General features: G+C 71.2%; 426 protein-coding genes, 13 tRNA genes, 1 other RNA gene, 2 pseudogenes and 2 riboswitches (2 of these 444 running past the window's edge). Of the genes and pseudogenes, 246 read left to right on the top strand and 196 right to left on the bottom strand.

What is annotated here, in order from left to right:
• The 5 genes in view from H1W00_RS03010 to glgX are tightly spaced (at most 54 nt apart) and all read left to right on the top strand, a layout consistent with a single transcriptional unit that may run on beyond the window.
• Positions 1-34, top strand: the 3' end of a protein-coding gene (locus H1W00_RS03010; RefSeq protein WP_181753481.1) for a glycogen/starch/alpha-glucan phosphorylase. Its footprint begins 2,405 nt before the window's first position; 34 of the gene's 2,439 nt are visible here — the last part of the coding sequence; its start codon lies off the left edge, out of view; the stop codon is at positions 32-34.
• Between the two features lie 54 nt (positions 35-88).
• A complete protein-coding gene (gene glgB, locus H1W00_RS03005) occupies positions 89-2,314 on the top strand; it encodes a 1,4-alpha-glucan branching protein GlgB (protein ID WP_241732809.1) in 2,226 nt (741 codons plus the stop codon).
• The gene (gene glgC, locus H1W00_RS03000) at positions 2,311-3,606 is read left to right on the top strand and encodes a glucose-1-phosphate adenylyltransferase (protein ID WP_181753479.1); all 1,296 of its coding nucleotides are present in this window, start codon (positions 2,311-2,313) and stop codon (positions 3,604-3,606) included. Before glgB ends, glgC begins: the two co-directional genes overlap by 4 nt.
• 3 nt (positions 3,607-3,609) lie before the next feature.
• Positions 3,610-5,058, top strand: coding sequence for a glycogen synthase GlgA (gene glgA, locus H1W00_RS02995; RefSeq protein WP_181753478.1), 1,449 nt, complete (start codon positions 3,610-3,612; stop codon positions 5,056-5,058).
• Complete coding sequence (glgX, locus tag H1W00_RS02990) at positions 5,055-7,115, top strand: glycogen debranching protein GlgX (protein ID WP_181753476.1); 2,061 nt, start codon at positions 5,055-5,057, stop codon at positions 7,113-7,115. The genes glgA and glgX overlap by 4 nt, the downstream gene beginning before the upstream one ends.
• Before the next feature lie 105 nt (positions 7,116-7,220).
• On the opposite strand, the gene H1W00_RS02985 is transcribed toward glgX, so the two are convergent.
• On the bottom strand, positions 7,221-7,523 hold the full coding sequence (locus tag H1W00_RS02985; RefSeq protein WP_181753474.1) for a DUF4235 domain-containing protein: 303 nt from the start codon (positions 7,521-7,523) through the stop codon (positions 7,221-7,223).
• Positions 7,523-7,813 carry a WhiB family transcriptional regulator gene (locus H1W00_RS02980; RefSeq protein ID WP_181753472.1) on the bottom strand — a complete coding sequence of 97 codons (291 nt, stop codon included), beginning with the start codon at positions 7,811-7,813 and terminating at the stop codon, positions 7,523-7,525. The genes H1W00_RS02985 and H1W00_RS02980 overlap by 1 nt, the downstream gene beginning before the upstream one ends.
• Before the next feature lie 127 nt (positions 7,814-7,940).
• On the opposite strand from H1W00_RS02980, the gene H1W00_RS02975 reads away from it, so the two are divergent.
• From H1W00_RS02975 to H1W00_RS02960, 4 genes are read left to right on the top strand one after another with little or no spacing between them, the layout of a single operon-like run.
• Positions 7,941-8,822: a MerR family transcriptional regulator gene (locus H1W00_RS02975; protein ID WP_181753470.1), complete on the top strand. Its 882-nt coding sequence runs from the start codon at positions 7,941-7,943 to the stop codon at positions 8,820-8,822.
• A 4-nt stretch (positions 8,823-8,826) separates the two neighbouring features.
• Positions 8,827-9,633, top strand: a complete 807-nt coding sequence (locus tag H1W00_RS02970; RefSeq protein ID WP_181753468.1) for a crotonase/enoyl-CoA hydratase family protein — start codon at positions 8,827-8,829, stop codon at positions 9,631-9,633.
• Between the two features lie 51 nt (positions 9,634-9,684).
• The gene (locus H1W00_RS02965; RefSeq protein ID WP_181753467.1) at positions 9,685-10,449 is read left to right on the top strand and encodes a methyltransferase domain-containing protein; all 765 of its coding nucleotides are present in this window, start codon (positions 9,685-9,687) and stop codon (positions 10,447-10,449) included.
• A gap of 2 nt (positions 10,450-10,451) precedes the next feature.
• A complete protein-coding gene (locus H1W00_RS02960; protein ID WP_338072809.1) occupies positions 10,452-11,054 on the top strand; it encodes an IMPACT family protein in 603 nt (200 codons plus the stop codon).
• Between the two features lie 28 nt (positions 11,055-11,082).
• Here the strand turns inward: H1W00_RS02960 and H1W00_RS02955 are convergent, their stop codons facing one another.
• Entirely contained in the window at positions 11,083-11,988 is a 906-nt protein-coding gene (locus H1W00_RS02955) for an endonuclease/exonuclease/phosphatase family protein (RefSeq protein WP_181753465.1), read from the bottom strand.
• 96 nt (positions 11,989-12,084) lie between these two features.
• Positions 12,085-12,606: a TetR/AcrR family transcriptional regulator gene (locus H1W00_RS02950; protein ID WP_181753464.1), complete on the bottom strand. Its 522-nt coding sequence runs from the start codon at positions 12,604-12,606 to the stop codon at positions 12,085-12,087.
• Positions 12,607-12,733: 127 nt separating this feature from the next.
• Between H1W00_RS02950 and H1W00_RS02945 the strand changes: the two genes are divergently transcribed.
• The 4 genes from H1W00_RS02945 to H1W00_RS02930 all read left to right on the top strand — a co-directional run bounded on the left by H1W00_RS02945 (position 12,734) and on the right by H1W00_RS02930 (position 16,582).
• On the top strand, positions 12,734-14,359 hold the full coding sequence (locus H1W00_RS02945) for an MFS transporter (RefSeq protein WP_206679955.1): 1,626 nt from the start codon (positions 12,734-12,736) through the stop codon (positions 14,357-14,359).
• Entirely contained in the window at positions 14,257-15,063 is an 807-nt protein-coding gene (locus H1W00_RS02940; protein WP_181753462.1) for a hypothetical protein, read from the top strand. The genes H1W00_RS02945 and H1W00_RS02940 overlap by 103 nt, the downstream gene beginning before the upstream one ends.
• 39 nt (positions 15,064-15,102) lie before the next feature.
• Positions 15,103-15,588 carry an NUDIX domain-containing protein gene (locus tag H1W00_RS02935; RefSeq protein WP_181753460.1) on the top strand — a complete coding sequence of 162 codons (486 nt, stop codon included), beginning with the start codon at positions 15,103-15,105 and terminating at the stop codon, positions 15,586-15,588.
• 82 nt (positions 15,589-15,670) lie between these two features.
• Positions 15,671-16,582 carry an EamA family transporter gene (locus H1W00_RS02930; RefSeq protein WP_181753458.1) on the top strand — a complete coding sequence of 304 codons (912 nt, stop codon included), beginning with the start codon at positions 15,671-15,673 and terminating at the stop codon, positions 16,580-16,582.
• Here H1W00_RS02930 and H1W00_RS02925 read toward each other — a convergent pair.
• The gene (locus tag H1W00_RS02925) at positions 16,518-17,066 is read right to left on the bottom strand and encodes a TetR/AcrR family transcriptional regulator (RefSeq protein WP_338072808.1); all 549 of its coding nucleotides are present in this window, start codon (positions 17,064-17,066) and stop codon (positions 16,518-16,520) included. The genes H1W00_RS02930 and H1W00_RS02925 overlap by 65 nt on opposite strands.
• Before the next feature lie 52 nt (positions 17,067-17,118).
• Between H1W00_RS02925 and H1W00_RS02920 the strand changes: the two genes are divergently transcribed.
• Genes H1W00_RS02920 through H1W00_RS02910 form a run of 3 tightly spaced genes read left to right on the top strand, consistent with a single transcriptional unit; the run spans position 17,119 to position 21,373 of the window.
• Positions 17,119-18,651 (top strand): carboxyl transferase domain-containing protein, encoded by a 1,533-nt coding sequence (locus tag H1W00_RS02920; RefSeq protein WP_181753454.1) that lies wholly within the window; start codon positions 17,119-17,121, stop codon positions 18,649-18,651.
• A gap of 5 nt (positions 18,652-18,656) precedes the next feature.
• Positions 18,657-20,447 (top strand): ATP-binding protein, encoded by a 1,791-nt coding sequence (locus tag H1W00_RS02915; protein WP_181753452.1) that lies wholly within the window; start codon positions 18,657-18,659, stop codon positions 20,445-20,447.
• Complete coding sequence (locus tag H1W00_RS02910) at positions 20,447-21,373, top strand: hydroxymethylglutaryl-CoA lyase (RefSeq protein ID WP_181753450.1); 927 nt, start codon at positions 20,447-20,449, stop codon at positions 21,371-21,373. The genes H1W00_RS02915 and H1W00_RS02910 overlap by 1 nt, the downstream gene beginning before the upstream one ends.
• A gap of 180 nt (positions 21,374-21,553) precedes the next feature.
• On the opposite strand, the gene H1W00_RS02905 is transcribed toward H1W00_RS02910, so the two are convergent.
• On the bottom strand, positions 21,554-22,228 hold the full coding sequence (locus tag H1W00_RS02905; protein ID WP_181753448.1) for an EcsC family protein: 675 nt from the start codon (positions 22,226-22,228) through the stop codon (positions 21,554-21,556).
• Positions 22,229-22,299: 71 nt separating this feature from the next.
• Between H1W00_RS02905 and H1W00_RS02900 the strand changes: the two genes are divergently transcribed.
• The 4 genes from H1W00_RS02900 (at position 22,300) to H1W00_RS16965 (ending at position 25,473) form a co-directional block, all read left to right on the top strand.
• Complete coding sequence (locus H1W00_RS02900; RefSeq protein ID WP_181753446.1) at positions 22,300-23,265, top strand: phosphotransferase; 966 nt, start codon at positions 22,300-22,302, stop codon at positions 23,263-23,265.
• A complete protein-coding gene (gene aat / locus H1W00_RS02895) occupies positions 23,262-23,918 on the top strand; it encodes a leucyl/phenylalanyl-tRNA--protein transferase (RefSeq protein WP_181753444.1) in 657 nt (218 codons plus the stop codon). The genes H1W00_RS02900 and aat overlap by 4 nt, the downstream gene beginning before the upstream one ends.
• Positions 23,919-24,016: 98 nt before the next feature.
• The gene (locus H1W00_RS02890) at positions 24,017-24,295 is read left to right on the top strand and encodes an HU family DNA-binding protein (RefSeq protein ID WP_078699556.1); all 279 of its coding nucleotides are present in this window, start codon (positions 24,017-24,019) and stop codon (positions 24,293-24,295) included.
• Between the two features lie 95 nt (positions 24,296-24,390).
• Positions 24,391-25,473, top strand: coding sequence for a CPBP family glutamic-type intramembrane protease (locus H1W00_RS16965; protein WP_181753442.1), 1,083 nt, complete (start codon positions 24,391-24,393; stop codon positions 25,471-25,473).
• Between the two features lie 63 nt (positions 25,474-25,536).
• Here the strand turns inward: H1W00_RS16965 and H1W00_RS02880 are convergent, their stop codons facing one another.
• The 3 genes from H1W00_RS02880 to H1W00_RS02870 are packed head-to-tail and all read right to left on the bottom strand — an operon-like array spanning position 25,537 to position 28,852.
• The gene (locus tag H1W00_RS02880) at positions 25,537-27,858 is read right to left on the bottom strand and encodes an MMPL family transporter (RefSeq protein ID WP_181753440.1); all 2,322 of its coding nucleotides are present in this window, start codon (positions 27,856-27,858) and stop codon (positions 25,537-25,539) included.
• A gap of 31 nt (positions 27,859-27,889) precedes the next feature.
• Positions 27,890-28,483 (bottom strand): TetR/AcrR family transcriptional regulator, encoded by a 594-nt coding sequence (locus H1W00_RS02875; RefSeq protein ID WP_181753438.1) that lies wholly within the window; start codon positions 28,481-28,483, stop codon positions 27,890-27,892.
• A gap of 51 nt (positions 28,484-28,534) precedes the next feature.
• Positions 28,535-28,852 (bottom strand): rhodanese-like domain-containing protein, encoded by a 318-nt coding sequence (locus tag H1W00_RS02870; protein WP_181753436.1) that lies wholly within the window; start codon positions 28,850-28,852, stop codon positions 28,535-28,537.
• A gap of 140 nt (positions 28,853-28,992) precedes the next feature.
• Here H1W00_RS02870 and H1W00_RS02865 point away from each other — a divergent pair, with 140 nt between their 5' ends.
• From H1W00_RS02865 to H1W00_RS02850, 4 genes are all read left to right on the top strand, one after another.
• Positions 28,993-29,391 carry an ATP-binding protein gene (locus H1W00_RS02865; protein WP_181753434.1) on the top strand — a complete coding sequence of 133 codons (399 nt, stop codon included), beginning with the start codon at positions 28,993-28,995 and terminating at the stop codon, positions 29,389-29,391.
• A gap of 38 nt (positions 29,392-29,429) precedes the next feature.
• On the top strand, positions 29,430-30,269 hold the full coding sequence (locus H1W00_RS02860; protein WP_181753432.1) for a DUF5926 family protein: 840 nt from the start codon (positions 29,430-29,432) through the stop codon (positions 30,267-30,269).
• A gap of 73 nt (positions 30,270-30,342) precedes the next feature.
• Positions 30,343-31,053 carry a beta-phosphoglucomutase family hydrolase gene (locus tag H1W00_RS02855; protein ID WP_181753430.1) on the top strand — a complete coding sequence of 237 codons (711 nt, stop codon included), beginning with the start codon at positions 30,343-30,345 and terminating at the stop codon, positions 31,051-31,053.
• A 135-nt stretch (positions 31,054-31,188) separates the two neighbouring features.
• Positions 31,189-33,693 (top strand): glycoside hydrolase family 65 protein, encoded by a 2,505-nt coding sequence (locus tag H1W00_RS02850; RefSeq protein ID WP_181753428.1) that lies wholly within the window; start codon positions 31,189-31,191, stop codon positions 33,691-33,693.
• Positions 33,694-33,696: 3 nt separating this feature from the next.
• Here the strand turns inward: H1W00_RS02850 and H1W00_RS02845 are convergent, their stop codons facing one another.
• A complete protein-coding gene (locus H1W00_RS02845) occupies positions 33,697-35,307 on the bottom strand; it encodes a YegS/Rv2252/BmrU family lipid kinase (protein ID WP_181753426.1) in 1,611 nt (536 codons plus the stop codon).
• 85 nt (positions 35,308-35,392) lie between these two features.
• Between H1W00_RS02845 and serS the strand changes: the two genes are divergently transcribed.
• The 4 genes from serS to H1W00_RS02825 all read left to right on the top strand — a co-directional run bounded on the left by serS (position 35,393) and on the right by H1W00_RS02825 (position 40,076).
• Positions 35,393-36,676: a serine--tRNA ligase gene (gene serS, locus H1W00_RS02840; RefSeq protein WP_181753425.1), complete on the top strand. Its 1,284-nt coding sequence runs from the start codon at positions 35,393-35,395 to the stop codon at positions 36,674-36,676.
• A complete protein-coding gene (locus H1W00_RS02835; protein WP_181753424.1) occupies positions 36,673-37,458 on the top strand; it encodes an HAD-IIB family hydrolase in 786 nt (261 codons plus the stop codon). The genes serS and H1W00_RS02835 overlap by 4 nt, the downstream gene beginning before the upstream one ends.
• Before the next feature lie 148 nt (positions 37,459-37,606).
• Positions 37,607-39,583: an acetate--CoA ligase gene (acs, locus tag H1W00_RS02830; protein WP_181753423.1), complete on the top strand. Its 1,977-nt coding sequence runs from the start codon at positions 37,607-37,609 to the stop codon at positions 39,581-39,583.
• Between the two features lie 64 nt (positions 39,584-39,647).
• A complete protein-coding gene (locus H1W00_RS02825; protein WP_181753422.1) occupies positions 39,648-40,076 on the top strand; it encodes a phage holin family protein in 429 nt (142 codons plus the stop codon).
• Here the strand turns inward: H1W00_RS02825 and H1W00_RS02820 are convergent.
• From H1W00_RS02820 to nth, 4 genes are read right to left on the bottom strand one after another with little or no spacing between them, the layout of a single operon-like run.
• Complete coding sequence (locus H1W00_RS02820; RefSeq protein WP_181753421.1) at positions 40,054-40,860, bottom strand: hypothetical protein; 807 nt, start codon at positions 40,858-40,860, stop codon at positions 40,054-40,056. The two genes, H1W00_RS02825 and H1W00_RS02820, sit on opposite strands and share 23 nt — an antisense overlap.
• A complete protein-coding gene (locus H1W00_RS02815) occupies positions 40,860-42,026 on the bottom strand; it encodes a MarP family serine protease (protein WP_181753420.1) in 1,167 nt (388 codons plus the stop codon). Before H1W00_RS02815 ends, H1W00_RS02820 begins: the two co-directional genes overlap by 1 nt.
• Before the next feature lies 1 nt (position 42,027).
• Positions 42,028-42,690 carry an NUDIX hydrolase gene (locus tag H1W00_RS02810; protein WP_181753419.1) on the bottom strand — a complete coding sequence of 221 codons (663 nt, stop codon included), beginning with the start codon at positions 42,688-42,690 and terminating at the stop codon, positions 42,028-42,030.
• Positions 42,687-43,418 carry an endonuclease III gene (gene nth, locus H1W00_RS02805; protein ID WP_338072807.1) on the bottom strand — a complete coding sequence of 244 codons (732 nt, stop codon included), beginning with the start codon at positions 43,416-43,418 and terminating at the stop codon, positions 42,687-42,689. Before nth ends, H1W00_RS02810 begins: the two co-directional genes overlap by 4 nt.
• An 81-nt stretch (positions 43,419-43,499) precedes the next feature.
• Between nth and H1W00_RS02800 the strand changes: the two genes are divergently transcribed.
• Positions 43,500-44,177 carry a Crp/Fnr family transcriptional regulator gene (locus H1W00_RS02800; RefSeq protein ID WP_286930812.1) on the top strand — a complete coding sequence of 226 codons (678 nt, stop codon included), beginning with the start codon at positions 43,500-43,502 and terminating at the stop codon, positions 44,175-44,177.
• 138 nt (positions 44,178-44,315) lie between these two features.
• Here H1W00_RS02800 and H1W00_RS02795 read toward each other — a convergent pair whose 3' ends face one another.
• The 4 genes from H1W00_RS02795 to H1W00_RS02780 are packed head-to-tail and all read right to left on the bottom strand — an operon-like array spanning position 44,316 to position 46,512.
• On the bottom strand, positions 44,316-45,086 hold the full coding sequence (locus H1W00_RS02795; RefSeq protein ID WP_338072806.1) for an MBL fold metallo-hydrolase: 771 nt from the start codon (positions 45,084-45,086) through the stop codon (positions 44,316-44,318).
• Complete coding sequence (locus H1W00_RS02790) at positions 45,083-45,895, bottom strand: NUDIX hydrolase (RefSeq protein WP_181753416.1); 813 nt, start codon at positions 45,893-45,895, stop codon at positions 45,083-45,085. The genes H1W00_RS02795 and H1W00_RS02790 overlap by 4 nt, the downstream gene beginning before the upstream one ends.
• Position 45,896: 1 nt before the next feature.
• Positions 45,897-46,355, bottom strand: a complete 459-nt coding sequence (locus tag H1W00_RS02785) for a RidA family protein (protein WP_181753415.1) — start codon at positions 46,353-46,355, stop codon at positions 45,897-45,899.
• A gap of 1 nt (position 46,356) precedes the next feature.
• Positions 46,357-46,512, bottom strand: a complete 156-nt coding sequence (locus H1W00_RS02780; RefSeq protein ID WP_153302903.1) for a Sp36 family protein — start codon at positions 46,510-46,512, stop codon at positions 46,357-46,359.
• Positions 46,513-46,589: 77 nt separating this feature from the next.
• Here H1W00_RS02780 and bagA point away from each other — a divergent pair, with 77 nt between their 5' ends.
• Positions 46,590-47,570, top strand: a complete 981-nt coding sequence (gene bagA / locus H1W00_RS02775; protein WP_181753414.1) for an ATPase BagA — start codon at positions 46,590-46,592, stop codon at positions 47,568-47,570.
• Positions 47,567-48,757, top strand: a complete 1,191-nt coding sequence (bagB, locus tag H1W00_RS02770; RefSeq protein ID WP_181753413.1) for an ArsA family ATPase — start codon at positions 47,567-47,569, stop codon at positions 48,755-48,757. The genes bagA and bagB overlap by 4 nt, the downstream gene beginning before the upstream one ends.
• Before the next feature lie 15 nt (positions 48,758-48,772).
• Here bagB and H1W00_RS02765 read toward each other — a convergent pair whose 3' ends face one another.
• The gene (locus tag H1W00_RS02765) at positions 48,773-49,030 is read right to left on the bottom strand and encodes a WhiB family transcriptional regulator (RefSeq protein ID WP_181753412.1); all 258 of its coding nucleotides are present in this window, start codon (positions 49,028-49,030) and stop codon (positions 48,773-48,775) included.
• A 206-nt stretch (positions 49,031-49,236) separates the two neighbouring features.
• Here H1W00_RS02765 and H1W00_RS02760 point away from each other — a divergent pair, with 206 nt between their 5' ends.
• Positions 49,237-51,420 carry a transglycosylase domain-containing protein gene (locus H1W00_RS02760; RefSeq protein ID WP_181753411.1) on the top strand — a complete coding sequence of 728 codons (2,184 nt, stop codon included), beginning with the start codon at positions 49,237-49,239 and terminating at the stop codon, positions 51,418-51,420.
• A gap of 6 nt (positions 51,421-51,426) precedes the next feature.
• Here H1W00_RS02760 and H1W00_RS02755 read toward each other — a convergent pair whose 3' ends face one another.
• Genes H1W00_RS02755 through H1W00_RS02745 form a run of 3 tightly spaced genes read right to left on the bottom strand, consistent with a single transcriptional unit; the run spans position 51,427 to position 53,618 of the window.
• On the bottom strand, positions 51,427-51,888 hold the full coding sequence (locus H1W00_RS02755; protein WP_181753409.1) for a GatB/YqeY domain-containing protein: 462 nt from the start codon (positions 51,886-51,888) through the stop codon (positions 51,427-51,429).
• Between the two features lie 33 nt (positions 51,889-51,921).
• Positions 51,922-52,683 (bottom strand): ABC transporter permease, encoded by a 762-nt coding sequence (locus tag H1W00_RS02750; protein ID WP_181753407.1) that lies wholly within the window; start codon positions 52,681-52,683, stop codon positions 51,922-51,924.
• Complete coding sequence (locus H1W00_RS02745) at positions 52,680-53,618, bottom strand: ABC transporter ATP-binding protein (protein ID WP_181753405.1); 939 nt, start codon at positions 53,616-53,618, stop codon at positions 52,680-52,682. Before H1W00_RS02745 ends, H1W00_RS02750 begins: the two co-directional genes overlap by 4 nt.
• 97 nt (positions 53,619-53,715) lie before the next feature.
• Here H1W00_RS02745 and H1W00_RS16960 point away from each other — a divergent pair, with 97 nt between their 5' ends.
• The 5 genes from H1W00_RS16960 to H1W00_RS02720 all read left to right on the top strand — a co-directional run bounded on the left by H1W00_RS16960 (position 53,716) and on the right by H1W00_RS02720 (position 58,604).
• Entirely contained in the window at positions 53,716-54,843 is a 1,128-nt protein-coding gene (locus H1W00_RS16960; RefSeq protein WP_181753404.1) for a histidine kinase, read from the top strand.
• Positions 54,840-55,436 carry a response regulator gene (locus tag H1W00_RS16955; RefSeq protein ID WP_181753402.1) on the top strand — a complete coding sequence of 199 codons (597 nt, stop codon included), beginning with the start codon at positions 54,840-54,842 and terminating at the stop codon, positions 55,434-55,436. The genes H1W00_RS16960 and H1W00_RS16955 overlap by 4 nt, the downstream gene beginning before the upstream one ends.
• 33 nt (positions 55,437-55,469) lie before the next feature.
• Complete coding sequence (locus H1W00_RS02730; protein ID WP_181753400.1) at positions 55,470-56,372, top strand: metallophosphoesterase; 903 nt, start codon at positions 55,470-55,472, stop codon at positions 56,370-56,372.
• An 18-nt stretch (positions 56,373-56,390) separates the two neighbouring features.
• Positions 56,391-56,464: transfer RNA gene (locus H1W00_RS02725), tRNA-Pro, on the top strand.
• A gap of 172 nt (positions 56,465-56,636) precedes the next feature.
• Entirely contained in the window at positions 56,637-58,604 is a 1,968-nt protein-coding gene (locus H1W00_RS02720) for an acetoacetate--CoA ligase (RefSeq protein WP_181753398.1), read from the top strand.
• 22 nt (positions 58,605-58,626) lie between these two features.
• Here the strand turns inward: H1W00_RS02720 and H1W00_RS02715 are convergent, their stop codons facing one another.
• Positions 58,627-59,754 (bottom strand): zinc-binding dehydrogenase, encoded by a 1,128-nt coding sequence (locus H1W00_RS02715; protein ID WP_181753396.1) that lies wholly within the window; start codon positions 59,752-59,754, stop codon positions 58,627-58,629.
• Between the two features lie 168 nt (positions 59,755-59,922).
• Here H1W00_RS02715 and H1W00_RS02710 point away from each other — a divergent pair, with 168 nt between their 5' ends.
• On the top strand, positions 59,923-61,881 hold the full coding sequence (locus tag H1W00_RS02710) for an acetoacetate--CoA ligase (RefSeq protein ID WP_181753394.1): 1,959 nt from the start codon (positions 59,923-59,925) through the stop codon (positions 61,879-61,881).
• A 170-nt stretch (positions 61,882-62,051) separates the two neighbouring features.
• On the opposite strand, the gene H1W00_RS02705 is transcribed toward H1W00_RS02710, so the two are convergent.
• The 8 genes from H1W00_RS02705 to H1W00_RS02670 form a co-directional block, all read right to left on the bottom strand.
• Positions 62,052-63,086 carry an aspartate-semialdehyde dehydrogenase gene (locus tag H1W00_RS02705; protein WP_181753392.1) on the bottom strand — a complete coding sequence of 345 codons (1,035 nt, stop codon included), beginning with the start codon at positions 63,084-63,086 and terminating at the stop codon, positions 62,052-62,054.
• Positions 63,083-64,372, bottom strand: coding sequence for an aspartate kinase (locus H1W00_RS02700; RefSeq protein WP_181753391.1), 1,290 nt, complete (start codon positions 64,370-64,372; stop codon positions 63,083-63,085). Before H1W00_RS02700 ends, H1W00_RS02705 begins: the two co-directional genes overlap by 4 nt.
• A 130-nt stretch (positions 64,373-64,502) precedes the next feature.
• Positions 64,503-65,099 (bottom strand): recombination mediator RecR, encoded by a 597-nt coding sequence (gene recR / locus H1W00_RS02695; protein WP_181753389.1) that lies wholly within the window; start codon positions 65,097-65,099, stop codon positions 64,503-64,505.
• Positions 65,100-65,161: 62 nt separating this feature from the next.
• The gene (locus H1W00_RS02690; protein ID WP_181753387.1) at positions 65,162-65,476 is read right to left on the bottom strand and encodes a DMT family transporter; all 315 of its coding nucleotides are present in this window, start codon (positions 65,474-65,476) and stop codon (positions 65,162-65,164) included.
• Between the two features lie 8 nt (positions 65,477-65,484).
• Positions 65,485-65,550: riboswitch (guanidine-III (ykkC-III) riboswitch) on the bottom strand.
• 8 nt (positions 65,551-65,558) lie between these two features.
• On the bottom strand, positions 65,559-68,150 hold the full coding sequence (locus H1W00_RS17205) for a chorismate-binding protein (RefSeq protein ID WP_181753385.1): 2,592 nt from the start codon (positions 68,148-68,150) through the stop codon (positions 65,559-65,561).
• 55 nt (positions 68,151-68,205) lie between these two features.
• Positions 68,206-70,167: a DNA polymerase III subunit gamma and tau gene (locus H1W00_RS02680; protein ID WP_194956324.1), complete on the bottom strand. Its 1,962-nt coding sequence runs from the start codon at positions 70,165-70,167 to the stop codon at positions 68,206-68,208.
• A gap of 30 nt (positions 70,168-70,197) precedes the next feature.
• Positions 70,198-70,800 (bottom strand): HAD family hydrolase, encoded by a 603-nt coding sequence (locus H1W00_RS02675; RefSeq protein ID WP_338072805.1) that lies wholly within the window; start codon positions 70,798-70,800, stop codon positions 70,198-70,200.
• Complete coding sequence (locus H1W00_RS02670; RefSeq protein WP_181753381.1) at positions 70,797-71,774, bottom strand: alpha/beta hydrolase; 978 nt, start codon at positions 71,772-71,774, stop codon at positions 70,797-70,799. The genes H1W00_RS02675 and H1W00_RS02670 overlap by 4 nt, the downstream gene beginning before the upstream one ends.
• 189 nt (positions 71,775-71,963) lie before the next feature.
• Between H1W00_RS02670 and H1W00_RS02665 the strand changes: the two genes are divergently transcribed.
• The 3 genes from H1W00_RS02665 (at position 71,964) to H1W00_RS02655 (ending at position 75,556) form a co-directional block, all read left to right on the top strand.
• On the top strand, positions 71,964-73,271 hold the full coding sequence (locus H1W00_RS02665; protein ID WP_181753379.1) for a threonine/serine exporter family protein: 1,308 nt from the start codon (positions 71,964-71,966) through the stop codon (positions 73,269-73,271).
• 70 nt (positions 73,272-73,341) lie between these two features.
• Positions 73,342-74,457 carry an acyl-CoA dehydrogenase family protein gene (locus tag H1W00_RS02660; RefSeq protein WP_181753377.1) on the top strand — a complete coding sequence of 372 codons (1,116 nt, stop codon included), beginning with the start codon at positions 73,342-73,344 and terminating at the stop codon, positions 74,455-74,457.
• 1 nt (position 74,458) lies between these two features.
• A complete protein-coding gene (locus tag H1W00_RS02655; protein ID WP_181753375.1) occupies positions 74,459-75,556 on the top strand; it encodes an acyl-CoA dehydrogenase family protein in 1,098 nt (365 codons plus the stop codon).
• 125 nt (positions 75,557-75,681) lie between these two features.
• On the opposite strand, the gene H1W00_RS02650 is transcribed toward H1W00_RS02655, so the two are convergent.
• Both H1W00_RS02650 and H1W00_RS02645 read right to left on the bottom strand, forming a co-directional pair.
• A complete protein-coding gene (locus H1W00_RS02650; RefSeq protein ID WP_181753373.1) occupies positions 75,682-76,731 on the bottom strand; it encodes a lipoate-protein ligase LplAB in 1,050 nt (349 codons plus the stop codon).
• 67 nt (positions 76,732-76,798) lie between these two features.
• The gene (locus H1W00_RS02645) at positions 76,799-77,011 is read right to left on the bottom strand and encodes a DUF6458 family protein (protein ID WP_181753371.1); all 213 of its coding nucleotides are present in this window, start codon (positions 77,009-77,011) and stop codon (positions 76,799-76,801) included.
• A 203-nt stretch (positions 77,012-77,214) separates the two neighbouring features.
• Here H1W00_RS02645 and H1W00_RS02640 point away from each other — a divergent pair, with 203 nt between their 5' ends.
• Entirely contained in the window at positions 77,215-77,643 is a 429-nt protein-coding gene (locus H1W00_RS02640; protein WP_181753369.1) for a VOC family protein, read from the top strand.
• A gap of 8 nt (positions 77,644-77,651) precedes the next feature.
• Positions 77,652-78,266 carry a helix-turn-helix domain-containing protein gene (locus H1W00_RS02635; protein ID WP_181753367.1) on the top strand — a complete coding sequence of 205 codons (615 nt, stop codon included), beginning with the start codon at positions 77,652-77,654 and terminating at the stop codon, positions 78,264-78,266.
• Between the two features lie 415 nt (positions 78,267-78,681).
• On the opposite strand, the gene H1W00_RS02630 is transcribed toward H1W00_RS02635, so the two are convergent.
• On the bottom strand, positions 78,682-79,746 hold the full coding sequence (locus tag H1W00_RS02630; RefSeq protein ID WP_181753365.1) for a serine/threonine-protein kinase: 1,065 nt from the start codon (positions 79,744-79,746) through the stop codon (positions 78,682-78,684).
• A 22-nt stretch (positions 79,747-79,768) separates the two neighbouring features.
• Here H1W00_RS02630 and H1W00_RS02625 point away from each other — a divergent pair, with 22 nt between their 5' ends.
• Positions 79,769-80,221 carry a hypothetical protein gene (locus tag H1W00_RS02625; protein WP_146826485.1) on the top strand — a complete coding sequence of 151 codons (453 nt, stop codon included), beginning with the start codon at positions 79,769-79,771 and terminating at the stop codon, positions 80,219-80,221.
• A gap of 26 nt (positions 80,222-80,247) precedes the next feature.
• Here H1W00_RS02625 and H1W00_RS02620 read toward each other — a convergent pair whose 3' ends face one another.
• A complete protein-coding gene (locus H1W00_RS02620) occupies positions 80,248-80,709 on the bottom strand; it encodes a hypothetical protein (RefSeq protein WP_181753363.1) in 462 nt (153 codons plus the stop codon).
• 1,183 nt (positions 80,710-81,892) lie between these two features.
• On the opposite strand from H1W00_RS02620, the gene H1W00_RS02610 reads away from it, so the two are divergent.
• On the top strand, positions 81,893-82,795 hold the full coding sequence (locus H1W00_RS02610) for a chymotrypsin family serine protease (RefSeq protein ID WP_181753361.1): 903 nt from the start codon (positions 81,893-81,895) through the stop codon (positions 82,793-82,795).
• 1,489 nt (positions 82,796-84,284) lie between these two features.
• Positions 84,285-87,707 (top strand): MobF family relaxase, encoded by a 3,423-nt coding sequence (mobF, locus tag H1W00_RS02605; RefSeq protein WP_146826475.1) that lies wholly within the window; start codon positions 84,285-84,287, stop codon positions 87,705-87,707.
• Between the two features lie 18 nt (positions 87,708-87,725).
• Here mobF and H1W00_RS02600 read toward each other — a convergent pair whose 3' ends face one another.
• Together H1W00_RS02600 and H1W00_RS02595 are read right to left on the bottom strand one after the other, a co-directional pair.
• Positions 87,726-88,943 carry a Fic family protein gene (locus H1W00_RS02600; RefSeq protein WP_246119608.1) on the bottom strand — a complete coding sequence of 406 codons (1,218 nt, stop codon included), beginning with the start codon at positions 88,941-88,943 and terminating at the stop codon, positions 87,726-87,728.
• Positions 88,944-89,134: 191 nt separating this feature from the next.
• Entirely contained in the window at positions 89,135-89,344 is a 210-nt protein-coding gene (locus H1W00_RS02595) for a helix-turn-helix domain-containing protein (protein WP_146826472.1), read from the bottom strand.
• Between the two features lie 142 nt (positions 89,345-89,486).
• Between H1W00_RS02595 and H1W00_RS02590 the strand changes: the two genes are divergently transcribed.
• From H1W00_RS02590 to H1W00_RS02580, 3 genes are all read left to right on the top strand, one after another.
• On the top strand, positions 89,487-90,053 hold the full coding sequence (locus tag H1W00_RS02590) for a helix-turn-helix domain-containing protein (protein ID WP_181753359.1): 567 nt from the start codon (positions 89,487-89,489) through the stop codon (positions 90,051-90,053).
• A complete protein-coding gene (locus H1W00_RS02585) occupies positions 90,050-91,315 on the top strand; it encodes a tyrosine-type recombinase/integrase (protein ID WP_146826468.1) in 1,266 nt (421 codons plus the stop codon). The genes H1W00_RS02590 and H1W00_RS02585 overlap by 4 nt, the downstream gene beginning before the upstream one ends.
• Positions 91,316-91,455: 140 nt before the next feature.
• Positions 91,456-92,595, top strand: coding sequence for a hypothetical protein (locus H1W00_RS02580; protein ID WP_146826467.1), 1,140 nt, complete (start codon positions 91,456-91,458; stop codon positions 92,593-92,595).
• A gap of 107 nt (positions 92,596-92,702) precedes the next feature.
• Here H1W00_RS02580 and H1W00_RS02575 read toward each other — a convergent pair.
• From H1W00_RS02575 to H1W00_RS02565, 4 genes and pseudogenes are all read right to left on the bottom strand, one after another.
• Positions 92,703-92,790: transfer RNA gene (locus H1W00_RS02575), tRNA-Ser, on the bottom strand.
• A 50-nt stretch (positions 92,791-92,840) separates the two neighbouring features.
• Positions 92,841-94,361 carry a DUF4153 domain-containing protein gene (locus H1W00_RS16950; protein WP_338072804.1) on the bottom strand — a complete coding sequence of 507 codons (1,521 nt, stop codon included), beginning with the start codon at positions 94,359-94,361 and terminating at the stop codon, positions 92,841-92,843.
• Positions 94,362-94,461: 100 nt separating this feature from the next.
• Positions 94,462-95,169: pseudogene (locus H1W00_RS16395) on the bottom strand (HAMP domain-containing sensor histidine kinase); the annotation flags it as partial.
• Between the two features lie 266 nt (positions 95,170-95,435).
• On the bottom strand, positions 95,436-96,131 hold the full coding sequence (locus H1W00_RS02565) for a response regulator transcription factor (RefSeq protein WP_181753357.1): 696 nt from the start codon (positions 96,129-96,131) through the stop codon (positions 95,436-95,438).
• Between the two features lie 123 nt (positions 96,132-96,254).
• Here H1W00_RS02565 and ffs point away from each other — a divergent pair.
• Positions 96,255-96,351, top strand: an RNA gene (gene ffs, locus H1W00_RS02560) — signal recognition particle sRNA small type.
• Positions 96,352-96,354: 3 nt separating this feature from the next.
• On the opposite strand, the gene H1W00_RS02555 is transcribed toward ffs, so the two are convergent.
• Together H1W00_RS02555 and H1W00_RS02550 are read right to left on the bottom strand one after the other, a co-directional pair.
• Positions 96,355-97,119: a M14 family zinc carboxypeptidase gene (locus H1W00_RS02555; RefSeq protein ID WP_181753355.1), complete on the bottom strand. Its 765-nt coding sequence runs from the start codon at positions 97,117-97,119 to the stop codon at positions 96,355-96,357.
• 4 nt (positions 97,120-97,123) lie between these two features.
• On the bottom strand, positions 97,124-98,872 hold the full coding sequence (locus H1W00_RS02550; RefSeq protein ID WP_181753353.1) for a helicase HerA-like domain-containing protein: 1,749 nt from the start codon (positions 98,870-98,872) through the stop codon (positions 97,124-97,126).
• Positions 98,873-98,986: 114 nt separating this feature from the next.
• Here H1W00_RS02550 and H1W00_RS02545 point away from each other — a divergent pair, with 114 nt between their 5' ends.
• Entirely contained in the window at positions 98,987-99,289 is a 303-nt protein-coding gene (locus H1W00_RS02545) for a type II toxin-antitoxin system VapB family antitoxin (RefSeq protein ID WP_181753351.1), read from the top strand.
• Positions 99,286-99,798 (top strand): LytR C-terminal domain-containing protein, encoded by a 513-nt coding sequence (locus tag H1W00_RS02540; RefSeq protein WP_181753349.1) that lies wholly within the window; start codon positions 99,286-99,288, stop codon positions 99,796-99,798. Before H1W00_RS02545 ends, H1W00_RS02540 begins: the two co-directional genes overlap by 4 nt.
• Before the next feature lie 3 nt (positions 99,799-99,801).
• Here H1W00_RS02540 and H1W00_RS02535 read toward each other — a convergent pair whose 3' ends face one another.
• On the bottom strand, positions 99,802-101,307 hold the full coding sequence (locus H1W00_RS02535) for a potassium/proton antiporter (RefSeq protein ID WP_181753347.1): 1,506 nt from the start codon (positions 101,305-101,307) through the stop codon (positions 99,802-99,804).
• Positions 101,308-101,340: 33 nt separating this feature from the next.
• The gene (gene aroQ, locus H1W00_RS02530) at positions 101,341-101,787 is read right to left on the bottom strand and encodes a type II 3-dehydroquinate dehydratase (RefSeq protein ID WP_181753345.1); all 447 of its coding nucleotides are present in this window, start codon (positions 101,785-101,787) and stop codon (positions 101,341-101,343) included.
• 69 nt (positions 101,788-101,856) lie between these two features.
• Here aroQ and H1W00_RS02525 point away from each other — a divergent pair, with 69 nt between their 5' ends.
• The 4 genes from H1W00_RS02525 to H1W00_RS02510 are packed head-to-tail and all read left to right on the top strand — an operon-like array spanning position 101,857 to position 105,709.
• Positions 101,857-102,384: a flavodoxin domain-containing protein gene (locus H1W00_RS02525; RefSeq protein ID WP_181753343.1), complete on the top strand. Its 528-nt coding sequence runs from the start codon at positions 101,857-101,859 to the stop codon at positions 102,382-102,384.
• 3 nt (positions 102,385-102,387) lie between these two features.
• The gene (locus tag H1W00_RS02520; protein ID WP_181753341.1) at positions 102,388-103,263 is read left to right on the top strand and encodes an LLM class F420-dependent oxidoreductase; all 876 of its coding nucleotides are present in this window, start codon (positions 102,388-102,390) and stop codon (positions 103,261-103,263) included.
• A 59-nt stretch (positions 103,264-103,322) separates the two neighbouring features.
• On the top strand, positions 103,323-104,711 hold the full coding sequence (locus H1W00_RS02515) for a cytochrome ubiquinol oxidase subunit I (protein WP_206679954.1): 1,389 nt from the start codon (positions 103,323-103,325) through the stop codon (positions 104,709-104,711).
• Positions 104,708-105,709, top strand: a complete 1,002-nt coding sequence (locus H1W00_RS02510) for a cytochrome d ubiquinol oxidase subunit II (protein ID WP_181753339.1) — start codon at positions 104,708-104,710, stop codon at positions 105,707-105,709. The genes H1W00_RS02515 and H1W00_RS02510 overlap by 4 nt, the downstream gene beginning before the upstream one ends.
• 59 nt (positions 105,710-105,768) lie before the next feature.
• Here H1W00_RS02510 and H1W00_RS02505 read toward each other — a convergent pair whose 3' ends face one another.
• Positions 105,769-110,103: a LamG-like jellyroll fold domain-containing protein gene (locus H1W00_RS02505; protein ID WP_181753337.1), complete on the bottom strand. Its 4,335-nt coding sequence runs from the start codon at positions 110,101-110,103 to the stop codon at positions 105,769-105,771.
• Positions 110,104-110,307: 204 nt separating this feature from the next.
• A tRNA-Ser gene (locus tag H1W00_RS02500) sits at positions 110,308-110,397 on the bottom strand.
• A 170-nt stretch (positions 110,398-110,567) separates the two neighbouring features.
• Between H1W00_RS02500 and H1W00_RS02495 the strand changes: the two genes are divergently transcribed.
• Both H1W00_RS02495 and H1W00_RS16740 read left to right on the top strand, forming a co-directional pair.
• Complete coding sequence (locus H1W00_RS02495) at positions 110,568-111,197, top strand: hypothetical protein (RefSeq protein WP_181753335.1); 630 nt, start codon at positions 110,568-110,570, stop codon at positions 111,195-111,197.
• 56 nt (positions 111,198-111,253) lie between these two features.
• Positions 111,254-112,309, top strand: a complete 1,056-nt coding sequence (locus tag H1W00_RS16740) for an ElyC/SanA/YdcF family protein (RefSeq protein ID WP_181753333.1) — start codon at positions 111,254-111,256, stop codon at positions 112,307-112,309.
• Positions 112,310-112,364: 55 nt separating this feature from the next.
• Here H1W00_RS16740 and H1W00_RS02485 read toward each other — a convergent pair whose 3' ends face one another.
• The 4 genes from H1W00_RS02485 to H1W00_RS02470 form a co-directional block, all read right to left on the bottom strand.
• The gene (locus H1W00_RS02485) at positions 112,365-112,964 is read right to left on the bottom strand and encodes a CE1759 family FMN reductase (protein ID WP_181753331.1); all 600 of its coding nucleotides are present in this window, start codon (positions 112,962-112,964) and stop codon (positions 112,365-112,367) included.
• Positions 112,965-113,040: 76 nt separating this feature from the next.
• The gene (locus H1W00_RS02480) at positions 113,041-114,138 is read right to left on the bottom strand and encodes an LLM class flavin-dependent oxidoreductase (protein WP_181756139.1); all 1,098 of its coding nucleotides are present in this window, start codon (positions 114,136-114,138) and stop codon (positions 113,041-113,043) included.
• 85 nt (positions 114,139-114,223) lie between these two features.
• Positions 114,224-114,646 carry a tRNA adenosine(34) deaminase TadA gene (gene tadA / locus H1W00_RS02475; RefSeq protein ID WP_181756138.1) on the bottom strand — a complete coding sequence of 141 codons (423 nt, stop codon included), beginning with the start codon at positions 114,644-114,646 and terminating at the stop codon, positions 114,224-114,226.
• A gap of 14 nt (positions 114,647-114,660) precedes the next feature.
• A complete protein-coding gene (locus tag H1W00_RS02470) occupies positions 114,661-115,122 on the bottom strand; it encodes a tRNA adenosine deaminase-associated protein (protein ID WP_181753329.1) in 462 nt (153 codons plus the stop codon).
• Between the two features lie 46 nt (positions 115,123-115,168).
• Here H1W00_RS02470 and upp point away from each other — a divergent pair, with 46 nt between their 5' ends.
• The 3 genes from upp to H1W00_RS02455 are packed head-to-tail and all read left to right on the top strand — an operon-like array spanning position 115,169 to position 118,316.
• Positions 115,169-115,810 (top strand): uracil phosphoribosyltransferase, encoded by a 642-nt coding sequence (gene upp / locus H1W00_RS02465; protein ID WP_078699499.1) that lies wholly within the window; start codon positions 115,169-115,171, stop codon positions 115,808-115,810.
• The gene (locus tag H1W00_RS02460; RefSeq protein ID WP_181753327.1) at positions 115,810-116,811 is read left to right on the top strand and encodes an adenosine deaminase; all 1,002 of its coding nucleotides are present in this window, start codon (positions 115,810-115,812) and stop codon (positions 116,809-116,811) included. The genes upp and H1W00_RS02460 overlap by 1 nt, the downstream gene beginning before the upstream one ends.
• 56 nt (positions 116,812-116,867) lie before the next feature.
• Positions 116,868-118,316: an MFS transporter gene (locus H1W00_RS02455; protein WP_338072803.1), complete on the top strand. Its 1,449-nt coding sequence runs from the start codon at positions 116,868-116,870 to the stop codon at positions 118,314-118,316.
• Between the two features lie 71 nt (positions 118,317-118,387).
• On the opposite strand, the gene pntB is transcribed toward H1W00_RS02455, so the two are convergent.
• Complete coding sequence (pntB, locus tag H1W00_RS02450) at positions 118,388-119,827, bottom strand: Re/Si-specific NAD(P)(+) transhydrogenase subunit beta (protein ID WP_181753325.1); 1,440 nt, start codon at positions 119,825-119,827, stop codon at positions 118,388-118,390.
• 10 nt (positions 119,828-119,837) lie between these two features.
• Positions 119,838-121,376 carry a Re/Si-specific NAD(P)(+) transhydrogenase subunit alpha gene (locus H1W00_RS02445; protein WP_206680033.1) on the bottom strand — a complete coding sequence of 513 codons (1,539 nt, stop codon included), beginning with the start codon at positions 121,374-121,376 and terminating at the stop codon, positions 119,838-119,840.
• A 173-nt stretch (positions 121,377-121,549) separates the two neighbouring features.
• On the opposite strand from H1W00_RS02445, the gene H1W00_RS02440 reads away from it, so the two are divergent.
• Entirely contained in the window at positions 121,550-122,443 is an 894-nt protein-coding gene (locus H1W00_RS02440) for an SDR family oxidoreductase (RefSeq protein WP_181753321.1), read from the top strand.
• A gap of 1 nt (position 122,444) precedes the next feature.
• Here the strand turns inward: H1W00_RS02440 and H1W00_RS02435 are convergent, their stop codons facing one another.
• Positions 122,445-123,095: an ACT domain-containing protein gene (locus H1W00_RS02435; protein WP_181753319.1), complete on the bottom strand. Its 651-nt coding sequence runs from the start codon at positions 123,093-123,095 to the stop codon at positions 122,445-122,447.
• Between the two features lie 87 nt (positions 123,096-123,182).
• Here H1W00_RS02435 and H1W00_RS16735 point away from each other — a divergent pair, with 87 nt between their 5' ends.
• Both H1W00_RS16735 and ku read left to right on the top strand, forming a co-directional pair.
• Positions 123,183-123,905: a DapH/DapD/GlmU-related protein gene (locus tag H1W00_RS16735; RefSeq protein ID WP_338072802.1), complete on the top strand. Its 723-nt coding sequence runs from the start codon at positions 123,183-123,185 to the stop codon at positions 123,903-123,905.
• 17 nt (positions 123,906-123,922) lie between these two features.
• On the top strand, positions 123,923-124,759 hold the full coding sequence (gene ku / locus H1W00_RS02425; protein WP_181753317.1) for a non-homologous end joining protein Ku: 837 nt from the start codon (positions 123,923-123,925) through the stop codon (positions 124,757-124,759).
• A gap of 7 nt (positions 124,760-124,766) precedes the next feature.
• Here ku and H1W00_RS02420 read toward each other — a convergent pair whose 3' ends face one another.
• Entirely contained in the window at positions 124,767-125,513 is a 747-nt protein-coding gene (locus H1W00_RS02420; RefSeq protein WP_181753315.1) for a GAF domain-containing protein, read from the bottom strand.
• A 53-nt stretch (positions 125,514-125,566) separates the two neighbouring features.
• Here H1W00_RS02420 and H1W00_RS02415 point away from each other — a divergent pair, with 53 nt between their 5' ends.
• Together H1W00_RS02415 and H1W00_RS02410 are read left to right on the top strand one after the other, a co-directional pair.
• Positions 125,567-127,975 carry an ATP-dependent DNA ligase gene (locus H1W00_RS02415; RefSeq protein WP_181753313.1) on the top strand — a complete coding sequence of 803 codons (2,409 nt, stop codon included), beginning with the start codon at positions 125,567-125,569 and terminating at the stop codon, positions 127,973-127,975.
• Positions 127,976-128,017: 42 nt separating this feature from the next.
• Positions 128,018-128,521 carry a hypothetical protein gene (locus tag H1W00_RS02410; protein ID WP_181753311.1) on the top strand — a complete coding sequence of 168 codons (504 nt, stop codon included), beginning with the start codon at positions 128,018-128,020 and terminating at the stop codon, positions 128,519-128,521.
• Between the two features lie 76 nt (positions 128,522-128,597).
• Here H1W00_RS02410 and H1W00_RS02405 read toward each other — a convergent pair whose 3' ends face one another.
• Entirely contained in the window at positions 128,598-128,771 is a 174-nt protein-coding gene (locus H1W00_RS02405; protein WP_181753309.1) for a CsbD family protein, read from the bottom strand.
• Positions 128,772-128,940: 169 nt separating this feature from the next.
• Here H1W00_RS02405 and H1W00_RS02400 point away from each other — a divergent pair, with 169 nt between their 5' ends.
• Positions 128,941-131,694, top strand: coding sequence for a M1 family aminopeptidase (locus tag H1W00_RS02400; RefSeq protein WP_181753307.1), 2,754 nt, complete (start codon positions 128,941-128,943; stop codon positions 131,692-131,694).
• A 195-nt stretch (positions 131,695-131,889) separates the two neighbouring features.
• Here H1W00_RS02400 and H1W00_RS16945 read toward each other — a convergent pair whose 3' ends face one another.
• From H1W00_RS16945 to H1W00_RS02385, 3 genes are all read right to left on the bottom strand, one after another.
• Positions 131,890-135,591, bottom strand: coding sequence for an Ig-like domain repeat protein (locus tag H1W00_RS16945; RefSeq protein WP_181753305.1), 3,702 nt, complete (start codon positions 135,589-135,591; stop codon positions 131,890-131,892).
• A gap of 211 nt (positions 135,592-135,802) precedes the next feature.
• Entirely contained in the window at positions 135,803-136,177 is a 375-nt protein-coding gene (locus H1W00_RS02390) for a PH domain-containing protein (RefSeq protein ID WP_181753303.1), read from the bottom strand.
• 116 nt (positions 136,178-136,293) lie between these two features.
• Positions 136,294-136,369, bottom strand: a tRNA-Arg gene (locus H1W00_RS02385).
• A gap of 98 nt (positions 136,370-136,467) precedes the next feature.
• Here H1W00_RS02385 and H1W00_RS02380 point away from each other — a divergent pair.
• Both H1W00_RS02380 and H1W00_RS02375 read left to right on the top strand, forming a co-directional pair.
• A complete protein-coding gene (locus H1W00_RS02380) occupies positions 136,468-137,115 on the top strand; it encodes a TetR/AcrR family transcriptional regulator (protein ID WP_181753302.1) in 648 nt (215 codons plus the stop codon).
• Between the two features lie 44 nt (positions 137,116-137,159).
• Positions 137,160-137,249 (top strand) — tRNA-Ser (locus H1W00_RS02375).
• 51 nt (positions 137,250-137,300) lie between these two features.
• Here H1W00_RS02375 and H1W00_RS02370 read toward each other — a convergent pair.
• The 4 genes from H1W00_RS02370 to H1W00_RS02355 all read right to left on the bottom strand — a co-directional run bounded on the left by H1W00_RS02370 (position 137,301) and on the right by H1W00_RS02355 (position 139,828).
• Positions 137,301-137,741, bottom strand: a complete 441-nt coding sequence (locus H1W00_RS02370; RefSeq protein ID WP_181753300.1) for a hypothetical protein — start codon at positions 137,739-137,741, stop codon at positions 137,301-137,303.
• A 1-nt stretch (position 137,742) separates the two neighbouring features.
• A tRNA-Ser gene (locus H1W00_RS02365) sits at positions 137,743-137,831 on the bottom strand.
• Between the two features lie 174 nt (positions 137,832-138,005).
• On the bottom strand, positions 138,006-139,058 hold the full coding sequence (locus tag H1W00_RS02360; RefSeq protein ID WP_181753298.1) for a hypothetical protein: 1,053 nt from the start codon (positions 139,056-139,058) through the stop codon (positions 138,006-138,008).
• Entirely contained in the window at positions 139,055-139,828 is a 774-nt protein-coding gene (locus H1W00_RS02355; RefSeq protein WP_181753296.1) for a carbon-nitrogen hydrolase family protein, read from the bottom strand. Before H1W00_RS02355 ends, H1W00_RS02360 begins: the two co-directional genes overlap by 4 nt.
• Positions 139,829-139,862: 34 nt before the next feature.
• On the opposite strand from H1W00_RS02355, the gene H1W00_RS02350 reads away from it, so the two are divergent.
• Genes H1W00_RS02350 through H1W00_RS02340 form a run of 3 tightly spaced genes read left to right on the top strand, consistent with a single transcriptional unit; the run spans position 139,863 to position 141,947 of the window.
• On the top strand, positions 139,863-140,837 hold the full coding sequence (locus H1W00_RS02350) for an NAD(P)H-quinone oxidoreductase (RefSeq protein WP_181753294.1): 975 nt from the start codon (positions 139,863-139,865) through the stop codon (positions 140,835-140,837).
• A gap of 43 nt (positions 140,838-140,880) precedes the next feature.
• A complete protein-coding gene (locus H1W00_RS02345; protein WP_181753293.1) occupies positions 140,881-141,381 on the top strand; it encodes a bacterial proteasome activator family protein in 501 nt (166 codons plus the stop codon).
• A 59-nt stretch (positions 141,382-141,440) separates the two neighbouring features.
• Positions 141,441-141,947, top strand: a complete 507-nt coding sequence (locus H1W00_RS02340; RefSeq protein WP_181753291.1) for a WhiB family transcriptional regulator — start codon at positions 141,441-141,443, stop codon at positions 141,945-141,947.
• Between the two features lies 1 nt (position 141,948).
• Here the strand turns inward: H1W00_RS02340 and H1W00_RS02335 are convergent, their stop codons facing one another.
• From H1W00_RS02335 to H1W00_RS02310, 6 genes are all read right to left on the bottom strand, one after another.
• Positions 141,949-143,454, bottom strand: a complete 1,506-nt coding sequence (locus H1W00_RS02335) for a sodium/solute symporter (protein ID WP_181753289.1) — start codon at positions 143,452-143,454, stop codon at positions 141,949-141,951.
• Positions 143,451-143,843: a DUF485 domain-containing protein gene (locus H1W00_RS02330; protein WP_181753287.1), complete on the bottom strand. Its 393-nt coding sequence runs from the start codon at positions 143,841-143,843 to the stop codon at positions 143,451-143,453. Before H1W00_RS02330 ends, H1W00_RS02335 begins: the two co-directional genes overlap by 4 nt.
• Positions 143,840-144,577 carry a LytR/AlgR family response regulator transcription factor gene (locus H1W00_RS02325; protein WP_181753285.1) on the bottom strand — a complete coding sequence of 246 codons (738 nt, stop codon included), beginning with the start codon at positions 144,575-144,577 and terminating at the stop codon, positions 143,840-143,842. Before H1W00_RS02325 ends, H1W00_RS02330 begins: the two co-directional genes overlap by 4 nt.
• Positions 144,578-144,643: 66 nt before the next feature.
• On the bottom strand, positions 144,644-145,249 hold the full coding sequence (locus H1W00_RS02320) for an energy-coupling factor transporter transmembrane component T family protein (RefSeq protein WP_338072801.1): 606 nt from the start codon (positions 145,247-145,249) through the stop codon (positions 144,644-144,646).
• A complete protein-coding gene (locus tag H1W00_RS02315; RefSeq protein WP_181753284.1) occupies positions 145,246-145,908 on the bottom strand; it encodes an ATP-binding cassette domain-containing protein in 663 nt (220 codons plus the stop codon). Before H1W00_RS02315 ends, H1W00_RS02320 begins: the two co-directional genes overlap by 4 nt.
• A complete protein-coding gene (locus tag H1W00_RS02310) occupies positions 145,905-146,498 on the bottom strand; it encodes a biotin transporter BioY (RefSeq protein WP_181753282.1) in 594 nt (197 codons plus the stop codon). The genes H1W00_RS02315 and H1W00_RS02310 overlap by 4 nt, the downstream gene beginning before the upstream one ends.
• A 59-nt stretch (positions 146,499-146,557) precedes the next feature.
• On the opposite strand from H1W00_RS02310, the gene H1W00_RS02305 reads away from it, so the two are divergent.
• Positions 146,558-147,040 (top strand): TetR/AcrR family transcriptional regulator, encoded by a 483-nt coding sequence (locus tag H1W00_RS02305; RefSeq protein ID WP_181753280.1) that lies wholly within the window; start codon positions 146,558-146,560, stop codon positions 147,038-147,040.
• A gap of 84 nt (positions 147,041-147,124) precedes the next feature.
• A complete protein-coding gene (locus H1W00_RS02300) occupies positions 147,125-148,336 on the top strand; it encodes a hypothetical protein (protein WP_181753278.1) in 1,212 nt (403 codons plus the stop codon).
• A 22-nt stretch (positions 148,337-148,358) separates the two neighbouring features.
• On the opposite strand, the gene H1W00_RS02295 is transcribed toward H1W00_RS02300, so the two are convergent.
• From H1W00_RS02295 to H1W00_RS02285, 3 genes are read right to left on the bottom strand one after another with little or no spacing between them, the layout of a single operon-like run.
• Positions 148,359-149,831, bottom strand: coding sequence for a GuaB1 family IMP dehydrogenase-related protein (locus H1W00_RS02295; RefSeq protein ID WP_181753276.1), 1,473 nt, complete (start codon positions 149,829-149,831; stop codon positions 148,359-148,361).
• Between the two features lie 19 nt (positions 149,832-149,850).
• A complete protein-coding gene (locus H1W00_RS02290; protein ID WP_313601263.1) occupies positions 149,851-150,990 on the bottom strand; it encodes a sensor histidine kinase in 1,140 nt (379 codons plus the stop codon).
• A gap of 1 nt (position 150,991) precedes the next feature.
• Positions 150,992-151,672 carry a methyltransferase domain-containing protein gene (locus H1W00_RS02285; protein ID WP_181753274.1) on the bottom strand — a complete coding sequence of 227 codons (681 nt, stop codon included), beginning with the start codon at positions 151,670-151,672 and terminating at the stop codon, positions 150,992-150,994.
• 60 nt (positions 151,673-151,732) lie between these two features.
• Between H1W00_RS02285 and H1W00_RS02280 the strand changes: the two genes are divergently transcribed.
• Entirely contained in the window at positions 151,733-152,449 is a 717-nt protein-coding gene (locus H1W00_RS02280; protein WP_181753273.1) for a Fic family protein, read from the top strand.
• 266 nt (positions 152,450-152,715) lie between these two features.
• Here H1W00_RS02280 and H1W00_RS02275 read toward each other — a convergent pair whose 3' ends face one another.
• Complete coding sequence (locus tag H1W00_RS02275) at positions 152,716-153,531, bottom strand: HAD family hydrolase (protein ID WP_181753270.1); 816 nt, start codon at positions 153,529-153,531, stop codon at positions 152,716-152,718.
• Between the two features lie 131 nt (positions 153,532-153,662).
• Between H1W00_RS02275 and ssd the strand changes: the two genes are divergently transcribed.
• The 8 genes from ssd (at position 153,663) to H1W00_RS02240 (ending at position 158,546) form a co-directional block, all read left to right on the top strand.
• Positions 153,663-154,700, top strand: coding sequence for a septum site-determining protein Ssd (gene ssd, locus H1W00_RS16235; protein ID WP_206679953.1), 1,038 nt, complete (start codon positions 153,663-153,665; stop codon positions 154,698-154,700).
• Positions 154,697-155,815 carry a TadA family conjugal transfer-associated ATPase gene (locus H1W00_RS02270; protein ID WP_338072800.1) on the top strand — a complete coding sequence of 373 codons (1,119 nt, stop codon included), beginning with the start codon at positions 154,697-154,699 and terminating at the stop codon, positions 155,813-155,815. The genes ssd and H1W00_RS02270 overlap by 4 nt, the downstream gene beginning before the upstream one ends.
• Positions 155,812-156,600, top strand: coding sequence for a type II secretion system F family protein (locus tag H1W00_RS02265; protein ID WP_181753266.1), 789 nt, complete (start codon positions 155,812-155,814; stop codon positions 156,598-156,600). The genes H1W00_RS02270 and H1W00_RS02265 overlap by 4 nt, the downstream gene beginning before the upstream one ends.
• Before the next feature lie 8 nt (positions 156,601-156,608).
• Entirely contained in the window at positions 156,609-157,286 is a 678-nt protein-coding gene (locus H1W00_RS02260; protein WP_181753264.1) for a type II secretion system F family protein, read from the top strand.
• A gap of 117 nt (positions 157,287-157,403) precedes the next feature.
• Complete coding sequence (locus H1W00_RS02255) at positions 157,404-157,598, top strand: DUF4244 domain-containing protein (RefSeq protein ID WP_181753262.1); 195 nt, start codon at positions 157,404-157,406, stop codon at positions 157,596-157,598.
• 59 nt (positions 157,599-157,657) lie between these two features.
• A complete protein-coding gene (locus tag H1W00_RS02250) occupies positions 157,658-157,867 on the top strand; it encodes a DUF4244 domain-containing protein (RefSeq protein ID WP_181753260.1) in 210 nt (69 codons plus the stop codon).
• On the top strand, positions 157,864-158,199 hold the full coding sequence (locus H1W00_RS02245) for a TadE family type IV pilus minor pilin (protein WP_181753258.1): 336 nt from the start codon (positions 157,864-157,866) through the stop codon (positions 158,197-158,199). The genes H1W00_RS02250 and H1W00_RS02245 overlap by 4 nt, the downstream gene beginning before the upstream one ends.
• Positions 158,196-158,546, top strand: a complete 351-nt coding sequence (locus H1W00_RS02240) for an Rv3654c family TadE-like protein (RefSeq protein WP_181753256.1) — start codon at positions 158,196-158,198, stop codon at positions 158,544-158,546. Before H1W00_RS02245 ends, H1W00_RS02240 begins: the two co-directional genes overlap by 4 nt.
• Before the next feature lie 24 nt (positions 158,547-158,570).
• Here H1W00_RS02240 and H1W00_RS02235 read toward each other — a convergent pair whose 3' ends face one another.
• Both H1W00_RS02235 and H1W00_RS02230 read right to left on the bottom strand, forming a co-directional pair.
• A complete protein-coding gene (locus tag H1W00_RS02235) occupies positions 158,571-160,310 on the bottom strand; it encodes a BCCT family transporter (RefSeq protein WP_181753255.1) in 1,740 nt (579 codons plus the stop codon).
• A gap of 90 nt (positions 160,311-160,400) precedes the next feature.
• Positions 160,401-162,692: a DEAD/DEAH box helicase gene (locus H1W00_RS02230; RefSeq protein ID WP_181753253.1), complete on the bottom strand. Its 2,292-nt coding sequence runs from the start codon at positions 162,690-162,692 to the stop codon at positions 160,401-160,403.
• An 85-nt stretch (positions 162,693-162,777) separates the two neighbouring features.
• On the opposite strand from H1W00_RS02230, the gene H1W00_RS02225 reads away from it, so the two are divergent.
• Positions 162,778-163,110, top strand: a complete 333-nt coding sequence (locus tag H1W00_RS02225) for an STAS domain-containing protein (RefSeq protein ID WP_181756133.1) — start codon at positions 162,778-162,780, stop codon at positions 163,108-163,110.
• A 2-nt stretch (positions 163,111-163,112) separates the two neighbouring features.
• The gene (locus tag H1W00_RS02220; RefSeq protein WP_338072799.1) at positions 163,113-164,567 is read left to right on the top strand and encodes a DUF7059 domain-containing protein; all 1,455 of its coding nucleotides are present in this window, start codon (positions 163,113-163,115) and stop codon (positions 164,565-164,567) included.
• Positions 164,568-164,570: 3 nt separating this feature from the next.
• Here the strand turns inward: H1W00_RS02220 and H1W00_RS02215 are convergent, their stop codons facing one another.
• Positions 164,571-165,746, bottom strand: coding sequence for an MFS transporter (locus H1W00_RS02215; protein WP_181753251.1), 1,176 nt, complete (start codon positions 165,744-165,746; stop codon positions 164,571-164,573).
• A 112-nt stretch (positions 165,747-165,858) separates the two neighbouring features.
• Between H1W00_RS02215 and topA the strand changes: the two genes are divergently transcribed.
• From topA to H1W00_RS02190, 5 genes are all read left to right on the top strand, one after another.
• Positions 165,859-168,555, top strand: coding sequence for a type I DNA topoisomerase (topA, locus tag H1W00_RS02210; protein WP_338072798.1), 2,697 nt, complete (start codon positions 165,859-165,861; stop codon positions 168,553-168,555).
• Positions 168,556-168,635: 80 nt separating this feature from the next.
• A complete protein-coding gene (aqpZ, locus tag H1W00_RS02205; protein WP_181753247.1) occupies positions 168,636-169,388 on the top strand; it encodes an aquaporin Z in 753 nt (250 codons plus the stop codon).
• 56 nt (positions 169,389-169,444) lie between these two features.
• Complete coding sequence (gene tmk, locus H1W00_RS02200) at positions 169,445-170,107, top strand: dTMP kinase (protein ID WP_181753245.1); 663 nt, start codon at positions 169,445-169,447, stop codon at positions 170,105-170,107.
• Entirely contained in the window at positions 170,104-171,234 is a 1,131-nt protein-coding gene (locus H1W00_RS02195; protein WP_181753243.1) for a DNA polymerase III subunit delta', read from the top strand. Before tmk ends, H1W00_RS02195 begins: the two co-directional genes overlap by 4 nt.
• Positions 171,231-172,748 carry an alpha/beta hydrolase gene (locus H1W00_RS02190; protein ID WP_181753241.1) on the top strand — a complete coding sequence of 506 codons (1,518 nt, stop codon included), beginning with the start codon at positions 171,231-171,233 and terminating at the stop codon, positions 172,746-172,748. The genes H1W00_RS02195 and H1W00_RS02190 overlap by 4 nt, the downstream gene beginning before the upstream one ends.
• A gap of 120 nt (positions 172,749-172,868) precedes the next feature.
• Here H1W00_RS02190 and H1W00_RS02185 read toward each other — a convergent pair whose 3' ends face one another.
• The gene (locus H1W00_RS02185) at positions 172,869-173,168 is read right to left on the bottom strand and encodes a chorismate mutase (RefSeq protein ID WP_078699451.1); all 300 of its coding nucleotides are present in this window, start codon (positions 173,166-173,168) and stop codon (positions 172,869-172,871) included.
• 84 nt (positions 173,169-173,252) lie between these two features.
• Between H1W00_RS02185 and H1W00_RS02180 the strand changes: the two genes are divergently transcribed.
• A tRNA-Thr gene (locus H1W00_RS02180) sits at positions 173,253-173,328 on the top strand.
• 256 nt (positions 173,329-173,584) lie between these two features.
• Here the strand turns inward: H1W00_RS02180 and H1W00_RS16940 are convergent.
• Positions 173,585-175,633 carry a discoidin domain-containing protein gene (locus tag H1W00_RS16940; protein ID WP_206679952.1) on the bottom strand — a complete coding sequence of 683 codons (2,049 nt, stop codon included), beginning with the start codon at positions 175,631-175,633 and terminating at the stop codon, positions 173,585-173,587.
• A gap of 80 nt (positions 175,634-175,713) precedes the next feature.
• Positions 175,714-176,883 carry a pyridoxal phosphate-dependent aminotransferase gene (locus H1W00_RS02170; protein WP_338072797.1) on the bottom strand — a complete coding sequence of 390 codons (1,170 nt, stop codon included), beginning with the start codon at positions 176,881-176,883 and terminating at the stop codon, positions 175,714-175,716.
• Between the two features lie 242 nt (positions 176,884-177,125).
• Here H1W00_RS02170 and H1W00_RS02165 point away from each other — a divergent pair, with 242 nt between their 5' ends.
• From H1W00_RS02165 to H1W00_RS02140, 6 genes are all read left to right on the top strand, one after another.
• The gene (locus tag H1W00_RS02165) at positions 177,126-177,773 is read left to right on the top strand and encodes a sortase domain-containing protein (protein ID WP_181753237.1); all 648 of its coding nucleotides are present in this window, start codon (positions 177,126-177,128) and stop codon (positions 177,771-177,773) included.
• Positions 177,774-177,791: 18 nt separating this feature from the next.
• Positions 177,792-178,436 (top strand): orotate phosphoribosyltransferase, encoded by a 645-nt coding sequence (pyrE, locus tag H1W00_RS02160; RefSeq protein WP_181753235.1) that lies wholly within the window; start codon positions 177,792-177,794, stop codon positions 178,434-178,436.
• Complete coding sequence (locus tag H1W00_RS02155; protein ID WP_181753234.1) at positions 178,433-179,041, top strand: TrmH family RNA methyltransferase; 609 nt, start codon at positions 178,433-178,435, stop codon at positions 179,039-179,041. The genes pyrE and H1W00_RS02155 overlap by 4 nt, the downstream gene beginning before the upstream one ends.
• Positions 179,042-179,071: 30 nt before the next feature.
• A complete protein-coding gene (gene fbaA / locus H1W00_RS02150; RefSeq protein WP_181753232.1) occupies positions 179,072-180,088 on the top strand; it encodes a class II fructose-bisphosphate aldolase in 1,017 nt (338 codons plus the stop codon).
• Positions 180,089-180,254: 166 nt separating this feature from the next.
• Entirely contained in the window at positions 180,255-180,692 is a 438-nt protein-coding gene (locus H1W00_RS02145) for a universal stress protein (RefSeq protein ID WP_181753230.1), read from the top strand.
• 28 nt (positions 180,693-180,720) lie between these two features.
• The gene (locus H1W00_RS02140) at positions 180,721-181,125 is read left to right on the top strand and encodes a DUF3151 domain-containing protein (RefSeq protein ID WP_181753228.1); all 405 of its coding nucleotides are present in this window, start codon (positions 180,721-180,723) and stop codon (positions 181,123-181,125) included.
• Position 181,126: 1 nt separating this feature from the next.
• Here the strand turns inward: H1W00_RS02140 and H1W00_RS02135 are convergent, their stop codons facing one another.
• From H1W00_RS02135 to H1W00_RS02125, 3 genes are read right to left on the bottom strand one after another with little or no spacing between them, the layout of a single operon-like run.
• Positions 181,127-182,002: a YegS/Rv2252/BmrU family lipid kinase gene (locus H1W00_RS02135; RefSeq protein ID WP_181753226.1), complete on the bottom strand. Its 876-nt coding sequence runs from the start codon at positions 182,000-182,002 to the stop codon at positions 181,127-181,129.
• A gap of 10 nt (positions 182,003-182,012) precedes the next feature.
• The gene (locus H1W00_RS02130) at positions 182,013-183,413 is read right to left on the bottom strand and encodes a condensation domain-containing protein (protein ID WP_181753223.1); all 1,401 of its coding nucleotides are present in this window, start codon (positions 183,411-183,413) and stop codon (positions 182,013-182,015) included.
• Positions 183,410-184,801 carry a condensation domain-containing protein gene (locus H1W00_RS02125; protein ID WP_181753221.1) on the bottom strand — a complete coding sequence of 464 codons (1,392 nt, stop codon included), beginning with the start codon at positions 184,799-184,801 and terminating at the stop codon, positions 183,410-183,412. Before H1W00_RS02125 ends, H1W00_RS02130 begins: the two co-directional genes overlap by 4 nt.
• A gap of 258 nt (positions 184,802-185,059) precedes the next feature.
• Here H1W00_RS02125 and H1W00_RS02120 point away from each other — a divergent pair, with 258 nt between their 5' ends.
• From H1W00_RS02120 to purB, 8 genes are all read left to right on the top strand, one after another.
• A complete protein-coding gene (locus H1W00_RS02120) occupies positions 185,060-186,343 on the top strand; it encodes an adenylosuccinate synthase (RefSeq protein ID WP_181753219.1) in 1,284 nt (427 codons plus the stop codon).
• A 30-nt stretch (positions 186,344-186,373) separates the two neighbouring features.
• Entirely contained in the window at positions 186,374-186,904 is a 531-nt protein-coding gene (locus H1W00_RS02115) for a hypothetical protein (protein WP_181753217.1), read from the top strand.
• Positions 186,901-187,857 carry a hypothetical protein gene (locus H1W00_RS02110; protein ID WP_181753215.1) on the top strand — a complete coding sequence of 319 codons (957 nt, stop codon included), beginning with the start codon at positions 186,901-186,903 and terminating at the stop codon, positions 187,855-187,857. Before H1W00_RS02115 ends, H1W00_RS02110 begins: the two co-directional genes overlap by 4 nt.
• Before the next feature lie 7 nt (positions 187,858-187,864).
• Positions 187,865-188,611: a hypothetical protein gene (locus H1W00_RS02105; RefSeq protein ID WP_181753213.1), complete on the top strand. Its 747-nt coding sequence runs from the start codon at positions 187,865-187,867 to the stop codon at positions 188,609-188,611.
• Complete coding sequence (locus H1W00_RS02100) at positions 188,604-189,149, top strand: hypothetical protein (RefSeq protein WP_181753212.1); 546 nt, start codon at positions 188,604-188,606, stop codon at positions 189,147-189,149. The genes H1W00_RS02105 and H1W00_RS02100 overlap by 8 nt, the downstream gene beginning before the upstream one ends.
• Positions 189,150-189,184: 35 nt before the next feature.
• Entirely contained in the window at positions 189,185-190,429 is a 1,245-nt protein-coding gene (gene purD, locus H1W00_RS02095; RefSeq protein WP_181753208.1) for a phosphoribosylamine--glycine ligase, read from the top strand.
• 101 nt (positions 190,430-190,530) lie between these two features.
• Positions 190,531-191,538, top strand: a complete 1,008-nt coding sequence (locus H1W00_RS02090) for an Lrp/AsnC family transcriptional regulator (RefSeq protein WP_181753206.1) — start codon at positions 190,531-190,533, stop codon at positions 191,536-191,538.
• A 17-nt stretch (positions 191,539-191,555) separates the two neighbouring features.
• Positions 191,556-192,977 (top strand): adenylosuccinate lyase, encoded by a 1,422-nt coding sequence (gene purB / locus H1W00_RS02085; protein ID WP_181753204.1) that lies wholly within the window; start codon positions 191,556-191,558, stop codon positions 192,975-192,977.
• A 169-nt stretch (positions 192,978-193,146) separates the two neighbouring features.
• Here the strand turns inward: purB and H1W00_RS02080 are convergent, their stop codons facing one another.
• Entirely contained in the window at positions 193,147-193,695 is a 549-nt protein-coding gene (locus H1W00_RS02080) for a maltokinase N-terminal cap-like domain-containing protein (protein ID WP_181753203.1), read from the bottom strand.
• A gap of 4 nt (positions 193,696-193,699) precedes the next feature.
• Positions 193,700-194,869: an MFS transporter gene (locus tag H1W00_RS02075; protein ID WP_181753201.1), complete on the bottom strand. Its 1,170-nt coding sequence runs from the start codon at positions 194,867-194,869 to the stop codon at positions 193,700-193,702.
• A gap of 71 nt (positions 194,870-194,940) precedes the next feature.
• Here H1W00_RS02075 and H1W00_RS02070 point away from each other — a divergent pair, with 71 nt between their 5' ends.
• The 3 genes from H1W00_RS02070 (at position 194,941) to H1W00_RS16935 (ending at position 199,039) form a co-directional block, all read left to right on the top strand.
• On the top strand, positions 194,941-195,801 hold the full coding sequence (locus tag H1W00_RS02070; protein WP_181753199.1) for a phosphoribosylaminoimidazolesuccinocarboxamide synthase: 861 nt from the start codon (positions 194,941-194,943) through the stop codon (positions 195,799-195,801).
• A gap of 85 nt (positions 195,802-195,886) precedes the next feature.
• A complete protein-coding gene (locus tag H1W00_RS02065) occupies positions 195,887-197,449 on the top strand; it encodes an AMP-binding protein (protein ID WP_181753197.1) in 1,563 nt (520 codons plus the stop codon).
• A gap of 42 nt (positions 197,450-197,491) precedes the next feature.
• Positions 197,492-199,039 (top strand): glycosyltransferase, encoded by a 1,548-nt coding sequence (locus tag H1W00_RS16935; protein WP_181753195.1) that lies wholly within the window; start codon positions 197,492-197,494, stop codon positions 199,037-199,039.
• Positions 199,040-199,045: 6 nt separating this feature from the next.
• Here the strand turns inward: H1W00_RS16935 and H1W00_RS02055 are convergent, their stop codons facing one another.
• The 4 genes from H1W00_RS02055 to H1W00_RS16365 are packed head-to-tail and all read right to left on the bottom strand — an operon-like array spanning position 199,046 to position 205,565.
• Positions 199,046-200,026, bottom strand: a complete 981-nt coding sequence (locus H1W00_RS02055) for a class I SAM-dependent methyltransferase (RefSeq protein ID WP_181753193.1) — start codon at positions 200,024-200,026, stop codon at positions 199,046-199,048.
• A 33-nt stretch (positions 200,027-200,059) separates the two neighbouring features.
• Entirely contained in the window at positions 200,060-202,615 is a 2,556-nt protein-coding gene (locus H1W00_RS02050) for a CDP-glycerol glycerophosphotransferase family protein (RefSeq protein ID WP_181753191.1), read from the bottom strand.
• Positions 202,612-205,077, bottom strand: coding sequence for a CDP-glycerol glycerophosphotransferase family protein (locus H1W00_RS02045; RefSeq protein WP_181753190.1), 2,466 nt, complete (start codon positions 205,075-205,077; stop codon positions 202,612-202,614). The genes H1W00_RS02050 and H1W00_RS02045 overlap by 4 nt, the downstream gene beginning before the upstream one ends.
• Positions 205,074-205,565 carry a hypothetical protein gene (locus H1W00_RS16365; protein ID WP_241732806.1) on the bottom strand — a complete coding sequence of 164 codons (492 nt, stop codon included), beginning with the start codon at positions 205,563-205,565 and terminating at the stop codon, positions 205,074-205,076. Before H1W00_RS16365 ends, H1W00_RS02045 begins: the two co-directional genes overlap by 4 nt.
• Before the next feature lie 114 nt (positions 205,566-205,679).
• On the opposite strand from H1W00_RS16365, the gene H1W00_RS02035 reads away from it, so the two are divergent.
• Positions 205,680-208,466, top strand: a complete 2,787-nt coding sequence (locus tag H1W00_RS02035) for a YfhO family protein (RefSeq protein ID WP_181753188.1) — start codon at positions 205,680-205,682, stop codon at positions 208,464-208,466.
• On the opposite strand, the gene H1W00_RS02030 is transcribed toward H1W00_RS02035, so the two are convergent.
• Positions 208,419-209,360 carry a lysylphosphatidylglycerol synthase domain-containing protein gene (locus H1W00_RS02030; protein WP_181753186.1) on the bottom strand — a complete coding sequence of 314 codons (942 nt, stop codon included), beginning with the start codon at positions 209,358-209,360 and terminating at the stop codon, positions 208,419-208,421. The two genes, H1W00_RS02035 and H1W00_RS02030, sit on opposite strands and share 48 nt — an antisense overlap.
• 60 nt (positions 209,361-209,420) lie before the next feature.
• Between H1W00_RS02030 and H1W00_RS16930 the strand changes: the two genes are divergently transcribed.
• From H1W00_RS16930 to H1W00_RS02015, 3 genes are read left to right on the top strand one after another with little or no spacing between them, the layout of a single operon-like run.
• Positions 209,421-210,551, top strand: coding sequence for a glycosyltransferase family protein (locus H1W00_RS16930; RefSeq protein ID WP_181753184.1), 1,131 nt, complete (start codon positions 209,421-209,423; stop codon positions 210,549-210,551).
• 2 nt (positions 210,552-210,553) lie between these two features.
• The gene (locus H1W00_RS02020; RefSeq protein WP_181753183.1) at positions 210,554-211,300 is read left to right on the top strand and encodes a methyltransferase domain-containing protein; all 747 of its coding nucleotides are present in this window, start codon (positions 210,554-210,556) and stop codon (positions 211,298-211,300) included.
• Positions 211,301-211,352: 52 nt separating this feature from the next.
• Positions 211,353-212,366, top strand: coding sequence for a glycosyltransferase (locus H1W00_RS02015; protein WP_181753181.1), 1,014 nt, complete (start codon positions 211,353-211,355; stop codon positions 212,364-212,366).
• Between the two features lie 9 nt (positions 212,367-212,375).
• Here H1W00_RS02015 and H1W00_RS02010 read toward each other — a convergent pair whose 3' ends face one another.
• Positions 212,376-213,689: a UDP-glucose dehydrogenase family protein gene (locus H1W00_RS02010; protein WP_181753179.1), complete on the bottom strand. Its 1,314-nt coding sequence runs from the start codon at positions 213,687-213,689 to the stop codon at positions 212,376-212,378.
• A 125-nt stretch (positions 213,690-213,814) separates the two neighbouring features.
• Here H1W00_RS02010 and H1W00_RS02005 point away from each other — a divergent pair, with 125 nt between their 5' ends.
• The 3 genes from H1W00_RS02005 to H1W00_RS01995 are packed head-to-tail and all read left to right on the top strand — an operon-like array spanning position 213,815 to position 216,183.
• Entirely contained in the window at positions 213,815-214,093 is a 279-nt protein-coding gene (locus H1W00_RS02005) for a GNAT family N-acetyltransferase (protein WP_241732805.1), read from the top strand.
• Complete coding sequence (locus H1W00_RS02000; protein WP_181753175.1) at positions 214,093-215,307, top strand: Nramp family divalent metal transporter; 1,215 nt, start codon at positions 214,093-214,095, stop codon at positions 215,305-215,307. The genes H1W00_RS02005 and H1W00_RS02000 overlap by 1 nt, the downstream gene beginning before the upstream one ends.
• 18 nt (positions 215,308-215,325) lie before the next feature.
• On the top strand, positions 215,326-216,183 hold the full coding sequence (locus H1W00_RS01995) for an Fpg/Nei family DNA glycosylase (protein WP_181753173.1): 858 nt from the start codon (positions 215,326-215,328) through the stop codon (positions 216,181-216,183).
• Positions 216,184-216,249: 66 nt separating this feature from the next.
• On the opposite strand, the gene H1W00_RS16925 is transcribed toward H1W00_RS01995, so the two are convergent.
• Complete coding sequence (locus tag H1W00_RS16925; protein WP_181753171.1) at positions 216,250-217,146, bottom strand: DUF6801 domain-containing protein; 897 nt, start codon at positions 217,144-217,146, stop codon at positions 216,250-216,252.
• A 188-nt stretch (positions 217,147-217,334) separates the two neighbouring features.
• On the opposite strand from H1W00_RS16925, the gene H1W00_RS01985 reads away from it, so the two are divergent.
• The 5 genes from H1W00_RS01985 (at position 217,335) to H1W00_RS01965 (ending at position 223,948) form a co-directional block, all read left to right on the top strand.
• Complete coding sequence (locus tag H1W00_RS01985; protein WP_181753169.1) at positions 217,335-217,958, top strand: hypothetical protein; 624 nt, start codon at positions 217,335-217,337, stop codon at positions 217,956-217,958.
• Between the two features lie 141 nt (positions 217,959-218,099).
• Entirely contained in the window at positions 218,100-221,954 is a 3,855-nt protein-coding gene (purL, locus tag H1W00_RS01980) for a phosphoribosylformylglycinamidine synthase (protein ID WP_206679951.1), read from the top strand.
• A gap of 94 nt (positions 221,955-222,048) precedes the next feature.
• Positions 222,049-222,228 (top strand): hypothetical protein, encoded by a 180-nt coding sequence (locus H1W00_RS01975; RefSeq protein WP_181756300.1) that lies wholly within the window; start codon positions 222,049-222,051, stop codon positions 222,226-222,228.
• Between the two features lie 79 nt (positions 222,229-222,307).
• The gene (locus H1W00_RS01970) at positions 222,308-222,925 is read left to right on the top strand and encodes a DUF47 domain-containing protein (protein WP_181753167.1); all 618 of its coding nucleotides are present in this window, start codon (positions 222,308-222,310) and stop codon (positions 222,923-222,925) included.
• A gap of 6 nt (positions 222,926-222,931) precedes the next feature.
• Complete coding sequence (locus H1W00_RS01965; protein WP_276568744.1) at positions 222,932-223,948, top strand: inorganic phosphate transporter; 1,017 nt, start codon at positions 222,932-222,934, stop codon at positions 223,946-223,948.
• A 180-nt stretch (positions 223,949-224,128) separates the two neighbouring features.
• Here H1W00_RS01965 and pstB read toward each other — a convergent pair whose 3' ends face one another.
• The 7 genes from pstB to H1W00_RS01930 form a co-directional block, all read right to left on the bottom strand.
• On the bottom strand, positions 224,129-224,908 hold the full coding sequence (gene pstB / locus H1W00_RS01960; RefSeq protein ID WP_078699403.1) for a phosphate ABC transporter ATP-binding protein PstB: 780 nt from the start codon (positions 224,906-224,908) through the stop codon (positions 224,129-224,131).
• Between the two features lie 20 nt (positions 224,909-224,928).
• Entirely contained in the window at positions 224,929-225,996 is a 1,068-nt protein-coding gene (pstA, locus tag H1W00_RS01955) for a phosphate ABC transporter permease PstA (RefSeq protein ID WP_181753165.1), read from the bottom strand.
• A gap of 1 nt (position 225,997) precedes the next feature.
• Positions 225,998-226,930, bottom strand: coding sequence for a phosphate ABC transporter permease subunit PstC (gene pstC, locus H1W00_RS01950; protein WP_181753163.1), 933 nt, complete (start codon positions 226,928-226,930; stop codon positions 225,998-226,000).
• Between the two features lie 75 nt (positions 226,931-227,005).
• Positions 227,006-228,097 carry a phosphate ABC transporter substrate-binding protein PstS gene (pstS, locus tag H1W00_RS01945; protein WP_286930989.1) on the bottom strand — a complete coding sequence of 364 codons (1,092 nt, stop codon included), beginning with the start codon at positions 228,095-228,097 and terminating at the stop codon, positions 227,006-227,008.
• A 147-nt stretch (positions 228,098-228,244) separates the two neighbouring features.
• Positions 228,245-229,117 carry an NUDIX hydrolase gene (locus H1W00_RS01940; protein ID WP_181753161.1) on the bottom strand — a complete coding sequence of 291 codons (873 nt, stop codon included), beginning with the start codon at positions 229,115-229,117 and terminating at the stop codon, positions 228,245-228,247.
• 17 nt (positions 229,118-229,134) lie between these two features.
• Positions 229,135-231,267, bottom strand: coding sequence for an RNA degradosome polyphosphate kinase (locus H1W00_RS01935; protein ID WP_181753159.1), 2,133 nt, complete (start codon positions 231,265-231,267; stop codon positions 229,135-229,137).
• Between the two features lie 39 nt (positions 231,268-231,306).
• Entirely contained in the window at positions 231,307-231,495 is a 189-nt protein-coding gene (locus H1W00_RS01930) for a hypothetical protein (protein WP_181753158.1), read from the bottom strand.
• A 131-nt stretch (positions 231,496-231,626) separates the two neighbouring features.
• On the opposite strand from H1W00_RS01930, the gene H1W00_RS01925 reads away from it, so the two are divergent.
• On the top strand, positions 231,627-232,658 hold the full coding sequence (locus H1W00_RS01925; RefSeq protein ID WP_181753156.1) for an alpha/beta hydrolase: 1,032 nt from the start codon (positions 231,627-231,629) through the stop codon (positions 232,656-232,658).
• Between the two features lies 1 nt (position 232,659).
• Here the strand turns inward: H1W00_RS01925 and mshD are convergent, their stop codons facing one another.
• Positions 232,660-233,454: a mycothiol synthase gene (gene mshD, locus H1W00_RS01920; RefSeq protein ID WP_181753154.1), complete on the bottom strand. Its 795-nt coding sequence runs from the start codon at positions 233,452-233,454 to the stop codon at positions 232,660-232,662.
• Positions 233,451-234,878, bottom strand: a complete 1,428-nt coding sequence (locus H1W00_RS01915) for a carboxyl transferase domain-containing protein (protein ID WP_286930999.1) — start codon at positions 234,876-234,878, stop codon at positions 233,451-233,453. Before H1W00_RS01915 ends, mshD begins: the two co-directional genes overlap by 4 nt.
• Before the next feature lie 73 nt (positions 234,879-234,951).
• Between H1W00_RS01915 and H1W00_RS01910 the strand changes: the two genes are divergently transcribed.
• A complete protein-coding gene (locus H1W00_RS01910) occupies positions 234,952-236,004 on the top strand; it encodes a mannose-1-phosphate guanylyltransferase (protein ID WP_338072796.1) in 1,053 nt (350 codons plus the stop codon).
• 3 nt (positions 236,005-236,007) lie between these two features.
• On the opposite strand, the gene manA is transcribed toward H1W00_RS01910, so the two are convergent.
• Positions 236,008-237,219 carry a mannose-6-phosphate isomerase, class I gene (manA, locus tag H1W00_RS01905; protein ID WP_241732804.1) on the bottom strand — a complete coding sequence of 404 codons (1,212 nt, stop codon included), beginning with the start codon at positions 237,217-237,219 and terminating at the stop codon, positions 236,008-236,010.
• Between the two features lie 24 nt (positions 237,220-237,243).
• On the opposite strand from manA, the gene H1W00_RS01900 reads away from it, so the two are divergent.
• Positions 237,244-238,002, top strand: coding sequence for an HAD-IIB family hydrolase (locus tag H1W00_RS01900; RefSeq protein ID WP_338072795.1), 759 nt, complete (start codon positions 237,244-237,246; stop codon positions 238,000-238,002).
• Positions 238,003-238,028: 26 nt separating this feature from the next.
• Here the strand turns inward: H1W00_RS01900 and H1W00_RS01895 are convergent, their stop codons facing one another.
• Positions 238,029-238,784, bottom strand: a complete 756-nt coding sequence (locus tag H1W00_RS01895; RefSeq protein WP_181753144.1) for a winged helix-turn-helix transcriptional regulator — start codon at positions 238,782-238,784, stop codon at positions 238,029-238,031.
• A gap of 236 nt (positions 238,785-239,020) precedes the next feature.
• Here H1W00_RS01895 and H1W00_RS16920 point away from each other — a divergent pair, with 236 nt between their 5' ends.
• From H1W00_RS16920 to H1W00_RS01845, 10 genes are all read left to right on the top strand, one after another.
• Positions 239,021-239,374, top strand: coding sequence for a thioredoxin domain-containing protein (locus H1W00_RS16920; RefSeq protein ID WP_181753142.1), 354 nt, complete (start codon positions 239,021-239,023; stop codon positions 239,372-239,374).
• A 209-nt stretch (positions 239,375-239,583) separates the two neighbouring features.
• A complete protein-coding gene (locus H1W00_RS01885) occupies positions 239,584-240,024 on the top strand; it encodes a DUF4395 domain-containing protein (protein WP_181753140.1) in 441 nt (146 codons plus the stop codon).
• Positions 240,025-240,076: 52 nt separating this feature from the next.
• Positions 240,077-240,925 carry a sulfurtransferase gene (locus tag H1W00_RS01880; protein ID WP_181753138.1) on the top strand — a complete coding sequence of 283 codons (849 nt, stop codon included), beginning with the start codon at positions 240,077-240,079 and terminating at the stop codon, positions 240,923-240,925.
• A gap of 2 nt (positions 240,926-240,927) precedes the next feature.
• Positions 240,928-241,224, top strand: a complete 297-nt coding sequence (locus H1W00_RS01875) for a DUF1416 domain-containing protein (RefSeq protein WP_154595992.1) — start codon at positions 240,928-240,930, stop codon at positions 241,222-241,224.
• A gap of 212 nt (positions 241,225-241,436) precedes the next feature.
• Positions 241,437-241,973 carry a TasA family protein gene (locus H1W00_RS01870; RefSeq protein WP_181753136.1) on the top strand — a complete coding sequence of 179 codons (537 nt, stop codon included), beginning with the start codon at positions 241,437-241,439 and terminating at the stop codon, positions 241,971-241,973.
• Between the two features lie 107 nt (positions 241,974-242,080).
• Positions 242,081-242,719, top strand: a complete 639-nt coding sequence (locus H1W00_RS01865) for a signal peptidase I (protein WP_181753134.1) — start codon at positions 242,081-242,083, stop codon at positions 242,717-242,719.
• An 88-nt stretch (positions 242,720-242,807) separates the two neighbouring features.
• Entirely contained in the window at positions 242,808-244,664 is a 1,857-nt protein-coding gene (locus H1W00_RS01860; protein ID WP_181753132.1) for an Ig-like domain-containing protein, read from the top strand.
• A complete protein-coding gene (locus H1W00_RS16350) occupies positions 244,664-245,056 on the top strand; it encodes a hypothetical protein (RefSeq protein WP_181753131.1) in 393 nt (130 codons plus the stop codon). The genes H1W00_RS01860 and H1W00_RS16350 overlap by 1 nt, the downstream gene beginning before the upstream one ends.
• Positions 245,057-245,058: 2 nt before the next feature.
• A complete protein-coding gene (locus H1W00_RS16915) occupies positions 245,059-245,760 on the top strand; it encodes a response regulator (protein WP_181753129.1) in 702 nt (233 codons plus the stop codon).
• The gene (locus tag H1W00_RS01845; protein ID WP_181753127.1) at positions 245,753-247,024 is read left to right on the top strand and encodes a sensor histidine kinase; all 1,272 of its coding nucleotides are present in this window, start codon (positions 245,753-245,755) and stop codon (positions 247,022-247,024) included. Before H1W00_RS16915 ends, H1W00_RS01845 begins: the two co-directional genes overlap by 8 nt.
• On the opposite strand, the gene H1W00_RS01840 is transcribed toward H1W00_RS01845, so the two are convergent.
• Positions 246,989-247,456 (bottom strand): adenylyltransferase/cytidyltransferase family protein, encoded by a 468-nt coding sequence (locus H1W00_RS01840; RefSeq protein ID WP_181753125.1) that lies wholly within the window; start codon positions 247,454-247,456, stop codon positions 246,989-246,991. The genes H1W00_RS01845 and H1W00_RS01840 overlap by 36 nt on opposite strands.
• A 72-nt stretch (positions 247,457-247,528) precedes the next feature.
• Here H1W00_RS01840 and H1W00_RS01835 point away from each other — a divergent pair, with 72 nt between their 5' ends.
• The gene (locus tag H1W00_RS01835) at positions 247,529-247,942 is read left to right on the top strand and encodes a CoA-binding protein (RefSeq protein WP_181753123.1); all 414 of its coding nucleotides are present in this window, start codon (positions 247,529-247,531) and stop codon (positions 247,940-247,942) included.
• Position 247,943: 1 nt separating this feature from the next.
• On the opposite strand, the gene H1W00_RS01830 is transcribed toward H1W00_RS01835, so the two are convergent.
• Both H1W00_RS01830 and dtd read right to left on the bottom strand, forming a co-directional pair.
• On the bottom strand, positions 247,944-249,047 hold the full coding sequence (locus tag H1W00_RS01830) for an LCP family glycopolymer transferase (protein ID WP_181753121.1): 1,104 nt from the start codon (positions 249,045-249,047) through the stop codon (positions 247,944-247,946).
• Positions 249,048-249,108: 61 nt separating this feature from the next.
• Complete coding sequence (gene dtd / locus H1W00_RS01825; RefSeq protein WP_181753119.1) at positions 249,109-249,534, bottom strand: D-aminoacyl-tRNA deacylase; 426 nt, start codon at positions 249,532-249,534, stop codon at positions 249,109-249,111.
• Between the two features lie 48 nt (positions 249,535-249,582).
• Between dtd and H1W00_RS01820 the strand changes: the two genes are divergently transcribed.
• Genes H1W00_RS01820 through H1W00_RS01810 form a run of 3 tightly spaced genes read left to right on the top strand, consistent with a single transcriptional unit; the run spans position 249,583 to position 252,720 of the window.
• Positions 249,583-250,077, top strand: a complete 495-nt coding sequence (locus tag H1W00_RS01820; RefSeq protein ID WP_181753117.1) for a heme-binding beta-barrel domain-containing protein — start codon at positions 249,583-249,585, stop codon at positions 250,075-250,077.
• Positions 250,070-250,996, top strand: coding sequence for a CAF17-like 4Fe-4S cluster assembly/insertion protein YgfZ (ygfZ, locus tag H1W00_RS01815; protein ID WP_181753114.1), 927 nt, complete (start codon positions 250,070-250,072; stop codon positions 250,994-250,996). The genes H1W00_RS01820 and ygfZ overlap by 8 nt, the downstream gene beginning before the upstream one ends.
• Entirely contained in the window at positions 250,996-252,720 is a 1,725-nt protein-coding gene (locus H1W00_RS01810; RefSeq protein ID WP_181753113.1) for a DEAD/DEAH box helicase, read from the top strand. Before ygfZ ends, H1W00_RS01810 begins: the two co-directional genes overlap by 1 nt.
• 16 nt (positions 252,721-252,736) lie before the next feature.
• On the opposite strand, the gene H1W00_RS01805 is transcribed toward H1W00_RS01810, so the two are convergent.
• The 3 genes from H1W00_RS01805 to H1W00_RS01795 form a co-directional block, all read right to left on the bottom strand.
• Positions 252,737-254,014, bottom strand: a complete 1,278-nt coding sequence (locus H1W00_RS01805) for an endonuclease/exonuclease/phosphatase family protein (protein WP_181753111.1) — start codon at positions 254,012-254,014, stop codon at positions 252,737-252,739.
• 68 nt (positions 254,015-254,082) lie between these two features.
• Complete coding sequence (locus H1W00_RS16720) at positions 254,083-255,591, bottom strand: endonuclease/exonuclease/phosphatase family protein (protein ID WP_181753109.1); 1,509 nt, start codon at positions 255,589-255,591, stop codon at positions 254,083-254,085.
• 9 nt (positions 255,592-255,600) lie between these two features.
• Positions 255,601-257,118, bottom strand: a complete 1,518-nt coding sequence (locus tag H1W00_RS01795) for an exonuclease/endonuclease/phosphatase family protein (RefSeq protein WP_181753107.1) — start codon at positions 257,116-257,118, stop codon at positions 255,601-255,603.
• Positions 257,119-257,222: 104 nt separating this feature from the next.
• Between H1W00_RS01795 and H1W00_RS01790 the strand changes: the two genes are divergently transcribed.
• The 3 genes from H1W00_RS01790 (at position 257,223) to H1W00_RS01780 (ending at position 258,820) form a co-directional block, all read left to right on the top strand.
• Positions 257,223-257,606: a helix-turn-helix domain-containing protein gene (locus H1W00_RS01790; protein ID WP_181753106.1), complete on the top strand. Its 384-nt coding sequence runs from the start codon at positions 257,223-257,225 to the stop codon at positions 257,604-257,606.
• Positions 257,603-258,502, top strand: a complete 900-nt coding sequence (locus tag H1W00_RS16230; protein ID WP_206679950.1) for a hypothetical protein — start codon at positions 257,603-257,605, stop codon at positions 258,500-258,502. Before H1W00_RS01790 ends, H1W00_RS16230 begins: the two co-directional genes overlap by 4 nt.
• Positions 258,503-258,568: 66 nt before the next feature.
• Complete coding sequence (locus tag H1W00_RS01780) at positions 258,569-258,820, top strand: DUF2516 family protein (RefSeq protein ID WP_181753104.1); 252 nt, start codon at positions 258,569-258,571, stop codon at positions 258,818-258,820.
• An 18-nt stretch (positions 258,821-258,838) separates the two neighbouring features.
• On the opposite strand, the gene H1W00_RS01775 is transcribed toward H1W00_RS01780, so the two are convergent.
• The 3 genes from H1W00_RS01775 to typA all read right to left on the bottom strand — a co-directional run bounded on the left by H1W00_RS01775 (position 258,839) and on the right by typA (position 262,097).
• Positions 258,839-259,765: an HAAS signaling domain-containing protein gene (locus H1W00_RS01775; RefSeq protein ID WP_181753102.1), complete on the bottom strand. Its 927-nt coding sequence runs from the start codon at positions 259,763-259,765 to the stop codon at positions 258,839-258,841.
• A complete protein-coding gene (locus H1W00_RS01770; RefSeq protein ID WP_181753101.1) occupies positions 259,765-260,097 on the bottom strand; it encodes a PadR family transcriptional regulator in 333 nt (110 codons plus the stop codon). Before H1W00_RS01770 ends, H1W00_RS01775 begins: the two co-directional genes overlap by 1 nt.
• A 122-nt stretch (positions 260,098-260,219) precedes the next feature.
• Entirely contained in the window at positions 260,220-262,097 is a 1,878-nt protein-coding gene (gene typA / locus H1W00_RS01765; protein ID WP_181753098.1) for a translational GTPase TypA, read from the bottom strand.
• Positions 262,098-262,198: 101 nt separating this feature from the next.
• On the opposite strand from typA, the gene H1W00_RS01760 reads away from it, so the two are divergent.
• From H1W00_RS01760 to H1W00_RS01750, 3 genes are all read left to right on the top strand, one after another.
• Complete coding sequence (locus tag H1W00_RS01760; protein WP_181753097.1) at positions 262,199-262,657, top strand: MarR family winged helix-turn-helix transcriptional regulator; 459 nt, start codon at positions 262,199-262,201, stop codon at positions 262,655-262,657.
• Positions 262,638-264,254, top strand: coding sequence for a DHA2 family efflux MFS transporter permease subunit (locus H1W00_RS01755; protein WP_181753095.1), 1,617 nt, complete (start codon positions 262,638-262,640; stop codon positions 264,252-264,254). Before H1W00_RS01760 ends, H1W00_RS01755 begins: the two co-directional genes overlap by 20 nt.
• Before the next feature lie 88 nt (positions 264,255-264,342).
• Positions 264,343-264,978, top strand: a complete 636-nt coding sequence (locus H1W00_RS01750; RefSeq protein WP_181753093.1) for a LysE family translocator — start codon at positions 264,343-264,345, stop codon at positions 264,976-264,978.
• A 4-nt stretch (positions 264,979-264,982) separates the two neighbouring features.
• On the opposite strand, the gene H1W00_RS01745 is transcribed toward H1W00_RS01750, so the two are convergent.
• Together H1W00_RS01745 and H1W00_RS01740 are read right to left on the bottom strand one after the other, a co-directional pair.
• On the bottom strand, positions 264,983-266,287 hold the full coding sequence (locus H1W00_RS01745) for a glycoside hydrolase domain-containing protein (protein ID WP_181753091.1): 1,305 nt from the start codon (positions 266,285-266,287) through the stop codon (positions 264,983-264,985).
• A gap of 87 nt (positions 266,288-266,374) precedes the next feature.
• Positions 266,375-266,451, bottom strand: a tRNA-Phe gene (locus tag H1W00_RS01740).
• Between the two features lie 219 nt (positions 266,452-266,670).
• Between H1W00_RS01740 and H1W00_RS01735 the strand changes: the two genes are divergently transcribed.
• Complete coding sequence (locus H1W00_RS01735) at positions 266,671-267,321, top strand: hemerythrin domain-containing protein (RefSeq protein WP_181753089.1); 651 nt, start codon at positions 266,671-266,673, stop codon at positions 267,319-267,321.
• Positions 267,322-267,375: 54 nt separating this feature from the next.
• Here the strand turns inward: H1W00_RS01735 and H1W00_RS01730 are convergent.
• The 3 genes from H1W00_RS01730 to H1W00_RS01720 all read right to left on the bottom strand — a co-directional run bounded on the left by H1W00_RS01730 (position 267,376) and on the right by H1W00_RS01720 (position 269,604).
• Positions 267,376-267,452 (bottom strand) — tRNA-Asp (locus tag H1W00_RS01730).
• A gap of 70 nt (positions 267,453-267,522) precedes the next feature.
• On the bottom strand, positions 267,523-268,389 hold the full coding sequence (gluQRS, locus tag H1W00_RS01725; RefSeq protein WP_181753087.1) for a tRNA glutamyl-Q(34) synthetase GluQRS: 867 nt from the start codon (positions 268,387-268,389) through the stop codon (positions 267,523-267,525).
• A 9-nt stretch (positions 268,390-268,398) separates the two neighbouring features.
• Positions 268,399-269,604, bottom strand: a complete 1,206-nt coding sequence (locus tag H1W00_RS01720) for a cation:proton antiporter (protein ID WP_181753085.1) — start codon at positions 269,602-269,604, stop codon at positions 268,399-268,401.
• A 170-nt stretch (positions 269,605-269,774) separates the two neighbouring features.
• Between H1W00_RS01720 and H1W00_RS01715 the strand changes: the two genes are divergently transcribed.
• Positions 269,775-270,764: an MDR family oxidoreductase gene (locus tag H1W00_RS01715; protein WP_181753083.1), complete on the top strand. Its 990-nt coding sequence runs from the start codon at positions 269,775-269,777 to the stop codon at positions 270,762-270,764.
• A 16-nt stretch (positions 270,765-270,780) separates the two neighbouring features.
• On the opposite strand, the gene H1W00_RS01710 is transcribed toward H1W00_RS01715, so the two are convergent.
• From H1W00_RS01710 to H1W00_RS01700, 3 genes are all read right to left on the bottom strand, one after another.
• Positions 270,781-271,176, bottom strand: a complete 396-nt coding sequence (locus tag H1W00_RS01710; protein ID WP_276568740.1) for a nitroreductase/quinone reductase family protein — start codon at positions 271,174-271,176, stop codon at positions 270,781-270,783.
• Between the two features lie 112 nt (positions 271,177-271,288).
• The gene (locus H1W00_RS01705; protein ID WP_181753079.1) at positions 271,289-271,831 is read right to left on the bottom strand and encodes a DUF2238 domain-containing protein; all 543 of its coding nucleotides are present in this window, start codon (positions 271,829-271,831) and stop codon (positions 271,289-271,291) included.
• 104 nt (positions 271,832-271,935) lie between these two features.
• Positions 271,936-272,008, bottom strand: a tRNA-Glu gene (locus H1W00_RS01700).
• 137 nt (positions 272,009-272,145) lie between these two features.
• Here H1W00_RS01700 and H1W00_RS01695 point away from each other — a divergent pair.
• The 5 genes from H1W00_RS01695 to H1W00_RS01675 are packed head-to-tail and all read left to right on the top strand — an operon-like array spanning position 272,146 to position 276,593.
• Complete coding sequence (locus H1W00_RS01695; RefSeq protein ID WP_078699288.1) at positions 272,146-272,496, top strand: metallopeptidase family protein; 351 nt, start codon at positions 272,146-272,148, stop codon at positions 272,494-272,496.
• The gene (locus H1W00_RS01690; RefSeq protein ID WP_181753077.1) at positions 272,489-273,154 is read left to right on the top strand and encodes a pirin family protein; all 666 of its coding nucleotides are present in this window, start codon (positions 272,489-272,491) and stop codon (positions 273,152-273,154) included. The genes H1W00_RS01695 and H1W00_RS01690 overlap by 8 nt, the downstream gene beginning before the upstream one ends.
• Positions 273,155-273,163: 9 nt before the next feature.
• Positions 273,164-274,522: an FAD-binding oxidoreductase gene (locus tag H1W00_RS01685; protein WP_181753075.1), complete on the top strand. Its 1,359-nt coding sequence runs from the start codon at positions 273,164-273,166 to the stop codon at positions 274,520-274,522.
• Positions 274,519-275,805 carry a class I SAM-dependent methyltransferase gene (locus H1W00_RS01680; protein ID WP_181753074.1) on the top strand — a complete coding sequence of 429 codons (1,287 nt, stop codon included), beginning with the start codon at positions 274,519-274,521 and terminating at the stop codon, positions 275,803-275,805. Before H1W00_RS01685 ends, H1W00_RS01680 begins: the two co-directional genes overlap by 4 nt.
• Complete coding sequence (locus H1W00_RS01675; RefSeq protein ID WP_181753072.1) at positions 275,805-276,593, top strand: exodeoxyribonuclease III; 789 nt, start codon at positions 275,805-275,807, stop codon at positions 276,591-276,593. The genes H1W00_RS01680 and H1W00_RS01675 overlap by 1 nt, the downstream gene beginning before the upstream one ends.
• A 3-nt stretch (positions 276,594-276,596) precedes the next feature.
• On the opposite strand, the gene H1W00_RS01670 is transcribed toward H1W00_RS01675, so the two are convergent.
• The 7 genes from H1W00_RS01670 to H1W00_RS01640 are packed head-to-tail and all read right to left on the bottom strand — an operon-like array spanning position 276,597 to position 283,102.
• Complete coding sequence (locus H1W00_RS01670; RefSeq protein ID WP_181753070.1) at positions 276,597-276,992, bottom strand: phage holin family protein; 396 nt, start codon at positions 276,990-276,992, stop codon at positions 276,597-276,599.
• A gap of 38 nt (positions 276,993-277,030) precedes the next feature.
• Positions 277,031-277,360: a monovalent cation/H(+) antiporter subunit G gene (mnhG, locus tag H1W00_RS01665; protein WP_181753068.1), complete on the bottom strand. Its 330-nt coding sequence runs from the start codon at positions 277,358-277,360 to the stop codon at positions 277,031-277,033.
• Entirely contained in the window at positions 277,360-277,629 is a 270-nt protein-coding gene (locus H1W00_RS01660; protein WP_181753066.1) for an MrpF/PhaF family protein, read from the bottom strand. The genes mnhG and H1W00_RS01660 overlap by 1 nt, the downstream gene beginning before the upstream one ends.
• Positions 277,626-278,183 carry a Na+/H+ antiporter subunit E gene (locus H1W00_RS01655; protein ID WP_181753065.1) on the bottom strand — a complete coding sequence of 186 codons (558 nt, stop codon included), beginning with the start codon at positions 278,181-278,183 and terminating at the stop codon, positions 277,626-277,628. The genes H1W00_RS01660 and H1W00_RS01655 overlap by 4 nt, the downstream gene beginning before the upstream one ends.
• Entirely contained in the window at positions 278,176-279,792 is a 1,617-nt protein-coding gene (locus tag H1W00_RS01650) for a Na+/H+ antiporter subunit D (protein ID WP_241732802.1), read from the bottom strand. The genes H1W00_RS01655 and H1W00_RS01650 overlap by 8 nt, the downstream gene beginning before the upstream one ends.
• Positions 279,789-280,247, bottom strand: coding sequence for a Na(+)/H(+) antiporter subunit C (locus H1W00_RS01645; RefSeq protein WP_338072794.1), 459 nt, complete (start codon positions 280,245-280,247; stop codon positions 279,789-279,791). Before H1W00_RS01645 ends, H1W00_RS01650 begins: the two co-directional genes overlap by 4 nt.
• Positions 280,244-283,102: a Na+/H+ antiporter subunit A gene (locus H1W00_RS01640; protein ID WP_181753063.1), complete on the bottom strand. Its 2,859-nt coding sequence runs from the start codon at positions 283,100-283,102 to the stop codon at positions 280,244-280,246. The genes H1W00_RS01645 and H1W00_RS01640 overlap by 4 nt, the downstream gene beginning before the upstream one ends.
• Positions 283,103-283,169: 67 nt before the next feature.
• Here H1W00_RS01640 and H1W00_RS01635 point away from each other — a divergent pair, with 67 nt between their 5' ends.
• Together H1W00_RS01635 and H1W00_RS01630 are read left to right on the top strand one after the other, a co-directional pair.
• A complete protein-coding gene (locus H1W00_RS01635) occupies positions 283,170-283,796 on the top strand; it encodes a hypothetical protein (RefSeq protein ID WP_181753061.1) in 627 nt (208 codons plus the stop codon).
• Positions 283,789-284,553 (top strand): exonuclease domain-containing protein, encoded by a 765-nt coding sequence (locus H1W00_RS01630; RefSeq protein WP_181753059.1) that lies wholly within the window; start codon positions 283,789-283,791, stop codon positions 284,551-284,553. The genes H1W00_RS01635 and H1W00_RS01630 overlap by 8 nt, the downstream gene beginning before the upstream one ends.
• Position 284,554: 1 nt before the next feature.
• On the opposite strand, the gene pgm is transcribed toward H1W00_RS01630, so the two are convergent.
• Genes pgm through H1W00_RS01615 form a run of 3 tightly spaced genes read right to left on the bottom strand, consistent with a single transcriptional unit; the run spans position 284,555 to position 287,735 of the window.
• A complete protein-coding gene (pgm, locus tag H1W00_RS01625; RefSeq protein ID WP_181753057.1) occupies positions 284,555-286,192 on the bottom strand; it encodes a phosphoglucomutase (alpha-D-glucose-1,6-bisphosphate-dependent) in 1,638 nt (545 codons plus the stop codon).
• On the bottom strand, positions 286,189-287,034 hold the full coding sequence (locus tag H1W00_RS01620; RefSeq protein ID WP_181753055.1) for an alpha/beta fold hydrolase: 846 nt from the start codon (positions 287,032-287,034) through the stop codon (positions 286,189-286,191). The genes pgm and H1W00_RS01620 overlap by 4 nt, the downstream gene beginning before the upstream one ends.
• Positions 287,031-287,735 (bottom strand): lysoplasmalogenase family protein, encoded by a 705-nt coding sequence (locus H1W00_RS01615; protein ID WP_181753053.1) that lies wholly within the window; start codon positions 287,733-287,735, stop codon positions 287,031-287,033. The genes H1W00_RS01620 and H1W00_RS01615 overlap by 4 nt, the downstream gene beginning before the upstream one ends.
• Positions 287,736-287,775: 40 nt before the next feature.
• Between H1W00_RS01615 and H1W00_RS01610 the strand changes: the two genes are divergently transcribed.
• Positions 287,776-288,183, top strand: a complete 408-nt coding sequence (locus H1W00_RS01610) for a pyridoxamine 5'-phosphate oxidase family protein (protein ID WP_181753051.1) — start codon at positions 287,776-287,778, stop codon at positions 288,181-288,183.
• 16 nt (positions 288,184-288,199) lie between these two features.
• On the opposite strand, the gene H1W00_RS01605 is transcribed toward H1W00_RS01610, so the two are convergent.
• The 6 genes from H1W00_RS01605 to H1W00_RS01580 all read right to left on the bottom strand — a co-directional run bounded on the left by H1W00_RS01605 (position 288,200) and on the right by H1W00_RS01580 (position 295,116).
• The gene (locus H1W00_RS01605) at positions 288,200-289,456 is read right to left on the bottom strand and encodes a DUF1501 domain-containing protein (RefSeq protein ID WP_181753049.1); all 1,257 of its coding nucleotides are present in this window, start codon (positions 289,454-289,456) and stop codon (positions 288,200-288,202) included.
• Positions 289,453-290,973 (bottom strand): DUF1800 family protein, encoded by a 1,521-nt coding sequence (locus tag H1W00_RS01600; RefSeq protein WP_181753048.1) that lies wholly within the window; start codon positions 290,971-290,973, stop codon positions 289,453-289,455. Before H1W00_RS01600 ends, H1W00_RS01605 begins: the two co-directional genes overlap by 4 nt.
• Positions 290,913-291,860: a hypothetical protein gene (locus H1W00_RS01595; protein ID WP_181753046.1), complete on the bottom strand. Its 948-nt coding sequence runs from the start codon at positions 291,858-291,860 to the stop codon at positions 290,913-290,915. The genes H1W00_RS01600 and H1W00_RS01595 overlap by 61 nt, the downstream gene beginning before the upstream one ends.
• A 95-nt stretch (positions 291,861-291,955) precedes the next feature.
• The gene (locus H1W00_RS01590; RefSeq protein WP_181753044.1) at positions 291,956-292,774 is read right to left on the bottom strand and encodes a DivIVA domain-containing protein; all 819 of its coding nucleotides are present in this window, start codon (positions 292,772-292,774) and stop codon (positions 291,956-291,958) included.
• A gap of 69 nt (positions 292,775-292,843) precedes the next feature.
• Complete coding sequence (locus tag H1W00_RS01585) at positions 292,844-293,698, bottom strand: coiled-coil domain-containing protein (RefSeq protein ID WP_181753042.1); 855 nt, start codon at positions 293,696-293,698, stop codon at positions 292,844-292,846.
• The gene (locus tag H1W00_RS01580; RefSeq protein WP_181753040.1) at positions 293,695-295,116 is read right to left on the bottom strand and encodes a hypothetical protein; all 1,422 of its coding nucleotides are present in this window, start codon (positions 295,114-295,116) and stop codon (positions 293,695-293,697) included. The genes H1W00_RS01585 and H1W00_RS01580 overlap by 4 nt, the downstream gene beginning before the upstream one ends.
• Positions 295,117-295,285: 169 nt before the next feature.
• Between H1W00_RS01580 and H1W00_RS16715 the strand changes: the two genes are divergently transcribed.
• From H1W00_RS16715 to H1W00_RS01550, 6 genes are all read left to right on the top strand, one after another.
• Positions 295,286-296,458, top strand: coding sequence for an efflux RND transporter periplasmic adaptor subunit (locus H1W00_RS16715; protein WP_181753038.1), 1,173 nt, complete (start codon positions 295,286-295,288; stop codon positions 296,456-296,458).
• Positions 296,459-296,463: 5 nt separating this feature from the next.
• A complete protein-coding gene (locus tag H1W00_RS01570; protein ID WP_194956297.1) occupies positions 296,464-297,147 on the top strand; it encodes an ABC transporter ATP-binding protein in 684 nt (227 codons plus the stop codon).
• Positions 297,144-298,370, top strand: a complete 1,227-nt coding sequence (locus H1W00_RS01565) for an ABC transporter permease (protein ID WP_181753033.1) — start codon at positions 297,144-297,146, stop codon at positions 298,368-298,370. The genes H1W00_RS01570 and H1W00_RS01565 overlap by 4 nt, the downstream gene beginning before the upstream one ends.
• Positions 298,371-298,378: 8 nt before the next feature.
• Positions 298,379-299,230 carry a hypothetical protein gene (locus H1W00_RS01560; RefSeq protein ID WP_181753031.1) on the top strand — a complete coding sequence of 284 codons (852 nt, stop codon included), beginning with the start codon at positions 298,379-298,381 and terminating at the stop codon, positions 299,228-299,230.
• Positions 299,227-300,942: a permuted SH3 domain-containing protein gene (locus H1W00_RS01555; protein WP_181753029.1), complete on the top strand. Its 1,716-nt coding sequence runs from the start codon at positions 299,227-299,229 to the stop codon at positions 300,940-300,942. Before H1W00_RS01560 ends, H1W00_RS01555 begins: the two co-directional genes overlap by 4 nt.
• Before the next feature lie 106 nt (positions 300,943-301,048).
• Positions 301,049-302,068 carry an NADP-dependent oxidoreductase gene (locus H1W00_RS01550; protein ID WP_181753027.1) on the top strand — a complete coding sequence of 340 codons (1,020 nt, stop codon included), beginning with the start codon at positions 301,049-301,051 and terminating at the stop codon, positions 302,066-302,068.
• Positions 302,069-302,125: 57 nt separating this feature from the next.
• Here H1W00_RS01550 and H1W00_RS01545 read toward each other — a convergent pair.
• A tRNA-Lys gene (locus tag H1W00_RS01545) sits at positions 302,126-302,201 on the bottom strand.
• 46 nt (positions 302,202-302,247) lie between these two features.
• The gene (locus H1W00_RS01540) at positions 302,248-303,720 is read right to left on the bottom strand and encodes a polysaccharide pyruvyl transferase family protein (protein WP_181753025.1); all 1,473 of its coding nucleotides are present in this window, start codon (positions 303,718-303,720) and stop codon (positions 302,248-302,250) included.
• Positions 303,721-303,862: 142 nt separating this feature from the next.
• On the opposite strand from H1W00_RS01540, the gene H1W00_RS01535 reads away from it, so the two are divergent.
• The 4 genes from H1W00_RS01535 to H1W00_RS01520 all read left to right on the top strand — a co-directional run bounded on the left by H1W00_RS01535 (position 303,863) and on the right by H1W00_RS01520 (position 306,839).
• Positions 303,863-304,720 (top strand): Rossmann-like and DUF2520 domain-containing protein, encoded by an 858-nt coding sequence (locus tag H1W00_RS01535; protein ID WP_181753023.1) that lies wholly within the window; start codon positions 303,863-303,865, stop codon positions 304,718-304,720.
• Positions 304,720-305,565, top strand: coding sequence for a pantoate--beta-alanine ligase (gene panC, locus H1W00_RS01530; RefSeq protein WP_181753021.1), 846 nt, complete (start codon positions 304,720-304,722; stop codon positions 305,563-305,565). Before H1W00_RS01535 ends, panC begins: the two co-directional genes overlap by 1 nt.
• Before the next feature lie 4 nt (positions 305,566-305,569).
• Entirely contained in the window at positions 305,570-305,986 is a 417-nt protein-coding gene (gene panD, locus H1W00_RS01525; RefSeq protein ID WP_181753019.1) for an aspartate 1-decarboxylase, read from the top strand.
• 76 nt (positions 305,987-306,062) lie between these two features.
• Positions 306,063-306,839 (top strand): type III pantothenate kinase, encoded by a 777-nt coding sequence (locus H1W00_RS01520; RefSeq protein WP_181753017.1) that lies wholly within the window; start codon positions 306,063-306,065, stop codon positions 306,837-306,839.
• A gap of 1 nt (position 306,840) precedes the next feature.
• Here the strand turns inward: H1W00_RS01520 and H1W00_RS01515 are convergent, their stop codons facing one another.
• Positions 306,841-307,566 carry a glycerophosphodiester phosphodiesterase gene (locus H1W00_RS01515; RefSeq protein ID WP_181753015.1) on the bottom strand — a complete coding sequence of 242 codons (726 nt, stop codon included), beginning with the start codon at positions 307,564-307,566 and terminating at the stop codon, positions 306,841-306,843.
• Positions 307,567-307,695: 129 nt separating this feature from the next.
• Between H1W00_RS01515 and H1W00_RS01510 the strand changes: the two genes are divergently transcribed.
• From H1W00_RS01510 to H1W00_RS01455, 12 genes are all read left to right on the top strand, one after another.
• Complete coding sequence (locus H1W00_RS01510) at positions 307,696-308,277, top strand: 1-acyl-sn-glycerol-3-phosphate acyltransferase (RefSeq protein ID WP_181753009.1); 582 nt, start codon at positions 307,696-307,698, stop codon at positions 308,275-308,277.
• 192 nt (positions 308,278-308,469) lie between these two features.
• Positions 308,470-309,927 (top strand): lysine--tRNA ligase, encoded by a 1,458-nt coding sequence (gene lysS, locus H1W00_RS01505; protein ID WP_181756123.1) that lies wholly within the window; start codon positions 308,470-308,472, stop codon positions 309,925-309,927.
• 102 nt (positions 309,928-310,029) lie between these two features.
• Complete coding sequence (locus H1W00_RS01500; protein ID WP_181753007.1) at positions 310,030-311,055, top strand: heme-binding protein; 1,026 nt, start codon at positions 310,030-310,032, stop codon at positions 311,053-311,055.
• Between the two features lie 34 nt (positions 311,056-311,089).
• Positions 311,090-311,689 (top strand): hypothetical protein, encoded by a 600-nt coding sequence (locus tag H1W00_RS01495; protein WP_181753005.1) that lies wholly within the window; start codon positions 311,090-311,092, stop codon positions 311,687-311,689.
• A complete protein-coding gene (locus tag H1W00_RS01490; RefSeq protein WP_181753004.1) occupies positions 311,686-312,438 on the top strand; it encodes a zinc metalloprotease in 753 nt (250 codons plus the stop codon). Before H1W00_RS01495 ends, H1W00_RS01490 begins: the two co-directional genes overlap by 4 nt.
• Before the next feature lie 24 nt (positions 312,439-312,462).
• The gene (locus H1W00_RS01485) at positions 312,463-313,455 is read left to right on the top strand and encodes a HEAT repeat domain-containing protein (RefSeq protein WP_181753002.1); all 993 of its coding nucleotides are present in this window, start codon (positions 312,463-312,465) and stop codon (positions 313,453-313,455) included.
• A gap of 132 nt (positions 313,456-313,587) precedes the next feature.
• The gene (locus H1W00_RS01480) at positions 313,588-316,092 is read left to right on the top strand and encodes an ATP-dependent Clp protease ATP-binding subunit (protein WP_181753000.1); all 2,505 of its coding nucleotides are present in this window, start codon (positions 313,588-313,590) and stop codon (positions 316,090-316,092) included.
• Positions 316,093-316,410: 318 nt separating this feature from the next.
• Positions 316,411-317,271 carry an ABC transporter ATP-binding protein gene (locus H1W00_RS01475; protein ID WP_181752998.1) on the top strand — a complete coding sequence of 287 codons (861 nt, stop codon included), beginning with the start codon at positions 316,411-316,413 and terminating at the stop codon, positions 317,269-317,271.
• Entirely contained in the window at positions 317,268-318,815 is a 1,548-nt protein-coding gene (locus H1W00_RS01470) for an ABC transporter substrate-binding protein (protein WP_181752996.1), read from the top strand. Before H1W00_RS01475 ends, H1W00_RS01470 begins: the two co-directional genes overlap by 4 nt.
• Before the next feature lie 9 nt (positions 318,816-318,824).
• The gene (locus H1W00_RS01465) at positions 318,825-319,733 is read left to right on the top strand and encodes an ABC transporter ATP-binding protein (RefSeq protein WP_181752994.1); all 909 of its coding nucleotides are present in this window, start codon (positions 318,825-318,827) and stop codon (positions 319,731-319,733) included.
• Positions 319,730-320,680: an ABC transporter permease gene (locus H1W00_RS01460; RefSeq protein WP_181752992.1), complete on the top strand. Its 951-nt coding sequence runs from the start codon at positions 319,730-319,732 to the stop codon at positions 320,678-320,680. Before H1W00_RS01465 ends, H1W00_RS01460 begins: the two co-directional genes overlap by 4 nt.
• The gene (locus H1W00_RS01455; protein ID WP_181752991.1) at positions 320,677-321,543 is read left to right on the top strand and encodes an ABC transporter permease; all 867 of its coding nucleotides are present in this window, start codon (positions 320,677-320,679) and stop codon (positions 321,541-321,543) included. The genes H1W00_RS01460 and H1W00_RS01455 overlap by 4 nt, the downstream gene beginning before the upstream one ends.
• Positions 321,544-321,618: 75 nt before the next feature.
• On the opposite strand, the gene H1W00_RS01450 is transcribed toward H1W00_RS01455, so the two are convergent.
• The 5 genes from H1W00_RS01450 to H1W00_RS01430 all read right to left on the bottom strand — a co-directional run bounded on the left by H1W00_RS01450 (position 321,619) and on the right by H1W00_RS01430 (position 328,121).
• Complete coding sequence (locus tag H1W00_RS01450; protein ID WP_206679949.1) at positions 321,619-322,416, bottom strand: enoyl-CoA hydratase-related protein; 798 nt, start codon at positions 322,414-322,416, stop codon at positions 321,619-321,621.
• Between the two features lie 65 nt (positions 322,417-322,481).
• Positions 322,482-324,149: a class I adenylate-forming enzyme family protein gene (locus tag H1W00_RS01445; protein WP_181752987.1), complete on the bottom strand. Its 1,668-nt coding sequence runs from the start codon at positions 324,147-324,149 to the stop codon at positions 322,482-322,484.
• Positions 324,150-324,168: 19 nt separating this feature from the next.
• Positions 324,169-325,698, bottom strand: a complete 1,530-nt coding sequence (locus tag H1W00_RS01440; protein WP_181752984.1) for a class I adenylate-forming enzyme family protein — start codon at positions 325,696-325,698, stop codon at positions 324,169-324,171.
• A 47-nt stretch (positions 325,699-325,745) separates the two neighbouring features.
• Positions 325,746-326,981: an acyl-CoA dehydrogenase family protein gene (locus tag H1W00_RS01435; RefSeq protein WP_181752982.1), complete on the bottom strand. Its 1,236-nt coding sequence runs from the start codon at positions 326,979-326,981 to the stop codon at positions 325,746-325,748.
• A gap of 33 nt (positions 326,982-327,014) precedes the next feature.
• A complete protein-coding gene (locus tag H1W00_RS01430) occupies positions 327,015-328,121 on the bottom strand; it encodes an acyl-CoA dehydrogenase family protein (RefSeq protein ID WP_241732801.1) in 1,107 nt (368 codons plus the stop codon).
• 196 nt (positions 328,122-328,317) lie between these two features.
• On the opposite strand from H1W00_RS01430, the gene H1W00_RS01425 reads away from it, so the two are divergent.
• From H1W00_RS01425 to H1W00_RS01410, 4 genes are all read left to right on the top strand, one after another.
• A complete protein-coding gene (locus H1W00_RS01425; protein WP_181752978.1) occupies positions 328,318-329,127 on the top strand; it encodes an enoyl-CoA hydratase-related protein in 810 nt (269 codons plus the stop codon).
• 41 nt (positions 329,128-329,168) lie between these two features.
• Entirely contained in the window at positions 329,169-329,984 is an 816-nt protein-coding gene (locus H1W00_RS01420) for a VOC family protein (RefSeq protein WP_181752976.1), read from the top strand.
• The gene (locus H1W00_RS01415) at positions 329,981-330,310 is read left to right on the top strand and encodes a putative quinol monooxygenase (RefSeq protein ID WP_181752974.1); all 330 of its coding nucleotides are present in this window, start codon (positions 329,981-329,983) and stop codon (positions 330,308-330,310) included. The genes H1W00_RS01420 and H1W00_RS01415 overlap by 4 nt, the downstream gene beginning before the upstream one ends.
• 117 nt (positions 330,311-330,427) lie before the next feature.
• Positions 330,428-331,141, top strand: coding sequence for a TetR/AcrR family transcriptional regulator (locus H1W00_RS01410; RefSeq protein WP_181752972.1), 714 nt, complete (start codon positions 330,428-330,430; stop codon positions 331,139-331,141).
• Between the two features lie 38 nt (positions 331,142-331,179).
• On the opposite strand, the gene H1W00_RS01405 is transcribed toward H1W00_RS01410, so the two are convergent.
• Positions 331,180-332,067: an A/G-specific adenine glycosylase gene (locus H1W00_RS01405; RefSeq protein ID WP_181752970.1), complete on the bottom strand. Its 888-nt coding sequence runs from the start codon at positions 332,065-332,067 to the stop codon at positions 331,180-331,182.
• A gap of 46 nt (positions 332,068-332,113) precedes the next feature.
• On the opposite strand from H1W00_RS01405, the gene H1W00_RS01400 reads away from it, so the two are divergent.
• Positions 332,114-332,836: a hypothetical protein gene (locus H1W00_RS01400; protein ID WP_181752968.1), complete on the top strand. Its 723-nt coding sequence runs from the start codon at positions 332,114-332,116 to the stop codon at positions 332,834-332,836.
• Between the two features lie 25 nt (positions 332,837-332,861).
• On the opposite strand, the gene ispF is transcribed toward H1W00_RS01400, so the two are convergent.
• Both ispF and H1W00_RS16910 read right to left on the bottom strand, forming a co-directional pair.
• On the bottom strand, positions 332,862-333,332 hold the full coding sequence (gene ispF, locus H1W00_RS01395; RefSeq protein ID WP_338072793.1) for a 2-C-methyl-D-erythritol 2,4-cyclodiphosphate synthase: 471 nt from the start codon (positions 333,330-333,332) through the stop codon (positions 332,862-332,864).
• A gap of 19 nt (positions 333,333-333,351) precedes the next feature.
• Entirely contained in the window at positions 333,352-334,500 is a 1,149-nt protein-coding gene (locus H1W00_RS16910) for a C39 family peptidase (RefSeq protein ID WP_181752966.1), read from the bottom strand.
• A gap of 103 nt (positions 334,501-334,603) precedes the next feature.
• Between H1W00_RS16910 and cysS the strand changes: the two genes are divergently transcribed.
• Positions 334,604-336,010, top strand: coding sequence for a cysteine--tRNA ligase (cysS, locus tag H1W00_RS01385; RefSeq protein WP_181752964.1), 1,407 nt, complete (start codon positions 334,604-334,606; stop codon positions 336,008-336,010).
• A complete protein-coding gene (gene rlmB / locus H1W00_RS01380) occupies positions 336,010-336,954 on the top strand; it encodes a 23S rRNA (guanosine(2251)-2'-O)-methyltransferase RlmB (protein WP_181752962.1) in 945 nt (314 codons plus the stop codon). The genes cysS and rlmB overlap by 1 nt, the downstream gene beginning before the upstream one ends.
• Before the next feature lie 79 nt (positions 336,955-337,033).
• Here the strand turns inward: rlmB and H1W00_RS01375 are convergent, their stop codons facing one another.
• Positions 337,034-338,317, bottom strand: coding sequence for a D-arabinono-1,4-lactone oxidase (locus tag H1W00_RS01375; protein ID WP_181752960.1), 1,284 nt, complete (start codon positions 338,315-338,317; stop codon positions 337,034-337,036).
• A complete protein-coding gene (locus H1W00_RS01370) occupies positions 338,314-339,489 on the bottom strand; it encodes an amino acid deaminase/aldolase (protein ID WP_338072792.1) in 1,176 nt (391 codons plus the stop codon). Before H1W00_RS01370 ends, H1W00_RS01375 begins: the two co-directional genes overlap by 4 nt.
• 24 nt (positions 339,490-339,513) lie before the next feature.
• On the opposite strand from H1W00_RS01370, the gene H1W00_RS01365 reads away from it, so the two are divergent.
• Together H1W00_RS01365 and H1W00_RS01360 are read left to right on the top strand one after the other, a co-directional pair.
• Positions 339,514-340,290, top strand: a complete 777-nt coding sequence (locus tag H1W00_RS01365) for a hypothetical protein (RefSeq protein WP_181752956.1) — start codon at positions 339,514-339,516, stop codon at positions 340,288-340,290.
• 36 nt (positions 340,291-340,326) lie between these two features.
• A tRNA-Thr gene (locus H1W00_RS01360) sits at positions 340,327-340,402 on the top strand.
• 7 nt (positions 340,403-340,409) lie between these two features.
• On the opposite strand, the gene H1W00_RS01355 is transcribed toward H1W00_RS01360, so the two are convergent.
• A complete protein-coding gene (locus tag H1W00_RS01355) occupies positions 340,410-341,342 on the bottom strand; it encodes an MBL fold metallo-hydrolase (protein WP_181752954.1) in 933 nt (310 codons plus the stop codon).
• A 60-nt stretch (positions 341,343-341,402) separates the two neighbouring features.
• On the opposite strand from H1W00_RS01355, the gene H1W00_RS01350 reads away from it, so the two are divergent.
• From H1W00_RS01350 to purU, 3 genes are read left to right on the top strand one after another with little or no spacing between them, the layout of a single operon-like run.
• Complete coding sequence (locus H1W00_RS01350; protein ID WP_181752952.1) at positions 341,403-341,741, top strand: cupin domain-containing protein; 339 nt, start codon at positions 341,403-341,405, stop codon at positions 341,739-341,741.
• Positions 341,738-342,082: a DUF488 domain-containing protein gene (locus H1W00_RS01345; protein WP_181752950.1), complete on the top strand. Its 345-nt coding sequence runs from the start codon at positions 341,738-341,740 to the stop codon at positions 342,080-342,082. Before H1W00_RS01350 ends, H1W00_RS01345 begins: the two co-directional genes overlap by 4 nt.
• Before the next feature lie 52 nt (positions 342,083-342,134).
• The gene (gene purU / locus H1W00_RS01340; RefSeq protein WP_181752948.1) at positions 342,135-343,001 is read left to right on the top strand and encodes a formyltetrahydrofolate deformylase; all 867 of its coding nucleotides are present in this window, start codon (positions 342,135-342,137) and stop codon (positions 342,999-343,001) included.
• 24 nt (positions 343,002-343,025) lie between these two features.
• Here purU and H1W00_RS01335 read toward each other — a convergent pair whose 3' ends face one another.
• From H1W00_RS01335 to H1W00_RS01325, 3 genes are read right to left on the bottom strand one after another with little or no spacing between them, the layout of a single operon-like run.
• Complete coding sequence (locus H1W00_RS01335; RefSeq protein ID WP_338072791.1) at positions 343,026-344,192, bottom strand: AI-2E family transporter; 1,167 nt, start codon at positions 344,190-344,192, stop codon at positions 343,026-343,028.
• Between the two features lie 9 nt (positions 344,193-344,201).
• Complete coding sequence (locus H1W00_RS01330) at positions 344,202-344,873, bottom strand: uracil-DNA glycosylase (RefSeq protein WP_286931110.1); 672 nt, start codon at positions 344,871-344,873, stop codon at positions 344,202-344,204.
• Positions 344,870-346,015 carry an MFS transporter gene (locus tag H1W00_RS01325; RefSeq protein WP_286931111.1) on the bottom strand — a complete coding sequence of 382 codons (1,146 nt, stop codon included), beginning with the start codon at positions 346,013-346,015 and terminating at the stop codon, positions 344,870-344,872. The genes H1W00_RS01330 and H1W00_RS01325 overlap by 4 nt, the downstream gene beginning before the upstream one ends.
• A gap of 52 nt (positions 346,016-346,067) precedes the next feature.
• Here H1W00_RS01325 and H1W00_RS01320 point away from each other — a divergent pair, with 52 nt between their 5' ends.
• Positions 346,068-347,318: an MFS transporter gene (locus H1W00_RS01320; RefSeq protein WP_181752944.1), complete on the top strand. Its 1,251-nt coding sequence runs from the start codon at positions 346,068-346,070 to the stop codon at positions 347,316-347,318.
• Between the two features lies 1 nt (position 347,319).
• Here the strand turns inward: H1W00_RS01320 and H1W00_RS01315 are convergent, their stop codons facing one another.
• Genes H1W00_RS01315 through H1W00_RS01300 form a run of 4 tightly spaced genes read right to left on the bottom strand, consistent with a single transcriptional unit; the run spans position 347,320 to position 352,033 of the window.
• Positions 347,320-347,907, bottom strand: coding sequence for a GNAT family N-acetyltransferase (locus tag H1W00_RS01315; protein WP_181752942.1), 588 nt, complete (start codon positions 347,905-347,907; stop codon positions 347,320-347,322).
• The gene (locus H1W00_RS01310; protein ID WP_181752940.1) at positions 347,907-349,316 is read right to left on the bottom strand and encodes a pyridoxal phosphate-dependent decarboxylase family protein; all 1,410 of its coding nucleotides are present in this window, start codon (positions 349,314-349,316) and stop codon (positions 347,907-347,909) included. Before H1W00_RS01310 ends, H1W00_RS01315 begins: the two co-directional genes overlap by 1 nt.
• Positions 349,306-350,619 carry an MFS transporter gene (locus tag H1W00_RS01305; protein WP_181752938.1) on the bottom strand — a complete coding sequence of 438 codons (1,314 nt, stop codon included), beginning with the start codon at positions 350,617-350,619 and terminating at the stop codon, positions 349,306-349,308. The genes H1W00_RS01310 and H1W00_RS01305 overlap by 11 nt, the downstream gene beginning before the upstream one ends.
• On the bottom strand, positions 350,609-352,033 hold the full coding sequence (locus H1W00_RS01300; protein WP_181752936.1) for an alpha,alpha-trehalose-phosphate synthase (UDP-forming): 1,425 nt from the start codon (positions 352,031-352,033) through the stop codon (positions 350,609-350,611). Before H1W00_RS01300 ends, H1W00_RS01305 begins: the two co-directional genes overlap by 11 nt.
• 111 nt (positions 352,034-352,144) lie before the next feature.
• Between H1W00_RS01300 and H1W00_RS01295 the strand changes: the two genes are divergently transcribed.
• From H1W00_RS01295 to H1W00_RS01255, 9 genes are all read left to right on the top strand, one after another.
• On the top strand, positions 352,145-352,435 hold the full coding sequence (locus H1W00_RS01295; protein ID WP_078699991.1) for a DUF3263 domain-containing protein: 291 nt from the start codon (positions 352,145-352,147) through the stop codon (positions 352,433-352,435).
• Position 352,436: 1 nt separating this feature from the next.
• A complete protein-coding gene (locus H1W00_RS01290) occupies positions 352,437-353,003 on the top strand; it encodes a LytR C-terminal domain-containing protein (RefSeq protein ID WP_181752934.1) in 567 nt (188 codons plus the stop codon).
• Between the two features lie 30 nt (positions 353,004-353,033).
• Complete coding sequence (gene otsB, locus H1W00_RS01285) at positions 353,034-353,807, top strand: trehalose-phosphatase (protein WP_181752932.1); 774 nt, start codon at positions 353,034-353,036, stop codon at positions 353,805-353,807.
• 68 nt (positions 353,808-353,875) lie between these two features.
• A riboswitch (SAM riboswitch) is annotated at positions 353,876-353,988 on the top strand.
• Positions 353,982-355,262, top strand: a complete 1,281-nt coding sequence (gene thrC, locus H1W00_RS01280) for a threonine synthase (protein WP_181752930.1) — start codon at positions 353,982-353,984, stop codon at positions 355,260-355,262. Its footprint overlaps the riboswitch before it by 7 nt.
• Positions 355,263-355,294: 32 nt before the next feature.
• Positions 355,295-355,573 (top strand): ubiquitin-like small modifier protein 1, encoded by a 279-nt coding sequence (locus H1W00_RS01275; protein ID WP_181752928.1) that lies wholly within the window; start codon positions 355,295-355,297, stop codon positions 355,571-355,573.
• A 99-nt stretch (positions 355,574-355,672) separates the two neighbouring features.
• A complete protein-coding gene (locus H1W00_RS01270; RefSeq protein WP_181752926.1) occupies positions 355,673-355,876 on the top strand; it encodes a cold-shock protein in 204 nt (67 codons plus the stop codon).
• Between the two features lie 104 nt (positions 355,877-355,980).
• Positions 355,981-357,618 (top strand): chaperonin GroEL, encoded by a 1,638-nt coding sequence (groL, locus tag H1W00_RS01265; RefSeq protein ID WP_181752924.1) that lies wholly within the window; start codon positions 355,981-355,983, stop codon positions 357,616-357,618.
• Between the two features lie 68 nt (positions 357,619-357,686).
• Positions 357,687-358,436, top strand: a complete 750-nt coding sequence (locus H1W00_RS01260) for an acyltransferase (protein ID WP_181752922.1) — start codon at positions 357,687-357,689, stop codon at positions 358,434-358,436.
• 402 nt (positions 358,437-358,838) lie between these two features.
• Positions 358,839-360,287, top strand: coding sequence for a sugar transferase (locus tag H1W00_RS01255; protein WP_181752920.1), 1,449 nt, complete (start codon positions 358,839-358,841; stop codon positions 360,285-360,287).
• A 76-nt stretch (positions 360,288-360,363) separates the two neighbouring features.
• Here H1W00_RS01255 and cysN read toward each other — a convergent pair whose 3' ends face one another.
• Entirely contained in the window at positions 360,364-361,608 is a 1,245-nt protein-coding gene (gene cysN, locus H1W00_RS01250; RefSeq protein WP_181752918.1) for a sulfate adenylyltransferase subunit CysN, read from the bottom strand.
• Positions 361,608-362,528, bottom strand: coding sequence for a sulfate adenylyltransferase subunit CysD (gene cysD, locus H1W00_RS01245; RefSeq protein ID WP_181752916.1), 921 nt, complete (start codon positions 362,526-362,528; stop codon positions 361,608-361,610). Before cysD ends, cysN begins: the two co-directional genes overlap by 1 nt.
• 157 nt (positions 362,529-362,685) lie before the next feature.
• Here cysD and cysC point away from each other — a divergent pair, with 157 nt between their 5' ends.
• The 10 genes from cysC to H1W00_RS01195 all read left to right on the top strand — a co-directional run bounded on the left by cysC (position 362,686) and on the right by H1W00_RS01195 (position 372,694).
• Positions 362,686-363,876 (top strand): adenylyl-sulfate kinase, encoded by a 1,191-nt coding sequence (cysC, locus tag H1W00_RS16905; protein WP_206679948.1) that lies wholly within the window; start codon positions 362,686-362,688, stop codon positions 363,874-363,876.
• Positions 363,877-363,933: 57 nt separating this feature from the next.
• Positions 363,934-365,232 carry a GAF domain-containing protein gene (locus tag H1W00_RS01235; RefSeq protein WP_181752914.1) on the top strand — a complete coding sequence of 433 codons (1,299 nt, stop codon included), beginning with the start codon at positions 363,934-363,936 and terminating at the stop codon, positions 365,230-365,232.
• Between the two features lie 94 nt (positions 365,233-365,326).
• Positions 365,327-366,850: an acetaldehyde dehydrogenase ExaC gene (exaC, locus tag H1W00_RS01230; protein ID WP_181752912.1), complete on the top strand. Its 1,524-nt coding sequence runs from the start codon at positions 365,327-365,329 to the stop codon at positions 366,848-366,850.
• 5 nt (positions 366,851-366,855) lie between these two features.
• Entirely contained in the window at positions 366,856-367,296 is a 441-nt protein-coding gene (locus H1W00_RS01225; protein WP_181752911.1) for a DUF779 domain-containing protein, read from the top strand.
• A gap of 149 nt (positions 367,297-367,445) precedes the next feature.
• Positions 367,446-369,050, top strand: a complete 1,605-nt coding sequence (locus H1W00_RS01220; RefSeq protein ID WP_181752909.1) for an AMP-binding protein — start codon at positions 367,446-367,448, stop codon at positions 369,048-369,050.
• Between the two features lie 3 nt (positions 369,051-369,053).
• Entirely contained in the window at positions 369,054-369,542 is a 489-nt protein-coding gene (locus H1W00_RS01215; protein WP_181752907.1) for a type II toxin-antitoxin system PemK/MazF family toxin, read from the top strand.
• Positions 369,539-370,513: a YihY/virulence factor BrkB family protein gene (locus H1W00_RS01210; RefSeq protein WP_181752905.1), complete on the top strand. Its 975-nt coding sequence runs from the start codon at positions 369,539-369,541 to the stop codon at positions 370,511-370,513. Before H1W00_RS01215 ends, H1W00_RS01210 begins: the two co-directional genes overlap by 4 nt.
• A gap of 74 nt (positions 370,514-370,587) precedes the next feature.
• Positions 370,588-370,983, top strand: a complete 396-nt coding sequence (locus tag H1W00_RS01205) for a cold-shock protein (RefSeq protein WP_181752903.1) — start codon at positions 370,588-370,590, stop codon at positions 370,981-370,983.
• Between the two features lie 3 nt (positions 370,984-370,986).
• Entirely contained in the window at positions 370,987-371,904 is a 918-nt protein-coding gene (locus tag H1W00_RS01200; protein WP_181752901.1) for an AEC family transporter, read from the top strand.
• 67 nt (positions 371,905-371,971) lie between these two features.
• Positions 371,972-372,694 carry a DUF3027 domain-containing protein gene (locus H1W00_RS01195; RefSeq protein ID WP_181752900.1) on the top strand — a complete coding sequence of 241 codons (723 nt, stop codon included), beginning with the start codon at positions 371,972-371,974 and terminating at the stop codon, positions 372,692-372,694.
• Positions 372,695-372,731: 37 nt separating this feature from the next.
• Here H1W00_RS01195 and H1W00_RS16220 read toward each other — a convergent pair whose 3' ends face one another.
• A complete protein-coding gene (locus tag H1W00_RS16220) occupies positions 372,732-373,184 on the bottom strand; it encodes a hypothetical protein (protein ID WP_206679947.1) in 453 nt (150 codons plus the stop codon).
• Between the two features lie 41 nt (positions 373,185-373,225).
• Between H1W00_RS16220 and H1W00_RS01185 the strand changes: the two genes are divergently transcribed.
• Both H1W00_RS01185 and H1W00_RS01180 read left to right on the top strand, forming a co-directional pair.
• On the top strand, positions 373,226-374,275 hold the full coding sequence (locus H1W00_RS01185) for a hypothetical protein (RefSeq protein WP_181752898.1): 1,050 nt from the start codon (positions 373,226-373,228) through the stop codon (positions 374,273-374,275).
• 4 nt (positions 374,276-374,279) lie between these two features.
• A complete protein-coding gene (locus tag H1W00_RS01180) occupies positions 374,280-374,798 on the top strand; it encodes a gamma carbonic anhydrase family protein (protein WP_181752897.1) in 519 nt (172 codons plus the stop codon).
• A 9-nt stretch (positions 374,799-374,807) separates the two neighbouring features.
• Here the strand turns inward: H1W00_RS01180 and serC are convergent, their stop codons facing one another.
• Positions 374,808-375,923, bottom strand: a complete 1,116-nt coding sequence (serC, locus tag H1W00_RS01175; RefSeq protein WP_181752895.1) for a phosphoserine transaminase — start codon at positions 375,921-375,923, stop codon at positions 374,808-374,810.
• Between the two features lie 74 nt (positions 375,924-375,997).
• Between serC and H1W00_RS01170 the strand changes: the two genes are divergently transcribed.
• From H1W00_RS01170 to H1W00_RS01150, 5 genes and pseudogenes are all read left to right on the top strand, one after another.
• A complete protein-coding gene (locus H1W00_RS01170) occupies positions 375,998-377,782 on the top strand; it encodes a methylmalonyl-CoA mutase family protein (RefSeq protein WP_181752893.1) in 1,785 nt (594 codons plus the stop codon).
• Between the two features lie 23 nt (positions 377,783-377,805).
• Positions 377,806-379,887, top strand: a pseudogene (gene scpA / locus H1W00_RS01165) (methylmalonyl-CoA mutase); the annotation flags it as partial.
• Positions 379,888-379,955: 68 nt separating this feature from the next.
• Positions 379,956-381,344 (top strand): hypothetical protein, encoded by a 1,389-nt coding sequence (locus tag H1W00_RS01160; protein ID WP_181752890.1) that lies wholly within the window; start codon positions 379,956-379,958, stop codon positions 381,342-381,344.
• Between the two features lie 66 nt (positions 381,345-381,410).
• Positions 381,411-382,394 carry a methylmalonyl Co-A mutase-associated GTPase MeaB gene (gene meaB, locus H1W00_RS01155; protein WP_181752888.1) on the top strand — a complete coding sequence of 328 codons (984 nt, stop codon included), beginning with the start codon at positions 381,411-381,413 and terminating at the stop codon, positions 382,392-382,394.
• Between the two features lie 45 nt (positions 382,395-382,439).
• Positions 382,440-383,234: a transglutaminase domain-containing protein gene (locus H1W00_RS01150; protein WP_181752886.1), complete on the top strand. Its 795-nt coding sequence runs from the start codon at positions 382,440-382,442 to the stop codon at positions 383,232-383,234.
• Between the two features lie 155 nt (positions 383,235-383,389).
• Here the strand turns inward: H1W00_RS01150 and H1W00_RS16900 are convergent, their stop codons facing one another.
• On the bottom strand, positions 383,390-385,459 hold the full coding sequence (locus H1W00_RS16900; RefSeq protein ID WP_181752885.1) for an acyltransferase family protein: 2,070 nt from the start codon (positions 385,457-385,459) through the stop codon (positions 383,390-383,392).
• Positions 385,460-385,599: 140 nt separating this feature from the next.
• Here H1W00_RS16900 and H1W00_RS01140 point away from each other — a divergent pair, with 140 nt between their 5' ends.
• A complete protein-coding gene (locus tag H1W00_RS01140) occupies positions 385,600-388,929 on the top strand; it encodes a CDP-glycerol glycerophosphotransferase family protein (RefSeq protein ID WP_181752883.1) in 3,330 nt (1,109 codons plus the stop codon).
• A 256-nt stretch (positions 388,930-389,185) separates the two neighbouring features.
• Here the strand turns inward: H1W00_RS01140 and H1W00_RS01135 are convergent, their stop codons facing one another.
• Positions 389,186-390,301 carry a citrate synthase 2 gene (locus tag H1W00_RS01135; protein ID WP_181752881.1) on the bottom strand — a complete coding sequence of 372 codons (1,116 nt, stop codon included), beginning with the start codon at positions 390,299-390,301 and terminating at the stop codon, positions 389,186-389,188.
• 97 nt (positions 390,302-390,398) lie between these two features.
• Here H1W00_RS01135 and pdxH point away from each other — a divergent pair, with 97 nt between their 5' ends.
• Together pdxH and H1W00_RS01125 are read left to right on the top strand one after the other, a co-directional pair.
• Positions 390,399-391,034 (top strand): pyridoxamine 5'-phosphate oxidase, encoded by a 636-nt coding sequence (pdxH, locus tag H1W00_RS01130; RefSeq protein ID WP_181752879.1) that lies wholly within the window; start codon positions 390,399-390,401, stop codon positions 391,032-391,034.
• Positions 391,035-391,081: 47 nt separating this feature from the next.
• Positions 391,082-392,347 carry an MFS transporter gene (locus H1W00_RS01125; RefSeq protein ID WP_181752877.1) on the top strand — a complete coding sequence of 422 codons (1,266 nt, stop codon included), beginning with the start codon at positions 391,082-391,084 and terminating at the stop codon, positions 392,345-392,347.
• Positions 392,348-392,350: 3 nt separating this feature from the next.
• On the opposite strand, the gene H1W00_RS01120 is transcribed toward H1W00_RS01125, so the two are convergent.
• Both H1W00_RS01120 and H1W00_RS01115 read right to left on the bottom strand, forming a co-directional pair.
• Positions 392,351-393,070, bottom strand: coding sequence for a hypothetical protein (locus H1W00_RS01120; protein WP_181752875.1), 720 nt, complete (start codon positions 393,068-393,070; stop codon positions 392,351-392,353).
• A gap of 9 nt (positions 393,071-393,079) precedes the next feature.
• On the bottom strand, positions 393,080-394,426 hold the full coding sequence (locus H1W00_RS01115; RefSeq protein WP_338072790.1) for a cryptochrome/photolyase family protein: 1,347 nt from the start codon (positions 394,424-394,426) through the stop codon (positions 393,080-393,082).
• Positions 394,427-394,543: 117 nt separating this feature from the next.
• Here H1W00_RS01115 and H1W00_RS01110 point away from each other — a divergent pair, with 117 nt between their 5' ends.
• The 4 genes from H1W00_RS01110 to H1W00_RS01095 all read left to right on the top strand — a co-directional run bounded on the left by H1W00_RS01110 (position 394,544) and on the right by H1W00_RS01095 (position 398,485).
• Positions 394,544-395,230, top strand: a complete 687-nt coding sequence (locus H1W00_RS01110; protein ID WP_078700024.1) for an iron-dependent transcriptional repressor DtxR — start codon at positions 394,544-394,546, stop codon at positions 395,228-395,230.
• A gap of 63 nt (positions 395,231-395,293) precedes the next feature.
• On the top strand, positions 395,294-395,737 hold the full coding sequence (locus tag H1W00_RS01105) for a PGPGW domain-containing protein (protein WP_181752873.1): 444 nt from the start codon (positions 395,294-395,296) through the stop codon (positions 395,735-395,737).
• A 28-nt stretch (positions 395,738-395,765) separates the two neighbouring features.
• A complete protein-coding gene (locus H1W00_RS01100) occupies positions 395,766-396,812 on the top strand; it encodes an LLM class flavin-dependent oxidoreductase (protein ID WP_181752871.1) in 1,047 nt (348 codons plus the stop codon).
• 23 nt (positions 396,813-396,835) lie between these two features.
• A complete protein-coding gene (locus H1W00_RS01095; RefSeq protein WP_181752870.1) occupies positions 396,836-398,485 on the top strand; it encodes a cation:proton antiporter in 1,650 nt (549 codons plus the stop codon).
• Positions 398,486-398,488: 3 nt separating this feature from the next.
• On the opposite strand, the gene H1W00_RS01090 is transcribed toward H1W00_RS01095, so the two are convergent.
• The 4 genes from H1W00_RS01090 to H1W00_RS01075 form a co-directional block, all read right to left on the bottom strand.
• Entirely contained in the window at positions 398,489-398,866 is a 378-nt protein-coding gene (locus H1W00_RS01090; RefSeq protein WP_181752868.1) for an SHOCT domain-containing protein, read from the bottom strand.
• Between the two features lie 347 nt (positions 398,867-399,213).
• Positions 399,214-399,873 carry a response regulator transcription factor gene (locus tag H1W00_RS01085; protein ID WP_181752866.1) on the bottom strand — a complete coding sequence of 220 codons (660 nt, stop codon included), beginning with the start codon at positions 399,871-399,873 and terminating at the stop codon, positions 399,214-399,216.
• The gene (locus H1W00_RS01080; protein ID WP_181752865.1) at positions 399,870-401,915 is read right to left on the bottom strand and encodes a sensor histidine kinase; all 2,046 of its coding nucleotides are present in this window, start codon (positions 401,913-401,915) and stop codon (positions 399,870-399,872) included. The genes H1W00_RS01085 and H1W00_RS01080 overlap by 4 nt, the downstream gene beginning before the upstream one ends.
• A 68-nt stretch (positions 401,916-401,983) precedes the next feature.
• Entirely contained in the window at positions 401,984-402,685 is a 702-nt protein-coding gene (locus H1W00_RS01075) for a hypothetical protein (RefSeq protein ID WP_181752862.1), read from the bottom strand.
• Positions 402,686-402,914: 229 nt separating this feature from the next.
• Between H1W00_RS01075 and H1W00_RS01070 the strand changes: the two genes are divergently transcribed.
• On the top strand, positions 402,915-403,580 hold the full coding sequence (locus H1W00_RS01070; protein WP_181752860.1) for a GAP family protein: 666 nt from the start codon (positions 402,915-402,917) through the stop codon (positions 403,578-403,580).
• Between the two features lie 88 nt (positions 403,581-403,668).
• Positions 403,669-405,246: an MFS transporter gene (locus tag H1W00_RS01065; RefSeq protein WP_206679946.1), complete on the top strand. Its 1,578-nt coding sequence runs from the start codon at positions 403,669-403,671 to the stop codon at positions 405,244-405,246.
• A gap of 6 nt (positions 405,247-405,252) precedes the next feature.
• Here H1W00_RS01065 and H1W00_RS01060 read toward each other — a convergent pair.
• Positions 405,253-405,328: transfer RNA gene (locus H1W00_RS01060), tRNA-Arg, on the bottom strand.
• Between the two features lie 124 nt (positions 405,329-405,452).
• Between H1W00_RS01060 and H1W00_RS01055 the strand changes: the two genes are divergently transcribed.
• A complete protein-coding gene (locus H1W00_RS01055) occupies positions 405,453-406,343 on the top strand; it encodes an NAD-dependent epimerase/dehydratase family protein (RefSeq protein ID WP_181752859.1) in 891 nt (296 codons plus the stop codon).
• A complete protein-coding gene (locus H1W00_RS01050) occupies positions 406,336-406,524 on the top strand; it encodes a hypothetical protein (protein WP_181752857.1) in 189 nt (62 codons plus the stop codon). The genes H1W00_RS01055 and H1W00_RS01050 overlap by 8 nt, the downstream gene beginning before the upstream one ends.
• 3 nt (positions 406,525-406,527) lie before the next feature.
• Here H1W00_RS01050 and mscL read toward each other — a convergent pair whose 3' ends face one another.
• The 3 genes from mscL to H1W00_RS01035 all read right to left on the bottom strand — a co-directional run bounded on the left by mscL (position 406,528) and on the right by H1W00_RS01035 (position 407,935).
• A complete protein-coding gene (gene mscL / locus H1W00_RS01045) occupies positions 406,528-406,953 on the bottom strand; it encodes a large conductance mechanosensitive channel protein MscL (protein ID WP_181752855.1) in 426 nt (141 codons plus the stop codon).
• A 47-nt stretch (positions 406,954-407,000) separates the two neighbouring features.
• A complete protein-coding gene (locus H1W00_RS01040; protein WP_181752853.1) occupies positions 407,001-407,588 on the bottom strand; it encodes an SAF domain-containing protein in 588 nt (195 codons plus the stop codon).
• A gap of 65 nt (positions 407,589-407,653) precedes the next feature.
• Positions 407,654-407,935, bottom strand: a complete 282-nt coding sequence (locus tag H1W00_RS01035; RefSeq protein ID WP_181752851.1) for an FmdB family zinc ribbon protein — start codon at positions 407,933-407,935, stop codon at positions 407,654-407,656.
• A 74-nt stretch (positions 407,936-408,009) separates the two neighbouring features.
• On the opposite strand from H1W00_RS01035, the gene H1W00_RS01030 reads away from it, so the two are divergent.
• The 8 genes from H1W00_RS01030 to H1W00_RS00995 all read left to right on the top strand — a co-directional run bounded on the left by H1W00_RS01030 (position 408,010) and on the right by H1W00_RS00995 (position 416,056).
• Entirely contained in the window at positions 408,010-409,371 is a 1,362-nt protein-coding gene (locus tag H1W00_RS01030) for a CNNM domain-containing protein (protein ID WP_181752849.1), read from the top strand.
• A complete protein-coding gene (locus tag H1W00_RS01025; protein ID WP_181752847.1) occupies positions 409,368-410,399 on the top strand; it encodes a hemolysin family protein in 1,032 nt (343 codons plus the stop codon). The genes H1W00_RS01030 and H1W00_RS01025 overlap by 4 nt, the downstream gene beginning before the upstream one ends.
• Before the next feature lie 125 nt (positions 410,400-410,524).
• A complete protein-coding gene (guaA, locus tag H1W00_RS01020; protein ID WP_181752845.1) occupies positions 410,525-412,111 on the top strand; it encodes a glutamine-hydrolyzing GMP synthase in 1,587 nt (528 codons plus the stop codon).
• Between the two features lie 125 nt (positions 412,112-412,236).
• Positions 412,237-412,656, top strand: coding sequence for a DoxX family protein (locus tag H1W00_RS01015; protein WP_181752843.1), 420 nt, complete (start codon positions 412,237-412,239; stop codon positions 412,654-412,656).
• A 56-nt stretch (positions 412,657-412,712) separates the two neighbouring features.
• On the top strand, positions 412,713-413,081 hold the full coding sequence (locus H1W00_RS01010; RefSeq protein ID WP_181752841.1) for a YciI family protein: 369 nt from the start codon (positions 412,713-412,715) through the stop codon (positions 413,079-413,081).
• Between the two features lie 4 nt (positions 413,082-413,085).
• Positions 413,086-414,336: an RNA polymerase sigma factor gene (locus H1W00_RS01005; protein WP_181752839.1), complete on the top strand. Its 1,251-nt coding sequence runs from the start codon at positions 413,086-413,088 to the stop codon at positions 414,334-414,336.
• A 9-nt stretch (positions 414,337-414,345) separates the two neighbouring features.
• Entirely contained in the window at positions 414,346-414,993 is a 648-nt protein-coding gene (locus H1W00_RS01000; protein WP_181752837.1) for a hypothetical protein, read from the top strand.
• Between the two features lie 73 nt (positions 414,994-415,066).
• A complete protein-coding gene (locus H1W00_RS00995) occupies positions 415,067-416,056 on the top strand; it encodes a malate dehydrogenase (protein WP_181752835.1) in 990 nt (329 codons plus the stop codon).
• 65 nt (positions 416,057-416,121) lie between these two features.
• Here the strand turns inward: H1W00_RS00995 and H1W00_RS00990 are convergent, their stop codons facing one another.
• Both H1W00_RS00990 and H1W00_RS00985 read right to left on the bottom strand, forming a co-directional pair.
• Positions 416,122-416,388 (bottom strand): DUF3017 domain-containing protein, encoded by a 267-nt coding sequence (locus H1W00_RS00990; protein WP_181752833.1) that lies wholly within the window; start codon positions 416,386-416,388, stop codon positions 416,122-416,124.
• Positions 416,385-417,248: a bifunctional methylenetetrahydrofolate dehydrogenase/methenyltetrahydrofolate cyclohydrolase gene (locus H1W00_RS00985; protein WP_181752831.1), complete on the bottom strand. Its 864-nt coding sequence runs from the start codon at positions 417,246-417,248 to the stop codon at positions 416,385-416,387. Before H1W00_RS00985 ends, H1W00_RS00990 begins: the two co-directional genes overlap by 4 nt.
• Before the next feature lie 100 nt (positions 417,249-417,348).
• On the opposite strand from H1W00_RS00985, the gene H1W00_RS00980 reads away from it, so the two are divergent.
• Positions 417,349-417,960 carry a hypothetical protein gene (locus H1W00_RS00980; RefSeq protein WP_181752829.1) on the top strand — a complete coding sequence of 204 codons (612 nt, stop codon included), beginning with the start codon at positions 417,349-417,351 and terminating at the stop codon, positions 417,958-417,960.
• Between the two features lie 49 nt (positions 417,961-418,009).
• Positions 418,010-418,690 (top strand): TetR/AcrR family transcriptional regulator, encoded by a 681-nt coding sequence (locus H1W00_RS16215; RefSeq protein ID WP_206679945.1) that lies wholly within the window; start codon positions 418,010-418,012, stop codon positions 418,688-418,690.
• Here the strand turns inward: H1W00_RS16215 and purH are convergent.
• The 3 genes from purH to H1W00_RS00960 are packed head-to-tail and all read right to left on the bottom strand — an operon-like array spanning position 418,662 to position 421,958.
• The gene (gene purH / locus H1W00_RS00970; protein WP_181752827.1) at positions 418,662-420,218 is read right to left on the bottom strand and encodes a bifunctional phosphoribosylaminoimidazolecarboxamide formyltransferase/IMP cyclohydrolase; all 1,557 of its coding nucleotides are present in this window, start codon (positions 420,216-420,218) and stop codon (positions 418,662-418,664) included. The genes H1W00_RS16215 and purH overlap by 29 nt on opposite strands.
• Positions 420,215-420,853 carry a phosphoribosylglycinamide formyltransferase gene (gene purN / locus H1W00_RS00965; protein WP_181752825.1) on the bottom strand — a complete coding sequence of 213 codons (639 nt, stop codon included), beginning with the start codon at positions 420,851-420,853 and terminating at the stop codon, positions 420,215-420,217. Before purN ends, purH begins: the two co-directional genes overlap by 4 nt.
• Entirely contained in the window at positions 420,834-421,958 is a 1,125-nt protein-coding gene (locus H1W00_RS00960; protein WP_181752823.1) for a cell division protein PerM, read from the bottom strand. Before H1W00_RS00960 ends, purN begins: the two co-directional genes overlap by 20 nt.
• 72 nt (positions 421,959-422,030) lie before the next feature.
• Between H1W00_RS00960 and H1W00_RS00955 the strand changes: the two genes are divergently transcribed.
• On the top strand, positions 422,031-423,845 hold the full coding sequence (locus H1W00_RS00955) for a SigE family RNA polymerase sigma factor (RefSeq protein ID WP_181752821.1): 1,815 nt from the start codon (positions 422,031-422,033) through the stop codon (positions 423,843-423,845).
• Between the two features lie 86 nt (positions 423,846-423,931).
• Here the strand turns inward: H1W00_RS00955 and sucD are convergent, their stop codons facing one another.
• Entirely contained in the window at positions 423,932-424,828 is an 897-nt protein-coding gene (gene sucD, locus H1W00_RS00950) for a succinate--CoA ligase subunit alpha (RefSeq protein ID WP_181752819.1), read from the bottom strand.
• A 9-nt stretch (positions 424,829-424,837) separates the two neighbouring features.
• Positions 424,838-426,001 carry an ADP-forming succinate--CoA ligase subunit beta gene (gene sucC, locus H1W00_RS00945; protein WP_181752817.1) on the bottom strand — a complete coding sequence of 388 codons (1,164 nt, stop codon included), beginning with the start codon at positions 425,999-426,001 and terminating at the stop codon, positions 424,838-424,840.
• Positions 426,002-426,280: 279 nt separating this feature from the next.
• Here sucC and H1W00_RS00940 point away from each other — a divergent pair, with 279 nt between their 5' ends.
• Positions 426,281-427,333: a M23 family metallopeptidase gene (locus H1W00_RS00940; RefSeq protein WP_206679944.1), complete on the top strand. Its 1,053-nt coding sequence runs from the start codon at positions 426,281-426,283 to the stop codon at positions 427,331-427,333.
• A gap of 12 nt (positions 427,334-427,345) precedes the next feature.
• Here the strand turns inward: H1W00_RS00940 and pcrA are convergent, their stop codons facing one another.
• A complete protein-coding gene (pcrA, locus tag H1W00_RS00935) occupies positions 427,346-429,679 on the bottom strand; it encodes a DNA helicase PcrA (protein ID WP_181752815.1) in 2,334 nt (777 codons plus the stop codon).
• 91 nt (positions 429,680-429,770) lie between these two features.
• Here pcrA and H1W00_RS00930 point away from each other — a divergent pair, with 91 nt between their 5' ends.
• Positions 429,771-431,906, top strand: a complete 2,136-nt coding sequence (locus tag H1W00_RS00930) for a DUF4185 domain-containing protein (RefSeq protein WP_181752813.1) — start codon at positions 429,771-429,773, stop codon at positions 431,904-431,906.
• 88 nt (positions 431,907-431,994) lie between these two features.
• Positions 431,995-433,188 carry a N(5)-(carboxyethyl)ornithine synthase gene (locus H1W00_RS00925; RefSeq protein ID WP_181752811.1) on the top strand — a complete coding sequence of 398 codons (1,194 nt, stop codon included), beginning with the start codon at positions 431,995-431,997 and terminating at the stop codon, positions 433,186-433,188.
• 11 nt (positions 433,189-433,199) lie between these two features.
• Here H1W00_RS00925 and H1W00_RS16695 read toward each other — a convergent pair whose 3' ends face one another.
• The 3 genes from H1W00_RS16695 to H1W00_RS00910 form a co-directional block, all read right to left on the bottom strand.
• Positions 433,200-433,451, bottom strand: a complete 252-nt coding sequence (locus H1W00_RS16695) for an excalibur calcium-binding domain-containing protein (RefSeq protein ID WP_206679943.1) — start codon at positions 433,449-433,451, stop codon at positions 433,200-433,202.
• 135 nt (positions 433,452-433,586) lie between these two features.
• Positions 433,587-434,231, bottom strand: a complete 645-nt coding sequence (locus tag H1W00_RS00915) for a LuxR C-terminal-related transcriptional regulator (RefSeq protein WP_181752809.1) — start codon at positions 434,229-434,231, stop codon at positions 433,587-433,589.
• Positions 434,228-435,508 carry an ATP-binding protein gene (locus tag H1W00_RS00910; RefSeq protein WP_181752808.1) on the bottom strand — a complete coding sequence of 427 codons (1,281 nt, stop codon included), beginning with the start codon at positions 435,506-435,508 and terminating at the stop codon, positions 434,228-434,230. The genes H1W00_RS00915 and H1W00_RS00910 overlap by 4 nt, the downstream gene beginning before the upstream one ends.
• A gap of 131 nt (positions 435,509-435,639) precedes the next feature.
• Here H1W00_RS00910 and H1W00_RS00905 point away from each other — a divergent pair, with 131 nt between their 5' ends.
• Genes H1W00_RS00905 through H1W00_RS00895 form a run of 3 tightly spaced genes read left to right on the top strand, consistent with a single transcriptional unit; the run spans position 435,640 to position 437,362 of the window.
• On the top strand, positions 435,640-436,917 hold the full coding sequence (locus H1W00_RS00905; RefSeq protein WP_181752806.1) for a PspC domain-containing protein: 1,278 nt from the start codon (positions 435,640-435,642) through the stop codon (positions 436,915-436,917).
• Entirely contained in the window at positions 436,914-437,099 is a 186-nt protein-coding gene (locus H1W00_RS00900; RefSeq protein ID WP_181752804.1) for a hypothetical protein, read from the top strand. The genes H1W00_RS00905 and H1W00_RS00900 overlap by 4 nt, the downstream gene beginning before the upstream one ends.
• Entirely contained in the window at positions 437,096-437,362 is a 267-nt protein-coding gene (locus H1W00_RS00895) for a PspC domain-containing protein (protein WP_181752802.1), read from the top strand. Before H1W00_RS00900 ends, H1W00_RS00895 begins: the two co-directional genes overlap by 4 nt.
• Here H1W00_RS00895 and H1W00_RS00890 read toward each other — a convergent pair.
• From H1W00_RS00890 to H1W00_RS00880, 3 genes are read right to left on the bottom strand one after another with little or no spacing between them, the layout of a single operon-like run.
• The gene (locus tag H1W00_RS00890) at positions 437,298-438,347 is read right to left on the bottom strand and encodes a glycerophosphodiester phosphodiesterase (protein WP_181752800.1); all 1,050 of its coding nucleotides are present in this window, start codon (positions 438,345-438,347) and stop codon (positions 437,298-437,300) included. The two genes, H1W00_RS00895 and H1W00_RS00890, sit on opposite strands and share 65 nt — an antisense overlap.
• Positions 438,348-438,351: 4 nt before the next feature.
• Positions 438,352-439,827: a gamma-glutamyltransferase gene (locus tag H1W00_RS00885; RefSeq protein WP_181752798.1), complete on the bottom strand. Its 1,476-nt coding sequence runs from the start codon at positions 439,825-439,827 to the stop codon at positions 438,352-438,354.
• A 31-nt stretch (positions 439,828-439,858) separates the two neighbouring features.
• Entirely contained in the window at positions 439,859-440,437 is a 579-nt protein-coding gene (locus H1W00_RS00880; protein WP_181752797.1) for a dihydrofolate reductase family protein, read from the bottom strand.
• A gap of 98 nt (positions 440,438-440,535) precedes the next feature.
• Between H1W00_RS00880 and H1W00_RS00875 the strand changes: the two genes are divergently transcribed.
• Positions 440,536-441,735 (top strand): MFS transporter, encoded by a 1,200-nt coding sequence (locus tag H1W00_RS00875; RefSeq protein ID WP_338072789.1) that lies wholly within the window; start codon positions 440,536-440,538, stop codon positions 441,733-441,735.
• Between the two features lie 132 nt (positions 441,736-441,867).
• Here H1W00_RS00875 and H1W00_RS00870 read toward each other — a convergent pair whose 3' ends face one another.
• From H1W00_RS00870 to H1W00_RS00855, 4 genes are read right to left on the bottom strand one after another with little or no spacing between them, the layout of a single operon-like run.
• Positions 441,868-442,884 carry a sulfate/molybdate ABC transporter ATP-binding protein gene (locus H1W00_RS00870; protein WP_181752795.1) on the bottom strand — a complete coding sequence of 339 codons (1,017 nt, stop codon included), beginning with the start codon at positions 442,882-442,884 and terminating at the stop codon, positions 441,868-441,870.
• A gap of 14 nt (positions 442,885-442,898) precedes the next feature.
• Positions 442,899-443,729 carry a sulfate ABC transporter permease subunit gene (locus tag H1W00_RS00865; RefSeq protein ID WP_181752793.1) on the bottom strand — a complete coding sequence of 277 codons (831 nt, stop codon included), beginning with the start codon at positions 443,727-443,729 and terminating at the stop codon, positions 442,899-442,901.
• Positions 443,722-444,567 carry a sulfate ABC transporter permease subunit CysT gene (cysT, locus tag H1W00_RS00860; RefSeq protein ID WP_181752791.1) on the bottom strand — a complete coding sequence of 282 codons (846 nt, stop codon included), beginning with the start codon at positions 444,565-444,567 and terminating at the stop codon, positions 443,722-443,724. Before cysT ends, H1W00_RS00865 begins: the two co-directional genes overlap by 8 nt.
• Positions 444,564-445,643: a sulfate ABC transporter substrate-binding protein gene (locus H1W00_RS00855; protein ID WP_181752789.1), complete on the bottom strand. Its 1,080-nt coding sequence runs from the start codon at positions 445,641-445,643 to the stop codon at positions 444,564-444,566. The genes cysT and H1W00_RS00855 overlap by 4 nt, the downstream gene beginning before the upstream one ends.
• Positions 445,644-445,831: 188 nt before the next feature.
• On the opposite strand from H1W00_RS00855, the gene H1W00_RS00850 reads away from it, so the two are divergent.
• Positions 445,832-448,048 (top strand): NADP-dependent isocitrate dehydrogenase, encoded by a 2,217-nt coding sequence (locus H1W00_RS00850; RefSeq protein ID WP_181752787.1) that lies wholly within the window; start codon positions 445,832-445,834, stop codon positions 448,046-448,048.
• Positions 448,049-448,109: 61 nt separating this feature from the next.
• Here the strand turns inward: H1W00_RS00850 and H1W00_RS00845 are convergent, their stop codons facing one another.
• From H1W00_RS00845 to galK, 5 genes are all read right to left on the bottom strand, one after another.
• Positions 448,110-449,531 carry a DHA2 family efflux MFS transporter permease subunit gene (locus H1W00_RS00845; protein ID WP_181756113.1) on the bottom strand — a complete coding sequence of 474 codons (1,422 nt, stop codon included), beginning with the start codon at positions 449,529-449,531 and terminating at the stop codon, positions 448,110-448,112.
• 80 nt (positions 449,532-449,611) lie between these two features.
• The gene (locus H1W00_RS00840) at positions 449,612-450,715 is read right to left on the bottom strand and encodes a GNAT family N-acetyltransferase (protein WP_181752785.1); all 1,104 of its coding nucleotides are present in this window, start codon (positions 450,713-450,715) and stop codon (positions 449,612-449,614) included.
• Positions 450,712-451,551, bottom strand: a complete 840-nt coding sequence (locus tag H1W00_RS00835) for a prephenate dehydratase (RefSeq protein ID WP_420826874.1) — start codon at positions 451,549-451,551, stop codon at positions 450,712-450,714. Before H1W00_RS00835 ends, H1W00_RS00840 begins: the two co-directional genes overlap by 4 nt.
• A gap of 112 nt (positions 451,552-451,663) precedes the next feature.
• A complete protein-coding gene (locus tag H1W00_RS00830; protein ID WP_181752781.1) occupies positions 451,664-452,521 on the bottom strand; it encodes a PDDEXK family nuclease in 858 nt (285 codons plus the stop codon).
• A 166-nt stretch (positions 452,522-452,687) separates the two neighbouring features.
• Entirely contained in the window at positions 452,688-453,782 is a 1,095-nt protein-coding gene (galK, locus tag H1W00_RS00825) for a galactokinase (protein ID WP_181752779.1), read from the bottom strand.
• Positions 453,783-453,824: 42 nt separating this feature from the next.
• On the opposite strand from galK, the gene trpS reads away from it, so the two are divergent.
• Both trpS and H1W00_RS00815 read left to right on the top strand, forming a co-directional pair.
• The gene (gene trpS / locus H1W00_RS00820; protein ID WP_181752777.1) at positions 453,825-454,844 is read left to right on the top strand and encodes a tryptophan--tRNA ligase; all 1,020 of its coding nucleotides are present in this window, start codon (positions 453,825-453,827) and stop codon (positions 454,842-454,844) included.
• The gene (locus H1W00_RS00815; RefSeq protein ID WP_338072787.1) at positions 454,841-455,353 is read left to right on the top strand and encodes a 2'-5' RNA ligase family protein; all 513 of its coding nucleotides are present in this window, start codon (positions 454,841-454,843) and stop codon (positions 455,351-455,353) included. The genes trpS and H1W00_RS00815 overlap by 4 nt, the downstream gene beginning before the upstream one ends.
• A gap of 15 nt (positions 455,354-455,368) precedes the next feature.
• Here the strand turns inward: H1W00_RS00815 and H1W00_RS00810 are convergent, their stop codons facing one another.
• A protein-coding gene (locus tag H1W00_RS00810; protein WP_181752775.1) for a LysR substrate-binding domain-containing protein crosses the window boundary here: on the bottom strand, positions 455,369-455,399 show its 3' end. Its footprint extends 848 nt past the window's final position; only the last 31 of its 879 coding nucleotides appear in the window; the start codon falls outside the window, past its right edge — the gene reads right to left on this strand; the stop codon is at positions 455,369-455,371.

Raw genomic sequence — 455,399 nt, 5'->3', positions numbered from 1 at the left:
GAGCCGCATCTGGAACATCACCCCGGCGCTCTGAGTCCGGCGAGCCCGACGCGTCTCAAGGGTGCCAACCGGCGCCGCCGGTGGTTGTATGAAACAGATGGCAGCCGAGGAGGGACGCATGGCCGGTGAGGACACGACCCCGCTCGTGCTGGACGCGGCCGAGGCCTGGCAGCTCGCGCAGGGCCTGCACCGCGACCCCTTCGCGGCGCTCGGTCCCACCGACGACGGTCACCACGTCGTGGTGCACCGCCCCGGCGCCGAGCGCGTCTGGGTCGTCAACGACACCGACGAGGTCGAGCTGTCCCGGCACCCGGCCGCCCGCGACGTCTTCGTCGGGCCGTCGCTGCCGTTCTACCGGGTGCGCGTCCTGTGGCCCGAGGCCGGCACCGAGGAGTACGAGGACCCCTACCGCTTCGGTCCCGTCCTCGGCGAGATCGACGAGTACCTGATCGGCGAGGGCACCCACCGGCGGCTGTGGCAGGTGCTCGGCGCCCGCGTCATCACGCACGAGGAGACCAGCGGCGTGCACTTCGCCGTGTGGGCACCGAACGCCGAACGGGTGTCGGTCGTCGGTGACTTCAACGGCTGGAACGGCGCGGTGCACCCGATGCGCCCGCGCGGCGCGACCGGCGTGTGGGAGGTCTTCCTGCCCGGTCTGGGCGAGGGGTGCGTCTACAAGTACGACATCCTCGGGCCCGGGGGCCGCCAGCTGCCGCTCAAGGCCGACCCGGTCGGCTTCGGCAGCGAGCACCCGCCGCGCACCGGCTCGGTCGTCCGAGAACTCGGTCGCCACGCGTGGCAGGACGCCGACTGGCTCGAGAACCGGGCTGACATCCACGCGGTCGACGCGCCGATGAGCATCTACGAGGTCCACCTCGGCTCGTGGCGTCGCGTCGCGGAGGAGGGGAACCGCCCCCTGTCGTACCTCGAGGCGGCCACGCGACTCGTCGACTACGTGGCCGATCTGGGCTTCACCCACCTGGAGGTGCTGCCCGTGAGCGAGCACCCCTTCGACGGGTCGTGGGGCTACCAGCCGATCGGCCTCTACGCGCCGACGATCCGCTACGGGACGCCCGCGGAGTTCGCCGCGTTCGTCGACGCGGCCCACGCGAAGGGCCTCGGGGTGCTGGCCGACTGGGTGCCCGGGCACTTCCCCACCGACCAGCACGGGCTCGGCCGGTTCGACGGCACGCCGCTGTACGAGCACGCCGACCCGCGCGAGGGCTTCCACCCCGACTGGAACACGCTGATCTTCAACTACGGCCGCCCGGAGGTGCTGAACTACCTCGTCTCGAACGCGCTGTACTGGCTGGACGAGTACCACCTCGACGGCCTGCGCGTGGACGCCGTCGCCTCGATGCTCTACCGCGACTACTCGCGCCAGCCCGGCGAGTGGATCCCCAACAAGGACGGCGGCCGCGAGAACTACGAGGCCGTCACGTTCGTGCAGGAGGCCAACGTCGCGGCCTACGGCGAGCACGACGGCGTGGTGATGATCGCCGAGGAGTCGACCACCTTCCCGGGCGTCACCCGCCGCGTCGACGAGCAGGGCCTGGGGTTCGGCTACAAGTGGAACCTCGGCTGGATGAACGACTCGCTGACCTACTTCGGCAAGGACCCGGTCCACCGCAAGCACCACCAGGACGAGCTCACGTTCGGCCTCACGTACGCGTTCACCGAGAACTTCGTCCTGCCGATCAGCCACGACGAGGTCGTCCACGGCAAGGGCTCGATGTACGGGCGCATGCCCGGCAACCACGCCGACAAGCTGGGCAACCTCAAGTCGTTCTACGGCTACATGTGGGGCTACCCGGGCAAGAAGCTGCTGTTCATGGGGCAGGAGTTCGGCCAGCCCGCCGAGTGGAACCACGACGGCGAGCTGGACTGGGGCGTGCTGCACGACCCGGGCCACACCGGGGTCCAGAGCCTCGTCCGCGACCTGAACCGGCTGTACCGCGAGCTGCCCGCGCTGCACCGGCACGACACCCACGGCCGCGGGTTCCAGTGGCTGCTCGTCGACGCGGTCGACGAGCAGGTCTTCGCCTGGCTGCGCCGCGGCGACGAGGGCGACCAGCACGTGGTCGTCGTGCTCAACCTGACCCCCGTCGAGCGCACCGGCTTCCGCATCGGGTTCCCCGTCGCGGGTCGCTGGACCGAGGCGCTCAACACCGACTCGCGCTTCTACGGAGGCGCCGACCGTGGCAACGGCGGCGCCATCGAGACCGAGCCCGTCCCCGCCCAGAACGAGGCACAGTCGGCGATGCTGACGCTGCCGCCCCTGTCCGCTGTCTACTTCGTGGAGGAACGGTCATGACCATCCCGATCTTGACGGGTCGCGACGCCGGCGCGCCGCCCCGACTGTCCAGTCAAGCGATGGCGTTCGTGCTGGCGGGCGGACGCGGCAGTCGCCTCGAGGAGCTCACCGACCGGCGCGCGAAACCGGCCGTGCAGTTCGGCGGCGAGTGGCGCATCATCGACTTCCCGCTGTCGAACGCGCTCAACTCCGGCATCCGGAAGATGGCCGTCGCCACGCAGTACAAGGCCCACTCCCTGATCCGGCACATGCAGCGCGGCTGGAACTTCTTCCAGGCCGAGCGCAACGAGTACCTGGACATCCTGCCCGCGAGCCAGCGCGTCGAGGAGACCAAGTGGTACCTCGGCACCGCCGACGCCGTGACGCAGAACATCGACATCGTCGACGACTACAAGGTCAAGTACGTGATCGTCCTGGCGGGCGACCACGTCTACAAGATGGACTACGAGGTCATGCTGCGCCAGCACGTCGAGACGGGCGCCGACGTGACCGTGGGCTGCCTGACCGTGCCGCGCGAGGAGGCCACGGCGTTCGGCGTCATGCACGTCGAGGCGAGCGGCCGCATCGTCGACTTCCTCGAGAAGCCGGCTGACCCGCCCGGCACCCCGGAGGACCCGGACGTCGCCCTCGCGTCGATGGGCATCTACGTCTTCGACTGGGACTTCCTGCGCGAGCTGCTGCGCCAGGACGCGGAGGACACCAGCTCGCGGCACGACTTCGGGTTCGACCTGATCCCGGCGATCGTCCGCGGGGGCAGCGCCTACGCCCACCGGTTCAGCGAGTCGTGTGTCATGACCGGCCTGGAGACCGAGCCCTACTGGCGCGACGTCGGCACGATCGACACGTTCTGGCAGGCCAACATCGACCTGACCGAGTTCATCCCGGCGCTCGACCTCTACGACAACTCGTGGCCGATCTGGACGTACGCGGAGTTCACGCCGCCGGCGAAGTTCGCCCACGACGAGGAGGGCCGGCGCGGTCAGGCGATCCAGTCGCTCATCGCGGGCGACTGCATCGTGAGCGGCTCGGAGGTGCACAACTCCCTGCTGTTCACGGGCACCCGCACCCACTCGTACTCGATGCTCGACCGCGTCGTCGCACTGCCGCACGTCGATGTCGGCCGCGGCGCCCGGCTGACGAACGCCGTGGTCGACAGTCGCGTACACATCCCCGAGGGGCTCGTGGTCGGTGAGGACCCCGACGAGGACAACCGCTGGTTCCGCCGGACCGAGAACGGGATCGTGCTGGTGACCCAGCCGATGCTCGACCGCCGCGCGGCCTCCCTGGAGTAGTCGATGCCCCCTCGCCCGCGCCGCCTGCTCTCGGTGGCGTCGGAGTGCGCCCCGCTGCTCAAGACCGGGGGGCTCGCCGACGTCGTCGGTGCCCTGCCGTCCGCCCTCGCGGAGCAGGGCTGGCGGTCGCGCGTCCTGATGCCCGCGTACCCGGGAATCCTCGATCGGGTCGGCTCGACGAAGACCGTGTGGGAGGACCCCGACCTGTTCGGTGGCCCGGCGGTCGTGCGCGCCGGGCGCCACGCGGGCGTGGACCTTCTGCTGCTCGACGCGCCACACCTCTTCGACCGCCCGGGCGGCCCGTACAACGTCGACGGGCACGACCACCCCGACAACCACGTGCGGTTCGCGGCGCTGTCGTGGGTCGGTGCGCGGATCGCGACCGGCGGCACCACCGATCGCTGGCGCCCCGACGTGGTGCACGCCCACGACTGGCAGGCGGGCCTCGTGCCGTCGTACCTGCGCTACGCGGAGGCTGACGTGCCGACCGTGATGACCATCCACAACATCGCCTTCCAGGGCATCTTCGGGCCCGACCAGCTGGACCGGCTGCGCCTGCCGACGTGGGACTTCCACCACGAGGCGCTGGAGTACCACGGTCTCGTCAGCACGCTGAAGGCCGGCATGGTGCACGCCACGAAGGTGACGAGCGTCAGTCCCACCTACGCCGAGGAGCTGACGACGCCGGAGTTCGGGTTCGGCCTGGAGGGCGTGGCCGCCGCGCGCCGGGACGGCGGCGACCTGCTCGGCATCGTCAACGGGATCGACACCACCGTGTGGGATCCCGCGTCGGACCGCGCGGTCGTCCGCTACTCCGTCGACGACCCGGCAGCGAAGGACCGCAACCGGCGCGAGCTGCTCGCCGAGTTCGGGCTCGCGGAGCCCGCCGGTCCCCTCGCGGTCGTGGTCACCCGGCTGACGCACCAGAAGGGTGTCGACCTGCTGCTCGAGGCCCTCCCGGGATTCGTGGAGGCCGGCGGGGCCGTGATCGTCCTGGGCTCGGGCGACCCCGGCTACGAGTACGCCCTGAACGACCTCGCCGCCCGGTACTCGCAGTCGATCGGCGTGCGGATCGGCTACGACGAGCCCCTCAGCCACCGGATGTACGGCGGGGGCGACCTGGTCCTCGTGCCGTCGCGCTTCGAGCCCTGCGGGCTGACCCAGCTCTACGGGATGCGCTACGGCGCGATCCCGGTCGTCGCGTCCACCGGAGGTCTGCGCGACACCGTCGTGGATGCCTCGCCGGAGAACCTCGCCGCCGACGTGGCCACCGGCTTCGCCTTCGCCGACATCGACGCGGGCGGGCTCGCCTGGGCGCTCTCCCGGGCGCGCGAGCTGTACGCCGACCCGCCCGCCTGGCAGCGGCTGCGCCACCGGGCGATGTCCACGCCGGTGGACTGGGGGCCTTCCGCCGAGCGCTACGCGACGCTGTTCGCGGAGATCGTGCGATGACCCGAGCCGTGACCACCGGCCGGCCGTACCCCCTGGGCGTCACCGTCGACGGCGACGGCGTCAACGTGGCGGTCTGGTCGGCGAACGCCGAGCGGGTCGAGCTCTGCCTGTTCGACGAGTCGGGTGCCGAGGAGCGGATCGACCTCGTCTTCCGCGACGGTGACGTCCGACACGCCCACGTGACCGGAGTCGGACCCGGCACGCGGTACGGCCTGCGCGCCCACGGCCCCCACCGGCCCGAGGAGGGCCTGCGGTTCAACCCCGCCAAGCTGCTCATCGACCCGTACGCCCACGCACTCGACCGGCCGCTGCGCTGGGACGAGGCGATGTCCGGGCACGCCGGCGACGACGACCTCACGCTCGACGACCGCGACAGCGCCCCCGTCGTCCCTCGCGGCATCGTGCAGGGCGCCCCGGCAGGCCCCGACCCGACGACCAACCGGCCCGGCCATGCCCTCAGCGACCTGGTGATCTACGAGGCGCACGTGAAGGGCCTCACCGCCGCGCACCCCGGCGTCCCCGAGGAGGTGCGCGGCACCTACGAGGGCCTCGCGTCGCCTGCCGTCATCGACCACCTGACCTCGCTGGGGGTCAACGCCGTCGAGCTGTTGCCGGTGCAGGCGTTCCTCGACGACCGCTTCCTCGTCGCGAAGGACCTGCGGAACTACTGGGGCTACCAGCCCATCGCGTGGTGCGCCCCCGAGCCCCGGTACGCCCGGGACGACGCGGTCGCCGAGCTCCGCCAGGCAGTCCACGCCCTGCACGAGGCGGGCATCGAGGTCATCGTCGACGTCGTCTACAACCACACCGGCGAGGGTGACGAGCTCGGCCCCACGCTGTCGTTGCGCGGTCTGGACAACACCGCGTACTACCGGCTCGTCGACGCGGGACGTCACTACGTCGACGACACGGGCACGGGCAACACCCTCGCCGTCGACCGGCCGCCGGTGCTGCGGCTCGTGATGGACAGCCTGAGGTACTGGGTCGAGGTGCTCGGGGTCGACGGGTTCCGGTTCGACCTCGCCACCACGCTCGGCCGCACCCAGAAGGGCTTCCGCCCCCACGGGCCGTTCTTCAGCGCCATCCGCCAGGACCCGGTGCTGTCGACGGTGAAGCTGATCGCCGAGCCGTGGGACCTCGGCCCCGGCGGCCATCGGCTGGGCCGGTTCCCGCACCCGTTCTCGGAGTGGAACGACCGCTTCCGCGACGGGATCCGCCGGGCGTGGCAGGTCCGGTCGCTCGGCAGTGCCGACGTCGGCGCCCGGCTGCTGGGTTCGGCCGACCAGTTCGACCACGGCTCACGCGGGGCCACCGCCTCGGTCAACTTCGTCACGGCCCACGACGGGTTCACCGTGGCCGACCTCGCCTCCTACTCGCACAAGCACAACGAGGCCAACGGCGAGGACAACCGGGACGGCCACGACGAGAACCTCTCGGACAACCTCGGGGTCGAGGGCCCCACCGACGATCCCGACGTCCTGGCCGCACGGGCGCGCCGGGTGCGCGGGCTGCTGGCGACGCTGCTGGTGTCGCAGGGAGTGCCGATGCTGCTGGCCGGCGACGAGATCGGCAACAGCCAGGGCGGCAACAACAACGCCTACGCGCAGGACAACGAGCTCGGCTGGATCGACTGGTCGGCGCCCGACACCGAGCTGCTCGAGCTGGTGCGCCGGCTCGTCCGGTTGCGCCGCGAGCAGCCGGTGCTGCGCCAGCGCACCTTCATGCACGGCCGCGAGCGCGCTGACGGCCACAGAGACGTGACGTGGCACCGGGCCGACGGGGCGACCCCGACGGCCGAGGACTGGCACGACCCCGAGTGGCGGTCGGTGGGCCTGCTCCTGCGGGGCGCTGCGGGCGACCCGATGGGCGAGGCGCTGGACGACGCCGTCTTCGTCGTCCTCAACGTGGGCGGCGACGTCGAGATGGCGCTCCCCGACCCGGGGCAGCACCGTGCCTGGCGGCTCGAGGTCGACACCGCCCGTCCCGACGACGAGGTGTCGTTCGGCTCGACCTATCCCGCGCTCGGGCAGTCGGTCGTCGTCCTGGCGGCGCACTGAGCGTGCCCGGGACGCGCAATGGCCGCGGGGGGAGAACCCGCGGCCATTGCCAGAGTGCTGAGGTCGGCAGGAGGAGGGAACCGACGTCAGCTGAGAAGGAGACGATCAGTCGCCGGGCCACTCACCCGTCGCCTTGGCGAACGCCTTGGCGCCCTGCCGCTGGACGATCGCACGGACGCCGGAGAAGATCGCGCCCTGGATCACCGCAGCGAGCAGGATCTCCTTGAGCGGGAACTCCGACTGGGTCGGGTTGGGCGGATCGCCCTCGCTGTTCGGGCTGGCGCGCTTCCACACCTGCTTGAACACCGCCGAGGCGATGAGACCCGCCAGGATCGACGTGATCAGCCCGACGGGCTGGTAGAGAATCTTGGCGGAGGTGCTGGCCTTCGCCTTCTTCGGCGCCGCCATCAGCCGACAGCGGCCTGACGCCCGGCCAGGATCTCGGTGCGCTCGGACTCGGTGAGGCCGCCCCAGACGCCGTACGGCTCCTGGACGGCGAGGGCGTGCTCCCGGCACCGGTCGATGACCGGGCACGTGGCGCAGACGGCCTTGGCGGACTCTTCGCGGCGGTGGCGCTTCATGCCGCGTTCAGCTTCGGGCGAGAAAAAAACGGAGGAGTCGACGCCCATGCAGGCGCCCTCCCACTGCCATTCGTAGGACTCAATGATGGGCGACGGAAGTCGCTTGATGTTGACCATGTTTCCTGCCCCTTCCCCAAGGGTGAGGACTGACTCGGGCTGTGTGCGCAACCCGGCAAGTAGTTCGACGGTACTACCTAATCTATTCATTGTGCAAGCACCCTGAATAAGTTTTATGATCGACCGCATGCACCGCCGCTGGACCGTGGGTACCCTCTCCGAGATGCTGGGAATCGCGGCTCCCACCCTCCGGACCTGGGAACGCCGCTACGGCGTCGGTCCGACCTTCCGTACGGCGGGCGGCCACCGTCGCTACACGATCGTCGACGCCGACCGTGTCGCGACGATGGCCCGGTTCATCGAGTCGGGCGTCCCCGCCCACGACGCCGCCGAGCGGGTGAAGCGGCTCTCGCCGCACGAGCTGGCCGCGATCGTGGGGGCCGGACCCGCCGGCCTCAGGGCCTCCGCCCACGAGCAGACCGTCTTCGACATGCTCGAGGGCGCGAAGGAGCTCGACGCCGCGAAGGTGCAGGAGGCCGCCGAGAGCGCGATCGAGCGCTTCGGCGTCGAGGAGGCCTGGGACTCGGCCATCGCCCCGGCGATGATCCAGGTGGGCCTGTACTGGGAGGACGGCCGGATCGACGTGGCCGCCGAGCACCTCGTCACCGCGTGCGTCCTGACGGCCCTGCGCGCGGCGGCGCACCGCTACCCCTCGCGTGGGCCGGCGCGGGTCGTGCTGGCCAGTGTGGAGGACGAGCAGCACAAGCTGCCGATAGTCGCGCTCGGCGCGGCCCTGGCCCGTCACGGCCACGGGTGGACCGAGCTCGGGGCCCGGCTGCCCATGGAGTCGCTCGAGTCCTTCGTGCGCAGCAGCCGGCCCGACGCCGTGTTCCTCTGGTCCTCGGTGATGAAGCCGGGGCCCGAGACCCTGGAACGGCTGGCCGAGCTGGGGCGTCACACCGCGCTGTTCCTCGGTGGTGCGGGGTGGCCGCGGGACGTCGTCACGTCGCACTCCCTGACCGAGACCGTGCGGCAGTTGCGGCAGGCGCTCGGCGACGATCTACCCTGAGCGCATGACCGAACAGCATGTCGTCACCGAGATCGAGGGGCCCATCGCCCACGTCTGGCTCAACCGCCCCGACAAGCTGAACGGCATCACGTTCGGCGTGCTCGACGGTCTCCTGGAGGCCGCCGACCGGATCGAGGCCGATCCGAACGTCCGCGCGGTGCTGCTCGAGGGCCGCGGCCCGTCCTTCTGCGCCGGCCTGGACTTCGGCCAGGTGATGACCGACAAGAAGCGTGTCGCCCGCTACTTCATGCCGAACCCGCTCAAGGGCACGAACAAGTTCCAGCAGCCGCTGTGGGCCTGGCGCGAGCTCTCCGTCCCGGTCATCGCCGTCACGCGCGGCCACGTGTTCGGCGGCGGCATCCAGCTGGCGCTGGGCGCGGACTTCCGGTTCACCACCCCCGACTGCCAGTGGTCGATCATGGAGGCCAAGTGGGGCCTGGTCCCCGACATGAGCGGCACCGTGGCGCTGGCCGAGCTGGTCGGCGCCGACCTGGCCAAGCGCCTCGTGATGACCGGCGAGGTGTTCTCGGGCGAGCAGGCCGTCGAGTACGGCATCGCCTCGGGCGTCGCCGAGGACCCGACCAAGCCGGCCCTCGAGCTCATCGACCAGCTCCTCGCTCGCTCGCCCGACTCCGTCGCCGCGTCCAAGCGCCTGCTGAACGAGACCCGTCTCGCCAAGCCCCGCCGGGCCTTCGCGCTCGAGCGCAAGTACCAGCGGGCCATGCTCAAGTCGCCGAACACCGACGTCGCGCGCAAGGCCGGCATGGCGAAGACCGAGCCCGAGTTCGGTCCGCGCCGCTTCGGCCGCTGACCGGCGTCCGGCGATGACCGCCGTTCAGCCCCTGATTGTTAGGGTTGCCCGGTGAACGAGGACAAGCCCAGCAAGAAGGTCGCCGACCAGTACGACCGGGGATACGACTACACCCAGTACTGGAACAACCGCGACTACGAGAACGCCGCCGAGCAGGTGGCGATCCGCCGGCTGCTCAAGGGCCGCCGGTTCGCCAAGGCCGCCGACGTGGGCGGTGGCTTCGGCCGCCTCGCGCTGCTGCTGCGCGAGTACGCCGACCAGGTCACGCTCGCCGAGCCCAGCCAGACCCAGCTCGACGCCGCCGAGAAGTTCCTCGAGGGCACCGACGTCATCAAGGCGCGCCAGCAGGCCGACGCCCTGCAGTTCGGCGACGGCGAGCTCGACCTCATCACGATGGTCCGGGTCATGCACCACATCCCCGAGCCCACCGAGGAGTTCGCCGAGATCGCCCGCGTGCTCGCGCCCGGCGGCACGGCGATCATCGAGGTCGCGAACTACGGCCACTTCAAGAACCGTCGCGCGTTCAAGAAGGCCGGCAAGGCGCTGCCGAAGGAGCCCGTCAGCATCCGCACCGTCGCCGCGGACGAGCCTGACGCGATCGCCTTCGTGAACCACAACATCGACACGGTCGTCGGCCAGCTGGCCGCGGCCGGCCTGGTGCTGCAGCGCAAGCTGTCGGTGTCGAACCTGCGCAGCCAGAAGCTCAAGCGCTACGTGCCGGGCAAGGTGCTCGTCGCGGTCGAGCGCGTGCTGCAGAAGCCGCTCGCGTCCAGCGACTTCGGTCCCTCGATCTTCCTGGAACTGCGCAAGCGCTGAGGGTGGCGACCTACCGCACGATCGATCTCGGCCTCGGCGACACCGCCGAGGCCGAGATCGTGGTGCTGAGGTCGCGCTTCCTGGCGCGTGCGGGGCGCGTGGAGGACGAGGCGAGCGCCCGGGCGCTCATCGCCCACGTCCGCGCGACGCACCACGACGCCCGGCACCACTGCACCGCCTTCGTCATCGGCCCCGAGGCCGCGCTGCGTCGCAGCAACGACGACGGCGAGCCCTCGGGGACCGCCGGACGACCCATGCTCGAGGTCATCACCGGACGTGAGGTCAGCGACGTCGTCGTCGTCGTGACGCGGTGGTTCGGCGGCACGCTGCTGGGCACCGGGGGCCTCGCCCGTGCCTACTCCGACGCCACCGGGGCAGCGCTCGACGAGGCAGGGGTCCGCGAGAGGCGCCTGTGGCAGCGGGCCCGGGTGACCGTCCCGGTCATCGAGGTCGGCGCGATGGAGAGCCGCCTGCGCCGCGACACCGACGTGATCGACGTGGCATACGGCCCCGACCGCGTCAGCTACGAGGTGGCGGCCGCCGACCTGGCCGTCCTGGACCGGTTGCCGTTCGAGCGGCTCGAGCCGGTCTGGCGCGACGCCTGAGTGGTGACCCCGGCGCCGCGCCGCGGCGTCAGCCCTGGACGGTGGCCTTCGCGACGACCAGCTGGTGGTCGGACGGGCTGTCGAGGGCGTTGAAGGCTGCGCCCGACTGCGTCCACGGGGTCTTGTTGTTCGAGAAGAACACGTGGTCGATCTTGCGCTTGCCGCTCTGGTCGGTGGCGTTGCCCCCGCGGTTGGAGGTCTGCCCCTCGAGCTGCGCCGCCTCGAAGAACTTGCCGTTCGGGGAGTTGCCGTCCTCGTCGACGCCGCGGGCGTACATGCGGTTCAGCACCGGGTCCTTCGGGACGGCGTTGAAGTCGCCGCCCACGACGACCAGCTGGCCGTTGCCGATGAACGTCGCGGTGATGTCCTTGATCTCCTTGATCTGGGTCTTGCGCGCGTTGAGGGAGGGGTTGCCGACGACGTACGCCTTGCCCAGCGCGACGTGCACGGAGCACACGGTGCGCACGGAGGTGTCCGTCCACCGCACGCACACCAGCTCCTGCTGCCGCGTGTGCAGGCTGCCGTCGTCGTTCACGGACTCGTCCTGGGAGAGCGACCGGACGACGTTGTCCGCGCCGGCCGCGGTCCGCACGGCGACGGTCATCACGTCGCCCCGGGCGCCACAGCCTGCGGTACGGCTCTGCTGCGCATGCACCGACCAGGTCTGGCCGACGCTGGCGGCGTAGCTCTGGATCAGCGGCACGTCGCTCGCACAGACCTCCTGGAGGGTCACCGCCTGGGCGCCGAGGCTGTGAGCCTTCGCCAGTGCGTGGGTGATCGCCGCGCCGTTCTTCTCCACGTTGTGCTGGACGACGATGAACTTCGTCGCGGCCTGCGCACTCGTCGGTGAGACGAACGAGATCGCCGTCAGGGCGAGTGCGCCGGCGAGTGCGGTGACGGCGCTGCGCGCGCGTCGTGGGGTGCGTTGCGTCATGCGGATGGCCTCATTCGTCGAAGGACTCGGAGTTCCCCACGATGCGTCACGTCCGGGTCGGTGTCCACCTGAGCGCCGGCCGGCCCGACACGCGGCTCACTGGCCGAGGCGGCCCAGGACCTCGCGCACGTGGCCGAGCGCGTCGGGGCTGCCCAGGCCGGTGGTGTCGTCGAAGTAGAGGCCGTCGCCGATGAGCTGGATCGTGCGGGCGAGGGCCTCGTCGCCGAGGTGCTCGTTGAGGACGCCGAACCACGCGTCGCGGATGTCGGCCAGCGCCGCGCGCGCGCCGTGGTCGTGCTCCTGGGCGATGCGCGACGCCGCGATCAGGGCGCGGTCGAAGTCGCTGCCGGTGTCCACGGAGGTCTCGAGGTAGAACGCCACGGGGCCCTGCTCGGCCGAGCGCATCTGCTCGACGTCGCGAGCCGCCTGCTCGCGCAGCCGCTCGACCATGCCGTCGACGAGGGCCTCGCGACTGTGGAAGTGGTACAGCAGCCCGCCCTTGGAGACGCCGGCCTCCGCGGCGACGGCGTCCAGCGTGGCGGCGCGGCTGCCTGCGCCCACCAGCAGGCGCTCGAAGGCGTCGAGGACGCGATCGCGGGTACTGCGCTCCTCGGCCATGGGCTCAGCCTAGTGATCCGGCCACCCCCACGGCCCGGAACCTGCGACGCGCGTGACCCCGATCACCGGAAAGCCCTGTGACGCGAGTCATTTTGGAACTGTACCGTCTGGACGGTACAGTAAGGTGATGTCCACGTTCACACCTCATGCCGCCCGTGCCGGCCGACGCGAATGGTCCGCGTTGGCCGTGCTGATGCTGCCCGTCCTGCTCGTCTCGGTCGACAACACGGTGCTGTCCTTCGCGCTGCCCGAGATCAGTCGCGAGCTGCGCCCGAGTGGCAACCAGCTCATGTGGATCGTCGACATCTACGCGCTCATGCTGGCGGGCCTGCTCATCGCCATGGGCAGCCTCGGCGACCGCATCGGTCGCCGCCGCCTGCTCGTGGCCGGCTCCGCCGGGTTCGGCGCCGCCTCCGTGCTCGCGGCCTTCAGCACGAGCCCGGAGATGCTGATCGCGGGCCGTGCGCTGCTCGGCTTCTTCGGCGCGACCCTCATGCCCTCGACGCTGTCGCTGATCCGCAACATCTTCGAGGACGCGCGCGACCGCCGCACCGCGATCGCCGCGTGGGCGGCCATGTTCTCCGGCGGTGCCGTCCTCGGCCCGGTGGTGGGCGGCTACCTGCTCGAGCACTTCTGGTGGGGCTCGGTGTTCCTGCTGAACGTCCCGTTGATCATCGCCTTCGTTCCCGCGGCGCTCGCGCTCATCCCCGAGTCGCGCGACCCCCAGCCCGGGCCGTTCGACCCGACCTCGGTTGTGCTGTCGCTGGTCGCGATGGTGCCGCTCGTCTTCGCGATCAAGCACGGTGCCACGGCCGGCCTCGACGACACCACGCTCGCCGCGCTGGCCCTCGGCCTCGGCGCCGGCTGGTGGTTCATCCGTCGCCAGCAGCGCAGTGCCACGCCGATGCTCGACCTGAGCCTGTTCCGCAACCCGGTCTTCAGCGGCGCCCTGGCGGCGAACGCCCTCAGCCTCATGGCGCTGGCGGGCTTCCTCTACTTCGGCGCCCAGCTGCTCCAGCTCGTGCTGGGGCTGTCCCCGCTGGAGTCGGCGCTGGTCCTGGTGCCCGGTTCGATCGCCACGATGGCGGCCGGCTTCGCGGCCGTGCGCCTCGTCGAGCGAGTCCCGGCGCGCACCCTCGTGCCGCTGAGCTTCATGCTGTCGTCGAGCGGCTACGCGCTGGCGGCCTTCACGGGTCACCCGACGGTGCTCTCGGTGGGTGTGGCGTTCCTGATCCTGGGCATCGGCATCGGCCTGGCCGAGACGATCACCAACGACCTCATCCTGTCGAGCGTGCCGCCGCAGAAGGCGGGCGCCGCGTCGGCGATCTCCGAGACCGCCTACGAGATCGGTGCCGTCCTGGGCACCGCGGTGCTCGGCAGCGTGCTCACCGCGACGTTCCGCTCGAACCTGACGGTCCCGGCGGTCGCGAAGTTCGGCGAGCAGGAGAACGCGTTCGAGACCCGGCAGCACCCTGCAGTTCGCCGAGCAGTTCGCGGCGCCGGTGCAGGGGTGGATCCACGCCTCGGCCGCCTCGGCGTTCGACCTCGGTGTGCAGTTCACCGCGGGTGCGGCGATCTTCGTCGCCCTGGCCGCTGCGCTCATCTCGCGACGCACCCTGCGCCACGCCTGAGCGGTCCTACACTCGGCCCATGCGGGGTCGTGTCGCGCTGGTCTCAGCCCTCCTGGTGGTGGCGGGGTGCTCGGCCGCGCCCGACCTCGAGGACCCGCCGGAGGGGTTCACGGCTGAGGTGATGCAGTACCGCGGCAAGCGCCTGACCCGTGACATCGCGATCGCGATCCGCAACGACACCGACCGCGAGATCACGCTCTCGGCGATGCGCCTGGAGTCGAACCGGTGGTCCGAGGCGTTCGACTGGTCGGGCACGGAGTCGGTCGGTCCGGGCTTCGGCACGGGGATCGACGTCGACCCGCCCGCCGGCAGGTGCCCCGACGGTGAGGACCTCGCGACGGTCGCGGAGTTCACCTACCGCACCGGCGACGACGATCGCCGTTCGCGAGTGGACGTCGAGGACCCGTACGGCGTGCTGCAGGACCTGGTCGATGGCGACTGCGGCGAGCAGGCCTTCGACGCCGCCACCACGGTCACGGTCGGCTCGCCGGCGGTCCGCGGTGACACGTGGTCGGCCACCGTCGACCTCGCTCCGCGTGAGCCGAACGACGTGGTGCTGCTCGGCTTCGCGCCCACGCTGCGCTTCGCGTTCGGCCCGGCCACGCCGGTGGACGTGGAGCTGCCGCTCGACCAGCCGCAGCGCGTGCGTCTCGACGTCGTCATGGGCCGCTGCGATCCGCACGTGGTCGCCGAGGACAAGGTCGGGTCGCGCTTCGGCGTCCGCGTGCGCACCACCGACATCGATCACGCGTACTTCACGCTGCCGCTCGACGATGCGGTCCGCGAGTCGCTGGAGGAGTTCTACGCCGAGCGCTGCCGGCCCTGAGCCACGGCTGTCTCCGGTTCGGTCTGGAACACTGGCGACGTGACCGAGCACTACCCGTTGGACGACCACGCCGACTCCCGCTCGCTGCTCGTCGCCGCCGCCTACGTGATCCTGCGCCGTGGTGACGAGGTCTTCGTGCAGCGTCGTGCCGGGACCGGGTACCGCGACGGCTACTGGGCGGTCGTGGCCGGCCACGTCGACCCCGGCGAGTCCGTGCACGAGGCCGCGGTGCGCGAGGCGCTCGAGGAGGCCGGCGTGACGATCGCGCCCGACGACCTGCGTCCCGTGACCGCGATCCACCGCTTCGAACGCGGCGGCCCGCAGGTCGAGCAGCGGATCGACGTCTTCTTCGAGGTGACGCGGTGGAGCGGCGACGCGGCCCACCTGGAGGCGGACAAGGCCGCCGAGGCCGGGTGGTACCCGTTGTCGGCCCTGCCTGAGCCGTTCGTGCCCCACGAGCGCGACGTGCTCGACCTCCTCGCCGCCGGCACCCCCGTGCCGCCGGTGATCTCGCTGCCGATGTGAGACCGCCGGTGGCGTGATCTCGACGAGGACTGGCAGCGGGCGCCGCTGGCCCCGGGTGACGCCCACCTGACAGCATGGCCCGGTGACCCGCCGCGACAGCCTGCTCGCCGTCCTCGTGGCGGTGCTCTGGGGCTGCAACTTCGTCGCGATCCACGTCGGTCTCGCCGACGTGCCGCCCTTCCTGTTCCTGGCGATCCGGTTCGTCCTCGTGGCGTTTCCCCTCGTGTTCTTCGTGGCCCGGCCGAAGGCCTCGTGGCAGGTCGTCGTCGCCGTCGGATTCTTCATGAGCTTCGGTCAGTTCGGGCTGCTGTACCTGGCGATGGACATCGGCATGCCCGCCGGGCTGGCCGCACTGGTCCTGCAGGCACAGGTCATCTTCACGATCCTCATCGCCGCCGGCGTCCTCGGCGAGCGGGCGTCCTGCCGTCAGGGCATCGGCGCCGCGATCGGCACCGCCGGCCTGGCGATCGTCGCCTGGGGCTTCCACCAGGACGCGCCGCTGGTCCCGCTGCTCGTCACGATCGGCGCCGCGCTCTCGTGGGCGATCGGCAACGTCGTGGCGCGGGCGGCGAAGGTGTCGTCGGGGCTGTCGCTCGTGGTGTGGTCGGCGCTCGTCGTGCCGCTGCCCGCGCTCGCCGTCTCGCTCACGGTGGAGGGACCGGCCGAGATCTCGGCCGCCCTGGGCCGGTTCGGGATGGAGGCCTGGGTCAGCACGCTCTACACCGTGGTGCTGTCCTCGCTCGTGGGCTACACGATCTTCAACGGCCTGATGGCGAAGTACCCCGCGGCCAGCGTCGTGCCGTTCATCCTGCTCGTCCCGCCGGTCGGGGTCCTGTCGGCGTGGGTCGCGCTGGACGAGGTGCCCAGCGCGCTGGAGTGGGTGGGCGGCATCGTGATGATGGTCGGCGTGGCGGTCGCCACGGTGTCGTTCAGGTCGCGAGCAGCGCGGCGCGCGACATCGACGCCAGCAGCCGCGCCATCGAGTCCGCGCTGATCCGCGCCGAGTGCGGCGTGGAGTTGATCAGCCCGAACACCGCCTGGACGGCGGCACGGGCCGTCGCGCGGTCGAGGTCGGCGCGCAGCTCGCGCAGTGTCTCGACCCACGCGTCGATGTAGGCCAGCTGCAGCTCGCGTACGGCGGCCTGGGCGGCCGGCGGGAGGTTCGACCACTCGCGGTCCTGGATCACGATGAGCGCCGGGTGGGTCAGCGCGAACTCGACGTGCCACGCGATGAGGGCGTCGAGGGCCGCGGCCGGATCGCCGGCCTCCGCGCGACGCTGCCGACCCTCCGAGAGGAGTCGCTCGCTGATGGAGGTGAGCGAGTGGGCCAGCAGGTCCTCCTTGCCGGCGAAGTGCTTGTAGAGGGCCGGGCCGGAGATCCCGCACGCCTCGCCGATGTCGTTGACCGAGACCCCGTGGAAGCCGCGCTCGGCGAACAGTCCGGCGGCGGTGTCGAGGATCTGCTCGCGGCGGCTCACGGCAGGAGCATAGCAGCGCAGGTTAATGAGTGTTAACCTTCGAGCCGTGAACATGAGAGAGCTCGTCGCCGAGCTGAGGGAGCGCACCGCCACCGCGCGGCTGGGCGGGTCGGAGAAGGCCCGCGAGCGTCACGTCTCGCGCGGCAAGCTGCTGCCGCGCGAGCGGGTGGACCGGCTGCTCGACCCGGGCTCGCCCTTCCTCGAGATCGGCGCGCTCGCCGCCTACGGCCTCTACGGGGACGACCCGTTCGCCGTCCCGAGCGCCGGCATCATCACGGGCATCGGCACCGTCTCCGGGCGCGAGTGCGTGATCGTGGCGAACGACGCGACGGTCAAGGGCGGCACGTACTACCCGCTCACCGTCAAGAAGCACCTGCGGGCCCAGACCATCGCGGCGGACAACCACCTGCCGTGCCTCTACCTCGTGGACTCCGGGGGCGCCTTCCTGCCGATGCAGGACGAGGTCTTCCCCGACCGCGACCACTTCGGCCGGATCTTCTTCCACCAGGCGCAGATGTCCTCGCGCGGCATCCCGCAGGTGGCCGCGGTGATGGGCTCGTGCACCGCGGGCGGCGCCTACGTGCCGGCGATGAGCGACGAGTCGGTGATCGTGCGCGACCAGGGCACGATCTTCCTCGGCGGGCCGCCCCTCGTGAAGGCGGCGACCGGCGAGGTCGTGACGGCGGAGGAGCTCGGCGGCGGCGAGGTCCACGCCAAGGTCTCCGGCGTCGTCGACCACCTGGCCGACGACGACGACCACGCGCTCCAGCTCGTGCGCTCGATCGTCGACACCTTCGCGCGTCCCCAGGAGCCCACGATCGCGCGCCGCGAACCGATGCCGCCGCGCGAGGATCCCGACGGCCTCTACGACGTCGTCCCGGTGGACTCGCGCACGCCCTACGACGTGCGCGAGGTGATCAGCCGCATCGTCGACGACTCCCGCCTGCACGAGTTCAAGCCGCTGTACGGCGACACCCTCGTGTGCGGGTTCGCGCACATCGACGGCTGGCCCGTGGCGATCCTGGCCAACAACGGCATCCTGTTCAGCGAGTCGGCGCTCAAGGGCGCCCACTTCATCGAGCTGGCGAACCAGCGAGGCATCCCGCTGGTGTTCCTGCAGAACATCACCGGCTTCATGGTCGGCCGGGAGTACGAGAACGGCGGCATCGCCAAGGACGGCGCGAAGCTCGTCACGGCCGTCGCCTCGAGCGTCGTGCCGAAGTTCACCGTGGTCATCGGCGGCTCGTTCGGCGCCGGCAACTACGGCATGTGCGGCCGCGCCTACGACCCGCGGTTCCTGTGGATGTGGCCCAACGCCCGGATCTCGGTGATGGGTGGCGAGCAGGCGGCGTCGGTCCTGGCGACCGTGCGCGGCGACTTCGACTCGCCCGACGCCGAGGAGGCGTTCAAGGCGCCGATCCGCGACCAGTACGAGACGCAGGGCTCGCCGTACTACTCCACCGCGCGGCTGTGGGACGACGGGATCATCGACCCGGTCGACACCCGACGGGTCCTGGCCCTCGGCCTGGCCGCGGCCGCCCACGCCCCCGTTCCCGCGCCGAGCTTCGGCATCTTCCGGATGTGAGTGACATGACCCTCGACTCCGTGCTGGTCGCCAACCGCGGCGAGATCGCCGCCCGTGTCCTGCGGGCGTGCCGCGAGCTCGGCATCCGCGGCATCGCCGTGCACGTCGCCGGCGACACCCCTCACGTCCCGTGGGCCGACGCCGCGGTCGAGGTGCCGTCGTACCTCGACGGCGCCGCGATCGTCGAGGCCGCGCGCGAGGCCGGCGCCGCAGCCGTCCATCCCGGGTACGGCTTCCTCTCCGAGAACGCCCCGTTCGCGCGGGCCGTCACCGAGGCGGGGCTGGTCTTCGTGGGGCCGGACGCCGACGTCATCGAGCTGATGGGCCGCAAGGACCGGGCGCGAGAGGTCGCCGAGCGGGCCGGAGTTCCGGTCATGCCGCGCTACGATCCCGGCGCCGTGCCGGCCGACGCCTACCCCGTGCTCGTGAAGGCCGCCGCCGGCGGCGGCGGCAAGGGCATGCACGTCGTGCGCGACCCGAAGGACCTCGGCCACGCCCTGACCACCGCCGCTCGTGAGGCCCGCGCCGCGTTCGACGACGACACACTGCTCGTCGAGCGCTACGTCGAGGGCGGCCGTCACGTCGAGGTGCAGGTCTTCGGCGACCGCCAGGGCCACGTGGTGCACCTGCTCGACCGCGACTGCTCGGTGCAGCGTCGTCACCAGAAGGTCGTGGAGGAGGCTCCGGCACCGGGCCTGGACCCCGAGGTGCGCGACCGGATCCGGTCGGCCGCCGTCGCCCTGTGCCGTGAGGTGGGCTACGTCAACGCGGGCACGGTGGAGTACCTGGTCCACGGCGACGAGGCCTACTTCCTCGAGATGAACACGCGGCTCCAGGTGGAGCATCCGGTCACCGAGGAGGTCACCGGCACCGACCTCGTCCACTGGCAGCTGGCCGTCGCCGCCGGCGAGCCGCTGCTGCTGGGCCAGGACGAGATCACCGAGCACGGTCACGCCATCGAGGTGCGCGTCTACGCCGAGGACCCCTACGCGGGCTTCCTGCCGCAGGCCGGCCGCATCCGCGAGGTGTGGTGGCCCGGGGCGCGCGTGGAGTCGGTCATCGAGGACTTCGACGCGGCCGACGTGAGCGCCGCGTTCGACCCGATGATCGCGAAGATCGTCACGACGGGCGACGACCGCGACGAGGCCGTCGACGCGATGGTCGAGGCGCTCGACATGACGGCGGTCTTCGGCATCCGCTCGAACGTCGGGTTCCTGCGCCGGGTCGTGGACTCGGCGCGGTTCCGTGCGGCCGAGATGGACACCGGCTGGCTCGACACCGCGCCCGAGGAGCTGCTGTCGCTGCCGGTCGTGCCCGAGGACGCGGCGGCCTGCGCCGCACGCCTCCTGTGGCCGCGACCCGCCGACGGCTGGCGGCTGGCCGGCCCCGCGGCGCCGCTGCTGCTGCCCGTGGTCGACGAGGAGGGTGAGCGGCACGAGATCACATCCTGGTCCGACCACGTCCTGCCCGCCACGACCGACGGGGCCCGCGCGTGGGTCGCCGTCCGGGGCGAGACCCACGTCTTCGAGCGGCCCGACGGCACCCGCCGCCCGCGCGCCGTCCACGCCGGCGACGCCGAGGTCACGGCGCCCATGCCCGGCACCGTCATCGCCGTCGAGGTCGAGCAGGGCGACCGGGTCGAGGCCGGGCAGCGGCTCGGCGCCGTCGAGGCGATGAAGATGGAGCTGGCCCTCACCGCCGCGCACGCCGGCGTCGTCACCGAGGTGGCCGCCACGGTGGGCCGTCAGGTGAGGATGGGCGACCTGCTGTTCCACGTCGAGGCCCGGGAGGACTGATGGACGCACTGCCGATGGTCGAGCGCGATCCCGCCCTGCCCGAGCGCGTCACGATCTACGAGGTCGGTCCGCGCGACGGTCTGCAGAACGAGTCCGGCATCGTCCCCGTGGACGCCAAGGTCGCGTTCATCCACGACCTCATGGCGGCGGGGCTGCCGGTGGTCGAGGCCACGAGCTTCGTCCACCCCAAGTGGGTTCCGCAGCTCGCCGACGCCGGTGAGGTCGTGGCACGGCTGCCGATGGACGGTGCGGTCCCGCTGCCCGTCCTCGTGCCGAACGAGCGAGGGCTCGATCGCGCGCTGGAGGCCGGCGTGCGGCACATCGCGATCTTCGCCAGTGCCACCGAGACCTTCGCGCGCAAGAACCTCAACAGCTCGGTCGAGGACCAGTTCGCGATGTTCGCGCCGGTCGTCGCCCGCGCCCTCGACGCGGGCGTGGACGTCCGGGCCTACGTCTCCATGTGCTTCGGCGATCCCTGGGAGGGCCCGGTCGATCCCGCTCAGGTCGTGCGCGTCGGCTCGCGCCTGCTCGACCTCGGGGCCACCCAGCTGTCGATCGGCGACACGATCGGCGTGGGCACGGCCGCGCACGTGGCACGGCTCGTGGCGGAGTTCGCCGCGGCCGGCGTGGCGCCCGACCTGCTCGCGATGCACTTCCACGACACCTACGGCCAGGCGCTGGCGAACGCGCTCGCGGCGCTGCGCTGCGGCATCACGACCTTCGACGCGTCGGCCGGCGGCCTGGGTGGCTGCCCCTACGCCGAGAGCGCCACGGGCAACCTCGCCACCGAGGACCTCGTGTGGATGCTGAACGGCCTGGGGATCGAGCACGGCGTCGACCTGCCCGCGCTCGTCCGCGCAAGCGTCACGATGGCGCAGGTGCTGGGCCGCGAGAGCCCCTCCGCGGTCGTCCGCGCCCTCGCCTGATCTCGATACGCGGCTCGTTCCTCGCCCTGCTACTCGATCACCGGTGGCCGAGCGGCGCGCACCGGTGGTCGGGTGGCGCGCACCGGTGGTCGAGCGGCGCGCACCGGTGGTCGAGTAGCGCGCACCGGTGGTCGAGTAGCTCGCGAGCGCAGCGAGCGGCGTATCGAGACCACGTCCGGCTCAGCGTCGGAGGCGGCGGTCCTTGAGCTCGTCCTGGGCGTAGCGACCGACCTGCCACGTGCCGAAGCCGTCGGCGGTCGCGCCGACGGCGCCACCGAGCAGCGGGATCTTCTTGCCGGCGAGCATGAGCGCGCGGCGACCGATCGTGCGGCCGACGAGCTCGCCCGTGACCTCCTTGGCGATCCGGTCGTCGAGGACCGGATCGTGCATCGGCGAGGTCGCTAGCGCCATCGGCGAGGACGGCAGGGTGCGCTTCTTGATCATGTCGGCGACGGTGTCCTCGCCGAGCATCACCGCGAGCACGGCGTTGCGGACGCGCGGGTCCTCGATGTCGTAGCCGCGGAGGTGGGCGATGCTGGCCACGAGGTGGCACTGCACGATCGTCACGCCCACGACGTTCGCCGGGACGCTGACCGGCGCGAGTGCGATGCCGCCCAGGTTCGTGACGAAGCCCTGGAGCCCCGCGAGGCTGGTGTGGGAGCGGACCAGCGCGGCGACCGCCTTCTCGACGTCACCGCCGTGCGCCGCGAGCTTCGCCCCGGCCGTCTCGGCGACCGACCGCAGCGGCCCGACGCCGTCGATGGCGCTGTCGAGCACCGTGCGGACGTACCCGGAGGCCACGTTGGGCACGACACGGGTGCCGGCCTCCTTGGCGATGCGGTCCTTCAATCCCATGCGGCAAGCATAGGAAGCCTGGGCGAATCCGCTCACTCGCCGCGAGCGCGCCCCGCCCCTAGGGTGGCGCCATGGCCCAGGAGCCGTTCTCGACGCACGTGGCGACGCCCCAGTGGCGCGCCCTCGCGGTGGAGTGGCTCACGGGGGCCCTCGCCGAGCACGCGATCGCGGTGACCGGCGAGATCGAGCAGCCCCGGATCCGGCCCTGGTCGACCCAGCTCACCGTCCCCACCGACGCCGGGCGGGTCTGGTTCAAGGCCACGTGCCCGGCGATGGCGTTCGAGGCGCCCCTGCAGCAGGCGATGGCCCGCCTCGTGCCGGACGCCGTGCAGGAGCCGCTGGCCGTGGACGGCGAGCGGGGCTGGCTGCTCACGCTCGACCACGGCCCCACGGTCGGCGACCAGCGCACGCCCACGGCGCAGGACTGGTGCCGGGCCGTGGCACAGGCGGCCCGCGTGCAGCGTGCGCTGGCCGGCCACCGCGAGGAGCTGCTCGCCACCGGCCTGCCGGACGCGGGCCCGGAGACGGTCGTCGCGCGGTTCGACCGGCTGCTGGAGATCCATGAGCAGTCCCCGGCCGACCACGACGGTCGCGTCCCGCCCGGGCGGATCGAGGAGCTGCGCGCGCGCCGATCCGAGCTCGTCGACGCCTGCGCCGAGCTCGCCGCGTCGACCGTCCCGTCCACGTGGCAGCACGGTGACCTGCACCCGTGGAACCTGCACGGCTCGGGCGACGACGTCGCCTTCTTCGACCTCGGCGACGGCATGTGGGCCCACGCCGTCGAGCTGCTCTCGGTGCCCTACGGCGTCGTGACCTCGCAGGACGCGGTGGCGTGGGAGGACGTCGCGCCCGCCTGGTGCGAGGTGTGGGAGGTCGAGCCGCCCGAGTTCGAGCTGCTGTGGCGGGCCTCGGGCTTCACCCACGCCGTGAACCGCGCAGTGACGTGGCATCGGGCGCTGCTGACCGCCACCCGCGAGGAAATGGCCGAATGGGGCGGTGCCGTCGAGCACCACCTAACCTCCATGCTTGACGCATGAGACCGGTGCCCCTGCCGCCCTCGCCCTGGGCGTTCGAGCCGGCGGAGTGGCCCGAGGAGGACTGCATCGCGTCCGGCGCCGACCTCGAGCCGTCCACTCTCATCGCGGCCTACAAGCACGGGGCCTTCCCGATGCCCGACCGCAGGCGCCTGCTCTGGTGGTCGCCGATGGACCGTGGCGTCCTCGGGCCGGGTGACCTGCGCGTCTCGCGCTCGCTGCGGCGCTCGATGCGCTCGTTCACGATCACCGTGGACCAGGACTTCGAGGCCGTGATCGCCGCCTGCGCCGACCCGCGCCGTCCGGGCGCGTGGATCAACCCCGCGATCCGCAAGGCCTACATCCGGCTGTTCGAGCTGGGCCACGCGCACAGCGTCGAGACCCGCGACGAGCACGGGCGGCTCGTCGGAGGACTGTACGGACTGGGGATCGGAGCCCTGTTCGCAGGCGAATCGATGTTCCACCACCGCACCGACGCCTCGAAGGCGGCCCTGGTCGGCCTGGTCGAGCGGATGTCGGTGCTCCCGGACTGGCTCATCGACACCCAGTGGCAGACCGACCACCTGGCGACGCTGGGGGTGCGCGAGGTTCCGCGGGCGGACTACCTGGCCGCGATCGAGGCCCTCACGGAGCTCCCCGCACCCGATTGGGACTGAAATCTCGCGACACGCCCGGGGGCCCCCGGCAGGCGGACCCTCCCGTGTCATCCCTAGACTGACGCAGTACCCATTTCATCCATTTCAGGAGCAGAATCGTGGCACTTTCCCGCAACGATCTCGTGGCCGAGCTGGCCGCCAAGACCGGCAGCACCAAGAAGGACGTCGACGAGTTCGTCACCGCCTTCGCCGAGCTCGTCATCGACTCGGTCGCCAAGGGCGAGAAGATCTCGATCCCGGGTGTCCTCTCGGTCGAGCGCGTGCAGCGCGCCGCTCGCACGGGCCGCAACCCCGCCACGGGCGAGACCATCGACATCCCCGCCGGCTACGGCGTGAAGGTCAGCGCCGGCTCGCGCCTCAAGGCCGCCGCGAAGTGATCTGACGCCTCGCGTCGCGACGCCCCCGCCCCTGTGGTTCCCGAAGCTGTGGACACAGGGCCGGGGGCGTCGTTCGTCTGTGTGAGGATGCGGCCGTGAGCACCTCGACGACGTCCTATCCCCGACTGGCGCGTGAGTCCCCCGACTTCGCGCACTGGAAGCTGCCGGTCGCTGCGGTCGTGGGGAGCTTCCTCTACGTCGTCCTGGTCGTCGTCCTGGTCATCGTGGCCGTCGTCGGCGTCGCGGCGTCCGGCACGTCGTTCGACACGTGGCTCGACGGGACCGACAGCGACATCGCCCTGGACGATCCGGGCCTGCTGCTCTTCCAGCTCGCCACGATCGCGGTGCTGCTGCCCTGCGTCGTGCTGGCGGTCGCGCTCGTGTGGCGGCGCCACGTGGGCTACCTCCACTCGGTCGAGGGACACCTGCGCTGGTCGTGGCTCGGCCGTTGCCTCGCGCTGGCGTTCCTCGTCGTCGTGGCGGCGCTCGGCCTCTCGGTCCTGGTGGCCGCGGTGGCCGGCGACGAGCCCGTCAGCGTCGAGGCACCCGGTGGGCGCGCCCTGGCCGCCCTCGCGGTCGTCCTGCTGGTCGTGCCGTTCCAGGCCGCGGCCGAGGAGTACGTGTTCCGCGGCGGGCTGATGCAGCTGATCGGCTCGTGGACCCGCTGGACGGCGGTCCCCGTCGTCGCCACGAGCCTGCTGTTCGCCGCCGGCCACCTCTACTCGTTCTGGGGGCTCGTCTCGGTCTTCGCCTTCGGCGTCATCGCGGCCGTGCTCACCATCCGCACCGGTGGCCTCGAGGCCGCCGTGGCCCTGCACGTGGCCAACAACATCGTCCTCATGGTGCTCGACATCGTGGGCGTCATCGACTCCAGCGGCGAGGGAGCGGGCCTGTGGAACGAGGTCGTCCCGTCCACGGTGATGTGCCTCGTCTTCTGGGCCCTCGTCGAGTGGTCCGCCCGGCGTCGAGACCTCCAGCGGCGCCGTCCGCCGCTGCCCGCGCTGGCGCCCGCCCCGGCCCCTGCCTACGTCGTGGTGCCGCCGCCGCCGTACGTTCCCGTCGCCGAGGGCCCGGGTCCCGCGCTCCCGACGCCGCCTGCCGTGCCGGCCGCCCCGCAGCCCGTCGTGCCGCCCAACGCGCCGTCCTATCCGGGCGATCCCGGCGTGTGGGGTCGCTGAGCCACCACGAACGACGACGGGCTGCCCACGGAGGAACCGTGGACAGCCCGTGCAGGCCGAGGATCAGGCGTTCACCTTGGCGTAGTGGTCCTCGAGGTGGGGCCGGTGCAGGTTCTCGCCCTCGATGTCCACGTTGGGCAGGATCCGGTCCAGCCAGCGCGGCAGGTACCAGGCCTTCTCGCCCATGAGGTACATCAGCGCGGGAATCAGCACCATCCGCACCACGAACGCGTCGAAGATCACCGCGGCCGCCAGCGCGAAGCCCATCGACTGCACGATCGGCTCGTCCATGAAGATGAAGCCGGCGAACACCGAGGTCATGATGAGCGCCGCCGCCGTGACCACGCGGGCGCTGTTGCGGAAGCCGTCGACGACCGCCTCGCGGTACGAGGCACCGTGCACGTGGGCCTCACGGATCCGGGTCACCAGGAACACCTGGTAGTCCATCGCCAGGCCGAAGACCACGCCGATCAGGAAGATCGGGATGAAGCTCACGATCGGCTGGCCCGGGAAGATCCCGAACAGGCCCTCCTGGAAGATCGCGACGGTCGCGCCGAGCGTGGCCATCACCGACAGCAGGAAGCCGAGCGTCGCGGTGAGCGGCACCAGCAGCGAGCGGAAGACCATGACCAGCAGCACGAACGCCAGGCCGATGACGATCGCCAGGTAGACGGGCAGCGCGTCGGAGAGCTTCTCCGAGACGTCGGTCTGGATGGCCGTCATCCCGGTCACGCCGATGGACGTTCCCGTCTCGTCCTCGATGGCCTCCTCACCGTCGCGCAGCGACTGGAGCAGCTCCTCGGTGGCGGTGTCCTCGGCCCCGGACGACGGGGTGAGCAGGATCATCGCGCCCTGCTCGTTGCCGGCCGCCATCATGGCGCTCGCGACGTCGTCCTGGTCGGCGGCCCACTGCGTGACGGCCTGGTAGGCGGCCTGCTGCTCTTGGGGGTCCTCCACGCCGCGCGCGTCGACGACCACGAGCATCGGCGAGAGCCGGCCGGGGCCGAACGCCTCGGTCACGAGGTCTGACGCCTTGCGCTGGGTGGTGTCCTCCGCGGCGGTGTTGTCGGTCGGCAGCGCCAGGTGCATGTCCTTGACCGGAATCGCCAGGGCGCCGAGGCCCACGACGACCAGCAGCACCCACACCAGCGGCGCCCTGCCGACGAACCGCGCCCAGCGGACGCCGTGGTTCAGGACGTGACCGTTGGCCTCGCGGGCCGGCGTGTAGCGGCGGAACCGCAGGGAGAAGGCCTTGGTCTTCAGCATGCCCAGGATGGCGGGCAGCAGCGTCAGCGCGACCAGCACCGCGACGGCCACGGTCGCGGCCGCGCCCAGGCCCATGGCCGTGAGGAACGAGATCCCGACGACGCTGAGGGCGACGAGGGCGATGATCACCGTCAGACCGGCGAACACCACGGCCGAACCGGCGGTGCCGACGGCGATGCCCATCGCCTCCTGGCGGTCGTCGGTGTGCTCGAGCTCGCTGCGGTAGCGGGCCAGGATGAACAGGGCGTAGTCGATGCCGACCGCCAGGCCGAGCATGCTGGCCAGCGCCGTGGTGCTCGACGGGACCTCGGTGATCGCCGTCATCGCGGTGATCGCGGTGAGGCCGACGCCGACGCCGATGCCCGCCGTGACGATGGGCATGCCGGCGGCGACGAGGGAGCCGAACGTGAGGGCGAGGATCACGAGGGCCAGGCCGATGCCGATCAGCTCCGACGAGGCGCCGGCGGGCTCCATGGACTGCATGGCGGAGCCGGAGACCTCGACGGTCAGGCCGGCGTCGCGCGCCGTGTCCATGACCTCGGTGACCTCGTCCTGCATCTCGGGCGTCACCTCGAGCACCGTGGGGGTGTCGAACGTGAACGCGATCGTGCCGACGCGGCCGTCCTCCGACAGCGGGGTGGCCGCGTCGATCTGCGCGGTCGCCCGGGCCAGGGCGGCGTCGCGGTCGAACGGCTGGCCGGCGGCCGTGGCCTGCTCCTGCGCCTGGTCGACGCCGCCGACGGCCTGGGCCCCGAGCCCGGCAGCCGCCTCCACCGGTCCGACGACGCCGTCCTCGACGTCGTCGAGCGCGTTCAGCTCGGAAACGAGCGTCGCCACGGTGCCCGCGTGGGGCTCGGCCGACAGCTGCTCACCCTCGGGGGCAGCCACCACGATCGTCGCGCTGGGCGCGTCGACCGGTGCGGCGTCGGGGAAGAGCTCCTGCTGCAGCTCGGCCGCCTCGACGGACTCGATGCCGGGAATCGAGAAGGTGTTGGACATCGGCTTGGACAGGTAGCCGGCGACGGCACCGAGGCCGATGAGCGCGATGAGCCAGGCGGCGATGAAGATCGGCCAGCGCCGGTAGGCGGTCTTGCCGAGTCGGTAGAGCAGGGTTGCCATGAAGGTCTTTCTCGGGTGGGTGGTCGGAGGATCAGGCGCGACGGGTGCCGAACAGGGCACTCGTCGCGGCGAAGGCGCGGTCGAAGTGATGGGCGACCGTCTGCGACGGGTCGGCGAGCGACTCGTCGAGGGCGGCGTCGCACAGGGTGAGGATCAGGTTGCCGATGAGTCGCAGGTCCAGCGGGTCGACGGCCTTGCCCTCGCGGTGCTCGATCGCCTCGGAGAGCTTCCGGGCGCGTTCGACGAAGCGCTCGTGCACCGCCGACATCAGTCGATGGTCGCGGCGCAGGATGCGGCGGACCGCTGCGAGCTCGGCCGGGTCGGGCACCTCGGCCTCGAGCGAGGTGCGCACGAGCTCCTTCACGTCGACCAGGAGGTCACCGGTCGGGCCGCCGGACAGGAACGTGGCGACGATCGCCTCGTCGGGGTCCTGGTCCGGGCCGAGCACGGCGTCGAGCTTGCCCGGCACGTAGTTGAACAGGGTCCGGCGCGAGACGCCCGCGGCCTCGGCCAGCTCCTCCATCGTGAAGCCGTCCAGACCGCGTTCGTCGGTCAGCAGGCGGGCATGGCGCACGATCGCCGCGAGGGTGCGCTCACGCCGCGTCGAACTTGCACTCTTTGCCATGAAGTGCATTCTTGCACTTCGCGAGCCACAGTGCAAAGTTCGTGATCATGCTCACGTCACGACGGGCCGACCGGCCGCCTCCCAAGCGTCCATCCCGCCGTCGAGGTTCACCGCGTGGTGGCCGATCGACGTCAGCCAGGCGGTGGCTCGCGCCGACCGCTGGCCGAGGTGGCACACCACCAGCAGGGGACGCTGCGGATCGAGCTCGCCGACGTGCAGCGGCAGCTGTCCCAAGGGGATGTGCAGCGCCGACTCGACGTGCCCGGCGGCCCACTCGTGGGGCTCGCGGACGTCCAGTACGAGCCAGTCCGCCGGCAGCGGATCGGGCACTTCGGCCACGGTGACGTGGGGCACGTGGGAGTCGCTCATGGGACGGGGCACCTTCCCCGGGGTCTTGAATCCCGGCCGGTTGAATGGTTAATTGTTACTAGTCATGCGGTCGTGGCGCACGGTGCGTCCTGCCCTCGTGACGGTTCGCGTGTCGACGAGACGTGCTGGGAGGAGGACCCATGGTGGAGAGTCGCGACGTGGTGCGACTGCCCTTCGAGTCTTCCACCCCGGGCATCGCCCGCACGAAGCTGGCGGCGTTCCTGACCCGCAACCGCACCGATCTGGCCGCCATCGACAACGCCCTCATCGTGCTGAGCGAGATGATCGCGAACGCCGTCGCCCACGGCACCCCCGACGACGACGGGGCTATGGAGATCTCCTGGGCGATCGAGAACGGTCACCTCCTGCTGAGCGTTCGCGACTTCGGCCGCGGCTCCGGCGCCGACCTCGTGCCGCGCCCCTTCGACGAGGACTCCCTCGGTGGCCGCGGCCTCTCGATCATCAGCCGGGTCGCCGACAACTGGTCGGTCGACCTGAGTGAGGGCACCTGCGTGCGCGCCGAGCTCACGCTGGCCTGAGCACCGAACCCACGCCGCCGACGGATACCGTGTCGGCCATGGGCAAGAAGTCGCGAGGAACCAAGCCGGCCAAGCAGCGCATGCCGTTCGTGGCACGCACCTTCGAGGGACTCCCGTCCGAGGGTGACTGGGTCGCGATGCGCGAGTTCGTCCCGTCGGCCACGGCCCGCGTGGGCCTGCGCGACGGAGGAACCGTCCGGATCTGCTCGCTGCTGCCGGGTGCCGGCGCCGGGCTCGTGCGTCCCGACGGCGAGATCTGGGTCGGCCTGCAGGTCATGCACAACCACGGTGACATCAGCCGCGACCTGGCCCACGTCATCGAGGTGGCGCGCGAGACCGAGCCGGGCACGCCCATCCGCATGACGCCCCCGGGCGTGGGCGCCCGCCTGCAGGACCTCATCGATCCCGACGGCTCCTTCGAGATCGAGCTGCACGACGGCTTCGACTGGTGGCTCGTCGAGGAGGACCGCGGCTCGTCCGCGGCCGCGTCGGCGCTCGAGGAGGCCAACGCCACCGTCGCGCCCACCACGCGCCTCACCGCCACCGACTCCGCCTACGTCACCGAGATGGGCGACCACGCGTACCTGCGCTGGATCATGCTCGACGAGGAGGGCCCGCTGCTCGACGCGTTCGCCCGCCTGCGCGCCACCGGCACCGACTCGCTCGGCGAGGGCACCAAGCTGATCGGCATCTTCCGCGCCCACGGCCTGCTGGTGCCCGTCTGGGAGCTCGACGGCGTCGGGGCCACCGAGCTCGATGCCGCCGTCCCGGACTTCGTCGCCGTGCTCGATGGGGCCAAGGCGCAGGCCGCCGAGCTGTCCGCAGCCGAGCGCACGGCCCGCCGCGACCTGGTCAGCCGACAGGTCACCATTCGCTGAATCGACGGGCCGATCGACGTGCCGTCGGTCACGGGGTTCGGTGTCACTGCCGCCCAGCCCCTAGGCTGATTGCGTGGACTGGAACGACTACGACGCCGCGTTGTTCGACCTCGACGGAGTGATCACGCCCACCGCCGAGGTCCACGAGACGGCCTGGGGCCGGATGTTCAACGACTTCCTCGCGGGGCACCCGGACGCCGAGCCCTACACCGACGCCGACTACTTCGCGTACGTCGACGGCAAGCCGCGCTACGAGGGCGTGCGCTCGTTCCTCGAGTCGCGCGGCATCGAGCTGCCGTACGGCGACCCGTCGGACGATCCCGCAGCCGAGACCGTCTGCGCGCTCGGCAACCGCAAGAACGACTACTTCCGCGAGGTGCTGCGGACCGAGGGGGTCGAGGCGTACCCCGGCTCGATCCGGCTGCTCGACGCCCTCGAGGAGCGCGGCGTCAAGGCCGCCCTCGTGTCCAGCTCGCGCAACGCCCGGCCCGTGCTCGAGGCCGCCGGCATCACCGAGCGCTTCGAGGTGATCATCGACGGCGAGGTAGCGGCCGCCGAGCACATCGCCGGCAAGCCCCGTCCCGACACGTACGCCGCCGCAGCCGAGCGCCTCGGCGTTCCCACGCAGCGGTCGGTCGTCCTCGAGGACGCCGTGTCCGGCGTCCAGGCGGGCGCCGCCGGCGACTTCGGCCTCGTCGTGGGCGTCGACCGCGGCGCCGGCGCCGAGACGCTGCGCGAGAACGGTGCCGACGTGGTCGTCTCGGACCTGGCGGAGCTCCTGTGAGCGAGCGCGCGATCCCGGTGCCCCCGTGCCGTCGCTCCCACTCGGCGGTGATCGCATGAGCGAGCGTCAGCGAGTGAGCCATGCAGATCTCATGCCGGCGGCCCCGTACCGTCGCTTCTCCACGGGGGTGACGGCATGAGCTCGCACGAGGCCCCCCTGGCGGACGACTTCCTCGACCGGGTGCGCTGGCCGGCCGATCCGTGGCGGCTCGTCGAGACCGAGCCCGACCAGACCGACCTCGGCGTCACCGAGACGCTCTTCGCGGTCGGCAACGGCTACCTCGGCATGCGCGGCAACGTCACGGAGGGCCGCGACTCCCACACCCACGGCACGTTCGTGAACGGCTTCCACGAGACGTGGAAGATCCACCACGCCGAGGAGGCATACGGGTTCGCGCGCGTCGGCCAGACGATCGTCAACGCACCCGACGCCAAGGTGATCCGGCTCTACGTCGACGACGAGCCGCTGCTGCTGAGCGTCGCCGACCTGCTCGAGTACGAGCGCGCCATCGACTTCCGCGAGGGGGTGCTGCGGCGCGAGATCCTGTGGCGCACCCCGTCGAACAAGCGCGTGCGCGTCGTGGCCACCCGGATGGTGTCGTTCGCCCAGCGCCACCTCGCGGTGCTGGAGTTCGAGGTCACGATGCTCGACGACAGCGCCCCCATCGCGATCTCGTCGCAGATCCTCAACCGCCAGGACGGCGAGGACGAGTACCACGTCCGTTCGAAGTCCATGGGCGAGGGACACGACCCCCGCAAGTCCGAGGGCTTCGACCGGCGAGTGCTCGAGCCCCGGCACAGCTGGGGCGACGCCGACCAGGGCCGGGTGTCCCTGGGCTTCCGGTGCTCCGACAGCGGCATGACCCTGGCCGTCGCGGCCGACCACCAGCTCGAGACCTCCCTGGACTACACGACCCGGGTCCAGGTCGAGGACGACCTGGCGAAGGTGACGTACCGGATCGCGGCCCAGCCGGGCGAGACGATCCGGCTCACGAAGCTGGTCGCCTACCACACGTCCCGCGGCGTTCCGGTGCGCGAGCTCGTCGACCGCTGCCGCCGCACGCTCGAGCGCGCGGCGCAGGACGGCGTCGCGCGGCTGCACGAGGCGCAGGCCGCGTGGCTGTCCGACTTCTGGGCCCGGTCCGACGTCGAGGTCCCCGGGCACACCGCCATCCAGCAGGCGATCCGCTGGAACCTCTTCCAGGTGGCGCAGGCCAGCGCCCGCGCCGAGGGGGCGGGCATCCCCGCGAAGGGCGTCACCGGCTCGGGCTACAGCGGTCACTACTTCTGGGACACCGAGGTCTACGTCCTGCCGTTCCTGACCTACACGAACCCCGACCACGCCCGCAACGCCCTGCGATTCCGGCACAGCCTGCTCGACGCGGGCCGGCGCCGCGCGCGCGAGATGTCGCAGTCGGGTGCCCTCTTCCCGTGGCGCACGATCAACGGCGAGGAGGCCTCGGCCTTCTTCGCGGCGGGCACCGCGCAGTACCACATCGATGCCGACATCGCGTATGCCGTGACGCAGTACTACCTCGCCACCGGCGACGAGGACTTCATGATCCGCCAGGGCATCGACATCCTCGTCGAGACCGCGCGGATGTGGGTCGACCTGGGGTTCTGGCGCGACGAGGAGGTGGGCACGTTCCACATCCACGGCGTCACCGGTCCGGACGAGTACACCACCGTCGTGAACGACAACATGTTCACGAACGTCATGGCGCGGTTCAACCTCGGCGCGGCGGCGTTCGCCGTGAAGCGGCTCGCCGAGCGCGACGAGATCGCTTACCAGCGCATGATCACCCGGCTCGCGCTCCAGGACCACGAGATCACCGACTGGGAGCGCGCCGCCCGCAACATGGCGATCCCCTACGACGAGGCGCTCGGCGTCCACCCGCAGGACCAGCACTTCCTCGAGCGTGAGGTCTGGGACCTCGACCACACGCCGCTGGACAAGCGTCCGCTGCTGCTGAACTACCACCCGCTGGTGATCTACCGGTTCCAGGTGATCAAGCAGGCCGACGTCGTGCTGGCCCTCTACCTGCAGGGCCACCACTTCACGTCGGAGCAGAAGCGCGCCAACTTCGAGTACTACGACCCGATCACCACGGGCGACTCCACGCTGTCCGCCGTGGTGCAGTCGATCATCGCCGCCGAGGTCGGGTACCGCGACCTGGCCTACCGCTACTTCCTCGGCGCGCTCTTCGTCGACCTGGCCGACCGCCACAAGAACGCCACCGACGGTGTGCACGTGGCCTCGACCGGAGGCGTCTGGGGCGTCCTGGCCGGAGGGTTCGGAGGGTTCCGCGACCACAGTGGCGACTTCTCGATCGACCCGCGCCTGCCCGAGGCCTGGGACGAGTTGACCTACCGCGTGACGCTGCACGGCACCCGGGTCCGGGTCACCGTGCGTCGCGAGGAGCTCGAGCTGTTCGTCGAGGACCAGCAGCCCGACGCGCAGGGCCGGCTCGTCGACCCCACGTTCTTCGTGCGCAAGCGCTCGATCACCGTGAAGCCCGGCGAGCCCGTGGTGGTGCCGCTGGAGGGTCAGGGCCCCGTGATCGAGGGCACCCCGCCGCCGGTGTCGGGCCGCCGTCGCGCCGACGGCACGATCATCACCGCGATCGTCCCCGGCGGCTGAGCCCTACTCCGCGGGTGCCAGCGTGGCCGGCACCCGCACCAGGACGACGCCCGGGTGGATCTCGGCCGTGATCTCGCGGCCCTCGCCCACCGGGTCGCCGTCGAGCTGCATCGGCACGGGCTTCTCGGCCTTCACGTGCACGCGCTGGGCGCACAGGCGGGTCAGCCGTGCGTCGTTGGTCTTGCGGCGCGTGATGACGCGGGCCACGATCGACAGCCAGCCGATGAAGCGCTTGGGCGCCACGATCACGACGTCGAGCAGTCCGTCGTCGATCTGCGCGTCGGGCAGCAGCGGGATGCCGCCCTGCAGGAAGCCCACGTTGCCGATCACCACGGTGCGGGCCCGGAAGTGGCGCGGCTCGTCGTCGTCGAGGGTGATCTCGACCTTGGTGCGTGGGAACGTGATCGCCTTGACGCCCGAGACGAAGTACGCGAGGTAGCCGACGCGCTTCTTCAGGTCCTCGTTGACGCCCGTCATGATCATGGCGTCCATGCCCAGGCCGGCCATCACGAGGAACGAGGTCTCCGTGCCGCCGTCCGTGCTGAAGCTGGCCAGGTCGATCGCGCGGTCCTGGCCGCCGAACACGACGTCGAGGGCGTCGCGCGTGTTCACGGGGATGTCGAGGTTGCGCGCGAGCAGGTTGCCGGTGCCGTGGGGCAGCACGCCGATCGCGACACCGGAGCGGGTCGCCTCCTCGCACACGGCGCGCACCGTGCCGTCGCCGCCGGCGGCGATCACGAGGTCGACGTCGGAGTCGAGGGCGAGGCGGGTCTGGCCGTGGCCGGGGTCCTCGATGGTGGTCTCGAACCACTGCGGCTCGTCCCAGCCGTGCGCGGCGCCGACCTGGCGCACCTTCGCCTTGAAGTCCTCGATGTCGCCGACCTTGACGGGGTTGAGCACCACCGCGGCGCGGCGGCGTCCCGAGCCCGTGACGACCGCGAGCTCGGACGGCAGCCGACCGCGGCCGTGGACCAGGAGCTGCCACAGCAGGAGCGTGGCGGTGACGCCGAAGCACAGGCCCGCCGTGACGTCGCTGAGGAAGTGAACGCCCAGGAAGACACGGTCGGCGGCCACCAGCAGGGCGAGCACGATCCACAGCGTCAGCCAGAGGCGCCGGCGCAGCCCACGGCCCGTGACCACGATCGTGAGGAGCGCCAGGACGGTGAAGAACAGCCCGGCGCCCGCGGAGTGTCCGCTGGGGAACGAGTAGCCGCCGATCTCGTGCAGGGGCAGGTCCCACACCGGACGCTCGCGCTTCACGGCGAGCTTGATCAGCGCGTTGCCGGCCAGGACCACGACACCGGACACGACCACCCAGATCGCCACGAGCCGCTCGTTGCGCCACCACAGCAGGCCGGCGAGCACCGAGAGCACGATGGCGACGGTCCAGTTGCTGGTGGCGACGGCGACGAAGTCGAGGAGGTCGACCAGCCAGGCGCGCGACGCCGAGACGTCGTAGGCCCACTCGGCGACCTCCTGGTCGAGGTCCATCAGTGGCTGCCAGCGGATCGACACCAGGATCGTCAGGACGACGAACACGACGCCGCCGATCACCATGAGGGCGGTCGGCAGGAGCGGCCGGTCGCCGTCGGCACGGCGCAGGTCGATCGTCACTGCGGTCCTCTCGTCAGAAATGGGGCCCGCTCAGCGTAACCGCGCCGGGACGACTCGGCCGTTCACGCCTCGCTAGGCTGGCGGGGTGATCGATCCCCGACTGTTGCGCGACGAACCCGACCTGCTGCGAGCCGCCCAGGAGCGCCGGGGCGAGTCGCCCGAGGTCGTCGACCAGCTCATCGCGGCCGACGAGGCCCGTCGCGCCGCGATCGTGCGGTTCGAGGCCGTGCGGTCCGAGCAGAAGCAGCTCGGCAAGCAGATCCCGAAGGCGCAGGGCGACGAGAAGCAGGCGCTGCTGGCGCGCACGAAGGAGCTGAGCACCGAGGTCAAGGCCGCGGAGGCCGCCCAGGCCGAGTCCGCGAAGGCGTTCGAGCTGCTGCTGAAGTCCCTGCCGAACCCCACGGTCGACGCGCCCCCGGGCGGCGAGGACGACTTCGTCGTGCTCGAGGAGATCGGCACCCCGCGTGACTTCGCCGCCGAGGGCTTCGAGCCGCGCGACCACCTCGAGCTGGGCGAGCTGCTCGGCGCCATCGACGTCGAGCGCGGCGCGAAGGTCAGCGGCTCGCGGTTCTACTACCTCACGGGCGTCGGTGCCCAGCTCGAGCTCGCGCTCGTGCAGCTGGCGATGTCCACGGCCGCCGAGTGGGGCTTCACGCCGATGATCCCCCCGGCGCTGGTCAAGCCGCAGGCGATGGAGGGCACCGGCTTCCTCGGCCAGGCGGCTGACGACGTCTACCACCTGGAGAAGGACGACCTCTACCTCGTCGGCACCTCCGAGGTGCCTCTCGCGGCCTACCACGGCGGCGAGATCCTTCCCACGGAATCGCTGCCCCGTCGCTACGCCGCCTTCAGCCCGTGCTTCCGTCGTGAGGCCGGGTCGTACGGCAAGGACACCCGCGGCATCTTCCGCGTGCACTGGTTCGACAAGGTCGAGATGTTCGTCTACACCACGCTCGACCAGGCGGCCGTCGAGCACGAGCGGCTGCTGGGCTGGGAGAAGGCGTGGCTCGCGAAGCTCGAGCTGCCGTTCCGGGTCGTCGACGTGGCGGCGGGAGACCTGGGCCTGTCGGCCGTGCGCAAGTTCGACTGCGAGGCGTGGATTCCCACGCAGGCCAAGTACCGCGAGCTCTCGTCGGCGTCGAACTGCACCGAGTTCCAGGCACGCCGGCTCGACGTGCGCACCCGCGGCGCGGCCGACGAGGGCACCTCGCACGTCGCCACGCTCAACGGCACGCTGTGCGCGATGACCCGCACGATCGTGGCGCTGCTGGAGAACGGCCAGCAGGCCGACGGCTCGGTGCGGCTGCCGGCGGCGCTGCACCCGCTCCTCGGCGAGGTCCTGAGGCCGATCGGTCAGGCGTCGGCGTGACCTGGCGCCCGAAGCTCGTCGCACTCGACGTCGACGGCACGATCGTCGACCACCGCAACGAGCTCAGCCCCGCGGTGAAGGAGGCGATCCTCGGCCTGCGCGAGCAGGGCGTCCCGGTGGTCATCGCCACCGGCCGCGCGGTGCCGGGCGTCTACGACGTGCTCGACAAGCTGGGGTTCCGTGAGGGTCTCGGCGTGGCCAGCAACGGCTCCGTGGTGTTCGACGTCGACCCGTTCGAGGTCGTCCACACCACCACGTTCGACGCCCGCGAGGCGGTCAAGCGCGTGCTCGAGCGGGTGCCGGAGGCCCTCGTGGCGGTCGAGGAGGTCGGCATCGGCTACCGCGTGAACCGCGCGTTTCCCAAGGGCGAGATCACCGGCAAGATCATCCTCGACGAGGTCGACCGCATGGTCTCCCAGCCCGTCACCCGCGTCGTCGTGCGAGCCCCCGACCACGACCGCGACGAGTTCTCGAAGCTGGTCGAGGACCTCGGCCTCGACGGCACGAACTACTACATCGGCTACACCGCGTGGCTCGACCTCGCGCCCGAGGGCGTCTCGAAGGCGTCGGGCCTCGACGTCGTGAGCCGCTCGATGGGCCTCACCGCCGCCGACGTCCTCGCCGTCGGTGACGGCAGCAACGACGTCGAGATGATCCGCTGGGCCGGCCGCGGCGTCGCCATGGGCCAGGCTCCCGACGAGCTCATCGCCGTCGCCGACCACGTCACCGGCCCGGTCGAGGCCGACGGACTCGCCGAGGAGCTCTCGCGCTGGCTCGACTGACGGTGCGCCCGGAGCGCACCGCTCGCCGCACGACAGGGGCCGCTCGTCGGTGTGCTCTGGCGCACACCGGCCGTGATGGGGCACCGTAAAGTCGTCGGCAGTTGTGACCTGCGACACCAGAACCCCCACCGCGCCAGGAGGCCCACTCGTGACTCAGACCGGCATCGACAACCTCGCCCACGAGGACCGCATCTTCGAGCCGCCGGCCGACCTGGCCGCCAACGCCAACGTCACCGCCGAGGCCTACGACCGCGCCGCGCAGGACCGCCTCGGATTCTGGGGCGAGCAGGCGAACCGGCTCACCTGGGACACCCCGTTCACCGACGTCCTCGACTGGTCGAACCCGCCGTTCGCGAAGTGGTTCGTCGGCGGCAAGCTGAACGTCGCGTACAACTGCGTCGACCGCCACGTGGAGAACGGCCTGGGCGACAAGGTCGCGTTCCACTTCGTCGGCGAGCCCGGCGACACCCGCGACATCACGTACAGCCAGCTCAAGGACGAAGTGTCCAAGGCCGCCAACGCGATCACCGAGCTCGGCATCGAGGCCGGCGACCGCGTGGCCATCTACCTGCCGATGATCCCCGAGGCCGTCATCGCGATGCTCGCGTGCGCCCGCGTGGGCGCACCGCACACGGTGGTCTTCGGCGGCTTCAGCTCCGACGCCCTCGCCAGCCGGGTGGAGGACTGCGAGGCCAAGCTCGTCATCACCGCCGACGGCGGCTACCGTCGCGGCAACCCCTCGGCCCTCAAGCCCGCCGTCGACGAGGCGATCGCCAAGCTCGGCGACAGGAGCCCGGTCGAGAACGTGCTGGTGGTGCGCCGCACCGGCCAGGAGGTCGCGTTCGACCAGGACATCGACGTCTGGTGGGACGAGCTGGTCGACGAGTCCTCGACCGACCACACCCCCGAGGCGTTCGACGCCGAGCACCCGCTCTACGTCATGTACACGTCGGGCACCACGGGCAAGCCGAAGGGCATCCTGCACACCAGCGGCGGCTACCTGACGCAGTGCGCCTACACGTTCGACGCCGTCTTCGACCACAAGCGCGACACCGACGTGTTCTGGTGCACCGCCGACGTCGGCTGGGTCACCGGCCACTCGTACATCGTCTACGGCCCCACGGCCGAGGGCGCCACGCAGGTGCTCTACGAGGGCACGCCCGACACCCCGCACAAGGGCCGCTGGTGGGAGATCATTGCCGAGAAGGGCGTGACGCTCTTCTACACCGCCCCCACCGCGATCCGCACGTTCATGAAGTGGGGCGACGACATCCCTGCCCAGTTCGACCTGTCGACGCTGCGCATCCTGGGCTCGGTGGGCGAGTCCATCAACCCCGAGGCCTACGTCTGGTACCGCAAGAACATCGGCGGCGACCGCACCCCGATCGTCGACACGTGGTGGCAGACCGAGACCGGCGCGCACATGCTCAGCCCGCTCCCGGGCGTGACGACCGCCAAGCCCGGCTCGGCCATGGGCCCGCTGCCGGGCATCAGCGCCGAGGTCGTGAACGACGAGGGCAAGCCGGTGGGCAACGGCGAGGGCGGCTACCTCGTCCTGACCGAGCCGTGGCCGTCGATGCTCCGCACCATCTGGGGCGACGACCAGCGGTTCAAGGACACCTACTGGGCGCGCTTCCCGAACATGTACTTCGCCGGCGACGGCGCCAAGAAGGACGACGACGGCGCCATCTGGCTGCTCGGTCGCGTCGACGACGTCATGAACGTCTCCGGGCACCGCCTGTCGACCACCGAGATCGAGTCCGCACTCGTGTCGCACCCCACCGTGGCCGAGGCCGCCGTCGTGGGTGCCTCGGACGACACCACCGGCCAGGCCGTCGTGGCGTTCGTGATCCTGCGCGAGTCGGCGGGCGAGGCCGGTGGCACCGAGGAGGCGATCGTCGCGCTGCGCAACCACGTGGCCAAGGAGATCGGCCCGATCGCCAAGCCGCGCCAGATCATGGTCGTGCCCGAGCTGCCCAAGACGCGGTCCGGCAAGATCATGCGCCGCCTGCTGCGCGACGTGGCCGAGAACCGCGAGGTCGGCGACGCGACGACCCTGGCCGACTCCTCGGTCATGGACCTCATCACCGCCGGCCTCAAGAAGCCGGCAGCCGACCAGGAATGACCGCGAGTCCGGGCTGCGGCGGTCACGAAAGGCTGTCGCGCCCGGACTTGGGTACTCTCGGGCCATGACGAAGACCACGGACGACCCCACGATCGGACGACTCGTCGCAGACGTGACCCGCGACCTCTCGTCGATCGTCCAGCACGAGATCGCGCTGGCGAAGTCGGAGCTGCGTGTCAGCGTGAAGGCGGGAGGCATCGGCGTCGCCCTCGTCGCCGTCGCCGCGTTCCTGCTGCTGCTGGTCCTGATCCTCGCCTCGATCACCGTGGCGTACTTCCTGACGATGACCGGGCTGCACCCCGCCTGGGCGTTCCTGATCGTGACGGCGTTCTACCTGCTGCTCGCCGTGGTGCTCGTGCTCGTGGCCTGGACCCGCTTCAAGAAGGTGCGCGCGCCCGAGAACACGATCGGCACGGTGCGCCAGCTGCCGGGGGCCCTGAAGCCGGGCAGCCCCTCGCCGGGCACGCGCGTCAAGACCGCCGCGCGCGGCTGAGCAGGCCCAGCAGCGTCAGCGCGGCGCCGCCCAGCGCCACCCACAGCAGCGTCGTGTCGAGCGACGCCACGATCCGGTCGGTCAGCACCTCGTGCAGCTCCCGGCCGTAGGCCGTGGCGGCCGCCTGGTCCTCGATGAACTGCGGCAGGGCCATCCGGCCCAGGACCCACCACGCACCCACCGCGAGCAGCACGCCGATCCCGAGCGCGGCCAGCGTGGTGGAGCGCCGACGTGAGACTGCGAGGGCGATCACCCCCGCGACCAGCGCGACCCCGATCGCCACGAGCGTCATGTCGCGGGCGCGTGAGACGGCAGCGACGAGGTCGGCCGGGTCCTCGTCGCTCACGGTGACCGGCAGCTCGGAGGGACCCGGGAGGGTGATCGGCAGGTCGACCTCGGCGATGGCCAGGTTCACCAGCGGCGCGACGTCGGCCCGGATGTCGGTGGGCGTCGGCTCGGCGAACAGTCGCTGGTGCGTGCTGCGGGTGGTGTCGCGCCAGGCGCTGCTCCAGTCGGGCGATTCCGTCAGGCGCAGGATCGACCGGCTGACGGCGGACGCCACCTGGTCGTGCCACGCGATCGGCAGGCCGGTCTGGTCGGCGAACGCCTCGCCGGCGAGCGCCGCGGCGGCCTCCTGCACCTCGCGGTCGTCGCCGACGCGCGACGTGAGCTCGACGAAGCCGCTCTCGTCCTGGAGGTGCGTCGCCGACCACTGCGCACCGATCGCTACGAACGTCGCCAGGGTCGCGACGCACCACAGCAGCGCGGTGCCCAGCGTGCGCATCAGGCGCACGCCCCGGTGTCGACGGTCGACGTGGCCCGCGTGGCCGCCCGCGCGACGGGCAGGCTCTCACTGGCGGTCACGGCGTAGCCCGTCTCGGGGTCGGACAGTGACGCGGCGAAGATGACGCCGATGACGTCGCCCCGGGCCGAGAGCAGCGGGCCGCCGGAGTTCCCCGAGCGGACGAGCGAGCGGATCGAGAAGACGTCGCGCGACACGCGGCCGTCGCCGTAGATGTCGGGGCCTCTCAGGTCGAGCCGGCCGCGCACGCGCGCGGCGCGGGCATCGAAGGGGCCGTTCTCGGGGAAGCCAAGGACGGCCGCCGGGTCGCCCTGCTGCGCGCCGGTGTCGAAGCGCAGCGGCGTGCCGTCGAGGCCGGGGACATCGACGACCGCGAGATCGAGCTGGGTGTCGAACCACACCGGACGCGCCTCGAGCCTGCGGTCGCCCAGCGTCACCGTGGGCCGGTCGACGCCGGCGATGACGTGCGCGTTCGTCATGACGCGCTCGGGGGCGATGACGAACCCGGAGCCCTCGATCGTGCGGCGGCACTCGGCCTGGCCGAGCAGCCGCACGACGCTCTGGCGGGCCGAGCGGACCGACTTCAGGGCCAGGGTGGCCTCGTCCGGCGGCTCGGTGTCGGGGATGATCTCGGTCTCGAACGGATCGAGGTAGCGCGGGAAGACATCGCCGGTGAGGGTGTCGGTGAACGCGCGCAGGGCCTCTCCGGCGCGCTCGGGCATGAGGTTGTCGACGCGCGCCAGCACGGAGGAGTCGCGCACCGCCGAGCTGACGTACGGCAGCGTGGAGGCACTCACCGCGTAGCCGAGGGCCCACGAGGCCGCCATCACCACGACGGCGCCGAAGGCGGCCCCGAAGACGGCGTCGACGGCGCGACCGGGCCCGCGGCGGATGCGCAGCGACCGCCCGATGAGGGTGCCGACGAAGTTGCCGATGCCGGCCACGACGAACACCAGGACGATCGACATGACGGCCTGCATCGGGTCGCCCTCGCCCTGCCTGAAGAACCGCGGCGCGATGGCGATGCCCAGCAGGAAGCCCAGCAGCAGGCCACCGCCGGAGAAGACGTTCGAGACGAACCCGTGCACCCACCCCGCGTAGGCGTAGACCACGAACGTCACGACCAGGACGACATCGAGCCAGTTCATGTCACTCCGGGATGGGTCGGGTCCGGGTGGCGTCCCAGGGGCGCTCCCACCCCAAGCGCTCGAACAGGCGGGCGATGATGCCGGCGGTGAAGCCCCAGAGGGGGACGTCCGTGCCGATGTCGAAGGCGGGTCCGGTCCAGCCCGAGGGGTGCACGACGCTGAAGCGGCGGTCGGGGTCGAGCAGCAGGTCGAGCGGCGTGGGCAGCACCTTCTCGACCTCGTCGGGGCTGTGCGCGTGCAGGGGGCGCGGGTCGGTCCAGTAGCCGAGCACGGGGGTCACCGCGTGGTTGCTCGGCGGCAGCCACAGCGTGGGCAGGGAGCCGAAGACGATGACCTCGGTCGGGTCGAGGCCGACCTCCTCCTGCGCCTCGCGCAGCGCGGTGTGGACGGGATCGCGGTCGGTGGCGTCCTGCCGCCCGCCGGGGAACGAGATCTGCCGCGCGTGGCTGCGCAGCGTGGCCGCGCGCTCGGTGAGCAGCAGCTCGCGGCCCTGCTCGCCGTCGGCGAAGAGCATCAGCACGGCGGCAGGACGGGCCTCCGCCGGCGGGTGCGGGAACCTTGGGGCCAGGTGCTCGGCCTCGACCGAGTCGAGCATCTCGGCGAGCGGGTGGAGCCACTCCGGCAGTCCGACGAGGGGAGCGGCCGCGTGGGAGGAGTCGGTCATGCAGGCCCCTGCGTGGTGACGAGCGCCTCGGCCACCTCGGGGTCGGTGGGCCCCAGGCCGTAGGAGGGGCACCACTGCGCGACGGGGCAGGCGCCGCAGGCGGGCACCTTCGCGTGGCAGCGACGGCGCCCGTGCCAGATGACGTGGTGGCACAGCATCGTCCAGTCGCTGCGCGGGAACAGGGCGCCGACGGCGTGCTCGGTCTTCACGGGGTCCTTCGCGGTCGCCTCGTCGACCCACTCCCACCGGCGCACGAGGCGGGCGAAGTGCGTGTCGACGGTGATTCCGGGGACGTCGAAGGCGTTGCCGAGGACGACGTTCGCGGTCTTGCGGCCGACGCCCGGCAGGGAGACCAGGTCGGGCAGCCTCCCCGGGACCTCGCCGTCGAAACGCTCGACGAGCGCAGACGACAGACCCAGGATGCTCTCGGTCTTGGCGCGGAAGAAGCCGGTGGGCCGGACGATCTCCTCGACCGCCGCGCGGTCGGCACCGGCGAGCGCGACGGCGTCGGGATACGCCGCGAAGAGGGCGGGCGTGATCGCGTTGACGCGGCGATCGGTGGTCTGGGCCGACAGCACCGTGGCCACCAGCAGCTGGAAGGGATTCTCGAAGTCGAGCTCGCACCGGGCGTCGGGGTAGGTCTGCGCCAGGACCCGGTTGATCTTGCGTGCGCGCCGCACGAGGGACGTGGCCGGACGCGAGAGCGCGGGCGTCGATTCGGCTGGCACGCTAACACCGTATCCGGACACATCACACGCGCGCGGGCCCAAGGTGGGTGTGATCTGGGTTGCATGTGGGAAACTAAGCCTGTGACCGACGAAGTTCTGCGCCAAGCTCCTCTGTTCAACGGCCTCGACGACGACGCCTCCGGCGCGCTCGAGTCCTCCATGTCGCCGGTGACCCTGCGCCGCGGCGAGGTCCTGTTCGGCGAGGGCGACGAGGGTGACCAGCTCTACGTCGTCATCGAGGGCAAGATCAAGCTCGGCCGTCGCTCGGTCGACGGTCGCGAGAACCTCATCGCGATCCTGGGCCCCGGACAGATGTTCGGCGAGCTCTCCTTCTTCGACCCGGGCCCGCGCTCGGCCACGGCCACCGCCGTCACCGACACCGAGCTGCGCAGCCTCGGCCACAGCGCGCTCAACCCCGTGCTCCAGTCGCACCCTGACGTCGCCTACGCCCTGCTGAACCAGCTCGCCGGGCGCCTGCGCCGCACCAACGAGGTCGTGGGCGACCTCGTGTTCTCCGACGTCCCCGGTCGCGTCTCCAAGGCGCTGCTCGACCTCGCCGCCCGCTTCGGTCGCGAGGCCGACGACGGCATCCACGTCAACCACGACCTCACGCAGGAGGAGCTGGCGCAGCTCGTCGGGGCCTCGCGCGAGACGGTCAACAAGGCGCTGGCCGACTTCGCGTCGCGCGGCTGGCTGCGCCTCGAGCCCCGCTCGGTCATCATCCTCGACCTCGAGCGGCTCAAGCGCCGCTCCCGCTGACGCTCAGCGGGCTCACGGAGACGTGATCTCGATACGGCGTCTCGCTGCGCTCGCCGCCACTCGATCACCGGTCGGTGGTTGAGTAGCTGGCGAGGAACGAGCCGCGTATCGAAACCACCGCGAAGTGGTCGAGATCGGTCACGCCTCTTCGAGGTACTCCAGCTGGGCGCGCACCGAGAGCTCGGCGGCCCCCCACAGCACGGGATCGACGTCGGCGTAGACGGTCTCCACCACCTCGCGGGCGGTGCGAGCGCCGCGCGAGACCGCGTCGCGCACCTGGTCGAGGCGCTCCTCGCGGTGCGTGAGGTAGAAGTCCAGGACGGCGCCCGGATCCGTGACGACCGGCCCGTGGCCGGGCAGGATCGTCGAGACGTGTCCGTCGGTCACCAGCGAGCGGAACCGGCGCACGGACTCCAGGTATGGACCGAGCGCCCCGTCGGGGTGGGCCACGACGGTGGTGCCGCGGCCCAGCACCATGTCACCGCTGAGCAGGGCACGATCCTGTGGCAGCACGAACGCCACCGAGTCCTTCGTGTGGCCCGGTGCGGCCACCACGTCGATGAGGAGGCCGTCGAGGTCGATCCGCTCCCCGTCGGTCAGCGGCTCGGCGTCCCGGGTGTACTCCGGCGAGATCGCCCGGGTGGGTGCGCCCGTGGTCCGGACGATGGAGTCGAGGGCGTCGGTGTGGTCGCCGTGGTGGTGCGTGAAGAGGACGAGTGCCACCTCGCCCGCAGCGGCCACGACGGCATCGAGGTGCTCCGCGAGGTCGGGGCCGGGGTCGACGACGACCGAGCGCGAGGCGCCGGGCTCGCGCAGGATCCAGGTGTTCGTGCCGTCGAGGGTCATGATCCCGGGGTTGTCGGCCAGGATGAACGACGCGCGCTCGGTGACGTGCTGACGCTCGCTCACAGGTGCTCCTCCCGCTCGAGCTCGAGCCACCACTGGCCGTCCTGCTGGACGAGTTGCGGCTCGATGGGACGGATCTCGCGCGTGGCGGCCGCCACGAGCACCTCGGCGGCGGGAAGGGGTGCCAGCTCGCGGCACGTGACCGCGGTGGGCGGCAGCATCGCCGCACGGCCCTCGTCCACGAGCGCCAGCACTTGCGACAGGGGCGCCCAGAGCGACTTGTCGGCCTCGGTGCTGACGGTGCCGATTCGCTGGCCGCGTGGCAGAGCGGCGACGAAGAACCGGGTGTCGTAGCGGCGCGGCTCGAGCGCCGGGGTGATCCAGTGCGCCCACGCGCCGAGGAGGTCGGCGCGGAGCACCAGCTTCTCGTCGGCGAGGAAGCGCGCGAACGACAGCTCCTTGGCCTCGAGTGCCTCGCGGGCCCAAGCCAGGTCGGTGGTGTCGCCCACGATGGAGTCCTCGTCGGGGCCGGCCAGCAGCACGCCGGTCTCCTCGAACGTCTCGCGGACGGCCGCGACCACGAGGCGGCCGGCCAGCTCGGGGGAGCAGGTGAACCGCTCGGCCCACGCCTCGGGAGGCGGACCCACCCACGTCATCGGCTCGCCGTCGTCGTCCTGCACGCCGCCGCCGGGGAAGACGTACATGCCCGCGGCGAAGGCCATGCCGGAGTGGCGGCGCATGAGGAAGGCCTCGAGGCCCTCGGCGCCGTCACGCACGACGGCGATGGTCGCGGCGTCCCTGGGTGCGGCGGCCGTGGCGGGATCGAAGTCCCGGAGCCGCGCCTGCATGGGTGCCGGAAGGGGAACCAGCACGTCAGGCCACCTCGACGACCGCGTCGATCTCGACGGGCGTGTCCATCGGGAGGACGGCGACGCCCACGGCGCTGCGCGTGTGCGAGCCGGCGGCGCCGAACGCGGCGGCCATCAGGTCGCTCGCGCCGTTGGCCACGGCCGGCTGGCCCGTGAAGTCGGGCGCGCTGGCCACGAAGACGTTCAGCTTCACGACCCGCACGACCGAGTCGAGGTCGACCACCGAGGCGATCGCCGCGATGACGTTCAGGGCGCACAGTCGCGCGTACTCCTGGGCATCCTCGGGCGAGACCTCGGCGCCGACCTTGCCGGTGCCCGGCAGGACGCCGTCGACGAACGGCAGCTGGCCCGACGTGTACACGTGGCTGCCGCTGCGCAGGGCGGGGACGTAGGACGCCACCGGTGCAGCGACCTCGGGCACGCTGATGCCCATCGACGCGAGGCGTTCGACGACGGCACCCATGTCAGGCCACCGGGCGCTTGAAGTAGGCGACGAGGTTCTCCGGGTTCATGCCGGGCACGATCTGCACCAGCTCCCAGCCGTCACGGCCGAAGTTGTCGAGGATCTGCTTGGTCGCATGGACGAGCACCGGGGCCGTCAGGTATTCCCACTTGGTCATGGGGCCGACTGTATCCCGCACGGGCGGGCGCGGTTCTCGCCCGACACTTCCGTCGCACCCTCGGTAGTCTCGACGACGTGGCGAACTCGACCCCCCTGCACGTGGTGACGGGCAAGGGCGGCACCGGCAAGACCACGGTGGCCGCCGCCCTCGCCCTCGCCCTCGCCGGGCGCGGACTCACGGTGCTGCTGTGCGAGGTCGAGGGGCGTCAGGGCATCGCGCAGCTCTTCGACGTGCCCCCGCTGCCCTACGAGGAGCGCCGCATCGCCACGAGCGACGCCGGGGGCCACGTCCACGCGCTCGCGATCGATCCCGAGGCGGCGCTGCTGGAGTACCTGCAGATGTACTACCGCCTCGGCCGCGCGGGCCGGGCCCTCGACAAGTTCGGCGTCATCGACTTCGCCACGACGATCGCGCCGGGCGTGCGCGACGTGCTGCTGACCGGCAAGGTCTACGAGGCCGCCCGCCGTCGCAAGGGCGGCAAGTCCTCCGACTTCGTCTACGACGCGGTGGTGGTCGACGCGCCGCCCACGGGCCGCATCGCGCGCTTCCTCGGGGTCAACGACGACGTCGCCGGCCTGGCCAAGGTCGGCCCGATCAAGACCCAGTCCGAGTCGATCATGACGATGATGCGCAGTCCGCAGACGGCCGTGCACCTCGTCACCGTGCTGGAGGAGATGCCCGTGCAGGAGACGCTCGACGGCATCGACGAGCTGACCCGCGAGGGCCTGCCCGTCGGTCATGTCGTGGTGAACCTCGTCCGTCCGTCCCTGCTGTCGGACGACACCGTCGAGGCCCTCGAGGCGGGGCGGCTCGACGCGAAGGCGGTGGCTCCCGTGCTGGAGCGGGCCGGCCTGCCGCGCGAGGCCGCCGCCACGCTCGTGGCCGACGGGTTCGGCCACGTCGAGCGCCAGCACCTCCAGACCGAGCAGCAGCGGATCATCGACGGGTGCAGCCGGCCGCACGTGTCGTTGCCCTTGCTCACCGGCGGCATCGACCTCGGCGCGCTGCAGGACCTCGCGGAGCAGCTCGCGCCCCTCGTGGAGGACGCCCGATGAGCACCCGGGTGACGACGACGCCCAAGGAGCGCCGGCCGCGCACCGAGCGCCGCCTCTCCAGCACCGAGCAGCCGGCACGCATCGACGTCGACGCCCTGATCGCCGATCCGAAGACCCGCATCGTCGTGTGCTGCGGCTCGGGCGGCGTCGGCAAAACCACCACGGCGGCGGCGCTCGCCCTGCGCGCCGCCGAGAGCGGCCGCACCGTCTGCGTGCTCACGATCGACCCCGCGCGCCGCCTGGCCCAGTCGCTGGGACTGCTCGAGCTGGACAACACGCCCCGCCCGGTGCAGGGGATCGACTCGTCGGCCGGCGGATCGCTGGACGCGATGATGCTCGACATGAAGACCACCTTCGACGAGGTGGTCGAGTCGCACGCCTCGCCGGAGAAGGCGGCGGAGATCCTCACCAATCCGTTCTACGTCGCGCTGTCGAGCTCGTTCGCGGGCACGCAGGAGTACATGGCGATGGAGAAGCTCGGCCAGCTGCACGCGGAGGACCGGTGGGACCTCATCGTCGTCGACACGCCTCCGTCGCGCTCGGCGCTGGACTTCCTCGACGCGCCCGAGCGGCTCTCGTCACTGCTCGACGGCCGGTTCATCCGCCTCATGCTGGCGCCCGCGCGTGGCCCGGCGCGGCTGCTGTCGGCGGGACTGGGGATCGTCACGGCCGCGCTCAACAAGGTGCTCGGCGCCCAGGTGCTCACCGACATGCAGACGTTCATCGCGGCGTTCGACACGCTCTTCGGCGGCTTCCGCCAGCGCGCGGAGGCGACGTTCTCGCTCCTGCAGGCGGAGGGGACGGCGTTCCTGGTGATCGCGGCGCCCGAGTCGGCGGCGATGCGCGAGGCGGCCTACTTCGTGGAGCGGCTGGCGGCCGACGACATGCCGCTGGCCGGCCTCGTGGTGAACCGCGTCCACGACGAGTCGGCGGCGGGGGTCTCGGCGGCCGACGCGGAGTCCGCGTCGCCCCGGCTGGCCCAGGGCAAGGCGGCCGAGCGGCGGACGGCCGAGCTGCTCGACGTCCATGCCGAGCGGATGCGTCTGGCGGAGCGGGAGAACCGGCTGCGTGAGCGGTTCAGTGCGGCCCACCGGAACGTGGAGGTCGTGCCCGTGCCCGCGCTGGACACGGACGTCCACGACCTCGTCGGACTCAGGGTGATCGGCGACCACCTCGGCGCCCCGTAGGGCGTCTGAGGAAGGTCAGCTGGCGGTGACCAGCAGCTCGCGCCACTTGCGCACGTTGGGCTTGCGGCGCAGCAGCGCACGGCGCTCGCGCTCGGTCATGCCGCCCCACACGCCCCACTCGATGCGGTTGTCGAGGGCTTCGGCGAGGCACTCGGCCCGGACGTCGCACCCGTTGCAGACGAGCTTGGCGCGGTTCTGCTCAGCGCCCTTGACGAAGAGATCGTCGGACTTTCCCAAGCAGGCTGCGTCCTGAGACCAGTTGTTGTTCCACATGCGCAGAGACCTTTCCCGAGATCCCGCCGGTCCCCGTGACCGGAAGGAGGTTTGTTTCTGCTGTGACTTCAGCGTAGGGATCAGGAAGCGAACCGGACAGATTCGTCCGGGTAGTTGATACATAGTTCCAACTAGTCATGCGGGCCTCGTCCGCGCCGCGTGCGCGCTGGCGAATCCGGTTGCCGATCTCCCGTATCCTCGTGTCCATGGCTTGGCAGGACATGGGTGACTCGATCAAGAAGGTCGCCGAGAGCGAACCACGGCCGACGTCCAAGCTGGGGGCGATCGGCTCGATCGCGTGGCTCTCGGCGCTGGCCGGCGTGATCGTCGCGGCGATCTTCGTGCCGGGCACCGCCTTCCTGGCCGCCACCTCGAACAAGGCCAGCAAGGACATCGTCGACCTGCCGCTCGCGCTGCAGGACCTGCCGAACCCCCAGACCACCCGCCTGATCGCCTCCAACGGCAAGCGCGTCGCGTACTTCTACCAGGAGAACCGCCAGGACGTGCCGCTCGCGAAGATCGCCCCCGTCATGCAGACGGCGATCATCTCGATCGAGGACTACCGCTTCTACGAGCACGGCGCCCTCGACCTCAAGGGCACCCTGCGCGCCCTGATGAACAACGCCTCCGCGGGCAACACCCAGGGCGGCTCGTCGATCACCCAGCAGCTGGTGAAGCTGACCCTCGTGCAGCAGGCCACCACGAAGGAGCAGCGCGCCGCCGCCACCGAGGTCTCCACCGCGCGCAAGATCCGCGAGCTGAAGCTGGCGATCAACTACGAGAAGAAGTACTCCAAGGACGAGATCCTGGAGCACTACCTGAACATCGCCTACTTCGGCGACGGGGCGTACGGCATCCGCGCCGCGGCCTACCACTACTTCTCGGTCAGCCCCGACAAGCTCTCGACCGCCCAGGCCGCCACGCTGGCCGGACTGGTCCAGAACCCCGAGCAGTTCAACCCGCGCATCTACCCCGAGCGCGCGCTGCAGCGCCGCAACACGGTGCTCGGCGTCATGGCGCGGCTGGGCAAGGTCCCCGCCGCCGAGGCCGAGAAGCTCAGCGCCACCCCCATCGGCCTGAAGATCACCTCGTTCCCCAACGGCTGCGTCGACTCCGACGCCGCGTTCTCGTGCGACTACATCCGCCGCTACCTGCTGCAGGAGCCGGCGCTCGGCGAGACCGTCAAGCAGCGCCAGGCGATGCTCGAGCGCGGCGGCCTGACGATCAAGACCAACATCGACCTCTCGATGCAGAAGTCGGTCAACAAGGCCGTCACCAAGTACGTCGGCGCCAACGACAAGGCGATCGGCTCGCTGGCCCTCGTCGAGCCCGGCACCGGCAAGGTGCGCGCCATCGGCCAGTCGCGCTCGATGGGCAAGAAGAAGGGCGAGACGTACATCAACTTCTCCGTGCCCCGCCGGTACGGCGACTCGAACGGCTTCCAAGCCGGCTCGACCTTCAAGATGTTCACCGCCGCCGCGGCCCTCGAGGACGGGATCCCGGCGAGCAAGTCCTACAACTCGCCGCAGACGATGAAGATCCCCACGGGCACCTACTTCGACTGCGACGGCAACGGCACGGGCCAGTGGGAGGTCAAGAACTCCACGGGCGCCGGCGGCTTCAACATGGTCACCGGCCTGCGCCGCTCGGTGAACACCTACTTCGCCCAGCTCGAGCGCGATGCGGGCCTGTGCGAGACGGTCAAGATGGCCAAGAAGCTGGGCATCCCCACCGCCGAGCCCGACGTCGACAAGGGCAGCCCCGGCAGCTACATCCCGTCGTTCACGCTGGGCCCGATCGACGTCAGCCCGCTCGACATGGCGGCCGCCTACGCCGCGCCCGCCGCCGGTGGCATGTACTGCGAGCCCCTGCCGGTCGCGGAGATCCTCGACCGCAGCGGCAAGACGATCAAGAAGTACAAGCCCGAGTGCAAGCGCGCGATGAGCAAGAAGACCGCCGCGACGGTGAACGCGATCCTCGTGGGTCTGCAGCAGCCGGGCGGCTTCGGCCACAGCAACGGCACGGGCCTGGGCATCCCCTCGGCGGCCAAGACCGGTACGACCAACGACAGCAAGGCCGTCTGGTACGTGGGCTACACCCCCGAGATCGCGGCGGCCTCGATGATCGCCGGCATCAACAAGAAGGGCCAGCCGGCCGGACTCGTCGGCACGACCCTGCGGGGCACGCCGGTGTCGTTCGCGCAGGCCGGCGGTTCGTCGCTGGCCGGTCCGCAGTGGAAGGCGGCGATGGGCGAGATCGAGAAGTCCCTCACCCCCGCCAAGTTCGACTCCGTCTCCCTGCCCTCGGCCGCCAAGGCGGCTCCGCGGCGCGGCGGTGGCGGCGATGACGACCGGGGCCGCGGACGCGGTCGCGGCGGGGACGACGACTGAGCGAACTCAGGCGCCCAGCTGGCGCCTGACCTCGGCCGCCACGGCCCCGCCGTCGGCCCGGCCCTTGGTCTGCGCCGTCACGGCGCCCATGACCTTGCCCATGGCCTTCATGCCCTCGCCGGCGGCGCCGGTCTGCTCGATGACCCCGGCGACGAGCGCGGAGATCTCCTCGTCGCTCAGCGGCTCGGGGAGGTACTCGGCCAGGATCGCCGCCTCGGCGCGCTCCTTGTCGGCCAGCTCGGGGCGGTTGCCCTCGTCGAACGCGGTGGCCGACTCGCGGCGCTTCTTGGCCTCCGACGAGAGCACGGTGAGCACGTCGTCGTCGGTCAGCTCGCGCGCCTCCTTGCCGGCCACCTCGGCGTTGGTGATCGCGGCGAGCACCATGCGGATCACGGAGGTGCGCAGCGCGTCACGCGACTTGAGGGCGGTGTTGAGGTCGTCGCGGAGCTGGTCCTTGAGAGCTGACATGCGCCCATTCTCCCACCGCCCCGCGACGGCCCGTCAGTGCCGCGGCTCCCAGCGGAACAGCCGCTTCGTCAGGTCGTAGCCCACGTAGGTCCACAGGGCGAGTCCCGCGACGGCGACGCCGACGTTGCCGTACACGTCGATCTCGTAGGCGGCCCGCACCAAGGTCACGAGGGCGCCGCCGGGGGTGAGGTCCAGCCAGGGGTTCTCGGTGATGGGCGAGGCGATCAGGGTGCCGAGCGCGAGCGCCACGAAGGGCATGCTCGAGATCTGGGCGGCGCTGGGGTTCGGCGTCAGGGCGGCGGTCGCGGTGGCGGCGGTGACGCAGGCCGCGAGCAGCCCGACGAGGGCCAGGACGAGCCACCACCACGCGCCGGGAACACCGTTGCCGAGGGCGATCATGACGGCCATGACGGCCGCGCTCTGGAGCAGGCACAGCGCGACGGGCGGGAGCAGGAGTCCGGTCAGGATGACCAGGTCCGGGGACTCGCCCGAGCGCAGCCGCTTGAGGAACAGGTCCTGCCGCCGCGTCACGAGCGTCGTCGTCGCGGTGATGTAGACGGTGAACGTCACGAAGAACATGACGACCATCGAGACCATGCCGACGGACGCGACCGCGTCGCCGGAGGCCTCGACGGCGGCGTCGCGCTGCACGAACAGGAACACCGCGAACATCAGCGGCAGCAGCGTGGCGCTGAACAGCACGGCCTTGGAACGGGCGATGAGGCGGAACTCGGAGCCGGCGATGGCCCGGATGCGGGCGATCGACGTCGGCGATGCATGGGTCGTGGTGCTCATGAGGCATCCTCCAGTCGGGTGTGGCTGACGCGGGAGAAGATCTCGGAGAGGCTGGCCTCCGAGGCGTTGAGGCGTTCGAGGCGGTGGCCGTGCTGGTCGGCCCAGCGCAGCAGCCGCCCCAGCGAGGTCTGCAGGTCGTCGACGTCGAGCCGGACCCGACCCGCCTCGATCTGCACGCCGACGGGGTCGACGACGGTGCGCAGCTCGCGGTCCAGGTCGGCGCCCGGACGGTCGGCGATGCTGAACTCGATCGCGGCCGGGGCGGTGCCGATCACGTCGGTCAGCGTGCCCTCGGTGGCGAGGCGGCCCTCGTGCATGATCGCGACGCGGTCAGCGAGGGCCTCGGCCTCCTCGAGGTAGTGCGTGGTCAGGACGACGGTCGTGCCGCTCGCCTTGAGGTCGGCGACGAAGCGCCATGCGGACTCGCGCGACTCGGGGTCGAGGCCCGCGGTCGGCTCGTCCAGGAACAGCACCTCGGGCCGGTTCAGCGTCGCCAGGACGAGGTCGAGCCGTCGCCGCTGGCCACCCGAGAGCTGGACGACGCGGGTGCCCGCGCGGTCCGCCAGGGAGAGCCGCTCCAGCGCCTCGTCGGTCGGGCCGGGGTTGGTCGTCAGGCTGGCCCACAGGTCGACCGTCTCGCGCACCGTGAGGTCACCCGCGAAGCCGGTCTCCTGCAGCATGATGCCGAGCCGGGGCCGCAGGGCGGCGCGATCGGCGACGGGGTCCAGCCCCAGGATGCGCACCCGCCCGCCGTCGGCCGCGCGATGGCCCTCGAGGGTCTCCATGGTCGTGGTCTTGCCCGCGCCGTTGGTGCCGAGCAGGGCGAAGAGCTCACCGCGGTGCACGGTGAGGTCGACGTCCCGTACGGCGGTGAAGTCGCCGTACGAGCACACGAGTCCCCGGGCCTCGATCACGGTGCTGTCGTTGGTCTCCATGGCTCCACCCTCGTCGACCCGCGGCCGCCCCCACCAGAGCGTGGCGTCACCACGACTGATGACATCTGTCATGCGCCTCCTCGGCTACGGTCGAGCCGTGAGCTCGAACCCCGACGGCTTCCTCGCGACGTGGCGCTACACGGCCGTGAGCCTGTGGCTCTACGTGGCGCTCGGGCTCGCCGGGCCGGTCGTGCGCGCGGCCGCGGACCTCCTCGAGGGCACGGCGGTGCTCCGCAACGCGCTGCTGCTCGTGGTCATCGCCGCGGTCGTCCTGCTCTCGTGCCGCCCGCTGGTCGCCTCTGCACGCGCCGGGCTCGGGCACGAGCGGCTCACGTGGGAGCAGCGGGGGCTGTACCTCGCACCGGCGCTCCTGGTCCTGCCGCTGGCGTGGATCCCGCCGGCCTTCCCCGTCGGCATCGTGATGGTGCCGTGGCTGGTGGTGTCCCTGCTGGCGGTCGACCTCGCCGCGCGCCGACGCATCCTCCTTCTGGTCGTGACGCTGCCCCTGCTCGTGGGCGTGTACGCCGTCGGGGGATGGGAGCAGCTGCGCGACCTCGATGTCGAGGGCGGCTACGTGCTGGGCTACCTGGCCCTCTTCCTGCCGGCGGTCTGCATCTTCCAGGTCTGGCTGTGGCAGCTCATGCTCCACGTCCGCTCGAGCGGTGAGGCCCAGGCCGACCTGGCGGCCGTGCGCGAGCGCCTGCGCCTCGCCGCCGACCTCCACGACGTCCAGGGCCACCACCTCCAGGTCATCGCGCTGAAGGCCGAGCTGGCCGAGCGGCAGCTCGACAGCGACCCGGATGCCGCCCGCGCGTCGATGGCCGAGGTCCAGCAGATCGCCCGCGCCGCCATCACCGAGACGAAGGAGATCGTGCGCGGCTACCGGCGCACGAGCCTGCGCGAGGAGATCGCGAACGCCGCCGCCGTGCTCGAGGCGACGGGCGCCGAGGTCGTGGTCGAGTGCTCCGAGGATCTCGACCGGCCGCTGTTCGCGCTGGCGCTGCGCGAGGCGACCACGAACATCCTGCGCCACAGCGACGCGACGTCGGTGCGGATCTCCGCGGTGCCGGACCGGCTCACGATCGTCAACGACGGCGCGGCCGAGCCGGCGGTCTCGTCGCACGGCTCGGGCCTCGCGTCGCTCACCGAGCGCGTGGCCGCCGCCGGTGGTCGCCTCTCCGTGCGGCGCGAAGGCGACGTCTTCACCGTCGAGGTGCTCACGTGATCCGGGTCGTGGTCGTCGACGACGAGGAGATGATCCGCAGCGCGATCGTGGCGCTGCTGGCGCTGGAGGACGACCTCGACGTCGTGGGCGAGGCGGCCAACGGCGCCGACGGTCTCGACCTGGTGCGGCTGCACGAGCCCGACGTGGTGCTGCTCGACCTCGAGATGCCTCCCACCGACGGGATCGAGGTGGCCACCCAGATCGACGGCCGCTCGCGCTCGGTCCTGATGACCCGCCACGCGCGACCGGGGGTGCTGCGTCGCGCCATGGCGGCGGGGGTCGCGGGCTTCGTGCCCAAGTCCAGCCCGGTCTCGGCGCTGGCCGAGGTGATCCGCCAGGTCGCCGCGGGCAAGCGCTACGTCGACTCCGAGGTCGCGGCCGCCGCCCTCGAGGCCGAGTCCTGTCCGCTGTCGGATCGCGAGCTGGACGCCCTGCGGCTGACCCGGCGGCACCTCTCGGTCGCCGAGATCGCCGGGACGCTGCACCTCGCCGAGGGCACGGTGCGCAACTACCTGTCGAACGCGATGGCCAAGACGGACACGTCGTCACGGCACGAGGCTGCCGAGCACGCCTACGAGCACGGCTGGATCTGACGGCGCTCCGGTCCCCGCCACTAGGCTGGCCGCATGGGACTGGGCCGGCTGCTGACCGCGACGACGGCGCTCGGGCTGGGCACCCTGGCCTACTCCTACGTCGAGGCCTCGCGCCGCTTCGTCGTCCGGGAGTTCACGGCACCGGTGCTGCCCGCGGGGCACGACCCGATCCGGGTGCTGCACCTGTCGGACATCCACCTCACCCCCGGTCAGCGGGCCAAGCAGGAGTGGCTGGAGTCCCTCGCGGCGCTCGAGCCCGACCTCGTGGTGGACACCGGCGACAACCTCGCCCACCGCGACGCCGTGGCGCCTCTCGTGACCTCGCTGGCCGGTCTGCTGCAGGTGCCGGGCGTGTTCGTCTTCGGCTCGAACGACTACTACTCGCCGAAGCTGAAGAATCCCGCGACCTACCTGAGCGGCGGCACCGGCGTGGACGTCGGCGGAGACTGGGAACGTCCGCGCGACCTGCCGTTCGAGGAGCTGCGCACGGTGCTGACGCACCAGGGCTGGCGCGATCTCAACAACGCTCGCGACGTGCTGACCGTCAACGGCACCCGGATCGCCTTCACGGGCGTCGACGACCCGCACCTGCGGTTCGACCGCCTCGACCACCAGCCGGCCGATGCCACGGCCGACCTGCGGATCGGCGTCGCGCACGCACCCTACCTGCGCGTGCTGGACTCCTTCAACGCCGCGGGCAACGAGCTCATCCTGGCCGGGCACACCCACGGCGGGCAGCTGCAGGTCCCGGGGTTCGGTGCGCTCGTGACCAACTGCGACATCGACCGGGGGCGGGCGAACGGCCTGCACACGCATCGCACGCCCGGGCACGACGCGTCCTGGCTGCACGTGTCGGCCGGCTGCGGCACGTCGCCGTTCACGCCGTTCAGATTCTGTTGCCGCCCCGAGGCGACAGTCCTCACCCTGACCGGGTAGAATTCCTGAGGTTGCACACGGGGTGTGGCGCAGCTTGGTAGCGCGCGTCGTTCGGGACGACGAGGCCGCAGGTTCAAATCCTGTCACCCCGACCCACCGATGTCTCAGGACATCGAGCACAGCCGGACCTGCATACGCGGGTTCGGCTGTTGTCATTCCCGGGGTCCCTTGCGCGCCGAGGTCCGCCACCACGACAATGAAGGTGATTTCAACTTCACCGCCCGACGGGCCGGTGACCTTCGACGAGTGACAGAAGAGGCGACCATGTCCACCACGCCCGAGATCATCTGGCACCCGGACCCCTCGGTCGAGACCGAGCTGCACCGCTTCACCGCCTGGCTGCGCGATGAGCGAGGCGTGGACGTCCCGACCTACGACGACCTGTGGAACTGGTCGGTCACGGACATCGAGGGCTTCTGGCACGCCATCTGGGACCGCTTCGAGGTGGGCCCCCCGGTCGATCGCGCCGACGTGCTTCCCGAGGAGGGAATGCCGAGCCCCGTCTGGTTCCGTGGGTCGCGCGTGAACACCGCCGAGTTCCTGTTGCGCCCGCGAGCCGAGGGGTCGTCGACCGCCATCGTCACCGTGGGCGAGGACGGCTCGGCGGAGACGGTGTCGTGGGACGAGCTGCGTCGTCAGACCGCCAACCTCGCTGCGACCATGCGCGAGCTCGGGGTGAACCGCGGCGACGTGGTCGTGGGCTACCTGCCGAACGTCGCCGAGGCGCTGATCTCCTTCCTCGCCACCGCTTCGCTCGGCGCCCTGTGGGCCGGCGTCGGACAGGACTATGCCGCGCAGGCTGCCACCGATCGCTTCGCCCAGCTCGAGCCGGTCCTGCTGATCGCGGCCGACGGCCACCTCTTCAACGAACGTGAGCGGGACCAGCGTGAGGCGGTTCGCGAGCTGCGGTCCAGCCTGCCGAGCCTGCGTGGCGTCATCGGCGTGACGCGACTGGGACCCGGCCTCGACGATGTCATCGACTGGTCCGACGCGGTGGCCACCGACGTTCCGTTCGAGCCGGTGGACACCGACTTCAACGACCCGCTCTGGGTCCTGTTCTCCTCCGGGACGACCGGCCTTCCCAAGGGAATCGTGCACTCGCACGGCGGAGTCGCGGTCGAGCAGGCGAAGTCCGGCAACCTGCACTGGGACATGGGTGTCGACGACGTCTACTTCTGGTACACCTCGCCGAGCTGGGTGATGTGGAACTCACTCGCGGGTGCGCTCGGCACCGGCACCACGGTGGTGTGCTTCGACGGGGCTCCCAAGCCCACCGGGGACTCGTCGTTGTGGAAGATCGTCGCCGACCACCAGGTCACGATCTTCGGCACGAGCCCCGGCTTCCTGATGATGTCCCAGGACGCGGGGGTCCGGCCTGCGGCCGAGCACGACCTCTCGCAGCTGCGGATGATGGGCAGCACCGGTTCGCCCCTGGCGCAGCGTTCCTTCGCCTACGTCCGTGACGAGGTCGGGCCCATCCCGCTGTTCTCCCAGTCCGGTGGCACCGACGTGTGCGCGTCCTTCGCGATGGGCGCTCCCACGGTGCCGATCTGGTCGGGTGAGCTCTCGGTGCGCGGGCTGGGCATCGCCACCGCCGCCTGGGACGACGACGGCCGACCCGTGATCGACCACGTCGGCGAACTCGTCGTCACCCGGTCGATGCCCAGCATGCCCCTGCGCTTCTGGAACGACCCGGACGGCGCCAAGTACCGCGCGGCGTACTTCGAGACCTTCCCCGGCGTGTGGCGCCACGGTGACTGGATCACGGTCACGGATCGGGGCACGGTCGTCGTCCACGGGCGCTCCGACTCCACCCTCAACCGCAACGGAGTGCGGATGGGATCCGCCGACATCTACGCGGCCGTCGAGTCGATGGACGAGATCGTCGAGGCTCTGGTCATCGGTGCGGAGGAGGCCGACGGCGGGTACTGGATGCCGTTGTTCGTGGTGCTGCAGGACGGCACCGAGCTCGACGACGCCCTGGTCGAGACCATCCGCACCCGGATCAGGGAGAAGGCCTCCCCGCGTCACGTCCCCGACGAGGTCATCGCCGTCCGCGGCATCCCCCACACCAAGACCGGCAAGAAGCTGGAGGTGCCCATCAAGCGGCTCATCCAGGGAACGGCCATGGACCAGGTCGTCGCCCGCACCGCGGTCGACGACTTCAGCCTGATGGAGGAGTTCCAGGACCGTGCCGAGCGTCGCCTGAAGCAGGTGGCCGAGCGCGGCTGAGCCGAGCCCGCCCGGGCATGGGTCAGTCCGGCGAGACGATCAGGTACTTCTCGCCGGTCTGCTTCCGGACGTACTTCGCCAGCACCTCCGGCTGCAGGGCCTCGGTCAGCGTGATGCGGTGGGCGTAGTCGCTGACGAACAGCGTCGTCAGCTCGTCGACCACCCGCCGGCGCAGCCGTTGCTCGACCTCCGGACCCGCCGCGGCCAGGAACGGCATCAGCAGCCAGCCGCCGCAGCTCCACGACATGCCGAAGGTGCGAGTCAGGACCGTCGGGCCCAGGTCCAGGCCGCCGTAGATGTACACCTGCTTCTTCGCGTCCGAGCCGTAGCGGCTGTACGTTCCGTCACCGCGCCGGTTGATCCCGACCTCCATCGCGTGCAGGATCTGGCCGGCCAACGTCCCGCCACCGATCGCGTCGAAGGCGATCGTCGCGCCGGTCGTGGTGATCGCGTCGGCCAGCGCCTCGTCGAAGTCGTCGGCCGTGCTGTCGAGCACGTGCGTGGCGCCCGCCTCACGCAGGAGCGCCACCTGTTCCTGGTTTCGCACGATGGCGACCAGGTCGATTCCGTCGGCCAGGCACACGCGCAGCAGCATCTGTCCGAGCGTCGACGCAGCCGCGGTGTGCACGATGGCGGTGTGGCCCTCGGACCGCATGGTCTCGACCATGCTGAGGGCGGTGAGCGGGTTGACGAACATCGCTGCGCCATCGGCCGCCGTGGCACCGTCCGGCAGGACGCTGCACCCGGAGGCCGGCACGACGCAGTACTCCGCGTACATCGCGAGTCCCATGGCGCCGACCTGCTTGCCCAGCAGATGGGTGGCGTTGACGCCCGCCGCCACAACCGTCCCGGCACCCTCGTTGCCGACCGCGAGGGACTGGTCGAGCCGCGCCGTCACGGCGGTCATTCGCTTCGTCGGAACGTGTGCCGTGATGACGGGTCGGTCGGGGGTTCCCGAGGCCTGCATCGTCGACAGGTCGGCCGGGCCGATCAGCAGACCGAGGTCAGAGGGATTGATCGGTGCCGCCTCGACCTTGATGACGACCTCGTCGGGTCCGGGATCGGGCACCGTGACCTCCTCGAGCTCGAGCCGCAGCTCTCCGCCCGCGGTGATCGTGCTGCGGAGCTCGAGGCCCGTCAGCGCGGTCATGAGATCGAACCGTGGGCGGGGGCGGAAGGGGTCCGTGCTCGTGTCATCACTGCGCCTCGTTCGGTCGAGATCGATGGGTGTCCTCCGTCGAGGCTAGTACCCGGGCCGGGAACTCGAATGTCGTCAGGGATCTGGGTGACCGTCCGGCGTGAGTCCTACACTGCCGACATGCCTGCCGACGTTCTCTGGGAGCCCGCACGCACCGGCGACACCGCGATCGAGCGCTTCGCCTCCTGGATCGCCGCCACCCGGGGCGTGGACGTGTCCGACTACGACGCCCTGTGGCAGTGGTCGGTCGACGACCTGGCCGGCTTCTGGGGCGCGTGGGTGGAGTACCTCGACCTGCCGCACGACGGCAGCCCCGAGCCGGTGCTGCCGGACGCGTCGATGCCCGGCGCCCGGTGGTTCCCCGAGCTGCGGCTGAACTACGCCGAGGCGATGCTGCGAATGCCCGGCCGTGCCGACGACGACGTCGTGGTGGTCGCGCGGTCGCAGAGCCGCGACGAGGTCCGGCTGACAGCCGCCGAGCTGCGCGACCAGGTGGCCCGGGCACGTCAGGGCCTGCTCGACGCCGGCGTGGAGGCCGGCGACCGCGTGGCGGCCTACGCCCCGAACATCCCCGAGACCTTCGTCCTGCTGCTGGCCAGCGCCAGCCTCGGCGCGGTGTTCTCCTCCTGCGCCCCCGAGTTCGGCACGCAGAGCGTCATCGACCGGTGGCAGCAGATCGAGCCCGTCGTGCTGCTCGCCGTCGACGGCTACCAGTACGGCGACAAGGGGATCGATCGGCGCGAGCAGGTGGACACCATCTCGGCCGCGCTGCCAAGTGTGCGGACGATGGTGTGGCTGCCGTACCTCGACGAGGCCGCGCCCGCGCCCGAGGCGGCGATCACGTGGGAGCGGTTCACGAGTCGCTCCGGCCCGCTGCAGTTCGAGCGGCTGGCGTTCGACACCCCGCTCTACGTGCTCTTCTCCTCGGGCACCACAGGCCTGCCGAAGCCCATCGTGCACGGCCACGGCGGCATCACGATCGAGCACCTCAAGGCGCTCATCCTGCAGAGCGACCTAGGACCGGACGACCGGTTCTTCTGGTTCTCCACCACCGGCTGGATGATGTGGAACTACCTCGTGTCCGGGATCGGCGCGGGCGCCACCGTGGTGATGTTCGACGGCAACCCGGCCCACCCGGACCTCGGTGCGCTGTGGCAGATGGCCGCCGAGGTGGGCGTCACCTACTTCGGCACCAGTGCTCCCTTCCTGCTGCAGTGCCGCAAGGAGGAGCTGCACCCTGCGCAGGTCGCCGACCTCTCGGCACTGCGCGCGCTCGGGTCCACCGGTGCGCCGCTGCCCGAGGCCGGGTTCCGCTGGGTGTACGACCAGTTCGACCCGAAGGTGCAGCTGGCCTCGGTCTCGGGCGGCACCGACACGTGCGCTGCCTTCGTCGGCGCCGCGCCCATCGTGCCGGTCTACGCGGGCGAGATCTCGTGCCGGTCGCTGGGCTGCGACGTCGACTCCTTCGACGAGTCGGGCCACCCCGTGCGCGACCAGCTCGGCGAGCTCGTGATCAAGCAGCCGATGCCGTCGATGCCGGTGGGCTTCTGGGGCGACGACGACGGCTCGCGCTACCGCGCGGCCTACTTCGAGGACTTCCCCGGCGTGTGGCGTCACGGCGACTGGATCAACCTGACGTCCTACGGATCCTGCACGATCACGGGCCGCAGCGACGCCACCCTCAACCGCGGCGGCGTGCGGCTGGGCACCTCGGAGTTCTACTCCGTCGTGGAGTCGATGCCCGAGGTGGCCGACAGCATCGTCGTGCACCTGGAGGACACCGAGGGCGGCGCCGGCCGGCTGCTGCTGTTCGTGGCACTCGTGGAGGGCACCGTGCTCGACGACGACCTCACGAAGCGGATCGCCGTCGAGCTGCGCACCAAGCTGTCGCCGCGCCACGTGCCCGACGAGGTGCACCAGGTGCGCGGGATGCCGCGCACCCTCTCGGGCAAGAAGCTCGAGGTGCCGGTGAAGAAGATCCTGCGCGGCACCCCGGTGGACGACGCGGCGGCCAAGGGCGCGCTGCAGAACCCCGAGGTCCTCGACGACTTTGCGAGGCTTGCCGAGCAGGTCGAGTAGGGAGGGCGCTCAGCGCCCGAGCGTATCGAGACCCGGTCAGGTGATCTCGATACGCCCGCTCGTTCCTCGCGGTGCTACTCGATCACCGGCCCGGCGATCTCGATACACGGGCTCGATCACCGGCCCGGTGATCGAGTAGCCGACGAGCGCAGCGAGGCGGCGTATCGAGATCAGACGAGCAGTTCGGCGATCTGGATCGTGTTGAGCGCGGCACCCTTGCGCAGGTTGTCGCCGGACACGAACAGCACGAGGCCCTTGTCGCCGTCGAGCGACCGGTCCTGCCTGATCCGGCCGACGAGGCTCTCGTCGCGGCCCGCCGCGTCGAGCGGGGTGGGCACGTCGGCCAGCTTCACGCCGGGCGCGCCCGCGAGGATCTCGGTGGCCCGCTCGGGGGTGATGTCGTGGGCGAACTCGGCGTGGATCGACAGCGAGTGACCCGTGAACACCGGGACTCGCACGCACGTGCCGGCCACCCGCAGGTCGGGCAGGCCGAGGATCTTGCGCGACTCGTTGCGGAGCTTCTGCTCCTCGTCGGTCTCGAACGAGCCGTCGTCGACGATCGAGCCGGCCAACGCGATGACGTTGAACGCGATCGGCGCGACGTACTTGACCGGGTCGGGGAAGGAGATCGCGTGACCGTCGTGGGTCAGCGCATCGGCCTTCTCGACCGTGGCGAGGGCCTGCGAGTGCAGCTCCTCGACACCGGCCAGGCCGGATCCGGAGACCGCCTGGTAGCTGCTGACGGTGAGGCGCACCAGGCCCGCCGCGTCGTGCAGGGGCTTGAGCACCGGCATCGCGGCCATCGTGGTGCAGTTCGGGTTCGCAATGATGCCGCGACCGCGCGCCGACTCGCCGGCGGGGATGTCGTGCGGGTTGACCTCGCTGACGACCAGCGGGATCGCCGGGTCCTTGCGCCACGCCGACGAGTTGTCGATGACGGTGACGCCGGCCTCCGCGAAGCGCGGGGCCTGGACCCTGCTCATCGTGGCGCCCGCACTGAACAGCGCGATGTCGAGGTCGGAGACGTCCGCGGTGGCGGTGTCCTCGACGACGATCTCCTCGCCGCGGAACGGCAGCGTCTTGCCGGCCGAGCGGGCCGAGGCGAAGAACCGCACCGAGTCGGCGGGGAAGTTCCGCTCCTCGAGCAACTGGCGCATGACGGTGCCGACCTGGCCGGTCGCACCGACCACTCCGATGTTCGTCATCGTCCGGTCCCTCCGTACACGACTGCCTCGGTGTCCTCGGCGCCCAGGCCGAACGCCTCGTGGGCCGCGTTGACGGCGGCGTCGACCTCGTTCTCGCCGACGACCACCGAGATGCGGATCTCGGAGGTCGAGATCATGCCGATGTTGACGCCGGCCGACGCGAGTGCCTCGAAGAACGTGGCCGTGATGCCCGGCTGCGAGCGCATGCCCGCGCCGACGATCGAGACCTTGCCGACGCTGTCGTCGTACTGGAGTCGCTCGAAGCCGATCTCGTCCTTCAGGCGCGCCAGCGCGGTCATCGCGGTCTGGCCGTCGTCGCGGGGCAGCGTGAACGAGATGTCGGTGAGCGCCGTGGCGGCGGCCGACACGTTCTGGACGATCATGTCGATGTTGATCCGGGCCTCGGCGAGGGCGCGCAGGACGCCGGCGGCGTAGCCGACCTTGTCGGGGACCCCGACGACGGTGATCTTGGCCTCGCTGCGGTCGTGGGCGACCCCGGAGATGATGGCGTGCTCCATCGCCTTGCCTTCTTCCGTGTACGTGCTGACGTCTTCGGTGCCCACGACCCAGGTGCCGGTCTTGTCGCTGAAGGACGACCGCACGTGGATGGGCATGGAGTTGCGGCGGGCGTACTCGACGCACCGCAGGTGCAGGATCTTCGCGCCGTTCGCGGCCATCTCGAGCGTCTCCTCGTAGGAGATCGCGGGGATGCGCGTGGCGGTGGGGACGATGCGCGGGTCGGCGGTGAAGATGCCGTCGACGTCGGTGTAGATCTCGCAGACGTCGGCGTTCAGCGCCGCGGCGAGCGCGACGGCGGTGGTGTCCGAGCCGCCGCGGCCGAGCGTGGTGATGTCCTTCGTGGTCTGCGAGACGCCCTGGAAGCCCGCGACGATCACGATCGCGCCGTCGGCGATGGCCGACTGGAGGCGACCGGGCGTGACGTCGATGATCTTGGCCTTGCCGTGCACGTCGTCGGTGAGGACGCCGGCCTGCGAGCCGGTGAAGCTGCGGGCCTCCTGGCCGAGGGTCTCGATCGCCATCGCCAGCAGCGCCATCGAGATGCGCTCGCCGGCGGTCAGCAGCATGTCGAGCTCGCGGCCCGGGGGGAGGGGGGAGACCTGGTTGGCCAGGTCGATCAGCTCGTCGGTCGTGTCGCCCATCGCGGACACGACGACGACCACGTCGTGACCGGCCTTCTTGGTCGCCACGATGCGTTGGGCGACTCGCTTGATGCTGGTGGCGTCGGCCACCGACGAGCCGCCGTACTTCTGCACGACGATGCCCATGGACATTTCCTTGCTCTGGAGGGACTGCAGGCGCAGTGGGATGACGCCACGCTGCGCCTGGACCAGTCTAGCCCCTGCGCTTCGAGGGACCGGGGCACTGTCCGGGCGCTGGACCGGGGAGCAGCGGCCGTCAGCCGACCGCGGTGCGGCCCTCGAAGGCGCGCCCGAGGGTGACCTCGTCGGCGTACTCGAGGTCGCCGCCGACGGGCAGGCCGCTGGCGAGCTTGGTGACCTTCAGGCCGATCGGCACGAGCATGCGCATGAGGTAGGTGGCGGTGGCCTCGCCCTCGAGGTTCGGGTCGGTCGCGATGATGACCTCGGTGACCATGCCGTCCTGGAGCCGGCCGAGCAGCTCCTTGATGCGCAGCTGGTCGGGGCCGATGCCGGCGATCGGGCTGATCGCGCCGCCGAGCACGTGGTACCGGCCGCGGAACTCGCGCGTGCGCTCGATCGCGATGACGTCCTTGCTCTCCTCGACGACGCACAGGACGGTGTCGTCGCGGCGGGGGTCGGCGCAGATGCGGCACGTCGTGTCGACCGTGACGTTGCCGCACACCGAGCAGAAGAGCACCTTGGTCTTGGCGTCGACGAGGGTCTGCGCGAAGCGCTTGACGTCCTCGGGGTCGGCGTCGAGCAGGTGGAAGGCGATCCGCTGGGCGCTCTTCGGGCCGATGCCCGGCAGTCGTCCGAGCTCGTCGATGAGGTCCTGGATCACGCTTTCGTACACGCCGCCAGCCTAGTCGCCCGGGCCAGCCGCACCGGGCGACACGTGGCCGAGTCCGGCCGCTGTCAGTGCGCCATCTTCAGGCCGATGATGCAGCCGATCAGCCCGCCGATGAGCAGGATCTTCGTGAGGGAGACCGGCTCGGTGCCGGTGAGCATCGCGTAGCCCACCGTCCCCACGGCGCCGATCCCCACCCAGACGGCGTAGGACGTGCCGACCGGCAGGTCGCGCATGGCCCACGCGAGCCCGCCCATGCTGATGACGAGGGCACCGAGGAAGACCAGCGACGGGCCCAGCTTCGTGAAGCCCTCGCTACGGCCCAGGGCGGTGGCCCACACGGCTTCGAACACTCCCGAGACGACCAAGACGAACCAGGACATGACACTCCTTCGTGGCCGTCTTGTCGCGCTCCGGGTACGACTCCACTCGTCCGGCGGCCTGAGGGGCCGTGACCCCATCCTCTCAAACCGGCGCGGACGCGGTGCCCCGGCGCAGGAACGTGGCCAGCAGGTCGTGGCCGCGCGAGGTGAGGATCGACTCGGGGTGCACCTGGACGCCCTCGATCGGCAGGGTGCGGTGGCGCAGCCCCATGACGATGCCCGAGCCGGTGCGCGCGGTCACCTCGAGGGTCGGTGGCAGGTCCTCGACGACGAGGGAGTGGTAGCGCGCGCAGACCAGCGGCGACGGCAGCCCGGCGAAGACTCCGGCGCCTTCGTGGTGGACGAGGGAGGACTTCCCGTGCACGACCTGCTCGGCGCGCACGACGCGAGCACCGAAGACCTCGCCGATCACCTGGTGGCCGAGGCAGACGCCGAGGACGGGGACGTGGCTCCCGAACCGGCGCACCACCTCGGCGCTGATGCCCGCGTCGGCAGGGGTGCCGGGACCGGGTGAGACGACGACGTGCGTGAAGCCGCCGGTGAGCAGGTCGTCGACGGAGGCGGCGTCGTTGCGCACCACCTCGGTCTCGGCGCCCAGCTCGCCGACGTACTGCACCAGGTTGAACACGAACGAGTCGTAGTTGTCGACGAACAGCACGCGCGGGCGTCCGGGAAGCGACGGATCTGTCGACCTTCCGGTCGCCGGGGCGGCACCCGGGTGCCAAGATCCGTCCCGCGCGGCGGCGTGCGCCTCGGCGAGACGGGCGGTGAGGGGTCCGGCGGGCCACGCGCCGACGCCCTCGCACGAGGTGACCGGCACGATCCCGCGCAGGGCATTGGTGGCGAAGACCTCGGTGGCCGCGGCGAGGTCGGCGGTGGTCAGGCGGTGCTGGAAGACCGGGACACCCAGCCCGAGCGCCAGCTCGATCACCCGGGCCCGCGTGGTGCCGGGCAGCACGCGGCCGTCGAGCGCGGGCGTGTGCAGCCCGTCGTCGAGCACCGCGAAGACGCTCGCGCGCCCGGTCTCCAGGACCGATCCGTCGGCGTCGATCAGCAGCGGCTCACCTCGCTCGGTGGCGGGCACGAGGCTGCGGTCGACCCACTTGTGCTGACCGAGTCCGCCCGGGACGACGCGTGGCGCGAGGTCCCACGACGGGGGAGTCCCGTCGAGGGGAGCGGTGGACATCGAGACCCGGACGTCGTCGTCGGCCGGGACGGCGTCGATGCGGAGCCGGTGGCGCCCGGTCAGGCCCGCGACGCGGCGTCGCACCGCGTCCTCGAGCCCGGCGCGCACCGTGGTGCCGTAGACGGCTCGGACGCTGGCGTCGAGCCGGGCCAGGTGGGCGTCGAGGTCGAGGGCCCGGTCGTCGTGGACGAGCAAGGTCTCGAAGACGCCGCGGCTCAGGTCGGCCGGCTCGGCGGGCTCGCGGACGGCGGGTTCGGGAGGCGAGGTGGCGTCGTGGTCGGTGGCGACGAGGTCGAGGCGGCCACCGATCGCCGTGATGAGCGGGCGCGCCTTGACGAGGCACTCGGCGTACTCGTCGTCGGGGTCGGAGTCGGCCACGATGCCGCCGCCGACGCCCAGCCACACGCGCCACTCGCCCCGCGCGTCGCGGGCGAACTCGAACGTGCGGATGACGACGTTGAGCTCCATTCCCGCCGTGGCGCTGACGTGCCCGATCGCGCCCGTGTAGGCGTCGCGCCCGGTGGCCTCGAGCTCGGCGGCGATCTCCATCGCGCGCACCTTGGGAGCGCCCGTGACCGAGCCGGGCGGGAAGGTGGCACGCAGCAGGTCGCCGTCGCCCACCCCCGCCGGCAGGTGCCCGACGACGTCGGAGACCAGGTGCCAGACGGCGTGGCGCTCGAGCCGGTTCAGCGCGGGCACGCGGACCGAGCCGGGCACGGCGACGCGGCCCAGGTCGTTGCGCATGAGGTCGACGATCATGACGTTCTCGGCGCGGTTCTTCGCCGAGGCCTCGAGATCGCGGGGGTCGGCGCTGAGGGGGGCCGTGCCCTTGATGGGCGAGGTGAGCACCTCGTCGCCGGTGCGGCGCAGGAACAGCTCGGGCGAGAGGCTGGCGAGCACGCCCTCCGGGGACGAGACGTACGCGGCGTAGGCGGGGCGGAGCGTCTCGACGCCGGCGCAGAACGCGTCGAGCGGGTCACCGTCGAACGGCGCCTCGAGCCGGGCGCACAGGTTGACCTGGAAGATGTCGCCGGCGCGGATGTGCTCGAGCGCGCGACCGACGGCGGCTCGGTGCTCCTCAGGGCTGGGAGTCATGGCGAACGTGCCCGCCGTGAAGGCGCCGGGCTTCCCCGGGGTGGAGATCGCGCGCAGGAGGGCGTCCACCCGCGCGGGCGCGGGCTCGCCGAGCGACTCCAGCCACCACACGCCGCGCACCCGACGCAGGACGAGGTCGTAGAAGCCGACGCGGTGATCCGGCTGGGGGATCGGGCGCGGGGGTCCCTCGGAGAGGTGCTCCACGTGCCGGCCCAGCCGGTAGCCCCACGCCCCGATCCAGCCGCCGCCGAAGCCGTCGAAGTCGTGGCGGGGGAGGTCGACGTCGTCCCAGTCCTCGAGGAGGCGCACCGGCTCGCAGGCGACGAGCGCCTCGCCCTGGTGCCAGGCTCCGATGAGCGCGACGAGACGGTCGCGACCGCGCAGTCGTCGCACGACCTCCGTGGGCGACGCGTCGAGGTCGAGGCGCCGGCGTACCGGCGCGGGCGGCTCAGCCGTGGGTGGTCTCGTCAATGATCTCGGCTCCGAGGTGCTCGGCCAGGAGCGCCTCGGCGTCCTGCGAGCCGTCGTCGACCACCGGGTCGTCGGGATCGACCCCGGCGTCGGGGTTCAACCGCTCGACCGGCACCGGGCCCTGCCGCAACGCCTCGCGCACCGACTCGGGCACACGGGACTCCTGCGGGACGGGGGCCGCCTGCGGCACGGCGGCCGGCGCACCGGGGGCGGAGCCGGTGGGCGAGGCCGACGGGTCGACGATCGCCTCGAGGCGCCACTGCACGGCCATGACGTCGGACAGCGCCTGCTGCACGATCTGGTCGGAGCCGCTCTTGACGAACGAGTCGCGGGCGCCGGTGTTCACCAGCGCGAGCGTGAGGGTGGAGCCGTCGAGCGAGGCGACCTGGGCGTTCTGGCTGAGCATGACCCACGTGAAGCGGCGCAGCTGCTGGACGCGGTCGAGCACCTGGGGCCACATGCGCCGGACGTCGGCGGTGGTGAGCTGGCCGGGCGTCGCGGGCGCCGGCTCGGCGGCCGGCTCCGGGGCGGGCTCGGGTGCTGCGGCGACGGGCTCGGGGGCGACGGGCTCAGGGGCGGCAGCTGGAGGAGCGGCCTGCGGTTCGGGAGCCTTCGGGGCGGCGGGCTCCGGCGTGGGTGCCTCGGCGGCGGGAGTCTCCGGTCGAGCCGGGGCCGGGTCGGTGGCAGGCGCGGGAGCCGCCGGAGCAGAGGGTGCCGACGCGACCGCGGGCGCCGGGGCGGCGCCGGAGAGGCGGCGCTCGAGCCGGTCGAGCCGGGCGTGGAATCCCTCGACCGAGTTGTCGGCACCGGGCACGAGGATCCGCGCGCACATCAGCTCGAGCATGAGCCGCGGCGCGGTGGCCCCGCGGAACTCGGTGAGGGCCGCGCTCACGATGTCGGCGGCCCGGGTGAGCTCGGTGGGCTCGAAGCCGGCGACCTGGCGCTGCAGCACCGCGGTGCGGTCGGCCGGGGTGTCGATCAGGCCCGTCTCGGCCGCGCCGGGGACGGCCTTGAGGATCACCAGGTCGCGGAAGCGCTGGAGCAGGTCCTCGGCGAAGCGGCGGGGGTCCTGGCCGGACTCGATGACCTTGTCCACGACCCCGAAGACCGTTGCGGCGTCGTCGGCGGCGAACGCCTCGACGGACTCGTCGAGCAGGGAGTCGGGCGTGTAGCCGAGCAGCTGGACCGCGAGGTCGTAGGTGATGCCGTCGGGGCCGGAGCCGGCGAGGAGCTGGTCGAGCACGCTGAGCGAGTCACGCACCGAGCCGCCGCCGGCACGCACCACGAGGGGCAGCGCCGTGGGCTCGAGGCCGACGTCCTCGCTGCGGCACAACTGGAGCATGTAGTCGCTGAGCAGCTTCGGCGGCACCAGCCGGAAGGGGTAGTGGTGGGTGCGCGAGCGGATCGTGCCGATGACCTTGTCGGGCTCGGTCGTGGCGAAGATGAACTTCAGGTGCGGCGGGGGCTCCTCGACCAGCTTGAGCAGCGCGTTGAAGCCCTGCGGGGAGACCATGTGGGCCTCGTCGATGATGTAGACCTTGTACCGGCTGCTGACGGGGGCGAAGAACGCCCGCTCGCGCAGGTCGCGGGCGTCGTCGACGCCGCCGTGGCTGGCCGCGTCGATCTCGATGACGTCGATGCTGCCGGGCCCGCCGCGAGCGAGGTCGCGGCAGCTCTGGCACTCGCCGCACGGGTCCGAGATCGGCGCCTTCTCGCAGTTCAGCGCGCGCGCCAGGATCCGGGCGCTCGTGGTCTTGCCGCAGCCGCGCGGACCGCTGAACAGGTAGGCGTGGTTGACCCGGTTGTTGGCCAGTGCGTGACGCAGCGGATCGGTGACGTGGTCCTGGCCGATGACCTCGGCGAACGTCTCGGGCCGGTAGCGCCGGTAAAGAGCCAGGGGTGCGTCCACGGAGACCACCCTAGACGCCCGTGCCGACAGCGGTGACCGAGTCGGTCCGCCCCACGGGCGTCAGGATCCGGTGAGCAGCGGGACCACCGCGTGGAGGTCCGGGGCGACGTGCGTGGCGCCGGCCTCGAGGAGCTCGTCGGCCGAGCACGGACCGGAGGGAACGCCGATGCCCGCGACCTCCGCGATCCGGGCGGCGTCCATGTCGTGCACGTGATCTCCGACGTAGGTGTCCGCGGCCTCGCGCACCAGGACCTCGGCCTTCTGCTCGCGCCACGCGTCGCCGATCACGGCGTCGTGCGGCAGGTCCAGGTGGTCGAGGTGCAAAGCGGCGTTCGGGCCCGCCTTCGCGGTGATGACGATCGCGCGCCCCAGCTCGCGGGCGGCGGCGAGCGCCTCCGCGGCGCCGGGCATCGCGAGGACGCGCGGGACGGCGATCTCGGGGTACATGGCGCGGTAGCGGGTGAACATCTCGGGCACGGCCTCGGCCGGGAACCAGTGCGCGAGCTCCCACTCGAGCGGTGGCCCCAGGCGCGAGACGGCCAGCTCGGCGTCGATGATCACCCCGGTCTGGCGCGAGAGCTCCTCGTACACGGCGCGGATCCCCGGGCGCGAGTCGATCAGCGTCATGTCGAGGTCGAACCCGATGGTGCGGGTCGGGGTCACGGGATCCAGCGCTCGAGCCACTCACCCGTGAGCCGGTAGGCCGCGGCGCGCGGCTCGTCGTTGGAGAGGTAGACGTCATGGCGGGCGTTTCGGACCACGAGCGAGGTGACGTCGCCGCCCAGGCACCCGGCCCAGCGGCCGATCTGCCGCACGTCGAGCACCGCGTCCGACGTGTCGGTCTTCTCGTGGTGCTGGAAGCTGAACCACGAGCGGTGCGAGCGCAGCACGAGCGAGGGCACCCCGATGTCGAGGCCGCGGTGCAGGGCCGCGTGCCCGCGCCGGACCGCCGTCAGCCAGCCGTACGTGACGGGGAACCCGGCCAGCGGCTTCCACGCGAGGTCGTAGTCCCACAGGCCGCCGTGCTCGCGGTAGAGGCTCACGCCGTAGGCCTCGGCCAGCGGCAGCTTCATCCGGTCCTTGGGGCGCACCTTGGAGAAGGCGCGGATCGCCTGCGTGCCGATCGAGCGCATCCACGCCGCGCCCTGCAGGTCGAACCACGGGCTGTTCAGGACGAGGCCGGCGATGCCGCGGCCGCGGGTGCCGCCGGGCTCGAGGTTGAGGCGGTCGAGCCACAGCGGCAGCACGAGGCCGCCGGTGGAATGCGCCGACAGCACCACCGGGACGTCGGGGACCTCGCTGCGCACGGTGCGCAGGGTCTCGTTCAGCTCCTGGTCGTACAGCGCGAGGTCGGAGACGAAGTGCGGCGTGTGCCCGTCGCCGAGGGAGCGCCCGCACTTGCGCAGGTCGAGGGAGTAGAAGGCGTAGCCGCGGTCGGCGTAGAACTCGGCCAGCTCGGTCTGGAAGAAGTAGTCGCTGAAGCCGTGGACGTAGACCAGCGCGGCCCGCGGGGTGCCCTCGAACCGGCGCCGGACCAGCGTCGCGGTGATCGGGCCCTCGCCGTCGGGATCCTCGCCCAGGTCGATCGTCCGGCGCTCGTACGGGTCGCCCAGGATGTCCTCGGTCCAACCGGTCATGGGGGTCCTCCTCGATCCTGGCGTGCCGGACCCACGATAGGGGGGTGCGGCCGCCGGGTCCGGCGAACGTGCGACGTCCGACTGCTCTCCTAGACTCCTCGTGACCCGTCGGTGGGGCGACATCGGGAGGCAGGCTGTGGAACGCGCACACGACGACCCGGCTCATGCCCGGTCCGTCACGGTGGAGGCATGACCACCTCGGCCCCGCAGACCCTGCGGATCATGGACCTCGCCCTGAGGGCGGGCGAGATGCTGCTGTCCAACGGGGCGGGCACGGCCGACGTGTCCGCGACGATGTCGTCGATCGCCCGCCATTTCGGCCTGCGCGGCACCTACGTCGACGTCACCCACATCATGCTGACGATGGTGCACGACCAGCAGCTCGACGAGCCGCCGCTGATCCTGCGACGCAACGTGGTGCGGCGCGAGACGGACTTCGAGGACGTCACGGCGATCGACCGGCTGGTGAGCGACCTGCTGAACGACGAGATCGACCTCGACGAGGCGCGCTCGCAGCTGGCCGCGATCTCCACGAGCGGTCACGCGCGGCCTCGGTGGGTCGTGATCGGCGGGGCCGGCCTCGTCGGCGCCGGGGTGGCGATGATGCTCGGCGGAGCGGCGATCGTCACGGTGATCGCGTTCCTCGCCGCGGTGGTGATCGAGTACGTGCGCCGGCCGCTCGAGGTCCGGCGCCTGCCCGACTTCTACATCCAGGTCGTCGGGGGCCTGTGCGCGTCCCTCATCGCCGTCACGGCGGCGGCCGCCTCCGTACCCTCCCCGCCGTCGCTGGTCATCGCGGCCAACATCGTCGCGCTGCTGGCCGGGCTCGGTCTCATGGGCGCGATCCAGGATGCGCTGACCGGCTACCACCTGACGGCCGTGGCGCGCCTGCTCGAGGTCGTTCTGGCCACGGGCGGCATCGTCGCGGGCGTCTCCGGCGGCCTCATGGTCGGCCGGATGCTGGGCGTCGACCTGGGCTCGGGCACGAGCTGGCCCGACCTGTCGCACCTGCCCTTCGTCACGATCGGCGCGGGCCTCGCGGCCGCCGGCTTCGCCGTGCAGACGTACGCCCCGTGGACGTCCGTCCCGGTGATCGCCCTGATCGGCGCCGGTGCGGGAGCCCTCTCGGCCGCGATGTTCGAGAACAACATCGATCGGCCGTGGGCCGCCGGGATCGCGGCGTTCCTCATCGGCGTCGTCAGCTACCCGGCGTCGCGCGCCCTGAGGATCCCGGCCCTCGTCCTCGTGGTGCCCGCCATCGTGCCGCTGCTGCCCGGCCTGACGATCTACCGCTCGCTGGCCCAGCTGGCGGAGGAGAGCCTCTCGGGCATCTTCGCGGGCATCACGGCGATGGCCGTGGCGGTGGCGCTCGCCGCCGGCGTCATCCTCGGTGAGTATGCTGCGCAACCGTTGGGACGCGAGACCCGACGCCTCGAACGCCGCCTGTCCGGACCCCGCCTCGTGGGGCCCTTCCGTGCCAAGTCGAGGCGGAAGTGACTCGCTGGTGTCAACGGCAGTTGCACAGTATTCTCAAGACTAAGCAAGCGCTTAGTGCGAAGGGGCACTCATGAGACTTCAGTTGTCAGCCGAGGACCAGGCATTCCGCGAGGAGATGCGTGAGTTCTTCACCACCCAGGTGCCGCAGGACATCCGCGACGCCGTGATCAACCGCGGTGAGATCACGCGCGATCAGATCGTGCGCTCGCAGCAGGCCCTCAACGCCGGCGGCCTCGCGGTGCCCGGCTGGCCCGTCGAGTGGGGTGGAAAGGACTGGACCCAGCTCCAGCGCCACATCTGGCACGAGGAGATGCAGCTGGCCGGCGTCATGCCGCCGCTGGCGTTCAACGCCTCCATGGTCGGTCCGGTCATCGCGACCTTCGGCTCGCAGGAGCTGAAGGAGCGCTTCCTGCCGGCCACCGCCAACCTCGACATCTGGTGGAGCCAGGGCTTCTCCGAGCCCGACGCGGGATCCGACCTCGCGGGCCTGCGCACCACGGCCGTCCGTGACGGCGACGAGTACGTCGTCAACGGCCAGAAGACGTGGACCACGCTCGGCCAGTACGGCGACTGGATCTTCACCCTGGTCCGCACCGATCCCGATGCGCCCAAGAAGCAGATGGGCATCAGCTTCCTGCTGATCGACATGAAGACCGAGGGCCTCACCGTTCGCCCGATCGAGCTGATCGACGGCGGCCACGAGGTCAACGAGGTCTTCTTCGACAACGTGCGCGTCCCCGTGGAGAACCTCGTCGGCGAGGAGAACAAGGGCTGGACGTACGCCAAGTTCCTGCTCGGCAACGAGCGCGTCGGCATCGCCCAGGTCGGCGCCAGCCAGCTGCACCTGTCCACGGCGAAGGCGAAGGCCAAGGAGTACGGCGTCTTCGACCAGTACGCGTCGCGGATCGCCGACATCGAGAGCCAGCTCACGGCGCTCGAGCTCACCGCACTGCGCGTGGCCGCCGGCTCCTCCGGCGACAAGCCGCACCCGGCCTCGAGCGTGCTCAAGATCAAGGGCTCGCAGCTGACGCAGGCCGTCTCGGACCTGCTCGTCGACCTCGAGGGTCCCGCGGCTCTCACCAGCCGCGACACCCGCGTCTTCCTCAACAACCGCAAGGTGTCGATCTACGGCGGATCCAACGAGATCCAGCGCCAGATCATCGCCGGCACGATCCTGGGACTGTGACATGGACTTCACCATCGATTCGGAGCAGAAGGCTCTCGTCAAGGCCGTCCGCGGTCTGATCACCAACGTCTACGAGTCCTCCGAGGCCCGCCGCGAGGTCACCAAGACCGATCCCGGCTTCGCCGCGTGGGAGAAGCTCGCCGAGATGGGTGTGCTGAGCCTGCCGTTCGAGGCCAGCCCCGTCGAGGTCTCGCTCGCCGCCGAGGAGCTGGGCAAGGTCATCGCCCCCGACCCGTTCGTCGAGGCGATCGTCCTGGCCGGCGGCCTCATCGACGCGCTGGGCACCGACGAGCAGAAGAAGCAGTACGTCGACGCCGTCGCCGGTGGCGAGGTCCTGCCGATCCTGGCGTGGATGGAGCCCGGCAAGCGCTGGTCGACCCAGGCCTCGGTGACGTTCGCCGACGGCAAGCTCAACGGCGTCAAGTCGCCCGTGGTCCAGGCCGAGCGGGCCGACCTCCTGCTGGTCACGGCCGCGCTGCCCGAGGGCGGCACCGGCGTGTTCCTCGTCGAGGGCGCCACCGCGGTGGAGACCGCCATCACCAACGACGGCGGCCGCGCCGCGACCGTCACGTTCGGCGACACCCCGGCCGTCCAGCTGGGCGAGGGCGGCGACCAGACCGCCGCGATCGAGACCGCTCTCGACCGGGCGCGCATCGCGTACGCCCACGAGGCCCTGGGCGCGATGGAGACGGCGCTGACCACCACGGTCGGCTACCTCAAGACGCGCAAGCAGTTCGGCGTCACGCTCAACACGTTCCAGGCGCTCAACCACCGTGCCGCCGACATGTACGTCGCGCTCGAGCTGGCCCGCAGCACCATCACGTGGGCCACGATCGTCGCGGCCGACGAGGCCACCACGCCCGAGCAGCTGGCCACCGCGGCCTCGCACTCGGCGTTGCAGGTCAGCGTGGCCGGTCGCCACATCGGCCTCGACGCGATCCAGCTGCACGGCGGCATCGGCATGACCGCCGAGTACTCGGTCGGTCACTACGCCAGCCGCCTCATCGCGATCGAGCACCTGATCGGCGACGGCGAGTTCCACCGGGCGCGCCTGGCCGCCCAGGTCGGCGACCACGCGGTCTTCGACCCGATCGGCTGATCACCGCTCTCACGAGAAGACCCGCCGGCCCCCAGGGGCCGGCGGGTCTTTCGTCTGAGAGCCGGTGATCGAGTAGCAGGGCGAGGAACGAGCTCGCGTATCGAGATCAGCCGGCCACGGGGCGGTCAGGGGACCCGGTGGGTCCATTCGCTGGTCGAGAACTTCTCGTCCACCCGGCGCTTCGCCTCGGCCAGCTCGGCCTCGGTGTACTCCGACTCGTTCGTCGCGTACCGGCGGCGGAACGTCTCGAGGAAGCTGTCGAGGATCGCCTCGCGGGTCAGGCCGGTCTGCGAGCGCATCGGGTCGACGCGCTTGTTGGCCGAGCGGGTGCCCTTGTCGCTCATCTTCTCGCGGCCGATCCGCAGCACCTCGGTCATCTTGTCGGCGTCGATGTCGTACGCCATCGTGACGTGGTGCAGCACCGAGCCGCCGGCGAACCGCTTCTGCGCGGCGCCGCCGATCTTGCCCTGGTCGCTCGCGATGTCGTTGAGCGGCACGAAGTGGGCCCGCACGCCGACCTCGGCCAGCGCCTCGATCACCCAGTCGTCGAGGAACGAGTACGAGCGCTCGAAGCTCAGCCCCTCCACGAGCGAGCCGGGGACGACCAGCGAGTACGTGATGCAGTTGCCCGGCTCCATGAACATGGCGCCGCCGCCGGAGACCCGGCGCACGACGTCGATGCCGTGCTTCGCGGCACCCTCGGCGTCGATCTCGTTGACGTAGCTCTGGAACGAGCCGATCACCACGAGGGGGCTGTCCCAGTCCCAGATGCGGAACGTGGCCGGCCGGGTGCCCTCGGCGACCTCGCGGCCGATGACCTCGTCGAGGGCGACGTGCATGGCCGGGTCCATCGTCACCGGGCCGATGACGTCGAAGGTGTGGTCGTGCCAGCCGGTGGCCTTGCCGAGCGCCCGGCGGACGGCGATGCCGACGGCCTCGGGCGTGAAGCCGATGAAGGCCGTGTCAGGGCCGACGGCCCCGGAGATCGAGGACGTGAGCTGGTCGACTGACGCGTCGACCGAGAGACCGGTCAGGGCGGCGTTGACGTCGAGGAGGGCCTCCTCGGGCTCGAGGAAGAAGTCCCCCGAGACGCTGACGTCGACGAGCCGGTCGTTCTGGACTTCGAGGTCGACCGCGACGAGCTTGCCGCCGGGGACCTTGTATTCACCACGCATGTCCGGTTCAACACCCCCGGACGGCGGATGCTTCCGCCGGTCGAACCGGACCTGCGTGGTGAGTGGTTCAGCGAGCCGGCGGCAGGTCGTCGCGGCGCGTGTCGCGCACCGCGTGGTCGCGTCGGCTGTTGACGATCAGGCTCAGCACGATGCCCAGGGCACCGGCCGCGATGCAGATGTAGCCGACCATGGTCAGATCGACGCCGTTGATGGCGTCGGTCACCGCGAACGCGAGAATCGCGCCGATCGCGATGAGAGCGATGGATCCACCGAAGTACATGTCAGGTCCCTTCCCTCGATGACGGCCGGCGCGGATGCGACGACCGTTTCGGTCGGGAATGACAGTGCCACGGTTCCGAGGTGTCCGCATTCTGAGCCGCCGTGACGACATCGGGACGGCGGTCGGGGTGCTGTAAGGTCCCGCCTTGGAATGCACTCACATGTGCACTATTCTGCACATACGCGAACCACCAAGGAGCCCACATGACGACCACCCTGCCTCCGTTCCATCTCGCCCTTCCCGTCCACGACATCGAGGCCGCGCGCCACTTCTACGGCGAAGTCCTCGGCTTCGGTCGCGGACGCTCGGCCGACCGGTGGACCGACTGGAATGTCGACGGCCATCAGGTCGTCACCCATCAGGTCGACGATCATCGGAACGCGGTGGCCGGGACGAATCCCGTGGACGGCCACCAGGTGCCGGTCCCACACTTCGGCCTGGTGCTCGACGTGGAGCGGTTCACCGAGCTGGCGGAGCGTCTCCGCGCTGCGGACACGGAGTTCGTCATCGAGCCCTACGTCCGCTTCGAGGGCGAGCCGGGCGAGCAGTGGACCATGTTCTTCCTCGACCCCTCCGGAAACGCCTTGGAGTTCAAGGCCTTCCGTGATCTCGACCAGCTGTTCGCGGTGTGACCGGAGCCGTGGACTCCCCGCGTCCGACCGATCCTGCGGACGGTGACGGCGAGCTCAACCAGGAGTTCCTCGTCCTGGTCGGGCGCCGCATCCGCGAGGCTCGCAACGAGCTCCGTCTGACGATGCAGCAGCTTGCGGACCAGTCCGGCATCAGTCGCCGCCTCCTGACCCAGATCGAGCACGGTCAAGCCAACCCGAGCCTGGTGGCCATCACCCGGATCGCCCGCCAGCTGGGCACGGACTTCACGACGCTGCTGGCACCCGACGACTCGGCCGCCGCACTCGAGTCCGTCAGCGCTGCGGACCACGTCCTGGTGTGGTCGACGTCCGGAGGGAGCTCGGCCCACCTCCTGGTGGCGTCCAGCGGCAGTCGAACGGCAGACCTCTGGTCGTGGACCCTGCAGCCGGGGGACTCGTACATCGGCCGGGCCGATCCCGACGGATCCCAGGAGCTCTTCCACGTGCTCGAGGGAGAGCTGACGATCGGCGTCGACGGCGACCGCCACGCCCTCGCCGCGGGGACATCGTGCCGGCTGCTCAGCGACCGTCCCTACGAGTACGCCAACGACTCCAGCGAGCCCACGCGGTTCATCCGCACGGTCGTGCTCGCAGCCCGCGCCTGACGCGTCACCCCGACGGAGTCCATGAGCGACGATGGCCCGCACCGGTGAGGTGCGGGCCATCGCTTCTTGACGCTCGTGGCGGAGACAAGCCTCCGCCCTGGAGCCTTGGGAACACACCAGCGGGCGGCACGCTGGTGCGCGCCGCCCGCTGGCTTGTGACGTCGGTGGCGGAGGATAGGGGATTCGAACTGTTCATCGCGGGGTTGCGCGAAGAATCGAAGCATGACGACAACGCCCAGAAACGGAGGGAAAAGAGCTCGCTGCCGCAACGGAGAGATTCATCTGGATTCGTAGATCTACACCGTCGGTAGCACCTGAGTTAGCACATGGGAGCGAAGCGGAAGCCTGCGCCGCAGCGAGGGAATGCGGCGGGCCCGGAGCCCGACTCTTGGCGATGCACGATGCGTCCAGCGGATCAGCGCAGCTTATCGAAGATTCTCCGGAGGTGGACAGTCGTAGCCGAAGAGTTCAGACCGCTGCGGCAGAGGGTGTTCGCGCGCCGGCCGCTCGAACGCCGCACCAACACGTCCCACTTTCGACCAGACGGGTCGACGCAGACGTAAATCATCTGAGCATCGTGCCTACGAACGGCCGTCCAACAGCGGTCGTGCCCCACGTGGTCCAAGTGCGCAGCCGACGAAGGTTCAACTCGCCAGATGTCCGCGTGGGCAGTTGCGTGCTTGGCGAGCGCAGCGCTGAATTCTGCGACCGTTCCGTACCGGTCCGCTGGCTTGGGCGCAGTGGCTTTCCGTACCACCTGCGCGAGGCCGAGGCTGACGTGAGGAGCAACGTCTCGCACATCTGGCATCCCGGCTGTGACGGCTTCCCTAAGAGCTTTGAAGTCACCCAGGGCGGCCAACGAGAACGGCAGCGACCCGGTCAGCATCGCGTAGAGGGAGAGGCCGGCGCTGTAAATGTCCGAACTTCTCGTGCACGAACCGCCCTTCAGGACCTCCAGTGCTCTGATGTCCGGGTCGCCGTGCGGGTTGCCGGTATCGTCGGGTGCCATTAGTGCCGCACAGCCGAAGTCTCCCAGCTGGGCGTCGCCTGTCCCTCCGATGAAGATGTTCGCCGGCTTCACGTCGCGGTGAAGAATCCTCCGATCGTGGCACAGTTGCAGGCCTCGCAACGTGCCTCGGATCAGGTGCACTGCCCGGGCAGGCGCCATCCCGAGCGGCTTCATCTCATCGGCAGCGGTACCTCTGGTAGCTAGCGCTGATGCAATGTACGGAACGTCGATCGCGAGGTCGGCGTTGCTGACCCGCAGGATGTTGGGACTCTCAAGCTCGGTGAGGCGTCGAGCTTCTTGCCAAGCGTCGTCCGGCTGGGTGCTCGAGAGGATCTTCAGAGCGACCACTTGGTCTCGGTGCCGGTCCTTGGCGCGCCAGACCTCGCCGTAGGCGCCGTCTCCGAGACGCGCTTCGATCAGGTACCTGCCGGCGAACAGGTCCCCCACCACGGCCGTACTGACGGAGTTCACTCCGGAAGAGTACGGTGCCGGAATGGCGCTTGTGGTCGGAGTCACCGTAAGAATCAAGCACGGTTGTCCCGTGCTGCGCGGAGTGGTTATCGACGAGGCTGACCAGATGGCGGTCTCGAGGCGCTTCGAGTACGCGACAACTGCCGGGACGGAACCCGAGGTTCAGTTGCTCGATCTTGTGCAGGCGTTGTCCTCGCAACTTCAGGTACACCCCATCCGTGCTGCCGCGTTGATGGAGGCCGGGTTCGCGGCACGCGCCGGTCTGACGAAGGAAACGAAGCTACGGCTACGCGGTGAGGGTGCAGCAGTCGGTGTGTTGCGTGGGGCAACACACCTCGTCACGTTGGGCGACAAGCGTGTGCTCGGAAATGTGGTTGGCCTGAGAGGCCCCGAGTTGATTATGAAGGGCAAGGCACTGGCGGGCGCGGCTGATGCGGACGCCGCTGGGGCTGCCTTCGTTGCTTGTGCCCTCTGAACTCCCCGGATCGTGGAGACCGGGCCCTACGCCGCAACGTACACGGCGTCTGCCGCTGCGAGCCCGAACGCCTCAACGAGTCCGAGCTCGTTTGTCCCCAGGACAGGAAAGAGAATGACGACACCCACCCAAGTCGCGCCAGCTTCGAGCGCTCGTTCGATAGCGGCTCGGACCTGGTGTCCCGAGACCGCAACCGTCTCGACGAGTAGTAGTTTGTCGACTTCTCCTGCCCAGAGATGGTCCATCGAGACAAGTTGAAGGTCTGGGTTCAGAAGCGTTGCGGCTGCGAGAGGACCGGCAGCGTGCTGTGACACGGACGCGACGCTGGAGCATCCGAGGCTTATCGCGGCGTCTGCGATCCTTTGAGAGGCGTCGCGTAGGCCGTCAGGGGTGGCGAGGTAGCGAAGGTGTCCCTGCCCCTCGAGCACCCGGCCGGCAAGGGACCGGGGGGGCACGATCGTGCGCGCGGCAGAATGAAGCAAGGTCATCTTGGCCTCTTTCGTGGCGTGTAACGCGTGACGTAGTTCGCGTCACCTACACTATTGTGATGCAGGGGCAGTTCGCTGATGCTAGGAGCGTGTCTGCCGCGTTGTTCAACAACGCGGCGTTCTCGGAGGTGCTGGCGTCTGCCCACATCTTGCTTGCAGCCCCCGACGGAACGGTGACGACGAGGCAGGTGGCTGCCGCGATCGGCCGTTCCGACAGCGTCGTGCGGCCGGTTTTGCTCCGTCTTGTTGCGGCCGGCTTGCTCGTCGATGAGGGCTCGAAAGCAGGTCGTGGACCCCGCCCCTTCGCCCGGGGTCGCCCAGAATTGTGGAAAGAGCTTCTCAGAGTGGTCTCGGTCGTGTCCGGTGCACCGGTTGACCTGCTCGACGTTGCCCCGTCCCCGTAACTTCGTCTGAGGAGAGTCACACCCGATCCGCTGGCTGTCACCCACAAGCCAAGTAGTCACGCTGGCGGTCTACGACGGTGCCTGCGCGCGCGCCTGCTTCGCCAGAGCGTGTTGACGTATGTTCGTGGACCCTTCATCTGCATCTGAGCCATCTGGGTGCTGATGTTGAACGTAGCGGCCACCGTGGCGTTGTCGGCCCGGCGGAACGCGAGCTTCTTGCAGGCGGCCTTCGGTGCTAGAAGTTTGGCCGGACATAAAGAGGGCCAGCTTCTCTACGGTCGTGCTGCACAGCCTGTCGTGGTCTGAAGCAGAGGACTCCCTCGGGGAAGACAGCGAGTGGTGGCTCATCTCGTGCGCCACGCTCGATCGTCGTCGGACGGTATGGTGGCTGTCGTTCTCGACAATGATCCGGCTTCGACCGACAGGGATCAGGGCGGCGGACCCCCGCATAGACTTGTGGTCTGGAAGTGCTCAATGGTCGCGTCGGGGCCGTTCGTCCTCGACAAGGGCGGTGATTGGGTACACCGGGATGCCCCCACTTGCCCGCGAGGAGGCAGGGGTCCAAGGGTCCATCAATCCGAAGCCAAGGGCTTGGCGCTCTTCCGCGGCGATCTAGGCCATCTCCTTCTGGTCCGTTTCGGGTTCATCGTTCCCGATGTTCAACGAGGTCACCATTCTCGTGAACGCCGCGGTGTCTGGGGTGTGCCCGCCAGGACCTCGATTGACAAGGCGTTTGCGGCGGAGCATGGTTACGCGCGTATCCACAAGGGAGAAAGTTCATGAAGCGATTCGTAGTGCTGGCGTCGATTGCGCCCTTATTGCTGATCCCCGCCGGCGCTGTCGCGCTGCCGAGCGGGTTGCCTTCACCAGATGACTCGGTGACCGAGCTGGAAGCGAAGGACGACACCGTCGTTACCTCCATCCCAGACGGAGTCAGCCTCGACGACATCCGGACCGCGGAGAACACAGAAAAACTGACCACAGCGCTGCACGACATCCTCGGATACGAAGCATCGCTGCAAGCAGGCAGCGACCCCTCCACCGTGGTCCTCAACTGGAAGGGCGAAGTTCCTGCGGAACTCGCTGAACTACAGCAGAACCCTCCCGCCGGGACCGAACTGATCATCCGCAAGTCCAAGTACTCAGAAGATGAACTGAGAAAGGCTGGAGCCGCCCTCCTGCTCAACGCGCGGGCCAAGAGTGGTGAGCCCTTGATCGCGTACGTCACGCCCGCCGAGGACTTCAGCGGCCTCAAGGCAAGCGTTCGCGGCGAGGCCGACGACACGCGGTCAACCAACGAGCTGGAGGCTGACTTGGAACGGATCGCGGGGACTCCCGTCACGATTCGTAGCCGCCAAGCGTCAGTAACCGGCCTCGCCCGGCAGAACGACAGCTCCCCTTGGTTCGGAGCTGGAATTATGCGCAAAGACAGTACGAACTCGACTTGCTCTCTGGGAGTCGCCGCAGTGACTCCGGGTGGATACGGTCGGCTGATCTCTGCTGCTCACTGTGACCCAGGCGGCAACGCCGCATGGCGGACCGCGGCAGGCACCCTGATTACGTCAGGAGGCACCAACGTCACGGTACGTCACCCCTCTATCGACGCCATGCGAATCGATCCAGAGGGCGGAACCAGCCCCAAGGTCTGGTCCGGCGGCTACGGGAGTTCGAGTTCGCGATGAGTTACCGGCGCGGGAGGAAGTGCCGCCGGGGATGCGCTCTGCACTGGAGGCGCAAACTCCGGGGACCACTGCAACGCGCTAGTGACTGAGATGGGAGCCCAGATTCTGTGCCCTGGAGACTCGTCGAGCATCTGTAACGGCCACATCGTGAAGCGTTCCGACAATTCCGCAACCAGCACGCACGGAGACAGCGGCGGACCCGTCTATAGGGTCCGAGCAGACGGCTCGGCCGGAGTCCGAGGCATCATCTCGGCAGGCATCTACGACGTTGCGGCAGACAGGGTTTCATGCCCGTCGACCGCCTTCAGCCCAGGTGGGAACTGCTGGCGACGCACCTTCTTCATTCCGATCCGGAATATCACGGACTACTGGACCGACTTGGAAGTCGAACTGCACTAGCCGGGCAGCCCCGAAGAACGAAGAACACTCCCAAACTCTCACGGCGTTCGGGAGTGTTCTTCGTTTACGGCACGAGCTCGGCACGGGCGACCCTTTCGAGCTGCGCTCCTGGCCTTCCATCGTTTGTCGGCCGGCGGGCAGCGTGTGGTCGAGCGCCACTTGACGAGGCTCGCTCGACTGCCGGCACCGGTTGAGGCCGAGCTCGTGGATCACCGCGACCTGGTGGAGTCTGCTTCGTCCCAGATTGCGAATTTTAGATGCGAAAACTCGCGTCTCTGGGTGATCGCGTCAGGCTGCTGGTCGTGGTCGACGAAGCCGCAATCTCGCGCCAGAGAACATGCGGGTTTCGTGAGATCCGGATCGATTGGTTAGTCCTGGCTCGCTTCGTGAACCGGCTCGCTCAAGGTGAACGTGTCAATCCGCGTCTTGCCATCCTCGGCGTAGACGGGGAACAGTCTTGGGACTGTTCTCTACGTACTCCGAGGGTCCCGGGTCGTCGGGCCCCAAGTCGGCGGGCGGCTCGGCAAACACCAAGTCGGATTCCGTGTAACCGAATCCTCCGTGGTCTCTGTGCACGCTCACCAGATACGGAACCGCGGCCTTCAGATCATCGGCAAGTGGTCCGTATGTACGACCATCAGGGGTCACCCCAGAGGCGGCGACGTAGGCGGTCGGTTCGGCCGGAGGAGGTTACTCATCGCCCCAAGCGGAGCCCGCCAAAGTGGTCACCCCGGCAGCGACGACGAAGGTCCCGGCGGCGGCAGCAAGCAACTCCTTCATGTTCGTCATCTCCCCGACGGCCATCGACAAGAGGCGACCAGCGGGTTCTGCGGAGAACGTTGATATCGGGTGGCGGTGGTCCGTGACCATCACTTGCGCCCGCTCGTCAAACCAGCCACACCTTGCCGTCCTGGGAATTTATGAGGAGCTCCAGGTCGGACTTATCAGCTGCGACGCCATCGACGGAGCCAACGCCACCGCCGTTACTACGTCGATCGCGTCAACCGCCTCGAAATTCGCTTCTCGACTCGAATGGACGTATGCTACCGTGGTAGATACACATTTTGCGATACTAGAAACGCAGCGGAGCATGCACGGCGGAGTGATCTTGTTTCGAGGTAGCGGCGCTGACGCGCGCCGCTATGTCGAGGCTGAGCGCTCACGGGCCGATGACTACTACTTGGGTGCTGACGGTTCGGTGGCTTCGTTCACCACGCTGGACGGCGCGGGCGCGGTGGTTGCTTCGCGGGATCTGGATCCCGCCACCTACGCGGGGTGGGTCGACTGGACCAATCCGATGACGTCGCGGTCGATGGGTGTTCCACGTCTGTCCGGGGATGGTCGCCGCGGCTCACCGCGGTTCGCCGAGATGGTGGTCAACGCTCCGAAGAGCCTGTCGATCGCAGCCGCCCTGTATCCGGACGTCTCGGAAGCGCTGGGCACCGCGCAGCAGGACGCGGTGGCGCAGATCCAGCACTGGCTGGCCCGCCACTCGGTCACTCGCGTGGGCCCTCGGGGACGTCAGGAGGTCGTGCCGGTCGAGCGATTGCAGACCGTCGCGGTGGCGCACCGGACCTCACGCGCCGGTGATCCCCACCGCCACGTCCATCTCCAGATCGGCACTCGCGTGTGGGCTGCCGGTCAGTGGCGTGGCCTGGACACCGCGGCGTTGTTCAAGCAGCAAGGAGCGATCCGGGCACTCGGGACGGACGTGTTGGCCGCGCATCCGGAGCTCGCGGCCGTGCTGGACCGCCGGGGTCTGACCCTGGACCCGGTCTCGGGTGAAGTCGTCGAGTTGGAGCCGTTCAATCGCGCCATGAGCAAGCGCGCCGAACAGGTGTGCCGCAATCTGGAACGGCTTGAGGATGGGTGGCAGGACGACCACCCCGGCGAAGCGATCGGCCCGGCGGTGGCGGTGCGCCTGCGTGCCCGGGCGTGGGCGCTTGATCGTCCGGCGAAGAAGCCCACGACGCTGCGCGAGGAGTCTGCCTGGGTCGCCGAACTGCGCGCGGCAGGCTGCGACCCCGATGCCCTGGTGCAGCAGCGACGGCTGGCGGCGGCTTCGCTCGACGAATTGTCGGCGCAACAGGTCGCCTCGCGAGCCTTGAACCGCTGCGCCGCCACCGCATCGGCGTGGACCACCCACACCATCGGCGAGCAGGTGGCACGGGTCGTGAACGAGTCAGGGGTGCGGGCCGCCCCGGCTGACCTGCGCGAGTTCATCGAGCTCGCGACCGCCCTGGCAGCAAGCGACTGCTTCTCGATCCTGCCGCCCGAGGCGCCCATGCCGGAGCACGTCGCGCACTGGACCTCGCTCGCGGTCGTCGCTGACGAGACTCGGCTGCGGGACCTGCTGACAGCGCGCGTCGCCGACCACTCGGTAGAGCTCCCCGACGCCACCGTCCATGCCGCATCGCTGCGGCAGGAACTGGACGCCGATCAGGTGCGGGCAGCGGCAGTAGTCGCCTCGACTGATCCCCTGGTGATCGTCGAGGGCGCTGCCGGTGCCGGGAAGACGACCATGCTCGCGACGGCCATCGAGGCGATCAGGGCCGAGGGCGGGCGAGTGCGGGTGGTCGCACCGACCAAGGTCGCCGCCGAGGTCGCGCACCGTGAGCTGGGCATCGAAGCCGAGTCGGTCGCGGCCTTGGTCCACGCCCACGGCTGGCGCTGGAACGCCGACGGCGTCTGGACCCGCCTCGCAGTCGGCGAGCCCGACCCGCAGACGGGAGTGCCGTACGCCGGCATCCCACTTCACGCCGCGGTGCAGGCCGGGGAGAGGATCGTCGTCGACGAGGCCGGGATGTTGGACCAGCGGACCGCCATCGCGCTGCTGACCGTGGCCAACGAGGCCGGTGCGAAGATCGCGCTGGTCGGTGATCGCGCGCAGCTGCCCGCCGTCGGACGTGGAGGCGTGCTCAACATCGCCGCCGAGTTGCGCGGCCGGACGATCGACATGGCACAGGTCCATCGGTTCACCGACCCCGAGTACGCCACCCTGACCGTCCGGATGCGCGACGGTCGCGACCCCGGCGCGGTGTTCGACGAGCTCCACCGACTCGGGCTGATCCGTCTGCACGCCGACGCCGACGCGGCACACGATCTGGTCGCCTCGCAGGCCCGAGATGGTGAGTCGATCACGGTGGCGTCCAACGACGAAGCACGGCAGCTCAACGAGGCCATCCGTGAGCGCGGCGTTGCAGCGGGACTGGTCGACGACACACGCATCGCGGTGGGAAACGACGGTTTGCCGATCGGGGTTGGCGACCTGCTCCAGACCCGCCGGAACGACCCAGCGATCTCTGTCGCAAACCGCCAGATGTGGCGCGTGCAGTACGTCAACGACGACGGCGCCGTCTGGGTGCGACCGGCAGAACCGGGCGGAGGAATCCAGCGCACGGTGCCGCTGCCGGCCGCCTATGTGCGCGAGCACACACACCTGGCGTACGCCTGCACCGCGTATGGCGTCCAAGGCATCACCGCGACCGGGTCGCACACGATCGTGAGCGACGGTCTCAACGCCTCGAGTGTGTACGTCGGTATGACCCGAGGACGCGGGAACAACTTGCTGCATCTTGTCGCCTCCGACCTAACCGACGCCCGCGACCAGTTCATCGATGCCGCGCAGCGCGACCGCGCCGACCGAGGGCTGGCTCACGCCACCGCGTTGGCGGCCGAAGCCGTCGCAGGTCTGGTCGACCGTGGCCCGGTCGCGATCGTCAACGCCGAACGGAGCCGGCTCGCCGCGCTGGTCGACCACGCCGCCGACCAGGTCCAGTGGTGGAAGCAGGTCGACATCGTCCTGGCCGAGCAAGGCAGCGAGCACCAGGCGGAGATCGAGCATCGCCACGCCGAGGTCGACGCCGCCCAAGCGCGAGTGACGAGCACGGAGTCGGAGGTGTCGGCCCCGCTGATCGAGCAGGCCGTCATCGACGGCACGGAGTACCTCGACGCACGAGAACGGCTGTGGACCGCATCAGCCGCCCAACGCGCCACCCGTGGTTGGGCACGCCGAACGGCCGCCCGCGCCGTCGAGGACGCGTCGGCTCAATGCGCCAGTATCCAGGAACACGGACGGCACCGGTGGGGGCGGCTGCCCGACCACCGCGAATCCGTCCCGAGCTGGGCTCACGAAGCAGCCGCTCGGGTCGCCGACTCCGACCCGCGAGTGGTTCGCGCACGACAGCAGTTTGCCGCGGCGTGGCAAGCGCTGGGAGCGACGCTCGCCACGCAGGAGGACGAACGTGCCGCGCTGCGACTCCGCCTGTTCGGCGCTGCGGGTCGCCCGATCAGGCCCGCCGAGCAGATCTCGTGGTGGCAGCGACACATCGACGCAGCGCGCCGTGACCTCGCGACCATCGCCGCGGTCAGGGTGGCGGATGCGGCCGACTACATCGCCGAACGGGCCGGCGCGCGGCACGAGGTCGAGGAGCGTGCCCGCGTCGTTCGTGCCCGCGAGTCGGACCGCGGCCACTCCCGCTATCCGTCGCCGGATCGAGGTCCTTCGCTGTAGGTGCGCCTGGCCCGAGCTTCAGGGGCCTTGGATGCCGGGATCGGTCCGTTGGGCCGACCGGGGTCGATCGAACGCATTGATCTGGGGTGCCGCCGAGCCACGACGGGGCCGGCGATCGCGTGTGTCGGCACCGCCGACGCGGTTGCTCCGTTCAGTGAGGGTGACCAGGGCCAGATGCCGGTCGGCTGTCCAGCACACCAGACGCCCTCGGTCGGTCGTCCGGCCCAGGATCTGTGCCTCGGCGAGTTCGGTCAGCGCTCGGTGGGCCGCTGCCGGCGACACGTTCAACTTGGTGCTGACCGACTCGGCCGTCATCACCGGCTCTGCGGCCAGCGACTCCAGGATCCGCCACACTGCCGCGTCGCGACGGGGCACTGCCGGACTTCGGCCGCGGTCGCGGCGGAAGGACACCAACTCGTCGCGGAGTTGTTCATCGAGGGCGGTGATGCTCTCGGCCAGTCGCACGGCATTGCCGGTGGCGCGCTCGGTAGCGAGGGCGAACCCGGTCACCCATGCATCCAGTTGGGGTGGATCGGATCGGTATCCGGTCAGGCCGGCGATGTAGCTGTCCGTGTCGCCGGCGAGCACGGTGCTGATCGGGATGAGGGTGTGCCGGACCGCGTCGGCGCGACGCAACACCGTGTGGATCAGCGCACGTCCGGTGCGGCCGTTGCCGTCGACGAAAGGGTGGATCGTCTCGAACTGCGCGTGCGCGATGGCTGCGCGCACCACCGGATTGCCCGCTGTCGCTGTGAGGAAGCGCGCCAGGTCGGCGACGAGGCGCGGCACCTCGCTCTCGGGAGGCGGGACGAAGTCGGCACGCAACGGAGACCACCCGGCACCGCCGACCCAGTTCTGCTCGTGGCGGAGACCCCGGTCGAGGCGCGGCTCGATGAGGTGTTGCAGCGTCACGATGTCTTCGGTCGTGATCGGGTGGTCCCGCTCCGCGAGATCCGCGATGGCCGACTCCGTGGCCCGCACGTTGGCCACCACGTCGAGGGCCTGCCGGGGGCCGTGATGCAGCAGCTCGGCGATCGCCAGTCTCTTCGGGGTGACCCGGTTTCCCTCGATCCACGACGACGAGATGGACTCGGAGCGGATCAGCAGGTGGTTCAGGTAGCCGCCGCCCGCCCCGATCCGCTCGTCGGCGCGCGCCAACACGGCCAGCGCGTCCTCCGCGGCCTCCTGCGCCTCGGCTCCGAGGATCGGGAGGTGATCCCCCAGCTCGTCCGGCACGTACGCCAGGAAGCGCCCAGGGGTGCGGTCCTTGCGGCTCAGTCCACCGGCGTCATCGGGTCGCCACAGACGCTCGATGTACTCACCCATCAGCGTTGCCTCTCATGACCACATTTCTACTTTAAGGCATCTAAGCGAGAAATGCGGCAGAGCCGCTCACCTTTATGTTCAGCCGAACCGCGCAGGTTGAGTCACGCGTCCTTCGGGTCGAACAGCCGCAGGAACTTCTCGCGTGGAATGACGACTCGCCTGCCGAGTCGGACCGAGGGGATACTGCCGTTCTCGATCCCCACGGTCACGGTGCGCGGGTCGACGCCGAGCGCCGCCGCTGCTTCCACTCGCGTGATGACCAGGCTGCGAGAACTGCGGATCTGGTCGATCGTCACCGTGCTCGGCTGCATGCCTGCCCCCGCCTCATCTGACTCCAGTAATGGAGTCCTTCGAATCTAGGCGCCTCGAGTTGCTGTGTCAAGTATCGCGTTGTATGGTTCTTATATGAAACAGCGGCAACGTGGGAACCCAGCCGGCAACACCAATGCCCACGTGGCGGCCAACCTCCGACGTGCACGTCAGAGCGCGGGCTTGGACCTGCGCGAACTTGCGTCACGGGTCCAACGAGCGGGCCGCGCCATCTCTCACTCCGCGATCAGCAAGATCGAGAACGAAGAGCGCCGTGTCGACGTCGACGATCTTGTTGTGTTCGCCTACGTCTTGGACACGACACCGGCGGCGCTCCTTACCCCGCCCGAGGATGCCCCGGCGCCGACGGGTCTGCCGGACGGGGACTATCTCGACGAGGAGATCTGGGCATGGATGCGCGATCTCAGCCCGCTCATCGCGGGTAGACTCGTGTGGTTCTGGTACGGGCAGGCGGAGTCGACACGACGCCGCATTGAGCTCAACAAGAATCTGGTCGAGATGCACGTGGCCAAGGGCCAGGATGAGGGCATCACCACGGCTGCTGAGTACGAGGCGCGGATTGCCAAGGACGAAGATCGACTGCTCTTCATCAAGGCCCGAATCGTTGCGCTCGATCCCGCCGCCGCCGATCGCATTGTGCAGGAAGACCCGAGCCGCTGGGGGCCCGCCCCAAGCACGGACACACCATGACCCAGTCAACGTCCACCCGAGGTGACGAACAGGCGTCGGCGAACCGCCAGCGCCGATCCCGGTCTCGCCACGCCGGGTCGATCACCGCCTACGACACCCGCCAGGGCCGACGGTGGCGGTTCCAGATCTACGTCCCCAAGGACCCCGAACAGCCGGAACTCGGTGACACGCGGCTGACCCGTGGTGGCTTCAAGAACCTGGAGGAGGCGCAGGACGCCTTGGCCGCTGCGCTGAAGAAGCGAGCCCAGAACGAGCGGTTCCAAGGGAGGGTGCCAACTCTCGGCAGCTTCGCCACGTCGTGGTGTGCGTCCCTGCGGCTCGAAGCCTCGACGATGCTGGGCTACGAGAAGATCATCCGCAACCACATCGTCCCGGCGCTCGGCGACATCCGGCTCGACCACCTGACCGCCACCAGAATCGGGCGGCACTACCGAGAACTGGAGGCCTCTGGCCGGCGGGACAAGCGGGGATACGGCACACCGCTGGCGGCCAACACGGTCAACAAGGTCCACGTCGTCCTCGGGGCGATCCTCGACGCAGCCGTGGACGAAGGAATCATCGCGATCAACCCGGCCCGAAAGAAGCGCACGGTCAACGCCCCGCGCGCCTCACAGATCCGGGCTCAGCGCCCCGAGATTCTTACTTGGACGGGCGTCGAGCTCCATGCGTTCCTGCGGTGGAATCGGGACGTGTTCGACGACGACCTCTTCCCGCTGTGGCACGCCATCGCCTACACCGGAGTTCGCCGCGGCGAGGCACTCGCGCTGCGTTGGGCGGACCTGAACTTCGCGACCGGCCGGCTCGCGATCAGGCGCGCTGCGGACGTCACGGTGCGCAACAAGGCGAAGACGACGAAAACCGGCTCGGCGCGCGTGATCGACCTCGATTCCGAGACGCTGGCCGTGCTCAAGTCGTACAAGACCACGCGCGGAACCATCTCCCTCGACCTCGCGCGGGCCGACGCCTACGTGTTCGGCAACGACGCGGGCGAGATCCGGTCGCCCAACGAGATCAGCCGGCGTTGGAGGTACCGCGTCCGGAGAGCGCAGGACGACCTCATCGACCTGCCGGCGCTGACCCTCAAGGGCCTGCGGCACACGCACGCGACCCTGCTGCTTGAACTGGGAGAACATCCCAAGGTCGTCCAAGAACGACTCGGACACTCGACGATCACGACGACGATGAACATCTACAGCCACGTGACCCCGACGATGCAGAAGGCTGCGGCGGATCGCTTTGCGGCGCACCTTGAGGGCTCATAGTTGCTACGCGCAAGTCGAGAGTTCAGCCGGCGATTCGCCGCCCGCCGACGGTGACTTGAACCGAGGGAGACTTGGAAACTGGCGCACGTTCTGGGACATAGAACCAATCGTGGGAGTGCAACCGGCGCTAGCCTTCGGGGATGAATTCGTACGGCCCCGAGTTCCACTTAACTTGGCCTCGCGAGGTATTCGCTGCGGAGTCCCGAGCGATCGCGTCGATCGCCGGTTACGAAACGGCTGGAGCGATCCTGCTGGAGGACGCCTTCGATGGTCCGGAGCCCAAGCAGGAGTTCGAGCGTCGGTTACGGAGCACTGGCTGGGGTGGGGCCCCGAAGGACCGTACCTACTTGACTCAACTGGCGAACGACGTCGACCAGTTCCCGACGGAGCGAGCGCGCTATTGGAACGCGCGGACCCGGCCGGATGCCCCTGCGGCCATGCTGTCCATGCTCGAAGTGCAACGGGAGTGGGCTGCGGAGATGTTCGAATTCCAGAGGCTCGGATTCCTCTCCAGAGTGGCGCCGAAGGAGTGCGTGGACGGCGAGCCGGTACCGCCGCCTGACCGCAAGATCGAGTCAGAGGTGTTGAGGCGGGCGGGTCTTCGGATTGCGTGGCCCCTTACGTCAGAGTCGCCCTTGGGTGTCGACGACTTCTACACACTTGTCGAGGTCATTCACGACCTGGTTGCGCGTCCCCGGTTGAGATACGACCACACCTACGGCAACTGCGGCTGGCATTTCGATGACTACGTCCCGGGAGTTGGTCAGGGGATTTACCGCTGGAAGACCAACGCCCTGTTCGCGCAGGGCGACCTTGGGCTAGCGCTGGCGGATTCAGGCGAAGACAGGGGGCGACTGGTCCGCGCTCCAGGGGATGACCGAGACGAACTTGTGTTGCGGACTCTGGAGCGAGTTTCTGCCAATGCGAACCAGCACGACGATGACGCCGCGGAAGTCCGACACGCCATCGCGCAATTCCGCGCTCGTGGCGCATCCCGGCTCGACAAGAGGGCGGCTTGTGTGTCGCTGTCTGGAGTGCTTGAGCGGAGGCGCCAGCACCTGAAGGACAACCTCCTCAAGAAGGACGAGGGAGCGCTCTTCCAGATCGCCAACGAGTTCGCAATTCGCCATCAACGCGCCGACCAGAAGGCGGACTACGCGGACGACTACCTCGATTGGGTGTTCTGGGTGTACCTGTCGACCATCGAACTGACGGACCGGATTGTCGAGTCGCAGCGGAAAGTCGCGACGCCTGTCAAGGCTGAAGAGCCACCGTTCTGACTCGTTCCGGGCGTATCTCAGAGGCTCTTAGCACTTATCTCAGCACATGAAGCAGGTGAGCGCCCCGACCCGGGAGATGTCTTCGCAGGTCAGAGGCGCTCAACCACTGGCGGAGGATAGGGGATTCGAACCCCTGAGAGCTTTCACTCAACCCGCTTTCCAAGCGAGCGCACTAGGCCACTATGCGAATCCTCCGCGCAGGAGTCTACGTGCCCCGACCGCCAGCGACGAATCCGGCCCGCCGCTCAGTCGTCGGTCTGGCCCAGGCATACCTGATCGTCGTCGAGCGGGACGCTCGGCTCGAGCCCCAGCGACTCGGCCCGGCTGCGTCCGAGGTTCCACTCGAGCCACGTGGCGGGCTCGCGGCGATTGTCGGTCAGGGCGCAGGTCCGCTGGCCGTCGAGACGCGAATCCAGCGTCGGGACTGCGTCGTCCGAAAGCTGCGACAGGAAGTACCAGTCGACCTTGCCGGTCTCTTCGTACCGGTCGAGGTTGTGGTCGGCGATCCACGCGTCGGGATTGATCGCCGCGATCCCCAGCAGCAGCACCGCGCCGCTGATGAGTCCGAAGCGCGGCAGCCACTGACCACGCAGCTGCCAGCCGGCGGCCAGCGTGGCCAGGACGAGCAGGCCGAGCCAGCCCTCGAAGACGTCCACCAGGAGTCGCAGCTGGGTGAAGCCGTAGGCCTCTTGGTAGAGAGCCATCCGGTTCAGTGCCGAGGCCACCACCAGCAGCGTCATGACGCACAGCAGGCCGAGCGCGACCCGCAGCCACGTCCGGTCTTCCACGGCCTCGCGCGGTGCCTTGCGCGAGGCGGCCCACACCACGAACAGCGTCAGCACGGTGGCGACGGTGAGCTGGCCGAAGCCCTGGTGGACGTACTCGGCGTAGGTGAGTCCGGTGGTGCGCTCGAAGTAGTCGCGCCCGCCGAAGATCGCCGCGGCCTGGGCCACGAGGAACGCCGCGAACACGGCGTCGACGACCAGCACGGGCACCAGCCACTCGAAGCGCTTCGCCACCGGGCGGCTGTCCCAGCGCACCGTGTCCACCTCCGGCGGGTTGAGCGCCAGGTAGGTGCCGGCCAGGGCGATGCCACCGATGGCGATCGCCACGAAGATGCGCACCGCGAAGTCCGGTGAGCCGAAGTCGGGGACCAGTCCGCTGAACCACTCGGCGAACAGCGCGTCGGCGGACATGAACAGGAACGCGAAGATCGTCAGGCCGAGCACCGACCACAGCACGGTGCGCACCACGGCGATCCCGTTCCCCGTGCCGGTCAGCATCCGCATCGTCCGGCCGAGCCACGGGATCCCGCGCAGGCCGGCGACGGGCCACGAGATCGCCGAGACCACGAACGACGGCACGTTGCGGGCGTCGGTGAGCGCCATCGTGGCGATCGCGCCCCCGGCCATGAGGCACAGGATCACGATCCACTCGGCATCGCGGAACAGCGCCGTCGAAGCGAGTGCGGTGCACAGCACGGCGCAGGCGATCGTGAACGGTCGACGCCGCTTCGGGCTGGCCGCGAACAGCAGCAGGCCGGCGGCCATCAGTACGAGGAAGGTGCCCAGGCCGAGGTCGTGGAACGGCAGCGCGATCCCGGCCAGCACTCCCACGCCCACGGCCCAGCCGAGCAGGCGAGGGCGCCCGGGCACGCCCCGGTCGGGCCAGAAGCCGCCGAACAGCGAGTCCGTCATCGAGGGCAGGGGCGGTGGGCCGGCCTGCGGGGACTTCGGCAGGGGCGCGGGTGCGGACGGGTGGGGCACGGGGGTCCTTCGGTGCGGCCACGGGGGCGCGGTCGGGGGTGGACGGCAGGGCGGCGCGGACGCGGGCACCCGTTCGGCCGGGCTCTGGGTCGACGAAGCCGATGGTGCCGCCGTGGAGGTCGGTCACCCAGCGGGCGATGGCGAGGCCGAGCCCGGTGCCGCCTCCGCCCTCGGTCTCCGCGAGGGTGCCGAAGCGCTCGAACGCCCGGTCGCGCGATCCCGGCTCCACGCCGGGGCCCTCGTCGGCCACCTCGAGCAGCCAGCCCGCGTCGGTCGCGGTCGCGCGGATCGACACTGTGCCGCCCGCGGGGGAGTGCCGCGTGGCGTTGTCCACGAGGTTCGCCACGAGCTGGCGCAGACGGGCGGGATCGGCCTCGACCGTGAGGTCGGGCGGGTCGACGGTCACGGTGATCTCGACGTCGCGCTCGCCGTACTGGAACTCGTCGGCGGCCGACTCGAGCAGCTGGCGCACGGTCACGGGCTCGAGGCGCAGCTGCGCCGCGCCCGCGTCCACGCGGGACAGGTCGAGCAGGTCGGCGACGAGGGCCGACAGCCGCTCGGCTTGGGCCAGTGCGCTGTGCAGCGTGGCCGGGTCGGGCTCGCTCACGCCGTCGGCGAGGTTCTCCAGCAGCGCGCACATGGCCGTGAGCGGCGTCCGCAGCTCGTGGCTGACGTTCGCGATGAGGTCGCGGCGCTGCCGGTCGACCTGCTCGAGGTCGGCGGCCATCCGGTTGAAGGCGCGGGCTAGCTCGCCGATCTCGTCGCGCGAGGTGTCGGTGATGCGGGTGCTGTGGTCGCCGCGTGACATCCGCGCCGCAGCGACGGTCATCTGTCGCAGCGGCGAGGTCATGCCGGACGCCAGCAGCTGGGTCACCGCGAGGGCGAGCGTGACCGTGACCGGAATGGTGAGCCACGTGGGGACGCCGCCCGACGACCCGGCCGTCGCGACCACCGCCGCCACCGAGACGCTGGCCGCGACCAGCAGCCCCAGCTTGAACTTCACGGACCTGATCGCGTCGAGGGGCCCGCCTCGGGGAGGGCAGGGTGGGTCGCTGGGTTGCGGGCGCTCGCTGCTCATCGCTCGGCTCCGACCTCGAGCGCGTAGCCGACGCCGTGCACGGTGCGGATCCGGTCGGCGCCGATCTTGGCCCGCAGTCCCTTCACGTGGCTGTCGACCGTGCGGGTTCCGGACGCCTCGGCCCAGCCCCACACCTCGGCGAGGAGCCGCTCGCGCGAGAGCACGTCACCCGGCGCTGCCGCGAGGCACACGAGCAGGTCGAACTCCGTCGGCGTCAGGTGGATCTCGTCGCCACCGACCCACACGCGACGCGCCCCGACGTCGAGGCGCAGGTCGTCCCACTCGCGCACCGAGCCCTGCGCGGAGGCGGCCAGCTCGGCCGCACGGTCCACACGACGCAGCAGCGCGGCGACGCGCGCCACCAGCTCGCGCATGCGGAACGGCTTGGTCAGGTAGTCGTCGGCCCCCACGGCGAGCCCCACGAGGACGTCGGCCTCGTCGTCGCGCGCGGTCAGCATCAGCACCGGCACGGGGCGGATCGCCTGGATGCGGCGGCACACCTCGTGACCGTCGAACCCCGGCAGCATGACGTCCAGCACCACGAGGTCGGGGTCGTGCTCCTCGAACGCGGCGACCGCGCCCGGCCCGTCCCAGGCCCTCACGACCTCGTGGCCGTGGGCACTCAGGCGGTCGGCGACGGCGGCCCCGATGGTGGGCTCGTCCTCGACGAGAAGGATGCGGCGTTCAGGCATGACCCCAACCTAGGAGGCCGGGTCGCCGGATTGCGGGGACGAATCGTGAAGATCCTGTGCAGATGACCCGCGGCAGTTCGGGCGCCCGCTTCAGGTCCTCACGCCGGGGCCCGTATATTGGTGTGCAGCCCCTCGCGTGGCGGCACATCACCCAACTCCCCCAGGGCAGGAATGCAGCAAGGGTCAGTGGTCCCTGCCGGGTACGCGAGGGGTCCTTGCGTTCCTAGGGGTGCACGCGTGCCGCGCGCATGATGCCGCGGCTGGCGCCCTTGACGTAGCCCGACGACGGCCTGGCGCCGTACTCCACGGTGATCGCCGTGCCGTGCTTGGCGTAGTAGCGGTTGTACCAACCCGTCATGGTCGGCGAGGTGCCCTTGCCCTGCGAGACGCCGAAGTGCTTGCGCTTGAGCCCGAGCTCCTTCGCCAGCCGCTTCTCGAAGGCGACGTCCTTGCCCGACTTGCCCACGCCGTGGAGCGGCTGGTGCAGCGAGACGATGTAGTCGGGCGTGCGGCTCTTCAGGAACTTCATCAGGGTGCGGGTCTCGCGCTCGCTGGCCCGTTTCGGGCCGCCGTACGTGCGAGATCCCTTGGTGCCGCGGATCCAGCCGCTGGTCGGCCAGTTGCGGTTGAGGTCGACCCCGCGCGCGTTCGTGCGGGTGCCGCGGGCGGCGCCGTCGGGGTTCATCGTCGGGATGATCCACAGCCCGGTGCCCGCCTTGGGCTTCACGCGCTTCACGGCGTGCTGGGCCGTCCTTCGTCCTGCCGGCTCGTCGCCGTGCATCTGACCGAGGATCAGCAGCACGCGCTCCGGTGCCCTGGCGCCGCGGTAGAACGCGACGATGCTGCGCCCCTGGTGGCTCTTGCCGATCACGACCTTGCGCGTGATGTAGGTCGAGTCCGCGGCCTGGGCGGGCACGCTCACGAGGGCCGGCGCGACCAGCCCCACCGACAGGACGACTCCTGCTGCTGCCTTCACGACCCCCGACATGTGATCACCGCTTCTTCTTGAAGATCGCCTTGATGAGCTCACGGGCGGCGGTGCGACTCGCCTCCCCAATCGCCCGGTCCATCGGCGACATCCGGCTCGAGCCGCGGGTGCGGCTCTTCGCGCGGGTGCCGGGCGAGCGGTCCCGGGTGAGGTCCTTCTCGAGCTTCTCAGCCTCCTCCGCGGCACGCTTGCGGTCAACCTCCGCCGCGGCGGCCTCGGCGCTCGCGCGCGTGCGCTCGGCCATCGCGGCGGCGGCTCCGTCGCCGGACACGACGGCGGCGTACTTCGCGGTCAGTGGGGACGCGGCGACGGCGGCTGTCATCGTGGCCGAGGGAGTGGGCTCCATCGAGCCCTCGGGTGCGCGGACGCGGGTCCAGGCGACGGGGGACGGCGCCCCCTTCTCGTTCATCACGGTCACGATCGCCTCGCCGGTGGCCAGCTGCGTCAGCACCTCCTCGAGGTCGTACCCCGAGTGCGGGTAGGTCGAGACGGTGGCCCTGAGCGCCTTCGCGTCCTGCGGGGTGTGGGCGCGCAGCTGGTGCTGCACGCGCGAGCCGAGCTGGGCCAGCACGTCGTCGGGCACGTCCTTCGGCGTCTGCGTGACGAAGAAGATGCCCACGCCCTTCGATCGGATGAGCCGCACGGTCTGCACGACGATCTCGAGGAAGTCCTTCGACGCGCCCTTGAACAGCAGGTGGGCCTCGTCGAAGAAGAACACGAGCTTCGGCTTGTCGGTGTCGCCCACCTCGGGCAGCGTCGCGAACAGCTCGCGCAGCAGGTACATGAGGAACGTCGAGAAGAGCTGGGGCTGGTCCTGCACGCCCGGGACCTCGAGCAGCGAGACGATTCCGCGCCCGGTCTCGTCGGTGCGCAGGACGTCGGTCACCTCGAAGGCCGGCTCGCCGAAGAACACGTCGGCGCCGGAGTCGGCGAAGGTCACGAGCTCACGCAGGATCACGCCCACCGTGGCGCTGGACAGGCCACCGATGGCCTTGAGCTCGGGCTTGCCCTCGGCGCTGTCGAGGTACGCCACGACCGCCCGCAGGTCCTCCAGCGTGACGAGGCGCAGCCCCGCCTTGCGGGCGTAGTGGAAGACCAGTGAGAGCGAGGACTCCTGCGTGGTGTTGAGATCGAGCACCTTCGACAGCAGGATCGGGCCGAAGGACTCCACGGTGGCCCGGATCGGCACGCCGATCCCCTTCGAGCCGAGGGCGTAGAACTCGGTGGGGAACGCCGTCGCCTGCCAGTCCTGGCCGATGCTGGCGGTGCGGGCGAGCAGCTTCTCGTTCGACGCGCCGGGGGTGGCGATGCCCGAGAGGTCGCCCTTGATGTCGGCGGCGAAGACCGGCACGCCACCGGCCGAGACCTGCTCGGCCAGCACCTGGAGGGTCTTGGTCTTGCCCGTGCCGGTGGCGCCCGCGACGAGGCCGTGGCGGTTCAGCATGCCGAACGGGATCCGCACGGGGACGTCGGCCCGCGGCTCCCCTCCGTCGACGAGGGCACCGATCTCGAGCGCCGGGCCGTCGAAGGTGTATCCGGCCCGGATCTGGGCGACCTGCTCGCTCTCGGTGCCCTCAGCGGGGGCGGTCGTGGAGGTCTCGGCCGGCCCCTGCTCGGCGGCCTGCTGCGCGGCCTCGGCGGCGGCGGCCAGCTCGTCGGCGTGCCGCTGGGCGGCCTCCGCGGCGGCGCGGGCCTCGGCGGCGGCCCGGGTGGCGGCGGCGACGTCGTCGGCGGAGGGATCGGTCTCGGTCATGTGCTCAGGCTAGTTGTCCCCGGCGCTATCGCGGGGTTCCCGGACGCACGGGGAGGCGAACCGCGGGAGCCGTCGGTGGCGCGGACGCTTCGGTGGGGCCCTTAGACTGGGCAGGTGATCTTTCGCCGCGTGGGGGACGGGCGGCCGTACCCCGACCATGGACTGACCCAGAGTCAGTGGGCTGCCATCGCGCCCACCCAGGTCCGGCTCGACGACCTCACGACCACGAAGACCACGCTCGATCTCGAGACGCTGCTCGACACCGACTCCACCTACTTCGGCGACCTCTTCGCCCACGTCATCGGCTGGAAGGGCGAGCTCTTCCTCGAGGACGGGCTGCACCGGGCCCTGCGGGCCGCGCTGCAGCAGCGGACCATGGTGCACGCGCGCGTCCACACGATCGGGAAGCAGTCATGAGCAAGGCGGTCGAGCGGCTCGTCGTCCTGGGCACCGCGGGCGTGTTCGTCGCGGGCACCGCGCTGGGCGTCAACCTGGCGTTCTCCAAGCCCGAGCCCGTCGCCGCCGAGCCCACGTGCGAGGTCAAGACCGTCGCGAAGGGCGAGGTGCTCAGCAGCAACCTCGTCATGGTGCACGTCTACAACGCCAGCCAGCGCGCCGGCATCGCCAACCGCGTCAAGATCAACCTCGAGCGTCGCGGCTTCCTCGGCGGCGTCGCGCAGAACAACCCCGGTCAATTGAAGTCCAAGAACGTCATCGTGCTCTCGAACGACCCCACGGATCCGCGGGCGAAGCTCGTCGCGCGCCAGTTCAAGGGCAAGGTCATCTTCAAGGCGGCCGACTTCGAGACCGAGGACGGCATCTCGGTGCTGATCGGCCCGGACTACGAAGGACTCAAGAAGGCCAGCACGAAGCTCAATGCCGGGCGCGACGTCTCGGTCTGCGTCCCCACCATCACGCTGCCGTAACGGTCAGCTGCCCTGGCCGGCGCGCGGATCGAGGTCCCAGCCGGCCAGGCGACCGTGCCGCGCCACGGCGCGCAGGCGCCGCTCCACCGACTCGCGCAGCTCGCGCGTGGTGACGATCAGCAGCTCGTCGCCCACGCGGATCCGCGTGGTGCGGTGCGGCACCAGCGTGGAGTCGTCGCGGACCACCATCGTCACCGAGGCGCCTCGCGGCAGCCGGAGCTCGCCCACCTCCACGCCGGCCAGCCGTGACGTCGGCGGCACGTGGATCTGCAGGAGATCGGCCGAGATCCGCTCCAGCGGCGCCGCGTCGATCTCCACGTCGCGCCCGCGATCGCTCTCGACCCGGCACCAGCGCGCCAGCCGGCCCAGCGGCGCGGCCTGGATGATCGTGTAGACGACGACGGCCACGAACGTCATGTTGAACAGGTCGATCGACTGGGTGACCCCGTTCGCCAGCGGGATCGTCGCCAGCACGATCGGCACCGCGCCGCGCAGCCCGGCCCAGCCGATGAAGAGCTGCTCGCGCCACCCGACGCGGAACCAGGCCGCGCAGGCCGCCACCGAGGCGGGACGGGCCACGAAGGTGAGCAGCGCGCCGATGCCCACGCCGGCCCCGATGTGCCACAGCTCGATGTCGCTCGGGTGCACCAGCAGGCCGAGCATGACGAATAGGCCGATCTGCGCCAGCCAGCCGATGCCCTCGACGAACGAGCGCGTGGCCGAGCGGTGCGGCAGCTCGGTGTTGCCCAGCACCACCGCGGCCACGTAGACCGCCGCGAAGCCGCTCGCGTGGATGAGTGCGGCCGAGGCGTAGGCCAGGACGGTGAACGCGAAGACCACCAAGGGGTACAGGCCGGCGGCGGGCAGGGCCGCCCGGCGGAGCAAGCGCGCCCCACCGCCGCCCACCAGGAGCCCCAGCAGGGCACCGACCACGAGCTCGAAGACCACCAGCGCGAGGAATCCGGCGACCCCGTAGTCCGCGATCTCGCCGACGCTGATGGCCGTGACCAGCACGACGATGGGGGCGTCGTTGAGGCCGGACTCCGTCTCCAGGACGCCGGAGACGCGCGACTTGAGCGGCACGGAGCGCAGCACCGAGAAGACGGCGGCGGCGTCGGTGGGCGACAGCACCGCCGCGATGAGCACGGCCAGCTGCCAGTCGAGCCCGAAGAGGTAGTGCGCGCCCGCGGCGACGATCCCGACGCTGATCGTGGTGCCCACCGTGGCCAGCAGCACGCCGAGCCCGAGCGCGGGCCGCATCGTGGACCAGTTCGTCGTGAGGCCGCCCTCGGCGAGGATCAGGATCAGCGCCGACAGGCCGAGCACGAGCGCGATGTCCGCGTCGGCGAACTGGACCCCGGCGCCGTCGTAGCCGATGAGGATGCCCAGGCCCAGGTACATCAGCAGCGACGGCAGCCCGACGCCCACCGAGAGTCGGACGGCCAGGACGGCGAGGATCAGGACCCCTGACCCCGTCAGCAGGATGACGTCGAGGTCGTGGGAGGTCACATCATCGCCTTCCCTCGCGCCGGTGGGCCGATCCTATCGGCCCTCGAGGTGGGCGATGAGCCGTTCGGTGGCGCTGCGGTAGCCCGGAACGCCCTCGCCGATCACGTGCACAACCGCCACGTCGGCCACGTACGAGTGGTGCCGGAACGGCTCGCGCGCCATGACGTCGGAGACGTGGATCTCGGCCACCGGGAGGGCGACGCCCGACAGCGCGTCGCGCAGGACGACCGAGGTGTGGGTGAGTCCACCGGGGTTGATGACGATGCCCGAGCAGTCGTGGCGGGCCTCGTGGATCGCGTCGATCAGCACGCCTTCGTGGTTGCTCTGGAGGGCGCGCACCTCGTAGCCGTGGGCGGTCGCCGCCTCCGTCACGAGCGCCTCGACGTCGGCGAGGGTCTCCGAGCCGTAGATCGCGGGCTCGCGCGTGCCGAGCAGGTTCAGGTTGGGCCCGTTGACGAGCAGCAGCCGGCGCGTGGTCACACGGCCAAACCTACCGGGGCCGGCTTTCGGACCGGCGCAGTGAACCCGTCGCGGCCTAGCCTCGGAAGCGTGAAGACACTCGTGGTCCACGCGTCCAAGTACGGCTCCTCCGAGCGGTACGCCGAGTGGATCGGGGAGGCGCTCGGCGCCTCGGTGGTGGCCGAGGACGAGGTCTCTCCCGAGCAGATGGCGGCGCAGGACACGGTCGCGTTCTGCGCAGCGATCTACGGCCCGAGCCTGCGAGGTAGCAGCCTCCTGCGGCAGGCGATGGAGCTCTCCACCGCGACGCGATGGGTACTGGTCACCGTCGGGCTCAGCGACCCGGCGCTCACCACGAAGCGCGACGAGCTGGTCGCGACGAAGTTCCCCGCCGACCTGCGCCAGCGGATGGCGGTGGCCCACCTGCGCGGCGCGATGGACCGTCACCGGCTGAGCCTCGTGGAGCGCACGATGATGTCCACGATCCGCCGCGGCCTGGCCGCCAAGCGCGCCCGCACGGCCGAGGAGCAGGCGATGCTGGAGGCGCTCGAGCCCGACCGGATCGACCTCACCGACCGCACTGCGGTCGCCGAGGTCGTGGAAGCGTGCCTAGGCTGAGGAATGCGTTTCAGCGTTCACGTCTACAACTTCACGATTCCCGGCGAGCCGCAGTCGCTCGCCCCCACCCTCGCCGAGACGGCGCGCCGGGCCGAGCAGGCCGGTGCCGACGCCGTCACGCTGATGGACCACTACTTCCAGATGGAGACCGTGGGCCGCTCCGAGGACCCGATGCTCGAGGGCTACACGGGCCTGGGCTACCTGGCGGGCGTGACCGAGCGGGTGAAGCTGGGTCTGCTCGTCACCGGCGTCACCTACCGGCACCCGGGCCTGCTCGCGAAGATCGTCACGACGCTCGACGTGCTCTCCGGCGGCCGGGCCATCCTCGGTCTCGGCGCCGCCTGGTACGAGCGTGAGCACCACGGTCTCGGCGTGCCCTACCCGTCGATGGGCGAGCGGTTCGAGCGGCTCGAGGAGACGCTGCAGATCGTCCATCAGATGTGGAGCGACGACGACGGTCCCTACGAGGGCAAGCACTACCAGCTCGCCGAGACGATCTGCCGTCCCGCGCCGATCCAGCAGCCGCGCCCGCCGATCCTGCTCGGCGGCATGGGCGAGAAGAAGACGCTGCGCTTCGTGGCAGAGTACGGCGACGCCTGCAACCTGTTCCCCGCCGGCACCGACGTGATCCGCCACAAGCTCGAGGTCCTCGACCGGCACTGCGCCGACGTGAACCGCGACCCCTCCGACATCCTGCGCACCCTGCAGGGGCCGGGCGACGCCGTGAAGGACCCGCAGAAGTTCCTCGAGGAGATCGAGGCGTACGCCGAGCTGGGCATCCAGTCCGTCAGCGTCTCCCCGCACGGCCCCGACCCGCTGGGCTGGGTCAGCGAGTTCGCCGAGAAGGTCGCACCGCGGCTGGCCGAGATCGGCCGCTGAGCCGGACCGCCTCATCCGCGCCGGCGGTGTGAGGCGGTTTCCCGGGGTACGTTCGAGCCATGGTGATCCTCGAGCTCACCCAGGCGCTGGCCGGCGAGGATCCCGCCGGACTCCTGCCGGCGCGCCAGCAGATGGCGCTGTCCCTCGGATGGCACATCGTGCTCGCGTCGTTCGGGGTCGCGTTCCCGGCGATGATCCTCGTCGCGCACTGGCGCGGCGTGTACCGCGACGACGCGGACGCGCTGACGCTCGCGCGGCGCTGGGCGAAGGTCTCCGCCGTCCTGTTCGCGATCGGGGCGGTGTCCGGGACGGTCCTGAGCTTCGAGATGGGCCTGCTGTGGCCGGGGCTGATGGGCCCCTTCGGCGACGTGCTCGGGCTGCCGTTCGCCTTCGAGGGGCTGTCGTTCTTCGTCGAGGCGATCTTCCTCGGCATCTACCTCTACGGCTGGGGCCGGCTCCCACCGCGACTGCACCTGCTGATGATCGTCCCGATGGCCGTCGCGGGTGTCGTCGGCACCTACTGCGTCATCTCGGTGAACGCCTGGATGAACATGCCGGTGGGCTTTCGCATCGAGGACGGCGAGGTGGTCGACGTCGACCCGTGGGCGGTGCTGTTCAACCCCGGAGCGGTCCTGCAGTTCGCGCACATGTGGGTCGCGGCCTACATGGTCGCGGGGTTCCTCGTCGCGGGCGTCTATGCGGCCGGCATGCTCCGGGGTCGCCGCGACCGTCACCACCGGCTGGGTTTCACGGTGCCCTTCGCTTTCGCGAGCGTTGGCGCCGTCGTCCAGCCCTTCGTCGGGCACCTGCTGGGGTTGCGCATCGCCGAGGCCCAGCCGGCGAAGCTCGCGGCGTTCGAGCTGGCGACGGAGACGGAGAGCCCGTCGCCGCTGCGCCTCGGCGGTCTGCTGATCGACGGGGAGGTGCGGTACTCGCTGGACATCCCGGGGCTGGGCTCGATCATCGCGCGGAACTCCTTCACCGAGCCCGTCGTGGGACTGAACACGATCCCGGCAGCCGATCAGCCACCGGTCAACATCACCCACATCGCCTTCCAGACGATGGTCGGCATCGGCACCCTGCTGTTCGCCGTCGCGGTGATCTACTGGCTCGCGCGCTGGCGAGGGCGTGACCTCGCGGCGAACCGCTGGGCGCTCCGCCTCGCCGTGGCCGCCGGGCCGCTGGCGGTCGTCGCGCTCGAGGCCGGCTGGATCGCCACCGAGGTCGGCCGACAGCCCTGGGTCGTCTACGGCGTGCTCCGCACCCCCGACGCGGCGGGCGACAACCCCGACATCTGGATGCTGCTCGTCGCCACCGCGATCCTCTACACGGTCCTGACGGTGGGGGCGGTCACCGTGCTGAGGTCGATGGCCCGGCGGTGGCGTGCGGGCGAGGAGGACCTGCCGAGTCCCTACGGCCCCCAGGCCGAGAGCCCGGTGCCACGGTGAGTCTCGCGGTGGCCGTGGCGGTGGCCCTCTTCGCCGGCGTCATCGCCTACGCGCTCTTCGGTGGCGCGGACTTCGGCACCGGCTTCTACGACCTCACCGCCGGTGGGTCCCGGCGCGGCGCCGAGCTGCGGACACTCGTGGACCACAGCATCGGCCCGGTCTGGGAGGCGAACCACGTCTGGCTGATCTACGTGCTCGTCATGTGGTGGACGGGGTTCCCCGGGTCGTTCGCGGCCGCGATGGACACCCTGATCCTGCCGATGCTCCTCGCGCTACTGGGGATCGTGCTGCGCGGTGCCGCCTTCGCCTTCCGCAAGTTCGCGGCCACCCTCGGCCAGGCGCGTCTGTACGGCGCCGTGTTCGCCGGCTCGTCGCTCATCACGCCGTTCTTCCTCGGGACCGTCGCGGGCGCGATCGCGTCGGGGCGGGTGCCGATGGAGGGTCGGGGCGACCGGTGGTCCTCCTGGCTGAACCCGACCTCGGTCTTCGGCGGCCTCATCGCGGTGGGGACCTGTGCGTTCCTCGCGGGCGTGTTCCTCACGGCGGACGCGAGCCGCGCCGGTCACGCCGATCTGGCCGACTCGCTGCGCCGCCGCACGCTGGGCGTGGGGGTCTGCACGGGCGTGGTGGTGTTCGTCGCGCTGGTGCCGATCACCGAGGACGCGCCGGTCCTCGCGGAGGGCCTGGCCGGGCGTGCCGCACCGCTGATCGTGGCGTCGGCGCTGGCCGGTGCGGCGACGCTGGTGCTGCTCCTGCGGCGGCGCTACAGGCCCGCTCGCGTGACCGCCGTGGGGGCCGTCGCCGCGGTGGTCGCGGGCTGGGGGGTCGCGCAGTACCCGTGGCTCCTCGTGGACGAGGTCACGATCGCCGACGCGGCCGGGGCTGAGGCGACCCTCGTCGGCCTGCTCGTGGTGGTCGGGCTGGCGGCGCTCCTGGTGCTCCCGCCGCTGGCCTACCTGTTCTGGCTGACCCAGTCGCAGGAGTGGACCGAGCACTGACGGCAGGGACGACGGAGGCCCCGGGGAATCCCCCGGGGCCTCCGTCTTACCCGCTCGGGTCAGCGCTTCACCACCCGCAGGGTGATCGCCGTGTTGCGGGCGCCCACGCGGTCGTTGCCGAGGTAGCTGACCACGAGGCGGTGCTTGCCCGCCTTGAGCTTCGGCAGTCGCACCGAGACCTTGCCGTTGCGGACCGTCCCGTCGGCGACGACGCGACCCTTCACCTTCACGAGGACCTTGCCGTTCGCCTGGGCCGGAGCGGCCACGCGGACCGTCACCCGGGCCCGCTGTGACGTCTTGATCCGCTTCTTCGACAGCGAGGCGCGGACCGTGGCCTTGGCCTTCGCGACCCGGGAGGCGGTCGAGGTGGCGGTCACCGGCTGGTGCCCGACCGTCGTGGCGGTCACGCGCACGCTGATCGCCCGGCCGATGTCGGCCGCGGTCACGCGGTAGTCACCGCCCGTCGCGCCGCGGATCGGCTGGCCGTCCCGCAGCCACTGGGCCTGGAGCGTGGCGGCCTCGGTGTTCGACCACGTGCCGATGCTCGCGCGCAGGACCGAGCCGACCCGCAGCGAGCCGCTGACCTTCGGCCGAACCGTGTTGACCGGCGCCTTCGCGCCCTTGACCTCGACGATCCGGGTGACCATCGACTGGTTGCCGTTCGCATCCGCGACCGAGTAGGTCAGCGCGTAGCTGCCGGGCTTCGCGGTGTCGACCTCGCCGAGGACCTGGACGTTCTCGGTGACGTCGCCGTCCACCGCGTCGACCGCCTTCACGCCGGCCATCGGGTCGAACACCTCGTTCAGCTCGACCGAGCCGTTCTGCGGGACGGTCAGGGTCGGCGCGGTCGTGTCCGTGCCGCTCGAGCCGGCCGTGAACAGCGAGATCTGGCTGACCTCGCCCGGCAGCTCGTCGCCCGAGGCCGCGTCGACGCTCGTGGCGTGCCAGGCGTAGGTCCGGCCCGCCTCGAGCCCGTCCCACGTGACCGTCGCCGGCCAGCCCGAGCGCACCGTCTCCTCGCCGATCACGCGATCGGTCGGGTCGACGACGACCAGCCCGTCGGAGCTGAAGCTCGTCTTGCGGGTCGTGAGGTTGATCGGCAGGCGCGTGTCGTCCTCCGTGCCGTTGTAGCGGAAGCGGTCGTCGTACTCGGTGGCGCCGAAGTTCTTCAGCAGCGGCGAGTAGGTGTCGACCGCGACCTCACCGGCGTCGAGATCGAACTGGAGCAGGCGGAAGAACGACGAGCCGAACTGGAGCGGCGTGTTGCTGTCGTAGCCGACTCCCGTCAGCCCCAGCTCGTCCGAGTTCACCTTGTAGAACTGGTAGTCGGCGAGCAGCTCGACCACGTGGTGCCCCTTGCGGGCGACGTCGCGGCGCAGCTCGATGCTCACGCCGTGCTCGTGCCCGGACAGGACCAGTGCGACGTTCGGGTTCTTCTTGATGACGGCGTCCAGCACCTGGCGGCCGTCGTAGGAGAACCCGCTGCCGCGGCCGTCGGGGTTGACGCTCGGGGTCAGGTAGGCGTGCGTCAGCAGGATCGCGTTGCGGTCGGGGAACTGCTTGAGCACGCTGTCGGCCCACGCGGACTCCTCGGCGTCGACGCCGAACCCGAGGGACACCACGACGAAGTCCATGTCGCCCTCGCTGAACAGCACGTAGTTGTTGCTGCTGTCGCCGGCCTTCCACGGGGTGTACTCGGCGCGCGCCTTCTTCCAGGCCTCGCTCTGCTCGAGCGCGTCGTAGCGGTCGGGACCGAAGTAGTCGTTGTACAGCGCGTCGGGCCCGGTGTCGGCTCCGTAGAGGTTGTCGTGGTTGCCGGGCAGCGCCGTGTTGACCATGCCCGCGTCGTCGAGGACCTTCTGGGCCTCCGAGGCGACCTCGAACTCGGCGCGCGCGTTCGGCTCGTCGGAGCCGACGTTGTGCCAGTTCTCGATGACGTCGCCGGTGTGGGCGGTGAACGCGATCTTCCGCTCGTCGGCGTTCGCCGCGATCCACTCGGTGATGCCGCGGTAGGCGTTGCGCCAGACCTCGCGCTCCTGCTCGGTCTCCTGCTCCACCGCGCCCTCGGACAGGTACTGCGTGTCGGTGAGGTGGGCGATCGAGAAGTCGTAGGCGTCGGGGCTCTCGAAGGAGTCCTTGACCTCGTTGGGCAGGTCGTCGGCGAACGGGTCCTCGCCGGTCACCAGGACCGGGACGCTGCCGTCGTGACGGTGGCGGCTGCGCAGGTCGCCGGTCAGCTGGACCTGACCCTCGGCGTTGCCACGCGAGCGGGCGAGCTCGTCCCAGGCCTCGCCGTCCCAGACGCGCAGGACCACCTCGCGCGCGGGATCGACGCGGCCACTCCAGATCACCTGCTGGTCGGAGTTCGACGTGACCGGCACGTCGAACTGCTGGAACGGCATCTCCGTGGCGGACGGCGAGTCGAGGAACGTGTCGTCACCGGGAGCGGCGGCGTCGGTGATCGGCTTCTCGTCGGTGCCCGTGAAGTCACGGCCCTCCGGGATCTCGGTCAGGACGCCCTGGCGTCCCTGCTTCGCCACCACGACGTCGGCCTCGCGGAAGGTGGTGCGCACCCGGTCGCCCGAGGGGTTGGTGGCGTTGGCCGAGAGGCGCACGGAGCCGCCGCCCTGCTCGGTCTCGGTGCCACCGGGCGTCGGGACGTTGGCGGTCGTGAAGGTCGTCGTGTGCTCGATCGGGGTGCCGAACACGTCGTGTCCCGCCACCGTGAGCGCGTGCTCGCCGGCCTCGAGCCCGGCGCCGATCTCGTCGCCGGGCTCGATCGGGTCGCCGTCGAGCTCGTAGCGGACGTCGCGGCCGACGCCCTCGGGGTTGGTGAACTCCACGCCGAAGCGGGTGCGCTTCGTGAGGCGCTCGCCGGCGGCCGGCGTGGTCGAGCTGACCTTGACGTTGTAGTTCGCGGGGCGGCCGGCGAAGGCGTCGCGGCCCAGCGCGAGCACGCCGTCGGCGTCCACGGCCTCGCTGAAGACGCGCACGCGGCTGATCGTCGACGGGGAGAAGTAGTTCGGGCGGTCGCGGCCGGTCGCGTCGCCACCGACCACGAGGTTGCGGGCGCCGGCGCTGGGCGAGCTCAGCGTGCCGGTCGCGGGGGTGCTGGCGGCGAGGACGCCGTTGACGTAGAGCCGGACCATCTCGCCGTCGTACGTGCCGACCGCGTGGTACCAGCGGCCGCTCTCGACCTGGACGCTCGTGTTCCGGTACGCACCGCCGATGTGGGGGTTGAACGAGAGCCGGTCGCCGTACATGACGACGGCGAAGCCGCCCGCCTCCTTGGCGCCGCACAGGTTGCCGCGCGTCTCCACGCCGCTGGCCTGGAAGTCCTCGTTGTACTTGAAGACGCACTCGACGGTCATCTGGTTCGCGAGCTTCGGGAACTGCGCCTCGAACGGGTAGAGGTAGGCCGAGCCGGAGCCGTCGAACTCGGCGACCTTCGTGCCCATGGGGGCGTCGTCGCGCACCTCGGGCGCGCCGAAGGTGCGCGGGCTCAGGCCCTGCGCGCCGTCGACCGGGGCGCCCGAGGAGAAGTCGAGGTCGAGGACGTCGGCCTGGGGGGCCGCGGGTCCCTCACGGTCGGCGTCGGCGAGGGCCGACACCTGCTCCGCGCTGAGCGGGTCGCTGTAGATGCGGCTCGTGCGCAGGGTGGTGGGGGCGAAGAACTGGGGCCTGTTCGCGTTGCTGACGTCGGCCGCCAGCATCATCGAGTCGGCGCCGGTGGTCGAGTGCTTGAAGGCACCCGCGGCGGCGACGTCGCGGACCAGCTCGCCGTCCAGGTAGAGCTTGAGGCGCGTGCCGTCCCACGTCGCGACGGTGTGGTGCCACGTGCCCGTGGTGATGGGGACGCGGACGCTCTTGTAGCCGCCGCCGACGTGGATCATGAAGTGCACGTCGTTGCCGGACATGACCGTGGCGAAGCCGCCCGACTCCTTGGAGGAGCACAGTGCCGCCTCGGTGCTGGCCGCGGTGCGAGGCCCGTCGAACCGGAACGAGCACTCGAGCGACATGCCCTGCTCGAGCTTGGAGAACTCCGAGCGGATCGGGTAGCTGACCGCGTCCTTCGTGCCGTCGAAGCTCAGGACCGAGCGCCCGGTGCCGAGGTCGGCGGCCGCCTTCGGCTCACCGTGGACCGTGGGCTCGAGGCCCTGGGCGTGCTCGGTGAGCTTCCCTCCGCGGAAGTCGACGTCGAAGACGTCGGCGGTCGGCAGGTCGACCGCCTGGCGCAGTGCCGAGGCCGCGGCCGGCGGCGCGGCGATGGTCGCCATCGAGCTCACCGCCGCATCGGCGAGACGCGGCGTGGCGAGGGCGGGGGCGGTGGAGAAGGTACCGAATCCAACCGCCGCGGCGAGCGCCAGGCTGGAGGTCGTGCGAAGGGATCGCATGGGCAGTGTGCTCCTACGGGAAGGCCATCAAGACGCACTGAGACTGGCGGCGTGAGGTTCCTCGCGGTGAACGGGAGGTGAGCACCGGGCGCAAGGTGCGTGAGCACTCGGTGCGTTCGGGATCTGTTCGCCCGGCGTTCGCCCGCGCTGGGCAGCAAAGCGAGAACCCCGCCGAGCTGACGCTCGACGGGGTCCTGATCCTGCTGGCGGTGGCGGTGGGATTTGAACCCACGGTGGGCGTGAACCCACACACGCTTTCGAGGCGTGCTCCTTAGGCCGCTCGGACACGCCACCGCCGAGGAGTTTACGTCAGTCACCCCGTCGCGACCCAATCGGGGCGGCCGGCCGTGGCGCCCGGCGGGCGGCAGAGGGCTGATTCGTCGGTCGCGACGGTCTACGATGTGACATCTCGCGGGAGCCCCCGGACTGCGGGCATGTCACATCGCCTACAGAAGGGCTCCGCCGTGAAACGTCGCAATCTCCTCGTGGCCGTCATCTCCGCACTCGTTCTGGTGGTGGGCTTCGCGAGTCCTGCCCATGCCCAGACGGTGAGCAAGAGCTACTCCATCTCCAAGCGAATCAACGTCGGGGGAAACATCTGCGCCACCGTGAAGCTGACGGGAAAGATGCGTGGAACCGTCACGTACATCCACGGCTCACGGAACGATCGCATCCGGTTGAGCAAGCCGCGGTTGGCCAGCCCCTCGATCTCGGCGTCCTACGCCTACTGCACGCGCCCCCATGCCCGGAAGGTGACCAGCTCGACGGTGACGCAGCTCTGGCACTACACCGGTTGCAAGTGGAATCCGAGCATCAGCGCCTCAGTGCCGTTCGCCGTGAGCGCGTCCGTCACTCCCACCTGTGGCAACTTCCGCGCGGCACGAGCCAGTGCCAAGGGCGGAAAGGGCTACGGGGCAGCGCTGAGGGTGTCGGGAGAGACGGCCACGTGGAACCGCACCGAGACGTACCCGGTGCGGACCAAGAAGTACACGACATGCATCCGCGCCGCGGCGACGGTGAAGGTGCGCACGGGCAACACCACGTACGCCCGCGGCAAGCCTGTGGACTTCGGGAACGTCTGCCTCAAGTGGTGACGCTGATCGTCCGCCCGATGGGGGCACGCGGGGTTCCGGGGCCCTAGGGTCGGGGCGTGGCTTGGGCACTCCTGGCGCTGCTGGCGCTCGCAGCGGGCGTGACCGCCTGGCACGACCCGCGGCGGCTGCGGATCGGCGTGTACCTGACCCTCGTGATCGGACTGGCCTCGATCGGGATCGCCGGGCGGGTCGCGATCCTTTTGGACGACTCCGACGATCCGCTGCGCCTCGCCTGGGCGCTGCTCGGCGCCGTCGTCCTCGCGATTCTGGCCCTCGTGGTGCTCGGCGTGGCGAGTGTCTTCAACGGGTTCGCGATGCTGCGGCGCGAGGGCCGTCGTCCCTCGAACCTGCTCTCGCTCGTCTTCGGCGTCGTGGTGCTCGCCTACTGCGCCCTGATCGTGGCGGTGTGGTGGTTCGACCGGAACCACACCGACGTGGCGCTCGTGCTGTTCTTCTGGCTGGTCGCGATCGGGACGCCCCTGGCCTACCTGGCCTTCGTCTTCGTCGCGTTCGTCGGCTACGGCCTGGTCTACGGCTGGGCAGCCGCCCGCTGGGCCCGTCCGGTCGACGCGGTGATCGTGCTGGGCGCCGGTCTGATGGGCGAGCGGGTGACGCCACTGCTCGCGTCGCGGCTCGACCGGGGCCGGCAGGCGCTCGACCGGTCGCGCGCGCGTGGCCGGGATACGCACCTGATCTGCTCGGGTGGGCAGGGTGCGGACGAGGTGGTCCCCGAGGCCGTGGCGATGGCGAACCACCTCGTGGAGTCCGGCGTCGATCGCGACCTGCTGTGGCTCGAGGACGCCTCGACCTCCACGGAGGAGAACCTGCAGTTCAGCGCCCGGGTCGCGGCCGAGCACGGGGTGGAGGGCGGCCGGTTCGCGGTCGTCACGAACGACTACCACGCGCTGCGGGCCGCGCTGCTCATGCGGCGAACCAGCCTCGACGGCTACGCCCTGGGCGCGACCACCGCTCGCTACTTTTGGCCCAGCGCGATCCTGCGGGAGTTCGCCGCCATCCTGTGGGAGCACCGCAGGCTCAACGTCGCGCTGCTGGCCCTCGCGTGCGTCCCGATGGTCCTGCTGCTCGTGCGCTCCGTCGCCTCCCTGGCCTGAGACGCCACCGCCCGCCGTCCAGGCGGCGGGGCGGCGGGCGGAGTGAGGCGCGATCTCAGCCGGGCTGGCTGATCGAGAGCATCGTCTCGCTGAAGAGATCGATCTCGTCGTCCTTCGAGCGGCCCGAGCCGCCGCCGCCGAGGAGGCTCGCCAGCTCACCCGCGGCGCGCTCGATGCGCGACTGCAGGGTGCCCTCTCCGGAAGAGCCCCAGTCGTGCGGGCTGGCGAACACGCCGGTCGGCACGACCACGGACTGCAGGTACGCGAACAGCGGCCGCAGTGCGAAGTCGATCACCAGTGAGTGGCGAGCCGTGCCGCCGGTCGCCGCGAGCAGCACGACCTTGCCGATCAGAGCGTCGTTGTCGAGCGCGTCGACGAACGACTTGAACAGCCCCGGGTAGGACGCCTTGAACGTCGGGACGACGACGATCAGCGCGTCGGCTTCCCCAAGCTGGTCGTACACGTGCTGCAGGCGCGGTGCCGCGAAGCCCGTGAGCGCCGCGTCGGTGATCTCGTGCGCGAAGTCGCGCAGGTTCACCACCTCGACGCTGGCGCCCCCGAGGGCGGTGCCGGAGGCCGCGGCGAGCCGGTCGGCCAGCATGCGCGTGGTCGACGGCTCGCCGACGCCCGCGGACAGGGCGACGATGCGGGTCATGCCGCCACCCCCGTGGAGAAGCGACGGTACGTGGGAGTCGGCATGACAGCCTGGATGCTCACTCGCTGGCGCTCGTTCATGCCATGACCTCCTCGGTCAGTGCGGCGTCGCGGGCGGCGACGCGGGCGGCGTGGGTGGGGGCGTCCGGCACGCCGGCCGGGCGTCGCGCGTCGAACTCGGCGCGCATGGTGGGCAGGATCTCGCCGAGCAGGTCGAGCTGCTCGAGCACGGTCTTGAGCGGCAGGCCCGCGTGATCGACGAGGAACAGCTGGCGCTGGTAGTCGCCGAAGTAGTCGGCGAACGCCAGCGTGCGCTCCAGCACCTGCTGCGGACTGCCGACGGTCAGCGGCGTCTGCTCGGTGAAGTCCTCCATGCTCGGGCCGTGCCCGTAGACGGGCGCGTTGTCGAAGTACGGCCGGAACTCGTTGACCGCGTCCTGGCTGTTCTTGCGCATGAAGAACTGACCGCCGAGCCCGACGATCGCCTGCTCCGGCGTGCCGTGCCCGTAGTGGGCGTAGCGCTGCCGGTAGAAGTTGATCAGCTGGATGTAGTGCTCCTTCGGCCAGAAGATGTTGTTGGCGAAGTAGCCGTCGCCGTAGAACGCGGCCAGCTCGGCCACCTCGGGCGTGCGGATCGAGCCGTGCCACACGAACGGCGCGACGCCGTCGAGCGGCGCGGGCGTCGAGGTGTAGCCCTGCAGCGGCGTGCGGAACTTGCCCTCCCAGTTGACGACAGGCTCGCTCCAGAGCTTCTGGAGCAGTTGGTAGTTCTCGATCGTCAGCTCGACGGCCTTGCTGATGTCCTTGCCGAACCACGGGTACACCGGCGCTGTGTTGCCGCGGCCGAGCATGAGGTCCATGCGGCCGTCGACGAGGTGCTGCAGCGTCGCGTAGTCCTCGGCGATCTTGACCGGGTCATTGGTCGTGATCAGCGTCGTCGAGGTCGAGAGGATGATCTTCTCGGTCTGCGCGCCGATGTACGCCAGCGTCGTCGTGGGACTGGAGGGCACGAACGGCGGGTTGTGGTGCTCGCCGGTGGCGAACACGTCCAGACCCACCTCCTCGGCCTTCTTCGCGATCGCGACCGTGGCCTTGATGCGCTCGTGCTCGGTGGGGGTCGAGCCGTTCGTGGGGTCGGTCGTGACGTCGCCGACGGTGAAGATGCCGATCTGCATGCTGCTCATGGCTCCAGTCTCCCAGAAGTTAGTTAAAGTTTCAACTACTACAACGCAGCAGGGCCCGGTCTATTCCGCGGAGGCCTCAGCGGCCGAAGAAGGAGCGCAGCAGGGTGGAGGAGTCGTCGGGCAGGACGTCGGCCAGGACCTCGGGACGGTGGTTGAGGCGGCGGTCGCGCACCACGTCCCACAGCGAGCCGACCGCGCCGGCCTTCTCGTCCCAGGCGCCGAACACGAGCCGGTCGACGCGGGACGCCACGACGGCGCCGGCGCACATCGTGCAGGGCTCCAGCGTCACCACGAGCGTGCAGCCGTCGAGCCGCCATCGGCCGAGCGCCTCCGCGGCCGCGCGCAGGGCCACGATCTCGGCGTGCCCCGTCGGGTCGGCGTCGCGCTCGCGGGTGTTGCGGCCCTCGCCGACGACCAGCCCTTCGTGGACGACGACGGCGCCGACGGGGACGTCACCCTCGGCGGCAGCCTCGCGCGCCAGGTCGAGGGCCCGCCGCATGAACGGGTCCCACGTCACCCGACGATCGCCTCGAACTGCTCGCCGAAGCCCAGCCTCTCCGCGAGGTCGGCCAGCGCCTCGTCGGGGAAGAGGTCGTCGTCGTCGCACAGCAGGCTCAGCTCGACGGAGGCCAGCCCGAGGTCGCTGACGATGTCGAGGTCGCCGACGGGCTCGGGCTCCTCGTCGCCGTCGACGGCGTTCACCAGCTCGGCCAGGTCGGCCGCGAGGGGCCAGTCCCACACGGCGGTGGCATCGGACAACAGGGCCCGTACGTGCTCACCGCTGCGACGCACGATCACGAAGAAGTCGTCGTTGACCGAGGCCAGTCCCAGTACGCCGACGTCGGACGGGAAGCGGGCGAGCGCGTCGGTGAAGCCGTCGAAGTCCTCGCCCAGCCGGGGCGGGAGTTCGACGACGGTCCACGCACCCTCGTCGCGGTACGCGGCGATCACGAAGTCGACGTCGTCCTCGGCCACTCTGCGATGGTGACAGACGCCTGCACGCGGCCGCTACCCTCGACGCATGCGTGTTCACGTCGCCGACCACCCCCTGATCTCCCACAAGCTCTCGGTCCTGCGCGACGCGCGCACCGATTCGCCGACGTTCCGGCGGCTCACCGAGGAGCTGGTGACCCTCCTGGCCTACGAGGCCACGCGTGAGGTCAGCGTCGAGACCGTCGAGGTCACCACGCCGCTCACGACCACGCAGGGCGTCCGGCTCACCAGTCCCGGCCCGCTCGTCGTGCCGATCCTGCGCGCCGGACTCGGGATGCTCGAGGGCATGCAGCGGCTGCTGCCCACCGCCGAGGTCGGCTTCCTGGGCATGATCCGCAACGAGGAGACCTTCGTCGCCGAGACCTACGCCGAGCGGCTGCCGGACCGCCTCGACGGCCGCCAGTGCTACGTCCTGGACCCCATGCTGGCCACCGGCGGCACGCTCGCCATGGCGATCGACTTCCTCGTCGAGCGCGGCGCCCGCGAGATCACCGCGATCACGCTGCTGTCGGCGCCCGAGGGCATCGAGCGCCTCGAGCGCGACACGGCGCACATCGACGCGCCGGTCACCCTCTTCAGCGCCGGCCTCGACGAGCGCCTCGACGAGAACGGCTACATCGTCCCGGGCCTTGGCGACGCGGGGGACCGGCTCTACGGCATCGTCGACTGATGCACGAGTTCATCGCGGCCCTGCCCAAGGCCGAGCTCCACGTGCACCACGTGGGCTCCGCCTCACCCGACACGGTCGCCGAGCTCGCCGCCCGGCACGAGGACTCGCCCGTCCCCGCCGATCCCGCGGCCCTGGCCGAGTACTTCACGTTCACCGACTTCGGTCACTTCATCGAGGTCTACCTCTCGGTCGTCGACCTGCTGCGCACGCCCGAGGACATCTGGACGCTGACCCACGAGGTCGGCCGCGACCTCGCCGCGCAGAACGTCCGCTACGCCGAGCTGACGATGACGCCCTACACGTCGATCGTGCGCGGCATCGCCGCCGAGGCGTACGTCGAGGCGATCGAGGACGCCCGCCGCGCCGCCGAGCGCGACTTCGGCGTGGCGCTGCAGTGGATCTTCGACATCCCCGGCGAGTCGGGGATCCCGGCGGCCGACGTCACCCTCGACACGGCGCTGCGGCTCGGCCCCGGCTCCTTGGTGGGCTTCGGTCTCGGCGGCCCCGAGATCGGCGTGCCCCGTCCGCAGTTCGCGTCGCACTTCGAGCGCGCCCGCGCGGCCGGGCTGCACAGCGTGCCGCACGCGGGGGAGTCCACCGGCCCGCAGTCGATCTGGGACAGCCTCGACCTCCTGGGCGCCGAGCGCATCGGCCACGGCATCGCCGCCGCCCAGGACCCGCGGCTGATGGAGCGGCTCGCGACCGACGGGATCGCGCTCGAGGTGTGCCCCACGTCGAACGTGCGCACGCGGTCGGTGCCCTCGCTCGACGAGCACCCGCTCGCGACGCTCGTCGAGGCCGGCGTGACCGTCACGATCAACTCCGACGACCCGCCGATGTTCGGCACGACGCTGAACGACGAGTACGCGATCGCGGCCGACCTGCTGGATCTCGACGAGTCGGGCCTGGTCGCCCTGGCCACGGCCGCGGTCGACGCCAGCTTCGCGCCCGAGCCGATGAAGGCCCACCTGCGCGCCGAGATCGACGCCGCGGGTCGCTGAGCCGGGCGGTCGCCGCTCGACAGGACAGGTGACGCGCGCCCCGGCACAGTGGTCTGGTGGGAGACGAGACGACGCACGGGGCCGCCGATCCCATCGCCCTGGACGAGCCGGATCCGCGACGCTGGCGGATCCTGGCCGTCACGCTCGTCGTCGGCTTCATGACACTGCTGGACGTCACGGTCGTGAACGTCGCCGTGCCGTCGATCCGCGAGGGCCTGGACACCTCGGCCGGGACGGTGCAGTGGGTCGTGTCGGGGTACGCCCTCGCGTTCGGGCTGGTGCTCGTGGCCGGCGGCCACCTCGGTGACGCGTACGGCCGGCGCCGGCTGATGACCATCGGCCTGATCGCCTTCGTGGCCTCGAGTGCGGCGGTGGGACTGGCGCCGAACGCCGAGCTGGTGGTCGCGGCCCGGCTGGCGCAGGGCGCCGCCGCGGGGCTGCTCACGCCACAGAACGCCGGGCTGATCCAGGAGCTGTTCACCGGCGCCGAGCGTGGTCGGGCGTTCGGCTACTTCGGCCTGACCGTCTCGGTCGCGTCGGGCCTCGGTCCGGTGCTCGGTGGCGCGATCATCGCGCTCTCCGGGGACCTGGGCTGGCGGCTGATCTTCCTGGTCAACGTTCCCATCGGCCTGGTGGCGCTGGTGGCGATCCGTCGCCTGGTACCGGTCGCCCGCGGCGACGGCGAGCGGGAGCGCGTCGACGTCGTCGGCGCCGTGATCCTGGGATTGACCGTGCTGTGCCTGCTGTACCCCCTCATCGCGCTCGAGTCCGGGAGCCGACTGCCGCTGCTCCTCGTGATCGCCGTGCCCCCGCTGGCCCTGGGCTTCGTTCGCTGGGAGCGCTCCGTGCGCGCTCGCGGCCGGTCGCCGATGCTGGACATCGGGATGCTCGCGGAGCTGCCGACGTACGGCAGCGGCGTGCTGATCGGCACGCTCTACTTCGCCGGGTTCACGGGCGTGTTCCTGGCCTCGTCGGTGTGGCTGCAGGAGGCGCGCGACCTGAGCGCCCTGCACAGCGGGCTGCTGCTGACCCCGTTCGCGATCGGTGCCGCCATCACGTCGACCCCGGCGGGCCGGCTGGTCAGCCGTGCCGGTCGCCTGGTCACGATCGGCGCTCTGGTCGTGCTGATGACCGGCTTCGCCGCGATGGCATGGGTGACGCCCGGACAGGACAGCGAAGCGCTGTGGTGGACCTACGCCCCGCTGCTGCTGTTCGCCGGACTCGGTGGCGGCGGAGTGGTGGCCCCGAACCAGACCCTCACCCTCCAGGACGTGCCGCCGAGCGTGGGCGGCGCCGCCGGGGGCGCGCTGCAGACGGGCCAGCGCATCGGCTCGGCCCTCGGGACGGCGGCGCTGATGACCGTCTACGGCATCGCGGCGGCGAACCATGGCGCTGACGTGGGGCTACGAGCCGCCCTGCTCACCTCGGTGGCCGTGCTCTCGCTCGCGCTGGCGGTCGCGGTGGTCTCCCACCTGCGCATCGCGAGGGCGGCCGCGAACGACTGACATGTGAAGCGCTCCCCACCCGGTCGGGTGAGGAGCGCTGCACATCTGGCCCGCCGGCGGCGGGCCGGCGGTCAGAGAGCCTTGATGATGTCCTCGACGCGGTCCTTCGCGTCGCCGAACAGCATCTGGCTGTTCTCGCGGAAGAACAGCGGGTTCTGCACGCCCGCGTAGCCGGCGGCCATGGAGCGCTTGAACACGATGACGTTCTTGGCCTCCCACACGTGCAGGACGGGCATGCCGGCGATCGGGCTGGTCGGGTCCTCGGCGGCGGCCGGGTTGACCGTGTCGTTGGCGCCGATGACGAGCACGACGTCGGTCTCGGCGAGGTCGTCGTTGATCTCGTCCATCTCCAGGACGATGTCGTAGGGGACCTTGGCCTCGGCCAGCAGCACGTTCATGTGTCCGGGCAGGCGTCCGGCGACGGGGTGGATGCCGAAGCGGACGTCGACGCCCTTCTCGCGCAGGCGGTTGGTGAGGTCGGCCACGGGGTACTGCGCCTGGGCGACGGCCATGCCGTAGCCGGGCGTGATGACGACGCTCTTGGCATCGGCGAGCAGCTCGGCGGCGGACTCGGCGGTGATCTCGCGGTGGTCGCCGTAGTCGGTGTCGTCGCCGGGGCCGGCTTCGATGCCGAAGCCGCCCGCGATCACGGAGATGAACGAGCGGTTCATCGCCTTGCACATGATGTAGGACAGGTAGGCACCGGAGGAGCCGACGAGCGCGCCGGTGATGATCAGCAGGTCGTTGCTCAGCAGGAAGCCCGACGCGGCCGCGGCCCAGCCGGAGTAGCTGTTGAGCATCGACACGACGACCGGCATGTCGCCGCCGCCGATCGAGGCGACCAGGTGCCAGCCGAGGGCCAGGGCGACGACCGTGACGGCGACCAGCAGCCACAGGGCGGGGTCGATGACGAACCAGATCGTCAGGATCACGAACAGCGCGAGCGCACCGAGGTTGATCCAGTTCTTGCCGGGCAGCACGAGCGGGGCGCTCTTCATCTTCGCGCTCAGCTTGAGGTACGCCACGATGGAGCCGGTGAAGGTGACAGCGCCGATGAACACGCCGATGAAGACCTCGGCGTTGTGGATGTCGAGCAGCGTGCGGGCGTCGTCCGTGGCGGTGCCGGCGGGGGTGTGCTCGAGGAACTGCGCGAGGGCGTTGGCGCCGCGGACCTGGAGGTAGCCGTTCCAGCCGACCAGCACGGCGGCCAGGCCGACGAACGAGTGCAGCAGCGCGATGAGCTCGGGCATGCCCGTCATCTCGACGATCCGGGCGCGCCACAGGCCGATCGCGGCACCGATCACCATCGCGACGATGAGCAGCGCGAGCCCGACGCCGGGCTCGTGGTCGATCACGAGGATGAACGTCGCCACCAGGGCGATCGCCATGCCGGCGATGCCGAAGGTGACACCGCGGCGGGCGGTCTCGTGGCGCGAGAGCCCGGCCAGGGACAGGATGAACAGCAGCGCCGCGACGAGATAGGCGGCGTTGGCGAAGGATTCGGCAGTCACGAGTCAGTCCCTACTTGCTGAACATGCTGAGCATGCGTCGGGTCACGGCGAAGCCGCCGAAGACGTTGATGGAGGCCAGCAGCACGGCGACGAACGCCAGCGCGCGGATCAGGCCGTCGTCGATGCCGATCTGCAGCATCGCGCCGACGACGATGATGCCGCTGATCGCGTTCGTCACGCTCATCAGCGGTGTATGCAGCGCGTGGTGCACCTTGCCGATGACGTAGTAGCCGATCACGATCGCCAGCAGCAGCACGGTGAAGTGGCGCGGCAGCGGGTCGGGCGCGACCGCCACGACCCACAGGAACACCAGTACGCCGACGGCCATCGCACCGATCTTGACCGCGGGGCTGACCGGCTTCTTCGGCTCGGGCGCGGGCTTCGGCTCCGCGGCGGCCACGGGCGCCGGGGCGGCCGAGACCTGCACGGGCGGCGGCGGCCACGTCTTCTCGCCGTCTCGCACGACGGTGACGCCGCGCTGGACGACGTCGTCGAAGTCCAGGACGATCTGGCCGTCCTTGCCCGGCGTGAGCAGCTTCATGAGGTTCACCAGGTTGGTGCCGTAGAGCTGCGAGGCCTGGGTGGGCAGGCGACCGGCGAGGTCGGTGTAGCCCAGGATCGTGACGCCGTTCTCGGTGACGACCTTCTGGCCGGCGACCGAGCCCTCGACGTTGCCGCCCTGGGCCGCGGCCATGTCCACGATCACGCTGCCGGGCTTCATCGTGGCCACGTCGGCGGCGGTGATGAGGCGCGGCGCGGGACGACCCGGGATGAGCGCGGTGGTGACGACGATGTCCACGTCGGCGGCCTGCTCGGAGTAGATCTCCGCGGCGCGCTTGTCGTAGGCCTCGCTGGTGGCCTTGGCGTAGCCGTCGGAGGAGACCTCCTTGGCCTCCTCGGGCACGACGACCTCGAGGTACTCGCCGCCGATCGACTTCACCTGGTCGGCGACCTCGGGACGCGGGTCGGTGGCGCGCACGATGGCGCCGAGGCTGGAGGCCGCACCGATGGCGGCCAGGCCGGCCACGCCGGCGCCGGCCACGAGGACCTTCGCCGGGGGCACCTTGCCCGCTGCGGTGACCTGGCCGGTGAAGAAGCGCCCGAACTCGTGGGCCGCCTCGACCACGGCGCGGTAGCCCGCGATGTTGGCCATCGAGGAGAGCACGTCCATGGACTGGGCGCGCGAGATGCGCGGCACCGCGTCCATCGCCAGCACGGTGATGGGACGCGACGCCAGCTTCTCGACCAGGTCGGGGTTCAGGCCCGGGCTGATCATGCTGATGAGGGTCGCGCCGTCCAGCATGAGGGCGATCTCGATCTCGGTGGGCGCGTTGACCTTGAAGATCACGTCGCTGGCCCACGTGTCGGGCTTGTCGCTGATCGTGGCGCCGACGGCCGCGTAGGCCGCGTCGCTGAAGCTGGAGGCCGCTCCGGCCCCGCTCTCCACGTTGACCAGATAGCCCAGATCGATCAGCTGCTTCACCGTCGCCGGAGTCGCAGCGACACGAGTCTCGCCGGGGGCGGACTCCTTCACGACGCCGATCCTCATCGAGCCGAGCTCGGTTGCGGGGGTGCTCATCCCGCAGACAATAGCCGGGTGTCCGGGGGCCCGGCGCATGAGGTGTGTCACGTTACGGACAGGTAACACGCTACGGCTTCGGCAAACGGCGGATGTGACATCGGCAGTGGCACATTTCACATACCGCCGGTATCTTGGCGGCCATGTCCTCTCTGAAGCCCCAGCAGTTCCGCGGCAAGGTCGCGCTCATCACGGGTGCCGCGCGCGGCATCGGCGCGTCCGTCGCCCGTGCCTACGTGGCCCACGGCGGTCGGGTGGCCCTCGTCGGACTCGAGCCCGACCTGCTCGCCCAGCTGGCCGACGAGCTCGGCGAGTCGGCGGCCTGGTGGCAGGCCGACGTCCGCAGCAGCGAGGAGACGAAGAGCGCGATCGACGCCGCCGCCGCCCACTTCGGCCGGCTCGACCACGTGGTCGCCAACGCGGGCATCGCGTCGTACGGCACGGTCCGCCAGATCGAGGACGAGGCGTTCGAGCGCGTCATCGACGTCAACCTCAACGGCGTCTTCCGCACCGCCAAGTACGCGATCCCCCACCTGCAGGCGTCGAAGGGCTACCTGCTGGTGGTCTCCTCGCTCGCGGCCTTCTCCAACATCGCCGGCCTCAGCTCCTACAGCGCGAGCAAGGCGGGCAACGAGGCGCTCGCGATCGCGCTGCGCCAGGAGGTGGCGCACCTGGGCGTGAAGGTCGGGCTGTGTCACCCCTCGTGGATCGACACCGACATCGTGCGCAACGCCGAGGCCGACCTGCCCACCTTCAAGGCGATCCGCCGCCGGCTCCCGTACCCCGCCAACACGACCACCGACGTGGAGACGTGCGCCGAGCGGATCCTCGTGGGCCTGGCCAAGCGCAAGAGCCGGGTCTACGTGCCGCGCGCGGTGCTGCTGGCGAACTGGAGCAAGGCGTTCGTGAACTCGCCCGCCACGTGGCCCTACGTGCGGCTGCTGACCCGCAAGACCGTGCCGGCCCTGGAGCGGGAGGTCACGGCGCTCGGCCGGTTCCACCACGCGCACACCCCGGTGACGCAGAAGAAGCAGTAGGTCAGTCGCCCTCGGTCTGCACCGAGGCGGCGAGGGACACCATGTGACCCAGCCGGGCGATCTCCGAGGCCAGGAACTCCGGCCCGCCGTGGCGGCCCACCGCGACGAAGAACTCGGTGCCCGACCGCGTGGTCCCGGGGGACCCGGCCAGCACGGTGGAGTCCCACGCCGCGACCTCGGGCAGGTTCTGCGCCTTGCTCACGGCGAGCCAGGCGTCGCAGTCGGGCAGGACGCGGGGTGCGGCCGACGAGCCGAAGAGGAACGTCGCGCCGCCCTCGCCCGGCCCCACGGCCATGGCCCAGTCGGTGCGGAACGTCGAGGGGATGACCTCGATGAGGCGCTCGATCGCCAGGTCGGGCTCGTCGGTGAAGGCCTCGACGGCCTCGAGGTCCATGCTGAGGTTCGCGCCCGCGGTGTACCGGCTGATCCAGTGCACGTGGACGCCTTCGAGGCCCTGGCAGGCCGTGATGAGGGCGTCGGGCATCACCGCGCTGGGCAGCTCGAGGAGCACGTCGTCCACCGCGACCCCGTCGGCCCGGTGCTCGACGATCTCGATCGCCTCGATGTCGGCTCCGGCACCACCGAGTGCCGTCGCGAGTGCGCCGAGCGAGCCCGGGACGTCGGGAAGCTCCACCCGCAACAGAAACGCCATGCCAGCCATTGTCGCGCGTCCCGATTGCGGAGAGGTAAACGCCGGGACGGGCGAGTCGCGGCGCGCCGATGCCCCTAGGCTGGCGCCGTGGTGGAGCACGCGCGCGGAACCGAGGGCCTGCGACTCGTCGGGTCGTCCCGGCTGCTGGCCGAGCCACCGATCCGGATGCTCGGCGACCTGCTCGTCCGGGGCGGCCTCACCCGCGTGGGGGCGTTCACGAGCCTGGCCCACGGCATGGAGTCCCAGTCGGCGACGATCGGCCGGTACTGCGAGTTCGCCCCCGACGTCCTCATCGGTGCCACCGGGCACCCGCTGACCTGGCTGGGCGTGAACTCGTTCCAGTACAAGAAGGCCACGTGGGGGTGGCACCCGTCAGCAGCCGAGTCCGAGGTGATCGACCCCGAGGCAGACGGGCGCCCGTCGTTCCGCGGTGAGCCGTCGGTGGTCGGGAACGACGTCTGGATCGGCGCGAAGGTGGTGATCCTGCGCGGCGTCACCATCGGCGACGGCGCGGTCGTCGCCGCTGGTGCGGTGGTCACCGAGGACGTGGCGCCCTACTCGATCGTCGGCGGGATCCCGGCCCGTCCCATCCGCGACCGGGTCGATCCGGCCACCCGCGAGCGCCTCCTCGACCTGGCCTGGTGGCGGTTCTCGCCCAACGAGCTGGCCGGCGTCGCGTTCGACGACCTGCCCCGCGCGCTCGACCAGCTCGACGAGCGCGTCCCCGACCTGGAGCCGTACGAGCCCGGGTTCGTCCCGATCGAGCGACCGGCGGGCGGCGGGTCGAAGCGCTCGCGCTGGCGGCGCTGAGGGCGGATACTGGCTGGATGCGAGCCATCTGGAAGGGCGCGATCAGCTTCGGGCTGGTCCACGTGCCGGTGAAGGTCTACTCCGCCACCGAGAGCCACGACGTGTCGCTGCACCAGGTCCACGACGAGGACGGTGGGCGGATCCGGTACGAGCGCCGTTGTGAGATCTGCAAGGAAGTCGTCGCCTACAAGAACATCGACAAGGCCTACGACGACGGCGAGCGGACGATCGTCCTCACCGACGAGGACCTCAAGTCCCTGCCCGCCGAGCGCAGCCACGAGATCGACGTGGTCGAGTTCGTCCCCGACGACCAGATCGACGTGCTCCGGCTGGGCAACCCCTACTTCCTGGAGCCCGAGGAGAAGGCGCTCAAGCCGTACTCCCTGCTGCGCCAAGCCCTCGAGGAGACCGAGCGCACGGCCGTCGTCACGTTCGCGCTGCGCCAGCGCACCCGGCTGGGCGCCCTGCGCGTGCGCGACAACGTGCTCGTGCTCCAGACGCTGCTGTGGGACGACGAGGTCAGGACCGCCGACTTCCCCGTGCTGGAGAACACCGCGAAGGTCACCCAGAAGGAGCTCGCGATGGCCGGCCAGCTGATCGAGTCGCTCGCCGGCGACTTCGACGCGAGCCAGTTCACCGACGACTACCAGGAGCAGCTCAAGACCCTCATCGAGGCGAAGCAGAAGGCCGGCGAGGGCATCGACACCGAGGCCACGTTCGGCACGCAGGAGGACGAGGGCGGCGAGGTCGTCGACCTCATGGAGGCGCTGCGCCGCAGCGTGGAGGCCCGCAAGGGCGATGCGGCCGACGACAAGCCCAAGAAGAAGGCGGCGAAGAAGAAGTCGTCGGCCTGACCCCGGCTCAGGCGGGCTGGTGGTCCCCGTCGGACGTGGAGGCGACGTCCGACAGCTCCACGCGAACCGTGGCCGGGAACTCCGACACGGGGCGCTTGCGGTTCTCCACGACCCAGGTCGCCACGGCGTGCAGCTTCTGGTTGTGGTTCTGCGAGTACCGCCGCAGCACGTCGAACGCCCGGTCGGACTCGATGTCGAAGCGCTCCATCAGGATGCCCTGCGCCTGGCCGATGACCTTGCGCGCGTCGATCGCGGTGAGCAGTCCGGCCTCGTGGTGGGCGTTGGCCAGCGCGATGGAGGCGTGCCGCGCGAAGATCATCGCGGTGGCGAGGTCGTTGGAGTCGAACGCGCCTGTGCGATCGGCGTAGAGGTTCAGGGAGCCGTACCGGCGGTCGCGCGTCTCCAGCAGCACGCTCATCGCGCTGTGGATGCCCAGCTCGGCGGCGGCGCGTCCCCAACGGGGCCAGCGCTCGTCGGTCTGGACGTCGGTGCACAGGTAGCTGCCCCCGGACTCGAGGGCGTCGAGGCAGGGCCCCTCGTCGAGCTCGTGCTGCAGCTCGTGCGAGCGCGTGACGCGGGGCGAGGTGGACGCGGCCGTCTCGATGCGCGTACGGGAGTGGACCAGCATGATGCCGGCGTCATCGCACCCGGCCGCCGTCCGGGCGTGCTCGGTGATGCGTTCTACTGTCTTCTCAGCGGTGGGCTGCTGATGCAGGTCGAGTGCCACCTCGGAGAAGAAATCGGGCACGGACACGGCCTCTCCTTCACACTGGGAACTCCAAATAATACGCGCAGGGGGTACCACCAGTGGCAGGCGCACCCACCCAGACGGTGTCCGTCGACGGCAGGCTGCTACGGCTGACGAACAGCGACAAGGTCATCTACCCGGCCTCGGGCACCACCAAGGCCGAGGTCATCGCCTACTACGCCCAGGTCGCCCCGTGGCTCCTTCCGCACCTCGCCGGGCGCACGGTCACGCGCAAGCGCTGGGTCAACGGAACGGGTCCCGACGCCGAGGTGTTCTTCGAGAAGAACCTCCCCGACTCCGCGCCCGACTGGATCCGGCGCGTCACGATCAAGCACCGCTCGCGCACGAACGTGTACCCCGTCTTCGAGTCGGTGGCCGACCTGGCTTGGGCCGGGCAGGTGGCGGCGCTCGAGCTGCACGTGCCGCAGTGGCGCGTCGACGCGACGGGCGTGGCGCAGAACCCGGACCGGCTCGTGATCGACCTCGATCCCGGACCCGGCACGGGCCTGCCCGAGTGCGCCGAGGTCGCCCACGCCGCGCGGGAGCTGCTGGCGGACGTCGGGCTCGAGTGCATCCCCGTGACGAGCGGCAGCAAGGGCATCCACCTGTACGCGCAGCTCGACGGCACCCACGACTCCGACTACGTGAACGCGTTCGCCAAGCAGGTGGCCCAGGCGCTCGAGGCGGCGATGCCCGAGCTGGTCGTCAGCGACATGTCGAAGGCGAAGCGCCGGGGCAAGGTGCTGGTGGACTGGAGCCAGAACAACGGCAACAAGACCACGATCTCGCCCTACTCGCTGCGCGGGCGTTCGGAGCCGACCGTGGCCGTGCCCCGCGACTGGGACGAGATCGACGCCGACCTGCGGCACCTGACGATCGACGAGGTCCCGGCCAGGCTGGCCGAGCGGGGCGACCCGATGGCGGCGCTCGCGGCCCCCGTGGCCGACCGGCTCGCGACCTACCGGTCGATGCGCGACGCGAACCGCACGCCCGAGCCCGTGCCCGACTCGGTCGTCCGGGGCCGCGACGGCGACCCGACGTTCGTGATCCAGGAGCACCACGCGCGGCGCCTGCACTGGGACTTCCGGCTCGAGCGCGACGGCGTGCTCGTGTCGTGGGCGCTGCCGAAGGGGGTGCCCGACTCGACCACCGGCAACCACCTAGCGGTCCAGACCGAGGACCACCCGCTGGAGTACGCGACCTTCGCGGGCACGATCCCGAAGGGCGAGTACGGCGCGGGCGAGGTCACCATCTGGGACCACGGGCACTACGACCTGGAGAAGTGGAACGACCACGAGGTCATCGCGACGCTGCACGGCACGCGCGAGGAGGGTCTGGGCGGGTCGAAGCGCCTCGCGTTGATCAAGACCGGCGAGAACTGGCTGATCCACCTCATGAAGGAGCAGTCGCCGCACGCTCCCGCGAAGGAGGCGGCGCCCCCGGAGGAGCCACCCGCGAAGCGGACGAGGAAGAAGCCGGCGTCGGGCCGTGCCGGGTTCGTCCCGCCGATGCTCGCCGTGCTGGCCGGTGGGCGTGACGCGTCCGGCGACGGGTGGGCCTACGAGCTGAAGTGGGACGGAATCCGGTGCGTCGCGGTGGTGAGCGGCGAGCAGGTGCGGCTCTACTCGCGCAACCACAACGACGTCAGCGCCAGCTATCCCGAGATCGTCGAGGAGCTGGCCGGCCTCGGCCTCGACGTGGTGCTCGACGGAGAGATCGTCGCCCTCGACGACAAGGGCATCCCCAGCTTCGGCCGGTTGCAGCAGCGGATGGGCGTCACGAAGGCCGGCGACATCGAGCGACTCCGCCGCACCGTGCCGGTGCAGCTGATGCTCTTCGACGTGCTGGAGCGCGATGGCACGTCGCTCCGCGACCTGACCTACGACGAGCGGCGCGAGGCACTGGACGACCTGGGGATCGGCAGCTCGCTGGTCCACGTGCCGCCGGCGCACGGCGGCACCCTCGACGAGGCCGTCGCGCTGAGCCGCAGCCACAAGCTGGAGGGAGTCGTGGCCAAGCGGCGCTCCTCCACGTACGACCCCGGGTCGCGCTCCACGGACTGGCTCAAGATCAAGAACCAGGACACGCAGGAGATCGTGATCGGCGGGTGGCGGCCCAGCAGCGGTGGGCGGGGGATCGGGTCCCTGCTCGTCGGCGTCCCGGTCGAGGGCGGCCTGAAGTACCTCGGGCGCGTGGGCACGGGCTACAGCAACGCCGAGCGGCTCAAGCTGCGGTCGCTGCTGGACCCGCTGGAGCGCGCCACCTCGCCGTTCGTGGACGACGTGGAGACGGCCGCATCGCGGGACGCGACGTGGACGACCCCGAAGCTGGTGGGAGAGGTCGTCTACGGCGACTGGTCGCCCGCGGGGCACCTGCGCCACGCCAGCTGGCGCGGTCTGCGGCCGGACAAGGACGCCGCCGACGTCGTCCTGGAGACCCCTGCCGAGGTGCGACTGACCCCGCCGTGAGCCACGATGGAAGTCCGACGACATCTGTGCGAAGGAGCCATCGTGGCCAAGGGCAAGAAGAGCGTGAAGGATCACGTCGACACCGTCGTGGAGCAGCTGCCGGACGCATCCGAGCTGCGCGACCTCAGGGACCAGCTGGTCGAGCGTCTCCCCGACCGGGCCGAGTGGCTGGCCCTGCGCGACGACCTGCTGGAGAAGCTGCCGGACAGGTCGGAGCTCATCGACCTGCGTGACACCCTCGTCGAGAAGCTGCCGGCCGAGGTCAGCGACAAGCTCCCGGTCGAGACGAAGAAGCAGAAGCGGTTCAGGGGCGTGAAGAAGGTGGCCTTCGTGGGCCTGCTGACCGCCGGCGTCGCCGGCGTGGCGGCGTTCTTCAAGGCCAGGTCGGCCGACCAGTCCACCTACACCGCGTCGACCTACACGACGCCGGGACGGCCGACGGGCGCCCCCGCAGCGCCGACCACCACCACGACCTCGACGACGCCCACCGGCGACGTCGGGGCCACGGGCACGGTCACGCCGCCGACGACGCCGCCGACCGTCTGACGACACCGACCGTCTGAGACCAGACGCACGAGGGCCCCGGGAGTGATCTCCCGGGGCCCTCGTCGTCAGCACATGGTCAGTGCTTGAACGCGTCCTTCACGTTCTCGCCGGCCTGCTTGACGTCCGACTTGGCCTGGTCGCCCTTGCCCTCGGCTTCGAGCTTCTCGTCGTCGGTCGCCTTGCCGGTGGCTTCCTTGCCCTTGCCCTTGAGGTCGTCAGCGGCGTTCTTCAACTTGTCATCAAGTCCCATGATCTCCACCTTTCCTCTCGTCTTCTTCTCACCTCCATGCCAACACGGTTGGGGTCGCGGCGCATCTCGTGGAGGTGTGTTGCCGGCGTGTGAAACCTGGCCGCTTCACCGGACGCGTGACACCCGTCACGGGCAGGATGAGCGAAAGCCCCCCGACGAGAGAGCCACGATGTCCTTTCCTCCTTCCCTCACCCGACCGGCCCGGGCCGTCGCGGTAGCGGCCCTGAGCGGTGCCCTGTGCCTGGGCACCCTCGGCGCGACCACGGCCACCGCCGCCGCGGCCGACCCCGTCGCCGGCGCGCGCACCTCCGGCGACTCCCTCTTCCCGAACGTCGGCAACGGCGGCTACGACGTCCAGCACTACGACCTCGACATCGCGTGGACTCCCGGGGCGCCGGTCGCGACGGCCAGCACGATCGCCGCCACCGCGAGGATCAGCGCCACCGCGGCCGTCCCGCTGTCGGAGTTCTCGCTCGACTTCGAGGGCCTGACGGTCGACTCGATCACCGTCGACGGGGCGCCCGCCACGTGGGAGCGCGACATCGACGCCGCCACGACGAAGTACAAGCTGGTCGTCACGCCCGCCGAGCCCGTCGAGGGTGACTTCACCGCAGTGGTCACCTACTCGGGCTCCCCGGTGACCCACATCGACCCGGACGGGTCGAGGGAGGGCTGGATCGCCGGCGACGACGGCGCCACCGCCGTCAACGAGCCGGTCGGCGCCATGACCTGGTACCCGGTCAACAACTCGCTCAAGGACAAGGCGAAGTACGACATCAAGCTGACGATCCCGCGGCTGATGGACGGCGAGACGATGGCGGCGGCCAGCAACGGCACGCTCCACTCCAAGACCCGCAACGGCGCCCTCGAGACGTGGCACTGGAAGCAGCCGAACCAGATGGTGCCGTACCTGTCGATGGTCTCCATCGGCAAGTACGAGGTCCGCGAGTCCGTGATCGAGCTGGAGAGCGGCACGTACCGCGACTGGACGTTCCTCGACGCCGCGATGACCTCCACCCAGCGCACGACGACGTTGGCCAGCCTGGCGCAGACGCAGGACATCATGCGCTGGCTGGAGTCGAAGTTCGGCCCGTACCCGGGCGTGGCCACCGGCGCGGTCGTCGACCGCATCAACGTCGGCTACGCGCTCGAGACGCAGGACCGCTCGTTCTACCAGAACTCGGTCAGCAAGGGCACGCTCATCCACGAGATCGCCCACCAGTGGTTCGGCAACGCGGTGTCGCCCACCGACTGGAGCGACCTGTGGCTGAACGAGGGCATGGGCGACTACGCGCCGCGCGCCTACAACTACGAGACCGGTGCGACGACGACCTCGCCCGAGACGTCCTACTTCAACTCCTGGAACGCCAGCGCGCCGACCTCGGGCCAGTGGCAGGTGCCGCTGGCGGGCTTCACCGACCCGGCGATCCTGTTCGACTACGTCTACGGACGCGGCGGCATGACGTTCGAGACGCTGCGCACGATCGTGGGCGACGAGGCCTGGTTCGAGATCCTGCGCACGTGGGTCGCGGAGAACAACGGCTCCGACGCGTCGACGGCCGACTTCGTCGCGCTCGCCAACCGGATCTCGGGCCAGGACGTCACCCCCGTGCTGAACCCGTGGCTGTACGGCACGGCGAAGCCGGCGTGGGCGTCGAAGTGGAACCTCTCGGTCGCCTCCGATCCCGCGGGTCCGCTCGCGCCCGGGGACACCGTCACCCATACCCTGACGGCGGAGAACACCGGCAAGGTGGCCATCGCGGGCCAGACGGTGACCGTCGACGTCGCCGACCTGGTCGACGACGCCCGCCTGGGCGCGCTCCCGGCGGAGCTGGTGAACCTGGGCGGCAAGCTCCGGTGGACCATCCCGGCCACGTCGGCCGGGCAGTCGGCGACCGTGACCTTCCCCGCCACGGTCAAGGAGTCGGCGTCGGGCGGCACGGTCGGCGTCACCGCGAGCACGACCGCGCTCGGCTCGTTCTGTGTCACGTGCAGTGCCTCCACGGCCATCGCCGACCAGGCCGACGCGTGGACGCTGGGCCTGTCGGCCGCGCCGCTTCCGGGTGCCGTCGAGGCCGGCGACGAGATCACCTACACGGTCTCGGCGAAGAACACGGCCGTCCACGCCCTCGAGGGCGCGACGGCCGAGATCGACCTGGCCGACGTCCTCGACGACGCCTCCGTGGTGTCGCTGGGAACCGGGCTCGAGCTCGACGGCACCACGCTCCGGTGGTCGGTGCCGCGGGTCGCGAGCGGCCAGACGGCCCGCGCCGAGTTCACCGTGGAGGTCGAGTCGGAGTCGGGTGCCACGCTGACGGTCTCCGCCTCGCCCGGCACGGCCGGGGGATCGGGTGAGCCCACGCTGACCCACACCGTCGGCCTCAAGCCCCTCAGCCCGGCCCCCGTGCCGGTGGTGAGCGGCACGGGTCGCGTCGGCACGGTCCTCACGGCCCGCGCCGGCACCTGGCCCGCCGGCACCGCGCTGGCCTATCAGTGGTCGGTCGGCGGGAAGGTCGTCGCCGGTGCCACCGGCGCGACCTACCGCCTCACGCCGAGGGACCTGGGCCGCGTCGTGGCCGTCGCGGTCACGGGCACCAAGTCCGGCTGGGCGTCGGTGACCAAGGTCAGCGCTCCGCTCAGGGTCGCTCCGGGCCTGCTGACCCGCAAGCCGCAGCCCTTCCACGTCGGACTGCCGAAGGTGGGCCGCACGCTGAAGGTGAAGGCGGGCACGTGGGACCCGGGCGTCCGGCTGTCGTACCGCTGGTACCGCGGCAGCAAGGCCATCAAGGGCGCGACGAAGACGTCGTACAGGCTCACGAAGGCCGATCGTGGCCAGCGGATCCGGGTCAAGGTCACGGCCACGAAGCCGGGCTACGCCACCGTGGTGAGGTACACGCCTCGCACGGCGCGCGTCCTGCGCTGACCCCACCGAGGTCGCTCCGAGCGCCCCGGTCCGCCACGGCGGGCCGGGGCGCTCTCGTGTCCGGACGCCGCCGGGAGAGGACGAAGGATGATGCCTTCGACCCCGCTCCGGTACCTCGATGCATCATCCTTCGTCCAGGCGCGAAAGAGCGAGGCCCCGGCAGCAGCTGCTGCCGGGGCCCTGCTCCGCGGAATGTCAGCGCACGCGCACCGACTTCACGACCGAGCTGCTCGAGCCGTAGTTCGCGTCACCGGAGTAGACGACCTTCACCCGCAGGCTCTGGCGCTTCTTGGGCGCCTTCACCGTGAAGGAGGCCTTGCCGGTGGACGGGACCCGCACGGTCCTCGACAGCTTGTAGCCGCCCTTGGCCTGCGCGACGTACACCTTCGCGGTGCCCGTCGGGGCGACCCCGGCCACGCCGCCGCGGACGGCGAACTTGCCGCTCAGGGTCTTGCCCGGCTTGACCACCGACTTCGCCGAGAGGCTCGTGGTGGTGCCCTTCTTGGCGACGGTCAGCGTGGACGAGATCCGCGCGGAGCCGTCGGTGCGGTCGGTCCCGTCGTACGCGGCCGAGACCGTGTAGCGACCCGGCTTCAGCGTGGCCGGCAGCGTGAGGGCCGCCGATCCGTCCGAGCCCAGCGCGACCGTCCGGCTCACCGAGCCGTAGCGGAAGGTGACGGTGCCACCGTCCGCACCGCCGACGATCGCCGACAGCCGCGCGGCCTGCCCGAAGGTGGTGGACGCGCTCGAGAGCGACATCACCATCGTGGGCTTGCCCTTCACCAGGGTGAAGGACACCGCGCCGGACGTCGATCCCGCGGTGACGCCGGTCTCGGCGAACTCCGCGACGATCGCGTGGGGGCCGGCCTTGAAGCCCGGCACGTCGAGGGTGGCCTCGCCGTCCACGACCTCGGCCGAGCCCAGGACCTTGTCGCCGTCGCGGAACTCCACGGAGCCCGTGGTGTCGCCGCCCTCGACCGTGGCCGTCAGGGTGACCGGCTCGTTGATCGACGGTGCCTCGGGCGAGATCGACAGGCTCGTCGAGCTCGCGTCCAGGACCGCGAGCGAGCCCGTGCCCTTGCGGTCGGTGCCGCTGCCCACGACCGAGATCTCGGCCGTGCCCCGGGCCACCGTGGCCGGGATGGCGACGACCGCGCTGACGACGCCGGTCGTGTCGGCGACCGCGACGACGGGGTCGATCCCGGCGACGGTCACCGTGACGCCCTCGCCGGAGCGGAAGCCGCCGGCCGTGACCGTGACCGACTCGCCCGGCTGCGGCTTGTCGTCGCTGACCGAGACCTCGGTCTGCTGGCCCTTGGCGGCCAGCTCGGCGCACGCGTCGCCCTGGACGCCGGCGGGCGGCAGTGCCGTGGCCGGAGCCGTGACGCCGTCGTCCTCACGCACGACCAGCCAGTCGAGGGCGTTGGTGCCCAGGACGCCGCCGGTCGTGTTGATGACCGAGACCTTCACCGAGGTGGAGTTCGTCGTGCTGGTGGCCGAGTCGCCGAGCACCGGGGCGCTGACGACCTTGCAGGTCTCGCCCGGGGCGAAGGTGACCTTCTCCATGGCGATGCCCGCGCGACCGATGGCCGAGCCGAGCGCCGACACGTAGCCGGTGACCGGGATCGAGGCCGCCTCGTCGAGGTAGACCGCGAGGTCGGCCGTGCCGGGCGCGTTGCCCTCGTCGACGTTCGGGGCGTCGACGTTGATCGTCGGGACGGTCTTGCTGTCCGCGGTGCCCACGGCCGAGCTCTCGAAAGCGAGGTCGGACAGGAACACGCCACCGGCGGCCAGGTCGTCCGGACCGGCGAGGGCGCCGAAGCGGACCTCACGGATGTCGGAGACCTTCACGCCCGCGGTCGCCAGCGTCGCGACCGGGAGGTCGACCTGCTGCAGGATGACCTTCTTCAGCAGCGCGCTGGCGGACGCGGGGAACCGCGTCGTGGCCAGCGGGTTGAGGTCGGCCACCGGGGTGGTGAACGTCGCGCCCGTGCCGTCGACGACGGTGAGCGAGAGCGCCGTGCTGCTGGCGACGGTGTCGTCCGCGGCGACCTTCACCGACAGGCGCTCCATCGTCGACGCGTCGCGCGCCTTCGCGGGAACGCTCACGCGCACCTCGCTGGGCGTGATGGTCGTCGTGCCCGTGCCGAGCGCGGTCCACGAGAACTTCGTGACCGGCGTGGCCGGGACGTTGCCGCCGTTGCTGGCCGGCGTCCAGTGCGGCTGGGCGCTCGTGCTGAGCGTCGAGGCCGTGCACGCCGGCAGGACCTGCGTCACCGTGCGACCCCCGGCACTCGCGCAGACCGTGGCCGTCGCGGCACCCTGGACCCGCACGAGCGAGCTGGGCGCCTCGAAGGTCGCGATGGTCCTGCGTGCCGAGGCCGGAGCCGTCGACATGCTGCGGATGTCGGGCGTGCCCAGCACCTCGGGCACCTCGGCGGAGCCGTCGAACATGGGCAGGAACTGCTTCTCGTCACCCATCGTCAGGCGGAACCAGCCGGCCATGTAGGCCGTGCCGGCGTCGTACTGCGCGTCGGCGCTGAGACGGATGTTGGTCTCCGAGCGTGGGCCGCAGACGGCGTCGGTGGAGGTCGCGCCCCAGTCGTCGGAGACGGAGTACGCGTACTTCCCGGGCGTCCACACGGTGTTGTAGAAGTTGTGGTTCGCACCCATCATCCAGACGCCGCTGCGCAGCACGTCGTCGTCGAACGCGTAGCGCGAGTCGTCGAGCATGTGCTGGCCCTGCTGGTTCGAGACGTCGCCGTCGCAGTAGGGCAGGACCACGTTCATCGGCACGTTCGGCACCGTCATGCGGGCGAAGTCGACCGGCGCCAGGGGCAGGATCGACGTGATCTTCCACGGCTTCTCGAGGCCCTGGTTCAGCGTGGCGGCCGAGGTGACGCCCTCACCGCCGCGCGAGTGGCCCATCATGCCGATGTTCGAGAAGTCGAAGCGGCCGACGAGGTCGGCGGGGGACAGGCCCGCGGTGCCCTCGGTGAGACCGGGCAGCGGGTCCTGGTTCGCCAGGGCCTGAGCCAGCGTGACGTCGGCGTCGGTCTGCGCGTCGTGGTGCACGACCTCGGCGCCCTCGTTGGCCTTCTTGAGCATCGAGAGGGTGTCGAGCAGCAGCTGGCCGCGCGCCTGGGCGCCCTGGTCCAGCGCGAGCTGGTTGTCGTTGGAGTTGATCGCGTTGGCCGCGATCGAGACGACGGCGTAGCCGTGGCTGGCCAGCGCCCGCGCCGTGCCGTCGTAGCCGGCGAAGCTCGGGATGTTGATCTGGTTCGCGCCGCAGGGCCAGCGGTTCGGGTTGGCCGTGCCGGTGGAGCACGAGGTGTGGCGGCCGTGCAGCAGCAGCACCACGGGGCGCGCGCCGCCCGTCTTGGGCAGGTAGACCTTGCCCTGCAGCTCGCCGCGGATGCCGCCGATCGCGGCCAGCGGCACGGACTGGGCGCCGAAGTTGTAGACGGCCTCCGTGTGCTCGTACGTGCCGAGCGAGGCGGGGTCCGCGTCGAGCGGCTCGGGCTCGGCCGCCGCGATCTCGGCGAGCTCGGTGGCCCTCAGCGGTGCGCTCGACGGCTTGCTGAACCAGCCGGCCTCGATGTCGTCGGCCTGCACGACGGCGGAGTCGGCCGTGAAGACCGACAGGCTGCTGCCGTCGGCGGACTCCGTCGCGATGCCGATGGGCTTGCCGTCGACCTCGATCGTCGGGGCGTCCGAGACCATGGGCAGCTTCTTGGCCAGGTCGACCGTGACCAGGTAGCCGCCGGCCGCGCGGCTGACCGACCAGTCGTCGCCGGAGACCAGGAAGTCGTCGGCGGCGTGGGCGGGTACCGCGGCCATGGGCAGCGCCAGCAGCGCTCCCACGGTGGCGAGCCGCCATCCTCTTTGCTTGAACACGTGAACCCTCTCGGGTGGGGGAAGCTCGCACCGGGGGCGGAGCGGGGACCTTCCGAGTCTGGGTAAGGCGCGTTACGCGGACGTGTCGTCAGCCGCTCATCCAGATGTTCTGACGGCGTGTCAGGTAACAATCCGCACACGGTGGGTCACCAGCCCGGAAAAGACGAACCCCCGGCGACCTGGTGGTCGACCGGGGGTGGTGGTGGTCTGGTTAGGCAGCGTTGAGCACCGCCCATGCGATGAGCTGGTCCAGGCGGCGGATGTCGATCTTCTTGTCGAGCTTGATCTTGATGTGTCCGGCCCGCGTCCAGAGCTCGAGCTCCGCGTTGAAGTCGAGGAGCTTGCCGGCGTTCTCGGAGGACCACATGTCGATGCGGCTGTAGGGCAGGGAGTACACCTCGACCTTCTTGCCGGTGATGCCCTGGGCGTCGCGGACGATGAGACGCTTCGTCGTGAAGATCGCCGAGTCGCGGAACGTCTTGAACGCAGCGACGGCCTGTTCGCCTTCGACGAGCAGGTCGGTGACGTCGGCAGGGACGGGAATCTCCTGGACGAGGGTCCAGGCGGTGATCGGGGCGGTTTCCATGGACGGAGAGTGGCACAGGAACCTGTTCGACGGGTCCGAATCGTCCCGATCCGCCGGCGCTACGGCGGCTCCGGAAAAGACGAACCCCCGGCGACCTGGTGGTCGACCGGGGGTGGTGGCGCGCCCGTAGGGATTCGAACCCCAAACCTTCTGATCCGTAGTCAGATGCTCTATCCGTTGAGCTACGGGCGCACGCCCTTGCGGGCCTCGACGAGTCTAACGTGTGACCCCGCGAGGTGGGAAATTGGGTCTGCCGGACGCGCCGCCGCACTTCCCGTAAGTTGGAGACGATGGACGATTCCCCCCGCGTTCCACAGCGCCGCGATGCCGTGGCGAACCGCGAACGCCTCATCGACACCGCCGAGGTGTACTTCGCAGAGAACGGCCTCGACGCGCCTCTGCACACCCTCGCGGCGGAGGCGAAGGTGGGCACGGGGACGCTCTACCGGAACTTCGCCTCGCTGGACGAGCTCGTGCGCGCCCTCTACGACCGGTACATCCGCTTCTTCGACGAGCTGGCGGAGCGTGCCGTGCAGATGGAGTCGGGGTGGGAGGGCATCGAGCTGGTCCTCGACGAGTGCATGAGGATGCTCCTCGACAAGCGCATCGTGTCCGAGGTCATGCGTCGCCAGGCCATCAACGACCCCGACTACCGCCCGAGCCAGCGATGGATCGAGCCGCTGGGGAACCTCGTCAGTCGCGCGATCGACGAGGGTGCCGCACGCCCCGACCTGGCGGTCTCCGACCTCAGCGCCGTGGCGGTCATGCTGGGGGAGGTCAGGACCTTCGCGCCCGAGCACCACGAGTGGATCGCCGCGCGGATCCGCGGCCTCGTGCTCGACGGCATGCGAGCGCACCCGCACCCTGCGACGCCGCTGCCCGAGCTGCCCGAGGACTTCGACCAGATGAGCACCTCGATCATCAAGCGCTCGCCCTGATTCGTTGACTCAGGGTCGGGGTGGGTATCCTGATCCGGTTGTCTGGAGATGTCGCATAGTGGCCTAGTGCGCCCGCCTGCTAAGCGGGTTGAGGTTCAAACCTCTCGAGGGTTCAAATCCCTCCATCTCCGCCAGCCGAAGGTGGGAGCAGGTCAGCCTGCTCCCACCTTTCACGTTTGCTGGGGTCAGCCCTCGGCGAGGTCGAAGCGCCGGTAGCCGTTGGCCTGGTTGAGGCGGTCGTAGACCTCGCGGATGAGCTCGGCCCGCCGGGTGCGGTCCACGAGCGACAGCGGGAACGCGGTGACCGTGCCCGTGCCGTCGGTGAACCTGAGCATGCCGTCGCTGACGCCGACCGACTCGACCTGCTTCCACGTCACGTCGCCGTGGCGCCCGCGGGCGACGAACCCGGCGCGGTCCAGGGTCACCACGGTGGGGGGTCGCAGGTTCATGACGGCGGCCACGAGCAGCGCGACCACCGCGACGACCGCACCCAGGATCGTCACGGTGACGCGCAGGTCACTGCCCGTCCCGGTGAGGAACGCGACGAGCACGCCCACGGCAGCGACGATGAAGCACACGCCGGCGAGCACCATCAGGTGCGACCGGTCGAGTCGATAGCGAGTCACGCAGAGGGGGCGGGATTCGAACCCGCGGCTGACACTGCTGCCAGCGACCGCTTTCAAGGCGGTTCCGATCGGCCACTCCGGCACCCCTCCAGGCCCGCCGCCGAGGCGACGGGACCTGCGTCGATTCTCGCACTCCGCCGCGGAAGCCCTCTGACGCGGGACCCGACCCCCTCCACTTTTGGAAACGGATCGACGTCCCACGGAGGTGAGCGCGTGGATTCGTTTCCAAAAGTGGCGAGGGGGGTGGCCGTGACGGCCGAAACCTCAGCGCAGCGGGGAGAGGCGCCCCGGCTCGGTGCGCTGGGCCTGCTGGACGGCACGCGCGGCGCGGCGCGACCGGGGCCGGAAGAGGACCGCGCGGATGACCAGGCCGATCACGAGGCCGATGATCGCGCTGTAGAGCGTCGAGAGCGCGAAGTACGACGGGTACGCGCGCGGGTCGATCAGCGAGTTCGCGACGATCACGGTGCCGACGACGGCGAAGACGCAGACCCACCAGCCCTCGCGGTACCGCGAACGCATCGAGACACCGACCACGAGCGCCGGGAACCCGATGAGGAACTCGTACGGGCGCGGGACGCCGCCGATGTTCTGGCGCAGCCACACGATCGTGTCGTCGAGCAGGTTCGTCAGCGCGGGGGAGCCGGCCGTCCGCACGAAGCTGCCGTAGTAGAACAGGCCCACCGCGACCACGGCCACCACCACGAGCAGCTTGAGGTGGCTGCGGCCGAAGCCGTGCAGGCCCGAGCCGAGGCGCCAGACGATCGAGATGGCGAGCGTGACCGAGACGGCCATGACCATGAGGCCGAAGGGGCGCACCTCGACCGGGGCGTTCCAGGCCGCGACCCCCACCGCGCCGCTGAGCGCGAGGATCAGCATCACGGCGTACTCGCGCAGGACCTGCACCACGGTGGCGGCCGGCCGGGTGAAGACGACGGCCGACACGGCGGACAGCACCGCCGTGGTGCCGGCGGCCGCGGCCAGCAGGGCGTTGACGCCGCTCAGCAGGGCGGCCGCGGACAGCAGGAGCGACAGGGACACCCAGATGCGCATGTACCCGCCGACGCGGTGCGTGAGCATCACGGCGAACGTCACGAGCAGCACGGCCGCCGACGGCCGCCACAGCCACGACGGAGCGCCGACGTCGGTGATCGCGGACGCGGCGCCGGCGGTGCCGCACGCCCACGCGACGAACGTCGCGATCATGAGCAGACGCGCCCAGCGCGGCGAGTCGACGCGCGGCTCACGGGTCGCGACCTCGTAGGGGGTCGGGACCGACGTGTCGAGGCGGCGTCGGCCCGGCGGGGCAGTCGTCACGGTGTGGAAATCCTCCGGTTGGCGAGCGACGGGTTCACGTCGCGGGAAGCGCGAACGGCGTCCACCGCGACCTGCGCAGTGACCAGCTCGTCCCCCCCGGCGGCTTCCTCCACGATAGTTCCCCACGGGTCGGCGACCAAGGAACGGCCGGTGTAGCGAGAGCCGCCCTGGGCCGCCGCGGCCACCCAGACGGTGTTCTCGATGGCCCGGGCGCGCAGCAGCGTGCGCCAGTGCTCGGCCTTGTGCTCGCCGGCGACCCACGCCGCCGGGACGACGAACGCGTCCGCCCCGCGGTCGACCAGCGCGCGCGCCAGCTCGGGGAACCGCAGGTCGTAACAGGTCATCAGGCCGATCGTCAGGTCCTCCACGGGCACCACGACCGGCTCGATCTCGCCGGCGCGCAGCCGCTCGGACTCCCGGTAGCCGAACGAGTCGTAGAGGTGGATCTTGCGGTAGGTCGCGGCGAGGTCGCCGTCGGGAGCGACCACGACGAGCGTGTTGTACGGGAGATCGTCCGTGCGCTCGAACATCCCCGCCACGATCGTGGATCCGAGGCGCTTCGCCTCGCGTGCGATGAGGTCGACGAAGGGGCCGTCAAGGGGCTCGGCGACGGCCGCGAGGTCGTGGTCGGCGGGGCCGAAGTCGTGCATCGTCGCCTCGGGCAGCACGACGAGCCCGGGGCCGTCGAGGTCGCTGAGTCGCGCCTCCACCTGGGCACGGTTGGCGGCCGAGTCGAGGGTGGCGGCCAGCTGGACGAGCGTCACCTGCATGAGGTCCAGTGTGCCGGTCACTACCGTGGAGCACATGCGAGCCGTCATCGTCGAAGAGCCCGGAGGCCCCGACAGCCTCGTCGTCGCCGACCTCCCCGATCCGGAGCCCGGCCCGGGCGAGGTCGCGGTGCGGGTCGCCGCTGCCGGCGTCAACCGCGCCGACCTGCTCCAGCGCCAGGGGCACTACCCGCCGCCTCCCGGCATCACCGACGTCCTCGGGCTGGAGTGCTCCGGCGTCGTCGAGGAGCTCGGCGAGGGCGTCACCGGCCTGACCCCGGGCGACGAGGTCTGCGTCCTGCTGAGCGGGGGCGGCTACGCCGAACGGGTGGTCGCGCCGGCCGGACAGGTGGTGCCCGTGCCCGCCGGGACCTCCTTGATCGAGGCCGCGGCCATCGCCGAGACCTACGCGACCGTCTGGTCCAACGTCTTCATGCTCGCCGGCCTGCGCGAGGGCGAGAAGCTGCTCGTCCACGGCGGCGCGAGCGGCATCGGCACCACGGCGATCCAGCTGGCCAAGGCCTTCGGGGCCACCGTGGTCACCACGGTCGGCAGCGAGGAGAAGGCGGAGATCGTCCGCCGGCTCGGTGCCGATGCGGTCGTGAACTACCGCGAGGACGACTTCGTCGAGACGTGCCAGGACCTCGGTGGCGTCGACGTCGTGCTCGACATCATCGGCGGCAAGTACCTGGCGCAGAACGTGGCCTCGCTCGCTCGCGGCGGACGCATCGTCGTGATCGGGATGCAGGGCGGGCGCAAGGGGGAGCTGAACCTCGGAGCGCTGCTGGCGAAGCAGGGCAGCGTCGCGGCGACGTCGTTGCGATTCCGGCCCGTCGAGGAGAAGGCCGCCATCATGGCCGAGCTCGTGGAGAAGGTCTGGCCGCTCATCGAGGACGGCACGCTCGGGCCGGTGGTGCACGAGGCGGTGCCCCTCTCGCGGGTGGCCGACGCGCACCGCATCCTCGAGGAGTCGTCGCACGTGGGCAAGGTCGTCCTCGACGTCAGGGCCTGAGGCCGGGCCGCGCTGCGTGGTCTCCCGGCCTAGGCTGGGGCGCATGACCGACGACCGGATCATCGACCCCCAGGGCCAGCCCGTCCCCGCCTCCGCGGAGCCTGAGCGCACGCCGCTGACCGACCTCGTGGAGCAGCCGGCGAAGGTGATGCGCATCGGCGGCATGATCCGCCAGCTCCTCGAGGAAGTGAAGGTGGCGCCCCTCGACGAGGCCAGCCGCGCCCGCCTCCGCGAGATCCACCACCAGTCGATCGACGAGCTCAAGGACGGCCTCGCGCCCGAGCTGGTCGACGAGCTCGAGCGGCTCAGCCTGCCGTTCGACGCCGAGGCCCCCAGCGACGCCGAGCTGCGCGTCGCCCAGGCCCAGCTGGTGGGCTGGCTCGAGGGCCTCTTCCACGGCATCCAGGCGGCGCTGTACGCCCAGCAGGTGCAGGCCCAGAGCCAGCTGCAGAACATGCGCCTCGCCCTCCCCGGAGGTGCCGGCGAGGACGGTGCGACGCCCGAACGCGTCACACCTTCCGAAACGGGGGGAATGTACCTCTAGACTGGGGTCACCTGCAGGGATCGGAGATGGCAATGAGGCCGACACTCCCACCGTGTGCCATGTCACCGGAGATGTACCAGGACGAGATCCTCTTGTCCCCGCCGGCTCGGCGCGACGTCACCGTCGAGCAATGGCGTGACTACCTCTCGAAGCGAGCCGCGGCCCACCGCCGCTGTGCGGGCTGCGACGTCCTCGCCGACTGCCTGTACCGCTCGGTGGTCGACGTCGACGTCCTGGGCTTCGTCGCGTGCACCAGTGAGGCCGAGCGCCGCACGATGCGGCGCGAGCTCGGCATCGAGGTGCGGTTCGACTCCAGCCCCTACGGCACGGCACGTGTCGGAGGAGGCCCGGTCGACCACGCCGAGGTGATCGGCGCCCGCAAGGCCCATCCCGACGAGACCTGCCGCGAGCTGGCCCAGCGCCTGGGCTGCTCGACCTCCACTGTCAAGCGGCACCTCCGCCAGGAGCGCGAGGGTCGCGCGGCCGTGGTTACCACGATCGAGAAGCCCTCGGTCGGCGACGTGCTCGACGCGTTCGACCGGCTCGACACCTCGCGCAGCGTCTGAATCAGAACCGGCGGTCCACCTGCACCCGCTCCGGCGTGTGCAGGCGCACCATCGTGCGGCCGACGTTCGCCGGCACCCGCGCCCGGGTGGCCAGCGAGACGCCCACCATCAGCCCGAAGCCCACGGGCACCGACCAGACCGCCGGCTGGCTCATGAGCGTGCCCCACCAGCCCTCCACGTCGAGCGCGAGCGTGACGAACGGGGCCGCGCCGGCGCAGATCCCGCCGCCGATCAGGCCCGCGATGGCGCCGGCGGACGTGAGGCCGCGCCACCAGATCCCCAGCACGAGCAGAGGGCAGAAGGTCGAGGCCGCCAGCGCGAACGCGAACACCACCGAGCTGGCCACCGGGATCGGCTCGGCGACGAACGCCAGCAGCAGGGGCACCGCCACGCAGGCCGCCGCCGCGATCCGCAGCGCGGCGATCGAGGAGAGCCGCCCCCGCCACGGCGCGTGGTTGCTCAGGCCCTGCCCGACCACGCCGGCCATGGCCATCGTCACGCCCGACGAGGTGGAGAGGAAGGCTGCGAAGGCCCCGGCCGTCACCAGGGCCGTCAGCGCCTCGCCGGCCGTGCCCTCGATGAGGCGGCTCGGCAGCTCGAGCGCCACCGTGTCGGCGCGACCGGAGTCGATCAGGTCGGTCGCGTAGACGCGTCCGAGGACGCCGTAGAAGGTCGGCAGCAGGTAGAAGACCGAGACCAGGCCGAGCACGATGAGGGTGGTCCGGCGCGCCGCGTGCCCGTCGGGGTTGGTGTAGTAGCGCACCACCACGTGGGGCAGCCCCATCGTGCCGAGGAAGGTCGCCACGATCACGGCGTAGGTCGAGTACATGGTCTGGGGGTTGGCGTCGCCGAGCGGGATCCACCAGTCGCTGGACGCCTGCGCCGCCGGGCGCCCGTCGCGCGACCACGCCAGCAGCAGGAACATCAGCGGGATCAGGAGGGCGGTCAGCTTCAGCCAGTACTGGAACGCCTGGACGAAGGTGATCGAGCGCATGCCGCCCAGGACAACGTTGAGCGTCACGATCACGGCCACCAGCACGGTGCCGACCCAGCGCGGGGCGTCCAGGACGGCCTCCAGGGTCAGTCCGGCGCCCTGGAACTGCGGGAGCAGGTAGAGCCAGCCGACCGCCACGACGAGGGCGGTCGAGACCCGCCGCACCGCCACCGACTGCAGGCGCACCTGGGCGAAGTCGGGGATCGTGTAGGCCCCCGAGCGGCGCAGCGGGGCCGCCACGAACACCAGCAGCAGCAGGTAGCCCGAGGTCCAGCCGATGGAGTACCAGAGCATGTCCGCGCCGTTGACCAGCACGAGTCCGGCGATCCCCAGGTACGAGGCCGCCGAGAGGTACTCGCCGCTGATCGCCGAGCCGTTCAGCGCGGGGGAGACCGAGCGTGACGCGACGTAGAAGTCGCTCGTGGTGCGGCTGATCCGCAGGCCGAACGCGCCGATCGCGAGGGTGGCGATCGACACGAGCGTGACCGCGACGATTCCCCAGGTGGGGCTCATGGCAGGGTGTCGCCCGGTTCGACCAGCAGGGCGAAGAGCCGCTCGACGCGCTCGACGTGGCGCACGTAGAGCCAGCCGAGCAGGATCAGCCCCGCGTGGACGCCGCCGCCGAGCACGAGCCACGGCACCGGGATGCCCAGGACACGGCTGTCGTTGAGACCCGGGACCCACGAGAAGACCAGCGGCAGGCTCACGACGGTGAGCAGCAGCGTGATGGTCACGGTCGCGGCCGCGCGCAGCTGCGAGCGGATGAGCGACTGCATGTAGACCTCGCCGACGCCGGTGGCCTCGTCGATCTCCTGGCCCACCGTGCTGCGCACGTGCGCGGGGGCGCTCGAGAGGGGGCTGGTGATCCGGACCCGGCCGGACTCCCGCGGCTCCTCGGTCACGGCGTGTGCTCGCCGATCAGCTCACGCAGGGCGCGGGTGTGGCGCCGGGCGACCTGCAGCTCGGTGGTGGTGCCTCCGGCCGCCGGGACCACGACGCTGGCGCGGCCCGAGGACATCCGGACCTCGAGAATGTGCGCGCGGTTCACCGCGATGCTGCGGTGGATGCGCAGGAAGCCGGCGTCGGCCCAGTCCTCGGCGAGCGAGGTCAGCGGCGTGCGGATGAGGTGGCTCGCGCCGTCCAGCGTGTGCAGCCGCACGTAGTCGCCCTGGGCCTCGGCATGGGTCACCTTGGAGCGCGAGACGAAGCGGGTGACGCCGGCCAGCTCGACCGCGATCGTGTCGTCGGAGTCGGTGCCCGCGGAGTCGGAGTCGGCCACGGCACGGCGCACGCTCTCGCGCAGGCGCTCCTCGCGGATCGGCTTGAGGAGGTAGTCGACGGCGTTGAGGTCGAACGCCTCCACGGCGTGGGCGTCGTGCGCCGTGACGAAGATGATCTGCGGCGGCGACTTGAACCGGCCGAGCAGCCGAGCGATGTCGATCCCCGTGAGACCGGGCATCGCGATGTCGAGGAACAGCAAGTCGATGTCGCCGGCGTCGAGTCGGCGCAGGGCCTCGGTCCCGGACCGGGCCGTGTCGATCGTGCCGATCCGGTCGTCGCGGCCGAGCAGCCAGACCAACTCGTCCAGCACCGGTTGCTCGTCGTCGACCACCAGCGTCCGCAGTGCGCGCGCCATGGGAGTGAGCCTAGTCACTCTGCGCCTCGTCGGTCTGCTCGGCGTCGCGCCGGGGAGACCGGACGGTCAGTCGAGCACTCCGCGGGCGTGCAGGGCGTCGCCGGTGTCGCGGGCACGGGCGACCACGCGCAGGACGAGCGGGATCGTGCGGGCCCGGATGCTCCGTTCGAGGCCGCGGGCCCGGGCCGCGTCGCGGGTCTCGGCCGCCAGCTCGATCGTGCCGGGGAGCGCGCGCAGCATGAGGGAGAACGTGAGGCCCACGCGGTCGGGGTCGACGCCGAAGCGCCGGAAGGGCCCCAGCGAGCGCACGATGGTGTCCAGCAGGTCGTTGACGGCCGTGGTGGCGGTCAGCACGGTGGCGGCCAGTATCAGCGCCGTCAGGTCGGCGACGACCTCGACGGCGCGCGGCCACCCGTTCTGCCAGGCGTTGAAGGTCAGCAGCAGGACCGCCACGATGACGAAGGGGCGCAACGCCCGCAGGACCGAGCTCGGCGAGAGGCTCCCGAGGGCTGCCAGCGCGAGCGCCAGCACGACGAACCCCACGCCCGTCCACGGTCCCTTGGCGACCAGCACGGCGATCGCGAGCAGGAACAGCCCGACCAGCTTGGGCCCGGGGGACAGGCGGTGGAGCGGCGAGGTCCCCGGCTGGTACATCCCCAGTGGCGTGCTCACGACACGAGCGCCCGGTAGTGGTCGACCGCCGTCGGGGCCGGGCCGTCGAACGCCACCCGACTCTCGTGCACGACGAGGGCCCGATCGCACTGCGCGGCGAGGTCGAGGTCGTGGGTCACCAGCACGAGCTGCTGCGGCAGGCCCAGCAGCACCTCGCCGACGCGGCGGGTGTTCGCCAGGTCCAGGAGGGTGGTCGGCTCGTCCGCCACCAGGACGTCGGGGTCGGTCGCCAGGACGGTGGCGATCGCGAGCAGCTGGCGCTGGCCGCCCGAGAGCGCGTGCACGCTGCGCAGCGCGAGGTTGGCCAGTCCGAAGCGCTCGAGCACCGCCGTGACTGCCCGCTCGCGCTCGGCCTTGTCGCGGTGCTGCTTGCGCAGGGAGAGCGCCACGTCCTCGGCCACGGTCGGCATGACCAGCTGGGCGGCCGGGTCGGTGAAGACGAAGCCGACGCGGCGGCGGACCTCGCGCCCGTCGCGCCGTGTGTCGAGGCCGTCGAGCACCACGCGCCCGCTCGTCGGCTCGACGAGCCCGTTGACGAGCCGGGCGAGGGTGGACTTGCCGGAGCCGTTCGAGCCGATGATCGCGACCCGTCGCTCCGTCAGCCGGACCGAGGTCGGCTCCAGCCGCCCCTCGACGGCTGCCTCGACGAGCTCGATCACTTACGGCGTGCGGGGAGCAGGTCGGGGAACGCGCGGTGCACGGCGGTCGCGACCGTGGCCATGGCGAGGTTCTTGATGACGTCGCCGGGCCAGAACACGATGTCGACCTTGACCGCGGCGGCCAGGCTCATGTCGGCGCGCCAGACCAGGCCCAGGATGCCCAGGGTGTGGATCAGGACGGCGCTGGAGAAGAGGCCCGCGAGGAAGATCAGCGGGATGCTCGTCGCGACCTTGTCGCGGGGCAGCCGCTCGACGATGAAGCCGCACAGCGCGGCGGCGAAGGGGAAGCCGATCAGGTAGCCCATCGTGGGGCCGGCGAACACGGCCAGGCCCGCGGCGCCGCCCGAGAAGACCGGAAGGCCGGCCGCACCCATGGCCAGGTAGAGCAGGACCGCGAGGAAGCCGCGCTTGGCGCCCAGCACGGCGCCGGAGAGCAGGACGGCGAACGTCTGCAGGGTGATCGGCACGATGCCGGCACCCACGTTGATCGCTGGAAGCAGCGCGCACGCGGCGATGAGTGCCGCGAAGGCCGCGATGAGCGCGAGGTCGGTGCCGGTGAGGCGGCGGCGGGTGCTGGTGGTCGTGGTCATGTCGTCTCCTGAACGGTGTTCACCTGAACGGTGTTCAGGCTAGCCGATAGAGTGGCGTCATGGCCAACACCCGTGACGACGTGGTCTCCGGCGCCCTGCGCGTGCTCGACGCCTACGGCCTCGAGTTCTGCTCGATGCGACGCGTCGCGAGCGAGCTCGGGGTGCAGCCCAGTGCGCTCTACCACCACGTCCCGGACAAGCAGACGCTGCTGGCCCTGATGGCCGACCGGATCGTCGCCGGGGTCGAGGTCGGCGACGATGCCGCGAAGGCGGCCCACGCCCTCCGCGAGGCGATGCTGGCCGTGCGTGACGGGGCCGACGTGGTGGCCACCGCCTCGGCCTTCCGGCTCGGCGACTCGCGCATCGAGAACGAGTTGGCGGAGCTCACGACACCGGACCTTGCGCGCACCCTGCTGCTCTACGTGTTCGGGCACACCCAGGCCACCCAGATGCACCGCCAGGCCGCGCAGATCGGCATCCTCGCCGAGGATCCCGACCTGGACGCCTCGTTCGCCCGCGGGCTCGACCTCATCCTGCGCTGACCTCTCGTCCCGCTGCCCTCTCGGTGGCGGGCCGTACCGTCGTGTTCTAATGGGAATGACATTCATTCCCAACAAGGAGCGACGATGACGAGATGGCGACAGGGGCGCCTCGCCCTGGCGGTGCTGGTGGCGGGCTCGGTGCTGGCCGCGTGCGGTGAGTCCGGATCCGGCAGCCCGGAGGAGGCGGACGAGCACGAGGGCCGGGAGGTCTCCGGACCGCGCCTCGTGGTGACGACCGAGGACGAGGTGCTCGTGCTCGAGCGCGACAGCCTCGAGTCCGTGGCAGCGCTCCCGGCAGAGGGCTTCACCCGCGTGAACGCGGCCGGTGACGGGCAGCACGTGTTCGTCTCGACCGAGGACGGGTTCCGCCTGCTCGACACGGGCGTCGAGGCCGAGGCGCACGGTGACCACGCGCACCACCGCGTCACGGGGGACCCCAGCTACGGCGAGACGTACGACGCCGACGAGCCCGGCCACGTCACGGTCAGCGACGGCCGGACGGTGCTCTTCGGGGACGGCGACGGCTCGATCCGGGTGCTCGACTCCGAGGATCCGACCAAGGTCCTCGAGACCAGCGAGACGCCCGAGCCGCACCACGGTGTCGCCGTGAACCTGGGCGGCGACCTCATGCACACCGAGGGCACGGCGGACAGCCGCTCGACGGTCGTCCTGCGCGAGGGAATCGACGGCAGTGAGCTGGCGCGCACCGACGACTGCCCGGGCGTCCACGGCGAGGCGACCGCCGCGGACGGCCGCGCCGTGGTCGGCTGCGAGGACGGCGTGGTCGTGGTCGACCACGGGACGATCACCAAGATCTCCAGCCCCGACGCGTACGGCCGGATCGGCAACCAGGCCGGCAGCCCCGCCTCACCCGTGGTCCTCGGCGACTACAAGGTGGACGCGGACGCCGAGCTCGAGCGTCCCGAGCGGATCAGCCTGATCGACACGGAGAGCCGCAAGCTGCGCCTGGTCGACCTGGGCGCGAGCTACACGTTCCGGTCGCTCGGCCGTGGCCCGGCGGGGGAGGCGCTCGTGCTCGGCACGGACGGCGCCCTGCACGTGATCGATCCCGGGACGGGGAAGGTCACCGACCGGATCGTGGTGATCGACCCGTGGAAGGAGCCGCTCGACTGGCAGCGTCCCCGCCCGACGCTCGCCGTCGACGGGGACACCGCGTGGGTGACCGAGCCGGGCGCCTCGACGGTGCACGAGATCGACCTCGCCGCGGGCCGGGTCGCACGGAGCGTCGAGCTGCCGGGCGTGCCGAACGAGATCGTCTCGGCCGGCGCGCACTGACCGGGGCCGCGCCCCTGCATCCTCACCAGGAGGCGTGCAGGGGGCGGCCCTCGTCGTAGCCGGCGCTGGACTGCAGGCCGACGATGGCGCGGTCGGCGAACTCGGGCAGGGTCCGGGCGCCGGCGTAGGTGAACGACGAGCGCACGCCCGCGGTGATCTGGTCGATCAGGTCCTCGACGCCGGGGGCCTCGGGATCGAGGAACATCCGCGAGGTCGAGATGCCCTCCTCGAACAGCGCCATCCGGGCGCGCTCGAAGCCGGCGGCGTCGCGCGTGCGGTTCGCCACCGCGCGCGACGAGGCCATGCCGAAGGACTCCTTGTACTCGCGGCCGTCGGCCCCGAACTTCAGGTCGCCGGGGCTCTCGTGCGTGCCGGCGAACCACGAGCCGATCATGACGCTGCCCGCGCCGGCTGCGAGCGCCAGCGCGACGTCGCGCGGCCAGCGGACGCCGCCGTCGGCCCACACGTGCGCGCCGAGCTCGGTGGCCGCAGCGGCGCACTCGAGCACGGCCGAGAACTGGGGCCGGCCGACGCCGGTGGCCATCCTGGTCGTGCACATCGCGCCGGGACCCACGCCGACCTTGACGATGTCGGCGCCGGCGGCGACGAGGTCGCGTGCGCCCTCGGCCGAGACCACGTTGCCCGCCGCGATCGGCAGTCGGCGGCCCGTGGCTGCCTCGTGGGCGTCGCGGACCTCGCGCACGAGCGGCAGCGCGTCGAACATCTTGGCCTGGTGGCCGTGGGCGGTGTCGACGACGAGCACGTCGATGCCCACCTCGACGAGAGCCTGCGCCTTGCCGCGCACGTCGCCGTTGATCCCGATCGCCCCGCCGACGACCAGACGGCCGTCGGGGTCGGTGGCCGGGGTGTAGATCGTCGAGCGCAGCGCGCCCTTGCGCGTGAGCACGCCCACGAGCGCACCACCATCGACCACGGGGGCGAACGGGACGTGCTGCTCGGACAGCAGGTTGAACATCTCGCGCACGTCGCCGTCGGACTGCAGCACGAACGGGTCGGTCAGCATGACCTCGCGCACCTGCGCGAAGCGGTCGATCTCGTGGGCCTGGTGCGGCGTGAAGACGCCGACGACCTTCAGCTCGGGACCGCTCAGCGACTCGACCACGACGGCGCCGCCGTGGGCGCGCTTCGGCACGAGGCTCAGCGCCTCGCCGACGGTCATGTTCGGGGTCAGCACGACGGGGGTGTCGAAGACGGTGTGGGCCGCCTTCACGCGGGCGACCGTGTCGGCCACGATGTCGAGCGGGATGTCCTGCGGCAGGATCGCGATGCCGCCGCGGCGGGCGACGGTCTCGGCCATGCGTCGGCCGGAGACGGCGGTCATGTTGGCCACCACGAGCGGCAGGGTGGCGCCGGTGCCGTCGGCGGTGGACAGGTCGACGTCGAAGCGCGATGCCACGTCGGACCGTCCGGGGACCATGAAGACGTCGTTGTACGTCAGGTCGTGGCTGGGCTGCAGATCGTTGAGAAACCTCACCGGTCAAGTCTACGGATCGTCAGTCCACCGTGGTCGGGGTGAACTTCGGGATCCGCAGCGTGACCTTCGTGCCCATCCCGGGCGCCGTCTCCACCACGAGCCCGTGGTCGTTCCCGTAGACCGTACGCAGCCGCTCGTCCACGTTCGCCAGTCCCACCGACGGCGAGCTCGTGCGTCCCGCCAGGGCGGCACGCACGGTCTCGGGGTCCGAGCCCACGCCGTCGTCCTCGATCGAGATGAGGCACTCCGTGCCGGCGTCCTCGGCGATCACCGTCAGCGTCCCGGGGCCCGGCTTGCGCTCGAGCCCGTGACGCACCGCGTTCTCAACCAGCGGCTGCACCGTGAGGAAGGGGACGGTGAGGCTGAGCACCTCCGGGGCCACGCGGGTGATCACGCGCAGGCGGTCGCCGAACCGCGCCTTCTCCAGCACGAGGTAGCGCTCGATCGACCGCAGCTCCTCGGCGAGGGTCGTGTAGTCGCCGTGCTGGCGGAACGAGTACCGGGTGAAGTCGGCGAACTCCAGCAGCAGCTCGCGGGCCCGCTCGGGATCGGTGCGCACGAAGGAGGCGATCGCGCCGAGCGAGTTGTAGATGAAGTGGGGCGAGATCTGCGCCCGGAGCGCCCGCAGCTCGGCCTCCATCAGCGCCGTGCGCGAGGCGGACAGCTCGGCCAGCTCCAGCTGGCTGGAGACCCAGCCGGCCACCTCGGTGGTGGTGCGGGCGAGGCCCGCCGAGGCGCTGTCGTCGACCACCACGATGCTGCCGACGACCCTGCCCTCCACCGACAGCGGAGCGACGATGACGCGGTTCGACGCCTGCGTGCGCCCGTGCTCCAGCGCCACGGCGACGAGGTGGGCGGTGTGCTCGGTCTCGTCGCGACCGGCCCAGCCGAGCGGCCCGTGGGTGTCGGTGATGCCCACCGTCGGCGAGCCGATCAGCTGGCGCAGGTGCGGCAGGGCCCGGCCGACGCTCTCGGCGTCGAGCCCCGATCGCAGCGCGGGCGCGGCGAGGGCCGCCGTGTGGAGGGTCTCGTAGGTGGCTCGGTCCTCCGCCGACCCGAGGCTGCGGCGACGGCTCAGCAGCACCCACCGCGTGAGCAGGGCCAGACCGGCCAGCACGGCGACGACCGCCACCGCGATCGCGAGGTCGAGGGGGCTCACGTCAGTCCAGGGAGAGCAGGATCGCGTCCGGCGGATCCGGCTCGCCGGCCAGCGCGGACTTGTCCACGACGGCGCGGACGCACCGGGTCTCGTGCCGCAGACGCAGCTTCGCGGCGCCCGACGCGTACTCGCGCCACAGGTCGTGCACCGCGCCGAGGGCCGACTCGGGCACGGTCGCGCGGCGGGTCTGCTCGGCGAAGCGCAGCAGGTGGGCCAGGTCGAGCTCCTCCCAGGCGTTGAAGACCTCGACCTCGGGGGGACCGAACAGCCCCGACGCCGAGAACGTGTCGACGGCCGGCTCGGGGGCGTCGGGGTCGCCCGTGATCGCCCGCAGGCGGCGCATCCAGGGGATGGAGTCGTCGTAGCGCCGGCTCATGCTCGAGAGCAGCCCGCCGGGGACCAGCACCCGCGCGTACTCGGCCAGCGCGGAGGGCGACTCCTCGAAGAACGGGGTGATCACGACGTCGAAGGTGTTCGAGCGCAGGGGCAGCCGGTCGCCGCCGGAGCGGATGTACGACAGGTCGGGGTTGCGGACCTGCTCGACGTCGTCGCCCAGGACGGTGACGTCGTGGCCCTGCTCGGCGAGCTCGTAGGCCAGGCCGCCGTCGCCGAGGTGCAGCACCGTGGAGAGGCGGTCGCCCACCATCCACTTGGCCGCGCGCGCTGCGGGGATGACGTCCACGTTCCGAGGCTACCGCCGGTCACGCCCGGCGCCCGGAGGCGTGCTGGGTACGCTGCCTGCGTGTCAGATCCGTTCATCGCAGCCGCGTCCCTCGAGGGCGTTCCGTCGGCGTTCCGCGCCGCCCGCGACGGGATGGACGCCGTCCTGCGCGACCGTGGCCTGCGCCGCAGCACGCCCGACGACACGGCGCGATCGCTGCTGATCGGCGCCTGGGCCACGGCCACGCTGGAGGGCAGCGAGTGCGAGCTCGACGAGCTCGCTTCCGGCGGGGGCGACGCCACGGCCCGAGCGGCGGTGCGGCTGTCCACCGAGCTGCTCGGCCTGCTGCCCACGTGGCAGCGCTCGCCGGTGCAGGCGATGGCCCGGATGCACGCCCTCGCGGCCGCCGGCTCGGTGCCCGACGACGACCTCGGCCGTCCGGTGAACCCGGCCGGGACGGCGCGGCTGACCCAGCTGGCCTCGCTGCTGGGCGCGAAGACCGAGGCGCCGGCCCTCGTGGTGGCCGCGCTCGTGCACGCCGAGATCGCCTCCGCGGGCGCGTTCGTCTCGCACAACGGCGTGGTGGCGCGTGCGGCAGAGCGGCTCGTGATGCTCGCGCGCGGGGTGGATCCCGCGTCGGTCACCGTGCCGGAGGCCGGTCACGTGGCTGCGGCCCCCGACTACTTCGCGGCGCTGGAGGCCTACGGGGCCGAGGAGGCGGGCGTCCACCGCTGGCTGCTCTACGCCGCGGAGGCGTTCACGCGCGGTGCCGAGGCCTCTCCGCTCGCCTCGCGCTGAGGCTCTGGAGCCGGGCACAGGACGACGGCGTCGGGGCTGGCCCGACGCCGTCGTGAAAGTCCGCATCTCGGCTACCAAGCGTGCCTTCGTCAATCATCGCCTCGGGGCCGGCATCGTGAACGACGGCGGGTGTCCCGTCTGCGATTGCCCTGTGGAAGGGAGATCGCCGCGTGGGTACCTTGCTGCGGACTGCTCTGGAATTCTGCCTCCAGCGTGCCTCACTGTGACCTGAATCACAAGGGACTTCGGCGCACGGTGACGTCGGATCACAGGGCTTCGCGCGGGCGGCGACGGATCGCCGCCGTGATCCCGAGGGCCAGCAGCGAGGCGGAGGCCGCGATCCCGCCGAGTGCCATCGCCTTGCCCGTGGTGGTCTCGGGGACGAGGCGCGAGCGCAGCGCCGTGGGCCGCTCGAAGGTCAGGATCGGCCAGCCCTCCTCGACGGCGCGGCGGCGCAGTCCCTTGTCCGGATTCACGGCGAAGGGATGGCCGACCGCCTCCAGCATCGGGATGTCGGTCTCGGAGTCGGAGTAGCCGAAGCTGTGGTCGAGGTCGTAGCCCTGGGTGGCGGCGAGCTCGCGCATCGCGGTGACCTTGTTGGGCCCGTACGAGTAGTGCAGGACCTTGCCCGAGTAGCGGCCGTCGACCTCCTCGAGCCGGGTGGCGATCGCGTGCGTGGCGCCCAGCATCTCGGCGATGGGCTCGACCATCTCGGACCCGGACGCCGAGACGATGATGACGTCGTGGCCCGCCTCGCGGTGCTCCTCGATGAGGTCGAGCGCCTCGGAGTAGACCAGCGGCTCGATCACGTCGTGCAGGGCCTCGCGAACGATCTGGCGCACCGTGACCGCGTCCCAGCCGGTGACCATCGCGCTGATCTCGTCGCGCATCCGCTCCAGCATGTCGTGGTCGGCACCGCCGGTGCTGAAGACGAGCTGGGCGTAGGCGCTGCGCAGGACCGCGCGCCGGCTGAGCAGTCCCTCGGCGAAGAGGGACTTGCTGAAGGCAAGCGTGCTGGACCTCGCGATGATGGTCTTGTCGAGGTCGAAGAACGCGGCGGGACGTCCCGCGGGAGTCGCCATGTGCCCCAGCGTAGGCGCTCGCACCCGCAGGATGCGGGCATTCGTCCACAGCCTGCGTCACACTCGTCGCACCGTCCACAGGCCCGGCGCGACCCCTCCCGCTCCACCCGGCGGCCCACGAGGGTGGGGTGATGGACATACGCGAACTCGCCGCCGCACCCCTGGTGGTCACCCATGACGAGTCCTTCGCGGAGAGTGCGCGGCGCTGGTGCGCCGCCGCCGGGCGCGAGCCCGAGACCCTGGAGGCAGCGCAGGACGTCCGCCGCGCGTGGCGGTCTGCATCCGCCGTGCTCGTCGACGCGCGCAGTCTCGAGGCGTTGCTGGCCGTGGACCTGCCGCGACGTGACGAGGTGGTGGTCGTCGCCGAGGACCCGCGCGAGGCGTGGCGTCCTGCCCTCGACCTGGGCGCGCGCGACGTGCTGGCCGACCACGAGGACGCCGCGATCGTGGGGGCTCTGGTGCGCGCGCTCGACGGCTCGGGGGAGGCGTGCGCGATAGCGGTGGTCGGGGCGTGCGGTGGGGTCGGCGCGTCCACGCTGGCCGCGGCCACCGCCGGTCTGGCGGCGCGGCGCGACCTGAGGCCGGTGCTCGTCGACGGCGACCCGATGGGAGGCGGGCTCGATCTCGTCACGGGCGCCGAGGCCGTCGACGGGTCACGCTGGAACGACCTCGACGGGGCGGTGGGCCACGTGGGCGCGGCCGAGCTCGTCGAGAACCTGCCCGTCCACCGAGGCCTCGCGCTCGTGTCGTTCGGCCGGGCCGGTCGACCGGTCCACGGCAGCGCACCGGTGATCAGCGCCGCGATGCGAGGGTTCGACGTCGTGGTCGCCGACGTGCCCCGCCACCTGGACGACCTCGGTCGCGAGCTGGTGTCGCGCTCGGTGCTCACGGTGGTCGTCGTGCCACGACGGCTCCGAGGCCTGGTGGCGGCGCGGGCCCTGGTCGACAGGCTCGCGTCATGGTCGGGTGCGGTCGCGATCGTCACCCGGCCGGCGCCCTCGGGGATGCCGGCGGCTGCCGTCGGCAAGGAGCTGGGTCTGCCGGTGCTGGCCGACCTCGGCACCTCACGAAGGCTGGCGGCCGACCTCGAGCACGGCCTCGGCCCGATGCACGCCCGCACCGTGGTGGGTGCGGCGCGCCGGGTGCTCGACACGGTCGGGCTGCGGTGAGCGGGGTCCGTGCCGAGGTGGTCGAACGGGTCCGCCGACGGCTGGCCGCGTCGGGCGCCGAGCCCACACCGCACTCGGTGGCCGAGGCGTTGCGTGCCGAGGACCAGCTGTGGGGAACCACCACGGTGCTCGCGATCGTCGAGCAGCTCCGCAGCGAGGTGCTGGGCGCCGGGGTGCTGCAACCGTTGCTTGACCTGCCGGGTGTCACCGACGTCCTCGTGAACGGTGCTGACGGGGTCTACGTCGATGCGGGCGACGGCCTGGTGCTGCGGCCCGACGTCACCTTCGCCGACGAGCCCACGGTGCGCCGGCTGGCCCAGCGGCTCGCGGCCACCGCCGGACGCCGGCTCGACGACGCCTCGCCGTGGGTCGACGGCCGTCTCGGCGACGGCACCCGGTTGCACGCCGTGCTGTCGCCGGTGGCGCGCACGGGCACCGTGATCTCACTGCGCGTGCCACCCCGGGCAGCGATGACCCTCGCCGAGCTGGAAGTGGGCGGGTCCGTCGCGCCGCCGATGGCCGACGCCCTGCGTGACCTGGTCGCCACGCGCCGCAGCTTCCTTGTCACGGGCGGCACGGGGACCGGGAAGACCACGGTCCTCGCGGCCCTCCTCGGGCTGGTGCCGGTCGAGCAGCGGATCGTGGTGGTCGAGGACTCCGACGAGCTGCGGCCGCGCCACCCGCACGTCGTCGGGCTCGTCGCCCGGCCGCCGAACGTCGAGGGTGCGGGCACCGTCGGGCTCCGCGATCTCGTCCGCCAGGCGCTGCGCATGCGCCCGGACCGCATCGTGGTGGGCGAGGTGCGCGGCGCCGAGGTCGTCGACCTCCTGGCGGCGCTCAACACCGGTCACGAGGGTGGCTGTGGCACGGTGCACGCGAACGCACCCGACGACGTCCCGGCCCGGATGGAGGCGCTCGGCATCGCGGCCGGGCTCACTCGCGACGCGGTCCACGCCCAGGTCGCCGCCGGCCTCGACGCCGTCGTCCACGTCGCCCGCCACGCCGACGGGCGGCGCGAGGTCGCCGCGCTGGCCGACCTCGGCACCGACCAGCGCGGCCGGTTGCTCGTGCGACCCCGGCTGCGGGTCCACCGTGGCCGGCCCGTCGACCCGTGAGGGAGGTCGGTGCGCTGCTGGCGGTGGCGGCGGTGCTGGTCTGGCGGCCGCCGTGGGCGTGGGTGCGGCTGCGGACGGAACGGGGCGCGCGACGACGGCCCGGTCCGCGATCGTTCCTCGCACTGGCGGGCCTCGGCTCGGCGCTCAGCCTGTCCACCCTCCCGCCGGCGCCCACGATCCTTGCCTGGACCGGCATGGCGGTGGCCGTGGCCGCTGGCGTCCGGTACGCCAGGTCGCGAGCGCGCCTCGCCCGCCTCGCCGTCCGGGACGAGTGCCAGCTGGTGATCGACGGGCTCGTCGGCGAGCTCCGCAGCGGAATCCCGCCGGCGACGGCCGTGCAGCGGCTCGAGGGCGAGGCGCCGATCCTGCGTCCCGCTGCGATGGCGGCGATGACCGGAGGCGATGTGGCGGCCGCCCTGGTGGAGGTCGGTCGCCGCCCGGGTGCTGGCTCGCTCGGGTCGCTCGGCCAGGCCTGGGCGGTGTCGCAGGCGTGCGGTGTGCCGCTCGCCGACACGCTCGAGCGCGTGCGCGAGGCGGCGCGGGAAGAGCATGAGCTCGACCGCGAGCTCTCCACCGGTGTCGCCCCGGCGCGCGCGACCGCCCTGCTGGTGATCGCGATGCCGCCCCTGGGGCTCGGCCTGGGTACCGGACTCGGGGTCGACCCGTTGCGGGTCGTCACCACCACGACCGCCGGGGCACTCTGCGTCGCGCTCGGTGTCGCCTTCGCGGTCGCCGGGGTGCTGTGGATCGAGCGGATCGCCGACCGTCTCGAGGCCGGCGGATGATCGCGGGCATGCTGGTCGCGTGCGCGCTGCTGCTCGTGGTGCCCGGACCGGCGCGGCGGCGCCGTCGACGACTTCGCCGTGACGCACCTCCGCGGCGGCTCGACCGCGCCGTGCTCGTCGCGGCCTGCGTCCCGCTGGCCGGATGGATGGTCTTCGGGAGCATCGGGCTGCTGGCCGGTGTCGCCGCCGCGCCCCTCGTGCACCGGCACGTGGGGCGCTGGGAGTCCGTGGGCGAGACGCGGCGCAGGGTCCTGCTCATCCGGGGAGCCCCGCTGGCGCTCGACCTGGTGGCGGCGGTGCTCGCGGCGGGCCGGTCGCCGCACGAGGCCGTCATCGCGGTCGCGACCCAAACGCCCGGTCCCGTGGGTCACGAGCTGACTGCACTCGCCCACCGTGTGCGGCTGGCGGCGGACCCGGCGACGGCGTGGAGATCACTCGACGGCGACGTCCTCGAGCCGGTCGGGCGCGCGTTCGCGCGGGCGGAGGCTTCCGGAGCCGCCGTCGTCCCGCTGATCCGCGACGCCGCCGAGGACCTCCGGCGTGCCGATCGCGCGCAGCGGCGCGAGGCGGTGGGACGGGTCGGGGTCCGCACCACCCTGCCGATGGGGCTGTGCCTGCTGCCGGCGTTCGTCCTGGTCGGTGTGGCGCCGACGGTGCTCGCGGTCCTCGGCTCGGTCCGCTTCTGAGTTGTCCCCATGCGGAGCCCACGCCATCGGGCTTGTCCCCAGCCCGCCGCGGCCACCGCACTTCCGGGCAGCAGCAGCCCATCTTCGGGTGTCACATCATCCGTTGGAAGGACACCCATGAAGTTGATCACTGCCCTGCGCCGCCACGTCGACCGAGCCGACGAGCGGGGCATGAGCACGTCCGAGTACGCCGTCGGAACGCTGGGCGCCTGCACGATCGGTGGCGTCCTGGTGAAGGTCGGCCAGTCCGAGTGGTTCGGCGAGCTGGTCCAGGACCTCATCAGCCGGATCCCCGACCTGCTGCCGTTCTGACCCCCGTGGCCGCGGCACCCCGCGCGGGTGCCGCGGCCACCCCACCCCGGAGGAGGGACATGCACCGTCTTCACCGCACCGCCACGGACGAGCAAGGCCAGGTGACGGCCGAGTTCGCCGTGGGCGCCCTCGGCGCCGTCACGATCGCGGGCGTCATCCTGGGCGGCCCCGAGGCGGTCGTCGGCCGGTGGGCGCGCTCGTTCGTCGCCGAGCAGCTCACGCGAGCCCTCGCCTCGCCCCTGCCCGATCTCGTCCCATGGCCGTGGTGAGGCGCACCGAGCGCGGCATGGTCACCGCCGAGACGGTGGTCGTGCTGCCGTTCGTCGTGCTGGTGGCCTTCGTGCTGGTCTGGGTCGTCTCGCTGGGTGTCACCCAGATTCTGGTGTCCGACGCCTCGCGTGAGGCGGCGCGCCTCATCGCTCGCGGCCAGCCGGTCGACGAGGCCCGCAGGGCGGTCGAGCAGGCCGTGCCCGGCTCGCGGGTACGCGTCTCGGTCGAGGACGGCCGGGCCGGCGTCACCGTGAGGTACCGGGCACGACTGCCGCTCGTGCCGCGGGTCCGACTCGACCTGGAGGGCCGATCCGTGGCGGTCGTCGAGTGAGGCCCGAACGTGGCTCGGCGACGGTGCAGGCCCTCGCCGTCGTCGCGCTGCTGACCCTCGTGGCGTTCACGTGCCTGCAGGTGGCGCTGGCCGTCTCGTTGCGGCAACGAGCCGCAGCGGCCGCCGACCTGTCGGCACTCGCCGCGTCGCGTGCCAGCGTCGAGGGGGAGGAGCCCTGCGAGGCCGCCCGCTCGGTGGCGGCCGAGAACGGCGCGCGGTTGCGGGCGTGCCGGATGGACGCCGACGTCGCCACGGTCACCGCACGAGCCGAGGGCCCGCGCTGGTCGATCGGGCGCTGGATGTCCGACCAGCGGGCCCGCGCCGCCCCCGCCTGGTACCTCGAGTGAGGCCGGCGGGGGCGGGAGGCAGGACTAACTCCGGGCGTCCTCGGTGGCGTCGAGCTCGGCCGCGTCGAGCTCGTTCGCGTCGTCCTCTGTGGGAGTCGTCTCCTCGAACACGAGGGCGAAGTCCTCACCGTGCTGCTCGACGCCGGCCAGGACGGCATCCTCCACGAGGGTCTGACCCAGGTCCTCGCGCAGGATGATCGGATCGAGGCGCAGGTCGCGGTAGAGCGACACGCACAGCAGGACCATCACCAGCAGGAACGGCAGCGCCGCCACGATGGTCAGCGCCTGGAGGCCCTGCAGAGCCACAGGGTCGCCGGGATCGCCGATGAGCAGCATGATGGCCGCCACGGCGCCGGTCAGCGAACCCCAGAAGACGACGGTCCACGTCGACGGGTGGATCGAGCCGCGCTGCGACAGGGTGCCCATCACCAGCGACGCCGCGTCAGCGCCCGACACGAAGAAGATGCCCACGAGGATCATCACGAGCACCGTGGTGATCGCCGGGATCGGGTACTGCTGCAACAGGTCGAACAGCGCGTAGTTGGAGTTCACCGACGACTCGCCGCCGGAGATGGCGTCGGCCTCGCTGATGCCCGCGCCGCCGAAGATGGCGAACCAGATGAGGCTGACCATGCTCGGCACCAGCAGGACGCCGGTGACGAACTGGCGGATGGTGCGGCCGCGGCTGATGCGAGCGATGAACATGCCGACGAAGGGGGTCCACGAGACCCACCAGGCCCAGTAGAAGATCGTCCACGCGCCGAGCCAGTCGGCCACGTCGTCGCCACCGCTGGCGTTGGTGCGACCGGCCATCTCGGGCAGGAAGGCCACGTAGTCGGCGATCGACGTCGGGATGAGGTTGAGCATCGTCAGCGTGGGGCCGGCGATGAAGACGAAGGCCGCCAGGACGAGCGCGAGCACCATGTTGATGTTCGACAGCCACTGGATCCCCTTGGCGACGCCCGAGACGGCCGAGAGGATGAACAGGATCGTCAGCACCACGATGATCGAGACGACGAGCGTCTCGCCGACGGACTCGACCCAGCCGTTGTGCTCGATGCCTGCCCCGATCTGCAGGGCGCCCAGGCCCAGGGAGGCGGCCGAGCCGAACAGCGTGGCGAAGATGGCCATGATGTCGATGGCCTTGCCGATCGGGCCCTCGGTCTGGCGGCGACCCAGCACGCGGGTGAACGCGGCGGAGATCAACTGCGGGCGACCGAGGCGGAACGTGCCGTAGCCGATCGCCAGGCCCACGACCGCATAGACGGCCCACGGGTGAAGCGTCCAGTGGAACAGGGTCTGCGACATCGCCACCTGGACGGCGGCGTCGGAGCCGGCCGTGGCCGTGTCCGGCGGCGGGGAGAGGTAGAACGTCAGCGGCTCGGCGACGCCCCAGAACATCAGGCCAATGCCCATGCCCGCGCTGAACATCATCGCGATCCACGAGGTGGTCCGGAACTCCGGACGCTCGCCGTCCTGGCCGAGCGGGATCTTGCCGTAGCGGCTGGCGGCGAGCCAGATCGCGAACACGACGAAGCCGGTGGTCGACAGGACGAACAGCCAACCGGTGTACTCGATCACCCAGGACTGGGCCTGCGAGGCACGTTCACCGAGTGCGGCCTGGTCGAGGATGCCCCACAGCACGACGACCAGGGCGAGTGCCGCAGCGACGCCGAAGACGACGCGGTCGAGCGCTGATTCTGGTCGGTGTTCCACCTCCGGCTCGAAGATGTCGGTGGATGTTCGGTCGTTGCCGGTGGGCATCAGTAACTACCTCTCATGGTCGGAAAGGATGGGGTGCAAACCTGTCAACCCTTGCATCCGAGGCCAAGAAGAGCCAATCGCGCTCGCCGTTCAGGCGGGTGCGGACGACAGCACGGCGTCGAGCAGCAGGACCGCTCCGGCCTTGTCGAGCGGGTGGTTCCCGTTGCCGCACTTGGGCGACACGACGCACGACGGACACCCGTCGCGGCAGGGGCAGTCGGCGATGGTCTGACGGGTCATCCGCAGCCAGGCGGCCATCTGCTCGTACCCTCGTTCGGCGAACCCGGCACCGCCGCGATGGCCGTCGTGGACGAACACCGTGAGGCGCCCCGTGTCGGGGTGGTAGGCCGTCGACAGCCCGCCGATGTCCCAGCGGTCGCAGGTGGCCAGCAGGGGCAGGATGCCGATCGCGGCGTGTTCCGCGGCGTGCGCCGCACCGGGCAGCAGCTCGGGATCCATCAGCCCGCCGGCGAGGTCGGGATCGAGCGTCCACCACACGGCCGCGGTGGGCAGGGTCCGCTCGGGCAGGTCGAGGGGCTCCTCGCCGATCACGCGGCCCGTGCTGCGGTCGCGGATCTGGTAGCCGATCACCTGGCTGGCCACCTCGACGTCACCGAAGGCCACGGTGGCCGGGCCCCACTCCACCCGGCGGCGCTCCTCGATGACCGTCACGGCCGTCGAGCTGCGCGCGCTCGTGGTGTGGTGGACGTCGGCGCGCCGGACGACGGCGGCTCCCTGGTCGGGGTCGTAGGACTCCACGAGGTGGTCCTCACCGCGGTGCACGTAGATCGCCCCCTCGTGCACCTCGGCGTCGGCGGACCCGGCGTCCACCGTGCCGACGAGTCGCCCGGTGCTGCCCTCGACGATCTGCACGGGGTGCCCGCCGGCGGAGCGGATGTCGGCCAGGTCGACGGCCCGCTCGCGGCTGGTCCAGAACCATCCGGCGGCGCGGCGGCGCAGCATCCCGGCGGCCTCGAGCGCGGCGACCCCCTCGGCGGCGCGCGGCCCGAAGGGGCCGAAGTCGGCCTCGGTGAGCGGCAGCTCCTGCGCGGCGGCCGCGAGGTGCGGGCCGAGCACGTAGGGGTTCTCGGGGTCGAACACGGTGGCCTCGACCGGCGCGCCGAGGACTGCCTCGGGATGGTGCACGAGAAACGAGTCGAGCGGGTCGTCGCGGGCGATCATGACGCCCACCGAGTCGACGCCGGCGCGACCGGCGCGGCCCCACTGCTGCCACAGGGCCGCCCGGGTGCCGGGGAAGCCGACCGTGACGACGGCGTCCAGCCCGGCGATGTCGATGCCGAGCTCGAGGGCGTTGGTGCTGGCCAGGCCGAGCAGGTCGCCCGAGCGCAGGCGGCCCTCCAGCTCGCGCCGCTCCTCCGGGAGGTAGCCGCCGCGGTAGGTGGCCACCCGTCCCGCGAGCTCGGGCTCGACCTCGGCCAGCGCCCGCGACGTGGTCATCGCCAGCTGCTCGGCGCCGCGGCGCGAGCGCACGAACACGAGCGTGCGGGTGCCCCCGACGACGAAGTCGGTCAGCAGGTCGGCGGCCTCCGAGCCCGCGGACCGGCGCACCTCCACGCCGTCGTCGCGCGCCGCCTGCAGCGGCGGCTGCCAGAACGCCACGGTGCGCGCGGCGTGGGGCGAGGCGTCCTCGGTGACGGCGGTGACCGGAGCGCCGATGAGCCGCTCGGCCGACGCCGCCGGCTCGGCGACCGTGGCCGAGGACAGCACGAACAGCGGGTCGGCGCCGTAGTGCCGGCAGATCCGTCGGAGGCGGCGCAGGATCAGGGCGACGTGCGCTCCGAACACCCCGCGGTAGTGGTGGCACTCGTCGATCACGACCACCCGAAGACCGGCCAGCAGGCGTGCCCAGCGGTCGTGCTGGGGCAGGATCGTCCGGTGCAGGATGTCGGGATTGGCCAGCACCCAGTTCGCGTGGTCACGCGCCCAGACACGCTCCTCGCGGCTGTTGTCGCCGTCCACCGTGGCGGGCCGCAAGCCCGGCACGCCCGTGGGGAGGCGGCGCAGCTGGTCGGCCGCGAGCGCCTTGGTGGGCGCGAGGTAGAGCACCGACGGCCGCCGGGCGCCAGCGAGCCCGGAGCCGCCACGACCCTCGCGCAGGGCCTGTAGCGCCGCCGCCTGGTAGACGAGCGACTTGCCCGAGGCCGTGCCGGTGGAGACCACGACGTGGCGCCGGTCGTGCAGGGCCGCGAGGGCCTCGGCCTGGTGCCCCCACAGCACGTCGGCGCCCTCGGCGGCGAACAGCTCGCGCACCTCGGGGTCGATCCAGTCGGGCCACGGCTCGACGACGGGCTCCACCGCGGGGTGGTGCTGCACGTGCACGAGCCGCTCCGCATGGCGGGCGAGAACGGGGTGCAGGGGCATGGGAAGAAGTCTCCCGCACGCACCTGACAGGCCCGGCGCGTGCATTCGACTGGGGAGAAGCGGGTCCGGATGATTGAATTCGAACATGGATCTCACTCTCACCGAACGGGAGTCGCCTCCGTTCCACGTGGTCGAGGTCGCGGGGGAGATCGATGTCTACACCGCGCCGCGCCTCCGCGAAGTCGTCGTCGGAGCGATCGACGACGGACACACCCGGTTGGTCATCGACATCGAGAACGTCGCGTTCCTCGACTCGACCGGCCTCGGCGTGCTCGTCGGAGCGCTGAAGCGCGTGCGCGCCGACCATGGCTCGCTCGACATCATCTGCACCAGCGAGCGACTGCTGCGCATCTTCGCGATCACCGGCCTGGACAAGGTCTTCGGTCTGCACACCTCGATGGACGAGCTGGTCTCCTGACCGTGACGGATCCCGACGTCGGCAGGCTCCGCGACGCGATCGCCGGGTTCACCGTCGACGCCGTCTACGGCGTGCTCGGCGAGGCCGCTTGGCGTGCCCTCGCCCGCAACGAGACCACGCCCGGACTCCGCGCGACCACCGACGGCTCGGCCCTCTCCACCCTGATCCGCCTGTTCCAGCTCCAGGCCGTCGTCCCGCGGACGCACGCCGAGGCGGCCTTTGGTGCAGCGTGGGAGTCGGCGCGCTCGCTCGGCCTCGTCGAGGTCGACGGCGACGACGCCCGCGCGCTGCTCGACCTGCGTCCGTACGGCGACGAGGAGCACGACTGGTGGGTCGTCTGCGACCTGACGCCCGGACTCGACGGTCGCGAGAACCCGCGCGACCCCTCGTACGTGCTGGGCATCAGCGAGGCCTCCTCCTCCCTCGCGCAGCTGACCGTGCGCCCGGACGTCGGCCGTGCGCTCGACCTCGGCACGGGGTGCGGGGTGCAGGCGCTGCACCTGGCGACCCATGCGCGCGAGGTCGTCGCCACCGACGTGAATGCTCGCGCCGTCCGGCTCGCACGGCTCACCGCGGCGCTGAACGGGATCGACGTCGACGTGCGCGACGGCAGCCTGTTCGACCCCGTCGAGGGCGAGCGCTTCGACCTGATCAGCACCAACCCGCCGTTCGTGGTCTCGCCGCCCGAGGGCGACCGGCTGGTCTACCGCGAGACCGGGTTCCCCGGTGACGAGGTCGTGCGGCGCATCGTCACGCAGGCCGACGCCCACCTGAACGACGGCGGCTGGTGCCAGGTGCTCGCGGCGTGGATCCACGAGGACGGCGTCCCGTGGCAGGAGCGGCTCGGCGCCTGGATCGAGCCCACCGGCCTCGACGCCTGGGTCGTGCAGCGCGAGCGCGTCGACCTGCCCGAGTACGCCGAGATGTGGCTGGCCGACGCGGGCCTGCGCCACGGCGCGGGCCACCGCGAGCGCTACGACCGGTGGCTCACGTGGTTCGCCGAGCAGCGGATCGAGGCGATGGGCTTCGGCTGGATCACGCTGCGCAGGGCCGGCCGCGCCGTGCCCCAGGTGCGGATCGAGGAGTACACGGGCCCGGTCGCCCAGCCCGTCGGCCCCGAGTTCGCCGCCTGGGCCGAGCGCGCCGACGCGCTCGACGCCGGCGATGTGCTCGACCGGCGCTGGCGCGTGGGCGCCGACGTGGTGCAGGAGACGGCCGGCCCGGTCGGTGCGCCGGACCCCGCCGTGATCCGCGCCGTGCGGATGTCGGGGCTGCGCACCTCGCGCCAGCTCGACACGATCGAGGCGGGCCTGCTGTCGGCCAGCGACGGCGACCTCACGGCGGGGCAGATCCTCGACGCGATCTCCCAGCTGCTCGACCAGGACGCCGCGCAGGTCAGGAGCACCTACGCCCCGATCGTGACGGACCTCGTCGCCGACGGCTTCCTGACGGCCTGACGCTCAGACGTCGCTGACCTCGGCCGGGCGGCGCGAGCGCTGCGCCGCCAGCGACCCCATCGCGATCAGCAGCGCCGCGCCTCCGCCGACGGCGAAGCCGGCCGCCGCTCCCTCGTGGTCGATGGCCAGGCCGATGAGCGGTGCCGCGACCGCTCCGCCGACCGTGAACGCCGTGGCCTGGTAGCCCATCGCCTCGCCGCGCCACGCCTCGTCGGTGAGCTTCGCGATCCACTCGCTGCACGCGGTCATGATCGGCGCGCAGAGCAGGCCCGCCGGGATGCACGCGATCGCCAGGACCCACGGCGTGTGGGCAATGCCGATCGGGATCGTCAGGACACCCATCGCCAGCAGCAGATAGGAAGGACGGATCGAGGCGGGCCGGGCTCCGTAGATCAGTCCGCCCACGAGGGAGGAGAGTCCCCAGCCCAGGTAGACCACGCCGACCAGCCCGACCGCGTCGAGCTCGCGCAGGACGGCGATGATGCCCAGGTCGGTGGCCATCAGCGCGATCATCGCGCCGCCGGAGATGAGGAAGAGGAACACCAGGTCGGTGGTGAGCCAGCGGGTGCCGGGCTCACGGGCCACGGTCACCGAGTCGGCGCTGCGGGTGGGCGGGTCGAGCCGCCACAGGATGCCCAGCCCGATCGCGACGGTGCCCGCGACCGCCACCAGAGCGACCTGCGGCGACGCGGCCACGACGAGGGCGCCCGCGGCGGCGGGACCGATGATGAAGGAGGCCTCCGCGCACACCGAGTCCAGCGCGAACGCGCTCCGGTGATGGCTCGAGGGCAGCCGCGCGGCGAGCGAGATCCGCACGATCGAGTGCACCGGAGCGATGAACAGCCCGGCGGCGAACGCCAGCGGCAGCAGCCACAGGTAGGTGGAGACCGCCGCCAGCGGGTAGACGACGAACAGCACCGCGATCGACGGGAGCAGTGCCCGGCGCAGGCCCAGCCGGTCGATCAGGCGACCGCGCCACGGGGCGCCGACGGCCGCTCCGACGGTCTCGGCGGCGGCGATCAGACCGGCCTGTCCGTAGCTGCCGCCCAGACCCTCGACGACGAGCAGCGTCAGGACGAGCGGCAGCGCCATCAGGGGGATTCGCGCGAGGAACGCCGCGACGTACAGAGGTACGGTTCCGGGTGACCTGAGCACGTCCCCGTAGGTCACCTTCTCCACTTGCGGGATTCTTCCACGCCTGAGGGCGGTGAGAAAAATGGTTGACAGGAGGCGCTACGGTGGGCCTCCCACGGCCCCACATCCCCATCAGGCCTGCTCGGAGGAACCCAACGTGACATCACTGGTGATCGTCGAGTCGCCCAACAAGGTGCGCAGCATCGCTGCCTACCTGGGCGACGGCTACGTCGTCTCCTCCTCGGTCGGTCACATCCGCGACCTGCCGCAGGGAGCCGACCAGATCCCCGCCAAGTACAAGGGTGAGGCCTGGGCCCGGCTGGGCGTCGACGTCGACAACCGGTTCGAGCCGGTCTACGTCGTCCCCGCCGAGAAGAAGAAGCAGATCACCGAGCTGAAGCGGCTGCTGAAGGACGCTGACGAGCTCGTCCTGGCGACGGATGAGGACCGCGAGGGCGAGGCCATCGCGTGGCACCTCTTCGACGAGCTCAAGCCGAAGGTCCCGGTGAAGCGCATCGCCTTCAACGAGATCACGAAGGAGGCGATCGACCGCGCGATCGCCAACCCCCGCGACATCGACCAGGACCTCGTCGACGCGCAGGAGACCCGCCGCATTCTCGACCGTCTCTACGGCTACGAGATCAGCCCGGTCCTGTGGAAGAAGGTCATGAGCGGCCTGTCCGCCGGCCGCGTGCAGTCCGTCGCCACCCGTCTCGTCGTCGAGCGCGAGCGCGACCGGATGGCCTTCCGCACCGCCTCCTACTGGGATCTCGAGGCCACCTTCGGCTGCGACCTGGAGCCCTCGCGCTTCCCGGCGAAGCTGGCCGCGGTCGACGGCAAGCGCGTCGCCTCGGGTTCGAACTTCGACAGCACCGGCACCCTGAAGGGCGACGTCGTCCACCTCGACGAGCCCACGGCCGCCGGCCTGGCCACCGCCCTGGAGGGTCGTGAGTTCGCGGTCCGCTCGGTGGAGTCCAAGCCCTACACGCGTCGGCCCTACGCGCCGTTCCGCACCACCACGCTGCAGCAGGAGGGCTCCCGCAAGCACGGCTTCGGCGCCCAGCGCACGATGTCGATCGCCCAGAAGCTGTACGAGGGCGGCTACATCACCTACATGCGCACCGACTCGGTCACGCTCTCGCAGACGGCGCTCAAGGCCGCCCGTGCCCAGGTCAAGGAGCTCTACGGAGCCGACTACCTGCCCGACAGCCCCCGCGTCTACACCTCCAAGGTCAAGAACGCCCAGGAGGCGCACGAGGCGATCCGCCCGGCCGGCGAGAGCTTCCGCACCCCGAAGGAGACCGGCCTCTCCGGCGACGAGCTCAAGCTGTACGAGCTGATCTGGAAGCGCACGATCGCGTCGCAGATGGCCGACGCGAAGGGCAACTCGGTCTCGATCCGCATCGGCGCGGCCACCGAGGACGGCCGCGACGTCGAGTTCGGTGCGTCGGGCCGCACCATCACCTTCCACGGCTTCCTCAAGGCGTACGTCGAGTCCACCGAGGACCCCGACGCCGAGGGCGACGACCAGCAGACCAAGCTGCCCAACCTCTCCGAGGGCGACCGCGTCACCGCGGTCGAGCTGGCGGCCGCGGGCCACCAGACGAAGCCTCCGGCGCGCTACACCGAGGCCAGCCTCATCAAGGAGCTGGAGGACCGGGAGATCGGCCGTCCCTCCACCTACGCCTCGATCGTCAACACGATCCAGAACCGCGGCTACGTCTACAAGAAGGGCACGGCGCTGGTGCCGGCCTGGGTCGCGTTCAGCGTGATCCGGCTGATGGAGCAGCACTTCCCGCGCCTCGTGCAGTACGAGTTCACCGCCGAGCTCGAGGGCGTGCTCGACGAGATCTCGCACGGCCGCGAGAACCGCGTGTCCGTCCTCGAGGCCTTCTGGGCCGGCGAGAACGAGAACGACACCGGCCTGAAGCGGCTGGTGGACAACCTCCCCGAGATCGACGCGCGTGGCCTGGCCACGTTCGACCTCGGCGAGGGCATCGCCGTGCGCGTTGGCCGCTACGGCCCGTACGTCGAGGGCCCGCCGATGGTCGCGGCGAAGGACGGCGGCGAGCAGCCCACGCGCGCCAACGTGCCCGAGGACCTGCCGCCGGACGAGCTCACACTCGAGAAGGCCAAGGAGCTGCTGGCCACCCCGGCCGGCATGGAGAAGGTGCTGGGCACCCACCCAGAGACCGGCCTGGAGGTCGTCGCCAAGAACGGCCGCTACGGCCCGTACGTCACCGAGGCGCTGCCCGAGGACGCGAAGAAGAGCGCGAAGCCGCGCACGGCGAGCCTGTTCAAGTCGATGGACCTCGACTCGGTCACCCTCGAGGACGCGGTGCGCCTGCTGACGCTCCCGCGCGTGGTCGGAACCGACGCCGAGGGCCAGGAGATCACGGCGCAGAACGGTCGCTACGGGCCCTACCTGAAGAAGGGCACCGACTCGCGCTCTCTGGAGAGCGAGGAGCAGCTGCTCACGATCACCGAGGAGGAGGCCCGCGCGATCTACGCGCAGCCCAAGACCTACGGTCGCCGCGCCGCCGCCGCTCCCCTCAAGGAGCTGGGCGAGGACCCCACGAGCGGTCAGCCGATCGTGGCGAAGGACGGCCGCTTCGGCGCCTACGTCACCGACGGCGAGTACAACGCCACGCTGCGCAAGGACGACGACATCGCCACCCTGACGCACGAGCGCGCGGTGGAGCTGCTGGCTGAGCGTCGCGCGAAGGGGCCCGCCAAGAAGGGCGGCAAGAAGACGACGAAGAAGGCCACGAAGAAGCCGGCCGCGAAGAAGACCACGGCCAAGAAGACGGCGGCGAAGAAGACCACGAAGAAGGCGCCGGCGAAGAAGTCCTGACCCGGACGCGGGCCAAGGTCTCGCCCGCGACCTCGGTCGTGCCCTACGGTGAAGGCAATCTTCGCCGATCGGAGCAGGCCATGACCGAGATCCCGACGTACACGATGGCTCAACGGCTGGGCGCCGAGGCGCTCGGCACCTTCTGGCTGGTCTTCGGTGGCTGTGGCACGGCGATCTTCGCCGCCACCGCGATCCCCGTCGACGCGCAGATGGCAGTGGGGGTGGGCTGGCTGGGCGTCGCGTTCGCCTTCGGCCTCACGGTGCTCACCGGCGCCTACGCCTTCGGACACGTCTCCGGCGGCCACTTCAACCCGGCGGTCTCCGTCGGGCTCGCGATGGCCAAGCGCTTCGACTGGAAGGACCTGCCGGGGTACGTCGTCGCGCAGGTGGCGGGTGCCACCGTGGCCGGCGCGGTCCTGCTCGTGATCGCCCAGGGCATCGGCGGCGGGTTCGACGCCGTCGAGTCGGGCTTCGCCACGAACGGCTACGACGACCGCTCGCCGATGGGCTACAACCTGATGTCGGTCGCGCTCATCGAGGTCGTGCTGACGGCGGTCTTCCTGTACGTGATCCTCGGCGCCACGGCCAAGCGCGCGGCCGTCGGCTTCGCGGGTCTGTCGATCGGCCTGTCGCTGACGCTGATCCACCTCATCAGCATCCCGGTCTCCAACACCTCGGTGAACCCCGCACGGTCGCTGGGCGTGGCCTGGTTCGCCGGCAGCGACGCCCTCATGCAGGTGTGGATCTTCATCCTCGCGCCGGTGCTGGGTGCGGCGATCGCCGGCTTCACGCACAGCTTCCTGCTCGGGCCCGATCTCGAGACCGACCGGTAGCTCAGGTCCCGCCCACCATCGGTCCGGGTGTCGGCAGTGCCGACTAGGCTCGCCCCATGCAGCCAACGGACGACCCCCTCGTCACCGAGGTCGGCGTCTTCGTCGCGTTCGAGGGCGGCGAGGGATCGGGCAAGTCCACCCAGTCGCGCCTGCTCGCCACGTGGGTCGAGTCCCAGGGCAAGACCGCGCTGCTCACGCGTGAGCCCGGGGGCACCGGAGTCGGCGCGATGCTGCGCTCGATCGTGCTCGACCCGGCCACCGGCGACCTCTCGCCCCGCACCGAGGCCCTGATCTACGCCGCCGACAAGGCCGAGCACGTCGACACCCTGATCCTGCCGGCCCTGGCCGACGGCGCGGTGGTCATCACCGACCGCTACGTCGACTCCACCCTCGCCTACCAAGGGGCCGGACGGGCGCTGCACGTCGGCGAGCTCGAGTCGCTGGCCCGGTGGGCCACCGCCGACCTCCGTCCGCACCTCACGGTCGTGCTCGACGTCGACCCGCGGATCGGCCTGGGCCGGGCCGGCGAGCCCGACCGGATCGAGGGCGAGCCGGTGGAGTTCCACGAGCGCGTGCGCCAGCACTTCCTCGACCTCGCCGCGGCCGATCCCGAGCACTACGTCGTGCTCGACGCGAGCGAGTCGCCCGAGGCGATCCACGACCGGGTCGTCGCCGCCGTCGGGCCGTGGCTGGCCCAGGCCCGAGGAGCCGAGGCGTGACCGCCCCCGTCTGGGCCGAGCTCGTCGGGCAGGACGACGTCGTCGCCACCCTGGGCTCCGCGGTGGCCGGGCAGATGACCCATGCCTGGCTGTTCACCGGACCGCCCGGATCCGGGCGCTCCAACGCCGCGATGGCCTTCGCCGCCGCGCTGCAGTGCGAGAACGGCGGCTGCGGCACGTGCCGGTCGTGCGTCACCGCCGCGGCCGGCAGCCATCCCGACATCGCCGTCATCAACACCGACGGGCTGAGCATCGGCGTCGACGCGGCGCGCGATGCGGTCCGGCGGGCGGCGCTGCACCCGTCGCAGGGCCGCTACCAGATCCTCGTGGTGGAGGACGCCGATCGGCTCACCGACCAGGCCGCCAACGCACTGCTCAAGGCGATCGAGGAGCCGGCGCCGGGCACCGTGTGGCTGCTGTGCGCCCCCGCCGTGGAGGACGTCATCATGACGATCCGCTCGCGGTGTCGTCCCGTGCTCCTGCGCACCCCTCCGGCCTCGGCGATCGCCCGGCTGCTGCACGAGCGCGACGGCATCGAGCTGGAGGTCGCCCGGCGGGCGGCCGCCGCCGCGCAGGGACACATCGGCCGGGCGCGTGGACTCGCGCGCGACCCCGAGGCACGTCGCAGGCGGGCCGAGATCCTGTCGCTGCCGGTCGGGCTGCGCGGTCTCGGCGACTGCTTCCGCGCCGCCCAGCGGATCGACCAGGAGGCCAACGCCCGGGCCAAGGAGCGCTGCGACGTGCTCGACGCCCGCGAGCTGTCGAACCTCCAGGAGTCGTGGGGCGTCGAGGAGCGGGGCCGCCGTCCCGCCGGGTACGCGGGCGCCCTGTCCTCCCTCACGAAGGAGCAGGAGCGGCGCCGCAAGCGGATGGCGCGCGACGCCATCGACGGCGTGCTGCTCGATCTGCTCTCCTTCCAGCGCGACGTGCTGACGCTCCAGCTCGGCACGGGCGCCGAGGCGATCAACGCCGACGTCGCCGACGACATCGCCACCATGGCGGCGCGCACCACGCCCGAGGGCACACTGGCGTCGATCGACGCGATCGTGGCGTGCCGCGACGCTCTCCAGGCCAACGCGGCGCCCCAGCTGGCGCTCGAGCACATGATGTCGAGGTTCCTCGGATGAGACGTTTCACCGTGATCACGCTGGTCTCCGTGCTCGTGGTCGCACTGGTCGCGGGCGCGGTCAGCGCGCTGTTCCTCGTCGACCGCCCGGCTCCCGACCCGAAGCCCACGGGCGAGGCGGCACCGGCCGGCCTCGAGCGGTTCTACGCGCAGAAGCCCACGTGGCGCGACTGCCGTGACGACCGCTGCACCACGATCGAGGTCCCGGTCGACTACGCCCGTCCCGACGGCGAGACGCTGCGGCTGGCCGTGCGCCGCGTCCCGGCCACCGGCGACCGCGCGTCCGCGATCTTCACGAACCCCGGCGGTCCGGGCGGCTCGGCCCTCGACTTCGTCGGCTACCTCGCGAGCGAGCTGCCCGACGACCTGCGCCGCACCAACGACGTGATCGGCGTCGACCCGCGCGGCGTCGGCGAGAGCACGCCCCTGGAGTGCCTCTCCGACGAGCGGTTCGACGCCTTCATCGACACCGATCCCGACCCCGACGACGAGGCGGGCGTCGCCGCGCTCACGCGCTCGGTCGAGGAGATGGGCACCGCCTGCCGCGAGAAGTCCGGCGAGCTCTCCGCCCACGTCTCCACCGACGAGGCCGCCCGCGACCACGACATCGCCCGCGCCGTGCTGGGCCAGGACACGATGCGCTGGTTCGGCTTCTCCTACGGCACCCAGCTGGGCGCCACCTATGCCGACCTGTTCCCCGAGAAGGTCGACAAGATGGTCCTCGACGGTGCCGTCGACGTCACCCTCGACGCCGCGGGTCAGGGACTGGGGCAGGCCACCGGCTTCCAGGCCGCGCTCGAGGCCTACCTCGCCTCCTGCCTCGACGAGGACGAGTGCCCGGTCGGCGACTCGGTGAGCGAGGGCATGTCCACGATCACCACGCTGATGGGCCAGCTCAGCAAGGATCCCCTCGAGGCGCCGGGAGGCCGGCTGCTGACCGAGGGTCGCGCCTTCTACGGCATCGCCATGGCGCTGTACTCGCAGGAGTCCTGGCCTTACCTCACCAGCGCGCTCCGCGGCCTGGTCAAGGGCGACCCCACGGTGATGCTCGTGCTGAGCGACACCTACTTCGACCGCAAGGCGGATGGGTCCTTCGGCTCGAACTCCGGGCAGGTCATCTACGCGATCAACTGCCTCGACTCCGACGACGCGCCCGACGCCGCGCAGACGAAGGCCCTCATCCCGCAGTTCCGCGACGTGTCCCCGGTGTTCGGGGCGGCGCTCGGCTGGGGCGTCATGGCCTGCCACGACTGGCCGATCAAGGGCGACCACCCGCAGCAGGCGGTCACCGCCGAGGGCGCCCCGCCGATCCTGGTCGTCGGCACCACGCGCGACCCGGCCACGCCCTACGAGTGGTCCGAGGCGATGGCTGACCAGCTCGACTCAGGCGTCCTGCTCACCCGCGAGGGCGACGGCCACACCGCCTACACGTCGGGGAACTCCTGCATCCGCGAGGCGGTCGACGCCTACTTCGGCGGCACCGTCCCCAAGGACGGCACGGTCTGCAAGGAGTGACCCTGCGCCACTGGTGATCCAGTCACGGTGCGGTCCGAGGAGCGACCCCGCGGGACCGGTGATCGAGTGACGGCGAGCGAAGCGAGACGTCGTATCGAGATCAGGCGTCCATCGGCCGGCTCAGTCGCGGATCGCCTCGTGGTGCCGAATGACCTCGCTGATGATGAAGTTGAGGAACTTCTCCGCGAACGCGGGGTCGAGGTCGGCCTCCAGCGCCTTCGAGCGGAGCCGCTCGATCTGGCGCGACTCGCGCTCGGGATCGGCCGGCGGGAGGTCGTGCTCGGCCTTCAGCCTCCCCACACGCTTGGTGCACTTGAACCGCTCCGCCAGGAGGTGCACGAGGGCCGCGTCGATGTTGTCGATGCTGGCACGGATGTCGTCGAGCTCGGCCTGGGTCGGTGCGTCCACGCGGCCGATCATACGGACCGAACCCGGGTTTCCGTCCCGCTGGGCCGAGGCGGTATAGTCCACACTTGGTTCGGCGGGTGATCCTCGCCGGATCGCGCCGCCTTAGCTCAGTCGGTAGAGCATCTCACTCGTAATGAGAAGGTCGTCAGTTCGATTCTGACAGGCGGCTCCACCAGAATCGTTGGAATGGCGCGGGTTTCTGCACTGGCAGAGTCCGCGCCTTCGTCATTTCCGCGCAGGTGGGGCTCGCCGTCGCCCCGAGCGCCCACGTCCCCGAACATGAGCCCCGCCTCAGGTTGGTTTGAACGCCGCCTGTAGGTTGAGGGCACTGCCCAGGTGCTTCGGCCCGGGTGGTGGCCGGAGCAGCACCGGCCTCTCGCCGCCCCAACCACCATCGGGAGGTTGGGGCGGTCCTCTGCCCTCAGCGATCAGCTGAAGGCGCCGAACTCCTTGATCGAGTAGCCGTACCGGGTCGCGCGCTCGACGCCCTGCATCCGCACGAACCGCGCCGAGCTCGGCGCGAACTTCACGGTGTCGAGCCCGCCGTTCCCGGAGCCGACGACGGCCACGTCGCGCCACTGCTTCCCGTCGAGCGAGGTCTGCACGCGGTACTGGCGCGCGTACGCGCTCTCCCACTCGATCGTGACCTTGCTGACCGGGCGCACCGACAGCAGCTCCACCTGGAACCAGGCGTCGTCCTGGCCGTACTTGCTGGCCCAGCGGGTGGAGAGCTTGCCGTCGATCGCGCGGCCCGGCTTCAGGTCCGTCAGCAGGTTCCACTCGGTGGAGCTGGCCGAGGCGATCGCCTCGCGCGCGAGGTTCGCGCCCGGCTGGAAGTCGGAGGTGGCGCCCCACGTCTGCAGGTAGGACTCCGAACCGGCGGCGAGGTCGTCGACGATTGCGGACCCGGCCAGGGTGCGCAGGCTCTCGATCCAGTCGGGGACGAGACCGTAGTGCGGGACGCCCTCGGCGTTGTAGTCCCACGTGCGCTCACCGGTGACCTGCCGATCGAAGACCGTGCCGTCGACGCCGGTGAACGGGTAGGAGATCTTCGCGCCGTCCTCGGGCGGCGCCGCCGTGCCGCCGAAGCCGTTCATGTCGGTGCCGTAGCCGTAGGCGACGCCGTACTTGTCGCGCAGGGGCTTCGTCTCGCGCCACTGCGTCGCGAACTCGGTGGCCGTGTGCCCGTACTGCGTCGCGAAGCCGCCGAGGCCGTAGAGCCGGTCCATGTACGCCGTCGACAGCCAGTCGTGCGTCGAGAGGGCGCCGGGGTAGGCCTCGGCCTCGAGGATGTCCAGTGCGCGGCCGGCGGCCTTGGCGCTCATGTGGTCCAGCTCGACCATCATGTTGCGCTTGATCATCCCGCGCAGGGCGTACTCGCCGAGCTCGGTGAGGCCGCGCGGATTGCAGTGCGGCCCCTTGGGGTAGACCGGCAGCACCGCGGGCAGGCCCGGGACGCTCGCGATCTCGCTGGGCAGCACGCCGCCGATCACCGTGTTGTCGGCGACCTCGCCCTCGCGGCACGTCGCGGGGTTCCACCAGGTGCCCGTGGTCAGGAACTGGCCGGCGTTCACCAGCAGCCCGGCCGTGCCCTCGTCGTAGCGCACGCCGCACAGCGCGTTGTCGAACTTGTGGCACAGGAACATGCTCGAGACGCCCTTGCCCTGGAGCTCGTCGAGGCCCCGGTCGATGTCGGCCTTCGTGCACTGCGGCGCGCCGAGCACCTGCTTGCAGCCGAACGGCTCGGACACCTCGACGCCGAGGACGACGGCCAGCTTGCCGTCGGCCACGACCTCACGGGCCTGCTCCGGCGTGGTGACGACGCGGTACCAGCCCTTGCCGGGGCCGCCGAACTGCCGGTCAATGAACGCCTGCAGGTCGTACGTCGCCTTGATCTGGCGACGGACGGTGTCCATGTCGTCGCAGCTGTACTTGTTCGGGCCGGCGATGACACCCAGGATCGGGCACAGCCCCGGGTTGGAGACCATGTCGTTCACCATGATCCGCTGGCCGCCGCGCCACGCCCGCTCGACCCACTTGTAGTACATCTGCTGGTGCGTGAAGGAGGAGTAGGTCGGCCAGTCCTTGAACGTGGGCCAGCCGACCGTGTCGTGCGCGTCGAGGGGCCCGCGGCCGGCGCCGGAGTTCGTCAGGTTCTCCAGGATCGAGACGCCGTGACGGTCGCAGTCCTTGAGCGCGTCCGCGACGCCCTTCTCACTCCAGGTGGAGCCGCAGACCGCGTTCCCGCCCATGCCCAGGTCCATGAACATGTGGGTGTGGGCGTCGATGAAGCCGCTCACCTCGCCACCGGGGCCGGTGCCGCGCATCGGCTCGCCGGTCGCGTTGACCTCGGACTCCGGGGTGGGGGTGCTCGTCGCGACCCACCAGCCCGATTCGGCCGACGCTCCGGTCCCTCCGGTGACCAGGACCAGGGCGCCGAGCGCCGCCACCAGGAATGCCTTGAGCCGTCGTGACACGAGAGTCCCCCTACGAGATGCCGTTGGCGTGACTCTAGGTGTGAGGTAGGCCACATGCAAACGGGAGTTGCACGATCGTCTCAGATCGAGCGCAGCGCACGCAGGCGCTCGACGGCCTCCACGAGCACCTCGGTGCGCTTGCAGAACGCCCAGCGGACGAGGGTGCGTCCGGGGTTCGAGCCGTCGGGCCGGTCGTCGTGGAACACCTGGTGCGGGACGGCGACGACGCCGGCGAGACGAGGGAGCGTGCGGCAGAACTCGAGGCCGTCGGAGAAGCCGAGGGGCGCCACGTCGGTCGTCGCGAAGTACGTCCCCTCGGGGACGAACACGTCGAAGCCCGCGTCGGACAGCCCGGAGCACAGGAGGTCGCGACGCTCGCGCAGCCCGTCGCGCAGTCCGGTGAAGAACGCGTCGGGCAGGTCGAGTGCCGTGGCGATCGCCGGCTGGAACGGCGCGCCGGAGGTGTAGGTGAGGAACTGCTTCGCACCCATCAGCGCGTCCACCAGGTCGGCCGGTCCGGTCGCCCAGCCGATCTTCCAGCCGGTGAGGGAGAAGGTCTTCCCGGCGCTGCTGACGGTGAGTGTCCGCTCGGCCATGCCCGGCAGCGTCGCGATCGGCACGTGCGGCCGAGCGAACGCGAGATGCTCGTAGACCTCGTCGGAGACGACGACCAGGTCGTGCTCGATCGCCACCTCGGCGACGGCGGCCAGCTCCTGCGGCGTCAGCACCGACCCTGTGGGGTTGTGCGGTGTGTTGAGGACGATCGCGGTGGTGCGCGGGGTCACCGCGGCGCGCAGCTCGTCCACGGGCAGCCGGAAGTCGGGAGCGCGCAGGGTCACCGCGACGTGGCGGGCGCCGGCCATCTGGATCACGGCGCGGTAGGAGTCGTAGTAGGGCTCCAGCACGAGCACGTCGTCACCGGGGTTCACCAGCCCGAGCAGCGCGGCCGCGACGGCCTCGGTCGCGCCGGTGGTCACCACCACCTCCCGCGCCGGGTCGAGCTCGATGCCGTGGAAGCGGTGCTGGTGCCGGGCGATCGCCTCGCGCAGGGGTGCGATGCCGGTGCCGGGTGCGTACTGGTTGTGGCCCGCGGTGATGGCGTCGCGCGCCGCCTGCCGGATCACCTCGGGGCCGTCCTCGTCGGGAAAGCCCTGGCCGAGGTTGATCGCGCCGGTCTGCGTGGCCAGGGCACTCATCTCCGCGAAGATCGTGGTGCCGATGCCGTCGAGTCGAGCGCTGCGCCTGCTCACCTGATCGACGATAGCGGGGCCCATCGGATCTTCGGAGGGAGCAGGAGGAGGACATAGGTCGGCCCGCCGTTCTCGGGGGGTGAAACGGCGGGCCGACGGCAGGAACGACGGCTCAAGAGCTCCCCGAACCTGCTCCTCCAGAATACATGGGGCCCCCAATCGCCGGAGCGAAATCGCGAACTTCGCCGAAGAGATCGCGGCGTCGGGTTCGCCTGCGTGGCCGGCCCCGGGACAATGGTGAGGTGTCCTCCGCCTCCACGCGCTCCGTCGGCTCCCGCGTCGTGCTGGTGCTCGGCCTCGTGCTGGTGCTGACCGGTGTGGGGATCCTGGGCTGGGTGGGCTGGCAGTACTGGGGCACGAACGTCGTGGCCCAGCGCGACCACGAGCGCATCCGCGGCGAGATCTCCGAGGCCTGGAAGGCCCAGGAGGACCCCATCGCCGGGGTCGGCCTGCTGCGAATCAAGCGCTTCGGGTCCGACTTCGAGGTGCCGATCCTCGACGGCGACGACGACGCCACCCTCGCCAAGGGCGTGGGCCGGCACGAGGACAGCGCCCATCCGGGCCGCGTGGGCAACCTCGTGCTCTCGGGCCACCGGGTCACGCACGGCGAGCCGTTCCGCAAGTTCCTCGACCTGCGCGCGGGCGACGAGGTCGTCGTGGAGACCCGCACGCACGTCCACACCTACGTCCTGCGCCAGGACGGCGACGAGATCCGCGTGCCGTTCACGACGTCGTGGCCGCTGTGGCCCGTCCCCGACCCCGACGCGGAAGGGGAGCCGGCCACCGAGCGCGTCATCACCCTCGTCACCTGCTCCGAGCTGTTCCACACCGACGACCGCAGCGTCGTCGTGGGCGACCTCGCCTCCTCCGAGCGGAAGCCGGGCACCTAGGCCCCCTACGCTGGCGGGGTGCACGACTACCAGCGCCGCTTCATCGAGTTCGCCCTCGAGCACGAGGTCCTGCGCTTCGGCGAGTTCACGCTGAAGTCGGGGCGCACGTCGCCCTACTTCTTCAACGCGGGCGCGTTCGACACCGGCGCGCGGCTGTCGGCGCTCGGCGGGTTCTACGCCGACGCGATCGCGGGCGCCGGACCCGAGTTCGACGTCCTGCTCGGTCCCGCCTACAAGGGCATCCCGCTCGCCGCGGCCACGGCGGTGCGGCTGGCCCAGGACCACGACCGGGACGTGCCGTGGTGCTTCAACCGCAAGGAGGCCAAGGACCACGGGGAGGGCGGCCTCTTCGTCGGTGCCGCCCCGCGCGGCCGGCTGCTCGTGATCGACGACGTCATCACCGCCGGCACCGCCATCCGCGAGGTCATCGCGCTGGTCGAGCCCCTCGACGCCGAGGTGGCGGGCGTCGTCGTGGCCGTCGATCGCCGCGAGCGCGGCACGGGCGACCTCTCCGCGATCCAGGAGGTCGAGCGCGACCACGGGATCGCGGTGACCTCCATCGTCACCTTCGACGACATCATCGAGTACCTCGAGGAGACCGGCCGGTTCGCCGAGCACCTGCCGGCCGTCCGCGCGTACCGCGAGCAGTACGGAGTGTCGTGACCGTCGGCCCGTGGCAGGGCCCCTGGCCCGACGACCCACGCCTGGATCCCGAGCTGCTGCGCGAGGGCGACAGCCGCAACGTCGTCGACCGCTACCGCTACTGGACGGTGGACGCGATCGTCGCCGACCTCGACCTCCAGCGCCACCGCCTGCACGTCGCGATCGAGAACTGGCAGCACGACTTCAACATCGGCTCGATCGTGCGCACCGCGAACGCGTTCAACGTCGGCGGCGTGCACATCATCGGCAAGCGCCGCTGGAACCGCCGCGGGGCGATGGTCACCGACCGCTACGTCCACGTGCGCCACCACGAGGACGTCGCCGCGTTCGCCGCGTGGGCGGACGAGTCCGGGCTCACCGTGGTCGGCGTCGACAACCTGCCCGGCGCCGTCCCGCTGGAGACGACGACCCTGCCGCGCGACGCGGTCCTGGTGTTCGGCCAGGAGGGTCCGGGGCTCACGCCCGAGGCCGCCGCGGTGTGCGAGCGCCTGGTCGCGATCGCCCAGTTCGGCTCCACCCGATCGATCAACGCGGGTGCCGCCGCGGCGATCACGATGCACGCCTGGATCCGTGAGCATGCCGACCTCGCGTCGGTGGAATACTGACCCGCAACACGAGTTCCCACAGGAGGACCCATGCCCGTCGCCACTCCCGAGGTCTACGCAGAGATGCTGGACAAGGCGAAGAACAACTCCTTCGCCTACCCCGCGATCAACGTCTCGTCCTCGCAGACGCTGAACGCCGCCCTGGCCGGCTTCGCCGAGGCCGGCAGCGACGGGATCATCCAGGTCTCCACCGGCGGCGCCGACTACTTCTCCGGCCCCACCGTCAAGAACATGGTCTCCGGCTCGCTGGCGTTCGCCGCGTTCGCGCAGGAGGTCGCCAAGAAGTATCCGATCAACGTGGCGCTGCACACCGACCACTGCCCCAAGGACAAGCTCGACGGCTTCGTCCGCCCGCTGCTCGAGGCCTCGGCCGAGCGCGTCAAGGCCGGCGAGCTGCCGTACTTCCAGTCGCACATGTGGGACGGCTCGGCGGTGCCGCTGGCCGAGAACCTCGAGATCGCGCAGGAGCTGCTGGCCAAGGCGCACGCCGCGAACATCATCCTCGAGGTCGAGATCGGCGTCGTCGGCGGCGAGGAGGACGGCGTCGAGGCGGAGATCAACGACAAGCTCTACACCTCCCCCGATGACGCCATCGCGCTGGTCGAGGCGCTCGGCCTCGGCGAGAACGGCCGGTACCTCACCGCGCTGACGTTCGGCAACGTGCACGGTGTCTACAAGCCGGGCAACGTGAAGCTGCGTCCCGAGGTGCTCAAGGCCGCGCAGGACGCCGTCGCCGCGAAGTTCGGCAAGGACCGCCCCTTCGACTTCGTCTTCCACGGCGGATCGGGCTCGCTGCCCGAGGAGATCAGCGCCGCGGTCGACTACGGCGTCGTGAAGATGAACGTGGACACCGACACCCAGTACGCGTTCACGCGCCCGGTCGTCGGTCACATGTTCCAGAACTACGACGGCGTCCTGAAGGTCGACGGCGAGGTCGGCAACAAGAAGGCCTACGACCCCCGCGCGTGGGGCAAGGCCGCCGAGGCCGGCATGGCGGCGCGGGTCGTCGAGGCCTGCGAGAACCTGCGCAGCGCCGGCACGCACTGACGCACCGAACGACGGCGGGGACGGCTTCGTCCCCGCCGTCGTCGCGTCCGGATCGGGTCTCGGTGGCCGGGACCGCGCGGCCCCGGGCCGGGCCGGGGCCCTCGCCGGCGACTAGGATCCGAAGTGGCATCCGGGCGTCCGAGCTCGGCGTGATGAAGGGGAAACCATGGCGAAGATCGTCCTCACCGGCGTCGACAACACCGAGCCCGCGGCCGCCGCGGCGCGCAAGGCGGCCGAGCTCGCGGCCGCGATGGGCGCCCGACTGCACGTGCTCTCGGCGTACGGCAGCTTCGAGGCCGAGCGGATCGACGTCGGCTCCGAGGAGCTGCTGATCACGAGCGAGCAGGCGGCCCAGGGTGTGGCCAGCGACGTCTTCGCCGGGATCCGCCGCGAGTTCCCCGAGCTCGAGGTCACGTACGGCGCCGCCGAGGGCAACCCCGCCGACGCGCTGGTCCGTGCGGCCGAGGAGCTCGACGTCGACGTCATCGTCGTGGGCAACAAGCGCGTGCAGGGCCTGGCCCGGATCCTGGGCAGCATCGCCCGCGACGTGGCCGCGCACGCACCGTGCGACGTCTACATCGCGCACACGCACCAGCGATCCTGATGGGGTCGCCCGTCTAGGCTGGCTCACCATGACCAACCTTCTGGGAGAACCGCCCGAGACCCTGCTGCCCGAGGACCCGGGCACGGCCCTGCTGGCCGAGGGAGCGCCCGCCGAGGAGGTCGCCGAGCGTCACCCCGACTCGGTGGCCGCCTGGGCACGCCTGGCCGACGCCGCGCTCGGCGAGGATCGTCAGCTCGAGGGCTACGCGTTCGCGCGCACGGCCTACCACCGCTCCCTGGACTCGCTGCGCCGCAACGGCTGGCGCGGGCACGGCCCGGTGCCGTGGTCGCACGAGGCCAACCGCGGATTCCTCCACGCCCTCGCCGTCCTGGCCACCGCCAGCGAGCGACTCGGCGACGTCGAGGAGGCGCACCGCTGCCGCGAGTTCCTGCGCGAGTCGAGCCGCGAGGGCTACGACGCGCTCGTGGGCTGACTCAGTCGGGAAGGCGCATCGCGAGGCCGCCGGCGTGCAGCTCCCACCCGTGCTCCCGGCGCGGGTCGGAGAGCTCGCCGTCGGTCGTGCAGCGCACGGGCTCGCCCTCCACCCGCACCGACTGGGCCCGCGTGTAGTGCACGAAGTCGGCGCCCGGATGGGTGCCACGGCGCAGGTGCAGGGCGTAGGCGATCCGCTGGGGCAGCCGGGCCGCGAACGCGACGGCCACGTCCATCGCCCCGTCGTCGACGATGGCGTGCGGCAGCAGCTCGCCGCCGCCGCCCACGAAGCGCCCGTTGCCGACCGCGACCTGGGCCACGCGGCCGCTGAGCGTGCGGTCGTCGATCGTCACGTGCACGTCGGCGCTGCGGCTGAACAGGGTCGAGATCGCCCCGAGCACGTAGGCGATCGGACCCAGCGCCGGCTTGACGGGCTCGGCGCGCGCGGCGGCCTCGGCGCCGATGCCCACGTGCGCCGCGTTCACCACGACCCGCCCCGTCGAGTCCAGGATCAGGTCGATCGGCCGGACCGAGCCGTTGGCGAGGTCGTGGGCGGCCACCACGGGATCGGTGGACAGGTCGAGGGTCCGGGCGAAGTCGTTGCCCGTGCCCAGCGGGACGAGTCCCACCGGGGTACCCGGCAGCCGACCGGCGTCGTGCAGCGCCTGGACCACCGCGTGCAGGCTGCCGTCCCCGCCCATGGAGACCACCAGGTCGACGTCGGGGTGCTTCGCCAGGGCCGCGGCCAGGTCGTCGGGATCCTCGGTCGCCACGTGGTCGACGTCGGCGACCTCGCGCAGGGCCGAGAGCGCCCGGGCGATGACCTCCTCGTCGGAGGTGCCCGCATTCGCGTTGCTGACCGCCAGCCAGGAGTTCACCCCACTGACGTTAGCGGGTGAGCGCACCTCGCAGGACGTTCGAGGCGTACGTGAAGAACGCGTTGACGTTCTCGACCGCCGTGGGCGTCTGCGGGACGCTGCACATGACGTAGAGCTCGGTGGGCGTGCGGTTGATCCACACGTTCACGTTGTCGTCGTAGCCCTGGCCGGTGGTCCCGTGGAAGCGGTCCTGCGCCCACTTCTCCTGGCCGGGGATCATCCGGCCGTCGAGGTAGGACACGATCGCCGGCCGGTGGGTGTCCTCGAGCGAGAAGCCGAAGACCTCCTGGACGACCTCCATGACCCGCAGCGCCGGCACCGGCTCGCAGACACGGGCCTCGCGGAACTTCTGGCGCACGTCGCGGGCGACCTCGAAGAGCGTGTCCTCGGGTCCGACCGGGATGTGGATGGGCAGGACGTTGATCATCCAGCCCATCGTCACGAGCGTCTCGGCGGTGTCGCGCGTCGCGACGGGGTTGAAGAACCGGTACGCGCTCCGGCCGGCCAGGTCGCGCGCCGCCAGCGCGAACGAGGCGTAGACGACCGACGGGAACGTGGCCTCCTCCTCCTTGGCGATGGCCTCGAGCCGGTCGCACTCCTCGGCGGTGAGGATGTCGTAGTCCATGGGGATCAGCCAGAACCGCTCGCCCTCGGCGATCCCGAGGTCCATGGGGAATCCGTCCTTGGCGACCACGCCGTCCATCGCGTAGTCGGCCCAGAACTGCATGGACGGGTGCTCGATGTCGTACTGCTGCGCGTCGGCGCGCTCCTCCTGGGCGTACGTCATGTAGCCCTTCACCGGGGGCAGCTCGACGTGCTCGGCGCCGGTCTCGTTGGCGTACAGCTGGGAGAGCTCCATGTAGCCCAGCAGGACGCTGAAGCCGTCGCCGTAGCAGTGGTCGAAGCCGCAGAAGATGGTGGACGTGTCGTCGCCGGAGACGCCCGCGATCGCGTAGCCGAAGTTGTCGATCGGGTCGACGGCGTCGCTGAAGTGCTTGAGCAGCACGTTGTTCACGTCCGGCCCGGGGTGCGAGCCGAGCGGCGTGACGGTGAGCGTCATGTCCTCGGGCGCGACCGCATGGCGGGTCATCTCGCCGTCGGGGTCGTCGGGGTTGTCCCGGAAGGTGCCCCAGAGGACCTCGTGCCGGCGGACCCACGTCGTGGCCGCGCGCTGCAGAGCATCGACGTCCAGCGGGCCCGGGACGTCGAAGCACAGGCCGAGCCAGTTGGCGTCGGCCGACCCGACTCGCTCCATCGCCCGACGCAGCCGCAGGTGCTGGTCCTGCATGTAGGAGGGCCGGTGCTCGTTCGCGGGCGCGACCGCGAGGGCCGCGTAGGACTCCTCGGACGGGCGGAGCAGGAACACGTCACCGTCGATGGTGTCGAGCTCCTCGATGCGGGTCATCCTCATGCCAGTGCCTCCGTCGGATCGTTGACCTCACGCGTGACCGCCACCATCTGCTCCCGCATCCGGTTCATCACGCGGTCGAGCCACTCGATGCAGGGCGGGGTGTCGGGGGTGCGGTGGACCAGCTCGGTGCCGTAGGGCATCGAGTTGACCCACAGGTGCATCTCGTCGCTGGGCTCGACCTCGCCCAGGAAGACGGTGGAGTCCATCTCCTCCCAGCCGTCGCGCCCGGGGCAGTGGCGCGAGTCCAGGAACGACACGACCGCGGCGGGCCGCATCGTGGTGCCGAGCAGCTGGTTGGCCAGCGGCAGCGGGATCGTCTCGGCGGTGCGGGCGAGCTGCCACGCCTCCGCCGTGCGCCGGGCCAGCTCGGTGAGGGGCAGGTCGCGGCCCATGTCGACCGTCATCGGCACGATCCCGGAGAACCAGCCGATCGCCTGGTGCCACTCCTGCCGGTTGCGGTTGTGCGTCGACATCAGCACGGTGAGGCGATCGTCGGGCTCCTCGGCAACCATGGCGCGCAGCAGCACCGCCGTGAAGGCCAGCGCGGGCGGGACGTCGTTGCGCTCGCACCACCGGTGGAAGGCCTTGCTCAGGCGGGGACCGGCGAAGGTCGGGTAGCGCATCCGGTGCTGGATCAGGTCACCCCGGCGGACGCCCGTGCCCCGGGGCAGGCCGGGCAGGTTGCCGGTGGCGTCGGCGGCGCGCCGCCAGGGCTCGAGGGCGGGGCTGTCGACCGTGATGGCGTCCTGGATGGCGCGCTGCTCGACGGCGAAGTCCACGTAGCTGCCCACGGGGGTCGGCAGCGGCGCGTGGTTCAGCTCGGCCTCGAGGTGCAGCTTGAGCTCGCCCATCGTCAGATAGGCGCTGTAGCCGTCGAAGGTCACGTGGTCGAAGGCGGCGAAGACGGTGATGTCGCCGTTCTCGTCGGTCACGGTGATCACCGTGGCGGCGGGCCACGACAGCGGCCCGGTGAGGTCGTCCAGCTCGGCCATCACCGCGTCGAACGCCTCGCCGGGATCGGCGAAGTGCCCCACGTGGCGCGGCTGGAAGCCGATCAGCTCGGCGTCGACGATGCGGCGCTCGTAGCTGCCGTCGTCGCGGCGGACGAACATGCACCGCAGGCTCTCGTGGCGGGCGCAGAACCGGCGCAGCGTGCCCGCGAGCGAGACGAAGTCGGCACCGTGCAGCGTGGCGCGCAGGCCGATCCACGGGTTGACCTCGTCGTCGACGTGGCGCGGGAGGCTGGCGATGTCGAGGCGGCGCTGCTGGTCGGGGGTGACGGGGCGCGGGTCCGGCGGAGCGGTGGCGAAGGCGCGCAGCGTCGAGGAGCGGGGCACCCAGAGGTGGATGTCTCCCGCCGGGACGAGCGTCAGGCGATGGGGATGCAAGGGAGTCCTCCTTCGAGTGCCGTTGGGCCCGGGGGAGTCCCACTGCAACTCACCGTTACACGAGCAGTTACAGGAAGGCTACTGCAGGAATCCGTGACGTCCATCACTCGGAACGAACTCGTGCGGATGTCTCATTTGGCAGGCGCTCATGGCCCCCCGGGTCGCGGGCCTGTGCCCCCGCGCCGCTCGCTTCTCGGTAGGATCGACGAGTAAGAGCCCCCGTTGCGGGGCTTTCCGTCTGGTGGAGGGGTGGCTCGCATGCCCGCAGTCGTGATCGTCGGAGCCCAGTGGGGTGACGAGGGCAAGGGCAAGGCGACCGATCTCCTGGGCAGCCGCGTCGACTACGTCGTGAAGTTCAACGGCGGCAACAACGCCGGCCACACCGTCGTCATCGGTGACGAGAAGTACGCACTGCACCTGCTCCCGAGCGGCATCCTCACCCCGGGCTGCGTGCCGGTGATCGGCAACGGCGTCGTCATCGACCTCGACGTGCTCTTCCAGGAGATCGACGGCCTGAACGCGCGTGGGATCGACACCTCCCGCCTGCTCGTCAGTGCGAATGCGCACATCATCGCCGACTACAACCGCACGCTGGACAAGGTCAACGAGCGCTTCCTCGGGAGCCGCAAGATCGGCACCACCGGCCGCGGCATCGGCCCGACCTACGCCGACAAGATGAACCGTCTCGGCATCCGCGTGCAGGACCTCTTCGACGAGAAGATCCTCCGCGCGAAGGTGGAGGGCGCGCTCGACCTCAAGAACCAGATCCTCACCAAGGTCTACAACCGACGCGCCGTGTCGGCCGAGGAGATCGTGGAGTCCCTGCTCGGCCACGTCGAGCGCCTGCGGCCGTTCGTCGCCGACACCGCCCTCGTGCTGCACGACGCCCTGCGAGAGGACAAGACGGTGCTGCTCGAGGCCGGCCAGGCCACGCTGCTCGACGTCGACCACGGCACCTACCCGTTCGTCACCAGCTCGTCGGCCACCACCGGCGGCGCGTGCACGGGCTCGGGCATCGCGCCCACCGAGATCACCCGCGTGATCGGCATCGTCAAGGCCTACGCCACCCGCGTCGGCGAGGGCCCGTTCCCCACCGAGCTGTTCGACGCCGACGGCGACCGCCTGCGCGAGAACGGCGGCGAGTTCGGCACGACGACGGGCCGCCCGCGCCGCTGCGGCTGGTACGACGCGCCCGTGGCCCGCTACGCGGCTCGCATCAACGGCGTCACCGACTTCGTGATGACCAAGCTCGACGTCCTGACCGGCTGGGACCAGATCCCGGTGTGCGTCGCGTACGACGTCGACGGCGAGCGCGTCGACGAGATGCCGATGACCCAGACGGGCTTCCACCACGCGAAGCCGATCTTCGAGTACTTCCCGGGCTGGTCCGAGGACATCAGCGGCGCCCGGGAGCTCTCCGACCTGCCCGCGAACGCGCAGTCGTACGTGCGCGAGATCGAGGCGATCAGCGGCTCGCGGATCAGCGCCGTCGGCGTGGGTCCCGACCGCGAGGAGACGGTCGTCCTGCACGACCTGCTCTGACCTGAACACCTGGCACATACGGGGGCACGTGTGAACGAGGAGAAGCGGTTCGAGTGGCAGGCGTTCCGCCGGGCCCGGTGGGGTCCGGTGCGCGTCGTGGTGCGCGACGGCCTGATCGAGGCCACGGTCGAGGACGCGGTCGTCGAGCTCGACGTGACGGACCGCCGGTCCGCGGCCGAGCGGGCGGCGAACCAGTGGCGCAGCGTCTTCGACGACGGCGTCCCGGTCAGCCTGAACGGCGCGCGGGTCGCCACGGTGACCACCGCGCAGGGCAGTCCCGGCGGACTGGTCCGCCGGAAGCGGCACACCATCACCGGCGACGCGGGATTCGTCCTGCCCGGGATGGAGTACACCGGTCGCTCGCTGCCCGACCTGGTGACGCTGCGCTGCGACGCCGGAGTCCTCGTGGCGTCGCGCCGGTGGGCCTCGCCGATCAACGTGGCGGTGACGGAGTGGTCGATCGTCAGGGAGTATGACCTCATCGCGCCGCGCGTGACGAAGCTCGCGGCGCCCGAGCACATCGCCCTGTGGGCCGCACTGAAGGAGAGTCAGCGCTCATGACCGTGGAGATGGACTACGACCAGCTGACGCTCTCGGCCACGCGCGCCGAGGAGCTCGCCAGCAAGATCCGCTCGAACGCCGCCTCGGCGAGGTCGGCCAGCCCCGTGGCGCTGCCGAGCCTGGAGAACATCGAGGCCAAGGCGACGTTCCTGGACGACGCCGCCGAGAAGCTCAACGGGCTCGCCGACATCGCGCTGCTGCTCGACGAGTCGGGTGAGGGCAAGGTCTCGATGTCGCTCGGCGCCATCAACGACACCCTCAACGACCTGCTGGGCGAGTACCTCGGAGCCGAGTTCGGCAACATCTTCGGCAACGACGACGACTTCCCGCTCATCTCGATCGCCGCGGCGCTGGGCAAGATGAAGAAGATGGCCACGGGCGTCGCGCCGATCTTCCAGACCGGCCTCGTCGGCCGCCAGATGCTGACCCGCATGGCGAACGCCGGCGGGCGCACCGGCGAGTGGGCCCGCTGGATGCTCTCCGGTGGCGGCCGGCACGCCGCGCCGCCCACCGCGCTGCTCAACAAGCTGCCGAAGTGGGCCGGACCGGGCACTCGGTTCCCCACCGCGGGCTGGGCCGACCCGCTCGCGCGCAATCCCGGCGGACTGGGCCTCATGCGCGGCCTGGGCATCGTCGGCGGCGTCTACAGCACCGCCGTCGGGGTCAACAACCTCATCCAGCAGGGCAACCCGATCGACGCGTTCGAGCGCGAGGGTGCCGGCTACGTCGCCGACGTCGCCGAGACCGCCTTCAGCGCCTCCACGACCGCGTTCCTGATCGCACCGAACCCGGTCACCGGCGCCATCGCCGTGACCACCGGCCTGGTCTGGGCGGGGGCCGAGGTCGTCGACCACTGGGACGAGATCAGCGAGACGGCCTCGAACGCCTGGGACACCGTCACCGACGGCGACACCTGGTCCGACGTCGGCGACACGCTCACCTTCTGGGACTGATCACGACATGAACGACACCCCTGCGAACGCTGGAGCCACCGTGCCGAAACTCGACGAGACCTTCCTGCAGCTGACCGTCGGCTACGACGACCTGATCAAGCTCGCCGAGGTCCATGCGGGCCGGATCAGCCCGGGCGACGCGCCCACCCGCCTGCGCCAGGAGGGACTCGTGACCTCCACGGGCGTCCATCCCACGGCCGCGAGCCTGGTCGAGGTCGCGGTGGGCCCGGCACGCAGCATCGTCGTCGAGCGCTTCGACGGCGCCACCCTGAAGCCCCTGTTCATCGGCTGGATGCCCGACGGCCGCGCCACCACCAGCACGCCCGACGCCGAGGGCGCGGTCGTCGTGACGGCCACCGAGCTCGGCCTGCTGCGTGACCAGCTGCGCCAGTGGCTGGCGATCTTCGACCGCGAGGTCGTCGACGACCGCGACACCGTGGGCACGAACACCACGGTCATCGACGCGGCCATGACGCTCGACGGCGTCGACCCGAGCGGTGACGCGGCGCTCGATCCGATCCTCGAGGGGTGGCGCCTGGCCTGGCGCGCGACGGGCAACTGGGCCGAGCGCGACGTCGACGCCTCCGTCACCGTCGTCGACGCGGGCGCCCAGGGCTGGTACCGCGTCGAGCACGCGCCCCGCACCGGCAACGAGGAGGTCGAGGTCTCGCTCGTCCCGCTCACCCTCGAGGAGGTCGTCGCGGCGCTGGGCGACGTCGTCACGGGCCGCAGGTCCCAGGTGGCCGATGACTGACGTCCTCCCGCCCTCCGATCTCGTCTCGCGGCAGCAGGCGGCGCGCTTCACCCGCCTCATGCGGGTGCTGGAGCGGCAGCACCGGCGCCCCGAGGCGATGGCGGGCTTCTTCGCGGCCATCGGGGCCCACGGCGTCGTCGCGGCGCTGGCCACGATCGCGTTCGGACCCCACCGCGAGGACCTCACCGACTGGGACCGCCTGCCCGACCTGCTGCGCGACGGGCTGCACGCGGCCGCCTCGTGGCCCGAGTTCGACGCCGAAGGGTTCGGCGCCGACCTCGCCGAGCTGCTGCGCGAGGACGACGAGGACCGTCGCGGCACCGTCTCGGCGGTCACCTCGTTCCTGCTGGCCTCCGGCCGCTACGACGAGCGGCTGCTGGCCGGCTGGACCCGCGCCTTCGACGAGCTCACGCTCCCGGTCGAGCAGCCCCTCACGTGGGCCTCGTTCCTGACCGGCACCGACGGGCCGCGTCCGTGGGACGGCCTCGTGGCGCTCGCTCGCGAGGTCGCCGCCGGCTCCGCCGACGCCCCGTCGTGATCGGTGCCGGCGCCGGGCGCCGCTAGGCTCGACGGGTGAAGGTTCTCGTCATCGGCACCGGCGGCCGCGAGCACGCCCTGTCCCTGGCCCTCTCCCGTGACTCCCAGGTCACCGAGGTCCACGCCGCCCCGGGCAACCCGGGCATGGCGGCCGTCGCCACGCTGCACCCGGTCGACCCACTGGACGGCGCGGCCGTGGCCGACCTCGCCACGAGGATCGGTGCCGGCCTGGTCGTCGTCGGCCCCGAGGCGCCCTTGGTGGCCGGCGTCGCCGACGCCGTTCGGGAGGCCGGCATCGCCTGCTTCGGCCCCACTGCCGAGGCGGCCCAGCTCGAGGGCTCGAAGGCGTTCGCGAAGCAGGTCATGGCCGCCGCCGACGTCCCCACCGCCATGGCCCGGGTCTGCGAGACCCCTGAGCAGGTGGCCGACGCGCTCGACACCTTCGGCCCGCCCTACGTCGTCAAGGACGACGCGCTCGCCGCCGGCAAGGGCGTCGTCGTCACCGAGGACCGCCAGGTCGCGTTCGACCACGGCGTCTCCTGCGCCCGCGTCGTGATCGAGGAGTACCTCGACGGTCCGGAGGTCTCGCTGTTCGCGATCACCGACGGCTCGACGGTGCTGCCGCTGCAGCCGGCCCAGGACTTCAAGCGCGCCCTCGACGGCGACGAAGGGCCCAACACCGGCGGCATGGGGGCGTACACGCCGCTCGCATGGGCGCCCGACGACCTCGTGAGCGACGTGACCCAGCGCGTCCTGCTGCCCACCGTCAAGGAGATGGCCGCGCGCGGCACCCCCTTCCAGGGTCTGCTCTACGCAGGCCTGGCCCTCACCAGCCGGGGCACGCGCGTGGTCGAGTTCAACGCGCGCTTCGGCGACCCCGAGACCCAGGCCCTGCTGTCGCTGCTCAGGACGCCCCTGTCGGCGCTGCTGCACGGCGCGGCCACCGGCACGCTCGCCGAGGTCGGCCTGCCGCAGTGGCACGACGGCTCGGCCGTCACGGTGGTCATCGCGTCGGAGCACTACCCGGAGTCGCCGGTCACGGGCGACCGCATCGACGGCGTCGACGAGGCCGACGCGCTCGAGGGCGTCGACGTGATCCACGCGGGGACCAAGATCGACGAGGACGGCAACCTCGTGACGGCGGGTGGACGCGTCCTGTCGGTCACCGCCGTGGGTGCCGATCTCGACGAGGCGCGACGTCGCGCGTACGCCGGGGTCGATCTGGTCCGGATCCGCGGGGCCCACCACCGGCGGGACATCGCGGCGCATCTCCCGGAATGACGGGACGCACGCATTGCCCGGTTCCGTCAGCGTGATGTTGATCATGGCGACGATCCGCCACCGAGATGCGGCGTGAAACCGTCAACCCATACTCTGGAGTCATGTACGCGTCGTGGCAGGGCCTTCCCGAGCTGCCTGAGATCGACCTCGCCCTGGTCCATGCCCTCCAGGTGGCGCCGCGCGCGCCGTGGAGCGCGATCGGTCGCACGATCGGCGTCGACCCGGCCACTGCTGCCCGCCGGTGGGACCGCCTGGTCGCCGAGCGTCTCGCCTGGTTCGTGGTCCGCCCGAGCGCGGAGCAGCTGGCGGCCGACCGCGACGCCGTCGTCCTGAAGCTGAAGGTCCGTCCCGGCTCGGAGGTGCGGGTCGCCGAGAGGATCGCCGCCGAGGAGGAGGTCTACGCGGTCGACCTGCTGGCCGGCGAGGACGACATCGCCGTGGTGCTGGTCGGCCGCGGACTCGGCGCCATGCGTGAGCGCGTCGACACCCTCGTGGGCTCGGATCCCGACGTCTTCATGACGCGCGTCTTCTTCATCGCCACGGTTCACCGTGAGGACGCGCAGTGGCGCCTCGGCGCATTGGACGCCGATCAGGAGCTCGCGCTCGACCGGCGCAGCGACGGCCCCGTGTCCGCTCCGGACGACGACGTCCTCCAGCAACTCACCGAGGCCCTGGTCGAGGAGCCGCGGATGAGCGTCGCGGACATCGCCCGCCGGCTCGACCGCCCCGAGCCGACGGCACGCCGCCTGCTCGACCGGGCGCTGCGCTCGCGCGCGATCCGCCTCGGCTGCGACGTGGTGGCCTCGGCCGGTGGCGCGGGCCGCGCCGTGATGCTGGAGGTCCGGGCCGACGATCCGCGGGCCGTCGGCCCCGTGATGAGCGAGTTCCCGTGCGTCGTGCGCTGCGCCGCCGTGGTGGCCCCGGGCAACCTCGCCCTCGTCGCGCGGTTCGGCGCCCTCGGGGACCTCGTCGACTTCGAGGCCGCCGCCGCAGCGCAGGTGCCGGGGTGGCAGGTGCTCGACCGGGCCACGATCGTCCGCAGCGTCAAGCGCCAGGGGCGGGTCCTGGACGACGACGGCCGCGTCCTGCTCTCCGGCGCCGCAGGCTGAACTGCGACAATGGGCGGGTGACCACTCCGAACGTCCTCGCCTCCCGTTACGCGTCCGCCGAGCTGGCACGCATCTGGTCGCCCGAGCACAAGATCGTCCTCGAGCGCCAGCTGTGGATCGCGGTCCTGAAGGCCCAGCGCGACCTCGGCGTCGAGACCCCCGACGGCGTCATCGAGGCGCACGAGGCGGTCGTCGACCAGGTCGACCTCGAGTCGATCGCCGCGCGCGAGCGCGTGACCCGCCACGACGTGAAGGCCCGCATCGAGGAGTTCGCCGCCCTCGCCGGGAGCGAGCACATCCACAAGGGCATGACCTCGCGCGACCTGACCGAGAACGTGGAGCAGCTCCAGGTCCGCGCCTCGCTGGCGCTGGTGCGCGACCGAGCCGTCGCCGCGCTGGCGCGCCTGGGCCGGCTGGCCGGTGAGCACGCCGAACTGGTGATGGCCGGACGCAGCCACAACGTCGCCGCGCAGGCCACCACGATGGGCAAGCGCTTCGCGACCACCGCCGACGAGCTGCTCGTCGGCATCGAGCGCGTCGAGCAGCTGATCGCCCGGTACCCGCTGCGCGGGATCAAGGGCCCGGTCGGCACCGGCCAGGACATGCTCGACCTCCTCGGTGGCGACGAGGCGAAGCTCGCCGACCTCGAGCAGCGCGTCGCGGCGCACCTGGGCTTCGAGCGCACGTTCACGAGCGTCGGTCAGGTCTACCCACGGTCCCTCGACTTCGACGCCGTCAGCGCGCTGGTCCAGCTGGTCGCCGCGCCGTCGAGCCTGGCGCTCACGGTGCGCCTCATGGCGGGCAACGAGCTGGTCACGGAGGGCTTCAAGCCCGGCCAGGTCGGCTCGTCGGCGATGCCCCACAAGATGAACACCCGCTCGTGCGAGCGCGTCAACGGTCTCGCGGTGGTGCTGCGGGGCTACGCGTCCATGGTGGGCGAGCTCTCCGGCGACCAGTGGAACGAGGGCGACGTGTCGTGCTCGGTCGTGCGCCGCGTGGCTCTGCCGGACGCGTTCTACGCCGCCGACGGCCTGTTCGAGACGTTCCTGACCGTGCTGGACGAGTTCGGGGTGTTCCCGGCCGTGGTCCAGCGCGAGCTCGACCGCTACCTGCCGTTCCTGGCCACCACGAAGGTCCTGATGGCGGCGGTGCGGCACGGCGTCGGTCGCGAGACCGCCCACGAGGCCATCAAGGAGCACGCCGTCGCGGTCGCGCTCGAGATGCGCGAGCAGGGCACCGCCGACAACGACCTGCTCGACCGGTTGGCCGCCGACGACCGTCTCGGCCTCACGGCCGAGGACCTCCAGCGCCTCGTCGCCGAGCCGCTGGCCTTCACGGGCGCCGCCGTCTCCCAGGTCTCCGCGGTGCTGTCGCAGGTCGACGCCGTGCTGAAGCGCCACCCCGACGCCGCCGCCTACGCGCCGGGCGCCATCCTCTGACCTCGCCGCCGGGATCACGTGATCTCGATACGCGGCTCGCTGCGCTCCCCAGCTACTCGATCGCCGGCGGCCGGCGCCGGCTGCTCGATCGCCGGCGGCCGGCGCCGGCTGCTCGATCGCCGGCGGCCGGTGATCGAGTGCCTGCGAGGAACGAGCAGGTGTATCGAGATCAGGCGAGCCAGGCCAGTACGACGGGGCCGGGGTGCTCCGCCCACGTCGCGGTGAGGAGGCCGGTTGCCTCAGCAGGTGCCTGGGCGTCCACGATCCGCTCGACGTGGAGCGTGCCGTCGCCCGAGCCGCTGCCGTGCACCGACGCGGTGACCGAGCGACGCGAGATGCGACTGCCGTCGGGCATCAGCATCGTGACCTCGCCGCGGCCCTCACGGATCACGGCGGACGTCTCGGCGACGTAGACGGGATCGGTCGCGCCGTCGTAGACCCACCGGCGACCGAGCACCGAGTGGTCCATCTCGCCCACGAGGTCAGCGCCCTCGAGCGGGGCCGAGCGGTAGGTCAGCGGGACGTGCACGACCTCGTCGCCGACCGGGAGCAGGAACGACTCGATCCCCACCTCGCCCTCGGGATCGTCGAAGCGGAAGTTCGACTGGAACGGCGGGACCGACGCGCCGGCCGGCCACCACGGCTGGTGGGGCAGCCATGCCTCGAGCAGCTCGGCCTTGGTGGGGTTCAGCTCGGAACCCGGATGAACGACGCCCATGGCGTCATCGTGCCACGGGTCGCAGCCGCGCGAAGGCCAATCCGGCTGCCACGACCGACAGCAGCCCGGCGCCCACGATCGGCGCCACGTCGTTGAGCCCGTAGAGCCCGGCGCCCATGACCGGGCCGGCCACGTAGGTGAGGCCGACGGTGGCGGAGAGCTGTCCCGCGACGGCGGCGTGCTCACTCGGCTCGACCGCGAGGGTGGCGCCGGCGTTGTAGCCGGGCACCGCGAGCCCCAGCCCCGCCGCGACGACGACCATCGCCGGGAGCAGGGTGGCCGTGCTGGAGGCGAACACGGCTCCGGCGTAGCCGACCGCCGCGACCAGGCTGCCGACCACGATGAGCGCCCGGGGCCCGCCGGGCACCCGCGGTGCCACGAAGGCCTGCGTCACCGCGAACCCGATGCCGATCAGCACGCCGGCGACGGCGACCACCTGTGCGGTGGCGGTGTCCGACAGTCCGAGCCGGTCCTGCACGAGGAAGCCCAGGATGATCTCCACGAGCGCCAGGCCGAGGAACAGCGCGCCACCGGCCAGGAGGAACGGCAGCACGCGAGGATCGCGGAACCCGAGTCGCTCGCGCTCCGGACGCTCCTGCCGCTCGGGCACCGGCAGGAGCCAGACGGCGACGAGGGTGGCACCGACCAGCACCGGCGCGAGGTACACCGGCAGCAGCAGTCCGCCGATCGCCGCGAGGCCGCCGAGCGCGGGCCCGACCACCAGAGAGATGCCCTGGACCGCGCCGAACGCGCCCATCGCCTTCGTGCGCTCGATCGCGCCCTGGCTCGTGGAGGCGAGGTACGTCAGCGCCGCCACCGGCACGGCCGCGAAGCCCAGCCCGTAGAGCACCCCCCGCGTCAGTGCGAACGCCCCGAGGACGACCCAACGGGGCAGCTCCTCCCGTGCCGCGAGCTCGGTCATCACGGCGAACCCCGTGGCACCCACGGTGGCGATCAGCAGCCCGCGGACCAGCACGGCGTGCACGCCGATGCGGTCGACCTCGCGGCCCCACCACGGCCCGGCGACCACGAGCATCGCCGCCGACAGCGTCATGACCGCGCCGAGATCGACCTCGCCGAGCCCGACGAGGCGTGTGACGGGTGCCAGGACCGGGACGAGCATCCCCTGTGCGCTGTAGACGACGAGGGCCGACACCAGCAGGGTCGTGGTCATGGTCCGGGTCGATGGCACCGGCACAGCCTGCCACGGAAACGCGCGGCTGGGCAGGCCACTAGCCTGATGCCATGCCGCTGGAGATCCCCGGAGCCACCCACCTGCACTCGGGCAAGGTGCGCGACCTGTACACGTACGGCGACCACCTGCTGATGGTCGCCTCCGACCGGGTGAGCGCCTACGACTTCATCCTCGAGCCGGGGATCCCCGACAAGGGCGAGATCCTCACCCGGATGAGCCTGTGGTGGTTCGACCAGTTGGAAGACCTCGTGCCGCACCATGTCGTCAGCACCGACGTGCCGCCCGAGGTCGCGGGGCGGGCGCTGGTCGTCGAGCGGCTCGACATGTTCCCGGTGGAGTGCGTCGCCCGCGGCTACCTCACCGGCTCCGGCCTGATCGACTACCGCGAGACGGGCGCCGTGTGCGGCATCCCGCTGCCCGACGGCCTCGTCGACGGCTCGCGGCTGGACGAGCCGATCTTCACCCCCGCCACGAAGGCCGACCTCGGCGAGCACGACGAGAACGTCTCGTTCGAGGCGATCGTGGCGACCGTCGGCGCCGAGATGGCCGAGCGACTGCGCGACCTCACCCTGGCGGTCTACGGCCGTGCCGAGGAGATCGCCCGCGAGCGCGGCATCATCCTGGCCGACACGAAGCTCGAGTTCGGCGCCCGCCCGGACGGCACCATCGTCCTGGCCGACGAGGTGCTGACGCCCGACTCGTCGCGCTTCTGGCCCGCCGACCGGTACGTGCCCGGGCAGGCCCAGCCCAGCTATGACAAGCAGTTCGTCCGCGACTGGCTGACGTCGGCCGAGTCGGGCTGGGACCGGGCGTCGGACACTCCGCCGCCGCGGCTGCCCGACGAGATCGTCGAGCGCACCCGCGAGCGCTACATCGAGGCCTACGAGAGGCTCACCGGGCTGAGCTGGTGAGGTGATGGACAGGGTGTCGGTGGCGGTCCGGGCCTCGATTACAGTGTCGATGTAACTGAGGACACACCCCCCGAAAGAAGGCACCGTGACCAATCTCGCCGCGATCCTCGACGACACGACCGCCAAGTACCCCGAGCGCACCGCCATTGTCTTCGGTGACACGCGGCTGAACTACGCGCAGGTCAACGGTGCGGCCAACCAGGTCGCGAACCTGCTGGTCGAGCGGGGGATCAAGCCCGGCGACAAGGTCGCGATCTCGATCCCGAACCTGCCCTACTTCACGATCGTCTACTTCGGCATCCTCAAGGCCGGCGCCACGGTCGTCCCGCTCAACGTGCTGTTGTCCGAGCGTGAGGTCGCGTACCACCTCGACGACTCCGACGCGGTGGCCTTCTTCGCGTTCGAGGGCACGCCCGACCTGCCGATCGGCGACCGCGCCTGGGCCGGATTCAACCAGGTCGAGGGCTGCAAGGAGTTCTTCCTCATCAAGCTCGACTCGGCCGCGCCCGAGCCCATGGAGGCGCCGGAGTTCTACGGCCCGCTCGTGGCGAAGCAGTCGCCCGAGTTCACCACGGTCGAGCGCGACGACGACGACACCGCCGTCATCCTCTACACGTCGGGCACCACCGGCCAGCCCAAGGGCGCCGAGCTGATGCACCGCAACCTGCGCGCGAACGCCGGCCTCGGCCCGTCGCTGTTCGGCGCCGACGAGAGCGACCCCGACACCTACCTCGCCGTGCTGCCGCTGTTCCACATCTTCGGCCAGAGCGTCATCCAGAACACCGCGATCCTGTTCGGCGGCACGATCGTCTACCTGCCGCGCTTCGAGCCCGACGCCGCGCTGGCGCTGCTGCTCAAGGAGAAGGTCACCTTCTTCGCCGGCGTCCCGACGATGTACTGGGGCCTGCTGCAGGCCCTGGCGCAGTCCGACGGCGGCGTCGACGTCGAGGCGATCGCGGCGAACCTGCGCGTCGCCGCGTCCGGTGGCGCGGCGCTGCCCGTCGACATCCACCGCCAGTTCGAGGAGAAGTTCGGCATCGTCATCCAGGAGGGCTACGGCCTGTCCGAGACGTCGCCGGTCGCCTCGTTCGGCGTCCGTGGCGAGCCCGTCCGCGTGGGCTCGATCGGCCGGGCCGTCGAGGGCGTCGAGCTCAAGCTCATCAACGACGACTGGTCCGACCTGGCCCACGACCCCGAGGCGATCGGCGAGATCGCCATCAAGGGCCACGGCATCATGAAGGGCTACTACAACCGCCCCGCCGCCACCGCCGAGGCGATCCACGGCGAGTGGTTCCGCACGGGCGACCTCGCGCGCAAGGACGACGACGACTACTTCTACATCGTCGACCGCAGCAAGGACATGATCATCCGCGGCGGCTACAACGTGTACCCGCGCGAGCTGGAGGAGGTGCTGATGACGCACCCGGCGGTCTCGCTGGTCGCCGTCATCGGCGTCCCGCACGAGTCGCACGGCGAGGAGATCAAGGCGGTCGTGGTCAAGAACACCGACGATCCCACCACCGAGGCCGAGCTGCGCGAGTGGGCCAAGGGCCAGTTCGCCCAGTACAAGTACCCGCGCATCGTGGAGTTCCGCGACGCGCTGCCGATGACCGCGACGGGCAAGATCCTCAAGCGCGAGATCGACTGATCGCCCCGTGAAACCGCGGCGTCGTCCCAGTAGGCTCGCGGCGTGCATGCAGGCGATGGCGTGACGACGCCGCGGTTCTCACTTCTGACCACCGTCGAGGACGCGAGCCGTGAGGCGTTCGACCTCACGGCGGCGTCCGTACGCGGGCAGCGCCTGCGGGACTGGCAGTGGGTGGTGGTCCACGGTCCCGCGGCGGCGTCCGAGGTCGTCGACGCCCTGCGCGAGGCGGCCGCGGCCGAGCCGAGGATCGTCACGGTGGAGTCCGCGGCGGGCCCGTCCGCGGGCCTGGACGCCGCGACCGGTGACTTCGTCGGCCTGCTCGACCTCGGTGACGAGCTGACGGCCCAGGCCCTCGTGGTCGTGGCGAAGGCCGTCGACGCCGCCGGCGACGAGCTCGACGTGGTGTACAGCGACCACGACGAGCCCGCGCCCGACGGTTCCGGGCGCCGACCGTACTTCAAGCCCGACTGGTCGCCGGAACGGCTGCTGCACCACGCCTACGTGGGACGTCTCAGCGTCCTGCGTCGCAGCTCCCTCCTCGCCGCGGGCGGCTTCTCGCCCGACAGCGGACCGGCCGCCGGGCTCGACGCGCTCCTGCGGGTCAGCGAGCGCGGCGGCGACGTGCGGCACGTGCAGCGCGTCCTCTACCGCCGGAACGGGGGACCCGAGCACGAGGCCGCGGACGCCGTCCCCGTCGTGCAGGCCCACCTCGACCGCGTCGGGATCGAGGCCACCGTGACGGTGTCGGAGGCGCCGGGGCTGCTGCGCATCGTCCGCTGTCCCGACGTCACGACGCCCACCTCGATCATCATCCCGACGATCGGCACCTCGGGGGAGGTCTGGGGTGCCCACCGCAACCTCGTCACCGAGACCGTGCGCACGGTGGCCGAGCACACGCGCCACACCGACCTCGAGTTCGTGATCGTCTACGACCGTCCCACGCCGGAGGAGGTGCTCGAGGAGCTGCGCGCGCTCCGCGAGAGCCACGGCCTGCGGATCCGGCTCGTCGTCTTCACGGAGAAGTTCAACTTCAGCGCCAAGTGCAACGTCGGGGCGGCCTACGCGGCCGGTGACGTCCTCGTCTTCCTCAACGACGACATGGCGGCGCGCAGCGACGAGGTCATCGAGACGCTCATCGCCCCGCTGCGCGAGCCCGGCGTGGGCGCGACCGGTGCCAAGCTCTTCTTCGAGGACGGCACCGTGCAGCACGGCGGGGTCCGCTTCGGCAGCGGCTTCCTGTCCGATCCGTACCGCACCGCCGCCGAGGACGCCCCCGGCGAGCTGGGCGAGCTGCAGGTCAATCGCGAGGTCACGGCGCTGACGGGTGCGTGCGTGGCGGTGCGGCGCGACGTGTTCGAGGAGGTGGGCGGCTTCAGCGAGCGGTTCCCGATGAACTTCAACGACGTCGACTTCGGGCTCAAGACGAGCCGCGCCGGACTGCGGTCGCTGTGGCTGCACGAGGTCAGCCTGTGGCACTTCGAGTCCGTCACGCGCGACAACGCCGTCCGCCCGTGGGAGTTCGCGCGGCTCGAGAACCGCTGGGGACGGCGCAAGGCCGTGCGGGAGCGCTACTCCAACAACGTGCGCTGACGGGCCTCAGCGACGTCGCAGCCGGCGCCGGACACGACCTGCCGTGCGCCGGAGCGCACCGGAGGCGGGTGCCGGCGGGGCCGCGGGCTTCTCCAGCTCGCGCACCTGCGCGCGCAGGCGCTTGACCATCCCCTGCAGCCGCCGAGTCTCCGCCGCAGCCACGGCGGCCGTGGTCTCGAGCCCGATGATGCGGTCGCGCTCGACCAGCTGCGCGCGCCAGGCGGCGGTCATCACGTGCTCGGCATCGGGGCCCGGACGCACCCAGCGCGGGTCCTTGCCGACGACCAGCTCGGGCGTCGTGGGCACCTCGCCGGCGCGCGGGGGACGGACGGCGAGCTGGAACTGGTAGACCATCGCATCGGGCTGGGTCCGGATCCACGCCAGCACGCCGGTCGGCAGGGCGTGGGGGTCCACGTCCACCTCGACCCCCAGCGGGTCCGCCGTGGTGCCGCGCAGCTCGTCGGTCACCAGGCCCGCGTCGGCGACCATCTGCAGCAGGCCCTCGCGGGAGAAGAACCGGATGTGGGTGTGGTCGAGCAGGCCGGTGTCGGTCGTGCGCCAGCGGCCCTGCAGCAGCGCCAGCCGCAGCGAGCCGTGGGTGACGTTCGGGATCGAGATGACGATGCGGCCGCCGGGAGCCAGCAGGCGCGCGCTGTCGGCGAGCACACTGACGGGGTCCATGACGTGCTCGAGCACGTCGGCGAAGATGATCGCGTCGAAGGAGCCCGCCTCGAAGTGCCCGCTCAGGGGCGCCGCATCGAGGTCGCCCACGACGACCGACTCCAGGTGCTCCGCGGCGATCGCGGCGGCCTCGGCGTCGAGCTCGAAACCGCTCACCCGGCAGCCGCGCTCGATCAGGACGCGGCCGAGGTCACCGGCCCAGCAGCCCACGTCCAGCACGCGGTGGGCGTCGCCGAGCAGATCGATCACCTGAGCGTGGCTCGTGTTCAGGTTCGTCGGGTCGATCTCGACGGCGTAGTGCGACATGTGCGGTCAACTCTCTGTTCGACAGGCGGGGGGTCAGCTGCCGTAAAGGGACTTCACCCGGGCCACGACACGAGCGGAGGCCCGGTCGTCGACGTGGTCGAAGAAGAGCCGACGCCGCCAGGCGTAGTCCTCCTCCTGGTCGGGCGTCAGCGGATCGAAGAAGCCGTCGAGCGCTGCGGCGAGGTCGTCGAAGGTCTCGCACACGGGCCCGGGAAGAACCTGGCTCAGATCATAGAACAGCCCGCGCTCCTGCTGGGCGTAGCGATCCAGGTCGTACGCGAAGCTGGCCATGGGCCGTCCGGTCAGCATGAAGTCGACGAGGCAGCTGGAGTAGTCGCTGACGAGGCCGTCGGCGCTGCGGTAGAGCACCTCGAGGTCGGGGTAGCGCCGGCTGGACACGTCGATGGCCCCGAGGGGCGCCAGCTGGTGCCAGTAGGTCTTGGCCGAGTCGGCCATGTGCTCGCGGACGCCGAGCACGGCGTCGTGGCGGTACATCCAGTCCTGGAGCCACGCGAGCTCCTCGGGGCTGAACCGGTAGTACGCCTCGTCCTGCGCGTCCTTGAAGGTCGGCAGGAACAGCACCAGCCTGCGCCCCTGCGTGTCCTCCTCGAGCCGGCGCACGGACTCGGCGAGGTCGGCCGGGAGGCGTTCGGGCTCGCACCGGATGTAGTCGTTGCGCGGCAGCCCGGTGGGCCACATGTCGGCGTGGGCCAGGGGCCAGAAGGCCGACCGCATCGTGAGGGAGTCGAGCCGACTGGAGGTGACCACGGCGCGGGTGGCCGCGTGCTCGCGGCCCTCGGCCCGCTCCAGCTCGGGCGGCGGATCGATCATCGCCGAGCCGAAGCGCTTGAGCGGGATCCCGTGCCACAGGTTGACGAAGTTGTGGGTGATCGGGGAGACCGGCCAGTGCCCGTTGATCCGGGGTCCGTGCTTGACGAAGATCTGGCGCGACCTGACGAGGTGGTGCTGGCCCTCGCGGCTCATCAGCGGGACGGTGACGACGTTCTGGCCGGGCAGGTCGATCCGGCGCGAGCGGGTCAGGATGATCTTCTTGATCGACGGGTCGTGGGCGACCTCGTCGAACAGGGCTCGCTCGTTGCCCGAGAGCGTGTGGGAGTACGCGCACACGGGGAACGCCCACCAGTGGTCGAACTTGGGCGCCCAGCGGTCCTCGGTGCGGAAGCGCGCCCACGCCCAGGGCTCGTGGTAGTCGACGGTGCCGTCGGGGCGGGTCGTGATCGAGAGGCTGTGCCGCAGCTGGTCGTCCGCGCTGACCCGGAGCAGGTTGCGCTCGAAGGACTCGACGTCGGCGCCCGGAACGAGGTCGAGGATCCGCTCCTTCCAGCCGGCGAGATCGGGCGTGCGCCGCGGGTTCTCCGAGATCAGGTTGCGCTTGAGCAGCGGGAACCCCTGGGCGACGACGTCCCAGTAGTCGGCCGTGTAGGCCGGCAGGTAGGGGTAGAGGCCGTCGACGATCGTCGCGAAGTCGAAGCCGTGGGTCAGCAGGTACCGGCTCAGGCCGATCTCGTACTTGAGGATGACCAACGGCTTCTTCGCCTGGCGTCGGACCGAGTCGATCCGCGCGCGGAACCCCGGGTCGGCGACGACCGGGCGGCGGAAGACGAGGAAGTACGAGCTCAGGTGCAGGTGGTCGAGCGGGTCGATCTCGTTGGCGACGCGCCAGCGCTCCTTCGCCTCCGCCAGCGGCAGGGGAGTGTCGTCGCCGTGGTCGCGGGAGTAGGGCCGCTTCGTGGCGTGCAGGCCCCACCAGTCGCCGGGGGTGGCGTCCATCCGCGCGAACACCTCGTCGAGGGGCCGCACCAGGTAGGCGCTGTCGTTCGCGAACACGACCTCGTCGTACGTCTCGAGGACGTCCCAGCCGACGAGGTCCTGGGCGAGCATCGACCACGAGCCGAAGTCGTAGCGGCCGTGCCGGATGGCCCAGGCCCCACGGGTCACGTCGGCCAGCTTCTCCAGCTCGCCGGGCGCCATCGTGGAGTCGGCCAGGTAGTAGACGTCGGCGTGCCGCGACAGCTCGGTGACGTAGGCGACGACGTGGTCGTCGACGATGCCGTCGGGGTCGTAGCCCACGAAGAGGCAGACCCGCCGGACCGCCTGGCCGGGCTCGAACGTCGTGGGCGGTCGCACGTCGTGGGCGGGCGGCAGGGTGGGCAGGCCCTGGTGCCGCCCCGAGACCAGGTGGTGCACCAGCGGGTTGACGTCCTCGCGCGTCGGGTCGAGGTGCTCGTTCCAGTACCACCACAGGTCGAAGTCGATCCGCGGGTTGACCAGCTGCTTCCAGCCGGTGCCGCAGTAGTGCTTGTAAGGTCCGGTCTGGGCGGCCCGCACCACTGACTGCGAGCGCCGGTAGGCCTTGACGTCGAGCGCCTTCGCGCGCTTGACGAGGGCGATCTCGCAGGCCAGCACGACTGGCTCAGAGGCGGGCGCGGCCGTGTCCGGGGCCGGCGACAGTCCCGAGGACAGCACCTCGTCGAGCAGTGCCTGCGCGGCCTCGGCGGACTCGCTCCGGGCCGCGTCCCACCGCGCGGCGAAGGCGACCCAGGCCAGGGCGAACTCGTCGTGCGTCATGCGGCACCCCCCTCGAGCTCGAGGCGCAGGCGCTCGACGGCCCGCTCCGTGCTGCGTCCGTCGAGGTGGTCGATCAGCAGGTCGCGGGTGCGCCGGTAGCGCCGCGAGGGCTCGGTCGAGTCGAGGGCGTGCGAGAGCGCCGCGTGGAAGGAGTCGAAGTCGCGGCAGACGGGTCCGGGGAACAGGTGCTCGAGGTCGAACAGCAGCGAGTCGGCCACGTCGTCGAGGTCGTGGGCGAAGCTGACGACGGGACGGCCGGTGGCCATGAAGTCGAGCCCGATGCCGTCGTGGTCGGTGACCAGGAGGTCGGTGGCGCGCAGCACGGCCTGGGTGCGGCCGAACCGCTGCGCCGACAGGTCGAGCGCCGATCCGGCGAACCTCCGCAGGTAGGCGCGCTCGAGGTCGCCCCGGAGGTCGCGGATCCCCCACACGGCGTCGTTCGACTCCGCCCACGTGACGAGCGCGTCGATCTCGCGCGGGGAGTACGGGTACGGCTTCGCCGACCCCGTGGAGGACCGGCGCGTCGTGGCCAGCAGCACGAGGCGGCGTCCGCGCAGGAGGTCACGGACGCCCTGCTCCTGGGCGGCGACCTCGGCCGGAGGCACCTCGGCGACGAGATGGTCGTGGGCCGGGATGCCGGTCAGCCAGGCCTCGGTGAACCGCGCGGGCCAGTGGGCCGCGAGTGTGGCCGATCGGTCGACGGCCGACGCGGTCAGCACTCCGCTGATCGCCTGGCGCGGGATCTGGTGCAGCATCTCGAGCGGCCCGGTGTCGGAGGGGTGGACGTCGCCCGGGTGGTCGGCCGGCTTGAGCATCCGGGCGGTGGCCGAGAGCGACAGTCCCTCGCGCACCGCGACGACGACGTGGCGCTCGGGCAGACCCGCGAGGCCGAGCGTGCGGTAGGGCCGCTCCTTCACCAGGATGACGCCGGCGCCCAGCAGCGCCTCGCGTCCCTGCGGGCTGCGCTGGGGGAGCCGGGTCACGTTGCGACCGGGCACGTCGAGGCGCGCGGACCGCGTGAGGACGATCTTCTCGATCTCGGGGTCGTCGCCGACGAGGTCGAGGATCGCGCGGCTGTTGTCGGGCAGCTCGCCCGTGGCGGGGTCGACGACGAACACCCAGCGGTCGGGCCGGCGCGGCGCCGCGGTGTCGGCCTTCTTGAACTGGCGGGGCGTCATCGGCGTGGGCACGACGACCTCGCCGTCGGGGCCGGTGTGGATCGAGAAGCTGCGCTGCAGCAGGTCGTCGGGAGCCGTGCGGAGCAGGTTCTCCTCGAACACCTCCACGGGAGCGTCGGGCGCGACCTCCAGGAGCCGCTCCTTCCACCGCGAGATCTCGGGCACGTCGTAGTGGTTCTGGTACAGCAGGAACCGCTTCAGGACGGGGAACCCCTCACCGATCATGTGGAACGCCCACGGCGTGAAGATCGGGTGGAAGGGATAGAGGTGCGGCACGAACGTCGAGAAGCGGTGGCCGTGGCCGATCAGCAGGTGGGTCAGCCCGATCTCGTACTTCTGGATCACCAGGCGCTTCGAGCGCTGCGCGGTGACGCTCTCGACGAGCTTGCGGAAGACCGGGCTGTCGAGCACGGGACGCCGGAAGGCCAGGAAGTAGGAGCCGACGAGGAAGTCGTACGTCACGGATTCCTCGAACCGGTCGAGCAGCTCCTCGCGCACCGTGTCGAGCGGGATCGGGTCGGGGAACGCGTTCTCGGGGACGTCGCGCGTCATCGCGATGCCCTTCGTGGCCTGCAGGCCCCACCAGTCGCACGCCTGGGCGTCCATCCGCCCGAACACCGCGTCGAGCGGCCGCACCAGGTAGGACGAGTCGTTGACGAACAGGACCTCGTCGTTCTGCTCGAGCCGCTCCCAGCCGACGAGCTCGCTGGCGAGCATCGCGTAGGAGCCGAAGTCGTAGGCGCCGTGGCGGATCGCCCAGGCGTCGTGCGCGACCTCGCGCAGCTTGGCCAGCTCGGCGTCGGGGAGGTACCCGTCGAAGAGGCAGAAGACGTCGCTGAACCGGGCCAGCTCGCGCAGCAGGAGCAGGGCCGCCTCGTCGACGACCCCCTCGGTGTCGAAGCCGGCGAAGAGGGTCGCGCGGCGCACCGGCCGGTCGGTGGGCAGCACCGCACCGGGGCCCGCGGCGGTGGTCGCCGGCCGGGTGGACAGTCCCGCATCACGACCGACGAGCGCGTAGTGGACGAGGGGGTTGATCGTCTCCTCGGCCGGGTCGAGGTGGTTGGCCCAGTACCACCACACGTCGAAGTCGGCGTTCGGCTTGCGCAGCTGCTTCCATCCCGTGGTGCAGAAGTGCTCGAGCAGGTCGGTGACGGTGTCGGGCAGCTCGGGCAGGGAGAGCGCGTAGTACGCCTCGTCGAAGTACGGGGCGACGGCGGCCGTCTCGGCCTGGAGTCTGCCGCGTTCGGACATCGTCTCGAGCGCGGCCAGGTCGTCGGCGGTCACTGGTGCGTGCGGAGGTGGTTGAGGAGGGGATTGGCCTTCTTGCGCGCGACGAGCGGGTGCTTCGCGAGGTAGCGCCTGGTGCTGAAGTCGGGTCCCGGGTCCTTGCCCTCTGCGGCGCCGTGCCGCAGGTAGTGCAGCGCCGGGCTCAGGCCGGTGGTCACGACCTCGGGGTAGGCCCGCAGGTACCAGGCCCCGTCGAACAGGGCGGAGGCGCGCAGCTCGGTGACGTCCTCGATCTCCTCGCCCGTGGCTGCGTTGGGCATCACACGACGCTTCAGCCAGCCCTTCGGGCCGCTGGTCTGCCGCTCCTCGGCCGTCAGCCGGGCGTCGAGGACACGGGAGATCTCCAGGGACTGCTCCCGGGCCCGGTCGTGCTCGGCCTCGCGCTCGGCGCAGGCCTCGTGCTGCTCGCGCAGGGAGGCGAGTTCGCGACGGCACCGCTCGAGCTCGGACCGGAGTTCGGCGTCCTCGTCGACGTCTGAATACACCCGCGCGTCCCCCTGTCGTGTCGGCCCCGTCATCATAACTGCTGGGGGACACCGCCCGTCCTCCGTCATCTCCGCGCAGGAGATGTCCGCCCGACCAGGCCAGGGAGCACACCCATGACGGACACGACGTCGCGAGAGCGGACCGGGGCCACCCCGGTCGAGCGCGTCACGCGCGCCGTCGTCGTGCTCGGCTTCGTCCTGCTCGTCGCGCTGACGTTCGGTCCGGCGCTGTTCGGCTTCGGGGTCTTCCTCGACGTCGACTTCCTCCGGGCGTACTGGCCGTTCACCGCGACCGGCGCTGTTCCGGCGGGAGCGATGTGGTGCCGCGGCGACACGTTCGACGCCCTGTACCCCGCGATCGTCAACACCGTCGAGTCCGCCCGGAGCGGGGTGTGGCCGACGTGGACGCCCTACGAGGTCGGCGGGGCACCCATGGCGTCGTTGCCGAACCACACGGTGCTCAGCCCCGTCACCTGGCCGTTCTGGGTGCTGCCGAGCCACGTGGCGCCGGCGTGGGTGAAGCTCACCGAGCTCGTCATCGTCGTGGTGGGGATGGTGGCCCTGCTGGGCCGCTGGGGTGTCCGTCGCAGCGCGGGCCTGCTCGCCGGCTTCGTGTTCTTCACGTGCGGCTTCATGTTGATGTGGACGAACTGGCCCCACACGCGCGTGGCCGTGTTCATCCCGCTGCTGCTCTGGGCGCTGGACCGGGTCGTGGTGGAGCGTCGCGCGCGCGACGTCGCCTGGGTCGGCCTCGTCGTGGCGAGCATGCTGCTGGGTGGCTTCCCGGCGGTGACGCTCTTCGCACTGACGACCGGCGCCGTCTACGTGCTGGTGGTGGGATGGCGCCAGCAGGGCACCCGCGCGACGGTCCTCGCGTACGCCGGCGCGGCGGGTGGCGTGGTGCTGGGCGTGGCCCTGGCGGCGGTCCAGATCCTGCCCTTCGTGATGAACCTCCAGACCGTGCTGGCCGGACGGGAGCCGCGCGAGGCGTCCCCGAGTGAGCTGCTCGTGACGAGCGTGGCACCACGGGCGTGGGGCACGTGCGTCGACAACGCGCGCTGGAGCAGCACCAACCCGATCGAGGGCATCGCCTACGTCGGCGTCGGCGCCGTGCTCCTCGTGCTGACGCTCCTCGTGCTGGGGCGCAGCGCCCGCGTCCGCCCGGGGGTCGTGGCGCTCATTTCGGTGCTCCTGGCCGCCTGGGTCTGGCTGACGTGGTTCGGCGGGGCGCCGCTGGACCTGCTGCAGCAGCTGCCGGGATTCGACACGAACAAGATCGGCCGCGCGACCTCCATCGTCGGGTTCCTGGTGGCCCTCGCGGCTGCCTTCGGCCTCGACCGGCTGATGTCGGACGACGACGGACCGGGTCCCCGTCCCGAGCGCCGGCGTCTTCCCCTCGTGGGCCGCCTCGCGGTGGGCGCCGTCCTCGCGCTCGGTGCCCTCTACGTCGGGTGGCGGGTGCACGAGGTCGCCGCCATCACGGGCGCCACGGGCCTCGTCAGGGACCAGCTCGTCGCGCCCGCGATCTGGGCCCTCGCCGGCGTCGCCGTCCTGGCCGCGGGACTCCTCAGCCGCCGGGTGCGTCCGTTCGTCCCGCTCGCCCTGGTCGTGATCGTCATCGTCCAGGCCGTCGTGTTCGCGCGGCACGTCTGGCCACTCAGCGACCGCAGCAACCTGTACCCCGTGACGGAGGCCCACGAGTTCCTCCAGGCGAACATCGGCGCCGATCGCTACGCCAGCGGTGGCATGTGGGGCTACCCGGCCACGTCCGACTACTACAAGCTCCGGACGCCGGTGGGACACGAGTTCACCGCGCCGGCCTGGATGCAGTTGCTCCAGGCGGTGTCGCCCGACACCCAGGTGACGCGGACCTACACCCGCTTCGCCGACCTCCCCACCCCCGAGATCGGCGACGACCCGCTCCTGGACCAGTTCTCCGTGAAGTACTGGGCCGTCCGGCCCAGCCAGATCGTCGGCAGGGCCGACGATCCGTCCGGCGAGCGCTCGGGGACCGTGACCCTCGGCGACGAGGAACGGGCGTCCTGCGAGCTGCCGGCGGGACCGCTGCGCGGTGTCGTCCTGTCCCTCGACCGGACCGTTCCGCTGGAGGACGACGACCGGGTCCAGGCGCACGTCCGGGTCACGGCCGGGGGCGAGGTGGTGGAGGGCGCTCGCGCCTTCAACACGACGATGGAGGACGGCCAGCTGCGCATCGGTGTGGCCGGTGAGGACCTGCCCTCCTCGGATGACGCCGAGGTCGAGGTGTGGTTCTCCGGCGCGCCCCGCGCGGTCGAGCTCGACGCGACCGCCGACGGACTCTCGTGCCGCGCCCTGCGCCCGGACGATGACGGCCTCAAGCTCGTGCACGTCGACGCCGGCTCGCTGGTCTACGAGCGGTCGACCTCGCTGCCGAGAATCCGCTGGGCGGGCGAGAGCCGCGTGGTGGAGTCCGCCGACGAGCGGCTCGAGCTGCTGGGGGAGGGCGTGCCCGCCGACCGCGTGCTGCTGGACGAGCCGGGCCCGTTCGAGGCCGAGGGCTCGAGCGCCCGCGTCGACACCGTCCGCGATGACGCGGGATCGATCGAGGTCGAGGTCGACGCCGACGGCGACGGCTACCTCGTCGTGGGCGACTCGATCCTCCGCGAGGGCTGGGAGGCCACCGTCGACGGGGAGCCGGTCGACCTCGTGGCCGCCAACCACGCCTTCGCGGCCGTGCCGGTGCCCGACGGCCGCCACACGGTGGAGCTGGCGTACCGGGCACCCGGACTGGCGCCAGGCCTGGCGATCAGCGCGGGAGCCGCGCTGCTCACGGCCGGTGTCTTCGTCGTCCCGCTGGTCCGGCGACGGACGAGGTCACGCGGCGACGCGGTGGATGACCAGCTGGATGCCCGCGAGGAGTAGGTCGACCAGCGTCGCCAGGCAGCGCACGACCAGCGCCACGACGAGCGCCGTGGACGTCGGCATCGATCCGGCGAGTGCCAGCACCAGCACGGCGTCGCGGACGCCCGCGCCGGCCGGCAGGAAGAACGCGGCCATTCCCAGCGTGTACGCCAGGGCGTAGCCGACGATCGAGGGCGCCAGGGTCTCCACCGGGTCACCGTCGAGGCCGATGACGATGAACCACACCTGCAGCCCCAGCAGCAGCCAGGTGAGGCACTGCCACGCGGTGGCCTTGAGCAGGGACCTCCAGCCGATCGCCTCAGGGAGGGGCTCGCGCCGCGCGAGGCGGAGCAGCCGGTTGAGCACGCGGTCCAGCAGCCGCGGGTGGATCGCGACGTAGAGCAGGGGCAGGACGAGGACGAGCCACCAGAACCGGTGGCGCAGCTCGGGGGTGACCCACGGCATCAGCGCCACGGCGACCGTGATCCCGGCGACGCCGGAGATCACCAGCGCCAGCACGCCCAGCACGGCGGCGGACCGCCGCGGGACCCGGTGCTCGCGCCCCATCTCCATCTGGGCCACGATCGACCAGAGGCTGCCCGGGACGTACTTGCCGAGCTGGCTCACGAAGAAGATGTGCGCCGAGATCCTCAGGCCCAGGCGCGATCCCAGACCCGCGAGGAGCTCGCGCCAGACCTGCAGGGACGCCAGCATGCCCAGCACCGCGAACACCGACGCCGCGGCCACGGTCCATGGCGGGATGCGCTCGAGGTCCTCGGCGATCGCCTGGTAGTTGCGGGTGATGGCCACGACGGCCAGGGCCAGCATCACGACGAGCGCCGCTCGGCGAGCCCACGCACGGGCGCCGCTGCGCTTCTCGCCCGTCGGGGCAGGCCCCACCGGCTGCGCGTCCACGTGCTGAGGCTAGCAACCGCTCGACAGGGCGGACCGAGCCCAGCGGCTACAGTGTCGGGCGTGCGCATCGTGGCCTTCGGAACCTACGACTCCGCTGTCCACCCTCGCGTCGCGGTGCTGATCGCCGGGCTGCGCGCGTGGAACCAGGACGTCGTCGAGCTCAACCGCCCCCTGGGCTACTCGACGGCCGAGCGCGTCACGCTGGTGCAGGAGCCGTGGCGGCTCCCCGGCTTCGGGCTGCGCCTGCTGCGCCGCTGGGCGTCCCTCGTGCGCCTCGGCCTCAGGGAGCGCAGGCGCGGGCGTCCCGACGCGGTGCTGGTTGGCTACCTCGGTCACTTCGACGTCGTGCTCGCCCGGCTGGTCTTCGGCCGCGTCCCGATCGTGCTCGACCACCTCGTCTCGGCCTCGGGCACGGTCCTCGACCGGGGCCTGGCCTCCCGCCGGTCCCTGCGCGGACGCGTGATGGTGGCGATCGACCGGTTGGCCCTGGCCTGCGCCGACGTGGTCGTCGTCGACACCGCCGAGCGGGTGCCGGCCCTCGCCGAGGGCGGCCGCCGCGACGTCGTCGTGTGTCCCGTGGGGGCTTCCGACGAGTGGTTCGCCGCGAGCGGGGCCGCCGCTGACCGCGGCGTCGACGAGCCGCTGCGCGCGATCTTCTTCGGCCTTTTCACGCCGCTCCAGGGCGCCACGACGATCGCCCGGGCGGCCGCGCTGCTCGAGCCCGACGACCGCGTCGAGATCACCCTGGTCGGGCGCGGCCAGGACTGGGACGAGGCCCGGCGGATCGTCGGCGACCACCCGGCGGTGCGCTGGATCGAGTGGCTCGAGCCCGCCGACCTCATCCGCCTCGTCGCGACCCAGGACGTGTGCCTGGGGATCTTCGGGACGACCGCCAAGGCGCGCGAGGTCGTGCCCACGAAGGTGTTCCAGGGCGCGGCGGCCGGCTGTGCCGTCGTCACCTCCGACACGGCCTCCCAGCGCGGCGTGCTGGGCGACGACGCGGCCTACGTTCCCCCGGGCGATGCCGAGGCCCTGGCTGCGGTGCTGCGAGAGTTGTCCGTGGACCGCGGCCGGCTGGACTCCCTGCGCGAGCGCATGGGGGAGCGGGCGGCCCGCGAGTTCACCGCGGCGGAAGCCGTACGACCGATGATGAGCGAGATCGGCGGAATCACGCCGGTCGAGGAGGAGTGAGCGTGTCGAAGACAAGCGCAGGACTGCCGCCGCTGGCGATCCGGGCCTGGCTGCGTTACGTCGTGGTCCAGCGGGTCTTCGAGCGGATCGCGCCGCGCACCGTGCTTGAGGTCGGCTGCGGCCAGGGCGCCATCGGGGCGCGGCTGGCCCAGCACAGCGAGTACCTCGCGGTCGAGCCCGACGACAGCTCCTATGCCGTGGCCGCCTCCCGGATCGAGCCCTCCGGCGGCACGGTGATCCACGGCGTGCACGCCGACGTGCCGGCCGCCTCCACGTTCGACGTGGTGTGCGCCTTCGAGGTGCTCGAGCACCTCGAGCACGACGACCAGGCCCTCGAGGACTGGGTGGCGTCGATCCGCCCCGGTGGTCACCTCGTGATGTCCGTGCCCGCGTTCCAGCGCCGGTTCGGCCCGATGGACACGAACGCCGGCCACTTCCGCCGGTACGAGCCGCAGGAGCTGCGCGCGCAGCTGGAGCGCGCGGGCCTCGTGGACGTCGAGACGACGGTCTACGGCTGGCCGCTGGGCTACGCGCTCGAGGCCGTGCGCAACCGTGTCGACGCCCACAAGCTCGCGCGGCGCGAGGCGTCGATGGAGGACCTGACCTTCGCCAGCGGCCGCACGTTCCAGCCGCCCAACCGGCTCGTGGGCCTGGCGGTCGCCGTGCTCGTGCGCCCGTTCTGCCTGCTCCAGCGCCTGCGGCCCGACCGGGGCATCGGCCTGGTCGTCTCCGCTCGCAAGCCCGCCTGATTCCGCCCCGTAGAATGGCTCGCGAGCGCCCGTACCCGATCTTGAGGAAACCGTGAAACTAGTCGTTCAGATCCCGTGCCTGAATGAGGAGGAGACGCTCCCTCTGGTGCTGGCGTCCATCCCCCGAGAGATTCCCGGCGTCGACGAGATCGTCGTGCTGGTCATCGACGACGGCTGCACCGACCGGACGGTCGAGGTGGCCCGCGACCACGGCGTGACCGAGTTCGTGCACCACGTGCGGAACCAGGGTCTTGGCCGCTCGTTCCACGACGGGGTCATCCGGGCGCTCGAGCTCGGTGCCGACGTGGTCGTGAACACCGACGGCGACAACCAGTACCCGCAGGAGCGGATCACCGACCTCGTCCAGCCGATCGTCGCCGGGAAGGCCGACATCGTCATCGCCGACCGGCAGGTGCACCTCGTCGAGCACTTCTCCTGGGCCAAGAAGCAGCTGCAGAAGGTCGGCAGCGCCGTGGTGAACCGGGCCGCCGGCACGAAGCTGCCCGACGCCGCGAGCGGGTTCCGCGCCTACTCGCGCGAGAGCCTGATCCTGCTGAACACGATCACGCGGTTCAGCTACTGCATGGAGACGATCATCCAGGCGGGCAACAAGAACCTGAAGATCGCCAGCATCCCGGTCGTCACGAACGCCAAGACCCGCGAGTCGCGCCTGTTCAAGACCACGCCCGAGCACATCGCCAAGTCCGCCATGGCGATCATCCGGTCGTTCATCATGTACAAGCCGTACGTGATCTTCAGCTGGCTCACGCTGTTCTTCGGCGTGGTCGGGATGATCCCGTTCCTGCGCTACGGCGTGCTGTGGACGCAGGGCGAGCAGGGAGGCCACCTGCAGTCGCTGCTGCTCGGCGTGCTGCTTCTGACGATGGCGATGCTGTGCGTGATGCTCGGCGTCGTGGCCGACCTCATCCGCACCAACCGCGTGCTCATCGAGGACAACCTCGAGCACACGAAGCGGCTGCGGTTCGGCGACTCGGCCGAGGAGTCGCTCGTGCGCCACGGCCTCTCGAAGGTCACCTACGAGCGCGTCGAGTCCTCGCCGTCCTGACCCGAGGGGTCAGGGCCTCCCCAGCGCTCGGTAGGTCCACCCGGCGGCTCGCCACTGCTCGGGGTCGAGCGCGTTGCGGCCGTCCAGGATCCGTCGCTGGCGCACCTTCGCGCCGGCCACGGCCGGGTCGAGGTCGCGGTACTCGCGCCATTCGGTGAGCAGCAGCACGAGGTCGGCCCCCGTGAGGGCCTCCTCGGTGTCCTCCACGTAGAGCAGGTTCGGGTACGACGACTTCGCGTTGCCCAGCGCTGCGGGGTCGGTGACCCGCACCGTGGCGCCCTGCAGGCGCAGCTGCTCGGCCACGTTCAGCGCGGGGGAGTCGCGGATGTCGTCCGAGTCGGGCTTGAACGATGCGCCCAGCACGGTGACGCTGCGGCCCAGCAGCGAGCCCCCACACTCCTCGCGGGCGAGGTCGACCATGCGCACCCGGCGACGGGTGTTGATGGCGTCGACCTCCGCCAGGAAGCTCAGCGTCTGGTCGGCGCCCAGCTCGCCGGCGCGCGCCATGAACGCGCGGATGTCCTTCGGCAGGCAGCCGCCGCCGAAGCCCAGGCCGGCGTTGAGGAACTTGCGGCCGATGCGGTCGTCGAGGCCGATGGCGTCGGCAAGGGCCGTGACGTCGGCGTCGGTGCGCTCGCACAGCTCGGCCATCGCGTTGATGAAGGAGATCTTCGTGGCCAGGAACGAGTTGGCGGCGACCTTGACCAGCTGGGCGGTCGCGGGATCCATCACCAGGCGCGGCGTGTCCTCGGCCAGGATCGTGGCGTAGACCTCGTCGAGCAGCGCGGTGGCGCGCTCGCCGGCCGCGCCGTCGGGCACGCCGTAGACGAGGCGGTCGGGGTGCAGCGTGTCCTGGACGGCGAAGCCCTCGCGTAGGAACTCGGGGTTCCACACGAGCATCGCGTCGGGCTGGACGTCGGCCAGCCGGGCCGCGAGCCGCTCGGCGGTGCCAACGGGCACGGTGGACTTGCCGGCGATCAGGGCGCCCGGCGCGACGACGTCGAGCAGGCTCGCGAAGGCGCCGTCGACGTAGCGCAGGTCGGCCGCGTACTCGCCCTGCTTCTGCGGGGTGCCCACGCACAGGAAGTGCACCTGGGCGTCGGCCGCGTCGGCGAAGTCGGAGGTGAACGAGAGCCGTCCGCTCGCCAGCGTGCGCTCGAGCAGCTCGGGCAGGTTGGGCTCGAAGAACGGGGCGCGGCCGGCGGCCAGGCTCTCGATCTTGGCCAGGTCGGTGTCGACGCCGACGACCTCGTGGCCGAGCTCCGCCATGCTGGCGGCGTGGACGGCGCCGAGGTATCCGCAGCCGATGACACTGATCTTCATGGAGCCACCGTAGCGAGTGCACCCGGGCCCCGGGGTCGAAGGGACCAACCGTCCCAGCCCACCTGCCCGCTCGTGGTGCCCCGCTCGTCGTGCAGAGGGGAAAGCCGATGTGGGAGGGTCGGTCCATGACGGTCGACATCACGCACAACGAAGCGGAGCAGCAGTACGAGATCGCGGTCGACGGTGAGCGCGCCGGCTTCACCGAGGCGCGTGAGGAGGGCGACGTCGTCGTCTTCCCGCACACCGTGATCGACGAGCGGTTCGAGGGTCAGGGCCTGGCGAGCCAGCTCGTCACCTTCGCGCTCGACGACGTGCGCGCCCGCGGCAAGAAGGCCAAGGTCCACTGCAGCTACATCAAGCGCTTCGTCGAGAAGCGCCCGCAGTACCAGGACCTGCTGGCCTAGTGACGCAGGTCCTGCGACGCCGGCTCACGCTGCTGGGGCCGGCGTTCATCGCTGCCGTCGCGTACGTGGACCCGGGCAACGTCGCGACCAACCTGACCGCGGGGGCGCGGTTCGGGTACACCCTGGTCTGGGTCATCGTGCTGGCCAACCTCATGGCGGTGCTGATCCAGTACCTCTCGGCCAAGCTCGGGCTGGTCACGCGTCGGTCGCTGGCGGCGCAGGTCGGCGGCCGCGTCTCGGTGCGCGCCCGCTTCCTCTACTGGCTCCAGGCCGAGGGGATCGCCATCGCGACCGACCTGGCCGAGGTCATCGGCGGCGCGATCGCGTTCCACCTGCTCTTCGGCGTGCCGCTGCCGCTGGGTGCCCTGCTGACGGCCGCGGTGGCGATGATCGTGCTCGCCGTCGGCGACCGCTGGGGCCAAGGCGTGCTGGAGCGGATCATCCTCGGGTTCCTGCTGCTGATCGCCGTGGGCTTCCTCGCCGGGCTCGTCGTCGGCCCGCCGCCGGCCGGCGAGGTCGCGCAGGGGCTGGTGCCGCGCTTCGACGGCGCGGAGAGCGTCCTGCTGGCCTCGGGCATCGTCGGCGCCACGGTGATGCCGCACGCGGTCTACCTGCACTCGAGCCTCACCGCCGACCGGCTGGGTGCGCGCGGTGAGCACTCGTCCGTCCGCGATCTGCTGGCCGCCACCCGGATCGATGTCGTGCTGGCGCTCATCCTGGCCGGCATGCTGAACCTCGGCCTGCTGCTGATGGCCGCCGCGAACCTCCAGGGCATGCCCGGCACCGACACGATCGCCGGCGCCCACGATCTGATCAGCAGTGAGATCGGCGTGGGCGTGGCCCTGCTGTTCGCGGTGGCGCTGCTCGGCTCGGGCATCTCCTCCACCTCCGTGGGCAGCGCGGCGGGCGCGGAGGTGATGCGCGCGCTGACGCCGTGGTCGCTCAAGCCGGTGACCCGTCGCCTGATCACGCTGGTGCCCGCGCTGGTCGTGCTGCTGCTGGGCATCGATCCGACGCGCGCCCTGGTGGTCTCGCAGGTCGTGCTGTCGATGGGCATCCCGTTCGCTGTGGTCCCGCTGGTGTGGCTGACCGCGTCGCGCGCCGTGATGGGCGAGTACGTCAACCGGCGCCTCACCACGGCGCTCGCGTCGCTGGCCGCCGCCGCGATCGTGGCGCTGAACGTCGTGCTGTTGTGGCTGACGTTCGCCGGTTGAGCCTCGTAGGCTGACCCCATGCCCGAGATGCCCGAGGTCGAGGCGCTCGTCCACTGGCTGGGCGACAAGCTCGACGGTGCCGTGGTGGCCGAGATCGAGCCCGCGTCGTTCGCCGTGCTCAAGACCTACGACCCGCCTGTCTCGGCGTTCGCGGGCCTGACCGTCTCCGGTGTCCGTCGGCACGGCAAGTTCATCGACATCGACGTGGACGGGCTGCACCTGGTGATCCACCTGGCCAAGGCCGGCTGGCTGCGGTGGTCGGACCACTTCGGGGACAGCCGGGTCAAGATGGGCGGCCCGCTCGCCCTGCGCTTCCGCGTGGACCGCGGGGACGGCCCGCACGAGGGGTTCGACCTCACCGAGGCGGGCACCCGCAAGGGCCTGGCGGTCTACGCCGTGCGCGATCCGCAGGAGGTCGGGGGGATCGAGCGGCTCGGCCCCGACCCGTTGGCGCCCGGCTTCGACCTGCGGCCGCTGCTGCAGCGCCGGATGCAGGTCAAGCGGCTGCTGCGCGACCAGACCGTCGTGGCGGGCATCGGCAACGCCTACAGCGACGAGATCCTGCACGCCGCGAGGCTGTCGCCGTTCGCGATCGCGGAGAAGCTGGACGAGGACGAGGTGGTGCGGCTGGAGACCGCCGTGACCTCGGTGCTCACCGAGGCGGTCGCCGCGGCCGACGGCAAGCCCGCTGCCGACCTCAAGGACGCCAAGCGCGAGCGCATGCGCGTGCACGGCCGCGCGGGCCAGAGGTGCGACGTCTGCGGCGACACCGTGGCCGAGGTGGTGTTCGCCGACTCCTCGCTGCAGTACTGCCCGACCTGCCAGACCGGCGGCACGCTGCTCAAGGACCGCACCACGTCGAAGTTCCTGAAGTAGCCCTGCGGGCAGACGAAGGGGCGAGAGCCTCGCGGCCCTCGCCCCTCCTTCACACCTGTGGTGCGGTCACTTCTTGACGGTGACGACGACCTTCGTCTTGGCCGATCCGCCCTTGCCGTCGCGGATGCTGACGTAGAAGGCGGCCTTGCCCTTGAAGTTCTTCCGCGGCTTGAAGGTGAGCTTGGAGCCCCGGACCGAGACCTTGCCGGCCTTCTTGGAGACCTTGCCGGCCTTGTAGGTCAGACGGTTGCGGTCGGCGTCCGTCGCACGGATGACGAACTTCTTGGCCTTGTTCTTCTTCGTGACGACCTTGACCGTGCGCGGCGCCTTGGGCGCGGCGTTCACCTGCCGGATCGAGGCGAGCGTCCGGGCCTGCGTCGTCGAGCAGTCCATCGTTGCGGGGACGTTGCCGCCGGAACCGTAGATGGTCGCGGTGACGTAGAACTTCGCGGGCATGCTCAGCGTGGCCGCGCCCGCGGTGTAGGCCGGCGCGGTGATGGCCGGGACGGTGCCCTTCGCCGCGATCGTCCAGGCGGAGTCGGCGGGGATGGGAGCCCGCGCAGCAGAAAGCGAGGGGATGCGGACGTTCATCGAGCGGCCGGCGGAGCTCAGGGTCACGGCCGCGTTCGTCGACTGGCCCGAGGCCTCGGTGCCCAGCAGGCGCGTGCCGTCACGCAGCACGTCGGGCATGGCCAGCGTGATCGCGACGGGCGTCGGAGCGATGCGCTCACCGCGGAACACGGTGGCGGGGATCCGGGTCACGGTCCTGACGCCGACCTCCCGCAGGCCGAGGTCGAGCGGGCCGGCGAAGACCTGGCACTGGTAGGTGAACGACTTGTCGACGGGCTGGCTTCCGGCGGCCTGGGCGGGGGCGGAGAAGCCGATCGCGGCGAAGGTACCGCCGACGAGTGCGGCGGTGACGGGGAGCGCGACACGGCGCGCCATGAGGGAAGAACGGGTCACGAGGGACACCTCTCTGGGACGGTGCTCGCCGGGGTGGGATCTCGGCGCGCAAGAACGGGCGTGCGGGGAACCTAGCACGCGAAACTGTGAGTTACAACACAAGATACAACGCGTGTTCGTGAGGCCCGCCGGAATGGCCCATCGGTTGTTCTCGGGTGGGTCATCGACTCCCCTCCTAGGCTGGTGACATGGGCATCGGGAAGACGGGGCGGCGCGTCAACGCCGCGGTCGGCGGGTTCACGACGCGGGTGGACGGTCAGACCGAGCTCGCCGCCGCGCGCGCGGCCCAGGCGCTGCGCCTCGCGGTGCGGCTGCTGCGCTGGCCTTCGCTGGGCGTGATGGTCGTGTCGTGGCCGTTCCTCGCCGGACTGGCGATCGTCAGCGTGCTGGCGGACGACGTCTGGCTGAGCGTGCTCGCCGGGCTGATCGCGGGCATAGGTGCACTGCTGTCCGGCGCGTTCGCCTGGCGCCGGCAGCGGATCCTCGCCGCGGTGGAGGACGAGCAGCAGCTCGCCACCGAGCTGGGCATCGCGGTCGCGATGAGCGATGACGTGGGCGAGGCCCGCCTCGTGCTGGGTCAGCTGGCCGGAGCCACGGGCGGCGTCCGCGTGTTCTCGCGCCTCAAGGGCCTCTGGCGCGGCTTCGGTCTCGGCCCCGGCGTGCTCCAGGACGCCGCCGACCTGCCGCGGGCGCGCTGGTTCTTCCCGCCGACGGTCGGCACCACCGTCACCCTGTTCCTCGGCGTGCTGTGGCTCGTGCCGATCTCGTTCGTCAGCTGCCTGCTGCTGGCGATCGCCCTCGCCGCCCGCTGACCCGCCGCCACACTCGCGACCCCGGAATGCGCCACTCGACGACCGCGGAGGTGCCCACCGCGGCGCCGTGCTGTCCCGGGTGCGGTCTCAGGGCCGATCCGCCCGGAAGACCGGGCCGGACGGGTCGTTAGGCTGGGGCGCGTGTCGCGCGACGTCGAACTCACCGTGGTCGAGGGCGGCAACGCCCTCTCGGCCTTCCGCTCCCGAGCCCTGCTGGCCCGCCTCCAGGAGGTGGCCCCCGGGCTGACCGACGTCCGTGCGCGGCACGTGCACTGGGTCGCCAGCGAGCGACCCCTCGATGCCGCCACGACCGACACGGTGACCCGGATCCTCGACTACGGCGACCCGGCCCAGGGCGGACCCGACGGAGCGCTCGTCGTGGTCGGGCCCCGGCTCGGCACCATCTCGCCGTGGTCGAGCAAGGCCACCGACATCGTCCACAACTGCGGGCTCGACGTGCGGCGGGTCGAGCGGGTCACCGAGTACACCCTCGTCGGCGCCGAGCCCACCCCCGAGCAGCTGGCCGCCTGCGCCGACGTGCTGCACGACCGCATGACCGAGACGGCGCTCTACTCCCGTGATGCGGCCGCCGACCTCTTCGACGAGCGCGAGGCCGAGCCGATGCAGCGGATCGACGTCCTCGGCGGTGGCCGCGAGGCGCTCGTCGCGGCCGACACCGAGTTCGGCCTGGCGCTGTCGCCGGACGAGATCGACTACCTCGTCGACGCCTTTACGGACCTGGACCGCAACCCCACCGACGTCGAGCTGATGATGTTCGCCCAGGCGAACTCCGAGCACTGTCGCCACAAGATCTTCAACGCCGACTTCGTGGTCGACGGCGAGCCGCAGGACCGGTCGCTGTTCGCGATGATCCGCCACACCGAGGCGATCGCGGGCCACGGCACCGTCGTGGCCTACAAGGACAACGCCTCGATCATGGAGGGCGGCCCGGCCAGGCGCTGGCTGCCAGAGGCGGCCGACGGCCCCAGCCGCTACGCCCCCCGCGACGGCGAGGTGCACGTGCTGATGAAGGTCGAGACGCACAACCACCCCACGGCGATCTCGCCCTTCCCGGGCGCCGCCACCGGCGCCGGTGGCGAGATCCGCGACGAGGGCGCCACGGGCCGCGGCTCGCAGCCCAAGGCCGGCCTGACGGGCTTCGTCGTGTCGAACCTCCACCTGCCCGGCACCGACGAGCCGTGGGAGACCGAGCAGTACGGCCGTCCCGCCCACATCGCCAGTCCGCTGGACATCATGACCGAGGGCCCGATCGGCGCCGCGGCGTTCAACAACGAGTTCGGGCGCCCCGGCCTCGGTGGCTTCTTCCGCGTCTACGAGCAGACCGTCGACGGCGTTCGCCGCGGGTATCACAAGCCGATCATGAGCGCGGGCGGCCTGGGCTCGATCAGCGCCGAGATGACTGAGAAGATCGCCTTCCCCGCCGGCAGCCTCTTGGTGCAGCTGGGCGGTCCCGGCATGCGCATCGGCATGGGCGGCAGTGCGGCCTCGTCGCAGGCGGCCGGCGCCAACGCCGCCGAGCTCGACTTCGACTCGGTGCAGCGCGGCAACCCCGAGATCGAGCGGCGCGCGCAGGAGGTCATCAACCACTGCTGGTCCCTCGGCGAGGAGAACCCGATCCTGTCGATCCACGACGTGGGAGCGGGCGGACTCTCGAACGCGTTCCCCGAGCTCGTCGACGACGCCGGGGTCGGTGCCACGTTCGAGCTGGGTGCGGTGCCGCTCGAGGAGAGCGGCCTGGCACCCAAGGAGGCGTGGTGCAACGAGAGCCAGGAGCGCTACGTCCTGGCGATCGCGCCGGAGTCGCTGGAGCGGTTCGCCGCGCTGGCCGACCGCGAGCGCTGCCCGTTCGCCGTCGTGGGCGTGGCCCGTGACGACGCGCAGCTCGTCCTCGAGCCGGTCGACCCCGCCGACGAGACGCCGATCGACATGCCGCTGGAGGTTCTGCTCGGCAAGCCGCCGAAGATGACCCGCGACGCCACCCGCGTGGCCCGCTCGACGAGCGAGCTCGACCTCGCGGACGTCGACGTGGTCGAGGTGGCCCACGACGTCCTGCGTCACCCCTCGGTGGCCTCGAAGCGCTTCCTCGTCACGATCGGCGACCGCACGGTTGGGGGCCTCACCCACCGCGACCAGATGGTCGGTCCGTGGCAGGTGCCGGTGGCCGACGTCGCCGTGACGCTCTCGGACCACGTGGGATTCGCCGGTCAGGCGATGGCCAGCGGCGAGCGCACGCCGTTGGCCGCGGTCGACGGCCCGGCCTCCGGCCGGATGGCCGTGGGCGAGGCGATCACGAACCTGCTGGCCGCGCCGATCCACCTGCCGGGCGTCAAGCTCTCGTGCAACTGGATGGCCGCGTGCGGGGAGGACGGCGAGGACGCCGCGCTCTACGACACCGTGCACGCCGTCGCGATGGAGCTGTGCCCCGCGCTCGGGATCTCGGTCCCGGTGGGCAAGGACTCGCTGTCGATGCGCACGCGCTGGACCGAGGAGGACGGCACCGAGAAGCAGGTGACCGCGCCCGTGTCGCTCGTCGTCACGGCGTTCGCCTCGCTGCCCGACGTGCGCGGCACGGCCACTCCCGAGCTGCCCGCCGGAGCGGCGCTGCTGCTGGCCGACCTCGGTGCCGGCCGCAACCGCCTCGGCGGCTCGATGCTGGCCCAGGTGCGCGGGGAGTTCGGTGGCACGGTGCCCGACCTCGACGACCCGGCGCGCCTCGTCGCCCTGGTCGACGGCGTCAACGCGCTGCGCGACGCCGGCCTGCTGCTGGGGTACCACGATCGCTCCGACGGTGGCCTGTGGGCCGCGGTGTGCGAGATGGCGTTCGCCGGGGGCGTGGGCGTGGACCTCGACGTCGACGACCTGGCCGCCCTGTTCACCGAGGAGCTCGGCGCCGTCCTGGCCGTGCCCGCCGAGCAGGCCGACGACGCCCTGGCGCTGCTGCGGCAGCACGGCCTGGCCGACCTCGTGCACCGCGTGGGAACGTCCGCGCCGGACCGTCACGTCCGGGTGCCCGCCCTCGGGCTCGACGAGCCGCTCGAGGGCCTGGCCCAGACGTGGGACGAGGTCTCGTGGCGGATCTCGCGCCTGCGCGACAACCCCGCGTGCGCCGACGCGGAGCACGCCGCGATCGGCGCCGCCGTCCCGACGCTCACGGTGGAGCCCACCTTCGACCCCACCGACGACGTCGCCGCGCCGTACCTCGTGGGTCGCGCCCGGCCGAAGGTGGCGATCCTGCGCGAGCAGGGCGTCAACTCCCACGTCGAGACTGCCTTCGGCTTCGACCGCGCCGGCTTCGACACGTACGACGTGCACATGACCGACCTGCAGTCGGGCCGCTTCGACCTCGCCGACGTGGTGGGCCTGGCGGCCTGCGGCGGGTTCTCCTATGGCGACACGCTGGGCGCCGGGGAGGGTTGGGCGCGATCGGTGCTGTTCAACCCCGCGCTCACCGACGCGTTCGCCGGGTTCTTCTCCCGCCCCGACACGTTCGGCATCGGCATCTGCAACGGCTGCCAGATGTTCGCCTCGCTGGCCGACATCATCCCGGGCGCCGAGGCATGGCCGCGGTTCACGCGCAACGCCTCGGAGCAGTACGAGGCGCGCCTGTCCCTCGTCGAGGTGCTCGACTCACCCTCGGTCTTCTTCTCCGGCATGGCCGGCTCGAAGGTGCCGATCGCGGTGGCCCACGGTGAGGGCTTCGCGAACTTCTCGGTGCGCGGCGACGCGGCCACCGTGCAGCGGGCGGCGCGCTTCGTGGACGTGAGCGGTCAGGTGGCCACGGACTATCCGGCGAACCCCAACGGCTCACCCGACGGCCTCACCGCCGTCACGACGACCGACGGCCGGTTCACCGCGATGATGCCGCACGCCGAGCGCGTGCAGCGCAACGCGCAGCTGTCGTGGACCTCGGCCGACCCGTCGGTGGAGAGCCCGTGGCTGCGGATGTTCCGCAACGCCCGGGTCTGGGTCGGCTGACAAGACCCGCAGCGGCCATCGGCGTCTAGTCACAACGGACGGTTTTCGCTTCCGGGCTTGGGTGAGGGGCCCCTCACCCGCGTACTCTCGGTATGTGGCCCTGTACCCCCCCGGCGAACGCACGAGCGAGCCGCTCGACGATCGGCTGCGCGACGATGCCGCGCTGGCCGAGATCGAGCTGACCTCTCGGCTGATGATCGCCGCCTCGGGAGCCGCCGAGCCACTCTCCCAGGAGGAGATCGACGGACTCCTGGGCATCGCCCCCGACGCCTGAACGGCCTCGGTTGGCGGCTGCGCTCGCCCAACACCTACCATGGGCAGAGTCTGCCCGCCCCATGCCGAGGAGTACCCGCGTGCGTTTTCGCATCCGACCGGTCGAGGCTTCGTTCTACGACCTCTTCACCGAGATGGCCAACCACCTGGTCATCGGGTCGGGCATCGTCGCCCGGCTGCTGGACCCCGAGGCGGACAAGGCTGCTCTCGCCGACCAGATGAGCGACGCCGAGCACGCGGCCGACGACACGACCCACGCGATCATCAAGCTGGTGAACAGCACGTTCATCACGCCGTTCGACCGTGAGGACATCTACGCGCTGGCCAGCAGCCTCGACGACGTCATGGACTACATGGAGGAGGTCGTCGACTGCGCGGCCCTCTACGGCATCACCGAGTTCCCCGAGGACTTCGCAGCCCAGGTGCAGGTGCTGCAGCGCGCGTCGAACCTCACCGCCGAGGCCATGCCGCGGCTGCGCACGATGAAGGACCTCGACGACTTCTGGATCGAGATCAACCGCCTCGAGAACGAGGGCGACCGCAACCACCGCCGCCTGCTCGCCGACCTGTTCGACGGCAACTACAAGGCGATGCAGGTGCTGAAGCTCAAGGACATCGTCGAGGCCGTCGAGTCGGCCATCGACGCGCTGGAGTCGGTGGCGAACACCGTCGAGCAGATCGCCGTCAAGGAGTCCTGAGTGGACTTGGTGATGGTCATGGTGGTCACGGTCGTCGTGATCGCCCTCGTCTTCGACTACACGAACGGCTTCCACGACGCCGCCAACGCCATCGCCACCTCGGTGTCGACGCGTGCCCTCACGCCTCGCGTCGCCCTCGCGATGGCCGCGATCCTGAACTTCGTGGGCGCGTGGCTGGGCGTCGAGGTCGCCAAGACCATCCAGGGCATCATCGACATCGACGGAGCCACCGGATCCAGTGCGGCCGACCGGGCCCACGCGCTGACGATCGTGCTGGCGGCCCTCGTCGGCGCGATCACCTGGAACCTCATCACGTGGTACTTCGGCATCCCGTCGTCGTCGTCGCACGCCCTGATCGGCGGCATCGTCGGCGCCGGCATCGCCTCGGCCACCACGGTCGAGTGGAGCACGCTCGTCGACAAGGTCGCGATCCCGATGGTGCTGAGCCCGGCGTTGGGCTTCTTCCTCGCGTTCGGGTTGATGACTGCCATCATGTGGATCTTCCGCCGCGCCAAGCCGGCCCGCGTGCAGCGCGGCTTCCGTGCGTCGCAGACCGTCTCGGCGGCCGCCATGGCGCTGGGCCACGGCCTGCAGGACGCGCAGAAGACGATGGGCATCATCGTCCTGGCGCTCACGGCCGGCGGCCTGCACACCACCGACGACGTCCCTCTGTGGGTCATCGTCGCCTCCGCCAGCGCGATCGCGGCGGGCACGTACTCCGGCGGCTTCCGGATCATGCGCACCCTCGGGCGCCGCATCATCGAGCTCGATCCGCCGAAGGGCTTCGCCGCCGAGGCCACCGCGGCCAGCGTCCTCTACGTCATGGCGATCGGCCTGCACGCGCCGGTCTCGACCACCCACACGATCACCTCGGCGATCATGGGCGCCGGCGCCACGAAGCGCTTCAGCGCCGTGCGCTGGGGTGTCGCGAAGGGCATCGTCATCGCGTGGATCATCACGATGCCGGCGGCCGCCGCCGTCGCCGCGGCCTTCTACTTCGTCGCCCGCCCGTTCCTGCCCTGAGTGGTCACGGCCGGTGATCGAGTGCCGGCGAGCTTGCGAGACGGTGTACCGAGATCAGTGGCTGAGGAGATCCCGTGGCTGGGGCGGCCCGTCCGCCGACCGGGTCTCGATACGGTCGGCCGCTGAGCGGCCTCCCTACTCGACCTGGGTTCGCACCTCGCTCGCAGAGCGAGCTCGGGCTCACCCAAACCGGCCCTGGATGTAGGCCTCGGTGGCCGGGTCCTCGGGGTTGGCGAACATCTTCTCGGTGGGACCGAGCTCCACGAGGCGTCCGGGCTGACCCACGCCGGCGAGGTTGAAGAACGCCGTCTGGTCCGAGACGCGCGCGGCCTGCTGCATGTTGTGGGTGACGATCACGATCGTGTAGTCGTTCTTGAGCTCGTGGATCAGGTCCTCGATGACGCTCGTCGAGATCGGGTCGAGCGCCGAGCACGGCTCGTCCATCAGCAGCACCTCGGGCTCCACGGCCACGGCGCGCGCGATGCACAGACGCTGCTGCTGCCCGCCGGACAGGCTCGAGCCGGGACGCTCGAGGCGGTCCTTGACCTCGGCCCACAGGCCAGCGCGGCGCAGCGAGCGCTCCACCACGTCGTCGGCCTCGGACTTCTTCATGCGCTTGCTGTTGAGGCGCTGGCCCGCGAGGACGTTCTCGGCGATCGACATCGTCGGGAACGGGTTGGGGCGCTGGAAGACCATGCCGATCTTGCGGCGAACGTTCACCGGGTCCATGTCGGAGGCGTAGAGATCCTGGCCGTCGACCAGCACCTTGCCCTCGACGCGGGCGCCGCGGATCACCTCGTGCATGCGGTTCAGCGACCGCAGGAACGTGGACTTGCCGCAGCCCGACGGGCCGATGAAGGCCGTCACGGCGCGGGCGGGGACGGCGATGTTCACGCCTTCGACGGCGAGGAAGTCGCCGTAGTAGATGTTCAGGTCCGAGACGTCGATGCTCTTGGCCATGGGGGTTTCCTTCCGGGAGGTCAGCGCTCGCCCTGGGGCGAGAAGAAGTGGGAGACGAGGCGGGCGACGAGGTTCAGCAGCATCACGATGAGCAGAAGCACGAGTGCCGCGCCCCAGGCCCGCTCGATGCTCGGCTCCGGCGGGACGCCGGGCTGCATGATGGAGGAGTAGGTGAAGACCGGCAGGGTCGCCATGCGGCCGTCGAACAAGTTGAAGTTCACCGAGTCGGTGGCTCCGGCGATCACCAGCAGGGGAGCGGTCTCGCCGATGACGCGGGCGATCGCCAGGGTGATGCCGGTGACGATGCCGGCCAGCGCGGTGGGCAGCACGACCTTCACGATGGTGCGCCACTTCGGCACCCCGAGCGCGTAGGAGGCCTCGCGCAGCTCGTTCGGGACGAGCTTGAGCATCTCCTCGCAGGAGCGCACCACGACCGGGACCATCAGCACCGAGAGCGCCACGGCTCCGCCGATGCCCATCCGGACGCCGTCGCCGAAGAACACCACGAACAGCGCGTAGGCGAACAGGCCGGCGACGATCGAGGGGATGCCGGTCATGACGTCCACCAGGAACCGGATCGAGCTCGAGAGCCGGCCGTCCTCGCCGTACTCGATCAGGTAGATCGCGGTGAACAGGCCGATCGGGACCGAGATGACGGTGGCGGCCGCCGTGATCAGCAGGGTGCCGACGATCGCGTGGTAGATGCCGCCGCCCTCGCCCACGACGTTGCGCATCGAGTAGGTGAAGAACTCGCTGCTCAGGACGGGCAGGCCACGCTCGAGGACGCTCCACATGATGCTGCCGAGCGGGATCAGCGCCAGCCCGAACGCGGAGGTGACCAGCAGGGTCACGAGCCGGTCGGTGGCCTTGCGGCGGCCCTCGACGAGCCACGACCAGATCGGGACGATCCACGCGAGGGCGTAGCCGACGAAGGCCAGGCGCAGGTCCACGAGGCCGAAGATGCCCGCGAGGACCAGCAGGAGCGCGGCAGCGTGAATCACCCGGGGTGCCGCGGTCGGCAGCGCGTGCGTGCGCAGCGAGTCGGCGAGGTCGCCGGACGGCGGGGCGGGGGAGAGAGTCGTGGTCATGTCAGTTCGCTCCGGAGAATTCCTTGTTGCGCTCGACGATGGCGCGGGCGGCGAAGTTCACGGCGAAGGTGATGACGAACAGCACCAGTCCGGTGGCGATCAGCACGTTCACGTTCAGGCCGCTGGCCTCGGGGAACGACTGCGCGATGTTCGCCGCGATCGTGTTGGGGTTGCTCGAGCTGATGACGTTGAAGCTGACGACGCCTGAGGCGCTCAGCACCATGGCGACGGCCATGGTCTCGCCCAGGGCCCGGCCCAGGGCGAGCATCGCCGCCGACACCATGCCCGAGCGGGCGTAGGGGAAGACGGCCATCTTCGTCATCTCCCAGCGGGTGGCGCCGAGGGCCAGTGCGGCCTCCTCGTGCAGGCGCGGCGTCTGCAGGAAGATCTCGCGGCAGATCGCGGTCATGATCGGCAGCACCATGATCGCGAGCACGAGGGCGGCGGTCAGCAGCGTGCGCCCGGTGGCCGAGGCCGGCCCGGCGAACAGCGGGATGAAGCCGAGGTTCTCCTCGAGCCACACGTACAGCGGCTGGATCGCCGACGAGAGCGTGATGATGCCCCACGTGCCGTAGACGACGCTCGGCACGGCGGCGAGCAGGTCGATGAGGTAGCCGATGGGCTGCGCCAGGCGGCGCGGCGCGTAGTGCGAGATGAACAGCGCGACGCCGATGGCGACCGGCGTGGCGATCAGCAGCGCGATGAACGCGGCCCACAGCGTGCCGAAGACCAGCGGACCGACGTACTGTAGGAACGACTCGCCGCTCTTGACCTCGTCGGGCGACGCGGTGATGCCCGGGATCCCCTCGGCGGTCAGGAAGATGCCGACGCCGGCGAGCGTCGCCAGGATGACGACGGCCGCGCCCAGCGAGATGCCGCGGAAGACGCGATCTCCCGGGCGGGTCGCCGTGCGCGGTTCGGTGGAGGTGCTCACATGGTGTCCTTGATGGAGTTCGTCTGGTGCCCATGACCCGGGCGAGGGGTCAGCCCCTCGCCCGGACCGAAGGCATCAGCTGATGGTGTCGATCGCGGCCTGCGCCTTGGCGGAGAAGTCCTCCGACAGGGGCGCGGAGCCGGCGGCCTCGGCGGAGGCGTCCTGGCCCTCGCTGCCGGCGACGTAGGTCAGCCACTCCTTGACGAGCTCGGCCTCGGCGGCGTCCTCGTACTTCTGGCAGGCGATCTGGTACGAGACCAAGACGATCGGGTAGACACCCGCGGCCTCGGTCTTGCGGTCGATCTCCAGGGCCAGGTCAGTCTCGGCGCGACCCTCCACCTGCGTGGCGGCGTCGAGGACCTTGGCGGCGGCCTCGGGGGTCGGCGCGACGAACTCCTCGCCGACCTTGACCGCGACGGTGCTCAGCTCGCCGGCCTGGCTGGCGTCGGCGTAGCCGATCGTGCCCTGGCCGCCGGAGACGGCCTGGATCACGCCGGAGGTCTGCTGGGCGGCCTCGCCACCCTTGACCGGCCACTCCTCGACCTCACCGTGCGTCCACGAGCCACCCGAGGCGGCGTCGAGGTAGGCGGTGAAGTTCTCGGTGGTGCCCGAGGCGTCGCCGCGGTGGACGGGCGTGATCGTGGAGTCGGGCAGCTCGGCGTCCGGGTTGTCCTCGGCGATCGCGTCGTCGTTCCACTTCGTGACGTCGCCGGCGAAGATCGCGCCGATGGTCTCCGGCGAGAGCTGGAGGCCGTCGACACCGTCGAGGTTGTAGACCACGGCGACGGGGCTGACGTAGACGGGGACGGTCACGACGTCGGAGCCGCAGCGCTCCTTCGCGGAGGTGACCTCCGCGTCGTCGAGGTAGGCGTCGGAGCCGGCGAACGAGACGCCACCGGCGATGAACTGCTCACGACCGCCGCCGGAGCCGATGGCGTCGTAGTTGACCGTGACATCGGCGTTGGCGGTCTGGAAGCCCTGCTTCCAGGCGTCGACTGCCGACTGCTGCGAGCTGGCGCCGGCGCCGTTGAGCGTGCCGCTGAGCGAGCTGTCGGAGGAATCGTCCGCGTTGGCGGACTCGTTGGCGGCACCACAGGCCGACAGGCCGAACAGCAGCGCGGAACCCGCCGCGGTGGCGGCCAGGGTGCGCATGGACTTGCGGTTCACGTGTGTTCCCTCTCTGGAGCGTGTGTGAGGCGACTGCCTCGAACACCGCCACGCTAGGAACCGCAGGTGTAGGGAACTCGCGACGAGGGTGAACGGAAGGTGAACCCTGGCGGAAGGCTGGGAGATCGATGCCGGGAATCCGGGGAATCAGACCAGCTCGGAGGCCAGCACCTTGCCCTTGCGGTGGTGGATCACCAGGGCGTGGCCGGGGGCGAGCACGGGTCCGCTGACGCCGAGCGCGGCGTAGACGTCGCGCAGCGTGGGCCGGTGCGTGCAGGCCACGGTGGGTCGCTTGGTGCCCAGCAGGGCCTCGACGGCCCGCTCGACCTTGGCCGCAGAGGCGCCCTCGACCAGCCGGTCGTCGAGCTCGAGCAGCTCGTCGGTGAGGGCGACGTAGGGGTCCACGGTCTGCACCGTGCGGGTGGCCGGGCTGCTGACGATGCGCCGCACGCCGAAGGCACTGAGCAGCGGCACGAGCTCCTTCGCGCGGTCGTGACCTGCCGCGGCGAGGGGGCGGTCGCGGTCGCCACCGTCGAACGCGTCGCGGGGGACCGCCTTGGCGTGGCGCAGGACCACGAGCGTGCGCGCCTTGTGCGACTTCCTCGCCACGAGGTCCTCGAAGGACTCCAGCAGCCGGCGGTCGTGCTCGTAGGTGAGCTTCTTGCGGGCCGCGCGGGGCGCGAACCACCTCACGTCGTCGACCTCGCGGTTGGGGCGGAAGTCGCTCTGGTCGTCCAGCGGGCGGGCGACCCAGTAGGCGACCTGCTTGAGGCCGCCGCGGACGCGGTACGTCACCTCGGGCAGGGGATGGACCAGCCGCACGCGGTAGCCGGTCTCCTCGAGAATCTCGCGGACGGCCGTGACGGGCAGCGGCTCCTCCGGGTCGGCCTTGCCCTTGGGGAAGGTCCAGTCGTCGTATCCCGGCCGGTGCACGAGCAGCACCTCGATGCCGCCGGACCCGCTCGGACCGGCCTTGCGCCAGACGATGCCGCCCGCGGCGGGGATGACCTTGCTCGCCATGGTGACAGTGTGCGCTCTCAGGCCCGTGACCGGCGAGAGCGTGCCCGCTCGATGAGGAGCTCCTGGACGTTCGCGCCGACGACGCGGGTCCATGCCCCGTCCGGTCCCAGGTGCCACGCGAGGGTCTCGTCCGACACCATCGTCTCCAGCAGGCCGGCCAGCTGGTCGACGTGGGCCTGCGACGGCACCCGCACGAGCACCTCGACGCGGCGGTCGAGGTTGCGGTGCATGAGGTCGGACGAGCCGATCCACACCTCGCGGTCGTCGCCCACGCCGAAGACGAACACGCGGCTGTGCTCGAGGAAGCGCCCCAGGACGCTGCGCACGCGGATGCGCTCGGACAGGCCCGGCACGCCGGGGCGTAGGGCGCAGATCCCGCGGATGATGAGATCGACGCCGACGCCGGCGCGGGACGCCTCGTAGAGCTTGTCGATGATCGCCTCGTCGACGAGGGAGTTGAGCTTGAACGCGATGTGCGCGGGCTTGCCCTCGCGGTGCCGCCGGATCTCGCGGTCGATGCGGTCGACCAGGCCCGACCGCAGCTCGCGCGGGGCGACGAGCAGGGAGTCGTAGTCGCTGGTCATCGCGAATCCGGAGAGGCTGTTGAACAGCTCGGTGAGGTCGTGGGTGATCTCGCGGTTCGAGGTCAGCAGGCCGAAGTCCTCGTAGTGGCGGGCGGTCTTGGGGTTGTAGTTGCCGGTGCCGATGTGGGCGTAGCGGCGCAGGCCGTCGGGCTCGTCGCGGATCACCAGGGCGAGCTTGCAGTGCGTCTTGAGGCCGACGAGCCCGTAGACCACGTGGCAGCCGGCGCGCTCCAGCTTGCGGGCCCAGCGGATGTTGGCCTGCTCGTCGAAACGCGCCTTGATCTCCACCAGCACCAGCACCTGCTTGCCCGAGCGGGCGGCGTCGACCAGCGAGTCGATGATCGGGGAGTCACCCGAGGTGCGGTAGAGCGTCTGCTTGATCGCCAGCACGTGCGGGTCGGCAGCGGCCTGCTCGATGAACCGCTGCACGCTCGTGGCGAACGAGTCGTAGGGGTGGTGCACCAGCACGTCGCGCTTGCGCAGCGCGCTGAACATGTCGGCCGGGCTCGAGGTCTCCACCTCGGCGAGGTGCTCGTGCGTGCCCGGCACGAACGGCGGGAACTTCAGGTCGGGACGGTCGTTGTCGGCGATCTCGTTGAGGCTGCGCAGGTCGAGCGGGCCGCTCAGGCGGAAGACCTCCTCGTCCGAGACGCCCAGCTCGCTGACGAGCAGCTCCAGGACGGCGTCGGACATGTTCTCGTCGACCTCGAGCCGCACCGGCGGGCCGAAGCGACGGCGCAGCAGCTCCTTCTCGAGCGCCTTCAGCAGGTTCTCCGCGTCGTCCTCCTCGACCTCCAGGTCCTCGTTGCGCGTGACGCGGAACGTGTGGTGGTCGATGATCTCCATGCCCGGGAAGAGGCTGTCGAGGTTGGCGGCGATGACGTCCTCGAGGGCGACGTAGCGGCCGTCGGAGGCCTTGGTCCACCGCTGGATCACCGGGGGCACCTTGACCCTGGCGAAGTGCTCCTTGCCGGTGCGGGGGTTGCGCATCACGAGCGCGATGTTGAGCGACAGGCCCGAGATGTAGGGGAACGGGTGGGCCGGGTCGACCGCCAGCGGCGTCAGCACCGGGAAGACGCGGTGGTGATAGAACTCCGTGATCCGGCCGCGCTCCTCGTCGGTGAGCTCGTGCCAGCGCAGCAGGTGGATCTGCTCCTCGGCGAGCGCCGGCATGATCGAGTCGTGCAGCAGGCGCGCCTGGCGCTCCATCAGCACGCGGCTTGCCTGGAGGCTGGACGACAGGACGTCGCGGGGGTTCAGTCCGCTCGCGGAGGGGACGGCCACGCCGGCGGCGATGCGCCGCTTGAGGCCGGCGATCCGCACCATGAAGAACTCGTCGAGGTTGCTGCCGAAGATCGCCAAGAAGCGCGTGCGCTCCAGCAGCGGGAGGGACTCGAGCTCGGCCAGCTCCAGCACGCGTGCGTTGAACGCGATCCACGACAGCTCGCGGTCGAGGAAGCGGTCGTCGGGCAGCCCGCCGTCGTGCGCGTCGTAGGGCGGATCGACGTCGAACTCGTCGGGGGAGGACGCGAGCGGCTCGGGGACCGTCAGGTCGGTGGTCTCCATGGGCTCACGATGACACGGGAAGGTGACGGGACGGTGAACTCAGCCGAGCGCCTGGACCATGAGGTAGGCGCCGCCGGCGATCGCGGCCCACAGCGGGACCGAGAGCAGGACGAGGAAGAGCATGGAGCGGCGGAAGCCGGGGCGGGCCACCGGAGTCTCGCCCAAGGGCGCGGCCAAGCTGGGCTGCGGGTCCCTCTGGTCGACCTTGAGTGCTTTGGCAGTGCCCATCGACTTGTCCTCTCGTCGCCTACGAGACGTGGTGTCGTCCCCTTCATGATGCGCCATGTCCCAAGAAAAAGCGCGCCAATGGTCGGATCGGCGTGACTGGGGTGACGGATGGTGCTGCTACGTTCGCCCCCATGAGCGTCTCAGGACGGGCCCGGAGGGCCGCTGTCGCCGCCGTCGGCGCGGCTCCCAGGCCGCTGAAACGGGTCGCCTTCGGCCGGCCGGTCCGGCACGGCGACCAGGTGCTGCACCCCGACATGCAGGCCCTGCTGGCGCTCCTGCGACTCGAGAATCCCGACCCCGCCGCCACCCCGATCAGCCGTCAGCGACGCGACCTGGTCCGCGCCGATCGGCTGCTCGGTGGCGCCCAGCCCATCGGCGCCGTCACCGAGCGGCAGATCGCCGGTCCCGCCGGCCCGCTCCGGCTCCGGTTCTACACGCCGCGGGACCTGCGCGGGCCCTCGCCCGCGCTCGTGTGGTTCCACGGCGGCGGCTTCACCCTCGGTGACCTGGACAGCCACGACGCGGTGTGCCGCTACCTGGCGGAGCAGGCGATGGTGCGCGTCGTCGCGGTGGACTACCGGCTCGCTCCCGAGCACCCGTTCCCCGCAGCCGTGGACGACTGCCTCGCGGCGTGGATCTGGGTCTGCGAGAACGCGTCGGGCCTGGCGCTCGACCCCGACCGGATCGCGGTCGGCGGTGACAGCGCCGGGGGCAACCTGGCCACCGTCGTGGCCCAGGAGATGGTCCGTTCCGGCGGGCCGGTGCCGCGCTTCCAGCTGCTGGTCTACCCGGTCACGGACTTCACCACGATCACGCGCAGCCGGCGCGAGTTCGGCCACGGGTACTTCCTGACCGAGGACCTCATGGACGAGTTCTCCGGTGCGTACCTCGCCCGCGGCGAGGACCGCTCGGACCCACGGATCTCCCCGATCCGGGGCGACCTGCACGACCTGCCGCCCGCGCACGTCGTCACCGCGGCCTTCGATCCGCTGCGCGACGAGGGCGAGGCCTACGCCGAGGCGCTGCGCGAGGCCGGGGTCCCGGTGACCGCCCAGCGTGAGGAAGGGCTGATCCACGGCTTCGCGACGATGGTCGGGTTCGGCACGGCCGCGCCGGCCGCCGTGCGCAGGATCGCCGCCGAGCTGCAGCGCGGCCTGGTCTGACTCAGTCCTGCGTGGCGTAGAGGACGTCGCGTGCCTTCTCGGTGAACCCGAGGCGCCGGTACACCGCCAGCGCCGGGTCGTTGTCCCCCTCGACGTACAGGTCGATCTCCGCGACGTCCTGCGACCACAGGTGGCGCAGCCCGACGGCGGTGAGGGCGGTGCCCAGCCCGCCGCCGTGGGCGGACGGATCGACGCCCACCACGTAGACCTCGCCGACGCCGTCCTCGACCTTGGTCCAGTGGAATCCGACCACCGCGCCGTCGCGCTCGGCGACGAACAGGCCGGCGGGGTCGAACCACGCCTGGGCGCGGCGCCGGTCGAAGTCGGCGCGGTCCATCGCACCCTGCTCCGGGTGGTGCGCGAACGCGCGGGCGTTCACCGCGACGACGGCGTCGGCGTCGGCCTCCTCGAAGGGCCGGATCGAGACACCCGCGGGCAGCCGGGGCTCCTCGACCTCACGGTCGGTGGTGGTCAGCACGAGCAGCGTGCGCACGGCGCGCAGCCCGGCGGCCGCGGCGAGGGCCTGGGCGCCCGGCAGGTCGCCGTGGGCCCAGAACCGGGTCTCACCGCGGGCGACCAGGTCGTCGACGAGCGCGCGGCCTCGGCCCTGGCGGCGGTAGCGCGGGTGGACGACGAACTCGACGGGGGCGTCGCCGACCGCGACGGCACCCACGACCTCGTCGTACCGCTCCAGGCGCAGGGCAGTGCCGTCGCGCAGCGCGATGGTGGTGGCCTCGTTGAACGGAGCGACGCCGTCGGCCTCGAGGACGGCCTCGGCCAGGTCGAGGAGCGTCATGCCTGCCCCCTCAGCTCACGCAGGTGATGGGCCACCTCGGCCGCCATCGCCCGGGCGAAGGACTCGGGGTCGTCGTCGTCCGGCTCGGGCACGAGGTGGTGCACCGCGCCGGACTCGTGGAGGTCGAAGGCGCTGATGCGCTGCTCGGCGGACAGCTGGGCGGCGTGGTCGACGTCGCCGAAGACGATGGCACTGGCGCCCTCGGGCGGCAGTGGCGAGAGCCACGAGTTCTCGGCCGCGATCGTGCGGGAGGCCGGCAGCAGCGCCAGCGCGCCGCCCCCGCAGCCCTGGCCCAGCAGCACCGAGACGGAGGGGACGCGCATCGTCGACATCGAGCTGATGCAGCGGGCGATCTCGCCCGCGATGGCGCCCTGCTCGGCATCGGGGGACAGCTCGGCCCCCGGGGTGTCGATGAACGACACGAGCGGTAGGCCGAGCTCGTTCGCAAGCTTCATGCCGCGCCGGGCCTCACGCAGCGCCGCGGGGCCCATCGGCTTGATCCGGCTCTGGGTCGTGCGGTCCTGACCGATCACGACGCAGGGCTCGCCGTCGATCCGGGCCAGCGCGACGATCATCGCGGCGTCGCGCTCGCCGCGCTCGGTGCCCTGCAGGCGGATGATCTCGTCGCAGCCCCAGCGCAGCACCTCACGGACGCCGGGGCGGTCGGGGGTGCGGGTGAGCAGCACCGAGTCCCACGTCTCGTGGCGGCGCTCCGTCGCGCCCGGACGCCGGGCCCGGGTGGACTCCCTCGGCGGGTCGATGAGGATCGACAGCGCCGTGTCCACCATGAACGGCAGCTCCTCGGGCATCACGACGGCATCGATGATGCCGCGGTTCGCGAGGTTGTCCGAGGTCTGGATGCCGGGCGGGAAGGGAGCGCCGTTGAGCAGCTCGTAGACCTTCGGGCCGAGGAAGCCGATGAGGGCGCCGGGCTCGGCGATCGTGATGTGGCCGAGCGATCCCCACGAGGCGAAGACGCCGCCGGTGGTGGGGTGGCGCAGGTAGATGAGGTAGGGCAGGCCGGCCGCCTTGTGGTCCATCAGCGCGCGGGAGATGTCGACCATGCGGACGAACGCGGGCGTGCCCTCCTGCATGCGCGTGCCGCCCGAGGCGGTGGTGGCCAGCACGGGGATCCCCTCGGCGGTGGCGCGTCGCACGGCGCGCACGATGCGCTCGGCCGCCACCTGCCCGATCGATCCGGCGAGGAACTTGAACTCGTTCACCAAGACGGCCACCGGCCGGCCTCGCATCAGGGCGCGACCGGTGATGATCGACTCGTCGGTGCCCGCGCGCTCGGCCGCGGCCAGCAGGTCGGTGCGGTAGGGCTCGGGGTGCACGGTGTGGTCGACCGGCTCGTCCCACGACTCCCAGGATCCGGGGTCGAGGACGAGGTCGATCAGTTCACGGGCGGTGAGGCGGGACACGGCACCCAGTATGGCTGGCCCGCGCGCTGTCGACCCGTTACGCCGTCCCTCGTGGACCACTACAGTGACCGCCGTGTCCACGTTCCACGCCATCATCCCGGCCGGCGGCGCCGGAACCCGCCTGTGGCCGCTGTCGCGGAAGGCCCGGCCGAAGTTCCTGCTCGATCTCGAGGGCACCGGCCGCACGCTGATCCAGCAGACGTGGGACCGGATGCTGCCGCTCGCGTCGGTCGAGCACATCCACGTGGTGTCCGGCGCGGCGCACGGCAGCGCGATCGCCGCGCAGCTGCCCGAGCTCGTGAACCTGCTGCTCGAGCCGTCGCCGCGCGAGTCGATGCCGGCGATCGGTCTCGCCGCCGCGATCATCGAGCGCGCCGACCCCGACGCCGTCGTGGGCTCGTTCGCCGCCGACCACCGCATCCCCGACCCCGACCGCTTCGCCGACGCCGTGCGCGAGGCGATCGCCGTGGCCGAGCAGGGCTACATCGTCACGATCGGGATCGAGCCCACCGAGCCGTCCACCGCGTTCGGCTACATCGCGTCGGGCGACCCGCTCGAGGGGTTCGGCTCGGCCCGGGCGGTGCGCAGCTTCGTGGAGAAGCCCGACGAGGAGACCGCGCGCGGCTACCTGGCCTCGGGCGACCACGTGTGGAACGCCGGGATGTTCGTGGCCCGCGCGTCGGTCCTGCTCGACTCGCTAGCACGCTTCCGGCCCGAGCTCGCCGCCGGCCTCCGGGCGGTCGCGGCCGCGTGGGGCACCCCCGCCTTCGTGGCCGAGCTCGGTCGCACCTGGCCGACGCTGGAGAAGATCGCCATCGACCACGCCGTCGCCGAGCCGGTGGCCGCGGAGGGCGGCATGGCGGTCGTCCCGGCCACCTTCGGGTGGGACGACCTCGGCGACTTCGCCTCCATCGCTCCGCTCGGCTCGTCGCCCGACGTGCTCTGGGTGGACGCCGACGGCGTGGCCCGGGGGCAGGAGGGCGTGCAGATCGCCGTGCTGGGCCTGCGCAACGTGGCCGTCGTGCAGACCGACGACGCCGTGCTGGTGCTCGACCTCGCCCAGTCGCAGCGGGTCAAGGAGATCGTGGCGCAACTGCCCGGGCTCGACCGCGCCGACCTGCTCTGATCCTCAGGGGATCGCGCGTACGGGCCGGTGGCCCACCAGGTCCTTGAGCTCGGAGTCGGGCGTGCCGGGACCGGGCAGGTAGATCTGGGCGATCTCGCCCGTGCCCACCAAGGTGAGGTCGCCGTCCTCGGCATCGGTGTAGACCGTCTCGCCGCGGCTCAGCGGAACCTTCTCGCCGCGCGAGTTCAGCAGCTGCACGGCACCGCCGATGCACATGACGATCGAGTGCGCGGCGGCGATGATCGAGACGCCGTCGGGGTCGGCGGGGGACACCTGGGTGACCGCGAGCGCGAACTCCTCGACCTCCGGGTGGTAGACCTCCGTGGAGAACGAGGGGTACCCCGGCTCGACCCGAGCGACGCGGGCCATGCCGGCCTCGAGGCAGCGGATGAGGCCCTCGGGGTCGAGCGCCTTGCGGGTGAGTCCGGCGCGCATGACGTTGTCGGAGTTGACCATGGCCTCCAGGCACAGGCCCGACAGGTGCGCGTGGATGACGCCCGTGCCCAGGAACATCGCCTCGCCCGGCTGGAGCGTGAAGCGGTTGAGCAGCAGCGAGACCACGATGCCCACGTCGTCGGGATGGTGCCGGGCGATCATCGCCGCGGTGCTGTAGGCGCGCTTGATGTCGACGCCGTCGTGCACGAGCGCCTTGCACTGGATGACGACCTGGGCGATCTCGGCCGGCGGCGGGGGCGCGATCAGCAGGTTCTCCAGGACGCGGACGATGCCCTTGAAGCCCGTCTTCGCGCGCAGGGTGGCGGACGCGGCGTTGATCGTGGGGGTGTCGAGCTGGGAGAAGACGCGCAGGATCTCGGCGGTGGGGCGGAAGCCCACGAGGGTGTCGAAGGTGCTGAGCGCGTAGACCATCTCGGGCTTGTGGTTCGGGTCCTTGAACACGCGCTGTGGCGAGTCCAGCGGCACGCCGGCCGCCTCCTCGCGCGCGAATCCCTCGCGGGCCTCGGCCTGGCCGGGGTGCACCTGGATCGACAGCGGCTGCTCGGCCGCGAGGATCTTGAGCATGAAGGGGATCTCGCCGGCCACGTCGGACAGCGGGCGCAGGCCCTCGGGCGTCTCGACCTGCGAGGGGGCCAGGGGATGGGTGCCCAGCCACATCTCGGCGACCGGTTCCCCCGATCCCGTGCGCCCCAGGAATCGAGGAATGTCACTCGTGGAGCCCCAGTCGTACGCCTGGGTCATGTTGTGCAGACGGCGCATGTACTCAACAGTAGACTCCCTCGCGTGTCCGGACCCCGACTCGTCGCCTTCGATCTCGACGACACGCTCGCCCCGTCGAAGTGCGCGATCCCCGAGGCCATCGGCGACCAGCTCGTCCGGCTCGCCGAACGCGTCGAGGTGGCGATCATCTCCGGTGGCCAGCTGGAGCAGTTCCGCAAACAGGTCGTGGAGCAGCTGCCGCCCGCTCCCGCCGAGGTACTGGAGCGGATCCACCTGCTGCCCACGTGCGGCACCCAGTACTACCGGCTGCGCGGCGACGAGATCGTCACGGTCTACGCGCACGCCCTGACCGAGGACGAGCGCGATCGCGCGCTCGCCGCGGTCGAACAGGAGGCGAAGCGCCTCGGCCTGTGGGAGTCGCAGACCTGGGGCGACATCCTGGAGGACCGCGGCTCGCAGATCACCTTCTCCGCGCTCGGTCAGAAGGCGCCGATCGAGGCGAAGATGGCGTGGGACCCCGACGGGAGGAAGAAGGGCGCACTGCGCGACGCCGTCGCCGCCGTGCTGCCCGATCTCGAGGTGCGCTCGGGCGGCTCCACCTCGGTCGACATCACCCACCGCGGGATCGACAAGGCCTACGGGATGAAGCAGCTGGCGGACGCCACCGGCATCAGCCTCGACGACATGCTGTTCGTCGGCGACCGGCTCGACCCCGAGGGCAACGACTACCCGGTGCTGGCGCTCGGCGTCCCGTGCCACGCGGTCGAGGGCTGGCCCGACACGGTGGAGTACCTCGACGAGCTCATCCCCACGCTGGGCTGAGCCACGCTCACTCGCCGGGGCGCGGATCAGGCGCGGCCCGCGACCTGACGGCGCGCGGACTCCTGGCGCTCGGCGGCGCGCTCGGCCGCGACCTCGCCGGACTCGCGGCGTGAGACGAACCGGTAGCCCACGTTGCGGACGGTGCCGATGAGCGTCTCGTTCTCGGGGCCCAGCTTGGCGCGCAGGCGGCGGACGTGGACGTCGACGGTGCGGGTGCCGCCGAAGTAGTCGTAGCCCCACACCTCCTGCAGCAGCTGCTGACGGGTGAACACGCGGCCCGGGTGCTGGGCCAGGAACTTGAGGAGCTCGAACTCCTTGAACGTCAGGTCCAGGACGCGACCGTCGAGCTTGGCGGTGTAGGTGACGTCGTCGACCACGAGGCCGCTGGCGCTGATGATGTGGCTGTCGTCCTCGGACTTGTCGCCGTCGGCGGCGACGCGGCCCATGGCCAGCCGCAGGCGGGCCTCCAGCTCGGCAGGACCGGCGGTGGTGAGGATGACGTCGTCCATGCCCCAGTCGGCGGCGGCGACGGTGAGGCCGCCCTCGGTGAGGATGAGCACGAGCGGGCACTCGATGCCGGTCGTGCGGATCACGCGGGTGAGGCTGCGGACCTGCGCCAGGTCGTGGCGGCCGTCGACCAGGACGGCGTCGCACGGGGGCGCGTCGATGAGGGCGCTGGCCTCCGCGGGCAGGATCTTGACGTGGTGGGGGAGCAGCGCGAGCGAGGGCAGGACCTCGACCGAGGACTGCGAGCTCTTGGTCAGCAGCAACAGGTGGGACACGTGATTGGCCTCCTATACACGTCGAGGCCCCGACGAACGCACCGTGTTCATCGAAGCCTCATTGCCTCGTCGACCATACTTCATGTCACGGGGCTGTGACGAGCGGCGCTCCATCAGTGAGAACCACGTCACACCGATGTCACACGGGGAACGAACCGAGGAGGAGAGCCGGTGGACGGAGTCGAGGTGCTCCTGGTGGCCGTCGTCGTGGCGGTGGTCCTGGCCGCCGCGATGCAGTGGAAGAACGGCGGTTCGCCGGATCGTCGGGCGACGACGAGGACGGGCGACTGAGCCCCGACGACCTCGGCGTGCCGCTGGGGGGGCGGGCCACGCTGGTCCAGTTCTCCAGTGCCTTCTGCGCCCCGTGCCGTGCCACCCGGCAGGTGCTGGGGCAGGTGACCGCGCTCGTCCCGGGCATTTCCGCCGTGGAGATCGACGCGGAGTCCGAGCTCGATCTCGTCCGTCGGGTGGGCGTGCTGCGAACGCCCACGGTGCTGGTGCTCGATGCCTCGGGCCGCATCGTGGAGCGCGCCTCGGGAGCTCCGACGCGCGACCAGGTGCTGGTGGCGCTGGACCGCGCCCTCGCCTGAGGTGTCTCATCTGACGGACGTTCGTCTCGCTGGATGAGATTCAGCGGAGGTCGGGTGTGCCCTACCGCCTACTGTGGGCGCATGTTCACGACACACCTCACCCGACGCCGCGCAGTGGACAACTGCCGCACGCGTTCGGCGCTGTGTCGTCTGCGCTGACACCTCCGCCCGTACGTTCGTCAGCCCTCCCTCCTGTTCGGAGAACCTCCATGCCTCACGACACCTCCGTCGTCGATCCGCGCGCGCTCCGCTTCACCGCCGCGATCACCGCCGCCGTCCTGGCGCTGGTGCTCGTGCTGCCGTCGCCGTGGCGCGAGGCGCTGCTGGCCGTCCAGGCCGTCGTCTTCGCGCTCGGGGTGTTCGTGTCGCTGTCGGCGTCGCCGTGGGCGTGGCTGTTCCGCACCGCCGTCCGGCCGCGGATCGGGTCTCCCGCCCGGACCGAGGACTCCCGCCCCCCGCGCTTCGCGCAGGCGGTCGGCCTGGCCTTCACCCTGATCGGCCTCGTCGCCCTCGCGACCGGCCTGACCGCCGTCGGCCTCGTCGCCGTGGGCTTCGCCCTCGTCGCCGCCCTGCTCAACGCCACCACGGGCTTCTGCCTGGGCTGCGAGCTCTACCTGACCACCCGCCGCCTCGCCAGGCCACTGGCATGAGCGCCTGAACCGCACGTCGCAACCACCACTCCGCAGAGGAAAAGGAACCACCATGAGCCGCGAGACCGCACTCGTCACCGCCGACTGGGTCGAGGAACACCTGAACGACGAGAACGTCGTCCTCATCGAGGTCGACGAGGACGTCGAGGCCTACGACAAGGGCCACATCCCCGGCGCCATCAAGCTGGACTGGAAGAAGGACCTGCAGGACGGCGTCCGCCACGACTTCATCAGCAAGGACCGCCTCGAGGCCCTGCTGAGCGAGAAGGGCGTGTCGAACGACGACACGGTCGTCTTCTACGGCGGCAACAACAACTGGTTCGCGGCCTACGCCTACTGGTACCTCAAGTACTACGGCCACACCGACCTGCGCCTGCTCGACGGCGGCCGCAAGAAGTGGGAGCTCGACAGCCGTGAGCTGACCGACGAGGTCACCACGCGCCCGGCCACCACCTACACGGCGCAGGAGCCCAACGAGGACATCCGCGCCTACCGCGAGGAGGTCGTCGAGGCCATCGGCACCAAGAACCTCATCGACGTGCGCAGCCCCGACGAGTTCGCCGGTCGCCTGCTCGCCCCGGCGCACCTGCCCCAGGAGGCCGCGCAGATCGGTGGCCACATCCCCACCGCCGGCAACGTGCCGTGGAGCAAGGCCGCGAACGACGACGGCACGTTCCGCAAGGACGAGGAGCTCTCGGCGCTGTACGCAGGCGCCGGCCTCGACGAGGGCAAGGACACCATCGCGTACTGCCGCATCGGCGAGCGCAGCTCGCACACGTGGTTCGTGCTGAGCGAGATCCTCGGCTACCCCAACGTCAAGAACTACGACGGCTCGTGGAGCGAGTACGGCTCGCTGCGCGGCGTGCCGGTCGCCCTCGGCGACGAGCCCGGAAAGGCCTGACCATGTGCGGAGCGATCAAGGGCGGACCGAGCCTCGAGGGCGTCGACGTGACGAACCAGGCCGTGATCCAGGGAGTCGTGCTGCGCGACGAGCAGCCGGTGGGCAACGCCTACGTGCGCCTGCTCGACCGCAACGGTGAGTTCACCGCCGAGGTGCCGACGTCGGCGACGGGCCAGTTCCGGTTCTTCGCCGCGCCCGGCACCTGGACGCTGCGCACGCTGGCGCCGCGCGCGGAGGTGGTCGACTCGCAGGTGGTCGCCGCCAAGGGCTCGGTCGCGGACGTGGCCGTCGCCATCTGACCCAGCAGCACCGTAGGGCCCCGGGAGTGATCTCCCGGGGCCCTTCGTCATGCGTGTGGACCTGGTGGCGCAGCGGTGGACAAACGGTGCCGAAGTGGGGACCGGCGGTGGATTCCACGTGGACATCGTGTGGATCTGGCCTCCGTAGCGTTCTTCTTGTCAACCCAGCCAGGCCGCAGAGCGCGGCCGGCACCCGAACACAGGAGAAGCACATGCGCACCAGCCGTTCCACCAAGGTCCTCGTCCCCCTCGCCACGCTGCTGGCCGCCGGCGTCATCGCCGTGGGCTCGGGTGCGACCTTCAGCTCGACCACAGGCAACACCATCAGCGCCGCCACCTCCGGCACGCTGACGCAGAGCAACTCCAAGGCCGGCCAGGCGGTCTTCAACCTCGACAACCTCAAGCCGGGCGACGTCCTCAACGGCTCGCTCAAGCTGACCAACACCGGCACGCTGCCCGCGAACTTCTCGCTGACCGAGGTCGCCTCCACCAACGGCTTCGACGGCGAGAACCTCAAGCTCGTCATCAAGAACACGACGAAGAACACGACCGTCTACTCGGGCACCTTCGGCGGCCTGGCCGACGGCACCAAGAACACGCTCGGCACGTGGGCCGCCGGCGAGGCGAACGACTACACCTTCACGGTCACCCTCGACCAGGCCGCGTCCAACACGCAGCAGGGCAAGGCCGCGACCGCCACGTACACGTGGGACGCCGTCCAGCTGGACGGGACCACCACCAACCAGTGACGCCCCGCTCCGGGGAACTGGGTTGACGGCAGGGCGTCGTTCGGGCGCCCTGCCACCCAGCCCGGAGCACACCGACCCACCAGAACCGATCGACGAAGGAGTCCCAGATGAAGCACCTCACGCGAGCAGCCCGCCTGCTCGGCCGTGGCGTCACGACGCTGCTCCTGCTCGTCGTCACCGTCGCCAGCGTGGCCTACATCGCCCCCAGCCTGTTCGGCTTCGAGCGTTACGTCATCACGGGCGGCTCGATGTCCGGCACGTTCGAGAAGGGCTCGATCGCCTTCGAGCGCCCCGTGCCCGTGGCCGACCTCGCCGTCGGCGACGTCATCACCTACCTCCCCCCGGCGGACAGCGGCGTCTCGACGCTCGTGACGCACCGCATCACGCAGATCGAGCCCGGCGAGAGCGGCGCCCGCCTCTTCACGACCCAGGGCGACGCCAATCCCGACCCCGACCCGTGGGAGTTCAGCCTCCTCTCGGGCACCCAGCCGGTCGTGGAGCAGACCGTCCCGTACGTCGGGTACGCCTTCATGGCCCTGGCCGACCGCGAGACCCGGATGCTCGTCACCGGCGTGCCGGCCGGGCTCATCGCGCTGATCGCCCTGGTCGATCTCGGCCGCGCCCTGCGTCGCCCCGAGGACGACGACGCCCCCGCGCCGCTGACCCCCACCGCCGGCGCCCCGGCGAAGAAGGCCGGCGCTCGGGCCATCCCCGTGGCCGTCGTCGGCCGCCACGCGCTCACCTGAGTCGTCACCGCGCCCTGCAGCGAAGTGTGGAACTCCCGAGGATCTCGTGTGGATCGCCCGTGGAGCGCTGCTCCGTAGCGTTGACCCCATGAACCGGAACCAGAAGGCAGGTGGACCCGTGCGCATCGACTCCGCGCGTCGTTCCCTGACCCTGCTGGCCGTTCTGGCCCTGCTCGCGGTGGCCGCCTTCATCTCCCCGGGCTTCTCGTCCGCGACCTTCACCTCCACCACGCAGGGCACCGCCACCGTGCGCGCCGCCGCGGACTGGACGCCTCCGACCGTCGCCGTGACGTCCCCCGGCACGGCGGTCCAGGGCGCGGTGACGATCGAGGCGCAGGCCTCCGACTCCGGGCTCGGCGTCAAGGACGTCACGGTCGAGTACAGCCCCGCCGGATCCGGCACCTGGACCGCGCTGTGCACCGACGCGACCGCCCCGTACTCCTGCGCGTGGACCACCACCGCACTCGCCGACGGCCGCTACGACCTCCGGGCCCGCGCGACCGACCTCGCCGGGTACGAGACCACGTCCGACTCCGTCCGCACGGCCGTCGCGAACAAGCTGCTCGTCGTGATGAACGACCCGGGCGACACGGTCCGCGGCACGGTGCAGCTCTCGGCGGGCGTCTTCAACACGGGCACGCTCAGCCACACGGTGCGCCTGCAGTACCGACTGGTGGGCGCCTCCACTTGGTCGACCGCCTGCTCGAACCTCGTCTCTCCCTACACGTGCTCGTGGAACTCGGCCGCCGTCGCGTCCGGTGACTACGAGTTCCGCGCCCAGCTCACGGCCGGCTCGACCACCACCACGTCGGAGGTCGTCACCGACGTCACCGTCGACAACGTCGCCCCGACCGTCACGATGACCGACCCCGGCACGCCGCTGAGCGGCACGCGCACCTTCGCCGCGACGGCCGCCGACGCCCACTCCGGCGTCGCCACCGTCGAGCTCCAGTACGCGGCTTCCGGCACCACCACGTGGAAGTCGCTGTGCACGATCGAGGCCGAGCCGTGGTCCTGCCGCGTCGCCACCACTGCGCTGACGAGCGGCACCTACTCGTTCCGCGCGGTCGCCACCGACGAGGCCGGCAACACGACGACCTCGGCCGCCGTGGCGAACCGCGTCGTCGACAACACGGTGTCCTCGGTGTCGCTCGACGACCCCGGCGCGCTGCTGAGCCGCACGGCCACGCTCACCGCCGTCGCCAGCTCCACCGCCGGCGTCACCTCGGTGCGGATCCAGTACGCCCCGACCGGCGGCTCCACCTGGACCGATGTCTGCACCGACACCACGTCGCCCTACACCTGCTCGTGGGACACCACGAAGGTCGCCAGCGCCGTGTACGACCTGCGCGCAGTCCTGCTCGACGGCTCCGGACGGACGACGATCTCCGCTCTCGAGACGGTGCCGGTGGACAACAGCCCCCTCGCGGGAGCCGACGTCCAGACCACCAACGGCTCGGGCAGCACCGCCGGCCTGCCGGGTGCGAACGACACGATCACCTTCACGTACACCGCGCAGGTCAACCCGGCCTCGGTCATGGCGGGCTGGAACGGGTCGGCCACGAACGTGCAGGTCCGGCTCCGCGACGGCAACCTGCCGGCGCTGCTCCGCGGCAGCAAGGGCGACACGCTCGACGTCCTCAACGGCAGCACCGTGCTGGGCCTGGGCTCGGTCAACCTCAAGGGCGACTACGTCCGCCTGCTGCGCACCGTGAGCCTCAACGCGACGATGACCGCCAACACCACGACGGTGAACGGCCTGGAGCGCACGGTCGTGACGCTGAAGCTGGGCACCTTCGCCAGTGGCAAGGCGAGCGACCTACGGACGAACACCACCGCCGCCGCGATGGTGTGGACCCCGAGCAACGCGGCCACCGACCTCTCGGGCATCCGCTCCTCCACCGCCAACGTCACCGAATCCGGCACCGCCGACAAGGACTTCTGATGCGACGCCTGCGCACGACCGCCTCTCGCTGGGCCGCGGCCGCCTGTCTGGCGATCGGTCTGGTCTACCTCACGCTGATCCCGGCGGCACCGTCACGCGTCTACGTCGTGATGGAGATCGTGATCGCCGCGGTCGCCGGTCTCACCGCCGTGAAGATGTGGATGCACAACTGCTTCGAGTCGCACCTGGGCGCCGGCGCGCTCGTGGCCGCGACGGCGGGCAGCAGCCTGCTGGCCATGACGGTGGGACTCCCCGGCGACGGTGGGGGCGACCTCTCGGCCACCCGCTTGGTGCTGATCCTGCTCAGCGTGGGGGTCGTGTGTCTGCTGGTGCAGGACGGGCGCGTGCGACGGGAGCACGCTCGTCACACGCGTCGGCCCTATGCTCGGTGATCGTGGCCACCCAAGTGCTCGTCGTCGAGGACGACGACAAGATCGCCCCGCCCCTGGTCCGCACGCTCGAGCGTGAGGGCTATGTCGTCGAGTGGGTGGCCGAGGGCATCACGGCGGTCGAGCGGATCGCGCTGGGCGACCTCGACCTGGTGCTCCTGGATCTCGGCCTGCCCGACATCGACGGGCTCGAGGTGTGCCGCCGGGCTCGCGAGGGCGGCTACCGCGGCGGCATCATCATCCTGACCGCTCGCGACGGCGAGCTCGATCGCGTGGTGGGCCTCGACGTCGGCGCCGACGACTACCTGTCCAAGCCCTTCGCCCTGGCCGAGCTCCTCGCCCGGGCGCGCGCCCTGCTGCGCCGCAGCGCGCCGGTGGAGCCGGCCGCGCCCGCTCCCGCGGCGCCGGGCGCGTCCGGCCTGCGCGTGGACCCGGCCTCGCGCCGCATCTGGGTGAACGACGCCGAGGTGGCCGTGACGTCGAAGGAGTTCGACGTCCTCGTCCTGCTCGACGAGGTGCGGGGAGCGGTGGTCACCCGCGAGCGCCTGACCAGCGACGTCTGGGACGAGAACTGGTTCGGCTCGACGAAGATGGTCGACGCCACGGTGGGCCGCCTGCGTCAGAAGCTCGAGGACGCCGGTGCGCCGGTGCAGATCACGAACGTCCGCGGCGTGGGCTTCCGGCTGGAGGACCAGGCCGATGCGTGAGCGGCTGGTCGTGGCCCTCGTGGGCATGACCGCGGCGATGCTCGCCCTCTACGGCATCCCGCGCGCCTACATGCTCGCCGACCTCGTCACCTCGTACGAGGAGCGCAAGATCGAGCGGGCCGCCGACCAGCTGGCCGCCGTCGTCGACGAGCGGCGCAAGAACGACTCCGCGGTGGACGTGGAGTTCCTCAGCGGCTTCCTCAGCGAGGCCGAGACACTGACCTACGAGCCCGAGACCGGGTCTCCCGTCGTCGCCGGGCCCGAGGTCGACCCCGCGGACGACATCGTGGCGAAGCGCGACCTGGAGGACGGCGGGACGCTCACGCTGTCGCGGTCGCGCGACCTCATCGAGGAGCGGATCTCCGACGCGCTCGTGCCGCTGATCCTCATCGGCCTCAGCCTCGTGGCGATCGCCGCGGCCTTCGGCTACGTCCTGGCGCGGCGGCTGTCGCGGCCCTTCGACGAGCTCGCCGAGGCGGCCGACCGGTTGGGCCTCGGACGCTTCGACGTGGATCCCCCGCACTACTCGATCCCCGAGGCCGAGGCGATCGGCGCCGCTCTGCGGACGAGCTCCGCCCGGCTGGGCGAGCTCGTGCGTCGGGAGCGCGAGTTCGCGGCCAACGCCTCGCACCAGCTGCGGACGCCGATCACGGCGCTGCGCCTCGAGCTGGAGGACCTCTCGATGTGGCCGCAGACGCCGCCCGAGGTCGCCGAGGAGCTCAATCGCTACCTGCCTGAGCTCGACCGGCTGAGCAGTGCGATCGACGAGCTGCTGGGTCTGGCCCGGGGTCAACGACTGGGCGACGCCTCCGACGTCGACCTGAGCGAGCTGGTGAGTGACGTGGTCGCTCGCTGGAAGCCGATCGTCGCACCCGACAACTACATGGTGCACCAGATCGAGCGGGGCCAGGTCTTCGCTCGCGTCGTCCCGGGGCCGGTGGTGCAGATCCTCGACGTGCTCATCGAGAATGCGTCGAGCCACGGCGTCAGCCCGGTCACCGTCGAGGCCAGGGACACCGGCTCCTACGTGGAGATCGTGGTGGCCGACCGCGGGCGCCGTACCTTCGGGAACGAGATCTTCAACCGCGGCGCCAGCCGCAAGCAGGGCGACGTGGGCGGTCTCGGACTGACGATCGCCGCCGACCTCGCGAGCACGATGGGCGGCTACCTCGAGCTCGTCGGGGCCGAGCACACCACCTTCCGGCTGCTGCTGCCGGGCCTCGGCGAGTCAGGTGAGGTCGCGGTAGTGGTCGAGCAGGCGTGAGAGGACGCCCAGCGCGTCCTGCATCTCCTCGATGTGTGCCGGGTCCAGCACGCGCAGCATCTCCTTGAGTCCCGTGGTGGAGATGCCCTTCGTGCGGGGGAGGTACTCCACGCGGCACAGGTCGGAGAGGTCGTCGAACTTGCCCGTCCAGTCGTCGCCCATGACGAACACGTCGACCTCCTGCTCGACGATGTCGCGGCGCTTCTGCTCCCACGACTCCTCCGGCAGGACCAGGTCGACGCCCTTGATGGCGCCCACGATCGCGGCGCGATCGGCGTAGGGGACCACCGTGCTCTTGCCCTTCCCGGCGTTGAAGTCGTCGGTGGAGACCCCGACGACGAGCCGGTCGCCCATCGAGGACAGGCGCTCCAGCAGGCGCAGGTGGCCGATGTGGAAGAGGTCGAAGGTTCCGTAGGTCAGGACGGTCGTCACGCGTTCAGGATACGGACGGGGCGGGGGCCCTCCCGACCGGCGCGCACGGGCGGTCGAGGTTACGGTCGGAGCATGACCGACTGGCAGGATCCCGCCGCCGTTTCCCTCATGCTCGACGACCTCGACACGTGGGCCGTCGTGGGGTTGTCGAACAACACCTCGCGCACCGCCTACTCGATCGCGCAGCTGCTCCAGCGGCGCGGCAAGCGCATCGTGCCCATCCACCCCGACGCGCCGGTGGTGCTGGGGGAGCAGGGCTACGCGACGCTGGCCGACGTGCCGTTCCCGATCGACGTCGTCGACGTCTTCCGCCGCTCCGAGGAGGCCGGGCCGTTCGCCGACCAGGCCGTGGAGATCGGCGCGCAGGCGGTCTGGTTCCAGCTGGGGGTCATCGACGAGGCCGCCTTCGAGCGCACGATCGACGCCGGTCTGGCCATGGTGATGGACACGTGCCCGGCGATCGAGTGGAACCGCCGGAGCGCCTAGGTCAGGAGACCTCTTCGGCGTCGGGCAGGACGTCGTCGGGGTACTTCTGCAGGTACTCCGCCATGCGGTCCTTGCTCAGCGCGGTGAACAGCTCCTCCATCTTGTCCGGCTGGAGCACCACGACGCTCCCGTAGGTGGGGTCGGTCTGGGTGCCCTGCACCGGGGCCGTCATGAACGTGACGTCGTCGGTGCGGATGCCGCGCAGCGACAGCGCGAGCTTGGCCATCGCCGTGCCCGACCAGCCCTCGTCGACCGTGAGGTTCTTGGTCAGCGCCGAGACCGTCTTGGTGAGCTTCGTCGGATTCGTGGTGACGCCCGAGCTGAGCATCTTGCCCATGAGGGAGCGCATGAAGTTCTGCTGGCGCTTGATCCGGTCGAAGTCGCCACCGGCGAGCCCGTACCGCGTGCGGACGTAGTCGAGCGCCTTCTTGCCCTCCAGGGTCTGCGTGCCTGCGTCCCACTGGATCTTCTGCTGGGGGTCGTAGAACGACTCCGGGATCGTCACCTCGACGCCGCCGACGGCGGACGACAGGTCCTTGAATCCCTCCCAGTCGATGATCGTCAGGTGGTCCATCTTCAGGCCGGTGAGGTTCTCCACGGTGTTGATCGCCGCGCGCGGGCCGCCGGCGCTGAACGCGGCGTTGATCTTCTCGGAGTGGTCGGTCTCGCCCTTCTCGTCGTAGATCGGGACGAACGAGTCGCGGGGCAGCGAGACGAGGTAGACCTTCTTCCGGTCCGCCGGGATGTGCACCACCATGAGCGTGTCGCTGCGGTACTTGCCGGTGGGCCAGTCGCCCGAGGCGGCGTCCTCGGCGATGGTGGTCTTCTTCGGCTGGCCCTCCTGGGGCTCGCCCTTGTCGGAGCCCAGCAGCAGGATGTTGAGTGCGCGGCCCTCGTCGGGGTCGGGCTGCTCCTCGATGACCTTGACCTTGTCGACGTCGTCGAGCTTGCGCTTGAGGTTCCAGGCGTAGGCCGAACCTCCCACGAGCGGCAGCAGCACGATCAGCACGGCCGCCCAGACGACGGCGGGGTGGCGCTGGCGGAAGGAACGACGGTTCGACGCGCGCGATCCGGGTCGCCGGACCGCTTCGGGTGCGTCTGTCACCGCTCACTCCTCATGGTTGTCACAACCTTTCCAGTATGACGGCCGTTGCTGAGAGGAGTTTTCAGGAATCCAACACGATCGTCACGGGGCCGTCATTGACCAGCTCGACCGCCATGTCGGCGCCGAAGACGCCGCGCTCCACGGGCACGCCGGCGCTCTCGACGGCGGCACAGAACGCGTCGTAGAGCGGCTCGGCCACGGGGCCCGGAGCCGCTGCGCCCCACGAGGGCCGGCGTCCCTTGCGGGTGTCGGCGTACAGCGTGAACTGGCTGATCGCCAGGACGCCGCCGCCGATCTCGTCGACCGACCGCTCTCCGGCCATGATGCGGAGCCGGGCGATCTTGGCGGCCAGCTGCCGTGCGTCCTCGGCGGTGTCCTCGTGGGTGACGCCCAGCAGCACCACGAGCCCCGGCCCGTCGAGACGGCCCACGGCCTCGCCGTCGACACGGACTTCGGCCCGGCTCACCCGCTGCACCACCGCACGCATGGCAGGAGCGTAGCGGCGCCTTCTCCGGCGGCCGATAGCATGGAACCCATGGCCTTCCAGATTCCCACCGACCTGCACCCCGAGCTGATGCCCGTGGCGTGGCTCCTCGGGACCTGGCACGGCAACGGCCGCGGCGACTACCCCACCATCGAGGCGTTCGGCTACGAGCAGGAGGTGGCCTTCGCCCATGACGGCCGGCCGTTCCTGCACTACTTCAGCCGCACCTGGATCACCGACGAGGCGGGGGAGCGCGTGCGCCCCGGTGCCCTCGAGACCGGCTTCCTGCGTCCCTCGGAGGAGGGCAGGGTCGAGCTGGTCCTGGCGCACCCGACCGGGTACGCCGAGATCTGGTACGGCGAGGTGGACGGTGCCCGGATCACCCTGGCCACCGACGTCGTGGCCCGCACCGTGACCGCCAAGGAGTACACCGCGGGACAGCGGATGTACGGACTCGTCGAGGGCGCGCTGATGTACGCCCACGACATGGCCGCCGAGGGGCAGCCCATGCAGTCGCACCTCTGGGGAAAGCTCGAGCGTGCGTAGCCCGCTGCTGGACCGCCAGGGCGCCGTCGACTCCAAGGGTCTCGACGCGGGCGTCGCGGCGCACTACGGCTCCACCTTCGCCGCCGAGCAGCGCTCGCTGCTGTCGGGCGAGGGCTTCGTCGACCTCTCCAACCGCGACGTCCTGCGGATCACCGGTCCCGACCGGCTGACCTGGCTGCACTCGCTCACCACGCAGTACCTCGAGGGCCTGGCCGCCGGTCGCTGGACCGACGTCCTGCTGCTCTCGCCCCAGGGCCGCATCGAGCACGACTTCAGCGGTGTCGACGACGGCGAGACCTTCTGGGCCCACACCGAGCCCGGTGCGGGCGCGGCGCTGGTGCAGTTCCTCGACCGGATGCGCTTCATGTCGCGCGTCGAGGTCGCGGCGGTCGACGACCGCTTCGTCGTCGGCCGGTACGCCGACGGCCTCGTCACCGAGCTCACCGACGACCTGACCTCCGTGCCGGGCACGCCCGTGGGCGTGCTGGCCTGGGAGGCGCTGCGGATCGAGGCGGGACGGCCCCGCTTCGGCCTCGACACCGACGAGCGCACGATCCCCAACGAGGTCGGGCTGCTCGGCTCGGCCGTCCACCTCGACAAGGGCTGCTACCGGGGCCAGGAGACGGTGGCCCGCGTCTACAACCTCGGTCGCCCGCCCCGCCGGCTGACCCTGCTCCACGTCGACGGCTCCGTCGACCACCTCCCGGCGCACGGTGCCGACGTCCTCCTCGGCGACAAGGTCGTCGGGCAGGTCGGTAGCGCCGCACGCCACCACGAGCTCGGGCCCATCGCGCTCGCGCTGATCAAGCGGAACACCCCGGTCGACGCCACGCTCCTCGCCGACGGCGTCGCCGCCGCGCAGGAACCGATCGTCGACCCCGACGCAGGCCTGCACGTGCGGGCCGGATTGAACCTGTGATGACCGAAGAGACCTCTTTCGACGACCTCGGTCTGGACGACTCGCTCGTCGCCGTGGTGCGCGGGCTCGGCTACGAGACGCCCAGCCCGATCCAGGCGCAGGCGATCCCCGCGCTGCTCAAGGGCGGCGACGTCGTGGGCCTGGCCCAGACCGGCACCGGCAAGACCGCCGCGTTCGCGCTGCCCATGGTCCAGCGCCTCGACCCCGGCTCGCCGCGCACGCAGGCGCTCGTCCTGGCGCCCACCCGCGAGCTCGCGCTGCAGGTGAGCGAGGCGATCCAGAGCTACTCCGCCGGCACGGGCCTGAAGGTGCTGCCGGTCTACGGCGGCCAGAGCTACGGCGCCCAGCTGCAGGGCCTCAAGCGCGGCGCGCAGGTCGTCGTCGGCACGCCCGGTCGCGTGATCGACCACCTCGACCGGGGCTCGCTCGACCTGTCGCACCTGGAGATGCTCGTCCTCGACGAGGCCGACGAGATGCTCAACATGGGCTTCGCCGAGGACGTCGAGCGCATCCTGGCCGACACCCCCGAGTACAAGCAGGTCGCGCTGTTCTCCGCGACGATGCCCCCGGGCATCCGCCGGCTCGCGAAGCGCTACCTGCACGACCCGCAGGACATCTCGACGCCCGAGGCCAAGCGCAGCACCACGAGCGTGCGCCAGCGGTGGATGCCGGTCTCGCACCACAACAAGCTCGATGCGCTGACGCGGGTGCTCGAGGTCGAGCAGGGCGACGCGATGCTGATCTTCGTGCGCACGAAGTCGGCCACCGAGGAGCTCGCCGAGAAGCTCCGCAGCCGCGGCTACACCGTGGCAGCGCTGAACGGCGACCTCGCCCAGGCGCAGCGCGAGCGCACCGTCGGCCAGCTCAAGAGCGGCGCGATCGACATCGTGGTGGCCACCGACGTGGCCGCCCGCGGCCTCGACGTCGACCGCATCACGCACGTCGTCAACTACGACATCCCGCACGACCCCGAGGCCTACGTGCACCGCATCGGCCGCACGGGCCGCGCCGGCCGCTCGGGCGACGCCATCGTGTTCGTCACCCCGCGCGAGCGCCGGATGCTGGAGTCCCTCGAGCGCGTCTCGGGCCGTCCGGTGGAGCAGATGCCGGTGCCGACGCCCGACGAGGTCAATGCCCGCCGCGCCGACCGGTTCGCCAGCTCGATCACGAACGCCATGGGCGATCCGCAGTTCAGCGTCTACCGCGGCCTCGTCGAGCAGTACGCGCAGGAGCACGACGTCGACATGACCGACATCGCGGCCGCGCTCGCGGTGATGGGCCAGGACGACAAGGAGTTCTTCCTGCGTCCCGACCCGCCGCAGGAGAAGCGGGCCCCGCGCGAGCGCAGTGAGCGCGCCCCGCGTCCCACCTCCGACGGCATGGCCTCCTACCGTCTGGCGGTCGGCAAGCGCCACAAGATCCGGCCCGCGATGGTCGTCGGCGCGCTCGCGAACGAGGGCGGCCTGAAGCGCTCGGACTTCGGCAAGATCACGATCGGGCTCGAGCACACGATCGTGGAGCTGCCGGCCGACCTGCCCGACGCGGTGTTCGACCAGCTGGCCGGCACCCGCATCTCGGGCCGCAAGATCGACATCCAGCCCGACGCGGGCCGTCCCGGCGGCGACCGCAAGCGTCCGCCGTCGAAGCCCTACGCCAAGGGCGCGGGCAAGCCGTACTCCAAGCCCGACGCGAAGGACAAGAAGCCCCGCCACAAGAAGGGCTGAGGCCGGCGCGCCCGGGTCAGGAGATCTGGGCGCGCACCAGCAGCGGGTGGTGGTCCGAGGGCAGCGGGGCCACGAAGCGGCCGCCGGACATCAGGCCCACGTTGGCCCACTGCACCACGCGCGACCGGCCGGGGCGCACCCAGACCTTGTCCACGTGGTCGCCCCACGTCACACCGACGACGGGCTGGGTGGACCAGCGCGGGTTGGCGGTGTTGAAGTGCTGGCGCGACACCGAGCGGGCCTGCTCGTAGGCGTCGTAGAAGCCGTTCGCGTGCATCACGGACTCGAGCCGGCTGTTGCCGGCGCGACTGCGGTTCGTGTTGAAGTCACCGATCAGGACGACGGGCAGGTTGTGCATCCGCTTGCCCCACCAGGCGAGCTGGCCGTTGAGGTCGGAGAAGATCTTCGAGGTCTGGGAGGCGCGGACTCCGGCGTTCGAGCGGGCCTCGTCGACCTTGAGGTGCACGCCCACGAAGACCGCGGCCTGGCCGCTGGCCCGGTGGCGCAGGACCGTCCAGGGCGCGTCCTTGCCCTCGGGCTCGGCGACGCCGTCGAGCGGCAGGACGCACGGCTCGACCCGCACGTCCTTCCTCGCGACCGGGTCCCACGTGGTCTCGCACTCGGACGACTGCTGGGTGGCCGACAGTCGCTGCGTCACCTGCTCGAAGGCGGCGGTGCGGTAGAAGATGCGGTTGTCCTTGCCACCGAGGGTCTCGGTGTAGCCGGGGATCTGGGCGCCCTTCCACTGGCTGGCCTCCTGGACGGCCAGGACGTCGGGCCTGATCCGCTGGACCTCCCGGACCACGAGGGGCATCCGCGAGCTCCAGCGGCTGCACGCGTTCGAGCAGACGTTGTAGCTCATCAGCTTGTAGGCGGGGTACCGCTTGGTGCTGAGGGACTTCGATGCGGCGGGGGTCACGCGGGCGATGCGGGCCGACCGCTTGCCGGCCTTGGAGCCGTTCACGGCACGCACTTGGATCCAGACGGTGCGGTTGCGGCGCAGCTTCGTGATCGTCGCCCGCCGGGACTTCGTGGTGACGCGGGCCTTCTTGGCCTTCAGGACTCCGGCGCGGGAGCCCGCGGCGAAGACCTGGTACTTCTTGGCTCGCGTGGCCTTCGGCCAGGTGATCGAGACCTTGGCGTACTTCTTGCCCCCGGACTCGTACGTGGCGGCGCCGGTGACCGACACCAGGCCGACCCCGCCGGGCGTCTTGGAGGCCGCCTCCGCGGGCGTGCCGAGCGTGGCCGCGGTGAGGACGGCGATCACGGAACAGGCGAGCAGGCGAAGACGCATGGTCGAGAGCCTAACCGCCGGATGTCACTTCAGTCACATCGTTTTCGCCATGAGGACAGGGCCGAGCGTCAGTTGAGCGTGCCCGGCGCGACGTCCTCGTCGATCTCCGCGGGCACGGTGACGACCTCGCTGGGCTCCTTCACGAGCTCCTCGTCGTCGCGCTCGAGGGCCACGGTGGCGCCGATCATGTTGTGGTCGGACAGCCACGGTCCGACGTAGGTGGTGCCGCTCAGGCTCGCCCACTGCTTCCACGCCGGGACGGCCCACTGGTCGGACACGTAGATGTGGTCGACGTGGTCGGCGGACATGATCGCCGAGTCGCCGCGGCGGCTGCCGGTGTTGACCTGGGCGTTCTCGGTCTCCTCGGCGACCTCGACGGAGTCGCGGTACCCGTTCGCGCGCACGATCGGGCCGACGGTGTCGCCGTTGCGGTGCGTTCCCGAGTTGAAGTCGCCGGCCAGCACGACGGGATCGCCCGCGGGATTGACCGAGGCGAGGCCACCCATCAGGGTGCGCATCTCGGAGGCGCGCTGGCCGGTCTTGTTGTGGCCGCTGAGCAGGTGGACGCTGACGACGACGAACGGCCGCTCGGTCTCCCTGTCCTCCAGACGCGCCCACGTGGCCCAGCGGCCGTGGCCCAGGGACCAGCGCCCGCCGGCGAGCTGCTTGAACTTCTCCGGCGAGTAGAAGAGGTAGCGCGAGTTGCCGCCGCCCTGGGCCATCACGAGCCCGCGCGGGCCTCCGCTGAAGGCCGCGTTCGTGGTGGGGCCGACCCGCTTCCCGCCCGCCTCCTGGACGGCCATGATGTCGACCTCGGCCGCGTGGACCTGCGCGGCCTGCGGGCCGCGGCGGCCGCCGAAGCCCGAGCACGCCTCGGCGCAGATGTTCCACGAGCCGATCGTGAACTCCGACGCCTCGGGGGGAGTGGTGACCTTGATCGGCGGCCCGAACTCGCTGACGCCGGCCTCGCCGACGGCACGGACGCGCACGTAGTAGGTCTTCTCGGGCTTGAGCGAGGTGGTGGCGAAGGCGGTGCCGCCCTCCTTCAGGCGCCGGACCTTGCGCGGCAGCTCGCGCTTGGAGTGGGACACCGCGACGTCGTAGGTGGTGGCGTAGGCGGCGCGCTTCCACTTCAGCACCGCGCCGTCGGGCGCCGTGAGCTTCACCTTCGGCTTCGCCGGCACATGGGGCAGCAGCGTGACGGTGCCCTCGACCGCCATCTCGGTGTCTCCCTCGTCGACGGCCTCGACGCGGTAGCTCACGCGGCCCTTGGGGTCGGCGGCGTCCGGCGCGGGCAGGACCGCCTGCGGCTGGGTGGTGATGAGGGTGCGCGTGGGCTTGGTCAGGTCCTCGCCGAGGCTGACCCGGTACTCGCTGCCGTTGCCGGCCCACGCCAGCGACACCTCGCGGGGATCGACGTCGACCGAGGTGACCTTGAGGTACGGCTCCTCGAGCCCCGCCAGCTCGACGACCGGGCCGCGGCCCTCGGAGTCGGTGGTGGCGGCCAGCAGGCCAGCGAACCCGGTCAGCGCGACGCCCGCGCCCACCAGGCACACGGAGCGAAAAAGACCGGCCACGTGGGCATCCTACGGGGTCGCGACGACCAGCCTCGCGACGACGGGATTGTGGTCGGACGGGAACGGCGTGGAGTACTCGCGGCCGGTCTCGGTCTGGATGAAGTTCGCCGGCATGGACCACGCCTCGACCGTGATTCCCGAGCTCGGGACGAAGATCGCGTCGACGTGGTGACCGTTCGACTTCGGCACCGGCACACCCGCGTTCGCGCTGTTCAACTCGGCGTTGATCGCCGAGCCGGCGAGGCCGAGCGAGTTCACGATGCCGTGGCGCGCGAAGCGCTGGGTGGGGGCGTCGAAGCCACCGGGGTAGTTGTCCTGGTTCGCGTTCGACTCGTTCGAGTTGAAGTCCCCGCCCCACACCACCGGGAGGCGGTGCGGGTTGAGGGCGTTGACCTTGGAGATCAGCCGCGCGGTCTGCTTGAGGCGGAGCTCGTCACGAGCGGCGCCCTTGTGCGGCTCGAGGTGGGCGTTGGTGACGATGAAGGCGGTCCCGGTCTTCCGGTCGCGCAACAGGTTCCACGTGGCGTACCGGCCCGTGGCGGAGTCCAGCGTGAGGCCGCCACCGCCGAGTGCGGTGAACCGCGACGACCGGAAGTAGATCGTCTTGGCGCTCTTGTAGGCGCCGCGGGTGAAGCCGGGCAGTTGCGTGTGGAAGGCGGTCCGGGTCGCCGACTCCTGCGTCACCACGACGTCGGGGGAGCCCGACCGGACGACCGCGCCGGCCAGCGGCTTGCGCACGGCCCACGTCGGCACGTTGCGCAGGAACCACGCGCCGCTGTCGGCACTGCGGCACCTGTCCTCGCCGCACAGGTTGTACGTCGCGACGGTGACCCGCGAGGGGACGGCGGCCAGCTTGGTGCGCGTGACGGGACCCCACGCGCCCTTGACCTTCCCGTTCACGCCACGGACCCGGGCGTGGTAGGTCATGCCGCCGTTGAGGCCGTCGATCTTGGCGCCGAGGCCCTTGCGGCCCGCCTGGACGACCCGGCCGCTGAAGCGGTGGTTGGTCGACAGCTGGATCTCGTAGCTCGAGGCGCTCCTGACCTTCGACCAGTGGTACGACAGGTAGTGTCCACGGCCGCCCACGACGCGGTTCGCGGTGCCCTTGCCGACGCGCAGGTTCGCCTTCTTCCAGCGCGTGGCGGCCTTGTACTTCCCGCGGTAGGACGTGAGGCGGTAGTAGAAGTCGGTGCCGGAGTTGGGCCGCAGCGCCCGGAACGTGATGGAGTTCCGGCGCGTCTTGACCTTGCGGATGCAGGACCTCGCGCGCGGAGCGGTCTTGACGCAGATCGCGACTTTCTTGGCGCGGGCGGGACGCGCCCAGTGGATCGTGAGGGTCGACGTGCTGGTCTTCGCTCGGATCTTCGTGACCTTGGCGGGCTTCTTCGGGGCGGCGTCCGCAGCGGCGGCGGGGGCGATGAGGAGGGTGCCGGTGAGGGCGAACGCGAGCAGGGCCCGGTGGAGCAAGGAGGTCATGGAGAAGCGGGCTGGGTCGAAGGTGCGGCCGCCCGAGAGCACATCGGCCACCACAGGCTAACGCGAGCCCCACCCGTTTCACGTCTTTTCGCCCCGTCGTGTCCGTTGCATCACACTTGCTTGCAAATGCTAACTTTTGCAAGCACGCTGGAGACATGGGAAAGCTGAACGTGTCGGGAAGCGTCGGGTCGGCCGTGGGGTCGCTCGGCGAGTACCTGCGCGACCAGCGCACCCAGGCGCAGATGTCGCTGCGACAGCTGGCCGAGCTCGCGGACGTCTCGAATCCGTACCTCAGCCAGATCGAGCGAGGTCTGCGCAAACCGTCCGCCGAGGTGCTGCAGCAGATCGCGAAGGCACTGAGGATCTCGGCCGAGTCGCTCTACGTCCGCGCCGGCATCCTCGATGCCGAGCAGTCGGGAGCGCCCCTGGTCGAGGACGCCATTGACCGCGATCCGCGGTTGACCGCACGCCAGAAGACGGCGCTGCGGGACATCTACCGTTCGTTCGTCGGAACCGCAGACCTCGAGGAGAACCCATGAGCATCACCGACACCATCAACGCCCAGATCAAGTCCATCCTGGACGACATCGCCGCCCTGCCGTCCACGGTCAAGGGCTTCGACGTGAGCACCCTGCAGAAGAAGGCCGAGACCCTCGCGCAGACCGCTCTCGGCTCGGCCACGGCCGCCTACTCCGACCTCGTGAAGAAGAGCGACGTTTTCCGCGTCCTGGCCAAGAGCCTGACCGTCGACGACGTCCGCACGGCCGCCGAGGACTTCTCGGCCCGCGCCGAGGCCTTCGTCGCCGAGCTGCGCGGCAAGGTCGAGGACGTCAAGGTCGACGACCTCAAGAGCGCCGTCGACGACTTCCGTGAGAAGGCCGACGACCTGGTCGACGACCTCAAGGGCAAGGCCGAGGAGATCATCGACGAGCTCACCGCCAAGGCCGAGGACCTGACCGGCAAGGCCGCCGAGGCCGTCGAGGACGCCACCGAGAGCGCCGGCGCGGCTGCCGCGTCGTTCGCCAGCTCGGCCCGCATCCGCAAGGCCACGGCGCCGACCGGCACGAAGAAGGCCACGCCGGCCAAGAAGTCGAGCACCTCGGCCGCGACCGCTGCGAAGAAGGAGTCGGCGGCGAAGAAGACCGCCGCCAAGAAGTCGACGGCGAAGTCCACCGCGGCGAAGAAGTCGACGGCGGCGAAGTCCACCACCGCCAAGAAGGCCTCGACCGCGAAGTCCACGACGGCCAAGAAGGCGCCGGCCACGAAGTCCGCTTCCACCGCGACCGCCAAGAAGACCTCCGCGGCCAAGAAGACGACGCCGGCCAAGAAGGCCACGGCGACGAAGTCCGCCGCCGCGAAGAAGGCGCCGGCGAAGAAGGCCTCGACCTCGTCGACGACCACGTCGTCCACGGGTGCGCCGAGCACCTCGGCCTGACCTCGTCCCGCAGAGAATCCACGGTGGGCACCACCTCAGGGTGGTGCCCACCGTAGTCTTCCCCCCATGGGTTTCGTGACCGGACTGATCTGGTGGGTCTTGATGTGCACCAAGGTCTTCGCCCTGGTCGACTGCGTCCGCCGCAAGCCGTACGACTTCGAGATGGCCGGCACGCTGCCCAAGAACATCTGGCTGGTGATCCTGCCGCTGTCGATCTTCGTCGACATCGTCGTGCGCCAGCCGATCAGCATCCTGCCGCTGCTGGGCACCGTCGCCGCGCTGGTCTACCTCGCGCAGACGCGGGGCTCGGGCTACTGACCCTCGCCCCGCGCACGCTCACCCGCGGCTGCGGGCGTACGCCTTGCGGAAGCCGTCGAACGCCTCCCACAGGCTGACCAGGCCCACGCCCACCGCGATCCCGTTCATCGCCTTCTGCGTGACGTCGGCGTCCCACCCCAGGTGGGTGACGAGGTCGGGGTTCACGATGGCCCCGTCGAGCAGCAGCACGATCGTGGGCACGGCGAACATCAGGGTGAGCCCGAGGTTCGCCCACGCCGCCGGCCAGGTCCAGCCGGTGCGGTGGATCCACAGCAGGTGACCCAGCTCGAGCGCCAGGGTCAGCAGCACGAGCGGCAGGTACCAGGACCACAGGTCCGGGTCGGCCATCGGGATCCGCTCGCCGTCGGCGAAGAACGGCGAGCCGAAGTGCTGCCACACGATCAGAACCGCGAAGATCGGCAGGAAGACCAGCCCGGCGACGAGGTCGGCGGTGCCGGCGCCCGCGTCGGTCTCGGGCAGCTGGTCGACCGACCAGGTCTCGACCTCGGCCTTCGTCCCCGTCCACTCCAGGACCACGAACACGAGGGTCGTCCAGAAGACCAGGTGCACGATCATCTCGAGCATCATCCACACGCCGCCGCCGATGATCGACCCGATCGGGTCGCCGTCGAATGCGTCGACGATGACGACGACCGCGGTGACGATCGGTGCCACGACCGCGACGAGGATCGTCGTGAGACGCAGCCACGGGAAGAACAGCCGAGGACCGATGAGCACGGGCTCGCGCCCCGTGTAGTCGACGGCCACGCGCAGCGGGTCGCCGAGCTCCTCGAGGGCCTCGCGCTCCGCGTCGGGCGTGCCGCCACGGGCGGCGACGGTGTCGCCGATCCGCTCGCGCAGCTCGGCGGCGACCTCGGTGCGGGTGCTGCCCGGCAGCCAGCGGGTGGCTGCGTGGACGTACCGGTCGGTCAGGGTGGTGGTCATCAGCTTCCTCCGGAGGTGAGCCGCCCCAGGGCGGTGTCGATCTCGTGCCAGTCGGCCAGCAGGGCCTCGGTGAGGCGCTCCCCGGCTTCGCTCGTGCGGTAGAACTTCCGCGGCCGTGCCTCGTCGGTGTTCCACTCGCTGGTGAGCAGTCCCTGCTTCTCGAGGCGTCGCAGCAGGGGGTAGAGCGTGTTGCCGTCCACGGCGATGCCCGCCGCGGCCAGCGACTCGAGCAGGCCGTAGCCGTACCCCGGCTCGCGCAGGCTCAGCAGTGACGCGAGCACGACGGTGCCGCGGCGCAGCTCCTGCAGGTGTTGCTGGGTCAACTCGTCCATGCGTCACACCATAGTGTGTGTCACACACTATGCGCAAGACGCACAGGTTGTTTCACGGTGGGGAAACGACGAACCCCTCCCCGGCGAGGCCGGGGAGGGGTTCGGGAGGAGCGGGGGTCAGCTCACTTGCGCTTGCGGGCGGTGCGGGAGCGCTCGCCGGCGTCCAGGACCACCTTGCGGATGCGCACGTTGGCCGGGGTGACCTCGACGCACTCGTCCTCGCGGCAGAACTCCAGGCACTGCTCGAGCGAGAGCTTCTTCGGCGGAATGACCTTCTCGAAGTTGTCCGAGGTGGCCGAGCGGATGTTGGTCTGCTTCTTCTCCTTGGTGATGTTGACGTCCATGTCGTCATCGCGGGAGTTCTCGCCGACGATCATGCCCTCGTAGACCTCGGTGGCGGGCTCGACGAACAGCGTGCCGCGCTCCTGGAGGTTGGTCATGGCGAACGAGGTGACGGCGCCGGCGCGGTCGGCCACCAGCGAGCCCGAGGGGCGCGTGGAGATCTCGCCGAACCAGGGCTCGTAGCCCTCGGAGATGTGGTGGGCGATGCCGGTGCCGCGGGTGTCGGTGAGGAACTCGGTGCGGAAGCCGATCAGGCCGCGCGCCGGGACCAGGAACTCCATGCGGACCCAGCCGGTGCCGTGGTTGACCATCTGCTCCATGCGGCCCTTGCGGACGGCCAGCAGCTGGGTGATCGTGCCGAGGTACTCCTCGGGCGCGTCGATCGTGAGGCGCTCGACGGGCTCGTGCAGCTTGCCGTTGATCTCGCGCGTGACCACCTGCGGCTTGCCGACGGTCAGCTCGTAGCCCTCGCGACGCATCTGCTCGACGAGGATGGCCAGCGCCAGCTCGCCGCGGCCCTGGACCTCCCACGCGTCGGGACGCTCGGTGGGCAGCACGCGGATCGAGACGTTGCCGATCAGCTCGGACTCCAGGCGGTCCTTGACGAGGCGGGCGGTGACCTTCGTGCCCTTCTCGCGACCGGCCAGCGGCGAGGTGTTGGTGCCGATGGTCATCGAGATCGCGGGCTCGTCGACGTGGATGAGCGGCAGCGCGACCGGGTTCTCGGGGTCGGCCAGGGTCTCACCGATGTTGATGTCGCTGATGCCCGCGATGGCGACGATGTCGCCGGGGCCGGCCTTCTCGCCCGGCTTGCGGTCGAGGGCCTCGGTGATGAGCAGCTCGGTGATCTTGACGCGGTCGACCGAGCCGTCGCGCTTCATCCACGCGACCTGCTGGCCCTTCTTGAGCTCGCCCTCCTCGACGCGCACGAGCGCCAGGCGGCCCAGGAAGGGGGAGGAGTCGAGGTTGGTGACGTGCGCCTGCAGCGGCGCGCCCTCGGTGTACTCGGGGGCCGGGACGTGCTCCATGATCGTCTGGAACAGCGGGATGAGGTTCTCGCCGGCGGGCAGTGTGCCGTCCTCGGGCTTCTCCAGCGAGGCGATGCCGGCCTTGCCCGAGGCGTAGACGACGGGGAAGTCGAGCGCGTCGTCGGCGGCGTCCTCGGGCAGCAGGTCCATGAAGAGGTCGTACGTCTCGTCGACGACCTCGGCGATGCGGGCGTCGGGACGGTCGACCTTGTTCACGACCAGGATGACGGGCATCTTCGCCAGCAGCGCCTTGCGCAGCACGAAGCGGGTCTGGGGCAGCGGGCCCTCGGAGGCGTCGACCAGCAGCACGACGGCGTCGACCATCGACAGGCCGCGCTCGACCTCGCCACCGAAGTCGGCGTGGCCGGGGGTGTCGATGATGTTGATCGTGACGGCGTTGCCGGGGATGTCCTCGGTGCCGGGTCCGTAGTACTTGACCGCGGTGTTCTTCGCGAGGATCGTGATGCCCTTCTCGCGCTCGAGATCACCCGAGTCCATGACCCGATCGGTCACTTCCTGGTGGTCGGAGTACGCGCCCTGCTGTTGCAGCATCGCGTCGACGAGAGTGGTCTTGCCATGGTCGACGTGGGCGACGATGGCGACATTGCGCAGATCAGAGCGTGTAGGCACTCGCGCAATTCTACGGCAGGTTCTGAAACTCCCGGTCCACGCAGGGCGTAACGAAGGTCACGCCCTCGCAATAGTTGCACGTGCGTTAGTATTCTCGAGCCATGAACGACTCACCCCACGCCTGCGCGTTCGACGCCGTCCGAGGATTCCTCGGGCAGGTCTTCACGACGGCCGAGGGTGAGTCACTGGAGACGGTCGCGGGCCTGAAACTGTCCTTCACGCAGGCCAGACTGGTCTTCGCGCTCGCCCATCACGACCATCCGGTCGCCATCGGCGACCTCGCCGAGGCGGTGGGGTTGTCGGCGGCCTCGGCGGGTCGCAACGTCGAGCAGCTGGTGCGCAAGAAGCTTCTCGTGCGCACCGAGAACCCGGAGGACCGAAGGGTCAAGCTCGTCGCCGTCACCGATCGCGGTCGGAGTCTGGCGCAGAGCCACCTCAAGTCGAAGGAGGACGCCGTGCGCACGCTGCTCGACGACCTCGACACCGCACAGTGCCTCGCTCTCGTCGAGGCCCTCAAGCCACTTTCGAAGGAAGAACCAGATGTCAGCCAGTCCTCCTGAAGACGTCGTCATCGACGACGACGACAAGATCACCCCGGAGATCCTCAAGGTCGCCGGGGTGGTGGTGCTCGGCGCGATCATGTCCATCCTGGACGTCACGGTCGTGAACGTCGCGCTGCCCACGTTCCAGACCGAGCTGTCCACCGACGGCGAGCCGCTCGCGTACGCGACCGTCGCCTGGACGGCCACCGCGTACATGCTGGCGCTCGCGGCCGTCATCCCGCTCACCGGCTGGGCCGCCGACCGCTTCGGCACCAAGCGCCTCTACATGACGGCGATCGCGCTGTTCACGCTCGGCTCCGTCCTGTGCGCCGCGGCGTGGAACATCGAGTCGCTCATCGCCTTCCGTGTGCTCCAGGGCCTCGGCGGCGGCATGCTGATGCCGCTGGGCATGACGATCATGACCCGGGCCGCCGGCCCGCACCGCATGGGTCGCCTCATGGCGATCCTGGGCATCCCGATGCTGCTCGGCCCCATCCTCGGCCCGATCATCGGCGGCATCCTCATCGACGCCGCGTCCTGGCACTGGGTGTTCCTCATCAACCTGCCGATCGGCGCGATCGGCCTGGTCTACGCCGCCCGCGTGCTGCCGAAGGACGCCCCCGAGCCGAGCGAGTCGCTCGACGTCGTCGGCATGCTGCTGATGTCGCCCGGCCTGGCGCTGCTGCTGTACGGCATCTCGTCCATCCCCGGCGAGGGCACGGCGCTCGCCAGCAAGGTGATCGTCCCGACCGTCATCGGCCTGATGCTGATCGGTGCGTTCGTCGTCTGGTCGTTCAAGCCCAAGCACCCGCTGCTCGACCTGCGGCTGCTCGGCAACCGCAACCTGCGCGTGTCGCTCATCGTGATGTTCCTGTTCGCCAGCGCCTTCTTCGGCGCGCTGCTGCTGGTGCCCACGTACTTCCAGCAGGTGCACGGGGAGTCGGTCATGATGGCCGGCATCCTGGTGGCCCCGCAGGGCATCGGCGCGATGCTGACGATGCCGATCGCCGGCGCGCTCGTCGACCGGATCCCGGTCGGGCGGATCGTCCCGTTCGGCTTCATCGGCATCCTCGTCGGCATGTTCGGCGTGGCGATGAGCACCGAGCCCAGCACCCCGTACTGGCAGATCATCCTGTGGTTGTTCGTCATGGGACTGGGCATGGGCGCCACGATGATGCCGATCTTCACCTCGGCGCTCAAGACCCTCACCTCCCACGAGGTGGCGCGCGGCTCGACGTTGCTGAACGTCGTGCAGCAGGTCGCCAGCGCCTCGGGCATCGCGGTCATCTCGGTCGTGCTGACCAACGGCATGCAGAAGGGCTCGATCATCCCCGGCTCGGAGAAGATCCCGGGCGTCGAGGAGGGCCTCACGCCCGCGCAGCTGGCGGCCGGTTCGCACACCGACCGTGGCGCGGAGCTCGTCTCGCTGCTGGGCGTCACGCCCGACCAGCTGCAGGCCGGGTTCAACGATCTGGCCCACGCGTTCGAGCAGTCCTACTGGGTGGCCTTCGCGGTGCTCCTGGTGACGCTGATCCCGGTCGCGTTCCTGCCCCGCAAGAGCGAGCCGGTCCGGCTGCTCGACGACCAGGGCCAGCCCCCGGTCGTCATGCACTGATCGACCGAACACGCGAACGGCCCACCCGGACTCCGGGTGGGCCGTTCGTCGTCCCCGGGGTGCCCGCGTGCAGGACTACTGTTCATCCATGCCCAGTCCCGAGACCCTGCTGGCGTTCTCCCTCGCGTCGCTGGTCCTGATCCTCGTGCCCGGCCCGAGCGTCCTGTTCGTCATCGGCCGGTCGCTGGCGCACGGACGCCGCGCAGGGATCCTCAGTGTCGTGGGCAACGGCCTGGGGGGCCTGCCGCTCGTCGTGGCCGTGGCCCTCGGGCTCGGCGCGATCGTCGCCGGCTCGGCCGTGGTGTTCACCGTCGTGAAGGTGCTGGGCGCCGCCTACCTCATCCATCTGGGGATCCAGGCCCTCCGTCACGGGAGGATCGATCTGGCGGCCGCCGAGGACGGCGGCACCACCGACTCGCCGTGGCGCAGCCTCGCCGAGGGCTTCGTCGTCGGCGTCACCAACCCCAAGACGATCGTCTTCTTCGTGGCCGTGCTGCCGCAGTTCGTGGACTTCGGGGCCGGGGCCATCGGTGCGCAGATGCTCGTGCTCGGCGTGCTCTTCCTGCTCATCGCGATCGTGTGCGACTCGGGCTGGGCGCTGCTGGCGGGCACGGCGCGCGCCTGGTTCGTGCGTTCGCCCCGCCGGCTCACCGCCGTGCGGCGCACCGGTGGGGCGATGCTCGTGGGGCTCGGCGGGATCATGCTGACCGCGCCGCGCACCTGAGCCGTCAGCGGCGTCCGGCCTGCAGCGAGGCCCACACGCGACGGTCGGCCGTCTGGTAGCCCGGCAGCCCCACGTTCCTGCGGTACGCGCGCACCGCACCGGCGGTGCGGGCGTCGTAGATGCCCGTCACCGAGACCGAGTGGCCCGCGGCGCGCAGCGTGCGCTGGAGCCGGTGCACGGGCTCGCCCACCTTGCCCCGCTTGAGCGCGATCGGCGTCTTGCCGCGCGACAGCAGGGCGGTCCACAGCGGACGCGACACCGACGAGGTCTGCTTCCAGCCGAGCGAGGCACGGTAGGAGTTGACGGCCTTCGTGGTCCGCGCGTTCCAGCGGCCGGTGACGGTGGCCCTGTGGCCGGCGCGCTTGAGCAGGCACTGCAGCAGCTTCACGTCGCCGCCGCGCGAGCCCGCCTTGAGACTGCGGTAGCGCTTCAGCGTGGGCGTGATGCCGCAGACCTTCTGCTCCTTCTTGGCCCTGGAGCCGCCACCCACGGTGAGGACGTTCTTGTCGATCGTGACCTTGCGTCCGCCGTAGGAGACCGCCACGTTGTTGTGGTACTGGTGCAGCCGGTCGCGCCTCCAGAACGTGTGGGAGAGGTACGGCCGGCCGTCGGTGTTGGCCTTCTTGTTCGTCCAGGCGAACCACATCTGGTCGGGGAAGTCGAAGCCGCTGCGCTTCGCGTGGCGCGCCTCGTCGACGGCCTGGATCGCGGCGGAGGCGCTGGAGTAGAGGCCCACCTTGTAGCCGCGCTGGTGGACGCGCTGGACGAAGGCGTCGATGAAGGTCATCACGGAGGCGCTGCACCGCGCGTTGGTGCGGTCGTACCACTCGATGTCGAGGTAGACCGCGTTCCCCTTCGCGAAGCCGTAGCGTGCGGCGCTGCGCACCGCCTCATCGGCGTCGGCGCGGGCCTGGGCGCGGGCCCTGGTCAGGTCGTACGACATGCGCTCCTTCGAGGACTTCGAGTCGAAGCAGGGCGCCTGGTAGCCGACGTGGATCGGCAGGAACAGCCAGCCGCGGGACGCCTGGCGCTGGACCCACGCGGGGCTGAGATGCGGCTGCTTCGACTCGTCGCAGTACCGGGAGTTGCCCGAGGTGTAGATGCCGACGACGGTGTACGGCGACGCCACGTTCCATGCGTCCATGACCTCGTTCGAGGGGGACACGCAGGTGTCGAACGCGTAGCCGCCGAAGCGCTTCGGCGAGCTGGGCTTCGCCGCGTGGGCGGGGGCCGCCAGCATCGAGGCGACGAGGAGGAGTCCGAGCACCACGCCCAGGCGGCGGGCGATCGGGACGAGGCGGGAGCGCATCGTTCCAGCCTAAGCGGAGGCGGCCGCTCCTCCAACGGATTTGCGACGAACGAGAGAATCCCCGGTCGGCGACCGGGGATCTCGAGGTGGTGGCCAGGGCCGGGGTCGAACCGGCGACCTTCCGCTTTTCAGGCGGACGCTCGTACCAACTGAGCTACCTGGCCGTGCTCTGACGAGCGACGTTCACCCTACCGCACCCGCCGGGACGCGCAGAAATCGGCCGGACGTATCAGCGGCGGCGGTCGCGTCTCCCTCCCTGCGTACCGGCTCGCACGGACGACAGCCGTGCCACCGGTCGCCGTACCCGAGACGAGAGAAGAACCATGACCCCCGCTCCCTTGTTGCTCCCAGGCCAGGCCGCCGCTCCGGAAGGGCCTGCCGACATGACGATGATGTACGTCCTGCACCACGCGTTCCGCCGCGACCTGCGCGACTTCGACCGCGCGGCCGCGACGACGGCGACGGGCGACGCTGCGCGGTGGACCCTGCTGGCGCAGCGCTGGCAGCGCTTCACGCACGAGCTGCACCAGCACCACGCCAAGGAGGACGAGATCCTGTGGCCGCTGCTGCTCGAGCGCGTGCGCGCGGCCTCCGACGCGGCGGCGGAGCGGGTCCTTCAGGAGATGGAGGCCGAGCACGCCGTGCTCGACCCGCTGCTCACGGCGGCGACCACCGAGCTGGAGCGGCTGTCGCAGGCGGCCGACCAGCGCGCCCACGACCTGCTGTGCGACACCCTCGGGGACCTCGTCGAGGTGCTGGGGTTCCACCTGGCCCACGAGGAGTCGGCGGCGGTCGCGATCCTGCAGCGATACCTCGGCGGTGACGAGTGGGAGGAGCTCGAGCGCACCCGCTTCCGCTCGAAGCAGAGCCTTGCGGAGGCGCGCTTCTTCGTGCCGTGGGCGCTCAAGAGCCTGCCGGCACACGCAGAGCACCGGGTGCTGAACCTGGGCGGTCCGCCGCTGCGCGTCGTCCACGCGCTCTCGCGCCGGAAGTTCGCCGCGCTGGAGGCCGAGGTGTTCGGTCAGCCCGGCTGAGCACGGGTGCGGGAATGACGAGCGCCCCGCCCATTCGGGCGGGGCTCTCAGCACTGGCGACCCCGACGGGACTCGAACCCGCGACCTCCGCCGTGACAGGGCGGCGCGCTAACCAACTGCGCCACGGGGCCTCATGCTGTGCGGTTGAACCGCGACCGCAAGCCTACCCGACGGTTCTTCGAGTCTCCAAAACGGGGTCCCTCACAGCGAGACGACCCACGGCTCCCGCGGCAGGGATGCGAGGTCGAGCTCGTCGAGCAGCGCCTCGGGCGACGTCGCACCGACCCCGAGGGAGGCGCCGATGAGGTCCCACGCCCGCTCGGGGGAGAGGTCGCGCAGGGTCACGGGGCCGTCGCGCTTCGCCAGCCGCCGGCCCTCGGCGTTGAGGGCGAGGGACACGTGCGCGTAGGTGGGCGGCGCGACTCCCAGCTCGTGGGTGAGGTACGCCTGCGCCGGGGCGGCGTGCAGCAGGTCGTCGCCGCGCACGACCTGGTCGACGCCCTGGTCCGCGTCGTCGACGACCACCGCGAGGTTGTAGGCATGGGCGCCGTCGCCACGGCGCAGCACGAGGTCGTCCACGTGCCCGGTGACGTCGCCGTGGAGCGCGTCCCGGATCGTCCACGCGCGCTCGCGGGCGCGCAGCCGCAGGGCCGGCGCGCGCTCCGCGCGGCGCGCTGCACGCTCGGCCTCGTCGAGGTCGCGGCACGTCCCGGGGTAGGAGCCGGGTGGCGCGTGCGGGGCGCTGACGGCCTCCGCGATCTCGCGCCGGGTGCAGAAGCATTCGAAGGTCAGGCCCTCCGCGGTCAGCCGCTCGAGCGCCGCGGCGTACAGCGGGTCGCGCTCGGACTGCCGCACGACCGGCTCCTCCCACGCGAGGCCCAGCGCCGCGAGGTCTGCCAGCTGGCTGGCCTCGAACTCCGGACGTGAGCGCTGCCGGTCGAGGTCCTCGACGCGCACCAGGAACGGCCGGCCGGTCGACCGGGCGAACCACCACGCGAGGATCGCCGTGCGCAGGTTCCCCAGGTGCAGGTCGCCCGAAGGCGAGGGTGCGAAGCGTCCGGCGGGCACGATCCGACCCTAGCGACCCGGCTCCTCGGGGGCGGTCACGCGCGGTGCACCGACGAGCCGGGCGAGCAACGGGCAGACCAGGACGGTGACGGCACCGGCAGCGACCAGCAGCGAGGCGTCGGCCGTGGACATGAGGTCCCGATCGACCGCCACCGAGGTCACGGCCACGATGATGGGCAGGCCGGTGGCGGCGTAGAAGCCGATCGAGAGCGCGTCGCGGTTCCCGAAGCGCTCGTCGGCGGGACCCGTGAACCGCGAGGCGAGGAAGACGGGAACGCCGCGGACGAGCAGGATCAGCGCGATCACCGTCGCGAACGTCGCGGGAGCCGCCACGATCGCACCCGGGTCGATCGCCATCCCGGAGGTGACGAAGAAGATCGGGATGAGGAATCCGTACGCGATCCCGTCGAGCTTGTGCTCGATGAGCTCCCACCCCTCCGGGATCGCGAAGCGCAGCAGGAAGCCGGCGGCGAAGGCGGCCAGGACGATGTCGAGCTCGAACGCGACGGCTACGGCCCCCAGCGACACGAGCAGCAGCATTGTCAGGCGGATCGGCAGCTGGGACGTGGTCTCGGCGCCCTCCTGGAGCGCTGCGCGCAGACGGCTCTCGCCGACGCGCAGTCGCCGCACGACGACCGCCAGCAAGCCCACGATGGCCACGAACACGGTGAGGACCACGAGCGACGCCACCGAGCCGCGGGCACCGAGCGCCAGCGCGATGGCGACGATCGGACCCAGCTCGCCGAACGCGCCGTGACGCAGCACCGACGCGCCGACCGGGGTCGAGAGCATCCCCCCGTCACGCAGGATCGGCAGCAGCGTGCCCAGGGCCGTCGACGTGAGGGCGATCGCCAGCGCAATGTCTTTCTCCCCGGAGCCGCGATTGCCGAGCAGCAGTGCCACGGCGCCGAAGGCCAGGGCCAGGCAGAGGCACCACGTGAGCATGGCGCGGCGACCTGCGCCACCGGTGAGCTCCGCGATGTCGATCTCGTAGCCGGCGAGCAGGAACAGCATCGCCAGGCCGAGCTCGCGCAGCATGCCGATCGCCGGGTCCATCCCGGCCAGGTCCAGGGCGAAGGGGCCGATCACCAGTCCCAGGCCCAGCAGCAGGACGACCTCGGGCACCAGGCGACCGCGGACGAGCCGGGCCAGCAGCGGCGCGGCGACCATCGCGAGGCTGATCCAGAACAGCGAAGTCGCTGCCTCCTGCTCCATGGGGACCTCCGTCGGTGAGCGCTGCGCCCGAGCAGCGTGCACTCATCATGGACCGGCGGCGGCCAGGAACCGAGCCCACTGCGCGAGGACGCCGCGAGCCTGCCAGTGTGGGACGGGAAGCAGTTCCGTCCTCACCGTCCACGCCGTCGTTCGCCCCAGGAGACATCCCGATGCCCGAGACCACCTTCCAGGCCTACCAGGTCACCGCGCCGAAGCAGCCCGCCGAGCTCGTGACGCTGAGCCGGGACGACCTCGGCGAGGGCGACCTGCTCGTGCGGGTCACCCACTCGTCGCTCAACTACAAGGACGGCCTGGCGATGCTCGGCAAGCCGGGCGTCGTCCGGACGTTTCCGCTGACGTGCGGCATCGACCTGGCCGGCGAGGTCGTCGAGGCCGGCGGTGGATTCGCCGAGGGCGACCAGGTCGTGCTGACCGGCGCCGAGCTGTCAGAGACCCGCCCGGGCGGCTACTCGCAGTACCAGCGCGTCGAGGCGGAGTCGGTCGTGGCGGCGCCCGAGCGGCTCGGGCCGTGGGGCGCGATGGCCGTCGGCACGGGCGGCCTGACGGCCATGCTGTGCGTGCTGCGGCTCGAGGCGGCCGGCGTGAAGCCCGAGGACGGTCCGGTTCTGGTCACCGGCGCGACCGGCGGCGTCGGCAGCTTCGCGGTGTCGATCCTGTCCCGCCTCGGGTACGAGGTCCACGCGGCCACCGGCAAGGACAGCGAGCACCCGTACCTGACGAGCCTGGGCGCCGCGCAGATCATCGCGCGCGACGAGCTCTCGGGCGAGCCGCGCCCGCTCGCGAAGGAGCGCTGGGCCGCCGCGGTCGACAGCGTCGGCGGCACGACGCTGGCGAACGTGCTGTCGCAGATCTCGTACGGCGGGTCGGTGGCCGCGTGCGGCCTGGCCGGCGGTCACGGGCTGCCCGCCACGGTGATGCCGTTCATCCTGCGCAACGTCGCGCTGCTGGGCGTCGACAGCGTCCACGCCACGCCGGAGGCTCGGGCCCAGGCCTGGGCGCGCCTCGACGAGCTCTTCACGGCGGACGACCTGCGTGAGGTGGCCGTCGACGCCGCGTTCACCGACCTGCCCGAGCTCAGCGAGAAGATCCTCGCGGGCCAGGTGCGCGGCCGCTACGTGATCGACGCCGCCGGCGCCTGACGCCTCGCCGAGCGCCTCAGTCCTGCCGGGCGGGGCGCTCGGTGAGCCGGATGACGGGGATCTCGCGATCCGTCTTGTCGTTGTACGAGGCGAAGTTCGGCGCCGAGGAGATGATCGAGGCCAGGGCGTCGGCGCGGTCCTGCCCGTGCAGCTGCTCGGCCGCGACCGCGATCCGCCGGTCGCCGATCTCGATCGTCACGTCATCCGGGTGCGCGGCGATGTTGTGGTACCACGCGGGGTTCCTGGCGGCACCGTTCGCCGAGGCCACGACGAGCCACGAGCCGTCGCCACCCGGGAACCACGCGACGGGCACCTCGCGCCTCTCGCCGCTCTTCGCGCCGACCGTGGTCAGCGCAAGGATCCTCATCGGGCCGAGCTTCGCGGACCCCGATCGCCGAGCCCGGCGCACCATGAACCGGTTGACCAAACGGACGACGGGGTTGCTCGTGCTCTTCCTGCCGCGGGTTCCGCGGGGAGTGTCGAAGCTCATGGTCGGGCCTTCCGCAGGTCGGGTCCCCTCGAACCTAGCGCGGCTGGGGCTCCGGGGCGGTGACGCTCACGACGTCGGCCGGGGTGCGCAGCCAGCGCCAGTAGATCGCGATGCCGAGCGCCGACCCGGTGGAGTTGAGGATCATGTCGAGCATCGTGTCGGCGTAGCCGCGCGAGTGGTGGGTCGACTGCAGCTGGTCCGAGGCCCACTCGCCGATCTCCCACAGCGAGCCGATGCCGAGCCACGACAGCCACAGCGCGACCAGCAGCAGCGCGGCCGTGTCGGCACGGTAGCGGTGCAGGACGAGCCGGGCGATCCCCATCGTGCTCACGAGCGAGAAGGTGAAGTGCGCGAAGTCGTCGTACCACCAGATGCGGTCGTAGAAGTCCAGGCCCCAGCCCAGGACGGCACCCAGGATCACGATCGTGAGGCCCGTCAGCACCACCGGGTCGCGCAAGGTCTGCCACAGGGCGATGCACCCGACGACGCTCGCGGCCATCGTCAGCCGGGTGAAGTGGTCGTCCGCGGTGAGCCCGACGACGGCGGCGCCGATCATCACGAGGATCGTGAAGGTCATGGCGGCCCAGTGCAGGCGGGGGGACTCCTCTTCCGCGGGCGCAGCGGGAGGCAAGGTGCGTGAAGGCATGGCGGCAGATCGGGTCGGGGACGGTGCGTCGGAAGTACCCCCTACGGGATTCGAACCCGCGCTACCGCCTTGAAAGGGCGGCGTCCTAGGCCGCTAGACGAAGGGGGCCGGACAACCAGACCAGCATAGGGCAACCCGTCGCCCCGGTCCGACGCGGTGGGCGTGACGTTTCAGGGGCTCACACCGGCGTGTCGCCCCCGCGAACGTCACTGCCAGCGCTGCGGGGGCGCCCCTAGACTCGGGGCGTGATCGACCTCGACGCGGACCGGTTCGAGCAGCTGGTGACCGCCGCGCTGGCCGAGGTGCCGGCCGAGCTGGCCGACCTGCTCGACAACGTGGTGCTGTTCATCGAGGACGACGCGCCGCCGCACGACCCCCACCTGCTGGGCCTCTACGACGGCATCCCGCTGACCGAGCGCGACTCCACGTACGCGGGCGTCGTTCCCGACCGCATCTTCGTCTACCGCCACCCCACGCTCGCGATCTGCGACACGGAGGAGGACGTGGTCGAGGAGGTCCGCATCACCGTGGTCCACGAGATCGCGCACTTCTTCGGCATCGACGACGCCCGCCTGCACGAGCTCGGCTATGCCTGAGCGCGTCGTCCGGCGGGCCGCCGAGCGCTACCGCACCGTCGCCGACGGCACCGAGACGCTCCACTCGTTCTCCTACGGCAGGCACTACGACGCCGCGAACGTCGCCTTCGGCCCGATCGTCGCGATCAACGAGGAGCGGCTCGCGCCGGGCGCCGGCTACGACGAGCACCACCACGCCGACGCCGACATCGTCACGTGGGTCCTCGACGGGGTGCTCGCCCACGAGGACTCCACGGGACAGCGCGGCGAGGTCGCCCCGGGCCTGGCCCAGCGGCTCAGCGCGGGCTCGGGCGTCACCCATGCCGAGCGCAACGCGAGCGACTCCGCGCCGCTGCGGTTCGTCCAGATGATGCTGCGCAGCCGCAACTGGGACGCTCCCGAGTATGCGCAGGTGCAGGTCCCCGACGGCCCGGGACTGCACGAGACCGTGCCCGTCCACGCCGACGCCCGGCTGCTCGTGGCGCGTCCCGCCGAGGACCCGATCGAGGTCGTCGTCGCCGACGGCGCGCTGCTGCACGTCGCCCGTGGCCCGGCCACGGTCGACGGCACCCTCCTCGAGTCCGGTGACGAGCTGCGTGTCGACGGCGCGACGACGCTCCGACTCGCCGGGGAGGGCGCCGAGATCTTGGTCTGGCGGCTCGTCGGTCCGCAGCGCTAGCCTGCTTGCATGCGAGGGTGGACGAAGCACGCGAACGCCGTCGCCGCACTCCGCGCCTCGTGGGACGCGATCCCGCCCGACCAGCCGGTCCGCCTCGCGAAGCGCACGTCGAACCTCTTCCGGCCGCGCTCGCGTCCCGACGGTCCGGGCCTCGACGTGTCGGGCCTCGACGGCGTCATCGCGATCGACCCGGTGGCCCACACCGTCGACGTCCAGGGCATGTGCACCTACGAGCGCCTCGTCGACGAGACGCTGGCCCACGGCCTGATGCCCACGGTGGTGCCACAGCTGCGCACCATCACCCTCGGCGGAGCGGTCACCGGGCTGGGCATCGAGTCCACGTCGCTGCGGCTGGGCCTGCCCCACGAGGCGGTGCTCGAGATGGACGTCCTCACCGGCTCGGGCGAGATCGTCACGGCCACGCCCGACAACGAGCACGCAGAGCTGTTCGCCGCGTTCCCCAACTCCTACGGCAGCCTCGGCTACGCGGTGCGGCTGCGGATCGCCCTGGAGCCCGCCCCCGCCCAGGTGCGGCTGCGGCACGTCCGGTTCGCGTCCGTCGTCGACGCCGCCAAGGCCATCGCCGAGATCGCCGACGCGGGCACGTGGGACGGCGTGGCGGTCGATGCGGTCGACGGCACCGCGTTCACGCCCGACGAGGTCTACCTGACGCTGGCGCAGTTCACCGACGGCGCCGGGGCCACCAGTGACTACACCGGCCAGGACGTCTTCTACCGCTCGATCCGCGAGCGCGCCGACGACGTCCTCACGATCCACGACTACCTGTGGCGCTGGGACACCGACTGGTTCTGGTGCTCGGGCGCGTTCGGTGCGCAGCACCCGCTCGTCCGCCGGGTCTGGCCGCGCCGCTGGCGCCGCAGCGACGTCTACCACCGCATCGTCGGGCTCGACTCGAAGGTGGGCATCAGCCGACTGCTCGACAAGGTCAGGGCCGTCCCCGGCCGCGAGCGCGTCATCCAGGACATCGAGGTCCCGCTCGAGCGGCTCGACGACTTCCTGACGTGGTTCGACCGCGAGGTCGGGATGCGTCCCGTCTGGCTGTGCCCGCTGCGCACCCGCCGCGCCTGGCCCACCTACCCGCTGGCGCCCGGCGAGGTCTACGTGAACGTCGGCTTCTGGGGCACGGTCGTCGTCCCGGCCGGCACCGCGCCCGGCACGGTCAACCGCCGCGTCGAGGCCGAGGTGCACCGGCTCGGCGGCCACAAGTCGCTGTACTCCGAGGCGTTCTACGACCGGCAGACCTTCGACTCCCTCTACGACACCGCGGGCCTCGACCGCGTGCGCGACCAGTACGACCCGCAGGCCCGACTCCACACTCTGTACGACAAGGCGGTGAGGAACTCATGAGCATCGCATCCGAGACGCGACTCACGATCGCTCAGGCATTCGACCGGCTGCTGCGTGATGGCATGCCGATCCGGTTCGAGGCGTTCGACGGCAGCTCGCTGGGCCCCGAGGACTCCCTCCTGCGCCTGCGCCTGCTGAACGAGCGAGGGCTGGCCTACCTCATGACCGCCCCGGGCGACCTCGGGTTCGCCCGCGCCTACGTCTCGGGTGACCTCGAGATCGACGGCGTCCATCCCGGCGATCCCTACGACATCATGGTCGCGCTCATGAGCCGCCTGCGGTTCCGGGTGCCGAGCGCACCGGAGATGGTGCGGATCGTCCGCAGCCTCGGCCTGGGGAACCTCAAGCCGCCCACGCCGCCCACGGAGGAGCACCTGCCGAAGTGGCGCCGGGCCCTCGAGGGGCTGCGGCACTCCAAGACGCGCGACGCCGAGGCCATCGAGCACCACTACGACGTCTCGAACCGCTTCTACGAGCTGGTGCTCGGTCCGTCGATGACCTACACGTGCGCGGTGTTCCCGAAGGCCGATGCCAGTCTGGAGGAGGCCCAGAGCGAGAAGTACGACCTGATCTGCCGCAAGCTCGACCTCAAGGCCGGCGACCGCCTGCTCGACCTGGGCTGCGGCTGGGGCGGCATGGTCCGCCACGCCGCCCAGCACTACGGCGTCCGCGCGCTCGGCGTCACGCTCTCGCGCGAGCAGGCCGCCTGGGCGGGGGCCGCGATCGAGCGCGAGGGCCTGTCCGGCCTGGCCGAGGTGCGCCACAGCGACTACCGCGACGTCACCGAGACCGGGTTCGACGCCATCAGCTCGATCGGCCTCACCGAGCACATCGGCGTGAGGAACTACGCCGCCTACTTCGACTTCGCCCGCAGCAGGGTCAAGGTCGACGGCCGCATGCTCAACCACTGCATCACGCGCCGCGACAACACGGGCCCGGCCAACGCGGGGCAGTTCATCGACCGGTACGTGTTCCCCGACGGCGAGCTGACGGGAGCGGGCACCATCGTCACGGCGATGCAGGACGCCGGATTCGAGGTGCGCCACCTGGAGGACCTGCGCGACCACTACGCGCTGACGCTCAAGGCGTGGTGCCAGAACCTGGTGGATCACTGGGACGAGGCGCTCGACGAGGTCACCCCGGGCCGGGCCAAGGTGTGGGGTCTCTACATGGCAGGATCGAGGTTGGCCTTCGAGAGGAACGAGATCCAGTTGACCCACGTCCTGGGCGTGAACACCCCCGCCGACGGAAACTCCTCCTACCCCCTGCGAGTCGACTTCTGATGCGGATCGCGACGTGGAACGTCAACTCCGTCCGCAGCCGCATCGGTCGCGTCGTCAGCTGGCTCGAACGCCATGACGTCGACGTCCTGGCGATCCAGGAGACGAAGTGCCGTGAGGACCAGTTCCCGGCCCTCGAGCTGAGTGCGCTGGGCTACGAGTACGCGCACGTCGGCGTCAACCAGTGGAACGGCGTCGCGATCATCTCGCGCGTCGGCCTGGAGGACGTCGAGCGCTCGTTCGGCGTCGACCAGCCGATGTTCGAGGACCTGCTCGAGCCGCGCGCCATCGGCGCCACGTGCGGTGGCGTGCGGATGTGGAGCCTGTACGTGCCCAACGGGCGCGACCTCGACCACGCCCACTACGCCTACAAGCTCGACTGGCTGGCGCGGCTGCGCGCCTCCGGCGAGGCGTGGCTGGCCAAGGACCCCGACGCCCAGATCGCGCTGACGGGCGACTGGAACATCGCGCCGCAGGACGACGACGTGTGGGACATGGCCGTCTTCGAGGGGCGCACCCACGTGTCGCCCGCCGAGCGCGCCGCGTTCGCGGCGATCGTCGACACCGGCTATGCCGACGTGGTCCGGCCGCACACCCCCGGCCCGGGCGTCTACACGTACTGGGACTACACGCAGCTGAGCTTCCCGAAGAAGAAGGGCATGCGGATCGACTTCGTGCTCGGGTCGCCGGCCCTGGCCGCGCGCGTTGAGGGTGCGTTCATCGACCGCGAGGAGCGCAAGGGCAAGGGCGCCAGCGATCACGCACCCGTCGTGGTCGACCTCGCCGACTGAGCCTCAGGCCCTGCGGTCGCGGGCGTTCTCCACCCCGGCCTTGAGCAGGATGAACGGCAGCAGGAACGACGCCAGCGCGGCGGCGAGCCACACGATCACAGCGGCGATGAGCCAGGTGCTGAGGCCCGAGATGGTGAGGGCGTCGCCGAAGAGGCTGGCGATCCACAGCGCCACGAGCGTGGAGACGATGCCCACGCCGCCGAGGAAGGCCTCGGCATTGCGCTTCACGACGACGAGGATGAACGGCGACAGGATCGCCTGGGCCAGGGCGAAGATCACGACGGTGATGATGAAGCCCGAGGCGGTGACCTCGAGGTCGTCCAGCACGGCATTGGCGACCAGCACGCCGACGGCAGCGGAAACGAGGTTGATGGCCGCGCGGATGAGCAATCGGATCATGCCCGCACTCTAGGGGTCGGAAGGGCCGCTGCCCAGCGTCAATCGCCCTCGTCGACGACCAGGGCCTCGCGGTCGACCTGATCGGCCCGGAAGGCGGCACGTCCGACCATGTGCGCCGACACCGGGGCGGTCAGCAGCTGGAACAGCGCCACGACCGCGACGAGGGTGAGATCGCCCAGACTCTCGATCCGCAGGGCCAGCCCGGCCAGGATGAGCAGCAGCCCGAAGGTCTGGGGCTTCGTGGCCGCGTGCATGCGGGTGAGCACGTCGGGGAAGCGCACCACGCCGATGGCGGCGACCAGCGCGAACGAGGCGCCCAGGATCAGGAACGTGCCGGAGAGGACGTCGGCGACGAGGGTCCAGTCCATCACTGCCCCCCGCCCGACGCCTGCGCGGCGTAGCGCGCGATGCTGACCGAGCCGAGGAACGCCACGAGGGCCAGGGCCACGAGGATCGGCAGGGTGGTGTTGTGGCGCCCGATCGCCGCCTCGACGCCGATCGCGCCGACGCACGCCGCCACGAACACGTCCGACGCGACGGTGCGGTCGAGCATGGTGGGGCCGCGGACGATGCGGACCAGGCACAGCAGGCCCGTGAGGCCCAGCAGGACGGCACAGACGATTCCGACGAAGTTCATGCGTGCTCCTCGAGGAGTCGGCGTTCGCTCTCGCTGATCTCGGCCTCGGTGCCGATGGCCTTGAGCAGGCGGTGCTCCTGCAGCCGGGCCTTGCGGCGGGCGGTCTCGATGCGCTCCGGGCTGCCGGCGTCCAGCACGTGCAGCCACATCCGCCGACCCTCGGAGTCGAGCTCGATGAGCAGCGAGCCCGGAACCAGGGAGACCAGCTCGCCGGTGAGGGTCTGCCGCAGCTCGGAGTGGCTGACGAGGTCGATCCGCAGCACTGCGCTGGGCGGCGGCGCCTTCGGACGGACGGCGAGCCAGGCCACGTTGAAGCTCGCGACGCTCAGGTCGGCGAGGAATCGCGACACCAGCACCACGGAGGCCCACGGCCGGATCGTGCCGTCCACCGACACACGCGGGAACGGGAAGACCACGACGATGATCGCGCTGACGAGCAGCCCGCCGATCAGGTTGATGGGGGTGAGCTCGCCCCACAGCAGCAGCCACACGACCGTGAGCCACAGGATCACCGGGACGTGCCAGGGGTGCAGGCCTCGCGTGCGGTCAGCCATCGCCGAGCACCGCCTCGATGTAGGGGGTGCGCTCGTGCAGCTCATCGGCGGCGCGCTCGGTCATCGCGAAGAGCGGGCCGGCGAACACCGTCAGGGCGACGGTGACCACGCCGAGCGCGATCGTGGGGAGCGCCATGCGGGCGGGCAGTCGCTCGCCCTCGGTGTCGGTCTTCCAGGTGGTCTCGCGCTGGGTGGCGGTGGAGACGCCGCTGCGGCCGTGCAGCGAGCCACCGAGGCCGGCCGGGCCGAACGGCACCGGGGTGTCGTCCTCGGGGTCGGCGAGCGGCTGCCAGAAGGCGCGGTTCCAGATCTTCGCGACGGCGTACAGCGTGAGCAGGCTCGTGGCCACCGCGGCCCCGACGCCGAGCAGCGCGAGCCAGTCGCCCGCCTCCGCGCCTGCCTCGAGCAGCGCGAGCTTGCCCAGGAAGCCCGAGAACGGCGGGATGCCGGCCAGGTTCATCGCCGGGACGAAGAACATGACGGACAGCACCGGCGCGTAGCGGGCCAGCCCGCCGAGCCGGTCGAGGTTCGTCGTCCCGGACCGGTACTCCACCAGCCCGGCGACCAGGAAGAGCGTGGTCTGCACCGTGATGTGGTGGATGATGTAGAAGATCGCGCCGGCCACGCCGAGCTCGCTGCCCAGGGCGATGCCGAAGAGCATGTAGCCGATGTGGCTGACCAGGGTGAACGACAGCACACGCTTGATGTCTGACTGGGCGACCGCGCCCATGATGCCCACCACCATCGTCAGCACCGAGGCCCACAGCAGGATCGTGCGCAGCTCGTGCGTCGGGAACATCAGCGTCTGGGTGCGCAGCATCGCGTAGACGCCGACCTTGGTCAGCAGGCCCGCGAACACGGCCGTGACGGGCGCCGGGGCGGTCGGATAGGAGTCGGGCAGCCACGCCGACAGTGGGAACACGGCCGCCTTGACCGCGAAGGTCAGCAGGAGCAGCAGCTGAAGCATCGTGGCGGTGCTGTCGGGCAGGTCCGGCAGGCGCAGGGCGAGCTGGGCGAAGTTGACCGTGCCGGTGGCGGCGTAGACGCACGCGATCGCGATGAGGAACAACGCCGACGACGCCAGGCTCACGATGATGTAGATCGTTCCCGAGCGCACGCGGGCCTCGGTGCCGCCGAGCGTGATGAGCACGTACGACGACGCCAGCAGGATCTCGAAGCCGACGAACAGGTTGAACAGGTCGGCCGAGAGGAAGGCGTTGGAGACTCCGGCGCTCAGTACCAGGAACGTGGGGTAGAAGACCGAGAGGGGCGTGTCGCGCCCGAACTCCACGATGCCCTGGCCGATCGAGTACAGCAGCACGCACAGGGTGACGATCGTCGAGATCAGCAGCAGCAGGGAGCTGAGTCGGTCGGCGACGAGGCTGATGCCGATCTCGGCGGGCCAGCCGCCCACGTTGAACGACTGCGGGCCGTGCTGGTCGGCGCGGACCAGGAGCACGGTGGCCGAGGCCACGACGGCCAGCAGCGTGAGAATGCTGATGACGCGCTGGGCCCCGGCGAACCGGCCGAACGCGAGGCAGAGTCCGGCACCCAGGAGGGGCAGGATCACGGGGGCGAGGACCAGCTGGTCCAGCAGGCTCTCGCTCATGCCGTCACCTCGTCCTCGGGCGCGAGCGTGGAGTCGCCCGCGTAGCCCTCGTCGGGAAGCTCGGAGTCGGCCTCGTCGAAGGTGGCCGAGACCTCGTCGCGCTCGGCGCGGCGTCGGATCAGGTCGTCCTCGACGTCGTCCTGCACGTCGTCGGTGCCGGTCAGCTGCCAGGCCCGGTAGGCCAGGGCCAGCCCGAACGCGGTGGTGCCGAGGGTGATCACGATCGCCGTCAGCGCCATCACCTGCGGCAGTGGATCGGCCATCGGGTCGCCGGACAGGCCGAGGATGGGCGCCGCCCCGGCGGGTCCGGAGACCACGAGGAACAGCACGTTGAGGCCGTTGCCGATGAGGACGAAGCCCACGAGGATGCGGGTCAGGCTGCGCTCGAGCACGAGCGTGACGCCGCTGCCCACGAGGACGCCGACGACGACGATGAGCATCAGGTTCGCTGTCACGCCGGCACCTGGTCCTTCCGGGGGTCGGGCGGGCCGGCGTCCTCGTCCTCCATGTGGGCGTCGATGCCACTGCCGAGGCTGCGCAGGACGTCGAGGGCGAGGCCGACGACGACGAGGTACACGCCGATGTCGAAGAAGACCGAGGTGACCAGGTGCAGCTCGCCGAGCACAGGGATCGGGACGTCGATGATGGCGCTCTGCAGGACGCCGCCGCCGAGCAACGTGGGCAGCAGTCCGGAGAGGGCGGCGACCGCGAGGCCGAGGCCCAGCACGAATCCGGCGTCGACGGGCGCGGCGTTGTCGAGCTCCTCGCGACCGCCGGCGAGGTAGCGGATCATCAGCGCGAGCCCGGCGATGAGACCACCGGCGAAGCCGCCGCCGGGGGAGTTGTGGCCCGAGATCATCAGGTAGACCGAGAACACGATCACCGTGTGGAAGACCAGCCGGGTGACGATCTCGAACACGATCGAGCGGCGCTGGTCGTGGAGGTTGGCCGCGAGCCAGGCGTTGGAGTCGGTGGTGACCACGCGGCGCGGGCGCACCTGGCGTCCGGCGCGATCGGTCAGCAGGAAGATCAGGCTGGCGATGCCCGTCGCGGCGACCACGAGGACGCTCAACTCGCCGATGGTGTCCCAGGCCCGGATGTCGACCAGGGCCACGTTGACGATGTTCTTGCCCCCGCCGTACTCGTAGGCCGGCTCGGCCCAGCCCGCGGAGATGGGGGTGGCGGTGCGGGCGTTGGTGGCGACGAACGCGAAGCCGGCCACCGACAGACCCACGGCCGTGCCGACGCCGACGCGCCACCAGCGGGCGATGTTGAACGGCCGGTCGCTGAAGAACGGGGGGAGGCGGCGCAGCACGAGCACGAACGTGACGAGCAGGAACGTCTCGACGAGCACCTGCGTGAGCGCGAGGTCGGGGGCGCCGTGGGCGACGAACAGAATCGAGGTGCCGTAGCCCGTGACGCCGAGCAGGAGCACCGCGCGCAGGCGGCGTCGCGACCGGACGGTGAGCACGGCCGCCGCGATCATCACGATGCCGACGACGATCTGCAGCGGGTTGTCGGAGAGCCGGACGTCGGGTCGCTCCCACGCGCGCACCAGCGCGGTGCCCGGCACGACCACGAGCGTCACCAGGATGATGCCGAGGTAGACCGGCAGCGAGCCCCGCTGCGTGCGGCCGGTGACCTCGACGGCGAGACGATCGACCCCGCGCATGACGGCCTGGTAGGCGCGCTCGGCGTCGGGGAACGGGAGCCGGTCGACGATCGCGTGCTGGGCGGCCGCCACGGGGCGGCGCCACACGAACAGGGCGATGCCGGCCGCGACGGCGAGGACCGACAGCCACAGGGCCGGCGTGAAGCCGTGCCACAGGGTCAGCACCGCCTCGTGCGAGCCGACCGGGAACTGGTCGGAGTAGGTGGCCAGCCGCGGGGTCAGGAACGGCCCGGCGAGGCCGGCGACGAGGCTGAGGACCGCCAGCACGGCGGGCACGGCCGCGAACCAGGGGGAGAAGTCGCGCGGCCTGCACGGCTCGACGCCGGGCTTGTCGGCGAACGTGCCCCAGACGAAGCGGGCGCTGTACGCCACGGTGAGCACGGAGCCGAGCACGATGCCCGCGAGGGCGACCAGGCCCCAGGCCGGGTGGCCGAGGTCGTGGCCCAGGTCGACGAAGGCCGCGAAGGCCGCCTCCTTCGCGGTGAAGCCGAACAGCACGGGCAGGCCGGCCATGGACGCCGCGGCGACGACCGTGGTGACGAACAGCAGGGGCCGGGCCTGCCGCAGGCCCGACAGCTCGCGCAGGTCGCGCGTGCCGACCGAGCGGTCGATCACGCCGACAACCAGGAAGAGGGCCGACTTGAACAGTCCGTGGGCGCACACCAGGGCGAGCCCGGCGAACGCGGCCGACCGCGTGCCCGCGCCGACCACCGCCATGAGGAAGCCCAGCTGGCTGACCGTGCCGTAGGCCAGCAGCAGCTTCACGTCGTACTGCCGCAGCGCGCGCAGTCCGCCGAGGATCATCGTGGCGACGCCGAGACCGATCAGTACGGGGCGCCACCCCGGCGTCTCGGCGAAGGCGGGGGCCAGCAGCGCGACGAGGTAGATGCCGGCCTTGACCATGGCCGCGGCGTGCAGGTAGGCGCTGACGGGGGTGGGAGCGGCCATCGCGCCCGGGAGCCAGAAGTGGAACGGCAGCAGGGCCGACTTGGAGAGCGCGCCCACCAGGACCAGCGCGATCGAGGCGGTCACCGCGGTGCTCGGCTCGGGCGGGTCGGCGAGGATCTCGCTCAGCCGCGCCGTGCCGCTCAGCAGGTGCAGCCCGACCAGGCCCACCAGCATCGCCAGGCCGCCGAATGTGGTCACGATGAGCGCGTTGAGTGCGGCGCGACGGTTGGCGCGGCGCTCGGGGTTGTGGCCGATCAGCAGGAACGACAGGACGGTCGTGAGCTCCCAGAACACGTAGAGCACGTAGACGTTGTCGGCGAGCACCAGGCCGAGCATCGCGCCGGCGAAGGCGGTCAGGACACCGGAGAAGCGCCAGATCTCGGTGTCCTTGGGCCGGAAGTACCAGGCGCAGTAGACGAGCACGAGGGCGCCGACGCCCGTGACGAGCAGGGCCACGATCCCGCTGAGGGAGTTCACGGCGAAGTCCAGGTCGAGCCCGATCTGGGGAATCCACGCCCGGTGCTCGTACGTCGGATCGCCGTCGGTGGCCCGCGCGACGGGCCCCAGGAGCCACACGAATGAGGCCGCCGGGACGAGCGCGAGGACCAGGAAAGCCCGTCTATCCAGCATGCGGACGAGAGCAGGGGCGACCGCTGCAACGAGAAAGTGCAGCGCGACGAGGAAGACCATGGGCTCGGCCCAACCCTAGCGGGTGGCCCCCTGTGAACTGTCCGGCAGGAGTGCGAGAATGGACGCCATGGCCGACCCCGCGAACACCCGTTCCGCAGGTCTGCCGTCAGAAGGTCCCGGGACTCGGACCGGGGCCGAGATCTGGGTACGACGGATCGTCGTCGTGCTCGTGCTCGTGGTGGCGGCTCTCGTCGTCTACGGACTGCTGGCCGCGGCTCTGCCGCGCTGGTGGGCCCAACGCGTCGGGAACCAGGTCGACGGACGCATGACCGTCGGCATCTTCTGGGGTGTGTTCTACGGTTTCATCTTCAGCTTCCTCCCGGTGCTCGTCGTGTGGCAGGTACGACGCCCGTTCCTGAAGTGGCCGTGGAAGATCGGTGTCTTTCTGGTGGCCTTGCTGCTGGCGGCGCCGAACTGGCTCACACTGTCGATCAGCCTCGGCGACAACAGTGCGTCGGACGCCGGATGGATCACGCTGGTGAACGAGGCGCCCGGCTTCCAGTGGGCGACCTTCTTCGGCGCCCTCGTGGGCGTGCTGGCGTCGTTCGCCCTGATCGCCACGATCACCGCCGCACGGCGCCGCAAGGGGCAGGTCTCGCGACTCGAGGGTCAGCTGGCGGAACGGGACGCGGCGACGCGGGCGGGGACGGCAGAGTCGAACACCGAGCACCGAGAGGAACCGCCGCATGCCTGAAGCGTCCGCCCGTCCCACGTCCGAGCCGGGTCGTCCCGGCGGGGGACGGCGCGCCAAGAACGTCCTGCCCCCGCGCGAGGACCCGAACGCCTGGTACCGCCAGCCGCTCGCGTCCCTCGACTTCGAGACCACGGGAATCGATCCCCACAAGGACCGGATCCTGAGCTTCGCCGCGCTGTCGGACGTCGGCGGGGACCTCATGGGCATGGTCAACCCCGGCGTGCCGATCCCCGAGTCCTCGGCCGACATCCACGGCATCACGGCCTCCGACCTCGCGCGGGCGCCGATGTCGGCGCAGGCGCTGCGGCCCGTGCTGGCCTGGGTCCACGACGTGATCGAGCGCCGGATCGGCCTGGTCGTCTACAACGCCTCGTTCGACCTCACGCTGCTGCGCGCCGAGGCGATCCGCCACGATCTCGACCAGCCCGACTGGGACCGGCTGCTCGTCGTCGACCCGTTCGTCATCGACTGGGGCATCGACCGCGAGCGTGAGGGCCAGCGCCGGCTGGCCGACGTCGCCGCGCACTACGGCGTCCGGCTCGACAAGGCGCACGACGCGGCCCACGACGCCCGCGCGGCGCGCGAGATCGCGATCACGATGGGCCAGGGCTTCGAGAAGGCCATCGGCTCGAGCCTGACGATGCTCATGGCGCAGCAGCGCTACTGGATCGCGGCGCGCACGATGGACTGGAACAAGCGCGCCCACGAGCTGGGCCGCGGGCTGACGATCCCCGACCGCAACTGGCCGTTCGCCTGAGTCAGTCCGAGGCCAGTGCCGCGTCGACCACCGACTTCGCCGCGGCCTGCACCTCGGCCAGGTGGTCGGCGCCGCGGAACGACTCGGCGTAGATCTTGTAGACGTCCTCGGTGCCCGACGGGCGTGCGGCGAACCACGCCGACTCCGTCGTGACCTTCAGGCCGCCGATGGCCGCCCCGTTGCCCGGGGCCTCCGTCAGCACCGCCGTGATCGGCTCGCCGGCCAGCTCGGTGGCCGTGACGTCGGCGCGGCTCAGGTTCCCGAGCCGGGCCTTCTGGTCGCGGTCGGCGGGGGCGTCCACGCGGGCGTAGGCCGGATCGCCGTGCCGCTCGACCAGCTCGCCGTAGAGCAGGCTCGGCGTCTTCCCGGTGGTGGCGATGATCTCCGAGGCCAGCAGCGCCGCGATGATGCCGTCCTTGTCGGTGGTCCAGACGCCGCCGTCGCGCCGCAGGAACGACGCCCCGGCCGACTCCTCCCCACCGAAGCCGAACGATCCGTCGATGAGCCCGGGCACGAACCACTTGAAGCCGACGGGGACCTCCACGAGCGGACGACCGATCTGCTGCGCGACGCGGTCGATCATCGAGGACGACACCAGCGTCTTGCCGATCCGCGCCCCGGCGGGCCAGTCGGGGCGGCTGCCGCCGAAGAGGTGGGCGATCGCGACCGCGAGGAAGTGGTTGGGGTTCATCAGGCCGGCGTCGGGGGTGACGATGCCGTGCCGGTCGGAGTCGGCGTCGTTGCCGGTGGCCACGTCGAACCGGTCGCGCTGCTCGATGAGCGAGGCCATGGCGGCGGGCGACGAGCAGTCCATCCGGATCTTGCCGTCCCAGTCGAGGGTCATGAAGCGGAACGTGCCGTCCACGAGCGGGTTGACCACGGTGAGGTCGAGCCCGTGCCGGTCGGCGATCTCACCCCAGTACGCCACGCTCGCGCCGCCGAGGGGGTCGGCGCCGATCCGCACGCCGGCACCCGCGATGGCCTCGAGGTCGACGACGTTCGGGAGGTCGTCGACGTACGTCCCGAGGAAGTCGTAGGGGCGGCAGGCGGCGCGGGCGCGGGAGAAGGGGACGCGGCGCACGCCCGAGAGGCCCGCGGCGATGAGCTCGTTCGCCCGGGCCGCGATGACGGACGTGGCGTCGCTGTCGGCGGGACCACCGTGGGGCGGGTTGTACTTGAAGCCGCCGTCGGCGGGCGGGTTGTGCGACGGCGTCACGACGATCCCGTCGGCCAGGCCGGTGGTCCTGCCGCGATTGGCTCGCAGGATCGCGTGCGACACCGCAGGCGTGGGCGTGTACCCGTCGCGGTCGTCCACCAGCACGTCGACGTCGTTGCCGACCAGCACTTCGATCGCCGTGGCCCACGCCGGCTCGGAGAGGGCGTGGGTGTCGCGTCCGATGAACAGCGGCCCGTCGATGCCCTGGTGGGCGCGGTAGTCGCAGATCGCCTGGGTCGTCGCCGCGATGTGGGCCTCGTTGAACGCGGTGTTCAGGCTCGACCCACGGTGGCCACTCGTGCCGAACGCCACGCGCTGCTCGACCACGTCGGGGTCGGGTCGCAACGTGTAGTAGGCCGTCACCAGATGGGCCAGGTCGACGAGGTCCTCCGCCGCGGCCGGCTGTCCTGCGCGATCCGTCATGCGTCCATCATGCCGTTTCCGGCGCTTCGCACCCGCTCGAGAATCTCGGAGGCGAGCAGGTCCGGGTGGGTGTCGGGGAGCCAGTGGCCGCTGTCGACCTCGACGAAGCGGTAGTCGCCGCTGACGTGGTCGCCGCAGCGCTCGGCGCCGTAGCGGCCGATCGCGAGGTCGGTGGCGCCCCAGACGAACGTGGTGGGCACGGTGACCTCGGGCGTCGCCGAGAGCTCGGGGCCCATCGCGCGGTACCAGTTCAGGGTGGCCGTGAGGGCGCCCGGCTCGGCCAGCTTGTCGACGTAGGCGGCCTCGTCCTCGGGCTCGACGTCACCGCCGTACATCGCGCGCAGGCGGGCGCCGTCGTCCTCGAGCAGGACCTCCTCGGCCTTGCCCGGTCGGCGCAGCAGCCCGATGTACGCGCCGCGCTGCTGCTGGTCGGGGTCGCCGGCCAGCGCCTCGTTGTAGGCGGCCAGGTGCGGAACGGACACGGCCGTCAGCGTCAGCACTCGGTCGGCGTGGCGCGTGGCCACCACCCACGAGACGGCAGCGCCCCAGTCGTGCCCGACGAGGTGGAACCGCTCGTGCCCGAGCGCCGCCATGATCGCGACGACGTCGTCGGCGAGGATCTCGGCGCGGTAGTGCTCGACCCCCTCGGGACGCGCTCCCGGGCTGTAGCCGCGCTGGTCGGGGACGACGACCCGCAGTCCCTCGGCGGCGAGACGCTCGGCGACACCGCGCCACGAGCGACGGTCCTGGGGCCAGCCGTGCAGGAGGACCACCGGCGTGCCGTCCTCAGGGCCGAACAGGTCGAGGTCGAAGGTGAGGCCCGCGGCCTCCACGGTACTCACAGCGCCCCCGCCGGGAGCTTCGGCCAGCAGTCCGTGGCCCGCGTCGCATCGAACCCTCCGGCGGCGCGGCTGCGCGCCTCCTTCTGGACGATCGCCGTCGCGAGGAGGAACAGGGCGAGCGAGTAGGTCAGCATGACGACGAAGCCGCCGAAGGCGGAGTCCTCGGGGACCCGGTCGGCGATGCGCGCCGCGATGAGGCCGTCGCTGAAGAGGAACAACAACGCGCCGATCCCGGCCCGAAGATCCACCGCGAGCGCCGTGGCGGCCGTCGAGGCGAGCAGCAGGGCGTAGACGACGACCGGGCCGCGCAGCCCCGGCTCGAGGCCCGACCAGACCCAGGCCAGCAGCAGGACCGCCCCGGCCGCGAGGGCGAGCGGGATCCAGACGGTGCGGCGCAGCACGTCGAGCGCGCCGCGACGGACGAAGAAGGTCACGAAGCACACGTGCGCCGCGGCGAAGGACGCCATGCCGGCGATGAAGAGGCCGTCGATCTCGAGGAAGAGGTCACCGAACAGGCACAGGACCAGCGCGATCGCGAGGAGTCGCGGACCGTGCTGCTCGATGACCCAGGCCACGAGGAGGGGGGCGATGAGGCACTTGGTGATGCTGTCCCAGGGCTGTGCCTCGGCGAGCACGAGGGCCAGGTGCACCACGACGGCGATGCCGAAGGCGGCGAGCCAGGGGCTCCGGAGCGAGTTCATGGGCTCACCGTAACGTGGCTCACACGTGCACAATGGATTCATGAGCACCGGAACGATCCAGGAGTTGGACCAGGACGAGTGCCGTGAGCTGCTGAAGGTCGGCAGGTTCGCGCGGATCGCGTTCGACACCGGCGAGCGCCTGGAGCTGCTGCCCGTCAACTACGCGTACGACGACGGCACGATCCTGATCAGCACGAGCCGCACCTCCGGGCTCGCGACGATCGTCGATCGCCGGTTCGTCCTCGAGGCGGATCACCACGACGACACCTACCAGACCGGGTGGAGCGTGATCGTGCGCGGAACCGCGCAGGAGGCGACGGCCGAGCAGCTGGAGTCGTTCGGCACGCGACTGCCGAGCTCGTGGGCGGGCGCGACGGGCGAGTCCACGCACATCGCGATCACCGTCGAGGACATCGGCGGCCGGCGCGTGCGCCAGTTCCCGAACTGATCGCTGAGCCCCGCGGTCAGTGGGGCGACATGAAGCCCAGGGTCGTCCGGCTTAGGCCCGGAAAGACGGTCCCGACGCCCACCTCGGGGAAGCGCGCCTGCAGGATCTCGCCCAGCACGTTGCGGTAGTCCGTGGTCACGGCGAGGTCGCCGTCGACCTGCTTGCCGTTCGCGAGCGTGGGCCAGTTCGCGTAGTAGCCGCCCCTGACGCCGGCGCCGAACGCGAAGACCGCGTTCCCGTATCCGTGGTCGAGCCCGGCCGCTCCGTTCTGGCCCAGCCGACGGCCGAACTCGCTGAGCGTCACGATCGTCACCCGCGAGGCGTGCGGGCCCAGGTCGGTCAGGAACGCCGCGATGGACTGCGACATCTGCTCGATCTGGCGGCTGATCCGCCACGAGATGTCGACGTGGTGGTCCCAGCCGCCGAAGTCCACGGCGATCGCACGCACCCCGACGCCGGAGCGGATCAGCGCGGCCGAGCTCGCCAGGGCCTTCCCGAGCTCGTTGTGCTGCGGGTAGACGGCCCCGTTCTGCGGGCCCTTCTTCTCCTCGGCGGCGATCGTCCCGGTCCGCCGGTCGAGCGCGATGGCCTCCTGGCCCGCCCGGCCGATGACGGTCCCGGCGTCGCGGTACATGTCGGACAGGACCGAGCGCATCCGGGGGCCGAGGGTCGCGTGGTCGGCCCAGGGCGCGGAGAGCGAGGTGAAGTCCGAGGTCGCGAACGAGGGCTCCGGGCCGATCAGCGCCGTCGGCATGACGGTGGAGCCCACCTGGATGCCGTCGAACACGTCATTGGAGGTGAAGCACCCGATCACGCGGTTGAGCCAGCCGATGCGCTCCGACGAGCCGGGGTCGGCGTCCTCCACGAGCTCCATCGCCTCGAAGTGCGAGCGGTTCGGCGTCGGGAGCCCGACCGCGTGGATGGCGGCCATCCTCCCGCTGTCCCACAGGCCCGCCAGCGGCGCGAACGACGGGTGCAGGCCGAAGCTCGCGTCGGGCCGGAACAGCTCGCCCTTCTTGACCGCGATGGACGGCCGCGCCGCGTAGTAGGCCGGCTCGGCGTGGGGCACCATCATCGACATGCCGTCGGCCCCGCCGCGCAGCGACAGCACGACGAGGATGTTGCCGTTCGTGGCGCCGTAGGCCGTGGACGTCAGCACGTCGCCGAACATCGCCGTGGAGACGCCGGCCATGCCGATGAGACCGGCGGACTTGAGCAGGTTGCGACGGGTGACGCCGTAGTCGGCGCAGGCGTCGTCGTGGCCGTCGGTCATCGCAGCATCGCCTCCGGCGCGTTGAGGATCGCCGTCCGGATCAGCGTCAGCATCCAGGCGAGGTAGTCGGTCTCGCGCTCCCACGACTTCGAGAACACGTGGGTGGCGGGCTTGTCGATCAGCGTCGCGGTGCCGTTCACCGTCTCGCGGGTGGCGCGGCGGCCGGTCATCATCACGGCCTGGTGGTGCACGAGGTCCTCCAGCGGCAGCGGCCACACCGGCGGGATGAGGTCCCGCACGAGGGGGCGCCTCGCCTGCTTCAGCGAGCTGTTGGTGCTGGCCATCCAGGAGTGCGCCGTCCACGTGCGCAGCATGCGGGCGGGGGAGAGGTAGGTGTCGGACTGCTCGGGCGAGCCGTCGGGCCGCGGCCACGAGAACGGTGCCTGTCCGGTCCAGCTGCACTGCCAGCTGAACGAGTCGACGTGACTGCCCGAGCCGGCGCCCGTGGGCACGATGTCGCACGCGCGCTGCGTCGCAAGGACGTCCTCGACGGGGGTGCGCGCCTTCCGGAACGCGGCGGCACGGAAGCCGGGGTGGCGCACGAGGGTGCGCAGGCATGCCCCGATGTCGGTGCCCGAGTCGAGGTAGGTGGCGGCCACGGCGTCGACCGCGCTGGAGGGCGGGTCGTCGCTGATGAACCGCACGCACAGCCGGCGAGCGACGCGAGCGGCGGTCTCGGGCCGCCCGGCCAGCCAGTCGAGGTAGGCATTCAGCTGGGCCCGGCCGTCCGCGTCGGCGTTCTCGAACCGCTGGCCCAGGACGGTGACGGCCCCGACGTGGTGACGGCTCGGGTCGTACCCGGCGGCGTAGTCCTTGCCGACGGCCACGGTGAACCCCGTGAGCAGCCGGGCCGAGCTCTTGACGTCGTCCTCGGTGTACCCGGCGGCTCGCCCGACGGTGTAGAGCTCGAGCAGCTCGCGACCCAGGTTCTCGTTGATCTGGGCCTTGGTGTTGCGGTGGTTCGACAGGTAGCCCGACATCGACGGGTGGGTCACGGCGGCGCGCAGCAGTGCGCGGTACGTCCCGAGCGCGTGCGGGCGGATGGCGGTGGTGTCGTAGTGCATGCGCCACGGGAAGCTCGAGTCCTCGCCCGCCGGGATGTGCAGCAGGTTGGACCAGAAGTCGACCATCACCTCGTGCACCTGGTTCACGGCTACGACGCGCCGGCAGAGGGAGTGGCGGACGAGGTCGTTGCCGTACTGCCAGCCGCCGTAGACCCCGTCCCGCGCGTTCTGCCACGCGACCGCGGGCGAGTCCTTGAGGTGCGGGAACCAGGCCAGGGTGGCGTCGGCCTCCGGGTCGCGTCCGGGGGACAGCTGGGCCTCGAACCAGGCATCGACGTCACGGTGGCGCAGGACGTCGGCCTCGAGCCGGCCGTTGTGGCCGTACGTGAAGCGTCGGACCACGTGCTGGGCGTACTCCGAAAGGCGCGGCTGCGTCCCGGGCAGGGCGACCATCAGCACGCTCCCGAGCCGGTGGTCGCGCTGGTGTCCGAGGCGACCAGGACGGTGAGCCACCGGGTGTCGCCGACCACGGGCGCGGCGATGCCGTACTCGAAGCCGGGGGCGTCGTGGCAGGCCGACAGCAGGCGGCCGGTCTCGCCGTAGGGGGACGACAGCCAGGCGTCGACAGAGCCCTGGACGGCGGCGGCCGCGGTGGACCCGCCGACGGCGCGCGTGACGGTGGTGACGGTGCGTCCGGGACAGTCGGCCACCGGCAGGGGCCGCGCGGCCGCTCGGTGCTCGGCGGACCCGGGATCGACGGCGCGGCCGAGCGACGCCATCCAGGCGGAGTGGCGGCGTGCGGACGCGGTGAGACAGGCCTCGGCGCCGCGATCCGCGGCACCCTGGATCCCGGGGCGTGCGTAGGTCGTCCTGGCCGACCGCACTGCCGTCAGCAGGGTCTTCTCGTCGGCGGTCAGCGTGGCGGGGCGCGAGGGCACGGTCCGCTTCACCGCCCGCGCGGTGACGACGAGGGTCTTCGTGCGCGCGGTGGCGTGGACGTGGGTGCGACCCCCGGAGCGGTGCTTCACGCGTGGCGCGACGGCGCGGTAGCGGACGCTGCCGGTCGCGGGCTTGAGCCGGATGGTTGCACTGGCGCGCACGGTCCGCTTGGCGGCATTGCGCCAAACCTTGCGCCGCGCGTCCCAGCGCTGCAGGCGCACGGATCGCGGGTGCTTCGTGGACGTCCGGACGCGGAAGGTGATGACCTTGCCGGCGTCGACGGTGCGGGGCGTGGCGCTCAGCCGCAGTGCCGGCTTGGCCGCGGCCGGCGCGACCACGGTGCTCTCCGAGCGGTTGCGGACGCCGTCGCGCTCCTGGGCCACGACCACGGCGCCCCCGGCGAGCGCCGTCACGACGACGGCCACGGCCGCCGCGGCGCCGATGTGGCGGATGTGATCCATGGGGATGATGATGACTCATTGCGCGCGGAAATGACAGCCGTTCGAGCACGAAAATGGCCCGCCCCGAGGGGCGGGCCACGATTTCGTGCGGTGGATCAGGCGCGGTCGTTCGAGGCCTCGAAGAGCGCGCCCTGCTCGCCCTGCGCCTCCTCGCCGGTCAGACCGGCCAGCGCACGACGCACGTTGGTGAGCTGAGCGTTGATGCTCTCGCGGCGGCGCTCGATCTCGGCGACCTCGCGCTCGGACTCGAGGCGGACGCGCTCAGCCTCGGCCTTGGCCTTCTCGACGATGGAGATCGCCTGGCGGTGGGCCTCGTCGGTGCGCTCGCGCTCGGTGCGCTCGGCCTCGACCCGCTTGGCCTCGGCGTCGGCCCGGCGAGCAGCGAGGTCCTTCTCGAAGTCGGCGACGGCGCGCTGGTGCTCGGCCGTGATCCGGTCGAGCTCGGCCTGCGCGGCCTGCGTGACCTTCGCGGCCTCGTCGAGGGCCTGCTTGCGCACCTGGTCGGCCTCGGCCTGCGCCTCGGCGCGGGTGGCCTCGGCGTAGTCGTCGGCCTCACGGCGGGTGGCGCCGGCGTACTCGTCGGCCTCGCGGCGCGTGGCGACGTCGTAGGCGTCGGCCTCCTTGCGGAGCCGGCGCACGGCGTCGGCGGCGTCGGTGCGCTGCTTCTCGATCTCCTTGGCCGTGGCCTTGCGCAGCGTGGCCGACTCCTCCTCGGCGAGGCTCAGGATCTGGCCCACGCGCGCGCCCAGGTGGGAGAAGTTGGGCTCGGTGACCGAGGCCAGCCGCTCCTCGACCTCGGCGATCTGCTGGCGCAGGGCTTTCGCGTGCTCCTTGAGCGTGGCGATGTGGGCGTCGACCTCGGCGGGATCGTACCCGCGCATGACGGTCCGGAAGGAGGAAGTGGGGCTGCTCATGGTGTCACCATCATCTCAGAGGGGACAAGCACGCCGCAGGCCGTCGGGACGCGGGACGGGTGTCCCGCCTCACGTCGTGGCGTCGTCCCTGGAGGTCGCCGGGCCCCCGGTGAGGGTGCTCAGCATCTGGCGCAGGTTGGCCAGCTGGTCGTTGATGCTGTCGCGTCGTTGCATCGCGGCGGCAACTTCTCGTTCCGACTCGGCCCGGATGCGGTCGGCCGTGGACTTCGCGTCGTGGACGAGGCCGTTCGCGCGGGCCTGGGCGTCCTCGATCAGGCGTCGGGCCTCGCGCTCGGCGTCGGCCCGCTCGGCCTCGGCGGCGGCGCGCTGCTCGCTGACCCGGCGCTCGATCTCGTCGAGCCGGGACCGGTGCTCGGCCTCGGCGTCGTTGAACTGCTGCTCCGCGGCGTCACGCCGGGCCGCCATGGCCACCTCGAAGTCGGCGTTCGCCGCGGCGGCCTTCGCGCGCTGGCGTTCGACGAGGGTCTCGGCCTCGTGGCGCCGGGTGGCGACCTCGCGCTCGGCGGTGTCGAGCAGGTCGGCGGCGGTGCTCCTGGCGTCCTCCACGGTGCGGGTCGCCTCGGCCTCGGCGTCGGCCCGGGTGGCCTCGGCATGGACCTGCGCCTCCTCGCGGAGGCGGGCGATCTCCTCGTGGGCGGCCGCGCGCGCGGCCTGCACCTCCGCCTCGGCAGACCCGCGCAGCTCGGCGGCCTCCTCGCGGGCGAGGGCCAGGACCTGGACCATCCGCTCGCCGAGGTGCTCGAACGACGCGGGCTCCTGCGGGCGCTCCTCCGGCGCCGGAGCGCTGTCGGGACGTTCGCGGAGGTGCTCGATCTCGCCCTCCAGCTCGTTGACGCGGGCCTGGACCTGGGCGGGGTCGAAACCGCGCAGCACGATGCGGAAGTCGGCGGTGGATTCGGTCATGCGGATGGGTGCTCCTCGTTGCCGGGGTGATGGGTGTCAGGGCCCGAGAGAACCGTGATGACGTCGGAGAGGCGCGCCAGCTCGTCGGCCGCGCGGTCGCGCGCGACCAGCAGGGCGTCGGCCTCGTTGCGGGCCCGCTCCACGAGGACGCCGGCCTCCTCCTTGGCCTGCGCCAGGCGCTCGCGCGCCTCGGCGAGCAGGGCAGTGGCCTCGTCGCGGCGGGCCTTGCTCTCGCGCAGCGCGTCGCGCTGGGTGGTGAGGACCTCGTCGCTGACCCGGCTGCGCAGCAGGCGGGCACTCGACTCGGCCTCCCCCAGGCGGCGGGAGGCGCGTTCCTGCGTGGCGTCGGCCATGGCCTGGGCCTGCGAGCGCAGTCGCGTGGCCTCCAGGCCGGCCTCGATCAGGATCCGCTCGGCGCGCTCCTGGGCGTCGGAGAGGACGTCGTCGGCGGCCCCGGCCAGGTCGGCTGCGGCAGCCTCGGCCTCGGCCAGCTGGGCGGAGAGCCGCTGGCGGATCCGGCCGGCGAGCCCACCGGCCACGAGGTGCGTGCGGCGCAGGACCTTGGCGGCGTCGCGGTGGCCCTGCTGGCGCATCCGCTCGGCCTCGAGCCGGCCGTTGCCGACCAGGAGGTCGATCGTGGTGCGGGTGTCGTCGAGCTCGGCCCGGGCGGCCGCGATGGTGCGCTCGGACTCGGCCCGGGCGTGCTCGATGCTGCTCTCGGCCTGCTCGCGTGCGTGGCTCAGCAGCCGTTCGGACTCCGAGCGGGCGCGGTCGGCCTCGTCGATCGCGGACTCCACGACCATCTCGGCGTTGCGCGTGGCGGCCTGCGAGATCTCGAGGGTGTGCTGCTCGGCCTCGTTGACGATGCGCTCGACGTACTCCTCGGCCTCGGTGGTGCGGCGCTCGGCGTCGGCCTCGGCGGTGCCCACCACGGTGGCGGCGCGCTCCTCGGCCCGGCGGGTGATCTCGTCGGCCTTCTCGCGAGCGTCGGAGAGGAGACGGCCGGCCTCGACCGCGGCCTCGGTGAGCATCGCGTCGGTGCGCTCGCGCGCCTCCGCGAGCGCCGACTCGGCGTCGCGCTCGGCGGCCTCGCGGCGCTCCTCGGCGTCGCGGACCAGCATCGTGGCCTGCTCGCTCGCGTCGGCGACGATCGTGGCCGCGTCCTCGGACGCGCGGTCGAGCTGCTCGGTGACGTTGACCAGCTGGGCCTGGGCGGCGTCGCGCACGTGGCGGGCGTCGTCGTAGAGCAGGTGGGCCTCGGCCTGCAGGCGCCTGGCCTCGGTGGTGATGCGCTCGGCCTCGGCGGCCGCGGAGGCCTCCAGCTCGAGGGCCACCTCCTGGGCATGGCGCAGCAGATCGGCAACACCGCGGGCGCGAGCGGTGGCCGATCCGGACCCGGTGCTGTGATCCCCCGACATGGTCTGGCCAGTGTCCCACGCGGGGCTGTCCGGATCGAGGGGTGAGACGGGCTTTTCCGGCCGGTGAGACGCGCCACACCCGAGCCCCACAGGCTCGTCACAGGCGGGTGGAAGCGACGTCACATCTCGGCCGTCCACGGTGGTGCTCGACACCGACACGGAGGACTGCATGGGAACGATCGCGAGAGTGCTGGGAACCCGCCGCCGGCGGCTCATGGCGGTGACCGTCGTCGTGGTGGTCGCGGCGGCGGCTTGGTACGTCGGGCGCTCGGACGCCGACGGGGCGACCGGCACGACCGCGACCACCGAAGCGACCGTCTCGACCGTGCAGGACACCGTGACCGGGTCAGGCACTCTCGCCGCGCGCCGCTCCTCCACGCTGACGTTCGGGTCGGCCGGGAGCGTCACGAAGGTCGCGGTCGCCGAGGGCGACACGGTCCGCCGGGGCGAGATGCTCGCGTCGATCGACACGTCGGCGCTGGAGGCGGCCCTGGCCTCGGCCCGGGCCCAGTTGACGGCGGCTGAGACGACTGCCGCGAACGACGGCAGCGAGACCTTGGCCCAGCAGGCCGCGAACGCGGCGCGGGTGGACAGCGCGACGGCCGACGTCGCCGAGGCGCAGGACGCACTGGACGCGGCGACGCTGACGGCTCCCTTCTCGGGCCTGGTCGCCTCGGTCGGCTACGAGAAGGGCGACCGGGTGGGCTCGTCCGGTGGCGGTTCCGCCTCGGGCGCGACAGGCGCGGCCACGACCTCCGCCGACACCTCGGGCATCACCGTGATCACGCCGCGGCGCTTCGTCCTGACCGCCGACGTCTCGGCCAGCGACGTCGAGCGCATCGCGAAGGGCATGCAGGCCGAGATCACCCCGACGGGCGCGACCGCCCCGGTCTTCGGCACGGTGCAGAGCGTGGGCCGGGTCGCCCAGACCGGCACCGACGGCACGGCGACGTTCCCCGTCACCGTCGCGCTGACGGGCGAGCAGGAGGACCTCTACGCGGGAACCTCGGCCGACGTCTCGATCATCGTGGAGTCCCGCGACGACGTCCTGACCGTCCCGACCGCCGCGGTCACCACCGAGGGCGACACGACGTACGTCACGAAGGTGGCCGACGGCACGGCGACCAGGACCGAGGTCGAGATCGGCGACACCTTCGGCATGACCACCGAGATCGTCTCCGGGCTCAGTGAGGGCGACACCGTCCGGTACGAGCAGACGACCCGCCGGCCCGGCGGCGGCAGCGCAGGCCAGGGCGGGATGCCCGGCGGCGGCACCGGGGGCTTCCCCGGTGGCGGGATGCCCGGCGGCGCTGCCCCGGCCATGCCCGGAGGCGACCAGTGAGCGCGCTGCTCTCCTTGCGCGACGTGCGCAAGGTGTACGCCACTGGCGCTCTCGAGGTGGCCGCGTTGGACGGCGTGACGCTCGACATCGAGGAGGGGGAGTACGTCGCGATCGTCGGGCCATCCGGCTCGGGCAAGTCGACGCTCATGAACATCCTCGGCTGCCTCGACGTGCCCACCCACGGGTCCTACCGGCTCGCCGGCGAGGACGTCTCTACGCTGGACGAGGTCCGCCTGGCGGACGTCCGCAACCGCCTCATCGGCTTCGTGTTCCAGCAGTTCAACCTGCTGCCGAGCCTGCCCGCGTGGCGCAACGTGGAGCTTCCGCTCGTCTATGCCGGGGTCGGCCGCGACGAGCGCCGCGAGCGCTCGGTCGCCGCGCTGGCCCGCGTCGGGCTGGGCGACCGCGCCGACCACCGCCCGGGCGAGCTCTCCGGCGGCCAGCAGCAACGCGTCGCCGTGGCGCGGGCGCTGGTGACCGACCCGGCGATGGTGCTGGCTGACGAGCCCACGGGCAACCTCGACTCGAGGTCCACGGCGGACGTCCTGGCGCTCCTCGACGAGCTGTCGGGAATGGGCCGCACGATCGTCCTCATCACGCACGAGCACGACGTGGCCGAGCGCGCCGACCGTCAGGTCGTCGTGCGGGACGGCCGCGTGGTCGAGTCCTCGGTCCGGAGCCTCGCATGAACTGGGCCGAGACGTTCCGCACCGGCCTCGAGGCCGTCCGCGCCCACGCCCTGCGATCGGCGCTGACGATGCTCGGCATCATCATCGGCGTCTCGTCGGTGATCCTGACCGTCGGCCTGGGCCAGGGGGCGCAGGACGAGGTCGCCGAGCAGATCGACTCGCTCGGCAGCAACCTGCTGGTGGTCGCGCCCGGCAGCTCCACCAGCGAGGGGCAGCGGGGCGGCTTCGGGTCGGCGACGACGCTGACGCTCTCCGACGCGGTCGCGATCGCCGACGAGACGGTCGTGCCCGACGTCCGGGCCGTGGCGCCCGCCACCTCCTCGTCGGTGTCTCTCGTCAACGGCACGACCAACTGGACGACCTCGCTGGTGGGCACGACGCCGTCGTGGGCGTCGGTGCGCAACCGCGAGATCGCGTCCGGCCGCTTCTTCACCGCGGCCGAGGCGGAGTCCGGCGCCAAAGTCATGGTCATCGGGCCCGACACGGCCACCGAGCTCTTCGCCGTCGGGTCGCCCGTCGGCCAGAAGGTGACGGTCAACGGGTCGGCGTTCACCGTGATCGGGGTGCTGGAGTCTTCGGGCGGCTCCTCCTCCGAGACGAGCCAGGACGACACCGCGGTGGTGCCCCTGGCGGCCGCCGCCGCCGCGACCGGATCTACCGGCACGACGCTCTCCTCGGTCTACGTGGAGGCCGCGTCCGCGGACCGGCTCTCGGCGGCCTACCAGGAGATCGAGGCGCTGATGACGAACCTGCACGGCATCACCGGCGACGACGAGGCCGACTTCACGATCACGAGCCAGGCGGCACTGCTGGAGACGGCGAACTCGACGAATCGGACCCTGACAGTCCTGCTCGGCGGCGTCGCGGCCATCTCGCTGCTCGTCGGCGGCATCGGCGTCATGAACATCATGCTCGTCTCGGTGACCGAGCGGATCCGCGAGATCGGCCTGCGCAAGGCCCTCGGCGCGACGCCGTCGGTGATCGGTCGCCAGTTCCTCGTCGAGGCTTCCATCCTCGGCCTCGCGGGCGGCCTCGCCGGCGTCGCCCTGGGCCTGGTCGGCGCGTGGGCCCTGCCTCCGCTGATCGACCAGCCCGTGTCCGTCTCCGCGGTCGCCACGGCGCTGGCGCTCGCGACCTCCCTGGCCCTCGGCCTCGGCTTCGGGGTCTACCCCGCCAGCCGCGCCGCCCGGCTCACCCCCATCGAAGCCCTCCGAAGCGAATGAACCCCACCATGACTGGAGCAACCATGAAGCGCACCTTCGCCCTGACCGCCACAGCCTTGACCCTCGCGTTCTCGCTCGCCGCCTGTGGTGACGAGGACTCCGACACGCAGGCGGCCTCGTCCGAGCAGCAGCAGTCCCAGCAGGCGGGCGGCGGTGCCCGCGCCGGAGGTCAGCCCGGATCGGGGAAGGTCGCCGCCGTCGACGGCTCGACCGCCCAGGTCCAGGGCTCCTCCAGCCAGACCGCCGTCACCTGGACGGACTCGACGACGTTCACGCGTCAGGTGAGCGGGTCCCTCGAGGACGTCACGAAGGGCTCGTGCGTCGTCGTGACGGGCGGGGGATCGGGCGACGCGGTGACCGCGACGTCGGTCCGGGTCACCCAGCAGGCCGACGGCGAGTGTGCCGACGGCTTCGGGGGCGGCGGCCCCGGGGGCGGCGAGCGACCGACCGACCGGCCCAGCGGTGCCCCCGAGGGGCAAGAGCCGCCGTCGGCACCGCAGGGTGAGCGCCCCGGTGGCGCACCTGGCGGCGGCATGACGGCCGGTGAGGTCACCGCGGTCTCCGGTAGCGGGTTCACGGTCGCGTCGAGCACGCCCGGGTCCGACGAGACCAGCGACGTGAAGATCACCGTCGGCGACGACACGACCTACACGACCACGGCGAAGGCCGACGCCGATGACGTGAAGGTCGGCGTGTGCCTCCAGACCCGGGGCGAGACCGACTCCACCGGAGCCGTGAAAGCGACCTCGATCCAGATCAGCGCGGCCGCCGACGGCGAGTGCGTGACGCGCGGCTCCGGCCGGCGCGGTGACGCGCCTGCTGACGACTCGACGCAGCAGGACGAGGGCGAGGCGGCGTGATCCACGTCAGCAGGCGCCTGGGCGTCGCCGCGGTCGCGGCCGCCACGGTCGTGGGCGTGGGGCTGTTCGCTGCCTCCTCGACCGCAGGGGAGGACCGCTACCGGACCGTCGCGGCCACGCGCGGCGACGTCGAGCAGATCGTGTCGTACGACGGCACGATCGCCGCGTCGCAGCGGTCCGATCTCGTGTTCGCGACCGACGGCACGGTGAGGAAGGTGGCGGTGGAGGTCGGCGACGAGGTCGAGGCGGGCGACGTGCTCGCCACGCTCGACGCGAGCGACCTGAATGCGGCCGTCATCGAGGCGCGGGCCGACCTGGCCGACGCCGAGGCCTACCTGGACGACGTCGAGGACGGCCAGATCGACACGGTCACCCGGGCATCCGGCGGGGGCGGGAGCGCGACGGAGTCGTCGGCCACGGACGCCGGCACGGTGACCCCGGCGCTCTACACGGAGTCGTCCTCGTCGCCCATGACCTTCGCCTCGACCAGCGACAGGCTGAAGGACGCGCTCGCCGAGCTGGCCGCTGAGCAGGAGACGGTGAAGTCGGCCCAGAGCGCCGCCACCGATGCCATCACCGCGGCGAAGGCGGCACTCGCGGCGCAGCAGGCCGCCTGCGAGGAGGAGGACCCCGCGACCGCGACGGCGATCTCGCAGGAGTGCCAGGACGCGCTCACCGCCGTGCAGGAGGCGCAGGACGTCGTCGCGGAGCAACAGGATGCGCTGCAGTCCGCGCTGGAGGCCCTCGGCTCGACCTTGGGTGACGCCGTGAAGCAACTGGAGAAGGACGCCGGCTCGGCCGATGCCTCCGGAGGCAGCGCTGACACGAAGGACGAGACGAAGGAGCAGGACTCCGGGAAGGCCGCGGGCCAGGACCGGGACTCCGGCGGCACCACCGGCCAGACGCCGGGTCAGGGCGCCCAGCCCGACGCGGGGAGCTCAGGCTCCGGCTCCGGGTCGGGGAGCTCGTCGGGCACCACCGCGACCGCCGCGGACCTCGCCTCGGCGCAGGCCGATGTCGACACGGCCGAGGCCGCGCTGACCTCCGCCAAGACCGACCTCGCGGCGGCGACCCTGACCGCCCCGTTCGACGGCACGGTCATGTCCGTCGGCATCGCTGCCGGTGACGAGGTCTCCACGTCTGACGCCGCTCTCGTACTGATCGGCGAGGGCGACACCACGGCGACCGTCAGCGTTCCCGTCGACGACCTCGCCGCGATCGAGGTCGGGCAGGCCGCCACCGTCACGCCAGGATCGGCCACCGCCGCGCGCGGCACGGTCTCGGCCGTCGGCCTGGTGCCGGAGGCGTCGGACGAGCAGGCGTCCACGACCACGTACAGCGTCACGGTCACGCTCGACGACGACCTCGCGGCGCCCGAGGGCTCGGCGGCAGTCGTCGCGATCGTCACGGGGACGGCGTCGGACGTCGTCACCGTGCCTGCCTCGGCGGTGACCCGCCGGACGGCGACCCAGGGCAGCGTCCTGGTGCTGGCCGACGGCGAGGTCGAGCGGCGGCAGGTCACGCTGGGGACGATGGGGGCCACCTCCGCCGCCGTCACCGAGGGTGTCGACAAGGGCGAGCAGGTCGTGGTCGCGGATCTCGAGGCCGCGCTCCCGAGCAGTGACGAGGCGAGCACCCGCTCGCTCACGGGCGGCGGGCGTGGAGGCCCACCGTCGGGAGGAGGGATGGGCGGCGGTCGCCCGCCCGGCTGAGGGCACGCGTCGGGGTGGGTCCCTACGATGGCCGGAGCCGGGTGGACCGCGTCGACGCGAGCCCGGACCACCGCCGCGCAGCGGCGACCCGAACGGGAGGACGAGCATGACCACCACGACCCGCGAGATCCATCTGGCCCAGCGCCCCACCGGTCTGCCGGGAGCCGAGACCTACCGGTTCGTCGAGCGCGAGCTGCGCGACCTGCGCGACGGCGACGTGCTGGTGGAGAACATCGTGCTCACCGTCGACCCGTACATGCGCCCCCGCATGAATGACGTGAAGTCCTACGTCCCGCCGTTCAAGCTCGACCACCCCCTCGACGGCGGGGCCATCGGCGTCGTCGTCGAGTCGCGCTCCGACGCGCTGCCCGTCGGCAGCATCGTGCGCCACGGCCTGGGCTGGCGTGAGCACGCCGTGCTGGCCGACCAGTACGCGACGAAGGTCGAGCTCAACGGCCTCCCGTCCTCCTACTTCCTCGGCGTGCTGGGGATGCCCGGCATGACCGCCTACGCCGGCCTGTTCGACGTCGCGGCGTTCCAGCCCGGCGACTCGGTGTTCGTGTCGGCCGCGGCCGGCGCCGTGGGCAGCCTCGTCGGCCAGTTCGCCCGTCTCGCCGGAGCCGATCGCGTGGTCGGCAGCGCCGGCTCGGCCGAGAAGGTCGCGCTGCTGGTGGACGAGCTGAAGTTCGACGCCGGCATCAACTACCGCGAGGGCGACGTGATGGGCCAGGTCGGCGCCGCGTTCCCCGACGGCTTCGACGTCTACTTCGACAACGTGGGCGGCGACCACCTGGAGGCGGCGCTCGAGCACATCAACGAGCGGGGCCGGATGGCGCTGTGCGGCTCGATCTCGGGATACAACGACCCGAACGCCAGCGGTCCGCGCAACATGTTCAAGGCCGTGGGCAAGCGCCTCACGCTGCGCGGCTTCATCGTGAGCGACCACGAGAGCCTGCGCCCGGAGTTCGAGCAGAAGGTGGGCCAGTGGCTGCGCGACGGCGACCTCGCCTACCGCGAGACCACGTGGAACGGCCTGGACGCCATGCCCGAGGCGTTCGCGGGCCTGCTCACCGGCGCCAACACGGGCAAGGCGATCGTGCGCCTGCGCGAGGACCCGACCGCTTGACCGTCGCGCCACTCGGTGGCGTGGTTCGTCATGTCGTGCGGGCGGGGAGGGGTGCGGTGGTGGGCCCCGTGGGACTCGAACCCACAACCCGCGGATTAAAAGTCCGCTGCTCTGCCAATTGAGCTAGAGGCCCGCGCCGGTGGCGCAGGGACCAGTGTGCCAGCCGGTACGGGGATGGCTCAGCCCCGGCGCAGCATCGCGCGCATCTTGCGCACGAGCCGGACGACGAGCCCACCGGGCGTGACGCGCTCGATGCGGTCGATCCGCGTCGTCAGCTCGTTGATGCGCTGCTGCTGGCTCCTGAGCTTCGCGTCGCGCTGCTCGGCCAGGCGGGCGTGGCGCGAGCCGGCGCCCTGGTAGGTGGGCGTGTTGAACGGGTACTCGTAGCGCTGCGGGTGCCGGGTGAGGTCGATGACCATCGCGTGCCGCAGCCACTCGAGCCGCGAGGCCACCTCGGACAGGTCGGGAGCCGCCAGGGTGTGCACCGCCGGCGGGAGCGAGGCCTGCGCCAGTCGCTCGTCGAACTGCGCGCCGTCGCGGCCGTCCTGCCAGCGGTGCTCCAGGCCGTTGCGCTCGAGGAACGCCGTGTAGCGGCCGAACCGCTCGGGCATGGCGGCGTGGAAGGGCGCGAGGTCGGTGGCCTCGGCCAGGTCCTCCACGCGGATCGGCTCGTCGAAGTGGGGCTGGAGCCGGTGCGGCATCTGGTGGTACTCGGCCAGCTCGAGCGTGCGCGAGTCGTGCGCCAGCATGAGCGCGGGCGTGCCGGCCAGCAGCGCCGCGACGTTCCCGTGGAAGCGCGTGCCGTAGACGAAGTCCTGCTGGGCGAGGAAGTCGTACCAGGTCCAGGTGTCGACGAAGAGCCGCATGCGGTCCTGCTGGTACAGCGGGTGTCGCAGATGGGTGGGAACGAGCGGATCCGTGACGTGGGGGTGCGGGACACCCCACAGCAGCAGCCGCAGGTCGTGCTGGTCCTGGCCGACGTAGGTGAGGTTCGGGTGCCGCGCGGCCTGCTCGGTGGCGAACGCGCCGATCCCCGGCACCTCGGGCGTCAGGTTCAGCCCGAGGCTCGCGTCGACGCCCAGGGCGCCGGGCTCGCGCACCCTCAGGTCGGGGCCCTGCAGGAACAGCGACGGGCAGCCGATGACATCGATCGCGTCGCCGGGGAAACCGAGGTCGACGAGGAAGTCGCGAGTGAACTCACCACGCACACCGATCGAGGGGGAGCGCTCCAGCACCGCCGACACGAAGCGACGGCTCACGTCGCGGACGCCCGCGAGGGCGTCGAACGAGCGGTCGGCCGGGGCTTGCGCGCCGATGCCGATCACGGTGGTGGGGATCGTCAGCTGCTCGATGAGCGCGGCCAGGTGGTCGAGCTTCTCCGCGAAGTCGGCGCGGAACGAGTTCGCCATCGGCACGACGAAGTGGTCGAACTCCTCGTTGATGCGGGCGGCGTCCTCGGCGGAGGCGACGCGACGCTCGCTCAGCGTGGAGTTCGCGACCAGCTCATGCGGGGCCACGTCGAGCGCCTTCCACACCGAGTGCTGGAACAGGAAGTTCCCGCTGTTGGAGTTGAAGACGTCCTGCGTCAGCGTCGTCTCGGGTACGACTGCCGTGAACGGGTCCTTGCCCGCGCGGATCAGGATCCGAGCCATGGCGTCAGTGTGGCAGAGCGGACCGCGCTCGCGTGCGTGTGACCCTCGTCACCTCATCTCCCGTCCGCCGGTGCGGCGACGTAGACTGACGACGTCACTTTGTCTGGTACCCGCTCCGGGACTGGAACGAAAGGCAACACACATGTCGCACCCTCGCGTGGGTGTGGTCGGCGCCGGCCGTGTCGGTGCTGTCCTCGCCGCCCGGCTCCAGCGAGCCGGCCACCACATCGTCGGCGTCAGCGGACGCTCGGACGCCTCGCACCTGCGCGTCCAGACGCTGCTCGCCGACATCCCCGTGCTCGACCGCGCCGAGGTCGTCCGCCGAGCCGAGATCGTCATCCTCGCGGTGCCCGACGACGCGCTGGCCGACGTCGTCGCCGAGCTCGCGCCCCTCGCCGGCCCTGGCCGGCTCTTCGCGCACACCAGCGGCCGCCACGGGCTGGCCGTCCTCGCGCCGTTCGTCCACGCCGGCGCCCGCGCGATCGCGATGCACCCCGCGATGACCTTCACCGGCACCGAGGTCGACATCGACCGCGGCTGCGTCTTCGGCGTCACCGCCGAGCCCGCCGACCGCGACGTCGCCGAGACCCTCGTCGCCGACCTCGGCGGCTCGGTCATGTGGGTCGAGGAGGCCGACCGCGCCACCTACCACGCGTCGCTGGCCCACGGCGCCAACCACCTGACCACGATCGTCACCCAGGCGATGGACCTGTTGCGCGAGATCGGCGCCGACGACCCGGCCGCCGTGCTCCGACCGCTGCTTGCCGCTGCGCTCGACAACACGCTCGCCTACGGCGACGCCGCGCTCACCGGCCCCGTCGCCCGTGGCGACGTCGACACGGTCCGCGCCCACGTCGCGCACCTGCACGACCCGTCCGTGCGGCGCACCTACGCCGCGCTGGCCACCGCCACCGCCGATCGCGCCGAGTCCACCGGCCGCATCGACACCGACACGGCCGACGCCGTCCGCACCGCCGTGATCCGCGAGAAGGTCCGCTGATGCCACTCGTCGTCCGCACCGCGGCCGAGCTGCGCGCCGCCACGTCCGGCACCGTCGCCCTCGTGCCCACGATGGGCGCGCTGCACGAGGGTCACCAGAGCCTGATGGAGCACGCGCGGCCGCTCGCCGAGACCCTCGTCGTCTCGATCTTCGTCAACCCCACGCAGTTCGCGCCGGGGGAGGACCTCGACGCCTACCCGCGCACCTTCGACGCCGACCTCGAGCGCTGCGACGCCGCCGGCGTGGACGTGGTCTTCGCGCCCACCGTCGACGAGATGTACCCGCACGGGCTCGACGGCACGATCATGGTCGACCCCGGCCCGCTCGCGTCGATCCTCGAGGGGGCCGAGCGGCCCACCCACTTCCGCGGCGTGCTCACCGTCGTCGCGAAGCTGTTCGGCCTCGTGCGCCCCGACGTGGCCGTGTTCGGCGAGAAGGACTACCAGCAGCTCACGCTGATCCGGCTGATGGCGCAGGAGCTGTGCCTGGGCGTCGACGTCGTCGGCTGCCCCACCGTGCGCGAGGCCGACGGCCTGGCGATGAGCTCGCGCAACCGCTACCTGACCGCGTCCGAGCGTGAGCGCGCCGCCGCCATCTCGTCCGCGCTCCGTGCCGGTGTCGACGCCGGTCCCGACGGCCCCGAGTCCGTCCTCCACGCTGCCGGGAAGGTGCTGGCCGACGCCGGCATCGACCCGGACTATCTCGTGCTCACCAGCCCCGACCTCGGACCGGCGGAGTCCGGCCGGGAGTCTCGTCTGCTGGTGGCCGCCCGGGTGGGCCGACCGCGCCTGCTCGACAACTGCGCGGTCCCTCTCGGGACCGACGCGAAGAACCGAGGGAAGTGACCCGATGCTGCGCACCATGATGAAGTCCAAGATCCACCGCGCCACAGTGACCCAGGCCGACCTGCACTACGTCGGCTCGGTCACCGTCGACGAGGACCTGCTCGACGCGTCCGACATCCTGCCCGGCGAGCTCGTGCACATCGTCGACGTCACCAACGGTGCCCGCCTCGAGACCTACACGATCGCCGGCCCTCGCGGCTCGGGCGTCATCGGGATCAACGGCGCCGCCGCGCACCTCGTGCACCCCGGTGACATCGTGATTCTCATCGCCTACGCGCAGGTCGACGACGCCGAGGCGCGCCGGCTCGAGCCCAGCGTCGTGTTCGTCGACGCCGACAACTCGATCGTCACGCTCGGCCACGACGCCGCCGAGGTCCCGGCCGACTCCGGCCTCAAGCGGGGCGACCTGGTTTCGGTATGAGCGAGCGCCAGCGATTGACCGTGGGATCGGTCATTCCGGCGACCTCGTACCTTTGCTCTTCGACGAGGGCGCCGGTATGACGCTGCTGGCGATCGACGCGGGCAACGCCGAGACCAGCATCGGGCTGTTCGACGGCGACGAGCTGGTCGCCGACTTCGTCGTCGCCTCCGACGAGCGCCGCACCTCCGACGAGTGGTTCCTGGTGGTGGAGGGCTTCCTGCGCCGCTCGGGCCTGCCGGAGGTCGACGAGATCGCCATGTGCTGCACCGTGCCGGCGCTGCTGGTCGCGCTGCGGCGCACGTACCTGCGCTACTACGAGAACATCCCCGCGTGGGTCGTCGGGCCGGGCGTGAAGACCGGCGTGCCCATCCACACCGACAATCCCCGTGAGGTCGGCACCGACCGCATCGTCAACGCGCTCGCGGCGAAGGAGCTCTACGGCGGGCCCGCGATCGTCGTGGACCTCACCGGCACGGCCACCGTGGTCGACGCGATCGACGCCGAGGGCCGCTACCTCGGTGGCGCGATCGCGCCGGGCGTCGAGGTCTCGCTCGACGCGATCGTGCGCAACAGCGCCCAGCTTCGCAGCGTCGAGATCACGACGCCCCGCGACGTGATCGGCAAGAACACGGTCGAGGCGTTGCAGTCGGGTGTGGTGTTCGGCTTCGCCGGCCTCATCGACGCGATCGTCGAGCGGATGATCGAGTCCCTCGGCGAGGATCCCGACGACGTCTCGGTCATCGCCACCGGCAGCCACGCAGCCGTCGTGCTCACCGAGTGCGAGACGATCACCGCCCGCGACGCGAAGCTCACCCTCCAAGGCCTGCGGCTCGTCGCCGCCAAGAACCGCTGAGTCAGACCAGCGCGGGTCGTGCCGCCGAGACGTCGTTGGTGGTGATGCCGTCCACGCCGAGGGCGGCGAGCCGCTCCACCTGGCGCGGGTCGTCCACCGTCCAGGCGGTGAGGGTGCCGCCACCGGCGTGCACGCGGTCGACCAGGGCGCGGTCGACACGGCGCGCGCTCACGTGGAACTCGTCGAAGCGATCGATGTCGGCGGCGTTCGGCCGGCCGCGGCTCACCAGGCCCACGGCGTGGTGCACGGGCAGGGCGGCCTCGGCGACGTCGCGGTCGAAGCTCATCAGCGTGACGCGGCTGTGTCCGCCGAGCTCGTCGAGGACGGCACGGACGTAGGAGCGGGGGTCTACGGGCGCCGACTTCATCTCGACGACCAGCCGCACCTCGGTGCCGCGCAGCGCGTGCACGACGTCGCGCAGGGTGGGCACCGGCGTGCCGGCGAAGGCCGGCGACTTCCAGCTGCCGGCATCGAGCTGCGCCAGCTCGGCCAGGGTGAAGCGCTGCACCGACAGGCCGACCTTCGAGGTCTGGACGTGACGGATGTTCGTCGTGCGCAGGGGCGAGCGGTCGTGCATCAGCACGATCGAGCCGTCCGCGGTGGGCTGGACGTCGAACTCGAGGGCGTCGGCCCCCAGGCGCACCGCTTCGCGGAGCGCAGGAATGGTGTTCTCGGGGTGCGTCGCGCTCTGGCCCCGGTGTGCGGTGATCCGCGGAGCTGTCGTCATGCCTCCACGGTGCCCCGCGCACCTGACCGTGAGATGAACGCAGGCTGTGGATCCGCCGAACGTCCGACGCCTGCCGCGGGGCGGTCGACCCGTCCGGCCGACCGCCCCGGGGCGCGCTAGCCTCCGGGGATGAGGATCTTGCGCCTGGTCGCCGACGTGTTCTGGACCGTCAGCCGGTGGAGCTTCCGGTCGGAGCCGGCACCGAAGGGTCCCACGATCCTGCTGGCGGGACCGCACACGTCGAACTGGGACTTCGTCCTCATGCTGGCCATCGCGTGGAAGTGTGGCTTCCGACCCCACTTCCTGGGCAAGAAGGAGCTCTTCCGCGGCCCCGCCGGTCCGTTCATGCGCGCGCTCGGCGGCATCGAGGTCGACCGCAAGAACCCGGCGGGCCTCATCGACGAGCTCATCGAGCACGCGCGGTCGGGCGACAACTTTCAACTCGTCATCACCCCCGAGGGGACCCGCGGCAACGTCAAGCGCTGGAAGTCGGGCTTCTACCGGCTGGCGCGCGAGGCCGACCTGCCCGTCACGCTCGGCTACTGCGACCGCACCACCATGACCGCCGGCCTCGGCCCGACGTTCCGCCTCACGGGCGATGTCCGCGCCGACATGGACGTCATCCGGGCCTTCTTCGCCGACAAGGCCGGTGTCCGCCCCGAGCGTCGCGTCGAGCCACGCCTCGCCGAGGAGGACCGCCCGGCCGAGTGACCGGGGGCTGCTCCCGAGCCGCCGCCGCCCGACTTTTGTGACACGGTTCGGGCGAGATCGGACCAGGACGGCGAACGCCGTCACAAAAGTCGGGGCTGGGGCGGGGAGCGTCGGTGCGCGCAGCGGCGCGGACTAGACTCGTGCCTCGTGACCGAGACGCCTGAGCTTCCCGAGGACGACCTGCCCGAGCAGATGCGGGTGCGCCGGGAGAAGCGCCAGCGGATGCTGGACGCCGGCGTCGATCCGTACCCACTGCTCGTCGACCGCACCCACACGATCCGCGAGATCGTCGAGTCGCACGACCCCGAGCAGCTGGGTCCCGACGCCCACACCGGCCTGACCGTCTCGATCACCGGCCGCGTCATCTTCCTGCGCAACACCGGCAAGCTGTGCTTCGTCCGCCTGCGCGAGGGCGACGGCAGTGAGGTCCAGGCGATGCTCTCCCTCGCCGAGGTGGGGGAGGAGTCGCTGGCCGACTTCAAGGCGCTCGTCGACCTGGGCGACCACCTCGGCGTCACCGGCGAGGTCATCACGAGCCGCCGCGGCGAGCTGTCGGTCATGGCCACGGCCTGGCGGATCGCGGCCAAGACGCTGCGGCCGATGCCGGTCGAGCACAAGCCGCTCTCCGACGAGGCCCGCACCCGGATGCGCTACCTCGACCTCGTGGTCCGCGAGGAGGCCCGCCAGAACGTGCGCGTCAAGGCCGCCGTGCTGAAGTCGCTGCGCTCCACGCTGGACCGCCACGGGTACATCGAGGTCGAGACTCCCGTCCTGCAGCACACCAACGGCGGCGCGGCGGCACGCCCGTTCCACACGCACCTCAACGCCTTCGACGAGCCGCAGCTGCTGCGCATCGCGCTGGAGCTGCACCTCAAGCGCTCCCTCGTCGGCGGCATCGACAAGGTCTACGAGATCGGCAAGACGTTCCGCAACGAGGGCGTCGACAACACCCACAACCCCGAGTTCATGATGCTCGAGGCGTACGAGGCCTACGGCTCCTACGACACGATGGCCGAGCTCGTGCAGGACTTGGTCGTCGACGCCGCGCGCGCCGTCGGCAAGACGGTCGTCACGGGTCGCGACGGCACCACGATCGACCTCGAGGCGCCGTGGCGCCGCGCCACCATCCACGAGCTCGTCGCCGAGGCCACCGGTGCGGCCATCGACGTGCACACCCCCGAGGAGCAGGTGCGCGAGGTCGCTCGCGACCACGGCGTCTCGCTGCAGGACGGCTGGGGCGCGGGCGAGGTCGTGCTCGAGCTCTTCGAGAAGCTCGTCGAGCACACCCTCATCCAGCCCACGTTCGTGTGCGACTACCCCGAGGCCGTGCGCCCGCTGGCGAAGAAGCACCGCACCACCCCCGGCCTGGTCGAGGCGTGGGACCTCATCATCAACGGTGTCGAGCTGGCGCCCGCGTACTCCGAGCTCAACGATCCCGTCATCCAGCGCGAGCGGCTCGAGGAGCAGGCCCGCCTCGCGGCGGCCGGCGACCCCGAGGCGATGGACGTCGACGAGGACTTCCTGCGGGCGCTCGAGTTCGGCATGCCGCCCGCCGGCGGCATCGGTCTCGGCGTCGACCGGCTCGTCATGCTGCTGCAGGGCATCGGCATCCGGGAGGCCATCCTCTTCCCGGTGCAGCGCCGCGAGTAGGTATCACCGGTCGCGCGACTGATCTCGTCATCGACATCAGTCCGCAGGGACGCGCTCGGGGCGTCGGAGGCGGAACCTTCGATACCCCAGAGGTGTCCCCCCATGAGAACCGCTTCCGAACAGCTCGACGCCCTGCGGGGCCAAGTACGCGAGGTCGCCCCGGCGGTCACCGGCGACGAGGACCTCGGTCCCTTCAAGCTGCTGCCCGGCGTCTGGACGAACGAGCCCGACCTCGCCGGCCGCGGCTGGAACATGATCGCGCTGCCCTTCGGTCCGCCCCAGGGCGCGACCTTCCGGCCCGCGTACCGGCTGCTGCTCCACCAGTACAACGAGAAGCTGACCTTCAGCCTCGTCGACAAGGCCGTCCCCAACCGCGGGATCGCGCCGGCCAACGGCGGCGTCACCCCGCACGCCGACCAGCTGCTGGTCGCCCTGGACTACGAGCAGGGCATCAACCAGCTCGTCGGCGAGGACTTCCCCGCTTCGGGCCTGCAGGGCGACCCCGGTGGGGCGATCCACCACGAGCCCGGCCTGTTCCTCAACATGTCCGACCCGCTGAACGAGGACGTCGTCGACATCGCGCGGCTCGCCACCGTCCCGCACGGTGACTCCGTGCTGGGCCTGGGCACGGCGTCGATCTCCGACGGACCGCCGTCGATCCCGCCCATCAACGCCCTGCCGCTCGGCGTCAACCAGGACATCGAGAAGAACCCCTACCTGGCGCCCTACAAGCACTTCCACGACAACCTCTTCCGTGGACTGTTCGACCCGCTCGACTCGACGGCGCTGCTGAAGGCCGCGAACGAGGGCGTCGACATCGTGCGCACGACGAAGCTCGAGTTCGACAGCACCGTCGCCACCGGCGGCATCTCGAACATCCCCTTCATCGTGCGGCAGGCGAACGCCTCGGAGATGAAGTCGACCTTCTGGATCCAGGAGGTCCGGCGCGAGGACGGCACCATCGGCCTGCGCCTGCAATACGTACAGGTCGTCCAGCTGGACTTCTTCGACCGCTTCGACGGCGGCCCGGGCCGGATCAAGTGGCCCCACGTCAGCATCAACACGCTCGCGAAGGTCGAGGACGCTCCCGTCCCGTCACCCGCCGGCTACTCGGTCATGCCGAGCTGAAACCACTCCCACCCCTCCTGACAGGACCACCGAGATGACCGACATCCGCTTCGACGGCGACTTCATCCACCTCGAGGGCCTCGTCGTGCGTGCCACGGCGAACGACCTCATGCTCGACGCCACCGCGCGCCGCAGGACCAACACCCCGTTCCGGCGGGCGCTGGTCCACGACTTCGACGACGGCCTGACCCTCAACTGGGACAGCGACTACCCCGGCGGGGTCAGCGTCAACAGCTGCAAGCAGATCCTGGGCTTCAACAACCGGGACTGGCTGATCGTCCGCAGCCGGATCATGCAGCAGTTCGGCACCGACTTCATGCTCGACGGCGGCCCGGACCGGCGCGGGCGACTCTCGACCTCGCTGCGCCGCAACCCCTTCCGGCGCGCACTGGTGCACGGTCCCGGCGACCAGCTGGTCCTGAACTGGGACCGCGACTACACCGGCGGCGTCGTCGTCAACGGCCGCGTGACCATGCCCGACGGCGCGGTCGTCGCCGGTCAGGACGTGGCCGCGACCCTCACGACCCTCGCCGGTCAGGTGACGTCGCTGACCACGCAGCTCACCGCGGCCACGGCGGCGATCGCCGACCTCACGGCCCGCGTGACGGCGCTGGAGTCGGAGGTCACGACATGAGCGTGCGGTCGGTGCGCCAGGCCATGTCCGCGATGGGCCTCGGTGGCACGGGGAACCTCTCGGTGATGCGCGACGTGCTCGGATTCTGGCGCGCCACGCCGCCCCCGGACCCCAGCACGGGGTCACCGGTGCAGGTCACGCTCGGCGAGGCCTTCACCGCCCTCGAGCGCAAGCACGTGCACCTCAACCTGGTCGAGGTCGGCTTCGACGCCGCCTCGGTGACCCTGGCCGCGGCCGACGAGCGGGTGGACTACGCCGTGCACCGCATTCGCCGGATCTACGCCGACGCGTCGCTCGGACTCGGCCGGGTCCAGTACTTCTGGATCGACGTGCCCACGGCGAACGGGTACGAGGACCTCGGCAGCGAGTCCGAGGCCGACGACCTGTCCGACGACTGGGGTGTCCCGAACGACGGGATCGACATGTTCCTCGTCGCGAACATCAGCGACGACTTCGTGGGGATCTCCCCGGTGCCCGGTGACTGCACCAAGGGCGGGAAGTCCGACGGCCTCATCGGCGGTGAGGTCGGGCGCGCGGCGGAGGCCTTCTCCCGCACGGCGGCGCACGAGCTCGGCCACTTCCTCGACCTCTCCCACAACCACGGGGACGACTGCCCGACGGCCACGTCGGCGCGGGAGAACCTCATGGCCCAGACGCGGTGCGCGGTGAGCGTCCGCAGCTCGGTCCTGTTGACCTCGGGCCAGGGCAGCACCGTGCGCGGCCGCTGCCAGACCCGTGCGGGCCAGTGAGACCCGCACGCGAAAGGACGCATCATGCCTGACACCACCCCCTTCGAACAGCGCGGCGACGACGAGCTCGTCGAGCTCGCGCACCGCTCGCGCGGCGACATCGCGAAGGAGTCCCTCGTCGCCCTCGTGCGGCGTGACTCCGACCGCGCCACCCCCGTGGCCGTCGAGCTGCTGACCGCGCACGCCGAGCCGCGGGTGAGGTCGCTCGCGGCGGTCACCCTGGGTCGCACGCAGGATCCCGACGCGCCGGCCGCCCTCACGCGGGCCCTCGCCGACGCCGATCCCACCGTCGTGCGGCGGGCCGCGCAGTCGCTCGCCCGCGTGGGAGACGCGTCGGTCCTTCCCGACCTCGCGCGGTCGCAGCCGTCCGAGGCCACGCCGGCGGGGCGCGCCGTGCTGACGGCGCGGCTGCTGATCGGCTACCGCGCCCACCAGCCCGAGCTGCTCGTGCCGGTCACGGCCGAGATCACCGAGTTCGGCCGGCGTCGCGGCGAGGAGATCGCCTTCGGCGGTCGGGCCAAGGTGGCGAAGGCGACCGTGCTGGCCGCCGTGCGCGCCGAGGTCCCGGCCCTGGCGTTCGCCTCGCGTGAGCTGCTGACGTTCACGTGCTCGGGGGCGGCAGGTGCCGTGGCCCTCGCGGAGGACGTCGGCGAGGTCGACCTGTCGGTGCCGCAGATGCTCGGCGTGATGGTGCGCGAGCGCGTCTGCTCCGAGCGGTACTCGCTCGACTGCTACGTGCTCAGCGACGACCGCGACGCCACCGGCGGCACCCGCCCGTACCTGTGGCTCGTGCGCCCGAGTGGTCGCGTGGTCCACGTGGGTCGTCTGGAGGTGGGCGACGACCGCGCCCGGTTCTCCGTCACCGGCTCGGTGGCGCCCTACGCCAACCCCGTGAAGGTGGTGGGGGAGCGGACCGCGTCGGGCACCCTCACGATCGAGTCGGCGCTCGTGGGCAAACCGGCCACGGGAGCGGCGCGGGCGGCCGCGCCTCCGGCCCGCGAGGCCCTCACGCGGTGAGCCGATTCCGCCGACAGCGAACAGTGGAAGCCACGCCCGTGCATGACGGTTGAGTTAAGCAACTGGACAGGGCGAGTCGGGTCACCAAGACCCGTCTATGCTGAAAAGACCAGTCCAGCAGAGGGGACCGACATGTTCGAAAGATTCACCGACCGGGCCCGACGAGTCGTGGTGCTTGCGCAGGAGGAAGCGCGCATGCTCAGCCACAACTACATCGGCACCGAACACATCCTGCTGGGCCTCATCCACGAGGGTGAGGGCGTCGCCGCGAAGGCACTGGAAAGCCTTGACATCTCGCTCGAAGCCGTCCGCGGCCAGGTCGAGGACATCATCGGCCAGGGCCAGCAGGCACCCAGCGGGCACATCCCGTTCACCCCGCGCGCCAAGAAGGTGCTCGAGCTGAGCCTGCGCGAGGCGTTGCAGCTGGGACACACGTACATCGGCACCGAGCACATCCTGCTCGGCCTGATCCGCGAGGGCGAGGGCGTCGCCGCCCAGGTCCTCGTGAAGCTGGGCGCCGATCTCAACCGCGTCCGCCAGCAGGTCATCCAGCTGGTGAGCGGCTTCCAGGGCAAGGAGTCCGAGACCACGGGCGCCGGCACCGAGGCTCCCGCCGCCGCGTCCAGCGCCGTGCTGGACCAGTTCGGCCGCAACCTGACCCAGGCCGCCCGCGAGGGCAAGCTCGACCCGGTGATCGGCCGGGCCGACGAGGCCGAGCGCGTCATGCAGACGCTGAGCCGCCGCACGAAGAACAACCCTGTCCTCGTGGGCGAGCCGGGCGTCGGCAAGACCGCCGTCGTCGAGTCGCTGGCGCAGGACATCGTGCGCGGCGACGTGCCCGAGACGCTCAAGGACAAGCAGATTTACACGCTCGACCTCGGCGCGCTGGTGGCGGGCTCCCGCTACCGCGGCGACTTCGAGGAGCGCCTCAAGAAGGTGCTCAAGGAGATCCGCACCCGCGGCGACATCATCTTGTTCATCGACGAGATCCACACCCTGGTGGGTGCGGGTGCCGCCGAGGGCGCGATCGATGCCGCCAGCATCCTCAAGCCGATGCTGGCTCGCGGTGAGCTGCAGACCATCGGCGCCACCACGCTCGACGAGTACCGCAAGCACTTCGAGAAGGACGCGGCGCTCAACCGTCGCTTCCAGCCGGTGCTCGTCAACGAGCCGTCCGTCGCCGACTCGGTCGAGATCCTCAAGGGGCTCCGCGACCGCTACGAGGCGCACCACCGCGTCTCGATCACCGACGACGCTCTCGTGGCCGCCGCCACGATGGCCGACCGCTACGTGAGCGACCGGTTCCTGCCGGACAAGGCGATCGACCTGATCGACGAGGCCGGTGCGCGCCTGCGCATCCGTCGCGCCGCGGCGCCGCCGGAGTTCAAGGAGTTCGACGAGCAGATCGCCGACGTCCGCCGCCGCAAGGAGGGCGCCATCGACGCCCAGGACTTCGAGCTCGCCGCGAGCCTTCGCGACGAGGAGAAGAAGCTCATCGCCGCCAAGCACGAGCGTGAGCGCGCCTGGAAGTCCGGCGACCTCGACCAGGTCGCGGTCGTCGACGAGCACCTCATCGCCGAGGTCCTGGCCAAGGCGACCGGCATCCCGGTCGGCCAGCTCAGCGAGGAGGAGTCCAGCCGGCTCCTGCACATGGAGGACGAGCTGCACAAGCGCGTCATCGGTCAGGACGAGGCCATCAAGGCCCTGTCCCGGGCGATCCGTCGTGGCCGTGCCGGCCTGAAGGATCCCCGTCGTCCCGGTGGATCGTTCATCTTCGCCGGGCCCTCGGGCGTCGGCAAGACGTGGCTCTCCAAGGCGCTGGCGAACTTCCTCTTCGGCGACGACGAGGCGCTCATCCAGCTCGACATGAGCGAGTACAGCGAGAAGCACACCGTCTCGCGCCTGTTCGGCTCGCCTCCGGGCTACGTCGGGTACGAGGAGGGTGGCCAGCTCACCGAGAAGGTGCGGCGCAAGCCGTTCAGCGTGGTCCTGTTCGACGAGATCGAGAAGGCCCACCCGGACATCTTCAACTCGCTCCTGCAGATCCTCGAGGAGGGTCACCTCACCGATGGTCAGGGTCGCGTCGTCAACTTCAAGAACGCCGTGATCATCATGACCACCAACCTCGGTGCGCGTGAGATCTCCAAGGGCGTCAACCTGGGCTTCTCCCAGGCCGGCGACGTCGCGGGGACCTACGAGAAGATGAAGGAGCGCGTCGGCACGGAGCTCAAGCAGCACTTCCGTCCGGAGTTCCTGAACCGCGTCGACGAGGTCATCGTGTTCCCGCCGCTGACGCAGGAGGAGATCCTGCGGATGGTCGACATGATGGTCGGTTCCCTCGAGGCCCGTCTGGCCGAGAAGGACATCGACATCGAGCTCACCACCGCGGCGAAGATCAAGCTGTCCGCCGACGGCTTCGACCCCGTGCTCGGTGCGCGGCCGCTGCGGCGCACGGTGCAGCGCGAGGTCGAGGACGTCCTGGCCGAGAAGCTTCTCTACGGAGAGCTCCACGCCGGCCAGATCGTCGTGGTCGACGTCGTGGACGGTGAGTTCACCTTCACCGGCACGTCGAAGGCCGATCTGGAGCTGCCTGAGGTTCCCCCGGCCGTCGAGGCCGGCGCCAGCAGCGACGACTGAGCACCACCAGCAGCACCACCACGCAGGGCCCGGGTCATCGACCCGGGCCCTTCGTGCGTCCCGGCGTGCTCCCGAAGCCGCCCGTGATGAGTCGGTGAGCCGCAGCCGGGCAGGCGAACCGGCGCCCTGACCAGTGGCCGGGCGCGACCGCTCGGCGGGCCTCGGTCGGCCCGCGATTTCCCCTGTCCTCCCAGCGGATTCGCCATGCCCGAAGGTGTGGCGCAAGGCCGACGAACCGCGATCCCAGAGATCAAGAAATAAACTTGATGTCAGGTTCAATGTGATCTAGCCTACACAAAACCCACCTGGGAGGGATGCATGGAGAACTTGACTCGCGAGGGCCCGACGACGGCCACGAAGCCCGCGCTCTCCGTCGAGGACCTGGTCATCGAGTACCGCCTCGCCCGCGGTGGCGTGGTGCGTGCCGTCGACGGGGTCAGCTTCGACGTCGGCGAGTCCGAGATCGTCGGAATCGTCGGCGAGTCCGGAAGCGGCAAGTCCAGCGTCGGGATGGTCGTGGCCGGCTTCCTCAACGCGACCGACGGCCGCCTGCACTTCGACGGGACGACGACCCAGGAGTGGGGCCAGGTGTCGAACTCGGGCCGCGCCGGGGTCCAGATGATCTTCCAGGACTCCTCGACCGCGGTGAACCCGCGCCGCAGCGTCGGCAGCATCATCGCCGAGGCCATCGCCAAGGGCGGCCGGATCACCAAGAGCCACATCCAGCAGAGCGTCGCGTACATCGAGCGCGTCGGCCTCGACCCCGCCCTGGTGAACCGGAAGCCCCGCGAGCTCTCCGGCGGCCAGAAGCAGCGCGTGGCGATCGCCCGTGCGCTGGCCGCACGGCCCGGCCTGCTGGTCTGCGACGAATCCGTCTCGGCGCTGGACGTGTCCGTCCGGGCGCGCATCCTGAACCTCCTCGTCCAGATCCGCCGGGACGAGGGCATCGCGATCCTGTTCATCTCGCACGATCTCGCCGTCGTGAGCCAGCTGGTCGACCGCGTCGTCGTGATGCAGCAGGGGAAGGTCGTCGAGGTCGGCCCGGTCCGCGACGTCATCGATCGCCCCCAGCACGCCTACACGCAGAAGCTCCTGAACGCCATCCCGCGTCTGGAGCGGACCACCGTCAGCACCCATCCGAATCAGCAGTTCACTTCCATGAAAGAGGAGACCTCGTGAAGCGAATCTTTGGACCAGCGCGATGGGTCGCCATTGCGGCCCTCGTCGGCGTCATGTCGGCCTGTACCGGGTCGGACGGCGGCGCCGAGGGCGATGCGTCGATGCTCAAGGCCGGCTCGCTGCTGCAGCCGAGCAGCCTGGATCCGGTCAACGTCACCGGCGGGCACGACATGACCTTCCTGCGGCTCATCTACGACCGTCTCCTCGAGGTCGACGCCGAGACCGGCCAGGTCAAGGAGGGCCTCGCCACCGAGTGGGGCTACTCCGAGGACAAGAAGACGTTCACCCTGAAGCTGCGCGAGGGCGTGAAGTTCTCCGACGGCACGCCGGTGGACGCCGAGGCCGTGAAGGCGAACCTCGACCGCAACTTCAAGCTGACCAAGCTCGGCCTCATCACGTCGGTCGACTCGGTCGAGGTCGTCTCGCCGACCGAGCTGAAGCTCACCCTCGGTGAGGACAGCGCCTGGCTGGCCGAGCAGCTGGCGCACAACTCGGGCTACATGGTGTCCCCGAAGGCGTTCGAGGCCTCCGGCGACGACGTCTCGGGCAACCCGATCGGCTCGGGCCCCTACGTCATCAAGACGAACGTGTCGGGCTCGCAGATCGTGTTCGAGAAGAACGACGACTACTGGAACGACGACCGTGGCTTCTACGAGTCCATCGACCTGAAGTTCTTCAAGACCCCGGTCTCGATGAACCAGGCGCTGCAGTCGGGGCAGATCGACGTGGCGGCCCGGACGGCCCTCACCGACATCGACACCCTGAAGAAGGCCGACGGCATCGAGGTCGAGGTCGACCCGTCGCTGGCGCACTACCACGTGCAGTTCAACATGGCGAGCCCCAAGCTCGAGGACAAGCGCGTCCGCGACGCGTTCAACTTCGCGCTGGACCGCGAGGCGCTGGCCAAGGCCGCCACCGGCGGCTACGGCGAGCCGACGCAGAGCATGTACCCGTCGTCGTCGGAGTACAGCAGCGACGAGACGCAGTCGCTGTACACCTACGACCCGGCCAAGGCCAAGCAGCTGCTGGCCGACGCGGGCTTCGCCGACGGCATCGAGCTCAAGTGCAGCACGTACACCGGTTCGGGCTACGAGACCTCGTCGCCCTACATCCTCGAGCAGCTCGAGGCCGTGGGCATCAAGGTCGACCTGGAGATCAGCGAGCTGACCGAGGTGATGGCCAACTTCTACAAGGGTGGCGACATGGCAGCGGCCGCCAAGGCGCCCGACTGCAACTTCACCAGCTGGCCCAGCCAGCCCACCCCGCGTGACACGTTCAACGCGGAGTACGGCAAGTCGATCTACAACGTCGGCCACGCCGAGGTCGTTCCGTGGGAGATGCTCGCCGACTTCGAGACGACTCTCGATCCCGACGAGCGGGTGACCAAGGCCCAAGCGATCCAGGTCGAGGCCGCGAACAACCCGAACATGGCGAACATGTACACGAAGCCGAAGGCCTACGCGCACCGGACGAACGTCGAGCCGCACGAGCCCAACCTGCTCGAGTTCGACATCGACATGGCCGCGCTGAAGCCGGCCGAGTAAGGAGGGCCCATGCCACATCCCAGTAGCGCAACCCAGGTGTCCGACGACCAGCGTCGCGAGCCGATCCTGTCGGTCCGCCAGCTCGAGGTGGACTTCGGCGGACCCCAGAAGGCAGTCGTCGACGTCTCCTTGGATCTGTTCCCGGGGGAGATTCTGGGAGTGGCCGGACAGTCCGGGAGCGGCAAGAGCCTCACGGCCCTTGCCGCCCTCGGGCTGGCCCCGACGAACGCGCACATCAACGGCTCGATCCGCTTCAAGGGCAAGGAGCTCATCGGCGCGAGCGAGTCCGAGCGGGCGAAGGTCCGCGGCTCCGGGATGACGATGATCTTCCAGGAGACCGTGACGGCCCTCAATCCCGTGGTGCAGATCGAACGACAGATGGAGCTCGCGCTCCGGGCGAACGTCGAGTGCTCGAAGGCCCAGGCCAGGGAGCGCATCGTCGAGGCGCTGAACGACGTCCAGCTCCGTGACGTCGAGCGGGTGCTCCACAGCTACCCGTACGAGCTGTCCGGGGGCATGTGCCAGCGCGTCATGATCGCGATGGCGCTGGTGTGCGGCGCGGACATCCTGTTCGCCGACGAGCCCACCACGGCGCTCGACGTGACGGTCCAGCGCGAGGTCATGGACATCATCCGCAAGGTGACCGACGAGCGGGAGCTGGCCGTCATGCTGATCTCCCACGACATCGGCGTCCTCGACGAGGTGTCCGACCAGCTGGCCGTGATGTACCGCGGCCGGGTCGTGGAGACCGGCCCCTCGTCCGCGGTGATCGCCGACCCCGGACACCCCTACACGCAGGCGCTCATCAGCAGCATCCCCAGGATCCACGGGGCGCACAACGAGTTCATCGAGATGCCCCAGCTCGACTTCGAGGAGTTCGAGCCGCTCCATCACCCAGCGAGGGAAGGTGTCGCGTGACCCGTCTATTCCTACGCCGCCTGAGGGTGGTCATCCCGACCCTCCTGCTGATCACGCTGCTGTCGTTCATGCTGCGCGTGATCATCCCCGGTGGTCCGGCCGAGGCCCTGCTGGGCGGCTCGGACAACCCCGACACCATCAAGATGATCAACGAGAGGTACGGCCTCGACCAGCCGCTGTGGCAGCAGTACTTCAGCTGGCTCGGCGGCGTCCTCCAGGGCGACTTCGGCATCTCCTACGCCACCGGCCTCCCGGTCGTGGACGTCCTGGCGCCCCGCATGGTGTCGACGCTGGAGATCGTCGGACTCGGCATGCTCGTCGCGCTCGTCGCCGGTGGTGGCATCGGCATCTTCGCCGCCATCAAGCGCGAGACGAAGCTGGGCCGCACGGTCTTCGCCGTCTCCGGCCTGGGCGTCTCGGTCCCGGTCTTCTGGATCTCCACGATGTGCGTGGGCATCTTCGGCGCCAGCCTGGGCTGGCTGCCGGTCAACGGCTACACGCCGTGGTCGGAGGGCGTGATCCCGCACCTCGAGTCCATCCTCATGCCGGTGCTGCTGATCGCCGTACCGCCCACGGCCTTCACGATCCGCCACGTCCGCAGTGCCATGGTGGCGGCCCTGGACAGCCCTTACATCCGCGCCGCCCGCGCGATGGGCGTCAGCCCGGCACGGATCAACTTCGATCTCGCGCTGCGCAACGCCGTGGGACCGATCATCACGTTCATCCCGTTCCTGGCCTCGACCCTCGTCGGCGAGCTCGTCATCATCGACGTCGTCTTCGTGCTGCCGGGGCTGGGGGCCTCGATCATCGACGCCGTCCACTTCCGTGACTTCGCCGCACTCCAGGCGATCGTGCTGATGCTGGCGTTCGCGGTCGTGATGCTGTCCCTGATCGCCGATCTGGTGCTGACGGCGATCGATCCCCGTCGCAGGAAGGAGCTCGCATGAGCATCGCCCAGAACCTCGTGCCCGGCCGGGCCGCGACCGCCGGCAGGCGCAACCGGTCCGACGTGGTCTTCACCCCGACGGTGATCTTCGCCATCGCGGTGGTCGCCACCCTGATCCTGGTCGGCCTGCTGGCTCCCCTCATCGCGCCGTACGATCCACTGACGACCGACGCGGACAACACGTTCGCGAACCCGTCGGCGTCGCACTGGCTGGGCACCGACCAGGCCGGACGCGACGTCCTGAGCCGGCTGATGTACGGCGCCGCCGCGGCCTTCCAGGGCACGGCCATCGCCGTCGCGGTCTTCCTCCTCATCGGTGTTCCGTGGGGCCTGGCCGCGGGATACATCGGTGGCCCGCTGGACGAGGTCAGCATGCGGCTCGCGGACGCCATCCTGTCCATCCCGGGCCTGGTGCTGGCCGTCGCGATCACCGGAGTCGTTGGCTCCGGCCTCAACATGTCGATGGTGGCGCTCGGGTTCATCTTCGCGCCGAGCATCGCGATGCTGCTGAGGTCGAACATCCTGCCCATCCGGCGGGCGGACTACCTGCTGGTCGCGCGTTCGCTGGGAGTCAGCAACACGCGCGCCGCCATCCGCCACGTGCTGCCGAACGCCTTCGCGCCGGTGCTGGTCCAGGCGTGCAGCCTGGCGAGCATCGCCATGATCGTCCAGGCGGCGCTGGGCTTCCTCGGCCTCGGCGTGAACCCGCCGCACCCGTCCTGGGGCGGGGACCTGGCGGACGCGTACCTGTTCTTCACGCAGGCACCGTTCGCGACGGTCGTCCCCGGCCTGGTGATCGTGCTGGCGGCCTTCTCGATCAGCCGCATCGGCGACGCGATCCGCGTCGCGCTGCACGTCGGCTGATCCTGCGACGACGAAGGGGCCCGGTCCGAATGGACCGGGCCCCTTCGTCGTGGCGTCACCGAGGTGACGCGACGGTCACTGCTTCGCCGCGAAGGTCGTCGGCGGGACGGCCGAGTGGTCGAGCGGCGCGAACTTGGGCTGGCGGCGCTCCAGGAAGCTCGCCACGCCCTCGGCCAGGTCCGGCCGGGCCGCCGAGGCGCGCATCAGCTCGTCCGAGTGGTCCATGGACTCGATCAGCGGGCGGTCGTAGTGGTTGTACATCTGCCACTTGATGACGGCCATCGCGGTGGGCGACACGTTGTCGGCCAGGTCCCGGGCGTAGGCGTTGGCCCGGTCCAGGACCTCGTCGCGCGGCACGGCGAAGTGGACGACACCGAGTCGCTCGGCCTCGTCGCCCTTGAAGACGCGCGCCGACAGGAGCAGCTCGGAGGCCGTCGCCAGCGACGTCAGGCGGGAGAAGAGCCAGCTGAGGCCGTGCTCCGCGATGAGCCCGCGGCGGGCGAACGCCGTGGTGAACTTCGCGTCCTGCGATGCGATGCGCACGTCGCACATCAGGGCCAGCTGAAGGCCGATGCCGGCGCAGGCTCCGTTGATCGCCGCGATGACCGGCTTGGGGAACCACATCGGGGCCAGCAGCGGTCGGCTGCCGGCTCCGGTGCCGCCGTCCTCCTCGGAGAGGATCTCCATGTCGGCGCCGGCCGAGAAGGCCTTGCCGGCTCCCGTGATGATGACGACGCGCACGTCGTCGTCGTGGGCCATCGTGTCGAAGAGCCCGAACAGCTTGGTCTGGACCTCGCTGTTCCACGCGTTGTAGACGTCGGGTCGATTGAGGGTGATCGTGGCGACCCCGTCCTCGACGTCGACGAGGATCACATCATTGTCCGTTGCTGCCATGGTGTGTCGCATTCCCTTCCGGGGAGGTGTGGTGCTGCCGAAAATCAGAGGGTGGACCTGACGCTCTCCCTGACCGAGGTCCGGATGTCGCGCTTGAGGAGCTTGCCCACGGGATTGCGGGGGAGCTCGTCCATGTACTCGATGAGCTCGGGGAGCTTGTAGACCGCCAGGCCCGCGTCGCGCAGGTGGGAGAGGATGTCGGCCAGCGTCGGCGGAGCCGACTCGTCCCGGGGCACGACGACGACGCAGACGCGCTCGCCCAGCTCCTCGTCGGGGACGCCGACGGCCGCGCAGTCCGCCACGCCGGGCGCCCCGACGACGAGGTTCTCGACCTCGGCGGCGCTGATGTTGAAGCCGCCGCGAATGATGATGTCCTTCTGCCGGTCGAAGTACGACAGGAACCCGTCTCCCTTGATGAGGAACAGGTCACCGGTGCGGAGGTAGCCCTGGTCGTCGAAGGCCCGCTCCGCCAGGTCGGGGCGGTTGAAGTACCCGGGGAAGACGAGGGGGCCGCGGACGCGCAGCTCGCCGGTGTCACCAGCGGTGGTCGTCGAGTGGTCGTTCTCGTCGACGACCCGGTACTGCATCCCGCTGATGCCCGAGGGCCAGGAGTAGCCGGGCAGTCCGTACCAGGGCAGGTGCGTCGACCGCATGTCGGCCGCGGGCACGTCCTCGGGGCCGGCCCACAGGCCGGCGCCTTCGTTCATTCCCCAGCCGTTGACGATCTCGACGCCCCACCGCTCCTTGTACCCCTCGATGAGGGAGCCCGAGGGCGGGGAGCCGCCGGTCATGATCGAGTCCACCGAGGTCAGGTCCAGGGCCGAGTCGGGTGCGTTCAGCAATTGACGCAGGATCGCCGGCGGGAGGATCAGGAACTGGGTCTCGTGGTCGTTGATCTGCTGGATCAGCAGGTCGAGGTCGAGCGGGTGGTGGAGGGCGACCGAACCGGAGAGCTTGAGATTCACGGTGATCGTCAGGCACACGCCGAGCATGTTCGTGACGGGCGCGGCCGCGACCTGGCGGTGGCTGCCCTCGCGCAGGCTCAGGCTCTTGACCAGCGCCTGGCCGCCGTAGTTCCAGTTGTTGTGGCTGAGCGGGCAGCCCTTCGGTTGGCTCTCGGTGCCCGAGGTCCAGCACAGCGTGAAGATCTCGTAGGGGCTGGGTCGCCGCTCGGCCAGGACGTCGGGCCGGGGCTTCGTCTCGGCCATCGTCATGATGTCCGCGAGGTCGATGAGGTGCTCGATCGTCGAGCCGTCCTGCCAGCCGCGCGCGTCGTCGAGCGGCCGGTGGCTCTTGAACGTCTCGGGGGCGATCAGGAAGCGCGAGCCGGTCAGCTCGGCCACGTAGCCGATGTCCTTGGAGCGCCACTGCATCGGCACGGGCGAGATGATCCCGCCAGCGGCGCAGATCGCGAGGTACAGCAGGGGCAGCTCCACGACGTTGGGGGACTGGACGATGACCACGTCGTCCTTCTCCAGGCCCAGGTCCACCAGGCTCGTGGCCACGCCCTCGGCCGCGTCCTTCAGCTGCGACCAGGTCAGGGCCGTGGGGTCCGATCCGATCAGGTCGCGCCGGTTGGGCGGGTCGGAGTAGGCAACGCGGTCGGGGAAGGTGCGGGCCCCGGTGTCCAGATCGTCGAGGAGCGTGTGGTCGGTGGACCACAGCCCGGCAGCGGTGAACTCTTCGATCTGCTCTGGACGATGAAGGATCATGGTTCTCCCTGGCGTGGTTTCAGGTGGTCGGGACCGGCTTCGAGGTCCTGGCGGTGCGGAGGCCTTCGGCGTCGACGACCGACCGGTCGATCTCGCGCTTGAGGATCTTGCCCGTCGAGCCCCGCGGGAGCTCGGCGACGACTTGGTAGATCCGCGGGGTCTTGTAGGCGGCGACCCGCTCGGACATCCACGCCTGCATCCCGGCGACGTCGAAGTCACGGCCCTCGCGCAGGACGACCACGGCCGCGATCTCCTCGCCGAGACGCTCGTCGGGGACGCCCACGACGGCGGCCTCCAGCACGTCCGGGTGCGAGTAGAGGATCTCCTCGAGCTCCTTGGGGTACACGTTGTACCCGCCGCGGATGATCAGGTCCTTGATCCGGTCGACGACCCACAGGTGGCCCTCGTCGTCCATGCGCCCGAGGTCACCGGTGAGGAACCAGTCCTCGTGCCACGCCTTGGCGGTGGCCTCCGGCCGATTCCAGTAGTTCTTGAAGCACATGTCCGAGCGGACCGCGATCTCGCCGATGCTGCCCGGCGGGAGCTGCCGGTGCTCGGTGTCGAGGATGGCCAGCTCGGCACCGGGCCAGGCGATGCCGGCGCTCTGGGGCTTGTGCGGGGCGTCGAGGGGCGGGCAGGCGCCCACCCCCGCCGTCTCCGTGAGGCCATAGCCGGCCAGGACCTCGCAGCCGTACCGCTCCTCGAACCGGCTGGCGACCTCGGTGGGCAGGCCGGCGCCGCCGGAGATGGCGAGCCGCAGCCGCGAGAGGTCGAGCGAGTCGACCTCGGGCCCGACGTTGGACATGGCGTTCCACATCGTCGGAACGCCGGCCAGCAGGGTGACTCCGTGCCGGGCCGCGGTCTCCAGCAGGGCGGCCGCGTCGAACTTCGTCATCAGGGTGACGGGAATGCCCAGCTCGTACGCCGTGCGGATGATCGTCACCTGCCCGAAGACGTGGAAGAGCGGCAGCGCGCTGCCGAAGTGGTCGTCGGACGTCAGGCCGAGCGCCTCGCTGATCGACCTGGCACTTCCCCGGATGCCGTGGTGGGTGAGCTGGGCGCCCTTCGGCTGACCTGTCGTCCCCGAGGTGTACATGATGCAGGCGCCGTCACCGGGCTCGACGGAGCGCGGCAGATCGCTCTCCGTGACCGGCGCGGCCGACTCGTTCAGGTTCCAGACCGGAACTCCGAGCTCCTCGCCGGCCTCCTCGAGGTGGGCCTGCGTGCTGTCGCCGGCCAGGGCGAGGACCGCCCCGGAGTCCTCGAGGAAGTACCGCAGCTCGCCCCGCGTAGATCCGGGATTCACCGTGACCGCGATGGCGCCGATCGCCAGGATCCCGTGGTAGGCGAAGACCCACTCGGCCTGGGTGCCGGCGGCGAGCAGGACCCGCTCGCCCGGTGCGACCCCCGCTCCGGCCAGCCGCGCGCCCCAGGCCGCGGACGCGTCCCGCAGGTCGCGGAACGACCACTCGACACCGTCGATGCGCAGGGCGACGGCATCGGGCTGGCTCTGGGCGTTCGTCCAGATCGGCTGGGCTGCGTTCACCATCGGAGGCCTTTCGGGCGTGGAGGCAGGTGGAGGAGGCGGACTGCGGCTCAGCGGCTCCGGTTGGTCTCCACCTTGGGCTCGCGCGGCATGCCCAGGATCTTCTCGGACAGCAGGTTGCGCTGGACCTGGGATGTCCCGGCGAAGATCGTGCTCGCCTTGGCGTTGAGGAAGCCGGTGATCCAGCCCGCGCTGTCGGTCGGTGCCCCCGGGGCGTCCGGGCCGTCGGGGATGGCGGGACGGCGTCCCTCCAGCGTCAGGACGTTCTCGCCGAGGATGTCCATGGACAGCTCGGTCAGGACCCGGTGGTACTCGGACCAGAAGAACTTGTTCATGGCGCCTTCGGGGCCGATGCCCTGACCGGACAGCGACCGGGTCAGCGCCCGGTAGCCCATGAGTCGCATCGCGAGAACGCGCGCCCGGCACCACGCGATGCGTTGGCGGATGCCCTCCTCGTGGTTGCGGCCGTGCTCGCGGGCCAGCTCCTCCAGGCGGTCGAGCTCCTCGGCGAAGCGGATGGCCAGCACCGCAGCAGCGCCACCGCGCTCGTGCTCGAGCAGTGCCGTGGCCACGCGCCAGCCGTCGTTGACCGGGCCGATCGTGTTCTCGGCCGAGGTGACGGCGTCGGTGAAGAAGACCTCGTTGAAGTCGGCCTCGCCCGAGATCTGCTTGATCTGGCGGACCTCGACACCGGCCTGGTCCATGGGGCACGCGAGCAGCGTGAGCCCGCGGTGCTTGGCGGCCTCGGAGTCGGTGCGGACGAGGACGAAGATCCAGTCGGCCAGGTGCGCGGTCGACGTCCAGATCTTCTGTCCGTTGATGCGCCACTGACCGTCCTCGAGGACGGCGTTCGTGGCGGCACTCGCGAGGTCGGAGCCCGACTGCGGCTCGGAGTAGCCCTGGCACCACTTGTCCTCGCCACTGAGGATGCGCGGCAGGAACTTCTGCTTCTGCTCCTCGGTGCCGAAGGCGAGCAGGGTGCTGCCGAACATCTGGATGCTGAAGACGTCGCTCATGGCGGCTTGGGGGAGCTTGTGGCGCGTGAGCTCCTCGGTGATGGCCACTTGGTACTCGGCGCTCAGCCCGCGGCCGCCGTACTCCTTCGGCCACGAGATGCCGATGTAGCCGCGCTCGTACAGCTCCTTGCGGATGCGCTCGGCGAAGGGATCGTACTCCTCGCGCGGCAGGGTCCCGGCGCCGGCCCAGTCGGTCGGCACGAGATCGCGCAGCACGATGGCGAATTCCTTCTGGAACGCCTGGACGTCAGGGGAGAAAGTGGGGTTCATGCGGCGTCGTTCCAATCTGTGGTGAGCGTCGGTTCAGACGGCGAGGAGGTCGGCGATGCGGGCGCGGTGGCGGTGCGGCGTGCCGAACAGCGCCGACGACGCCTTGGCGCGGCGGAAGTACAGATGAGCCGAGTGCTCCCAGGTGAAGCCGATGCCGCCGTGGATCTGGATGTTGTTGCCCGCGGCCAGGCTGAACGCGTCGGACGCGGCCTGCTTGGCCATGGAGGCCACGACGCTGGCGTCCGGAGCGCCCTCCTGGATGGCCCAGGCGGCGTACTCGGCCAGGAGGCGAGCCGTCTCGACCTCGACGAGTGCGTCGGCGCACATGTGCTTGATGGCCTGGAAGGAGCCGATCGGCCGGCCGAACTGCGTCCGCTCCAGGCTCCACGACACCGACTGGTCGAGCGCGGCCTTCGCGCCGCCGACCATCTCGGCCGCGAGCGCGGCGGCGGCCTTGTCGTTGACCTCGGCCAGGACTTGTCCCGCGGTCTGCGGGCCCACCACGAGGTCGGCCTTCACGTCGCGCAGCACGAGCCGGCCGATGGGGCGGGTGAGGTCGAGGCTCTCGCGCAGGTCGACCGTGACACCGGGTGCGTCGGCGGCGACCCGGAACCACGCCGGGCCCTCGGGCAGCGAGGCGATGACGACGAACTCGTCGGCGGCGTCCGCGTCGGTGACGTTGACCTTCAGGCCCGTGAGCCGGTAGTCGTCGCCGACCTCGAACGCCTTCGTGGCGTGTCCTGGTGCGGACCACGTGCCGCTCTCGTCGGCGATGGCGAGGGTGAAGACGCGCGAGCCGTCGGCGATGCCCCGCAGGGACTCCGCGGCCTCGTCGCCACCCTGCTCCAGCACCCAGCTCGCGGCGATCGTGGAGAAGTAGGGGCCGGCGTACGAGTCCCGGCCCAGCTCCTCGAGGACGATCGACGTCTCGATGAAGCCGGCGCCGCTGCCGTCGACCGACTCCGGCAGGGCCAGGCCCTGCAGACCCAGCTGCCGGGCCATGGTCGTCCACAGCTCGCGGTCGAACTCGTAGCCGGACTTCAGGAGCTTGTTGCGGGCCTCGCTCCCTGAGCGGCGGGAGAGGAAGTCTTTCACCGAGCTGCGAAGGTCTTCTTGCTCCCTGCTGAAGGAGAACTCCATGTCTGCGCCTTTCAGGTCGGGTCTGTCGGGGTCAGCCGCGACGGGGCGAGCGAACGGCCCGACGGCGTGATCGAGATCACGTTAACTCCGAATTGAGTTTGACGTCAACTTTGAAATTGAACTTGACTTCCGTTTCACCTGGGTCTTGACTTCCGGCAAGCCGCACTGTTGGAAATCACTGTGAGGAGCGCCGCCCGTGGGAGTCGAAAAGACTGAGGATCCGGTCATTATCGAGCGCGGAGACGGCGTCGCCCGGTTGACGCTGAATCGTCCCGATCGGCTCAATGCGATGAGCGACGCGATGCTCGATCTGTTCGTCGAGCTGGTTGCGGACGTCACCGCCGACGAGGATGTTCGGGTCATCGTGCTGACCGGCGCCGGCCGCGGGTTCTGCGTCGGGGGAGACCTCGACGCCTTCAGCGAGTCCGGTGACGCCGAGCCCGTCACGCGGGGCGCCTCGATCGAGAAGCTGCACCGCCACATGCGCGCCTCGGAGCTGCTGAGGTCGTCGCACGCGGTGTCCGTCGCCGCGGTGAACGGTGCCTGCGCGGGCGCCGGGCTGTCCCTGGCCGCCGCCTGCGACCTCCGCGTCAGCTCCTCGGCCGCAGTCTTCCGCTCGGCCTTCGTCGACGCGGCCCTGTCGGGCGACTTCGGCGGGACCTGGCTGCTCACGCGGCTGATCGGCGAGTCCCGCGCCAAGCAGATGGCCTTCCTCAACGAGAAGGTCACGCCCGAGACCGCACGGGAGTGGGGCCTGGTGTCCGCGGTGCACGCCCCGGAGGTCTTCGAGGACGAGGTGAGCGCCCTCGCGTCCACCCTGTCGAGGAAGGCGCCACGCGCCCTGGCCGGACTCAAGCAGAACTTCATCGACGCGGCGAACCTGACGTTCGCCGAGGCGAGCGCGATCGAGGCCCAGCGGCACGTCGACTGCTCGCGCACCACCGATCTGGTCGAGGCCGCGAACGCGTTCCTCGAGCGCCGGGAACCCCACTTCACCGGCTCCTGAGCCCCCCACCGACCCAGCCCCCAGCACCGAAGGATTCGACCATGATTCGACTGCGGCAAGTGTGCATCGCCTCTCCCCAGATCACGGACGCCGACGAGCTCGCCGAGATCTTCGGCGTCAACGTCGCCTACCGCGACCCACTGATCATCGAGTTCGGTCTGGAGAACGCGCTCCTGGGCTTCGGCGGGACCTTCGTCGAGTTCATCGCGCCGTTGAAGGACGGCACCACGGCGACCCGCTTCCTGGCGAAGCACCCCGGCGGCGGCGGGTACATGGTCATCCACGACACGGACGAGTACGAGAAGATCCGCGAACGGATCGACGCGCAGGGCGTCCGGGTCGCCTTCGAGAGCACCCCCGAGCTGCGTGGCGCCGAGAACAACCAGGCCGACTACGGCTACGACTCGTTCCGGCACGTGCAGCTCGATCCTCGCTCCGTCGGCGGAACCCTGATGGAGTTCAACCAGACGGACGGCAACGAGGACTACTTCGGTGCCTACGCCCCGGCCGGGACCCGCTGGCAGGAGCTGGTGCAGGGCGACGACCTGCCCAAGATCGTCGCGGCGGAGTGCACCAGCACCGATCCCGACGCGATGGCCACGACGTGGGCGACCCTCATGGACAAGCCGGTCGAGAACGAGGACGGCCATGCGGTCATCAACCTCGACGGTGGGGCGGTCGACCGCTTCGTCGCCGGGGCGGCCAACGCCTTCACCCGGGTGTTCATCGAGGCGTCGGACCCGGAGCAGGTCCTCGAGCGTGCGCGCGCCGCCGGCCACGAGGTCGCGGAATCGGAGTTCGAGTTCTGCGGCGTCCGGTTCGTCATCGTGCCGCGCGCCGGCACACCCGCCCGATGACGATCAACGCCACGGTCGGCTTCACGATCCATGCCGGCACCAACGCGCAGTTCGAGGCGGCGTTCGCGCAGGCTCGCGACGCGTTCCTCGCGGACGAGGGCTGCCTGCGCTACGACCTGCAGCGCGTGCGTGGCTCGGACGTCGACTACGTCCTGCTGGAGGCGTACGCGTCCGAGGACGCCGTCGAGGCGCACGGTGCGAATCCGGCGCTGCGCACGCTCGGGCGCGCGTTGAAGGGCTCGCTGCTGTCGGGCCCCGACGTCGTGGTCCTGGACCCGGCCGGCGAGCAGGTCGAGCTCGCGTCCGGTTCACGGCTGCGCTCGTAGTCCCGGCGCGTCGGGTGATCCCGACGGGTCGTCGGTCGAGCCTGACGTCGATCCCCGGGGCCGGACTCGTAGGATGTGAGGACATTTCGCGCGCCAACCTGTGACGGGGAGGTCTCCATGGACGAGGACGCCGGTGTCCTTGGAGACGGGTCCGGGCCCGCCGCCAACGCTCCCGACGAGCCGCTGCTCAAGCACCCGTCGGTGGTCAAGGAGGTTCCGACGACCGTGCGCGGTCGACGCACCCGCGACTCCCTGATCGCCGGCGCCAAGATCGTCTTCGCGCGCGACGGTTACATCGGCGCGCGGCTCACCGACATCACCGTCGAGGCCGGCTGCTCGACCGGCACGTTCTACACCTACTTCACCGGCAAGGAAGAGGTCATGGCGGCGGTCGTCAACGACGTCCTCGCCGACATGATGCGCCCGGGCGTCGGACGGCTGCGCGACGTCGAGACCGACCCGATCAGCACCATCCGCGCCGCCCACCAGGCGTACTTCGAGTCCTACAAGCGCAACGCGGGCCTGATGGTCGCCTTCGAGCAGGCCTCGACCGTCGACCCTCACTTCGCCGAGATGCGCGCCGTGCGAGGCGACCTCTTCGGCCAGCGCAACGCCCGCCGGATCCGGGAGTTCCAGGATCGCGGACTGGTGAATCCCGACCTGGACCCCTATCTCATCGCCCTGGCGCTGAACGCCATGGTCAGCCGGATGGCCCATCGCGCGATCGCCCTGAAGTCCGACATCGATCTCGACCAGCTGCTCGACGTCGTCACCGAGCTGTGGGCCAACGCGCTCGGACTGGCGCGCTACGAGGGCACCTCCGGATCCTGACGGCGAATTCGCGCCACTCGCCGTGACGGACGGTGGGCTCAACCGGGCAGGGTGAGGCGGCCGTCGGCGGCGAGGTCGAGCAGGCCGTCGTCGAGGAGTGAGTCCAGGCAGCGCTCCCGCTGGGCGGCGTCGGACCAGGCCGCGGCGACGAGCTCGGGCGCGACGGGCCCGGCCGCGTCGCGGACCACGGCCATGAGCGCGCCGCGGCACTGGCGGTCGGTGCCGTGCCACGGCTGGCCGCGCCGGGGCGGTCCGTCGTGCGGGGGATACCCGACCGCGCGCCACCGGCACGCGTCGGCGATCGGGCACGCCTCGCAGCGGGGGGCCCGCGCCGTGCAGACGACCGCGCCGAGCTCCATCGTCGAGGCGGCCCAGGCGGCGGCGACCGCATCGTCCTCCGGCAGCAGCGAGGTCGCCAGGTCGCGCTCGGCCCTCAGCACGCCCTGGGACGGGTACTGCACGCCGGACACGACGCGGGCGAACACGCGTCGCACGTTGGTGTCGAGCACCACGGCCCGCCGTCCGTAGGCGAACGACGCGATCGCGGCGGCGGTGTAGTCGCCGACGCCCGGGAGCGTCAGCAGCTCGTCGTAGGTGCCGGGAACCGCGCCACCGTGGCTCTCGACGATCGCCGTCGCGGCCGCGTGCAGGCGCAGCGCCCGGCGCGGGTAGCCGAGCCGGCCCCAGGCCCGCACCGCCTCGCCCGCCGGGGACGCCGCCAGATCGGCCGGCGTGGGCCACCGCTCGAGCCACGCCTCGAAGACGGGAAGCACCCGCACGACGGGGGTCTGCTGCAGCATGAACTCCGAGACCATGACGCGCCAGGGATCAGGATCCTCGCGCCACGGCAGCGTGCGGCGATGCGCGCCGTACCAGTCGATGACGCGCCGGTGCAGCTCGGCGGGCGGGGGAGTGGTCGCAGGCATGGCGCGTCGATCCTTTCACGCGGCACCGTGCGGATAACGTGGAGCGGTGAGCAACGGGCCGGTCGGACGCGACGTCTACTGGCGGCGGAGGCTGCTCGTCCTCGCCGCTCTCCTCGCGATCGCGTGGGGCGTCGTCCAGCTCGTCGGCCTCACCCGTGGCGACGTCGCGAAGCAGACCGCGGCCACCGAGCCAACACCCACCCCGACCGCGAGCACCGCACCGGCGACGGCCGCCCCCACCGACCAGGTGGCCGTGGCGATCGAGACCGACGCCAAGCCGTGCGAGCCCGACAACGTGAGGATCGTCCCGTCGGTCCCCGCCGGCCAGTTCGCCGGTGGCCCGGTCAGGATCGACCTGATGCTGACGGCGCTCGACGGCACCGCCTGCACCTTCCGCCCCAGTGCCAGCGAGCTGCTCGCCGTGGTCGACACCCAGCGCGCGCCGATCTACGACTCGTCGGTGTGCCGGACCGCCTTCTTCGACGAGGCCGTCGCCGTGCCCGCCGGCTGGAGCACCGTCGCTCCCGTCGAGTGGAACGGTCGCGGATCGGGCTCCGGCTGCGGCAGTAGCGAGGGCTTCGCGCCCCCGGGCAGCTACACGTTGAAGATCGGCACCTACGGCGGCGAGCCCGGCGAGGTCACGTTCAAGCTCGCGCGCCGCGCGCCGGAGACGCCCGAGACCAAGGCCACCACGGCACCCACGAAGAAGCCGACGCCGAAGCCCACGCCGACGCGGCCCAAGGCCAGCTCGACCGCTGGCACCGACTGACCGGGCCTCCGGCGGACGCCGCTCGCTAGTGGACCAGGGCCACCGCGATCGCGGCGATGCCCTCGCCGCGGCCGGTGAGGCCGAGGCCGTCGGTGGTGGTGCCCGAGAGCGACACGGCCGCACCGATGGCCTCGGAGAGCACCTGCGTCGCCTCGTCGCGGCGACCCGAGAGGCGCGGCTCGTTGCCGATGAGCTGCACGCTGACGTTGCCCACCGTGAGCCCGGCCTCCCGGACGAGCTCGGCGGTGCCGCGCAGGAACTCGAGTCCCGAGGCGCCCGCGTAGCGCGGGTCGGCGGTGCCGAACTGGCTCCCGATGTCGCCCAGGCCCGCCGCCGTCAGCACGGCGTCGACCATGGCGTGCGCGACGCAGTCGCCGTCGGAGTGGCCCTCGAGGCCACGCGGCGCGTCGGGCCAGTGCAGGCCCGCCACCCACAGCGGCCGGCCGGCGACGAGCTGGTGGACGTCGGTGCCGATGCCGATCCGGGGAGCGCTCACGCCTGAACCCTAGTCGGGATCAGAACGCGAGCCGCTTGTTGCGGGGCGCGATGACGTACGTGACGCCGCCGCTGCCCTTGAGCCACGCGCGCTCGAACTGGGCACGGTCGTAGACCCGGCGGACCTGCGCGTTCGTGCGACCGGCCGGATCGTTCACGATGACGTCGCCGTCCTTCTCGAAGCCGCGCACGACCATGAGGTGGCCGGGCGTCGAGCTGATCGGCGAGCCGCTGAGCTGACCGCGACCGAAGGCGACCGACGCCACGACGGGCACGCCCTTCGTGATGTACGCCTCGATCTCGCGCAGGTTCACGAGGCGGTGCACCACCGCGTCGGTGCTGTACATCGACGCGTACGCGGTGTTGAAGGGCCACGTGCCCGTGCCCTTGTACGAAGAGTCGTAGGTGTAGCGGGCGGCGTGGTCGACCCAGCGGTCGGCGCCGGAGGCCCACGCGTAGTCGGCGGGCTTCGGGCCGAGGCCGAAGTAGCGCAGGACCATCGAGGTCGAGGTGGGCGAGCACCAGGCCTCGCCGCCACCGCCGTACTGCGGGTAGTGACCGGTGTGGATCATCTGCGACGACATCGGCACCTTGAGGTCGACGGTCTTCGTCATCGTCGTCCGGGAGGTGGCGGCCGACTTCGTGACGTACGTCGACGAGACACCCGAGACGGTCCGGACGATCGGCGACTTCGTCCTCGTGGTCGTGCGCCCCGCCGAGACCTGGATCTGCCACTTCGTGAACGTGCGTCCGGTGGCCGCGCGCACGACATCGGTGTCGACCCGGGCGAGGGCGTCGGCCTGGGCCCCGTAGGTCCGGCGAACGCCGCCGGCGAGACCGTGGCGCCACTGCGCGACGGTCTTCCACGACGAGGCCTTCGAGCCGCTCGCGACCCGCACCTTGACCTTGAGCCACGTGCCGTTCGGCATCCGCGTGACGTTCCACGACGGGATGAGCGCCGTGCTGGCCTGCGGGGTCGAGACCCAGCCGGAGCGCCAGCTCTTGGCCTTGGAGCCCGCGGGAATGACGAGCTTCGGCGTCCAGCGGGTGAGCTGGGGACGCGGGTGGGATGCGGCCTCGGCGGGCGCGGTGGCCAGGCCGGGGGCGATCATGACGGACGCCAGCAGGGCGGTGAGCGCTGCCGCGACGGGGAAGAGTCGGCGGATCACCGCCTCAGGGTAAGTGAAATCTGAGGCCGGTGGTAGCGAAGTGACGTGCAACCCCGGGTTCGGCGCGGTCTGGGGAGGGGGCTGCGGCCGATAGGCTGGGCAGGTGACGATGCGCCTCTACGACTCCGCCAGCCGCGAGCTGCGGCCGCTCGACCCCGTCGTGCCCGGCCAGGTCGGCATCTACCACTGCGGACTGACCGTGCAGGGCCCGCCGCACATCGGCCACATCCGCAAGGAGCTGGTCTTCGACGTGCTGCGCCGCTGGCTCGAGCGGTCGGGCCTCGAGGTCACGATCATCGCCAACGTCACCGACATCGACGACAAGATCCTCGCGAAGGGGATCGAGCAGGGTCGTCCGTGGTTCGACGTCGCCTACGAGAACGAGCGCGCGCTGCACGCGGCCTACGAGGTCCTCGGCTGCCGCCCGCCCACGTACGAGCCCCGCGCCACCGGCCACGTGCCGGAGATGATCGAGATGATCGAGACGCTGATCGAGCGCGGCCACGCCTACCCGGCCACCGACGGATCCGGCGACGTCTACTTCGACGTGCGCTCGTGGCCCGACTACGGCCAGCTCTCCAACCAGCGGATCGACGACATGCAGGACGCCTCCGACGCGCCGCCGGAGGGCAAGCGCGATCCCCGCGACTTCGCGCTGTGGAAGGGTCGCAAGGCCGACGAGCCCGAGTCCGCCTCGTGGCCCACGCCGTGGGGCCGTGGTCGCCCGGGCTGGCACCTCGAGTGCTCGGCGATGGCCGCCAAGTACCTCGGCCACGAGTTCGACATCCACGGCGGCGGCCTCGACCTGCGCTTCCCGCACCACGAGAACGAGCTGGCCCAGTCGCGCGCGGCCGGCCAGGCGTTCGCCCGGGTGTGGATGCACAACGCGATGCTCAACCTGGGCAACTCCAAGATGAGCAAGAGCGTCGGCAACACCCTCTCGGTCAGCGAGGTCGTCAAGCGCGTCCCGGCGATCGCGCTGCGCTACTACCTCGTCGCCGCCCACTACCGCTCGATCATCGAGTTCAGCGAGCAGTCGCTCGCCGAGGCGGCCACGGCGTTCGAGCGCATCGAGGGGTTCTGCGCCCGCGCGGCCGAGCTGGTGGGCGCCGGTGAGCCCGGCTCGGTGCCGGAGGCGTTCGCCGAGGCGATGGACGACGACCTCTCGGTGCCCGCCGCCCTCGCGGTACTGCAGGCCACGATCGGCGAGGGCAACCGCCAGCTCACCGACGGCGACACCGTCCGGCTCGCCGAGACGCTGGCGTCCGTGCGCGCCATGCTCGACGTCCTGGGGCTCGACCCGCTCACGTGGGGCTCCCAGCGCGAGTCGGGGGCGGCCACCGAGGCGCTCGGCCAGCTCGTCGACGCGCTCGTCGCGGCGCGCGCCGAGGCGAAGGCGACGAAGGACTGGGCTCGCGCCGACGAGCTCCGCGACCAACTGACTGCTGCGGGGATCGAACTCGAGGACACGCCCTCGGGGACCCGCTGGAACCTGAAGGGTGGCCACTGATGGCCGGCAACAGCAAGCGCAAGGGCGCGATCAAGAAGACCGGCAAGGGCAATCCCACCGCCGGCTCCGGCGGTCGGCGCCGGCAGGGACTCGAGGGCAAGGGCCCCACGCCCCGCGCCGAGGACCGTCCGAACCACAAGAAGTACAAGATGGCCAAGGCGGCCGACAAGCGCCAGTCCGGCCGGCCGAAGCGCCGCAACGACGACGGCCCCGAGCTCGTCGTCGGTCGCAACTCGGTGGTCGAGCTGCTGCGGGCGAACGTGCCCGTGCTGTCGCTGCAGGTGGCCGAGGGCATCGACCGCGACGACCGCGTGCGCGAGATCTTCCAGCTCGCCGCCGACCACCACGTGCCGCTGCTCGAGGTGGCGCGCGTCGAGCTCGACCGCATCACGTCGGGTGCGGTCCACCAGGGCATCGCGGCCAAGCTCGAGGCCTACGAGTACGCCGACCCCGACGAGCTGCTCGAGCTCGCGGCCGAGCGCGGCGAGAAGCCGCTGATCGTCATGCTCGACAGCATCACCGACCCGCGGAACCTGGGCGCGATCGTGCGCTCGGCAGCGGGCTTCGGCGTGCACGGCGTCGTGATCCCCGAGCGGCGCGCGGCGCAGATGACCGCGGCGGCGTGGAAGACCTCCGCCGGTGCGGCCGCACGGGTGCCGGTCGCCCGGGCCACCAACCTGACGCGCCAGATCAAGGCGTACCAGGAGGCTGGACTCATGGTCATCGGCCTGGCCGCCGACGGCGACGTGGCGCTGCCCGACATGGACCTCGGCAACGACCCGCTGGTGGTCGTCATCGGCAGCGAGGGCAAGGGCCTGTCCCGGCTCGTCGGCGAGACCGTCGACCAGCTGGTGTCGATCCCGATGTCGTCGACGCTCGAGTCGCTCAACGCGGGCGTCGCCGCCGGCATCACGCTCTACGCGATCAGCCAGACGCGCGCCTGAGGACCTGAACCGCTGGCGGTGACGTTCGCGGGGTCGACACGCCGTGACGCACCCCTCAAACGTCACTCCCAGCGCTTCCTCAGCCGCCCAGCACCTGCCGCAGGTAGGCGTTGGTGAACTTGCGCTCGGGGTCGAGGCGGTCGCGCACGGCGACGAAGTCGTCGAACCGCGGGTAGACCTTGCGGAAGTGCTCGGCCCCGAGGGTGTGCATCTTGCCCCAGTGCGGCCGGCCCTCGTGCGCGGTGAAGATGTCCTGCATCGCGGCGAAGTACGCCGTGGGGTCGGTGCGGTGGTACTGGTGCACCGCGATGTAGACGTTGTCGCGCTCGTGCCCCGTCGACATCCAGATGTCGTCTGCCGCGGTGAAGCGGACCTCCACTGGGAACGAGACGTACTGGTCGGTGCGGGCGTACCAGCGCTGCATCTCGGCGATCGCCTCGGCCGCCGCGGCGCGGGGCAGGGCGAACTCCGACTCGCGGAAGCGGACGCGGCGCGGCGAGATGAAGACCTCGTGCGAGGCGTCGGTGTACTCACGCGCGCCGAGCAGCGATCCCGACAGGGTGTTGATCCGGGGGATCAGCGCGGGCCGGCGCGTGGAGAGGCGCTGCACCTGCTCGTAGACCGTGTTCGAGAGGAACTCGTCGTCGAGCGCGTGCCGCCAGCGCGACAGGGGCGCGGGCTCGGTGCCGTCGGCGACCCGGTTGTTGCGCTTCGTCAGCGCCTTGTCGGTGTGGGGGAAGAAGTAGAACTCGAAGTGGTCGTTGCCGTCGACGAGGGCGTCGAGGTCGGCCACCACGGCCGACAGCGGCATCGGCTCCTCGCGGGCGTGCAGCAGGAACGCCGGGACGCACTGCAGCGTCACCTCGGTGACGATCCCGAGGGCTCCCAGGCCCACGCGGGCAGCGTCGAACAGGTCGTGGCCCGCATCGATCTCGAGCACCTGCCCGTCGGCGGTGACCAGCTGCAGCGCGGCCACCGCGCGCGCGATGCCGAAGAGCCGTGCCCCGGTGCCGTGGGTGCCGGTCGACGTGGCGCCGGCGACCGACTGCGGGTCGACGTCGCCGAGGTTCGGCAGCGCCAAGCCCAACGCGTCGAGCCGGCGGTTCAGGTCGTGCAGCGAGATGCCCGCCTGCACGCGCACGAGGCCGCTCACGGTGTCGGCGTGCAGGACGCGGTTCATCCGGTCGAGCCGCAGCTGCACGCCCTCGGGGGCCGCGATGGGGGTGAACGAGTGCCCGGCCCCGACCGCCTTGACCCGCGGGTGGGCGAGCACGAGCGCGACCACCTCGTCGGTGGAGGCCGGGTGCTCGATCGCGTCGGGGCTGGCCGTGACGTTGCCGGCCCAGTTGCTCCACGTGGTCATCCGAAGTTCTTCCCTTCGCCCCGGTAGGTGGGGGTGAGTGAGGCGTGCCCGGCGGCGTCGACGAGGGCCACCCGGTCGAACCGCTCGCACATCTCGCCGGCCTTGGCGTGCCGGAAGAGCACGCGGTCGCCGATGGAGAGGGTGCGCGCGACCTTGCCACGCAGGGGCGACTGGACCTCGCCGGCGCCCTCGGACGGGTAGTACTCGAGCCCCTCGGGCCACACGGGCGTGGGCACGCGCGACTTCCCGGCCGGCCCGGAGGCGATGTAGCCGCCACCGAAGCACGTGGCGGCGTCGCGGGAGGGCTTGCGCACCACCGACAGCGCGAAGAACGCCGCGGGCCGCGGCGTGAAGGCGCGGTAGTCGTCGAAGAGCGTGGGGACGAAGAGGCCCGAGCCGGCGGCCATCTCGGTCACCGACGGGTCGTCGCGCCAGACGTCGAGGCTGCCCGTGCCGCCGGCGTTCACGATCTGCAGGTCGGTCATGCTCCGGACGGCCTTGACGATCTTGCGCCGGCGGCGGCGCAGCTCGGCAGCGGAGCGGCGCTTGACCAGCGCGATGGCCGGCCCACCGTCGGGCAGGCCGGCGATCTGCGCGTCGTAGAACATCAGGCCGACGAGGTCGAAGCCCGGGCGGGCGGCGATCGCGGCCGCGACCCGCTTGGTTTCGCGTCCGGTGTGGACGGGGGAGCGGTGGGCGCCCAGGTGCGCCCCGAGCACGCGCAGGGACGAGTCGACGTCGAGGCACACCCGGATCGGGGGATGGTCCTTCCCGACGACGGAGTCGATGAAGTCCAGTGCCTCCAGCGAGTCGACCATCACCGTGATCGACGCGAGCCGGCGCTCGTCGGCGACGAGCTCCGCGTAGGCCTCGCGCTCGACGCTGGGGTACGCCAGCAGGATGTCGTCGACGCCCTGGTCGGCCAGCCAGACCGACTCGGACAGCGAGTAGGTCATGACGCCGCGGAACCCGTCGAGGGTGAGTGCGTTCTTGATGATCGAGCGCACGCGAATCGACTTGGTGGCCAGGCGGATCGGCACGCCACCGGCCCGTCGGACGAGGTCGCCGGCATTGGCCCACAGCGCCTCCTCGTCGATCAGCGCGAAGGGCGTGTCGAGCAGGCTCGTCGCGCGCAGGAGGCGGTACGGGGGCGTCGGGTTGGGAGGGGCCACGGGGTCAGTATGCATACTGGACGGATGCGTCGTCCCGTCCTGCTGCTCGTGTTGGTGACGTTCATGCTGGCCGGTTGCACGGGCGGCTCCGGGGATCCCGAGCCGCCGGCCACGCCCGACCCCCAGCCAGCACCCACCCAGCAGATCTCCCTCGACGACCTCGGCATCGCCGGCTGGCCGACGCCCGCCGGAGCCGTCCCCGCGCCGCCTCGGCGCCCCGGTGGCGTCTCGGCGTCGGAGTACGACGAGATGGTGACCGCGGTCCGCACGTGGGCCCTGCAGGCCGCCACCGATCCCGGGGCCGTCGGGAACGGCCTGCCGACGTCCCTCGCGTCCGCGATCGAGGACGCCGCCGACGCCCAGACCGAGCCGGGCCTGGCCAGGGCGACGGCGCTGGATCCGGCCCTCGCCCCGCGCGACACCCGGATGACGGCGGTCTGGCAGGTCTCGGACGCCGACGGGGCGGTCAACGTGTCGCTGCAGACCCGCACCGCGCACGAGGTCACGACCGAGGACGGCCTCGTGCGCGTCATCGGTGTCCTGCGCACCCAGGGGGTCGTCGCCGGCGAGGGGACCGACGAGTGGGGCACCGTCACGGGCTGGCAGGAGTTCGGCGCCGCCGACTGCGCGATCGTGCTCGACGGGTTCCTCACCCCGGGCGGCGATGCCGACGACCAGGTCACGGACCTGACCCGGTTCGCCGAGATCGGCAACGGCGACGAGGCGATCACCCCGGCCCTCCCCGAGGAGGAGCAGGTCGACGAGGACTTCGCGGAAGCGTGCGAGGCTGGGCGGGTCTGACCGTCGTTAGGATGAGGCGGGCGGCCACACCGCCGCGCCCCTGTAGCTCAGTCGGTAGAGCGCTTCTCTTGTAAAGAAGATGTCGCGGGTTCGAATCCTGTCGGGGGCTCCACGAGGCGTCAGGCCGTCCACGGGTCCTCGCGCCGCCACAGCGTCGGGAAGTGCAGCGACACCCCGTCCCGGCCCGCCAGGTAGCGCAGCTCGCGCATCGTCACGTCGAGGTCGTCGCCCGCGTACGGCAGGGCGCGCAGCGGACGGGCGAGCGGCCGGAAGAAGTCGTCCCAGTGCGTCACCACCACCCGACGTGCACCGACCGCCGAGACGGTGTGGGTCCAGTAGTCCTCGACGTACTCCGCGCCGAGGAGCCCGAGCTGCCCGATCCCGAGGTACACCGCATCAGCCCGCAGTCCGTCCAGCGCTCCGGGTCGGAAACCGGCGCTGCCCTGGACGAGCGTGGCACCGGCGGCCGGGTGCTCGACCTGCAGCGACCACGCCTCGCCGCAGCGGTAGGCGCTCGCCCGCGCCGGCGTCCGCAGTGGCGCGTCGATCGTGCCGGGATACCGGTCGGGTGGGCAGTGCTCGGATGCCACGGCGGTGACGGTCCACGGACCGAACGCGGTCGGGACTCCCGGCTCGAGAGGACGGCACTGGGCGTCCGGGAGCCCGGCACCGCGGCCGACGTTGAGCGTGGACGTCCCGCCGGCCAGCAGCGCCCCGGTCCGCCGCGCGACCTCGGCCGAGTCCATGGCGTGGTCGAAGTGGCTGTGCACGGGCAGGACGGCCTCGACACGCGATGCCCCGGCGCCGAGGAGGCCCAGTCGCCGGAGACCGTCGCCGATCCGCTCGGGAACCGGCGCGATCCGGCGCAGACCCACCTGGGCGAGGGACGGGCGGGAGAAGAAGCCGTCGACCAGCAGGGCCGAGCCGCCGCACTCGAACGACAGCGTCGACACGCCGGCGAAGGTGACCGACGAGGCGTCCGGGGCGGCCAGCGGCAGGTCGAACAGGGCGTCGTACGTCGACAGGTCAGGTCGGCCGAGCTTCATGCGCATGGGTCGAGACTCTCCCACGCGAGCCGCCGTCGCGCACCCGCTTCGGGCTACGGTCGGGGCATGGAATCCACCGACCTGGCGACCCTCGCTCACGACCACATCGAGATGGCCACATCGGCGCCGAGCGGGCGCAGCGCGGTGGCCCTGCACCCCGGGCGCCACCACCGGCTGCGGCAGACGCTCATCGCCCTGGCGGCCGACCACCGCCTCGACGAGCACGACGCGCCCGCGGAGGCGACGCTCTTCGTGCTCTCGGGGCGCGTGCGCCTCGCGGCCGGGGACGACGCCTGGGAGGGCGGGCCGGGCGAGCTGCTGGTGATCCCGGACCGCCGCCACGACCTCCTCGCGATCGACGACGCCGCGGTGCTGCTGACCACCGTGGTCGACGGGAGCCGATGATCCGGGTCCGCCGCGTCCACGACGACCCGTCGCCCGACGACGGACTGCGGGTGCTGGTGGACCGGCTCTGGCCGCGCGGCATGACGAAGGAGCGCGCCGCGGTCGACGTGTGGCTCAAGGAGGTCGCTCCCAGCACCGAACTGCGCCGCGCCTTCCACGGTGGGGACTTCGACTTCGTGGCCTTCCGCGACCGGTACGCCGCGGAGCTCGACACGAACCCGGCGCTCGACCGGCTGCTCGAGCTCGTCGACGAGCACGAGGTGGTCACCCTGCTGTTCGCCGCCAAGGACGAGGAGCACAACCACGCGATCCTGCTGCGCGACCGGCTCGAGGAGTCCTGAGCTACTCCACCTGGGCGTCCTGCTCACGACGCGTACCTGAGACGATGCGTCCATGGAGAGCCCCCGGCCGCACAGCGACTTCATCCTGACCTTCGCCTGCCCCGACCGGGTCGGCATCGTGGCGGCGATCGCGTCCACGCTGGCGCAGGACGGCTGGACGATCACCGAGAGCCAGCAGTACGCCGACCCCGACACGCTGCACTTCTTCATGCGCGTGCGCTTCGCCGCCGACCGCGAGGTCGAGCTCGAGGACATGCGCGCGGCGCTCGCGCCGGTGCTCGAGCCGTTCGACATGGACTGGGACCTGCACGACGCCACCGCGCCCCTGCGCGTCGTGGTGATGGTGTCCAAGCAGGGCCACGTCCTGAACAGCCTGCTCTTCCACGTGCGCCAGGGTCAGCTGCCCGTCGAGATCGTCGCGGTCGTGTCGAACCACCCCGACTGGCGCGACATCGTGGAGTGGCACGGCATCGAGTTCCACCAGATCCGGGTGACCCCCGAGACCAAGCGCGACACCGAGCAGTTCGTGATCGACCTGATGGAGAGCCGCGGCGCCGAGGCGCTCATCCTCGCGCGCTACATGCAGATCCTCACCGACCAGATGTGCCGCGACGTGCACGGCCGCGCCATCAACATCCACCACTCGCTGCTGCCCAGCTTCAAGGGCGCTCGCCCCTACGAGCAGGCCCACCGTCACGGCGTCAAGGTCATCGGCGCCACGGCGCACTACGTGACGGCCGACCTCGACGAGGGGCCGATCATCGAGCAGGACTTCCGCCGCGTCGACCACCGCTCGTCGGCGGCCGAGCTGGCGGCCATGGGCCAGGACCTCGAGGCCCGCGCGCTGGTGAGCGCGGTGCGCGCCCACGCCGAGCACCGGGTGCTGCTGAACGGCATGAAGACGGTCGTCTTCGACTGAGAGCGGTCGGGGGGCCGGCCCCGGTCAGGTGTCGCGGCCCTGTGCCGCCGACGCGTCGGCGTCGACGTCCGCGACGGTGGGTGCCGTGAGCGCCGCCACGGGATCACCCCCGGCGGTCAGCGACGCGTCGATCCGCTCGTTGGCGTAGCGCAGGATCTCGGCGATCGTGGCCGTGACGGGCACCGCGAGGAACGCGCCCGTGATCCCGAAGATCGAGCCACCGGCGGTGACGGCCATCAGCACGACGGCCGGGTGCAGGTTCATGCTCTTGCCCTGCAGCATCGGCGAGAGCACGTTGCCCTCGAGCTGCTGCACGGCGACGATCACGGCCAGGATGATGAGGGCGTCCCGGGGGGAGTTGGTCACCAGGGTCACGAGTACCGCGATCGCGCCACTGGCGAACGCACCGACGATCGGGATGAACCCGCCGATGAAGGTGATGACGGCGAGCGGCACCCACAGCGGCTGGCCCACGATCGCCAGCGCGGCGCCGATCAGCACGGCGTCGATGAACGACACGAGCGCCTGCGTGCGGATGAAGCCGCCGAGGGTGTTCCAGGCCCGGTAGAGCATCTCGCGCAGGTGGCCGCCGACGCGGTGGCCGCCGAGGCGCTCGACCCACGGCAGGAAGCGGTGGCCGTCCTTGATGAACAGGAAGGTCAGGATCAGCACGAGCACCGTGTTGAGGACCACGTTGGTGGCCACGCCGATCGTGGACAGCACGCCGCTGCTGATGTCGCCGGCGCTGTTGCGCAGCCAGTCCTCGACCGAGTTGAGGGCGTTCGAGATCTGTCCCGCCTCGATGGGCAGCGGCCCGTTGACGAGCCAGTCCTGGACCTCGCCGACGCCCTTGGCCGCACGATCGGCGATCTCGGGCGCCTCCTCCACCAGCTGGGGGATGAGGATCGAGAACAGGAAGCCGAGCGCCGCGAGGAACGCGAGCATCACCACGCCGGCCGCGGCGGCCGCGGGGACACCCTGGTCACGCAGGCGCTTGGTCGGCGGGCCGAGCACGGTGGCGAACAGGATCGCCAGCGACACCGGGAACCAGATCATCCAGGTGCGGCCGACGCCCCAGCCGAGCACGTACAGCGCGGCCGCGACGACGATGATGCGCAGGCCCCAGCGCTGGAGCACGACGAAGCCCTGGTCGATCATCACGGCGCGGTCGCGGATGCGTGTCTCTGTCACTCCACAACCCTATCCGTGCAGTTCCCAATCCACCGGCTCCGCGCCCTGGGCGACCAGGGCCGCGTCGGCCCGGCTGAAGGGGCGCGAGCCGAAGAACCCCCGCGACGCCGACAGCGGACTGGGATGGGCGGACTCGATCCGGGGCACGTCGGCGAGGCGCGGCGCCAGCGACTGGGCGTCGCGGCCCCACAGGATCGCGACGAGCGGGCCACCGCGCTCGACGAGGGCGGCGATCGCGCGGTCGGTGACCGCCTCCCACCCGCGGCCGCGGTGGCTGGCCGCCTCGCCGGGTCGCACGGTGAGGCAGCGGTTGAGCAGCATGACGCCCCGGTCGGCCCACGCCGACAGGTCGCCGTGCGGTGCGGGCGCGATGCCGAGGTCGGCCTCGAGCTCGCGGTAGATGTTGACCAGGCTCCGCGGCAGCGGTCGCACGTCCGGACGGACCGAGAACGACAGGCCCATCGGATGGCCCGGAGTGGGGTAGGGGTCCTGACCCGTGACGAGCACCCGCACCTGCGCCAGGGGGGTGCGGAAGGCGCGGAAGATCGCGTCCGGCTCGGGCAGGTAGGAGCGGCCGGCGGCGATCTCGGCGCGCAGGAAGTCGCCCATCTCCGCGATCTGGGGCGCGACGGGCTCCATCGCCTCGGCCCAGTCCGGGGCCATCAGGTGCTCGAGGCTCACTCGGGCTTCCTGAGGGCGGTGGGGGCGAGCGCACTGGCGACCAGGCACAGCGCGAGGGGAACCAGGAAGGCCGTGGTGAGCGGGACCCAGTGGGTCAGCAGCCCGATGATCGAGGGTCCGCTGAGCAGGGCCACGTAGCCCATGCCGGTGACCCGGGCGATGATCGCCGCGCCGTGGCGAGGATCCACGTTGCCCGCCGCGCTGAAGAACTGGGGCACGCACCCGGCGAGGCCGATGCCCACCACGGCCCAGCCGAGGATGGCGACCGCCGGCGTGGGCGCCACGATCGCGATGCCGAGGCCGACCGCCCCGAGGATCGACGCCCAGCGCACGAACGGGCCCGGCCCCGTGACGACGACGATGCGGTCCACCAGGAGCCGGGTCACGAACATCGTCGCGCTGAAGGCGCCGTAGGCCACCGCGGCCACGGCCTCGGTCGTGCCGAGCTCGTCGCGCAGGTGGACGGTGCTCCAGTCGTAGGCCACGCCCTCGGCGAGCATCAGCGCGAACGCGAGCGCGCCGAGGAGCACGATCCGGGCGGTCCACGGCGGCCGCGCGAGACCCTCCTCGCGGTCCTGCACGTCGTGGTCGAGCAGGTGCGGCCGCACGAGGGCGACGAGCACGAGTCCGAGCACCGCGAACACCAGGAAGTCCAGGGGCACGGGCCACCCCAGCGCCAGCATCGTGCCGCCGAGGGCCGAGGCGATGAAGCCGCCTGCCGAGAACCAGGCGTGGAACGAGGACATCACGGGCCGGCCGTACGCCCGCTCGACGGTGACCGCCTGGGCGTTCTGGGCCACGTCGACGACACCGTTGGTGGCACCGAGGAGGCCCAGCGCGGCGGCCAGCGTCCACACGTCGGTCGCGAGCCCCGGCAGCGGCAGGGACAGGCACATGAGCACCAGGGCGACCGTGACGGCGCGCGCGCTGCCGGTGCGGTCGACGAAGAAGCCGGCGGCCTGCATGCCCAGCCACGCGCAGGCGCCCATCCACAGCAGCAGCGTGCCGAGGGTGGCGGCTGAGATCCCGGTCCGGTCCATGACCACGGGGATGTGCACGATCCAGGCCCCGAGCAGGAAGCCGTTGGAGAACAGGAGGGTGGACGTGGCCACGCGTGCCCGCCCGATCGTCGCTTCCACCACGGCACGAGTGTAGGAGGGCTCCGGTGGGGCCGACCGGTAGCATGGGCGGGTTGTGTCTTCTGCCATCGCCGACTACCGCCGCCTCTGGGGCGCAGCTGGATTCTCCTTCGTCGCGGTGGCGTTCCTGGGGCGCATCCCGCTCGCGATGAGCCAGATGGGCGTACTGCTGCTCGTGGCCCAGTCCACCGGCAAGTACGGCATCGCCGGTGCCACCGCGGGCGCGCTCGCTGTCGCCAGCGCGATCGGCTCGCCGTTCTTCGGTGCCGCCGCCGACCGCGTCGGCCAGCGCCCCGTGGTGCTCACGCAGTCGATCCTCGGGTCGATCGGTCTCGTCGCGATCGTCGTCTGCTCCGACCGGGGCGTCTCCTCGGGCGCCCTCATCGCGGTCGCGGCAGTCACCGGCCTCGTGATGCCGCAGGTCGGGCCGCTGGCCCGCGTACGGTGGCGTCCGGTGCTGGCCAAGCGGGTCGACGAGGGTCGCATCCGCCAGTCCGAGGTGAACCGCTTCGTCGACCTGGCCTTCTCCTACGAGGGCGCGGGGGACGAGGCGTCCTTCGTGCTCGGCCCGGCGCTCGTCGGCATCCTCGGCGTGCTGGTCGGGGCCGACGGAGCGCTGCTGGCCGCCGCCGTGCTGCTCCTCGTCTTCGGCTCGTGGTTCGCCGTGCACCGCACCGCGGCGCTCGTGCCCCGCGGGAGCGAGCACGCGCCCACGCACGGTGTGAAGCTGTGGACCGCCGCGTTCATCGTGCTGGCGTTCGCCGTCTACCTCATGGGCACGTTCTTCGGCAGCATCCAGGCCGGCTCCACGGTCCTGGCCACCCAGCAGGGTCATCCTGACGTGGCCGGCCTTATCCACGCGGTCCTCGGCGTCGGCAGCATGATCGCGGCGCTGTCGCTCGCGGCCGTCCCGGTCAGCGTCCTCTACGCCACCCGCATGCTGTGGGCGTCCGGCGCGATGGTCGCGCTCTCCCTGCCGCTGCTGCTCGTGCAGACGATCCCGCAGGTCGTCGCCGTGATCGCCGTGCTGGGCTTCGCGGTGGCGCCCTACCTGATCAGCGCGTTCGCGCTGGCCGGCCTCATCGTGCCACCCGCGCGGATCGGCACGGCCATGACCTTCATGGCCGGCGCCACCGGACTGGGCTACGCCACCGGCGCGTCGCTCGCGGGACGTGCCGCCGACGGTGCGTTCGGTCCGTCGGGGCCCACGCCGGCCTTCGCCGTCACGATCGGCGCGATGGTCGTGGCGTTCGTGGTCTCGGTCGCCACCCAGCGCATCCTGCGCAACGCCCGCATCGTCTCCTGAGTCAGCGCCGCAGCGCGGCGGTCAGCCGGTCGCGGGCCTGCGGCCACTCGTCGTCGAGCATCGAGAACGTCACGGTGTCGCGCCACGACCCGTCGTCGCGCGGCTTGTGCTTGCGCAGCACGCCCTCGCGCTGGGCCCCGAGGCGGGTGATCGCCGCCTGCGAGCGCTCGTTGCGGATGTCGGTGTGCCACACGACGCGGACGCAGCCGAGGTCGTCGAAGGCGCGGGTGAGCAGCAGCAGCTTCGCCTCGGTGTTCAGGCCGTTGCGCCAGAAGCGGCGACCGATCCAGGTGTGGCCGATCGCCACCGTGCGCAGCTCGTCGTCGACGTCGTAGAAGCACGTCATCCCGGCCACCTCGCCGCTGCGCAGGTCGACCTGCGCCCACGGGACCAGCGACGGGTTGGCCAGGGTGCGCTCGATCCGCGCGGCGGCCACCTCGGGCGTCATGACGTCCCACCCGCGCAGGTGCTCGAAGACGGCGGGGTCGTCGCCGGCCCCGGCGAGGCCGGCGGCGTGCTCGGGACCGAGCGGCTCAAGGCGCACCAGCGTGCCGCTCAGCGTGACGGGCGTCCTCCAGGAATCGGTCATCAGCGGGTCAGCCGGTCGAGGAAGGCGATCATCAGCGCCTCGCGGACGCGCGGGGGAGCGACGTCGACCAGTGCGTTGACGGGGCCGAGGCGCTCGGGGACCGCCACCTGACCGCCCTCACCGGCGAGACCCGCCAGGGCGAGCAGGCCGTCGAACGCCTCGTCGTCGAGCGTGTCCGGGTCCAGGCCGGCCGCGGCCTCGGCCAGCAGCGGGTCGATCCGGATCGGGCCGGAGGCGGCCGCGGCTGCGACGGACTCGCGCAGCGCCTCCAGGAACTCGGACACGGATGCGGCGGTGGCCGCCGAGATCGTCAGGTGCAGGTTCGCGGGCTCGTCGCCGAAGCGCATCTGCGGCTGGACGAACCAGCCACGGTCGAGCATCAGGTCGCTGATCGTGAACACGTCGACGGCGTCGTCGGTGCCCACCACGACGAGCGAGGTGTCGGGACGCTCCACGAGGTGCAGGTGGTCGATCGCCTCGATGCCCTCGGCTAGCCGCCGCGTGCCGTCGAGCGTGCGCCGGACGAGGTCGCGGTAGCCGTCGTCGCCAATCAGCTGCACCACGGCCCACGCGGCCGCGAGGGGCCCGCCCGACTTCGTGGACTGGGTCGTCGAGTTCAGCATCGTGTAGCCCGGCCAGTCGGCGTGCGCGAAGAACTGGGGGCGGCGCAGGGCGGCGTCGGCGTGCAGCAGCAGCGACACCCCCTTCGGCGTGTAGGCGTACTTGTGCAGGTCCACCGAGATGCTGGTGACACCGGGCACGGCGAAGTCCCACGCGGGAGCGCCCGGCGTCCACGGCAGGATCCAGCCGCCGATGCACGCGTCCACGTGGAACCGCAGGCCGCGCTCGCGGGTGACTGCGGCGAGGTCCTCGACGGGGTCGATCACGCCGTGGGCGTACGACGGGGTGGAGGCCGCCACCAGCACGACGCGGTCGCCGAGCCGGTCGATCGTCCCGGCCATCGCGGCGACGTCGGCGCGATGGCCCGGGCCCACGGGCACGGTCACGAGCTCGACGCCGAAGTAGTGCGCCGCCTTCGCGAACGCGGCGTGGATCGTGGTGGGCACCACCAGGGCCGGGCGCTCGACCCCGGCCGCGTCGCGGGCGGTCTGCACGGCCAGCAGGATCGACTCGGTGCCGCCCGACGTGACGGTGCCGACCACCTCGTCACCGCCGTGCAGGGCCGACCGGGCGAAGGCGACGAGGTCGGACTCCATCGAGAGCAGGCTCGGGAACGCCGTCGGGTCGAGACCGTTCGTGGCGGCGTACATCGCGATGGCCTGCCGGGCGACCTCGTCGGCCTCCTCGAGCCCGGAGTCGTAGACGTAGGCCAGGGTCCTGCCGCCGTGCGTGGGCAGGTCGCCCTGCCGTCGGGCGGCGAGCTCGGCGAGGATCTGGTCAGGTGACATCGAGGCTCCTGAGGCGGTCGTCGAGGCGGTAGCCGCGCAGCAGCACGAGGCTGAGGGCGGCCAGGGCGGCGGGCAGCACCGAGAACCCGAGGGCGATCGCGAGGCGCGCGCTGTCGGGCTGGGCCACCGTGACGTCGCCGGTGGAGGACACGTAGCCGCCGGCGGTGAGCACGAGCGCGAAGATCCCGGGCCCGAGTGCCAGGCCCAGCGTCTCGCCGGCGGTCCACACACCCGTGAAGACGCCGATGCGGTTCGAGCCGCTGCGCTGCGCGTCGTCGGCGGCGACGTCGGGCAGCATCGCCATGGGGAACACCTGGGCGCCGGCGTAGCCGATGCCCACGAGGGCGGCCGCGACGTAGGTCAGGCCCGTCCACCCGGCGTGGGCCGTCAGCAGGGCGGCCATGCCGACCACGAGGAATCCGGTGGCCAGGCCGTACCCCGACCGCTTGCCCCGCGTGGCGGCGTAGCGCTCCCACAGCGGCGTGACGAGCAGCGCCGGACCCACGAAGGCCACGAAGAGGAACGTGTTGGCGGCGGCGCTGTCGAGCAGGTCGTCGGCGACGTAGGCGACACCCGCGAGCACCGTGCCGATGGCCGCCGCCTGCACGACGAAGGTCAGCAGGACCGCCCGGAAGTCGGGGTTGGCGGCCACGAGCCGCAGCTGGTCGGCCAGGGTGCCGGCGGCGGTCTGGGTGGGATGCTCGGGCGCGCCACGGGTGCCCCACCACGACCCGAGCACGCCGAGTGCGATGAGCACCCCCACGTAGACGCCCATCGCGGCGTGGCCGAGCTGGTCGGCCACGATCGGCGCGGTGGCGCCCGACAGCAGGATCGCCAGTGCCAGCACCACCACGCGCCACGTCATGAGGCGGGTGCGCTCGGCGTAGTCCAGCGTCAGCTCGGCCGGCATCGCGACGTAGGGGACCTGGAAGAACGCGTACGCGCTCGCGCAGCCCAGGAACGCCACGGCCACCCACGCGGAGGCGAGCGCGCTCGGCTCGGAGGGGCCGGCGAACATCACGGCGAACAGGACCGCGAGCGTGAGGCCCGCCCGGACGAGGAAGGGCCGGCGGCGACCCGAGGGATGGGTCGAGCGGTCGCTGATGCGTCCCGCGATCGGGTTGAGGACCACGTCCCACGCCTTCGGCGCGAAGACCAGGACTCCGGCCAGTGCCGCGCCGATGCCGATCTCGTCGGTCAGGTAGGGCAGCAGCAGGAGCCCGGGGACGGTGCCGAACGTCCCGGTCGCGACGCTGCCGAGCGCGTACCCGCGGCGGACCCGGGCGGGAAGCTCAGCCGTCACCGTCGGACGGCCCGATGTCGCGCACGGCCGCGAGCTCGGCCAGGAAGGTGTTGGCCCAGCGCTCGATGTCGTTCTCCATGACTTGCTTGCGCAGGGCGCGCATCCGCTTGCGCAGGTCGACCGGGTTGGCCTGCATCGCGCCGAGCAGCGCGTCCTTCATCCCGTTGATGTCGTGGGGGTTGACCTGGAAGGCCTGCTTGAGCTCGCCCGCGGCTCCGGCGAACTCGCTGAGCACGAGCGCACCGCGGTCGTCCCAGCGCGTGGCGATGTACTCCTTCGCCACGAGGTTCATGCCGTCGCGAAGCGGAGTGACCACCATGACGTCGGCCGCCCGGTACATCGCGGCCATCTCCTCACGCGGGAACGACGCGTGCAGGTACTGCACCGGCTGCTGGCCGATGCGCCCCATGTCGCCGTTGATGCGCCCGACGAGGCGGTTGATGTCGTCGCGCAGGACCCGGTACTGGTGCACGCGCTCGCGCGACGGGGTGGCCACCTGGACGAACACGGCGTCGTCCACGTCGATGACGCCGTCGCTGACGAGCTCGCCGAAGGCGCGGAGCCGTTGCGGCAGTCCCTTGGTGTAGTCGAGGCGGTCGATGCCGATGAGCACGTGGCGCGGGTTGCCCAGGCTGTCGCGGATCTCCTGGGCGCGGGCGGTGACCTCGGGGGTGCGCGAGAGCTGCTCGAAGCCGCGGGCGTCGATCGAGATCGGGTAGGCCCGGGCGAGCACCTTGCGCCCGTCGGGCAGGAACACCGTGTCGCGCACCGTGCGGTGGCCGACGCGCTGGCGGACGAGACGGGCGAAGTTCTGCGCGCCACCGGGCATCTGGAAGCCGACGAGGTCGGCGCCGAGCAGGCCCTCGAGGATCTGGCGCCGCCACGGCAGCTGCTGGAACAGCTCGGTGGGTGGGAAGGGGATGTGGAGGAAGAACCCGATGAGCAGGTCGGGACGCAGCTCGCGCAGCATCTGCGGCACCAGCTGGAGCTGGTAGTCCTGCACCCACACCACGGCGCCCGGCGCGGCCAGCGTGGCGGCCTTCTCGGCGAAGCGGCGGTTCACCGTGACGTAGGAGTCCCACCACTCGCGGTGGTACTCCGGGGTGACGACGACGTCGTGGTAGAGCGGCCAGAGGGTGCCGTTGGAGAAGCCCTCGTAGTACTCCTCGACCTCCGCCTCCGACAGCGGCACGGGCACGAGGCGCAGTCCGTCGTGCTCGAACTCGTCGAGGTCCTCCTCGGCGGCGCCGTGCCAGCCGATCCACGCGCCGCCGCGCAGCTTCATGACGGGCTCGAGCGCGGTGACCAGTCCGCCGGGCGACGTGCGCCAAGAGATCTCGCCTTCGGCGTCGATCAGGCGGTCCACCGGCAGCCGGTTGGCGATCACGAGGAAGTCAGCTTGCTCCGGCGCCATGGGGCCACCATAGGGGAGAACGGGTGCCCCCGCCCCGGAGCGGGCGTCCGGGTCCGCCCGATTCTCGCGGGGGAATGACAACCGTGTGATTCCGCCGGTACGATCAGGGGCATGGCAGCGGTGGAGAGTCACGACCAGGTGGTCAGCGCGGGCGCATTGTCCGACCGCGACCGCGAGATGCTCGAGCTCGAACGCCTGTGGTGGAAGTACGCCGGGGCCAAGGAGCAGGCGATCCGCGACAAGTTCGACATGACCTCGACGCGGTACTACCAGATCCTCAACGCGCTGATCGACTCCGAGGACGCCCTCGCGCACGACCCACTGCTGGTCAAGCGCCTGCGCCGCCTCCGCTCGCAGCGCCAGCGTCAGCGCCAGGCGCGACGCACCGGCTCCGATCGCTGAAGTGGACCAGCCTCCCCTCGAACCGCGTGACGACCGGCGTGACCCCGAACGGCGCGGCGCGGCCTGGACCGTGATCGTGCTGCCCGCGGTGTGGCTCGTCCTGGGCGTCGCCGGCGGGTGGGCCATCATCGAGGCCGTCCGCGACGACGAGGCGCCCGCGCGGTCCGCCGAGCGCACCACGACCGGCCCCACGCCCACCGCGAAGGCCACGGCGAAGAAGTCGGCCAAGCCGAAGCCGAAGAAGTCGGCGACGCCTAAGACGGAGCCGACGACGGAGCCCACCACCGAGCCCACGGCGACGCGCTCGATCGGCGTCTCGGTCTACAACCAGATCGGCATCGGCGGTCTCGCGGGGCGTGTGGCCGGCCAGGCGCAGGCGGCCGGGTGGACGATCGGGGCGATCGCCGACTGGCGCGGCAACGTGCCGCAGGACACGATCTACTTCCCGGCGGGCCGCCAGGGCGAGGCGGCGCTGCTCGGCGCCGACCTGGCGATCTCCCGTCTCATGCCCGCCACCGCGGGCATGTCCGGAACCAACCTCACGGTCGTGCTGGCCAGCCCCCGCTGAGTCCCCGTGCCCCCGCGCCATACTTTTCCCATGACCGACCCGGGGCGCACGCTGCTCGCGCTCGACTTCGACGGCACGCTCGCACCCATCGTCCAGGATCCCGCCTCGGCCTGGATCCATCCGGGCTCGCTGGCCGCCCTGCGCCGGCTGGGTCCGGTGCTCCGTGAGTTGACGATCATCACCGGACGCCCCGTGGACCAAGTGCGGCGGCTCGGCCGCTTCGAGGACGGGCCGGGGCTCGACCGCATGGTCGTGTGCGGTCAGTACGGGGCCGAGCGCTGGGACGCCGCGAGCGGCGAGGTGCGCCAGCCGCACCGCCCCCAGGCGGTCTCCGACCTCGCCGCGCGGCTGCCGCAGTGGCTCGAGGAGCACGACGCGTCCCGGATCCGGATCGAGGACAAGGGGCTCGCGATCGCGCTGCACACGCGCGGCGTCGCGCCGGGCCTGCTGGACGAGCTGCGTCCCCAGATCGAGGCGCTGGCGGCCGAGGTCGGACTGCACCTCGAGCCGGGCCGCCAGGTGATCGAGCTGCGCTCCGCCGGCACCGACAAGGGTCAGACCCTGCGTCGCGTGGTCGGCCGCGTCGAGCCCGGTGCCGTGATCTACGCCGGCGACGACCTCGGCGACCTGCCGGCCTTCGAGGAGGGCATCGCCCTGCGCGAGCAGGGGATGGACGTCACGCTCGTGTGCTCGGCCTCCGACGAGCAGGACGCGCTGCTCGCGCTGGCCGACGTGGTGCTCGACGGCCCCGACGCCGTGGCCGCGTGGCTCGGCGATCTCGCCGACCGGTTCGCGCCCGCCTGACCCTCCGTTTGCCGTCTCGTCATCCGGACGGAGTGGACGTATCGTGAGACGGCCATTTAGTCTGAAGCCACTCATCCCGAGGGGCAGAGGGACACGGCCCGACGAAGCCCCAGCAACCAGCCGATCACCGGCCAGGTGCTAATTCCGTCCGCGGTCGAACGTCGACCCGGAGAGATGAATGGAGTCTTCGTGAGCGTCACGACCCCCGAGACCACCACCCTCCGCGAGGGTGCCTTCGGCCCCGCCACCGCCCTGAAGTGCCGCGAGTGCGGCGCCACGCGCGAGCTCGGTCCCCACTACGCCTGTTACGAGTGCTTCGGTCCGCTGGAGATCGCCTACGACTTCGGCACGGTGACGCGCGAGCAGATCGAGGCGGGCCCGGCCAACATCTGGCGCTACAAGGCCCTGCTGCCGGTCCCCGACGACATCGAGAGCAGCCCGAACCTCGAGCCCGGCTTCACCCGCCTGCTCGACGCCCGCAACCTCGCCGCCGAGCTCGGCCTGGCGAAGCTGTGGGTGAAGGACGACAGCACCAACCCCACCAACTCCTTCAAGGACCGCGTCGTCGCGTGCGCGCTGAGCGCGGCCCGCGAGTTCGGCAGCAAGGTGTTCGCGTGCCCCTCCACCGGCAACCTCGCCAACGCGGTCGCCGCGGCCGGCGCGCGGGCCGGCATCCGCACGGTCGTGTTCATCCCGAGCAACCTCGAGACGCCCAAGCAGGTGAACTCGGCGATCTTCACCGAGAACCTCGTCGCGGTCGACGGCAACTACGACGACGTCAACAAGCTGGCCAGCGAGATCGCCGGCGAGGAGGACGGCTGGGCGTTCGTCAACGTGAACGTGCGCCCCTTCTACGCCGAGGGCTCCAAGACGCTCGGGTACGAGATCGCCGAGCAGCTCGGCTGGCGCCTGCCCGACCAGATCGTCATCCCCGTCGCCTCCGGCTCGCAGCTGACCAAGGTGCACAAGGCGTTCGGCGAGCTCATCGCGCTCGGCCTGGTCGAGGACAAGCCCTACCGGGTGTTCGGCGCGCAGGCCACGGGCTGCAACCCCGTCGCCACGGCGTACAAGGACGGCGTCGACGCGATCCGGCCCGTGCGGCCCGACACGATCGCCAAGTCGCTCGCGATCGGCAACCCGGCCGACGGCATCTACGTGCTCGACATCGCCCGCTCCACCGGCGGCGGCGTCGAGGAGGTCGACGACGACCAGATCCGCGACGGCATCGTGCTGCTGGCGCGCACCGAGGGCATCTTCACCGAGACCGCGGGCGGCACGACCGTCGCCGTGCTGAAGAAGCTCGTCGAGACCGGTCAGCTCGACCCCGAGCTGGAGACCGTGGTGATCAACACCGGTCACGGCCTCAAGACGCTCGACGCCGTCGCCGGATCCGTCGGCGCCCGCGCCACCATCGCCCCCACCTACGACGCCTTCACCGCGGCCGGCATCGCCTGAGCCGTCCGACCGAACCACCCGAGGAGACCCCCATGGCCGTGTCCGTCCGCATCCCCACGATCCTGCGCAGCTACACGAACGACGAGTCCCAGGTCAGCGCCGAGGGCGACCGCCTCAGCGACGTGCTGGAGTCGCTCGAGACGACCTACCCCGGCATCCGGGCGCGCATCGTCGACGAGGACGGCAAGCTGCGCCGCTTCGTCAACGTCTACGTGGCGGAGGAGGATGTCCGCTTCGCCGACGGCCTCGACACCCGGACCCCCGACGGCACCCAGATCTCGGTCATCCCGGCCGTCGCTGGCGGCTGCTGAGTCCCTCCACGGCAATCCCGCGTAGGAGGATCGGGGCTGCTGCCGATACGCTGGCTCTGGTCCGGCCGCGGGCCTTTCCGCGCAGAACAAGGTGGTCTCATGGTGCATGGCACCGTCAAGTGGTTCAACTCCGACAAGGGTTACGGCTTCATCGCCGTCGAGGGCCAGGACGACGTCTTCGTCCACTGGTCCAAGATCGCGATCAACGGGTTCAAGACCCTCGAGGACGGCCAGAACGTCGAGCTGGAGGTCGTCGACGGCCCCAAGGGACGTGAGGCCGAGAACGTGCAGCCCCTGCACTAGCGCTTCGGGCGACCTCGGGTGCGGGGTCGCTTGATCGGTGGGGATTAGCACTCGTATAGTGAGAGTGCTAGTTCCACTTCTACTTATGTCGGAGACACGCACCCATGGCCAAGTCCATCGCATTCAACGAAGAAGCCCGGCGCGGGCTCGAGCGGGGCATGAACCAGCTCGCCGACGCCGTCAAGGTCACCCTCGGCCCCAAGGGCCGGAACGTCGTCCTGGAGAAGAAGTGGGGAGCCCCCACGATCACGAACGACGGCGTCTCCATCGCCAAGGAGATCGAGCTCGAGGATCCCTACGAGAAGATCGGTGCCGAGCTCGTCAAGGAGGTCGCCAAGAAGACCGACGACGTCGCGGGTGACGGCACCACCACCGCCACCGTCCTGGCCCAGGCGCTCGTGCGCGAGGGTCTGCGCAACGTCGCCGCCGGCGCCAACCCGATGGGCCTGAAGAAGGGCATCGAGATCGCCGTCGAGGCCATCAGCGAGCAGCTGCTCGCCATGGCGAAGGACGTCGAGACCAAGGAGCAGATCGCCTCCACCGCCTCCATCTCCGCCGCTGACACCACGGTCGGCGAGATCATCGCCGAGGCGATGGACAAGGTCGGCAAGGAAGGCGTCATCACCGTCGAGGAGTCGAACACGTTCGGCCTCGACCTCGAGCTGACCGAGGGCATGCGCTTCGACAAGGGTCACCTGTCGGGCTACATGGTCACCGACCCCGAGCGCATGGAGACCGTGCTCGAGGATCCGTACATCCTGATCGTCAACAGCAAGATCACCACCGTCAAGGACATGGTCCCGGTGCTGGAGAAGGTCATGCAGACCGGCAAGCCGCTGGCCATCATCGCCGAGGACGTCGAGGGCGAGGCGCTGGCCACCCTCATCGTCAACAAGCTGAAGGGCACCTTCAAGTCCGTCGCCATCAAGGCGCCCGGCTTCGGTGACCGTCGCAAGGCGATGCTGACCGACATCGCGATCCTCACCGGTGGCGAGGTCATCAGCGAGGAGGTCGGCCTCAAGCTCGAGAACGCCGACCTGACGCTGCTCGGCACCGCGCGCAAGGTCGTCACGACCAAGGACGAGACCACCATCGTCGAGGGTGGCGGCGACGAGGCCCAGATCCAGGGCCGTGTGGCGCAGATCAAGGCCGAGATCGAGAACAGCGACTCGGACTACGACCGCGAGAAGCTCCAGGAGCGCCTCGCCAAGCTGGCCGGCGGCGTGGCCGTCATCAAGGTCGGCGCGGCCACCGAGGTCGAGCTCAAGGAGCGCAAGCACCGCATCGAGGACGCCGTCCGCAACGCCAAGGCGGCCGTCGAGGAGGGCATCGTCCCCGGCGGCGGTGTCGCGCTCGTCCAGGCCAGCAAGGCCGCGTTCGAGAAGCTCGAGCTCGAGGGTGACGAGGCCACCGGCGCGAACATCGTCCGCGTCGCCACCTCGGCCCCGCTGAAGCAGATCGCCATCAACGCCGGCCTCGAGGGCGGCGTCGTGGCGGAGAAGGTCGCCAACCTCGAGCAGGGCCAGGGCCTCAACGCGGCCACCGGCGAGTACGTCGACATGATCGCGACCGGCATCATCGATCCGGCCAAGGTCACGCGCTCGGCGCTGCAGAACGCCGCGTCGATCGCCGCGCTGTTCCTGACCACCGAGGCCGTCGTGGCCGACAAGCCGGAGCCCGCGGGCGCGGCCGGCGCGCCCGACATGGGCGACATGGGTGGCATGGGCGGCATGGGCTTCTGATCCCAGCTGTTCCACGGGACCCCGGCACCTCACAGGTGCCGGGGTTCCGTGCGTCCGGGGGTGCGAGGATGTCCGGCGTGACCTCCTGGCTCGACCTGTCCCGGACCGACGACGCGATGACGCCCGATCACCGGGACCGGCTCGTGGCCGCCGGCGTGGACCCTGCCCGTCTCGACGCGCTCGACTGGCGGCGGATGGACGGGCCGCTGCCCTCCTGGTGGAACGACCTCGGCAACGCGCTGTACGCGGCGCCCGGGGCGCGGCTGCCCGACCACGTCGTCGCGGCGCTGACCACCTTCTACTTCCAGGACGCGCTGATCGTGGTCGGTGCGCCGATGGACCACCTGACGTCGCTGCTCGTCGGCGGGAACGAGGCGACCGTCTTCCTCGACGAGCGCGTCGTGCTCACGGCGGGGGAGCTGTACTGCGGTCCGGGCTCCTCGATCGTCCTGCACGGGCCCCTCGTGGCCACCCGGTCGCCCGTCGTCGACGCGCGCAACGGCGGCCGTGTCGTGGCCGCGGGCGACCAGCTGTGGGCGGCCGGGGTCTACATCGCCACCGACGACATGCACCGGCTCGAGGACGCGGTCACGGGGGAGCGGATCAACCCCTTCGGCGCCACGATCCGCATCGGTCACCACGTGTGGCTGTGCCGTGAGTCGGTCGTCTCGGGCCACGTCGAGATCGGCGACCACGTCTGCGTCGGTCTGAGGGCCGTCGTGCGGGGTCAGAAAGTGCCTCCGAACGTGGTGGTGGCGGGGTCACCGGGACGTGTGGTGCGTGAGGGAACCACGTGGTCGTTCGACGACGCCCCATGAGCCCAAGAAATCGCCTCTGATGCTGGAAACTTCAAGTTACCCCTGAGGCTTGTGCGCGAATCGATGCGTTCGCCTGCACGGATCGCGACAAACCGCAGTCTGGGGAAATGTGACGTGCGCTACATGCGGGAATTTGCAGAATGCCCTGACACACGTCCCGGCATGGCCTACTTTCGAGGGGAAAGACAGGGGCATCACGTCATTCGGTGGCCGTCGGAGGGGGAATCCGGCGGAGGGAGACATCGGGTGCGGGGGAACCGGGCCGGGGGGCTGGCCTACGGGCTTGTATCGGCACCACTCAACGACGCTCTTGGCTGAGTACGCAGACACGACGGCACGTGTGCCGCGGTGAGGCGGAGGGGTCCGCAGCACGTCACCGCAGGTGCGCATTGGGGAGTTGGCATGACTTCAGCGATCGACGGGCGCGATGAAACCGTCCTTCCGCTGCGCCTGGTGGAGCCCATCACCAGCGACCCCGGCACCGGATCACCTTCGGTCCACCGGGAACTCACGGCGATGCCCACGGGGCGTTCGTCACTGGAAGCACTCGTCCGCCAGGGACTCGTCGGGCACCTCGTCGTGCTCGCGGGAACGATCGTCGCCGGCCTCGTCGTCGGCATGGCGCCCGGGGCCCTCACGGCCCTGTCCGCCGGCGTCGTCCTGTGGCTCGGCTTCAGCCTCGCCGCGCTGCCGGCCTACGAGCGGGCGGGTTCGCTGCGTCCGGCCAAGCGACTGATCGCGGTCCTCGCGCTCGGTGCGCTGGCCACCCTCGTCCTGTCCGACGTCGTCTCGGCCGAGCTGCGCGCCGCCGTGGTCGTCCTGAGCGTGACCGCCTCGCTGATCGTGGCCTCCGCGCTCGTGCACCGCACGGCGCTGCGCCGGGTGCCCACGCTGCTGGTGGGTCCCGCCGACGCGGTCAACCGGCTCGCGGCCCGCTGGGAGGACCGTCACGACCTCGTCGTCGTCGGGCGCTGCACGTGGGACTCCACGCAGCCGCTGGGCAGCGCCACGGTGAACTCCGTGGTCCGCGACGTCCCGAAGCTGCTGCGCACCGTCCACGGGGCGCGGGTGGTCATCACGGCCGACCAGGCCCTGGGCGACCCGTCGCTGCGTCACCTCGCGTGGGGCCTGCAGCGGGCCGAGATCGAGTGCCTCGTGCTGACCGACATGAACGACTACGTCGAGTTCGTGCGGCCCACCCGGGTCGGCGACCAGCTGGCGCTGGCCCTGGACCCGCCGAACAGCCACCTCGTGGGCCAGGCGATCAAGGCCTTCTTCGACCGTGCGTTCGCGGTGCTGGCGATCATGTTCGGCGCGCCGCTGATGGCGCTCATCGCGCTGGGCATCCGCCTGGACACGCGGGGGCCGATCATCTACCGGCAGGAGCGCACGGGCAAGGACGGCGTGCCGTTCACGATCTTCAAGTTCCGCACGATGGTGGTCGACGCCGACCAGCGGGTCGAGGACCTGCGCGAGCTCAACGAGGGTGCGGGCCCGCTGTTCAAGATGGCCCAGGACCCCCGGGTCACCCGGGTCGGCCGGATGCTGCGCCAGACGTCGCTCGACGAGCTGCCCCAGCTGTTCAACGTGCTGCTGGGCGACATGGCGCTGGTGGGCCCCCGCCCGGCCATCGAGAGCGAGACGTCGCAGTACAGCCAGTGGGTGTGGCGCCGGCTGCACGTCAAGCCCGGCATGACCGGCCTGTGGCAGGTCAGCGGCCGCTCGAACCTCTCGTGGGACGAGTCGATCCGACTCGACCTGATGTACGTCAACAACTGGAACCTGCGGATGGACCTGACGATCCTGCTCAAGACCGTCGGCGTGGTCCTCGGTCGCAAGGGCGCCTGGTAGGACACGAGCCCCCCGGCAGAACGGCCGCCGCCCCTCGGGGCGACGGCCGTTCTTGTGCGTGTGGCGGGAGCGCCGGTCAGTGCTCGGTGATGGTGCCCGCGCCGACCGTGCGGTTCGTGGCCTCGTCGATGAGGATGAACGACCCCGACTGCCGGTTCCGCTGGTAGGGATCGACCATCAGCGGCTGCGTGGTACGCAGCACCACGCGACCGATCGCGTTGAGCCCGAGGCTGCCCGGCGCCTGGTTGCGGTGCAGGGTGTTCACGTCGAGCTCGTACTTGATCTCCTTGACCAGCGCGCGGGCCGACCGGGTGGTGTGCTTGATCGCGTACTTGCCGCCGACGGTCATGGCGTCGCTGTCCATCCAGCAGACCATCGCGTCGAGATCCTGGGTGACGACCGGCTGGTTGTTGGGGCGCACGATCATGTCGCCGCGCGACACGTCGACCTCGTCCTCGAGGCGCACGGTGACCGACATCGGCGCGAACGCCTCGGCCAGCTCGCCCTGCGCGGTGTCGATCGCCTTGATCCGGCTGGGCAGCCCGCTGGGCAGCACCAGCACCTCGTCGCCGGGGCGCATGACGCCGCTGACGACCTGGCCCGCGAACGCGCGGTAGTCGCCCTGGCCGTTCTGGGGACGGATGACGTACTGCACGGGGAACCGCACGTCGACGAGGTTGCGGTCGCTCGCGATGTAGACGTTCTCCAGGTGGTGCAGCAGCGACGGCCCCTCGAACCAGTCCATCTCGGCCGAGCGCGAGACGACGTTGTCGCCCGTGAGCGCCGAGAGCGGGATCGTCGTGACGTCGGTGAACTCCAGGCGCGCGGCGAAGTCGACGAACTCGTCGCTGATGCGCTTGTAGACGTCCTCGGACCAGTCGACGAGGTCCATCTTGTTGATCGCCAGCACGACGTGCGGCACGCGCAGCAGCGACACGAGCGTGGCGTGGCGGCGGCTCTGCTCCTGCAGGCCCTTGCGGGCGTCCACGAGGATGATCGCGAGGTCGGCGGTGGAGGCGCCCGTCACCATGTTGCGCGTGTACTGGATGTGCCCGGGCGTGTCCGCGATGATGAACTTGCGCTTCGGCGTCGAGAAGTAGCGGTAGGCCACGTCGATCGTGATGCCCTGCTCGCGCTCGGCGCGCAGGCCGTCGGTGAGCAGCGCCAGGTCGGTGTACTCGTCGCCACGCTGGGCGCTCGTGGCCTCCACGGCCTCGAGCTGGTCGGTGAAGATCGACTTGCTGTCGAACAGCAGCCGGCCGATGAGGGTGCTCTTGCCGTCGTCGACCGAGCCGGCCGTGGCGAATCGCAGGATGTCCATCAGAAGTAGCCCTCCTTCTTGCGATCCTCCATCGCAGCCTCACTGACCTTGTCGTCGCCGCGGGTGGCGCCGCGCTCGGTGATGCGCGTGGCGGCGACCTCGGCCACTACCTCGTCCGGCGTGGTGGCGGTCGAGGGGACCGCCGCGGTCAGGGTGGCGTCGCCGACGGTGCGGTAGCGGACCGACTCGACGAACACCTCCTCGTCGTCGCGCGGCTGGCAGTGCTGGTTGATCGTGAAGTACATGCCGCCGCGCAGGAAGACCTCGCGCTTCTGGGCGTAGTAGATGTCGGGCAGCTCGATGTCCTCGCGGGCGATGTACTGCCAGATGTCCAGCTCGGTCCAGTTCGACAGCGGGAAGCAGCGGATGCTCTCGCCCGGATGGATGCGGCCGTTGTAGAGCGACCACAGCTCGGGGCGCTGGTTCTTGGGGTCCCACTGCCCGAAGTCGTCGCGGAAGGAGAACACGCGCTCCTTGGCGCGGGCCTTCTCCTCGTCGCGCCGGGCGCCGCCGAACAGGGCGCTGAGGCCGTGCTGCTCGGTGGTGCGGATCAGGACGGGCGTCTGGATGCGGTTGCGCGAGCCGTTCGGCTCCTCGCGCACGAAGCCCTCGTCGATCGCGTCCTGGACCGAGCCGACGATCAGCCGGACGCCGAGCTGCTCCACCACGCGGTCGCGGAACTCGAGGACCTCGTCGAAGTTGTGCCCGGTGTCGATGTGCACCACCGGGAACGGAATCGGGCCGGGCGCGAAGGCGCGCACCGCGAGGTTGAGCATCACGACCGAGTCCTTGCCGCCGGAGAACAGCAGGGCGGGCCGCTCGTTCTCCGCGACGAGCTCGCGGATGATGTAGATCGCCTCGGCCTCGAGATGGTCGAGCTGGCTCATGCCGTAGCGACGCGACTCACGCGTGTCGGTCATCGACGTGTTCCTCCCCATGGGGTCGAGCGGTGCTGCGGGGACGCGGCCGCTGGGCATTCTCGTGCGGCCGACAGCAGGCATCGGCTGTGCCACAATCGTCGCCCATGGACCCGTGGCTCCCCGGACGCGACCACTTCGTGGACAGTGCGGGCCCCGGGTGAGCGCCGACGCGGTGCTGCGCGGCCACCAGCTCGACGGGCTCGAGCTGATCCTGGGCGGGTTCCTCGACGCGGTCGACGGCTACTGCCTGCCCGGACGGGTCCCGGCGGACTGGCCGCTGGAGGCCAACCTCGCGGTCCCGGCCGACGCGGCCCGTGAGGCGGTGGCCCAGGGGTCGCTGACGCTGACCGATCCCGACAACACGCCGCTGGCCGTGCTCGTGCTGACCGACACCCGCCCCAACGACGACGGCACCACGTGGCTGGCGGGCCGGCTGCGGGCCGTGCGGGCCGCCGAGCACCCTCCGGCCCGTGGGTCCCGCCTCGTCGTGCCGGTGAACCTCGGCGACCACGTCGTGGCGCTCTTCGGTGGTCGGGTCGGCGCTGCCGACGTCCTGCGCGCCGTGGACCTCGCGGCGGGCCGCCCGCTCGCCCTGGTCGGCGTCGGCGACGACGCCTGGGCCGGCGACATGGCCCTCATGGAGGAGCTGCGCCGCTGTGCCGAGCAGGTGCCGAACGCCGCGGCCTGGTACCTCCCGGCCCCCGCCGTCAGCGAGACCACGACCTCGCAGGAGGTGCTCGCGATCGCCCTGCGCTCCCTCGGGGTCCGGGACCCGCTCGACTTCCGCAGGCCCGGCGTGCGGGAGGCCCGCGGTGCCGTGCTGCTGCTCACGGGGCTCTCCGGCGCCGGCAAGTCGACCGTGGGGCGTGCCGTGGTGGAGGCGGTCATCGCCCGCGGCCTGGCACACGCGGTCCTGCTCGACGGCGACGACGTGCGCCGTGAGCTGTCCGACGGGCTCGGGTACAGCCGGGAGGACCGCGCCAGGAACCTGACCCGGATCGCGTGGGTCGGTGCCCGGGTCGCCGAGGCCGGCGGCCTGGCCGTGTGCGCTCCCATCGCTCCCTTCGCCTCGGTGCGTCGGGCGATGCGCGAGCGCGTCGAGCCGCGCTCGCAGTTCCTGGTCGTCCACGTGGCCACGCCGCTGGTCGTCGCCGAGGCCCGCGATCGCAAGGGCCTCTACGCCAAGGCGCGCGCCGGCCTCATCCGCGACTTCACCGGGATCGACTCGCCGTACGAGCGCCCCCACGACGCAGACCTCACGATCGACACGTCGCTCATGGGGGTGGGGGAGTGCGTCGAGGCCGTGGTAGGCCTGTTGCGGGAGCGAGGCGTCGTCGCCGGGTCGTGACGGGGGTGGCGGCCGCTCCGTGTGACCTGGTTCACACTCCCCGCTAGGATTCACCCCATGCCGCCGGGGCCCACCGAATCGCCCTTCGCCGTACCGCCGGGAGTCGATCCCGACGCGTTGGCGCGGGCGCTGCACGACGCCCACGACTCCTTCCTGTCCACGGGAGCCGTCGACGGCCCTGTCCGGTCGGTGGTCAGCGAGTCGTGGCGGCGCAGCCTGCTCGGCGGGCTCGACCCCGAGCGCGCCCTCGCGGCGATCACGCTGGACTCCTCCCGGCTGGAGGAGATCCGTCGCGACCACCCGCTGGCCGCCGGGATGCCCGTCGTGCGGCGGCTGCTCGTCGAGAGTGCGGCCGACGCCGGCCTGCTGGTCGCCGTGAGCGACGCCGCGGGCCAGCTGCTGTGGGTCGAAGGGGCCGCGCAGTTGCGCCGCATGGCCGAGGAGATGAACTTCGTGCCGGGCGCCGACTGGAGCGAGGCCAGTGCCGGCACCAACGCGCCGGGCACCGCACTGGCGCTCGATCGCGCCGTGTCGCTGCTGGGGCCCGAGCACCTCGCCCGTCAGGTGACGCCCTGGAGCTGCTCGGCCGCGCCGGTGCACGACCCCGACACGGGGGCCGTCCTCGGGGTCATCGACCTCACGGGGGGCGCCGAGGTCGCGAGCGCGACGAGCCTGGGACTGGTCCGCGCCACGGCGGCGGCGGTCGAGGCCGAGCTGCGCCTGGAGCGCGTCCGCGGTGCGGCGGCGTCGCGCACGAGTCCCAGCCCCGGAGTGAGGCGCCCGCGGATCGACGTGCTGGGCGTCCGTGGGGCGCTGCTGCACCACGGGACGACCACCACCCGGCTCAGCGCCCGTCACAGTGAGATCGCGCTGCTCGTGGCCGCGGCCGACCGCGGCCTGACCACCGCCGAGCTGGCGGTCGCGCTCAGCGACGACGAGCTGCCCGAGGTGACGATCCGCGCCGAGCTGTCCCGGCTGCGTCAGGTCCTCGGCGGCGTGCGCCTGGAGTCGCGGCCGTACCGGTTCGCCGGGGCGGTGGACACCGATGCCCAGCGGATCCGCGACGACCTCGCCGCCGGTCGGCTGCGCCAGGCCGTCGCGCGCTACCGCGGGCCGATCCTGCCCGACTCGCAGGCGCCCGCGGTGGTGGCGGCCCGCGACGACCTGCACCAGCTGGTGCGCTCGCACCTGCTCGTCTGCGACGACCCCGACGCGCTGCTCCCGTTCGCCGACACCGGGCACGGCCGTGACGACTTCGAGGTCTGGGAGCGCATCGCCCGCGTCCTGCCCGAGTCCTCACCCCGTTTCGCGCAGGTCGCCGACCACCTCGAGCGGCTCGACGCCGAGCTCGGCTGACCGGACGTACGTTCACGCAACGTTGCGCTGCCTACCGTCGGGCCATGCGGTGTGAGCCCCCTCACATCCGTCCCCCGACGAAGGAGTCAGCACTATGGCCGTCTACGCAGCGCCCGGCACCGAGGGCAGCGTCGTCTCCTACAAGCCGCGCTACGACCACTGGATCGGCGGCGAGTACGTCGCCCCTGCCAAGGGCCAGTACTTCGAGAACGTCTCCCCGGTCAACGGCCAGGTGTTCTGCGAGGTCGCCCGAGGAACCGCCGAGGACATCGAGGCCGCGCTGGACGCCGCCCACGCGGCCGCGCCGGCATGGGGCAAGACGTCCACGACCGAGCGGGCGATCATCCTCAACAAGATCGCCGACCGCATCGAGGAGAACCTCGAGATGCTGGCCGTCGGCGAGACCTGGGACAACGGCAAGCCCGTCCGCGAGACGATGGCCGCCGACCTGCCGCTCGCGGTGGACCACTTCCGGTACTTCGCCGGCTGCATCCGCGCCCAGGAGGGCTCGATCAGCCAGATCGACGAGGACACGGTCGCGTACCACTTCCACGAGCCGCTCGGCGTCGTCGGCCAGATCATCCCGTGGAACTTCCCGCTGCTGATGGCCGTGTGGAAGCTCGCTCCGGCGCTCGCGGCCGGCAACGCGATCGTCCTCAAGCCCGCCGAGCAGACGCCGGCGTCCATCATGCTGCTGATGGAGCTGATCGCCGACCTGCTTCCCCCGGGCGTCCTCAACGTGGTCAACGGCTTCGGTGCCGAGGCCGGCGCCCCGCTGGCGGCCAGCAGCCGCATCCGCAAGATCGCGTTCACCGGCGAGACGACCACGGGCCGGCTCATCATGCAGAACGCGGCGCAGAACCTCATCCCCGTCACCCTCGAGCTGGGCGGCAAGAGCCCGAACATCTTCTTCGAGGACGTCGCGAGCGCGGACGACGCGTTCTACGACAAGGCGCTCGAGGGATTCACGATGTTCGCCCTCAACCAGGGCGAGGTCTGCACGTGCCCCAGCCGCGCGCTCGTCCAGAACTCGATCCTCGAGCAGTTCCTGCCCGCAGCGACCGAGCGCACCAAGGCGATCAAGCAGGGCAACCCGCTGGACACCGAGACGATGATCGGCGCGCAGGCGAGCAACGACCAGCTCGAGAAGATCCTGTCCTATATCCAGATCGGCGTGGAGGAGGGAGCCCGCATCATCACCGGCGGCGAGCGCGTCGACCTCGGCGGCGACCTGTCGGGCGGCTACTACGTGGCGCCGACGATCTTCCAGGGCCACAACAAGATGCGCATCTTCCAGGAGGAGATCTTCGGCCCGGTCGTCTCGGTGACCGGCTTCGACGACTTCGACGACGCGATGGGCATCGCCAACGACACGCTCTACGGTCTCGGCGCCGGCGTGTGGAGCCGCGACACCAGCACCGCCTACCGCGCGGGCCGGACGATCGAGGCCGGCCGCGTCTGGACGAACTGCTACCACCAGTACCCCGCGCACGCGGCGTTCGGCGGCTACAAGAACTCCGGGATCGGGCGCGAGAACCACCGCCAGATGCTCGACCACTACCAGCAGACGAAGAGCCTCCTCGTCAGCTACTCGCCCAACGCTCTCGGCTTCTTCTGATCCCCATGGAGACCGAGATGTCACCCGAGCCCGTCGGGTCCTCCCTCCCGACGGCCCGGGTGGCCGTGACCCCGGAGGCGGCGGAGCTGCTCCGCCGCCTCCGGGCCGATCACGACCAGCCGTTGATGTTCCACCAGTCCGGCGGCTGCTGCGACGGGTCGGCGCCGATGTGCTACACCCAGGGCACGCTGCTGATCGGTGGTGCCGACGTGCTCCTGGGCGAGCTGGACGCGGGCACGCCCGAGCCGATCCCGGTGTGGATCTCGGCGGCGCAGTTCGCCTACTGGTCGCACACCCACATCACGATCGACGTCGTTCCCGGCCGCGGTGCCGGCTTCTCGATCGAGGGGCCGACGGGGCACCGCTTCATCATCCGGTCACGGGTATTCACCGAGGGCGAGACGTCCCGGATGGTGCCGGTGGTCCGAGGTGATGCGACGGCCTGACACCAGCGCTCTCGGGGGACCCGACGGGACCATGAACGACCACCCGTTCGAGGCATCTTCCCCACTGGCCCCACGGGGCACACCGCTCCCACGACGAGAGCATGAGGAAACCCTCAGATGCACGGAATCTGACTGTTACGCTCTCCCGCATGGGTGACTTGGGTTACAAACTGAAGGTTCTGCGCCGCATTGGCGTCATCAAGGCGCTGCCGCCGCACAAGCTGATCGGTGCCGCGCGCGTGCTCAAGAAGTGGGGTCCGGGGCTGCCGTCCGGCATCAACGCCGCGGCCAAGCGCTACCCCAAGCAGATCGCGATCATCGACGACGCCGGCGAGATCACCTACGAGGACCTCGTCACGCAGGTCAACCAGTTCACCGAGGTGCTGCGCGAGCGCGGCATCGAGCCCGGTGACTCGGTCGCGGTCCTGTCGCGCAACCACCGCTACCTCGTCATCGCCCTCATCGCCGTCGTGCAGCTGGGCGGCCGCGTCCTGCTGCTCAACACGATGTCCAGCCGCGCGCAGCTGACCGACCTGGCCGAGCGCGAGGGCGCCGAGCTGCTCATCCTCGACCAGGAGTTCCTGCCGCTCGTCGAGGACGTCCGGCGCAGCCGCCTCATGCTGGCCTGGGCCGATGCCGACGCACCCTCGGACCTGCCCTCGATCGAGTCCTCCACGGTCGGCAAGCCGTCCGGCGACCAGCCCGTCCCCTCGCGGCACGGCGAGATGATCATCTTCACCTCCGGCACGACGGGCCTGCCCAAGGGCGCGAAGCGCAAGGAGCCCGAGGACCTCAAGCCGCTGCTGGCGTACTTCGGCGCGATCCCGTACCAGAGCAACTCGGTCGTCTCGATCGCCGCGCCGCTGTTCCACTCGTGGGGCCTGATCAACCTGGGCTTCGGCCTGTCGACGTGCCCCACGTTCGTGCTGCGCCGCAAGTTCATCCCCGAGCAGACCCTGCGCGACATCGAGAAGTACAAGGTCCGCGTCCTCGTGGTGGTGCCCCTCATGCTCCAGCGCATGGTCAAGGCCGACCCGCGGGTGGTCAAGGAGACCGACGTGTCCAGCCTGCAGATCACCGCCTCCAGCGGCTCGGCCCTGGCCGGCGACCTGGCGCTGCACTTCATGGACATGTACACCGACTCGATCTACAACTTCTACGGTGCCACCGAGACCAGCTGGATCACGATCGCCGACCCGAAGGACCTGCGCGCCGCGCCGGGCACCGCGGGCCGGGTCCCGTGGCGCACGACGGTCAAGATCCTCGACCACGACGGCAACGAGGTGCCCCAGGGCGACATCGGCGTCATCCACGTGGTCAACGACATGCCGTTCGGCGGCTACACCGACGGCCGCAACAAGTCGTTCCACTCGGGCCTGATGGACTCGGGCGACCTCGGCTACTTCGACGAGGAGGGTCGCCTCTTCGTCGCCGGCCGCGACGACGACATGATCATCTCCGGCGGTGAGAACGTCTTCCCGCGCGAGCTCGAGGACTGCCTCGTCGAGCACCCCGAGGTGGCCGACGTGGTCGTCACCGGCATCGCCGACCCCGAGTGGGGTCAGCGCCTGGCCGCCTACGTGGTGCGCAAGGAGGGCAGCGACGTCAGCGCCGACGAGCTGGTCGAGTTCGCCAAGGACAACGTCGCCCGCTCCGCCGTGCCGCGCGGTGTCATGTTCCTCGACACCCTGCCGCGCAACCCCACGGGCAAGGTCATGAAGCGGCAGCTGCCCGCCTTCGAGACCACCGCCTGACCCGTGGCGCGACCGAGGCTCCCCGCCGTCCTGCGACGGCTGGCGGCGATCGGCCGTTCCGTCTCGTCCTCGTCGTCGCCGGCCGCGGGCACCTCGCGTGCCCCGGCCGGCCTCGACACGACGTGGTCCGGCAACCACGACGGTCGCCCCGATCCGGGTGAGATCGTCTGGACCTGGGTGCCGTACGAGGACGACCCGAGCCAGGGCAAGGACCGCCCTGTCCTGCTCATCGGGCGACACCCCGACGCCACCCTCGTCGCCCTCCAGCTGACCTCGCGGGACCACGACCGCGACGCGCCGCAGGAGGCGCGTGCGGGCCGCTTCTGGATGGACATCGGATCGGGCCCCTGGGACGCGCAGCGACGCCCCAGCGAGGTGCGGCTGAACCGGCTCATCCAGGTCCGTGAGCAGGACGTCCGGCGAGAAGGAGCGGTGCTTCCCCGCGAGGTGTACGAGCGCGTGTTGGGAGCTGCGCGACAATACCTGCCATGAACATCGTCGCCGGGATCGACCGCTTCCAGCGGCAGCACCCGGTCCTCGGGTTCCCGATCGCGGTGATCTACAAGTTCTTCGACGACCAGGGCCCGTACCTGGCGGCGATCATGACGTACTACTCGTTCATCGCGCTCTTCCCGCTGCTGCTCATCGCCTCGTCGGTGCTGGGCTTCGTGCTCCAGGACGACCCCGACCTCCAGCAGCGCCTGCTCGACACGGCGCTCGCCCAGTTCCCGATCGTCGGCGACGAGCTCGGTCGCCCCGGTGGGCTCACCGGCAGCACCTCGGCGATCGTCGTCGGCTCGCTCGCCGCGCTCTACGGGGCGCTCGGCGTGGGCCAGTCCACCCAGAACGCGGCCAACGTGGCGTGGGGCGTGCCGCGCAACAGCCGGCCGAACCCGATCATGATGCGGCTGCGCAGCTTCGTCGTGCTCGGCATCGGCGGCCTGGGCATCGCCGTCGTCGCGATCCTGCAGTCGATCGTGGACAACCCGGAGGTCGTCGGGATCGACCACCTGCCCGACCTCGGCCTGGTCATGCGCGTGGTCGGCTTCCTCGTCTCGTGGGGCATCTTCATCACGGTGTTCAAGCTGGTGAGCCTGCGCCGCGCCTCCTGGCGGTCGGTGCTGCCGGGGTCCCTGTTCTGCGCCCTCGGCTGGCAGGTCCTGCAGTACGTCGGTGACGCCTACGTGCAGGGCGTCATCGCCCGGGCGACCTCGATGAACCAGACCTTCGCCCTCGTCCTCGGCCTCATCGCGCTGCTGTTCCTGCTGACCTCCACGATCGTGCTCGGCCTGCAGATCAACGTCGTGCGCCGCCGTCACCTGTACCCGCGAGCCCTGCTGACGCCGTTCACCGACAACGTCGTCCTGACGGCGGGCGACCGCCGCGCCTACGCGCAGTACGCCCGGATGCAGCGGCACAAGGGCTTCCAGACCATCTCGGTCGACTTCGACGATGAGGCCTGAGCGGCGCGAGCACCGCGGCGGCGCCAGCCGACTAGACTGCAGGGGTCGCACTCCGAGAACGCAAAGGAACGGTCATGCCCACCGGCAAGGTCAAGTGGTACGACCCCGAGAAGGGGTTCGGTTTCCTCAGCCGCGAGGAAGGTGAGGACGTCTACGTCCGCTCCGACGCGCTGCCCGAAGGCGTGACCACGCTGAAGGCCGGCACGCGCGTGGAGTTCGGCATCGCCGCCGGCCGCCGCGGCGACCAGGCCCTCCAGGTGCGCGTGCTCGATCCCACCCCCTCGGTCTCGCAGGCGCAGGCCCACGCGCGACGCAAGTCGCCCGAGGAGATGGTCGTCATCGTCGAGGACCTCGTGAACCTGCTCGACGGACTCGGTGAGGGCTACCGTCACGGCCGCCACCCCGAGGGCAAGCGTGCCCACCAGGTCGCGCAGCTGCTGCGCCGCCTCGCCGCGGACCTCGACGCCTGACGCGTGACCGGAGCTCTCGAGGGCTTCGCGGTCATCGGCGCGTTGATCGGTGTGGGATACCTCCTCGCCGCGACGCGGGTGCTCGACGAGTCCAGCCAGGTGGTGCTCGCGCGACTCGTCTACTACGTCGCCACGCCCGCCCTGCTGATCGAGATCCTCGGCTCCACGGACCTGGCCACCGTCTTCGGGCCGTGGTTCCTCGTGGCCGCGATCGGCGTGGTGGCGGTGCTGCTGGTCTACGTGCCGTGGGCGCGGTGGCGGGGCCATTCCGGCAAGCACGTCGTGGTGGGCGGTCTCGCCTCCTCGTTCGCGAACTCGGGCTACCTGGGCCTGCCGATCGCGGCGTACGTCGCCGGTGACGTGGCCTTCGCGCTGCCCACGATCATGCTGCAGCTCATGGTCATGACGCCCGTGGCGGTCACGCTCCTCAGCATGGAGGAGGGGCGCCGGGCGACCCCGTGGGGGTTCGTGCGAGCGGGCCTGAGCAACCCCGTCTCGATCGCGGCGATCCTGGGCGTCGCCCTGTCGCTCGCCCACGTCGACCTGCCGCGGTTCGTCGACGAGCCCATCTCGCTGCTGGGCGCCATGGCGATCCCGTCCGCGGTCCTGGCGTTCGGCGTGGCGCTGCGGTTCGGTCCCAGGATCGGTCACGGCAACCGGAGCGAGGTCGCCTTGGTGACGGTCCTGAAGATCCTCTGGCAGCCTCTCGTCACGTATCTCGTGGCCAGGTACGGACTGGGCCTGGACGCCTACGAGGTCGCCGGCGTCACCGTGATGGCGGCCCTGCCGACGGCCCAGAGCGTCTTCGTCTACGCCGCGCAGTTCGGTCGCGGCGAGGTGCTGGCCCGCGACAGCGTCGTCATCACGACGGTGGTCTCCCTGCCCGTGATGGTCCTGCTGGCGGCGGTCCTGGTCCCCTGAGGCGGACACGGGCGCGCGCGGCACGACCGGGTTGGTCGGGTGTGGCGCGGTGGGGGACAATCGGACCATGAGCACGGCGACCTCTCCTGCACGCGCGGCCCTCGACGACAGTGTCGACGACGGCACGGTCGGCGACCACCTCGGCAGCACCGAGGAGGCGCCCGGTCTGGTGACCGAGCGATTCGCCTGCCTGCTGCCCGGCTACCGCGGCTGGTACTGGGCGGTCAGCGCCTCGGTGCTGGACGACCAGGTGACCATCAACGACATCGTGCTGCTGCCCGGTGACGAGGCCATCGTCGCTCCGGCGTGGACCCCCTACCGCGAGCGCGTCCGTCCCGGCGACCTCGGCCCCGGCGACGTGCTGCCGCCCGAGGAGGACGACATCCGGCTCGTGCCGGCGTGGTCCGCCGGCGACGGTGACGAGACCGGTGTCGTCGACCGCCACTTCGCCCGTGAGATCGGCCTCGGCCGCGAGTGGGTGCTCTCGATCGAGGGCCGCGAGGATGCCGCGGAGCGCTGGTACGAGGGCGAGTCCGGTCCGGACACCCCGATCGCCAAGCAGGCGCCCGGCGTGTGCGGGACGTGCGGCTTCCTGGTCTCGCTGGCCGGCGACCTCTCCGACCGCTTCGGCGTGTGCGCGAACAAGATGGCCAACGCCGACGGCCGGGTCGTCGCGCTCACGCACGGCTGCGGTGCCCACTCGGGCACGCGCCCCAAGCGATCGGCGTCGGCGTCCAAGCTGCCCGACCCGGTGCTGGACTCGACCCGGGCCGAGCTCGAGGAGTTCTGAGCCCGTCGTGCGGGGTGTGATGCGAGGCCGGACGGCCTCAGCTCCGGCGACGGCGTCCGGTGGGGCGCTCCTGGGCAGGGTCCGTGGTCGCGGCCGGTGCGGCCTGCGGCTCCGCCGGTGCAGCGTCGGACACGATCTCCTCGGGGAGCTCGTCGACGGGGATCACGGTCTGCAGCGGGGCGGTCGCCGCGCGCTCGGCGAGGGCGTCGCGACGGCGCTTGCAGAACTCGATGCCCATGAGGCCCAGACCGAGTCCGGCGAACGCGGTCCACAGCCACCACGTGCGGCCCTGGTCCTGCAGGTTGCCCCAGAACGGCAGCAGCGCGAGCGCCACGACACCCCAGGCGATCGTGCCGATGGTCATGGTGCGGACGCCGTCGACGTCCATGGGCTCGACCTCGGCGACACGGTGCGTCGTTTTGCCGAACTCCAGCTCCGTGACCTCGGGACGGCCCAGGTCGGGGATGCGGGAACGCTTCTCACGGGCCATGACTCCACGATAACGCGAGCCGTCCAGCCGCAGGAGGCCCTGTGAACCCCCGTCGCCGCCGGCTGCTGATCCCGGGGCTGCTCGTGGCGCTGATCGTGGTGGTCGTCGTGACCTCCTTGATCGACCGTGCCGACGCCGCCACCGACGAGCCCGTCGCGGTGCTGGCCGACGCCCGCATCACCGAGTCCAGCGGCCTCGCGGTCAGCTCGGCCCACGAGGGGCTGGCCTACACCGTCAACGACTCCGGCAACGCCCCCGAGGTGTTCGCCGTCGACCTCTCGAGCGGTGACGTGGTCGGCGTGACCACCCTCCGCGCCGACTTCCGCGACGTGGAGGCGCTGGCCCTGCGCGACGGCACGCTGTGGATCGGCGACGTGGGCGACAACCGCGCCGAGCGCGACGACCTCGCCCTGTACGCGATCGACGAGCCCGGTCGCGCGAGCGCCACGGTCGCTGCGAAGCGGTACCCGGTCGCGCTGGCCGGAGGCCCCGCCGACGTGGAGGCGCTCCTGGCGCCGCCGGACTCGGACCGCCTCCACGTCGTCACCAAGGCGCTCGGTGATGCGACGGTGATGACGCTCGACACGGGCGACCTCGACCCGAGGTCGACCACCGAGTTCGAGGCCACCGCCTCGGGCCTGCCCGCGCTGGTCACCGACGGCGCGTTCTCGCCCGACGGGAGCCGGGTGGCCCTGGTGTCCTACGGCTCGCTGTGGACGATCGATCCCGCCGACTGGTCCATCCTCGGCCGCGCGCCGCTCCCTCCGCTCGAGCAGGCCGAGACGGTCGCGTTCGTCGACGACGACGCCGTGCTCGTGGGCACCGAGGGAGCCGACTCGCCGCTGTACCGCCTGGACCTGCCGGTCGGCTCGGCCTCGGCCGGTGGACCCGCGACCGTGGCCACCTCGGTCCCCGATCCGTCGGTGTCGCCCGCGTCGGCCGAGGTCGCCGCGGCGAGCAGCACGGGCGTCGCGGTGGACACCCGCACCGTCGCGCTCGGCGGTCTCGGGGTCGCCGCGCTGGCCGTCCTGCTGGTGGTGGTGGCACTGCGCCGGGGCTCGTCGGGAGGCGCACGCCGGGCGATACGGTGAGCGCATGAAGATCGCTCTCGGAGACAGGTCACCGCAGGTTCACGAGTCGGCGTTCGTCGCCCCGAACGCCACCCTGGTGGGCTCGGTCGTCCTCGAGGAGGGCTCCAGCGTCTGGTACGGCGCTGTCCTGCGCGCCGACAACGAGCCGATCACGATCGGTCGCGGCAGCAACGTCCAGGACAACTGCGTCTTCCACGTCGACCAGGGCAAGCCGCTGACGCTCGGCGAGGGCGTCTCGGTGGGCCACGGCGCGATCATCCACGGCGCCACCGTCGGCGACCACGTGCTGGTGGGCATGGGCGCCACGATCCTCAACGGCGCCGAGATCGGCGACGAGTGCCTGATCGCCGCGAACGCCCTCGTGCCCCAGGGCGCCGTCATCCCGCCGCGCTCGCTGGTGGCCGGCGTCCCCGGCAAGGTGCGCCGCGAGCTCACCGACGACGAGGTCGCCACCCTGCACCTCAACGCCTCGATCTACGAAGAGCACCGCGAGCTGCACCGCGGCGCCACCGTCGTCGACTGAGGCTGACCGTCAGCCCGCCGCGAGCCGCTCGACCACGTGGTCGATGCACCGCGTGAGGGCGGTGACGTCGTCGGGGTCGATGGCGGGGAACATCGCGATGCGCAGCTGGTTGCGGCCCAGGCCGCGGTAGCCGGCGACGTCGACGATGCCGTTCTCGCGCAGGGCCGCCACCACGTCGGCGGCGGCGACGCCCTCGAGGTCGATCGTGCCCACGACGAGTGAACGGTCTGCCGGGTCGGGGACGAACGGGGTCGCGTACGAGCTCGCCTCGGCCCAGGCGTAGAGCCGCTGGGACGAGTCGGTCGTGCGCGAGACCGCCCAGTCGAGGCCGCCGTTCGCGTTGAGCCACTGCACCTGCTGGTCCATGAGGAAGAGGGTGGCGACGGCGGGGGTGTTGTAGGTCTGGTCCTTGAGCGAATTGTCGATCGCGACGGGCAGGTCGACGAAGCCGGGGATGTGGCGCCCCGACGCCTTGATGCGGCGGGCGCGCTCGATCGCGGCGGGGGACATGAGCGCGATCCACAGTCCGCCGTCGGACGCGAACCCCTTCTGCGGCGCGAAGTAGTAGACGTCGGACTCGGCCACGTCCACCGGCAGGCCGGCGGCGCCCGACGTGGCGTCGACGAGGACCAGCGCGCCCTCGTCGATGCCGTCGGGGCGGCGCACCGAGGTCATGACTCCGGTCGAGGTCTCGTTGTGCGCCCACGCGTACGTGTCGACGCCGGCGGTGGCGTGCGGCTCGGGGTGGGTCGAGAAGTCCGACTCGATGATCTCGGGGTCGTCGAGGAAGGGTGCCGCGGCGACCGCCCGGGCGAACTTGGTCGTGAACTCGCCGTGCACGAGGTGCTGGCTGCGTCGCTCGACGAGCCCGAACGTCGCGGCGTCGAAGAACGCGTGCGAGCCGCCCACGCCGAGCACGACCTCGTACCCGTCGGGCAGCGAGAACAGGTCGGCGAGGCCGGAGCGGATGCTGCCCACGAGCGACTTCACCGGCGCGGCGCGGTGGGACGTGCCCAGCAGCGTGTCCCCGCTCGCGGCCAGGGCGGCGAGCGCCTCGGGTCGCACCTTCGAGGGACCGGAGCCGAAGCGCCCGTCGCGGGGCAGGAGTTCGTCGGGGATCTGCACGGCGCCATTCTCGCAGGAGTCCGCGGGACGATGCGTTGAACGGTCGCCCGAAGCAGGCGGCTACCATGCGACGCATGGCAGCAGACCAGCCCGTGGTGCCCCTGGCCGAGGGCATCGAGCACGACCTGTCGGAGTGGGAGAAGGCCACCGCGGCCGTCCTGCGCAAGACGCGTCGCCTCGCCGAGGACGCCCCCGACACCGACGTGTGGGAGGCGCTGACCACCACGACCCTCGACGGGCTCAGCATCACCCCGCTGGGCACGCGCGACCTCGTCGCCGACGTCCCCGAGACCGGTCTCCCGGGCGAGGCGCCCTACACGCGCGGCTCCGGCACCGCCGATCCCGAGCTCGAGGGCTGGGACGTGCGCGGCTGGTTCACCGACCCCGACACCACCGCCGACCACCTCACCACCGAGCTGGAGAACGGCGGCAACTCGCTGTGGCTCACGGTGGGGCAGCGCGGCATCGCCGCCGCCCGCCTCGCCGAGCTGCTCGAGCCGGTCTTCCTCGACCTGGCCCCCGTCGTGCTCGACGCCCCCGAGGACCCGGTCGCCGCGGCCGAGGCCTTCGTGGCGGTCTGCCGCGACAAGGGCGTCCAGCCGCACCCGCTGACGAACCTCGGCGGTGGCGGCCACGATCTCGACGTCCTCGTCCGCGTGGCCACGCTGGCGAAGGAGGCGGGCGTCCGCGGCGTCGTCGTCGACGCCAGTGCCCTGCACGACCAGGGCGCGTCCGAGGTCCAGGAGCTCGCCTGGTCGATGATGGTCGCGGTCACGTACCTGCGCGCCCTCGAGGCCGCCGGGTTCACCACCGACGAGGCCGCCGCCCAGCTCGAGTTCCGCTACGCGGCCACCGACGAGCAGTTCCCGACCATCGCCAAGCTCCGTGCCGCACGCACCCTGTGGAACCGGGTCGGCGAGCTGAGCGGCATCGGCGAGGCGGCCCGCGCCCAGCGCCAGCACGCGGTCACGTCGCGTCCGATGATGGCGCGCTACGACTCCTACACGAACATGCTGCGCACCACCGTCGCCGGCTTCGCCGCCGGCGTGGGCGGTGCTGACGCGGTCACGGTGCTGCCGTTCGACGAGCCGCTCGGCCTGCCCACCCCGTTCAGCCGCCGCATCGCGCGCAACACCTCGAGCCTGCTCATCCACGAGTCGCACGTGGCCAAGGTGGCCGATCCCGCCGGCGGCGCGTACGCCGTGGAGAAGTTCACCGACGACCTCGCGATGGCCGCGTGGGAGCTCTTCGCCGAGCTCGACGGCCTCGACGAGCTGGAGGGCGTCGCCGACCTCGACGCCGCCGCCGACCGCCTCGTGCCGCTGGTGCAGGCCGTGCGCGACGACCGCGCCCTGCAGATCGCGCGCCGCGAGCGCCCGATCACGGGCATCAGTGAGTTCCCGAACTCCGCCGAGACCCTCCCCGAGCGCCGGCCCTACCCGGTCGCTCCCGACGTGTTCCGGTACGCCGGCGAGTTCGAGCAGATGCGCGACGAGCCCGTGGCGCAGCCGGTCTTCCTGGCCACGATGGGCCCGATCTCCGCCCACACCGCCCGGGCCACGTTCGCCATCAACCTGCTGGCCGCCGGCGGCATCGGTATCGGCGCCGCGGGTGCCACCGCCGGGGTCGACGAGGCCGTCGACAAGTACCTCGAGGCCGGAGCGCCTCCCGTGGTCTGCCTCGCCGGCACCGATGCCGTCTACGGCGAGTGGGGTGCCGAACTGGTCGCCGCGCTGCGCGAGAACGGTGCCTCGTACGTCGTGGTCGCCGGCAAGACCGACCTCGGCCAGGACGCGTCGGCCGCCATGGGCCTCGACGCGCTGGCCTTCCTGCGACAGATGCGTGAGGTGCTCGCATGACCACACCGAAGTCCTTCGCCGGCGAGCCGTGGCAGAGCCCTGAGGGGATCCCCGTCAAGCGGCTCTACACGCCCGCCGACCTCGAGGGCCTCGACGCCCTCGACACCTACCCGGGAATGACGCCGTTCCTGCGCGGTCCGTACCCGGCGATGTACACCACCCAGCCGTGGACGATCCGCCAGTACGCGGGCTTCTCCACCGCCGAGGAGTCCAACGCGTTCTACCGCCGCAACCTGGCGGCGGGCCAGAAGGGCCTGTCCGTCGCGTTCGACCTGGCGACCCACCGCGGCTACGACTCCGACAACCCGCGCGTGGTGGGCGACGTCGGCATGGCCGGCGTGGCGATCGACTCGATCTACGACACGCGCACGCTGTTCGACGGTATCCCGCTCGACCAGATGAGCGTCTCGATGACCATGAACGGTGCCGTGCTGCCGGTGCTGGCGCTCTACATCGTGGCGGCCGAGGAGCAGGGCGTGAAGCCCGAGCAGCTGGCCGGGACCATCCAGAACGACATCCTCAAGGAGTTCATGGTCCGGAACACGTACATCTACCCGCCGGCGCCCTCGATGCGGATCATCTCCGACATCTTCGCGTACACGGCGGCGCGGATGCCGCGGTTCAACTCGATCTCGATCTCCGGCTACCACATCCAGGAGGCCGGGGCGACGAACGACCTCGAGCTGGCCTACACGCTGGCCGACGGCGTCGAGTACATCCGCTCGGGCCTCGACGTGGGCCTGGACATCGACGCCTTCGCGCCGCGCCTGAGCTTCTTCTGGGCGATCGGCATGAACTTCTTCATGGAGGTCGCCAAGCTTCGCGCCGCCCGCGCCCTGTGGGCCCGGCTCGTCAGCGACTTCGACCCGAAGAACCCCAAGTCGCTGAGCCTGCGCACCCACTCGCAGACCTCGGGCTGGAGCCTCACGGCGCAGGACGTCTACAACAACGTGCAGCGCACCGCGATCGAGGCGATGGCGGCCACGCAGGGCCACACCCAGAGCCTGCACACCAACGCCCTCGACGAGGCCATCGCGCTGCCCACCGACTTCAGTGCCCGCATCGCGCGCAACACCCAGCTGCTGCTGCAGCAGGAGTCGGGCACCACGCAGACGATCGACCCGTGGGCCGGCTCGTACTACGTCGAGAAGCTGACGCACGACCTCGCGAACCGCGCCTGGGCGCACATCCAGGAGGTCGAGGCGGCCGGCGGCATGGCCAAGGCCATCGACGAGGGCATCCCGAAGATGCGCATCGAGGAGGCCGCGGCCCGCACGCAGGCCCGCATCGACTCGGGCCAGCAGGTCGTGGTGGGCGTGAACACGTACCGCGTGCCCGACGAGGAGCCGTTCGACGTGCTCAAGGTCGACAACAAGGCCGTGCTCTCGTCGCAGATCGCCAAGCTCGAGCGCCTGCGCGCCGAGCGCAACGACGACGACGTGCAGTCCGCGCTCGACGCGCTGACGAACTCGGCCGAGCGCGGCGCGCGTCGTGACGGCTCGCTCGAGGGCAACCTGCTCGACCTGGCCGTGAACGCCGCCCGCGCGAAGGCCACGGTGGGCGAGATCAGCGACGCGCTGGAGAAGGTCTACGGGCGCCACCAGGCCGTGATCCGTACGATCTCGGGTGTGTACCGCAGCGAGGCCGGCCAGTCGGGCAACATCGCCCGGGTCATCGAGGCCACCGACGAGTTCGAGCGCGCCGAGGGCCGCCGCCCCCGCATCCTCGTGGCCAAGATGGGCCAGGACGGACACGACCGCGGCCAGAAGGTCATCGTCACGGCGTTCGCCGACATGGGCTTCGACGTCGACGTGGGCCCGCTGTTCTCCACGCCGGAGGAGGTCGCCCAGCAGGCGGTCGACGCCGACGTCCACGTCGTGGGGGTCTCGTCCCTCGCGGCGGGTCACCTCACCCTGCTGCCCGCGCTGAAGGCGGCGCTGGAGGAGCAGGGCCGTCCCGACATCATGGTCGTGATCGGTGGCGTGATCCCGCCCGACGACGTGCCCACGCTCAAGGAGATGGGTGCGGCCGAGGTCTTCCTGCCGGGCACGGTCATCGCCGACTCGGCACTCGACCTGCTGGAGAAGCTGCGCGCGCAGGGCTGATCCCTCGGGCGACCCGACGACGGCTGTCGACGCTGGGCTGCAACTCCCAGTTGCACTAGTCTGTGGCGGTGGACACCCGCTCGGACACCCGGCTGGACACTCGCCTGGACGCTCGTCTCGACTACATGGACCACGCCTCGTACCTGGCGTTCCGTGCCCTCGGTCATCACCCGACGCTGCACTACACGTGGGTCTACGACCGGGCGGTCGATCTCGACGCGCTGCGCCGCCTGTCCGACCGGCTCCACCAGGGGCGGTTCGCCCGCGTCGTCGAGGCGGCACCGGGGTGGGGCGGGCGGCCCCGCTGGGTCCGCCCCGACGCGCCCGTGCCGATCGAGGTCGAGCCCGCCATGCGGCCCCGGTCGCAGATCGAGCAGTGGTCGGTCGAGGTCTCGCGGCGGCCCATCGATCCGGGCGAGGGACCGCCGTGGCGCTTCGGCGTCCTCCGGCTCGACGACGGCGGCAGCGCGGTCGCGATCGTCGTGTCGCACACGGTCACCGACGGCGTGGGGGTGCTCCTGGGACTGCGTGAGGCCGTCGAAGGACTCGACCTCGGGCTGGCGTATCCGCGCCGCGGCGAGCGAGCCCGGAGCCGCCTGTCCCACTGGCGTGAGGTCATCGGGTCGCTCCCCGAGAAGGTGCGGGCCCTCCGTGCGGTCGTGCGTCAGATGCGTGCCGAGCGGAGCCTGCCGCACCGGGCCTCGACGGCGGCGCTGCCCGTGGCGACACCCGTCGCGGAGTTCACCGCGCCAGATCCGCCGGTCCGCGACGGGGCCGCCCGCGTCGTGACCTTCGTGTCCGAGGCGTCGTGGGACGCGTGCGCGGAACGGCTCGGTGGCACCTCGAACGTGCTGGCCTCGGCGCTCGCTGCGCGGCTCGGGCTCCACCTCGGTCGGGTGCAGCGGAACGGGACGGTCAACCTGACGATCCCGGTCAGCGTGCGTGAGGGCGACGACGACCTGCGGGGCAACGCCCTGTCCTCCGTCGTCGTCACCCTCGACCCGGCCGAGGTGACGCACGACCTGCGCCCCGCGCGTGCGGCGATGAAGGCCGCGCTGAGCGCCCGGGACGCGAACCAGCTCCCGCTGCTGGCGGCCCTGCCGCTCGTCCCCTTCGTGCCGGTGTGGCTGCTGCGCCGCCTCGAGCGGTTCGCCCTGGGGGCCGACGTCAATGCCGTCGGCTGCTCCAACCTCGGGCGCGTGACCGGGCCCGTCGAGTTGATCGACGGGCGGCCGTGCCAGTACGCCTGGGGTCAGTTCAACGAGCCCGGCCGGCCCACGGCCGAGCTGGCCCGGATGGGTGGGCAGGGGTTCCTGGGCGTCACCTTCTCGGGCGGTCGCGTCGTCATCAACGCGGTGGCGTTCCGCCCCGGCGCGGACAACTCGGACGAGGCGCTGCTCGCGATCGTGCACGACGTCATCGCCGAGTTCGGTCTCGGCCCGCCCCTGCCGTGGTGACGGCCCCGCCCGGCGTCGTCGTGCTGGCGGCCGGGTCGGTGGAGGCCACGCCCTAGACTCGCACGCGTGGTTGACGTCGACAGGGTGGTGCAGGGCGTCCGCGCGGGCCGGCGGGCGGAGATCTCACGTGCGATCACGCTGGTCGAGTCGCGCCGAGCCGACCACCGGGCGGCCGCGCGCGAGGTGCTGGCCGAGCTGGCGGCGGCGCCCGACTCGAAGGTCGGGGGAGCGGTCCGCGTCGGCATCTCCGGCGTTCCGGGCGTGGGCAAGTCCACCTTCATCGAGGCCCTCGGCGTCCACCTCACCGAGCGCGGCCACCGGGTCGGCGTCCTCGCCGTGGACCCCTCGAGCGTGCGCACCCGCGGCTCGGTGCTCGGCGACAAGACCCGCATGGTGCGCCTCTCCACCGACCCGAACGCCTACATCCGCCCCTCGCCGAGCGCGGGCAGCCTCGGTGGCGTCGCCCGCGCCACCAGCCAGGCGCTGACGGTGCTGGAAGCGGGCGGCTACGACGTTGTGCTCGTCGAGACGGTCGGCGTCGGCCAGTCCGAGATCACCGTGGCCGGCATGGTCGACACGTTCCTGTTCCTCACGCTCGCGCGCACGGGCGACCAGCTGCAGGGCATCAAGAAGGGCATCCTCGAGATCGCCGATGTGATCACGGTCAACAAGGCAGACGGCGAGCGGGCCCGGGAGGCCGAGGGCACCGCGCGCGAGCTGGCCGGCGCGCTGCGCCTGGTCTACGCCGGCACGCAGGACTGGGTGCCGCCCGTCCTCACCTGCTCGGCGCTGGAGGGGACCGGCATCGACACCGTCTGGAGCCGCGTGCTGCGCCACCGTGAGTTCATGGGCCACCGCGGCGTCGCCGAGAAGCGCGCGCAGCAGCAGCTCGACTTCACGTGGGCGCTCGTGCGCGACGAGATCGAGCAGCGCCTCGCCACCGACGCGTCGGTGGCCCAGGTCCGCGAGCGGGTGCGCGAGGAGGTCCTCGCCGGCACGCTCTCGCCGGCCGCCGCCGCCGACGAGATCCTCGGCGCCTTCGACGCCTGACCGCGCCGGATCGCGGCGTCGGGGTGCCCGTGCCAGCATGGTGCGGTGAAGCGCACCGTCACGGCCCACCTCGAACTGCACGCGTTCGACCGCGCCGACCTCGTCCTGTCGATCGCCGTCGCGGCGAACGTGGCCACCTCGAGCGAGTCGTTGCGGGTGGTCCAGAACGGTGCCGAGCTCGAGGCCCGCGAGATCGCCGGCCGCCACGAGACCAGGCTGCACCGGGTCGACGCCCCCGCGGGCCCCATCACGATCGACTACGAGGCGGTCGTCGACGGTCATGCCCGGCCGATCGCCACGGAGGAGCTCGACATCATCGAGTACCGGCGTCCCAGCCGGTACGCGCCGTCAGACTCGCTCTTCGCGATCGCTAAGGCCGAGTTCAAGGGCCTGTCCGGCAAGGACCTGCTCGACGCCGTGACGTCCTGGGTCGGCACCCACCTGTCCTACGTGCCCGGCAGCAGCCGGCCCACCGACGGCGCCGTGCAGACGATGCTGAAGCGCCAGGGGGTGTGCCGCGACTACGCGCACCTGGTCATCGCCCTGCTGCGCGCGCACGACGTTCCCGCGCGCCTCGTCTCGGTCTACGCCCCGGGGCTGCAGCCGATGGACTTCCACGCGGTCGCCGAGGCCTACGTCGACGGTGAGTGGCACGTCGTGGACGCCACCGCGCTGGCCCCGCGCGAGACGATGGTCCGCATCGCCACCGGCATGGACGCCTCCGAGACGGCCTTCCTGTCGCAGCACCACGCCGCCGTGAACCTCAACAGCATCAACGTCACGGCGGTCGTGGACGAGCTGCCGCGCGACGACGTGACCGAGCTCGTCGCGCTCGGCTGAACCGAGAGATGAACTCGCAGTGACACGCCGAAAAGAACCAGCGGACTAGTTACAAAGAACTAGCGGATGGGTTAGTCTTCCCTCAGCGACCGCCGCGTCGTCGCATCACCTCGGGGGGGTGATACGGCGCCGCGGCATCGTCATGTCAGGGGCCCTCACGAGGGACGCGGCAGGGCGTTCATGTCCACCAGTCGCCGGTACACGTACGGCGTCATCGTGCGCACGTACGTGACGCTCAGGTGGGTGATGTCGCGGTACACGTTCACGCCGCCGATGATCGACGGGCAGGTCTCGTCGTCGCAGTAGAGGTCGCTCAGGTCCAGCGTCTGCGCGCCCTCGACCTGGCGGCCGGCGGTCGCGAAGGCGTCGAAGTGCGACAAGGCCTCCTCGCGGCTGAATGCGCACGCGTCCGGCGTGATGCTCTCCAGCTGGGCGAGGCACTTCTGCGGGGCGCGCGGCAGGCGGGGGTTGTCGCGGATCGCGACCACCCGCACGCCCCGGTCCAGCACCGGACGCCACACGGCCTCCATGCTCTCGACGCGCTCCTCGTTCGACCCGCTGAGCATCCGGGCGTAGCCGGTGGTCAGGACCAGGTCGGTGGAGTCGGTGCGATCGAGCAGCCACTCCTGGAGGTTCGCCTTGAACTCCTGGCAGGTGCTGACGCGCAGCGGGTCGTCGTGGTCGGGTTCGTCACGGGTCCACGAGCAGCTGCTCCTCAGCTGGGCGGAGAGCGTGATGAGCTTCTGGTCGGCCATCCGGACCAGCGTGGGCAGGAACGACCGGGCGTGGGAGTCGCCCACGAGGGTCACGTGCGGCAGCGAGTCGTCGTCGAGGTCGCCGAAGGTGCAGTCGTTGAGCTCGGTGTCGTGCACACCCCCGAAGCAGTCCGGGTACTCCTTCTCGTAGTCGTTGACCACGGCCTCGGGCGACGGGATCAGCTGGTCGTCGAGCTCGGGGTTGTGGCACGGGTTCTCGGGATCGCGCGAGGCCGCGCCGAAGCAGGCGGGGGCGTCTTCGACCAGCTTCTCGGCGACGGCGACGGCGCGCTCCTGGGCCGCGGCGGCGGTCTGGTGCCCGGCCAGCGACGCCCCGACGAGCGCGGCCGCGCCGACCAGAGTGGCCAGTCCCGTGATGGCCGGCCGGCGCAGACCGAAGCGGTGCGTGAAGCGGATGGGGTCCTCGACCCAGCGCTTGGTGGCCCAGGCGGCGACGATCGTGAACACGAGGATCCCGACGCGCGGGCCGAGCCCCAACTCGTGGCCCAGCACGAACGGCAGGATCACGATCGGCGGCCAGTGCCACAGGTACATCGAGTAGGAGATCTCGCCGAGGGTGTGGGTGGGGCGCCACCGCATGACGGGCGTGGGGGAGAGGACGCCCCGGGGCTCGCCCGCCCAGATCACCGCGAGGGTGGCCACCACGGGGACGATCGCGGCGGTGCCCGGGAACGGCGTGGAGTCGTCGTACGTCAGGCCGCACCATGCCAGCGTCAGGAAGCCCGCCCACGACAGCAGGGCGGTGGGTGCTCCGCGGCGCACCGTGGCGCTGCCCATCGCGAGCGCCAGCAGGGCGCCGGCGCCGAACTGCCACGCCCGCGCCGGGGTGACGAAGTAGGCGGCCGGCGGGTTCGCCTGGGTGATCCACAGCGAGTACGCCAGGCTCGCGACGGTCGCGGTGCCGAGCACGAGGGCGACCATGAGCTTGCGTGACCGACCCGTCCGCACCGCCAGGACGGTGGCCAGGATCACCAGCAGCGGCCACACGAGGTAGAACTGCTCCTCGATCGAGAGCGTCCAGTAGTGCTGCACGGTCGTCGGGTCGTTCTCGGCGGCGAGGTAGTTCACCGAGTCGGCCGCCAGGGCCCAGTTCTGCACGTACAGCGCCGAGGCGACGATCTCCTTGAAGTTCTGGCTCCAGGTGACCAGCGGCATCCAGAGCCAGACGGCGAGCGCGGACACGGCCAGCACGAGGTACGCCGCCGGCAGCAGGCGCCGGGCGCGGCGCGCCCAGAACCGGGCCAGGTCGACCTTCCCGGTGTCGGCGGACTCGCGCAGCAGGTGCCCGGTGATCAGGAAGCCGGAGATGACGAAGAAGACGTCGACGCCGATGTAGCCGCCCGGAAGGCGCCCCGGCCAGAGGTGGTAGATGACCACGAGCAGCACGGCACAGGCGCGCAGGGCCGAGATCTCGGCCCTGAATCGGTCGCTGGGAGGACTGGCGGGCACCGCACCACGATACGAGGGCGGTCCCCATCGCGCCCACCGCGGCCCGCGGGCGACCGGTCGGGACGCGGCGTCCCCCTCTAGAATCGAGAATCGCGTGGTGGGGGCGTCCCGCCGTGAAGTCGACGGGAACCGAGGAGAGCATGCCTGACGTGGGTCGAGTACGGCGTCGGGTCGTCGCGATGGTGCCCGAGCGCGCGAAGGACCGCCTGCGCCGTGCCCTCGGCAAGGGTCCCGCGCCCCGGCCCCACGCCTCCCTCGTGGTGCGCCACGAGGCCGGCCTCGTCCACTACGCCGGCGAGTTCCGCGACCCGGTGCGCGTGGTCGCCCTGGTGGTTCGTCCCGCCAGCCGGCTCGGCCAGGTCAGCCTCCGCCTCGAGCAGGCCCCGTCCGCCACGTTCGCGTTCGCCCTCGATCCCGTGCGGCTCTGGGAGCTCGGCGGCCGGGCCGCCGGACGCTTCGACCTGTTCGTCGAGGTCGAGGGGATGGGAAAGAAGCGCACCGAGCAGCGCCTGGGCCGCTTCGACCACACCGACACCTCGGCGGCGATGGCGTTCATCGAGATCGAGGGCGCCGCGTCCCCATTCGGCGAGCAGGTGCACGCCTGGACCCACGTCACCGACCAGGGCAACGTCTCGGTGCGCTACGCCGCCGAGCCGATCCGTCGCTTCGAGGTGGAGGGCAAGCGGCTCGACGTCGGCCCGCGCGGGATCGCCGCGGACCTCGTCCTCAAGACGTTCTCGCGTCCGGCGAGCGACATCCGGCTGTCGCTGCAGTGGCGGTTCTCCGGGACCACCCAGGAGATCCCCGTGCGCGTCGAGTCGCTCGACGCCACCGCCGCGCACGGCCTGTACGACTACCGGATCAGCTTCGACATCACGCCCGACGCCGTGGACGACGCCGAGCGCGAGGGCATCATCGACCCGCACCTGATCATGGAGCTCGACGGGTTCGAGCTGCCGGTGCGGGTGCCGTTCGCGGAGAAGAGCTTCTCCCACTTCAGGCTGCGCGACCTGCCGGTGCCGACGCAGGGTGGTGCCCACGTCGACCAGTGGGTGCCCTACCTGACCTTCCGTGCCAAGCGGCTCGCGTTCTGGTCGGAGCGCTTCACCGTCGAGAACCACCGGTACCTGCGCCGGATCGAGCGGTGGGCGTGGCTGCTCGCACCGCTGCGCCCGTTCTCGGGCATCTGGCTCGTGGGGGAGGTGCCCTACAAGGCGCAGGACAACGGCTTCGCGCTGTTCCGCTGGATCCGCCGCAACCACCCTGACCGTCGCGCCTACTACGTGATCGACGCCGACTCGCCCGACCGCGACAAGGTCGAGCCGTTCGGGAACGTCGTCACGGCCCGCTCGCGCGAGCACATCCGCTACACGGCCCTGGCGTCGCGCTTCGTCGGCAGCCACCACGCGGAGTACCTGCACGCCTCGCGGTCGCCCCGGCTGGCCCGGCACGCGCGCGGCCTGCGCGTGTTCCTCCAGCACGGCGTCACCGGCATGAAGAACGTGCGGCTCAACTACGGCCGCCTGCACATGCAGGAGATGCCGCCGGACCGGGTGGTCGTGAACTCGGCCGCCGAGCGCCAGATCTTCATCGAGGACCTCGACTTCTTCCCCTCGCAGGTCGAGGTGACCGGCTTCGCGCGGTACGACTCGCTCTTCGAGGGCGAGCCGCAGGTGCAGCGCCGGCTCCTCGTGATGCCCACCTGGCGCGACTGGCTGACCAGCCGCGAGAGCGTGCTCACCAGCACCTACCTGGCCAACTGGCTGGACTTCCTCAACGACCCCCAGCTGCAGGCGCTGCAGCGCGACGGCGTCGAGATCCTCATGGTGATGCACCCGAACCTGCGGGCGCTGGTGGACGACCTGCCGCTCGAGGGGATCTCGATCGCCCCCCGCGACGCCGACGTGCAGGAGCTCATCCGCACCAGCGCCGCCCTCGTGACCGACTACTCCAGCGTCGCGTGGGACGCGGCGTTCCTGCGGCGACCGGTGTTCTTCTTCCGCTTCGACGACGCGGTGCTCACCGGTGCCCGCACGCCGTTCATCGACGCCGCCACCGCCCTGCCCGGGCCGATCGCGCACCGCGCGGCCGACCTGGCCGGTGAGGTGGCCCGGTCGGCCGGCTCGGGCTTCGCGATGGACGACGAGTACGCGCGTCGCGCCGCCGCCTTCCTCGAGCTCCCGACATCGGGCTACGGGGAGCGCAACTACGAGATGGTGCGCACCGCCGACGGCCTCTCCACGCGGCTGCTGCGGCTGCGCAACGTGCGCGCCGTGCGCGACGCCTTCAAGCGCTTCCGCGCCGGGCCGCACTACTACCGCGTGATGTCGCTGATGTTCCGCTTCGGCAGCCTGTTGCCGCGCCGCGACATCGCCGTCTTCGAGAGCGACCGCGGCAGTGCCTACGGCGGCAGCCCGCGGGCCCTGTTCGAGCGCCTCCACGAGCGGGGGACCTCACTGGACCTCTGGTACGTCAACAACTCCACGCTGCGGGTGCCGCCGGACGCGCACAAGGTGTTCCGCCTGACGCCGCGCTACTTCTGGACGATGTCGCGGGCGCGCTACTGGGTGTTCAACCAGAACGTGCACGACCTGTGCCGCCGCCCGCGGGGCACCCACTACCTGCAGACGTGGCACGGCACCCCGCTCAAGCGGATGCAGAACGACGTGCCGGTCATGCACGGGCGCGCCGACGACTACCACCAGAAGGCGCAGGAGCTGGTGGATCGGTGGTCGAGCCTGGTCTCCCCGAGCCCGTACGCGACCGCGGCCTTCCGCAGCGCCTTCGGCTTCACCGGCCCGATCATCGAGTCCGGGTACCCCGGCAACGACGTGTTCCACACCGAGGTGGGCCGGCAGCGGGCACGCGAGACCCGACTGCGGCTGGGCCTGCCCGAGGACCGCACGGTGGTGCTCTACGCGCCCACGTTCCGCGACGACGGCCGCGCGGCCGGCGCGAAGGGCGCGTGGGCCCACGACATGGCCCTCGACCTCGGCCGCTTCGCCGAGCGCCTCGGCGAGAACGTGACCCTGCTCGTGCGCCTGCACCCGCTGGTGAAGTTCACCTGGCCGAAGGACCTCGACGCGAGCATCGCCAACGTCTCGAAGTACCCGGACACGCAGGACCTGCTGCTGGTGGCCGACGCGCTGATCACGGACTACTCGTCGATCATGTTCGACTACGCCCAGCGCGGCCGGCCGATCATCTCCTACGTCTACGACCTCGAGCACTACCGCGACGCCCTGCGCGGCTTCTACGTCGACCTCGAGGAGATCGCGCCCGGTCCCGTGGTGCGCACGAGCGACGAGGTCATCGACGCCGTCGCCCGACTCGGCGAGGTCGAGGTCCAGTACGCCGACCGCCTGGCCGCGTTCCGCGAGCGCTTCGGCGGGCTGGAGGACGGGCACGCCTCCGACCGCGTCATCGACGCCGTCTTCAACGAGTCCGAGCGCGGCGCCGCCCCGAACTGACTCGTCGTCGATCGAAGTGCCGCTGTGTTCAGCGGGTCCCGCCGTTGAACGAGTGCCGCCGAGCTGACTCGTCGTCGATCGAAGTGCCGCGTTGTTCAGCGGGTCCCGCGGTGATCGAGTGCCGCCGAGCTTGCGAGGCGGTGTATCGAGATCATCCATGGGCCCCAACAAGACAAGGGATGAGTGCGAGGAGTAAGGAAGCAGAACGGGGCGCCGCCACGATCGTGGCGACACCCCGTGCGGGTCGTGCGGTGGCTCAGGCCTTGGTCTCGGCCCAGGCCGGGTTCCAGCCGGGAACCTCGTCGGCGGTGCGCGAGGCCGGACCGGTGTAGATCGCCGAGGGGCGGATCAGGCGGCCGGTCTTGTACTGCTCGAGGATGTGGGCGCTCCAGCCGGCGGTACGCGCCGACGTGAACATCGCGGTGAACATGTTCGCGGGGATCTCCGCGAAGTCCAGCACGATCGCGGCCCAGAACTCGACGTTCGTCTCCAGGACGCGGTCGGGGCGGCGCTCGCGCAGCTCCTTCAGGGCGGCCTGCTCGAGTGCCTCGGCGACCTCGGCGCGCGGGGCGGCGAGCTCCTTGGCCGTGCGACGCAGCGTGCGGGCGCGGGGGTCCTCGGCGCGGTAGACGCGGTGACCGAAGCCCATGAGGCGCTCACCGGAGTCGAGGAGGTTCTTGACGTACGCCTCGGCGTCGCCGGTCTTCTCGACCTGCTCGATCATGTGGAGCACGCGCGAGGGGGCGCCGCCGTGCAGCGGGCCCGACATCGCGCCGACCGCGCCGGAGAGGGCGGCGGCCACGTCGGCGCCGGTGGAGGAGATGACGCGAGCGGTGAACGTGGAGGCGTTCATGCCGTGCTCGGCGGCGGAGACCAGGTAGGCGTCGATGGCCTTGGCGTGGTCCGGGTTGACCTCACCGCGCCAGCGGGTCAGCATCCGCTCGACGATCGTGTCGCACTTGTCGATCTCGCTCTGGGGGACCATCGGCTTGCCGAGGCCGCGGGCGGCCTGGGCGACGTACGACAGCACCATCACCGCGGTGCGGGCGAGGTCGTCGCGCACCTCTTCGGGGGTCTCGATGTCGTAGAGCTGACGCAGGCCCCACACGGGAGCCATCTGGGCGATCGCGCTCTGGACGTCGGCGCGGATGTCGCCGGAGTGCACGGGGATCGGGTACGGCTCGGCCGGAGGCAGGCCCGGGTCGTAGGAGCCGTCGACCAGCAGGCCCCAGATCTTCTCGAACGGCACGCGGCCGACGAGGTCATCGATGTCGACGCCGCGGTACCGGAGCGCGGAGCCTTCCTTGTCGGGCTCGGCGATCTCGCTCTCGAACGCTACGACGCCTTCCAGTCCGTGGTGTACTTGAGTCATGCCTCAATAGTGCCCTGTGGCCGTTCTACGACGAGCAGCACGGTCGATTCCCGGCTGCTTCGCGAGGTACGGTCGTCAGCCCGGATACCGTGGCGCCATGAGCGACGACCTGGCCCGGATGCGGACCGAGTACGCGAAGGCCGGCCTGGACGAGGCCACCGCGGGGGACGACCCGATCGGGCTCGCGCAGGCCTGGATCGCCGAGGCGATCGCCGCGGGCGTGCACGAGCCGAACGCGATGGCGCTGGCCACCGCCACCCGCGACGGCGAGCCCTCGGTGCGCATCGTGCTGCTGAAGGGCTTCGACGCGACCGGCGCCGACTTCTTCACGAACTACGACTCGCGGAAGGGTCGCGAGCTGGAGCAGAATCCCCGCGCGGCGGCCGTGCTGCTGTGGCACCCGCTGCACCGCCAGCTGCGGATCGAGGGCGGGGTGACCCGTCTCGACCCGCACGAGTCGGACGCCTACTTCCTCGCCCGGCCGGAGGGAGCGCGGATCAGCGCGGCCTCGTCGCCGCAGTCGCAGGTCGTCGCCGGCCGCGAGGAGCTCGAGCGCCGCTGGCACGAGGCCGAGAATCACGGGGCCGCCGAGCGGCGTCCCGAGGGATGGGGTGGCTACCGCATCGCGCCCGAGGTCCTGGAGTTCTGGCACGGCCGCGAGAACCGCCTCCACGACCGCATCCGGTTCACGCGCCGCGGGGACGACTGGACGCGCGACCGGCTCGCGCCCTGACCGACGGCGCGGTCACCGGCGCCGAGACCCGCGCCTAGGCTGCTCCGGTGCGAAAGCTCCTCACCGACGTCCGCCCCCTGCGGGTGTCCCCGGCCTACCGCAGGCTGTGGATCGGGCAGGCCGTCTCGGGCTTCGGCCAGCAGATGTCGGTGGTCGCGGTCGCCTGGGAGGTCTGGACCCTCACCGAGTCGTCGTTCTCGGTCGGCCTGGTCGGCCTCGCGGGGCTGCTGCCGCTCATCGTGGGCGGCCTGTACGGAGGCGCGCTCGTCGACGCGTTCGACCGTCGCACCGTGGCGCTGGCGTCGGCGATCGGCCTGTGGGTGTCGGCCATGGCGCTGGTCGCGCACAGCGTGGCCGACGTGGAGTCCGTCGGCTTCCTCTACGGCGTCGTCGCGGTGCAGGCGCTGTTCTTCGCCGTCAACAACCCGGCCCGCGCGGCGATGCTGCCTCAGCTGCTGCCCGGGCACCTGCTGCCGGCGGCGAACGCTCTCGGCATGGCCTCGACGAACCTGTCGTTCACGGTGGGTCCGCTCGTCGGAGGTGCGCTGATCGCGTGGCGGGGCGTGGAGGCGGCCTACGTGGTGGACGTGCTGCTCTACGTGGCGGCGCTGTACTCGGTGGTGCGACTCCCGGCCCTCCCTCCCGCCACGAAGATGCCGGTGCCGGGCATCAGGTCCGTCATCGACGGGCTGAGGTTCCTGCGGACCGCGCCCAACATCGCGATGTCGTTCGTCGTCGACCTGTGCGCGATGGTCTTCGCCCAGCCGCGCGCGCTGTTCCCCGCGCTGGCGGCCACCGTCTACGCCACGTCGGGCGGCGGCGACGCGGGCGCCTCCTCGCTGGGCCTGCTCCAGGCGTCGCCGGCGATCGGCTCGCTGCTGGCGTTCGTGGTGTCGGGCTGGGTCAGCCGGGTGCACCGGCACGGTGTCGCGATCGTCGTGGCGATCGTCGCCTACGGTGCGAGCGTCGCGGCGGTGGGCTTCTCGGCGATCGGGCTGCCGGGCCTGCTGTGGCTGGCCGTCACGTTCCTGGCGCTGTCCGGCGCCTCCGACATGATCAGTGCCGCCTACCGCTCGACGATCCTGCAGTCGGCCGCGCCGGACGAGATGCGCGGGCGCATGCAGGGCCTGTTCATCGTCGTCGTCGCGGGCGGGCCGCGCCTGGGCGACTTCGTGATCGGCTCGGTCGCCTCACTCGTCGGCGAGCCGTGGGCGATGGTCATCGGCGGCGGGCTGTGCATCGCCGGCGTGCTCACCTCGGTGGCCCTGCGCCGCCGCTTCCTGGCTTACGACGGCCGCCACCCGACCCCCTAGCGGTCAGCTGCCGAAGGTGGCGATGTCGATCTCGATCCAGACCTGCTCGGCGCGGCCGACCAGCTCGCCGGCCGGCGTGTAGAGCGCCGTGCCGGTGAAGAACTTGCGGCCCTCGCGCGCAGCCAGCTGGCCCACCGCGTGATACGTCTCGCCGGCCACGGGGGCGGAGAGCACCTCGGCGGTCATCGTGCCGAGCACCATCGGCTGCACCGAGAAGTCAGCCGCCCACCCGCCGGGGCAGTCCAGGGCTGCCCACGCGACGGGCAGGCCCACCGTGCCGTCCGCCTCGGCGAACGAGGGATGCACGGTCCACGGGGCGGCCGTGAGGTCGTCGCCGACGGGGCCGCTGAAGATGCGGAGCCCGTCACCCTCACCGCGCGCGGTGCCGCACGTGAAGCACTGGTCGAACGGGTGCGTCGTGAAGCCCGGGTAGGCGGCCAGTCCGGCCTCGACGACGGACGCGTCCAGGAAGGGCGGCGGCTCCCGGGTGAAGGCGCCCGGGCCGACGGTGCCGACGAGCGCTCCTCCGTGGGTCACGAGCCGGGTCTCGTCGGTGTCGTGCTCCCAGGCCAGCGGGGTGTCGAGCGGCGGCGGCATCCGCAGTCGCGACGTGACGGGGCCGGTGTGGTCCTGCGCGAGCCGCTCCTGGGCGACCAGGCCGCACACCCAGCCACCGTTGCCGGAGTCGGGCGGGCCGTTGAACTGACGAGGGATCGTGACCATGCCCCGACGCTATCCTCCGAGCGCGTCGTGGCGGCGCAGGGTCTCCAGCCGCTCCTGCGCGTGGTCGACCAGCGGTGGCGGGTAGTCGGCCGGCGGGTCAGGGAGGGTCCAGGGCTCGTGCACGCCGCGGCCTTCCACCCCGCGCAGCTCCGGCACCCAGCGCCGGATGTAGGCGCCGTCGGGGTCGAAGCGACGGCCCTGGCCCACGGGGTTGAAGACGCGGAAGTAGGGGGCGGCGTCGGTGCCGCACCCGGCCACCCACTGCCAGCCGTGCTGGTTGTTCGCGAGGTCGGCGTCGACGAGCCGCTCGCGGAACCAGCGCGCCCCGTGGGTCCACTCCAGGTGCAGGTCCTTCACGAGGAAGCTGGCGACCGCCATCCGCACCCGGTTGTGCATCCAACCCTGCGCGAGCAGCTGGCGCATCCCCGCGTCGATGAAGGGGAAGCCGGTGCGCCCCTCCTTCCACGCCTCGAAGTCGCCGGCCGGCTCGTCGTACTGCATCCGCTCGTAGTCGCGGTTGTAGTAGCCGAACGCCGAGCCCGGCCACTCGTGGAGGACGTCGGCGTAGAACTCGCGGAACGCCAGCTGGCGCTCGTAGGCGCGGGCGCCGGCCGACGACCGCTCGGCGAGGTCGGCCAGCAGGGTGCGCGGGTGGATCGTGCCCCACTTCAGGTGCACCGACATCCGCGAGGTCGTGTCGAGGTCGGGGCGGTCGCGCTCGCTGTCGTAGTCGTCGACGTGCTCGTCGAGCCACCGCCGCCAGTGCGCCCGGGCGGCCTGCTCGCCCGCCGCGGGGAGGTCGACCCCGTCGGCCTCGCGCACGTCGGGCAGGGCCACCGATCCGCCCGGCCGGACCCACGGCACCGCGTGCGAGCGCACCGCCGTCACCGGCGGGTGGGCACCCTGCGACTGCCACGCGCGGAACCACGGGGTGAACACCTTGTAGGCCGACCCGTCGCCCTTGCGCACCGATCCCGGCGCGACGGCGTACGGCGAGTCCGCGGCCACGAGCGGCACGTCGCCGAGCGCCTCGCCGACCCGCGCGTCCCGGCGGAGGGCGTAGGGGGTGTGCCCGGCGGTCACGTGGACGCTGCTCGCGCCCGCCTGCTCGACCACGCGCGGCACCTCCACCTCGGGCCGGCCCCGCACCAGGTGCAGCCCTTCGATGCGCTCGTCGAAGTCGGCCAGCAGCCGGGTCAGGTACGCCGCCCGCACCGGCATGTTCTCGGCCGGGAAGTGGTCGTCGAGGACGAACAGCGGGACCACGCCGTCGGGCCCCGCCTCGACCGCCGACCTCAGCGCGCCGTGGTCGTGCAGGCGCAGGTCGGCGCGGAACCACATCACGGAGACGGTCACCTCGGCATCGTCCCCTGAGCGAGCTTGGTCCGCACCCGGGCCGATCCGCCGACGGCGGGAGGGCGGCCGATCGACGCACCGGGCCTGACCCGCGGCGTCACATGGAACAATGGCCGCGTGAGCGAGCTGATCGACACCACCGAGATGTACCTGAGGACCATCTTCGAGCTGGAGGAGGAGGGGATCATCCCGCTGCGGGCCCGGATCGCCGAGCGCCTCCACCAGAGTGGCCCGACGGTGAGCCAGACGGTGGCGCGCATGGAGCGCGACGGGCTGCTCACGGTCGAGGGCGACCGTCACCTCGAGCTGTCCGAGCGCGGCCGCTCGCTGGCCACCCGCGTCATGCGCAAGCACCGCCTGGCCGAGCGCCTGCTGACCGACGTCATCGGCCTCGAGATCGAGTACGTGCACGAAGAGGCCTGCCGCTGGGAGCACGTCATGTCCGAGCAGGTCGAGCGCCGTCTCGTCGCGCTGCTGGGCCACCCCACCGAGTCGCCCTACGGCAACCCGATCCCCGGACTCGGCGAGCTCGGCGAGGTCGTCCGCCCGGCCGAGTTCCTCGACGGCGTCGAGTCGCTGCTGACCGCCGCGGTCGGCACCGAGCCCGTGCGCGTGGTCGTGCGCCGCATCGCCGAGGAGCTCCAGAAGGACACCGAGGTCATGTCGGTCCTGCGGCGCGTGGGTGCGCTCCCGGGCAACGACGTCCTCGCCTCGCGCGGCCACGACGGACTCGTCGTCGCGCGCCAGTCCGAGACCGCCGAGATCGACGCCGAGGCAGCCGCCCACATCTTCGTCTCGCGCTGAGCCGTCCGTGCCGCCCGACCCGACGTCGGCGAGAGGTTGGCACGGGGCTGGCAGGATGTTCCCATGACCTTCGGTGCGCGCGTGCGTGGCTGGTTCCAACGCACGGGCTCCGAGGCGCTCGGCTGGACCCTCGTCGTGCTGGGCATCGTCATGCTGGTGATGCCCGGGCCGGGCCTGCTGGGCATGTTCGCCGGCATCGCGCTGCTGGCTCGCCACTACACGTGGGCCGACCGGCTCGTCGAACCGCTGGAGGAGAAGGCGATCGAGGCCGCGAAGTACGGCGTCGCCACGATCCCGCGCATCATTCTCAGCGTTCTGGGCATCCTCTGGGTCGCCGGCGTGGGCCTGGTCTGGTTCCTCTCGCCGACGATCCCCGAGTTCGAGATCCTCGGCGTCGGCTTCGGCCCCGAGCTGCCCGCCGCGGGCCTGGTGGGCGCGATCGGGATCTGGATCTCCGACCTGATCGCCATCGTGCTGCTCGTCTACAGCATCCGGCGCTGGCGCTGAGGTCGTCGGCCCCGTCTACGGTGGGGCCATGAGTGCGATCGATCCCGCCACCGTCGAGCTGGGCCTGGACACGTTCGGGGACGTCAGCCTCGGCGAGGACGGCACCCCCGAGCACCACGCCGTCGTGCTGCGGAACGTCGTCGACCAGGCCGTGCTGGCCGACCAGGTGGGGCTGAGCTTCATCGGCCTGGGCGAGCACCACCGCGACGACTTCGCGATCACCGCCCCCGACGTCGTGTTGGCCGCGATCGCCTCGCGCACCGAGCGGATCCGCCTCGGCTCGGCGGTGACGGTGCTCAGCTCCGACGACCCCATCCGCGTGTTCGAGCGCTTCTCCACCCTCGACGCGCTCTCGAACGGTCGCGCCGAGGTCATCCTGGGCCGCGGCTCCTTCACCGAGTCCTTCCCGCTGTTCGGCTTCGAGCTGGAGGACTACGAGCGGCTCTTCTCCGAGAAGCTCGACCTGTTCGCGCAGATCCTCACCGAGGAGCCGGTGACGTGGTCGGGATCGATCCGGCCCCCGCTCACCGACCAGGTCATCTACCCGCCCACCGAGTCGGGTCGCCTCAAGGTCTGGATCGGCGTGGGCGGCACCCCGCAGTCGGTCGTGCGCGCCGCGCACTACCGGCTGCCGCTCATGCTCGCGATCATCGGCGGCCCGCCGGCGCAGTTCGTGCCGTTCGCGAACTACTACCGCGAGCTGCTCGCCGCAGACGGGGTCGATCCGCTGCCGGTCGGGATGCACTCGCCCGGCTACGTCGCCGACACCGACGAGCAGGCCCGCGACGAGCTCTTCACCTACTTCCAGGCGCAGCGCGACCGCATCGGGCGCGAGCGCGGCTGGCCGCCCACCACCCGGATCCAGTTCGAGCGCGACGCCAGCCCCGAGGGCGCCCTGCACGTCGGATCGCCCGAGACGGTGGCGCGCAAGATCGCCACGAACCTCAAGGCGCTGGGGATCAGCCGGTTCGACCTCAAGTACGCGAACGGCGCGATGCCCCACCACCAGCTGATGCGCTGCATCGAGCTGTACGGCACCCGGGTTGCGCCGCTCGTGCGCGACATGCTCGCCTGACGCCTGCCTCTACGCTGGCGGCCATGGAGTCGATCCTGATCGCCGTGCTCGTCGTGGCGGCCATCGTGGCCGCCTCCGTGGTGGCGCCGCGGATCGGCACCGCCGCCCCCTTGGTCCTGCTCGGCATCGGCCTGGTCGTGAGCCTGCTGCCGTTCACGCCGGAGTTCGTCATCGATCCCGAGCTGATCCTCGCGGGGCTGCTGCCGCCCCTGCTCTACTCGGCCGCGGTCAACATGCCGACGATGGACTTCCGGCGGGACTTCCGCACCATCAGCGGCCTGTCCGTGCTGCTGGTCGTCGTGAGCGCCCTCGGGCTGGGCGTGGTCTTCACGCTGCTCATCCCCGGCATCGACTTCGCGCTCGCCGTGGCGCTGGGTGCGATCGTCAGCCCGACCGACGCGGTGGCCACGTCGATCGCGAAGCGGCTCGGCGTCCCGTCGCGCGTGATCACGGTGCTGGAGGGCGAGAGCCTGCTCAACGACGCGACCGCGCTCGTGCTGCTGCGCACGGCGGTGGCGGCCACGGCCGCGGGCGTGAGCTTCGGCGCGATCCTCGTCGAGTTCGTGTGGGCGGTCGTCGGGGCCGTCGCGATCGGGTGGGTCGTCGGCACGGTGGTGCTGCGCCTCCGGGCCCGGATCGAGGACGAGGCCGTCAGCACCGCGATCTCCTTCACGGTGCCGTTCGTCGCGTTCCTGCCGGCCGAGCACCTGGAGGCGTCCGGTCTCGTCGCCGCTGTCACGGCGGGGCTCGTCACGGGCCACGGCCAGGCGAGGCACCTCGGGCCGAAGCAGCGCCTCTCGGACCACCAGAACTGGCGCACGATCGAGGTGCTGCTCGAAGGGCTGGTCTTCCTCATCATGGGCCTGGAGGTCTCGGCGCTGGTGCGCGACGTCGAGGACACGACGGAGGGCGGCGTCGCTCGTGCCGCCGTGCTGGCGGGCATCGGACTCGTCGTCGCGCTCGGGATCCGGGCGTTCTACACGCTCTCGATCGTGCTGATGGAGCGCCGCCGGATGCGACGGACGCCCCAGCTGCGCGAGGCGATCGACGAGTGGGCCACGAAGGTCGAGCACAGCGAGCACCCGCGGGCCGACCGGTTCCGCCGGCGACTGCGGCGCGCGTCGCACGACATCGACTTCTACGACGCGGCCCGGTTCGGCCGGCGCGAGGGCTTCATCCTCGTCTGGGCGGGCATGCGCGGCGCGGTCACGCTCGCGGCGGCCCAGACGCTGCCCACCGACACCGAGAACCGCTCGCTGCTCGTGCTCGTCGCCTTCTTCGTCGCGCTGACCTCGCTCGTCGTGCAGGGCGGCACGCTGGGCTGGTTCGTCCGGCGCCTCGGCCTGGCCGGGAGGGCGCACGGTGCCGAGCAGGAGTGGACGCGACTCGACGGCCGCATGCGCGAGGCCGCGCGTGACGTGCTGGACGACGCCGAGCTGCCGCCCGAGCTGTCGGGGCTGCGCGAGAGGTTCACCCGGACGCTCGACGACGACGCCTACGACCCGGGCGCTCTGAGCGACGTGCGGCTGGAGATCATCGAGCGGCAGCGCGAGGTGCTGCTCCACGAGCGGGCCGAGGGCACGTTCAGCAGCGAGGTCCTCACCCGGATGCTGGCGAAGCTCGATGCCGATCAGATCAGCATCGAGCTCCGCCGCACGGGCGACGAGGTCTGACCGTCAGGCCAGCGCCTTCGCCTTGAGCTGCTCGTACTCCGCGGCGGAGATGGCGCCGGAGTCCAGCAGCGACTTCGCCGAGGCGATCTGGTCGGCCGGCGCGGCGCCGGCGACGTCGCGGATGTAGGCGTCGTTCTGCTCGCGCAGCGCCGTCATCTTGGCGCGCTGGCGGTCGGCCATGCCCCCGCCCCGCGCGATGAGGTAGACCAGCGCGGTCAGGGCCGGCACGAAGATCAGGAAGAAGACCCAGATGGCCTTCGTCCAACCCGAGGCCTCGCGATCGCTGAAGAGGTCGGCGATGACGTTGAACAGGACCATCAGGTACGCCATGAAGAAGAACACCGAGATCGTCAACCACAAGAAGTCCCAGAAGCTGTCCATTGAGGTGTGTCCTTCGCTCTCCCGGGCCCACGGCCCCTGTGACGACTGTCGTCACGCCCTCATCATGGCCGGACGCGAGTCCCGCCGGGTCATCCATCAGGGGTGACTCGCCGAACGGGATTGTGGGCAACACGACGCGTGCCCTACTTGTGTTGAAGATGGGACTCGTGTGACTGTTGAGGCGTCGTGACGTCCGGTCGGCCCCACTTCTTCCCAGGGGCCGGTGGGTCGGGCGCACGGGGGGTGTGTCTGCACCCGGACCACGCCGATTCTTCCCCCAAACTCGGCGTGCAGGTGCCGCGCCGGAGGTCCCGTTCCCCATGGGCGCTCCGGCGCGGCATTCCCCTTCAGGGCTGGTCGCGCCCGAGTCCCGCCTCGCGCGCCCGGATGATCGCCTCGGCCCGGTCGGCGGCGTGCAGCTTGGCGTAGATCGAGGAGACCGCGTTCCGCACGGTCTTGTTGGAGACGAACAGCTCGGCCGCGATCGCGTCGTTGCTGCGTCCCGCGGCCAGCAGGTCGAGCACGGCTCGCTCCCGCTCGGACAGGTCGGGGAACGGGTGCTCCGGGCGGTGCCGAGTGCGTCCGGCGAAGAGCCCCGCGACCCGGGCCGCGACCGACGCACCGAACACCATCCCGCCGCCGGCGGTGGCCAGGATCGCGCGATGGACCTCGGCCGCGTCGGCGCCCTTCAGCAGGTACCCCGAGGCACCGGCGCGCAGCGAGCTCAGGATCGTGTCGTCGTCCTCGTTCATCGTCAGCATCAGCACGCGGACGCCGTCGTGCCGGCCGGTGATGTGGCGCGTCGCCTCGATCCCGTCGAGCACGGGCATCTGGATGTCCATCACCACGACGTCCGGCGGGTCGGCGTCGACCACGTGGATGGCCTCGCGACCGTCGCCGGCGGTGCCCGTGACGGCGATCCCGTCGATCGCGCCGAGCAGGGCGACCAGTCCCTCGCGCAGGATGCGGTGGTCGTCCACGACCACCACGCGCACCGGCTCACTCATGGCTCCATCCTTCCGTGCAGGGGCAGTCGCGCGGTGACGATCGTGCCCCCGGAGTCGGGGCAGCGCAGCTCCACGCTGCCGCCGAGCTCGGCCGCCCGCTCCCGCAGGGAGACCAGGCCGATCCCGGGGCGGGCATCGGTCGCGATGCCGACGCCGTCGTCGGCCACCTCCACCACGAGCTCGTGGGGGTCGGCGCTGAGCGAGACCGAGCAGGTCCGGGCGTGCGCGTGCCGCAGGGTGTTGTTCATGGCCTCCGAGGCGATCCGGAAGGCCGCCACCTCCACGGCGGCCGGCAGCCCGCCGTCGATCGAGGCCGTCACGCGCACGTCGACGGCCGCGTCGGCGTGCTCGGCCAGCTGGGTCAGGGCTCCCACGAGACCCCGGTCGTCGAGCGCGGGCGGGCGCAGGTCGTGCACGAGCCGTCGGACGTCCTTGATGATCTCCTGCACGACATCGCGGGTCTCGGCCAGCTGCTCGTCGGCGGATGCCGGGTCGGACGCCACCGTCAGCCGCGCCGACTCCAGCCGGAAGACCACGGCCGAGAGCGAGGGGCCGAGACCGTCGTGGAGGTCGCGCCGGATCCTGCGCCGCTCCTCCTCGCGGGCGAGGACGAGTCCCTCACGACTGCGCTGCAGCTCGTCGCTGAGCTGGCTGGAGCGGATGGCGGCCGCCGCCTGGCGGACGACGTCGGCCAGCAGGACCTCGTCGCGCGCCGTGAGGTGGTTGCGCACGCCGTGTGCCGGCAGGGTGAGCCGTCCGATCGTGCGCGACCGGTAGGCGATGGGGAACGACCGCACGTGGTCGGGGCGCTCGCCCCGCGACGCGACGAGGCGCTCGCCGGCCGAGCGGTCGACCTCGACCTGCACGAACGACAGGCCGAACGCCGTGGAGACCGCCTCGACGACCGCGCCCAGCTGGGCGCCGTCGTCGTCGGAGCGCTCGAGCGTCGACGCGAGGCTCGAGACGACGGCGTACGGGTCGCGTCGGTCGCCCAGCACGGCTCGCCGGACCCAGCCCTCGATCCGCAGGCGCATCGGGCCGTAGAGGATCGCCGCGAGCAGCAGCACGAGCAGGACGACCTGTCGCTCGCCGAAGGCGTCCCCGAGGGTGGCCGAGATGATCGCCAGCGCGAGCAGGTCCACCAGCACGATGACGACGCTGATGCCGCCGTAGACGAGGGTGCGGACCAGCAGGTTCTCCACCGAGACGATGTCGGGTCGCACGATCGCGATGACCATGGCGACCGGCCCCACCAGCAGCGCGGCGCCGAGGAAGAACGAGTTGAGCACCGTGACGTCCACGAGCAGGCTCGTGGCGATCAGCAGGACCATCACCAGGACGGCCCACGCGAGCCACCGCATCCGCTCGCGCTCGGCATCGCGGGAGGCGCGGTACCGCGCCATCACGGTGACCAGGGCGAGCACGAATCCGACGCTGCCGAGGACCCACGAGACGGTCACGACCTGCTCCGCCACGGGCCGCAGCGCCTCGATGGACGTGGGGTCGGTGTCGACCCCGGGAACGAGCGCCGCCAGTGACGCGTCGATCTCGCCCTGGGTGCTGGGCACGACGACGAACAGGACCAGGCCGGCTCCCATGAGGGCCAGGCTCGCCCAGCCCGCGGCGCGCCAGCGGCCCCGCGGAAGGCCGTCGGGGAACAGCAGCAGGACGGCCGCGGCGTTCATGGGCAGCACGGCGGTGAACCGGAAGAGGAACCACAGCACCCAGGTCAGGCCCGGCAGCGCCTCCTGCTCGTGGACCGCGAGCCTCACGTAGGACTGCGCCAGTCCGTCGAGGATCCACAGGAAGCCGAGGCCCACCAGGGCCCAGCCGATGGGGTGGTGGCGACGGTGCCACAGCACGACGACGCCGAGTCCGACCTGGATGAGCCCCATCGCGGCGAACGTCCAGCCGGGCTCCTCGGTCCACTCCGGGATCGGGGCGTCGCCGACACGCAGGTCCAGCGCGACGGCGCCGGCGAAGAGCGCCGTGCCGACGCCGAGTGCGGCGAGCCCGCCGACCGGGACCTGCGTGGACCTCATGCGTAGATCATGGCGGCGGTTCGCGTCCGAGGGGAGCGAACCGCCGCCTTGGCGATCGAGGAGCGACGTCACCGGTTGCCGCGGTCCCCGAAGGCGAACCCGAGGGCGACGAGGACGACCATGACCGAGCCGGTCCAGCCCGCCATGTACTGCAGGGGCGCGACGGTCAGCAGCAGCGAGAGCGTGCCCAGGATGCCGGCCGCGATGCCCATCCAGGCGCGGACGGTGCCCTGACGCCAGGCCCGGAACAGGGCCCAGCCCGTCAGGCCGGTGAGCCCCCAGACCCACGGCACGGTGGCGATCCAGTGGTTGTACACGGTGGCGGCCTCGGCCACGGCCAGGGGCGTGTCCCCAGCGACCCCGAAGATGAACTCCGTGTTGAGCACGGTGCCCATCAGCACGACGATTGCCGTCCCGAGGATGCCGAACGAGGCCGTTCCCGGCACGAGGGTCTCGCGGCCGAGCCCGGCACGCAGCCGCCGGTGCAGGCCGAGACCGAACGGCACGAGCGCCAGGACGGTGAGCGTCGCCACGACGTGGAACGTGATCAGCTGCGGGACGTGGCCGTTCAGCGAGGCGATGACGCCATCGGCCTCCTGCACCTTCCCGTCGACGTGGGCGGCGCCGGCCCCCGCGCTGAGCATCGTCGTCGCGACCCCGCCGATGCCGGCGGCGACGCCCGAGAGGGCCCAGGCGCGGCCGGGGCGGGGGGCGGCGTCCTGCGGGAGGGCGTCCCGGACTCGCTGCTCGGTGGGGATGTGGGTGGTCATCGTGATTCCTTCCAGGGGGGTGATGGAACCACCGTGGAGGGCGAGGAGTCCCGCGCGACAGGGACAGCGCGGCACGATGTGCGGGACATCGGGGGAGGGTGCCTCATCCGGCTGGGGTGATGCCTTGCCTGCGGCGGAACGCCATGTTGGGCAGAACGCACCGGCTCGTGTCCCCTGCGTACGCAGGTGGCGGGTCGCTGCCCGACCAGACGGGGCCCGGGACGCCGACATGGGACTGATCCTCTCGATCTTGATGCTGGGCCTGATGGCGAGCCTGTCCCCGGCCACCATCGTGGTGTTCATCGTGGTGCTCGGCACGGCCAGGCCCCGGGCCAACGCTGCGGGGTTCCTCCTGGGCTGGGCGACCTCGCTGACCGTCGTCTTCACGCTCAGCTACCTCGTCGGCTCGTCGCGGAGCGTCCAGCACGGCGGCGGCCGGACCGGCGTGATGGTCTTCCAGGTCCTGGTGGGATGCGCGCTGCTCGTGGTGAGCGCCCGCCAGTGGCGGCGTCGAGGGGTGGTCTCCCGTGCCGTTCCCACCGCGGGCTCGCAGAAGATGCTCGGTCGCCTCCGCGACCTCCGGCCGGGCGGCGCGCTGCTGCTCGGGGTGCTCAAGCAGCCGTGGGCGATCACGACGGCCGCGGCCGTGTTCGTCGTCCACCACCACACGCAGGCCCTCGTCACCCTCATCGCCTTCGCGTGCTTCACGGTGGCGTCCACTGCCAGCGTGGGCCTGATGTACGTCTACTACGCCCGGCGCCCCGTCGAGGCCGAGGCGTACCTGAACCGGCTTCGCAGCCGAGCGATCGCCTCCGGGCCGGTCGTGTTCGCCGTCGCAGCGCTGCTGCTCGGGACCCTCCTGGTGCTCGACGGTCTTCTCGGGCTCGCCGGCTAGGCGAGTCATCCCACGAGGGTGAGTCCCGACGGCCGCGTGGTGCCTAGCGTGGGGGAGGCCGGTGACCAGGACGACCTCGGAGGCAACGATGTCCGAAGCCCCGATGGCGCGTCGGGACTCCCCCGAGCGAGCGCCCCTGGTGCTCGCCGCCCTGATCGTGGTCGCTGGCGTGGCCAACCTGAACCTCTCCGTGGCCAACGTCGCCCTCCCGTCCATCGGCAAGGCCTTCGACAGCTCTCAGACGACGCTGAACCTGGTCGCCGTCGGCTACTCCCTCGGCCTCGCCGCCTCCGTGCTCTACCTGGGAGCGGTGGGTGACAGGTACGGCCGGAAACTGATGCTCCTGCTCGGCATCGTGCTGTCGGTCCCGGCCTGCCTCCTCGCGGCCTTCGCGTGGGACGACTGGGTGCTGGTGGTGGCCCGGATCCTGGGCGGGCTCTCCGCCGGCATGGCCTACCCCACGACGCTGGCTCTCATCGCCGCGCTGTGGTTCGGGCCCGGACGCACCAGGTCCATCGCCCTGTGGTCGGCGCTGGGCGGGGCCATCGCCGCCCTGGGCCCGCTCGTCGCCGGCTGGCTGCTCCAGCACTTCTGGTGGGGCTCGGTCTTCCTGATCACCCTGCCGCTCGCGGTCGTGGCGCTGGTGATGGCCTGGGTGCTGGTTCCCTCCCACGTCAACGAGTCGAGCGAGCCCGTCGACAACCTCGGGGGGATCCTGTCGGTCGTTCTCGTCGCCGCCCTGGTGCTGTCGATCAACTTCGCGCCGGTACCCGGCAAGGGCGCCCTCGTCGCTGGCCTCGGGCTGATCGCCGTCGCGGCGACGGTGGCGTTCGTGTGGCGGCAGCGCCGCGCAGCCAATCCCCTCTACGACCTGGACATCGCGAGTAGGCGTGTCTTCTGGGTCGCCGCGTGCGCGGGGATCATCGTCTTCGGGTCGCTCATGGGTGCGATGTTCATCAGCCAGCAGTACCTGCAGAACGTCGTCGGCTACGACACCGTGGAGGCGGGTGCGGCCTTCCTCCCGGCCGTCGTCTTCATGGTCCTGGTCGCGCCACGATCGGCGAAGCTCGTGGAGGCGCGCGGGGCGCGGACGACCCTGCTCACGGGCTACGTCTTCCTGTTCCTCGGCTTCGTGTCCATGCTGCTGCTGTGGGAGGAGAACACCCCCTACTGGCAGATCGCCCTCGCCTACGCCTGCCTGGGGATCGGCGTCGGACTGGCCGGGACCCCTGCGTCCCACTCGCTGACCGGTTCCGTGCCGGTCCACCGAGCGGGCATGGCCTCCGGGACCGCCGACCTGCAGCGCGACCTCGGGGGCGCGATCATGCAGTCGCTCTTCGGCGCTCTGCTGACCGCGGGATACGCGAGCTCCTTCAGTCAGGCCATCGCGGCGTCTCCTTCGGGGAAGCAGGCCTCGTCCGACGTGCAGTCCGAGCTCACGAAGTCCTTCGCGAGTGCCGAGCAGATCGCGCAGCAGCACCCGACCTACGCCGACCAGATCACGGCTGCGGCGAGAACGGCGTTCCTGCAGGGTGACGACTGGGCCTATGCGGCCGGTGCGTGCGCGGTGCTGATCGGGGCCGCGCTCGTCTTCCTCGCGTTCCCGCGCCACGAGGCCGAGAAGGAGCTGCTGCGCCGCTACGAGGCCGAGGACGCGGCCGTCTGATCCTGGTGGTGCCCCCGAGAGGATTCGAACCTCCGACCTGCGGTTTAGGAAACCGTTGCTCTATCCCCTGAGCTACGGGGGCGCACCGGTCCATCTTTCCACGAGTCAGGAGACGGATGCGTCGTGCGGGTCCGCTCACGGCCCCTGTGGCGCACGGGGCACCCATACCCGTCTCACGATGCGGATCGCCGCCGTAGACTCGGTGGGTGCGGATCCTGCTGACCGGCGCCAACGGCGTCATGGGACGAGCGACGATCCCGGCACTTCAGAATGCCGGACACCAGGTCGTCGGGCTCGTGCGTTCACCGTCCGCCGCTCGCCTCGTGCAGTCGGCCGGGGCCACGGCGATCCACGGCGACGTGCTCGACCGTGACTCCCTGATGAAGGCGATGCGCGGCTGCGACGGGGTGATCAACTTCGCCACGCAGGTCCCGGTGGGCGTCAAGGCGATGCTCCCGGGCTCGCTGACCCGCATCAACCGGATCCGCACGGTGGGAGCCGGCCTCGTGGCCGACACCGCGATCGAGTCCGGCGTCGGGCTGATGGTCCAGCAGAGCCTCAGCCACATCTACGTGGCCCGCGGGGACGAGTGGATCGACGAGTCCACACCGATCGACGTCACGATGGTCACCGAGCCGCTCACCGTGGCCGAGCAGCACGCGCAGCGCGTGGAGCAGGCCGGGGGAGTCACGGTGCGCCTGCGCTACGGGCTGATCTGCGGCGACGACCCCAACTCCCAGTTCCTCGTGCGGAGGGCGCGCAAGCGGCGTCCCATCGGCCTGGGCGATCCCGACTCCTGGATGCACGTCGTGCACCCGCTCGACGTCGGCACCTCCGCCGTCGCCGCGCTCGGAGCGCCCAGCGGCGCCTACAACGTCGGGGCCGAGCCGCTCAAGCGCGTGGACTACGTCAACGCGATCGCTCGCGCGGCGGGCCACAGCGAGGGCCGGTTCTTCCGCCGCTGGCTGTTCAGCGTCACCGCCGACAAGCTCGAGCTGCTGGCCCGCTCGCAGCGGGTGACCTCGCAGCGCTTCATGGACCTGGCCGGGTGGAAGCCCGTGCGTCCCGTCCTGACCCCGGAGTGGTTCCGTGGCTGAGCGCTCCGAGACCGAGGCCGAGCGGCGCGTCCGGATCGAGCGTGCGGCCCGCCTGCTCGGGGACCTCATGCCCTCGACCACACGGGACGAGAGCCCCGAGGGCTGGGGCGACGACGCGAAGGGCACGTCGCGCGATGACGAGCTGCTGCGCGACGTGCCCCCTCACCACGGCAAGGACTGAGTCCTAGAGCGTCGGGTCCCCACCGGGCTGGCGCTGGAAGGTGCCGCCACCGAGCGCGTCGCGGATCTCGCGCAGCAGCAGGATGTCCTCGCTGGGACCCGCCGGCTCCTCCTCCTCGCCCTTCGCCAGGCGCTCCATCAGGTGCTTGGACGGCACGACGAAGACGAAGTAGACGACCGCGGCGGTGATGATGAACGTGATGATCGCGTTGATGAGCGCGGCCAGGTCGATGATCGTCTTCGGGTTGCCGTCGACGATCTGGTACGAGAGCCCCTTGACGCTGGTGCCGCCGAGGGAGTTGATGATCGGCTCGATGATGGCGCCGGTGAAGGTGGCCACCAGCGCGGTGAACGCGGTGCCGATGACGACCGCGACGGCGAGGTCGACGATGTTGCCGCGGAACAGGAAGTCCTTGAAGCCCTGGAGCATGGCTCTCCTCATGGGTCGGTGGAGTGGTCTCCTCCGACACTAGGGCGTCAGCGCTTCCGCTGACGACCCACCACCACGGCGGTGAGGCGCGACGTCCCCGAGGCCCGCGCGACCTCCGTCGCCACGCGAGGCGGTGCCGCCACGCCCAACACGGCCGTCTCGCGGTCGGGATCCGACCGCACCGTGATCACCTCGACCGCCTCGGCCACCGGGACGGCGCGCCCCTCGTCGCCCACGGCGAGCAGGTCGACCGCGTCGCCGGACCTGAGCAGGTTCCCGGTGGCGGAGGGCACCTCGACAGTGGCCAGGACCCGGCCCTCGCCGAGGTCGCGCGGGTCGACGACGCGCCGGTCGGTGAGGACCTCGCCCGCGCGCATGGGGCCCGCGAGTGCGCGGCCGATCGCGGCGGGCCGGTCGATCGAGCCCGCGGGGACGGCGTCGAGCGGGAGGCGCTGGGTCCGCAGGTCGGCAGGGCCGACGGCGGATCCGCCGGCCAGGTCGCGGGCGGCGACGAGCACCTCGCGGGTGTCGGGGGAGCGGGTGACGGCGCCGATGGCCGCCCACACGGCCAGCCCGGCCAGGGTGGCGGCGAGCACCCGCCGGTGGATCAGGACGAAGCGTGCGGCCGATTCCATGCGGCGAGGCTAGACAGGATCGCGCGGTGCCGGGGAGAGCCGTCCACAGCCTCGGCGAGGGAGGGTCAGGCGGCGCCGGACCCGGTGGAGCCGCTCGACGAGCTCGAGGAGGACGAGCCGGAGCTGGAGGAGGAGGACGACGACGAGGAGCCGGACGAGGAGCCGCCACCCGAGCGGCTGTCGGTGCGGTAGAAGCCCGAGCCCTTGAACACCACGCCCGCGGCCCCGAACACCTTGCGGAGGTCTCCACCGCAGGAGGGGCACGTCGTCAGGGCGGCGTCGGAGAAGCTCTGCTTGATCTCGAGCTCTTCGGCACAGTCGGCGCAACGGTACTGGTAGGTGGGCACGACGAGAAGGATACCGTTCACCTCCCACCGCTATCGTTGAGCATCCACGTTCCCGACCTGAGGACCCACCCACTGTGACCGAATGGCTTCTGCTGTTCACGTCGTTCCTGCTGATGCTCGCCTGCGGTGTCTTCGTCGCCGCCGAGTTCTCCTTCGTCACCGTCGACCGCGCCACGATCGAGCGCGACGCAGCGGCCGGCGACCGCGGTGCCGAGGGGACCCTCAAGGCGCTGCGCACCCTCTCCACGCAGCTGAGCGGTGCCCAGCTGGGCATCACCATCACGAACCTGGCGATCGGCTTCCTGGCCGAGCCCGCGATCGGCCGGCTCCTGCACGACCCGCTGACCGCCATCGGTCTGTCCGGTGGTGGGCTGAGCGTCGCCTCCTACGGCATCGCGCTGGTGCTCAGCACCATCGTCACGATGCTGGTCGGTGAGCTGATCCCGAAGAACCTGGCCCTCTCGCTGCCGCAGCGCACCGCCGCGGCGACGCAGTGGCCCCAGCGCGCGTTCACGCACGCGATGGCGTGGCCCATCCGCGGCCTCAACGCGATGGCCAACCGCACCCTGGAGTGGCTCGGGGTCGAGCCCCAGGAGGAGCTGCGCTCGGCGCGCTCGCCGCTGGAGCTGCGGTCCCTCGTCCTGCGCTCGGCGCAGGAGGGTGCCATCGACGACGAGACGGCCGAGCTCGTCGCGCGCAGCATCGCCTTCGGCGACCGCACCGCCGCCGACGTCCGCACGCCGCGCGTCCGGGTGCACTTCCTCGAGGAGCGCGACACCGCGATGGACCTCATCGAGGCCGCGCGCCAGACCGGCCACTCGAAGTTCCCCGTGATCGGCCGCTCGGCCGACGACGTCGTCGGCGTCGTGCACGTGAAGCAGGCCGTCGCGGTCGATCCCGACCGGCGCCGCTCGGTGCGGCTGTCCGAGATCGCCGAGGCGGCCGCCACGGTGCCCGACACGCTCGAGCTCGATCCGCTGCTGGTCCAGCTGCGCGACCAGAACAACCAGATGGCGATCGTGGTCGACGAGTACGGCGGCACCGACGGCATCGTCACGCTGGAGGACCTGGTCGAGGAGATCGTGGGCGACATCGCAGACGAGCACGACCGGCTCTCCGAGCGCAGCCGCCACCGCCGCGACGGCACGTGGTCGCTATCGGGTCTGCTGCGTCCCGACGAGGTCTTCGAGCAGACCGGGGTGATGCTGCCCGAGCACGAGGACTACGAGACGATCGCCGGCCTCGTGCTGGAGCGCCTCGGCCGGCTCGCGGTGCGCGGCGACGTCGTGACCCTCGAGGTCGACTCCACCCCCGAGAACGACGAGGACGACGCGGAGCCGCTGACGGTCCACCTCACGGTCGAGCGGCTGGAGGGCCGACGGATCGACCGCCTCGCCCTCACGATCGACTCCGACACCGAGGAGGCCGACCGATGAGCGGATGGCCCGCGCTGGCACTCACCCTGCTGCTGCTGATCCTCAACGCCCTGTTCGTGGCGGCCGAGTTCGCCCTGATCTCGGCCCGTCGCACGCAGCTCGAGCCGGAGGCCCAGGCCGGCAAGCGCTCGGCCAAGCTGGCGCTGAAGGCGATGGAGAACGTCACGCTCGCGATGGCCGCGGCGCAGCTCGGCATCACGATCTGCTCGCTGGGCCTCGGTGCCATCAGCGAGCCCGCGATCGCCCACCTGCTGGAGCCCCTCTTCGAGTACATGGGGGTGCCGCACGGGTTCGTCCACCCGATCTCGTTCGCGATCGCGCTGACGCTCGTGGTGTTCCTGCACGTCGTCTACGGCGAGATGGTGCCGAAGAACATCGCGCTGGCGGCACCCGACCGCGCCGCGCTCATCCTCGGTCCGTTCATGCTCGCGGTGATCGCCGTCCTCAAGCCGCTGGTGGTCACGCTGAACGCGATCGCCAACGCGGCGGTGCGGCTCGTGGGCATCGAGCCCAAGGACGAGGTCGCCTCCACCTTCACCCACGACGAGGTCGCCGGGCTGGTGGAGGAGTCGCGCCGTGAGGGCCTGCTCGACGAGGACGAGTACGGCCTCGTGAGCGGTGCCTTGGACTTCCACGAGGGCACCGTCGCGCAGGTGCTGCTGCCGCGCGACGGCCTGGTGACGATCGCCCCGGGGTCGACCCCGGTCGACGTCGAGGACGCGTGCGCCCGCACCGGCTACTCGCGGTTCCCGGTGGCCCGGGAGGACGGCGAGCTGACGGGCTACCTGCACATCAAGGACGTGCTGGAGACCGACGACACCTCGCGCGTGCGCCCGATCGCGGACAAGTGGCTCCGGCCCCTGTCTACCGTGGCGGTCGGCAGCGGCCTGTACGACGCGCTGCGCACCATGCAGGCGAAGGGCTCGCACATGGCGCGCGTGGCCGACGCGAGCGGCGTCGTCATCGGCGTGGTCATGCTCGAGGACGTCCTGGAGGAGCTCGTCGGCGAGATCCGCGAGCAGGTCTGAATCCCCCGGAACGCTGGCAGTGACGTTCCGGGGGTCGACACGCCGTGTTCGACCCCCCGAACGTCACGCCCAGCGCTGCCCGCACCGCTCGCGGCGGGGTCGGCGGACGGCCCTAGGATTGGTCCGTGGCCCCCGAGACCCCCGAATCCGTAGCCGAGACCAACCACGACACCGTCATCGTCGTCGACTTCGGCGCGCAGTACGCCCAGTTGATCGCGCGGCGCGTGCGTGAGGCGAAGGTCTTCTCCGAGATCATGCCGCACACCGCGACGTCCGAGGAGATCCTGGCCAAGAACCCCAAGGCCGTGATCCTCTCGGGCGGGCCGTCGTCGGTGTACGAGGAGGGTGCGCCGCAGCTGCCCGCCGGCCTGGTCGACTCGGGCACCGCCGTCTTCGGCATCTGCTACGGCTTCATGGCGATGGCGCAGGCGCTCGGTGGCCAGGTCGCCCGCACGGGCCAGCGCGAGTACGGCCGCACGAACGTCTCGGTGCTCGAGCCGGGCACGCTGCTCGACGGCCTGCCGACCTCGCTCGTCAGCTGGATGTCCCACGGCGACGAGGTCGTGCGCGAGCCCGAGGGCTTCACCCTCAGCGCCAGGAGCGACCGCGCCACGGTGGCGGCGTTCGAGAACATCGACCGCCGGCTCGCGGGCGTGCAGTGGCACCCCGAGGTCATGCACTCCGAGTTCGGCCAGAAGATCCTCGAGCACTTCCTCTTCGGCATCGCCGGGTGCTCGCCCACGTGGACCAGCGCGAACATCGTCGAGGAGCAGGTCGAGCTCATCCGCCAGCAGGTCGGCGACGCGCGCGTCATCTCGGCGCTCTCGGGCGGCGTCGACTCGGCCGTCTCCACCGCGCTCGTGCAGAAGGCGATCGGCGACCAGCTGACCGCCGTCTTCGTCGACCACGGCCTGCTGCGCCAGGGCGAGGCCGAGCAGGTCCGGCAGGACTACGTCGCCGCGACCGGCGTCGACCTGAAGGTCGTCGACGCGAAGGACCAGTTCCTGGGCTTCCTCGAGGGCGTCACCGACCCCGAGGAGAAGCGCAAGATCATCGGCCGCGAGTTCATCCGCACGTTCGAGGCCGCCGAGCGCGAGGTGCTCGCGACTCCGGGCGCCCCGGTCAAGTTCCTGGTGCAGGGCACGCTCTACCCCGACGTCGTCGAGTCCGGCGGCGGCGAGGGCGCGGCCAACATCAAGAGCCACCACAACGTGGGCGGCCTGCCCGAGGACCTGGAGTTCTCGCTCATCGAGCCGCTGCGCACGCTGTTCAAGGACGAGGTGCGCCAGGTCGGCCGCCAGCTAGGCATCCCCGAGGCGATCGTCTCGCGCCACCCGTTCCCGGGCCCCGGCCTGGCGATCCGCATCGTCGGCGCGGTCAGCGAGGAGCGCCTCGAGATCCTGCGCCGGGCCGACGCGATCGTCCGCGAGGAGACCACGGCCGCGGGTCTCGACACCGAGATCTGGCAGTTCCCGGTGGTCCTGCTGGCCGACGTCCGCTCGGTCGGCGTCCAGGGCGACGGCCGCACCTACGGCCACCCGATCGTGCTGCGTCCCGTCTCCAGCGAGGACGCGATGACCGCCGACTGGAGCCGCCTGCCGTACGAGCTGCTCGAGCGGATCTCCACCCGCATCACGAACGAGGTCGACGAGGTCAACCGCGTCGTCCTCGACGTCACCAGCAAGCCGCCGGGAACCATCGAGTGGGAGTGACCGGGCCGGGCGCACCCGCCTGATCCGAACCTCCGGAAGAAAGTTCCGGAGTCCATGTCAAGAACGTCACCGTTCGCGCGACGTACGGGTGAGAGACCACCTCACCCCAGCGAACGGAGACCGACATGACCACCCAGACCCGACCCGCCACCGGCCCCACCCCCGGCACCGCGCTCGGCCCGCAGGCGCAGCGCGCCGGCTGGGTCGTGACTGCACTCGTCACGGCGTTCCTCGGCTTCGACGCCGTCACCCACCTGCTCCAGGTCGAGCAGGTGCGCGAGGCGAGCGCCGAGCTGGGCATCCCCGATCACGTCATCGTGATCTGCGGCGCCGTCCTCGGCGCCCTCGTCGTCGGCTACCTGATCCCGGCCACCCGAGCGATGGCCGTCGTCCTCATCACGGCGTACCTCGGTGGCGCGGTCGCGGTGAACCTCATCGCCGAGCAGCCCACGCTCAACACGGTCTTCGCGATCCTCGCCGCCGTCCTCGTGTGGGCGGGCGCCTGGCCGCGGGACGCCCGCCTGCGCGCCCTGCTGGGCGCCTGACCCTTGCCCGACCCCACCTCATCCGGAACGATCACACCCGAAACAAGGAGCACCCCATGAAGTTCATGACCATGGTCCACGAGACCCACCGCCCGACCGACCAGCCGCCGATGGAGCTGTTCGCCGCCATCGGCGCCCTGCAGGCCAAGGCCACGGCCGAGGGCACGTTCGTCCAGGCCGGCGGCCTGGCCCCGATCGAGACGCACGGAGCGATCGTCACCCTCAGTGGCGGCTCGGTCACCACGACGGACGGCCCCTACGTGGAGGTGAAGGAGCTCGTCGGCGGCTACGCCGTCTACGAGCTGCCCGACCTCGACACGGCTGTCGAGCGGGCCCAGGGCTTCCTGCAGGTCCACCTCGATGCCTGGCCGGGCTGGGAGGGCTGGGTCGAGGTGCGCACGATCTTCGAGGCGCCCCCGGCCTGACGCCATGGACGAGGCACGTGTGATCGAGCAGGTGTGGCGGCAGGAGTCGTCACGCCTGCTCGGCGCGTTGCTGCGCATCACCCGCAGCGTCGACCGGGCCGAGGACCTGGCGCAGGAGGCCCTGGCGCAGGCGCTGGAGTCCTGGCCCCGCACGGGGGTCCCGGACAACCCGGCGGCGTGGCTGATGAGCACGGCCAAGCGCCGGGCGATCGACCAGTTCCGGGCGGGGGAGCGTCAGCTCCGTGCCTACGCCGAGGTCGGCGCCGGCACTCGCGAGGCGTACGAGGCGGAGTTCGACCAGGCGCTGGCCGACGAGCACGTGCGCGACGACGTCCTGCGGCTCATGTTCACCTGCTGCCACCCGGCACTCACGCCCGAGAGCCGCACGGTGCTGACCCTGAGGCTCGTCGCCGGTCTCAGCACCCGCGAGATCGCGCGCGCCTACCTGTCGTCGGAGTCCACCGTCGCCTCGCGCATCTCGCGGGCCAAGCGCACCCTCGCCGAAGCGCGTGCCCCGATGGAGGAGCCGGTGGGCCAGGAGCGCGCCGAGCGGCTCGACTCGGTGATGGCCGCCGTGTACCTGGTCTTCAACGAGGGCCACACCGCCACCGAGGGCGAGGACTGGACGCGTCCCGACCTGTGCCGGGAGGCGGTCCGGCTCGCGGCGATCCTGGCGTCCGTCACGCCGTCCGAGCCCGAGGCGCACGCGCTGCTGGCGCTGCTGGAGCTGCAGTCGTCACGGCTCGCGGCACGCGTCGGCCCGAACGGCGAGCCGGTGCTGCTGGCCGACCAGGACCGGTCGCGCTGGGACGCCGACGCGATCTCCCGAGGGATGGCGGCGCTCGACGTCGCGGTACGGCTCGGCGGCGACGGCCCGTACGTCCTCCAGGCGGCGATCGCGGCGGAGCACGCCCGCGCCGCGTCGGTCGAGACCACCGACTGGGAGCGGATCGCGGGGCTCTACGCCCGGCTGGCGCGGGCGACGGGCTCCCTCGTCGTGGAGCTGAACCGCGCGGTCGCGCTGGCCCGGGCGCGAGGCCCCGAGGCCGGGCTCGCGGTGGTCGACGACCTCATGACGGCTCCCGCTCTGGCGCGGTACCACCTGCTGCCCAGCGTGCGGGGCGACCTGCTGGAGCAGCTCGGGCGTCACGACGAGGCGGCGACCGAGTTCCGCCGCGCGGCCGGTCTCGCCTCGAACGACCGCGAGCGCGCGCTGCTGCGGGCGCGGGCCGAGGCGCAGGGGACCAGCAGTTAGGCTGGACCGATGAGTTGGCGAGGTGCACGTCCTGTCCTGCTGGTGCTGGCCGTCGTGGCCACCCTCGGCGCGTTCGGGTGGTCGCTGCTGTCCTCCGGCGGCTCCGACGACGAGGCGAAGGGTCCGGCCACCACGCCCACGCCCACCGCGCCCGTCCTGTCGGTCGATCCCAGCCGCGAGGCCCCGGCTCCGGCTCCCACCACCGAGCCGACCACGGCACCCACCGCGGGCGAGTGCGAGGACGACAACACCCGGTTCAACGCCGACGGCACCCAGGGCGACAGCCTGCTGCCCGACTGCGGCCAGACCCCGGTCAGCAAGGAGCAGCAGGCGACCGACGGTCTGTCCCTGGCCTGCGGCGGCGACTACCCCGTGATCCTCTACAAGTCGACCACGTCGGGCGCCAAGACCTCCGTGTGCGGCAAGGACGCCGTCGGCGACCGGTTCCGTGTCGTGATCCGTCCCGACGGCGGCGACACGCTCGACCTGTCCGGCAGCTACGACTGGCGCAACGACGTCTACGTGGCCGAGGGTGACGGCACCCGCTACGAGCTGCACGCGGTCGACGGCTCGCTGCACGTGACGCAGGGCGGACAGACGCGCGTGCAGGACTCCAAGGACTGGATCTCGCTCGACAACGAGATCGACGACCTCTGACCGGGCGGTGATGGGGCCGGAATCGTCCTGCGCTAGTTTCGAGGCAGACACCCCACACAAGGAGCACATCGACGTGAGCACCTCTCCTGTCAAGGTGGCCGTCACCGGCGCCGCCGGCCAGATCGGCTACAGCCTTCTCTTCCGTCTCGCGAGCGGCTCGCTGCTCGGCCCGGACACCCCGATTCAGCTCCGACTCCTCGAGATCACCCCGGCGCTCAAGGCGCTCGAGGGTGTCGTGATGGAGCTCGACGACTGCGCGTTCCCCACGCTGGACTCGGTCGAGATCGGTGACGACCCGAACCACATCTTCGACGGCGTCAATCTCGCCCTGCTCGTCGGTGCGCGCCCGCGCACCAAGGGCATGGAGCGTGGCGACCTGCTCGAGGCCAACGGCGCGATCTTCACCGCGCAGGGCAAGGCCCTCAACGAGGTCGCCGCCGACGACGTGCGCATCGGCGTCACCGGCAACCCGGCGAACACCAACGCGCTCATCGCGATGAAGAACGCGCCGAACATCCCGGCCGAGCGCTTCACCGCGCTGACCCGCCTCGACCACAACCGCGCGATCAGCCAGCTGGCCGCGAAGACCGGCGCCAAGGTCGCGGACATCAGCAAGATGACGATCTGGGGCAACCACTCGGCCACCCAGTACCCCGACATCTTCCACGCCGAGATCGCCGGCCGGAACGCCGCCGAGGTCGTGGGCGACCAGGGCTGGATCGAGAACGACTTCATCCCCACCGTCGCCAAGCGCGGCGCGGCCATCATCGAGGCCCGCGGCGCGTCCAGCGCTGCCTCGGCCGCCTCGGCCACGATCGACGCGGCCCGCGACTGGCTGCGCGGCTCGGCCGAGAACGACTGGGTCTCGATGGCCGTGGCCTCCGACGGCTCCTACGGCGTGCCCGAGGGCCTCATCAGCTCGTTCCCGGTCACCACGAACAACGGTGACTGGGAGATCGTCCAGGGCCTGGAGATCGACGAGTTCAGCCGGGCGCGCATCGACGCCAGCGTGGCCGAGCTCGCCGAGGAGCGCGACGCCGTCACGCAGCTGGGCCTCATCTGATCCACCGCACCACGACAGCAGGGCCGCCCCACCGGGGCGGCCCTGCTTCGTCGTTCGGCGCTCGATCAGCTGGGGACGATGAGCGCCAGCAGCACGAGCGAGGTGCCGAGGAAGCCCATCCACAGCACGTCGAACAGCTTGCCGCGGACGCGCAGCATGCCGGTGTGGTCGAGCGGCACCACCATCCGGAAGGCCGCCGCGACCAAGAACGAGACGCCGATCACCACGACGCCGAGGCGCCACGGACCCACCGCGATGAGGCCCAGGCCCACGGCCACCGCCACGAGGTGCAGCAGGTAGATCCGCGACCCGTAGCTGCGGGGGAGCTTCACCCCGCGTCCTCGGCGACGGCCTCGCTGAAGTCGACCACGTTGCTGAGCAGCATCGCGCGGGTCATCGGTCCGACGCCGCCGGGGTTGGGCGTGACCCAGCCGGCGGTCTCCCACACGTCCGGGGCGAGGTCGCCCACGATCTTGCCGGCCTCGTCGCGGCTGACGCCGACGTCCAGCAGGGCGGCGCCCGGCTTGACCATGTCGCCGGTGATGATGCCCGGCACGCCGGCGGCGGCGATGACGATGTCGGCGCGGCGCACCTCCGCGGCCAGGTCCTGCGTGCCGGTGTGGCACAGCGTGACGGTGGCGTTCTCGCTGCGACGGGTCAGCAGCAGGCCCATCGGCCGGCCCACGGTGATGCCGCGGCCGACGACGACTGCGTGCCGGCCGGCGATCTCGACGTCGTGACGGCGCAGCAGCTCGAGGATGCCGCGCGGCGTGCAGGGCAGCGGCGCGGGCTTGCCGAGCACGAGCCAGCCGAGGTTGGTCGGGTGCAGGCCGTCGGCATCCTTCGCGGGGTCGATGCGGCCGATGACGGCGTTCTCGTCGAGGCCCTTCGGCAGGGGCAGCTGCACGATGTAGAGGGTGCAGGCCGGGTCGTCGTTGAGCTGGTCGACGGCCGCCTCGACCTCGGCCTGGCTGGCGTCGGCGGGCAGGTCGATGCGGATCGACTCGATCCCGATCTCGGCGCAGTCCTTGTGCTTGGCGCCGACGTACCAGCGGCTGGCCGGGTCGTCGCCGACGAGGATCGTCCCGAGCCCGGGGGTGATGCCGCGCGCACGCAGCGCGTCGACCCGCTCGCGGAGCTCGGACTTGATGGTGGCGGCGACGGCCTTGCCGTCGAGGGTCTGGGCGGTCACGGACCCGAGTCTTTCATGCGCCGCCGTCGCGACGGGCGCCCCCTGTGCGGGAGCGGTGCCGGACATACTGGGGTGACGCCGACGTGAGGGGGACGCCGACATGGGACGCAAGCGCGCGAACGAGCCGGGGGACGACCGGGCGCTGCCGCCGTACTCGCGGCTCCAGGTCGTGAACCGCAGCCTGCTGGGTCTCACCCACGCCGGTCACACGTACGCCGTCGACTACGACTTCTTCGACTGGGACGACAAGGTCTCGCTCTATGCCGACGGCCGCCGGACGGCCGTGGCGAAGGCGCCGGCGGCGTTCCCCGTGCCCGGCGGCCGCATCGAGTTCGCCACCACGTTCTACGGGGTGAAGCGCGCGCACCTCGTGCTCGCGACCGGCGCCGAGCTGCCGCTGAGCCCGCACCCGAAGATGGCCGAGGCCTGGCGGCAGCGCCTCGCCCAGCGACGACCCGTGCTGAGCGCGCTCATGGCCCGGGCGGCCGTGGTGGTCCTGGTCGTGGGGCTCGTGGTCGCCGCGATGAGCCTGCTGGACACCGTCACGCACGGGGCCGAGGTGGCCGAGTGGCTGGGCTGGAGCTTCGACTCGCCGGTCGAGCTCGGCGGGACGGGAGCGACGGTGCTCACGCTCGCGGTCGCCGCGATCGTCGAGCGCGCCCTGTCGATGCGGCACCACTGGCTGCTCGACGCCGACACCTGGTGGGCCTGACTGCCCGAGTCGGCCATCCTGGCCGTCACATCGGCCCTAGACTGCGTGAATGGCACCCAGGGCCCAACTGTCGCAGGAGCGGAGTCGGCAGCGTCGAGAGGCCCTGCTGGAGGCCGCGGTCGACCTCTTCGTGGAGGGCGGTTCACGCGCTGTCACGCATCGGGCGGTGGCCGCGGCGGCCGGGCTGCCGGCAGCCACCACGACCTACTACTTCGCCACGATCGACGACCTGCTGCGCGAGGCCTTGAACCACCACATCGAGCGCTGGCTGGAGACGGTCGGAAAGCTCGCCGACCTCGACGTCGCCGGGCTGATGTCCCTCATCACCCGCGACACGTCGGTGGAGTTCGCCTCCACCGTCCTGGCCAAGCGCACGCCCGCGAACTCCACCCGCGAGCTCGCGGTCATCCTGGGTGCCGCTCGCGACCCCCAGCTGCGCGAGGCGGCCGTGAGGGCGTTGACCACCGGGCAGCACCTGCTCGAGGACTTCCTCCACAAGGCCGGGATCGCCGATGCCGAGGGTCTGGCCGAGGACATGGTCGCCCTCATCGCCGGGATCGCACTGCGCCGGTCGGCCGGCGTCAATCCCGAGACCGAGGAGCCCGCCAAGGTCGTCCGGGCGCTGCGCAACCTCATCATCGGCCACCTCGTCGAGGACGAGACCGGCACGCAGATGCTGCAGGACCTGCGCGACCGCGGCCTCAGTGGAAGAAGTGACGCGTCCCCGTGACGTACATCGTGACGCCGGCGGCCGCGGCCGCGGCCACGGTCTCGGCGTCACGCACCGAACCGCCCGGCTGCACGATCGCGCGAACACCCGCGTCGATGAGGATCTGAGGTCCGTCGGAGAACGGGAAGAAGGCGTCCGACGCGGCGACCGCGCCCCGCGCCCGCTCCTCGCCGGCCCGCTCCACCGCGAGGCGGCACGAGTCGACCCGGTTGACCTGGCCCATGCCGACGCCCACCGAGGCCCCGTCCTTGGCCAACAGGATCGCGTTGGACTTCACGGCCTTGCACGCGCGCCACGCGAAGACGAGGTCGGCGAAGGTGTCGGCGTCGGCCGGCTCGCCCGCGGCGAGGGTCCACGTCGTCGGGTCGTCGCCCTGGGCGTCGACGCGGTCGCGCTCCTGCAGGAGCAGGCCGCCGCTGACGGGCCGGAACTCGACCGGGATCTCGTGGGTGGGAGCCGGGCAGCGCAGGATGCGAATGTTCTTCTTGCCCTGCAGCACCTCGACGGCGCCGTCCTCGTAGTCGGGGGCGACGATGACCTCGGTGAACACCTCGGCCACCTGCTGGGCCATCGCGACCGTGACCGGACGGTTGGCGGCGATCACGCCGCCGAACGCGGAGACCGGGTCGCAGGCGTGCGCGCGGGCGTGGGCCTGGGCGACGTCGGTACCCACGGCGATGCCGCAGGGGTTGGCGTGCTTGATGATCGCCACGGCGGGCTTGTCGTGCGTGAAGGCGGCGCGGCGCGCGGCGTCGGTGTCGAGGTAGTTGTTGAACGACATCTCCTTGCCGTGCAGCTGCTCGGCACCGGCGAGGCCGGGCTGGTCGCCGGTGTAGAGCGCGGCCGGCTGGTGGGGGTTCTCGCCGTAGCGCAGCACCGCCGAGCGCTCCCACGTGGCGCCGAGGAACGCCGGGAACTGCTCGTCGTCGGCGGGTGCGTAGGACGAGGAGAACCACGAGGCGACGGCGACGTCGTAGGCCGCCGTGTGCGCGAACGCCTGCGCCGCGAGGCGCTTGCGCTGGTCCAGGGTGAAGCCGCCCGCGGAGACCGCGTCGGTGACCTCGCCGTAGGCGGCGGGGGAGACGACCACCGCGACGGAGGGGTGGTTCTTCGCCGCGGCGCGGACCATGGACGGACCGCCGATGTCGATCTGCTCGACGACCTCGTCGGGCGTCGCACCCGAGGCGACGGTCTCGCGGAACGGGTAGAGGTTCACCACGACGAGGTCGAAGGGCTCGATCTCGAGCTCGCGCAGCTGGCGCTCGTGGTCGGGCAGGCGCAGGTCGGCGAGGATCCCGGCGTGGACGCGCGGGTGCAGGGTCTTGACCCGGCCGTCGAGGCACTCGGGGAAGCCGGTGAGCTCCTCGACCGGGGTCACGGGGACGCCTGCGGCCTCGATGGTCTTCGCGGTGGACCCCGTGGACACGATCGAGACGCCCGCGGCGTGCAGGGCGGTGGCCAGCTCGGCCAGCCCGGTCTTGTCGTAGACCGAGACGAGGGCGCGCGTGATGGGACGGGTGTCAGTCATGACTGTTCCTTCGGGTGGAAGCGGATGCGTCGGCCGTCGATCGAGTGGGGCTCGCGGGCGAGGCGCCCGACCCACTCCACCAGCATGGCTCGCTCGGAGGTCTTGATGCGCTCGTGCAGGGACTCGACGTCGTCGTCGTCCTCGACCGGGACGGCCACCTGGGCCACGATCGGACCAGTGTCGACGCCGGCGTCCACCACGAAGAGCGTGGCCCCGGTGACCTTGACGCCGTGGGCGAGTGCGTCGCGCGGGCCGTGCATGCCCGGGAACGACGGCGACAGGGCGGGGTGGGTGTTGACGGTGCGGCCGCCGAAGCGGTCGAGGAACGCCGGGCCCGTGAGCTTCATGAAGCCGGCCAGGACCACGAGGTCCGGCTCGTACGCCGCCACCGTCTCGGCGAGGGACGCGTCCCACGCCGCGCGGTCGGGGTGGTCGGACACGCGGTCGACGAAGGTGGGGATGCCGTGCCGCTGCGCCCGCGCGAGACCCTCGATGCCGTCGCGATCGGCGCCGACCGCGACGATCCGGGCGCCGTACGCCGGGTCGGCGGAGGCGTCGATCAGGGCCTGCAGGTTGGTGCCGGCTCCGGAGACCAGCACCACGAGCCGGGAGGGCTCAGGACGAGGCTCGGTCACGTGAAGAACGATAGTGGGCGCCGATCGCGCCGAGGGCGCCGCCCGCCGCGAGCAGCGGAACCGCGACGAGCAGGCTCTGCCAGGCCGGCGGACCGGCGGACTGCAGCAGACCCGGGCCCATGCCCCCGCGCGCCGTCTCGACGAGGAGCCCGATCACGGCGCCGGCCACCGCTCCGGCCAGGGCGCCGTCGCCGGCGGCCCGGCCCCACGTGCTCTCCTTCGCGGGCATGCGGGTGTGGGCGACGAGCCCGGCCGCCACACCCGCCGCGAGGGGGATCAGGGTCAGCACGACGACCCAGCCGCCGAAGGGACCGGGGTCCGGCAGCGCCGCCAGGGGCGGGAAGCCGGGCACGGCGCCGAGCGACGAGCCGGCGAGGTCGACCGAGGTGTCCGGTCCCAGCGTGAAGCCGGGGCCGAGCAGGACCGAGGCGGTCCACAGCACGAGCGTGGGCAGCGCCAGCAGGCACAGGACGCCCAGCAGCACCGGGCCACCGGGATCGAGCGTGGCCCACAGGTCGGAGGCCCGGTCGAGGTGCAGCACGAGCATGACGAAGGTGAGCACGGTGGCTCCGCCGAGCAGGCCGATCACGCCGGTGACGGCACCGTCGGCGACCGGGACCCAGCGTGGTGCCAGCCCGAGCCACGCGACGCCCGCCTGGCGCGAGGCGCCCCACGCCGCGGGCAGCCCGACGACGACGAACGCGCCGAACGCGGCGCGGACGAACGACGTGCTGGTCGCGTCGGTGGTGGTGGCGGCCGAGCAGATGCCGGCGAGGACACCGGCCACGCCACCGGTCATCGCCCCGAAGGCACCGGGGTCGGCCACGGGGCTCCGCAGGCACAGGCGGGTGAGCACGAGCACGAGCACGATCACGACGATCGTGGCACCGATCGGCACCAGATCGAGCCGCTGCTCGCCCGCGGTGAGCGTGGCACCCACCGAGACCAGCCACGTGCGGATCGCGGACCGGACGAGGTCGGCCGTGGAGCCGGCGACCGCCGTCGACGAGGCCGCGGCACCGGCGATCAGGACACTGAGGACCGCCGTTCCGACGGCCGTGAGGATCGCCGGGCGCCACTGATCGGCAGCACGGGACTCGGGCACCTCACCATCCAACCGGTATCGTGGGGACGATTCCGACAGCACACGCCGGGGCCGATCGAAGGAGGAAGGTAGATGACTCGGGTCGACGAGTTCGATGCCTTCTACTCCTCGACGCAGCGCGTGACCCTCGTCACCACGTACGCGAAGTGCGGTGATCGGGAGGTCGCTCGCGAGGCGACGATCGAGGCGTACCGCCATGCCTGGCGCCAGTGGTCGCGCGTGTCGTCCGGCGATCCTGCGTCGTTCGCTCGGGCCGAGGCCTGGAAGGGCACGGCCCTCAGTCGCGGCACCCACCCGTGGCGCCGTAAGCGCACCCACGACACCGACACGGCGCTGCTGGCCCAGTTGGCCGACCTCGACCAGCCGTCGCGCCGGCTCATCAGCCTGATGACGATCGCCGACGTCGACCTCGACGAGGCCGCGCGCGAGGTGGGCGTCGACGACGAGGCCGCCTTGGAACTGGCCTCCCGCGGCTTCAGCCGGATCGAGGAGGGACTCGGCGCGACCATCGACGAGGTCGTCGAGCGGATGCGGGCCCTGGCGGTCGTCACCGCCGGCCTCGACCTGCCCACGGCTGCCGAGGTGCGCCGTTCCGCCACCCGGGGCGCTCGCCGCAACGCCGTGCTCCTGGTGGCCGCCGCGCTCGCGCTCGTGCTGTTCGGCGGCGCGTTCGTCGCCCAGGGCGATGCCACGGCCCGCCAGTCGGCCCTGCCCGACCGCGAGAAGATCGGCGCGGAGTCGCGCGACGTCGTGCTGGACTCCCACAACATCGGCACCGACGACCTGCTGTCGTCGGGCGAGGTCGCGGCCCTGCGTCCCGACTCGTCGTGGACGGTCGAGGCGACCGACACCGACCCGGCCAACCAGACCCCCTACGCGACGTGCCCCACCACGCGCTTCGCCGATCCCGACCCGCTCAAGGTGTTCGTCCGCGCCTTCACCGACGACACCGACGACCGCGTGGCCCAGGCCATCGAGGTCTCCCGCTCGCCGGAGGCCTCCGAGGCCGCGTTCGACCGCCTCGTGTCCTTCTACGCCGGCTGTGAGCACCCGCGCACCCGCCTCGTCGACGCCTACCGCGTCGAGCGGCCGTTCGGCGACTTCCAGATCCTCCGCCTGCAGTCGTACCGCTCGCCGAGCCGGTTCATCACGGTGGGCCTCGCGCAGTCGGGCACCCTGACCAGCACGCTCGTGCACGAGTCGCCCGGCACGAAGCGCACCGACGTCCGCCAGTTCGCGCGCGTCCTGAACGAGTCCATCAGCCGCGTCTGCGCCGACTCCGGTGGCGACTGCTCCACCCGCTTCACCGTGACGCCCACGGTGCCGCCCGCCGTGGGCAAGAACCCCGAGTTCCTCGGCGTCGTCGACCTGCCGCCGGTCCGGACGATCGACAGCGTCTGGAGCGCCAGCGCGCCCATGCCGGTCACCGACCAGAACCCCACTGCCACGGTCTGCGACGACACGAAGTTCACCGATCCGTCCGTCGTGTCGGCCCAGTCGCGGGTCTTCGCGATCCCCGAGGCAACGAAGCTGCCCGACCAGTTCGCGCTCACCCAGACCGTGGCGCGGCTGAAGTCGCCCAAGGACGCCAAGAAGCTCGTCGACGGCGTCACCAAGCGCCTCGAGGAGTGCGCCGACGGGGACCTCCCCGCCGAGGTCAGCGACGTCAAGCGCGTCCGTGGCGAGGACTTCACCGGCACCTCGTGGCGTGTCGGCCTCGAGGTCGGCAAGGACAAGGTCGTCAACTACCGCATGGGCATCGTGCGCCGCGGGTCCGACGTCACCCAGGTCCTCTTCCCGCCCGCCGGCAAGTACGCGATCTCCGGTGGTGAGTTCCGCGCCGTCCTCAAGCGCGCGGGCGAGCGCCTCGCGCACGCGCCGGAGTGACGGACTCCTCGCCTGACGGCGAGCCCGCCCAGGAACGACGAAGCCCCCGCGACCGTGAGGTCGCGGGGGCTTCGTGCTGAACTGGCTCAGAGATCCTTGAGGATCTCCCGCATCAGGGCGGCGGTCTCGGACGGCGTCTTGCCGACCTTGACCCCGGCGGCCTCGAGGGCCTCCTTCTTCGCCTGGGCGGTGCCCGACGAGCCCGACACGATGGCGCCGGCGTGGCCCATGGTCTTGCCCTCGGGGGCGGTGAAGCCCGCCACGTAGCCGACGACCGGCTTGGTGACGTGCGCCTTGATGTACTCGGCCGCACGCTCCTCGGCGTCGCCGCCGATCTCGCCGATCATCACGATCGCCTTGGTCTCGGGGTCGTTCTCGAACGCCTCGAGCGCGTCGATGTGCGTCGTGCCGATGACCGGGTCGCCGCCGATGCCGATGGCGGTGGTGAAGCCGAAGTCACGCAGCTCGAACATCATCTGGTACGTCAGCGTGCCCGACTTGGACACGAGGCCGACCGGGCCGGGGCCCGCGATGGTCGCCGGCGTGATGCCGGCGAGCGCCTGCCCGGGGCTGATGATGCCCGGGCAGTTCGGGCCGATGATGCGGGTCTTCTTGCCCTGGGCGTAGGCCCAGAACTCCGCGGTGTCCTGGACCGGCACGCCCTCGGTGATGACCACGAGCAGGCCGATCTCCGCGTCGATCGCCTCGACGACGGCGTCCTTCGTGAACGCCGGCGGGACGAACGCGACCGACACGTCGGCGCCGGTCTTCTCGATCGCCTCGGCGACCGAGGCGAAGACGGGCAGCTCGACGTCGTTGCCGTCGGCGTCGACGTGCTTGACCGTGGTGCCGGCCTTGCGCGCGTTGACGCCGCCGACGACGTTCGTGCCGGACTTCAGCATCAGTGCGGTGTGCTTGGTGCCCTCGCCGCCGGTGATGCCCTGGACGATGACCTTGGATTCAGAGGTGAGATAGATCGCCATGTTTCGTCCTTATGCGTTCGCGAGCTCGGCGGCCTTGTCGGCGGCACCGTCCATGGTGTCGACGAGGGTGACCAGCGGGTGGTTCAGTTCGTTCAGGATCGCCCGGCCTTCCTCGACCTTGTTGCCGTCGAGGCGCACGACGAGCGGCTTCTTGGCCTCGTCACCGAGGATCTCCAGCGCGCCCTTGATGCCGTTCGCGACCGCGTCACACGAGGTGATGCCGCCGAAGACGTTCACGAACACGCTCTTGACCTGCTCGTCGTGAAGGATGACGTCCAGGCCGTCGGCCATGACCTGCGCCGAGGCGCCGCCGCCGATGTCCAGGAAGTTGGCGGGCTTGACGCCGCCGTGGGCCTCACCGGCGTACGCGACGACGTCGAGCGTGCTCATGACGAGCCCGGCGCCGTTGCCGATGATGCCGACCTGGCCGTCGAGCTTGACGTAGTTCAGGCCCTTCGACTTGGCCTTGACCTCGAGCGGGTCGGTGGCGTCGTTGTCCACGAACGCCTCGTGCTCGGGGTGGCGGAAGTCGGCGTTCTCGTCGAGCGAGACCTTGCCGTCGAGGGCCTCCAGCTTGTCGCCCTCCAGGCGCGCCAAGGGGTTGACCTCGACCAGCGTGGCGTCCTCCTCGACGAAGACCTTCCACAGGGACTGGATCATCTCGACGGCCTGCTCGGCCAGCTCGGCCGGGAACTTGGCGTCGGCGACGATCTCACGGGCCTTGGCCTCGTCGACGCCGGTGCCGGCGTCCACGGGGATCTGGCGCACGGCCTCGGGGTTGGTCTTGGCGACCTCCTCGATCTCGACGCCGCCCTCGACGCTGGCGATGCAGAGGTAGCTGCGGTTCGCGCGGTCGAGCAGGAACGAGAAGTAGTACTCCTCGACGGGGGGCGTGGCCGGCGTGACGAGCACGCGGTTGACCGTGAGGCCCTTGATCTCCATGCCGAGGATGTTCGAGGCGTGCTCGAAGGCCTCATCGGCGGTCTTGGCGATCTTGACGCCGCCGGCCTTGCCGCGGCCGCCGGCCTTGACCTGCGCCTTGATGACGGTGACGCCACCCATCTGCTCGGCGGCGGCCTTGGCCTCCTCGGCCGTGGTGACCACGGTGCCGAGGGTCGTCGCAACGTTGTGCTTGGCGAAGAGCTCCTTCGCCTGATACTCCATCAGATCCACGGTGACGTCCTTAATGGTGGGATTCGCTGTGGTTCGGCGGGCGCCGTGGACGCGACGTCGCCGAAGCCCTCGCGACTCTACCCGTCGTTCACCGGACGTTTCCCCGTGGGTTTGTAAACGTGAGTTGAGACACCGTCCCACTTCGTGGACGTGCGGCTTCGACTTTCCTCTGCTATTCGTGTCCTAACGGTGGGTCACTTCGACAAAGGGTTGGAATTCGCGGCGCCGGGTCCCCTAGACTCGGCGAGTCCGTTTGCCTGACCCCCCGGAGGCTCCCGTATGGCCGAATTCGATCGCTCCCGAGCGAGCGGTCGGTCGACCCCGGATGCCAACGAAGCACCCCGGAACGTCGGCTCGCGGCGCGCCTCGCGCCCCGTCGAGCAGGACTCCGACTCGACCGTCGTCATGAAGGCCCTGAGCCCTCAGTCGACCACCCAGACCTACAGCGTCGGCCGTCGCGCCAAGCAGCCCACTCCGGTGGCCGGCTCCCGCCGCGCGCACGCCCCCGTCGCGGCCGAGCCCGCCACCGCGCTTCCCGAGCCCGTGGCCACCGTGCCGGCCGAGGACACCCTCACCTTCCCCGCGATCGGCTCGATCCCCGAGGGCCGCATCCCCGGCGCCCGCCGTGCGCGCCGCGCCGCCGCCGCCACCGGCCGCACCCGGCTCCTCGCCGGTGTCGCCGCCGTCGTGATCGCGGCCGTCGGCTCGATCAGCGTCACCTCGCCCGGCCTGCTCGCCGGCGCCGACGCTGCGCTGGCCAAGAACTACGTCGGCGCGAACGCCACCAACGCGGTGGACGTCTCCCGCAGCTACGACCGCGAGCTCGCGATCCAGAAGCCGCTGCAGGCGCAGCAGGTCCAGAAGGCCCTCGCGCAGCAGAAGGCCGGCTACGAGAAGGCCGCCGAGAAGCGCCAGGACGAGATCATCCGCAACCAGTGGGTCATCCCCGTGGTCGGCTACCGACTCACGGCGCGCTTCGGCCAGGGCGGCGGCTACTGGAGCAGCGGTCGCCACACCGGCCTGGACTTCGCCGGCCCGTCGGGCTCGACGATCGTCTCGATGGCGGCCGGCACCGTCACCTCGGCGGGCTACGAGGGGGCCTACGGCAACCGCACGATCGTCACCCTCGCCGACGGCACGGAGATCTGGTACTGCCACCAGAGCTCGATCTCGGTCAGCGTGGGCCAGCAGGTCGCGCCCGGTGACGTCATCGGTGCCACGGGAGCCACCGGCAACGTGACCGGCCCGCACCTGCACCTCGAGGTGCGCCCCGGCGGCGGCGACCCGGTCGACCCGTACGCGGCTCTCGCCGCGCACGGCGTCACCCCCTGATCGCCGCGCGGCTCAGAGCTTCTCGAGCGGGGCGTAGCGCAGCAAGAGCCGCTTGACCCCGGCCGAGCCGAAGTCGACGCTGGCGACCGAGTTCTGGCCCGTGCCCTCCACCGTGACGACCGTGCCGAGGCCGAAGCTGTCGTGCGTGACGCGATCGCCGGGTGACAGGGACATGACCTCGCCCGAGGTCTTCTTCTTCGAGCGCGCGGCCACGGTGGACGACCGGAACGACGCCGCGGGCGTGCGTGGGGCCCACTGGGTGGGGGCGCTGGCCTCGCGCTTCCAGTCGATCAGGGTGGCCGGGATCTCGTCGAGGAACCGCGACGCCGGGTTGTACGACGGGGCGCCCCAGGCCGAGCGCACGGTGGCGCGGGTGAGGTAGAGCCGCTCGCGCGCCCGGGTGATGCCCACGTACGCCAGTCGGCGCTCCTCCTGCAGCTCGGCCGGGTCGCCGAGCGAACGCAGGTGCGGGAACACGCCGTCCTCGAGGCCGGTGAGGAACACCACCGGGAACTCCAGGCCCTTGGCCGTGTGCAGGGTCATGAGGGTGACGACGCCGTCCTTCGCGTCGGGCAGCGAGTCGGCGTCGGCCACGAGCGCCACCTGCTCGAGGAACGCGTCGAGGGAACCGGCGGCCAGGGTGACGTCGGGGTCGGGCTCCTCGCCCTCCTCGAGGGTGGCGGCGGAGGCGACGAACTCGCGGGCGACCGCGACGAGCTCGGCGAGGTTCTCCACGCGGGTCTCGTCCTGCGGATCAGTGCTGTTCTCGAGCACGGTGAGGTAGCCCGACTTCGTCAGCGCCGCCTCCAGCACGGCGTCGGCCGGGGCGCCGGAGGCGGCCAGGTCCATCAGCTCGGACATCGTCGTGGCGAACGCGGACACGGCCGAGCGGGAGCGGGTGGCGAGCTCGTCGATCTCGTCGACGCGGGTCATGGCCTCCCAGAAGCTGACGTCGTGGCGGGAGGCGAAGCGCTCGAGCGCGCCCTCGGCCCGGTCGCCGATGCCGCGCTTGGGCTCGTTGAGCACCCGGCGCATCGAGACGGCGTCGCGGGGGTTCACCAGGACGCGCAGGTAGGCCAGGGCGTCCTTGACCTCCTTGCGCTCGTAGAAGCGGACACCGCCGACGACCCGGTAGGGCAGCCCCACGCGGATGAACACCTCCTCGAACACACGGCTCTGCGCGTTGGTGCGGTAGAACACCGCCACGTCGCGGGCGGCGGCGATGCCGGCGTCGGAGAGCCGGTCGATCTCGTCGGCGATGAACTGCGCCTCGTCGCGCTCGTCGTCGCCGACGTAGCCGACCAGCATCTCGCCGTCGCCCTCGGCGGACCACAGCTTCTTGTCCTGGCGGCCGGAGTTGCGCGAGATGACCCCGTTGGCCGCGGCGAGGATGTTCTGCGTGGAGCGGTAGTTCTGCTCCAGCAGCACGGTGTCGGCGTCGGGGTAGTCGTCCTCGAACTCGAGGATGTTGCGGATCGTGGCGCCGCGGAAGGCGTAGATCGACTGGTCGGAGTCGCCCACGACCATCAGGTCGGACTCCTCGTCGCACAGCTCCTTGATCAGCGTGTACTGGGCGTGGTTCGTGTCCTGGTACTCGTCGACGAGCACGTGGCGGAACCGGCGACGGTAGGTGTCGCGGACCTCGGGGAACGCCTGGAACAGGTGGACGGTGTTCATGATGATGTCGTCGAAGTCCATGGCGTTCGCCGCGCGGAGCCGGCGCTGGTACTCCGCGTAGCACTGCGCGTAGGTCTCGTCGGTGCCGTTGGACGCGCGGCGCCCGGCCTCCTCGTGGTCGACCAGCTCGTTCTTGTGGTTCGACACCCAGTTGAGGACCGCGCGCGGGTTGACCTTCTTGGGGTCCAGGTCGAGGTCCTTGACGACGAGCGTCATCAGGCGGCGCGAGTCGGCGGCGTCGTAGATGCTGAACGACGACGTGTAGCTGAACTTGTCGGCCTCGCGGCGCAGGATCCGCACGCAGGCGGAGTGGAACGTGGAGACCCACATCATCCGCGCGCGGCCGCCCACGAGATCGGCGACCCGCTCGCGCATCTCGGCCGCGGCCTTGTTGGTGAAGGTGATCGCCAGGATCGAGCCGGGATGGGCGCCGCGGGCGGCGATCAGCCAGGCGATGCGGCGGGTGAGCACCCGGGTCTTGCCCGAGCCGGCGCCGGCCACCACCAGCAGAGGGCCACCGGTGTGCGAGACGGCGGTCCGCTGGGCGTCGTTGAGTCCTTCGAGCAGCTCGTCGGACCGCGCGGTGCGGCGCTTCGCCGGGGGTGCGACGGCATCGGCCGGGCCGGGAGCGGACGGGCGGGCGGAGGGCACGGGGAATGGCAGGGTCATCGCAGGATCCAGCGTAGTCGCGATCTCCGACAGCCCGGCGCCAGAGGCCGGTCACCAGGGGAGCTCCGAACGCCCCGCTACGGTGAACGTCATGCGCCAGCGCGGAGTGGGGCTGACGGCGGCGGGGTTCGTCGTCGCGATGCTCCTCACCGCGGTCCTGGTGTGGCTCGACCCGGCGTCCGAGCTGCCCGGCCTGAACCAGGCCGCCCCGCGCGAGATCCCGGTCGCGGTCGTCGGTCCCGATCCCGACGCCTCGACGATGCGCGACGCCCTCAACGGACCGAGCGAGCACGAGGTCGCCGCCCGCGTCAGCCCGTCGAAGGAGGCGGCCCAGAGGAGCCTCGCGAGACGGTCCGTGAGCGGCGTCGTGGTGATGGGGAAGAAGGACGAGCACGTTCTCTGGGTGGCCAGCGCCGACGGGACGGCCGAGGCCGCGAAGGTCCGCGAGGTCGTCTCGAGCACCCTGGCCGCCAGCGGGCAGAGCGTGAGGGTGGAGGACAGGATCCCCACGGCCGAGCGCGATCCCGAGGGCGTTGGGCCGTTCCGGCTCGGCATCGCGTGGGCGATCCTCGGCGTGGCCTTCGCCGCCCTGCTCGGGCTGGTGTTCGGCGCCAGGTCGCCGTCGGCATCGCTCGTCGTGCTGAGGTTCGCCGGCCTCGCGGCCGGGGCGGTCGTGGCCGGTCTCGGCGGCGCCTTCCTGAGCGAGGTCGTCATCCGGCGCCTCGACGCGCCGTTCCTCGCGCTCGCGGGTCTCGGAGCGATCGTCGTGCTGGGAGTGGGCTCGGTGACGCTGGCGCTGATCGCCTGGTTCGGTCGCCTGGGGCTCGGGCTCGCCGTCCTCGGGCTGGTGCTCGGGATCCCCGGCGCCATCGGCGCGTGGCCACTGACGCCGATGCCGGTCGTGTGGCCCACGCTGCTGGCCTGGCTGCCGCCGGGGGCGGCGACGTCGGCGGTGCGCGGCCTGGCCTACTTCGACGGCCAGGGGGCCGAGCAGGTCGTGGTGATGATGGCGCTGTGGACCCTGCTCGGGCTCACCGCGGCCACCGTCGCGGCCACGGCGGCCGAGCCGCGACAGGCCCGGCGTGACCTCCATCCGTCGCTGCGCCGGCATCCCGTCGCCGCCACGGCCGGTGCGCTCGTGATGACCGGCCTCCTCGTCGTGACCCCCGCGGTGCCCGCCTTCACCACCACCGACCTGGACCCTCCGGTCACGCTGACGTGCAAGAAGGTCAGCCCGCCGACCAGCGTCAAGGAGCTCAACGAGCGGATCGAGACGGTCAGCGACGTGGAGGGGTTCGTGGGAGGGGACGTCGGCGCCAGCACGCAGCTGGCCGACGGTCGCGGGCTGTTCGTGTTCGGCGACACCATCCGACGACCGGACTACGCCAGCCAGACGATGGTGCGGAACTCGATGCTGATCTTCGACGACACCTGCGTCGGACTCGTGCAGCGGAAGGACCGCAGCGCCGTGATCCCCGACCGCGCGGACGGGGTGGGCTACTGGCCCATGTCGGTCGCCGCCGTCGACCTCGGTCGCGACCTCGTGGGCGTCATGGCGCAGCGCGTGCGGCAGACGGGCGACGAGCTGTTCGGCTTCGAGAACCTGGGGCCCGCGGTGGCGATCTTCCGGGTCGAGCCGGGACGCGCGCCCGTGCTGCAGCGGGTGGTCGACCTGGGCGAGGACGACCCCGACACCTCCCGGCCCACGTGGGGCGCCGCCGCGACGGTCGTCGGCGACTCGGTCTACCTCTACGGCACGAGCCGCACGAGCGACGCCGGGTTCGGCTGGGCCGTGTCGGTGGCCCGCGCGAAGCTGGCCGACGTCACCGACCAGTCGAAGTGGCGGTACTGGGACGGGAAGAAGTGGCAGCGCGACGCCGACGGCGCGGCCACCGTGATCGAGCAGGACAACGGGGTCTCCCAGACGTTCTCGGTCTTCCGCGAGGGCAAGCGCTGGTACGCGCTGAGCAAGCGCGCGGACTTCGTCGGCACCGACCTGGTGGTCTGGACGGCTCCCGGCCCGACCGGGCCGTTCGTGGCGGCCCCGCCGGTCGCGAAGATCCCGTCGACCGCGTCGGAGCTGCGCTACATGCCGCTCGCGCACCCCGAGCTGTTCCCGCAGCAGGGCACGATGGTGGTGTCGGTCAGCCGCAACACGAAGGACGGCGACGTCCAGGCCGACCCGAGCCTCTACCGCCCGGAGTTCCTGAGGATCGACCTGCCCTGACCCGGGAGGTCGCGTGGTTCGCGGCCGGTCCCGCAGGGCTTACCGTGAGGGGTCGGGACCTCTCAGGTCCTCCAGCAAGGGAACCCCTATGGCCGATTCGGCCGCCGCATCGCCCCGCACGCCCACCACGCCCCTCCTCATCGGTCTCCTGGCCCGGTCCCGAAAGGAGAACGAGCACCGGCTCCCGGTCCATCCACGACACCTGGAGGACATCGCTCCGGAGCTGCGCCGGTTCGTGCGGCTCGAGCAGGGGTACGGGAAGGACTTCGGGCTCACCGACGCGGAGCTGGCGCCCCTCGTCGGGCGGATCGCCTCCCGCGAGGAGCTGATCGCCGACTGCGACGTCATCGTGCTCCCGAAGGTCCAGGCCGAGGACCTGGCGCAGATGCGCGAGGGGCAGATCGTCTGGGGCTGGCCGCACTGCGTGCAGGACGCCGCGCTGACACAGGTGGCCATCGACCGGCGGCTGACGCTCATCGCCTTCGAGGCCATGAACCACTGGACCGAGGACGGCCGCTTCGCGCTGCACGTCTTCCACAAGAACAACGAGCTGGCCGGCTACTGCTCGGTGCTGCACGCGCTGCAGCTCGCCGGCCGCACGGGCGACTACGGGCGCCGGATGAAGGCCACGGTCATCGGCTTCGGTGCCACGGCGCGTGGTGCCGTCACGGCCCTCAACGCGCACGGCATCAGCGAGGTCCACGTGCTGACGAACCGTGACGTCGCCGCGGTCGGCTCGCCGATCCACGGCACGCAGATCGTGCAGCTCGAGCGCGGGGGCGAGGGTGACGACCCGGAGGACCTCTGGGCCCAGACGCCGGACGGCATGGTGCCGGTGGCCGAGTTCCTGGCCGACAACGACATCATCGTGAACTGCGTCCTGCAGAACCCCGACGCGCCGCTGACCTTCCTCGACGAGGGAGACCTCGCCTCGATCGCGTCCGGAACGATCGTGGTCGACGTGTCGTGCGACGAGGCGATGGGCTTCAGCTGGGCCAGGCCCACCACGTTCGACGAGCCGACGTTCGTCGTCGGCGACAACGTCCTCTACTACGCCGTCGACCACAGCCCCTCGCTGCTGTGGGACTCCGCCACGTGGGAGATCAGCGCGGCGCTGCTGCCCCACCTGGAGACGGTCATGGCGGGCCCCGCAGGCTGGGACGCCGCGACGGTCGTCTCGCGGGCGATCGAGATCCGCGACGGCGTCGTGGTGAACCCGGCGATCCTGTCGTTCCAGCACCGCGCCGAGGAGTACCCGCACCCGGCGCTCGCCGCCGGCTGAGCGGGGAAGGCTCACCGCTTCTCGCAGGCGATCCTGTCCTTGTCGCGGTCCTTGGTCTTGTTGGCCTTGTAGAGGGCCTTGCTGCGCTTGAAGCTCGTGACGGGCTTGCCCGACGTCTTGTCCTTGGCGCCGGGCATGCCCACGCCGTGCGGGTACTTCTTGTTGAGCGCCGTGCAGTTCTTGAACTTCGTGGCGGCCTCGGCCGGCGCGGACGCCAGCACGAGAGAGCTCGTCATCAGGACGGCGACCAGGATCTTGCGCACCAGGACTCCTTGCGTGGGGGACGTCCGGTCACCCTACGGTCGAGAGGGCCGCCTCGTCCCACTTTTGGAACGGGATGCACGCGATGCGCGCCGGCGGGGGTGCATCCCGTTCCAAAAGTGGAGGAGGGGCGCGGCTCAGATCAGCCGGCGGTCGTTCGCCCAGCGGGTGAGCTCGTGGCGGCTCGAGAGCTGGAGCTTGCGCAGGACGCTGGAGACGTGGGTCTCCACGGTCTTGACCGAGATGAACAGCTCCTTCGCGACCTCCTTGTAGGCGTAGCCGCGCGCGATCAGGCGCATGACCTCGCGCTCGCGCTCGGTGAGCCGGTCGAGGTCCTCGTCGACCTGGGCCACCGCGATGGTCCCGGCGAACGCGTCGAGCACGAAGCCCGCCAGACGGGGGCTGAACACGGCGTCGCCGCCGGCCACCCGGTCGATCGCGTCGAGCAGCTCGGGCGCCGAGATGTTCTTGGTGACGTAGCCGCGGGCGCCGGCGCGGATGACCCCGATGACGTCCTCGGCGGCGTCGCTGACGGAGAGGGCCAGGAACGTCACGGTCGCGCCCGCGCGACGGATGACCTCCGGGCCGCCGCCCCCGGGCAGGTGCACGTCGAGGAGCACCACGTCGGGGCGCAGGGCAGAGATGGCGGCGACGGCGGTGTCGACGTCCTCGGCCTCGCCGACGACCTCCACACGGCCGCTGCCGAGCCGCTCCAGCTCGGCGCGGACGCCGGTGCGGAACATCGCGTGGTCGTCGACGACCAGCACGGACAGGACACTCATGACTTCTCCTTGTCGCCGTTCGAGACCGGCATGGTCAGCGCGACCTCGGTGCCGGTCTCGGGGGAGCTGCGGACGCGCGCGGTGCCACCGTGGCGCTCCGCACGGCCGATGATCGAGCCGCGCACGCCGAGCCGGTCGTCGGGCACCGCGGCGGGGTCGAAGCCCGTGCCGCGGTCGCGGACGAACACCTCGATGAGGTCGCCGTGCTCGCCGGTGACGCGCTCGGCGTAGACGTCGACCCGGTCGGCGCCCGAGTGCTTGGCGGCGTTGACGACCGCCTCGCCGGTGGCGGCGAGCAGGGCCCGCAGGGCATCGTCGGGCAGCGCGTCGCCCACCGTGACGACCTCCACGGGGATCCGGTGGTTCGTCTCGACCTCGGCGGCGAGGTCGCGCAGGGCGGTGGCGAAGGTGGCGGTCTCGTCCTGGCGTCCGTACAGCCAGTCGCGCAGCTCGCGCTCCTGCCGTCGCGCGAGGGTGGCGACCGCGGCCGGGTCGTCGGCGTTCTTCTGGAGCAGGGCGAGCGTCTGGAGCACGGAGTCGTGCAGGTGGGCGGCGACGTCGGCCCGCTCCTGCGAGCGGATGCGCTCGCGTCGCTCCTCGCCGAGATCGGTCCAGAGGCCGAGGATCCACGGCCCCAGGATCAGCACGAGGCCGACCACCGCGATCGCCAGCGCGGCGGCGAAGTCGACGGCCGCCGACCAGCCGCGGTTCACGGTGAGGACGTAGATCGCGCCCAGGCCGATGAGCGACACGCCCACGAGCAGGCGCACGGCGAACGCCGGGCCGCGCGTCTGCCGGAGCCAGGAGTTCCAGGTGGCGTCGTCGAAGATCCGCCAGACCAGCGCGACCCCCGTGACGACCAGCAGCAGCGGCAGCATCCAGCCCTGGAGCCACCCGCCGGCCAGCGCCATCAGGCCGAGGATGCCGAGCCCGACCGCACCGATCGCGACGCTCTGGACGACCTCGCGCCGTGACGGCCCGCCCGCCGCGCCCCGCAGTCCGCGCCGCCGGGCCGAGGCCAGGCCGGGGGAGTCGTCCACGGGGGCCTGGAGGGGCAGGAACCACCACAGCAGCAGGTAGGCCAGCAGGCCCGTACCGTGGACGAACGTCGCCACGACGAAGCCGACGCGCACCCACACCACGGGCAGGCCGAGGTGCTCGGCCAGGCCCGCGCTGACGCCCGCCACGATGCGCGCGTCCGCGGGGCGGTACGCCCGGCGGTAGCCGTCACCCGGGCGCCGGCCGGTGCCGGCGGCGTCGGAGGCGGCGGTCGTCATGACCCCACCCTCACACGCGGGCGCGCGTGGACGCCATCAGGTGCGACCCCGGTTCGGTGCCGACCCGTCTCGGGGGAGGACCAGGGGATCACCCGATGGTGCACGTCGCCCCCGGTCGGCAGGCTGGTGCCATGAGTTCTCCCACCCACGGCTCGCAGCTGGATGCCCTGCGACGCTCGACCGGCGACAAGCTGCTCGGCGGCGTCTCGGGCGGCGTCGCGCGAGCCCTCAACATCGACCCCGTCATCGTGCGGATCGGCTTCGTGGTCCTGACCGTCGCCGGGTTCGCCGGACCGATCCTCTACGCGGCCTGCTGGCTGCTCATCCCCGCCGAGGGCTCCGAGCGCAGCGTGCTGGGGGAGGCCTTCGACCTCAAGTCCGACTCGCAGCTGCGGTCCGTCGGACTGATCGTCGCCGGCATCATCGCCCTCGCCGCGATCCTCGGAGACACCGCGTGGGGCCTCGGCGGCTGGTTCTGGTGGCCGGTCTGGGCCCTGGTGTGGCTCGCCGTCCCGGTCGCCATCGTCGTCCTCGTGTGGCGACTCGTGACCCGGTCGCGCCAGCAGGGTCCCCCGCCGCAGTTCGCACCGCCCCCGCCGTACCAGCCGGGGCAGTCCGCCCAGGCCTTCGCCGGCTCCGACGAGCCGACCACCACGTCCCTGACAGGAGACGACGAGATGACCACCCCCCTCATGCCCGACGCGTCGGACACCGACGAGCGCCCGGGCGAGCACACCGCCGTGCTGCACGAGCCGGGCCCTCCCGGGCAGCCCCCGGGCCCGCCGCCCACCCCGGTGATGCCGCCCGCCCGTCCTCGCCAGCGCTGGTCGCCGGCCCTCCTGCTCCTGACCCTGTCGGCGATCATCGCCGCGATGGGCGCCCTCGGCCTCTGGTCGATCGTCCAGGAGCCGCTCGACGCCGCGATCTACCCGGCCGTCGCGCTGGGCATCGTCGCCGCCGGCCTGTTCGTCGGCACGAGGATCGGTCACCCGGGTGCTCTCGTGCCGCTCGGCGTGCTCGCGATCCCCGTCCTGGCGGTCGCCTCCGTGGCACCCAACCTCTCGGCCGGTGACATCGACCTGCGGCCCACCACGGCCGCCGCGATCGCCGAGCCCATCGAGCAGGGCTTCGGCCGGGTCCAGGTGGACCTGACCTCCATCCAGGACCCGCAGACGCTCACCGGGCGGACGCTCGAGATCGACAACGGCGTCGGCGAGACCCTCGTGGTGGTGCCCGAGGGCCTGGACGTCGCGGTCGAGGCCCGCCTCTCCGCCGGAGGACGCATCGAGGTCTTCGACCGCGTCGCCGACGGGCAGAACCCCTCACTCGACAGGCCCTCCGACGCCCCCGGGGCCTACCGCATCGAGATCAACGGCACGGCGGGCGAGATCCAGGTGGTTCGTCGATGAACACCCATCCGATGCGCTGGGACGCGCTGGTCTTCGGCGTCCTGTTCACCCTCACGCTCGTGGGGTGGGCGCTGCTCCACTACGACCTCGCGAGCGCCGACGGCCTGGCCGTCGCCGGACTCGTCACCCTCATCCTTGCCGGAGTCGCCGGCATCGCCCTGACCCTCAGGAGGAAGTCATGAACCCCACCCCCGCGCCCAAGAAGCTCACCCGCAGCGCCACCGACAAGTGGCTCGGCGGCGTGTGCGGCGGACTGGCCGAGTACACCGGCGTCGACGCCACGCTGATTCGCGTCATCACCGTGGTGCTCATCGTCGTCGGCATCGGCACGACGGTCCTGGTCTACCTCGCCGCCTGGCTGCTGATGCCGCAGGCGCAGGTCACCCAGGTGTGGGGCCCGCCGACGACCGATGGGCCGACCGCGCCGCCACCGCCGTCTGCGTGAAGTCCGAGAACACCCCGTCGACCCCGGCGGCGTAGAAGGCCAGCAGCTCGGCCGTCGCGTCACCGGAGTCGGCCTTCGTCCCGCCGGTGCGCATCTGCTTCGGCAGGAAGTTGTTCTCGTTGCGCATCGTCCAGATGTGGACGAACAGACCGGCCTCGTGCGCATCTCGCACGAGGCCGGTCTCGTCGAGCAGCGTGTGGTCGCGGGCGCGCGCGATGACCAGGCTCTTGTTCGGGCCGATGCCCTGGGCGTACTCCGCGATCCTCGCGAGCTCGGCCGGGGCGGTGAGCGCGGCGTAGTCGCGCGGGTCGTAGGTGGACGCGAGGTCGTAGGGGGCGCCCAGGCGCTCCATGAGCTGCACGAGCGGCAGGGGCGTCCGGCGGCTCAGGTCCTTGAGGTTCGCCGTCTCCATCGACTGGATGACGACCTTCGCGCCCTCGTGGTTGAGCCCGCGCCGGTCGAGCACCTCGAGCAGCCGGTCGTTGAGGTCCAGCCCGATCGACCGGAAGTACGTGGGGTGCTTGGTCTCGATGTAGACGCCGATCGGTGCGACGTCCGGTCCGCGGCGCGCGTTCTCCGCCTCGGCGATGTCGATCACCTCGTCGAGGGTCAGGATCGGCTCGGTGCCCTGGAGGGGCAGGTTCTGCGGGCGCAGCTGGGGCAGGCGCTCGCGGGTGGTCAGCGTCTTGATCTCCTCGAGGGTGAAGTCCTCCGTGAACCAGCCCGTCAGCGGCATCCCGTCGATGAACTTCGTCGTGCGCAGGTGCGCGAACTCGGCGCGACCCGCGACGTCGGTGGTGCCGCCGATCTCGTTCTCGTGACGGACGACGAGGACGCCGTCCTTCGTGGCCACGACGTCGGGCTCGATGTAGTCGGCACCCTGCTCGATCCCGAGCAGGTAGGACGGCCGGGTGTGCTCGAGGCGCGATCCCGGGACGCCGCGGTGGGCGATGACGACGGGCTCTGGGACGAGCGAGGCGGTCATCGGGTCAGCGTAGGCGACCGACGACCCGGGTGGCACCGTCGCGACGCGGGTCCGCGGCTGCGACGAGCGTGCCGTCGGCGGTGGACATGGCTCCCGAGACGCCGCCGAAGTACATCGACAGGTGGTCGGGGTCCTCGACCTTGATCTCCTCGTCCTCCGTCGCGGCGCGGTGCACGTGCAGACGCGGGTGGTCGATGGCCTCCTGCAGGGACAGCCCGTCCTCGACGAGCCCGGTCAGCGCCTGCAGGATCGCGGTCGTGATGCGGTCGGCGCCGGGCGAGCCGATGGACAGGACGCCGCCGTCGACGTGACGGCCGACGGTGGGCGCCATGTTGGACAGCAGGCGCGACCCGGGCGGCAGGCCGTGCAGGCCGCGCGGGTTCAGCTCCTGCTCGCCGAGGCAGTTGTTGAGCCAGATCCCGGTCTCGTGGGCGATCATCCCGGAGCTGTAGCCCGACGAGATCGTCACCGAGCAGGCCGTGCCCTCCTCGTCGGCGGTGGAGACGTGCGCCGTGGAGCCGGACTCGAGGGCGGCGATCCCGTCGCGGTCGATCAGGTCGAGGAACGCGGCGGCGTCGCGGTCGAGGTCGTCGGTGTGGTCGAAGGTCCGCAGCCGCTCGCCCAGCACCCGGCGCTGGACGCGCAGGAGGTGCTCGGTGTCGGTCAGGCCGTGCCCCGCCATGAGACGCAGCATCGCGGCCACGCTCACGCCTCCCACGGCCGGCGGCGGGTTGGTGCCGAGCGTCCAGCCCTCCATGCGCGCGGTGAGTGCGGGGCGCACGACGGGCGCGTAGGCCGCGAGGTCGTCGGGGCCGAGGAGGCCGCCACGGGCCAGCACGTCCTCGGCGACCGCACGGCCGAGCTCGCCGGTGTAGAGCTCTGCCGGGCCGTGGCGCGCGATGCGCTCGAACGAGTCCGCGAGGTGCGGCACCACGAGGTGGTCCTCCGCGACACGGCCCTGCGCGTCGTGCACGGCGGCACGGCTCGCCTCGTCCCAGCCGAAGATCGTGTCGTGCACGTAGGAGAGGTAGTAGCGCGAGGCGGCGCTGAGCCGGAACCCGCCGCGGGCCACGTCGATCGCCGGGGCGAGCAGCTCGGACCAGGGCAGATGGCCCCAGCGGCGGTGGGCCTCGCCGAACGCCGCGATCGCGCCGTGCGTGGCGACCGAGCCCGGGCCGACGGTGATCGTGACGCCGCCGCCGTACTCGGTGAGGACGTCCCACGTGCCCTCGCCTCGCCGGTCGGGGCAGTCGCGCCCCGGCATGTCCATCCAGCCGTCGATCGTCACGGGCTTCGAGCCGTCGGGCGGCTGGATCGTCAGGAACCCGCCCGCGCTCGCTGACACGAGGCCAACCTCATTCACCATCGCGACGAACGCGGCCGCCAGCGCCGCGTCGATCGCGTTGCCCCCGGCCTTGACGATCGCCTCGCCCGCCTCCGCCGCGGCGGTGTTCGGGGCGGCGATCGCAACGCTGGTCACTCGCTCAGCGTAGGGGCGTGGGCCGCAGTTATCAGGTGGGCCGCGCGACCGCGTAGGTCAGGTGGGCGAACTGGCCGCGGCGGTCGACGTCGGTGAGCCGGAGGCGGTCCGGCCCGAGCCGGCGGGGGAGGAGGGGCTGGCCCGCGCCGAGGGTGGCCGGCGCGACGCTCACCTGCACCTCGTCGAGGGCGTTCGCGTCGTCGAACTGGCCCACGAGGTCACCTCCGCCCATGAGCCACACGTCGAGGTCACCCGCGCGTGAGCCGATGGCGTCGAGGTGGTCGCGGACGTCGCCCGAGACGACGGTCAGGTCGGCGCCGGCGGGCACCGGCAGGTCGCGCGACGTGAACAGGAAGGCCGGCTTGCCCGACATCGCGTCGGGCCAGGCCTCGGGCTTCTCCAGCGCGCCGGTCTCGCGCAGCAGCCACTCGTACGTCGAGGAGCCCAGGACGGTCACGCCGACCGAGGCGAGGAACGCGGTGAACGGGTCGGCGTGCTCGGGGGCGTCGGGGGTGCCGCCCTCGACGGCGAAGAGCCAGCTGAGGCTGTGGTCGGTGTCGGCCAGGAATCCGTCGAGCGTGGCGGCGGTGTTGAAGACGAATCGGGTCACACCCGATCGTCGCGCGAACGAGCGGCCTGCGGCAAGCAGTGACCCGGCTCGCACCGCCGGAACGGAATCGAAGCGGCGATGAGGGCCTTGTACCTGCTGTGACCTCGACACCAACCGAACCGACGCGCGCCCGCCACGTCGGCCTGGCCCTGCTGGCCCTGGCCCTCGGTGGCTTCGCGATCGGCACCACCGAGTTCGTGACGATGGGCCTGCTGCCCGACGTCGCCGAGAGCATCGACCGCGACATCCCCACGACGGGTCACATCATCTCCGCGTACGCCCTCGGCGTCGTCGTGGGAGCGCCCCTGATCGTGTCGCTCGCCGCGCGGATGCCGAAGCGCACGCTGCTGCTGTGGCTGCTGGCCGGCCTGGGCCTGGGCAACGCCCTCACGGCCGTGGCGAGCGGATACGTCCCCGTCCTGCTCGCTCGCTTCGTCGCCGGGCTGCCGCACGGCGCCTACTTCGGCGTCGCGTCGCTCGTGGCCGCGTCCCTCGTCCCGGCCGGGCGCCGGGGTCGCGCCGTGGCCATGGTGATGATGGGCCTCTCGGCGGCCACGGTCGCCGGCGTCCCCGCCAGCGCGTGGCTCGGGCAGGCGCTCACGTGGCGCGCCGCCTACGCGCTGGTCGTGGTGATCGCCGTGGTCGCCGCGGTCCTCGTGCTCACCTTCGTCCCCCACCTCCCCGGCGACCCGTCGGCCACGATCCGCGGTGAGCTCGTGGCCCTGCGCGAGCCGGCGGTCATCGCTGCCTTCCTCACCGGCGTCGTCGGGTTCGGCGGCATCTTCGCGATGTACAGCTACATCGCGCCCATCGTCACCGACGTGGTCGACCTGCCGTCCTCGGTGATCCCGGTGTTCCTGCTGGTCTTCGGTCTCGGCTCCGTCGGCGGCACCCTGCTCGCCGGGCGTCTGGCCGACTGGGACAACGTCCGCCAGGTCATCGGTGGCCTGGGCGCCACGGTCGTCGTGCTGCTGGCCTTCTACGAGCTGGCCTCGTTCGCGCCCGCGGCCCTGCTGTGCGTGTTCCTCGTCGGGGCGCTCGGCAGCATCGTCGCGATCGGCCTGCAGATCCGGCTGATGGCCGCGGCCGGCGATGCCCAGATGCTCGGCGCCGCGCTCAACCACGCCAGCCTCAACATCGCGAACGGACTGGGTGCCTGGCTCGGCGGTCTCGTGATCGCCGCGGGCGCCGGCTACGCCGCTCCGGCGCTGGTGGGCGTCGCGCTCGCCGTCGCGGGACTCGTGGCGTTCCTCGTGGGGCTCAGGGTCGCGCCCGTGCGGACCCCCGTGCACGCCTGACGCACGTTGAGGGCGACCGGGCCTCCCGGCCCGGCCGCCCTCGTACTCCACCGTCCCGTGGAGTGTGCGGTCGCAGGGCGGTGCCCGGCGAACGGCGTGTGGATCTCGCGGCTCAGCGCACTGAGACGTGGGTCACACTGTAACCCCGAGTTGCGACTGCGTCGAGAGCGTGAGCGGATCGTTCGTGGCACGGATCGCCTGGGCGCCCGCCGCGGGGGTCAGCCAGAGCTCGTCGCCGTGCTGGAGGCCGAGGTTCCGGGCCTCGGCACGGGTCACCGTGACCTGCACGGGCGGCTGCTGCCCCTCGCTCGGCGTGACGTCGAGACGGACCTCGAAGCCGATCCGCGTCCAGCGCGTGATGCGGCCGCGCACGGCGTCCGGTCGCGGGGTCACCGAGACCTCGATGTCGTGGGGACGGATCTGCAGGTCGCCGAGCCGGGTGACCGGGCCGAGGAAACTCAGCACGAAGTCGGTGGCGGGAGCGTCGTAGAGCTCGTCGGGCGACCCGACCTGCTCGATGCGGCCGTCGTTGATGACCACGATCGAGTCGGCGACCTCGAGCGCCTCCTCCTGGTCGTGGGTGACGAAGACCGTGGTCACGTGCACCTCGTCGTGCAGTCGGCGCAGCCAGTCGCGCAGCTCCTTGCGGACCTTCGCGTCGAGGGCTCCGAACGGCTCGTCGAGCAGCAGCACGGTGGGCTCGATGGCCAGGGCGCGGGCCAGGGCCATGCGCTGGCGCTGGCCGCCCGAGAGCTGCGAGGGCAGCCGGTCGCGGAACTGGCCCAGGTGCACGAGCTCGAGCATCTCGTCGACCTTGGCCGCGATCTCGGCCTTGGGCCGCTTGCGGATCTCGAGGCCGAACGCGATGTTCCTCGCCACGGTCATGTGCTTGAACGCGGCGTAGTGCTGGAACACGAAGCCGACGTTGCGCTTCTGCGCCGGCAGCCGGGTGGCGTCGACGCCCTCGATCTCGACGCGACCGGAGTCGGCCTCCTCGAGGCCGGCGATGATGCGCAGCAGCGTGGACTTGCCGCCGCCGCTGGGTCCCAGGAGCGCGGTCAGCTGCCCGGTGGGGATGGACAGGTCGATGCCCTCCAGCGCGACGAAGTCGCCGAAGTTCTTGTTCACCTGGGAGATCTCGATGCTCATGGCGGCCTTTCGCTTCAGTGCCGCTCGGTGCGCGAACGCAGGAGGGACACGACGATGATGCACAGGACGGAGACGCTGGCCAGCAGGAAGGCGATGGCGTACGCCGACTCCTGCTCCCAGTTGAGGTACTTCTCCTCGACGGCGAGCGTGGCGGTGCGCGTCTCGCCGAGGATGTTGCCCGAGACGACCTTGACCGCGCCGAACTCGCCGAGAGACCGGGCCAGGGTCAGCACGACGCCGTAGATGACGGCCCACTTGATGCCCGGGAGGGTCACTCGCCAGAAGGTCTGCCAGCTGCTCGCGCCGAGCGAGCGCGCGGCCTGCTCCTGCTCGGTGCCGATCTCCTCCAGCACCGGGACCACCTCGCGGACGACGAGGGGCAGCGCCACGAACGCGGTGGCCATGATGATGCCCGGGGTGGCATAGATGATCTGGATGCCGGCGCTCTCCAGCCCCGGACCGAACCAGCCGCCGCGGCCGCCGTAGACCAGCACGAGGGACAGACCCACGACGATCGGTGAGATGGCCAGCGGCAGGTCGATGAACGAGCCCAGCAGGCGTTTGCCGCGGAACTCGTTGCGGACCAACAGCAGCGAGATCGTGACGCCGAAGACCGTGTTGATCACGGTGGCGACGACGGCCGCGAACGCGGTGAGTCGCAGGGCGGCCACGGTGTCGGCGTCGGCGAAGACCGTGCGGAGGGCGTCGAAGCCGTTCTCGAAGGTGTTCGTCACGACGAGCGAGACGGGCCACGCCACCAGCAGGAACAGGTAGGCGATCACTGCGAGGCGCACGACGTACGTGACCGGGCCCTTGCGCGTGCGGATGCGCTGGATGTCAGCCACGGCGGGCCACCCTCCGCTGCAGGAGGTCCAGGAGCAGGATCACGGTCAGGGAGACGATGAGCAGCAGCGTGGCGATGGACGCCGCGGCCGCCGGGTTGTCGTTCTCGATCGCGCCCAGGATGCGCACGGAGGCTACCTCGGACGTGAAGGGCAGGTTGCCCGAGAGCAGCACGAGCGAGCCGTACTCGCCGACGCCGCGGGCGAACGACAGGGTGGCGCCGGCGGCGATCGCGGGCGTCAGCGTGGGCAGGATGATGCGCGTGAAGGTGGTGAACCGGCTGGCCCCGAGCGAGGCCGCGGCCTCCTCGATCTCCACGTCGATCTCCTCCAGCACCGGCTGGACCGTGCGCACGACGAAGGGCAGGGTCACGAACAGGAACGCCAGGAAGACGGAGGCCTCGGTGTTGGCCACGTTGATGCCCGAGGGACTCTCGTCGTTGCCGTAGAGCGACAGCAGCACGAGGCCGGCCACGATCGTGGGCAGCGCGAACGGGATGTCGATGAGGACCTCGAGCAGGGCCTTCCCGGGAAAGCTGTCGCGGACCAGGACCCACGCGATGGCGGTGCCCACGAACACGTTCACGACGGTGACGAGCAGGGCGGACGTGACGGTGAGCCGGATCGCGTCGGCGGTCTGCTCGTTCGTCACCGCGTCCCAGAACGCACCGATCCCGCCGCCGGCCGCGGTGGCCACGACCGCCGACAGGGGGATGAGCACCAGGAGGCTGAACCACGTCATGGTCACCCCCAGGCCGATGGCGGAGGCGCGGTTCAGCGCGCCGGCCGGCCGGGTGCTCCCCGGCCGGCCCGCGCGCGTGACGACGTCCGCAGAGGTCACGAGGCCGCCTTGCCCGACTTCGCGATCGCCTCGGTCACGATGCCGACGGGGTTGCCGTCCTTGCCGTCGCCGAACAGCTTGTCCTTGACCTCGCCCCAGCCCGGACCTCCGAAGTTCTTCTCCAGCGTGAGCAGGTTGTTCACGGCCGGGTAGGGATCGGAGGAGTCGGGAGCGCCCTTGATGTCGCCGGGCTCCAGATCGACCGCTGCCAGGTCGGGCGTGCCGGGGTTCTCGAGGTTGAGCGGACGGAAGCCGGTCAGCGCGAACTGGCGCTGGCCTTCCGTGCCGAGGACGAAGTCCAGCCAGTCCTGCGAGACGGCGCTGGAGTCCTTGAGGATGGCGCCGGGGTTCTCGATCAGCAGGGTCGTGTCGGGGATGACGTACTCGAAGCCGTTGCCGTTCTGGGCGGCCAGGATCGCCTCGTTCTCGTAGGCGAGCAGCACGTCGCCGGCGCCGCCGAGGAAGCTCTGGGTGGCGTCGCGGCCGCTGTTGGTCAGCGACACGACGTTCGCGAAGAGGTCGTTCACGAACTCGGTGGCCTCGGCCTCGGTGCCGCCGTTCTCGGTGACGTGACCCCACGCGGCGAGGGCGTTCCAGCGCGCGGCGCCCGAGGACGCGGGGTTGGCCGTGACGATCTCGACGCCGGGCTTCACCAGGTCGTCCCAGCCCTTGATGTCCTTGGGGTTCCCGTCGCGGACGCCCAGGACGACGATCGAGTTCGACACGATGCCCTTGTTGTCGGCGTCGTCCCAGGTCTCCTCGACCAGGCCGGCCTCGACCAGGCGGTCGACGTCGGTGGCCACCGAGAGGTGGACGTAGTCGGCGTCGAGCCCCTCGACCACGGCGCGGCTCTGGTCGCCCGAGGCGCCGTACGACGTCTTGAAGCTCGTGCCCTCGCCGGCGTCGGTCTTGACGAACTCCTTCTGGATGTTCTTGTTGGCGGCCTCCGGCACGGCGAACCCGACGATCGAGATCTGCTCGCCGCTCTCGGCGGCCTCCGAGCCGCAGGCCGTGAGGGCGGTGGCGGCGGTCAGCAGCAGGGCCGCGGCCGCGATGGGGCGCAAGCGATGTGCCATGGGAGTTCCTCTCGATCGGTCCGCCGCTCGTTGCGGGGGGCTCGAGCAGTCAACGTAGGTCAGACGCGCCCCGTTGTGGACCATGTTCATATTCTGGACTGATTAACTCGACAATGAGCGCTCCGCTACTGGGGGGAGAAGGCCGGGCGACCGCAGCGGTGACCGGCGGACCCGGTAGTTTGGGGGGCGTGACGGACTCGACGATCATCTACACGCACACCGACGAGGCTCCCGCCCTCGCGACCTACTCCTTCCTCCCGATCATCGAGGCGTACGCCTCGAAGGCCGGTGTGGAGGTCGAGACCCGGGACATCTCGCTCGCCGGCCGCATCATCGCGGCGGTCAGCGACCTGCTCCCCGAGGACCAGCGCGCGGCGGACGCCCTCGCCGAGCTGGGCGAGCTCGCGAAGCGGCCCGAGGCCAACATCATCAAGCTGCCCAACGTCTCGGCGTCGGTGCCGCAGCTCAAGGCGGCCATCGCCGAGCTGCGCGACCAGGGCTACGACCTGCCCGACTACCCCGAGGACCCGCAGACCGACGAGGAGCGCGACGTCCGCGCCCGCTACGACAAGGTCAAGGGCTCCGCGGTCAACCCGGTCCTGCGCGAGGGCAACTCCGATCGCCGCGCGCCCGCGTCAGTGAAGAACTACGCCAAGAGCCACCCGCACTCGATGGGCGCCTGGAGCAGCGACTCCAAGACGAACGTCGCCACGATGGGCGTCGACGACTTCCGCTCCAACGAGAAGTCGGTGACCCTCGAGGCCGACGACACCCTGCGCGTCGAGCTGGTCGGCGACGACGGCTCCACCACCGTGCTCCGCGAGTCGATCCCGGTCCTGGCCGGCGAGATCGTCGACGCGACGAACATCAACGTCGCCGCGCTGCGCGAGTTCCTGACGGCGCAGATCGCCCAGGCCAAGGCCGACGACGTCCTCTTCTCGGTGCACCTCAAGGCCACGATGATGAAGGTCTCCGACCCGATCATCTTCGGCCACGTGGTCCGCGCCTTCTTCCCGAAGACGTTCGCCCAGTACGGCGCCGACCTCGCCGCCGCGGGACTGAGCCCCAACGACGGCCTCGGCGGCATCCTCGCCGGCCTGGAGTCGCTGCCGAACGCCGCCGAGATCAAGGCCTCGTTCGACGCCGAGCTGGCCGACGGCCCGGCGCTGGCGATGGTCGACTCCGACAAGGGCATCACCAACCTGCACGTCCCGAGCGACGTCATCGTCGACGCGTCGATGCCGGCCATGATCCGCACCTCGGGCCACATGTGGGGCCCGGACGGCCAGGAGGCCGACACCCTCGCGGTGATCCCCGACAGCTCCTACGCCGGCGTCTACCAGGTCGTCATCGACGACTGCAAGGCCAACGGCGCGTTCGACCCGTCCACGATGGGCTCGGTGCCGAACGTCGGCCTGATGGCCCAGAAGGCCGAGGAGTACGGCTCGCACGACAAGACGTTCGAGATCCCCGCCACGGGCACCGTGCGCGTCCTGAACTCCGCCGGCGACGTGCTCCTCGAGCACACGGTGGCCCAGGGCGACATCTGGCGCGCCTGCCAGACCAAGGACGTGCCGATCCGGGACTGGGTCAAGCTGGCCGTCAACCGCGCCCGCGCCACCGGCGACCCGGCCGTGTTCTGGCTCGACGCCGAACGCGCCCACGACGCGCAGCTGATCGCCAAGGTGCAGCAGTACCTCGGCGACCACGACACCGAGGGCCTGGACATCCGGATCATGTCGCCGGTCGAGGCCACGCAGCTGTCGGTCGAGCGCCTCCGTCAGGGTCAGGACACCATCAGCGTCACGGGCAACGTCCTGCGCGACTACAACACCGACCTGTTCCCGATCCTCGAGCTGGGCACCAGCGCCAAGATGCTGTCGGTGGTCCCGCTGATCAACGGCGGCGGCCTGTTCGAGACCGGCGCCGGCGGCTCGGCTCCCAAGCACGTGCAGCAGCTCGTCAAGGAGAACTACCTGCGCTGGGACTCGCTCGGCGAGTTCTTCGCGCTGGTCCCCAGCCTCGAGCAGTACGCCACGGCCACGGGCAACGCCAAGGCGCAGGTCCTCGCCGACGCCCTCGACCGCGCCACGGCCAGCTTCCTCGAGCACGACCGCTCGCCGGGCCGCAAGCTCGGCACGATCGACAACCGCGGCAGCCACTTCTACCTGGCCCTCTACTGGGCGCAGGAGCTGGCGCAGCAGTCCGAGGACACCGAGCTCGCTGAGGTCTTCGCGCCGCTGGCGCAGAAGCTGGCCGGCGACGAGCAGACGATCGTCGACGAGCTGCTCGCGGTGCAGGGCCAGCCGGCCGACCTCGGCGGCTACTACCAGCCCGACCCGCAGAAGGCCGCGAAGATCATGCGACCGAGCACGACGTTCAACGAGGCGCTCGCCTCCTTCTGAGCCTGCTCACACGACAGCGGCGGCCGGGTGATCCCGGCCGCCGCTGTCGTTCGTGTGGAGGTCAGCGCTGCGACGTGCGCGCGTGGCTCGAGGGCGCGAAGAACTGCACGACGGCGAGTCCGAGGGCGAACGCCAGGGCCGGCACCAGGAGCGACTCGGCCATGGCCTCGGAGAAGGGTCCGGCCAGCTGCTCGGGCAGGCTCTGGCCGCCCGTGCCGCGGGCGGCGGTCTCTCCCGCCTCGGGCAGGTGCACGGCGAGCCGGCTCGTGATCGCGGCGGCGATCGCCGCCGAGCCCAGGACCGCGCCGACCTGGCGGGTGGCGTTGTAGACGCCCGACCCGGCGCCGGCCGACGACATCGGCAGGTTGCGCGTGGCGGTGGAGGCCAGCGGCGCCCACAGGAACGCGTTGCCGAAGCCGAGCACGGCGTTGAGGACGAGCAGCTGCCACAGGGGAGTGTCGGGGGCGATGACCCACGCGGTCCCCAGCATCGCGAGCGCCGAGGTGCCGAAGCCCACCGAGGCGAGCCGGCGCGGCGGCAGCCGGTCGCTCATCCGGCCCACGACCGGGGCCATGGCCGCGGTGACGACCGCCATCGGCACGAAGAGCAGGCCGGACTGGGTGGCGTCGTAGCCGAGGACGGTCTGGGTCCAGAGCATGAACGGGAAGGCCATCGCCGTCACCGAGAACGAGACGGTGGAGATGGCCATGTTGGACACCGAGAAGTTCCGGTCGCGGAAGAGGCTGAGCGGCACGAGCGGCTCGCGCCGGTTCCGGGCCTGCCACCAGACGAACACCGCGAGCACGAGCAGGCCGGCCGCGATCAGCAGCGGGACCGAGACCCATCCCTCGATCGTGCCCCAGTCGTACTCCTCGCCCTCCTGGATGCCGAACACGATGAGGAACATCGCGACGGCGCTCAGCGCCACGCCGATCCAGTCGAAGCTGTGCGTGTGGGTCTCCAGGCTCGGCACGAGGCGCAGCGCGAGCACGAAGCCCACGATGCCCACCGGGACGTTGATGAAGAAGATCCACTCCCAGCCGGCCGTGTCGACGAGGATGCCGCCGAGGACGGGGCCGACGAGCGTCGCGACGCCGGCGGTGGCGCCCCACAGGGCCATCGCGCGACCGCGGCTGTCCGCGGGGAACGTGCGCGTGATGACGGCCATCGTCTGCGGCGTCATCATCGACGCGCCGAGGCCCTGGAACACGCGGGCGACGATGAGTCCCTCGACCGAGCCGGTCAGGCCGCACCACAACGAGGAGAGGGTGAAGACGGTCAGGCCCACGAGGTAGACCCGCTTCGGTCCGAAGCGGTCGCCGAGGCGGCCGGTGATCAGCAGCGGCACGGCGTAGGCCAGCAGGTAGGCGCTGGTGACCCAGATGACCGAGTTGTAGTCCGTCTGCAGGTCGTCGCGGATGACCGGCGTCGCCACGGAGACGATCGTCGAGTCGACCAGGATCATGAAGAAGCCGATGACCATGGCCCACAGGGCGGGCCACGGGTTCTCCGGCAGGGTCCGGGCGGGGGCGGTGGAACTCACCCGGGGAATCTACGCCTGCGTCAGCGAAGCCGCTCGTACAGGTGGTGGTCGGTGACGGTGCCGTCGGAGAGATGCGCCGTGCGGTGCTCCGTGCCGTAGCGCGAGAAGCCCAGCGACTCGGCGATGCGCAGGCTGGGGGTGTTGCCCTCCGCGGCGACGATCGAGAGCCGCTCGAGGTCGAGCTCCTCGGGGTCGAACGCGTGCTCCACGACGGTTCGCGCCGCCTCGGTCATGAAGCCGCGTTCGCGCGCATCGGGGTGCATCCAGTAGCCGAGCTCGCCGTTGCGCTCGGCCGGGCCGTCGAGGTCCATCACCGAGATGGTGCCGAGCAGCCGGTCGACCCCGGGCTCAGTGATCGCCCACGTCTGGCGCTTGTCGATCGCGGCGTTCCACCACGCCGCGTACAGGAACCGGCGGGCGTCGTCGACCGTGTAGGGCTCGGGCATGTGCGAGAGGTACAGGCGCGTGCTGGGGTCGCCGCACGCCTCGATGATGCGGGGGACGTCGGACTCCACCAGCGGCCGCAGGCGCAGCCGCTCGGTGGCGAGCGTCGACTCGAGCCACGCCGTGCGGGCAGCGGGTGCGTCGCCGAAGCGGATCGACCCGGTCCAGGCGTCGAGGATCCGCCCGCGCTCGAACAGGCGGTCGGGCTCGGTCCCGTGGAGACGGAAGCCGACGGAGTGGGCGACGCGGAGGCTGCCGACGTTGCCGACGTGGGCCGTCCACTGGATGGCCTCCTTGCCCGCCTCGACGAACGCGTGGTCCACCGCCAGGCGGACCGCGGCGGTCATGACGCCCTGCCCGCGGCAGTCGGGGTGCAGCGCGAAGCCGACGTCGGCGAGCGCCTCCTTGCCGCGGATGTCCACGTTGCCGGCGTAGCGGCCCTCGAACTCGATGGCCCAGCACATCGCGGTGCCTTCGTTCCAGTTCTTCGGGACGATCTGCAGCGCGAACTGCTCGCTCATGGCGCGCGAGTGCGGCGTGGGGACCGCGGTCCAGCGCACCATGCCGTGATCCTGGGCCATCTGCAGGGCACGGTCGATGTCTGACGGGGTGTGGGCGCGCAGCGTGACGAGCCCGTCGGTGAGGACGGGGACGTTCAGGGGCCAGAGGGGTCCGCTCACCGGTGCGCGTCGCGGAACGGGCTGGCCGGGTAGACGCCGAGGATCTTGATCTCGGTGGTGAAGAAGCGGAGCTCCTCCAGGGCGCGGGCGAGGCCGATCTCGTCGGGGTGACCGTCGACCTCCGCGAGAAACATCGTGGCGGTGAACTCACCATCGACCATGTAGCTCTCGAGCTTGGTCATGTTGATGCCGTTGGTCGCGAAGCCGCCGAGCGCCTTGTAGAGCGCTGCGGGCAGGTTGCGCACGTTGAAGATGAAGCTCGTGACGACCGGGCCGTTGCCCGCGGGCGCGCGCTGGTCCTCGCGCGACAGCAGGACGAAGCGCGTGGTGTTGTGCTCCTCGTCCTCGATGTCGGCGGCGAGCAGGTCGAGCCCGTAGATCCCGGCGGCCAGGGGAGGCGCGATGGCCGCGGCGGTCACGTCGTTCGCCTCCGCGATCTCGCGCGCGGCGCCGGCGGTGTCGCCCGAGATCAACGGGGTCCAGCCGTGCTCGCGGATGATCCGGCGGCACTGCCCCAGCGCGTGCACGTGGCTGTGCACGGTCTTGATGGACTCCAGCGTGGTGCCCGGCGTACCCATGAGGGCGAACTTGATCGGCAGGAAGTGCTCGCCGACGATGTGCAGCCCGCTCGTGGGCAGGAAGTGGTGGATGTCCGCGACGCGCCCGGCCAGCGAGTTGTCGATCGGGATCATCGCGAGGTCGCAGTGCCCCGAGCTGACGGCCGCGAAGGCGTCCTCGAAGGAGGCGCACGGCACCGCCTCCGCGTCGGGGTGGTGCAGGTCGATGACCAGGTGGGAGTTCGAGCCGGGCTCCCCCTGGTAGGCAATGCGCGTCACGGGGCCAGCGTATGCCCGCCCTTCGTCGGGCCCGACGCCGTGGGGACGCTCCGGGGACGAACGATGATGCATTGGGGTACCGCAGCGGGGCGGGATGCATCATCGTTCGTCCTCATGCGGCCGGACGCGCGGTGGCCCGCAGGAGTTGGTCGATCACCCGGTCTGGCTCGTGGCGGATGGAGAACGAGGAGAACGCGAGCACCCGCCGGCCGTCGATGACCAGCTCGTTGGACCGGTGCAGGTCATCGCTCCACTGGTCGATCGCCAGGTGCGGGATGCCATGGATCTCGACGGCGAGGTTGAACCGTTCCCACCACGCATCGAGGTAGTACCGGCCGTCACGGCCCTTCGCCCGAGCCTGGCGGGTGGGCCGGGGCAGTCGTGCGGCAAGGCGCAGCGCGTCGAAGTCCCTTTCGGGCAGTGACTGGATCCCGCCACGTGCGTCGAGGACCGACTGGATGATCAGCGACTTGTGGCGGCAGTTGCCGCGGCGCTCGAGGACCCGGCGCATCCGGGCGACACTCGTGAGCCGTTGTTGGAACGCCGCGATCACGAGAGCGCGGGCGCGCCGTGGCGTGGCCGCCCAGCTGGCCGCGTCGACGATGCTGCGCTCGAGCGTGGTGCGCCGCGGCTCGTTCGGGGGAATGTCGACCCCGTCCAGCTGGGTGCTCCAGTGCAGCTCGAGGTCTCCGTGCGGTTGTCGCCCTCCCTCGGGCAGGACGATCGAGATGCGCTCCGGGTCGAACCCCTTCAGCCCCCAGCGGCGCGCTGCCGTGAGCCCGGCCAGGGCACTCCGGCTCGGGCTGGCGGCCAGCCAGGCGCGCTCGAGCTGGTCGGACGTGAGAGGCCCGTTGTGGGTGACGACCACCCCACGCATCGGTTGCTGCCACGCGCCCGACCGGATCCGCTGCCGGACGACTGACCTGCCGTGGAGAGCGACGGCGCGGGCGGTGGTGAGGACGTCGAGCATGCGCCCGAGGCTCCCGCTCGTGTCTCACTCACGGCCAGCGCCGTCCGCAGGGCTGTGGACGGCCACTCGCTCCCGGTTCCGCCTGTGGAGGACGAACGATGATGCATTTCGCCCCGCTCCGGTACCCCAATGCATCATCCTTCATCCCGTCAGTGGGCGGAATGCATCATCCTTCGTCCTCCCGGGCGGCCGCGGGGGCGGGCTGGACGACGAAGACGTGAGGGGCGGCCCAGGAGCGGGCGGCGAAGGCGGCCTCGACGCGGGCGCGGAGGGGGTCGACGTTCTCCGGGGGGAGGAGCGCGATGGCGCTGCCGCCGAAGCCGCCGCCGGTCATCCGGGCGCCCAGCGCGCCGGAGGCGAGGGCGGCGTCGACCGCCACGTCGAGCTCCTCGCACGAGACGGCGAAGTCGTCGCGCAACGACTCGTGCGACGAGGTCAGCATCGCGCCGAACTGCGCCCAGTCGCGGCGGCGCAGCGCGGTGACGGCGCCGCGGACGCGGGTGGTCTCGGTGAGCACGTGACGGGCGCGCGCCTTCAGCGTGTCGTCGGTGAGCGACAGCAGACCGTCGAGGCCGATCGCGGCCAGCGACTCGAGGCCGGCCGAGGCAGCCGCCTCGGCGCACTCCCGCCGGCGCTCCGCGTACTCGCCGGCCGCGAGCTCGTGGTGGACGCCCGTGTCGATCACGGCGAGGACCAGCCCGGCGTCGACCCAGTCGGCCGGCACGGGCTCGGTGGTGGGCGGTTCGGTGCCGAAGTCGAGGTGCACCGCATGTCCGGCCTCGGCGAACAGCACCGCGTACTGGTCCATCAGCCCGGTGGGGACGCCGACGAAGTCGTTCTCCGCGCGCTGCGCGATCACCGCCAGCTGCTCGCGAGAGCGGCCGGCCCCGGCGAGATCGTCGAGCGCGAGGGCCACACCGCAGGTCAGCGCCGCCGAAGAGGACAGGCCCGCGCCGACGGGCAGGGTGGACTCGAGCACGAGGTCGGCGCCGGTGACCGGAACCCCGGCCGACCGCAGCGCCCACACCACGCCGGCGGGATAGGCGGCCCAGCCCGAGACGTCGCCGGGCGCCACGTCGAGGCCGAAGGAGGCGCGCTCGCCGCGGCTCCACAGGTTGACGGCGCCGTCGTCGCGGCGGCGGGCCTTCAGCAGGAGGGAGCGGTCGATCGCGATGGGCACCGCGGACCCGCCGTTGTGGTCCAGGTGCTCACCGATGAGGTTCACCCGTCCGGGAACCCGCCAACGGCGCACGTCATCCACGCCGTTCACCCTACTCATCGGACGACTGGCAGAATCGACCCCATGTCACGCCTCCCTCGTGCGTTGTCCGGCGCCCAGCCGACGGCCGATTCGTACCACCTCGGCAACTACATCGGCGCGTTCATGAACTGGGTAGCGCTCCAGGACGACTTCGAGGCGTTCTACTTCATCCCGGACATGCACGCGATCACGGTGGACTACGACCCCGCGCAGCTCGCGGAGCGCACCTACGTGGCCGCGGCGCAGATGCTCGCCGCCGGCGTCGACCCCGAGCGCAGCGCCCTGTTCGTGCAGAGCCACGTGCCCGAGCACGCCCAGCTGGCCTGGATCCTGAACGGCGTCACGGGCTTCGGCGAGGCCAGCCGGATGACCCAGTTCAAGGACAAGAGCGCCAAGGCCGGCACCGAGTTCGCCAGCGTGGGCCTGTTCACCTACCCGATCCTCATGGCCGCCGACATCCTCGTCTACCAGGCCGACAAGGTCCCGGTGGGCGAGGACCAGCGCCAGCACGTCGAGCTCACCCGCAACCTCGCCCAGCGGTTCAACCACCGGTTCGGCGAGACCTTCACCGTCCCCGAGGCGTACATCGTCAAGGAGACCGCGAAGATCTACGACCTGCAGGAGCCGACGAACAAGATGAGCGGGTCGAACCCCGTGCACACGGGTGTCATCGACCTCACCGACACCCCGAAGCAGGCCGCCAAGAAGATCAAGTCCGCGGTCACCGACTCCGAGACCGAGATCCGCTTCGACGTGCAGGCCAAGCCCGGCGTCTCGAACCTGCTCACGATCTACTCGGTGCTCACCGGCCGCACGATCGACGACCTCGTCAAGGCCTACGAGGGGAAGCAGTACGGACACCTCAAGGTCGACCTGGCCGAGATCGTCGGCGAGCTCGTGGGCACGTTCGGGGCCCGCACGCGCGAGCTGCTCGACGACCGCGGCGAGCTCGACCGCATCCTGGCCGCGGGTGCGGCCCGCGCCCGCGAGGTGGCCGCGCCCACCCTCGACCTGGTCTACGAGCGCTCCGGCTTCGCCAAGCCGCTGGGCGGCCGCCCGTGACGATCACCGTCGGCGTCTCGATCGCCATCCCCGAGCCGTACGGCGAGGACCTGCGCGACAAGCGGCGGTCCTTCGGTGACGAGATGGCCGACCGGATCCCCAGCCACATCACCCTGGCTCCGCCGCTGGAGGTGGACGACGACGGGATCGCGTCGCTCGCCGAGGACCTGCGCGAGCTGACCGAGGTCTTCAGCTCGTTCCGGGTGAGCCTGCTCGGCACCGGCACGTTCCGCCCGATCTCGCCCGTCGTGTTCGTGGCGGTGAGCGAGGGCATCGCCCAGATCGAGACCCTAGCCGAGGGCGTGCGCAAGGCCATCGGCGCGCCCGATCCCGAGTTTCCGTTCCACCCGCACGTGACGATCGCGCACAACGTGCCCGACGAGGCGCTCGACGCGGCCCTGAACGACCTGATCGACTTCCGCTGCAGCTTCGAGGTCGACGCGATCCACCTCTACGTCGACGACCCCGAGCAGGGCTGGCTGCCCACCTCGACCTTCCCGCTCGGCTGACGAGGCTGGGCTGAGTCAGCCCTCGAGCGCCTCCACCAGGACGGCG

It is taken from the genome of Aeromicrobium phoceense, assembly GCF_013868155.1.
In the GTDB taxonomy this organism is placed as follows: domain Bacteria; phylum Actinomycetota; class Actinomycetes; order Propionibacteriales; family Nocardioidaceae; genus Aeromicrobium; species Aeromicrobium phoceense.
Note: the sequence above shows the minus strand (reverse complement) of the source record. Positions and strands in the feature narration are given on the sequence as shown.

Bases quoted from the DNA above. Each gene is read 5' to 3' on its own strand.
- glgB (WP_241732809.1), top strand. From the start codon at position 89: ATGAAACAGATGGCAGCCGAGGAGGGACGCATGGCCGGTGAGGACACG.
- glgC (WP_181753479.1), top strand. From the start codon at position 2,311: ATGACCATCCCGATCTTGACGGGTCGCGACGCCGGCGCGCCGCCCCGA.
- glgA (WP_181753478.1), top strand. From the start codon at position 3,610: ATGCCCCCTCGCCCGCGCCGCCTGCTCTCGGTGGCGTCGGAGTGCGCC.
- glgX (WP_181753476.1), top strand. From the start codon at position 5,055: ATGACCCGAGCCGTGACCACCGGCCGGCCGTACCCCCTGGGCGTCACC.
- H1W00_RS02985 (WP_181753474.1), bottom strand. From the start codon at position 7,523: ATGGCGGCGCCGAAGAAGGCGAAGGCCAGCACCTCCGCCAAGATTCTC.
- H1W00_RS02980 (WP_181753472.1), bottom strand. From the start codon at position 7,813: ATGGTCAACATCAAGCGACTTCCGTCGCCCATCATTGAGTCCTACGAA.
- H1W00_RS02975 (WP_181753470.1), top strand. From the start codon at position 7,941: ATGCACCGCCGCTGGACCGTGGGTACCCTCTCCGAGATGCTGGGAATC.
- H1W00_RS02970 (WP_181753468.1), top strand. From the start codon at position 8,827: ATGACCGAACAGCATGTCGTCACCGAGATCGAGGGGCCCATCGCCCAC.
- H1W00_RS02955 (WP_181753465.1), bottom strand. From the start codon at position 11,988: ATGACGCAACGCACCCCACGACGCGCGCGCAGCGCCGTCACCGCACTC.
- H1W00_RS02950 (WP_181753464.1), bottom strand. From the start codon at position 12,606: ATGGCCGAGGAGCGCAGTACCCGCGATCGCGTCCTCGACGCCTTCGAG.
- H1W00_RS02945 (WP_206679955.1), top strand. From the start codon at position 12,734: ATGTCCACGTTCACACCTCATGCCGCCCGTGCCGGCCGACGCGAATGG.
- H1W00_RS02940 (WP_181753462.1), top strand. From the start codon at position 14,257: ATGCGGGGTCGTGTCGCGCTGGTCTCAGCCCTCCTGGTGGTGGCGGGG.
- H1W00_RS02920 (WP_181753454.1), top strand. From the start codon at position 17,119: ATGAGAGAGCTCGTCGCCGAGCTGAGGGAGCGCACCGCCACCGCGCGG.
- H1W00_RS02915 (WP_181753452.1), top strand. From the start codon at position 18,657: ATGACCCTCGACTCCGTGCTGGTCGCCAACCGCGGCGAGATCGCCGCC.
- H1W00_RS02910 (WP_181753450.1), top strand. From the start codon at position 20,447: ATGGACGCACTGCCGATGGTCGAGCGCGATCCCGCCCTGCCCGAGCGC.
- H1W00_RS02905 (WP_181753448.1), bottom strand. From the start codon at position 22,228: ATGGGATTGAAGGACCGCATCGCCAAGGAGGCCGGCACCCGTGTCGTG.
- H1W00_RS02900 (WP_181753446.1), top strand. From the start codon at position 22,300: ATGGCCCAGGAGCCGTTCTCGACGCACGTGGCGACGCCCCAGTGGCGC.
- aat (WP_181753444.1), top strand. From the start codon at position 23,262: ATGAGACCGGTGCCCCTGCCGCCCTCGCCCTGGGCGTTCGAGCCGGCG.
- H1W00_RS02880 (WP_181753440.1), bottom strand. From the start codon at position 27,858: ATGGCAACCCTGCTCTACCGACTCGGCAAGACCGCCTACCGGCGCTGG.
- H1W00_RS02875 (WP_181753438.1), bottom strand. From the start codon at position 28,483: ATGGCAAAGAGTGCAAGTTCGACGCGGCGTGAGCGCACCCTCGCGGCG.
- H1W00_RS02870 (WP_181753436.1), bottom strand. From the start codon at position 28,852: ATGAGCGACTCCCACGTGCCCCACGTCACCGTGGCCGAAGTGCCCGAT.
- H1W00_RS02865 (WP_181753434.1), top strand. From the start codon at position 28,993: ATGGTGGAGAGTCGCGACGTGGTGCGACTGCCCTTCGAGTCTTCCACC.
- H1W00_RS02860 (WP_181753432.1), top strand. From the start codon at position 29,430: ATGGGCAAGAAGTCGCGAGGAACCAAGCCGGCCAAGCAGCGCATGCCG.
- H1W00_RS02850 (WP_181753428.1), top strand. From the start codon at position 31,189: ATGAGCTCGCACGAGGCCCCCCTGGCGGACGACTTCCTCGACCGGGTG.
- H1W00_RS02825 (WP_181753422.1), top strand. From the start codon at position 39,648: ATGACGAAGACCACGGACGACCCCACGATCGGACGACTCGTCGCAGAC.
- H1W00_RS02820 (WP_181753421.1), bottom strand. From the start codon at position 40,860: ATGCGCACGCTGGGCACCGCGCTGCTGTGGTGCGTCGCGACCCTGGCG.
- H1W00_RS02815 (WP_181753420.1), bottom strand. From the start codon at position 42,026: ATGAACTGGCTCGATGTCGTCCTGGTCGTGACGTTCGTGGTCTACGCC.
- H1W00_RS02810 (WP_181753419.1), bottom strand. From the start codon at position 42,690: ATGACCGACTCCTCCCACGCGGCCGCTCCCCTCGTCGGACTGCCGGAG.
- H1W00_RS02785 (WP_181753415.1), bottom strand. From the start codon at position 46,355: ATGGGTGCCGTCGTCGAACGCCTCGCGTCGATGGGCATCAGCGTGCCC.
- H1W00_RS02780 (WP_153302903.1), bottom strand. From the start codon at position 46,512: ATGACCAAGTGGGAATACCTGACGGCCCCGGTGCTCGTCCATGCGACC.
- bagB (WP_181753413.1), top strand. From the start codon at position 47,567: ATGAGCACCCGGGTGACGACGACGCCCAAGGAGCGCCGGCCGCGCACC.
- H1W00_RS02765 (WP_181753412.1), bottom strand. From the start codon at position 49,030: ATGTGGAACAACAACTGGTCTCAGGACGCAGCCTGCTTGGGAAAGTCC.
- H1W00_RS02760 (WP_181753411.1), top strand. From the start codon at position 49,237: ATGGCTTGGCAGGACATGGGTGACTCGATCAAGAAGGTCGCCGAGAGC.
- H1W00_RS02755 (WP_181753409.1), bottom strand. From the start codon at position 51,888: ATGTCAGCTCTCAAGGACCAGCTCCGCGACGACCTCAACACCGCCCTC.
- H1W00_RS02750 (WP_181753407.1), bottom strand. From the start codon at position 52,683: ATGAGCACCACGACCCATGCATCGCCGACGTCGATCGCCCGCATCCGG.
- H1W00_RS02745 (WP_181753405.1), bottom strand. From the start codon at position 53,618: ATGGAGACCAACGACAGCACCGTGATCGAGGCCCGGGGACTCGTGTGC.
- H1W00_RS02730 (WP_181753400.1), top strand. From the start codon at position 55,470: ATGGGACTGGGCCGGCTGCTGACCGCGACGACGGCGCTCGGGCTGGGC.
- H1W00_RS02720 (WP_181753398.1), top strand. From the start codon at position 56,637: ATGTCCACCACGCCCGAGATCATCTGGCACCCGGACCCCTCGGTCGAG.
- H1W00_RS02715 (WP_181753396.1), bottom strand. From the start codon at position 59,754: ATGACCGCGCTGACGGGCCTCGAGCTCCGCAGCACGATCACCGCGGGC.
- H1W00_RS02710 (WP_181753394.1), top strand. From the start codon at position 59,923: ATGCCTGCCGACGTTCTCTGGGAGCCCGCACGCACCGGCGACACCGCG.
- H1W00_RS02705 (WP_181753392.1), bottom strand. From the start codon at position 63,086: ATGACGAACATCGGAGTGGTCGGTGCGACCGGCCAGGTCGGCACCGTC.
- H1W00_RS02700 (WP_181753391.1), bottom strand. From the start codon at position 64,372: ATGGGCATCGTCGTGCAGAAGTACGGCGGCTCGTCGGTGGCCGACGCC.
- H1W00_RS02690 (WP_181753387.1), bottom strand. From the start codon at position 65,476: ATGTCCTGGTTCGTCTTGGTCGTCTCGGGAGTGTTCGAAGCCGTGTGG.
- H1W00_RS02670 (WP_181753381.1), bottom strand. From the start codon at position 71,774: ATGACCGGTTGGACCGAGGACATCCTGGGCGACCCGTACGAGCGCCGG.
- H1W00_RS02665 (WP_181753379.1), top strand. From the start codon at position 71,964: ATGACCACCTCGGCCCCGCAGACCCTGCGGATCATGGACCTCGCCCTG.
- H1W00_RS02660 (WP_181753377.1), top strand. From the start codon at position 73,342: ATGAGACTTCAGTTGTCAGCCGAGGACCAGGCATTCCGCGAGGAGATG.
- H1W00_RS02655 (WP_181753375.1), top strand. From the start codon at position 74,459: ATGGACTTCACCATCGATTCGGAGCAGAAGGCTCTCGTCAAGGCCGTC.
- H1W00_RS02650 (WP_181753373.1), bottom strand. From the start codon at position 76,731: ATGCGTGGTGAATACAAGGTCCCCGGCGGCAAGCTCGTCGCGGTCGAC.
- H1W00_RS02645 (WP_181753371.1), bottom strand. From the start codon at position 77,011: ATGTACTTCGGTGGATCCATCGCTCTCATCGCGATCGGCGCGATTCTC.
- H1W00_RS02640 (WP_181753369.1), top strand. From the start codon at position 77,215: ATGACGACCACCCTGCCTCCGTTCCATCTCGCCCTTCCCGTCCACGAC.
- H1W00_RS02625 (WP_146826485.1), top strand. From the start codon at position 79,769: ATGGCGCTTGTGGTCGGAGTCACCGTAAGAATCAAGCACGGTTGTCCC.
- H1W00_RS02620 (WP_181753363.1), bottom strand. From the start codon at position 80,709: ATGACCTTGCTTCATTCTGCCGCGCGCACGATCGTGCCCCCCCGGTCC.
- H1W00_RS02610 (WP_181753361.1), top strand. From the start codon at position 81,893: ATGAAGCGATTCGTAGTGCTGGCGTCGATTGCGCCCTTATTGCTGATC.
- mobF (WP_146826475.1), top strand. From the start codon at position 84,285: ATGCACGGCGGAGTGATCTTGTTTCGAGGTAGCGGCGCTGACGCGCGC.
- H1W00_RS02595 (WP_146826472.1), bottom strand. From the start codon at position 89,344: ATGCAGCCGAGCACGGTGACGATCGACCAGATCCGCAGTTCTCGCAGC.
- H1W00_RS02585 (WP_146826468.1), top strand. From the start codon at position 90,050: ATGACCCAGTCAACGTCCACCCGAGGTGACGAACAGGCGTCGGCGAAC.
- H1W00_RS02580 (WP_146826467.1), top strand. From the start codon at position 91,456: ATGAATTCGTACGGCCCCGAGTTCCACTTAACTTGGCCTCGCGAGGTA.
- H1W00_RS02565 (WP_181753357.1), bottom strand. From the start codon at position 96,131: ATGCCTGAACGCCGCATCCTTCTCGTCGAGGACGAGCCCACCATCGGG.
- H1W00_RS02555 (WP_181753355.1), bottom strand. From the start codon at position 97,119: ATGTCGGGGGTCGTGAAGGCAGCAGCAGGAGTCGTCCTGTCGGTGGGG.
- H1W00_RS02550 (WP_181753353.1), bottom strand. From the start codon at position 98,872: ATGACCGAGACCGATCCCTCCGCCGACGACGTCGCCGCCGCCACCCGG.
- H1W00_RS02540 (WP_181753349.1), top strand. From the start codon at position 99,286: ATGAGCAAGGCGGTCGAGCGGCTCGTCGTCCTGGGCACCGCGGGCGTG.
- H1W00_RS02520 (WP_181753341.1), top strand. From the start codon at position 102,388: ATGCGTTTCAGCGTTCACGTCTACAACTTCACGATTCCCGGCGAGCCG.
- H1W00_RS02515 (WP_206679954.1), top strand. From the start codon at position 103,323: ATGGTGATCCTCGAGCTCACCCAGGCGCTGGCCGGCGAGGATCCCGCC.
- H1W00_RS02505 (WP_181753337.1), bottom strand. From the start codon at position 110,103: ATGCGATCCCTTCGCACGACCTCCAGCCTGGCGCTCGCCGCGGCGGTT.
- H1W00_RS02485 (WP_181753331.1), bottom strand. From the start codon at position 112,964: ATGACCCGCATCGTCGCCCTGTCCGCGGGCGTCGGCGAGCCGTCGACC.
- H1W00_RS02480 (WP_181756139.1), bottom strand. From the start codon at position 114,138: ATGCAGATCGGCATCTTCACCGTCGGCGACGTCACGACCGACCCCACG.
- tadA (WP_181756138.1), bottom strand. From the start codon at position 114,646: ATGCGGCGGGCCCTCGACCTGGCGCGCGAGGCTGCCGCCGAGGGTGAC.
- upp (WP_078699499.1), top strand. From the start codon at position 115,169: ATGCGTGTTCACGTCGCCGACCACCCCCTGATCTCCCACAAGCTCTCG.
- H1W00_RS02460 (WP_181753327.1), top strand. From the start codon at position 115,810: ATGCACGAGTTCATCGCGGCCCTGCCCAAGGCCGAGCTCCACGTGCAC.
- H1W00_RS02445 (WP_206680033.1), bottom strand. From the start codon at position 121,376: ATGAGGATCGGCGTCGTGAAGGAGTCCGCCCCCGGCGAGACTCGTGTC.
- H1W00_RS02440 (WP_181753321.1), top strand. From the start codon at position 121,550: ATGTCCTCTCTGAAGCCCCAGCAGTTCCGCGGCAAGGTCGCGCTCATC.
- H1W00_RS02435 (WP_181753319.1), bottom strand. From the start codon at position 123,095: ATGGCGTTTCTGTTGCGGGTGGAGCTTCCCGACGTCCCGGGCTCGCTC.
- ku (WP_181753317.1), top strand. From the start codon at position 123,923: ATGCGAGCCATCTGGAAGGGCGCGATCAGCTTCGGGCTGGTCCACGTG.
- H1W00_RS02405 (WP_181753309.1), bottom strand. From the start codon at position 128,771: ATGGGACTTGATGACAAGTTGAAGAACGCCGCTGACGACCTCAAGGGC.
- H1W00_RS02400 (WP_181753307.1), top strand. From the start codon at position 128,941: ATGTCCTTTCCTCCTTCCCTCACCCGACCGGCCCGGGCCGTCGCGGTA.
- H1W00_RS02390 (WP_181753303.1), bottom strand. From the start codon at position 136,177: ATGGAAACCGCCCCGATCACCGCCTGGACCCTCGTCCAGGAGATTCCC.
- H1W00_RS02380 (WP_181753302.1), top strand. From the start codon at position 136,468: ATGGACGATTCCCCCCGCGTTCCACAGCGCCGCGATGCCGTGGCGAAC.
- H1W00_RS02355 (WP_181753296.1), bottom strand. From the start codon at position 139,828: ATGCAGGTGACGCTCGTCCAGCTGGCCGCCACCCTCGACTCGGCCGCC.
- H1W00_RS02350 (WP_181753294.1), top strand. From the start codon at position 139,863: ATGCGAGCCGTCATCGTCGAAGAGCCCGGAGGCCCCGACAGCCTCGTC.
- H1W00_RS02345 (WP_181753293.1), top strand. From the start codon at position 140,881: ATGACCGACGACCGGATCATCGACCCCCAGGGCCAGCCCGTCCCCGCC.
- H1W00_RS02340 (WP_181753291.1), top strand. From the start codon at position 141,441: ATGTCACCGGAGATGTACCAGGACGAGATCCTCTTGTCCCCGCCGGCT.
- H1W00_RS02335 (WP_181753289.1), bottom strand. From the start codon at position 143,454: ATGAGCCCCACCTGGGGAATCGTCGCGGTCACGCTCGTGTCGATCGCC.
- H1W00_RS02325 (WP_181753285.1), bottom strand. From the start codon at position 144,577: ATGGCGCGCGCACTGCGGACGCTGGTGGTCGACGACGAGCAACCGGTG.
- H1W00_RS02310 (WP_181753282.1), bottom strand. From the start codon at position 146,498: ATGACCACGACCACCAGCACCCGCCGCCGCCTCACCGGCACCGACCTC.
- H1W00_RS02305 (WP_181753280.1), top strand. From the start codon at position 146,558: ATGGCCAACACCCGTGACGACGTGGTCTCCGGCGCCCTGCGCGTGCTC.
- H1W00_RS02300 (WP_181753278.1), top strand. From the start codon at position 147,125: ATGACGAGATGGCGACAGGGGCGCCTCGCCCTGGCGGTGCTGGTGGCG.
- H1W00_RS02275 (WP_181753270.1), bottom strand. From the start codon at position 153,531: ATGGCGACTCCCGCGGGACGTCCCGCCGCGTTCTTCGACCTCGACAAG.
- ssd (WP_206679953.1), top strand. From the start codon at position 153,663: ATGGACATACGCGAACTCGCCGCCGCACCCCTGGTGGTCACCCATGAC.
- H1W00_RS02260 (WP_181753264.1), top strand. From the start codon at position 156,609: ATGCTGGTCGCGTGCGCGCTGCTGCTCGTGGTGCCCGGACCGGCGCGG.
- H1W00_RS02255 (WP_181753262.1), top strand. From the start codon at position 157,404: ATGAAGTTGATCACTGCCCTGCGCCGCCACGTCGACCGAGCCGACGAG.
- H1W00_RS02250 (WP_181753260.1), top strand. From the start codon at position 157,658: ATGCACCGTCTTCACCGCACCGCCACGGACGAGCAAGGCCAGGTGACG.
- H1W00_RS02235 (WP_181753255.1), bottom strand. From the start codon at position 160,310: ATGCCCACCGGCAACGACCGAACATCCACCGACATCTTCGAGCCGGAG.
- H1W00_RS02230 (WP_181753253.1), bottom strand. From the start codon at position 162,692: ATGCCCCTGCACCCCGTTCTCGCCCGCCATGCGGAGCGGCTCGTGCAC.
- H1W00_RS02225 (WP_181756133.1), top strand. From the start codon at position 162,778: ATGGATCTCACTCTCACCGAACGGGAGTCGCCTCCGTTCCACGTGGTC.
- aqpZ (WP_181753247.1), top strand. From the start codon at position 168,636: ATGACCGAGATCCCGACGTACACGATGGCTCAACGGCTGGGCGCCGAG.
- tmk (WP_181753245.1), top strand. From the start codon at position 169,445: ATGCAGCCAACGGACGACCCCCTCGTCACCGAGGTCGGCGTCTTCGTC.
- H1W00_RS02190 (WP_181753241.1), top strand. From the start codon at position 171,231: ATGAGACGTTTCACCGTGATCACGCTGGTCTCCGTGCTCGTGGTCGCA.
- H1W00_RS02185 (WP_078699451.1), bottom strand. From the start codon at position 173,168: ATGATCGGCCGCGTGGACGCACCGACCCAGGCCGAGCTCGACGACATC.
- fbaA (WP_181753232.1), top strand. From the start codon at position 179,072: ATGCCCGTCGCCACTCCCGAGGTCTACGCAGAGATGCTGGACAAGGCG.
- H1W00_RS02145 (WP_181753230.1), top strand. From the start codon at position 180,255: ATGGCGAAGATCGTCCTCACCGGCGTCGACAACACCGAGCCCGCGGCC.
- H1W00_RS02140 (WP_181753228.1), top strand. From the start codon at position 180,721: ATGACCAACCTTCTGGGAGAACCGCCCGAGACCCTGCTGCCCGAGGAC.
- H1W00_RS02130 (WP_181753223.1), bottom strand. From the start codon at position 183,413: ATGAGGATGACCCGCATCGAGGAGCTCGACACCATCGACGGTGACGTG.
- H1W00_RS02120 (WP_181753219.1), top strand. From the start codon at position 185,060: ATGCCCGCAGTCGTGATCGTCGGAGCCCAGTGGGGTGACGAGGGCAAG.
- H1W00_RS02110 (WP_181753215.1), top strand. From the start codon at position 186,901: ATGACCGTGGAGATGGACTACGACCAGCTGACGCTCTCGGCCACGCGC.
- H1W00_RS02105 (WP_181753213.1), top strand. From the start codon at position 187,865: ATGAACGACACCCCTGCGAACGCTGGAGCCACCGTGCCGAAACTCGAC.
- H1W00_RS02100 (WP_181753212.1), top strand. From the start codon at position 188,604: ATGACTGACGTCCTCCCGCCCTCCGATCTCGTCTCGCGGCAGCAGGCG.
- H1W00_RS02090 (WP_181753206.1), top strand. From the start codon at position 190,531: ATGTACGCGTCGTGGCAGGGCCTTCCCGAGCTGCCTGAGATCGACCTC.
- H1W00_RS02080 (WP_181753203.1), bottom strand. From the start codon at position 193,695: ATGGGCGTCGTTCATCCGGGTTCCGAGCTGAACCCCACCAAGGCCGAG.
- H1W00_RS02075 (WP_181753201.1), bottom strand. From the start codon at position 194,869: ATGACCACGACCCTGCTGGTGTCGGCCCTCGTCGTCTACAGCGCACAG.
- H1W00_RS02070 (WP_181753199.1), top strand. From the start codon at position 194,941: ATGCCGCTGGAGATCCCCGGAGCCACCCACCTGCACTCGGGCAAGGTG.
- H1W00_RS02055 (WP_181753193.1), bottom strand. From the start codon at position 200,026: ATGTCGCACTACGCCGTCGAGATCGACCCGACGAACCTGAACACGAGC.
- H1W00_RS02050 (WP_181753191.1), bottom strand. From the start codon at position 202,615: ATGACGCACGACGAGTTCGCCCTGGCCTGGGTCGCCTTCGCCGCGCGG.
- H1W00_RS02035 (WP_181753188.1), top strand. From the start codon at position 205,680: ATGACGGACACGACGTCGCGAGAGCGGACCGGGGCCACCCCGGTCGAG.
- H1W00_RS02010 (WP_181753179.1), bottom strand. From the start codon at position 213,689: ATGAAGATCAGTGTCATCGGCTGCGGATACCTCGGCGCCGTCCACGCC.
- H1W00_RS02005 (WP_241732805.1), top strand. From the start codon at position 213,815: ATGACGGTCGACATCACGCACAACGAAGCGGAGCAGCAGTACGAGATC.
- H1W00_RS01995 (WP_181753173.1), top strand. From the start codon at position 215,326: ATGCCCGAGATGCCCGAGGTCGAGGCGCTCGTCCACTGGCTGGGCGAC.
- H1W00_RS01985 (WP_181753169.1), top strand. From the start codon at position 217,335: ATGGGCATCGGGAAGACGGGGCGGCGCGTCAACGCCGCGGTCGGCGGG.
- pstB (WP_078699403.1), bottom strand. From the start codon at position 224,908: ATGGCCAAGAGCATCGACGTCTCGGACCTGAACATCTACTACGGCGAC.
- pstA (WP_181753165.1), bottom strand. From the start codon at position 225,996: ATGACCACGACTCTCTCCCCCGCCCCGCCGTCCGGCGACCTCGCCGAC.
- H1W00_RS01940 (WP_181753161.1), bottom strand. From the start codon at position 229,117: ATGGCGAGCAAGGTCATCCCCGCCGCGGGCGGCATCGTCTGGCGCAAG.
- H1W00_RS01935 (WP_181753159.1), bottom strand. From the start codon at position 231,267: ATGGAGACCACCGACCTGACGGTCCCCGAGCCGCTCGCGTCCTCCCCC.
- H1W00_RS01930 (WP_181753158.1), bottom strand. From the start codon at position 231,495: ATGGGCACTGCCAAAGCACTCAAGGTCGACCAGAGGGACCCGCAGCCC.
- H1W00_RS01925 (WP_181753156.1), top strand. From the start codon at position 231,627: ATGAGCGTCTCAGGACGGGCCCGGAGGGCCGCTGTCGCCGCCGTCGGC.
- mshD (WP_181753154.1), bottom strand. From the start codon at position 233,454: ATGACGCTCCTCGACCTGGCCGAGGCCGTCCTCGAGGCCGACGGCGTC.
- manA (WP_241732804.1), bottom strand. From the start codon at position 237,219: ATGCGCCGTCTGCACAACATGACCCAGGCGTACGACTGGGGCTCCACG.
- H1W00_RS01885 (WP_181753140.1), top strand. From the start codon at position 239,584: ATGCCTCACGACACCTCCGTCGTCGATCCGCGCGCGCTCCGCTTCACC.
- H1W00_RS01880 (WP_181753138.1), top strand. From the start codon at position 240,077: ATGAGCCGCGAGACCGCACTCGTCACCGCCGACTGGGTCGAGGAACAC.
- H1W00_RS01875 (WP_154595992.1), top strand. From the start codon at position 240,928: ATGTGCGGAGCGATCAAGGGCGGACCGAGCCTCGAGGGCGTCGACGTG.
- H1W00_RS01870 (WP_181753136.1), top strand. From the start codon at position 241,437: ATGCGCACCAGCCGTTCCACCAAGGTCCTCGTCCCCCTCGCCACGCTG.
- H1W00_RS01865 (WP_181753134.1), top strand. From the start codon at position 242,081: ATGAAGCACCTCACGCGAGCAGCCCGCCTGCTCGGCCGTGGCGTCACG.
- H1W00_RS01860 (WP_181753132.1), top strand. From the start codon at position 242,808: ATGAACCGGAACCAGAAGGCAGGTGGACCCGTGCGCATCGACTCCGCG.
- H1W00_RS16350 (WP_181753131.1), top strand. From the start codon at position 244,664: ATGCGACGCCTGCGCACGACCGCCTCTCGCTGGGCCGCGGCCGCCTGT.
- H1W00_RS01845 (WP_181753127.1), top strand. From the start codon at position 245,753: ATGCGTGAGCGGCTGGTCGTGGCCCTCGTGGGCATGACCGCGGCGATG.
- H1W00_RS01835 (WP_181753123.1), top strand. From the start codon at position 247,529: ATGACCGACTGGCAGGATCCCGCCGCCGTTTCCCTCATGCTCGACGAC.
- dtd (WP_181753119.1), bottom strand. From the start codon at position 249,534: ATGCGTGCGGTGGTGCAGCGGGTGAGCCGGGCCGAAGTCCGTGTCGAC.
- H1W00_RS01820 (WP_181753117.1), top strand. From the start codon at position 249,583: ATGGCCTTCCAGATTCCCACCGACCTGCACCCCGAGCTGATGCCCGTG.
- H1W00_RS01810 (WP_181753113.1), top strand. From the start codon at position 250,996: ATGACCGAAGAGACCTCTTTCGACGACCTCGGTCTGGACGACTCGCTC.
- H1W00_RS01805 (WP_181753111.1), bottom strand. From the start codon at position 254,014: ATGCGTCTTCGCCTGCTCGCCTGTTCCGTGATCGCCGTCCTCACCGCG.
- H1W00_RS01790 (WP_181753106.1), top strand. From the start codon at position 257,223: ATGGGAAAGCTGAACGTGTCGGGAAGCGTCGGGTCGGCCGTGGGGTCG.
- H1W00_RS16230 (WP_206679950.1), top strand. From the start codon at position 257,603: ATGAGCATCACCGACACCATCAACGCCCAGATCAAGTCCATCCTGGAC.
- H1W00_RS01780 (WP_181753104.1), top strand. From the start codon at position 258,569: ATGGGTTTCGTGACCGGACTGATCTGGTGGGTCTTGATGTGCACCAAG.
- H1W00_RS01775 (WP_181753102.1), bottom strand. From the start codon at position 259,765: ATGACCACCACCCTGACCGACCGGTACGTCCACGCAGCCACCCGCTGG.
- H1W00_RS01770 (WP_181753101.1), bottom strand. From the start codon at position 260,097: ATGGACGAGTTGACCCAGCAACACCTGCAGGAGCTGCGCCGCGGCACC.
- H1W00_RS01760 (WP_181753097.1), top strand. From the start codon at position 262,199: ATGAACGACTCACCCCACGCCTGCGCGTTCGACGCCGTCCGAGGATTC.
- H1W00_RS01755 (WP_181753095.1), top strand. From the start codon at position 262,638: ATGTCAGCCAGTCCTCCTGAAGACGTCGTCATCGACGACGACGACAAG.
- H1W00_RS01750 (WP_181753093.1), top strand. From the start codon at position 264,343: ATGCCCAGTCCCGAGACCCTGCTGGCGTTCTCCCTCGCGTCGCTGGTC.
- H1W00_RS01745 (WP_181753091.1), bottom strand. From the start codon at position 266,287: ATGCGCTCCCGCCTCGTCCCGATCGCCCGCCGCCTGGGCGTGGTGCTC.
- H1W00_RS01735 (WP_181753089.1), top strand. From the start codon at position 266,671: ATGACGATGATGTACGTCCTGCACCACGCGTTCCGCCGCGACCTGCGC.
- H1W00_RS01720 (WP_181753085.1), bottom strand. From the start codon at position 269,604: ATGGAGCAGGAGGCAGCGACTTCGCTGTTCTGGATCAGCCTCGCGATG.
- H1W00_RS01715 (WP_181753083.1), top strand. From the start codon at position 269,775: ATGCCCGAGACCACCTTCCAGGCCTACCAGGTCACCGCGCCGAAGCAG.
- H1W00_RS01710 (WP_276568740.1), bottom strand. From the start codon at position 271,176: ATGGTGCGCCGGGCTCGGCGATCGGGGTCCGCGAAGCTCGGCCCGATG.
- H1W00_RS01705 (WP_181753079.1), bottom strand. From the start codon at position 271,831: ATGACCTTCACGATCCTCGTGATGATCGGCGCCGCCGTCGTCGGGCTC.
- H1W00_RS01690 (WP_181753077.1), top strand. From the start codon at position 272,489: ATGCCTGAGCGCGTCGTCCGGCGGGCCGCCGAGCGCTACCGCACCGTC.
- H1W00_RS01685 (WP_181753075.1), top strand. From the start codon at position 273,164: ATGCGAGGGTGGACGAAGCACGCGAACGCCGTCGCCGCACTCCGCGCC.
- H1W00_RS01680 (WP_181753074.1), top strand. From the start codon at position 274,519: ATGAGCATCGCATCCGAGACGCGACTCACGATCGCTCAGGCATTCGAC.
- H1W00_RS01675 (WP_181753072.1), top strand. From the start codon at position 275,805: ATGCGGATCGCGACGTGGAACGTCAACTCCGTCCGCAGCCGCATCGGT.
- H1W00_RS01670 (WP_181753070.1), bottom strand. From the start codon at position 276,992: ATGATCCGATTGCTCATCCGCGCGGCCATCAACCTCGTTTCCGCTGCC.
- mnhG (WP_181753068.1), bottom strand. From the start codon at position 277,360: ATGGACTGGACCCTCGTCGCCGACGTCCTCTCCGGCACGTTCCTGATC.
- H1W00_RS01660 (WP_181753066.1), bottom strand. From the start codon at position 277,629: ATGAACTTCGTCGGAATCGTCTGTGCCGTCCTGCTGGGCCTCACGGGC.
- H1W00_RS01655 (WP_181753065.1), bottom strand. From the start codon at position 278,183: ATGGCTGACCGCACGCGAGGCCTGCACCCCTGGCACGTCCCGGTGATC.
- H1W00_RS01650 (WP_241732802.1), bottom strand. From the start codon at position 279,792: ATGAGCGAGAGCCTGCTGGACCAGCTGGTCCTCGCCCCCGTGATCCTG.
- H1W00_RS01640 (WP_181753063.1), bottom strand. From the start codon at position 283,102: ATGGTCTTCCTCGTCGCGCTGCACTTTCTCGTTGCAGCGGTCGCCCCT.
- H1W00_RS01635 (WP_181753061.1), top strand. From the start codon at position 283,170: ATGGCCGACCCCGCGAACACCCGTTCCGCAGGTCTGCCGTCAGAAGGT.
- H1W00_RS01630 (WP_181753059.1), top strand. From the start codon at position 283,789: ATGCCTGAAGCGTCCGCCCGTCCCACGTCCGAGCCGGGTCGTCCCGGC.
- pgm (WP_181753057.1), bottom strand. From the start codon at position 286,192: ATGACGGATCGCGCAGGACAGCCGGCCGCGGCGGAGGACCTCGTCGAC.
- H1W00_RS01615 (WP_181753053.1), bottom strand. From the start codon at position 287,735: ATGAACTCGCTCCGGAGCCCCTGGCTCGCCGCCTTCGGCATCGCCGTC.
- H1W00_RS01610 (WP_181753051.1), top strand. From the start codon at position 287,776: ATGAGCACCGGAACGATCCAGGAGTTGGACCAGGACGAGTGCCGTGAG.
- H1W00_RS01605 (WP_181753049.1), bottom strand. From the start codon at position 289,456: ATGACCGACGGCCACGACGACGCCTGCGCCGACTACGGCGTCACCCGT.
- H1W00_RS01595 (WP_181753046.1), bottom strand. From the start codon at position 291,860: ATGGATCACATCCGCCACATCGGCGCCGCGGCGGCCGTGGCCGTCGTC.
- H1W00_RS01590 (WP_181753044.1), bottom strand. From the start codon at position 292,774: ATGAGCAGCCCCACTTCCTCCTTCCGGACCGTCATGCGCGGGTACGAT.
- H1W00_RS01585 (WP_181753042.1), bottom strand. From the start codon at position 293,698: ATGACCGAATCCACCGCCGACTTCCGCATCGTGCTGCGCGGTTTCGAC.
- H1W00_RS01580 (WP_181753040.1), bottom strand. From the start codon at position 295,116: ATGTCGGGGGATCACAGCACCGGGTCCGGATCGGCCACCGCTCGCGCC.
- H1W00_RS16715 (WP_181753038.1), top strand. From the start codon at position 295,286: ATGGGAACGATCGCGAGAGTGCTGGGAACCCGCCGCCGGCGGCTCATG.
- H1W00_RS01565 (WP_181753033.1), top strand. From the start codon at position 297,144: ATGAACTGGGCCGAGACGTTCCGCACCGGCCTCGAGGCCGTCCGCGCC.
- H1W00_RS01560 (WP_181753031.1), top strand. From the start codon at position 298,379: ATGACTGGAGCAACCATGAAGCGCACCTTCGCCCTGACCGCCACAGCC.
- H1W00_RS01550 (WP_181753027.1), top strand. From the start codon at position 301,049: ATGACCACCACGACCCGCGAGATCCATCTGGCCCAGCGCCCCACCGGT.
- H1W00_RS01540 (WP_181753025.1), bottom strand. From the start codon at position 303,720: ATGGCTCGGATCCTGATCCGCGCGGGCAAGGACCCGTTCACGGCAGTC.
- H1W00_RS01535 (WP_181753023.1), top strand. From the start codon at position 303,863: ATGTCGCACCCTCGCGTGGGTGTGGTCGGCGCCGGCCGTGTCGGTGCT.
- panC (WP_181753021.1), top strand. From the start codon at position 304,720: ATGCCACTCGTCGTCCGCACCGCGGCCGAGCTGCGCGCCGCCACGTCC.
- panD (WP_181753019.1), top strand. From the start codon at position 305,570: ATGCTGCGCACCATGATGAAGTCCAAGATCCACCGCGCCACAGTGACC.
- H1W00_RS01520 (WP_181753017.1), top strand. From the start codon at position 306,063: ATGACGCTGCTGGCGATCGACGCGGGCAACGCCGAGACCAGCATCGGG.
- H1W00_RS01515 (WP_181753015.1), bottom strand. From the start codon at position 307,566: ATGACGACAGCTCCGCGGATCACCGCACACCGGGGCCAGAGCGCGACG.
- H1W00_RS01510 (WP_181753009.1), top strand. From the start codon at position 307,696: ATGAGGATCTTGCGCCTGGTCGCCGACGTGTTCTGGACCGTCAGCCGG.
- lysS (WP_181756123.1), top strand. From the start codon at position 308,470: ATGCGGGTGCGCCGGGAGAAGCGCCAGCGGATGCTGGACGCCGGCGTC.
- H1W00_RS01500 (WP_181753007.1), top strand. From the start codon at position 310,030: ATGAGAACCGCTTCCGAACAGCTCGACGCCCTGCGGGGCCAAGTACGC.
- H1W00_RS01495 (WP_181753005.1), top strand. From the start codon at position 311,090: ATGACCGACATCCGCTTCGACGGCGACTTCATCCACCTCGAGGGCCTC.
- H1W00_RS01490 (WP_181753004.1), top strand. From the start codon at position 311,686: ATGAGCGTGCGGTCGGTGCGCCAGGCCATGTCCGCGATGGGCCTCGGT.
- H1W00_RS01485 (WP_181753002.1), top strand. From the start codon at position 312,463: ATGCCTGACACCACCCCCTTCGAACAGCGCGGCGACGACGAGCTCGTC.
- H1W00_RS01480 (WP_181753000.1), top strand. From the start codon at position 313,588: ATGTTCGAAAGATTCACCGACCGGGCCCGACGAGTCGTGGTGCTTGCG.
- H1W00_RS01475 (WP_181752998.1), top strand. From the start codon at position 316,411: ATGGAGAACTTGACTCGCGAGGGCCCGACGACGGCCACGAAGCCCGCG.
- H1W00_RS01465 (WP_181752994.1), top strand. From the start codon at position 318,825: ATGCCACATCCCAGTAGCGCAACCCAGGTGTCCGACGACCAGCGTCGC.
- H1W00_RS01455 (WP_181752991.1), top strand. From the start codon at position 320,677: ATGAGCATCGCCCAGAACCTCGTGCCCGGCCGGGCCGCGACCGCCGGC.
- H1W00_RS01445 (WP_181752987.1), bottom strand. From the start codon at position 324,149: ATGATCCTTCATCGTCCAGAGCAGATCGAAGAGTTCACCGCTGCCGGG.
- H1W00_RS01440 (WP_181752984.1), bottom strand. From the start codon at position 325,698: ATGGTGAACGCAGCCCAGCCGATCTGGACGAACGCCCAGAGCCAGCCC.
- H1W00_RS01435 (WP_181752982.1), bottom strand. From the start codon at position 326,981: ATGAACCCCACTTTCTCCCCTGACGTCCAGGCGTTCCAGAAGGAATTC.
- H1W00_RS01430 (WP_241732801.1), bottom strand. From the start codon at position 328,121: ATGGAGTTCTCCTTCAGCAGGGAGCAAGAAGACCTTCGCAGCTCGGTG.
- H1W00_RS01420 (WP_181752976.1), top strand. From the start codon at position 329,169: ATGATTCGACTGCGGCAAGTGTGCATCGCCTCTCCCCAGATCACGGAC.
- H1W00_RS01415 (WP_181752974.1), top strand. From the start codon at position 329,981: ATGACGATCAACGCCACGGTCGGCTTCACGATCCATGCCGGCACCAAC.
- H1W00_RS01410 (WP_181752972.1), top strand. From the start codon at position 330,428: ATGGACGAGGACGCCGGTGTCCTTGGAGACGGGTCCGGGCCCGCCGCC.
- H1W00_RS01405 (WP_181752970.1), bottom strand. From the start codon at position 332,067: ATGCCTGCGACCACTCCCCCGCCCGCCGAGCTGCACCGGCGCGTCATC.
- rlmB (WP_181752962.1), top strand. From the start codon at position 336,010: ATGGCCGGCAACAGCAAGCGCAAGGGCGCGATCAAGAAGACCGGCAAG.
- H1W00_RS01375 (WP_181752960.1), bottom strand. From the start codon at position 338,317: ATGACCACGTGGAGCAACTGGGCCGGCAACGTCACGGCCAGCCCCGAC.
- H1W00_RS01365 (WP_181752956.1), top strand. From the start codon at position 339,514: ATGCGTCGTCCCGTCCTGCTGCTCGTGTTGGTGACGTTCATGCTGGCC.
- H1W00_RS01355 (WP_181752954.1), bottom strand. From the start codon at position 341,342: ATGCGCATGAAGCTCGGCCGACCTGACCTGTCGACGTACGACGCCCTG.
- H1W00_RS01350 (WP_181752952.1), top strand. From the start codon at position 341,403: ATGGAATCCACCGACCTGGCGACCCTCGCTCACGACCACATCGAGATG.
- H1W00_RS01345 (WP_181752950.1), top strand. From the start codon at position 341,738: ATGATCCGGGTCCGCCGCGTCCACGACGACCCGTCGCCCGACGACGGA.
- purU (WP_181752948.1), top strand. From the start codon at position 342,135: ATGGAGAGCCCCCGGCCGCACAGCGACTTCATCCTGACCTTCGCCTGC.
- H1W00_RS01315 (WP_181752942.1), bottom strand. From the start codon at position 347,907: ATGACCGATTCCTGGAGGACGCCCGTCACGCTGAGCGGCACGCTGGTG.
- H1W00_RS01310 (WP_181752940.1), bottom strand. From the start codon at position 349,316: ATGTCACCTGACCAGATCCTCGCCGAGCTCGCCGCCCGACGGCAGGGC.
- H1W00_RS01300 (WP_181752936.1), bottom strand. From the start codon at position 352,033: ATGGCGCCGGAGCAAGCTGACTTCCTCGTGATCGCCAACCGGCTGCCG.
- H1W00_RS01295 (WP_078699991.1), top strand. From the start codon at position 352,145: ATGGCAGCGGTGGAGAGTCACGACCAGGTGGTCAGCGCGGGCGCATTG.
- otsB (WP_181752932.1), top strand. From the start codon at position 353,034: ATGACCGACCCGGGGCGCACGCTGCTCGCGCTCGACTTCGACGGCACG.
- thrC (WP_181752930.1), top strand. From the start codon at position 353,982: ATGAATGGAGTCTTCGTGAGCGTCACGACCCCCGAGACCACCACCCTC.
- H1W00_RS01275 (WP_181752928.1), top strand. From the start codon at position 355,295: ATGGCCGTGTCCGTCCGCATCCCCACGATCCTGCGCAGCTACACGAAC.
- H1W00_RS01270 (WP_181752926.1), top strand. From the start codon at position 355,673: ATGGTGCATGGCACCGTCAAGTGGTTCAACTCCGACAAGGGTTACGGC.
- groL (WP_181752924.1), top strand. From the start codon at position 355,981: ATGGCCAAGTCCATCGCATTCAACGAAGAAGCCCGGCGCGGGCTCGAG.
- H1W00_RS01260 (WP_181752922.1), top strand. From the start codon at position 357,687: ATGTCCGGCGTGACCTCCTGGCTCGACCTGTCCCGGACCGACGACGCG.
- H1W00_RS01255 (WP_181752920.1), top strand. From the start codon at position 358,839: ATGACTTCAGCGATCGACGGGCGCGATGAAACCGTCCTTCCGCTGCGC.
- cysN (WP_181752918.1), bottom strand. From the start codon at position 361,608: ATGGACATCCTGCGATTCGCCACGGCCGGCTCGGTCGACGACGGCAAG.
- cysD (WP_181752916.1), bottom strand. From the start codon at position 362,528: ATGACCGACACGCGTGAGTCGCGTCGCTACGGCATGAGCCAGCTCGAC.
- H1W00_RS01235 (WP_181752914.1), top strand. From the start codon at position 363,934: ATGCCGCCGGGGCCCACCGAATCGCCCTTCGCCGTACCGCCGGGAGTC.
- exaC (WP_181752912.1), top strand. From the start codon at position 365,327: ATGGCCGTCTACGCAGCGCCCGGCACCGAGGGCAGCGTCGTCTCCTAC.
- H1W00_RS01225 (WP_181752911.1), top strand. From the start codon at position 366,856: ATGGAGACCGAGATGTCACCCGAGCCCGTCGGGTCCTCCCTCCCGACG.
- H1W00_RS01220 (WP_181752909.1), top strand. From the start codon at position 367,446: ATGGGTGACTTGGGTTACAAACTGAAGGTTCTGCGCCGCATTGGCGTC.
- H1W00_RS01210 (WP_181752905.1), top strand. From the start codon at position 369,539: ATGAACATCGTCGCCGGGATCGACCGCTTCCAGCGGCAGCACCCGGTC.
- H1W00_RS01205 (WP_181752903.1), top strand. From the start codon at position 370,588: ATGCCCACCGGCAAGGTCAAGTGGTACGACCCCGAGAAGGGGTTCGGT.
- H1W00_RS01195 (WP_181752900.1), top strand. From the start codon at position 371,972: ATGAGCACGGCGACCTCTCCTGCACGCGCGGCCCTCGACGACAGTGTC.
- H1W00_RS16220 (WP_206679947.1), bottom strand. From the start codon at position 373,184: ATGGCCCGTGAGAAGCGTTCCCGCATCCCCGACCTGGGCCGTCCCGAG.
- H1W00_RS01180 (WP_181752897.1), top strand. From the start codon at position 374,280: ATGAAGATCGCTCTCGGAGACAGGTCACCGCAGGTTCACGAGTCGGCG.
- H1W00_RS01170 (WP_181752893.1), top strand. From the start codon at position 375,998: ATGGCAGCAGACCAGCCCGTGGTGCCCCTGGCCGAGGGCATCGAGCAC.
- H1W00_RS01140 (WP_181752883.1), top strand. From the start codon at position 385,600: ATGCCTGACGTGGGTCGAGTACGGCGTCGGGTCGTCGCGATGGTGCCC.
- H1W00_RS01135 (WP_181752881.1), bottom strand. From the start codon at position 390,301: ATGACTCAAGTACACCACGGACTGGAAGGCGTCGTAGCGTTCGAGAGC.
- pdxH (WP_181752879.1), top strand. From the start codon at position 390,399: ATGAGCGACGACCTGGCCCGGATGCGGACCGAGTACGCGAAGGCCGGC.
- H1W00_RS01120 (WP_181752875.1), bottom strand. From the start codon at position 393,070: ATGGTCACGATCCCTCGTCAGTTCAACGGCCCGCCCGACTCCGGCAAC.
- H1W00_RS01105 (WP_181752873.1), top strand. From the start codon at position 395,294: ATGACCTTCGGTGCGCGCGTGCGTGGCTGGTTCCAACGCACGGGCTCC.
- H1W00_RS01100 (WP_181752871.1), top strand. From the start codon at position 395,766: ATGAGTGCGATCGATCCCGCCACCGTCGAGCTGGGCCTGGACACGTTC.
- H1W00_RS01095 (WP_181752870.1), top strand. From the start codon at position 396,836: ATGGAGTCGATCCTGATCGCCGTGCTCGTCGTGGCGGCCATCGTGGCC.
- H1W00_RS01090 (WP_181752868.1), bottom strand. From the start codon at position 398,866: ATGGACAGCTTCTGGGACTTCTTGTGGTTGACGATCTCGGTGTTCTTC.
- H1W00_RS01085 (WP_181752866.1), bottom strand. From the start codon at position 399,873: ATGAGTGAGCCGGTGCGCGTGGTGGTCGTGGACGACCACCGCATCCTG.
- H1W00_RS01080 (WP_181752865.1), bottom strand. From the start codon at position 401,915: ATGAGGTCCACGCAGGTCCCGGTCGGCGGGCTCGCCGCACTCGGCGTC.
- H1W00_RS01075 (WP_181752862.1), bottom strand. From the start codon at position 402,685: ATGACCACCCACATCCCCACCGAGCAGCGAGTCCGGGACGCCCTCCCG.
- H1W00_RS01070 (WP_181752860.1), top strand. From the start codon at position 402,915: ATGGGACTGATCCTCTCGATCTTGATGCTGGGCCTGATGGCGAGCCTG.
- H1W00_RS01065 (WP_206679946.1), top strand. From the start codon at position 403,669: ATGTCCGAAGCCCCGATGGCGCGTCGGGACTCCCCCGAGCGAGCGCCC.
- mscL (WP_181752855.1), bottom strand. From the start codon at position 406,953: ATGCTCCAGGGCTTCAAGGACTTCCTGTTCCGCGGCAACATCGTCGAC.
- H1W00_RS01040 (WP_181752853.1), bottom strand. From the start codon at position 407,588: ATGGAATCGGCCGCACGCTTCGTCCTGATCCACCGGCGGGTGCTCGCC.
- H1W00_RS01025 (WP_181752847.1), top strand. From the start codon at position 409,368: ATGAGCGGATGGCCCGCGCTGGCACTCACCCTGCTGCTGCTGATCCTC.
- H1W00_RS01015 (WP_181752843.1), top strand. From the start codon at position 412,237: ATGACCACCCAGACCCGACCCGCCACCGGCCCCACCCCCGGCACCGCG.
- H1W00_RS01010 (WP_181752841.1), top strand. From the start codon at position 412,713: ATGAAGTTCATGACCATGGTCCACGAGACCCACCGCCCGACCGACCAG.
- H1W00_RS01005 (WP_181752839.1), top strand. From the start codon at position 413,086: ATGGACGAGGCACGTGTGATCGAGCAGGTGTGGCGGCAGGAGTCGTCA.
- H1W00_RS01000 (WP_181752837.1), top strand. From the start codon at position 414,346: ATGAGTTGGCGAGGTGCACGTCCTGTCCTGCTGGTGCTGGCCGTCGTG.
- H1W00_RS00980 (WP_181752829.1), top strand. From the start codon at position 417,349: ATGGGACGCAAGCGCGCGAACGAGCCGGGGGACGACCGGGCGCTGCCG.
- H1W00_RS16215 (WP_206679945.1), top strand. From the start codon at position 418,010: ATGGCACCCAGGGCCCAACTGTCGCAGGAGCGGAGTCGGCAGCGTCGA.
- purH (WP_181752827.1), bottom strand. From the start codon at position 420,218: ATGACTGACACCCGTCCCATCACGCGCGCCCTCGTCTCGGTCTACGAC.
- H1W00_RS00955 (WP_181752821.1), top strand. From the start codon at position 422,031: ATGACTCGGGTCGACGAGTTCGATGCCTTCTACTCCTCGACGCAGCGC.
- sucD (WP_181752819.1), bottom strand. From the start codon at position 424,828: ATGGCGATCTATCTCACCTCTGAATCCAAGGTCATCGTCCAGGGCATC.
- H1W00_RS00940 (WP_206679944.1), top strand. From the start codon at position 426,281: ATGGCCGAATTCGATCGCTCCCGAGCGAGCGGTCGGTCGACCCCGGAT.
- pcrA (WP_181752815.1), bottom strand. From the start codon at position 429,679: ATGACCCTGCCATTCCCCGTGCCCTCCGCCCGCCCGTCCGCTCCCGGC.
- H1W00_RS00930 (WP_181752813.1), top strand. From the start codon at position 429,771: ATGCGCCAGCGCGGAGTGGGGCTGACGGCGGCGGGGTTCGTCGTCGCG.
- H1W00_RS00925 (WP_181752811.1), top strand. From the start codon at position 431,995: ATGGCCGATTCGGCCGCCGCATCGCCCCGCACGCCCACCACGCCCCTC.
- H1W00_RS00915 (WP_181752809.1), bottom strand. From the start codon at position 434,231: ATGAGTGTCCTGTCCGTGCTGGTCGTCGACGACCACGCGATGTTCCGC.
- H1W00_RS00910 (WP_181752808.1), bottom strand. From the start codon at position 435,508: ATGACGACCGCCGCCTCCGACGCCGCCGGCACCGGCCGGCGCCCGGGT.
- H1W00_RS00905 (WP_181752806.1), top strand. From the start codon at position 435,640: ATGAGTTCTCCCACCCACGGCTCGCAGCTGGATGCCCTGCGACGCTCG.
- H1W00_RS00900 (WP_181752804.1), top strand. From the start codon at position 436,914: ATGAACACCCATCCGATGCGCTGGGACGCGCTGGTCTTCGGCGTCCTG.
- H1W00_RS00895 (WP_181752802.1), top strand. From the start codon at position 437,096: ATGAACCCCACCCCCGCGCCCAAGAAGCTCACCCGCAGCGCCACCGAC.
- H1W00_RS00890 (WP_181752800.1), bottom strand. From the start codon at position 438,347: ATGACCGCCTCGCTCGTCCCAGAGCCCGTCGTCATCGCCCACCGCGGC.
- H1W00_RS00870 (WP_181752795.1), bottom strand. From the start codon at position 442,884: ATGAGCATCGAGATCTCCCAGGTGAACAAGAACTTCGGCGACTTCGTC.
- H1W00_RS00855 (WP_181752789.1), bottom strand. From the start codon at position 445,643: ATGGCACATCGCTTGCGCCCCATCGCGGCCGCGGCCCTGCTGCTGACC.
- H1W00_RS00845 (WP_181756113.1), bottom strand. From the start codon at position 449,531: ATGGTCATCGGCTTCTTCATGATCCTGGTCGACTCGACGATCGTCTCC.
- H1W00_RS00830 (WP_181752781.1), bottom strand. From the start codon at position 452,521: ATGCTCGACGTCCTCACCACCGCCCGCGCCGTCGCTCTCCACGGCAGG.
- trpS (WP_181752777.1), top strand. From the start codon at position 453,825: ATGTCACGCCTCCCTCGTGCGTTGTCCGGCGCCCAGCCGACGGCCGAT.